This is a genomic window from Nocardia sp. NBC_00403, from assembly GCF_036046055.1.
Classification (GTDB): domain Bacteria; phylum Actinomycetota; class Actinomycetes; order Mycobacteriales; family Mycobacteriaceae; genus Nocardia.
The window spans coordinates 3,904,403-4,365,775 of the sequence record NZ_CP107939.1; the positions used below are offsets into that span (position 1 = coordinate 3,904,403).

407 protein-coding genes, 1 tRNA gene, 3 rRNA genes, 13 pseudogenes and 2 CRISPR repeat arrays (2 of these 426 only partly in view) are annotated in these 461,373 nt (G+C 65.1%); of the genes and pseudogenes, 242 read left to right on the top strand and 182 right to left on the bottom strand.

Annotated features, from left to right (window positions below):
• From rplT to OHQ90_RS17250, 5 genes are all read left to right on the top strand, one after another.
• Positions 1-63, top strand: the 3' portion of a protein-coding gene (rplT, locus tag OHQ90_RS17230; RefSeq protein WP_014983432.1) for a 50S ribosomal protein L20. 318 nt of this gene lie to the left of the window's left edge; only the last 63 of its 381 coding nucleotides appear in the window; its start codon lies off the left edge, out of view; the stop codon is at positions 61-63.
• Between the two features lie 38 nt (positions 64-101).
• Positions 102-899, top strand: a complete 798-nt coding sequence (locus tag OHQ90_RS17235) for a TrmH family RNA methyltransferase (protein ID WP_328411714.1) — start codon at positions 102-104, stop codon at positions 897-899.
• 227 nt (positions 900-1,126) lie between these two features.
• Positions 1,127-1,609: a DUF2399 domain-containing protein gene (locus OHQ90_RS17240; RefSeq protein WP_328411716.1), complete on the top strand. Its 483-nt coding sequence runs from the start codon at positions 1,127-1,129 to the stop codon at positions 1,607-1,609.
• A gap of 244 nt (positions 1,610-1,853) precedes the next feature.
• A complete protein-coding gene (locus OHQ90_RS17245) occupies positions 1,854-5,567 on the top strand; it encodes a DEAD/DEAH box helicase (protein ID WP_328411718.1) in 3,714 nt (1,237 codons plus the stop codon).
• Between the two features lie 361 nt (positions 5,568-5,928).
• Positions 5,929-6,252: a hypothetical protein gene (locus OHQ90_RS17250; protein ID WP_328411720.1), complete on the top strand. Its 324-nt coding sequence runs from the start codon at positions 5,929-5,931 to the stop codon at positions 6,250-6,252.
• A gap of 490 nt (positions 6,253-6,742) precedes the next feature.
• Here the strand turns inward: OHQ90_RS17250 and OHQ90_RS17255 are convergent, their stop codons facing one another.
• The 9 genes from OHQ90_RS17255 to OHQ90_RS17290 all read right to left on the bottom strand — a co-directional run bounded on the left by OHQ90_RS17255 (position 6,743) and on the right by OHQ90_RS17290 (position 12,052).
• Entirely contained in the window at positions 6,743-7,612 is an 870-nt protein-coding gene (locus tag OHQ90_RS17255; RefSeq protein WP_328411722.1) for a hypothetical protein, read from the bottom strand.
• 205 nt (positions 7,613-7,817) lie between these two features.
• Positions 7,818-8,705 carry an ABC-three component system protein gene (locus tag OHQ90_RS17260; protein ID WP_328412913.1) on the bottom strand — a complete coding sequence of 296 codons (888 nt, stop codon included), beginning with the start codon at positions 8,703-8,705 and terminating at the stop codon, positions 7,818-7,820.
• Complete coding sequence (locus OHQ90_RS17265) at positions 8,702-8,830, bottom strand: hypothetical protein (RefSeq protein ID WP_328411724.1); 129 nt, start codon at positions 8,828-8,830, stop codon at positions 8,702-8,704. Before OHQ90_RS17265 ends, OHQ90_RS17260 begins: the two co-directional genes overlap by 4 nt.
• The gene (locus OHQ90_RS17270; RefSeq protein ID WP_328411725.1) at positions 8,830-9,141 is read right to left on the bottom strand and encodes a hypothetical protein; all 312 of its coding nucleotides are present in this window, start codon (positions 9,139-9,141) and stop codon (positions 8,830-8,832) included. Before OHQ90_RS17270 ends, OHQ90_RS17265 begins: the two co-directional genes overlap by 1 nt.
• Positions 9,142-9,372: 231 nt before the next feature.
• Complete coding sequence (locus OHQ90_RS17275; RefSeq protein ID WP_328411727.1) at positions 9,373-9,588, bottom strand: hypothetical protein; 216 nt, start codon at positions 9,586-9,588, stop codon at positions 9,373-9,375.
• 298 nt (positions 9,589-9,886) lie between these two features.
• Positions 9,887-10,147: a DUF6980 family protein gene (locus tag OHQ90_RS39430; RefSeq protein WP_442941421.1), complete on the bottom strand. Its 261-nt coding sequence runs from the start codon at positions 10,145-10,147 to the stop codon at positions 9,887-9,889.
• A 38-nt stretch (positions 10,148-10,185) separates the two neighbouring features.
• The gene (locus tag OHQ90_RS17280; RefSeq protein ID WP_328411731.1) at positions 10,186-11,466 is read right to left on the bottom strand and encodes a colicin E3/pyocin S6 family cytotoxin; all 1,281 of its coding nucleotides are present in this window, start codon (positions 11,464-11,466) and stop codon (positions 10,186-10,188) included.
• Entirely contained in the window at positions 11,463-11,768 is a 306-nt protein-coding gene (locus tag OHQ90_RS17285; RefSeq protein ID WP_328411733.1) for a WXG100 family type VII secretion target, read from the bottom strand. The genes OHQ90_RS17280 and OHQ90_RS17285 overlap by 4 nt, the downstream gene beginning before the upstream one ends.
• On the bottom strand, positions 11,765-12,052 hold the full coding sequence (locus OHQ90_RS17290; RefSeq protein WP_328411735.1) for a WXG100 family type VII secretion target: 288 nt from the start codon (positions 12,050-12,052) through the stop codon (positions 11,765-11,767). The genes OHQ90_RS17285 and OHQ90_RS17290 overlap by 4 nt, the downstream gene beginning before the upstream one ends.
• 690 nt (positions 12,053-12,742) lie before the next feature.
• Here OHQ90_RS17290 and OHQ90_RS17295 point away from each other — a divergent pair.
• The gene (locus tag OHQ90_RS17295) at positions 12,743-13,039 is read left to right on the top strand and encodes a hypothetical protein (RefSeq protein WP_328411737.1); all 297 of its coding nucleotides are present in this window, start codon (positions 12,743-12,745) and stop codon (positions 13,037-13,039) included.
• A gap of 334 nt (positions 13,040-13,373) precedes the next feature.
• Here the strand turns inward: OHQ90_RS17295 and OHQ90_RS17300 are convergent, their stop codons facing one another.
• A complete protein-coding gene (locus OHQ90_RS17300; protein WP_328411738.1) occupies positions 13,374-13,604 on the bottom strand; it encodes a hypothetical protein in 231 nt (76 codons plus the stop codon).
• A gap of 17 nt (positions 13,605-13,621) precedes the next feature.
• Between OHQ90_RS17300 and OHQ90_RS17305 the strand changes: the two are divergent.
• The 3 genes and pseudogenes from OHQ90_RS17305 to OHQ90_RS17315 form a co-directional block, all read left to right on the top strand.
• Positions 13,622-13,873: pseudogene (locus tag OHQ90_RS17305) on the top strand (transposase); the annotation flags it as partial.
• Positions 13,874-14,116: 243 nt separating this feature from the next.
• Positions 14,117-15,643 (top strand): ISL3 family transposase, encoded by a 1,527-nt coding sequence (locus OHQ90_RS17310; protein WP_328401509.1) that lies wholly within the window; start codon positions 14,117-14,119, stop codon positions 15,641-15,643.
• Positions 15,644-15,730: 87 nt separating this feature from the next.
• A pseudogene (locus tag OHQ90_RS17315) lies at positions 15,731-16,565 on the top strand (IS256 family transposase); the annotation flags it as partial.
• 329 nt (positions 16,566-16,894) lie between these two features.
• Here the strand turns inward: OHQ90_RS17315 and OHQ90_RS17320 are convergent.
• On the bottom strand, positions 16,895-17,140 hold the full coding sequence (locus OHQ90_RS17320) for a hypothetical protein (RefSeq protein WP_328411740.1): 246 nt from the start codon (positions 17,138-17,140) through the stop codon (positions 16,895-16,897).
• Positions 17,141-17,202: 62 nt separating this feature from the next.
• Between OHQ90_RS17320 and OHQ90_RS17325 the strand changes: the two are divergent.
• A pseudogene (locus tag OHQ90_RS17325) lies at positions 17,203-17,283 on the top strand (50S ribosomal protein L20); the annotation flags it as partial.
• 35 nt (positions 17,284-17,318) lie between these two features.
• A pseudogene (locus OHQ90_RS17330) lies at positions 17,319-18,117 on the top strand (TrmH family RNA methyltransferase).
• 43 nt (positions 18,118-18,160) lie between these two features.
• Here OHQ90_RS17330 and OHQ90_RS17335 read toward each other — a convergent pair.
• Complete coding sequence (locus tag OHQ90_RS17335; RefSeq protein ID WP_328411742.1) at positions 18,161-18,736, bottom strand: TetR/AcrR family transcriptional regulator; 576 nt, start codon at positions 18,734-18,736, stop codon at positions 18,161-18,163.
• 128 nt (positions 18,737-18,864) lie between these two features.
• On the opposite strand from OHQ90_RS17335, the gene OHQ90_RS17340 reads away from it, so the two are divergent.
• The 14 genes from OHQ90_RS17340 (at position 18,865) to ppc (ending at position 36,856) form a co-directional block, all read left to right on the top strand.
• Entirely contained in the window at positions 18,865-20,298 is a 1,434-nt protein-coding gene (locus OHQ90_RS17340; protein ID WP_328411744.1) for an MFS transporter, read from the top strand.
• Between the two features lie 332 nt (positions 20,299-20,630).
• Entirely contained in the window at positions 20,631-21,695 is a 1,065-nt protein-coding gene (gene pheS / locus OHQ90_RS17345) for a phenylalanine--tRNA ligase subunit alpha (RefSeq protein ID WP_328411746.1), read from the top strand.
• Between the two features lie 47 nt (positions 21,696-21,742).
• Positions 21,743-24,244 (top strand): phenylalanine--tRNA ligase subunit beta, encoded by a 2,502-nt coding sequence (pheT, locus tag OHQ90_RS17350; RefSeq protein WP_328411748.1) that lies wholly within the window; start codon positions 21,743-21,745, stop codon positions 24,242-24,244.
• A gap of 269 nt (positions 24,245-24,513) precedes the next feature.
• Positions 24,514-25,287, top strand: coding sequence for an alpha/beta hydrolase (locus tag OHQ90_RS17355; protein ID WP_328411750.1), 774 nt, complete (start codon positions 24,514-24,516; stop codon positions 25,285-25,287).
• A 63-nt stretch (positions 25,288-25,350) separates the two neighbouring features.
• Positions 25,351-26,310 carry a DUF4436 family protein gene (locus OHQ90_RS17360; protein WP_328411752.1) on the top strand — a complete coding sequence of 320 codons (960 nt, stop codon included), beginning with the start codon at positions 25,351-25,353 and terminating at the stop codon, positions 26,308-26,310.
• A gap of 28 nt (positions 26,311-26,338) precedes the next feature.
• On the top strand, positions 26,339-26,857 hold the full coding sequence (locus OHQ90_RS17365) for a hypothetical protein (protein ID WP_328411754.1): 519 nt from the start codon (positions 26,339-26,341) through the stop codon (positions 26,855-26,857).
• Between the two features lie 44 nt (positions 26,858-26,901).
• Positions 26,902-27,930, top strand: coding sequence for a hypothetical protein (locus OHQ90_RS17370; RefSeq protein WP_328411756.1), 1,029 nt, complete (start codon positions 26,902-26,904; stop codon positions 27,928-27,930).
• A 310-nt stretch (positions 27,931-28,240) separates the two neighbouring features.
• Positions 28,241-31,108, top strand: coding sequence for a sensor histidine kinase (locus OHQ90_RS17375; RefSeq protein WP_328411758.1), 2,868 nt, complete (start codon positions 28,241-28,243; stop codon positions 31,106-31,108).
• The gene (locus OHQ90_RS17380; protein WP_442941423.1) at positions 31,105-31,533 is read left to right on the top strand and encodes a roadblock/LC7 domain-containing protein; all 429 of its coding nucleotides are present in this window, start codon (positions 31,105-31,107) and stop codon (positions 31,531-31,533) included. The genes OHQ90_RS17375 and OHQ90_RS17380 overlap by 4 nt, the downstream gene beginning before the upstream one ends.
• Positions 31,530-31,976 carry a DUF742 domain-containing protein gene (locus OHQ90_RS17385; protein WP_328411760.1) on the top strand — a complete coding sequence of 149 codons (447 nt, stop codon included), beginning with the start codon at positions 31,530-31,532 and terminating at the stop codon, positions 31,974-31,976. The genes OHQ90_RS17380 and OHQ90_RS17385 overlap by 4 nt, the downstream gene beginning before the upstream one ends.
• 28 nt (positions 31,977-32,004) lie before the next feature.
• Positions 32,005-32,580 carry a GTP-binding protein gene (locus OHQ90_RS17390; protein ID WP_328412917.1) on the top strand — a complete coding sequence of 192 codons (576 nt, stop codon included), beginning with the start codon at positions 32,005-32,007 and terminating at the stop codon, positions 32,578-32,580.
• Between the two features lie 235 nt (positions 32,581-32,815).
• Positions 32,816-33,235, top strand: coding sequence for a VOC family protein (locus tag OHQ90_RS17395; protein ID WP_328411762.1), 420 nt, complete (start codon positions 32,816-32,818; stop codon positions 33,233-33,235).
• 259 nt (positions 33,236-33,494) lie between these two features.
• The gene (locus OHQ90_RS17400; protein WP_328411764.1) at positions 33,495-33,839 is read left to right on the top strand and encodes a zinc ribbon domain-containing protein YjdM; all 345 of its coding nucleotides are present in this window, start codon (positions 33,495-33,497) and stop codon (positions 33,837-33,839) included.
• 146 nt (positions 33,840-33,985) lie between these two features.
• Positions 33,986-36,856: a phosphoenolpyruvate carboxylase gene (gene ppc / locus OHQ90_RS17405; RefSeq protein ID WP_328411765.1), complete on the top strand. Its 2,871-nt coding sequence runs from the start codon at positions 33,986-33,988 to the stop codon at positions 36,854-36,856.
• Between the two features lie 619 nt (positions 36,857-37,475).
• On the opposite strand, the gene OHQ90_RS17410 is transcribed toward ppc, so the two are convergent.
• Genes OHQ90_RS17410 through OHQ90_RS17420 form a run of 3 tightly spaced genes read right to left on the bottom strand, consistent with a single transcriptional unit; the run spans position 37,476 to position 39,770 of the window.
• Positions 37,476-37,883 carry a RidA family protein gene (locus OHQ90_RS17410; RefSeq protein WP_328411767.1) on the bottom strand — a complete coding sequence of 136 codons (408 nt, stop codon included), beginning with the start codon at positions 37,881-37,883 and terminating at the stop codon, positions 37,476-37,478.
• A gap of 23 nt (positions 37,884-37,906) precedes the next feature.
• On the bottom strand, positions 37,907-38,671 hold the full coding sequence (locus tag OHQ90_RS17415; RefSeq protein ID WP_328411769.1) for an IclR family transcriptional regulator: 765 nt from the start codon (positions 38,669-38,671) through the stop codon (positions 37,907-37,909).
• Positions 38,672-38,687: 16 nt separating this feature from the next.
• Positions 38,688-39,770: a sugar kinase gene (locus tag OHQ90_RS17420; protein WP_328411771.1), complete on the bottom strand. Its 1,083-nt coding sequence runs from the start codon at positions 39,768-39,770 to the stop codon at positions 38,688-38,690.
• A 129-nt stretch (positions 39,771-39,899) separates the two neighbouring features.
• Between OHQ90_RS17420 and OHQ90_RS17425 the strand changes: the two genes are divergently transcribed.
• From OHQ90_RS17425 to OHQ90_RS17440, 4 genes are all read left to right on the top strand, one after another.
• Entirely contained in the window at positions 39,900-41,201 is a 1,302-nt protein-coding gene (locus OHQ90_RS17425; protein WP_328411773.1) for an amino acid deaminase, read from the top strand.
• A 5-nt stretch (positions 41,202-41,206) separates the two neighbouring features.
• Positions 41,207-42,817 carry an N-acyl-D-amino-acid deacylase family protein gene (locus OHQ90_RS17430; protein ID WP_328411775.1) on the top strand — a complete coding sequence of 537 codons (1,611 nt, stop codon included), beginning with the start codon at positions 41,207-41,209 and terminating at the stop codon, positions 42,815-42,817.
• Positions 42,814-43,437, top strand: a complete 624-nt coding sequence (locus tag OHQ90_RS17435) for a bifunctional 4-hydroxy-2-oxoglutarate aldolase/2-dehydro-3-deoxy-phosphogluconate aldolase (protein ID WP_328411777.1) — start codon at positions 42,814-42,816, stop codon at positions 43,435-43,437. The genes OHQ90_RS17430 and OHQ90_RS17435 overlap by 4 nt, the downstream gene beginning before the upstream one ends.
• 91 nt (positions 43,438-43,528) lie before the next feature.
• Positions 43,529-44,992, top strand: coding sequence for a GntP family permease (locus OHQ90_RS17440; RefSeq protein WP_328411779.1), 1,464 nt, complete (start codon positions 43,529-43,531; stop codon positions 44,990-44,992).
• Here the strand turns inward: OHQ90_RS17440 and OHQ90_RS17445 are convergent.
• Positions 44,985-45,533 carry a TetR/AcrR family transcriptional regulator gene (locus OHQ90_RS17445; RefSeq protein ID WP_328411781.1) on the bottom strand — a complete coding sequence of 183 codons (549 nt, stop codon included), beginning with the start codon at positions 45,531-45,533 and terminating at the stop codon, positions 44,985-44,987. The two genes, OHQ90_RS17440 and OHQ90_RS17445, sit on opposite strands and share 8 nt — an antisense overlap.
• A 136-nt stretch (positions 45,534-45,669) precedes the next feature.
• Here OHQ90_RS17445 and OHQ90_RS17450 point away from each other — a divergent pair, with 136 nt between their 5' ends.
• The gene (locus OHQ90_RS17450) at positions 45,670-46,767 is read left to right on the top strand and encodes an FAD-dependent monooxygenase (protein ID WP_328411783.1); all 1,098 of its coding nucleotides are present in this window, start codon (positions 45,670-45,672) and stop codon (positions 46,765-46,767) included.
• Between the two features lie 67 nt (positions 46,768-46,834).
• On the opposite strand, the gene OHQ90_RS17455 is transcribed toward OHQ90_RS17450, so the two are convergent.
• Complete coding sequence (locus OHQ90_RS17455; RefSeq protein WP_328411785.1) at positions 46,835-47,803, bottom strand: helix-turn-helix transcriptional regulator; 969 nt, start codon at positions 47,801-47,803, stop codon at positions 46,835-46,837.
• Positions 47,804-47,865: 62 nt separating this feature from the next.
• Between OHQ90_RS17455 and OHQ90_RS17460 the strand changes: the two genes are divergently transcribed.
• Positions 47,866-49,077, top strand: a complete 1,212-nt coding sequence (locus OHQ90_RS17460) for an epoxide hydrolase family protein (RefSeq protein WP_328411787.1) — start codon at positions 47,866-47,868, stop codon at positions 49,075-49,077.
• A 30-nt stretch (positions 49,078-49,107) separates the two neighbouring features.
• On the opposite strand, the gene OHQ90_RS17465 is transcribed toward OHQ90_RS17460, so the two are convergent.
• Positions 49,108-50,094, bottom strand: a complete 987-nt coding sequence (locus tag OHQ90_RS17465) for a helix-turn-helix transcriptional regulator (RefSeq protein WP_328411789.1) — start codon at positions 50,092-50,094, stop codon at positions 49,108-49,110.
• A gap of 64 nt (positions 50,095-50,158) precedes the next feature.
• On the opposite strand from OHQ90_RS17465, the gene OHQ90_RS17470 reads away from it, so the two are divergent.
• Entirely contained in the window at positions 50,159-50,650 is a 492-nt protein-coding gene (locus tag OHQ90_RS17470; protein ID WP_328411791.1) for a pyridoxamine 5'-phosphate oxidase family protein, read from the top strand.
• 158 nt (positions 50,651-50,808) lie between these two features.
• Here the strand turns inward: OHQ90_RS17470 and OHQ90_RS17475 are convergent, their stop codons facing one another.
• Entirely contained in the window at positions 50,809-51,714 is a 906-nt protein-coding gene (locus OHQ90_RS17475; RefSeq protein ID WP_328411793.1) for a LysR family transcriptional regulator, read from the bottom strand.
• A gap of 109 nt (positions 51,715-51,823) precedes the next feature.
• Here OHQ90_RS17475 and OHQ90_RS17480 point away from each other — a divergent pair, with 109 nt between their 5' ends.
• The gene (locus OHQ90_RS17480; protein WP_328411795.1) at positions 51,824-52,540 is read left to right on the top strand and encodes an SDR family oxidoreductase; all 717 of its coding nucleotides are present in this window, start codon (positions 51,824-51,826) and stop codon (positions 52,538-52,540) included.
• Positions 52,541-52,747: 207 nt separating this feature from the next.
• On the opposite strand, the gene OHQ90_RS17485 is transcribed toward OHQ90_RS17480, so the two are convergent.
• From OHQ90_RS17485 to OHQ90_RS17500, 4 genes are all read right to left on the bottom strand, one after another.
• On the bottom strand, positions 52,748-53,992 hold the full coding sequence (locus OHQ90_RS17485; RefSeq protein WP_328411797.1) for an RNA polymerase sigma factor: 1,245 nt from the start codon (positions 53,990-53,992) through the stop codon (positions 52,748-52,750).
• Positions 53,985-54,326: a YciI family protein gene (locus OHQ90_RS17490; protein ID WP_328411799.1), complete on the bottom strand. Its 342-nt coding sequence runs from the start codon at positions 54,324-54,326 to the stop codon at positions 53,985-53,987. The genes OHQ90_RS17485 and OHQ90_RS17490 overlap by 8 nt, the downstream gene beginning before the upstream one ends.
• An 11-nt stretch (positions 54,327-54,337) precedes the next feature.
• Entirely contained in the window at positions 54,338-54,922 is a 585-nt protein-coding gene (locus OHQ90_RS17495; protein ID WP_328411801.1) for a dihydrofolate reductase family protein, read from the bottom strand.
• A gap of 109 nt (positions 54,923-55,031) precedes the next feature.
• Positions 55,032-55,835: an isocitrate lyase/PEP mutase family protein gene (locus OHQ90_RS17500; RefSeq protein ID WP_328411803.1), complete on the bottom strand. Its 804-nt coding sequence runs from the start codon at positions 55,833-55,835 to the stop codon at positions 55,032-55,034.
• 64 nt (positions 55,836-55,899) lie between these two features.
• Here OHQ90_RS17500 and OHQ90_RS17505 point away from each other — a divergent pair, with 64 nt between their 5' ends.
• The 13 genes from OHQ90_RS17505 (at position 55,900) to OHQ90_RS17565 (ending at position 69,767) form a co-directional block, all read left to right on the top strand.
• Positions 55,900-56,607: an ArsR/SmtB family transcription factor gene (locus tag OHQ90_RS17505; RefSeq protein ID WP_328411805.1), complete on the top strand. Its 708-nt coding sequence runs from the start codon at positions 55,900-55,902 to the stop codon at positions 56,605-56,607.
• Between the two features lie 376 nt (positions 56,608-56,983).
• Positions 56,984-58,042 carry an N-acetyl-gamma-glutamyl-phosphate reductase gene (gene argC, locus OHQ90_RS17510; RefSeq protein WP_328411807.1) on the top strand — a complete coding sequence of 353 codons (1,059 nt, stop codon included), beginning with the start codon at positions 56,984-56,986 and terminating at the stop codon, positions 58,040-58,042.
• Entirely contained in the window at positions 58,039-59,271 is a 1,233-nt protein-coding gene (argJ, locus tag OHQ90_RS17515) for a bifunctional glutamate N-acetyltransferase/amino-acid acetyltransferase ArgJ (protein WP_328411809.1), read from the top strand. Before argC ends, argJ begins: the two co-directional genes overlap by 4 nt.
• Positions 59,268-60,203, top strand: a complete 936-nt coding sequence (gene argB / locus OHQ90_RS17520) for an acetylglutamate kinase (RefSeq protein ID WP_328411811.1) — start codon at positions 59,268-59,270, stop codon at positions 60,201-60,203. The genes argJ and argB overlap by 4 nt, the downstream gene beginning before the upstream one ends.
• Complete coding sequence (locus OHQ90_RS17525; RefSeq protein ID WP_328411813.1) at positions 60,200-61,438, top strand: acetylornithine transaminase; 1,239 nt, start codon at positions 60,200-60,202, stop codon at positions 61,436-61,438. The genes argB and OHQ90_RS17525 overlap by 4 nt, the downstream gene beginning before the upstream one ends.
• The gene (gene argF, locus OHQ90_RS17530; RefSeq protein ID WP_328411814.1) at positions 61,435-62,376 is read left to right on the top strand and encodes an ornithine carbamoyltransferase; all 942 of its coding nucleotides are present in this window, start codon (positions 61,435-61,437) and stop codon (positions 62,374-62,376) included. Before OHQ90_RS17525 ends, argF begins: the two co-directional genes overlap by 4 nt.
• A gap of 87 nt (positions 62,377-62,463) precedes the next feature.
• Positions 62,464-62,979 (top strand): arginine repressor, encoded by a 516-nt coding sequence (locus OHQ90_RS17535; RefSeq protein ID WP_328411815.1) that lies wholly within the window; start codon positions 62,464-62,466, stop codon positions 62,977-62,979.
• Positions 62,980-63,495: 516 nt separating this feature from the next.
• A complete protein-coding gene (locus OHQ90_RS17540) occupies positions 63,496-64,698 on the top strand; it encodes an argininosuccinate synthase (RefSeq protein ID WP_328411817.1) in 1,203 nt (400 codons plus the stop codon).
• 97 nt (positions 64,699-64,795) lie between these two features.
• The gene (argH, locus tag OHQ90_RS17545; protein WP_328411819.1) at positions 64,796-66,217 is read left to right on the top strand and encodes an argininosuccinate lyase; all 1,422 of its coding nucleotides are present in this window, start codon (positions 64,796-64,798) and stop codon (positions 66,215-66,217) included.
• 115 nt (positions 66,218-66,332) lie between these two features.
• Complete coding sequence (locus OHQ90_RS17550; protein WP_442941476.1) at positions 66,333-66,650, top strand: DMT family transporter; 318 nt, start codon at positions 66,333-66,335, stop codon at positions 66,648-66,650.
• Positions 66,651-66,853: 203 nt separating this feature from the next.
• Positions 66,854-67,660: an ATP-binding cassette domain-containing protein gene (locus OHQ90_RS17555; protein WP_328411823.1), complete on the top strand. Its 807-nt coding sequence runs from the start codon at positions 66,854-66,856 to the stop codon at positions 67,658-67,660.
• Between the two features lie 34 nt (positions 67,661-67,694).
• On the top strand, positions 67,695-68,738 hold the full coding sequence (locus OHQ90_RS17560) for an ABC transporter permease (RefSeq protein WP_328411825.1): 1,044 nt from the start codon (positions 67,695-67,697) through the stop codon (positions 68,736-68,738).
• A gap of 54 nt (positions 68,739-68,792) precedes the next feature.
• Positions 68,793-69,767 (top strand): ABC transporter substrate-binding protein, encoded by a 975-nt coding sequence (locus OHQ90_RS17565; RefSeq protein ID WP_328411827.1) that lies wholly within the window; start codon positions 68,793-68,795, stop codon positions 69,765-69,767.
• A 51-nt stretch (positions 69,768-69,818) separates the two neighbouring features.
• Here the strand turns inward: OHQ90_RS17565 and ilvA are convergent, their stop codons facing one another.
• Together ilvA and OHQ90_RS17575 are read right to left on the bottom strand one after the other, a co-directional pair.
• Positions 69,819-71,039, bottom strand: a complete 1,221-nt coding sequence (gene ilvA / locus OHQ90_RS17570) for a threonine ammonia-lyase (RefSeq protein WP_328411829.1) — start codon at positions 71,037-71,039, stop codon at positions 69,819-69,821.
• A gap of 103 nt (positions 71,040-71,142) precedes the next feature.
• Positions 71,143-72,315, bottom strand: coding sequence for a serine hydrolase domain-containing protein (locus OHQ90_RS17575; protein WP_328411831.1), 1,173 nt, complete (start codon positions 72,313-72,315; stop codon positions 71,143-71,145).
• 137 nt (positions 72,316-72,452) lie between these two features.
• Between OHQ90_RS17575 and OHQ90_RS17580 the strand changes: the two genes are divergently transcribed.
• The 3 genes from OHQ90_RS17580 (at position 72,453) to OHQ90_RS17590 (ending at position 75,489) form a co-directional block, all read left to right on the top strand.
• Positions 72,453-73,175, top strand: a complete 723-nt coding sequence (locus OHQ90_RS17580; RefSeq protein ID WP_328411833.1) for a GntR family transcriptional regulator — start codon at positions 72,453-72,455, stop codon at positions 73,173-73,175.
• Positions 73,176-73,261: 86 nt separating this feature from the next.
• Positions 73,262-74,761 (top strand): NCS1 family nucleobase:cation symporter-1, encoded by a 1,500-nt coding sequence (locus OHQ90_RS17585; protein WP_328411835.1) that lies wholly within the window; start codon positions 73,262-73,264, stop codon positions 74,759-74,761.
• Entirely contained in the window at positions 74,761-75,489 is a 729-nt protein-coding gene (locus OHQ90_RS17590; protein ID WP_328411837.1) for an aspartate/glutamate racemase family protein, read from the top strand. The genes OHQ90_RS17585 and OHQ90_RS17590 overlap by 1 nt, the downstream gene beginning before the upstream one ends.
• On the opposite strand, the gene OHQ90_RS17595 is transcribed toward OHQ90_RS17590, so the two are convergent.
• From OHQ90_RS17595 to OHQ90_RS17615, 5 genes are all read right to left on the bottom strand, one after another.
• Positions 75,490-75,840 carry a hypothetical protein gene (locus OHQ90_RS17595; RefSeq protein WP_328411839.1) on the bottom strand — a complete coding sequence of 117 codons (351 nt, stop codon included), beginning with the start codon at positions 75,838-75,840 and terminating at the stop codon, positions 75,490-75,492.
• A gap of 494 nt (positions 75,841-76,334) precedes the next feature.
• On the bottom strand, positions 76,335-76,904 hold the full coding sequence (gene idi, locus OHQ90_RS17600; RefSeq protein WP_328411841.1) for an isopentenyl-diphosphate Delta-isomerase: 570 nt from the start codon (positions 76,902-76,904) through the stop codon (positions 76,335-76,337).
• The gene (locus OHQ90_RS17605; protein ID WP_328411843.1) at positions 76,901-77,773 is read right to left on the bottom strand and encodes a geranyl diphosphate 2-C-methyltransferase; all 873 of its coding nucleotides are present in this window, start codon (positions 77,771-77,773) and stop codon (positions 76,901-76,903) included. Before OHQ90_RS17605 ends, idi begins: the two co-directional genes overlap by 4 nt.
• A 41-nt stretch (positions 77,774-77,814) precedes the next feature.
• The gene (locus tag OHQ90_RS17610) at positions 77,815-79,332 is read right to left on the bottom strand and encodes a family 2 encapsulin nanocompartment cargo protein terpene cyclase (protein WP_328411845.1); all 1,518 of its coding nucleotides are present in this window, start codon (positions 79,330-79,332) and stop codon (positions 77,815-77,817) included.
• A gap of 15 nt (positions 79,333-79,347) precedes the next feature.
• Positions 79,348-80,754, bottom strand: a complete 1,407-nt coding sequence (locus OHQ90_RS17615; protein WP_328411847.1) for a family 2B encapsulin nanocompartment shell protein — start codon at positions 80,752-80,754, stop codon at positions 79,348-79,350.
• 304 nt (positions 80,755-81,058) lie between these two features.
• On the opposite strand from OHQ90_RS17615, the gene OHQ90_RS17620 reads away from it, so the two are divergent.
• The 3 genes from OHQ90_RS17620 to OHQ90_RS17630 all read left to right on the top strand — a co-directional run bounded on the left by OHQ90_RS17620 (position 81,059) and on the right by OHQ90_RS17630 (position 85,730).
• Complete coding sequence (locus OHQ90_RS17620; RefSeq protein WP_328411849.1) at positions 81,059-81,844, top strand: bestrophin-like domain; 786 nt, start codon at positions 81,059-81,061, stop codon at positions 81,842-81,844.
• 196 nt (positions 81,845-82,040) lie between these two features.
• On the top strand, positions 82,041-84,968 hold the full coding sequence (locus OHQ90_RS17625) for an acyl-CoA synthetase (RefSeq protein ID WP_328412919.1): 2,928 nt from the start codon (positions 82,041-82,043) through the stop codon (positions 84,966-84,968).
• 162 nt (positions 84,969-85,130) lie between these two features.
• Positions 85,131-85,730 (top strand): class I SAM-dependent methyltransferase, encoded by a 600-nt coding sequence (locus OHQ90_RS17630; RefSeq protein WP_328411851.1) that lies wholly within the window; start codon positions 85,131-85,133, stop codon positions 85,728-85,730.
• Positions 85,731-85,732: 2 nt separating this feature from the next.
• Here OHQ90_RS17630 and rffA read toward each other — a convergent pair whose 3' ends face one another.
• Positions 85,733-86,872 (bottom strand): dTDP-4-amino-4,6-dideoxygalactose transaminase, encoded by a 1,140-nt coding sequence (gene rffA / locus OHQ90_RS17635; RefSeq protein WP_328411853.1) that lies wholly within the window; start codon positions 86,870-86,872, stop codon positions 85,733-85,735.
• On the bottom strand, positions 86,862-87,959 hold the full coding sequence (locus tag OHQ90_RS17640) for a glycosyltransferase family 2 protein (RefSeq protein ID WP_328411855.1): 1,098 nt from the start codon (positions 87,957-87,959) through the stop codon (positions 86,862-86,864). Before OHQ90_RS17640 ends, rffA begins: the two co-directional genes overlap by 11 nt.
• Positions 87,960-88,105: 146 nt before the next feature.
• Between OHQ90_RS17640 and OHQ90_RS17645 the strand changes: the two genes are divergently transcribed.
• The 4 genes from OHQ90_RS17645 (at position 88,106) to OHQ90_RS17660 (ending at position 93,468) form a co-directional block, all read left to right on the top strand.
• Positions 88,106-90,346, top strand: a complete 2,241-nt coding sequence (locus tag OHQ90_RS17645) for a hypothetical protein (protein ID WP_442941425.1) — start codon at positions 88,106-88,108, stop codon at positions 90,344-90,346.
• A 153-nt stretch (positions 90,347-90,499) separates the two neighbouring features.
• Positions 90,500-92,719 carry a hypothetical protein gene (locus OHQ90_RS17650; RefSeq protein ID WP_442941477.1) on the top strand — a complete coding sequence of 740 codons (2,220 nt, stop codon included), beginning with the start codon at positions 90,500-90,502 and terminating at the stop codon, positions 92,717-92,719.
• Entirely contained in the window at positions 92,716-93,213 is a 498-nt protein-coding gene (locus OHQ90_RS17655) for a GtrA family protein (protein ID WP_328411857.1), read from the top strand. Before OHQ90_RS17650 ends, OHQ90_RS17655 begins: the two co-directional genes overlap by 4 nt.
• Before the next feature lie 21 nt (positions 93,214-93,234).
• Positions 93,235-93,468, top strand: a complete 234-nt coding sequence (locus OHQ90_RS17660) for a Trm112 family protein (protein WP_328411859.1) — start codon at positions 93,235-93,237, stop codon at positions 93,466-93,468.
• A gap of 110 nt (positions 93,469-93,578) precedes the next feature.
• Here the strand turns inward: OHQ90_RS17660 and OHQ90_RS17665 are convergent, their stop codons facing one another.
• From OHQ90_RS17665 to OHQ90_RS17685, 5 genes are all read right to left on the bottom strand, one after another.
• A complete protein-coding gene (locus OHQ90_RS17665; protein ID WP_328411860.1) occupies positions 93,579-94,220 on the bottom strand; it encodes a TetR/AcrR family transcriptional regulator in 642 nt (213 codons plus the stop codon).
• 50 nt (positions 94,221-94,270) lie between these two features.
• Positions 94,271-95,065 (bottom strand): ABC transporter permease, encoded by a 795-nt coding sequence (locus OHQ90_RS17670; protein ID WP_328411862.1) that lies wholly within the window; start codon positions 95,063-95,065, stop codon positions 94,271-94,273.
• Positions 95,062-95,793, bottom strand: a complete 732-nt coding sequence (locus OHQ90_RS17675) for an ABC transporter ATP-binding protein (protein WP_328411864.1) — start codon at positions 95,791-95,793, stop codon at positions 95,062-95,064. The genes OHQ90_RS17670 and OHQ90_RS17675 overlap by 4 nt, the downstream gene beginning before the upstream one ends.
• 162 nt (positions 95,794-95,955) lie before the next feature.
• On the bottom strand, positions 95,956-97,479 hold the full coding sequence (locus tag OHQ90_RS17680; protein WP_328411866.1) for a multicopper oxidase family protein: 1,524 nt from the start codon (positions 97,477-97,479) through the stop codon (positions 95,956-95,958).
• A 358-nt stretch (positions 97,480-97,837) separates the two neighbouring features.
• Positions 97,838-98,326, bottom strand: coding sequence for a MarR family winged helix-turn-helix transcriptional regulator (locus tag OHQ90_RS17685; protein WP_328411868.1), 489 nt, complete (start codon positions 98,324-98,326; stop codon positions 97,838-97,840).
• A 102-nt stretch (positions 98,327-98,428) separates the two neighbouring features.
• Between OHQ90_RS17685 and OHQ90_RS17690 the strand changes: the two genes are divergently transcribed.
• The 17 genes and pseudogenes from OHQ90_RS17690 (at position 98,429) to recN (ending at position 119,183) form a co-directional block, all read left to right on the top strand.
• Complete coding sequence (locus tag OHQ90_RS17690) at positions 98,429-99,124, top strand: NAD(P)-dependent oxidoreductase (protein ID WP_328411870.1); 696 nt, start codon at positions 98,429-98,431, stop codon at positions 99,122-99,124.
• A 204-nt stretch (positions 99,125-99,328) separates the two neighbouring features.
• Complete coding sequence (locus OHQ90_RS17695) at positions 99,329-100,501, top strand: NAD(P)/FAD-dependent oxidoreductase (protein WP_328411872.1); 1,173 nt, start codon at positions 99,329-99,331, stop codon at positions 100,499-100,501.
• Between the two features lie 91 nt (positions 100,502-100,592).
• The gene (locus OHQ90_RS17700; RefSeq protein WP_328411874.1) at positions 100,593-101,483 is read left to right on the top strand and encodes an RNA polymerase sigma-70 factor; all 891 of its coding nucleotides are present in this window, start codon (positions 100,593-100,595) and stop codon (positions 101,481-101,483) included.
• 43 nt (positions 101,484-101,526) lie between these two features.
• On the top strand, positions 101,527-102,675 hold the full coding sequence (locus OHQ90_RS17705) for a low temperature requirement protein A (protein ID WP_328411876.1): 1,149 nt from the start codon (positions 101,527-101,529) through the stop codon (positions 102,673-102,675).
• 98 nt (positions 102,676-102,773) lie between these two features.
• Positions 102,774-103,421, top strand: coding sequence for a DNA-3-methyladenine glycosylase (locus tag OHQ90_RS17710; RefSeq protein WP_328411878.1), 648 nt, complete (start codon positions 102,774-102,776; stop codon positions 103,419-103,421).
• A 167-nt stretch (positions 103,422-103,588) separates the two neighbouring features.
• Complete coding sequence (locus tag OHQ90_RS17715) at positions 103,589-104,011, top strand: DoxX family protein (protein ID WP_328411880.1); 423 nt, start codon at positions 103,589-103,591, stop codon at positions 104,009-104,011.
• A gap of 175 nt (positions 104,012-104,186) precedes the next feature.
• Positions 104,187-105,479, top strand: a complete 1,293-nt coding sequence (gene tyrS, locus OHQ90_RS17720) for a tyrosine--tRNA ligase (RefSeq protein WP_328411882.1) — start codon at positions 104,187-104,189, stop codon at positions 105,477-105,479.
• 540 nt (positions 105,480-106,019) lie between these two features.
• Positions 106,020-107,536: ribosomal RNA gene (locus OHQ90_RS17725) — 16S ribosomal RNA — on the top strand.
• A gap of 340 nt (positions 107,537-107,876) precedes the next feature.
• Positions 107,877-111,009, top strand: a 23S ribosomal RNA gene (locus OHQ90_RS17730).
• A gap of 120 nt (positions 111,010-111,129) precedes the next feature.
• Positions 111,130-111,246: ribosomal RNA gene (gene rrf / locus OHQ90_RS17735) — 5S ribosomal RNA — on the top strand.
• Together the 16S, 23S and 5S rRNA genes form the textbook arrangement of a ribosomal RNA operon.
• A gap of 702 nt (positions 111,247-111,948) precedes the next feature.
• Positions 111,949-113,070, top strand: a pseudogene (locus OHQ90_RS17740) (hypothetical protein); the annotation flags it as partial.
• A 715-nt stretch (positions 113,071-113,785) separates the two neighbouring features.
• Positions 113,786-114,247, top strand: a complete 462-nt coding sequence (locus tag OHQ90_RS17745; protein WP_328411885.1) for a MepB family protein — start codon at positions 113,786-113,788, stop codon at positions 114,245-114,247.
• Positions 114,248-114,387: 140 nt separating this feature from the next.
• Positions 114,388-115,296, top strand: coding sequence for an HAD-IIA family hydrolase (locus tag OHQ90_RS17750; RefSeq protein WP_328412925.1), 909 nt, complete (start codon positions 114,388-114,390; stop codon positions 115,294-115,296).
• A gap of 13 nt (positions 115,297-115,309) precedes the next feature.
• Positions 115,310-115,606, top strand: coding sequence for a hypothetical protein (locus OHQ90_RS17755; protein ID WP_328411887.1), 297 nt, complete (start codon positions 115,310-115,312; stop codon positions 115,604-115,606).
• Position 115,607: 1 nt separating this feature from the next.
• Positions 115,608-116,429, top strand: a complete 822-nt coding sequence (locus tag OHQ90_RS17760) for a TlyA family RNA methyltransferase (RefSeq protein WP_328411888.1) — start codon at positions 115,608-115,610, stop codon at positions 116,427-116,429.
• On the top strand, positions 116,426-117,436 hold the full coding sequence (locus OHQ90_RS17765; protein WP_328411890.1) for an NAD kinase: 1,011 nt from the start codon (positions 116,426-116,428) through the stop codon (positions 117,434-117,436). Before OHQ90_RS17760 ends, OHQ90_RS17765 begins: the two co-directional genes overlap by 4 nt.
• Positions 117,414-119,183 (top strand): DNA repair protein RecN, encoded by a 1,770-nt coding sequence (gene recN, locus OHQ90_RS17770; protein ID WP_328411892.1) that lies wholly within the window; start codon positions 117,414-117,416, stop codon positions 119,181-119,183. The genes OHQ90_RS17765 and recN overlap by 23 nt, the downstream gene beginning before the upstream one ends.
• A 78-nt stretch (positions 119,184-119,261) precedes the next feature.
• Here the strand turns inward: recN and OHQ90_RS17775 are convergent, their stop codons facing one another.
• Positions 119,262-119,681 (bottom strand): SRPBCC family protein, encoded by a 420-nt coding sequence (locus OHQ90_RS17775; protein WP_328411894.1) that lies wholly within the window; start codon positions 119,679-119,681, stop codon positions 119,262-119,264.
• Between the two features lie 191 nt (positions 119,682-119,872).
• On the opposite strand from OHQ90_RS17775, the gene OHQ90_RS17780 reads away from it, so the two are divergent.
• From OHQ90_RS17780 to scpB, 10 genes are all read left to right on the top strand, one after another.
• Positions 119,873-121,054 carry an endonuclease/exonuclease/phosphatase family protein gene (locus OHQ90_RS17780; RefSeq protein ID WP_328411896.1) on the top strand — a complete coding sequence of 394 codons (1,182 nt, stop codon included), beginning with the start codon at positions 119,873-119,875 and terminating at the stop codon, positions 121,052-121,054.
• 256 nt (positions 121,055-121,310) lie between these two features.
• The gene (gene steA / locus OHQ90_RS17785; protein ID WP_328411898.1) at positions 121,311-122,516 is read left to right on the top strand and encodes a putative cytokinetic ring protein SteA; all 1,206 of its coding nucleotides are present in this window, start codon (positions 121,311-121,313) and stop codon (positions 122,514-122,516) included.
• Between the two features lie 100 nt (positions 122,517-122,616).
• The gene (locus OHQ90_RS17790) at positions 122,617-123,561 is read left to right on the top strand and encodes a copper transporter (protein WP_328411900.1); all 945 of its coding nucleotides are present in this window, start codon (positions 122,617-122,619) and stop codon (positions 123,559-123,561) included.
• Positions 123,562-123,796: 235 nt separating this feature from the next.
• Positions 123,797-125,518, top strand: coding sequence for a CTP synthase (locus OHQ90_RS17795; RefSeq protein WP_328411901.1), 1,722 nt, complete (start codon positions 123,797-123,799; stop codon positions 125,516-125,518).
• Positions 125,518-126,177: an NUDIX hydrolase gene (locus OHQ90_RS17800; protein WP_328411902.1), complete on the top strand. Its 660-nt coding sequence runs from the start codon at positions 125,518-125,520 to the stop codon at positions 126,175-126,177. Before OHQ90_RS17795 ends, OHQ90_RS17800 begins: the two co-directional genes overlap by 1 nt.
• A 14-nt stretch (positions 126,178-126,191) precedes the next feature.
• Positions 126,192-127,151, top strand: a complete 960-nt coding sequence (gene xerD, locus OHQ90_RS17805) for a site-specific tyrosine recombinase XerD (protein WP_328411904.1) — start codon at positions 126,192-126,194, stop codon at positions 127,149-127,151.
• A 184-nt stretch (positions 127,152-127,335) separates the two neighbouring features.
• Positions 127,336-127,800, top strand: a complete 465-nt coding sequence (locus OHQ90_RS17810) for a cupin domain-containing protein (RefSeq protein WP_328411906.1) — start codon at positions 127,336-127,338, stop codon at positions 127,798-127,800.
• A gap of 274 nt (positions 127,801-128,074) precedes the next feature.
• Positions 128,075-128,950, top strand: a complete 876-nt coding sequence (locus OHQ90_RS17815) for a ParA family protein (protein WP_328412927.1) — start codon at positions 128,075-128,077, stop codon at positions 128,948-128,950.
• A 38-nt stretch (positions 128,951-128,988) separates the two neighbouring features.
• Complete coding sequence (locus OHQ90_RS17820; protein WP_328412929.1) at positions 128,989-129,882, top strand: segregation and condensation protein A; 894 nt, start codon at positions 128,989-128,991, stop codon at positions 129,880-129,882.
• Positions 129,883-130,076: 194 nt separating this feature from the next.
• The gene (gene scpB / locus OHQ90_RS17825; RefSeq protein WP_328412930.1) at positions 130,077-130,721 is read left to right on the top strand and encodes an SMC-Scp complex subunit ScpB; all 645 of its coding nucleotides are present in this window, start codon (positions 130,077-130,079) and stop codon (positions 130,719-130,721) included.
• Between the two features lie 225 nt (positions 130,722-130,946).
• Here scpB and OHQ90_RS17830 read toward each other — a convergent pair whose 3' ends face one another.
• Positions 130,947-131,504: a hypothetical protein gene (locus tag OHQ90_RS17830; protein WP_328411908.1), complete on the bottom strand. Its 558-nt coding sequence runs from the start codon at positions 131,502-131,504 to the stop codon at positions 130,947-130,949.
• A 126-nt stretch (positions 131,505-131,630) separates the two neighbouring features.
• Between OHQ90_RS17830 and OHQ90_RS17835 the strand changes: the two genes are divergently transcribed.
• The 3 genes from OHQ90_RS17835 (at position 131,631) to der (ending at position 134,592) form a co-directional block, all read left to right on the top strand.
• Positions 131,631-132,437: a pseudouridine synthase gene (locus OHQ90_RS17835; protein ID WP_328411910.1), complete on the top strand. Its 807-nt coding sequence runs from the start codon at positions 131,631-131,633 to the stop codon at positions 132,435-132,437.
• 65 nt (positions 132,438-132,502) lie between these two features.
• Positions 132,503-133,180, top strand: coding sequence for a (d)CMP kinase (gene cmk, locus OHQ90_RS17840; RefSeq protein WP_328412932.1), 678 nt, complete (start codon positions 132,503-132,505; stop codon positions 133,178-133,180).
• Positions 133,181-133,233: 53 nt separating this feature from the next.
• Entirely contained in the window at positions 133,234-134,592 is a 1,359-nt protein-coding gene (gene der, locus OHQ90_RS17845) for a ribosome biogenesis GTPase Der (protein ID WP_406239427.1), read from the top strand.
• A 410-nt stretch (positions 134,593-135,002) separates the two neighbouring features.
• On the opposite strand, the gene OHQ90_RS17850 is transcribed toward der, so the two are convergent.
• A complete protein-coding gene (locus OHQ90_RS17850; RefSeq protein ID WP_328411914.1) occupies positions 135,003-135,710 on the bottom strand; it encodes a hypothetical protein in 708 nt (235 codons plus the stop codon).
• Between the two features lie 243 nt (positions 135,711-135,953).
• On the opposite strand from OHQ90_RS17850, the gene OHQ90_RS17855 reads away from it, so the two are divergent.
• The 7 genes from OHQ90_RS17855 (at position 135,954) to OHQ90_RS17885 (ending at position 140,843) form a co-directional block, all read left to right on the top strand.
• Positions 135,954-136,259, top strand: a complete 306-nt coding sequence (locus tag OHQ90_RS17855) for a hypothetical protein (RefSeq protein WP_328411916.1) — start codon at positions 135,954-135,956, stop codon at positions 136,257-136,259.
• A 31-nt stretch (positions 136,260-136,290) separates the two neighbouring features.
• Positions 136,291-136,932, top strand: coding sequence for a L,D-transpeptidase (locus OHQ90_RS17860; protein WP_328411918.1), 642 nt, complete (start codon positions 136,291-136,293; stop codon positions 136,930-136,932).
• 179 nt (positions 136,933-137,111) lie between these two features.
• A complete protein-coding gene (locus tag OHQ90_RS17865) occupies positions 137,112-137,957 on the top strand; it encodes an NAD(P)H-binding protein (protein WP_328411920.1) in 846 nt (281 codons plus the stop codon).
• 202 nt (positions 137,958-138,159) lie between these two features.
• Entirely contained in the window at positions 138,160-139,149 is a 990-nt protein-coding gene (locus OHQ90_RS17870; protein ID WP_328411922.1) for a helix-turn-helix transcriptional regulator, read from the top strand.
• A gap of 21 nt (positions 139,150-139,170) precedes the next feature.
• Positions 139,171-139,536: a DUF3703 domain-containing protein gene (locus OHQ90_RS17875; protein WP_328411924.1), complete on the top strand. Its 366-nt coding sequence runs from the start codon at positions 139,171-139,173 to the stop codon at positions 139,534-139,536.
• 380 nt (positions 139,537-139,916) lie between these two features.
• Positions 139,917-140,675 carry an acyl-[acyl-carrier-protein] thioesterase gene (locus OHQ90_RS17880; protein WP_328411926.1) on the top strand — a complete coding sequence of 253 codons (759 nt, stop codon included), beginning with the start codon at positions 139,917-139,919 and terminating at the stop codon, positions 140,673-140,675.
• A 94-nt stretch (positions 140,676-140,769) separates the two neighbouring features.
• Positions 140,770-140,843: transfer RNA gene (locus OHQ90_RS17885), tRNA-Pro, on the top strand.
• Positions 140,844-140,889: 46 nt separating this feature from the next.
• On the opposite strand, the gene OHQ90_RS17890 is transcribed toward OHQ90_RS17885, so the two are convergent.
• The 11 genes from OHQ90_RS17890 to OHQ90_RS17940 all read right to left on the bottom strand — a co-directional run bounded on the left by OHQ90_RS17890 (position 140,890) and on the right by OHQ90_RS17940 (position 148,436).
• A complete protein-coding gene (locus tag OHQ90_RS17890; protein ID WP_328411928.1) occupies positions 140,890-141,867 on the bottom strand; it encodes a tyrosine-type recombinase/integrase in 978 nt (325 codons plus the stop codon).
• 226 nt (positions 141,868-142,093) lie between these two features.
• Positions 142,094-142,312, bottom strand: coding sequence for a helix-turn-helix transcriptional regulator (locus OHQ90_RS17895; protein WP_328411930.1), 219 nt, complete (start codon positions 142,310-142,312; stop codon positions 142,094-142,096).
• Positions 142,313-142,324: 12 nt separating this feature from the next.
• Positions 142,325-144,016, bottom strand: coding sequence for a replication initiator (locus tag OHQ90_RS17900; protein WP_328411932.1), 1,692 nt, complete (start codon positions 144,014-144,016; stop codon positions 142,325-142,327).
• On the bottom strand, positions 144,016-144,642 hold the full coding sequence (locus tag OHQ90_RS17905; protein WP_328411934.1) for a hypothetical protein: 627 nt from the start codon (positions 144,640-144,642) through the stop codon (positions 144,016-144,018). The genes OHQ90_RS17900 and OHQ90_RS17905 overlap by 1 nt, the downstream gene beginning before the upstream one ends.
• On the bottom strand, positions 144,642-144,914 hold the full coding sequence (locus OHQ90_RS17910; protein ID WP_328411935.1) for a hypothetical protein: 273 nt from the start codon (positions 144,912-144,914) through the stop codon (positions 144,642-144,644). The genes OHQ90_RS17905 and OHQ90_RS17910 overlap by 1 nt, the downstream gene beginning before the upstream one ends.
• A gap of 255 nt (positions 144,915-145,169) precedes the next feature.
• A complete protein-coding gene (locus OHQ90_RS17915; protein WP_328411937.1) occupies positions 145,170-145,385 on the bottom strand; it encodes a hypothetical protein in 216 nt (71 codons plus the stop codon).
• Entirely contained in the window at positions 145,382-145,711 is a 330-nt protein-coding gene (locus OHQ90_RS17920) for a hypothetical protein (protein ID WP_328411939.1), read from the bottom strand. The genes OHQ90_RS17915 and OHQ90_RS17920 overlap by 4 nt, the downstream gene beginning before the upstream one ends.
• Positions 145,708-147,015: an FtsK/SpoIIIE domain-containing protein gene (locus OHQ90_RS17925; RefSeq protein WP_328411940.1), complete on the bottom strand. Its 1,308-nt coding sequence runs from the start codon at positions 147,013-147,015 to the stop codon at positions 145,708-145,710. Before OHQ90_RS17925 ends, OHQ90_RS17920 begins: the two co-directional genes overlap by 4 nt.
• A complete protein-coding gene (locus OHQ90_RS17930; RefSeq protein ID WP_328411941.1) occupies positions 147,015-147,239 on the bottom strand; it encodes a hypothetical protein in 225 nt (74 codons plus the stop codon). The genes OHQ90_RS17925 and OHQ90_RS17930 overlap by 1 nt, the downstream gene beginning before the upstream one ends.
• 1 nt (position 147,240) lies before the next feature.
• The gene (locus OHQ90_RS17935; protein WP_328411942.1) at positions 147,241-147,870 is read right to left on the bottom strand and encodes a DUF2637 domain-containing protein; all 630 of its coding nucleotides are present in this window, start codon (positions 147,868-147,870) and stop codon (positions 147,241-147,243) included.
• Positions 147,870-148,436, bottom strand: a complete 567-nt coding sequence (locus tag OHQ90_RS17940) for a hypothetical protein (RefSeq protein WP_328411943.1) — start codon at positions 148,434-148,436, stop codon at positions 147,870-147,872. The genes OHQ90_RS17935 and OHQ90_RS17940 overlap by 1 nt, the downstream gene beginning before the upstream one ends.
• Positions 148,437-148,643: 207 nt before the next feature.
• Between OHQ90_RS17940 and OHQ90_RS17945 the strand changes: the two genes are divergently transcribed.
• Together OHQ90_RS17945 and OHQ90_RS17950 are read left to right on the top strand one after the other, a co-directional pair.
• Positions 148,644-149,249 carry a DUF5919 domain-containing protein gene (locus tag OHQ90_RS17945; protein ID WP_328411945.1) on the top strand — a complete coding sequence of 202 codons (606 nt, stop codon included), beginning with the start codon at positions 148,644-148,646 and terminating at the stop codon, positions 149,247-149,249.
• Entirely contained in the window at positions 149,246-149,713 is a 468-nt protein-coding gene (locus OHQ90_RS17950) for an NUDIX hydrolase (RefSeq protein ID WP_328411947.1), read from the top strand. Before OHQ90_RS17945 ends, OHQ90_RS17950 begins: the two co-directional genes overlap by 4 nt.
• Here the strand turns inward: OHQ90_RS17950 and OHQ90_RS17955 are convergent.
• From OHQ90_RS17955 to OHQ90_RS17985, 7 genes are all read right to left on the bottom strand, one after another.
• Positions 149,701-150,240, bottom strand: a complete 540-nt coding sequence (locus OHQ90_RS17955) for an HD domain-containing protein (RefSeq protein ID WP_328411949.1) — start codon at positions 150,238-150,240, stop codon at positions 149,701-149,703. The genes OHQ90_RS17950 and OHQ90_RS17955 overlap by 13 nt on opposite strands.
• A 1,102-nt stretch (positions 150,241-151,342) precedes the next feature.
• On the bottom strand, positions 151,343-151,966 hold the full coding sequence (locus OHQ90_RS17960; RefSeq protein WP_328411951.1) for a hypothetical protein: 624 nt from the start codon (positions 151,964-151,966) through the stop codon (positions 151,343-151,345).
• Positions 151,967-152,352: 386 nt separating this feature from the next.
• Positions 152,353-152,907, bottom strand: a complete 555-nt coding sequence (locus tag OHQ90_RS17965; RefSeq protein ID WP_328411953.1) for an HNH endonuclease — start codon at positions 152,905-152,907, stop codon at positions 152,353-152,355.
• Positions 152,883-153,311, bottom strand: coding sequence for a hypothetical protein (locus OHQ90_RS17970; RefSeq protein WP_328411955.1), 429 nt, complete (start codon positions 153,309-153,311; stop codon positions 152,883-152,885). Before OHQ90_RS17970 ends, OHQ90_RS17965 begins: the two co-directional genes overlap by 25 nt.
• 402 nt (positions 153,312-153,713) lie before the next feature.
• Positions 153,714-155,099, bottom strand: coding sequence for a site-specific integrase (locus OHQ90_RS17975; protein ID WP_328411957.1), 1,386 nt, complete (start codon positions 155,097-155,099; stop codon positions 153,714-153,716).
• 417 nt (positions 155,100-155,516) lie between these two features.
• A complete protein-coding gene (locus OHQ90_RS17980) occupies positions 155,517-155,813 on the bottom strand; it encodes a helix-turn-helix domain-containing protein (protein ID WP_328411959.1) in 297 nt (98 codons plus the stop codon).
• A gap of 336 nt (positions 155,814-156,149) precedes the next feature.
• Positions 156,150-156,667: direct repeats of the CRISPR family, unit length 29 nt; unit sequence GTGCTCCCCGCGTATGCGGGGATGATCCG.
• A 93-nt stretch (positions 156,668-156,760) separates the two neighbouring features.
• Positions 156,761-157,094: direct repeats of the CRISPR family, unit length 29 nt.
• 334 nt (positions 157,095-157,428) lie between these two features.
• Complete coding sequence (locus tag OHQ90_RS17985) at positions 157,429-157,878, bottom strand: tyrosine-type recombinase/integrase (protein ID WP_328411961.1); 450 nt, start codon at positions 157,876-157,878, stop codon at positions 157,429-157,431.
• Between the two features lie 647 nt (positions 157,879-158,525).
• Here OHQ90_RS17985 and OHQ90_RS17990 point away from each other — a divergent pair.
• Positions 158,526-159,416: an aminoglycoside phosphotransferase family protein gene (locus OHQ90_RS17990; protein ID WP_328411963.1), complete on the top strand. Its 891-nt coding sequence runs from the start codon at positions 158,526-158,528 to the stop codon at positions 159,414-159,416.
• Positions 159,417-159,552: 136 nt separating this feature from the next.
• Here the strand turns inward: OHQ90_RS17990 and OHQ90_RS17995 are convergent, their stop codons facing one another.
• Positions 159,553-159,702 (bottom strand): hypothetical protein, encoded by a 150-nt coding sequence (locus OHQ90_RS17995; protein ID WP_328411964.1) that lies wholly within the window; start codon positions 159,700-159,702, stop codon positions 159,553-159,555.
• A gap of 76 nt (positions 159,703-159,778) precedes the next feature.
• Between OHQ90_RS17995 and OHQ90_RS18000 the strand changes: the two genes are divergently transcribed.
• Together OHQ90_RS18000 and OHQ90_RS18005 are read left to right on the top strand one after the other, a co-directional pair.
• Positions 159,779-160,354: a hypothetical protein gene (locus OHQ90_RS18000; protein WP_328411966.1), complete on the top strand. Its 576-nt coding sequence runs from the start codon at positions 159,779-159,781 to the stop codon at positions 160,352-160,354.
• Between the two features lie 306 nt (positions 160,355-160,660).
• Positions 160,661-160,921, top strand: a complete 261-nt coding sequence (locus OHQ90_RS18005) for a hypothetical protein (RefSeq protein WP_328411968.1) — start codon at positions 160,661-160,663, stop codon at positions 160,919-160,921.
• A gap of 141 nt (positions 160,922-161,062) precedes the next feature.
• Here the strand turns inward: OHQ90_RS18005 and OHQ90_RS18010 are convergent, their stop codons facing one another.
• Positions 161,063-161,656: a hypothetical protein gene (locus tag OHQ90_RS18010; protein WP_328411970.1), complete on the bottom strand. Its 594-nt coding sequence runs from the start codon at positions 161,654-161,656 to the stop codon at positions 161,063-161,065.
• A 684-nt stretch (positions 161,657-162,340) separates the two neighbouring features.
• Here OHQ90_RS18010 and OHQ90_RS18015 point away from each other — a divergent pair.
• Positions 162,341-162,502, top strand: a pseudogene (locus OHQ90_RS18015) (ATP-dependent DNA ligase); the annotation flags it as partial.
• Between the two features lie 117 nt (positions 162,503-162,619).
• Here OHQ90_RS18015 and OHQ90_RS18020 read toward each other — a convergent pair.
• Positions 162,620-162,970 (bottom strand): HPF/RaiA family ribosome-associated protein, encoded by a 351-nt coding sequence (locus OHQ90_RS18020; RefSeq protein WP_328411972.1) that lies wholly within the window; start codon positions 162,968-162,970, stop codon positions 162,620-162,622.
• Positions 162,971-163,709: 739 nt separating this feature from the next.
• On the opposite strand from OHQ90_RS18020, the gene OHQ90_RS18025 reads away from it, so the two are divergent.
• A complete protein-coding gene (locus OHQ90_RS18025) occupies positions 163,710-164,681 on the top strand; it encodes an ISL3 family transposase (protein ID WP_328411974.1) in 972 nt (323 codons plus the stop codon).
• 99 nt (positions 164,682-164,780) lie between these two features.
• Here the strand turns inward: OHQ90_RS18025 and OHQ90_RS18030 are convergent, their stop codons facing one another.
• From OHQ90_RS18030 to OHQ90_RS18055, 6 genes and pseudogenes are all read right to left on the bottom strand, one after another.
• Positions 164,781-165,236, bottom strand: a complete 456-nt coding sequence (locus tag OHQ90_RS18030; protein ID WP_328411976.1) for a protein-tyrosine phosphatase family protein — start codon at positions 165,234-165,236, stop codon at positions 164,781-164,783.
• Positions 165,237-165,286: 50 nt separating this feature from the next.
• Positions 165,287-166,684, bottom strand: a complete 1,398-nt coding sequence (locus OHQ90_RS18035) for a tyrosine-type recombinase/integrase (protein ID WP_328411978.1) — start codon at positions 166,682-166,684, stop codon at positions 165,287-165,289.
• Positions 166,674-167,501, bottom strand: coding sequence for a hypothetical protein (locus OHQ90_RS18040; protein WP_328411980.1), 828 nt, complete (start codon positions 167,499-167,501; stop codon positions 166,674-166,676). The genes OHQ90_RS18035 and OHQ90_RS18040 overlap by 11 nt, the downstream gene beginning before the upstream one ends.
• A gap of 121 nt (positions 167,502-167,622) precedes the next feature.
• On the bottom strand, positions 167,623-168,117 hold the full coding sequence (locus OHQ90_RS18045) for a site-specific integrase (RefSeq protein WP_328411982.1): 495 nt from the start codon (positions 168,115-168,117) through the stop codon (positions 167,623-167,625).
• A 25-nt stretch (positions 168,118-168,142) separates the two neighbouring features.
• A pseudogene (locus tag OHQ90_RS18050) lies at positions 168,143-168,361 on the bottom strand (tyrosine-type recombinase/integrase); the annotation flags it as partial.
• Positions 168,262-168,699, bottom strand: a complete 438-nt coding sequence (locus OHQ90_RS18055; protein ID WP_328413471.1) for an integrase — start codon at positions 168,697-168,699, stop codon at positions 168,262-168,264. The gene OHQ90_RS18055 and the pseudogene OHQ90_RS18050, both read right to left, overlap by 100 nt.
• A 398-nt stretch (positions 168,700-169,097) precedes the next feature.
• Between OHQ90_RS18055 and OHQ90_RS18060 the strand changes: the two genes are divergently transcribed.
• From OHQ90_RS18060 to OHQ90_RS18070, 3 genes are all read left to right on the top strand, one after another.
• Positions 169,098-170,420, top strand: coding sequence for a hypothetical protein (locus OHQ90_RS18060; protein WP_328411984.1), 1,323 nt, complete (start codon positions 169,098-169,100; stop codon positions 170,418-170,420).
• A gap of 315 nt (positions 170,421-170,735) precedes the next feature.
• The gene (locus tag OHQ90_RS18065; protein WP_328411986.1) at positions 170,736-170,858 is read left to right on the top strand and encodes a hypothetical protein; all 123 of its coding nucleotides are present in this window, start codon (positions 170,736-170,738) and stop codon (positions 170,856-170,858) included.
• A 162-nt stretch (positions 170,859-171,020) separates the two neighbouring features.
• Positions 171,021-171,134, top strand: coding sequence for a hypothetical protein (locus OHQ90_RS18070; protein ID WP_328411988.1), 114 nt, complete (start codon positions 171,021-171,023; stop codon positions 171,132-171,134).
• 476 nt (positions 171,135-171,610) lie between these two features.
• On the opposite strand, the gene ligA is transcribed toward OHQ90_RS18070, so the two are convergent.
• Complete coding sequence (gene ligA / locus OHQ90_RS18075) at positions 171,611-173,602, bottom strand: NAD-dependent DNA ligase LigA (RefSeq protein WP_328411990.1); 1,992 nt, start codon at positions 173,600-173,602, stop codon at positions 171,611-171,613.
• A 561-nt stretch (positions 173,603-174,163) separates the two neighbouring features.
• On the opposite strand from ligA, the gene OHQ90_RS18080 reads away from it, so the two are divergent.
• The 3 genes from OHQ90_RS18080 to OHQ90_RS18090 all read left to right on the top strand — a co-directional run bounded on the left by OHQ90_RS18080 (position 174,164) and on the right by OHQ90_RS18090 (position 177,914).
• Positions 174,164-174,868, top strand: coding sequence for a DUF5995 family protein (locus OHQ90_RS18080; protein ID WP_328411992.1), 705 nt, complete (start codon positions 174,164-174,166; stop codon positions 174,866-174,868).
• A 1,288-nt stretch (positions 174,869-176,156) separates the two neighbouring features.
• Entirely contained in the window at positions 176,157-176,750 is a 594-nt protein-coding gene (locus OHQ90_RS18085) for a DUF4272 domain-containing protein (protein ID WP_328412934.1), read from the top strand.
• A 543-nt stretch (positions 176,751-177,293) separates the two neighbouring features.
• Positions 177,294-177,914: an AAA family ATPase gene (locus OHQ90_RS18090; RefSeq protein ID WP_328411994.1), complete on the top strand. Its 621-nt coding sequence runs from the start codon at positions 177,294-177,296 to the stop codon at positions 177,912-177,914.
• Here the strand turns inward: OHQ90_RS18090 and OHQ90_RS18095 are convergent.
• The gene (locus OHQ90_RS18095; protein ID WP_328411996.1) at positions 177,839-178,849 is read right to left on the bottom strand and encodes a dihydrodipicolinate synthase family protein; all 1,011 of its coding nucleotides are present in this window, start codon (positions 178,847-178,849) and stop codon (positions 177,839-177,841) included. The genes OHQ90_RS18090 and OHQ90_RS18095 overlap by 76 nt on opposite strands.
• Positions 178,850-178,859: 10 nt before the next feature.
• Here OHQ90_RS18095 and OHQ90_RS18100 point away from each other — a divergent pair, with 10 nt between their 5' ends.
• Entirely contained in the window at positions 178,860-178,964 is a 105-nt protein-coding gene (locus OHQ90_RS18100) for an acetyl-CoA carboxylase biotin carboxyl carrier protein (RefSeq protein ID WP_328411998.1), read from the top strand.
• 146 nt (positions 178,965-179,110) lie between these two features.
• On the opposite strand, the gene OHQ90_RS18105 is transcribed toward OHQ90_RS18100, so the two are convergent.
• On the bottom strand, positions 179,111-179,482 hold the full coding sequence (locus OHQ90_RS18105; protein ID WP_328412000.1) for a hypothetical protein: 372 nt from the start codon (positions 179,480-179,482) through the stop codon (positions 179,111-179,113).
• On the opposite strand from OHQ90_RS18105, the pseudogene OHQ90_RS18110 reads away from it, so the two are divergent.
• Positions 179,465-180,601 (top strand): annotated as a pseudogene (locus OHQ90_RS18110) (IS3 family transposase). The gene OHQ90_RS18105 and the pseudogene OHQ90_RS18110 sit on opposite strands and share 18 nt — an antisense overlap.
• Here the strand turns inward: OHQ90_RS18110 and OHQ90_RS18115 are convergent.
• Positions 180,587-180,991 (bottom strand): hypothetical protein, encoded by a 405-nt coding sequence (locus OHQ90_RS18115; protein ID WP_328412002.1) that lies wholly within the window; start codon positions 180,989-180,991, stop codon positions 180,587-180,589. The pseudogene OHQ90_RS18110 and the gene OHQ90_RS18115 sit on opposite strands and share 15 nt — an antisense overlap.
• A gap of 94 nt (positions 180,992-181,085) precedes the next feature.
• On the opposite strand from OHQ90_RS18115, the gene OHQ90_RS18120 reads away from it, so the two are divergent.
• The 3 genes from OHQ90_RS18120 (at position 181,086) to OHQ90_RS18130 (ending at position 183,318) form a co-directional block, all read left to right on the top strand.
• Positions 181,086-181,652: a hypothetical protein gene (locus tag OHQ90_RS18120; RefSeq protein ID WP_328412004.1), complete on the top strand. Its 567-nt coding sequence runs from the start codon at positions 181,086-181,088 to the stop codon at positions 181,650-181,652.
• Complete coding sequence (locus OHQ90_RS18125) at positions 181,639-182,127, top strand: hypothetical protein (protein WP_328412005.1); 489 nt, start codon at positions 181,639-181,641, stop codon at positions 182,125-182,127. The genes OHQ90_RS18120 and OHQ90_RS18125 overlap by 14 nt, the downstream gene beginning before the upstream one ends.
• A gap of 351 nt (positions 182,128-182,478) precedes the next feature.
• Positions 182,479-183,318: a class I SAM-dependent methyltransferase gene (locus OHQ90_RS18130; protein WP_328412007.1), complete on the top strand. Its 840-nt coding sequence runs from the start codon at positions 182,479-182,481 to the stop codon at positions 183,316-183,318.
• Positions 183,319-183,978: 660 nt separating this feature from the next.
• Here the strand turns inward: OHQ90_RS18130 and OHQ90_RS18135 are convergent.
• The gene (locus OHQ90_RS18135) at positions 183,979-184,464 is read right to left on the bottom strand and encodes a hypothetical protein (RefSeq protein ID WP_328412009.1); all 486 of its coding nucleotides are present in this window, start codon (positions 184,462-184,464) and stop codon (positions 183,979-183,981) included.
• A gap of 193 nt (positions 184,465-184,657) precedes the next feature.
• Between OHQ90_RS18135 and OHQ90_RS18140 the strand changes: the two genes are divergently transcribed.
• Positions 184,658-185,773, top strand: coding sequence for a tyrosine-type recombinase/integrase (locus OHQ90_RS18140; protein ID WP_328412011.1), 1,116 nt, complete (start codon positions 184,658-184,660; stop codon positions 185,771-185,773).
• A 4-nt stretch (positions 185,774-185,777) separates the two neighbouring features.
• On the opposite strand, the gene OHQ90_RS18145 is transcribed toward OHQ90_RS18140, so the two are convergent.
• Positions 185,778-186,449 carry a DUF3558 domain-containing protein gene (locus OHQ90_RS18145; RefSeq protein ID WP_328412013.1) on the bottom strand — a complete coding sequence of 224 codons (672 nt, stop codon included), beginning with the start codon at positions 186,447-186,449 and terminating at the stop codon, positions 185,778-185,780.
• A gap of 266 nt (positions 186,450-186,715) precedes the next feature.
• Positions 186,716-187,219 (bottom strand): S1 RNA-binding domain-containing protein, encoded by a 504-nt coding sequence (locus tag OHQ90_RS18150; protein WP_328412015.1) that lies wholly within the window; start codon positions 187,217-187,219, stop codon positions 186,716-186,718.
• 284 nt (positions 187,220-187,503) lie between these two features.
• Here OHQ90_RS18150 and OHQ90_RS18155 point away from each other — a divergent pair, with 284 nt between their 5' ends.
• Positions 187,504-188,145 carry a LysE family translocator gene (locus OHQ90_RS18155; protein ID WP_328412017.1) on the top strand — a complete coding sequence of 214 codons (642 nt, stop codon included), beginning with the start codon at positions 187,504-187,506 and terminating at the stop codon, positions 188,143-188,145.
• Between the two features lie 53 nt (positions 188,146-188,198).
• Here the strand turns inward: OHQ90_RS18155 and OHQ90_RS18160 are convergent, their stop codons facing one another.
• From OHQ90_RS18160 to OHQ90_RS39440, 3 genes and pseudogenes are all read right to left on the bottom strand, one after another.
• On the bottom strand, positions 188,199-188,828 hold the full coding sequence (locus tag OHQ90_RS18160) for a transposase (RefSeq protein WP_328412018.1): 630 nt from the start codon (positions 188,826-188,828) through the stop codon (positions 188,199-188,201).
• Positions 188,829-188,997: 169 nt separating this feature from the next.
• Positions 188,998-189,339: pseudogene (locus OHQ90_RS39435) on the bottom strand (IS110 family transposase); the annotation flags it as partial.
• Positions 189,340-190,380: 1,041 nt separating this feature from the next.
• Positions 190,381-190,575: a DUF6374 family protein gene (locus OHQ90_RS39440; RefSeq protein ID WP_442941478.1), complete on the bottom strand. Its 195-nt coding sequence runs from the start codon at positions 190,573-190,575 to the stop codon at positions 190,381-190,383.
• A 1,824-nt stretch (positions 190,576-192,399) separates the two neighbouring features.
• Between OHQ90_RS39440 and OHQ90_RS18170 the strand changes: the two genes are divergently transcribed.
• From OHQ90_RS18170 to OHQ90_RS18195, 6 genes are all read left to right on the top strand, one after another.
• Positions 192,400-192,729, top strand: coding sequence for a PadR family transcriptional regulator (locus tag OHQ90_RS18170; RefSeq protein WP_328412020.1), 330 nt, complete (start codon positions 192,400-192,402; stop codon positions 192,727-192,729).
• Positions 192,726-193,100, top strand: a complete 375-nt coding sequence (locus OHQ90_RS18175; RefSeq protein WP_328412023.1) for a DUF1048 domain-containing protein — start codon at positions 192,726-192,728, stop codon at positions 193,098-193,100. Before OHQ90_RS18170 ends, OHQ90_RS18175 begins: the two co-directional genes overlap by 4 nt.
• Positions 193,101-193,110: 10 nt before the next feature.
• Complete coding sequence (locus OHQ90_RS18180) at positions 193,111-193,932, top strand: ABC transporter ATP-binding protein (protein ID WP_328412025.1); 822 nt, start codon at positions 193,111-193,113, stop codon at positions 193,930-193,932.
• A complete protein-coding gene (locus OHQ90_RS18185; RefSeq protein WP_328412027.1) occupies positions 193,929-194,690 on the top strand; it encodes an ABC transporter permease in 762 nt (253 codons plus the stop codon). The genes OHQ90_RS18180 and OHQ90_RS18185 overlap by 4 nt, the downstream gene beginning before the upstream one ends.
• Positions 194,691-194,998: 308 nt before the next feature.
• On the top strand, positions 194,999-196,366 hold the full coding sequence (locus tag OHQ90_RS18190; protein ID WP_328412029.1) for a serine hydrolase domain-containing protein: 1,368 nt from the start codon (positions 194,999-195,001) through the stop codon (positions 196,364-196,366).
• A gap of 121 nt (positions 196,367-196,487) precedes the next feature.
• Positions 196,488-197,276: a CPBP family intramembrane glutamic endopeptidase gene (locus OHQ90_RS18195; protein ID WP_328412031.1), complete on the top strand. Its 789-nt coding sequence runs from the start codon at positions 196,488-196,490 to the stop codon at positions 197,274-197,276.
• 155 nt (positions 197,277-197,431) lie between these two features.
• Here the strand turns inward: OHQ90_RS18195 and OHQ90_RS18200 are convergent, their stop codons facing one another.
• From OHQ90_RS18200 to OHQ90_RS18210, 3 genes and pseudogenes are all read right to left on the bottom strand, one after another.
• Positions 197,432-197,710: a DUF2254 family protein gene (locus OHQ90_RS18200; protein WP_328412033.1), complete on the bottom strand. Its 279-nt coding sequence runs from the start codon at positions 197,708-197,710 to the stop codon at positions 197,432-197,434.
• An 89-nt stretch (positions 197,711-197,799) separates the two neighbouring features.
• Positions 197,800-197,916: pseudogene (locus OHQ90_RS18205) on the bottom strand (potassium-transporting ATPase subunit C); the annotation flags it as partial.
• 187 nt (positions 197,917-198,103) lie between these two features.
• Complete coding sequence (locus OHQ90_RS18210) at positions 198,104-198,439, bottom strand: hypothetical protein (RefSeq protein ID WP_328412034.1); 336 nt, start codon at positions 198,437-198,439, stop codon at positions 198,104-198,106.
• Between the two features lie 171 nt (positions 198,440-198,610).
• On the opposite strand from OHQ90_RS18210, the gene OHQ90_RS18215 reads away from it, so the two are divergent.
• Together OHQ90_RS18215 and OHQ90_RS18220 are read left to right on the top strand one after the other, a co-directional pair.
• The gene (locus OHQ90_RS18215) at positions 198,611-200,620 is read left to right on the top strand and encodes an APC family permease (protein WP_328412035.1); all 2,010 of its coding nucleotides are present in this window, start codon (positions 198,611-198,613) and stop codon (positions 200,618-200,620) included.
• A gap of 2 nt (positions 200,621-200,622) precedes the next feature.
• Positions 200,623-200,880 (top strand): annotated as a pseudogene (locus OHQ90_RS18220) (CorA family divalent cation transporter); the annotation flags it as partial.
• 117 nt (positions 200,881-200,997) lie between these two features.
• On the opposite strand, the gene OHQ90_RS18225 reads toward OHQ90_RS18220, so the two are convergent.
• Positions 200,998-201,531 carry a DUF3558 family protein gene (locus OHQ90_RS18225; protein WP_328412037.1) on the bottom strand — a complete coding sequence of 178 codons (534 nt, stop codon included), beginning with the start codon at positions 201,529-201,531 and terminating at the stop codon, positions 200,998-201,000.
• 147 nt (positions 201,532-201,678) lie between these two features.
• Here OHQ90_RS18225 and OHQ90_RS18230 point away from each other — a divergent pair, with 147 nt between their 5' ends.
• The 5 genes from OHQ90_RS18230 (at position 201,679) to OHQ90_RS18250 (ending at position 209,207) form a co-directional block, all read left to right on the top strand.
• On the top strand, positions 201,679-203,616 hold the full coding sequence (locus tag OHQ90_RS18230) for a potassium transporter Kup (RefSeq protein WP_328412039.1): 1,938 nt from the start codon (positions 201,679-201,681) through the stop codon (positions 203,614-203,616).
• A 535-nt stretch (positions 203,617-204,151) separates the two neighbouring features.
• Positions 204,152-204,622: a hypothetical protein gene (locus OHQ90_RS18235; RefSeq protein ID WP_328412041.1), complete on the top strand. Its 471-nt coding sequence runs from the start codon at positions 204,152-204,154 to the stop codon at positions 204,620-204,622.
• Positions 204,623-205,197: 575 nt separating this feature from the next.
• Complete coding sequence (locus OHQ90_RS18240; protein WP_328412044.1) at positions 205,198-205,956, top strand: PaaX domain-containing protein, C- domain protein; 759 nt, start codon at positions 205,198-205,200, stop codon at positions 205,954-205,956.
• A gap of 70 nt (positions 205,957-206,026) precedes the next feature.
• Positions 206,027-207,664 (top strand): acyl-CoA dehydrogenase family protein, encoded by a 1,638-nt coding sequence (locus tag OHQ90_RS18245; RefSeq protein WP_328412046.1) that lies wholly within the window; start codon positions 206,027-206,029, stop codon positions 207,662-207,664.
• 34 nt (positions 207,665-207,698) lie between these two features.
• Positions 207,699-209,207 carry an acyl-CoA synthetase gene (locus OHQ90_RS18250; protein ID WP_328412048.1) on the top strand — a complete coding sequence of 503 codons (1,509 nt, stop codon included), beginning with the start codon at positions 207,699-207,701 and terminating at the stop codon, positions 209,205-209,207.
• Between the two features lie 668 nt (positions 209,208-209,875).
• Here the strand turns inward: OHQ90_RS18250 and OHQ90_RS18255 are convergent.
• The 13 genes from OHQ90_RS18255 to OHQ90_RS18315 all read right to left on the bottom strand — a co-directional run bounded on the left by OHQ90_RS18255 (position 209,876) and on the right by OHQ90_RS18315 (position 224,385).
• Positions 209,876-210,433: an IS3 family transposase gene (locus OHQ90_RS18255; protein ID WP_328412049.1), complete on the bottom strand. Its 558-nt coding sequence runs from the start codon at positions 210,431-210,433 to the stop codon at positions 209,876-209,878.
• Between the two features lie 314 nt (positions 210,434-210,747).
• On the bottom strand, positions 210,748-210,996 hold the full coding sequence (locus OHQ90_RS18260) for a hypothetical protein (RefSeq protein ID WP_328412051.1): 249 nt from the start codon (positions 210,994-210,996) through the stop codon (positions 210,748-210,750).
• 247 nt (positions 210,997-211,243) lie between these two features.
• Positions 211,244-211,873, bottom strand: a complete 630-nt coding sequence (locus OHQ90_RS18265; protein WP_328412053.1) for a LamB/YcsF family protein — start codon at positions 211,871-211,873, stop codon at positions 211,244-211,246.
• A gap of 19 nt (positions 211,874-211,892) precedes the next feature.
• Positions 211,893-212,348 carry a DUF4254 domain-containing protein gene (locus OHQ90_RS18270; RefSeq protein WP_328412055.1) on the bottom strand — a complete coding sequence of 152 codons (456 nt, stop codon included), beginning with the start codon at positions 212,346-212,348 and terminating at the stop codon, positions 211,893-211,895.
• 663 nt (positions 212,349-213,011) lie between these two features.
• The gene (locus OHQ90_RS18275; RefSeq protein WP_328412057.1) at positions 213,012-215,615 is read right to left on the bottom strand and encodes an ATP-binding protein; all 2,604 of its coding nucleotides are present in this window, start codon (positions 215,613-215,615) and stop codon (positions 213,012-213,014) included.
• Positions 215,616-215,914: 299 nt separating this feature from the next.
• Complete coding sequence (locus tag OHQ90_RS18280; protein ID WP_328412059.1) at positions 215,915-216,577, bottom strand: GntR family transcriptional regulator; 663 nt, start codon at positions 216,575-216,577, stop codon at positions 215,915-215,917.
• 128 nt (positions 216,578-216,705) lie between these two features.
• Positions 216,706-218,217 carry an FAD-dependent oxidoreductase gene (locus OHQ90_RS18285; protein ID WP_328412061.1) on the bottom strand — a complete coding sequence of 504 codons (1,512 nt, stop codon included), beginning with the start codon at positions 218,215-218,217 and terminating at the stop codon, positions 216,706-216,708.
• The gene (locus tag OHQ90_RS18290) at positions 218,214-218,567 is read right to left on the bottom strand and encodes a (2Fe-2S)-binding protein (protein WP_328412063.1); all 354 of its coding nucleotides are present in this window, start codon (positions 218,565-218,567) and stop codon (positions 218,214-218,216) included. Before OHQ90_RS18290 ends, OHQ90_RS18285 begins: the two co-directional genes overlap by 4 nt.
• Complete coding sequence (locus OHQ90_RS18295; protein ID WP_328412065.1) at positions 218,564-219,742, bottom strand: NAD(P)/FAD-dependent oxidoreductase; 1,179 nt, start codon at positions 219,740-219,742, stop codon at positions 218,564-218,566. The genes OHQ90_RS18290 and OHQ90_RS18295 overlap by 4 nt, the downstream gene beginning before the upstream one ends.
• A 32-nt stretch (positions 219,743-219,774) precedes the next feature.
• Complete coding sequence (locus OHQ90_RS18300; protein WP_328412068.1) at positions 219,775-220,767, bottom strand: proline racemase family protein; 993 nt, start codon at positions 220,765-220,767, stop codon at positions 219,775-219,777.
• 60 nt (positions 220,768-220,827) lie between these two features.
• On the bottom strand, positions 220,828-222,273 hold the full coding sequence (locus OHQ90_RS18305; RefSeq protein WP_328412070.1) for an aldehyde dehydrogenase (NADP(+)): 1,446 nt from the start codon (positions 222,271-222,273) through the stop codon (positions 220,828-220,830).
• Between the two features lie 30 nt (positions 222,274-222,303).
• A complete protein-coding gene (locus OHQ90_RS18310) occupies positions 222,304-223,332 on the bottom strand; it encodes an ornithine cyclodeaminase family protein (RefSeq protein WP_328412072.1) in 1,029 nt (342 codons plus the stop codon).
• A gap of 144 nt (positions 223,333-223,476) precedes the next feature.
• A complete protein-coding gene (locus tag OHQ90_RS18315) occupies positions 223,477-224,385 on the bottom strand; it encodes a dihydrodipicolinate synthase family protein (protein WP_328412073.1) in 909 nt (302 codons plus the stop codon).
• A 249-nt stretch (positions 224,386-224,634) separates the two neighbouring features.
• Between OHQ90_RS18315 and OHQ90_RS18320 the strand changes: the two genes are divergently transcribed.
• The 8 genes from OHQ90_RS18320 to OHQ90_RS18350 all read left to right on the top strand — a co-directional run bounded on the left by OHQ90_RS18320 (position 224,635) and on the right by OHQ90_RS18350 (position 231,634).
• Positions 224,635-225,789, top strand: coding sequence for a branched-chain amino acid ABC transporter substrate-binding protein (locus OHQ90_RS18320; protein ID WP_328412075.1), 1,155 nt, complete (start codon positions 224,635-224,637; stop codon positions 225,787-225,789).
• A 95-nt stretch (positions 225,790-225,884) separates the two neighbouring features.
• The gene (locus OHQ90_RS18325; RefSeq protein ID WP_328412077.1) at positions 225,885-226,796 is read left to right on the top strand and encodes a branched-chain amino acid ABC transporter permease; all 912 of its coding nucleotides are present in this window, start codon (positions 225,885-225,887) and stop codon (positions 226,794-226,796) included.
• Positions 226,796-227,920 (top strand): branched-chain amino acid ABC transporter permease, encoded by a 1,125-nt coding sequence (locus OHQ90_RS18330; protein WP_328412079.1) that lies wholly within the window; start codon positions 226,796-226,798, stop codon positions 227,918-227,920. The genes OHQ90_RS18325 and OHQ90_RS18330 overlap by 1 nt, the downstream gene beginning before the upstream one ends.
• Positions 227,917-228,813 carry an ABC transporter ATP-binding protein gene (locus tag OHQ90_RS18335; protein ID WP_328412081.1) on the top strand — a complete coding sequence of 299 codons (897 nt, stop codon included), beginning with the start codon at positions 227,917-227,919 and terminating at the stop codon, positions 228,811-228,813. Before OHQ90_RS18330 ends, OHQ90_RS18335 begins: the two co-directional genes overlap by 4 nt.
• 2 nt (positions 228,814-228,815) lie before the next feature.
• Complete coding sequence (locus tag OHQ90_RS18340) at positions 228,816-229,538, top strand: ABC transporter ATP-binding protein (protein WP_328412083.1); 723 nt, start codon at positions 228,816-228,818, stop codon at positions 229,536-229,538.
• Positions 229,528-230,592 carry a proline racemase family protein gene (locus OHQ90_RS18345; protein ID WP_328412085.1) on the top strand — a complete coding sequence of 355 codons (1,065 nt, stop codon included), beginning with the start codon at positions 229,528-229,530 and terminating at the stop codon, positions 230,590-230,592. The genes OHQ90_RS18340 and OHQ90_RS18345 overlap by 11 nt, the downstream gene beginning before the upstream one ends.
• 93 nt (positions 230,593-230,685) lie before the next feature.
• Positions 230,686-230,775: a hypothetical protein gene (locus OHQ90_RS39445; RefSeq protein ID WP_406229472.1), complete on the top strand. Its 90-nt coding sequence runs from the start codon at positions 230,686-230,688 to the stop codon at positions 230,773-230,775.
• A gap of 184 nt (positions 230,776-230,959) precedes the next feature.
• On the top strand, positions 230,960-231,634 hold the full coding sequence (locus OHQ90_RS18350) for a GntR family transcriptional regulator (protein WP_328412087.1): 675 nt from the start codon (positions 230,960-230,962) through the stop codon (positions 231,632-231,634).
• Positions 231,635-231,766: 132 nt separating this feature from the next.
• Here OHQ90_RS18350 and OHQ90_RS18355 read toward each other — a convergent pair.
• The 3 genes and pseudogenes from OHQ90_RS18355 to OHQ90_RS18365 all read right to left on the bottom strand — a co-directional run.
• A pseudogene (locus OHQ90_RS18355) lies at positions 231,767-232,088 on the bottom strand (helix-turn-helix domain-containing protein); the annotation flags it as partial.
• Between the two features lie 168 nt (positions 232,089-232,256).
• Positions 232,257-233,465, bottom strand: a complete 1,209-nt coding sequence (ltrA, locus tag OHQ90_RS18360) for a group II intron reverse transcriptase/maturase (protein WP_328412935.1) — start codon at positions 233,463-233,465, stop codon at positions 232,257-232,259.
• A gap of 24 nt (positions 233,466-233,489) precedes the next feature.
• On the bottom strand, positions 233,490-233,624 hold the full coding sequence (locus OHQ90_RS18365) for a hypothetical protein (protein WP_328412089.1): 135 nt from the start codon (positions 233,622-233,624) through the stop codon (positions 233,490-233,492).
• A gap of 863 nt (positions 233,625-234,487) precedes the next feature.
• On the opposite strand from OHQ90_RS18365, the gene OHQ90_RS18370 reads away from it, so the two are divergent.
• The 4 genes from OHQ90_RS18370 (at position 234,488) to OHQ90_RS18385 (ending at position 238,166) form a co-directional block, all read left to right on the top strand.
• Complete coding sequence (locus OHQ90_RS18370) at positions 234,488-235,315, top strand: LysR family transcriptional regulator (protein WP_328412091.1); 828 nt, start codon at positions 234,488-234,490, stop codon at positions 235,313-235,315.
• Positions 235,316-235,384: 69 nt separating this feature from the next.
• Complete coding sequence (locus OHQ90_RS18375; protein ID WP_328412093.1) at positions 235,385-235,669, top strand: YciI family protein; 285 nt, start codon at positions 235,385-235,387, stop codon at positions 235,667-235,669.
• A gap of 598 nt (positions 235,670-236,267) precedes the next feature.
• Positions 236,268-237,412, top strand: a protein-coding gene (locus OHQ90_RS18380) for an IS3 family transposase (protein ID WP_442941243.1) whose coding sequence is annotated in 2 segments (ribosomal slippage) — positions 236,268-236,535 and positions 236,535-237,412 — 1,146 coding nt in all. Because the reading frame shifts where the segments join, the coding sequence is not laid out codon by codon here.
• Between the two features lie 175 nt (positions 237,413-237,587).
• Positions 237,588-238,166 carry a hypothetical protein gene (locus OHQ90_RS18385; RefSeq protein WP_328412095.1) on the top strand — a complete coding sequence of 193 codons (579 nt, stop codon included), beginning with the start codon at positions 237,588-237,590 and terminating at the stop codon, positions 238,164-238,166.
• A 268-nt stretch (positions 238,167-238,434) separates the two neighbouring features.
• Here OHQ90_RS18385 and OHQ90_RS18390 read toward each other — a convergent pair whose 3' ends face one another.
• From OHQ90_RS18390 to OHQ90_RS18410, 5 genes are all read right to left on the bottom strand, one after another.
• Positions 238,435-238,737, bottom strand: coding sequence for a transposase (locus tag OHQ90_RS18390; protein WP_328412097.1), 303 nt, complete (start codon positions 238,735-238,737; stop codon positions 238,435-238,437).
• 312 nt (positions 238,738-239,049) lie between these two features.
• A complete protein-coding gene (locus OHQ90_RS18395; protein WP_328412099.1) occupies positions 239,050-239,259 on the bottom strand; it encodes an MBL fold metallo-hydrolase in 210 nt (69 codons plus the stop codon).
• Between the two features lie 397 nt (positions 239,260-239,656).
• The gene (locus tag OHQ90_RS18400) at positions 239,657-240,703 is read right to left on the bottom strand and encodes an alpha/beta hydrolase (RefSeq protein WP_328412100.1); all 1,047 of its coding nucleotides are present in this window, start codon (positions 240,701-240,703) and stop codon (positions 239,657-239,659) included.
• Positions 240,704-240,812: 109 nt separating this feature from the next.
• Positions 240,813-241,097 carry a hypothetical protein gene (locus OHQ90_RS18405; RefSeq protein ID WP_328412102.1) on the bottom strand — a complete coding sequence of 95 codons (285 nt, stop codon included), beginning with the start codon at positions 241,095-241,097 and terminating at the stop codon, positions 240,813-240,815.
• An 88-nt stretch (positions 241,098-241,185) separates the two neighbouring features.
• Positions 241,186-241,752, bottom strand: coding sequence for a hypothetical protein (locus OHQ90_RS18410; RefSeq protein ID WP_328412103.1), 567 nt, complete (start codon positions 241,750-241,752; stop codon positions 241,186-241,188).
• A gap of 275 nt (positions 241,753-242,027) precedes the next feature.
• Between OHQ90_RS18410 and OHQ90_RS18415 the strand changes: the two genes are divergently transcribed.
• Complete coding sequence (locus OHQ90_RS18415; RefSeq protein WP_328412104.1) at positions 242,028-242,891, top strand: ADP-ribosylglycohydrolase family protein; 864 nt, start codon at positions 242,028-242,030, stop codon at positions 242,889-242,891.
• A gap of 212 nt (positions 242,892-243,103) precedes the next feature.
• Here the strand turns inward: OHQ90_RS18415 and OHQ90_RS18420 are convergent, their stop codons facing one another.
• Complete coding sequence (locus OHQ90_RS18420; protein ID WP_328412105.1) at positions 243,104-243,640, bottom strand: CGNR zinc finger domain-containing protein; 537 nt, start codon at positions 243,638-243,640, stop codon at positions 243,104-243,106.
• A 47-nt stretch (positions 243,641-243,687) separates the two neighbouring features.
• Here OHQ90_RS18420 and OHQ90_RS18425 point away from each other — a divergent pair, with 47 nt between their 5' ends.
• Positions 243,688-244,611, top strand: coding sequence for an AEC family transporter (locus OHQ90_RS18425; protein WP_328412106.1), 924 nt, complete (start codon positions 243,688-243,690; stop codon positions 244,609-244,611).
• A 276-nt stretch (positions 244,612-244,887) separates the two neighbouring features.
• On the opposite strand, the gene OHQ90_RS18430 is transcribed toward OHQ90_RS18425, so the two are convergent.
• Positions 244,888-246,150, bottom strand: coding sequence for a cation:proton antiporter (locus OHQ90_RS18430; protein WP_328412108.1), 1,263 nt, complete (start codon positions 246,148-246,150; stop codon positions 244,888-244,890).
• A gap of 363 nt (positions 246,151-246,513) precedes the next feature.
• Entirely contained in the window at positions 246,514-247,245 is a 732-nt protein-coding gene (locus OHQ90_RS18435; protein WP_328412111.1) for a hypothetical protein, read from the bottom strand.
• A 274-nt stretch (positions 247,246-247,519) separates the two neighbouring features.
• On the opposite strand from OHQ90_RS18435, the gene OHQ90_RS18440 reads away from it, so the two are divergent.
• Complete coding sequence (locus OHQ90_RS18440; RefSeq protein ID WP_328412113.1) at positions 247,520-248,089, top strand: DUF1254 domain-containing protein; 570 nt, start codon at positions 247,520-247,522, stop codon at positions 248,087-248,089.
• Here OHQ90_RS18440 and OHQ90_RS18445 read toward each other — a convergent pair.
• A complete protein-coding gene (locus OHQ90_RS18445; RefSeq protein WP_328412114.1) occupies positions 248,061-249,431 on the bottom strand; it encodes a cytochrome P450 in 1,371 nt (456 codons plus the stop codon). The two genes, OHQ90_RS18440 and OHQ90_RS18445, sit on opposite strands and share 29 nt — an antisense overlap.
• 639 nt (positions 249,432-250,070) lie before the next feature.
• Here OHQ90_RS18445 and OHQ90_RS18450 point away from each other — a divergent pair.
• Positions 250,071-251,129 (top strand): NAD-dependent epimerase/dehydratase family protein, encoded by a 1,059-nt coding sequence (locus OHQ90_RS18450; protein WP_328412115.1) that lies wholly within the window; start codon positions 250,071-250,073, stop codon positions 251,127-251,129.
• A 3-nt stretch (positions 251,130-251,132) separates the two neighbouring features.
• On the opposite strand, the gene OHQ90_RS18455 is transcribed toward OHQ90_RS18450, so the two are convergent.
• From OHQ90_RS18455 to OHQ90_RS18465, 3 genes are read right to left on the bottom strand one after another with little or no spacing between them, the layout of a single operon-like run.
• Positions 251,133-252,158, bottom strand: a complete 1,026-nt coding sequence (locus tag OHQ90_RS18455) for a sensor histidine kinase (protein WP_328412117.1) — start codon at positions 252,156-252,158, stop codon at positions 251,133-251,135.
• Positions 252,158-252,859: a response regulator transcription factor gene (locus tag OHQ90_RS18460; RefSeq protein ID WP_328412119.1), complete on the bottom strand. Its 702-nt coding sequence runs from the start codon at positions 252,857-252,859 to the stop codon at positions 252,158-252,160. The genes OHQ90_RS18455 and OHQ90_RS18460 overlap by 1 nt, the downstream gene beginning before the upstream one ends.
• 4 nt (positions 252,860-252,863) lie before the next feature.
• Positions 252,864-254,219, bottom strand: a complete 1,356-nt coding sequence (locus OHQ90_RS18465; protein WP_442941428.1) for a hypothetical protein — start codon at positions 254,217-254,219, stop codon at positions 252,864-252,866.
• A 101-nt stretch (positions 254,220-254,320) separates the two neighbouring features.
• On the opposite strand from OHQ90_RS18465, the gene OHQ90_RS18470 reads away from it, so the two are divergent.
• The 6 genes and pseudogenes from OHQ90_RS18470 to OHQ90_RS18495 all read left to right on the top strand — a co-directional run.
• Complete coding sequence (locus tag OHQ90_RS18470) at positions 254,321-254,992, top strand: glycosyltransferase family 2 protein (RefSeq protein WP_328412123.1); 672 nt, start codon at positions 254,321-254,323, stop codon at positions 254,990-254,992.
• A complete protein-coding gene (locus tag OHQ90_RS18475) occupies positions 254,989-255,684 on the top strand; it encodes a TIGR04282 family arsenosugar biosynthesis glycosyltransferase (protein WP_328412125.1) in 696 nt (231 codons plus the stop codon). Before OHQ90_RS18470 ends, OHQ90_RS18475 begins: the two co-directional genes overlap by 4 nt.
• Positions 255,681-256,358: a class I SAM-dependent methyltransferase gene (locus OHQ90_RS18480; RefSeq protein ID WP_328412127.1), complete on the top strand. Its 678-nt coding sequence runs from the start codon at positions 255,681-255,683 to the stop codon at positions 256,356-256,358. The genes OHQ90_RS18475 and OHQ90_RS18480 overlap by 4 nt, the downstream gene beginning before the upstream one ends.
• Positions 256,355-257,512, top strand: a complete 1,158-nt coding sequence (locus OHQ90_RS18485) for a molybdopterin-dependent oxidoreductase (RefSeq protein ID WP_328412129.1) — start codon at positions 256,355-256,357, stop codon at positions 257,510-257,512. Before OHQ90_RS18480 ends, OHQ90_RS18485 begins: the two co-directional genes overlap by 4 nt.
• On the top strand, positions 257,509-257,925 hold the full coding sequence (locus tag OHQ90_RS18490) for a hypothetical protein (RefSeq protein WP_328412131.1): 417 nt from the start codon (positions 257,509-257,511) through the stop codon (positions 257,923-257,925). Before OHQ90_RS18485 ends, OHQ90_RS18490 begins: the two co-directional genes overlap by 4 nt.
• 18 nt (positions 257,926-257,943) lie before the next feature.
• Positions 257,944-258,062 (top strand): annotated as a pseudogene (locus OHQ90_RS18495) (flavodoxin family protein); the annotation flags it as partial.
• Between the two features lie 46 nt (positions 258,063-258,108).
• Here the strand turns inward: OHQ90_RS18495 and OHQ90_RS18500 are convergent.
• Both OHQ90_RS18500 and OHQ90_RS18505 read right to left on the bottom strand, forming a co-directional pair.
• On the bottom strand, positions 258,109-258,732 hold the full coding sequence (locus OHQ90_RS18500) for a TetR/AcrR family transcriptional regulator (RefSeq protein WP_328412133.1): 624 nt from the start codon (positions 258,730-258,732) through the stop codon (positions 258,109-258,111).
• On the bottom strand, positions 258,722-258,940 hold the full coding sequence (locus OHQ90_RS18505) for a hypothetical protein (RefSeq protein WP_328412135.1): 219 nt from the start codon (positions 258,938-258,940) through the stop codon (positions 258,722-258,724). Before OHQ90_RS18505 ends, OHQ90_RS18500 begins: the two co-directional genes overlap by 11 nt.
• A gap of 420 nt (positions 258,941-259,360) precedes the next feature.
• On the opposite strand from OHQ90_RS18505, the gene OHQ90_RS18510 reads away from it, so the two are divergent.
• Both OHQ90_RS18510 and OHQ90_RS18515 read left to right on the top strand, forming a co-directional pair.
• Complete coding sequence (locus OHQ90_RS18510; protein ID WP_328412137.1) at positions 259,361-260,089, top strand: cupin domain-containing protein; 729 nt, start codon at positions 259,361-259,363, stop codon at positions 260,087-260,089.
• Positions 260,090-260,194: 105 nt separating this feature from the next.
• Positions 260,195-260,635, top strand: a complete 441-nt coding sequence (locus OHQ90_RS18515) for an ester cyclase (RefSeq protein ID WP_328412138.1) — start codon at positions 260,195-260,197, stop codon at positions 260,633-260,635.
• A gap of 74 nt (positions 260,636-260,709) precedes the next feature.
• On the opposite strand, the gene OHQ90_RS18520 is transcribed toward OHQ90_RS18515, so the two are convergent.
• Positions 260,710-261,687 carry a helix-turn-helix transcriptional regulator gene (locus OHQ90_RS18520; RefSeq protein ID WP_328412139.1) on the bottom strand — a complete coding sequence of 326 codons (978 nt, stop codon included), beginning with the start codon at positions 261,685-261,687 and terminating at the stop codon, positions 260,710-260,712.
• 95 nt (positions 261,688-261,782) lie between these two features.
• Here OHQ90_RS18520 and OHQ90_RS18525 point away from each other — a divergent pair, with 95 nt between their 5' ends.
• The 5 genes from OHQ90_RS18525 to OHQ90_RS18545 all read left to right on the top strand — a co-directional run bounded on the left by OHQ90_RS18525 (position 261,783) and on the right by OHQ90_RS18545 (position 263,740).
• Positions 261,783-262,208 carry a VOC family protein gene (locus OHQ90_RS18525; RefSeq protein WP_328412141.1) on the top strand — a complete coding sequence of 142 codons (426 nt, stop codon included), beginning with the start codon at positions 261,783-261,785 and terminating at the stop codon, positions 262,206-262,208.
• Positions 262,209-262,258: 50 nt separating this feature from the next.
• Complete coding sequence (locus OHQ90_RS18530; RefSeq protein ID WP_328412143.1) at positions 262,259-262,477, top strand: hypothetical protein; 219 nt, start codon at positions 262,259-262,261, stop codon at positions 262,475-262,477.
• A gap of 37 nt (positions 262,478-262,514) precedes the next feature.
• Positions 262,515-262,859 (top strand): PIG-L deacetylase family protein, encoded by a 345-nt coding sequence (locus OHQ90_RS18535; RefSeq protein WP_328412145.1) that lies wholly within the window; start codon positions 262,515-262,517, stop codon positions 262,857-262,859.
• Positions 262,817-263,305 carry a hypothetical protein gene (locus OHQ90_RS18540; RefSeq protein WP_328412147.1) on the top strand — a complete coding sequence of 163 codons (489 nt, stop codon included), beginning with the start codon at positions 262,817-262,819 and terminating at the stop codon, positions 263,303-263,305. The genes OHQ90_RS18535 and OHQ90_RS18540 overlap by 43 nt, the downstream gene beginning before the upstream one ends.
• Positions 263,306-263,470: 165 nt before the next feature.
• A complete protein-coding gene (locus OHQ90_RS18545) occupies positions 263,471-263,740 on the top strand; it encodes a RidA family protein (RefSeq protein ID WP_328412149.1) in 270 nt (89 codons plus the stop codon).
• On the opposite strand, the gene OHQ90_RS18550 is transcribed toward OHQ90_RS18545, so the two are convergent.
• Positions 263,715-264,614 (bottom strand): LysR family transcriptional regulator, encoded by a 900-nt coding sequence (locus tag OHQ90_RS18550; protein ID WP_328412151.1) that lies wholly within the window; start codon positions 264,612-264,614, stop codon positions 263,715-263,717. The two genes, OHQ90_RS18545 and OHQ90_RS18550, sit on opposite strands and share 26 nt — an antisense overlap.
• Before the next feature lie 187 nt (positions 264,615-264,801).
• Here OHQ90_RS18550 and OHQ90_RS18555 point away from each other — a divergent pair, with 187 nt between their 5' ends.
• The gene (locus OHQ90_RS18555; RefSeq protein ID WP_328412153.1) at positions 264,802-265,707 is read left to right on the top strand and encodes an MBL fold metallo-hydrolase; all 906 of its coding nucleotides are present in this window, start codon (positions 264,802-264,804) and stop codon (positions 265,705-265,707) included.
• A gap of 532 nt (positions 265,708-266,239) precedes the next feature.
• Here the strand turns inward: OHQ90_RS18555 and OHQ90_RS18560 are convergent.
• Positions 266,240-266,599, bottom strand: a complete 360-nt coding sequence (locus OHQ90_RS18560) for a hypothetical protein (protein WP_328412155.1) — start codon at positions 266,597-266,599, stop codon at positions 266,240-266,242.
• 730 nt (positions 266,600-267,329) lie between these two features.
• Here OHQ90_RS18560 and OHQ90_RS18565 point away from each other — a divergent pair.
• From OHQ90_RS18565 to OHQ90_RS18575, 3 genes are all read left to right on the top strand, one after another.
• Positions 267,330-267,797: a hypothetical protein gene (locus tag OHQ90_RS18565; protein WP_328412157.1), complete on the top strand. Its 468-nt coding sequence runs from the start codon at positions 267,330-267,332 to the stop codon at positions 267,795-267,797.
• 479 nt (positions 267,798-268,276) lie between these two features.
• Entirely contained in the window at positions 268,277-268,642 is a 366-nt protein-coding gene (locus tag OHQ90_RS18570; RefSeq protein WP_328412159.1) for a gamma-glutamylcyclotransferase family protein, read from the top strand.
• 41 nt (positions 268,643-268,683) lie between these two features.
• Complete coding sequence (locus OHQ90_RS18575; RefSeq protein WP_328412161.1) at positions 268,684-269,088, top strand: pyridoxamine 5'-phosphate oxidase family protein; 405 nt, start codon at positions 268,684-268,686, stop codon at positions 269,086-269,088.
• A 245-nt stretch (positions 269,089-269,333) separates the two neighbouring features.
• Here the strand turns inward: OHQ90_RS18575 and OHQ90_RS18580 are convergent, their stop codons facing one another.
• The 11 genes from OHQ90_RS18580 to OHQ90_RS18630 form a co-directional block, all read right to left on the bottom strand.
• Entirely contained in the window at positions 269,334-270,383 is a 1,050-nt protein-coding gene (locus tag OHQ90_RS18580) for an ABC transporter ATP-binding protein (RefSeq protein WP_328412163.1), read from the bottom strand.
• Entirely contained in the window at positions 270,380-271,195 is an 816-nt protein-coding gene (gene modB, locus OHQ90_RS18585; RefSeq protein ID WP_328412165.1) for a molybdate ABC transporter permease subunit, read from the bottom strand. The genes OHQ90_RS18580 and modB overlap by 4 nt, the downstream gene beginning before the upstream one ends.
• Entirely contained in the window at positions 271,192-271,971 is a 780-nt protein-coding gene (gene modA, locus OHQ90_RS18590; RefSeq protein WP_328412167.1) for a molybdate ABC transporter substrate-binding protein, read from the bottom strand. Before modA ends, modB begins: the two co-directional genes overlap by 4 nt.
• An 11-nt stretch (positions 271,972-271,982) precedes the next feature.
• A complete protein-coding gene (locus OHQ90_RS18595; protein ID WP_328412169.1) occupies positions 271,983-272,381 on the bottom strand; it encodes a TOBE domain-containing protein in 399 nt (132 codons plus the stop codon).
• Between the two features lie 518 nt (positions 272,382-272,899).
• Complete coding sequence (locus OHQ90_RS18600) at positions 272,900-274,498, bottom strand: MFS transporter (RefSeq protein WP_328412171.1); 1,599 nt, start codon at positions 274,496-274,498, stop codon at positions 272,900-272,902.
• 34 nt (positions 274,499-274,532) lie between these two features.
• The gene (locus OHQ90_RS18605) at positions 274,533-274,940 is read right to left on the bottom strand and encodes a glycoside hydrolase family 3 N-terminal domain-containing protein (protein WP_328412173.1); all 408 of its coding nucleotides are present in this window, start codon (positions 274,938-274,940) and stop codon (positions 274,533-274,535) included.
• Complete coding sequence (locus OHQ90_RS18610; RefSeq protein ID WP_328412174.1) at positions 274,934-275,170, bottom strand: hypothetical protein; 237 nt, start codon at positions 275,168-275,170, stop codon at positions 274,934-274,936. The genes OHQ90_RS18605 and OHQ90_RS18610 overlap by 7 nt, the downstream gene beginning before the upstream one ends.
• A gap of 658 nt (positions 275,171-275,828) precedes the next feature.
• Entirely contained in the window at positions 275,829-276,521 is a 693-nt protein-coding gene (locus OHQ90_RS18615; RefSeq protein WP_328412176.1) for a class I SAM-dependent methyltransferase, read from the bottom strand.
• A 280-nt stretch (positions 276,522-276,801) separates the two neighbouring features.
• Positions 276,802-277,989, bottom strand: a complete 1,188-nt coding sequence (locus tag OHQ90_RS18620; RefSeq protein ID WP_328412178.1) for an Ig-like domain-containing protein — start codon at positions 277,987-277,989, stop codon at positions 276,802-276,804.
• Positions 277,990-278,199: 210 nt separating this feature from the next.
• The gene (locus OHQ90_RS18625) at positions 278,200-279,066 is read right to left on the bottom strand and encodes an SAM-dependent methyltransferase (RefSeq protein WP_328412180.1); all 867 of its coding nucleotides are present in this window, start codon (positions 279,064-279,066) and stop codon (positions 278,200-278,202) included.
• A 233-nt stretch (positions 279,067-279,299) separates the two neighbouring features.
• Complete coding sequence (locus OHQ90_RS18630; protein WP_328412182.1) at positions 279,300-279,683, bottom strand: hypothetical protein; 384 nt, start codon at positions 279,681-279,683, stop codon at positions 279,300-279,302.
• Positions 279,684-279,863: 180 nt separating this feature from the next.
• Here OHQ90_RS18630 and OHQ90_RS18635 point away from each other — a divergent pair, with 180 nt between their 5' ends.
• The 3 genes from OHQ90_RS18635 to OHQ90_RS18645 all read left to right on the top strand — a co-directional run bounded on the left by OHQ90_RS18635 (position 279,864) and on the right by OHQ90_RS18645 (position 281,770).
• Positions 279,864-280,193 carry an ArsR/SmtB family transcription factor gene (locus OHQ90_RS18635; RefSeq protein WP_328412184.1) on the top strand — a complete coding sequence of 110 codons (330 nt, stop codon included), beginning with the start codon at positions 279,864-279,866 and terminating at the stop codon, positions 280,191-280,193.
• Entirely contained in the window at positions 280,193-280,915 is a 723-nt protein-coding gene (locus tag OHQ90_RS18640) for a cation transporter (RefSeq protein ID WP_328412186.1), read from the top strand. The genes OHQ90_RS18635 and OHQ90_RS18640 overlap by 1 nt, the downstream gene beginning before the upstream one ends.
• 399 nt (positions 280,916-281,314) lie before the next feature.
• Positions 281,315-281,770: a GNAT family N-acetyltransferase gene (locus OHQ90_RS18645; RefSeq protein ID WP_328412188.1), complete on the top strand. Its 456-nt coding sequence runs from the start codon at positions 281,315-281,317 to the stop codon at positions 281,768-281,770.
• Between the two features lie 56 nt (positions 281,771-281,826).
• Here the strand turns inward: OHQ90_RS18645 and OHQ90_RS18650 are convergent, their stop codons facing one another.
• Complete coding sequence (locus tag OHQ90_RS18650; RefSeq protein ID WP_328412190.1) at positions 281,827-282,471, bottom strand: DUF4097 family beta strand repeat-containing protein; 645 nt, start codon at positions 282,469-282,471, stop codon at positions 281,827-281,829.
• Between the two features lie 425 nt (positions 282,472-282,896).
• Here OHQ90_RS18650 and OHQ90_RS18655 point away from each other — a divergent pair, with 425 nt between their 5' ends.
• The 3 genes from OHQ90_RS18655 (at position 282,897) to OHQ90_RS18665 (ending at position 285,356) form a co-directional block, all read left to right on the top strand.
• Positions 282,897-283,241: a hypothetical protein gene (locus OHQ90_RS18655; RefSeq protein ID WP_328412192.1), complete on the top strand. Its 345-nt coding sequence runs from the start codon at positions 282,897-282,899 to the stop codon at positions 283,239-283,241.
• Positions 283,242-283,419: 178 nt separating this feature from the next.
• Complete coding sequence (locus tag OHQ90_RS18660; RefSeq protein WP_328412194.1) at positions 283,420-283,962, top strand: hypothetical protein; 543 nt, start codon at positions 283,420-283,422, stop codon at positions 283,960-283,962.
• Between the two features lie 338 nt (positions 283,963-284,300).
• A complete protein-coding gene (locus OHQ90_RS18665; protein WP_328412195.1) occupies positions 284,301-285,356 on the top strand; it encodes a DUF899 domain-containing protein in 1,056 nt (351 codons plus the stop codon).
• A gap of 359 nt (positions 285,357-285,715) precedes the next feature.
• On the opposite strand, the gene OHQ90_RS18670 is transcribed toward OHQ90_RS18665, so the two are convergent.
• Both OHQ90_RS18670 and OHQ90_RS18675 read right to left on the bottom strand, forming a co-directional pair.
• A complete protein-coding gene (locus tag OHQ90_RS18670; protein WP_328412197.1) occupies positions 285,716-286,156 on the bottom strand; it encodes a hypothetical protein in 441 nt (146 codons plus the stop codon).
• A 371-nt stretch (positions 286,157-286,527) separates the two neighbouring features.
• Positions 286,528-286,938: a hypothetical protein gene (locus tag OHQ90_RS18675; RefSeq protein WP_328412199.1), complete on the bottom strand. Its 411-nt coding sequence runs from the start codon at positions 286,936-286,938 to the stop codon at positions 286,528-286,530.
• A gap of 236 nt (positions 286,939-287,174) precedes the next feature.
• On the opposite strand from OHQ90_RS18675, the gene OHQ90_RS18680 reads away from it, so the two are divergent.
• A complete protein-coding gene (locus tag OHQ90_RS18680) occupies positions 287,175-287,669 on the top strand; it encodes a discoidin domain-containing protein (RefSeq protein ID WP_328412200.1) in 495 nt (164 codons plus the stop codon).
• Positions 287,670-287,796: 127 nt separating this feature from the next.
• Here OHQ90_RS18680 and OHQ90_RS18685 read toward each other — a convergent pair whose 3' ends face one another.
• From OHQ90_RS18685 to OHQ90_RS18700, 4 genes are all read right to left on the bottom strand, one after another.
• Positions 287,797-290,118: an arylsulfatase gene (locus tag OHQ90_RS18685; RefSeq protein WP_328412202.1), complete on the bottom strand. Its 2,322-nt coding sequence runs from the start codon at positions 290,116-290,118 to the stop codon at positions 287,797-287,799.
• A gap of 311 nt (positions 290,119-290,429) precedes the next feature.
• Positions 290,430-291,383 carry a 3-hydroxyacyl-CoA dehydrogenase gene (locus tag OHQ90_RS18690; RefSeq protein ID WP_328412204.1) on the bottom strand — a complete coding sequence of 318 codons (954 nt, stop codon included), beginning with the start codon at positions 291,381-291,383 and terminating at the stop codon, positions 290,430-290,432.
• A gap of 122 nt (positions 291,384-291,505) precedes the next feature.
• Positions 291,506-292,390, bottom strand: a complete 885-nt coding sequence (locus OHQ90_RS18695; RefSeq protein ID WP_328412206.1) for an alpha/beta fold hydrolase — start codon at positions 292,388-292,390, stop codon at positions 291,506-291,508.
• Complete coding sequence (locus OHQ90_RS18700; RefSeq protein WP_328412208.1) at positions 292,387-293,865, bottom strand: flavin-containing monooxygenase; 1,479 nt, start codon at positions 293,863-293,865, stop codon at positions 292,387-292,389. Before OHQ90_RS18700 ends, OHQ90_RS18695 begins: the two co-directional genes overlap by 4 nt.
• Before the next feature lie 128 nt (positions 293,866-293,993).
• Between OHQ90_RS18700 and OHQ90_RS18705 the strand changes: the two genes are divergently transcribed.
• The gene (locus OHQ90_RS18705; RefSeq protein WP_328412209.1) at positions 293,994-295,013 is read left to right on the top strand and encodes an AraC family transcriptional regulator; all 1,020 of its coding nucleotides are present in this window, start codon (positions 293,994-293,996) and stop codon (positions 295,011-295,013) included.
• A gap of 395 nt (positions 295,014-295,408) precedes the next feature.
• Here the strand turns inward: OHQ90_RS18705 and OHQ90_RS18710 are convergent, their stop codons facing one another.
• The 3 genes from OHQ90_RS18710 to OHQ90_RS18720 form a co-directional block, all read right to left on the bottom strand.
• Entirely contained in the window at positions 295,409-295,738 is a 330-nt protein-coding gene (locus tag OHQ90_RS18710) for a hypothetical protein (RefSeq protein ID WP_328412211.1), read from the bottom strand.
• A gap of 853 nt (positions 295,739-296,591) precedes the next feature.
• A complete protein-coding gene (locus OHQ90_RS18715) occupies positions 296,592-297,371 on the bottom strand; it encodes an enoyl-CoA hydratase-related protein (RefSeq protein ID WP_328412213.1) in 780 nt (259 codons plus the stop codon).
• Between the two features lie 350 nt (positions 297,372-297,721).
• On the bottom strand, positions 297,722-299,155 hold the full coding sequence (locus OHQ90_RS18720; protein ID WP_328412215.1) for an aminobutyraldehyde dehydrogenase: 1,434 nt from the start codon (positions 299,153-299,155) through the stop codon (positions 297,722-297,724).
• A 1,301-nt stretch (positions 299,156-300,456) separates the two neighbouring features.
• On the opposite strand from OHQ90_RS18720, the gene OHQ90_RS18725 reads away from it, so the two are divergent.
• The 5 genes from OHQ90_RS18725 (at position 300,457) to OHQ90_RS18745 (ending at position 304,598) form a co-directional block, all read left to right on the top strand.
• Positions 300,457-300,936, top strand: a complete 480-nt coding sequence (locus tag OHQ90_RS18725) for an ester cyclase (RefSeq protein WP_328412217.1) — start codon at positions 300,457-300,459, stop codon at positions 300,934-300,936.
• The gene (locus OHQ90_RS18730) at positions 300,933-301,430 is read left to right on the top strand and encodes a DUF3237 domain-containing protein (protein ID WP_328412218.1); all 498 of its coding nucleotides are present in this window, start codon (positions 300,933-300,935) and stop codon (positions 301,428-301,430) included. The genes OHQ90_RS18725 and OHQ90_RS18730 overlap by 4 nt, the downstream gene beginning before the upstream one ends.
• On the top strand, positions 301,430-302,146 hold the full coding sequence (locus OHQ90_RS18735) for an MIP/aquaporin family protein (protein ID WP_328412219.1): 717 nt from the start codon (positions 301,430-301,432) through the stop codon (positions 302,144-302,146). The genes OHQ90_RS18730 and OHQ90_RS18735 overlap by 1 nt, the downstream gene beginning before the upstream one ends.
• Complete coding sequence (locus tag OHQ90_RS18740) at positions 302,143-302,805, top strand: TetR/AcrR family transcriptional regulator (RefSeq protein WP_328412221.1); 663 nt, start codon at positions 302,143-302,145, stop codon at positions 302,803-302,805. The genes OHQ90_RS18735 and OHQ90_RS18740 overlap by 4 nt, the downstream gene beginning before the upstream one ends.
• A 419-nt stretch (positions 302,806-303,224) precedes the next feature.
• A complete protein-coding gene (locus OHQ90_RS18745; RefSeq protein WP_442941479.1) occupies positions 303,225-304,598 on the top strand; it encodes a DoxX family protein in 1,374 nt (457 codons plus the stop codon).
• Between the two features lie 281 nt (positions 304,599-304,879).
• Here OHQ90_RS18745 and OHQ90_RS18750 read toward each other — a convergent pair whose 3' ends face one another.
• Entirely contained in the window at positions 304,880-307,450 is a 2,571-nt protein-coding gene (locus tag OHQ90_RS18750) for a DUF4132 domain-containing protein (RefSeq protein ID WP_328412224.1), read from the bottom strand.
• 5 nt (positions 307,451-307,455) lie between these two features.
• Positions 307,456-307,878, bottom strand: coding sequence for a hypothetical protein (locus OHQ90_RS18755; RefSeq protein ID WP_328412225.1), 423 nt, complete (start codon positions 307,876-307,878; stop codon positions 307,456-307,458).
• A gap of 568 nt (positions 307,879-308,446) precedes the next feature.
• Here OHQ90_RS18755 and OHQ90_RS18760 point away from each other — a divergent pair.
• The gene (locus OHQ90_RS18760; RefSeq protein ID WP_328412227.1) at positions 308,447-309,466 is read left to right on the top strand and encodes an aldo/keto reductase; all 1,020 of its coding nucleotides are present in this window, start codon (positions 308,447-308,449) and stop codon (positions 309,464-309,466) included.
• A gap of 102 nt (positions 309,467-309,568) precedes the next feature.
• Here the strand turns inward: OHQ90_RS18760 and OHQ90_RS18765 are convergent, their stop codons facing one another.
• Positions 309,569-309,937, bottom strand: coding sequence for a hypothetical protein (locus OHQ90_RS18765; RefSeq protein WP_328412228.1), 369 nt, complete (start codon positions 309,935-309,937; stop codon positions 309,569-309,571).
• 384 nt (positions 309,938-310,321) lie between these two features.
• Between OHQ90_RS18765 and OHQ90_RS18770 the strand changes: the two genes are divergently transcribed.
• Positions 310,322-315,844 carry an ATP-binding protein gene (locus tag OHQ90_RS18770; RefSeq protein ID WP_328412230.1) on the top strand — a complete coding sequence of 1,841 codons (5,523 nt, stop codon included), beginning with the start codon at positions 310,322-310,324 and terminating at the stop codon, positions 315,842-315,844.
• Positions 315,845-316,273: 429 nt separating this feature from the next.
• On the opposite strand, the gene OHQ90_RS18775 is transcribed toward OHQ90_RS18770, so the two are convergent.
• Positions 316,274-316,501 carry a hypothetical protein gene (locus OHQ90_RS18775; RefSeq protein WP_328412232.1) on the bottom strand — a complete coding sequence of 76 codons (228 nt, stop codon included), beginning with the start codon at positions 316,499-316,501 and terminating at the stop codon, positions 316,274-316,276.
• 204 nt (positions 316,502-316,705) lie between these two features.
• On the opposite strand from OHQ90_RS18775, the gene OHQ90_RS18780 reads away from it, so the two are divergent.
• Complete coding sequence (locus tag OHQ90_RS18780) at positions 316,706-316,942, top strand: putative zinc-binding metallopeptidase (protein ID WP_328412234.1); 237 nt, start codon at positions 316,706-316,708, stop codon at positions 316,940-316,942.
• 198 nt (positions 316,943-317,140) lie between these two features.
• On the opposite strand, the gene OHQ90_RS18785 is transcribed toward OHQ90_RS18780, so the two are convergent.
• Together OHQ90_RS18785 and OHQ90_RS18790 are read right to left on the bottom strand one after the other, a co-directional pair.
• Entirely contained in the window at positions 317,141-319,525 is a 2,385-nt protein-coding gene (locus tag OHQ90_RS18785) for a glycoside hydrolase family 3 C-terminal domain-containing protein (RefSeq protein ID WP_328412236.1), read from the bottom strand.
• A 20-nt stretch (positions 319,526-319,545) separates the two neighbouring features.
• Positions 319,546-320,547 carry a poly(ethylene terephthalate) hydrolase family protein gene (locus OHQ90_RS18790; RefSeq protein WP_328412238.1) on the bottom strand — a complete coding sequence of 334 codons (1,002 nt, stop codon included), beginning with the start codon at positions 320,545-320,547 and terminating at the stop codon, positions 319,546-319,548.
• 265 nt (positions 320,548-320,812) lie between these two features.
• Here OHQ90_RS18790 and OHQ90_RS18795 point away from each other — a divergent pair, with 265 nt between their 5' ends.
• Positions 320,813-321,415 (top strand): TetR/AcrR family transcriptional regulator, encoded by a 603-nt coding sequence (locus tag OHQ90_RS18795; protein WP_328412240.1) that lies wholly within the window; start codon positions 320,813-320,815, stop codon positions 321,413-321,415.
• Positions 321,416-321,418: 3 nt separating this feature from the next.
• Here the strand turns inward: OHQ90_RS18795 and OHQ90_RS18800 are convergent, their stop codons facing one another.
• Positions 321,419-321,724, bottom strand: a complete 306-nt coding sequence (locus OHQ90_RS18800; protein ID WP_328412242.1) for a hypothetical protein — start codon at positions 321,722-321,724, stop codon at positions 321,419-321,421.
• 573 nt (positions 321,725-322,297) lie between these two features.
• Between OHQ90_RS18800 and OHQ90_RS18805 the strand changes: the two genes are divergently transcribed.
• The 4 genes from OHQ90_RS18805 to OHQ90_RS18820 are packed head-to-tail and all read left to right on the top strand — an operon-like array spanning position 322,298 to position 327,346.
• Complete coding sequence (locus tag OHQ90_RS18805) at positions 322,298-323,311, top strand: TIGR03617 family F420-dependent LLM class oxidoreductase (protein ID WP_328412244.1); 1,014 nt, start codon at positions 322,298-322,300, stop codon at positions 323,309-323,311.
• A complete protein-coding gene (locus tag OHQ90_RS18810) occupies positions 323,308-324,120 on the top strand; it encodes an enoyl-CoA hydratase/isomerase family protein (RefSeq protein ID WP_328412246.1) in 813 nt (270 codons plus the stop codon). The genes OHQ90_RS18805 and OHQ90_RS18810 overlap by 4 nt, the downstream gene beginning before the upstream one ends.
• Positions 324,117-325,061, top strand: a complete 945-nt coding sequence (locus tag OHQ90_RS18815) for an SDR family NAD(P)-dependent oxidoreductase (RefSeq protein WP_328412248.1) — start codon at positions 324,117-324,119, stop codon at positions 325,059-325,061. Before OHQ90_RS18810 ends, OHQ90_RS18815 begins: the two co-directional genes overlap by 4 nt.
• Before the next feature lie 50 nt (positions 325,062-325,111).
• On the top strand, positions 325,112-327,346 hold the full coding sequence (locus tag OHQ90_RS18820; RefSeq protein WP_328412250.1) for an acyl-CoA dehydrogenase: 2,235 nt from the start codon (positions 325,112-325,114) through the stop codon (positions 327,344-327,346).
• Positions 327,347-327,409: 63 nt separating this feature from the next.
• On the opposite strand, the gene OHQ90_RS18825 is transcribed toward OHQ90_RS18820, so the two are convergent.
• Positions 327,410-328,018 (bottom strand): TetR/AcrR family transcriptional regulator, encoded by a 609-nt coding sequence (locus OHQ90_RS18825; protein WP_328412252.1) that lies wholly within the window; start codon positions 328,016-328,018, stop codon positions 327,410-327,412.
• 127 nt (positions 328,019-328,145) lie between these two features.
• Here OHQ90_RS18825 and OHQ90_RS18830 point away from each other — a divergent pair, with 127 nt between their 5' ends.
• From OHQ90_RS18830 to OHQ90_RS18840, 3 genes are all read left to right on the top strand, one after another.
• Positions 328,146-329,261 carry a DUF7064 domain-containing protein gene (locus OHQ90_RS18830; RefSeq protein ID WP_328412254.1) on the top strand — a complete coding sequence of 372 codons (1,116 nt, stop codon included), beginning with the start codon at positions 328,146-328,148 and terminating at the stop codon, positions 329,259-329,261.
• 2 nt (positions 329,262-329,263) lie between these two features.
• The gene (locus OHQ90_RS18835) at positions 329,264-330,289 is read left to right on the top strand and encodes a phosphotransferase family protein (protein ID WP_328412256.1); all 1,026 of its coding nucleotides are present in this window, start codon (positions 329,264-329,266) and stop codon (positions 330,287-330,289) included.
• A gap of 229 nt (positions 330,290-330,518) precedes the next feature.
• Positions 330,519-331,724: a helix-turn-helix domain-containing protein gene (locus tag OHQ90_RS18840; protein ID WP_328412258.1), complete on the top strand. Its 1,206-nt coding sequence runs from the start codon at positions 330,519-330,521 to the stop codon at positions 331,722-331,724.
• 368 nt (positions 331,725-332,092) lie between these two features.
• Here the strand turns inward: OHQ90_RS18840 and OHQ90_RS18845 are convergent, their stop codons facing one another.
• Positions 332,093-333,085: a sigma-70 family RNA polymerase sigma factor gene (locus OHQ90_RS18845; protein WP_442941480.1), complete on the bottom strand. Its 993-nt coding sequence runs from the start codon at positions 333,083-333,085 to the stop codon at positions 332,093-332,095.
• Positions 333,086-333,255: 170 nt separating this feature from the next.
• Here OHQ90_RS18845 and OHQ90_RS18850 point away from each other — a divergent pair, with 170 nt between their 5' ends.
• Entirely contained in the window at positions 333,256-333,855 is a 600-nt protein-coding gene (locus OHQ90_RS18850) for a dihydrofolate reductase family protein (protein WP_328412260.1), read from the top strand.
• 69 nt (positions 333,856-333,924) lie between these two features.
• Here OHQ90_RS18850 and OHQ90_RS18855 read toward each other — a convergent pair whose 3' ends face one another.
• The 3 genes from OHQ90_RS18855 to OHQ90_RS18865 form a co-directional block, all read right to left on the bottom strand.
• Positions 333,925-334,692: an alpha/beta hydrolase gene (locus OHQ90_RS18855; RefSeq protein WP_328412263.1), complete on the bottom strand. Its 768-nt coding sequence runs from the start codon at positions 334,690-334,692 to the stop codon at positions 333,925-333,927.
• A gap of 129 nt (positions 334,693-334,821) precedes the next feature.
• Complete coding sequence (locus tag OHQ90_RS18860) at positions 334,822-335,367, bottom strand: dihydrofolate reductase family protein (protein ID WP_328412265.1); 546 nt, start codon at positions 335,365-335,367, stop codon at positions 334,822-334,824.
• A gap of 73 nt (positions 335,368-335,440) precedes the next feature.
• Positions 335,441-335,743, bottom strand: a complete 303-nt coding sequence (locus OHQ90_RS18865; RefSeq protein ID WP_328412267.1) for a hypothetical protein — start codon at positions 335,741-335,743, stop codon at positions 335,441-335,443.
• 338 nt (positions 335,744-336,081) lie between these two features.
• Here OHQ90_RS18865 and OHQ90_RS18870 point away from each other — a divergent pair, with 338 nt between their 5' ends.
• From OHQ90_RS18870 to OHQ90_RS18880, 3 genes are all read left to right on the top strand, one after another.
• A complete protein-coding gene (locus OHQ90_RS18870; protein WP_328412268.1) occupies positions 336,082-336,426 on the top strand; it encodes a hypothetical protein in 345 nt (114 codons plus the stop codon).
• Between the two features lie 218 nt (positions 336,427-336,644).
• A complete protein-coding gene (locus OHQ90_RS18875; RefSeq protein WP_328412270.1) occupies positions 336,645-338,213 on the top strand; it encodes an LVIVD repeat-containing protein in 1,569 nt (522 codons plus the stop codon).
• Positions 338,210-338,869, top strand: a complete 660-nt coding sequence (locus OHQ90_RS18880) for a DUF305 domain-containing protein (RefSeq protein WP_328412272.1) — start codon at positions 338,210-338,212, stop codon at positions 338,867-338,869. The genes OHQ90_RS18875 and OHQ90_RS18880 overlap by 4 nt, the downstream gene beginning before the upstream one ends.
• Before the next feature lie 177 nt (positions 338,870-339,046).
• Here OHQ90_RS18880 and OHQ90_RS18885 read toward each other — a convergent pair whose 3' ends face one another.
• Positions 339,047-339,478, bottom strand: coding sequence for a hypothetical protein (locus OHQ90_RS18885; RefSeq protein ID WP_328412274.1), 432 nt, complete (start codon positions 339,476-339,478; stop codon positions 339,047-339,049).
• A gap of 584 nt (positions 339,479-340,062) precedes the next feature.
• Between OHQ90_RS18885 and OHQ90_RS18890 the strand changes: the two genes are divergently transcribed.
• Positions 340,063-341,907: an ABC transporter ATP-binding protein/permease gene (locus OHQ90_RS18890; RefSeq protein ID WP_328412276.1), complete on the top strand. Its 1,845-nt coding sequence runs from the start codon at positions 340,063-340,065 to the stop codon at positions 341,905-341,907.
• Between the two features lie 150 nt (positions 341,908-342,057).
• On the opposite strand, the gene OHQ90_RS18895 is transcribed toward OHQ90_RS18890, so the two are convergent.
• The gene (locus tag OHQ90_RS18895) at positions 342,058-342,840 is read right to left on the bottom strand and encodes an SDR family NAD(P)-dependent oxidoreductase (RefSeq protein ID WP_328412277.1); all 783 of its coding nucleotides are present in this window, start codon (positions 342,838-342,840) and stop codon (positions 342,058-342,060) included.
• 96 nt (positions 342,841-342,936) lie between these two features.
• Between OHQ90_RS18895 and OHQ90_RS18900 the strand changes: the two genes are divergently transcribed.
• Positions 342,937-343,572 carry a TetR family transcriptional regulator gene (locus OHQ90_RS18900; RefSeq protein ID WP_328412279.1) on the top strand — a complete coding sequence of 212 codons (636 nt, stop codon included), beginning with the start codon at positions 342,937-342,939 and terminating at the stop codon, positions 343,570-343,572.
• 22 nt (positions 343,573-343,594) lie between these two features.
• Here the strand turns inward: OHQ90_RS18900 and OHQ90_RS18905 are convergent, their stop codons facing one another.
• A complete protein-coding gene (locus OHQ90_RS18905) occupies positions 343,595-344,839 on the bottom strand; it encodes a helix-turn-helix transcriptional regulator (RefSeq protein ID WP_328412281.1) in 1,245 nt (414 codons plus the stop codon).
• 289 nt (positions 344,840-345,128) lie between these two features.
• Here OHQ90_RS18905 and OHQ90_RS18910 point away from each other — a divergent pair, with 289 nt between their 5' ends.
• From OHQ90_RS18910 to OHQ90_RS18920, 3 genes are all read left to right on the top strand, one after another.
• On the top strand, positions 345,129-345,611 hold the full coding sequence (locus OHQ90_RS18910) for a M23 family metallopeptidase (protein ID WP_328412283.1): 483 nt from the start codon (positions 345,129-345,131) through the stop codon (positions 345,609-345,611).
• Positions 345,595-347,343, top strand: a complete 1,749-nt coding sequence (locus tag OHQ90_RS18915) for a glycoside hydrolase domain-containing protein (protein WP_328412284.1) — start codon at positions 345,595-345,597, stop codon at positions 347,341-347,343. Before OHQ90_RS18910 ends, OHQ90_RS18915 begins: the two co-directional genes overlap by 17 nt.
• A gap of 474 nt (positions 347,344-347,817) precedes the next feature.
• Positions 347,818-348,642, top strand: coding sequence for a class I SAM-dependent methyltransferase (locus tag OHQ90_RS18920; RefSeq protein WP_328412286.1), 825 nt, complete (start codon positions 347,818-347,820; stop codon positions 348,640-348,642).
• Positions 348,643-348,717: 75 nt separating this feature from the next.
• Here OHQ90_RS18920 and OHQ90_RS18925 read toward each other — a convergent pair whose 3' ends face one another.
• The 4 genes from OHQ90_RS18925 to OHQ90_RS18940 all read right to left on the bottom strand — a co-directional run bounded on the left by OHQ90_RS18925 (position 348,718) and on the right by OHQ90_RS18940 (position 372,809).
• Positions 348,718-349,095, bottom strand: a complete 378-nt coding sequence (locus OHQ90_RS18925; RefSeq protein ID WP_328412288.1) for a hypothetical protein — start codon at positions 349,093-349,095, stop codon at positions 348,718-348,720.
• A gap of 107 nt (positions 349,096-349,202) precedes the next feature.
• Positions 349,203-371,453 carry an MFS transporter gene (locus OHQ90_RS18930; RefSeq protein WP_328412289.1) on the bottom strand — a complete coding sequence of 7,417 codons (22,251 nt, stop codon included), beginning with the start codon at positions 371,451-371,453 and terminating at the stop codon, positions 349,203-349,205.
• Positions 371,454-371,668: 215 nt separating this feature from the next.
• A complete protein-coding gene (locus OHQ90_RS18935) occupies positions 371,669-372,091 on the bottom strand; it encodes a YbaB/EbfC family nucleoid-associated protein (protein ID WP_328412291.1) in 423 nt (140 codons plus the stop codon).
• Positions 372,092-372,149: 58 nt separating this feature from the next.
• A complete protein-coding gene (locus OHQ90_RS18940; protein WP_328412293.1) occupies positions 372,150-372,809 on the bottom strand; it encodes a hypothetical protein in 660 nt (219 codons plus the stop codon).
• Between the two features lie 723 nt (positions 372,810-373,532).
• On the opposite strand from OHQ90_RS18940, the gene OHQ90_RS18945 reads away from it, so the two are divergent.
• Positions 373,533-373,853 carry a hypothetical protein gene (locus tag OHQ90_RS18945; protein ID WP_328412295.1) on the top strand — a complete coding sequence of 107 codons (321 nt, stop codon included), beginning with the start codon at positions 373,533-373,535 and terminating at the stop codon, positions 373,851-373,853.
• 414 nt (positions 373,854-374,267) lie between these two features.
• Here the strand turns inward: OHQ90_RS18945 and OHQ90_RS18950 are convergent, their stop codons facing one another.
• Entirely contained in the window at positions 374,268-375,446 is a 1,179-nt protein-coding gene (locus tag OHQ90_RS18950) for an alpha/beta hydrolase (protein WP_328412297.1), read from the bottom strand.
• A 388-nt stretch (positions 375,447-375,834) separates the two neighbouring features.
• On the opposite strand from OHQ90_RS18950, the gene OHQ90_RS18955 reads away from it, so the two are divergent.
• The 3 genes from OHQ90_RS18955 (at position 375,835) to OHQ90_RS18965 (ending at position 378,295) form a co-directional block, all read left to right on the top strand.
• Positions 375,835-376,647, top strand: coding sequence for a DUF5984 family protein (locus tag OHQ90_RS18955; protein WP_328412299.1), 813 nt, complete (start codon positions 375,835-375,837; stop codon positions 376,645-376,647).
• Positions 376,648-376,715: 68 nt separating this feature from the next.
• On the top strand, positions 376,716-377,510 hold the full coding sequence (locus OHQ90_RS18960) for a GntR family transcriptional regulator (RefSeq protein ID WP_328412301.1): 795 nt from the start codon (positions 376,716-376,718) through the stop codon (positions 377,508-377,510).
• A complete protein-coding gene (locus OHQ90_RS18965) occupies positions 377,507-378,295 on the top strand; it encodes a glycosyltransferase family 2 protein (RefSeq protein ID WP_328412303.1) in 789 nt (262 codons plus the stop codon). The genes OHQ90_RS18960 and OHQ90_RS18965 overlap by 4 nt, the downstream gene beginning before the upstream one ends.
• 65 nt (positions 378,296-378,360) lie before the next feature.
• Here the strand turns inward: OHQ90_RS18965 and OHQ90_RS18970 are convergent, their stop codons facing one another.
• On the bottom strand, positions 378,361-379,884 hold the full coding sequence (locus tag OHQ90_RS18970) for a flavin-containing monooxygenase (RefSeq protein WP_328412307.1): 1,524 nt from the start codon (positions 379,882-379,884) through the stop codon (positions 378,361-378,363).
• Positions 379,885-380,176: 292 nt separating this feature from the next.
• Between OHQ90_RS18970 and OHQ90_RS18975 the strand changes: the two genes are divergently transcribed.
• On the top strand, positions 380,177-381,412 hold the full coding sequence (locus tag OHQ90_RS18975) for a PucR family transcriptional regulator (protein ID WP_328412309.1): 1,236 nt from the start codon (positions 380,177-380,179) through the stop codon (positions 381,410-381,412).
• A gap of 15 nt (positions 381,413-381,427) precedes the next feature.
• Here OHQ90_RS18975 and OHQ90_RS18980 read toward each other — a convergent pair whose 3' ends face one another.
• Together OHQ90_RS18980 and OHQ90_RS18985 are read right to left on the bottom strand one after the other, a co-directional pair.
• Positions 381,428-382,255: an SDR family NAD(P)-dependent oxidoreductase gene (locus OHQ90_RS18980; RefSeq protein WP_328412311.1), complete on the bottom strand. Its 828-nt coding sequence runs from the start codon at positions 382,253-382,255 to the stop codon at positions 381,428-381,430.
• Positions 382,256-382,263: 8 nt separating this feature from the next.
• On the bottom strand, positions 382,264-383,205 hold the full coding sequence (locus OHQ90_RS18985) for an alpha/beta hydrolase (RefSeq protein ID WP_328412313.1): 942 nt from the start codon (positions 383,203-383,205) through the stop codon (positions 382,264-382,266).
• Between the two features lie 565 nt (positions 383,206-383,770).
• Between OHQ90_RS18985 and OHQ90_RS18990 the strand changes: the two genes are divergently transcribed.
• The 5 genes from OHQ90_RS18990 to OHQ90_RS19010 all read left to right on the top strand — a co-directional run bounded on the left by OHQ90_RS18990 (position 383,771) and on the right by OHQ90_RS19010 (position 390,678).
• Positions 383,771-384,559: an MBL fold metallo-hydrolase gene (locus OHQ90_RS18990; RefSeq protein ID WP_328412315.1), complete on the top strand. Its 789-nt coding sequence runs from the start codon at positions 383,771-383,773 to the stop codon at positions 384,557-384,559.
• Positions 384,560-384,952: 393 nt separating this feature from the next.
• Positions 384,953-386,173: a PucR family transcriptional regulator gene (locus OHQ90_RS18995; protein ID WP_328412317.1), complete on the top strand. Its 1,221-nt coding sequence runs from the start codon at positions 384,953-384,955 to the stop codon at positions 386,171-386,173.
• A gap of 107 nt (positions 386,174-386,280) precedes the next feature.
• Positions 386,281-387,732: a DUF1254 domain-containing protein gene (locus tag OHQ90_RS19000; protein WP_328412319.1), complete on the top strand. Its 1,452-nt coding sequence runs from the start codon at positions 386,281-386,283 to the stop codon at positions 387,730-387,732.
• Positions 387,733-388,358: 626 nt separating this feature from the next.
• Positions 388,359-389,780, top strand: coding sequence for a DUF1254 domain-containing protein (locus OHQ90_RS19005; protein ID WP_328412321.1), 1,422 nt, complete (start codon positions 388,359-388,361; stop codon positions 389,778-389,780).
• A 211-nt stretch (positions 389,781-389,991) separates the two neighbouring features.
• Complete coding sequence (locus OHQ90_RS19010) at positions 389,992-390,678, top strand: response regulator transcription factor (RefSeq protein WP_328412323.1); 687 nt, start codon at positions 389,992-389,994, stop codon at positions 390,676-390,678.
• A 10-nt stretch (positions 390,679-390,688) separates the two neighbouring features.
• Here the strand turns inward: OHQ90_RS19010 and OHQ90_RS19015 are convergent, their stop codons facing one another.
• The 5 genes from OHQ90_RS19015 to OHQ90_RS19035 form a co-directional block, all read right to left on the bottom strand.
• A complete protein-coding gene (locus OHQ90_RS19015; RefSeq protein WP_328412324.1) occupies positions 390,689-391,705 on the bottom strand; it encodes an AraC family transcriptional regulator ligand-binding domain-containing protein in 1,017 nt (338 codons plus the stop codon).
• 87 nt (positions 391,706-391,792) lie between these two features.
• Entirely contained in the window at positions 391,793-393,130 is a 1,338-nt protein-coding gene (locus tag OHQ90_RS19020; RefSeq protein WP_328412325.1) for a cytochrome P450, read from the bottom strand.
• Positions 393,131-393,315: 185 nt separating this feature from the next.
• The gene (locus tag OHQ90_RS19025; protein WP_328412327.1) at positions 393,316-394,797 is read right to left on the bottom strand and encodes an amidase; all 1,482 of its coding nucleotides are present in this window, start codon (positions 394,795-394,797) and stop codon (positions 393,316-393,318) included.
• Entirely contained in the window at positions 394,794-395,291 is a 498-nt protein-coding gene (locus tag OHQ90_RS19030) for a nuclear transport factor 2 family protein (RefSeq protein ID WP_328412328.1), read from the bottom strand. The genes OHQ90_RS19025 and OHQ90_RS19030 overlap by 4 nt, the downstream gene beginning before the upstream one ends.
• Positions 395,288-396,400 carry an amidohydrolase family protein gene (locus tag OHQ90_RS19035; protein WP_328412329.1) on the bottom strand — a complete coding sequence of 371 codons (1,113 nt, stop codon included), beginning with the start codon at positions 396,398-396,400 and terminating at the stop codon, positions 395,288-395,290. The genes OHQ90_RS19030 and OHQ90_RS19035 overlap by 4 nt, the downstream gene beginning before the upstream one ends.
• 137 nt (positions 396,401-396,537) lie before the next feature.
• Here OHQ90_RS19035 and OHQ90_RS19040 point away from each other — a divergent pair, with 137 nt between their 5' ends.
• The 6 genes from OHQ90_RS19040 (at position 396,538) to OHQ90_RS19065 (ending at position 404,968) form a co-directional block, all read left to right on the top strand.
• Positions 396,538-397,176 carry a TetR/AcrR family transcriptional regulator gene (locus tag OHQ90_RS19040; RefSeq protein WP_328412330.1) on the top strand — a complete coding sequence of 213 codons (639 nt, stop codon included), beginning with the start codon at positions 396,538-396,540 and terminating at the stop codon, positions 397,174-397,176.
• 358 nt (positions 397,177-397,534) lie between these two features.
• On the top strand, positions 397,535-398,740 hold the full coding sequence (locus tag OHQ90_RS19045) for a hypothetical protein (RefSeq protein WP_328412331.1): 1,206 nt from the start codon (positions 397,535-397,537) through the stop codon (positions 398,738-398,740).
• Positions 398,741-398,838: 98 nt separating this feature from the next.
• Positions 398,839-401,874, top strand: a complete 3,036-nt coding sequence (locus OHQ90_RS19050) for an alpha-mannosidase (protein ID WP_328412332.1) — start codon at positions 398,839-398,841, stop codon at positions 401,872-401,874.
• Between the two features lie 193 nt (positions 401,875-402,067).
• Complete coding sequence (locus tag OHQ90_RS19055) at positions 402,068-402,484, top strand: hypothetical protein (protein WP_328412939.1); 417 nt, start codon at positions 402,068-402,070, stop codon at positions 402,482-402,484.
• Between the two features lie 63 nt (positions 402,485-402,547).
• Positions 402,548-403,717 (top strand): cytochrome P450, encoded by a 1,170-nt coding sequence (locus tag OHQ90_RS19060; RefSeq protein ID WP_328412941.1) that lies wholly within the window; start codon positions 402,548-402,550, stop codon positions 403,715-403,717.
• 237 nt (positions 403,718-403,954) lie between these two features.
• Entirely contained in the window at positions 403,955-404,968 is a 1,014-nt protein-coding gene (locus OHQ90_RS19065) for a TIGR03617 family F420-dependent LLM class oxidoreductase (RefSeq protein WP_328412334.1), read from the top strand.
• A 66-nt stretch (positions 404,969-405,034) separates the two neighbouring features.
• On the opposite strand, the gene OHQ90_RS19070 is transcribed toward OHQ90_RS19065, so the two are convergent.
• Positions 405,035-405,691 (bottom strand): hypothetical protein, encoded by a 657-nt coding sequence (locus OHQ90_RS19070; RefSeq protein ID WP_328412336.1) that lies wholly within the window; start codon positions 405,689-405,691, stop codon positions 405,035-405,037.
• Positions 405,692-405,709: 18 nt separating this feature from the next.
• Here OHQ90_RS19070 and OHQ90_RS19075 point away from each other — a divergent pair, with 18 nt between their 5' ends.
• The 9 genes from OHQ90_RS19075 (at position 405,710) to OHQ90_RS19120 (ending at position 417,551) form a co-directional block, all read left to right on the top strand.
• Positions 405,710-405,946 (top strand): hypothetical protein, encoded by a 237-nt coding sequence (locus tag OHQ90_RS19075; RefSeq protein ID WP_328412338.1) that lies wholly within the window; start codon positions 405,710-405,712, stop codon positions 405,944-405,946.
• Positions 405,947-406,092: 146 nt separating this feature from the next.
• Positions 406,093-407,130, top strand: a complete 1,038-nt coding sequence (locus OHQ90_RS19080) for an acyl-CoA thioesterase (RefSeq protein ID WP_328412340.1) — start codon at positions 406,093-406,095, stop codon at positions 407,128-407,130.
• Between the two features lie 491 nt (positions 407,131-407,621).
• Positions 407,622-408,722, top strand: coding sequence for a terpene synthase family protein (locus tag OHQ90_RS19085; protein WP_328412342.1), 1,101 nt, complete (start codon positions 407,622-407,624; stop codon positions 408,720-408,722).
• Between the two features lie 142 nt (positions 408,723-408,864).
• Positions 408,865-410,133 (top strand): sensor domain-containing diguanylate cyclase, encoded by a 1,269-nt coding sequence (locus OHQ90_RS19090; protein ID WP_328412344.1) that lies wholly within the window; start codon positions 408,865-408,867, stop codon positions 410,131-410,133.
• A gap of 364 nt (positions 410,134-410,497) precedes the next feature.
• The gene (locus OHQ90_RS19100; protein ID WP_328412346.1) at positions 410,498-411,667 is read left to right on the top strand and encodes a hypothetical protein; all 1,170 of its coding nucleotides are present in this window, start codon (positions 410,498-410,500) and stop codon (positions 411,665-411,667) included.
• 1,046 nt (positions 411,668-412,713) lie between these two features.
• Positions 412,714-414,246 (top strand): amino acid permease, encoded by a 1,533-nt coding sequence (locus tag OHQ90_RS19105; RefSeq protein WP_328412348.1) that lies wholly within the window; start codon positions 412,714-412,716, stop codon positions 414,244-414,246.
• A 110-nt stretch (positions 414,247-414,356) separates the two neighbouring features.
• Positions 414,357-415,262 (top strand): alpha/beta hydrolase, encoded by a 906-nt coding sequence (locus tag OHQ90_RS19110; RefSeq protein WP_328412350.1) that lies wholly within the window; start codon positions 414,357-414,359, stop codon positions 415,260-415,262.
• A 477-nt stretch (positions 415,263-415,739) separates the two neighbouring features.
• On the top strand, positions 415,740-416,741 hold the full coding sequence (locus OHQ90_RS19115) for a zinc-binding dehydrogenase (protein ID WP_328412352.1): 1,002 nt from the start codon (positions 415,740-415,742) through the stop codon (positions 416,739-416,741).
• 69 nt (positions 416,742-416,810) lie between these two features.
• The gene (locus tag OHQ90_RS19120; RefSeq protein ID WP_328412354.1) at positions 416,811-417,551 is read left to right on the top strand and encodes a polysaccharide deacetylase family protein; all 741 of its coding nucleotides are present in this window, start codon (positions 416,811-416,813) and stop codon (positions 417,549-417,551) included.
• Between the two features lie 253 nt (positions 417,552-417,804).
• On the opposite strand, the gene OHQ90_RS19125 is transcribed toward OHQ90_RS19120, so the two are convergent.
• Entirely contained in the window at positions 417,805-419,223 is a 1,419-nt protein-coding gene (locus OHQ90_RS19125) for an MFS transporter (protein WP_328412356.1), read from the bottom strand.
• Positions 419,224-420,012: 789 nt separating this feature from the next.
• Between OHQ90_RS19125 and OHQ90_RS19130 the strand changes: the two genes are divergently transcribed.
• The 3 genes from OHQ90_RS19130 to OHQ90_RS19140 all read left to right on the top strand — a co-directional run bounded on the left by OHQ90_RS19130 (position 420,013) and on the right by OHQ90_RS19140 (position 424,843).
• A complete protein-coding gene (locus OHQ90_RS19130) occupies positions 420,013-421,476 on the top strand; it encodes an MDR family MFS transporter (RefSeq protein WP_328412358.1) in 1,464 nt (487 codons plus the stop codon).
• Between the two features lie 246 nt (positions 421,477-421,722).
• Positions 421,723-423,012, top strand: a complete 1,290-nt coding sequence (locus tag OHQ90_RS19135) for an alpha/beta fold hydrolase (protein WP_328412360.1) — start codon at positions 421,723-421,725, stop codon at positions 423,010-423,012.
• A 613-nt stretch (positions 423,013-423,625) separates the two neighbouring features.
• The gene (locus OHQ90_RS19140) at positions 423,626-424,843 is read left to right on the top strand and encodes an alkane 1-monooxygenase (RefSeq protein ID WP_328412362.1); all 1,218 of its coding nucleotides are present in this window, start codon (positions 423,626-423,628) and stop codon (positions 424,841-424,843) included.
• A gap of 152 nt (positions 424,844-424,995) precedes the next feature.
• Here the strand turns inward: OHQ90_RS19140 and OHQ90_RS19145 are convergent, their stop codons facing one another.
• Positions 424,996-425,625: a hypothetical protein gene (locus OHQ90_RS19145; RefSeq protein WP_328412364.1), complete on the bottom strand. Its 630-nt coding sequence runs from the start codon at positions 425,623-425,625 to the stop codon at positions 424,996-424,998.
• 767 nt (positions 425,626-426,392) lie between these two features.
• Here OHQ90_RS19145 and OHQ90_RS19150 point away from each other — a divergent pair.
• From OHQ90_RS19150 to OHQ90_RS19165, 4 genes are all read left to right on the top strand, one after another.
• Positions 426,393-427,373, top strand: coding sequence for a nitrilase-related carbon-nitrogen hydrolase (locus OHQ90_RS19150; protein ID WP_328412366.1), 981 nt, complete (start codon positions 426,393-426,395; stop codon positions 427,371-427,373).
• Complete coding sequence (locus tag OHQ90_RS19155) at positions 427,370-428,386, top strand: agmatine deiminase family protein (protein ID WP_328412367.1); 1,017 nt, start codon at positions 427,370-427,372, stop codon at positions 428,384-428,386. The genes OHQ90_RS19150 and OHQ90_RS19155 overlap by 4 nt, the downstream gene beginning before the upstream one ends.
• A gap of 99 nt (positions 428,387-428,485) precedes the next feature.
• On the top strand, positions 428,486-429,061 hold the full coding sequence (locus OHQ90_RS19160; protein WP_328412368.1) for a TetR/AcrR family transcriptional regulator: 576 nt from the start codon (positions 428,486-428,488) through the stop codon (positions 429,059-429,061).
• Between the two features lie 280 nt (positions 429,062-429,341).
• On the top strand, positions 429,342-430,907 hold the full coding sequence (locus OHQ90_RS19165) for an APC family permease (protein WP_328412369.1): 1,566 nt from the start codon (positions 429,342-429,344) through the stop codon (positions 430,905-430,907).
• Between the two features lie 305 nt (positions 430,908-431,212).
• Here the strand turns inward: OHQ90_RS19165 and OHQ90_RS19175 are convergent, their stop codons facing one another.
• From OHQ90_RS19175 to OHQ90_RS19190, 4 genes are all read right to left on the bottom strand, one after another.
• Positions 431,213-432,409 (bottom strand): glycosyltransferase, encoded by a 1,197-nt coding sequence (locus OHQ90_RS19175; RefSeq protein ID WP_328412371.1) that lies wholly within the window; start codon positions 432,407-432,409, stop codon positions 431,213-431,215.
• 255 nt (positions 432,410-432,664) lie between these two features.
• Complete coding sequence (locus OHQ90_RS19180) at positions 432,665-433,069, bottom strand: arsenate reductase ArsC (RefSeq protein ID WP_328412373.1); 405 nt, start codon at positions 433,067-433,069, stop codon at positions 432,665-432,667.
• Positions 433,070-433,085: 16 nt separating this feature from the next.
• Positions 433,086-433,829 carry an MIP/aquaporin family protein gene (locus tag OHQ90_RS19185; protein ID WP_328412375.1) on the bottom strand — a complete coding sequence of 248 codons (744 nt, stop codon included), beginning with the start codon at positions 433,827-433,829 and terminating at the stop codon, positions 433,086-433,088.
• Positions 433,826-434,200 (bottom strand): metalloregulator ArsR/SmtB family transcription factor, encoded by a 375-nt coding sequence (locus OHQ90_RS19190; protein ID WP_328412377.1) that lies wholly within the window; start codon positions 434,198-434,200, stop codon positions 433,826-433,828. The genes OHQ90_RS19185 and OHQ90_RS19190 overlap by 4 nt, the downstream gene beginning before the upstream one ends.
• Positions 434,201-434,315: 115 nt before the next feature.
• Between OHQ90_RS19190 and arsM the strand changes: the two genes are divergently transcribed.
• From arsM to OHQ90_RS19210, 4 genes are all read left to right on the top strand, one after another.
• Positions 434,316-435,182: an arsenite methyltransferase gene (gene arsM / locus OHQ90_RS19195; RefSeq protein ID WP_328412379.1), complete on the top strand. Its 867-nt coding sequence runs from the start codon at positions 434,316-434,318 to the stop codon at positions 435,180-435,182.
• A gap of 268 nt (positions 435,183-435,450) precedes the next feature.
• Positions 435,451-435,927: a hypothetical protein gene (locus OHQ90_RS19200; protein WP_328412381.1), complete on the top strand. Its 477-nt coding sequence runs from the start codon at positions 435,451-435,453 to the stop codon at positions 435,925-435,927.
• Positions 435,928-436,145: 218 nt separating this feature from the next.
• Positions 436,146-436,304 carry a hypothetical protein gene (locus OHQ90_RS19205; protein ID WP_328412383.1) on the top strand — a complete coding sequence of 53 codons (159 nt, stop codon included), beginning with the start codon at positions 436,146-436,148 and terminating at the stop codon, positions 436,302-436,304.
• Between the two features lie 433 nt (positions 436,305-436,737).
• Positions 436,738-437,694: a hypothetical protein gene (locus tag OHQ90_RS19210; RefSeq protein ID WP_328412385.1), complete on the top strand. Its 957-nt coding sequence runs from the start codon at positions 436,738-436,740 to the stop codon at positions 437,692-437,694.
• A gap of 105 nt (positions 437,695-437,799) precedes the next feature.
• On the opposite strand, the gene msrA is transcribed toward OHQ90_RS19210, so the two are convergent.
• The 3 genes from msrA to OHQ90_RS19225 form a co-directional block, all read right to left on the bottom strand.
• Entirely contained in the window at positions 437,800-438,267 is a 468-nt protein-coding gene (gene msrA / locus OHQ90_RS19215) for a peptide-methionine (S)-S-oxide reductase MsrA (RefSeq protein WP_406239463.1), read from the bottom strand.
• A 44-nt stretch (positions 438,268-438,311) separates the two neighbouring features.
• A complete protein-coding gene (gene msrB, locus OHQ90_RS19220) occupies positions 438,312-438,767 on the bottom strand; it encodes a peptide-methionine (R)-S-oxide reductase MsrB (protein ID WP_328412389.1) in 456 nt (151 codons plus the stop codon).
• A 232-nt stretch (positions 438,768-438,999) separates the two neighbouring features.
• A complete protein-coding gene (locus OHQ90_RS19225) occupies positions 439,000-440,019 on the bottom strand; it encodes a crotonase/enoyl-CoA hydratase family protein (protein ID WP_328412390.1) in 1,020 nt (339 codons plus the stop codon).
• A gap of 166 nt (positions 440,020-440,185) precedes the next feature.
• Here OHQ90_RS19225 and OHQ90_RS19230 point away from each other — a divergent pair, with 166 nt between their 5' ends.
• The gene (locus tag OHQ90_RS19230; RefSeq protein WP_328412391.1) at positions 440,186-440,836 is read left to right on the top strand and encodes a TetR/AcrR family transcriptional regulator; all 651 of its coding nucleotides are present in this window, start codon (positions 440,186-440,188) and stop codon (positions 440,834-440,836) included.
• A gap of 20 nt (positions 440,837-440,856) precedes the next feature.
• Here the strand turns inward: OHQ90_RS19230 and OHQ90_RS19235 are convergent, their stop codons facing one another.
• Positions 440,857-441,822: a CPBP family intramembrane glutamic endopeptidase gene (locus OHQ90_RS19235; RefSeq protein WP_328412392.1), complete on the bottom strand. Its 966-nt coding sequence runs from the start codon at positions 441,820-441,822 to the stop codon at positions 440,857-440,859.
• Between the two features lie 137 nt (positions 441,823-441,959).
• On the opposite strand from OHQ90_RS19235, the gene OHQ90_RS19240 reads away from it, so the two are divergent.
• The 3 genes from OHQ90_RS19240 to OHQ90_RS19250 are packed head-to-tail and all read left to right on the top strand — an operon-like array spanning position 441,960 to position 443,535.
• Positions 441,960-442,400 carry a hypothetical protein gene (locus OHQ90_RS19240; RefSeq protein WP_328412394.1) on the top strand — a complete coding sequence of 147 codons (441 nt, stop codon included), beginning with the start codon at positions 441,960-441,962 and terminating at the stop codon, positions 442,398-442,400.
• The gene (locus OHQ90_RS19245; RefSeq protein ID WP_328412943.1) at positions 442,400-442,765 is read left to right on the top strand and encodes a DUF4345 domain-containing protein; all 366 of its coding nucleotides are present in this window, start codon (positions 442,400-442,402) and stop codon (positions 442,763-442,765) included. The genes OHQ90_RS19240 and OHQ90_RS19245 overlap by 1 nt, the downstream gene beginning before the upstream one ends.
• A gap of 20 nt (positions 442,766-442,785) precedes the next feature.
• Positions 442,786-443,535, top strand: coding sequence for a helix-turn-helix domain-containing protein (locus OHQ90_RS19250; RefSeq protein ID WP_328412396.1), 750 nt, complete (start codon positions 442,786-442,788; stop codon positions 443,533-443,535).
• Between the two features lie 117 nt (positions 443,536-443,652).
• Here OHQ90_RS19250 and katG read toward each other — a convergent pair whose 3' ends face one another.
• Complete coding sequence (gene katG / locus OHQ90_RS19255; RefSeq protein ID WP_328412398.1) at positions 443,653-445,884, bottom strand: catalase/peroxidase HPI; 2,232 nt, start codon at positions 445,882-445,884, stop codon at positions 443,653-443,655.
• 37 nt (positions 445,885-445,921) lie between these two features.
• A complete protein-coding gene (locus OHQ90_RS19260) occupies positions 445,922-446,338 on the bottom strand; it encodes a Fur family transcriptional regulator (RefSeq protein WP_442941481.1) in 417 nt (138 codons plus the stop codon).
• 246 nt (positions 446,339-446,584) lie between these two features.
• Here OHQ90_RS19260 and OHQ90_RS19265 point away from each other — a divergent pair, with 246 nt between their 5' ends.
• Positions 446,585-447,481, top strand: coding sequence for a LysR family transcriptional regulator (locus tag OHQ90_RS19265; protein WP_328412402.1), 897 nt, complete (start codon positions 446,585-446,587; stop codon positions 447,479-447,481).
• 4 nt (positions 447,482-447,485) lie between these two features.
• Here the strand turns inward: OHQ90_RS19265 and OHQ90_RS19270 are convergent, their stop codons facing one another.
• Entirely contained in the window at positions 447,486-448,100 is a 615-nt protein-coding gene (locus OHQ90_RS19270) for a TetR/AcrR family transcriptional regulator (protein ID WP_328412404.1), read from the bottom strand.
• A gap of 78 nt (positions 448,101-448,178) precedes the next feature.
• On the opposite strand from OHQ90_RS19270, the gene OHQ90_RS19275 reads away from it, so the two are divergent.
• From OHQ90_RS19275 to OHQ90_RS19300, 6 genes are all read left to right on the top strand, one after another.
• Positions 448,179-449,195, top strand: a complete 1,017-nt coding sequence (locus OHQ90_RS19275; protein ID WP_328412944.1) for a GlxA family transcriptional regulator — start codon at positions 448,179-448,181, stop codon at positions 449,193-449,195.
• A gap of 109 nt (positions 449,196-449,304) precedes the next feature.
• Positions 449,305-450,021 (top strand): alpha/beta fold hydrolase, encoded by a 717-nt coding sequence (locus OHQ90_RS19280; RefSeq protein WP_328412406.1) that lies wholly within the window; start codon positions 449,305-449,307, stop codon positions 450,019-450,021.
• Between the two features lie 55 nt (positions 450,022-450,076).
• Positions 450,077-451,042 carry an alpha/beta hydrolase gene (locus OHQ90_RS19285; RefSeq protein WP_328412409.1) on the top strand — a complete coding sequence of 322 codons (966 nt, stop codon included), beginning with the start codon at positions 450,077-450,079 and terminating at the stop codon, positions 451,040-451,042.
• A gap of 43 nt (positions 451,043-451,085) precedes the next feature.
• Entirely contained in the window at positions 451,086-451,817 is a 732-nt protein-coding gene (locus OHQ90_RS19290; RefSeq protein WP_328412411.1) for an alpha/beta fold hydrolase, read from the top strand.
• A gap of 276 nt (positions 451,818-452,093) precedes the next feature.
• Positions 452,094-452,618, top strand: coding sequence for a cysteine dioxygenase (locus OHQ90_RS19295; RefSeq protein WP_328412413.1), 525 nt, complete (start codon positions 452,094-452,096; stop codon positions 452,616-452,618).
• A complete protein-coding gene (locus OHQ90_RS19300) occupies positions 452,615-453,007 on the top strand; it encodes a rhodanese-like domain-containing protein (protein ID WP_328412415.1) in 393 nt (130 codons plus the stop codon). Before OHQ90_RS19295 ends, OHQ90_RS19300 begins: the two co-directional genes overlap by 4 nt.
• An 83-nt stretch (positions 453,008-453,090) precedes the next feature.
• Here the strand turns inward: OHQ90_RS19300 and OHQ90_RS19305 are convergent, their stop codons facing one another.
• On the bottom strand, positions 453,091-454,530 hold the full coding sequence (locus tag OHQ90_RS19305) for a sensor histidine kinase (RefSeq protein WP_328412417.1): 1,440 nt from the start codon (positions 454,528-454,530) through the stop codon (positions 453,091-453,093).
• Positions 454,523-455,200, bottom strand: a complete 678-nt coding sequence (locus tag OHQ90_RS19310; protein ID WP_328412419.1) for a response regulator transcription factor — start codon at positions 455,198-455,200, stop codon at positions 454,523-454,525. The genes OHQ90_RS19305 and OHQ90_RS19310 overlap by 8 nt, the downstream gene beginning before the upstream one ends.
• 120 nt (positions 455,201-455,320) lie before the next feature.
• On the opposite strand from OHQ90_RS19310, the gene OHQ90_RS19315 reads away from it, so the two are divergent.
• The 3 genes from OHQ90_RS19315 to OHQ90_RS19325 all read left to right on the top strand — a co-directional run bounded on the left by OHQ90_RS19315 (position 455,321) and on the right by OHQ90_RS19325 (position 457,281).
• On the top strand, positions 455,321-455,698 hold the full coding sequence (locus OHQ90_RS19315; protein WP_328412421.1) for a PepSY domain-containing protein: 378 nt from the start codon (positions 455,321-455,323) through the stop codon (positions 455,696-455,698).
• Between the two features lie 84 nt (positions 455,699-455,782).
• A complete protein-coding gene (locus OHQ90_RS19320; protein ID WP_328412423.1) occupies positions 455,783-456,508 on the top strand; it encodes a hypothetical protein in 726 nt (241 codons plus the stop codon).
• Between the two features lie 578 nt (positions 456,509-457,086).
• Positions 457,087-457,281 carry a hypothetical protein gene (locus tag OHQ90_RS19325; RefSeq protein WP_328412425.1) on the top strand — a complete coding sequence of 65 codons (195 nt, stop codon included), beginning with the start codon at positions 457,087-457,089 and terminating at the stop codon, positions 457,279-457,281.
• Positions 457,282-458,054: 773 nt separating this feature from the next.
• Here OHQ90_RS19325 and eutC read toward each other — a convergent pair.
• The 3 genes in view from eutC to eat are tightly spaced (each overlapping or abutting the next) and all read right to left on the bottom strand, a layout consistent with a single transcriptional unit that may run on beyond the window.
• Positions 458,055-458,846, bottom strand: coding sequence for an ethanolamine ammonia-lyase subunit EutC (gene eutC / locus OHQ90_RS19330; protein WP_328412426.1), 792 nt, complete (start codon positions 458,844-458,846; stop codon positions 458,055-458,057).
• Entirely contained in the window at positions 458,843-460,255 is a 1,413-nt protein-coding gene (locus OHQ90_RS19335; RefSeq protein ID WP_328399388.1) for an ethanolamine ammonia-lyase subunit EutB, read from the bottom strand. The genes eutC and OHQ90_RS19335 overlap by 4 nt, the downstream gene beginning before the upstream one ends.
• A protein-coding gene (gene eat / locus OHQ90_RS19340; protein WP_328399390.1) for an ethanolamine permease crosses the window boundary here: on the bottom strand, positions 460,252-461,373 show its 3' portion. It continues 312 nt past the right edge of the window; 1,122 of the gene's 1,434 nt are visible here — the last part of the coding sequence; its start codon lies off the right edge, out of view; it ends in the stop codon at positions 460,252-460,254. The genes OHQ90_RS19335 and eat overlap by 4 nt, the downstream gene beginning before the upstream one ends.

The following is a 461,373-nucleotide window of genomic DNA, read 5'->3' on the forward strand; positions in this document are numbered from 1 at the left end:
GCCGGCCTGGTCGCGGTGGCCAAGGCCGCCCTCCCGCAGGACGTCAACGCCCCGGCTGCCTGATTCGCCGCTGCGTGACGACACAGCATTCGGAACGACCCGTGGACGCGCTCTCCGAGCGCAACCCGCGGGTCGTTTCCGCTGTCAAGCTCCATCGTTCCGTTGCCCGCCGCAAGAGCGGACTGTTCCTCGCCGAGGGGGCGAATTCGGTTGCGGCCGCGCTGGATACGGGGCGGGTGCGGGAGCTGTTCTATTCGGCCGGTGCCGCGGTGCGCGAGCACGAACTGGTTGCCTCGGCCGTCGGTCTGGGGGTGCGGACCACGCTGGTGAGCGACCGGGCGGCGCAGCATCTCGGTGAAACCGTCACCGCCCCTGGACTTGTCGCGGTATGCGAGCTGATCGATGTGCCGCTCGACGAGGTGCTGGAGGCGGGGCCGCGGATGCTGGCCGTGCCGGTCGAGATCGCCGAACCGGGTAACGCGGGCACGCTGATTCGGGTGGTCGACGCGGTGGGCGCCGATGGTGTGGTGCTGGCGGGGGAGACCGTCGACCCGCACAACGGAAAGTGTGTGCGCGCGAGCGCGGGCAGCCTGTTCCATGTGCCGATCGCTCGTAGCCGGGATGTCGGGGAAACCCTGGATGCTCTTGCGGCAATGGGGATCACGATCCTGGCCACCGCTGCCGATGGTGAGGTCGACCTCGACGATGCCGATGATTTGTTCACCGGCCCGGTCGCCTGGCTGTTCGGCAACGAGGCCCACGGGTTGGACCCGGCCGTCGCCGCGCGCGCCGATCACCGGGTGCGGATCCCCATTCGAGGCCGCGCGGAGAGCCTGAACCTGGCCACAGCGGCGTCGATCTGCCTCTACGCGAACTCCCGCGTCCGCTACGCGAACTAACCAGCCGATCCGGTCGCGCACAGTTCGTTGTTGCCGCGCACAGGGTATAGCTTGTGCGAGGGTGTCACTGGTTATGCGCTAGCTTCCTGGCTGTGCGCCAGCTCCCCTGGCGATGTGCCAGCGGTGGAGCGGGACCGACGGGTGGAATGGGTTGCGCGGCAGTATTAGTCGCTGTTGGCGCGCTCACCTGGGGGTTCCGGCCTCCAGGCAACGACCCGTGGTCCCGGATGATGCAGGCTCGTGCGGATCTGGGTCTGATCAGCCACCTGACCTTGGCTGAGCTGACAGTCGCACCGCACGAGCTGGTTCCAGCCACCACGATCGTCAGCGGATGTGAGAACCCCCAGGTGCTGCAGCGCATCGCCGAATCCGGTATCGATCGGCCCGCAGTATGTTTCAGCGAAAACCCGTCGTCATCCGGACAGCTTCTGGCCGAACGAGTCCGCCTCCGATACCACGGAGATTTCGACTGGCCCGGCGTGGCGATCACGGGCCGCCTCATCGCTGTCGGTGCCGAACCCTGGCGGATGGGCGCTGAGGACTATCTGCGTGCAGTATCCGTGGGTATCCCCCGCATCCCGCTTAGCGGTCGCCCGGTGGCGACGCCGTGGGAACCCGGTCTGCAACAAGAAATGGAACGCGTCGGCCAGGCCGTCCACGAGGAATCGGTTATGGATGATCTGCTGGGTGAACTGTGGGACAGAACCTGATGTTGTTCCGCATCCTGCCGAACGGTTCAGCATGAGCTGCGCGAGCTGGTCGCCCGGTTCTATCCGAATGAGGGTGCCATCGAATCGGAGCGATGGGCGGCGGCGCCGAGACTGAGGTGAGAGTGGGATGTAGTTGCTTCGCCCCTGTGCTGGCAGCTGGCAAGTTGCACTTAAGTGCAAGTGCGGCAGTGGTTTTCGCCATCAGTCGAGTAGGGGTGGGGTTGTGGGACGTGATGATCCACGGGTGAGTCGGCAAGCTCGGATTGTGCGCTATTGGCGTGCCGTCGAGTACTTCACTCCGCAGAAGGTCGACGCGCCCAGCCGCGAAAACGACGTTGTGAACTTGCATCCCGGAGCCACGCTGCCCTGGCATGCGCGCCGCAGCACGCCACAGGACAGGGTTTGGCGCTACACCGTCTACGCAGGTGTCTTCGGCATCAACCGGGTGCGTGAGGTGCTCGACACAGTACTGGCACCTGACGATGAACCTTCCGATCCAGGTGGTCGAAAAGAGGGTGAGACCGCCCTGGTGAGCCTGACCCTCGACGACACCGGTCGGCTCTACAAGTCGAGCGTGACACTGTCATCGTGCGCCTGGGCAGTCGGCCGGACGGTTGGCACCCCAGGACCGGGTGCCGATGACTGGCTCGATGGTTTCGCCGACCAGCAAGCCCGAATGCTGCGGGTCCTGTTCGACATCGGTGACGGTCGTATTCCTATCGAGGACGGCGAAGTTCGATCTCGCGGCGCGCGGGCCGTGCGATTGGTCGCGGGTGTCGCTGCCCGGATCGCGATCGATGCGGGTATCGGTGGGCTCGCTTCGCTTCCTGGACTCGTGGGTTCGGTGATCGAGTCCCGGTTCGGTGAAACAGTGTCGGCGGTGGCGGAATCAGTGACCGACGCGATGACCGATGACGCCATCGGGGCGCTCGAGGGCCGCCGTGACGGGGCAGACGACGAATCTGGCGAGACGGCGGCCGCCGAGAAGTCAACCGGTGAATCACTGGGCACAAAAGTGCTCGAGCTCGATGACCTGGCCGCCATCGCGCGGTGGGTCTCCGAGGAGCTGGGTGTCGACGAGGTACTCGAGCCGTCACGAATCTGGGTGAAGTGCTTCACCGTGCCACAGCGTCGGGCCGACGAGGTGTCCGGCGACGAACTGCTCAACAGCTTCTACGTCGGTGATCTCGAACGTGTCGCTCGTGAGCTGGACAGCGGTAACGTCGGCGCCGCGCTGTCGCGATACCTCACCGAGGACGAATCGACGGCAGCGTCGGGCCGGGTCGATGTGCGCCGGGATCCGTCGGTGTTGTTGCGCGCGGTACACCCGCAGAAGATGCCGTTGGGTCGCTGGCCGGAGAAGCCGACGCGTCCGCTGGCGCTGAGTCAGCAGTTCGCCATCAACACGATCATTGATGAACTCGCCGATCCGCATGCTCGTGGTATACACGCCGTGAATGGACCACCGGGCACTGGAAAGACGACGATGCTTCGCGATCTGATCGCCTCGATCATCGTCGACAGGGCCACGGTGCTGTCTGAGCTGTCTCGTCCGCGCGCCGCCTTCGGTGAGCAACAACTTCGATGGGAAGACGACGAGGGATGGACGCGGAAACTGACTCCGCTGGCAGACGAACTGACCGGTTTCGAGATCGTCTTTGCCTCCTCTAACAACGGCGCCGTCGAGAACATCACCTTGGAAGTTCCGTCCGTGGGATCGATCGATCGCGTGGCGTTTCCCGACGCTGAGTATTTCGCGGGCCCGGCGACGTATCTCGCCGAGGTTCCGTGCTGGGGCGCGATTGCCGCCCGGCTCGGCAAGCGCGCTAATCGCAGGGACTTCGCGCAGCGGTTCTGGTGGGGACCCAGGTCCGCAGGCGACGCCACTGACGATCAGGCAGAAGTCGGAATCGACTCGATTCTTCGCGATCTGCAGGAGGTAGCGCCCGACGAGCGTGCCCGGTCATGGCGAGATGCTGTGCAGCGCTTCCGCGCTGCCGTCGAGCGGGTCGATGCCATGGCGACCGCCCGCGCTGCTGTTGCGGATTGTCTCGCCCTGACCAGTGGGCCCGATCCGGAGCTGGACGCGCTGCGCCGTCAACTGCTCGGCGCCGATGGTCGGGAGCGGGAGCTGCGCGCACACCGCGAGCAGGTAGTGGAAGTGTTGACTCGAGCGCGGTCTGCCGCACAGCGCGGCAGTAACGAGGTAGCGGCCGTCGAGGTCGCCCTCGCCGCCGCGCGCGACGCCGTAGCTCGAGCCGACCATGCCCTTGCACGCGCCGAGGCGGCTTTCCATGCTCAAGGCGCTACTCGCCCCGGCTGGTGGCGGCGGTTCTTCTCACGAGGCGCTGACCGTGACTGGGCCGATGCCGTGGCGCCGTACGCCGCGGTGGTCGAGGAGTGCGCGGGGCAAGTGCGCCGCGCCGACGAATCCCGCGAGCAATGCGATGCGGAACTGCGGGTGGCTCTTTCCCGGCGGATAGACCTCGATCGAGCGGTGATCGCCGCACAGGGTCAGCTGGGCGCCTGTGATCGAGAACGATCGTCGGCGCAGCTGTCCACTCAGGCGGCTCAGCGTGCGATAGCCCGCCGTGAGGCCGAAATAGAGCGTGCGCGTGCGCAACTCGACCAAGCGCGGCGCGATTGGCCGGCGACTGTGCCTGGACCGGAGTGGGACGCACCGCTCGATGACCGTGCGGCAATGGAAGCACGGGAACGGTCGGCCCCCTGGATGGACGAGGAGTTCGCTACGGCGCGTTCCGAGGTCCTGGTCGCGGCCCTCGACTTGCACTACGCGATGTTGGCCGCCGAACCGAAATTGGCTTGGGACAATCTCCGCGCCGCAATCGATGTGGTATCCGGAGATTCTCCCGTGAGCCTCCCGGAATCCACGGTGCTGGCCGCGTGGCAGATGCTGTTCTTCGTCGTCCCCGCGTTGTCGACCACTTTCGCCTCGCTGCCGACGATGTTCGCCGGGCTCGGTCGCGAAAGCTTGGGTTGGTTGTGTATCGACGAAGCCGGGCAGGCCACTCCGCAAGCTGCGGTCGGAGCGCTGTGGCGCAGTCGACGGGCGGTTGTTGTCGGCGACCCGCGTCAACTCGAACCTGTGGTGAGTTTGCCGTGGCAAGGCCAGCGCCGCCTCGCCCACACCTTCGATGTCGATGTCCGCTGGGCGCCGCAGCGTGCATCTGTGCAGGCGGTCGCCGACCGTGTGACAAAGTTCGGCACGTGGTTGCCTGATCTGGATTCGCTCGACCAGATCTGGGTGGGCTCGCCGCTGCGTGTCCACCGCCGCTGTGACCGCTTGATGTTCGAGGTCAGCAACGCAATCGCCTACGACCACATGATGGTGAACGGGGTCAGCGGCCGGTCTGCAGAATTCGAGTTGGGCAACCGCAACCTCTGGATAGATGTTCCAGCCATGGCCGACGGACCGAAGTGGAATCCGTTGGAGGGCAAGTATGTCCTGACGATCTTGCGGAGGATCCGGCAACGTCTTGCCGCGGCGATGGACCAGGAATCAGCGGAGTCGACACCGGAGTGGGCGAGCACGGACAAAACCCGAAACGACGAACTACGCCGCCGACTCGAGAACTCCGTGTTCATCGTCAGTCCGTTTCGTGATGTCGTGACTGGGCTGGCGAAACACTTGCGTGGCAAGGGCATGCCGATCTCGGGCACACGCCTGGGTACCGTGCATACCACCCAGGGCAAGGAAGCCGACATCGTGATCTTGGTTCTCGGCACCGCGACGGACGGCAAGCGCGCCCGTGACTGGGCTTCAGCTACTCCGAACCTGCTCAACGTCGCGGTCACTCGTGCGCGCCGCCGCCTGGTCGTCGTGGGCGACTACGAGAACTGGGCGTCTTTGCGGAACTTCTCGGTGCTGGCACGTCATACGCGGCAGGGCGGGGAGTTGCATCGCTGGCAGCCCGGGGATGGCGCGGCGGATGCATAAGCCAGGCTCGTGCGAATGATCGCGTGGAACGAACCAGGACGTCAGGGCCATAAGTTGCACTTGTGACCGAAAGATCGTTGTAGATGCAAGTGAAGCCCGCTGGGCTTGCTACATGTACCAGCTCCGCAACCGAATCGAAGGAGAGGGCCATGGATCCGCTGCTGCGCGGTGATCGCGCGACAGTGTCGGTGACCACACGCGAGGTCGAGCAAGCCGCTAACGTTCGCGCATTCCTGGGGAATGCCCAGCCGACGCTTTCTGTGCAGGCAGGTCACAGCCCCGAACCATCATCGAGACCTTCGGCGACCACAGCCAAATCGTCCGATAACCCATCGATCGGGATCTTGCCTATCCCGACGTCTTGGACGCCCGTGTGCACAGCGCAGCCGTCCACGCGGAGGTGGACATCGTCCTGACGGCGAGCCGTGACGACTTCGATTTCGATGGCAGCGATGACCTGACCTACGAGGTCTACAGCGCTGACGGCTTTTTCGAACTTGTCGACGACTCGAAGCCTGCGCTCGTTCGCGCGGTGGCGCAAGAGCAACTTGTCTACTGGGTTGAGCGCAAAGGCAAAGCACTGCCGGAAGCCCTGCGCACGGCAGGAGCCGACGGCTTCGTCGAACGTGTGCGGCGACACCTGCAGACGCTGGATGTGGGTCGGATCTTCGCCTCGAATCCATGATTCGGGTGGGCTGACCAAGTAATCGTCTCGTTGGACACGTTGGCGAGATTGGCGGCGTCGGAGGCTGCTGCGCGCCGGTTGCGGCCGCGGCGCCTTCCTACATGTCGGTGCCCAACGGCATCATGGGAAACGGGAGCGAGACAACTCAGCCCAGCGGGGAGTGGTTATGAGAAATCAGTTCAGGGCGGCATGTGCGATGTGTGGTGCAACGCTCGAGGAAAGGGAAGGCACTGTGCTCACCCGCGGCCGGCGTTCCCCGTCCCCGGTCATTTGCGACCCCTACATGCCTGAGGTCTACGAAATGGAAAGGGAAGCCCGGGAACAGGAGGGCGATCGCGGCTGATCCAATATCGACAGCCGTGTTCGCACACGTTGTTTGCGACGCTTCTTCACGCCGGTGACCAGCTCGGCGGGTACGCTCACGTCGCGGCGGTGGCTGCACAGATACAGCAGGTGAAACCCAATACGGATCGGGACACTATACGTGGTGTTACCAGCGCCGCGAGCGCAACCGGGCGACAGCTCTGTGCGCCCAGCGTTGGCGGCGCCGAAAAGATGCGCGTTCCGACTGTTGGTACCTGCGTACAGATCGTGGATTCATCGTTCGTACCCAGAGCGGTCGTCCAACGATGATTCTCTGAGATAGAGCCATTTCTCCGCTCAGCGCCATACGCTGATCATCACTGAGTGTAATATCAATGAATACTTCGATCATATACTCGCATTCATCGGCGCGCCCGAGTGTGAAATGTCGCGACTCGGGTCGCCCTTCATGGATTCGGTCGTCGAGCTCTGTCGATCCTTGATAAAGCGCAATTTTGAGTGCCTCAGTGGCGCAGTAGGCGCGGTCGTCCATTTCACCGGCAACCGCATTGCCGCGATTCTGCAACATCCTCACGATCAGATCGGCTGACGAGGATGTCCATCCGAGCGACGAATGTGCACCGTCCGAAATGAATCCGTCGAGTCCGTCAACACTTCCGAACATGCAGACGTCGACTCGCGTTCCGGTATATGACCGTGTTCTCGTGTACAAAACAACGCCTTGGTTAATCGCTCCGGGTACGACGAAGTCCGCGAACTCCACTCTCCCGGCGCCATACGCAAGCAACTCGGACACCTCGCCCTGCGTAATTGAAGCAGGGCGGAGGCGCTCAAATATACTACGCACCTCTCGAAGCTTATTCCGAGTCACGACGGGCGACGGATCAATCGTCAATGAAGCAACCTTAGTAATGCCGGCTGCGTAGGCTATCTGTCGGCGGTCGTCCAGTTGCACGCCGTTGTGTTCGGCATGGCTGGCGATGGCCCGATCGGACCAGTAAAGGAACCTGCCAATATCGGCGCGCCTGAATTTCATTGGGCTCCTTCATCGCGGATCGCAAAGGTCAAGGGGCATAGCGGGTAACTGGAGGCGACAGCCGTACCAGGCACCATGACGCCGGTGGGTGTCGCTGGAGGGTGTTCGTTGCAACTCATGGTGCGAAGGTATCGGGTGGGTCTGACATGTTGCAGCACAGGCGCTTCCGCGGTTCCCGGGCGTTCACGATCAGACGCACTTGGGGCTAATCGAAACGGAAGCCGAACAACCCGCCCGTATCTGTCTCGTCGGTCAGTCGCTGGTCGAGAATGTAGGGCCCGGCGTCGAACGCTCCGTCGCTCTGCGCTTCGACGCTGTCGAGGAAGTCTGAGTTGAGCGCCACGATGTATTGGAATCCGTGTTCGTCGGCGAGCCGGGCTCCGATGTTCAGACAGGATGCCACCTGACGTGAGTCGATCGCATCGAATAAGTGGCTGTCGTGGACGAGGATTCGCGGTCCTCGTCCGGCCTTGATCGCGGCGAGCGTGCAGACGAGGTCGAGCATGAATGTCTCGACGCTTCGCACCCCGGAGTTCGCGTCACCTGAGATTCGAGGCTCGACCTTGAGAATCCCTTTCGACGATGGTGCGATATACAGCGAAGCTTCGCGATCCGAGTAGATCTCCGCGCCCAGTTCGTTGAACAGCGAGATCGATTCATCTAGCTGATCTGCTCGTTCCTGAGTTTCGGCCCGTACCGCAGCCACCAGCTCAGCTGTCTTGATCTTGATGGTGTCGTTGATCGAGCTGATCGATTGGGCCGCGTCGAGACGGCGTTCGATATCGGCGTCGTCGGCTTCGAGCGTGGCAAGGTCGCGTTGCGCGCTGAGGAAAGTGTCGAGCGCGACGGTTTCGCGAAGCAGACGAATCACCTGGGCGCGCCGGTCGTCCAATTCGTGACGCTCGCGATCGATGGCTTCCAGACGAGATCGGGTTGACTCTAGTTCCTGTTGCAGAAACATCCGTCGGTTCCGGACCACCGATTCGTGGAAGGCGGCGACCTCTGAATAGTGATGCGTTACCGAGTCCGGCAGCACAAGACCGATCTCGGCGTAGACCCGTTTGACCTTCTCGGTCAGCTCGCTCTTTGCTATTCACTTCCGCGCCGCTTGCGCTTGGGCTTACGCTGCGATACCCGCAGCGGCCAGCACAGCGCCCACACCAACACCGCCAACGGCACACCAGCCGCCAGCACCAGCCCGGCCGTGCTCCAACTCATCATCCCCGCCTTTCCGACGAGAACGCGGTCCACCGAGCGCAAGACATTCGCGGAGCAACAGTTTCGACGTCCGCGACACACATCACCGCATGCAACATCAGCGCGTCCAGATGCAGCGGCGACGGCATGATCACCGCATCCACATCCGCACCCCGAACCTGGTCGACCAGCGGCACCAGCGTGATCTCCGGCGGCCACACCAGTGCGTAGCCGAGCCGCCGTGCCAGCCGCCGCACCTGCGCGGCATCCCATTCCGGCATTTCGGTGACCACCGGGTCCATCCAACCCAGCGCGGTCGGACGCGACCTCATCGCTGCCTTGCATCGCGGGATGCGGCCGTCGGTGTAAGCCGCGCGGCGAGTGCCACGGCATCACCGCTCGATATCGCTGCTCCCACAACATCTTCGCGCGCTCGGCGCGCTCATCGACTCGACCCTCATCCTCAAGCACCGCACACAGTTACCAAATGCCCCAACATAACCCGACAACAGGTAAGGATGTCATGAGCAAAGATGGGTAGAGATGTCCTGCTACACCACACATCAGCCATCCTCGAGCAGCACTATCAGATCGTCGAGGATATCTAAAGCCTCCACCGCGCAATCGACCAGAAGTACGTCGAGCAGGATCAAGAATTCGCCGCTCGCTACAACGAGTTGAAGGCGAATGTAGAGCCCAGCAAGATCGGTACCCCGAACCAACCTGGGCGTGATTTCGCCCCCGGACATCGGTGCCTCGAAATGAGTGATTCGAATCATCCAGGGGCTCGCCGGCCGGCGGGATCAAATCGCTCTTCTGATTAGCCCTCGGGGACTAAAACCGCTATGAACGCTTTGCGCGGGGTCCCACTTGGTCTGCCCACCGTCGACGGAATCGTAGTCGGTTCGTTCTTGCCAGCAGTTCGAGGAGCGGTTGCCGGGGCGCTGCCGCACTGGACGAACGGCTGAACACGGCGCTTGGTATACCGTGATCTGAGTGCGCCGACCGGCTTCCGTGAGCGACACTGCGATCAGCCGCAGGCCAAGCGCGGGCGGAATTGTGACGGGCAATCCTGTCTCAGGCCTCGGGCCCATCCTCGGCCCACCATGTATCAGATCGCATCTCTTCTGGGACCCGTGGATCTTCCGGACCATCAAGTTCTAGAGCGAAGATACGCTCGAACCACTCACTGCGCAGGCTGGAGGGTAACCGTGCGCCACACCATGGACAGCAGTTCATCACAATACGGCTGTCCTGATCAGGAATGGCAATGTAGTATTCCCGAAATTTTGGATCATATCCGATAGGAATCGAATCATCGGCGAGCCAGGCATCCATTCCTTCGCAGGTATGGCGCAGCCGATTGGTTGACAATTTTACCCCACTTGTATCGTTCGTCCGGGAACTGCAGGCTTGTATATCTTACCGGTGATCGGGTCAATAGAACCCAAATGATTCCCCTTGCTGTCGTACGCTTCTATATCGTTGTGGGTGTAATCCCATTCGTAGTACTCGCGCGCCTTGCCATTTTTGCCGTTGGTTCTGGTTCTTCCCCGGTAAGGCTTGAGATCTTTCCAGACCGGAGATTCACCCGGACCTTGCGGGTTCTCCTTACGCTCGTTCGTATCATCCGGTGTGTCGTCAGCGGCAAATACCGTCATACCAATTATGGCGGCGAGGTTGGTGATGGCTTTGTCGAGGTCGACGGCGGGCAGAGCATGGAAGGCGTCGATGGTGCCGACGGCGCCGACGGCGAGGCTGGTGAGGCCGATGACGCGGACCATTTGGCTGGCACGGTAGGAGGTTTGGATCGCGTTGATGGTGAGGGCGATGTCGGCGTCGATAGCTCCGGCTGCGACGACGGCGGAGGAGCCGAGGCTGAACAGGAACGCGACACCGGCGGTGATGGCGATCAGGCTGATGGACAGTTCCAGGGCGTTGATCGCGCTGGCGTTGTCATTGCCGAGGGCGACGGTCGCGTCGTGATAGTCCTTGACCGGTGCCGCCATCTTCTGGGAGGCGGTAGCGACGGTGTCGGCGCCGGTTTTCAGGGTGGTGAGGTGGTCTTGGAGTAGTTGCCGGTTGGTGGGGTCGTCCATGCCGTCGAACAGGGCCGAGATGGCGGAGATCCGGGCGGCGGCGCCGGTGATGGTGTCGTGGGTGGCGAAGGTGTTCCAGGTGGTGTGTGCTTTGTCGAGTTTGGTGTGGTCACCGTTGGGGAGTTTGCCGAAGGCGGCGAGGACTTTGGCGATGAGTTTGTCCAAGAACTCCTTCAGGCCGCCGTGGTCGGTGAAGCCGATTCCGTTGTTGCCCACCGACGATGGGATGCTGACCTTGTACTCGCCGACTTGGCTGATAACAGGGCGGTCTGGTAGCGGGTTGCAGTTGTTGCTGACGGCGTAGTTGTAGCCGTTGGCATACAGGACGGCGCCGTAGTTGGTGAGGGCGTTGGCCAGGTTGGAGCAGGCCTGCATGGTCTGCTGGGCGGCTTTGTCGTAGGTCTCACCCCATTGTTGGCAGCCGGGGGCGTCACCGGCCATCCCGACGCAGTCGCCTTTGACCGCATCGTGGACGGGTTTGTCGGCTTTGCGGAGGTCATCGGCGAGATCGTGGCATTTCTTGGCTGCGTCGTAGTAGGTCTGCCAGTCGACGATCATGCCTGCCCCGACTGCAGCATGCGTCGGTTGACGTCGATGGCGCGGGCGTAGCGGCCGTGCGCTTTCTGCGCGGCGTCACTCACGGCGGCGACGCCTTCGACAAATTCCCGTGCGGCTGCGAGCCATTGGCTGTGCGCGTCGGCATAAGCGCTGGCCGCGGCGGATTCCCAGCTGCCGCTGTGCAGGGCAGCGACCTTGTGGTCGAGCTCGTCGAGGTGATCGTGTAAGAACCCGGCCAGGCCGTTGAGGCGCGACACGATCCGGTCGAGTTGGTCGAGGTCGACACTGAATTGAGAGCTCATGGCAGATCCAGGCTGGAGATACCGGACGCATTGCCGGTGTCGGTGCTCTTGTAGTTGGCCGCGGTGACGCCGAGCTTCTCAGCAAGCGAAGTCAACGCTTGCATGAGTTGTGTTCCACCGTCTCGGGTTTCGGTCCATCCAGTGGAGAACTCGCCGGCCGCGTCGCCGGTCCAGTCGGAACCGAGTAGGGTCTCGACCTCGCGGGCAGCGGAATCGAGGGCCTGTTTCATGGTGTCGGCGATGTTGTAGACGTACTGTCCGATCGTCTTCACATCATCAGGCACAACAGACAGATTCTGGCCAGATCCGGTAGGCCCCCCACCACTGCTCATGCGCTCGACCATAACGGCGTACTGCGACCGGTGTCCACTGCGCCGTTTCGACTAGCGGCGCGTCGTCGCAGTCGGATGGTGTGGTCGTGGCTCGATTCGTAGCAGAACTAGCGCCAATGCACTCAATAGGAGATATGTGCCCTGGCAGCCAGCCGCCGTTAATATTCCGACAGAGGTACTGATCGGCGTAGAACTCGGCGAACTGCTCCGCTGTAAATCCAGCCGAACGACTTCCACTTGATCTCATCCAGGATGAGGGTGTCCAGGCTACGCAGGATCTTACCAAATCTGGTCGGAAAGTAATCCTTCGATCGAACATCCTCCACAGTGATCCCCGCCCAGGCGACTAAGGGGGTGAGTTGGAGGAGGTCTTGGACAGGGTATCAGCGACGCGGTCAAGGCCGCCCGCGCGCTACACCACCGCCCACGACACCAATTACAAAATGTTATCCCAGGGACAAGACGCATGGGTGTACCGGTTATCGACTAGCAGACCTACTACGACGCGTTGATGCCGGTAAAGTCATCGGCAACGTGTCAGAGCAGTCGGGTGGTCACGCCACCAGTCGATACAAGATCATTACCGACCGATTCGGCGGCATTATTACCACGTATCCGATCCCGTAGATGTTAGGAGTTGAATTGGGAATCGACATAATTATTCAAAATCAAATCCACGAACGGATCGGCCTGGTATATGGGGACGCGGAAGATACGCTTGTCAAGTATCGATGGAATGCTCCGGCAGGCTCAATACTTCGGGGTCTTCACGCGCATGCAGACACAATGTTCAACACAACCCAGCTGACCATGCTCCTGGACGAACTGGAAAACCTGTCGCCGAACAATGACAAAGAGGCGGAGATGCTCGTCGTATTGCGCGATTCCGCTGAAACCGCTATCCGTAGGAATGGGTATCTTTGGTTCAGTGGGGACTGAAGTCGTGAACGTTTTCCGCCATTGCTGCAGCCGGTCCTGCGCGCAGCGCGCGGCGGCGAATTTGCGCATCCGGGCGCCCGGCATGGTTGCCCTTCCGAACGGTACCTTCGCGGCCAGCGGGGGTTCCCCACAGCGATCATCCGCCGCGGTTTGGTAGCGAACAGCCGAAATGTGATCTTGCGTAGGTGTTCTCGTCATCGACGGTGATCACGTCGCAGGTGCTGACAAGGACGATCGGTATCTCGGCTCCGAGATGTCCCAGGTGGGGTGTGAAGACGGCTTCGGTGTCGGTCCGGCGGACGATGGTGATCAACCGGGTGATCGGGTCGAGGGTTCATGGGGTGAACACGATGTTCTTCGCGAGGTCGTATCCGTATCTCTTTGCCAGCGAGCGCATTCGGATCTCATCCCAGTTCTGTGCGGTGCCGGAGATGTCGGATCGGAGGTATCCGATGGCGGTGGGTTTCATCGGGTGGGTGCCGATCGGGGGACGTCGAGCATTGCCTGGCCGGTCGGTGTTGTCGTGTAGGCGTGGCGACAGGTCGACAGTTCCCAGGTACCACATATCAGTTACTTTCCCTCGGACTTGCGCTGGGAGTCGCCTGGCTTGTTTTGAGCGCCGGTCTCGCGATGGATCTGACCGCGTGGATGTAGACGCTTACCCTGCACAGCCACGACGCACGCAGGTGGGAGCCGAAAACCCTACGGCTGCGGCTGTTCTCCGCGGCCGGACGCATCGCCCGCCACGCCCGACGAACCCGACTACACCTGGCCCGCCACGCACCCTGGACACCGCTACTCACCACCGCACTGACCCGACTCGACCCAACCTGACCAGCACAAACAACCCCAACAACCAACCAAGGAACCTTCATCCGGGCCCGTGGAACCCGGAAGCCAGCCCGCTGCGCGGGCCCACTGCCCTACCCACACCCCGGAAACCACGATCGAAACACCCAATCCGAAACCGATCAGGCCAACCCGTCAGCCCGACGAAAAATCGAGGGGGACTGTGGATCTAACGGCTCTGGCTCACTTTCGGTGGTAGGTCTGCGCGACTGACGGCAGGATGCGTCGGTGAGTGTGGTGAATGTGCCTGTCGGGGTGGCTTTTTCAGGACTGGGTCCGCTGGTTGTCGAGGATGTGCGTGATGATGGTCGAAGAATCCTGGTGTCGGCGCGGACACCGGCGGGCCCGGCGGTGTGTCCTTCCTGCGGAACCTGGTCTGGCCGGGTACATAGCTATCATCAACGAACCCTCGCCGACATGCCGATGGACGGTCGCAGCGTTGTCGTTCGGGTCCGTATCCGACGGCTGTTCTGCTCAACTCTTCAGTGCTTCACCACTTTTCGTGAACAAGTCCCCGGTGTGGTGGAACGCTATCAACGGCGCACCGTCCGTCTCACCGCGCAGGTGCGGGCGGTGGTCCGGGAACTGGCCGGGCGCGCCGCGGTCAGGCTGCTGGGGGCGCTGGCGGTGCGGTTGTCACGTCACACCGCGATCCGGATCCTCCTGCGTATTCCCGCACCGCGGCCACCGATCCCGCAGGTGGTGAGTGTGGACGATTTCGCTCTGCTACGTCGCCACCGTTACGGCACCGTCCTGATCAACGCCGTCACACACGAGCGGATCGATGTGCTGCCCGACCGCAGGTCCGACACGCTCGAGGCGTGGCTGCGCGCCCATCCGGGTGTCGAGGTCGTCGTTCGTGACAGATCGGCTTCTTACGCCGAGGCCGTGCGCCGCGCTCTGCCGGGCGCGACCCAGGTCGCTGATCGCTGGCATCTGTGGCACGGATTGGTGCGGTCGGTGGAGAAGGTAGTCACTGCCCACAGTCGCTGCTGGGCAGCGGCCGGACCGAAACGGCGCACGCTGACACGCGAGACGACCACCTTGCAACGGTGGCGCGCCGTGCACAATCTGCTCGATCAAGGAGTCGGACTGATGGACTGCGCCCGCCGACTGGGCGTGGGCCTCAACACCGTCAAACGCTACGCCCGAACAGCCGAACCCGAAAAACTGCGCCGCCCACCGCAATACCGTGCATGCCTGGTCGATCCCTACCGCGATCACCTGCGAGAACGCCGCGCCACCGAACCCGGCGTGCCGGTAGTCGCTTTGTTCCACGAGATCAAAGCCCTCGGCTACACCGGCAGCCTCAACCTTCTGCACAAATACCTCAACCAGGGCCGCGAACGGAGTGACCGGATCGCGCCGTCGCCGCGGCGGCTGACCTCCTGGATCACCACCAAGCCCGCCGACCTGACCGAACAGCGGCGTGTCCACCTCGACGAGCTCCTCGCCGCATGCCCGGAGCTGACCAGACTGGCCCGGTTGGTGCACGAGTTCGCCCGAATCATGGGCGAACGCCGCGGAAACGATCTCGATGGTTGGATGAAACAGGTCCGCGACGCCGGGCTACCCGAACTCGATCCGTTCCTGCGCGGCCTCACCCAGGACCACGACGCCGCCGTTGCTGGATTCACCCTGCCTTACAACAACGGCCCGGTCGAGGGCGTCAACACGAAAACCAAACTGATCAAACGACAAATGTATGGCCGCGCCAGCTTCCGACTCCTACGCCACCGCATCCTCCTGGCCTAGAAACCGGCCACCACCGAAAGTGAGCCAGAGCCGATCTAACGGTGTTTCGGGCCTGATTCGCTGAGCGATGTTCAGCGGGAAGGTGCCGTGATGACGACACTTGATGCCGTGACGAGGAAGAAGAAGCCGGTGGAGGCTTCGGCCGAGGAGTTGGCGGCCCAGGAGCTGGTCGGCGATGGCCAAGGAGCAGGGGTTGTCCCTGACCGGGCCGAACGGGCTGCTCAAACAGTTCACCAAAACCGTCCTGGAAACGGCGTTGAACGAGGAGATGACCGAGCACCTCGGTTTCGACAAGGGCCAAGCCCCGACCGAGCGCGAATCGGCCAACGTGCGTAACGGAACTCGTTCCAAGACAGTGCTGACCGAGGCGACCGGTCACGTTCCGATCGAGGTCCCCCGCGACCGTGACGGGACCTTCGAGCCGCAGATCGTCAAGAAACGCCAGCGCCGGTTGACCGGCGTGGATGAGATCGTGTTGTCGCTGTATGCGAAAGGCCTGACCACTGGCGAGATTTCGGCGCATTTCGCTGAGATCTATGGTGCGTCGGTGTCGAAGGAGACGGTGTCGCGGATCACCGACAAGGTGGTCGCGGAGATGCAGGAGTGGTCGTGCTGGCCACTGGATGAAACCTATGTGGCCGTGTTCATCGATGCGATCGTGGTGAAGGTGCGCGATGGTCAGGTCGCCAACCGGCCGATCTATGCCGCGATCGGTGTCACGGTCAACGGTGAGAAGGACATCCTGGGGTTGTGGGCCGGCACCGGTGGCGAAGGCGCGAAATTCTGGCTCAGCGTGCTCACCGACATCCGCAACCGGGGCGTGAAAGATGTGTTCTTCCTGGTCTGCGACGGGTTGAAAGGGCTGCCCGATGCGGTCGGGAACGTGTGGCCGCTGGCCACGGTCCAGACTTGTGTCATCCATACCTCCGAATCGAAGGTGTTGCGACGACCGATTGAATCCGCCCGAGAGTGAATTGCGCCGGAAAGCAACAATACTCGCCACCGCTCGGGCCCGGGAGCAGGCTGGCCGGCGACCCACCCATCGGCCAGATGCGCAATTGGTAAAAGCGGCGGCAAGGGAACCGGAAAGTACGCGGACCACAAGAACGCGATGCGGTTCTCGCGGCGACGGCAGACCGTGCGCGCAACTTATGAGCGGGTCCACGACACCCAATAGCGGGCATGGGCGGGCACAGCAGGAGGTCCTCGCGGCGGAGCGCCCCGAAGTGTGGAACGGGTTGTGCGGCAGCGTCAGTCGCCGTTGACGCGGAGGTCTTCGAGGAGGTCTTCGGCCCACTGGACATGCACCGAACCGGGGCCGGTGACGCCCATGGCGGTCATTACGGTCAGCAGCATGCCGGTGCCGAGGAAGTGGCGCATCTCTTCGATCGTTGCGTCGGTGAGCTCTTGGATCACGCGGTAGATGCCGCCGAAGCGTTCGCGGACGGTTGGGCCGATGGCCGGATCGGAGGAGGCGGCGAAGGAGTGCAGCAGCACGAAGAGTAGTTCGCGTTCGTTGAGGAACGTGTTGTAGCCCTTGCCCAGTGCGCTTTTTCTCCTCCGACGCCGAGGCGTTCGCCGGTCTGGTCGCGGTGGCCAAGGCTGCCCTCCCGCAGGACGTCAACGCCCCGGCTGCCTGAGCTCGGGTTACGTGACAGACCTTTCGGAACGACCCGTGGATGTGCTTTCCGAGCGCAATCCGCGGGTCGTTTCCGCTGCCAAGCTCCATCGCGCCGCGAACCGTCGCAAGACTGGGCAGTTCCTCGCCGAGGATGCCAATTCGGTTGCGGCGGACCTTGATATGGGGCGGGTGCAGGAGCTTTTCTATTCGGCGGGCGCCGCGGCGCGCGAGCACGAACTGGTGGCCGGTGCCGCGGGCAGTGGCGTGCGGACCACGCTGGTTAGTGACCGGGCCGCGCAGATGCTCGGTGAAACCGTCACCGCACCAGAGCTCGTCGCAGTGTGCGAGTTGATCGATGTGCCGCTCGCCGAGGTGCTCGCCGCGAATCCACCGGATGCTGGCGGTGCCGGTCGAGATCGCCGAACCGGGCAACGCGGGCACACTGATCCGGGTTGCCGACACGGTCGGCGCCCAGGGTGTGGTGCTGGCGGGGGAGACCGTCGACCCGCACAACGGCAAATGTGTGCGCGCCAGCGCGGGCAGCCTGTTCCACGTGCCCATCGCACGGTCTCGGGATATCGCCGAGACCCTGGATGCGATTGCGGCGGCGGGTATCACGATTCTGGCCACCGCGGCCGACCGTGAGGTCGACCTGGACGACGCCGACGCGCTGCTCGCCGGTCCGGTTGCCTGGCTGTTCGGCAATGAGGCGCACGGCCTCGACTCCACAATCGCGGCCCGAGTCGATTACCGGGTGTGCATCCCCATCCACGGTCGCGCCGAGAGCCTGAGCCTCGCTGCCGCCGCGGCCATCTGCCTGTACGCGAGTGCACGCGTGCAGCACACGAAGTAGAGCTCCTGCCCCACGAGTGCGGTGTGTTGCACTGTGAGCTGGCCTAGTCCCCTTCGGTGGACAGGTTTTCGAGGATGTCCTCGGCCCAGCCTGCCGGGATGGCATCGGGTCCCGCGACTTGCATGGCGCTCATTACGGTGAGCAGCATCCCGGTAGCGATGAAGCGGCGGGCGTCGGTCAGTGGCGCGCCGGTGAGTTCGCGCACCAGCGCGAAAATCTGGCCGAACCGCGCGCGTACCTCGTCGCCGATCACCGGATCGGCGCTCGATGCGATGCCGTGCATGAACACCTGCAGAAGTTCTCGCTCGGCCAGGAAGACCTGGTAGCCGCGGCCGAGCTGGCGTAAGGCCTCCGTGGGGGGTGCATCGCGATCGGAGCGTTCGGCGTCGGCCGCGCGAAAGGCTTTTTCGATGCGATCGCAGACCCGGTGCAGTGCAGCCAGGAACAGGTGCTGTTTGGTGCCGAACAGCCGGATCACGTAGGGCTGAGAGACGCCGGCGAGCCGGGCGATTTCGTCGGTTTTGGTCCCCGCGTAGCCGCCCTCGGCAAATGCGGTGATGGCGGCATTCAGTACTTCTTCGCTCCGTTGCGCGGCGGTCAGCCTGGTGCCGGTCGTCATGTCGTCGTCCTCCTTGGCGTCCCCGTCGATGGCTTTTCTATCAAATCCGACCGCCCTATTGACATGTTATCAGTCGATGCATACTTTTGACCGTGTTAGTTATCAGTCGATTACAACAAGGGCTGGACATGAACGAGATTCTTGAAGTCGCCGATCCGTCGGCACCCGTCGCGGCGCCGAGGAGTCCAGGCCGCGCCCGACCCCTCGCCGCCGTATTGGCCGCCGTCGGCATCCCGATGTTCATGGTCACGCTGGACAACCTCGTGGTGACCAATGCACTGCCGGTAATCCGCACCGAGCTCGGCGCCTCGCTCGGCGACTTGCAATGGTTCGTCAACGCCTACACCCTCGCCTTCGCCTCGCTGCTGCTCACGGCGACAGCGATCGGTGACCGACTCGGCCGCCGCCGCGTATTCCTGTCCGGAATCGCGCTCTTCACTGTCGCCTCCGCGGCCTGCGCACTGGCCGCCGATCCGTGGATGTTGATCGCCGCCAGGGCAATTCAAGGGTTCGGCGCTGCCGCGGTGATGCCGTTGTCGTTGACGCTGCTGTCCTCGGCGGTACCCGAGAAGATGCGCAGCGCCGCGATCGGCATCTGGGGCGGCATTTCTGGCCTCGGCGTCGCGCTCGGTCCGCTCATCGGCGGTGCTGTGGTGGAGGGTCTGAGCTGGCAGTGGATTTTCTGGATCAACGTGCCCATCGGTGTGTTGGTGCTGCCCTTCGCGGCCAGGGTGCTGGAGGAGTCCTACGGCGGCAAGCGGCGGCTGGATCCGCTCGGGCTCGTGCTCTCGGCGAGTGGCGTGCTCGCGGTGGTGTGGGGTGTGGTGCACGGCGCCGACGACGGCTGGACCTCGACCGGTGTGCTGTCCGCGCTGCTCGGTGGCGCGGTGCTGCTCGGCTGTCTGATTGCCTGGGAGTTGAAGACTCCGGACCCGATGCTGCCGTTGCGGTTGTTCCGGTCCCGCGCCTTCCGGGTGAGCAATGCGACGGTGTTCACCTTCTCGGTCGGCGTCTTCGGTTCGATCTTCCTGCTGGCGCAATATTTCCAGGTCGTGCAGGGCTATGGTCCGTTGCAATCGGGCATTCGCACCATGCCGTGGACGCTGGCACCGATGGTGGTCGCACCGCTCGCGGGCCTGATCGTCGATCGGGTCGGCGCCCGCACACTGCTCGCCACGGGACAGGCCGCGCTGGCTGTCGCGCTGGCCTGGATGGCGGCGATCGCCACGGTCGACGCGAGCTACGGATCGTTTATCGGGCCGTTCCTGCTCGGTGGCATCGGTATGGGCCTGACCTTCGCGCCCGGCGCAACGGTCGTGATGGCCAGCGCCGCACCCGAGGATCGGGCGATGGCTTCCGGCACCAACAACACCATTCGCGAGGTGGGTGTCGCGATGGGTGTCGCAGTGCTGGCGTCGGTATTCGCCTCACATGGCTCGTACCTGAGCCCGCAGAGTTTTGTCGACGGCATGGTGCCCGCGGTGTGGGTCGGGGCAGGCATTGTCGCGGTCGGCGCGGTGGTTGCGTGGCTGCTGCCCGGGAAGGTCACTCAGGTTCGCTGAGTGGTATGGGTGTGCCCCCTGCTCCGGTTCCTGATCGGAGCAGGGGGCACAGCTGTTCGTATGCCCTGCCTGCCATCGCACCGGACGCAGCACGTCATCGCGGTATTCCGGCGGCGGCCGCCACCGGCCTCGGTGCTGATCCGGTCGATGTGGCATCGCCGCGTTCGCCTCCCCGGCATGCGAAGTCGGCCGCTAGCACACGCCCGGCAAGCGGGGGAGCGGTAATCCGGGTGAATCGGCCATGCCGGATCGAATACGATTCGACCAGCAGCAATGTGGGTAGGCAATCATGCGGACCCTCGAACCGATCCCCAGGGGAGAGTCGAACGATCGTGGCCGACGACAACGACGCAGCAGTCGAGCAGAGCGCGGCGCTCACCGAGGAGGCACTGGCCGCCGCCGCGGCGGCGGCCGAGAAGGCGTTTGCCGCTGCCGCCGACCTCGATGCGCTCGCCGTCGCGAAAACCGAGCATCTCGGCGGCAAAGCGCCGCTCGCCCTCGCGCAGCGTGCGCTGGGTGGCCTGCCGAAGGCCGAGAAGGCCGACGCGGGCAAACGGGTCAATATCGCGCGGGCGCGGGTCTCCGAGGCGTTCGAAGCGCGACGTGCGGTGCTGCTGGCCGAGCGTGATGCCGCGGTGCTCGTCGCGGAGGCGATCGACGTCACATTGCCCGCGGGCAGGCAGCAGGTCGGCGCGCGCCACCCGATCACCGTCATCTCCGAGCAGATCGCCGATGTGTTCGTCGCGATGGGCTGGGAGGTTGCCGAAGGCCCGGAGGTCGAGACCGAGCACTTCAACTTCGACGCGCTGAACTTCCTCCCGGACCACCCCGCGCGCACGATGCAGGACACCTTCCACATCGCGCCGGAGGGTTCGCGGCAGGTGCTGCGCACGCACACCTCGCCGGTGCAGGTGCGTTCGATGCTGGAGCGCGAGGTGCCGATCTATGTCGTGTGCCCGGGCCGCACGTTCCGCACCGATGAACTCGATGCCACCCACACTCCGGTGTTCTCCCAGGTGGAGGGGCTGGCCGTGGACAAGGGCCTGACCATGGCGCACCTGCGTGGCACCCTGGACGCGTTCGCGCGGGCCCTGTTCGGGCCCGAGACCCGAACCCGTATGCGCCCCAACTACTTCCCGTTCACCGAGCCGTCGGCCGAGGTCGACGTGTGGTTCCCGGACAAGAAGGGCGGCGCGGGCTGGGTCGAATGGGGCGGCTGCGGCATGGTGAACCCGAAGGTACTGATCGCCAGCGGGATCGACCCCGAGGTGTACAGCGGGTTCGCGTTCGGTATGGGTCTGGAGCGGACGCTGCAGTTCCGCAACGGCATTCCGGACATGCGGGACATCGTCGAGGGTGACGTGCGTTTCACACTGCCCTTCGGTATCCGGTCCTGAGCTGGGCGATTCAAGAACTTCCTTCGATCGAGAGAGCGAAACGTCAAGTGCGAGTAGCGCAGTCCTGGCTGACGGAAATCATCCGGCGGACCACCCCCGAGTGGTCGGTGACGCCGGAGGAGCTCGACGCAGGGTTCGTCCGTGTCGGGCTGGAGGTCGAAGAGGTCGACAAGCTCGAGCGGGTGACCGGTGATATCGAGAAGCCGCTCGTAGTCGGCCGGGTCGCCGAGATCACCGAGCTGACCGAGTTCAAGAAGCCGATCCGGTTCTGCAAAGTGGATGTCGGCAATCCTGATCTGCAGGAGATCGTCTGCGGCGCAACCAATTTCGCTGTCGGTGATCTGGTCGTCGTGGTGCTGCCCGGCGCGGTGCTGCCCGGCGGTTTCGCCATTGCCTCGCGCAAGACCTACGGGCATATCTCCAACGGCATGATCTGCTCGGTGGCCGAACTCGGTATCGGCAAGGACCATTCGGGCATCCTGGTGCTCGAGCCGGGCACCGCCGAGCCCGGGACCGACGCCAACGAGCTGCTCGGCCTCGACGACACCATCATCGAGCTGAACATCACTCCGGATCGCGGCTACTGCTTCTCGGTACGCGGTCTCGCTCGCGAACTGACGTGTGGTTACGACCTCGAATACGCCGACCCCGCCGTGCGGACCTTGCCCGACGACGAGCAGGACGCCTGGCCGGTTCGGCTCGAACCGGACTCGAAGTGCACGCGTTTCGCGGTCCGCCGGGTCACCGGCATCGACCCGAACGCGGTGAGCCCCTGGTGGTTGCAGCGCAGGCTGCTGCTGGCCGGCGTGCGCCCGATCTCGCCCGCTGTCGACGTCACCAACTACGTCATGCTCGAACTCGGCCAGCCGCTGCATGCCTTCGACGCGGCCAAGCTCACCGGCGGCCTGGTGGTGCGCACCGCCAACACCGGCGAGACACTGCGCACCCTCGACGAGACCGAGCGCGTGCTCGATGCCGAGGATGTGGTGATCGCCGACGATTCGGGCGTCATCTCCTTGGCGGGCGTCATGGGCGGTGCGACAACGGAAGTCGGCGCCGCGTCGACCGATATCGTGCTCGAGGCCGCCACCTGGAATCCGTTGCTCGTCTACCGCACCTCGCGGCGCCACAAGCTCTCCTCGGAGGCGGGTAAGCGCTACGAGCGGGTCGTCGATCCCGAGATCAATGTCATCGCGTTGGATCGCGCCGCCACGCTGCTTGCCGAAATCGCCGGTGGCACTGTCGAATCGGTGCTCACCGATGTTCGAGTGCCGGTGCCGGCCGCCGACCCGATCCGGATGGATATCGATCTGGCCGATCGCGTCGCGGGCGTCACCTACCCGACCGGTACCTCGGCGCGGCGCCTGGCCCAGATCGGCGCGAAGGTGGATGTCGGCGTCAGCGAGGCCGGGCACGGCCAGTTGGTCGTCACCCCGCCGAGCTGGCGGCCCGACCTGGCCCAGCCCGCCGACCTGGTGGAGGAGGTGCTGCGACTGGAGGGGCTCGAGCAGATCCCCTCGGTGATCCCGACCGCACCCGCCGGACGCGGACTCACCCCGACCCAGCGTCGCCGTCGCGCGGTGAGCAGGGCGCTTGCCTTCGCCGGTTGTGTGGAGGTGCCGCCGCCGGTGTTCCTGCCGCCGGGTGTGTTCGACACCTGGGGCCTGGACGCCGACGACCCGCGCCGCGCCACCACCCGGGTGCTGAACCCGCTCGATGCGGAGCGTCCCGAACTGGCGACCACATTGCTGCCCGGCCTGCTGGAAGTTGCCGCCCGCAACATCTCGCGTGGTGCGCGTGACCTTGCGGTCTACGGCATCGCCCAGGTGGTGCTGACCGGCCCGAACGTCGCGCCGATCGCAGCGCTGCCGGTGGACCGCCGCCCGACCGACGAGCAGATCGCGGAACTGATCGGCTCGCTGCCCGCGCAGCCGGTGCATGTGGCCGCCGTGCTCACCGGCCGCCGCGACCCGCGCGGTCCGTGGGGCCCCGGTCGTGCGGTGGAGGCCGCCGACGCCTTCGCCCTCGCCGACGCCGTCGCCGACGCGGCGGGCGTGACCATCGAACGCAAGGCCGCTGCGCACCTGCCGTGGCATCCCGGGCGTTGCGCCGAACTGCTCGTCGACGGCGAGCTCGTCGGCCACGCGGGTGAACTGCACCCCGCCGTGCTGGAACGCGCAGGCCTGCCGCCGCGCACCTGCGCCGTCGAACTCGACCTCGACGCATTGCCGCTGCGCGAATCCCGCCCGGTACCGGTGGTTTCCCCGTTCCCTGCCGTCTTGCAGGACGTATCGGTGAGTGTCGAGAAGGCGGTGGCCGCCGCATCGGTGGAATCGGCACTGCGTTCCGGCGGTGGCGAATTGCTCGAAGACATCGCCCTTTTCGATGTCTACGAGGGTGCCCAAGCCGGCGAGGGCCGCAAGTCTCTCACCTACGCTCTGCGCTTCCGCGCCACCGACCGCACCCTCACCGAGGACGAGGCCAGCGCCGCCCGCGACGCTGCGGTCGCGGCCGCGGCGGATGCCGTCGGCGCGGTCCTGCGCGCCTGACCGTTCCGACGTCGAGACCGCGCGGTCATTGTGGCCGCGCGGTCTCGACGTGTTCAGTGTTTGACGATCGGTGAGCTCGGCGAATTCGTCATCGTCGTGCGGCTGCCTCGCGATCCGCGGATTTTGTTGCAGGCGAGCCAGTTTCCCGAACATCGCGATCGAACTGTGCAGCGGCGTCATCGGGCCCGCCGTGCGGGCGCGCGGCCCGAAGCCGGTCATCGACGAGGCCCGAGCGCAGCGCCACATGGGCAGCGAGTAAGAAGGGCTGCATGCGGCATCCTGCGAGCCCTATCCTGCACGCGCTGACCTACCTGCCCCAACGGGAGATCGCGCAGACTCCGGCCGTTCTGGGGCTGGAGTACACCGAGCTGTCCATCGCGACCGCTGACGGGGAGACGCTGCACGGCTGGTGGGTGCCTGCTCGCCGGTCGATCGGGCATGTGCTGTTCGCGCATGGGAACGCCGGCAATATCGGCGACCGGGTGCCGATATTCGCGCTGCTCACGGAGGCCGGTTTCGATGTGCTCGCGTTCGACTACCGGGGCTACGGGCGCAGCACCGGGCGGCCCTCGGAGCATGGGACTTACCTCGATTCCCGCGCGGCGCGGCGCGTTCTGTTCGAGCGGCTGGGTGTCGACGCCGATCGGGTGCTGTATCTGGGGAAGTCGCTCGGCGGCGCGGTCATGCTCGAGCTTTCGACCGTGCATCCACCCGCCGGGCTGATCCTGATGTCTACCTTCACCGGCATCCGTGATGCGGCAAGGTCGGTGTACCCGTTCCTGCCTCGGCCGTTGGTCCCCGACGCCTACCCGAGTCTGCGGCGGATATCGACGCTGCGTGCGCCCGTGCTGCTCATGCACGGTGACCAGGATGAACTGCTACCACTGCGCCACGCTGAGCGACTGTATGCCGCGGCCCCGGAACCGAAGCGGCTGCTGGTCGTGCCGGGTGCCGGGCACAACGACCTCATCATGCAGTGCGGCTGGGATTGGGCGGGCACCATTCGCGACTGGGCCGATGCCGCAGGCATAGTCTCGACGTAGCTTCCCGTGGTGGCGAAATCGAAGGTGATTGGGCCCCAGTATTTTTGGTGTGTGGGACAAAATGTGAAAAAGAAGCGCGGCGCGGTGTTGCCCGCGCTGGTGGCGGTGATCGCACTGATAGTGGTGCTGGCTGTGAGCCTGTCGATGTATGAGGCAGGCAAGGCTCGAACGGCGGCGGTGCACCCCTTCGGTGACGTCGACAAGTCCGATAGAGTCGATCTCGGAGTGTGGATCGGCAAGATCGATCCAGCCGCACAAGCGGTGTCGGTGGAGGTGACGGCGCGGCCGCACGGCGTCTATGCCGATCGGCTCGGTTTCTTCGCCAGCGACGCCATCCTCTATACCTCCGGGCTGAAGTCCGAACCGATCACCATCAAGGCGGGCGAACCGATCTCGGCCGCGGAGGTGAAGATCGCCATGTCGGGGACGTTCACCGACTACCCGTTCGACAAGTACGAGGCCGTACTCGCTTTCGACATGATCAGTGGGGACAAGCACGTTCCCGTCGCGGCCGCCGTGTCCAGCGGTGACACTTTCTTCGCGGTCTCGGAGGCCCCTGAGACGGTCGACAGCCAGATCGACGGCGTCGACCTCGCTCTGCATGCCACGCGGTCCACACCCTCGCTGGTCTTCGCGCTGTTCATCATGGTGTTGATGCTCGCCATCGCAATCGCGGCCGCGGTCGCGACCTACTACCTGGTCGATGGCCGCCGCGGCCTGATATTCCCGGCCTGCTCGATGATGGGTGCGCTGCTGTTCGCGCTCATTCCGCTGCGCAACGCCGTGCCGAGCGCCCCGCCGATCGGCTCGATCATCGACTTCGCTTCCTTCTTCATCGCCGAGGGCATCATCTCGGCGGCGCTGGTCGGTTCGATCCTGATCGGTTATCGGATCGAGGTCGTCAAGGAGCGCGAGGAGGCCGCGCAGGAGGCGAGCGCGGTGCCGCCGTCGGAGCCGAGTCCCGTGGATGACCTGCTGGACCGACAGCCTGTTCCGGTTGGGATCGGTTCGGGGCAGCCTTAGTCGACGCCACGCTGCGTAACCTGGCCGTATGAGCGATATCAGCGAGATTGTCGCCCGGTTGGCGGCATTGTCGGATGACGAGCTGCTGGCCGTGCTACGCGCCGCGACGGCCGAACGTCCGACGCTGACCGGGGTGCACGCGGCTCTCGGTACGGTGGCGGCAACCGATGATGCCATTGTCGATGTCGATGTGACTCCCGACACCGAACCATCGCCCTCGCATGAGTCTCCGGCGGGCCGCGGCGCATCCGGGCAGGTCGGAGGGCTTTCTGCGGTACCTGCGGTACCGGTACCGCCGACCGGTATCCCGCCGTCGGCGGCGATGGGTGGATATTCGCCCGGGGGAGTCCCTACTTTCGAGTCAGTTCGCGATAGGGTCGAGCAGCGCTTCGGTACCGCGCAGGGGATGAGCGAGCTCGACCGGCAGACCCCGGCGGGCCGCAGCGCGGACGAACAGTGGGAAGCGCGCGAGAAAGCCGCGCGCGAGCGTCTGGATCGGATACGGAAGTCGTTGCACGGCAACGACATCGAAACAACAGAGCCGTAGTCTGCCGGGCGTAGGAGACAACGAATATGTGAGGGTGCAACTCGATGAGCCAGCCGCGAGAGATCGCCGACCGACTACTGGACGCCCAGGTGGAATTTCTGCTGGCCGAGGTGACCGGCGACCGCTTCGCGGAAGTGATCGCCCGCGATGTGGAGGCGGTCATCGGTGTTGCCGACACCCTCGTCTTCCGGGACGTGGTCGAGCTCGACCAGGCCAAACAGACGGTGGCCACGATCATCGACCTGATCGGTGGTAGCCCCGTCATCGCCGATATGGTCGGGGTGTTCTCCGATTCGATCTACGACCACATCGCGACCAATAACGACTACACCCTCGGCCAGGTGGTCGATCGGGAGCCGGTCGAGGCGCTGCTGGAGAAGATCTTCGGGATGCATCAGGCGCAGGAGCGCATCCTGGACCGCCTCACCGAGAGTCCACTGGTCGCCACCGTCGCCTCGAAGTTCGTCGACAAGCTGATCAACGACTTCATGCAGGCCAATCGGGAGCGCGCCGAGAAGATCCCCGGTGTCTCCTCGCTGATGTCGCTGGGGCAGTCCGCGGCCAACCGCGCCAAGAAGGCCGCCGACGGCACCTTCGTCGGTGATCTGGCGGGCAAGGGCGCCATGTTCGCCCTCAAGCGGACCAATAACGCCATTCGCGAAATGCTCCGTGATGCGCCGGTGCATTCGGCCGCGATGGAATTCTGGGATCTGCACGCCGACGAGCCGGTCAGCGGCCTGCGCGACTACCTCACTCAGAAAGACCTCAACGAGCTGGTGCTGATCTGCTATGAGATCGCGATCACCACGCGGGAAAAGGAGTACTTCGGCCTGCTCGTCGACGAATGCGTCGAGGTGTTCTTCACCAAGTACGGCGACTACACCCTCGCGGCGATGCTGCCCGAGCTCGGCCTGTCCGGCGACGACATCGCCACCGAGATCCTGCGCTACGGTCCGGCGGTGATCGAGGGCGCCAAGCGCAACGGCGTGCTCGGCAAGCTGATCCGCGAGCGCCTCGAGCCCTTCTACACCTCCGATGTGGTGCTCGGCATTCTCGCCGACGCCACGAACTGACTCGGCATTTCTCGAACCGCGCCGGTGTGTCCGGCGCGGTTTTGCTGTCGCCGATCGACCGCCGCGGTCTCGGATTCGAAAGTGGTGGACCGTCGGTTTCCGCTCGCGCGAAGTCACAGTGCTCTGGGTCGGCGTGTGAGCGGACCGACACCTCGGAAACGGTTGATTACCAGCATGTATACAAATGTGCCCGATGTCCGATTTGTCGAGTTTTCGCGTTGACACCGCGATGCGCCCTGGGGAAGCTTGCTCCTGACTTTCCGTGTGCTCGCCGTGGAGCTGGCACGGCCGGCAGCGGAGGAGCAGGGTGGTGCGTGTACGTCGACGACCGGAATTATCCGGCGGCACACCGGAACTCACCCGAACCGAGGCGAGAGATGAACGGCAGGTGTCGAGCAGTCGAATGGTGCGGGCACGCACCATTCGGGGGCAATTGGCCCGAATCCTCGCTCTCTCATTGACTTTGGTGCTCGCACTGCTCGGCATCACCATCGCCCGCGAAATCGATGCCTTCCGGCGTAGTGGCGACACGGTGCGTGCGGTGTCGCTGGCGCTCGCGGTGCAGGACGTGGTGCAGGAAGCGCAGCGTGAACGCGGGCTGAGCAACGGCCTGCTCGGCGGCGACACCCGGCTGCAGCAGCCCGTCGCCGAGCAACGCGCCCGCACCGACCGGTCATTGAGGCTGCTCGATGACGCGTTGGCCGGAGGTCCGCCCGGTGCGGCCCAGGTGCATTCGGCGGTCGGACAGTTCGGCGCGCTAGCCGCGACCCGCACGCAGGTCGATACCCGGCGGACCACCCGGCAAGCCGCCTTCCAGTTCTACACCGATGGCATCGCCGCACTGAATCGCCTTGCGCTCGGCCTCGATCAGGCCGGTGACCCGCAGGTCCGCCATGGCTTGCAAGCGCTGTACGCGCTGGGCGACGCCAAGGAGCACACAGCCAAGGAACGCGGATTCCTCAATGGCGTTTTCGCCGCCGATGAATTCGGTCCCGGCGAGTACGTGCAGTTCCTCGACATCCGCGCCGCCAAGGTTGCCGGTCTTGCTGCCTTTGCGCGTGATGCCACCGCGGCCGAGCAGGCGCTCCTCGAGGCCGCGATGCGCAGCGAAAACGCCACCAGAGCAATGGAATCGGAAAAAATCGCGATCGCGTCCAGCATGGGTCCGCTGGTGCGATCGGTCGATCCGATCACCTGGTGGTCGCAGATGACCGGCGTCATCGATGAGCAGCGCGCGGTGCAGCAGGCGGTCGGTGACGATGTCCGGCAGCGCGCCGCCGTGTCGCGCAAAGACGCGGCGCTGACCCTCGGCGGATTTTTGCTCGCCGCACTGCTCGCCATTCTCGCGGAGGTCATGCTGGTGATCACCAGCGTCAGAGCCATCGTGCGCCCACTGGGCGCGCTGGCGGCCGAGGCCGACGAGGTCGCGACCCGACGGTTGCCCGATGTCATTGCGGCTTGGCAGATTTCCGGTGACGCATCGCCCGATCCGCCGCCGGCGGTGCGCACACCGCGCGGCGCGACCATCGAGATCGCGGCCGTGGCAGGCGCGCTGGATCGGGTGCAGAGCACTGCCTTCGAACTCGCCTCCGAGCAGGCGCTCGTCCGCCGCAACACCACCGAGTCGATGGCCAACCTGGCGCGCCGCAACCAGAATCTGGTGCGCCGCCAGCTCGGTCTGATCAGCGAATTCGAAAGAGAGGAACTCGATCCCAAGGCGCTGTCGAACCTGTTCGAGCTCGACCACCTCGCAACCCGCATGCGTCGCAACGCCGAAAGCCTGCTCGTCCTCGTCGGTGAGGTGAGCCCGCGGCGCTGGGCCGAGCCGATCCCGCTCACCGACGTGATCCGGGCCGGACTGTCGGAGGTGGACGACTACCGCCGCGTCGTGCTGCGCCGGGTGGACGACATCGCCATTACCGGCGCGGTGGTCAGCGAGCTCGCGCACATGCTCGCCGAACTGATCGAGAACGGACTCGCCTTCTCCCCACCGGATCTCGAGGTGGAGATCTACGGGCGCAAGCTGCCCGGCGGCTATCTGCTCGCCGTGGTGGACCACGGCGTCGGCATGCCGGTGCCGCAGTTGGCCGCGGCCAACGCCAGGCTGCGCGGTGAGCAGGACTTCGTTGTCGCGCCGACGCGCTACCTCGGGCATTACGTGGTCGGGCGGTTGGCGCAGCGGCTCGGCATCGATGTCGAACTCATTGTGTCGCCGGTCAGCGGGATCGTTGCCCGGTTGCTGCTGCCCGCGAATATTCTTGCCGGCGACAAGGATCGGCATCCTGCGCCACCCGCGGGACGGACGGTCGCGGAACCGGCGGCATCCGAGCAGGTCACCGTGACAACGGGTGCACAGGCTATTGCCGCCGCAGTCGCCGGTTCGTGGTCGGAGTCGGGGGCTGCGGCGTCCAGCGCAGGACACAATGGCGCCGCTGTCGCCGCGATGACAGGGCGGTTGCCCACGCACACAGCGCCCGAAGTAGCTGGTGCGCAGATAAACATGATCAGCCGATCGGGATCTGCGCGCGACACCGACCGGAGTACGCTCACCGGCTCAGCGGGAAGCCGCACCCCGGGAATGACGGGCCCCGCTCATCCCAGGGTGGGATCAGGATCGCCGAGACCCGCGCCTGCGCCGTTCACGCACTTGCTGTCCGCATCCGTGGTGCACGCGTCGATGCCTGCCGCGAACGGCTCCGCGGCCGGGATCGCCGGATCGTCAGGAGATGCCGCTACGAATGGGCGTGCGCAGGACGGTCTCGAGGCGGGTGCGCCCGCGGACCTGCTGCCTGCGTCGGAACAGTCGATGTGGCTGATCCCCGAAACCGGCGACATGTCCGTCGAATCCGGCGAACCGCCTGTCGAGGTAGCGGGCGTGCGGCGCACGCGCAACGGACTGGTCAAGCGCAACAAGCGAACTCGTGCGTCCGAAACGACAGGCAACGCACCGCGCAGCGGATCGGGGCAGCCGAGCGCGCCGGTGACGGAGCGTTCGCCCGACGCGGTTCGCAGCATGCTGTCGTCGTTCCGGGTCGGCCATCAGCGGGGCGGGCCGGACTCGGCGCACTCCGGATCGCCGCACGCCCACGTTGCCGGATCTCCCGATATCGACACGCGTGCCACGGATCTGGTGCAGACCTCAGGTTCCGTCACAACCACCGCAGAGGAGATTCGGTGACCACCCACATGCAGAGCGCCGACCCGCACACCTTCAACTGGATGCTGGCCAACTTCGTCCGCGACACCGACGGTGTCCGTGACACCGTCGCGGTGTCCTCGGACGGATTGCTCATCGCGATGTCCGACGGCTTGGACCGGACCGGTGCCGACCGGCTTGCCGCGATGGTTTCGGGCCTGTCCAGCCTGGCGCGCAGTGCGTCGCGCAGCTATTCCTTCGACGGCCTCGAGCTGATCATGATCGAGATGAAGCGCGGGTTCCTGCTGGTCTCCGCCCTCGGTGACGGCAGCTGCCTCGGTGTGATCGCGGACGGCGGTTGCGATATCGGTCTCGTCGGCTACGAGATGGCGGTGCTGGCAGAGCGTGCGGGCGGGCTACTGGACCCGGTCCTGATCTCGGAATTGCGTGAGACGTTGCGCAGATGAGAGATCCAGACCGGCCGCGGCTGCCGGACCCGAGGATGATCCCGGTGAATCGGTTCGTCGGCTGGTTCGCACCAGACCAGCCGCGGGATCGTACCGACGAAGCAGTCGCCCAGGATCAGAACGCCGACCGCTTCGTCCGCCCTTTCGTCGTCACCGCAGGGCGCACCACACCGTTGCTGGACGGGTTGCGCATCGAGACCCTTGTGCACGCTCCGCCCGCCGCCCTTTCCGCGCCACTGCAATTCGAGCAGCGCACCGTGGTGCGGCTGTGTCAACGACCTCACTCCATCGCCGAGATCGGCACCGCACTGCACGTGCCGGTCGGCGTCGCGAAAGTCATTGTCAGCGATCTCGCGGCGGCCGGCCATGTCGCGGTGCGCGACGCCCCGGAACTGTCCACCGCAGCCATCGAGAGGATAAGGGACCTTGTACGGGCACTCTGAAGTTCGGACACCAGCCACCGCCGGGCGGCTGCCCTCGTCGGTGAAGATCGTGATCAGCGGCGGATTCGGTGTCGGCAAAACAACCTTCATCGGCGCCATCTCCGAGATCGAGCCGCTGGTAACCGAGGCCGCGATGACCGAGGTCGCGGTCGGCGTCGACGATCCCGGCAGGAGTGCTGACAAAACACAGACCACCGTCGCTCTCGACTTCGGTCGGATCACCCTGGACAGCTCGCTGATCCTCTATCTGTTCGGTACCCCGGGCCAGGATCGCTTCGTGTTCCTGTGGGACGACCTGGTCGACGGCGCACTCGGCGCGGTGATCGTGGTGGACACCGGCCGAGTCGAAGACTGTTACCCGGTTCTCGACTACTTCGAGGAGCACCGCACCCCGTTCGTCGTCGTGGTCAACCGATTCGAGCACGGCGACCAGTTCGACCTCGACGAGGTCCGCGAGGCGCTCGATCTCGACGACTGGATCCCGGTCCTGGAATGTGATGCCCGCCAACGTGAATCGGTCAAAGCAGTCCTGGTGGCACTCCTCGAACAGGTCCTCCTGCACCGCGTGTCGGCCCCTCGACTCCAGGCTCGCGACGTCGGCTAGCTGTGCCGGCCACAGACGTCGGTGACCGCACTGTCCGACGGGGCCTGCGATGCCCGCACCATCGAATTGGTCGAGGAATGCGCAGCGACCGCGGTCGCCGGGCAGAGGATGGTGGCGGAGCCGTCCTGGCACGGGCCGAAGCGCTAGCCGGACATCAGCAGCGACACCGATTACTTTTTGATCGAGAGTTCGTCATCAGTACTGTCCCCATGAGTTCGACAGAAAGGCGAAACCCATGAGCAACGGCAAAGATCTCGCACTCACCCACGTCGCGGTGCTGGTCGCGGACCAGGAGAAGGCGCTGGAGTTCTACCGTGATGTCATCGGCCTCGAAGTGCGCCAGGACCTGCCGTTCGGCGGCGTCCGCTGGCTGACCGTCGGGCCCGCGTCGCAGCCGAGCATCGAATTCCTGTTGGAGGTCCCCGACATGGTGCCGGACGAGGCGGCCGCCGCGGCTGCCCGTGCCCGACTCGCCAGCGGCGCGCAAGGCACGCTGATCTTCACCACCGAGGCCGTCGACGACACCTTCGCCCGCCTGCGTGACGCGGGCGTCGAGGTCACTCAGGAGCCGATCACCCAGCCGTACGGTGTGCGGGACTGCGGTTTCCGTGACCCGTGGGGCAACCATCTCCGGTTCTCCCAGCTTCCGGGCTGAGCCACCGGTACGACGCGCGGGTCGGTTCCCGTCGCTGCCATCAGTACTCGGCGGTGCTGGGAACCGAACGCGGACGCTGCTCAGCCGATAGCGCGAGTCAGCACCGCGATAGGCAGCTTGCGCGAGGTGAGTGCCTGATAGGTCGGGAAGTCCGGGTAGCCCTCGACCAGCGTCCGCCGGCGCGCGGCGTACTCGCCCGGCTCCTGGCTCTCGGATCTGCGTTTCCCTCGCCAACCGTACCTGCGGGTACGCTCCTGCGGTGCCCGAGAACTTGCCCCCGTGCCCCGAGTGTTCCAGCGTGTACACCTATGAGGTGAGTGCCCTGCTGGTGTGCCCGGAATGCGCGCACGAGTGGGCAGTGGCCGCCGTCGAGCGCGGCGCGGACGATGCTATCCGCGACGCCGTCGGCAATGTGCTCGCCGACGGTGACACCGTCACCGTGATCAAGACACTGAAAGTCAAGGGCAGCCCCACCGGTATCAAGGCGGGCACCAAGGTCCGCAACATCCGCCTCGTCAACGGAGTAGGCGACCACGACATCGACTGCAAGGTCGACGGCATCGGCCCCATGCAACTCAAATCCAGCGTCGTCAAAAAGGTCTGAGCGGCGAGTGGTACCTGACTGCGGCGCCACGCCGGAAACGCCCGCCACGGTGTGCCGGTGGAGTGGCGTCCGGTGGGTTGGAGCCCGGGAAGAGTGCGGCCGACATCACCGCAATGCGCTGATGTCGGCGCAGTAGTGTCAGGTTCATGAGCGAAGCGCGGATCGAGACGGAGCAGGACGCGACCCGGCCGCTGCGGGACGACATCCGGTTTCTCGGTGGCGTCCTCGGCGACACCATTCGTGATCATGAGGGGCCCGAGGTATTCGATCTCATCGAGCGGGTGCGCATCGAGGCCTTTCGGGTGCGTCGCGAGGAGGTCGAACGCAGCGCGGTCGCCGAGATGCTCGACGGCGTCGACATCGCTGTCGCGCTCCCGCTGATCCGCGCGTTCAGCTATTTCGTGCTGCTGGCCAATCTGGCCGAGGACATCCAGCGCGACCGTCGCCGCGCCGTGCACGAGGCGGCGGGGGAGCCGCCGCAGGATTCGTCGCTGGCAGCCACCTATCGCAAACTCGACGCGGCCGCGCTGGACGGCGCCGAAGTCGCCGGATTGCTCGCCGATGCGTCGGTGTCGCCGGTGATCACCGCCCATCCGACCGAAACCCGTCGCCGCACCGTTTTCGACGTGCAGACCCGCATCACCGAACTGATGCGGTTGCGGCAGCGCTACACCGAGACCGAACGCGAGCGCACCGCATTCGAGCTGAAGATCCGCCGCCAGGTGCTCACGCTGTGGCGGACCGCGCTGATCCGATTGCAGCGCTTGCGGATTCAGGACGAGATCGCGGTCGGGCTGCGTTACTACGAGCTCACGCTGTTCGATGTCATCCCGGCGATAAACGCCGAGGTGCGGGCGGCGCTGCGGTCGCGCTGGCCCGGTGTCGAGCTCTTGGCACGGCCGATCCTGCGTCCCGGTTCGTGGATCGGTGGTGACCGCGACGGAAACCCTTATGTGACAGCGGAAGTGGTCGGCACTGCGGCGCACCAGGCCGCGTCCGTCGCCTTCGGTCGGTACCTGCGCGAACTGGTGGAGTTGGAGAAGTCGCTGTCGCAGTCCGCGCGTCTGGTCCCGGTGACACCGGAGGTGGCCGCGCTCGCCGCGACCGGCTATCCCGACCCGGCAACGCACGCGGATGAACCGTATCGCCGTGCCCTGCACGGGATTCGGTTGCGTGTGGCCGCAACGGCAAGACACGCGCTCGGTGTCGTGCCGGACGAATCGGTCGACGGGTCGGGGGACCTGTCGCAGGGTGGAGCCCGGTCGAGCGCGGCCCGGGTCGTCGGCGCTGTGGGACCGTCATCGAGTGTGGCGAGTAGCGCGGCAGCCGTTGCCGCGCAGCCGTATCCGACGCCGCAAGCGGTACTGGACGACCTGGATGCGATCGACGCATCGCTGCGTGCCAGCGGTGACGGCCTGCTCGCCGACGATCGGCTCGCGGCATTGCGGTACGCGATCGAAACCTTCGGCTTCCATCTGCAGGGCCTGGACATGCGCCAGAACTCGGAGGTGCACGAACAGGTCGTCGCGGAGCTGCTGGCCTGGGCCGGTGTGCATCCGGACTATCCGAGCCTGTCCGAAGCCGAGCGGGTCGATCTGCTGGCCGCCGAGCTGCGCACCCGCCGCCCCCTACTCGGCCCGCACGCCCGGCTCAGTGAGCTCGCGACCAAGGAGATCGGCATCGTTCGTGCCGCACGGAATGTGGTGCAGACCCTCGGCACGGAGGCGGTGCCGAACTACATCATCAGCATGTGCACCTCGGTCAGCGACATGCTGGAGGCCGCGCTGCTGCTGAAGGAGGGTGGGCTGCTCGATCCCGGCGAGCCGGACGGGCCGCCGAGCTGCTCGGTGGGCATCGTGCCGCTGTTCGAAACCATCGAAGACCTCGGCGCGGGTGCCGCGACCCTGGCCGCCGCGCTGGACGTTCCGGTTTATCGAGAGCTGGTGTCCGCCAAGGGAATGCGGCAGGAGGTGATGCTCGGCTATTCCGATTCCAACAAGGACGGTGGGTACCTGGCCGCCAACTGGGCGCTGTACCGCGCGGAACTCGACCTGGTCGAAGTGGCGCGCAAGTCCGGAATTCGCCTGCGGCTCTTCCACGGTCGCGGCGGGACCGTCGGTCGTGGCGGCGGGCGCAGTTACGACGCCATTCTGGCCCAGCCCGCGGGCGCGGTGCACGGTTCGTTGCGGCTGACCGAGCAGGGTGAAGTCATCGCCGCCAAATACGCGGAACCCGGTGCCGCGCACCGCAATCTGGAATCGCTCATTGCGGGCACGCTGGAATCGACGCTGCTCGACGTCGAGGGCCTGGGCACCGAAGCCGAGCCCTCCTACGAGCTCATGGACGACTTGGCTGCCCGCGCCCGCGCCGCATACTCGCGTCTGGTGCACGAAACACCGGGCTTCGTGGAGTATTTCCGCCAGTCGACGCCGGTGGCCGAGGTTGCCGACCTGAATATCGGCAGCAGGCCCGCCTCGCGCAAACCGACGAATTCGGTCTCCGATCTGCGCGCCATCCCCTGGGTGATGTCATGGAGCCAAGCGCGTGTGATGCTGCCCGGCTGGTACGGCACCGGATCGGCGTTGGAGGAGTGGATCGGCGGCGACCCCGACCGCCTGGCCACGCTGGCCGACCTCTACCGCCGCTGGCCGTTCTTCCGCACCGTGCTGTCGAACCTGGCCCAGGTGCTGGCCAAGAGCGACCTCGACATCGCCGCCCGCTACGCCGAACTGGTCGACGACGTCGCCCTGCGCGAGCAGATCTTCGGCATGATCCGCGACGAGCACACCCGAACCATCCGCATGCACGCCGCCATCACCGGCAACAACCACTTGCTGGCCGACAACCCGAGCCTGGCGGAGTCCATCCACAACCGCTTCCCATACCTGGAACCACTGAACCAAATGCAGGTAGAGCTGCTGCGCCGCCTCCGCGCCGGCGACGACTCGGAATTGGTAAAACGCGGCATCCTACTAACCATGAACGGCCTGGCCACCGCCCTACGCAACTCCGGCTAGCGGGTCGTCATCCGAACGCCCAATGCCAAACGGCGAGCGTAGTCAAATGGTGGTTCCAACCCCCACCCCCAACCACCATTTCACTACGCTCGCTCGAGAAGGAGTTCTCGAGAACGGCACCACAGCCAGATGACCACGCCGGAACTCGACACCGCGCACCTGGCTGCGGGAGGTAAGTCGGGGACGGCACCCGACGCGCCCAGCACTGCCTGGTAGCACCCGGGTAGGCACATCTTTCCGGGACGGCATCGTGGTGGGTTCGTTCCCGCAACGCACCCCGCTCGGGCCCGGTTCGGGTGCGCACGTTGCGTTGGGATGGTTCTCAGGGCAGTGCCGGGCACGTCGTGTGCCGTACCCGGCTTTCTCTTCCGCAACCTGAGTAGGCAGGCACACAGCTTCCGGCGTGCGGACTGGCTGTGGTGACGTTATAGAGATCCACCTTCGAGGGTGTGGTGATCGCTTCCGGTGTCGGGACTGGCTGTAGTGGCGTTGTAAAGACTCAGCTCGCGGCGGAGGTCATTTTCCCAGCATGAAGACTAACTGTGGTGGTGTTGTAGGGATTTTCGAGATCACACGAGGTGTTGGTGCGGTTCGACTTCGAAAGAGGCTCTGGTCGTGTCTATTCGGTGACGATGGCAAGGGCGTCGATCTCGACGAGCATCTCGGCACGCGGCAGCCCCGTAAAGACAGTGGTGCGGCTGGGCAGCACATCGCCGGTGGTGTTGGCGGTGACGAATTCGCCGTAGGCGTCGTTCATGGCGGCGAAATCGTCGCGGGTGGTGAGGTAGACGCGCAGCATCACCACGTCGTCGAAGGTGGCGCCCCCGGCATCGATGATCGCCTTCACGTTTTGCAGCGTCCGAATGGTCTGTGCCGCAACATCACCGGGGAACAGATATTCGTTGGTCACCGGGTCCACCGGTCCCTGGCCCGAGACCTGGACGAACGGTCCCTTGCGGACACCCTGGGAGAAGGTGTGCGCGGGGGCGGGCGCTTCGGTGGTACGAATGGCGATCTTGTCGCTCATGGTCTGCCTCTCCTGTAGTGGTCTCAGATGGGGGTGGCGACCCGGCCGGCGGACCAGCCGAGCTCGGTGGAAATGGCTGCTGCCGCTGCCTGCAGGCGCGGCAGTTCGGCAAGCACCTGATCGTGGTCGAGCAGCATGTCGGGCACCGACATCGATACCGCGGCGACCACCGCGCCGGTGCCATTGCGGACCGGAACTCCGATGCAGTTGACGAAGCTTTCGTGCTCCTCGTGGTCTTCGGCATACCCTTGCGCGGCAACGAGTTCCAGCTCCGCGAGGTACTGCTCGGAAGTGCGGATGGTGCGCTCGGTGAACGTGCGGTAGTCGAGGCGCTCCGCGATAGCCCGCCATTCCGCCCGCGGCTGTGCGGCGACGAGCACCTTGCCGACGGCTGTGCAGTGCAGCGGAGCGGGCCGCCCGATCCGGGAGTACATGCGCACGCTCTGCATCGCATCGAACTTGTCGATGTATATCGCCTCGCCCGATTCGTAGGTGGCGAGGTGAATCGTCTGACCCGTAGCCGAATTCAGTGCGCTCAGGTGCGGACGTGCGATGGTACGGACATCACGTTGTTCCAACGCCCGATTGGCCAACTCGAACAGCTTCGAGCCCAAGACATACTGATGCTGGCTGTCATGAGTGACGAAGCGCTGCGACTCCATGGTCTGCAGCAGGCGCAACACCGTCGACTTGTGCACGCCGAGTTCGGTCGCCAACTGCTCGAGCGACCGTGAATCCTCCCCGAGTGACAGCAGAATGGTCAACGCACGCAACAGACTCTGGCTCATGACTTTGCCCTAACGCTCATAACGCCACATTGTGGGCCACGACCGCGTCGGCGTAATGCACTCCGGCCCAGGCGGTCTCGTCGAGAATCGCCAGCGACTGCAGTACCTCGGGCGACGGTAGTTCCGCGACATCGCCGGTGCCGGTCAACGCCGCGGCGGCGCACAGATGCCCGAACCGCAGCCGCTGGGCGAGTGGCCGCCCATGCAGCAGTGCCGCCAGGTACCCACCCGCGAACGCGTCGCCCGCTCCGATCCGCTCGGTGATGTCGAGTCCGAGCGCGGGCACCTCCACCCTCTCGTGGCCGGAGAATCCGGTCACCGAGTGCTCGTTGTTCTTGACCACCAGATGCTCGGGCTCTGGGAACAGGGCGCGCAATCGGTCCGCGTCGTCGACATCGAACACCTCGCCCGCCTCGTCGGCGCCGAGGAAGGCCACGTCGCTGCCCCGCACGTGCCCGGCGAGCACATCCGCCGCCCGCTCCAGCCGTCCGGCCCATAGTGCCGCTCGGAAATTCAGGTCGAAGCTGACCAGTCTGCCGTGGCGCGGCATCGCGATCAGCGCCTCGGTGAGCTCGGTAGCCGACTCCGACAGTGCGGTGGTGATCCCGGTGAAGTGCACGATCTCGCTGGTGTCGAGCACGCGGGTCGCGGCGGTGGCTGCGAGATCGGCCGTGGACAGCGCGCTGGCCGCGGACCCGGTGCGGTAGTACAGCATCCGGCTGGCTCGCTCGGCGAGATCTGTCGCCTTGCCCGAACCACTGCCGCGTTCCTTGACGTAGACCGCGGTCGGGCGGGTCGGATCGGTGACGACCGCGGACACGTCCACGCCGCGATCCGCGAGATGCCCTACCAGATACCGGCCGAACCCGTCATCGCCCACTCGGGAGATCCACGCGGCGTCGATGCCCAGCTGGGTCAGCACAGTGGCCACATTCGACTCGGCACCGCCCGCGGTGCGCTCGAAGATGTCCGAGTCCTCGAGCGGGCCGGGTCGCGCCACCAGGACGGCAAGCCCTTCTCCGATGGTCACCGCCCGCGAGCGGGTCGATGTACGCCACATCACATCGATCTCCTTTCTGCGCTTGCGGCCAATGGTCATCCCGTGCAGAATAACCACACCAAACAGGATATGCAACATGCGTTGCAAAATGTGCAATGCGCGAATTGCATGAAATGAGCGCGAACTCGGGGGCATGAACTGCGGACCCCGTCCGAGGGAAGGAATGCCGTGACGATCGACGAGAAAGCCGTTGCCGCACTGGAAGATCGAGTGCTCGGTCCAGAGCACAAGAGTCTGCCGCCCGCGGCGTGGGGCCGGACGGTCCGGGAGTTCCTCGACTCGGGTCCACATCTCGACGAGTTCGAGACGCCGGTGCTGACGGTGGATCGGGCGGCGGTCGCCGAAAATGTCGCGGTGATGGCCGACTGGGCGCAGGCCGCGGGCGTGCGTCTGGCTCCGCACGGCAAGACCACCATGGCTCCGCAACTGTGGGCGCAGCAGCTGGTGGCGGGCAGCTGGGGCATCACGCTGGCCACCGTGTGGCAGGTCCAGCTCGCGCGCTTCTTCGGCGTCGGTCGCATCGTGCTCGCCAACGCCCTCGTCGATCCGGTCGGCTTACATTGGCTCGCTGCGGAATTGGCGCAAGACCCGTCCTTCGAGTTCGTCTGCTGGGCCGACAGCGTCGAGACGGTCACGCTGATGGACGAGCACCTGCGCTCGGCACCGGGTCAGGCCGAGATCCGGGTGATCGTCGAACTCGGTGGTCCGCATGGCCGCACCGGTGCCCGGACAGTGGCGGAAGCCAAGGCCATCGCCGTTGCGGTGGACCGCTCGGCCCGGCTCGCCCTGGCGGGCGTCGGCGGCTACGAGGGCGCGCTTGCCCACGACCGCACCCCGGACGCTGTTGCGGCCGTCCGCCATTATCTCGACGAACTCGCAAAACTGCACCGCGAACTCGCCGCCGACGGCCTTTACCGCGACGGCGCGATCATCACCGCGGGTGGCAGCGCCTACCCCGACCTGGTTGTCGAGTGCCTGGCCGGATTAGCCGATGAGCAAGGCGCACAGGGTATTCCGACCACCATTGTGCTGCGCTCCGGCGCCTACATCATCCATGACGACGGCTTCTACGCAGGTATTTCACCGCTGGCCGTACCGCGAAGCGAGCGGCCGCTGCGTTCGGCGATGCACGGCTGGGCGCGCTCCGTGTCGCGGCCGGAGCCGGAGCTCGCGCTACTGGATGCGGGGAAGCGTGATCTTCCCTTCGATGAGGGGCTTCCTGTCCCGCAACACGTTGCGGGACAGGAGGACTCACTGAATCCGGCCGCGACGGTGTCGGCGCTCAACGATCAGCACGCCTTCCTGCGGTTGCCCGGCAGCACCACAGCGGAGGTGCCCGTCGGCAGCGTGGTGCGCCTCGGCCTCTCGCATCCGTGCACCGCCTTCGACAAATGGCGGCTCATTCCGGTGATCGACGATGCCGACGCCGAACGTCCGCGGGTCGTCGACCTGCTGCACACATTCTTCTGATACCCATGACCAACTTACTGTTTCGCGATATCGACATCGTCGACGGCACCGGCGCACCACGTTTCCGCGGTGACGTGCTCATCGATCGGGGCCGGATCGCCAAGATCGCCGGGCCGCGCACGCTCAACGCCGCCCGGATCGTCGACGCCGCACCGGGATCGGTGCTTGCCCCCGGCTTCATCGACATGCACGCGCACTCGGATCTGCATCTGCTGACCGACCCCGATCACTTCCCGAAGATCAGCCAGGGCGTCACCACCGAGGTCCTCGGACAGGACGGGTTGTCCTACGCCCCGATCGACGATGCCACCCTGGCGGTGCTGCGGCGTCAGATCGCCGGATGGAACGGCAATCCCGCGAATCTGGACTTCTCCTGGCGCAGCGTGGCCGACTATCTGGAACGCCTGGACCAGGGCATCACGCCCAATGTCGCCTACCTGGTGCCGCAGGGCACGCTGCGGCTTCTCGTCGTCGGCAGTGAGCAGCGTGCGGCGACCGTGGCCGAAGTCCGCCGGATGCAGGAGCTGCTCGCGCAGGGTCTGCGCGAGGGTGCGGTCGGCATGTCGAGCGGGCTCACCTACACCCCGGGAATGTATGCCGACACCGGTGAATTGGCCGCGCTGTGCGAGGTCGTCGCGGACTTCGGTGGGTTCTATGCCCCGCATACCCGCTCCTACGGTGCGGGCGCACTCGAGGCGTACTCGGAAATGATCGAGCTGGCGCGCAGCACCGGCTGCGCGCTGCATCTCACCCACGCCACCATGAACTTCGGCGTCAATCGTGGTCGGGCACCGGAGTTTCTCGCGCTGGTCGACGCCGCTCGTGCCGAAGGCTGCGACATCACGCTGGACACCTACCCGTATCTGCCCGGCGCGACGACGCTGTCCGCGCTGCTGCCGAGCTGGGCCATGTCCGGTGGACCGGACGCGGCACTGGCCAGGATCGACGACCCAGCGCTGCGCGCCCGAATCGCCCTCGACGTCGATGTGAACGGCTCCGACGGCTGCCACGGCGTTACCGTCGAGTGGGAGACCATTCAGATCAGCGGCGTCGCCAACGCGGAACTGGACCGGTACGTCGGCAAGACCATCGATCAGATCGCCGACGAGAGCGGGGTCGCGCCGGTGGCCGTGTTCTTCGGCCTGCTGCGCCGCGATCGGTTCGCCACCACGATTTTGCAGCACGTCGGCCATGAGGAGAACGTGCGCGCCATCATGGTGCATCCCGGACACATGGGCGGCAGCGACGCGCTGCTGGTTGGCGACCGGCCGCACCCGAGGGCTTGGGGCACCTTTCCCCGCTACCTCGGTCAATACGTGCGCGAGCTCGGAGTCCTCGAGCTCGAGGACTGCGTGCATCACCTCACCGGCCGGCCGGCCGACCGGCTTCGGCTCAGCGACCGCGGGCTCGTTTTCACCGGGTACGCAGCGGATCTCGTGCTGTTCGATCCGGCCGCAGTCGCCGACACCGCGACCTTCGACAACCCGAAACAGCAGGCGCGCGGCATCCAGCACGTGCTGGTCAACGGTGAGTTCGCCATCGAAAACGGTGCGCCGACAGGCACCCTCGCCGGCCGCGCGCTGCGCATGGATTCCGCCAGGAAGGAGACGTATTGAACACCGACGCTCTCGACGTGATCCGCGCCGACCGGGTGCTCAGCGTGGTGCGCGCGCCGGAGATCCCGGACCCCGCGGCGTTGGCGGATGCCTTGGCGCGGTCGGGCATTCGCGCGCTGGAACTCACCTTCACCACACCGGGTGTGCTCGGCTACCTGCGCGCTGCGGCCGTGACCGAGGCCGCCGTGCTCGGCATCGGGACGGTGCTGACCGCCGATCAGGCCGAGGCGGCGATCGACAATGGCGCTCGGTTCCTGGTCACCCCTGGGCTGCGCCCCGAGGTCGCCGCCGTCGCCACCCGGCGCGGCATCCCGGTGGTGATGGGCGCTTTCACACCGAGTGAGGTGCTCACCGCACTCGACCTCGGCGCCGCTGCGGTCAAGATCTTCCCCGCGCGGGCACTCGGTCCCGGCTATCTGAAAGACCTGCACGGTCCCTTACCCGACGTGGCGCTCATCCCCTCGGGCGGCGTCAACGCGGGCAATGCCGCCGAATTTCTCGCCAACGGCGCCGTGGCCGTCACCGCGGGCACCGATGTCGTTTCTCCTTCCGACGTCGCCGCGGGCCGCTGGTCCGACATCGCCACGCGCGCAGCGTCATTCGTTCGATCCATGAATTGAGAGGTACCCCCGTGAGCGAGCCAAGCGAGCGAACCATTCAACACAGTGCCGAGTGGCGTATGCCCGGGCCGAGCGCCGGGGAGGCACGGGCATGAACGCCATCGTCGACTGGCTGCGCACCACCACCCCTGGACTGCTCGTGCTCTGCGGTCTCGCGATAGCCGTACTGCTGCTTGCCATTATCAAGGTCAAACTGGAGCCGTTCATCGCGCTGCTGCTCACCGGGCTCGCGCTGGCCCTCGCCGCCGGACTACCGGTGTCGAAGATCGTCGGCACGGCGATCAAGCCGGGAGATTCCCTGCTGGAGACCGGCTTCGGCGGCATCCTCGGGCACATCGCGGTCATCATCGGCCTCGGTACGGTGCTCGGCGCGATTCTCGAACGTTCCGGTGGCGCCGATGTGTTGACCGGAAAGCTGCTGAGCGTGTTCGGCGAGAAGGGCGCCCCGGTGGCGATGGGCCTGCTCGGGCTCATCTTCGGCATCCCTGTCTTCTTCGACATCGGCATCTTCGTGCTCGCGCCACTGGTTTACGTCGCCGCCAAGCGTGGGGGCCGGTCGCTGGTGCTGTACGCGATGCCGATGCTCGCGGGTCTGTCGATGACGCACGCCTTCCTGCCGCCGCATCCGGGACCGGTCGCGCTCGGCGGCTTGCTCGGCGTCAGCCTCGGCTGGCTGATCCTGATGGGATTCGTCTGCGGCATACCGGGATTCATTGCCGCGGGCATTGTGTGGGGCAGCTACATCGGCAAGCGGGTGCGGGTGGAGGTTCCGGAGGAGTTCCTGATCCGGCCGGAGACCGAGCAAACAGGACCGGTCGTCGGTGACGGCCCCGGCACAACTGCGGGCCCCGGCTCGACCGTCACGAAAATCGAGACAGCCGCGCCTCCCGTCGCGGTCATCGGCGGCATCATTGCTATTCCGCTGCTGTTGATCCTCGGCGCGACCTTCGGCACGCAGTGGCTGGACAAGAATTCGCAGCTGCTGCAGGTGCTCACCTTCCTCGGCACGCCCGCCGTCGCGCTGCTCGTCGCGGTGCTCGTCGCGTTCTACGTACTCGGTGTGCGCCGCGGTTCCAGCGTGCAGGAGCTCAGCACCCTCACCGCGGAGTCGCTCAAGCCCGTCGGCATGCTGCTGCTTGTCGTCGGTGCGGGCGCCTTCTTCGGAAAGGTCATCTCCGCCACCGGAATCGGCACCGCCCTCGCCGACACCATGTCGGCGGCGGGCCTGCCGGTGATCGTGCTGGCATACATCATCAGCTGCGGCCTGCGCATCGCCCAGGGTTCGGCCACCGTCGCCATCGTGACCACCGGCGGCATCGTCGCACCGATGGTCGCGGGCCACGGCTATTCGCAGATGTCGATCGCGTTGATCGCCATGTCCATCGCGGCGGGCTCGATCATTCTCAGTCACGTCAACGACGGCGGCTTCTGGATCATCTCGAAGTACTTCAACCTGACGGTCAAGCAGACGCTGCAGACCTGGACCGTGCTCGAGACGGTGCTGTCGGTGGTGAGTTTCGCGGTCGCGGCGGTCCTGTTCGCGATCGTCAGCTGAGTAGCGCGCGCACAATCCTTTCCAGCCCGGTGCGTGGGTCGAACCCCGGCACCGGGCTGGTCAGTTGATGGAGTACGACGCCGTCGAGATAGTCGACGAGTAGCTTCGCGACCGTCGTGCCGGGGGCGACGGTGCGCAGCATCGTCGCGATCCATTCCGTCAGCCGTTCGTGCCCGCGCTGCACGGAGGTTTGGAGTGCCGGCATGGTCTGGGCCTCCAGGAACATGGCGTAGCGCGCGAGTGTCCTGGTGCGGTCGATGGTGACCGAGTGGGTGACCAGCAAGGTCAGGCCGTCGACGAGTTGCTCGATGGTCGTCGGTGCCGGTATCCGGCTCAGCGCTTCCCAGTCCGCGTAGTCGCGTTGTTCGAGGCGTTCTGCCACGCCGGAGAGCAGGGCTTCGCGCGTGCGGAAGTAGTTGGACGTCGAGCCGGACGGCATACCGGAGTCTTCGTCGACCGCACGGTGGGTGAGGGCACGCAGGCCGCGCGATCCGAGTATCTCGATCGCACTGTCCAGGACTGACTCACGCTTTGTGGGCACCTTTGAATACTACATCAGTAGTGACTTGCACTACATAAGTAGTGTGTGAAACTACATCTGTAGTATGTTCATGTTCATGTCGGCACCGTGTCCGGCTCGGGCGACGGAGCTGCAACTGATCGAAGGGGAGCGCGACATGTCCAAGGCAGTGATCGTCGGCGGCGGCATCGGTGGTCTTGCGACCGCCATCGGATTCATTCGGCAGGGCTGGGAGGTGGAGGTCCTGGAGCGGTCCACTCACATTGCCGAGGTCGGTGCGGGTTTGTCACTGTGGCCCAACGCTCTTCGCGCACTGGACGCACTCGGCCTCGGCGACGAAGTGCGAGCGCGAGCGATCGAGGAGGGTGGCGCGGGGATCCGGGATAGCAAGGGGCGCTGGCTATCTCGTACCGACCTAGCCGTCCGTGCGCGCTACGGCAGCCCTATCATGATGCATCGTGCCGACCTGCTGGATATCCTGCGTGCGTCCGTGCCGGAATCCGCGCTGCGCACCGGTATCTCGGTGATCGGGGTGCGGTCCAACGGCACGGTCGTGCACTCGGCGGGAGTGTCGAGCGGTGAGGTGATCGTCGGCGCGGACGGCATCCGCAGCGTGGTACGCAAGGCGGTGTGCGGCGAGGTCGCGCCACGATACAGCGGGTACAGCGCGTGGCGATTAGTGGTCATGCCGACCGAGCCGATGGGTGAGATGGGGGAAACCTGGGGTCGCGGTGAGCGTTTCGGGTACGGCGCGCTTGCCGACGGCAGGGTGTACTGCTTCGCGACGGCCAATATGCCCGCGGGCACGCCGGGTGGGGGGCTCGCCGAACTGCGTCGCCGGTTCGGGACCTGGCACGACCCGATCCCGAGTCTGCTCGCGGCGGCCGACGAATCCGCCGTCTTGAAGCACGATCTCTACGAGCTTCCTGCTCTGAAGACCTATGTCGCAGGACGGATCGCCTTGATCGGCGACGCCGCGCACGCGATGACCCCCAACTTGGGGCAAGGGGCCTGCCAGGCGCTGGAGGATGCCGTTGTCCTCGCCCGGGTGGCTGCCGGAGGCGGTGACCTGACCAGCTATGACAGGCAGCGTAGGCCGCGCACCCAGATGATCGCGGCCCGCTCCGGGCGTATCGGTGCTGTCGGCCAGCTGTCGTCCGCGCCTGCGGTGGCGCTGCGCAACGCGGTGATGCGGTTGATCCCCGCTAGGGCGCAGTTCAAAGCCCTTGCTCCGGTGCTTGATTGGGAGATCTGACTCGATTCCGGCTCGGGCTTTCCGTTCCGATCAGAGGGCCGCAGATTTGCCGCGGCTCAGCGGGTTTTCAGGTCGAGGGAAAATTCCGCAGGGCTCGATCGCAGCGGATGGCTTGGGCGCGTAGGGCGGTGGCCAGTTCCCGAGGTCCACTGAGCAGCGTGAAGTCGATGTCGGGCGAAGTGATCATCCAGACCAGTGCCTCGGGAGTGTCCGCGCCGACGTGCAGGTGGCAGCTGTGCTCGTCGACGGCCGCGACCACGCCCATGCCCGGCCACACGCTGCCGGCAGCTTCCGTCGCGGAGACGTGCAGCAGCACGGTCGCCTGATATGGCCAGCTGCGTGCCGACAGTTGCAGTGAAAGATAGGCCGCGACATCACCTTCCGGGATTTCGCGTGGTTCGAACCGCGGCCCGGTCGGCACTCGGGGAGCGATCCGGTCGGCCCGAAAGCTGCGCCAGTCGGCCCGGTCGACATCCCAGGCGACGAGGTACCAGCGCCTGCTGAAGTGCACCAGGCTGTGCGGCTCGACCGAGCGGACGCTGACCGACCCGCTGTGCGTGCGGTAGTCGAAGCGTAGCCGCTCCTGGCGCTGACAGGCTTCGGCGATAGCCATCAGCGTGTCCGGCTCGACTGCCGCACCCGGCACGCCGACGCGAACGGTGGCGCCGCGCAGGGTGCGGACCCGATGCCGCAATCGCGGCGGCAACACCTGTTCCAGCTTGGTCAGCGCGCGTAGTGAGGCTTCCTCGATGCCTGCGACCGTGCCGTCGGAGGCGCTGCGCAAGCCGACGGCGACCGCGACGGCCTCGTTGTCGTCGAGCAGCAACGGCGGCAGCGCGGTGCCCGCGCCGAGGCGATAGCCACCCGTCCCCCTGGTGGCGTGCACCGGATAGCCGAGCTCCCGCAGGCGCTCCACATCGCGTCGGACGGTTCGGGTGGTGACGTCGAGCCGTGCGGCGAGGTCGGCGCCGGTCCAATCTCGATGTGTCTGCAACAGCGCGAGCAGTCTGAGCAGCCGCGCCGAGGTTTCCAACATGCCACTAGAATGCCAGAAGCTTAGGAATGAACCTGTCCTAAGCACGTCATAGCGTTGTTGTCATGAGCAGCGAACACGACATCCGCCCCTTCCGTATCGAGATTCCGCAGCATCAGATCGACGACGTGAACGCCCGGCTGGCCAACGTCCTGTGGCCCGACGAACTGCCCGGTGTCGGTTGGGATTACGGCATGCCGGTCGCCTATCTGCAGGCGCTCGCCGAGTACTGGCGCACCCGCTACGACTGGCGCGCCCACGAGCAGCGGCTGAACGAGATCCCGCAGTTCGTTACCGAAATCGACGGACAGACAGTGCATTTCCTGCATGTGCGCTCACCGGAACCGGATGCGTTGCCGCTGGTGCTCAGCCACGGCTGGCCCGCCTCGTTCGTCGAGTTCCTGGAGGTGATCGGCCCGCTCACCGATCCGCGCGCACACGGCGGCGATCCCGCCGACGCCTTCCATGTGGTGGTCCCCTCGCTGCCGGGCTTCGCGTTCTCCGGCCCCACCACGAAGGTGGGGGACGGGTCGACCGAACGATATGCCGAGGTCGTCGCCGCACTCATGGCTCGACTCGGCTACGACCGCTACGGCGCGCAGGGCGGTGATGCCGGGTACTTCGTATCCACCGAACTGGGGCGCATCGCGACCGAACATCTCGTCGGCATCCACGTGAACGGTCCGATCACGATTCCCTCTTTCGGCGGTGACGAGCAGTCGTGGGACGGCGATCAGACGCAGGGCCCAGCCGAACCGACCTGGGGTGCCGCGGAATCCGAGTACAGCGCGGAGGATCAGGCGCGGCTGGAGGCGATGACCGGGCCGGACAGCTACACCCGTTACGGGTACGCCATGGTGCAGTCGGGCCGTCCGCAGACCCTGGCCATCGGTATGCACGACTCCCCGGTCGGTCTGCTGTCCTGGATCGTCGACATGTTCCAGCGGTGGACGAATCCGGCGAAGGAGCTGCCGGAGGATGCGGTGAATCTCGACACGCTGCTCACCAACGTCAGCGTCTACTGGTTCACCAAGACTTTCGCGTCCTCGATTCGGCTCTATCGGGAATCGAACTCCTGGGGCGTGGACTCGAGGAACTCCGGAGTGCCGACAGGTGCGGCAATCTTCCCGGGCGACAATTCGATTCGGAAGCTGGCCGAGCAAGCCCACAACATCGTGCGCTGGACGGAATACGATCGCGGCGGGCACTTCGCGGCGATGGAGGCACCCGATTTGCTGACCACCGACGTCCGTGAGTTTTTCCGCTCACTGCGGTGAAACGCGGCTAGGAAACGGTCAGCCGCCGCGTCAATTCCGGTGATCGGCCGGCCGCCCATAGCGTTCGGCCATCGCCGCCGCGGTCGCGGCGAGTTGGGCGCGCAACTCGGGGGGATCCAGGATCTCCGCGTACTCGCCGAGCGGCAGGATGCCGTGTGCGAGTACGGGATAGGACTCTGCGCCGAGAGTGACCTCCACCCAGCCCTGCGCGTCCGGCAGCGTCGCCGACGCCAATGCCTCGGCCACCGCGGCCGGATCGAAGCTGAGTCGCAGCAGGCGCACGTGCCCCTCGGCGATCCGGCAGCGGGCCCGCACCCGCAGCATCGACCGCGCGAAATCGTCGGCCGCTTCGGACCAGTGCGCGGCCAGGTCGAAATCATCTGGCCTGTCGAATGTTTCGCCAGTCGGCTCGGCGGCGGCGATACGGCCGACGCGGTAGGAACGGATCGCGGTCCCGTCCCGTCCGACCAGGTACCAGGTGCCCGCTTTCAATACCAGGCCGAGCGGATCGAGGCGCCGCTCCACCACCTTGTCCTTGCGCAGGTAGCGCACCGCGAGCCGGCGATCGTGCCAGAGCGCATCGGCGACCGCCGCCAGCGTGGGCGTCTCCTCAGGGCGATGGAACCAGCCGGGCGCGTCGATATGCACCCGCTCGGCGATTCGCGTTGCCCGGCCGCGCAATTCGGGCGGCAGTGCGGCGAGCACCTTGAGCTGCGCCGTCGCGAGCACGGTGCCGAGGCCGAGATCGGCTGCGGCGGAGGGTGATCCGGTCAGTAGTACGGCGTCGGCCTCTTCGGTGGTCAGTCCGGTCAGCCGGGTCCGGTAGCCGTCGACGAGCTGGACGCCGCCTGCCCGCCCCGGTTCGGTGAAGATCGGAACACCGGCCGCCGACAGTGCATCGATATCGCGATAGACCGTGCGCACCGACACCCCCAGCTCACCCGCCAGCTCTGGCGCTGTCGACCGGCCACGCGTCTGTAGCAGCAACAGCAGCTGGACCAATCTGCTTGCCCTCATGAATTCGAGATTAGTCGCCAAACCCTGACAGAAGGTGTCAGGGTTTGGTCATAGAGTCGTCGGTATGACCACTTGGAGCCAGTTCACCGAAGAAGCGCCCCAGATCGCCGCGGTGTTCACCCGTCGGCACAAAGCCACCGGCAACCTCTGCATGCTCGGCACGCTCCGATCCGACGGTTTCCCCAGGATCAGCCCTGTCGAGCCGATCATCTTCGAGGACATGCTGACGATCGTGGGTATGCCCGATACGACGAAGTTCAAGGACCTGGAGCGCGACCCGCGCTTCTGCCTGCACACCGCGACGGTGGACACCAAGGTCGGTGACGGCGACGCCAAACTCTTCGGCACCGTCACCGATCTCCGCGACAAAGAAGTCCATGCGCGTTTCGCGCAGAAGCTCTTCGACGACAGCGGTTTCGACCTCCGCGGACAAGAATTCGACCACTTCTTCGTCGCGGACCTGACCAGCGCCTCGACCGTCGCAGTCGTCGACGACCACTTGGACATCACCATCTGGAAGCCGGGCCAGGGGGAGCGAGTGGTGCGCAAGCACTGAGCGGGTGAGACGGCGGGGGATCGGCCGGGTGGTTTCGTGCGTCGGCCGATACCGCGGCGACCGGTTGCCGTTGATGATCGACGGAGCCTTCCGCCGAGTCCGCTGTCGAGGCGCGCCGTAGGTGATTATCTTTGCGGCGCTGTTGTGTGGACAGCGCATCACTGTGGCGGGGTGAGTTGTGCGGTGATCGGTGCGGGCACCGGGATGCCGCGGCGTCGGATATCTGTGCGGAACCGCTGGACTAGTGGGTCGTTCGGTGTGGTGGTGAGGCAGACGACGGCGCGGGTCAGCGGCGGCGCGATGCTGCGAACCGCGCCCGCGAAGGTTGCGGTCAGTGCGGTCGTCGGCACCAGTGCGACACCGAGACCGGCCGCTGCCAGCTGTGCGGCGGTGGTTGCCTGTTTGGTGCGGGTGGCAGCGGTCAGTGTGACGCCGTTGCGGGCGGCGGTCTCGTCGATCCAGCTGCCGAGTCCGTTGTCGGGGTGATAGTGGACCATCGGCGCCGCGGCGAGGTCGGCGAAGGTCATGGGGGTGGCGGGAGCACTGTCACCGGCCATCGCGGCGACGATTTCTTCCTCGCCGATCACATCGATGGGCCCATCCCACCGCGACGGTCGCGGACCGATCGCGATATCGACCTCGCCCGCGGCCACCAGCTCGGCGAGAGCATCGGCGCTGGCCAGCTCGGTCAGTGCGAGGTGAACGCCAGGATGGCGGCGATGCCACGCCCGCAGCACCGGTGCGAGCAACCCGGCCGTCATGCTCTCCGCGCACGCGATGCGCAGCTGTCCCTCGGCGCCGCGGGCGACGGCTCGGCCGGTGGCCACGACCCGCTCGGCCGCGGCCAGTGCGGCTCGCGCGTCCATGACGATCGCGCGTCCCGCCGCCGTCGGACGCACCCCACGAGGCAGTCGCTCGACCACTGGGGTGCCGATTTCTCGCTCCAATGCCGCAATCTGATGTGACAACGCGGGTTGTGACATGTGCAGGCGCGCGGCAGCCTCGGTCACCGAGCCGAAATCCACCACGGCCACAAAGCATTCCAGCCCTCGCAATGTTGGCATTCGCAAATTCTATCGGACACACAGAAAAGATCGATATCACGACGGGATTGCTCGATCGTGGTGCGGCGTTCGACTTCGGTGAAAGGACAACAACTACCGAAGGAGACCCATGACAGGCTCGATGGACGGCAAGAAATTGGTCATCATCGGCGGTAGTTCGGGCATCGGCAGACAGATCGCGGCCGATGCGGCCGCTGCGGGCGCGACGGTGATCATCGCGGGCCGTGACAGCGGCGCGCCGGGGACGGCGCAGACAATACTCGGCGACCACGTGCGCACCGCCCGGGTCGACCTCGGCGCGGAGGAATCCATCCAGCGGCTGGCCGAGCAGATCGGCGACGTGGACTACCTGGTGTCGGTGGCCGCGGCCCACGCCAACGGACCGGTGACGGAACTGGGCCGGGCGGCGGTGGCTCGCGCATTCGACGCCAAGGTCATCGGCCCGATCCTGCTGGCCAAACACTTCGCGCCCCGAATCCGCGAAGACGGTGCGATCCTGCTGTTCTCCGGCGTCGCCGCGTGGCGGCCGGGCCCGGGACGCGCGGTCATGGCGACCACCAATGGCGCGGTGAGCTTCCTCGCCGAGGCGCTCGCGGTGGAGCTGGCCCCCATCCGGGTCAATGCGCTGTCGCCGGGCATCGTCGACTCGGGCGCGTGGGACGCGATGGCGGCCAAGGACCGCTTCTTCGCCGACGTCGCCGCCGCCAACCCCGCCCGCCGCGTCGGCCTGCCGTCCGACATCTCCGCGGCGGCTCTCCTCGCCCTGACGAACCCATTCCTCACCGGCACCACCCTGCACGTCGACGGGGGTGGTCGGCTGACGTGACGCGCATCTGGGCGGCGGCCGCCACGACCGGCGCCGCGTCCGGAACCGGCAGCCGCCGGTGCACGGCGCTCGAGGAGTCGGCGACCGAAACGGCCGCCCATTCGGCGCGCTCGCCCACCGCGACCTTTCCTCCTGCGTCAATCGGTCGCCCCGAGCAAACCGCTGCACGCAAGCCGTTCTCGGTTTCGCGCAGCGGGACGGGCGGGATCAGTCTTCGTGGGCTGTTGCCGCGATCGCCGAGCGGCGGGACCGGAGAAAGGTTTGTTCGGCAAGGTTTTCGGTGTCGGCAATGGCTCGGTCGTAGGCCGCTACGGCCTCGGCCGAGCGGCCGAGGCGACGCAATAGGTCGGCTCGAATGGCATGGAAGAGGTAATGATTCGCCACATCGATGTCGTCGAGGAGGGCGAGTGCGGTGCGCGCGCCGTCGACCTCGGCCACCGCTACCACACGATTGAGCAATACCACGGGGTTGGGCGCCATCGCGACCAGCTGGTCGTACAGGTGCAGGATCTGCTGCCAGTCGGTCGCTGCCGCATCGGTGGCGTCGGTGTGAACCGCGTTGATCGCCGCTTGGATTTGATAGGGGCCGGGTTGGTTGCGCCGCAGGCACTCTCGCACGATGGCGTGTCCCTCGGCGATGAGGGTGCGGTTCCAGCAGGTGCGATCCTGCTCGGGCAGCGGTATCAGTGCACCGTCGGGTGTGGTGCGCGCGCCGCGGCGAGATTCGGTGAGCAGCATGAGCGCGAGCAGCCCGTGGACTTCCGGTTCGTCGGGCATGAGCTCGGCGAGCAGACGCCCGAGACGAATCGCCTCGGCGCACAGGTCTTCTCGAACCAGGCGGGAACCCGAGCTGGCCGTGTGCCCCTCGGTGAAGATCAGGTAGACCACGGCCGATACCGAGCGGAGGCGATCGGGCAGGTCCGCGTCACCGGGGACGCGGTAGGGGATGCGGGCGTCGCGAATCTTGCCCTTGGCGCGGACGAGCCGCTGCGCCATGGTCGACTCGGAAGTCAGGAAGGCATGGGCGATTTCGGCAGTGGTCAGGCCGCCGAGCAGCCGCAAGGTAAGGGCCACTCGGGCATTGACGGCCAATGCGGGGTGGCAGCAGGTGAAGATCAGGCGGAGTCGGTCGTCCCCGATCGCGCCGTCGTCGACCGGTTCGGCTTCGGCGTGCAGCAATGCAGCCTCGGCATGTCGGTCGTGGCGGGATGATTCGCGCCGCAGTCGATCGATCGCCCGGTTGCGTGCGGTGGTGATGATCCATCCGGGCGGGCTCGGCGGGAGCCCCTCGGCCGGCCACCGCTGCACGGCAGTGGTGAAGGCGTCCTGTACCGCGTCTTCGGCGACGCCGATGTCACCGAAGACGCGGATCAAGCTCGCCACCGCGCGCCCGTAGTGTTCGGTGAACGCGTCCTCGATCACCGCGGACGTCACCGTGGCGTTGTCAGCCATCCTCTAGCGGCCGGATCTCGATCGGCAGGCCGAGCACCGTGGCGACCTTGCTGCCCCATCCCAGTGCCTCGTCGAGATCGGCGGCCCGGATGATGCTGAATCCGGCGATGTATTCCTTGCTCTCGACGTACGGACCGTCGGTGATGAGCACATCACTACCGGTGGCGCGCAGCACGGTGGCCGTGCTCGGCGCATTGAGGCCCGCGGCGAACACCCATGCGCCCGCCGCGCGCATCTCATCGTTCACGAGGTGCAGCTCGCGCATGATCTCGTCCAGATTGTCCGGCGGCACACCCCCTTCGGACTGGTAGATGCTCAGCAGGTATTGCTTCATCTCGACGCTCCTCACTTGCGCTGATAAGTAGCGATCACGACGCCGGTGGTGGTCGGGACGCACGCGGTGAGCCGAAGGTCGCCGAGATCGGTGCCCTCGAACAACCGCCGTCCGCTGCCGACCAGGATCGGATGGATCATCAGTAGATATTCGTCGACGAGATCTTGCCGCATCAGCGTTTGCAGCAGGTTGCCGCTGCCGAGCACGACCAGGTCACGGTCGGGCTGTTCCCGCTGGAGCCCCACCACCGTGCGGACCGCGTCGCCGGGCAGCAGCGTCGAGTTCTGCCAGGGCAGCGGCTCGGTCAGCGTTCGGGACGCGACGAACTTCTCGGTCTTGTCCAGCACCTCGGAGACCGGATTGTCGGTCTGGTGGGGCCAGAATCCGTAGAAGTCCGCATAGGTCCGCCGCCCGAACAGCAGTGCGCCTTGATGGGTGGCCATATGCTCGCCCAGCACCCTGGCCTGCACCGGGTCGTTGTATCGATGGGCCCAACCGCCGTGCCGGAATCCGTCCCGCAGGTCCTCATCGACACGCCCCGGCGCCTGCATGACTCCGTCGAGGGTGAGGTTTTCGACGGCAATGATCCTGCTCATATCCGCTCCTTCCCAGGTGCCGGCGCGCTGCCGGCCTCACCTCCTACACGAACGGGTCGGCACCGGATCGACATCGCCGGGGATTTTCTTCCGCCGGGTTCGCTCGGTGTCACGCATCCGACGCGGTGATGGCCTGCACCTCCCGATAGGTCGGAACCTCGATGGTGAACGGGCCGTCGTCGCGCACCGCGCGGGCGGCGTCGACGACGGCCGCGAGCGCCGTGCGGTACAGCAGTGAGCCGGTGCTGATCCGGCGCACGCCCAACTCGGCGAGGGTCGCGATCGATGGGCCGTCGGCGGCGTACAGGATATTGACGGGCAGCGCGGTCGCGGCGACCAGGCCGGTGATGTCGACCGGGTCGGTCATGCCCGGCACAAAGATGCCGTCGGCACCGGCGTCGGTATACCGGCCGACCCGGGCAAGCGTCGAATCCTGTTGCAGCTTAAGCCAATACGTGTCAACGCGAGCGTTGACGAACAGCTCCGGGGTGCGGGCCTTGATCGCGCCGATCAGCTCTGCCTGGTGGCCGGGCTCGGCGAGGGTGCTTTCGGACCGGCCGTCTTCGAGGTTCACTCCGGCGATCCCCAATTCGGCCAACCGGGCGACATAGTCGGCCACTTCGCCGGGGTTCTCGCTGAAGCCGCCCTCGATATCGACGGTCACCGGCACCGCGAGGCGCGCGAGTCGTGTTGCCACCGCGAGTGTTTCGTCGCGGGTGACACCGGTTCCGTCGGGCAGTCCCGCCGCGACGGCGACCCCGAGGCTGGTGGTGCCGATTGCGGGAAACCCTTCGGCCACCAGCGCCGCCGCGGAGCCGAAGTCCCAGGCGTTCGGCAGTACGAGCGGCTCGTCCCGGTGGTGCAGCTCGTGGAAGATTTTCGGCTTGTTCGTCGTGGGCTGATCGGCGTTCATGCCGTGACCGTATCCCGCTGTTGTTTCGGTGGCCGCCGAAACAACAGCGCACCATCATGGAGTGGTGCACACCCGAGGAGCCGAACTGGCCGGACTGGCGGTACTGCTCGCCGACCGCACCCGCGCCGAGATGTGCCTGGCGATGATCGATGGCCGCGCCTGGACCGCGGGCGAATTGGCGCGCCACGCCGGTGTCGCGCCGTCCACGGCCACCGAACACCTGAACCGGCTACTCGACGGCGGTCTGCTCATCGAACGCCGCCAAGGTCGACACCGCTATCTTCAGCTGGCAAACCCCCAGGTGGCGGAGCTGCTGGAGGCAATGGTCACCCACCTCGACCCGCCGCGCACCGAACTGGCAGGGCTGCGCGCGGCCACCGTCGCTGCCGCGCTCGCGCGCGGCCGCACCTGCTACGACCACCTCGCAGGACGCCTCGGCGTGGCGATCACCGACGCGATGACCACCCGCGGCCTGCTCGACAGTGACAGCGGGTTCGCGCTGACTGCTGCGGGTCTGACCTGGCTCACCGGCCCCATGGGGATCGACCGAGCTCGGCTGCACGCCACCCGCAGGCCCGTCGCCCGACCCTGCCTCGACTGGACCGAGCGACGCGCTCACCTCGGCGGCGCCGCCGGAGCGCAGCTGTGCCGCCGTCTTCAGGACCTCGATTGGATCCATCGGGTCGGCAACGGCCGCGCCATCCGTCTCACACACGAGGGCGAATCCGGTCTCGCCGAGACACTCGGAATCGATCCTGCGCCCTTGCGGTAGACCAGACAGGAACAAGCTCACCAGCCACAGGATCGGTGCGGCCGTCCCCGTCCTCGTGCTTGTGCTGTCCGTCGTCGTCGCAGTCGCCGTCGGTCTGCCGGTCTCGGGTACGCGAGTGCTACATCCGGCACGGCGCAAACCTGCCGTCGCTGCTCGAGCGTGCTCAGCCGGCGTTGTATGCGGCGACAGAGGTTTGCCGATCATCGTCGCGGTTACTCAGGTTGCGATGAGCACTGGATTGATGACGCAGGATATGGCCTTCACCTGGTGGTCGCGGGTGCGACCACGTTGCTGATGTTCCCGCTGATCGCGCGATTGATCGGCGGCAAGCCACCCCGTTCATGAATGGGCTTGCATAATCGTGCATAATCATCACATGGTTGATTCAGCGGACGGACCCGTGTTGCGGGTCGCGGTGGCCGGTGCGAGCGGGTACGCGGGCGGCGAGGTGCTGCGCCTTTTGCTCGGGCATCCGGCATACCGCGACGGGCGCCTTGTCATCGGCGCGCTGACCGCAGGGGCGAACGCGGGCAGCGCGCTGGCGGAGCATCAGCCCCATCTGCTGCCGCTGGCCGATCGCGTCCTCGCTCCCACCACCGCCGACGAGCTGGCCGGTCACGACGTGGTGTTCCTCGGGCTGCCACACGGGCAATCCGCCGCCATCGCGCAGCTGCTGCCGGAGTCGACCGTGATCATCGACTGTGGCGCCGACTTCCGGCTGACCGACGCGCAAGCATGGGAGAAGTACTACGGCAGTCCCCACGCGGGCAGCTGGCCCTACGGTCTGCCGGAGCTGCCCGGCGGCCGCGAGAAGCTGCGCGGTGCAAGTCGGATCGCCGTCCCCGGGTGCTACCCGACGGTGGCGAGCCTGGCGCTCGCACCGGCGATCGCGGCGGGCATCGTCGAGCCGACGGTGAATGTGGTCGCGGTGAGCGGCACATCGGGCGCGGGCCGCAAGCTCGACGTCGGCCTGCTCGGATCCGAGGTCATGGGTTCGGTACGTGCCTACGGCATCGCCGGCGCGCACCGGCATACCCCCGAGATTTCGCAGAACCTGAAGGCGGCGGGCGGAACCGATGTCACCGTCTCGTTCACGCCGGTGCTTGCGCCGATGCCGCGCGGCATCCTCGCCACCTGCACCGCACCGACGCGGGTGGACGCCGCGCAGGCCCGCGCGGTCTACGAAAAGGCCTACGCCGACGAACCGTTCGTGCATCTGTTGCCGGAAGGTCAACTGCCGCAGACAGGTTCGGTGCTCGGTTCCAATGCTGTCACGCTGCAGGTCGCGGTGGACACCGACGCGGGCCTGCTCGTGGTGATCGGCGCGATCGATAACTTGACCAAGGGCACCGCGGGCGCCGCGGTGCAATCCATGAATCTGGCCGTCGGATTCGACGAGACCGCAGGACTTTCCACCGTAGGAGTGGCACCGTGACGACAACCGCTGGGACATCGACCGAAGGCTCGGGCGGCAAGCTGGTCCGGACCCAGGGGGTCACCGCACCGCTCGGTTTCCGCGCCGCGGGTATCGCCGCGGGCATCAAGGCCAGCGGGAAACCCGATCTGGCCCTGGTTCTCAACGAGGGACCGGAGTACGCGGCCGCCGGTGTGTTCACCCGCAACCAGGTCAAGGCCGCGCCGGTGCTGTGGTCGCAGCAGGTGCTGGGGTCCGGGCGGCTGCGCGCGGTCATTCTCAACTCCGGCGGCGCCAATGCCTGCACCGGTCCCGGCGGATTCCAGGACACCCATCAGACGGCCGAGGAATTGGCCAAGGCGCTGAGCAATTGGGGCACCGAGACCGGCGCGGGCGAAATCGCCGTCTGCTCGACCGGTTTGATCGGTGACCGGCTCCCGATGGACAAGGTGATTCCCGCGGTCACCGAAATCGTGCACGAGATGGGCGGCGGCCTGTCGGGCGGCCTCGACGCGGCACACGCGATCATGACCACCGATACCGTGCCCAAGGAAGCGGCCTTCCACCATCAGGACAAGTGGAACGTTGGCGGCATGGCCAAGGGCGCAGGCATGCTCGCGCCCTCGCTGGCGACCATGCTGGTCGTGCTCACCACCGATGCCGCGGTGACCGCGGACCAGCTGGATCGGGCGCTGCGCAACGCGACGCGACTCACCTTCGACCGGCTCGACGTCGACGGCTCCTGCTCGACCAACGACACCGTGCTGCTGCTTGCCAACGGCGCGAGCGAGGTCACCCCGTCCCAGGAGGATCTCGACGCCGCGGTGCTCGTGGTCTGCGACGATCTCGCCGCACAGTTGATGGCCGACGCGGAAGGCGTCACCAAACGCGTGCAGGTCATCGTCTCCGGTGCGGTCAGCGAGGACGAGGCGCTGATCGCCGCGCGCGCCGTGGCCCGCGACAGTCTGGTGAAGACTGCGCTGTTCGGCTCCGACCCGAACTGGGGCCGGGTGCTCGCCGCCGTCGGCATCGCGCCGATCACTCTGGACCCGAACCGGATCTCGGTGTCGTTCAATGGGAACCCGGTGTGCATCGACGGCATCGGTGCGCCGGGCGCGCGCGAGGTCGACCTGTCCGGCATGGACATCGACGTGCACATCGACCTGAACGTCGGTGACGGTACGGCCATGATCCGCACCACCGACCTCTCGCACGGCTATGTCGAAGAGAATTCGGCCTATAGCTCATGAGTGGACAAGTGCTCCACGACCTTTCGGCGTTGGACAAGGCACACGTACTGGCCGAGGCGCTGCCGTGGCTGGAGAAGTTCCGCGACAAGATCGTGGTCGTCAAATACGGCGGCAACGCCATGGTCGACGAGGAGCTCAAGCGTGCCTTCGCCGCCGATATGGCGTTCCTACGCACCGTCGGCGTGCACCCGGTGGTGGTGCACGGTGGCGGGCCACAGATCAGTGCGATGCTGAAAAAGCTCGGCCTGCACGGCGAATTCCGCGGCGGTTTCCGCGTCACCACACCCGAGGTGATGGACGTGGTGCGGATGGTGCTGTTCGGCCAGGTCGGGCGGGAACTCGTCGGGCTCATCAACGCGCACGGCCCGTATGCGGTCGGCATCTCCGGTGAGGACGCGCGACTGTTCACCGCGACAAGGCGCACCGTCGACATCGACGGCGCACCGACCGACATCGGTCTGGTCGGCGATGTCACCGAGGTGAACCCGGAGGCCGTGCTCGACCTCATCGCCGCAGGCCGCATCCCGGTGGTCTCGACCATCGCGCCCGATGCCGACGGCGTGGTGCACAACATCAACGCCGACACCGCTGCCGCCGCGCTCGCCGAGGGCATCGGCGCCGAGAAATTGGTGGTGTTGACCGACGTCGAGGGCCTGTACACCAACTGGCCGGACCGCGCGTCGCTCACCTCACGCATCGACGCCGACGAGCTCGCGAAGTTGCTTCCGAGTCTGGACGCGGGCATGGTGCCGAAAATGGAAGCCTGCCTGCGCGCCGTCCAGGGGGGTGTGCCGACCGCGCACGTCATCGACGGCCGGGTGCCGCACGCGGTGCTGCTGGAACTGTTCACCGGAGAAGGAATCGGAACGATGGTGTCGCCCGTGCTGTCCAGTTCGGACGGCGCCGGCCCGCCGAACGGAACGAAATCATGAGCGAAGTAGCGAACGAAGTCACCAACACTGCCGCACTACAGCAGCGGTGGTCCGACGCGTTGATGAAGAACTACGGGACGCCCAAGATCGCGCTGGTGCGCGGTGCGGGCGCGGTGGTCTACGACGCGGACGGCAAGCGCTACCTCGACTTCCTGGGCGGCATCGCGGTCAACAGCCTCGGGCACGGCCACCCCGCGATTTTGGAGGCGGTCACCCAGCAGCTCGGCACGCTCGGGCACACATCGAACATCTACGCGAACGAACCCGTGATCGAGCTGGCCGAACGGCTGCTCGCGCATTTCGGTGACGGCGAATTCGGTGACGGGCACGGCCGCGCGTTCTTCTGCAACTCCGGCACCGAAGCCGTCGAGGCCGCGTTCAAAATGGCCAGGCTGACCGGTCGGCGCAAGCTCGTCGCGTGCGAGGAGGCGTTCCACGGCCGGACCATGGGCGCGCTCGCGCTCACCGGTCAGCCGTCGAAGCGGACACCGTTCGAGCCGATGCCGCCCGGCGTCGTGCACGTGCCCTACGGTGATGCCGCGGCCTTGGCGGCCGTGGTGGACGAGGACACGGCCGCGGTCTTCCTCGAACCCATCATGGGGGAGAGCGGCGTCGTCGTGCCGCCCGTCGACTACCTGGTGAAGGCGCGCGAGATCACCGCGCGGCACGGTGCGCTGCTGATCCTCGACGAGGTGCAGACCGGCATCGGACGCTGCGGAAAGTTCTACGCGCATCAGGCTTCCGGCATCGTGCCGGATGTGATCACCCTGGCCAAGGGTCTCGGCGGCGGCCTGCCGATCGGCGCGGTGCTTGCCACCGGCCCGGCCGCCGATCTGCTGACTCCCGGACTGCACGGCACCACTTTCGGCGGTAACGCGGTCTGCGCCGCGGCCGCACTCGCCGTGCTGCGCACTATCGACGAACTGGACCTGCTCTCGCATGTCGAGTCGGTCGGCAAGCGGCTCAGCGATGGTATCGAGCTGCTCGAGCACCCGCTGGTCGACCACGTGCGTGGTGCGGGTCTGCTGCTCGGCATTGTGCTCACCGACGACGTCTCGGCCGAGGTCGAGGCCAGGGCGCGGGCGGCGGGCTATCTGGTGAACGCGCCGAAGCCCAACATCATTCGGCTCGCGCCGCCGCTGGTCCTCACCGAGACCCAGTCCGACAACTTTGTCGCCGACCTGCCCGGCATTCTGGACGGCGCCGCCCAAGATGCGAAGGGAGCCAAGGGATGAGCCTGCGCCACTTCCTACGCGACGACGATGTGACCCCGGTCGAGCAGGCCGAAATCCTCGCGTTGGCCGCCGAACTGAAGAAGGCGCCGTTCTCGCATCGGCCGCTGGCGGGTCCGCGCGGCGTCGGGGTGATTTTCGAGAAGAACTCCACCCGCACCCGGTTCTCCTTCGAAATGGGCATCGCCCAGCTCGGCGGGCACGCGGTCGTCGTCGACGGCCGCGACACCCAGCTCGGGCGCGAGGAGACCCTCGGCGACACCGGCACGGTGCTGTCGCGCTATGTCGATGCCATTGTCTGGCGTACCTTCGAGCAGGTCCGCCTCGACGAAATGGCCGCCACCGCAACGGTTCCGGTAGTGAACGCGCTGTCCAACGAATTCCACCCCTGTCAGGTGCTCGCCGATCTGCAGACGCTCACCGAGCGCAAGGGCAGCCTGGTCGGCCGCAACCTCACCTACTTCGGCGACGGCGCGAACAATATGGCGCACTCGCTGCTGCTGGGCGGCGTCACTGCCGGATTGAACGTCACCATCGCCGCGCCGGCAGGCTTCGAGCCGCTGCCCTGGATTCTGGAGGCCGCCCGCAAACGCGCCGCCGAAACCGGTGCGGCCATCACGCTCACCGGCGACCCAGTGGCCGCCGCCGAGGGCGCCGACGCGCTGGTGACCGACACCTGGACCTCGATGGGCCAGGAGAACGACGGTCTCGACCGGGTCGGTCCGTTCCGTCCGTTCCAGCTCAACGAGCAACTGCTCGCCCATGCCGAGTCCGATGCCGTTGTGTTGCACTGCCTGCCCGCCCATCGCGGCGAGGAGATCACCGACGCGGTGCTCGACGGTCCGCACAGCGTCGTCTGGGACGAAGCGGAGAACCGGCTGCACGCGCAGAAGGCGCTGCTGGTGTGGCTGCTGGCCAAGCGCAACGAGGGTGTGGCGTGAGCGAGAGATTCGTGTTGCAGTGCGCGTCGCCGGCGGGCGTCGACGAGGTGGCATCGTGAGCAAGCGAACCAGGGGCGAGGTGGCGCGATGAGCGTGACCCGCCCGGAACCCGGCAAGCCGGGGCCCGCGATCGCGGGAACCCGCGCCGGACGTCAGTCCCGCATCATCGAACTGCTGCTCGCGCACGCGGTCCGCAGCCAGACCGAGCTCGCGGCGCTGTTGTCGGCCGAGGGCATCGAGACCACCCAGGCCACCCTGTCGCGTGATCTCGACGAACTCGGCGCGGTCAAACTGCGCGCCGCCGACGGCGGCGCGGGCGTCTATGTGGTCCCCGAGGACGGCAGCCCCGTACGCGGCGTCACCGGCGGCACCGACCGCCTCTCGAAGCTCCTCGGCGACCTGCTCGTCTCCACCGATGCCAGCGGCAATATCGCCGTCCTGCGCACCCCACCCGGCGCCGCCCACTACCTGGCCAGTGCCCTGGACCGCGCCGCCCTGCCCTACATAGTCGGCACCATCGCCGGCGACGACACCATCGCCGTCATAGCCCGCGAACCGTTCACCGGCGCCGAACTGGCCGCCAAAATAGAAGAACTCGCCTGACTCTTACGTGTCCGTAGTGAGTGGCACATCGTCGTGGCGACCCGCCGTGCACGCACACCATGGTGTGCCACTCGCGCGCATACCCGGCCGATCGGCCGGGTATGCGCGGTCGGCTCAGTCGAAGGGATATCGGCCGCCGCCGGGGCTGCCCTGGCCCGGCGGCCGGCGGTGCCGGAAGTGATCAGGTCATCGATGAGCTCGACGATGGCTCGGCCTATGTCCAGCACGCCGTTGTTGGTCCGCGCCGCTTCCCACCCGGTGCGATCGTCGTGCTGCGGCGACGGTGTGCAATCTGGCAGGCTCGACTCGTCGCACACAGCTCGCGCAACGCGGAATGTCTATATCCGCCGGAAGCGGGCCCGACTCGACCCCGGTTGTGAATGGGCTTGCATAGTCGTGCATAATCATTTGTAGAACGGTGCAGACCGCCGGGACGTAGGCCCGGCCCCCGAATACGCGCCTGCCGAAGCGGGCACAAGACCACAGACAAGCACGAAATCCGAGGAGCACATAGACATGTCCGAGCGCGTCGTACTCGCCTACTCCGGTGGGCTGGACACCTCCGTCGCGATCAGCTGGATCGCCAAGGAGACCGGTGCCGAGGTGGTGGCCGTCGCCATCGACCTGGGCCAGGGCGGCGAGGACATGAACGTGGTGCGCCAGCGAGCACTGGACTGCGGCGCCGTGGAGGCGATCGTCGTCGATGCACGCGACGAGTTCGCCGACGACTACTGCCTGCCGACCATCCAGGCCAATGCGCTCTACATGAGCCGTTACCCGCTGGTGTCGGCGATCAGCCGCCCGCTGATCGTCAAGCACCTCGTCGAGGCCGCCAAGTTCCACGGCGCGAGCACCGTCGCCCACGGCTGCACCGGAAAGGGCAACGACCAGGTGCGCTTCGAGGTCGGCATCGGCGCGCTCGCGCCCGATCTCAACGTCATCGCCCCGGTCCGGGACTACGCCTGGACCAGGGAGAAGGCCATCGCCTTCGCCGAGGAGAACTCGCTGCCGATCAACGTCACCAAGAAGTCGCCGTTCTCCATCGACCAGAACGTGTTCGGTCGCGCGGTGGAAACCGGCTTCCTCGAAGACCTCTGGAACGCGCCGACCAAGGACGTCTACGACTACACCGCCGACCCGACGGTGAACTTCGAGGCGCCGGACGAACTGATCGTCACCTTCGACAAGGGTGTCCCGGTCGCGATCGACGGCCGGCAGGTCACCGTGCTCGAGGCCATCGTCGAGCTGAACCTGCGCGCCGGACGGCAGGGCGTCGGCCGCCTGGACATGGTCGAGGACCGGCTCGTCGGCATCAAGAGCCGCGAGATCTACGAGGCGCCCGGCGCCATCGCCCTGATCACCGCGCACCAGGAGCTCGAGGCCGTCACCGTCGAGCGTGAGCTCGGTCGCTACAAGCGGCAGGTCGAGCAGCGCTGGAGCGAGCTGGTCTACGACGGCCTGTGGTTCTCCCCGCTCAAGCGCGCACTCGACGCCTTCGTCACCGAAACCCAGGAGCACGTCTCCGGCGACATCCGTATGGTGCTGCACGGCGGCTCCGTCGTGGTCAACGGCCGCCGCTCCGAGCAGTCGCTCTACGACTTCAACCTGGCCACCTACGACGAGGGCGACACCTTCGACCAGTCGCTGGCCAAGGGCTTCGTGCAGATCCACGGCCTGTCCTCGAAGGTCGCGGCGCGGCGCGATTTGAACCAGAAGTAGGCGGCCTCGAGGTCGGTGCGCATGCGCCGACCTCGAGGATTGCGTAGCCAGCGCATCCACCGATGATCGACTTCCGACCGTCAGGAGACAGCACACGATGACGCAGAGCGGCAGCACCAACGAAGGGGCGCTCTGGGGCGGACGTTTCGCGTCCGGTCCAGCCGCGGCGATGGCAGCGCTCAGCAAGTCGACGCAGTTCGACTGGGTGCTGGCTCCCTACGATATTCGCGCGTCGAAGGCGCACGCACGGGTGCTGCACAAGGCCGGGCTGCTGTCGGAATCCGATCTCGCCGCGATGCTCGACGGCCTGGATCGCCTTGCCGCCGATGTGGACTCCGGGGCCTACGGACCTGCGGAGTCCGACGAGGATGTGCACGGTGCGCTGGAGCGGGGACTGATCGAGCGGGTCGGCACCGAGCTCGGTGGCAGGCTGCGCGCGGGGCGGTCGCGAAACGACCAGGTGGCCACGCTGTTCCGGATGTGGCTGCGCGACGCGGTCCGTCGGGTCGCGGCCGGTCTGCTCGAGGTGGTCGACGCGCTTGTCGCCCAGGCGGCCGCTCACCCCGACGCGGTGATGCCCGGCAAGACGCATCTGCAGGCCGCGCAGCCGGTGCTGCTCGCACATCATCTGCTCGCCCACGCCCATCCGCTGCTGCGCGATATCGACCGGCTGCGTGACTTCGACAAGCGGGCGGCGGTGTCGCCCTACGGTTCCGGGGCGCTGGCAGGTTCCTCGCTCGGTCTGGACCCGGAGGCGATTGCCGCCGAACTGGATTTCGACGCGTCGGCGGCCAATTCGATCGATGCCACCTCCGCCCGCGACTTCGCGGCCGAGGCGGCGTTCGTGCTGGCCATGATCGGTGTCGACCTCAGTCGGATGGCCGAAGAGGTCATTATCTGGAGCACACCGGAATTCGGCTACATCACTCTCGCCGACGCCTGGTCCACCGGATCGTCGATCATGCCGCAGAAGAAGAATCCGGACGTCTCCGAACTCACCCGCGGCAAGGCAGGACGCCTGATCGGCAACCTCACCGGCCTGCTCGCCACCCTCAAAGCGCAACCACTCGCCTACAACCGGGATCTGCAGGAGGACAAGGAACCCCTGTTCGACTCGGTCGCCCAGCTGGAACTGCTGCTACCTGCCATCGCCGGCCTCGTCTCGACGCTGAGCTTCCACACCGACCGGATGGCCGAACTCGCCCCTGCCGGTTTCACACTCGCGACCGATATTGCCGAATGGCTTGTCCGCCAGGGCGTCCCGTTCCGCGTTGCGCACGAGGCGGCGGGTGGCTGTGTCCGCGCTGCCGAGGCGCGCGGCGTCGGGCTCGACGAGCTGACCGACGCGGAGTTCGCGGCCGTCGACCCGGCACTGACGCCGCAGGTCCGCGAAGTGCTGACAGTGCAGGGGTCGATCTCCTCGCGCAACGCCCGCGGCGGCACGGCAGGTGTCCAGGTCGCGAAGCAGATCGACGAAATCCGCGGCACGGCAGGGGAATTGCGCGGCTGGCTGGCGTGACTGTCGTTACCCCGGTTACCGTGCCGGCCGATGGTCGTCGCGGGCCCGAGCAGCGTGCGCTCCCGCGGCTCCACTCTCGTGTGGCTACGGCCCGGATTACGCTGCGCCGGTGACTATGCTGCTGTTGGCGCTGGCCATTGCGTCCGAGGTGACCGCGACCGTTTCGCTGAAGATCTCCGACGGATTCAGCAAGCTCGTGCCCTCGATCATCGTTGTCATCGGTTACGGCGCAGCGTTCTATTTCCTGTCGCAGGCGCTGAAGCGCGGTATGGCCATCGGTGTCGCTTACGGGATCTGGTCGGCCGTCGGTGTCGCCGCGATCGCCATCATCGGAGTGCTGTTCTTGGATGAGCGATTGACCCTGGTGCAGATCGGGGGCATCGGCCTGGTGATCCTCGGTGTGCTCGCGCTCGAGCTCGGCGGCGTCCACTGATACGGAAATCCGCCGAGGATTCACTGCGCACCACCATGAGCCCGCCGAAATCGGCCGGTTCGTGCCCTGCAGTGGGTTGCCGAGCGTGAGGGGCGTTGCGCCCTCTGCATTTTCCCGAATACGTCCCGATCGGCACGGGGCCGAACGTAACATCGGGCGATGGACTGGACGTTTGCTCAGCTGAGTCCACGCGGATGTACCCCATGACCTCGGGCGATGAGGGCGAGGTCATGGGAACACCGGGCGCTGCCACCGTGGTGCTGGAGGCTGCCGGGCTCGCCAAGCACTACGGCAGCGTGCAGGCATTGCGCGGTGCCAACTTTCAGGCCAAAGCAGGCGAGGTCGTCGCACTCATCGGTGACAACGGTGCGGGCAAGTCGACTCTGGTGAAATGCCTTTCCGGAGCCGAGCAACCGGACGGCGGCACCATCCTGCTCGACGGCAGGCCGGTGCTGCTGCCTACGCCGACCGCCGCGCGGAAGCTCGGTGTGGAAACCGTGTACCAGGATTTGGCGGTGGCCCCCGACCTCGACCCCGCCGCGAACCTGTTCCTCGGCCGCGAACTGCTGCGGCGCGGGCTTGCGGGCAAGCTCGGCATGCTGGACAAATCGGCCATGCGAAGCCGGGCGGTCGACCACTTTCGCCGACTCGGCGTCACCCTGCAGAACACCGACGTGCCGATCGGGTCGCTCTCGGGTGGGCAGCGGCAGAGCGTGGCCGTGGCCAGGGCGGTGATGTGGGCGAGCAAGGTGGTGTTCATGGACGAGCCGACCGCGGCGCTGGGTGTTGTCCAGCGCGAGCGTGTGCTCGACGTCATCCGTCGGGTGCGCGACCAGGGCATCGCGGTCGTGCTCATCAGCCACAACATGCCCGAGGTGCTGGCCGTCGCCGATCGCATCGAGGTGCTGCGGCTGGGTAGACGGGTGGCTCGCTTCACTGCAGCAGAGGTCACCTTGGAGCAGTTGGTCGGTGCGATGACCGGTGCACTGACGCCCGAGGAGACACCGTGAGGCGCCGCGCAGTGCTCGGAAAGCGAGGGGCTGCATGAGCAACGACGAAGCCGTCAGCGTCGATGGCAAGGGCCGGGAACTGCCCGAACGCACTGTGCTGCAACGACTGCTCGGTGCGAGCACGGTGTGGATCGGTGTTGTGCTGGTCGGCTTGTGCGTGGCGTTCAGCGTGATTCGGCCCGATGCGTTTCCCACCCGCTTCACCGTGCAGACCCTGCTGATCGAAACATCGGTGCTGCTGGTGCTTTCGGTCGGGATGACCTTCGTCATCATCACCTCGGGCATCGATCTCTCGGTCGGGATGGTGCTGATCTTCGCCGGGGTGCTCGGCGCCAAAACCATGGAATGGCTGAGCCCCGATGAGAATGCCACGGCGGCGGGTTGGGGCATCATCGGTCTCGGGTTCCTGATTTCCGTTGTCGGCGGCGGGATCTGGGGACTGCTGAACGGGCTGCTCGTGGCCAAAGCCAAGATTCCGCCGTTTATCGTCACGCTCGGGTCGTTCGGCGCCGCACTCGGTGCGGCGCAGCTGATCACCGGCGGCGTCGACACCAGGACCGTGCCCGACAAGCTGCGCAACTCACTGGGGTTCGGCACCTCACTGGGCGGTGTGCCGAATCTGGTGCTGGTCGCCACCGTGGTCACCGTGCTCGCTGCCTGGGTGCTGCGCACCACGAGGTTCGGCCGCTATACCTACGCGATCGGTTCCAACGAAGAGGCCGCGCGCCGCTCGGGGATCGCGGTCACCCGCCACCTCGTGCTGGTCTATCTGATGACGGGATTGCTCGCCGGGCTGGCGGGTTTCATGAACCTCGCCTACTTCGGCACCACCACCATCGGTGGACACGGCACCGACAATCTGGATGCCATCGCGGGCGTAGTGATCGGCGGGACCAGCCTTTTCGGCGGCGTCGGCACCGTTCTGGGCACGGTGATCGGGGTGTTCATTCCCTCGGTGCTGCGCAAGGGTTTCGTCATCGCCGGGGTGCCGGTGTTCTGGCAGCCGATCGCGGTGAGCGCGGTTCTGGTCGGGGCGGTGTGGTTCGACCAGCTCCGCCGCAGGGCGCGGGACCGATAGAGGTAGGCAGTCGACAACACTGCGCGAGAAGAAAATAAAGGCGGAGGTGGCCGGATGAGGGTGGCGAAGCGGACCGCGGTGCTGATCAGCGCGATAGTAGCGGTCGGCACGGTGGTCGTGTCGTGTAGTGGCGAAGTGAGCAATTCCGGCGGGACGGACGCCAAAAAGCTGGTTCTCATTCCCGGCGTCGCCGACGAACCTTTCTATATCTCCATGCAGTGCGGCGCGCAGGACGAGGCGACGAAGCTCGGCTACAAGCTGGATACCCAGGCGCCGACCAAGTTCGACGCCGGATCGCAGACGCCGGTGCTGACTGGGGTGATGGCCAACAAGCCCGGCGGCATCCTGATCGCGCCGACACACGCAACGGCGATGGCGAATCCGATCCAGCAGGCCAAGAACGCGGGGATCAAGATTGTCGAAGTGGACACCGCGCTCGACGACACATCCGTTGCGCTGTCGTCGATTTCGTCCGACAACAAGAAGGGCGGCGAACTCGCGGCCGCCACCTTGGCGAAGCTGGTCGGGGAGAAGGGGCCGGTACTGGTGATCAACACCAAGGCAGGCACCTCCACCACCGACGCACGCGCCCAAGGCTTCGAGGCGGCGCTGCAGCACTATCCCGGCATGACCTCGCTCGGCGTGCAGTACAACAACAACGAGGCCGCCCAAGCCGCCTCGATCGTGACCGCCACGCTCGCCGCCCACCCGGACCTTGCCGGTGTATTCGCGACGAACCTGAGCTCGGCCGAGGGCGCGGCAACCGGTCTGCGCAATGCGAACAAGCTCGGCCAAGTCAAACTGGTCGGCTTCGACGCAAGCCCCAAACAGGTCGAGGACCTGAAGGCGGGCACCGTGCAGGCGCTGATCGCCCAAGACCCGGGTGGCATCGGAGCCAAGGGTGTCGACCAAGCTGTCGCTGCGTTGGAGGGCAAGCCGGTCACCAGGAACATCCAGACCGACATGGTCGCGATCACTCAGGCGGATATGGACGCCAACGCGAAGTACTTCTACAAGAGAAAGTGCTGAGCAGTCGTTGAGCGGGAGGTGCCGACCGTGCCGGCGGTCGGCACGCTTCCCTCAATCTTCCACGCGGACAACATATCCGGACTCGGTCAAGGCATCGAGGACGTCGTTGCGGTGGTTCGGTCCACGAGTCTCGAGCGTCAGCGATACCTCCACCTCGTTCAGGGCCAGCCAGGTGCCGGTGCGCGAGTGCGCCACGTCGACCACGCTCGCTCCCGTTTTCCCGACCACGCCGAGCAGGCTGCTGAGTCCACCGGGACGATCCACGATTGTCACTCGCACCGCGAGGTAGCGGCCCGCGGCGCTCAGGCCGTGGCCGATCAGCCGGGTCAACAGCAGCGGGTCGATATTGCCGCCGGACAGGATCGCGCAGACCGGTCCGCGCAGTCCGAGTTCCGCCACCGGGTAACTCATCAACGCCGCGACCGCAGCGGCGCCGGCCGGTTCGACGATCAGTTTCCCTCGTTCCAGACACAACAGCAGCGCCTTGGACAGTGCGTCCTCATCGACGGTCAGCATGGTCGTCACGTACTCGGCAACGTGCGCGAACGGCACCGCACCCGGTAGCCCGACTGCGATGCCGTCGGCCATCGTCGACATTCGCCCGGCCCGGACCGGCTTGCCTGCCGCCAGCGAATCGGGCCAGGCCGCAGCCTCGGCGGCCTGCACGCCGATCACCCGCACCTGCGGGGCGAGATGGTGCAGCGCGACCGCGACACCGGCGAGCAGCCCGCCACCACCGGTGGGCACGAGCACCGTCCCGACCTCGGGCAATTGATCCAGGATCTCCAGCCCCACCGTTGCCTGCCCGGCCACGATGTCGGGGTGGTCGAACGGATGGATCAACGTCGCCCCGCCGCGCTCCGCGAAGTCGAGCGCCGCGTCGAGCGCGTCATCGACGGTCTCGCCCACTTGCAGCACCCGCGCGCCATATGCCTTGGTGGCCGCCAGTTTCGGCAGCGATGCACCCACCGGCATGAACACCGTCGACTCGATTCCGAGTGACGTCGCCGCCCAGGCTACTCCTTGCGCATGATTGCCCGCGCTCGCCGCGACCACACCATTGGCCCGCTCCTCGAGGCTCGAATTCGCGATCCTGTTGTAGGCGCCGCGCGGCTTGAACGACCCTGTCCGCTGCAAGTTCTCACATTTGAGCCACACCTCGGTCTCGGATCGCTCCGACAATGCCCGCGATGCCACCACCGGCGTCCGCCGAATCACCGGCGCAAGTAGCGCCGCAGCCGCCTTGATCCGATCCAGCCCAAGCAACTCCATGTCGCCATGCTGCCAGGTCACACCTCGACCGGCAGCAACTTGTGTTGGCTTTCTCGCCCGTCGCTGGAGTCGGGCCGGTCAGCGGCACACCGTAGGGCGTCTCTCACGCAGCCTTGGCGAGGTTATGCGCGATGGCGCCGAGGCGGGCGAGGCGGGCGTCGCCGAGCGGGGTGAGCTTGCCGCCGAGGCGGTTGGTGACGAAGCCGAGGGACATACCGGTGGCCGGGTCGGCGAAGGCTCCCGAACCGCCGAGGCCGAAATGGCCGAAGGCTGAGACGGGTTCGGCTTTGGAGGGCTTCATCGGGACCCCGTGGTAACCGAGGGCCCAGGGGATGCGGAAGGCAAGGACATAGTCGGGGGTGAAGACTTGGCGTCGGGTGATGAGCTCGATGGTTTCGGATCGCAGCAGCTGGAAGCCGTCGAGTCGGCCGCCGTTGGCGAGGGCGCCGTACACGCGGGCCAGCGAGCGCGCGGAGAAGACACCGTTGACGCCTGGCATGACCGAATCGTGCAGGCGTGGATCGGACACCAGGTCGGCGAAACCCTGCGGCGTGGTGTCGGCGGCCGCGGCGAACCTGGTCCTCGACATGAGCCGGGCGCCGTTGTCCCAGTCGAGGCCCGCGACGGTCAGCCGGGGAAAGTTGGTGGCGATCCTGCCGCGCTCGGATGCTGGTACACGAAACCAGAGATCCGCTGCGGCAAGCGGTTCCGCGATTTCGGTGCGCAGCGCATCGGTGAATGTCGCACCGCTGATCCTGCGTACCAACTCGGCGACCAAGTGGCCGAAGGTGATTCCGTGATAGCCGCTGGTCACCAGGTGTCGTGAATCGGGGGTCGCGGCGGCGAGCGCGGCTGTCACCGCGGCGTCGTCCAGGAAGCGGTCCACCGGACCCGGCAGCAGCCCGCGCAGCCGGTGCAGCCCGGCCCGGTGGGTCAGCAACGCGCGCACGGTGATGAGTTCCTTTCCCGCGGAAGCGAATTCGGGCCAGTAGGTGGCGACGGGCTCGTCGTAGTCCAGTAGGCCGCGCTCGGCAAGCCGGTGCAGCAGGGTCGAGGCGACACCTTTGCCGGTGGAGTACGCCATGGCCACCGAGTCGTGCGCCCACGGCACCCCAGGGTGCGCGAAACCGGCCCAGACATCGACCACCGGTTCGCCGCGCAGGTATACCACGAGGGATCCGCCACCGTCGGAGGGCCGCCGGAACAACCGGTCGAATTCGGCGACCAGACTCACGAAGCGCCGATCGACGGTTTGAGTTGTCGGAAGAGTGGTCATCGAGTAATCCTTGCCGTTCGGGATCCATACAGCGTATGGCAGGTCGAATTCCCGCTCGACGGACGTCCGAGCCTGCATTTTCCTCACCGTCACATCAGGGACCGAAAACGCAACACGGCTCACCTACGGTGGTCGACATGCCTCCACGGAGACGTTCGGCGCTGCTCGCGAGGTTGGTTGTCGATGAACCGGGCCGGCCGCAGATCATTCTCGGCGAACTGCGCCGGGTGATCCTCGACGGGGCCGTGCCACCGTGCACGGTGATCCCGCTGCGTGAGGTCGCCGAATTGTTCGGAGTCAGCCACATCCCGGTCCGCGAAGCGCTCAAGACGCTGTTGGGGGAGGGCCTTGTCACCCATCAACCGCACGGCGGCTACACGGTGGCCCAGCTCACGGCCAACGAGCTGCGGGAAATGTACATCGTGCGCGAGACCCTGGAGACGGCAGCGCTCGCGGTGGCGGCGATGAACGCATCGGACGCCGATCGTGCGCACCTGATAGCGGTGAACACCCTTCTGGAGCATGCGATCCGGGACGACGACCCGGTCGCCTACCATCGGCAGTCCCGACTTTTCCATGTCGCACTGACCCGGCCGTCACGTCTGTTCCGTTTGCTGCACATGCTCGAGTCGGCGTGGAATGTCACCGAACCGGTGCAGTCGATGGTGCACATCAGCCGCGCCGACCGAATCCGCCTGCACACCGACCACGCGCTGATGATGGACGCCTTCCTCGCCCGTGACGTCGATCGCCTGCTGCTCATCGCCGAACGCCATCACCGCAGGCTCGAGACGGTTATCGCGACCCTGCCCACCGATACCGGGCTGCTGGCGCCGGAAGATATATCTGCCGCGCAATAGCCGGGCAATAACCGTGCAACGGGTGGGCAATGCGCGGTTCCTACCGTCGTTCGGGATCACAGTTTCACCTTCGGACGGGAAACACCATGACCGAAATGCTCACCACCGCGGTGCCCGCGCCGCCGGAGACGGCCGCGCCTGCCACACCCGCCTACGATCCACGACTGACCAACGAGGATCTCGCGCCGCTGCGCAAGCAGAGCTGGGGCTCCTACAACATCTTCGCGTTCTGGATGTCGGACGTGCACAGCGTGGGCGGCTACGTCACTGCGGGCAGCTTGTTCGCGCTCGGTCTGGCCAGCTGGCAGGTGCTCGCGGCGTTGCTGATCGGCATCACCATCGTCTACTTCTTCTGCAATCTGGTCGCCAAGCCGAGCCAGGTGACGGGCGTGCCCTATCCGGTGATGTGCCGCAGCGCTTTCGGAGTGCTCGGGGCGAATATCCCCGCCATCATCCGCGGCTTGATCGCGGTGGCCTGGTACGGCATCCAGACCTTCCTGGCCTCCGCAGCGCTGGATGTTGTTCTGGTGAAACTCTTTCCGCCGCTCGCGCCCTATGCGGTTGTCGGTGACTACGGTTTCCTCGGGCTTTCGCTGCTCGGCTGGGGCAGCTACCTGCTGCTGTGGGTGGTGCAGGCGTGTGTGTTCTGGCGCGGCATGGAGTCCATCCGCAAATTCATCGACTTCTGCGGTCCCGCTGTATATGTCGTGATGTTCGCGCTGTGCGGCTACCTCATCGCCAAGGCGGGCTGGAGCGCCGTCGACCTGAAGCTCGGCGAGGTGAAGTACACCGGCTCGGCCTCGGTGCCGGTGATGCTGGGCGCTATCGCGCTGGTGGTGTCCTACTTCTCCGGTCCGATGCTCAACTTCGGCGACTTCTCCCGTTACGGAAAGTCTTTTGCGGCCGTGCGGCGCGGCAACCTGCTCGGCCTCCCGGTCAATTTCCTGCTGTTCTCGCTGCTCGTGGTCACCACCGCATCGCTGACGGTTCCGGTTTACGGCGAACTGATCACCGATCCGGTCGCGACCGTCGCGCGCATCGACAGCACCTTCGCGATCGTGCTCGGTGCGCTGACTTTCACCATCGCCACCATCGGCATCAATATCGTCGCCAACTTCATCTCACCCGCGTTCGACTTCTCCCATGTCAGCCCGCAGCGAATCAGCTGGCGGGCGGGCGGCATGATCGCCGCGGTCGGGTCGATTCTCATCACGCCGTGGAACCTCTACAACAACCCCGACGTCATCCACTACACCCTCGAGGTGCTCGGCGCCTTCATCGGCCCACTGTTCGGTGTGCTCATCGCCGACTACTACCTGGTGCGCAAACAGAAAGTGATCATCGACGATCTGTTCACCATGTCGAAGACCGGAACCTACTGGTACAGCAAGGGATACAACCCCGCCGCGATCATCGCGACGGTCGTCGGCGCCGTCGTCGCGGTGGTCCCGGTGCTCGCCAAACATGTCACCGGGATGTATACCGCCGCGCAGTACAGCTGGTTCATCGGCTGCGGCATCGGGTTCGCGGTCTATTACCTGCTGGCCGGCCGGACCAGGTCGGCAGTGCAGGGAGTTCCTGCTTGATGCGTATCCGGGTCGTCAATCCGAACACCACCCGGGCGATGACCGAGACGATCGAGCGCTGTGCCAAGGCCGTCGCAGGCCCCGGCACCCGGCTCGACGCGGTCACCTCCGAGATGGGACCCGCCTCGATCGAAAGTCACTACGACGAAGCCCTGAGCATCCCGGGCCTGCTCGCCGCGATCCAGCGCGGCGAGCGGGAGGGCATAGACGGGTACGTGATCGCGTGTTTCGGCGACCCCGGCCTCGATGCCGGCCGGGAACTGGCGGGTGGCCCGGTGATCGGCATCGCGGAGGCGGCGATGCACGCGGCCAGCCATCTCGGCCGCGGGTTCAGTGTCGTCACCACGTTGAACCGAACCATCGGTCGCGCGGAAGAACTTGCGCAACGCTATGGCATGCAGCGCTTCTGTCGGGGCGTGCACGCCTGCGAGGTACCGGTGCTTGCGTTGGAAACGGATCCGCAGGCACGCAAAATCGTTACCGAGGCCTGCCGGGAGGCGGTGGAAGCCGATGGTTCCGACGCGATCGTGCTCGGCTGCGCGGGAATGGCCGACCTGTGCGAGCACATTCGCGACGAAATCGGTGTGCCGGTGGTCGACGGTGTGGCCGCCGCGACCCTGACCGTGCAGTCGTTGCTCACCCTCGGTGTGCGCAAGTCGGGGCGGGGAGAGTTCGCCGCGCCGCCGACCAAGACCTACTCCGGGCTGCTGAGCTCCTTCGGAGCCTGATCAGGCCGCGACAGCGGAGGTCAGCGCATGCAGTGCGGCATCGGGGTCGTCGACATCGACGACGACCCGGGTGAAGTCGGCGCCTGCCAGCTCGATCCGGATGGCCCGCCCGTTGAACTTGGTGTCCCAGAATTCTTTGCGATGCCTGCCGCGATAGGTGCCTGCCGCGATCACTCCGGGGAAGAAGGTTCCCGGCGCTCGTACCCACGGCGGACGCAGGTCGACCTCGGCAGTGGTGACCTCGGTGATATCCGAGAGATCGAAACTCAGCTGCTCGCGCAGTGCCAGCAGCCGATGCCCGCCGAGCACGTGGACCGTCACTTTGGTATCCGTGACTTCGACTTCGACCATCGTGCACCTCACTGATTGCCAAGAGCTCGTACTCAGGCAAGCATCGGAGACATGCCTGGCCAAAGCCTGTGCCCTTCCTGTGAGTTCCCGAAGGTTTTGTGCAGTGTGACAAGCGTCGCAGCAGTGCACATGCGCCTACCTGGATATGCGCATCCAACGATATTTGCGGCAATAGCCGAGCAAGGCATTGCCGAGTGTGCCGGACCAGGACCGCAGAGATGGTGCAGGATTCTCTCTGCTCGTCTCGACCAGTTCCTGCGCGATGTCGGACTGCCTGCATCCCCGTCACCGGACCGATCACCATCGAGGTCCCTTGGTCGAACGGGTGAAACCAACCCTGTGGAGCAATGGGCGATGACGCAGCCGGCAGTTGGCCCCTGGAAGTGGGCGGCTACTCCGGTCGAGGCAGCCGGGCCCGGATCGCCGCCGACGAGATGATGTCGGTGACTACCTCGGGCCCGGCGTGCGCACCGGCATCGGACGGGTGAGCGGGACTACTGTCCAGTGCGGCGGTGCGCCTTCTCGGCGATGTCCAGCACGCCCGCCAGCCACGGGGTGTAGCTCTCCGGTTCGTCGGCCAACGCGTCACGCAGTGCGTCGGGCTGGAGCCACGCGTAGTCGGCGACTTCGGCGGGATCGGGGCGGGGCGCGCTCGCGTCGAGGCGGCCGATGAGCACGTGGTCCCATTCGTGTTCGACGCGGCCGGTGGCCGGATCATCCGCCTGGTACCGGTAGATGCCGACCTCGGTGAGGTCGGTGGCCAGGCCCAGCTCCTCGTCGAGGCGCACCGCGGCGGCGGCAACCACCGGCTCGCCGGGTGCCGGGTGGCCACAACAGGTGTTGGACCACAGCAGCGGGAACCGGGTCTTCACCGCGGCACGCTGCTGCAACAGCACCCGGCCCGCGTCGTCGAACAGCAGGACCGAGAACGCGCGGTGCAGCAGGCCCGGCGCCTGATGGGCCTGTCCGACCGGGCACGCGCCGACCGCGTGGCCTGCGTCGTCGACGAGTTCGACGGGCAGCGCCTCGCGGTCGGTCCACGGCTGGGAGAGCGTCTCGGTCACCTCCCCACCTTATCGGCGGCAATCATGAGGTATTGGAAACTGCCCTCCTTGTAGGCGGTGAGGAAGGGCTGCTCCACACCGGTCGCCAGCTCGGACTTGCTGCGCAGCTCCCAGTAGGGGATGGTCGTCGCGGTCAGGTCGACCACGTCGATCGGCACCAGATTGTTCTCGGCCATCGCCCGAAAGTACTCACTGCGCGGATGGATCATGCAACCGTAGTGGGCGTCGATCCAGCTGACCGACGAGGACCGCCCGCCCGTCACATCGTTGGAGCAGCCGGTGATGCAGACATAGCGTCCGCCCGGCTCCAGCAGCCGCGAGAACTCGCGGAACAGCTCGAAAAGGTCCACGTACATGGTGGTTTCGTTGGTCCACATGCCGCGCATCACGCCGGCGTCGAAACCGGTGTCGAGCATATTGCGGAAGTGGAAGCGCACCTTGTCGGCGACGCCGCGATGCGCGGCCTGGTCGTTGGCGAAGCCGACCTGATATTCGGAGATGGTGACGCCGTCGACCTGGCAGCCGAACCGCTGATTGGCCATGAAGCTGGTGCCGCCGCGGCCGGATCCGCCGTCCATCAGCCGATCGCCCGGTCGGACGTCGCCGAGATGATCGAGCAGGAAGTCGGCCTGTGCGGTCTCGAGCCGGTGCAGTTCCTTGACGATCCGCTCCTCGCGGGTGTCCTCCGGTCCCGTCAACACCGACAAATCGGGGTCGCCGATGCCGTAGTGATGGTGGAAGAGCCCGTCCACCTCGCCGAGCTTGACATTGACCTGGTCGTCATTGGGATTGTTGTTCCAGTACTCGGCAACAGACTTCTGATAGTGGGTACGGAGCACGGCGCCGGTGTCGGGGTTGAGCATGGTCATCTCGGATCATCCTCTCGCTGTACTACTTCACGTTGTCGCGATTACTGGTGGGATGCATCGTGGTAGCGCTTGCTGTCGGCATGCCAGGCGCGGTTGCCGCCCATCCATGCCCACAGGCCGCCGAGGAATCGGCGTAATTCGGCCGAGCCGACGGCGGCCAGTGCGCCCGCCTCGTGCTCGAACCGGTGCACGAGCTCGTCGTGGACTTCCGCCGTGCGCAGCACCGCCTCCCGGCGTGAGCATTTCTCCTCGGCGGCGAGCACCGTCGGGAGGTTGAATTCCCGTCCGCCCGAAAGATCCTCGCGGGCCATCGAATACAGGTCGTTCACCATCTGACTGGCCAGCGCGGCCGTGGTGACGACGCGGCGCACCCGCGGATCGGTGTATTCGGCGGCTTGGAGTTCGTAGCCGCCGACCGCATCGATCGGCGCCATACACGGCAGGAAACTGTGCGGCTGCCGGTTGGTGAGGTACTCCCACACCGGTGGCATCCGGTCCGATGCGCGCCAACCCGCTTCCGCGGCCAGTGCGATGAACCAGCCCGCGATCTCCGTGCGCAAGCGGGCGAGCTGTGCCGGGGTCGCGTAGTGGGACAGATGCTCGAAAGACGTGCGAAATGCGCGCAGGATCGGATCGGCCTGCAGCGCCTGCTCGAGCCGGAGCGCATAGCGCGCCGGCAGATGCACGGGATCCATTGCAGCGGCGGCGAGTTCGAGCTTCGGGCCCAGTTCGGTCGCCGCATTCGACGGGGTGCCGTCCGGTGCCGTGTCGTCTGCTCCCTCCTCGCAGTAGTAGTCGTCGACCGACCATTCGGAGACCGCGCATTTGGCAACGGCAAGCAGCCGGTCGGGATCGTTGCTGTCGGGATGGGCGAGCATGATCAGCCGGCCGAAGTCGGCGTCGCGCAGCTCCTCCAGCCGTCCGGCGTAGAGGCCGATCTCCTTCGCCCACTGGATGAGTCCGTCGTTGACCAGTGCGGCGAGTGCCGGATCGTCACGGACCGGAGGTGGGCAGTACAGCGGCGGAATCGCCGATCCGGTGCCGCCCAGATGTGCTGATTTTGTTCCTGATCCACTGGTTCCCAACGGTATTCGGAATCGGGTCGATCCCGTCGGCGCGACCCCCTGCGTCACGCCGACGGGAATCGATGCGGCCGGGGGCGCCACGCGCGATGGTTCGAAACCGGCCGCAGGAACGGCCAGTACACGCAGGGTGTCCGGTGTCGCCGGATCGGGTCGGGTCGGGGGCGGCGGTTCGGGATCGGGCGTATCCGGACCGGGTCGGTTCGATTCGACCGCCGTCGGCGGCTCTAGCAGCAGCGCCGCAGCGCCGAGGCCGCTCGGGCCGAGCAGTCTGATCGGGCTCGGTCTCGCACGTTCGGGCGGCTGCGAGAGCGAACGCGAATCCGGTTTCGGCACAGTGGTTTCCGCCGACGCGCCGATACCCTCCAGTGGCAGCGTCGCCGGGGCGGTGTTATCGAGATTCGACAGCAGTGCGGCGACGGCAGCGGCCAGATCGTGCGTGGCAGCGGGCGCCGCGGCGCGGGAGAGCACCGACATCGCTCATCACCCCCGTCAGTCGGCCTGCCGGGCGACCAGGACATTGTCGAGCACACCCAGTGCGTCGGGCACCAGCACGGCCGCCGAGTAGTAGCAGCTGACCAGGTAGGAGATGATCGACTGATCGTCGATGCCCTTGAATCGGACGTTGAGGCTCGGCTCGTACTCGTCGGGGATGTTGGTCTGGTGCAGGCCGATGACGCCCTGGTCCTTCTCGCCGGTGCGCATGGCGAGAATCGACGTGGTCTGGGTGCCGCTGACCGGGATCTTGCCGCACGGGAAGATCGGCACCCCGCGCCAGGCCGGAACGCGATGGCCGTCCACCTCGACCGGATCGGGATACAGTCCGCGCTTGCTGCATTCGCGGCCGAAGGCGGCGATCGCTTTCGGGTGTGCCAGAAACAGTTTCGTGCTGCGGCGCATGCTGAGCAGCTCGTCCATGTCGTCGGGGGTGGGCGGACCGGATTCGGTGTAGATGCGTTGCTTGAGATCGCAGTTGTGCAGCAGGCCGAAGTCGGGGTTGTTGACGAGGTCGTCTTCCCGGCGTTCGTAGAGCGCCTCGATGGTAAGCCGCAGCTGTTGTTCGACTTGGTTCATCGGATCGTTGAACAGATCCGCGACGCGGGTGTGTACCCGCAGCACGCTCTGCGCAAGACTCAGCTCGTATTCGCGCGGGGAGGCGTCGTAATCGACGAACGTGCCGTCGAGCAAGGGTTCTCCGGAATGGCCGGAGGAGATGAGAATGCTGGCCTCGCCCTTGGTGTTCTGTGGCTGGGCGGGTGCTGTCGCGACGCGGGACAATTGCTCACGCAATGCCGGTGTGTATTCCAGTATTTCGTCCAGCGTTTGCCGCGGCAGGACCAACATCGTCGTCCTCGTCACGGTTTTGACGGTGACCGGCCAAATCGCGGACGGGTTGGTGAGTGTTTCATCGCCGTAGAAATCACCGCCCGCCAGCATTCCCAGCATGGTCGGTTCGCCATATTCTCCCGTGCCGATCTTGCTGAGCTTTCCGTGCACTATCAGCAGGACCTGATTCATCGGATTGCCGAATTCCGCTACGACAGTTCCCGGTTCGAGATCGCGCTGTTCGAATCGCTGCGCGAGCGCGCGCAGTATTTCCTCGTCGTCGAAGTCCCGTAATTGCGGAAGTTCCTGGAGTTCCAGCGGAATAACTCTGGCCTGCGAACCGTCGACGACAAATTCGACCTCGCCGTTGCCCACGGTGTGAGTGAGGCGTCGGTTGACACGGTAGGTACCGCTGCTGACCTGCGTCCATGGCAGCATTCGGGTGAGCCAGCGGGAGCTGATGCCCTGCATTTGCGGCTCGGATTTGGTGGTGGTCGCGAGTGGGCGTGCCGCGGCGGTGCTGAGACTCTTGCGTACGTGATTATCTATTTGGACTGGCATTTCGATGGTCATGCGTTGTCCTCACCTCGAGATGGTCACCGTGACGGTCGACGGTGGTGGTGGCGCTTCGATTGCACAGTAGAAACTAGACGCTCGAGTGAATTGATTTACGCGACAGTGCGTTCCAGACGGCATCGATCGTAGAACGGGTGCACCAGCACGCGCAGAGGAATGTCGAAGATCGTGGAGTCGATGATGGCACAACGGGTTTCGGATGGTCACGACATGCCCTCGATCACGATAACGGCACGTAACGTCCTGGGATGAATCACGGATTCGCGGACGGATGGCTGTGGCATAGCTATCTTCAGATGTCATGTTCACCTGGATCTACACGCTGCCCATCTGGCTGGACTTCCTCATCATCACCGGAACGTGCGTGGTGCTGACGACGGGCTCGATCCTGGTGACCCGTCCGTACGTGTTGCGGACGCTCGGCCCCGAACCTGGCAAGAACGATTCGGTCACCATGGTGCTCACTGTCGGCGGTGTGTTCTATGGCCTGCTACTCGGTCTGATCGCGGCCGCGACCTACCAGTCCTACGATGCGGCGCAGGGCGTGGTCGCCGATGAAGCCGCCGCCCTCGGCACGCTCTACCGGGAGGCGGGCGCTTATCCGGAGCCGCAGCGCTCTCAGTTGCGCCAAGACCTGGTCGACTACACCGACAACACCCTGACCGTGGCCTGGCCCGCGCTGCGTGCGGGCGAGGAACCGATCGGGGGCACCGCCCTGGTGACCAGGTTTCAGGAGCATCTGCTGACCTTTCAGCCGCAGAACAATGCCCAGGAGATCGTGCACGCGGCGACGATCGACCAGTTCGCCACGTTCGATCAGCAACGACGGCATCGCATCAATGCAACCACCGGTGGTGTGCCCGGTGTGCTGTGGTGGACCATTCTGGTCGGCGCGGCCGTCAATCTGGTGCTGCTGTGCCTGTTCAGCCTGCATCGCGGGGCGCATTTGCTGCTCGGTGGCCTCTTCGCTTTCTTTCTCGGCGCGATGATTTTCCTGATCGCCGCCATGGATCTGCCGTTCCGCGGTGATCTGAGTGTGAGCCCGGAGCCATTCGAGAGCATGTATGTGAACGTCATGCGTCGCTGATGCCCTCCCGACCGAGAAAACCGGACGGTTCGGTCACATATCGCCGCTGATCCGCGCGGCCTGTCATGGAACGGGTCACAGCCGACACATAATGGATACACGATGTGGGAAGCTCGTCTGAACACGTCGGGGTGTGTGATGCGTGTCACGTTTCTTGGTAGGGCTGGGAGCGATCGTGAAGTTCAGTGCAAAGGATATGGCCGGGTCGGTGCAACGGTTGATGGCGACCGCCCAGAACGGCCTGGAAGTCATCCGCTTCGGTGGGCTGACCCACGATGTCGAATCGTCCCCGTTCGAGGTCGTCGAACGCAGACGGATGTATCGCCTGCGCCATTACTTCCCCGACGATGCGACACCGGGCCGGCCGGTCGCCGTGCTGGTGCCGCCGCTGATGGTGAACGCCGACATCTGGGACGTCAACGCCGAGGACGGCGCGGTCGGGATTCTGCATCGCGGCGGAATCGATTGCTGGGTGGTCGATTTCGGATCGCCCGCGAGCGAAGAGGGCGGGTGGGAACGGGATCTGGCCGATCATGTCCTCGCGATCAGCAGTGCGATCGACACGGTCAGCGAGGCGACCGGCAGCAGCGTGCACCTGATGGGGTACTCGCAGGGCGGCATGTTCGCCTATCAGACCTCCGCCTACCGCTACGGCAAGGGTGTGGCGAGCATCGTCACCTTCGGCAGCCCGGTCGATGTGGTCGCGGGCATGCCCTTCGGGCTCCCGTACGGCATGGTGTCGGATGTCGCGGAGTTCCTCGCCGACCATGTCGTCACCCGGCTGCCGATCACCGATTCCATGGTGCGCATCGGCTTCCAGCTGCTCGACCCGGTGAAGACCGCGAAGTCCAGGATCGATTTCCTGCGCCAGCTGCACGACCGGGAAGCGTTGCTGCCCAAGGAACGTCAGCGCCGGTTCCTCAACAACGACGGCTGGGTCGGCTACGCGGGCCCGGCGGCCGCCGATCTGCTCAAACAGTTCGTCGCGCACAACCGGTTGATGCTCGGCGGCTTCGTGATTCGCGATCAGCCGATTTCGCTTGCCGAACTGAAATGCCCGATTCTGGCGTTCGTCGGTGAGGTCGACGATATCGGTCAGCCCGCCGCGGTGCGTGGCATCGTGCGGGCCGCGCCCAACGCCGAGGTGTACGAAGCCAGTTTGGTGGCAGGGCATTTCGGCCTCGTCGCGGGCAGCATGGCCACCAACCACACCTGGCCTCTTGTCCGGCAGTGGGTCGATTGGATGGACGGCGGCCAGCCGCTGCCGCCGGAGATCACGCCGATGGCCGAGCATGTCGCAAGCAACCGGCCGCTCTCGGCGGCCACCCGTGTTGTGCACACCGTCGGCACGCTGGCCGAGGCTGGTACGGGCATGGGCAAGGCGCTGGAGGGGATCGCGAACAACACCGTGCGCGGCTCGGTCGAGCTGGTCGGTGAGGCGGCGCGGGCGCTGCCGCGGTTGACCCGGCTCGGGATGATCCAGCCGCACACCCGGGTTTCGCTGGGGCGGTTGCTTGCCGAGCAGGCGCAGCGGGCGCCGTTGCGCGATCTTTTCCTGTTCGACGATCGCGTGCACACCAACGCCTCGGTCAATGTCCGCATCGATAATGTGGTGCGCGGCCTCGTCGCGGTCGGTATCCGTCCCGCGATGCGGGTCGGCGTGGTGATGGAGACCCGGCCGAGCGCGCTGGCGACCGTCGCGGCGCTCTCGCGTCTCGGTGCGGTCGCGGTGTTGCTCGCCCCCGGCGGCGAGTTGGAAAGGGCGATCGAGCTCACCGGCATCAAGACACTGGTTGCGGACCCGGAGAACCTGCGGACCGCGGCGGCCACCGGTACCAGGGTGCTGGTGCTCGGCGGCGGCGAGACACGTGGACTCGACATCCGGCAGGGTGAGAACGTGATCGACCTCGAGCAGATCGATCCCGGCCAGGTGCGGCTGCCTGCCTGGTATCGGCCGAATCCCGGCCTGGCCCGCGAACTCGCCTTCGTCCTGGTGACCGGCACCGGCGATCGGCTGGAGGCGAAGTACATCACCAACCATCGCTGGGCGCTTTCGGCGATCGGCACCGCGACCTCGGCCGATCTCGATCGCAAGGACACGGTGTACTGCCTTGCCCCGCTGCATCATTCGTCCGGCCTGCTGGTGAGCCTCGGTGGTGCGATCGCGGGCGGCAGCCGGATCGCGCTCGCCAGATCGCTCGACCCGGCCCGCTTCGCCGAGGAGGTGCACCGTTACGGCGTCACCGTGGTGACCTACACCTGGACCATGCTGCGCGACATCCTCGATGCCGAGGTGTTCCCCGCGGGGCACCGGCACCCGATCCGCCTGTTCATCGGCTCCGGCATGCCCGCGGGCCTGTGGCGGCGCACGACCGAACAATTCGACCCCGCCCGCGTGCTGGAGTTCTACGCCTCCATCGAGGGCGATGTGGTGCTGGCCAACGTCACCGGCGTCAAAGCGGGCTGCAAGGGCAGGCCGGTGCCCGGTACGGCCAAGGTGGAACTCGTCGCCTACGACCCGATGGCCGATCAAGTTCTGGTGGACGAATCCGGTTTCGCCCGCCGCTGCGCGGACAATGAAGTGGGTCTGCTGATCGGCAAGGCCTCCGACGGCGTCGACCTGTCCGACGGCGGCCTGCGCGGCCTGTTCACCGCGGGCGACGCATGGATGCCGACCGAGAATCTGTTCCGGCGCGACAGCGACGGCGACTACTGGCTGGTCGACCGCACCGACACAGTGATCCGCACGCCGCGCGGGCCGGTGTACACCCAGCCGATCGTGGACGCCCTCAACGACATCACCGCGGTCGACATGGAGGTCGCTTACGGCCTGCCCGTCGGCGGTCACTGCCTCGCTGTGGCCGCCGTCAGTGTTCGCTACGGTTTCCGGCTCGAACCCAAGGATGTGACCGAGGCGCTGCAGGTGCTCGATCATCACCAGCGCCCCGATCTGGTGTACGTGGTGGACGATATCCCGCGCAGCTCGTCCTACCGTCCGTCCGCCCGCGCCGTGCAGGCCGCCGGGCGGCCGGAAGCAGGTCCCGAAACCTGGTGGTACAACCGGGCGTCGGAGTCCTACGAGATGCTCACCGAGGTGTGCGCGCGGACGCTGCTCGGCGACTGACCGACGATTTCGGCCCCCGCTCGGGAAACCGATCGGGGGCCGAAACATGTTGTCGTACTACCGGATTCCCGGCAACGGCCGGGTCGATCGGATAGTCGGCAGGTTTTCACCGTACTATCCCTGGTGGCCGCCGATGTTGAAACGGAACCTTACAAGGAAACTGTGGGTACGAGCCTTATCTATCGCAACAGAATCGTCTACGAGCTGGCGATGCGTGGGTTGTACGGCCGCCACTACGGAGCCAGATACCGTGCCATCGCCGCTATCGTTCCCGACAGAGCCGGCGTCCTGGACGTGTGTTGTGGGCCTGCCACGCTGCACGCCCGCTATCTGCGCGGTAAATCTGTCGACTACACGGGCCTCGATCTCAACGAGCGATTCATCGCGCGTGTGCGACGCGCAGGCGGCCGCGGTGCGGTGTGGGATCTGCACTCCGACGCTGCGCTGCCGGAAGCCGACTACGTGATCATGCAGGCCAGCCTGTACCACTTCCTGCCCGAGCCGGGACCGCTGATCGACCGGATGCTGGCCGCGGCGGGCAAGCAGGTGATCATCGCCGAGCCGATCCGCAATCTGGCCTCCAGCGATAACCGGGTGCTCGCCGCGATCGGCCAGCGCTTCACCGACGCGGGCGACGGCGCGCAGGCGCACCGGTTCACCGAAGCGACCCTGGACGCGTTGTTCCGCGCCTACGAGTCGCGTGTGGTCGAGCAGTCGCTGATCGCGGGCGGCCGAGAGAAGTTGTTCGTCCTCTCGGCGTGAGATCAGACCGTGAACGCGGTGACGGTGTCGACGACGCGGGCCACCTGCTCGTCTGTCAGATCGGGCCACAGCGGCAGTCGCACGATGGTGCCGGAGAACTCGGCGCTGCGCACGCACGGCTGCGGGGTCCGGCCCAGCTTGAGGCCGGCGGGACTGGAATCCAGCGGCACATAGTGGAACGGCGCCGAGATGCCGCGTGCGCCCAGGTGCGCGATCAAGTCGTCGCGGCGTTCCTCGGTGGGCGTGCGCAGGTAGTACAGGTGCGCGGTATGTGCGCGGTCGTCGGGCACGCTCATGAGGCGAACATCATTGCGGCGCGCCCACTCCGGCAGCGCCGAGGCATAGGAGTCCCACACCCGGTGCCGTCCTGCCTGGATGGTGTCGAATTCGTCCAGCTGCGCGTCCAGCACCGCCGCGTTCAACTCGCTGGGCAGATAGCTGGAGCCGATATCCTGCCAGGAGTACTTGTCCACCGCGCCGCGCAGGAACCGGGCGCGGTCGGTGCCCTTCTCCCGGATGATCTCGGCGCGCGCCATCAGGATCTCGTCGGTGAGCAGCAGCGCGCCGCCCTCACCGCAGTGCACGTTCTTGGTGTCGTGGAAACTCAGCGTGCCCAGGCTGCCGATGGTGCCGAGCGGGCGGCCGCGCCAGCTGGCGCCGAGGCCGTGCGCGTTGTCCTCCACGATGGCGAAACCGTGCGCGTCGGCCAGGGCGAGTAGCCGGTCCATCTCGGCGGCGACGCCGCCGTAGTGGATGACGACAACGGCTTTGGTCCGCTCGGTGACCGCCGCGGCGACGGAGTCCGGGTCCAAATTGCCGGTCTCCGGGTCGATGTCGGCGAACACGCAGGTGGCCCCGCGCAGTGCCATCGAGGTCGCGGTGGAGGTGAACGCGAAGCTCGGCACGATCACTTCGTCGTCCGGGCCCAGCTCCAACAGCAGGCCTGCCATCTCCAGCGCGGAGGTGCACGAGGTGGTCAGCAGCGCGTGCGGCGCGGCAGTGATGGTCTTCAGCTTGGCGGTGGCGGCGGCGGTGAACTGCCCGTCACCGTGGCTGTGATCGGAGCCGAGCACGGCCTCCAGATTGGCCAATTCGCGGCGTGCCCGGAACGGGCGGCTGAAAATGACGCGATCAGTGCTCAAGCCGGTCGATCCCCCTGCTGGCGGCGGTCATGGACGGTTCCCGGGTATCCGCCGGGCGCGGCGTCGGTGTGTCGACGGTCAGGTAGAGCGGTTTGCCTACGAGGATATGCAAAGCGACGCCGAGGTATTCGGCGATCAGGCCGAGGGAGAACAGGGTCGCGCCGGACACCAGCAGCAGCACCACGATGATCGAGGCCCAGCCCTCCGGCGCCCAGTTTTCGGCGGTGAGCGCCTCGTAGACGACGAACGCCGCCATCACACCACCGGCGAGCGCCAGCGTGACACCGAGCAGGCTGACCAGCCGCAGACCGCGAGTACCGCTGCACAGCACCATCTTCCAGAACAGCGAGAACAGCCGCCGGTAGTTGTAGCCGGACTCCTCGCGGCCCTCGGCGCGCAGCTCGACCGGCACCTGGGCGACGGTGCCGACCACCCAGGTCAGCGCGACATCCAGATAGACACCGTTGGAGGCGACCTCGGCGAGCTGGCGTCCGATGGCGCCGCGGATGAGCCGGTAGCTCTCGAACCGGGTGGAATCCGGGAACGCGAACACTGTGGCGAGCACGATCTTCGCGCCGCGCGAGGTGAGGTTGCGCAGGAAACCGTGCGGGCGGGTGTTGGTTGGCCTCGAATAGACCAGATCGGCGCGCTCGGCGAGGGCCGCGTCCAGGAAGGTGCCGATGAATCGGGGATCGTGCTGGCCGTCCTCGTCCATGGTGACGATCCAGCTGCCGCGGGCGGCGGACATGCCGGCGATGGTCGCGGCGTCCTGGCCGAAATTGCGACTCAGCCAGACGGTGCGGACCTCGGGGTAGGTCTGCTCGAGCTCCTGTAACACCACATCGGACCGATCCGGCCCGTGGTCGTGCACCAGGATGATCTCGTCGATCGTGAACACGGCGCCGCCGGGCGTCTCGGTGGGAACGGTCAGCTCGTGCAATTCGGCGACCAGCCTGCTGATGGTGTCCTCGCCCCGATAGATCGGCACGACGACGGACACCGTGTGCGCGCTGCCCGCATCGGGGCGGGGTTTGCCGTTCGGCGCTGCGGCATCGGTGTGGGGCGTGGAAGTAGTGGGAATCGGCATCAGCTGGATCGACTTTCGCTAACGGTGCGTGCCGGTACTCCCCGCTGGACAGCAGAGCCCGAGCCGCCCAGAACTCTAGCACGGTGCGGGTTTCGGCTTCCGCGACCGATGCCAAGCGGCATCGCGCACGGTAGGGTCTGGAACTCGTGACGGATAGTGCAGCGCTCGATTCGCGGCGAGACGTGTACCGCTGGGGAGCCATCACCGCGATCGGGGCGGTCGCGGGGTATATCGCGGTCCTGCTCGCCAACGTCCGGCACTTCTATACCGACGACACCGAATCCCAGTACACCGGGTTGTGGATCGGCCTCGGCCGGTCGTTGCGTGACGGCACCTTCCCGGTGCTGGTGCCCGAGCGGTGGATGTCGGGCAACAACACGATGGACGATGCGGGGCTGTTCAATCCGCCGCAGCTGCTGATCGATCTGATCGCGCCGTCGGTCGACAACATGGCGTTGTACGCGACCGTCGTCAAACTGATCTTCGCCGTCATCGCCGCACTCGGGGTGTATCGGATCTGCCTGGCCTACGGCGGTCGGCCCGCGTGGTCGGCGGCGGCGGGTATCGCGTTCCCGCTGTCGGGGTTCTTCCTGTTCTTCGACGAGGCAAGCTGGATGACCGCGCTCACCGGCACCGCGTGGCTGGTGCATGCCTGGGCGTCGTCGGTGCGCTACACGCGCGGCACGGGCGGACCGATTCCGGTCTTCGTCTTTCTGTATCTGACGATCTCCACGCAGTACATCTTCCCTGCGGTGGAGGCCGCAATCATGTTGTTCGCCGTGGCGGTGGGCGAGCTTGTCCATCAACGCCGCTGGCAGCCGGTCGCTCGGCTGACGGTCGCGGGAGCGTGCGCCGGTCTCGCGGGTCTGCTGACCTTCCTGCCGAGCATGCTGTCTGCGAAGGTGACCTGGCGCGGCAGCTCACAGATCATCAACGACCAGTTCCTCACGGTGCCGTGGTCGGAATCGCTCAACGCCAGCCTGCCGAGTTCGATGCCTGCCTTCACCTCGTGGTGGGGTTATGTGCAACCGATGCCGGTCACCTACATCGCCTGGTTCCTGATCCCGGCGCTTGCGTTCATCGACTGGCGACGCGCCAAGGAAAGCTGGCGGGAGCTCAGCGCGGTCGCGATCTTCTCGGTCCTGATGCTGATGTGGGCCGCCGGACCCGGTTCGATCGGTCCGCTGCGCTGGCCGGTGCGGGTACTGCCGATGCTCGCCATCGGCCTGCTGGTGCTGGTGTGCGTGCTGCTCGGGCGCTACGGCACGGTGCGAGACCTGAAGAATCGCGGCGTCGCCGCCGGGGTCTTGATCGGGCTGCTGTGGGTGCGATCCTTCTCGGCCGATCCGCACAGCGTGATCTGGCACGTGCTTGCGGCCGTCGCGATCGCGGCGCTCGGCGCGGGGGTGGTGTGGCTCGATCGCACCAAGGGCGTGGCCGCGGCGTGCGCGCTGACCATCGCCGCGATGTTCCCGATCGCCTACTTCCAGGTCAGGGCCGCTCAGCCGACCCCGATGACATGGAATCTGCCGACCAACCGCTCGGCGGCCGCCGCCGCGTTCCCCGACTTCCCAGGCAACACCATCCAGCTCGCCGAGCGCGGGCTGTTGGGACCGGCGGACAAGAGCCTCGAAGGCGCGTACGGTTCGCTGGTTTTCGGCAACTACGCCAAATCGCTCGACCTGTCCTACGTCAACGGCTACACCCCGACGGGTCACTTCTACTTCGGCGAGTTGCTCTGCATGCGCTGGGACAGCAGTGTTTGCCCGGACGCCTACCGCAGGATGTTCGCCCCGGAGCCGACCACCGGACGACAGCTTGTCGATCTGATGAAGCTGGACCGGGTGGTGCTGCAGCGAGCGCTGTTCCCCGATGCCCGCGACCAGCCCGCTCCCGAGGGTTGGAAGTGGGTGGACTACCCCGGCCACGAGCGCTACATCTCGGTGCTCGAACGGGTGGACGGCCCGATCTCGACGGTGAACGGCCGGGTCGCGGACGCGAAGAACGCGACAGCGACATCGATCTCCGAGACCGGCACCACCAGCCGGGTGCGGGTGTCCTCGGCCGACGGCGGTCGCGTGGTGTTCGCGCGGCTCGGCTGGCCGGGCTACCGGGTCACCCTGAACGGCGAGCCGATCCGGATCGAAGTGGTGGCGAAAAGCTTCGTCGCCGTGGATATTCCGGCAGGTACCCATGACGCGGAGCTGGTGCTGACCTGGCGTCCGCCGGGGTGGAAGGTCGGTATCGCGGCGATGGCGGCCGGGGTGCTCGGTGTCGGCGCGCTGCAGTGGCTGTATGTGCGGTCGCGGCGTCGTGATGCCGCGGTGTCTGCCGACGACCGCGCCACCGGTGAACCCGAACGCGAACTGGCGGACGTTGTTTCGTGAACGCTGACCCGCATCCGGTAACCGGGACGCCGAGGGGCGCGGCGGTCGCGGTGTGGGCAGCGGCCGGCTCACGGTGCGCATTCCGTTACTCGCCGCGGCGGGCTGTAGGGTCTGGAACTCGTGGTGGAAAGTAGCGCCCCCGCCCGGCGGGACGTGTACAGGTGGGGTCTCATAACCGCACTCGGTGTGATTGCGGGATACGGTGCGGTGCTGTTGGCGAACGTCCGGCACTTCTACACCGACGACAGTGAGTCGCAATATGCGCCGTTGTGGGTAATGCTCGGCCGTCAGCTGCGTGACGGGCAGTTCCCCGCGATGGTCCCCGAGCACTGGATGGCGGGCAACTACACCATCGAGGAGGCGGGTCTGCTGAATCCGCCGCAGCTGCTGATCGATCTGATCGCGCCCTCGGTGGACAATGTTGCGGTTTACACCACGGTGATCAAGCTGATCTTCGCGATCGTTCTCGGGCTCGGCGTCTACCGGATCTGCGTGGAGTACGGCGCGAAGCTGCCGTGGGCCGCGGTTGCCGGCATCGCGATCCCCTTCACCGGGTGGCTGTTGTTCTTCGACGAGGCCAGCTGGTACACCGCATTCACCGGTACCGCGTGGCTGGTGCACGCCTGGGCTTCGGGTGTGCGCTATGCGCGCGGTCGCAGCGGGCCCATCCCGACCTTCGTCTTCCTGTACCTGGCGATCTCGGTGCAGTACATCTTTCCCGCCGTAGAGGCAGGTCTGATGATCGGTGCCGTGGCCGTCGGCGAGGTGGTTTACCAACGCAAGTGGCTGCCGTCGGTGCGACTGCTCGCGGTGGCGGGTGCCGCGGCGGTGGCCGGGGTGGCGACCTACCTGCCCAGCATGCTCTCGGCGAAGGTGACCTGGCGCGGGACCGCGCAGATCAATAACGACCAGTTCCTGACGGTGCCGTGGTCGGAGTCGCTCAATGCCAGTCTGCCCAGCACGCTGCCCGCGTACAGCTCCTGGTGGGGTTATGTGCAGCCGATGCCGGTGGTCTATATCGCCTGGTTCCTGATCCCGGCGCTGGCCTTCATCGACTGGCGCAAGGCGCGCGAGAACTGGCGTGAGTTCACCGCCATCGCGCTCGTCGCGATCATGGCGCTGATGTGGACCGCGGGCCCAGGCACCATCGGCCCGCTGCGCTGGCCTGCCAGGGTGCTGCCGATGCTGGCCCTCGGGCTGCTGGTGCTGGTGTGCGTGCTGCTCGGGCGCTATGCGACCTTCGCCGACCGGCGCAGACGAGGCATCGCGGCGGCCGTGCTGATCGGGGTGCTGTGGTTGCGGTCGTTCTCGGCGGCGCCGGACGAGGTGGTGTGGCATGTGGTCGCGGCCCTGGGCATCGCGGCCCTGGGAGCTGCAGTGGTGTGGCTCGGTGTGCGCCGCGGCGCGGCCGCGGCCTGTGTGCTGATCATCGTCTCGGTGTTCCCGATTGCGTTCCTCCAGGTGCACGCGGCGCAGCCGACGCCGATGAGTTGGAACCTGCCGCAGAATCGTTCCGAGATGAAGGCCGCCTTCCCCGATTTCGCGGGCACGACGCTGCAACTCGCGGACCGGGGACTGATCCGGCCGGCCGAACGGACCCTTCAGGGGGCGTATGGGTCGCTGGTCTTCGGCAACTACGCCAAGGACCTCGAGCTGACCTATGTCAGCGGCTACACCCCCAACGGCCACTTCTGGTTCGGCGAGATGCTCTGCATGCGATGGGACACCAGCGTCTGTCCCGACGCCTACCGTCGCGCTTTCGCCACCGAGCCGTCCACCGGCAAGACCATCGTCGACCTGATGAAGGTCGACCGGGTGGTGCTGCAGAAGGCGCTGTACCCGGATGCGCGCAACCAGCCCGCGCCGCCCGGCTGGCGGTGGGTCGACTACCCGGGGCACGAGAAGTACATCGCAGTGCTGGAGCGCGACAGCGGGCTGTTGTCCACCCGGAACGGCCGCGTCGCCGCGGTCACGGGCGGCACCGCGACCTCGGTCTCGGAATCGGATCCGACCAGTAGCGTGCGGGTGAGTTCGGAGCAGGGCGGACGAGTCGTGTTCGCCAGGCTCGGCTGGCCCGGCTACCGCGCGACGCTCAACGGTCGTGAGGTCCCGTTCACGGTGGTTGCAAAAACCTTTGTCGCCGTGGATATTCCGGCAGGAACCAAGAATGCGGACCTGGAGTTGACCTGGCGCCCGCCCGGCTGGAAGCTCGGCGTCGGCGCGGTGCTGCTCGGATTGCTCGGGGCAGGTGCGATGCAGTGGCTGTGGCTGCGTGCCCGACGTCGTGATGACGAGCCGGGTGGCGGCACATCGGTGCCGCTGAGTGCGGACCGCCCGGCGCCGGAACCCGACCTGGTCGGCGCGATCAAGTGAGCGCGGGGGAGGCCGGAGCCCACGCGGGGGCGACGGGAACCGAGGATCCCGGACCCCTGCTGCGCCTGGTGCGCAGGCAGGAGCTCGCCTTCGCGGTGGTCGGCGGCTTCAACACGGCATTGGGCATGACGCTGACGGTGGCCTGGCTTGCGGTGCTCGGCCCCGATGTACCGCCGTCGGTCGCGGTGGTCGCGGCCTACGGCATCAGCATCGTGATCGCGTTCGCGCTGCACCGCACTTTGGTGTTCCGGGTGCGCGGCCACGTCGTCCGCGATTTTCTACGCTTCGTCGCGGTGAATTCCGGTGGGCTGCTGCTGAATATCGTGCTGCTGGAACTGGCCGTCTCGGTGCTGGGTTTTCCCGACAAGCCCGCGGCGGTCGTCGTGATGGGGCTCGTCGCGATCGCGAGTTTCTTCGGCCATCGCTACATCTCGTTCCGCCGGGAACCGGCGGCATTGTCGCCGTCGACCGGTTCCGGTGCGGAGCAGTTGTAGGCGACGGGTAAGTTATCGATCATGCCGGAGGAAACCGCCTTGGACGCCACCCTGTTGAGCCTGCTGGCCTGCCCGCAGGACAAGGGTCCGCTGCTGTTGGTCCGCGATGACAAGGGCGCCACCGCGCTCTACAACCCGCGCCTGCGCCGGGCCTACCCCATCGAGAACGGCATTCCGGTGCTGCTCATCGACGAGGCACGCGACGTCACCGATGGCGAGCACACCGCGTTCACCGGTCAGCACGCCGACGCCTGACAGGCGCTGACCCGGTGGCACACCCTGCGGGGTTGCCACCGGACTCGTCGGTGCGCCGATTCCTCTCTGTCCCAGCGATATTCCGGTCGACGAATCGTTGACTTGCGGAATTACGGTGTGGCGGGATCGATTTCGCCGGTGAGGTAGCGCTGGAGGGTAGGGCCGACGGCGGCGACCAGCTCCGGGATGGGCATGGAGGCGACCGGCTCCACTTCCAGGATCTTGCGCGCGACGAGCACGCCGATCATCTGCGTGGCGACCAGCGCGACGCGGGCGCGGCCGTCGTCGTCCGGGGCTGCGATGCGCAAGCGGACTCGTTCGAGCACGATGTCGAGCACGAACGACCTTGCCAGCGAGATGTCGCTGCCGCCGAGCATGCTTCGCACCGCCGCGACCACCCCGGGACCGGCAGGGGAATCCCACACGCTCACCACCGCGTGCAGGATGGTCGCGCCGAGCTGATCCAGCGGCGCCCCTTCGATGATGTGCAGCGTGGCCTCCGGGTCTACCGGCAGCTCGACCACCGCGGCGAAGAGTTGCTGCTTGGTCCCGAAATAGTGGTGCACGAGCGCCGGATCGACCCCGGCGTCGGTGGCCACGGCACGGATCGAGGTCTTGTCGAAACCGACCTCGGCGAACCGGGCCCGAGCCGAGGTCAGGATCGCCTCGCGAGCGCCGGACTGTCCGGGCCTGCGCCCGGTGCGGGTGGCGCGCTCGCCATTGCCTGCCGTAGTTCCGTTGCCGGCCGTCACACCATCGCCTTCTGTCGCCCCATCACCCGCTGCCACGCTATCGCGTGGCATTACGGGGTTCGCCGCCGTAGGGTGGCCGCGCCGAGGCACAGTGCCACCACAGCGAACCCGGCGACCACGGCCAGATCGCGCCACATCGCCGCGGTCGCCTCGGGATGGCTCGAAACCTCTTGCAGCGCATCGACCGCGTAGCTCAGCGGCATCACATTGCTGATCGCCTCCAACCAGCCGGGCAGTTGTGCGCGCGGAACGAGCAAGCCGCACAGGAAGATCTGCGGCGCGACCACCACCGGCATGAACTGCACCGCCTGGAATTCGGTGCGCGCGAAGGCGCTTGCCAACAAGCCGAGCGCGACCCCGCATACTGCGTCGACCATCGCGATCAGCACGACCCAGCCCGGGCTGCCCGCCGCGTTGAGGCCGAGCAGCCCGAAGGAGACCAGGCATGCCACTGCGGCCTGCGCGGCCGCGGCCACCGAGAACGCCGAGCCGTATCCGGCCAGCAGATCGATCTTCGACAGTGGCGTGGTGAGCAGGCGTTCCAGCGTGCCCGAGGTGCGTTCGCGCTGCATGGCGATGGCGGTGATCAGGAACATCACGATGAACGGCAGGATGCCGAGCATGCTCATGCCGACGCGGTCGAACAGCGGCACGGGATTGAGCGGGTTCTGCGGGGTGTCCTTGTAGATGAAGTACAGCAAGGTCATCAGCAGCGCGGGCACCACGAGAATCATGGCGACGGTGCGGTGGTCGTTGCGCAGTTGGCGCAGGATGCGGGAGGTCGTCGCGACATAGGGACGCAGGGTGGGCGTCCGGCGCGCGGTGAGATCCATGACGGCGCTCATGAGTTCTGTCCCATCGTGATCAAGGAGAGGAAGGCCTGTTCGAGGTTTTGTTCGTCGGTTCTGGCGCGCAGTTCGTCCGGGCTCAGTTGCGCGAGCAGTTTGCCTTCGCGCATCAGCAACAATTGGTCGCAGTGTTCGGCCTCGTCCATCACATGACTGGACACCAGCAGCGTCGTTCCGGCGGCGGCCAACTCGTGGAACTGCTTCCACAGATCCACCCGCAGTACAGGATCGAGGCCGACGGTTGGTTCGTCCATGACGAGCATGTCGGGCTGGGCGACCAGCGCGCAGGCCAGTGAGGCGCGGGTCTGCTGGCCGCCGGAGAGTTCGTCGCCACGCTGGTGTGCGTTTTCGAGCAACCCGACCACTGTGATGGCCGTATCGACGGCGTCGCGGTCGCGGCCGTACAGCGCGGCGAAGTACGTCACATTCTCGCGGACACTGATGTCCGAGTAGATGCTCGGCGCCTGTGTCACGTAGCCGATCCGGTGGCGGAGTTCTCTGCTGCCCGCGGGCAACCCCAGCGCCGAGATTTCTCCGGATTCCACGATCTGCGTGCCCACGATGCTGCGCATGAGTGTGGTCTTGCCGCAGCCGGACGGCCCGAGCAGTCCGGTGATCGAACCCTGCGGAATCGTCAGTGAGACATCGTGCAGAACTTCGCGGCCGCCGCGGTTGACCGTCAGGTTCTTGACATCTACGGCGGGGGATGAGTGCAGGTCCATCATGGGACGCCTCAATTCATCGAGTGTTGAATTCACTGTGTGATGAATTTAGCGCGACGGGGACGTCTGGACAAGAGGTAGCGGCTGGTCGTGCGCACAGCCCGGCATGTCGCCACGTGTGTCGAGCCTTGCCTCGATGGATCCCGGGTTGGGTGCGTGCCTCGGTCAGTGGCCGTGATGCGATGGCGGCCTGCCTGCGGATTGTCCTGGCTCGACCACGACAAACTGGCCCATCATGCCCTGGTCCTCATGCCACAGCAGATGGCAGTGATACATGTACGGCGAGTTCGGATCGGCGGGTCCGTCGAACCGCATGGCGAGTTTCGCGGTGGCGTTGGGCGGCAGGAAGACGGTGTCCTTCGGTCCGGTCAGCGCTGCCGATGGCGGCGTGCCGTTCAGCTCCAGCACTCGGTACTGCACATCGTGGACGTGGAAGTTGTGCGGCATCCCGTCGTTGTTGTGCACGATCCAGTTCTCGGTAGTGCCTCGTGTGACGGTCAGGTCGATCCGGTCCATCGCCATCTTCTGGCCGTTGATCCCGCTCAGGTTCAGCTCGAAGCGACGTTCCTGCACCGAATCGGTACCGTCCGGGGTGGACGGATGTGCCAGTGTCGCGGGCAGTTCGGGCGAGGGGCGCAGTGCTGCGGCCGCGCGCAGCTCGAGTATGTCGAACGAGTCGTCGCCGCCCGCGAACCTGCCGGTCCAGAAGTCGAGTCCGGCGTCGAGCTTGTTGCTGCGCAGTACCGTGCGCTCACCGGGACGGACCCGCACCACGATCTCGGCCCGCTCGCCCGGTGAGAGCTGCAGCCGGTCGAGCGTGGCGGGGCGTTCCAGCAGTCCGCCGTCGGTGGCGACGAGGGAGAACGAGCGGTTGTCGGCGAAGCCGAAGGTGTAGACACGTGCGGGGGAGGCGTTGAGCAATCGGAGCCGGACCAGCTCGTCGCCGACATTGCGGTACGGCGTCAGGGTGCCGTTGACCATCGTCTGGTCGCCGAGGAACCCGACGTCACGGAAGATGGCGTGTCCCGAATCGAGCGCGGCCCCACGGAACTTCACGTCCTGCACAATGACCGGCAGATCGTCGATGCCGTAATTGCTCGGCAGCGGAAGCGATTCGGAGATCTCGTCGTCGAGCAGGAACATCCCCGCCAGTCCGCGCCGCACGTGCTGCTCGGTCACGCCGTGTGGGTGCGGGTGGTACCAGAGCGTCGCGGCGGGCTGATCGATCGTCCACTGCGGCGTCCATGTCGCTCCCGCCGCCACCATCTGATGCGGGCCACCGTCCATCGACGCGGGCAGATGCATGCCATGCCAGTGCACGGTGGAGGCTTCGGGTAGCGAATTGCGGACTCGGACCTCGACCTTTTCGCCACGCTTCGCCCGCAACGTCGGGCCGAGGTAGTCGCCGTTGAATCCCCACGTGTCCGTTGTCTGCCCGGCCCGGAATTCCTTTCGCCCCGAACGCATATCGAGCTCGAACACCCGGGTGCCGTCCGTCCGCAGCTGCGATTGCGCCAGCGGCGGAACAGCGAGCTCGTTCTCGAATTTCGTGCTGTCGACCGTGGAGACGACCGCGTTGACATACACCCAGGTGACGCCGCCGCCCACCGCGAGCACGAATACCGTCGCGAATGCGACAACGCCGATGAGCAACCGTCGCCACCAGCGCGGTCGAGGAACCGAAGACATGCACCGACAGTAGGAATCCGGACCGTCCGGACACATCGGGGAGCATCCCGATTTCACCCCTGACCCGGCCCCTGATACGTACTACTCACCGATTGTCGATGTCTGCCACACCCGCGCGGGCTGGTGTGCTCGAATTCTTTGGTGTCCGAGGCATTCTCGGCGCAGATCACCGTGCCGGTGCGCAGGCACACGCCCGCTTCGATCCACTCCCGCCGCGCCTGGTCCGGGCGGCGCGTGATCATCGAACGCGGAGAATTGGTCGATGATCGTCTGTTCACCCATCACCGAGCCGCGGCGCATCTGTATCTCGTCGCGCGGCAACCGGAAATGGTTGATCCGCAGACTAATTCGTCGCGAGTCAGTCGTCGGCGAGTTCGGCGGTCGCGTCGCGCCCTGCCTCGGCGGTGCGACGCAGAAAGTCCGCGATCACCTCCAGTTGGGCGTCGCTGTACCGCTCGCAGAGGTCGTCCATGCGGGTGTTCATGCCGGCGAGCATGCGATAGATCTCCGGATTGCGGTCGCGGGTCGCGCGTACGGTGACGGCGCGGCGATCGGTCGCGCCGGGGTCGCGTTCGCGAGTGATCCAGCCGCCGCGCTGCAGTCGATCGAGTACGCCGGTGATGGTTGCCGGGTGCAGGCCGGCGAGCTTGGCCAGCGCGCCGGGGCTGAGCGGGCCGTGCCGGTTGATGAGGTCGAGGCAATTCCAGTCGGCGTCCTTGAGTTCGACCCTGGCTCCGAACTGGCGATTCAGTAGCGACAGTTGGATGTTCAGGTCGCGAAGCGACTCTTTGACTGCGCGCGCCGACTGTCGATGCCGCCGCGCATCTGCATTTGATACGTCACTCATATTGTATGACCTTCAAAATAGATGATATGATTCTCATATGATACGGCGCTCGGATGAACGAGCGCCAGAGGCGTGCCGAATATCTGCAGAAGGAAATCCACCATGCGCATCATCGTTTTCGGAGCCAACGGCCCCACCGGCCGGCTGCTGACCGGCCAGGCCCTCGACGCTGGCCACGACGTCGTCGCCGTCACGCGGCGGCCGGCCGAATTCCCGATCGCCCACGAGCGGCTTGCCGTTTTCGGGGGCGATGTCCACCAATTGGATTCGGTCGACACGGCCATCGCGGGCGCCGACGCCGTGGTTTCCACGCTCGGCGTGCCCTATGGCAAAGGGGCGATCACCACCTACTCCACCGGGGTCGGCAACATCGTGGCCGCCATGCACCGCCACGGCGTGCGTCGCATCGGTGTGGTTTCGTCCAGTGCGGTCGACCCGAAGCCCTACTCGGATGCCGGGTTCCTTTTCAACCGAGTGCTACAGCCCTACATCGTGCGGGTCATGGGCAAGACCCTCTATGACGACATGCGACGAATGGAAACGCTGCTGCGGGCCAGCGATCTCGAGTGGACGATCGTGCGTCCCGGCGGGCTGTACGAACTGCCCGCCGTCACGGATTACACGATGGTCGAGGGGCATGTCGACAGTCGCTATACCGCGCGCATCGATCTGGCAGCGAGTCTGCTCCGGCTGGTCGGCGACGACCGATTCGTGCGCAAAATCGTCGGGGTCGTCACGACAACCGATAACCCGAGCCTGCTGCAATTGATCCGCAAGGAGGCGCTCGGCAAGAGCTGATGCGGGGCGTGGGGACCGGTCGTCCGCGGCGCGAGTTGCTGGCCTACTCCGTGTTCGAGCTGGTCGCAGCCGTTTTCTGGCCGGTTTCGGCATAGTGGCGTGGATCACAAAGGGTGCTTGTCACGTTCCGCGGCCGTTGTTTGTCCCATGGTCGTCACCAACCAACGAACCCGAACCGGTGACATGGACCATGGGAGAAGCGCCATGAACACGCAGCGGATCGTCATCCTCGGCGCCGGCTACACCGGCATGCTCGCCGCCGTGCGGCTGGCCCGGCGGACACGCAAACTCGACACCAAGATCACCGTTGTCAACCCGTCCGCCCGGTTCACCGAGCGGCTGCGGATGCACCAGATCGCGGCGGGCCAGGAATTGGCCGACCACCGGATCCCGGTCCTGCTGGCGGGCACCGGCGTCGAATTCGTCCAGGGCTGGGCCACTTCCATCGACACGGTCGGACAGCGGGTCATCGTCGACGGCGCCGCGGCCCTGCACTACGACACCCTCGTCTACGCCCTCGGCAGCAGCACCGATACCACCATCGTGCCCGGCGCCGCCGACCGCGCCTGGACCCTGAACGATCCCCGCGCCGCGCACCGTTTCTCCGAACACCTCGCGGCAGCCGAAGCCGACGGCGGCACCGTCGCGGTCTGTGGCGGCGGCCTGACCGGCATCGAGGCCGCGGCCGAAATCGCCGAGAACCACCGGAGGTTGAAGGTCACACTGATCAGCAGCACCGAGCCCGGCGCGATGATGGGCGAGCAGGCCCGCGCCTACCTGAACAAGGCGCTGGACCGTCTCGGTGTCGCACGCGAGATCGGCAATGCCGTCACCAAGGTGCTGCCGGACGCGGTCGAGCTGGCCAACGGCGAACTGGTTCCCGCAGATCTGACGCTGTGGACCACCGGCGTCCGCGTGTCTCCACTGGCCGCCCAGGCGGGCATCGAAACCGACGCGCGCGGTCTGATCGTGGTCGACCCGACCCTACGGTCGGTGTCGCACCCGAATATTCGCGCCATCGGCGATGCTGCCGCGGTGCGCCAGGCCTGGGGCCAGGTCCACGGCACCTGCCAGTCCGGCATGCCGACCGCCGCATACACCGCCGACACCATCGCGCGGGCGCTGCGCGGCAAGAAGGTCGAGCCGTTCCGTTTCGGCTACTTCCATCAGCCGGTCAGCCTGGGACGCAAGGACGCGGTCATCCAGTTCGCCAAGGCCGACGACACTGCAGGCCGGTTCTACCTGACCGGTCGTGCCGCGGTGATCTACAAGGAGGCCGTCAGCAGCAGCCCGGTACCGACCTTCAAGATGAGCAAGAAGATGACGATGTCGGTGCAGCTGTCCAAGGGCGGCGAAGCCACCCGTGCGACAGCATGACGCCACGCATACCGCCCGCCGCACACCCTATGGCGGGCGGTAGGTTCACCTGACTTGTACGGCCTGAATACTCGGGGAGGTGGAACCGTCGATGGTCGACCGAACACCGGCACAGGATCCCTTCATCGAACATCGGCGGCTGCTGTTCGCCACCGCCTACCGGATGCTGGGCACCGTCACCGATGCGGAGGACATCCTCCAGGACACCTGGTTGAAGTGGAACGACACCGATCAGTCGACCGTTCAGCATCCCAAGTCCTATCTGGTCCGCACGGTCACCAACCTATCGTTGAACCGGCTGACCTCTGCCAAGGCCACCCGCGAAACCTACGTCGGCCCTTGGCTTCCCGAGCCGCTGCTGACCTCGCCGAATGTCGCGGAGGAGACCGAGTTGGCCGACACCGTCTCCACCGCGATGCTGGTGGTGCTGGAAACCTTGAGCCCGGTCGAACGGGCGGTCTTCCTGCTGCGTGAGGTCTTCGGCTACTCGCACGCCGAAATCGCCGACACCCTCGACAAGCCCGAGACCACGGTCCGTCAGATCGCGCACCGGGCCAGGGCTCACGTGCAGTCCCGTCGTCCGCGGTTCGACACCGACAAGGCCGAGCGGGCGCACATCACCGACCAATTCATGGCCGCGTGCTCGGGCGGCGACCTCAATGCGCTGATGGATCTGTTGGCCCCCGATGTGACCGCGTGGTCCGACGGCGGTGGCGTGGTGACCGCGGCGCGGCGTCCACTGCACGGCCCCGACCATGTGGCCCGCTGGATCCTGGGCGTGCTGGCCAAACCGGTCGCGGCCGGTTTCGCCCTCGAATCCGCCGACATCAACGGCGAACTCGGTGCGCTCGCCCTCATCGGTGGAAACCCCGGCGCCGCCTTCACCTACGACATCGTCGACGGGCGGATCCAGAACCTCCGCTTCCAGGTCAATCCGCACAAGCTCGCGGGGTTGTACATGGGGACCGACACCCTCGGCTGAGGTACGGACGGCGGAAAACCGCCAGTCGCCTTACGATCTTGCGGTGACCAGCGAGACCACCGATACGAACGTGGAGGGGGGACAAGTCCGGGCTTCGACGCTGGAGCTCTTCTTCGACCTCGTCTTCGTCTTCACCATCACCCAATTGACCCACGTGTACACCCATCACCCCGGCTGGCAGGCGCTGGCTCAGGTAGCACTGCTGTTCGGTGTCATCTGGTGGATGTACAGCGGCTACGTCTGGCTCACCAACGAAGTGGCGCCGAGCAGCTCGTCCCGGCGGACCTGGCTATTGCTCGGAATGTTCGGGTTCTTCGTGCTCGCGCTGGCGATCCCGGATGCCTTCCATGGCACCGGCATCGCGTTCGGCCTCGGCTACGTCCTGGTCAATACCGTGCACACGGCGATGTTCTATTCGAGCGGCGGCGCCTCCGCGACGATCGCCATCAAGCGGATCGCGCCGCTGAACGCACTTGCTGCCGGGCTGGTGCTGGCCGGCGGTTTCGTGCACGACTGGGCCCAATACCTGTGCTGGGGAATGGCTTTCGCGGTCCAGGTACTCAGCCCTTACCTGGTCGACACCGGCAACTTCGTGGTCAGGGCAAGTCACTTCTGCGAGCGGCACGGTCTGGTCGTCATCGTTGCCATCGGTGAGTCCGTCGTTGCCATCGGCGCCGGACTGGCGGGAGAGAAACTGACCGTCGCGCTGGTCGCGAATGTCGCGCTCGGCCTGGCGCTGGCCTATGTGCTGTGGTGGGCGTACTTCGGCATCGATGACGAGCGCGGCGAACACGCGCTCGGAGAGGTACCCGACCGGCAGCGCTCCACCGTTGCCGTCCTCGCGTACGGCTACGCGCTCTATCCGCTGTTGATCGGCATCATCGTGACCGCTGCGGGTATCAAGATGAGCATCGCGCACGGCAACGAGGTCGCCTCCGTCGCCACCGCGGCCGCGCTCTCCGGTGGTGTCGCCCTCTACTTCCTCGGGCAGTTCTTCTTCCGCCGCGCCCTACGTCTGCCGCGCTCGTGGTATCGCCTCGTCGCCGCTGCGGCGGTCGCGGCGACGATCCCGATCGGCGTCGCGTGGGTGGCATGGGCCCAGCTCGCCGCGCTCGTCGGCGTCGCCTACATCGCCGTGATCGCCGACGATCTGATCACCCTGCGCACCGGCCAGCACAGCGCTTACCTCTAGCCGGCGCACCCGAGTTCGTCCGGGCGAAGCACGATCGCCGTTGTTGTGGTGGTCGGATGCGGGGTCGCGGGCTGATCGGACCGACCCGGTTCGGGACAATGGCCGCTGTGTGTGCCGATGAACTCGCTGTGGAACCGCCCGCCGCCGCGCGCCGATTGCTCGGCGCCACCCTCTGGTCGGGGCCGGTCGGGGTGCGGATCGTCGAGGTGGAGGCATACGGCGGAGATCCGACCGGGCCGTGGCCGGACCTCGCATCACATTCCGGGCGCGGGCGGACCAAGCGCAATGCGGTGATGTTCGGGCCGGCCGGGGTGCTGTACGTCTATCTCAGCTACGGCATGCACACCTGCGTCAATGTGACGAGTGGGCCGGACGGGACCGCGAGCGCAGTGCTGATCCGATCGGGCGAAGTAGTGGCCGGGCTGCAGACAGCACGCGCGCGCCGAACGACCGCACGTAGCGATGTCGACCTGGCGAAGGGACCGGGCAATCTCGGTAGCACGCTCGGAATCACGTTGGGCGACTACGGAACTCCACTGTTCGACCCGTCCTCGCCGATCCGGCTGGAACTGGCCGGCGCACTGAGCGCAGCCGAGATCGCCAGCGGGCCACGCGTCGGCGTCAGGATGGCGGCCGAACAGGCGTGGCGATTCTGGCTGCCTGCCTCGACTGCTGTTTCGGTGTACCGCCGCAGCCCACGCGCACCGCGGATCGAGACGGGCTCCGGACCTGGACCGCATCGATGACCGGCGGGTCCTGACCCATCATGTCCGCGCCATCTGCACACCTTCAGCCAGGCATAAAATCAGGTACTGGCGAATTTTGGCGGCAGCGATGAGTTTCTGTGGTGGCCTCCGTCCTATCTGGTAAGCGCGCCACACCGACTCGAAGCCACCGGCAAAGGAGCACCCCTGTGACCACCATCGCCCGCCCCGTCACCGCCACTGTTGCGCCGAGCCGCACGCGCAACATCACCCTCTGGACCCTGCAGATCGTGCTCGGCCTCTTCTTCATCATCGCCTCGGCCGCACCGAAGTTCGTCGGGCAGCACGACGCCGTCGAGGTGTACGCGGAGATCGGTTGGGGCCAGTGGTTCCGCTACGTGACCGGCGTCGTCGAGCTCGCCGGCGGCCTCGGCCTACTGATCCCGCGACTGTCCGGATCCGCCGCGGCCGGCCTGTCGATCACCGTGGTGTGCGCCGCCGCGACCCAAGCCTTTCTGCTCGGCGCCCCGAGCATGGCGATCTTCCCGCTGGTCCTGTGCGTGGTGTTCGTGTGGATCGCATGGAACCGCCGCGACAGCATCGCGGCCCTGCGAGCGACGCTGACCCGCTGACAGGACCCGACTCGACCAACTGAACATCGGACAGCGATCGGCGGACCGAGGTCCGCCGATCGCTGTCTTTCGAGTACGGCGCACGCCCACGAAATCCACTCGACCTGCGCGGCACGTCCCGGCGAGACTGAGGCGAACGCGGGTCATCGGGATCCGTGCGGAAAGATGGGACAGCGTGAGCGGCGACATCATTGATGAACTGACCTGGCGCGGACTGATCGCACAGTCCACCGACCTGGATGCCCTGCGCTCGGCGCTGGCTGCCGACCGCCTGACCCTCTATGCCGGTTTCGATCCCACCGGCCCCAGCCTGCACGCCGGACACCTGGTGCCGCTGCTCGCACTGCGCCGTTTCCAGCGGGCCGGTCATCGGCCGATCGTGTTGGCAGGCGGCGCCACCGGCCTCATCGGCGATCCGCGTGACGTCGGCGAACGGACCATGAACTCGTCCGACACAGTTGCGGACTGGGCCGAGCGGATCCGTTCCCAGCTCGAGCGTTTCGTCGACCTGGACGATTCACCGACCGGCGCGGTCATCGTCAACAACATGGAATGGACCGGGAACCTGTCGACCGTCGACTTCCTGCGCGACGTCGGCAAGCATTTCTCGGTGAACGTCATGCTGGCCCGCGACACCATCAAGCGGCGCCTCGACGGCGAAGGCATCTCCTACACCGAGTTCAGCTACATGCTGTTGCAGGCCAACGACTACCTGCAGCTGCGCCGCGACTACGGCTGCATGCTGCAGGTCGGCGGCTCCGACCAGTGGGGCAACATCATCGCGGGCGTGGAACTGAACCGCAGGGTCGACAGCGCATCGGTGCACGCGATGACCGTGCCGCTGGTGACCTCGGCCGACGGCAAGAAGTTCGGTAAGTCGACCGGCGGCGGCAGCCTGTGGCTCGACCCCGAGATGACCAGCCCCTACGCCTGGTACCAGTACTTCGTCAACACCGCCGATGCCGACGTCGTCCGCTACCTGCGCTGGTTCACCTTCTTGTCCGAGGAGGAGCTGGCCGAGCTGGAGACGGCGACGACCGAACGCCCGCATGCCAGGGAGGCGCAGCGCAAGCTCGCCGAGGAGATGACGACCCTGGTGCACGGGGAGGCGAACACCCACGCCGTGCAGTTGGCAAGCCAGGCGTTGTTCGGTCGAGCGGATCTGCGTGAGTTGGACGAGGCGACGTTGGCTGCGGCGCTGCGGGAAGCCGCCGTCGACGGCACGGTCGCCGAGGTTGTCGCGGGGGAGCCGCCGAGCACGATCGTCGATCTTCTGGTGGCATCCGGACTGAGTGAGAGCCGTGGGGCGGCCCGTCGTGCGGTGAACGAAGGCGGCGCTTCGGTGAACAACGAGCGCATCTCGGATCTGGAATGGACCCCCTCCGACGCTGACTACCTGCACGGACGGTGGCTGGTGCTGCGTAGGGGAAAGCGCAACTTCGCAGGCGTACTGCGGGCGGGCGCTTAAAGATCTTGGTGGCTTGAGTCACATCTGTGTAATTCGAGCCGGTTTCCCAGGTTGGTGCAGGTGCTCTGACCTGGGAAAACACCTCCGCTTCTTGGCGATTTGACGTAGCGTTTTCCGCCGCGTAACTTTATCCAAGTCAGAGCGACACGGACACCGACCCGGAGCCGAGAAGCCCAGCGGAAACGCTGAGCGGAGGGCCTGGGAAACGAGGTAGGACGAGGAGCGCCTGACCGTCAGTAACATCGATCGAGCGAGCGGACTTGACTCCGACCGAACGATTGGCTAGGCTGGAAAAGTTGCCTCAGAGAGCCCCCCGAGAGAATCTGGGGAGGAACTGTGTGCGTGTGTTCTTTGAGAACTCAATAGTGTGTCGATGAATGTCAGTGCCAATTATTTAATTGGTTCCGGCCTTACATACCCCCCGGTTGTAGGGTTGGACATTTAGTCAGCAAATCTTTTTGCTGGCGTTTTGTTTTGCTAGGTTTTCGGACTCTAGTTATTCTTCTGATTGCATCCCTTTGGGGATGTGGTTGAGAGTCTTCAACGGAGAGTTTGATCCTGGCTCAGGACGAACGCTGGCGGCGTGCTTAACACATGCAAGTCGAGCGGTAAGGCCCTTCGGGGTACACGAGCGGCGAACGGGTGAGTAACACGTGGGTGATCTGCCTCGCACTTCGGGATAAGCCTGGGAAACTGGGTCTAATACCGGATATGACCAAGAGCTGCATGGTTTTTGGTGGAAAGATTTATCGGTGCGAGATGGGCCCGCGGCCTATCAGCTTGTTGGTGGGGTAACGGCCTACCAAGGCGACGACGGGTAGCCGACCTGAGAGGGTGACCGGCCACACTGGGACTGAGACACGGCCCAGACTCCTACGGGAGGCAGCAGTGGGGAATATTGCACAATGGGCGAAAGCCTGATGCAGCGACGCCGCGTGAGGGATGACGGCCTTCGGGTTGTAAACCTCTTTCGACAGGGACGAAGCGCAAGTGACGGTACCTGTAGAAGAAGCACCGGCCAACTACGTGCCAGCAGCCGCGGTAATACGTAGGGTGCGAGCGTTGTCCGGAATTACTGGGCGTAAAGAGCTTGTAGGCGGTTTGTCGCGTCGTCTGTGAAAACTCACAGCTCAACTGTGAGCTTGCAGGCGATACGGGCAGACTTGAGTACTTCAGGGGAGACTGGAATTCCTGGTGTAGCGGTGAAATGCGCAGATATCAGGAGGAACACCGGTGGCGAAGGCGGGTCTCTGGGAAGTAACTGACGCTGAGAAGCGAAAGCGTGGGTAGCGAACAGGATTAGATACCCTGGTAGTCCACGCCGTAAACGGTGGGTACTAGGTGTGGGTTTCCTTCCACGGGATCCGTGCCGTAGCTAACGCATTAAGTACCCCGCCTGGGGAGTACGGCCGCAAGGCTAAAACTCAAAGGAATTGACGGGGGCCCGCACAAGCGGCGGAGCATGTGGATTAATTCGATGCAACGCGAAGAACCTTACCTGGGTTTGACATACACCGGAAACCTGCAGAGATGTAGGCCCCCTTGTGGTCGGTGTACAGGTGGTGCATGGCTGTCGTCAGCTCGTGTCGTGAGATGTTGGGTTAAGTCCCGCAACGAGCGCAACCCTTATCTTATGTTGCCAGCGCGTAATGGCGGGGACTCGTGAGAGACTGCCGGGGTCAACTCGGAGGAAGGTGGGGACGACGTCAAGTCATCATGCCCCTTATGTCCAGGGCTTCACACATGCTACAATGGCCGGTACAGAGGGCTGCGATACCGTGAGGTGGAGCGAATCCCTTAAAGCCGGTCTCAGTTCGGATCGGGGTCTGCAACTCGACCCCGTGAAGTTGGAGTCGCTAGTAATCGCAGATCAGCAACGCTGCGGTGAATACGTTCCCGGGCCTTGTACACACCGCCCGTCACGTCATGAAAGTCGGTAACACCCGAAGCCGGTGGCCTAACCCTTGTGGAGGGAGCCGTCGAAGGTGGGATTGGCGATTGGGACGAAGTCGTAACAAGGTAGCCGTACCGGAAGGTGCGGCTGGATCACCTCCTTTCTAAGGAGCACTTCTGCATCGCACCCCGAAGAGTCGGGGATGGTAAACGTTGATGCCAGAGACCGTTTCGGAAACATACGTTTTCCGGCGGACGCTCATGGGTGGAACGCTGGCAAGTTTTATCGCATTCGGTCAATCCTCAAGTGGTTGGTCGCGGTGAATATATCGACACACTGTTGGGTCCTGAGAGAACACGCGAGTGTTTCCTCTTAGGCAAGATAACGACAAGGCTGGATCTTCAGTCATACCGCGAGGGTTTTCGGATTCTCGGCTGGTGCTGAGTCAGGGTTTGGCCTTGTGTGTTGTTTGAGAACTGCACAGTGGACGCGAGCATCTTTGTTAGTAAGTGTTTAAGAGCGTACGGTGGATGCCTTGGCACCAGGAGCCGATGAAGGACGTAGGAGGCTGCGATAAGCCTCGGGGAGCTGTCAACCGAGCTGAGATCCGAGGATTTCCGAATGGGGAAACCCAGCACGAGTGATGTCGTGTTACCCGCATCTGAATATATAGGGTGTGTGGAGGGAACGTGGGGAAGTGAAACATCTCAGTACCCACAGGAAGAGAAAACAACAGTGATTCCGTGAGTAGTGGCGAGCGAAAGCGGATGAGGCTAAACCATGTGGATGTGATAGCCGGCAGGCGTTGTCCATGTGGGGTAGTGGGGCTCATTTTCTTATCACTGCCGTGATGAGCGAGAGTAAGAAACCGTTGGGTTAGTCGAAGTGGTCTGGAACGGCCTGTCGTAGAGGGTGAGAATCCCGTAGACGAAAACCTGGCGGCTCTCGTAGTGAGTGCCCGAGTAGCAGCGGGCCCGTGAAATCTGCTGTGAATCTGCCGGGACCACCCGGTAAGCCTGAATACTCCCTGGTGACCGATAGCGGACTAGTACCGTGAGGGAAAGGTGAAAAGTACCCCGGGAGGGGAGTGAAATAGTACCTGAAACCGTGCGCTTACAATCCGTCAGGGCCTGCGCCAACTTCGGTTGGGTGGGTGATGGCGTGCCTTTTGAAGAATGAGCCTGCGAGTTAGTGGCATGTGGCGAGGTTAACCCGTGTGGGGTAGCCGTAGCGAAAGCGAGTCCGAATAGGGCGTTTCCAGTCGCATGTTCTAGACCCGAAGCGGAGTGATCTACCCATGGCCAGGGTGAAGCGACGGTAAGACGTCGTGGAGGCCCGAACCCACTTAGGTTGAAAACTGAGGGGATGAGCTGTGGGTAGGGGTGAAAGGCCAATCAAACTCCGTGATAGCTGGTTCTCCCCGAAATGCATTTAGGTGCAGCGTCGCGTGTTTCACACCGGAGGTAGAGCTACTGGATGGTCTAGGGGGCCTACAAGCTTACCGAAATCAGCCAAACTCCGAATGCCGGTGTGTGAGAGCGCGGCAGTGAGACTGCGGGGGATAAGCTTCGTAGTCGAGAGGGAAACAGCCCAGATCGCCGGCTAAGGCCCCTAAGCGTGTACTAAGTGGAAAAGGATGTGGGGTCGCGAAGACAACCAGGAGGTTGGCTTAGAAGCAGCCACCCTTGAAAGAGTGCGTAATAGCTCACTGGTCAAGTGATCCTGCGCCGACAATGTAGCGGGGCTCAAGTACACCGCCGAAGCCGCGGCATTCACACAATACATCCGCCATTCCCTGCGGGGGGTGGTGCAGTGGTGTGGATGGGTAGGGGAGCGTCCTGTAGCCAGGGAAGCGGCGGAGTGATCCAGCCGTGGAGGCTACGGGAGTGAGAATGCAGGCATGAGTAGCGAAAGACGAGTGAGAAACTCGTCCGCCGAATGACCAAGGGTTCCTGGGCCAGGTTAATCCGCCCAGGGTGAGTCGGGACCTAAGGCGAGGCCGACAGGCGTAGTCGATGGACAACGGGTTGATATTCCCGTACCCGTGTATCCGCGCCCATGATGAATCAGTTGTGCTAAGTGTCCTGAACTTCCGAGAAGACCTTCGGGTCTCGAGTGGAGGGATGCACATGACCCTGGCTGGTAGTAGTCAAGCGATGGGGTGACGCAGGAAGGTAGCTGGGCCAGTCAGTGGTTGTACTGGTGTAAGCCTGTAGGGCGTTGTGTAGGCAAATCCGCACAGCATGTGCCTGAGAGGTGATGCGTAGCCGATTGAGGCGAATTCAGTGATCCTATGCTGCCGAGAAAAGCCTCTAGTGAGTTGGTACACGGCCCGTACCCCAAACCGACACAGGTGGTCAGGTAGAGAATACTAAGGCGATCGAGAGAACTGTGGTTAAGGAACTCGGCAAAATGCCCCCGTAACTTCGGGAGAAGGGGGACCCGGTCTGGTGATGAGATTTACTCTCGGAGCTGGGTTGGGTCGCAGAGACCAGAGAGAAGCGACTGTTTACTAAAAACACAGGTCCGTGCGAAGTCGTAAGACGATGTATACGGACTGACGCCTGCCCGGTGCCGGAAGGTTAAGAGGACCGGTTAGCGCTTCGGCGCGAAGCTGAGAATTTAAGCCCCGGTAAACGGCGGTGGTAACTATAACCATCCTAAGGTAGCGAAATTCCTTGTCGGGTAAGTTCCGACCTGCACGAATGGCGTAACGACTTCTCTGCTGTCTCAACCACAGACTCGGCGAAATTGCATTACGAGTAAAGATGCTCGTTACGCGCGGCAGGACGAAAAGACCCCGGGACCTTCACTATAGCTTGGTATTGGTGTTCGGTACGGTTTGTGTAGGATAGGTGGGAGACTGTGAAGCGGGCACGCCAGTGTTCGTGGAGTCATCGTTGAAATACCACTCTGATCGTATTGGACCTCTAACCTCGGACCATGATCTGGTTCAGGGACAGTGCCTGGTGGGTAGTTTAACTGGGGCGGTTGCCTCCTAAAATGTAACGGAGGCGCCCAAAGGTTCCCTCAGCCTGGTTGGCAATCAGGTGTCGAGTGCAAGTGCACAAGGGAGCTTGACTGTGAGAGCGACAGCTCGAGCAGGGACGAAAGTCGGGACTAGTGATCCGGCACCGGCAAGTGGAAGCGGTGTCGCTCAACGGATAAAAGGTACCCCGGGGATAACAGGCTGATCTTCCCCAAGAGTCCATATCGACGGGATGGTTTGGCACCTCGATGTCGGCTCGTCGCATCCTGGGGCTGGAGTAGGTCCCAAGGGTTGGGCTGTTCGCCCATTAAAGCGGCACGCGAGCTGGGTTTAGAACGTCGTGAGACAGTTCGGTCTCTATCCGCCGCGCGCGTCAGAAACTTGAGGAAGGCTGTCCCTAGTACGAGAGGACCGGGACGGACGAACCTCTGGTGTGCCAGTTGTTCCGCCAGGAGCACTGCTGGTTAGCTACGTTCGGAAGGGATAACCGCTGAAAGCATCTAAGCGGGAAGCCTGTTCCAAGATGAGGTTTCTCACCACCTTTGAGTGGTTAAGGCCCCCCACAGACCATGGGGTTGATAGGCCAGAACTGGAAGCTCGGTAACGGGTGTAGGTGACTGGTACTAATCGGCCGAGGACTTACCAACGAAGAGGCTACGCGTCCACTGTGCGGTATCTGAAACAACACACAGATACAGAAGCATCCTTGCATGATCCGGGTAACTGGTGATTGTTTGGTGTGCTCTCTGTGGATAGTTTCATAGAGTTACGGCGGCCATAGCGGCAGGGAAACGCCCGGTCCCATTCCGAACCCGGAAGCTAAGCCTGCCAGCGCCGATGGTACTGCACTCGACAGGGTGTGGGAGAGTAGGACACCGCCGGAACATCATTCGCGATAGGGGACCCAGATTCTGGGTCCCCTATCGGCGTTTGGGCACCTTGCGTGCCCCTCGCACGCCTCCGCGTCCATGCCCCACCATCGACACGTGATTCAATTTGTGGGGCCCCGACCACTTTTTGGAACCTAGAAAGGGATCACCGTGTCGGAACAGAACGACAACCGGAAGTCCTTCCGGCGTGACACCCCCGCCTCTGGTTCCGGCCAGCGTGGTGCAGGCGGCGAGCGCCCCGCACGTGGTGGCGGTGGCGACTCGTCCTCGAACCGCCCCGAGCGGGATCGCACCGGCGGTCAGGGCTCGGAGCAGCGTGGCGGATTCAAACGCAGCGGTGATTCCGGCCAGCGTGGCGGATCTGGCGAGCGTGGTGGATTCAACCGGCGCAACGACTCCGGAAGCTCCAGCCAGCGAGGTGACTCCGCGGGCGGCTTCAAGCGCCGCGAGGATTCGGGTGAGCGTGGCGGTTTCAACCGCAGCGGTGGTTCCGGCCCGCGCAGCGGCTCCAACGATCGAGGTGGATTCAACCGGCGAGATGATTCCGGCTCGCGTGGGGGATCAGGCGAGCGTGGCGGTTTCAACCGTGGAGGCGACTCCGGTCAGCCGGGCGGGTCCAATCGCGGTGGTGAATCCGGCGGCCGTGGCAGTTTCAACCGTGGCGGTGAATCCGGTCAGCGAGGCGGATTCAATCGTGGCGGTGATTCCGGTGAACGTGGCGGATTCAATCGTGGCGGTGATTCCGGTGAACGTGGCGGATTCAATCGTGGCGGTGATTCCGGTGAACGTGGCGGATTCAATCGCGGTGGCGACTCGGGCCAGCGTGGCGGTTTCAACCGTGGCAGTGGCGATTCGGGTGAGCGCGGTGGCTCCGGCGACCGTGGCGGTTTCAATCGGGGTGGTGATTCACGAGGCGGGTCCGCTGATCGTGGGGCCAACCGCCCTGATTCCGGTCAGCGCGGTGGTTTCAAGCGCAGAGATTCTGGTGAGCGTGCAGACTTCGGACGGTCCGGTGAGCGTGGCGGATCGGATCGCGGGTCGTTTCAGCGCGGGGACGGACCGTCGGAGGACCGTCGTCGTGGTGGCGAGGGTGCGCGCGCGGGAGGCGGCGGCCAGTCGGCGGATCGACGCCCGCCGCGGCCCGAGGAGCCGGATCTGCCGGACGATATCCAGGCATCAGATCTCGAACCTGCGGTCCGACGTGACCTGCTGAGCTTGGACAAGACCAATGCAGAAGCCGTCGCCCGCCACCTGGTCATGGCGGCCAGACTGATCGACGATGACCCCGGCCTCGCGCTGGCACACGCCCGTGCGGCACGGCAACGCGCAGGCCGCATTGCCGTGGTTCGCGAAACCGCGGGTGTGACTGCCTACCACGCGGGTGAGTGGGCCGAGGCGCTCTCCGAGCTGCGTACCGCTCGCCGGATGTCCGGTGGCTCCGGTCTGCTCGCGGTGATGGCGGACTGTGAACGCGGTCTCGGCCGACCTGAGCGTGCGATCGAACTCGGCCGCAGCGACGAGGCCCGCGCCCTGAGCGGTGATGAGGCCAGTGAGCTGCGCATTGTGGTTGCCGGCGCCCGTATGGACCTCGGTCAGTACGACCAGGCCGTGGTCACCTTGCAGACTTCCGATCTGGACCCGTCCCGCACCGGCTCGGCCGCTGCCCGGCTGTTCTATGCCTACGCCGACGCACTTGTCGCGGCGGGCCGAACCGACGACGGACTCACCTGGTTCCTCAACGCCGCCTCCGCCGACCTGGACGGCGAGACCGACGCCGAAGACCGCGCGGCCGAATTGACCGGCGAGACCGACCTCTGACCGTGGGATCGGTGCGCGGTACGGAACTGTCGGGCGAGACCGGTTCTCGAGTGCCGTCACAGTGCGATGCGGAGCTGACCGGCGTCGCAGGCGTCCGCGCGCCGGCGGGGCACAGAGCGGAACCGCCCGCCGACTCGAGCGTCTGAGCGCCGCCGGAGTGCGATGCGGAACTGACCAGCAGTACAGACTTGTGAGTGCTGGTGGACTGCAGAGCGAAACTATTCGGCGGCTCGGGCTTCCTCAGTGCCGCTGGGGTGCGTTACGGAGCCGCGCGGCAACTCCGGCTTCCGAAGTTGCCGGAGCGAACCGCGGATCTGATATACGGGACAGACTTCCGGGTGCCGGCGGAGTGCGCTACGGAGTGAACCGCAGCGGTACAGGTTGTGAGTGCGGTACGGAACTGTCCGGCGACTCGGTATTCTCAGCGCCGTCGGAGTCCGTGCAGAGCTGTTCGGCGACTCCTCCTCACGAAGGTGGTCGGAGTTGCAGCTATCGGAGCACCGACACAGGCTGCCGGGTGTCGTCGGAGTGCCGCGCGGAATAGACCAATGGCGGAGGCTTTGAGTAATGGTGGAGTGCTGAGCGGAATGTTCTGGCGAGATCGGATTGCGAGCGCAGGCGGAGTCAAGTAGTGCAGGTGGAACCTTGGTCGGCCCACGATGATCTGGCTGCCGCGAAAGCACTGATATTCGAGCCTCTCGAGCTCGATTGTTCTGTGCCGGTAGTCGAACCGGAGAGCGCCGAGTATGCGGCACACTCTTTCACGGTGGGCGGCCGGTCGGTGCGGTTTCGAGTAGGCAAATCGACACCGACGAAAGTCGGTCAGTTCGTCACCGTGTGGCAGCGCGGGGTGGGCGGACCGATCCGGCCGTTCGATGTCGCCGATCGCGTCGAGCTGTTCGTCATCAGTACCCGCACCGGAAGCCACTTCGGCCAATTCATTTTTCCTGGCACCGTGTTGTGTGCGAAAGATATTGTCTCCATTGATGGTTCGGGTGGCAAGCGCGGGTTTCGGATCTATCCACCGTGGGCGGATACCACGAACCGTCAGGCCCGTGCCACACAGACGTGGCAGCTGGAGTACTTCCTGCACGTGCAGCCGGGCGAGTTCGTGGATCTCGCTCGGGCACGGTTGCTCTACGGTGGGCCGGGACCGGCGACGACGGCCGTTCTTTGATGTCGAGCGGTGGGCGTAGTGTGCTGTGTGCTTCCGAGAGCTGCGGCCGCGTGCCGACCCGCGAAGCAGATCGCCGGGCAATGGAGCATGGGCGAAGAGTTCGGCAAGGGATGCCGACGGTGACATGGAGTGAGAGTGGTGTGAAGCGGCTACGAGATCGCTACGAAGCCCTACTGCTGGATCTGGACGGCACGCTGTACCGCGGACCCGAGATGATCGAAGGCGCCCCCGAGGCACTGGCGAATTCCGGCGTGCCGCAACGGCTCGTCTACGTCACGAACAATGCGAGCCGAGGGCCGGACGCGGTCGCCCAGCACCTGTCCGAACTCGGTTTCCCCGCGACGACCGATGATGTCGTGACCAGTGCGCAGGCGGCGGCCCGGCTGCTCGCGGAGCGACTCGAATCCGGCGCGACCGTCTTGATCGTCGGCACCGATGATCTCGCCGCGGAGGTGGATGCCGTCGGTCTGCGTTCGGTCCGCCGCTTCAATGGCACCACGCCCGATGCTGTCGTACAAGGACATTCGCCGACGACCGCGTGGCCGGATCTGGCCGAGGCGGCCTACGCGCTGAGCGCCGACGCCCTGTGGGTTGCCGCTAATACCGACAAGACTTTGCCGAACGAGCGTGGACTCGCGCCGGGCAACGGCGCCATGGTCGCGGCCCTGCGAGCGGCTTCCGGTCGTGCGCCACTGGTGGCGGGCAAGCCTTACGCGCCGCTCATGGAGGACGCCTTGGTGCGGGCGGGCACCCGCAGCGCGCTGGTCGTGGGGGACCGCATCGACACCGACATCGAGGGCGCCAACCGGGTCGGCCTCGATTCGCTGCTGGTCCTGACCGGCGTGAGCACCCTCGATGAGCTGCGCGACGCCCCCGCTGACCTCATCCCGACCTATGTGTCGGAATCGCTGGACGCATTGAATCACCCGCCCGTGGCAGACGAACCAGACCCCGCCGCGACCGACTTGGTCGCCGACTTGACCGCACGCTTGCGGCGCAACCCGGGACGAGCCGTGACAGTGCGCGCGTCCGGTTCGGAAATCCGATAGCGTTGACATCACGATGAGTACTCCGATGCCCCGCCCGTATGGACCCGGTATGAACGGCCCCGGCTCGAACGGACCCCGCCCGGGGGTCCCGATGCCGGGCCAGCATCTGCCTGGCGCACAAGGGCGCCCGGAACCGGCCGATCCCGCTCGGATTCGCGCCGATGTCGAGAGCCTGCTCGCCGAGCTCGGTTCGCATGCCGGTCAGCCCCAGGGCGTCGAAACCGGCACCGACATCACGCGGCGGGCACGCATCCTGGAGCAGGCACACGAGGTGCTGGTTCAGGCCTTGGCCACGGTGGACAAGATCTGAGGTGGCCAGGCGTGCGCGGGTGGACGCCGAACTGGTTCGCCGCGGGTTGGCGAGATCGCGGGAACACGCGGTCGAGCTGATCGGCGCGGGCCGCGTCCTGATAGCTGGAACCGTCGCGGTGAAACCGGCGACGGCCGTCGAAACGGGCACCCCGCTGGTGGTGCGCGACGAACCCGACGAGGTGTCATGGGCTTCGCGCGGTGCGCGCAAACTCCTGGGCGCACTCGAAGCGTTCGAACCCGAGGGGTTGACGATCGCGGGTAAGCGCTGCCTGGACGCGGGTGCCTCGACCGGTGGCTTCACCGATGTCTTGCTCTCCAAACACGCACGCGAGATCGTCGCCGTGGATGTCGGCTATGGCCAGCTGATCTGGCGGCTGCAGAACGATGAACGGGTGCGGGTTTTCGATCGCACCAACGTCCGCAGCGTGACCCCCGAATCGATCGGTGGCACGGTGGAGCTTGTGGTGGGCGATCTGTCGTTCATCTCCCTCGGCCTGGTGCTGCCTGCGCTCGCCGCCTGTTCTGCGTTGGGCGCAGACCTGTTGCCGATGGTGAAACCCCAGTTCGAAGTGGGAAAAGAACGGGTGGGTTCCGGCGGTGTTGTGCGCGATCCGGCTTTGCGTGCCGAAGTGGTGCGCGATGTCGCGGCCGCGGCCGCGGCGTTGGGACTGCGCACTCGAGCGGTAGTTGCCAGCCCGCTGCCCGGCCCGTCGGGCAATGTCGAATACTTTCTGTGGCTGCGTAAAGACGGGCAGTTCGAGTACGACGGCGAGCAGGTCGCGGCCCTCGTCGAGCGTGCGGTTGAGGAGGGTCCACAGTGAACGCGCAGGCGCCGGCCGAGTCCGGTGGCCGGGAGATTCTGTTGGTTTCGCATCCCGGCCGCGCGGAGATCATCGAAACCGCCCATCGGGTGGCCAAGATCTTCGCCGATGCCGGGATCGGGCTGCGGGTGCTCGCCGATGAGGCGGAAGGCACCCGGTTCGATGTTGATCTCGATTGTGAGGCCCCGGGGCCAGGCTCTTCGGCGGTGGCAGCGCCCGGCGGTTATCCGGTCCGGGTGGTCGAGCACTGCCCGGATGCGGCGGTGGGTTGTGAGATGGTGCTCGTCCTCGGTGGTGACGGCACTTTCCTGCGTGCCGCCGAGCTGGCACGGCCTGCCGCGGTGCCGGTGCTGGGAATCAATCTGGGCCGCATCGGTTTCCTCACCGAGGCCGAGGCGGAGCATCTGGACGAGGCGTTGGCCCAGGTGGTCCGCAAGGATTACCGCATCGAGGATCGGATGACGATCGACGTCACCGTCCGTGTGGATGACGAGATCGTCGAAACTGGTTGGGCGTTGAACGAAGCAAGTATCGAAAATGCCGCGCGGATGGGTGTGCTCGAGGTGGTGATGGAGGTCGACGGACGTCCGGTGTCGCAGTTCGGCTGTGACGGCATCCTGATCTCGACGCCCACCGGTTCGACCGCGTACGCGTTCTCCGCGGGCGGTCCGGTGGTGTGGCCGGAACTCGAAGCGCTGCTGGTGATTCCGAGCAATGCGCATGCCCTGTTCGCGCGCCCGCTGGTGACGAGCCCCGAGTCGCGTATCGCCGTGGAATCCGTTGCGACGGGACATGATGCGATAGTTTTCCTCGACGGCAGGCGTACCCTCGCGCTGCCGAAGGGCGGGCGGGTCGAAGCGGTCCGCGGCGCCGAGCCGGTGCGCTGGGTGCGGTTGGATTCCGCGCCTTTCGCGGATCGGATGGTGCGCAAGTTCCAATTGCCCGTGACAGGCTGGCGTGGCCGACGGCGAACGGAGAGCACACGTGCTGACAGAGATCAGGATTGATGGCCTTGGCGTTATCTCGACCGCCACTGCGCAATTCCATGAGGGTCTGACAGTTCTCACCGGTGAAACCGGTGCGGGCAAGACCATGGTGGTCACGAGCCTGCACCTGCTCAGCGGCGCGCGGGCCGATGCGGGCCGGGTGCGGCTCGGTGCCGCGCGCGCCGTGGTGGAGGGGCGCTTCACCGTTGACGACGTCAATGACGCCGCGCGCGCCGAGGTCGGGCAGGTGCTGGAATCGGCTGCGGCAGCGGCCGATGACGACGGCAGCATCATCGCGATCAGGACAGTCGGCAGTGATGGTCGTTCGCGCGCCCATCTCGGTGGCCGCGGTGTGCCCGCCGCGGTGCTCGCCGACTTCACCGCCCCACTGCTCACCGTGCACGGCCAGAACGACCAACTGCGGCTGCAGCGCCCGGACCAGCAGTTGTCCGCGCTGGATCAGTTCGCCGCCGACACGGTCGGACCGTTGCTGCGCAAGTATCAGGTGCACCGGCGGTCCTGGCTCGAGGCCCGCACCGAACTGATCGAACGCACCGCGCGCAGTAGAGAACTCGCGCTGGAGGCCGACCGGCTCAAGCATTCGCTCACCGAAATCGATGCCATCGCACCGGAGCCCGGTGAGGATGTGCGCATCGTGGCCGAGGTGCGCAGGCTGAGCGACCTGGATTCCTTGCGCGAGGCGGCCGTGACAGCGCATGACGCACTGGCCGGTTCTCCCGATTCGCCCGAAGACGGTTCGGGCGCACTGGAATTGCTCGGTGTGGCACGGGCCCGCGTGGAATCGGCTGACGACCCGGCCTTGACCGCACTCGCGCCCCGGTTGGAGGAGGCCATCGCGCTGGTGGTCGATCTGACCACCGAACTCAGCGGCTATCTTTCGGACCTGCCGTCGGATCCCGGCGCACTGGACTCGCTGCTCACCAGGCAGGCCGAACTCAAGACTCTCACCCGCAAATACGCCCCCGACGTCGACGGGGTGATCGCATGGGCGGACGAGTCGCGCACCCGGCTCGGCTCGCTCGATGTTTCGGAAGAGGCCTTGACAGCCTTGGCCGCCGAGGTGGACATCGCCGCCGAACGGGTCCGGGAGGCGGCGCGCAAGCTGACTGCCGCGCGGACGAAGTCGGCGGGCAAGCTTGCCGCCGCAGTGAGCGCCGAACTGGGCGGGCTGGCGATGGGTAAAGCGCGGCTCGAGGTCGAGGTGCGCCCGGTGCCGGCGAGCCCACAGGATTCCGCGCCGCTGACGGTTGACGGAGAAGAGTTGCACGCGGGATCATCCGGCGTAGACGAGGTGGAGTTCCGGTTGTCCGCGCATTCCGGCGCGCAGTCGCTGCCGTTGAGTAAGAGCGCGTCCGGTGGTGAACTCTCGCGTGTGATGTTGGCTCTCGAAGTGGTGCTCGCCAGTTCCGACCATGGTGCGACGATGGTGTTCGACGAGGTCGACGCCGGCGTCGGCGGCCGGGCAGCGGTGGAGATCGGCCGCAGGCTCGCGCGTCTCGCCCGCACCCATCAGGTGATCGTGGTGACCCACTTGCCGCAGGTCGCCGCGTTCGCCGACACGCATCTGGTGGTGGACAAATCCGACGACGGCAAGGGCAAGGTCAACAGTGGCGTCCGCGCGCTGACGAAAGATGAGCGAGTGATCGAATTGGCCCGCATGCTGGCGGGGCTCGACGACACCGAGACCGGGCGAGCCCACGCGGAAGAGCTCCTCGAGACCGCCCGCTCCGAACGCGCGTCGGCCTGACAGCCGCCTCGTGCGTCTGGATGCAAACCCCTGGGATCGGCAGCGGGCGCGGATCCCAGGAGGGGTGCGGTTACCCGCTCAGCGCACGGCCTTCTGCGCGCCGCGGATGAACTGGGAGATGAGGTTGCGCAGGCCGAACTCCAGGATCTTGGACGGTACGGGCAGGCTCGGCTCGGATTCCATCGTGTAGGACACCAGGGTTCCGTCTACGGCGTCGGTGAAGGTGACGACACCGACGTGCCGCTTCACCGGGGCGCCCTTGACGATCTTGTACTCCATGCGCTCACCCGGCACGAGCTTGGTGATCTCTTCGGTGACGCCGAGCGGCCCGACGCCGATCAGGTGCTGCGCACCGACGCCTTCGCGCTCGGTCAGTCCCGGCTTGATCAGCTTGACCTGGACCGGAAGGTAGGGGCTGATGCTCTCGCGCTCGGCGAAAAGGCGGTACACGATCTCGCGCGGGGCGGCGATGACAGCGTCGATGGTGGTGCTGGCCATAAATGTCTCCTCTTCGAGATATCTGTGACCCGCAGCATACGGGTACTGTCCGGGACCCCGGGATTCCTGTACCGCGGATCGTGATCCTGTCCGATTGGTAGCCGAGGTGCGACAGGCCGAAAGCCCTTCGGCGCGAATGGATTGCGGTCGAGGCGGCTAGGGTGTGAATAGCACCCCAGGTAATATTTCGTGTGCCTCGCACGGTCGAGGACGGCGTCCGGCTGTATGGCGGTGCCGCGGTTTATATCTCATGGCGAAGGGGCTGCACACTGTTCGGTGTCGAGGCCGCTCAGTTGGCGAAACAGATCTGCGATCGGGTCGACGCGAAGCTGCACTCCTTCGCATGTTTCGACTCCGACGGTCTGCGCCACGTCGGTCGCCACGCGGATCGAACAGCGAGTCGTCTCTCCGCCGAAGACCGTGCCAACGCCGTCTCCGTCACCGACCAGGGGGGTTCCTTCGCTACGAACAGGGGAGTGTCGCTTGCGAAGAGCCCGGAGCGCGAGTCCCAGTACTGGGAGGCGATCGGATTTCCGCCTCGCCGAACGGCCGCGGAAAGGGCTGATCCCTACCGGCCCCTGCGAGTGGTGACATTCAATATTGCCGGTGCTTATCCGATCAAATCCAAGGGTCTTTTCGGCTACAACGACAAACCCAACCTGGATTACTTTTCGATGCTGTTCGATAGGCTCGATGCTGATGTCATCCTCATTCAGGAGGGGGAGGTCGGTCCGGCCGGTTCGACTGTCCGGAAGCTGGCCCAGCGAACCGGTTATGAACACGTTTTCGAATCGAAGGTGTGCCCCACGCATCTGAGCAAGACGCCCGACACGGAGCTATCCCTCGCTGTGCTCAGTCGGCTACCGATCGATGGAGGCGAAGCGATACAGCTACCGACACCCATGGCCAAATTGGTATTCAGGGGTGAGCCGACTGTGCCTTACCCCCGCTGGGCGCAACGTGCAGACATTCTGGGGATCAACTTCTGGCAGTTGTTTCCGAACCCGCACGGAGCCATGCGATCGTCATACGAACACGGTGTCGGTGCACAGGACGCCGCATCCATCGCTCGTACAATGACGTCCAATATCAAGAGTCCGGCGATTTTGGGGGCGGATTTCAACACCGAGAACCCGACGAAAGTATATGGCAAAGCTTTCGACGAAATCGGAGTGAAGATGTCGCTGCCTCCTGATACGAAAACTGTATTTTGGGATGCCAATCCGGATCAGATCGGGGCCACTAAGCAATTCGAGACAGTCGCCAGCGGCGCGGGAAGATCTACGACCGACCATTTTCCGGCATGGGTGGACTATGAGATCAAGGATCCTGCCATGCGTGAAAGAGTGGCCGCGGCACGTCGGGCGCAATAGGAATACCCGGGCTTGCGAGGCAATCGGGCTGATTCTCGCCGCAGGCGTGACAACCTCCGGGTGTCACTCCGGCCAGGCTCGGTACTTGGGTGAGCTGCTCGGTCGCGGTCTGGACAGCGGGTCGGAATCTGTCAGCGCCGCGTGACCGCCTGATGGTCTCCATGTGATGTGCCGACTGGTATCACAGTGACGAATGTGGCCGATGATTCGGCGCGCCTCCGCCAATGATTGAAGGTTGGCGACCATTATCGGGCCTATGAAGATGTTGGCATTGTTGTCGAAGAACACCGAAACGTTGCCAGGGCTCACCGGCATCGCCCGGGTCGACCGCAATACCCGGCGTCTGCTCGCGCGGGTCGGGCCCGGTGATGTTGTGGTGCTGGACGAAATGGATCTGGATCGGCTCACCACTGATCGGCTCGTCGAGGCTGGTGTGGTCGCTGTGGTGAATACCTCGCCGTCGATTTCTGGACGTTATCCGAATCTCGGCCCGGAAATGTTGGTGGCCAACGGAATACTACTGCTGGACACCGTGAGCTCGGATGCGTTCAGCAAAATCAAGGATGGCGCCAAGGTTCGCATCGACGAGGGCATTGTCTACGCGGACAAGCTGACGAGGAAAGAGCCAGAGGTCCTTGTCGAGGGTATCGAACTGACTGAAGCCGGCATTAACGACCGGATGATCGAGGCCCGCAACGGACTCGCCGATCACCTCGAGGCATTCGCGGGCAACACTATCGAGTTCTTCCGCACCGAGAGCGCGCTGCTGATCGATGGCATCGGCGTTCCGGAACTCGACCTGGTGATGAAGCATCGGCATGTCGTGGTGGTGGCCGACGGTCCCGACCACGCGGCCGAATTGAAGGCGCTCAAACCCTTCATCAAGGAGTACGTGCCGATCATGGTCGGCGTCGGCCGCGGCGCGGACACCCTCATGAAGCGGGGCTACCGGCCCGATCTGATCGTCGGCGATCCAGACGAAATCACCACCAGCACCCTGAAGTCCGGGGCCGAGGTGATTCTGCCCGCGGACACCGACGGCCACGCCAAGGGCTTGGAGCGCATTCAGGATCTCGGCATCGGTGCGACGACCTTCCCGTCCTCGGGCTCGCCTGCCGACTTGGCGTTGTTGCTGGCCCACCATCACGGCGCGTCGCTGATCGTGACCGCGGGCGCCGCCGCATCGCTGGACGACTTCTTCGATCGCGGCCGCCGCGACAGCAACCCGGCCACGTTCCTCACCCGGCTCAAGGTCGGTGCCAAGCTGATGGATGCCAAAGCCGTCGCCACGCTGTATCGCAACCGTGTGTCCGGCATCGCGATCGCGATGATCGTGCTCGCCGCGCTGATCGCCGTGATCGTCGCGATGCTCGCCTCCCACATGGGCGGCGAGGTGCTCGATTGGGCCATCGACTCCTGGAACCGCTTCGTGCTATGGGCGCAGGGCCTGGTCGACAAATGATCGGGCGAAAGACTGCACAGGAGAGGCTGATGAGACACCAACGCGCAGTTCTTATCAGCCCGGCCGGGGGTGGATGTACCGCAGAAACCCAGGAGCGTCGATGATTTCGCTACGTCAGCACGCTGTTTCTCTCGTCGCGATCTTCCTAGCGCTGGCCGTCGGCGTGGTGCTCGGCTCGCAGACGGTGGCGGCGGACCTGCTGCACGGGTTGCGTGCGGACAAGACCGATCTACGCAATCAGGTCGACACCATCTCCGAACAGAACCGCCGACTAACCGACGAACTGAACGCCGCCGATCGTTTCACCGCAGGCTCAGCAGGCCGGATCCTCGCAGGCACCCTCATCGACCGCAGCGTTGTGGTGATCACCACCCCCGACGCCGACCCCGCCGACATCGAAGCCGTCACCATGGGCCTCGACACCTCCGGTGCCACAGTGACAGGCAAGATCGCACTCACCGACGCCTTCCTCGACACCACCGAGGGTGACCGGCTGCGCACCACCCTCATCAATGTCATCCCCGCAGGCGCTCAGTTGCGCAGTGGAGCGGTCGATCAGGGCAGCATGGCGGGCGATCTGCTCGGCCTCGTGCTGTCGCTCGATCCCGCGAACTCGCAACCCCACAGCACCCCGCAGGAGTTGAGCCTGGCGCTGGAGACGCTGCGCGGCGGCGGCTTCCTCGCCTACGGCGATACTCCGGTCGACCCGGCGCAACTCGCGGTCGTCATCACCGGCGACGGCGCCCGCTCCAACGAGAACGGTCAGGGCTCGAACATTGCTCGTTTCGCAGGAGCCCTCCGCGGCCGTAGTGCGGGCACGGTCCTGGCCGGCCGCTCCGGAGCCGCCGACGAACCGGGCCCCATCGCCGCCATTCGCTCCGACGCGGCCCTGGCCACCACCGTCACCACCGTCGACAACCTCGACCGGGAAATCGGCCGGGTCACCACCGTCCTGGGCCTCAGCGAGCAGCTGAACGGCGGCGCGGGCCGGTACGGCACCGGTACCAAGGCGAATTCCCTCACCCTCGTCGCCCTGCCGCACTGACCGCTCTTGCGAAGGTTCGACCAATGCGTGCTCCGCGATACCGTGGCCGTGCCGCGGCGACCTCTCTCACAGTCGCAGTCCGGGTGAATCGGTGCGGTGACGCGGCTTCGGACAGGCGCACCACAGCTACGCTGTGAACACTGTCGGCGGCGCGCGCAATCCCAATGCAGCGACCTGGTGGCAAACGTGCGTGTGGTGCGGTCGGAACTGCGGATTCGTGTTACCGTGAAGACCCGTGGGTCAAACACGGATTCAGGCGCGAACAGCGACGAAACACATCTTCGTCAGCGGTGGTGTCGCCTCCTCATTGGGTAAAGGTCTTACCGCCTCCAGCCTCGGTCAGCTGTTGACGGCGCGCGGGCTGCGCGTCACGATGCAGAAACTCGACCCGTACTTGAACGTCGATCCCGGCACCATGAATCCGTTCCAGCACGGAGAGGTGTTCGTGACGGAGGACGGCGCCGAGACCGACCTGGATGTCGGTCACTACGAGCGGTTCCTCGACAGGGACCTGTCCGGCGACGCGAATGTCACTACGGGGCAGGTGTATTCGTCGGTGATCGCCAAGGAGCGGCGCGGCGAGTACCTCGGCGACACGGTGCAGGTCATCCCGCACATCACCGATGAGATCAAGAGCCGCATCCTCGCGATGGCAGGCCCTGATCTGGAGGGACATGTCCCGGACGTGGTCATCACCGAGATCGGCGGCACAGTCGGCGACATCGAGTCGCAGCCGTTCCTCGAGGCCGCCCGTCAGGTGCGCCATGATGTGGGCCGGGAGAACGTCTTCTTCCTGCACGTGTCGCTGGTGCCATACCTGGCTCCGTCGGGCGAACTCAAGACCAAACCGACGCAGCACTCGGTGGCGGCGCTGCGCAGCATCGGCATCCAGCCCGACGCGCTGATCCTGCGCTGCGACCGGGATGTGCCGCAGGGCCTCAAGAGCAAAATCGCGTTGATGTGCGACGTCGACGTGGACGCCTGTATCTCCACCCCGGACGCACCGTCGATCTACGACATTCCGAAGGTGCTGCATCGAGAGGGCCTCGATGCCTACGTGGTGCGCAAGCTCGGGCTGCCGTTCCGCGACGTGGACTGGACGGTCTGGGGCGATCTGCTCGATCGCGTGCACTCGCCGCGGGAAACTGTCGAGGTCGCGCTGGTCGGCAAATATGTCGATCTGCCCGACGCCTACCTGTCGGTGACCGAGGCACTGCGCGCGGGCGGGTTCGCCTCGCGGGCCAAGGTCAACATTCGCTGGGTGCAGTCCGACGACTGTGAGACCCCGGCGGGCGCGCAGGCCGCGCTGCGTGATGTGGACGCGGTGCTGATCCCGGGCGGGTTCGGCATTCGCGGCATCGAGGGGAAGGTCGGCGCGATCCGGTACGCGCGGACCCGAGGTCTGCCGCTGCTCGGCTTGTGCCTCGGTTTGCAGTGTGTGGTGATCGAAGCCGCGCGTTCGGTCGGTCTCGCCGAGGCGAACTCGGCCGAATTCGAGCCGGACACACCGCATCCGGTGATCTCGACCATGGCAGACCAGCAGCAGGTCATCGCCGGTGAAGCCGATCTCGGTGGCACCATGCGCCTCGGCGCATATCCGGCCACCCTCGCCAAGGGCTCGGTGGTCGCGCAGGCCTATGGCACCGAGCAGGTCTCCGAGCGGCATCGGCACCGCTATGAGGTGAACAACGCCTACCGCGACAAGATCGCGACCAGCGGGCTGCGGTTCAGCGGCACCTCGCCGGACGGGCACTTGGTCGAGTTCGTCGAGCTGCCCGCCGACAAGCACCCGTTCTTCGTCGCCACCCAGGCGCACCCGGAGCTGAAGAGCCGTCCGACCCGCCCGCACCCGTTGTTCGCCGCGCTCATCGCGGCCGCGCTGAAATACAAGCTGGCCGAGCGACTTCCGGTCGACCTGCCCGAAGAAGAGCTCGCGGACGCGGATCAGGGATCGTAATGACCGCGCACGGGGGTGGACCGGGTAGTCACGATTTCGAGACGGTGTCCAGCAAGACCGTCTACAGCGGTGCGATCCTCGCGCTGCGGCTGGACCAGGTGGCAATGCCCGGTGGTCGGGTCGTCGAGCGTGAGGTGATCGAGCACCATGGTGCGGTTGCCGTCGCGGCGATCGACGACGACAACAACGTGGTGCTGATCCGGCAGTACCGGCATCCGCTGGGCACTCGGTTGCTCGAGTTGCCCGCCGGGCTGCTCGATCTGCCGGGCGAGGATCCGCTCGAAGCGGCCGAGCGCGAGCTCGCGGAGGAGACCGGTCTCGCCGCCCGGGAGTGGTCGGTGCTGGTGGATGTCGCGCTGTCGCCCGGCTTCACTGATGAGGTGCTGCGGGTCTACCTCGCGCGGGATCTGTACGAAACCCATCAGCCCGAGCCGGAAAACGAGGAAGCGGATCTGGAGCTGGTTCGGATGCCGGTCGATGCGGCCGTGCGTGCTGCACTGGCGGGTGAGATCGTCAACGCGACGGCGGTTGCCGGGGTACTGGCGCTTGCGGCGGCACGGGCGGGCAGCGCCGAGCTACGACCCGCCGACGCACCGTGGCCGGGTCAGCCCACTGCGTTCCTGCGCCGCAAGGCGGCTCAGCGGCAGTCCGAAGACTGACCGAGGATTCGGCGGTGCTCGCGCGGGAGATCGACGCCTATCTCGACCATCTCGCGGTCGAGCGCGGCGCCGCGCGGAACACTCTCGGCGCATACCGCCGTGACCTCGGGCGCTACCGGGATTTCCTCGCCGGTCGCGGTGTCATCGGCCTCGACACGGTCGCCGAGTCCGATGTCGCCGAGTTCACTATGATGTTGCGGGCAGGAAGTGCCGACCATCCGCCGCTGGCGGCAGGCTCGGTGGCCCGCGCACTGATCGCAGTGCGCGGGCTGCACCGATTCGCGGCGGCCGAGGGCCTCACCACGACCGATGTCGCACATGCCGTGAAGCCGCCGGCACCGGGCAGGCGTTTGCCCAAAGCGCTGCCCTACGACCAGGTGCTGCGGTTGCTGGAAGCCGCGGGTGGCGGACCGATGGATGCCGAGGATTCCGATGCCGCGGCCGGAACGGATGGCGGGCCGCGCGGCCTGCGTGACCGTGCACTACTCGAGCTGCTCTATTCGACCGGCGCACGGATCTCGGAGATGGTCGGGCTCGACGTCGATGACCTCGACACTGATGAGCGCGCGCTGGTGCTGCACGGCAAGGGTGGTAAGCAGCGCATGGTGCCGATCGGTAGGCCTGCGCTCGCCGCGGTGGACGCGTACCTGGTGCGAGGCAGGCCGGTGCTCGCCGCGAGCGGCAAAGGCAATGCGGGCGCGCTGTTTCTGAACGTGCGCGGGGGCAGGCTGTCGCGGCAGACGGCCTGGCAGGTTCTGCAGACGGTCGCCGAACGTGCCGGCATCGGTGCGACGGTCTCCCCCCACACGTTGCGGCATTCGTTCGCAACACATCTGCTCGACGGTGGGGCGGATGTACGCGTGGTGCAGGAACTGCTCGGGCACGCGTCTGTCACGACGACACAGATCTATACCTTGGTCACCATCAACACCTTGCGCGAAGTCTGGGCCACCGCGCATCCACGCGCGCGTTAGACGGGCGCGGCTCGGGACCGCGAGACCCGGCGTATTTCAGGCGAATTCGGCCTGGCCCCTTGGCGGAAATCGGCCTTCCTCGGGTACTGAGGAAGAAAATGGACCTCGGTCCGGTTGGTTTTCGTGTCGGGCCCGTGCTGTGTCGGCTCGGCAATATGTCGGCTGAGCATGTGAGGTGAGTTGAATGTCAAAGGCTTTCATCGTCCACGAGTCGGACGTCGAAGCGGTGTCGCTGCCCGGCGGCGGTTCTTTCCGGCTGCTGGAGGACAGCGAGAACTCCGATGGCTTGTTCGGAGCCAATCGGCTCGTCCTGCAGGCGGGCGCGAACGGAACACGGCCGCATCACCACACCAAGTCGACGGAAATCTTCTATGTGTTGGCGGGAACCATGGAATTCCTTGTCGACGGCGAACTTCAGTCGGTGTCCACAGGTGGCCTGGTCGTGGTCCCGCCGGGCACGGTGCACGCGTTCGGTGCCTCGGCAGACGGCCCGGCAGAGTTCCTGGCGGTGCTCACACCGGGTATCGTCCGGTTCGAATACTTTCGGCAACTCGGTCGCATCGCGCGAGGCGAGGCGGATTGGGACAGTATGGACGAGCTGCACGACCGGTTCGACGTCCATTTCGACGGCGGACCCGAGTGGCGGTGAGAGAGTGAGAGGTAACGTTTCACTGCGAACACGCCGCGCTGAGGCGCGGTAGTTGGACACAGTCAAGCGGTAGCGTTCTTTCGAGAGCTGGACCGTACGAAAGCGAGGTCGGGCCCGATCGGCCTCGCTACGCTCGGCGAGGCAACGGGTAGGAACGTATAAGGAGCAGCGGATCGTGACGACAGCCAGTGCGGCAGAGCCGCCGATCAGTGCTGGGGCGCAGCCGCTTACGGGTACCCCGCAGGGGCCGTACTCGGCGGCCGCGGCGGAGACGCTGTGGGGCAATGGCGCTGAACCGGTCCCCGACGACGCGGCGCTGGGCCCCACCGGGAGGCCACTGCGTGTGGTTCCCGACCCGCCTCCGCTCGAGCGGCACGGCGATGCCCTGATCGTCGCCATGTGCAATCAGAAGGGCGGCGTCGGCAAGACGACCTCGACCATCAACCTCGGTGCGGCGCTCGCGGAATTCGGCCGGCGGGTACTGCTCGTCGATCTCGACCCGCAGGGCGCGCTGTCGGCGGGATTGGGTGTGGCCCACCATGATCTCGATCTGACGGTGCACAACCTGCTCATCGGTTCCAAGGTGTCCATCGAAGACGTGCTGATGGAGACCCGCGTCGAGAACCTGGATCTGTTGCCGAGCAATATCGACCTGTCGGCGGCGGAGATCCAGCTGGTCAACGAGGTGGGCAGGGAGCAGACACTGGCGCGGGCGCTGGAGCCGGTGCGCAACCGTTACGACTACATCCTCATCGACTGCCAGCCGTCGCTCGGCCTGCTCACGGTGAACGCGCTGGCCTGCTCGGACGGCGTGATCATCCCGATGGAATGCGAGTACTTCTCGCTGCGCGGGCTCGCACTGCTCAACGACACTGTGGAGAAGGTGCGTGACCGGCTCAACCCGAGGCTGAGCCTCTACGGCATCGTGGTGACCATGTTCGATGCGCGGCTACTACATTCGCGCCAGGTCATGGCGCGTGTTGTCGAGGTGTTCGGCGACCTGGTCTACGACACGGCCATCTCGCGCACCGTCCGGTTCCCCGATGCCAGTGTCGCGGGCGAACCCATCACCACGTGGGCGTCGAAATCTGCTGGGGCCGAAGCATATCGGGCGATGGCGCGGGAAGTCATCCACCGGTCCGGCCGGTGACGGAAGCGGCTGAGCCGGCGCCATCGTCAACCACGGAAATACTCGGCTCGGAGTCTGTCGTCGGTACGGGCGATTCGGACCAGCAGACTGGATTCCATCTGCGGCTGAGCAATTTCCAGGGACCGTTCGATCTGCTGCTCACGCTGATCAGCTCGCGCAAGCTCGATGTCACCGAGGTGGCACTGCACCAAGTAACCGATGAGTTCATCGCCTACACGAAGGCATTGACGGCGGCGCTGACGGCGAGCTCGGAGGGCGGCAAGCAGGAGGCCTTGCGTGCCGACAAGATCTTGGACCAGACCACCGAATTCCTGGTCGTCGCAGCCACGTTGCTCGACCTGAAGGCGGCCAGGCTGTTGCCGTCGGGGGAGATGACCGACGCCGAGGACCTCGAGCTGCTCGAGGCGCGCGATCTGTTGTTCGCGCGTTTGCTGCAGTACCGCGCGTTCAAGCAGGTGGCCGAGCTGCTCGGTGAGCTGGAGGCCGTCGCGCTGCGACGTTACCCGCGTGCGGTCGGGCTGGAGGAGCGCTTCGCCGAGCTGCTGCCCGAGGTTACGCTGGGGGTCGACGCCCACGAATTCGCTGCCATCGCCGCCGCGGCGTTCCGGCCGCGCCCGGTGCCCAAGGTCGGCCTCGACCACCTGCACTCGCACGCCATCTCGGTCGTCGAGCAGGCCGCCATCGTGCTCGAAATGCTGAAACTGCGCGGACCGGGCGGCTGGACCACGTTCGGTGAACTGGTGGTCGACTGCGACGTGCCGATCCAGATCGTCGCCCGCTTCCTGGCCTTGCTGGAGCTGTATCGCGGCAAAACAATCGAGTTCGACCAGCCCGACCCGCTCGGCCCGCTCTCGGTCAGCTGGATCGGTGACCCGAAGGACGACACCGTGCAGACGGCAGACGCCGTGACTATCGAGGAGGACTACGGGTGAGCGAGAACGGCGAGGCCACCGCCGACATTTCGGCGGGCGATGCGCGAGCCGCGGGTGCGATCGCGGAGAACGACGGCACCGCCGACACCGCCGGACCGAGTGGGTCGAGCGCGGATCCCGAGCGCGACGACGCCGATGCCCCGCGAGCGAGGACTGCCAGCGAGCAGGTCGAGAACGACTCCGAGAGCGACGCAGTGGCGCAGTTCACCCCCGAGTCGCTCGACGACGCCGAATTCCGGTCGGCGCTGGAGGCCATGCTGCTGATTGTCGACGCTCCGGCCCCGGTAGAGTTGCTGGCAGACGCGTTGGCGGACACTTCGGCGCGGGTGGATCGCACGCTGCGGGAAATGTCGGCAGAACTGTCCGCGCGAGGTAGCGGTATTGATCTGCGTTTCGTCGGGGACGGTTGGCGCTTCTATACTCGCAGCGAGTACGCGCCGTATGTGGAACGGATGCTGCTCGACGGCGCTCGGTCGAAATTGACGCGGGCGGCGTTGGAAACGCTGGCGGTGGTGGCATACCGTCAGCCGGTGACCCGAACCAGGGTCAGCGCGGTGCGCGGCGTGAACGTCGACGGGGTGATGCGAACCCTGCTGGCTCGGGGATTGATCGCCGAGGCCGGGGTCGACCCGGAGACGAACGGTACGCAGTACTGCACAACCGAGCTGTTCTTGGAACGGATCGGACTCCCGTCGCTGACCGATCTGCCGCCACTGGCGCCCCTACTTCCGGGCGTCGACCTGATCGATGAGATCAACGAGAGCCTGGACACGGATCCCCGTTACACCAGGCTGAGGAAACCAGCCGAGGCCGATTTGGACCTCGGCACCGAGGACTGACAGGACAACATGAATACGCCCGCTCGCCGAGATGGCACACCGGATCGTAGAAAACGAAGCGACCAGCCCACCAGAGGCGGCGCAGGCCGTGACGCAGGCTCCCAAGGAGCCCGTTCGGCACAACGGGGAGAAACACAGCGTGGAGCTTCCTGGGGAGGAAGTGAACGCGGATCTTCGCAGAGCGGGGGCTACCGCGGCAGTTCGCAGGGGGGTCAACGGGGGAGTTCACAAGCTGCGGGCGGCCATCACGGTTCGCCGCAGGGCGGCGGCTACCGGGGTGGCTCGCAGGGCGACGGTGGCTATCGTGGCGGTTCGCAGGGTGGTCAGCGTGGTTCGTCGCAGGGTGGCGGCTATCGCGGTGGCTCGCAGGGCGAGGGCGGGTACCGCGGCTCCTCCCAGGGTGGTGGCGGTTCGCAGGGTGGTCAGCGTGGTTCCGCACAAGGCGGCGGCTATCGCGGTGGCTCGCAAGGCGAGGGCGGTTACCGTGGTTCGTCGCAGAGCGGTGGTTACCGGGGTGGCTCGCAGGGTGAGGGTGGCTATCGTGGTGGTTCGCAGGGCGGTGGTTACCGGGGTGGCTCGCAGGGCGGTGGTTACCGGGGTGGTTCGCAGGGCGGTGGTTACCGTGGCGGTTCCCAGAGCGACGGTGGCTATCGCGGTGGTTCGCAGGGTGGTTCCGGTCAGCGTGGTTCGTCGCAGGGCGGTGGTTACCGTGGCGGTTCGCAGAGCGACAGCGGCTACCGTGGATCCGCGCAAGGCGGTGCCGCGCAACGTGGTTCGTCGCAAGGTGGCTACCGCGGCGCCTCGGAGGGCGGTGCCGCGCGGCGGCCCGCACAGTCTCCGACGGCTGGGGCGAGCCCACGCAAGGCCAAGAATCCGAAGCCGGAGCGCAAAGTTGTCGCGCCGACACTGTTGAACAACGCCAAGCCGGCCAAGCGGCAGCACGTCGAGCCCGTCGCCGAAGGTCACGTCAAACTGCCTGCAGGTGAAGGCGAACGGTTGCAGAAGGTGCTCGCCAAGGCGGGCGTCGCCTCGCGTCGCGCTGCCGAGGAAATGATCGAGCAGGGTCGCGTCGAGGTCGACGGCGCCATTGTCACCGAGCAGGGTCTGCGGATCGACCCGCAGACCGCCGTCGTCCGTGTCGACGGGACGCGCGTGATGGTGCGCGAAGAACTCGTCCACATCGCGCTGAACAAGCCGAAGGGCTGGCAGTCCACCATGTCCGACGACCTCGGACGTCCATGCGTCGGCGATATCGTCGCCGAGCGCATCGCGGCCGGGCAACGCCTGTTCCATGTCGGTCGGCTCGACGCCGATACCGAGGGCCTGCTGCTGCTCACCAATGATGGTGATCTCGCCCACCGGCTCATGCATCCCTCGTTCGAGACGCCGAAGACCTACCTGGCGACGGTGAACGGCGAGGTCAACAAGTCGATCGCCAAGCGTCTCAAGGACGGTATCGAGCTGGAGGACGGCCCCGCGAAGGTCGACAAGTTCCAAGTGCTCGAGCTGGGCGAGGGACGTTCCCTGGTGAAACTGGTGTTGCACGAAGGACGCAAGCACATCGTGCGCCGACTGCTCGATGCCGTCGGCCACCCGGTGACCCGGCTGGTGCGCACCAATATCGGTCCGGTCGCGTTGGGCGATCAACGGCCCGGCACGCTGCGTGTGCTCGGTCGCGATGAAGTCGGCAAACTGTATGAGGCGGTGTCGTTGTGAACGGTGTGGAGATTCCGGTCGAGGCCCTAGGGCAGATATCGGGCACTTCGCCACTTGTCGTCGCGATGGACGGACCTTCGGGCACCGGCAAATCCAGCGTCTCGCGTCGTCTGGCGACTCGGTTGGACGCCAACTACCTGGATACCGGCGCGATGTACCGCGTGGCGACGCTGCGCGTGCTGCGTGCAGGCATCGAGCTGACCGACACCGCGGCTATCGGTGCGGCCGTCAAGGAGTTGCCGCTGACGATCGGCACCGATCCGAGTCGGGAAGTCATCCTGCTCGACGGTATCGATGTGTCGTCGGAGATCCGCGGCGATGCCGTCACCAAGGCAGTTTCCGCGGTGTCCGCTGTGCCGGAGGTGCGTGATCTGTTGGTTGCTCTGCAGCGCGACATCACCTCCACGGCACAGCGAATCGTGGTCGAGGGGCGCGATATCGGTACCGTCGTGCTGCGGGACGCGGACGCCAAGATCTACCTGACCGCCTCGGCGGAGGCGCGCGCCGAGCGGCGCAACCAGCAGAACATCCGCGAGGGCCGCGGCGACGATTACGAGGCCGTGCTCGCCGACGTGCAGCGCCGCGACAACCTCGACTCCACCCGCAAGGTGTCGCCGCTGCGTCCCGCCGAGGATGCGGTGCTGGTCGACACAAGTGACATGAATATGGACGAAGTCATCGACGAGCTGTTTCGCGTTGTGCGCCGGCAGGTTTCGACGAGCCGGATGGGAGGTGCCAAGTGAGCGAGGATGTTCTCGCCGGCGACGGCGTATGGAGCGATGAATCCGATTGGGAGATGGTCGATCTCGACGGTGAATTCGATCTCGACGCGCATATCCCGATGCCGACCCTTGCCGTGGTCGGCCGCCCGAACGTCGGCAAGTCGACGTTGGTCAATCGGATCATCGGCCGTCGCGAGGCGGTCGTGGAAGACATTCCCGGTGTCACCCGCGACCGGGTGTCCTACGAGGCGAACTGGTCCGGTCGCAAGTTCCTGGTTCAGGACACCGGCGGCTGGGAGCCCGACGCCAAGGGCCTGCAGCAGTCGGTGGCGCGCCAGGCCGAACTGGCCATGAGCACCGCCGACGCGATCCTGCTCGTGGTGGACGCGGTGGTCGGCGCGACCGCCACCGACGAAGCCGCGGTCAAGAAGCTGCGCCGGGCCAAGATCCCGGTGATCCTGGTTGCCAACAAGGTCGACGATCAGAAAATCGAATCCGAGGCCGCCGCCCTGTGGTCACTCGGTCTCGGCGAACCGCGCATGGTTTCGGCCGCGCACGGTCGCGGCACCGGTGACCTGCTCGACGACGTGCTGGCCGTGCTCCCGGAAACCCCGCGTGAGGGTTCGGGCGGCACCGGCCCGCGCCGGGTGTCGTTGGTCGGCAAGCCGAACGTCGGCAAGTCCAGCCTGCTCAACAAATTGGCGGGCGACGAGCGCTCGGTGGTGCACGACGTTGCCGGCACCACCGTCGACCCGGTCGACTCGCTGGTCGAGTTGGGCGGCAAGGTCTGGAAATTCGTCGACACCGCGGGTCTGCGCCGCAAGGTCTCCCATGCCAGTGGCATGGAGTTCTATGCCTCGCTGCGCACCAAGTCGGCGCTGGAGGCATCCGAGGTCGCGATCATGCTGGTCGACGCCTCGCAGCCGATCACCGAACAGGATCTGCGGGTGATCAGCATGGTCGCCGACTCCGGTCGTGCGCTCGTGCTCGCCTTCAACAAGTGGGACCTCGTCGACGAGGACCGCCGCCTGCAACTCGATCGTGAAATCGATCGAGACCTGGTCCGTGTGCCGTGGGCGCAGCGGGTGAACATTTCCGCCCATACCGGCCGCGCCGTCCAAAAGCTTGTCCCCGCAATGGAAACCGCCCTGGAATCCTGGGACAAGCGAATCCCCACCGGCCGCCTGAACAACTGGCTCAAGGAAGTGGTTGCGGCAACCCCGCCGCCCATGCGCGGTGGCCGTCTGCCCCGCGTCCTGTTCGCCACCCAGGCGACGACGCGCCCGCCGACCTTCGTGCTGTTCACCACCGGCTTCCTGGAGGCGGGCTACCGGCGCTTCATCGAGCGCCGGCTGCGTGAGGAGTTCGGCTTCGACGGTTCGCCGGTGCGGGTATCGGTCCGCGTGCGCGAAAAGCGGGAGCGTAAGAAATAGCAATCACGGCGACGAAAACGTTTGTCGCCGTTCCGCACTCAGAGGGGCGTAGGCCGATACGGCGTACGCCCCTCTGATCGCGACCGGGCCCTGTGGCCAGAAGTCTTTCGCGGCGACCGCTGTTACGTGGCTGAATATGCGGTCGGCCATCGGGGGGAGGAGCTCGAGGTATTCGGTCTGTCGACGTCGCAGTACGCCACCCTGCCGACATCCCGCGGCGCAACCCGCGGGATGTCGGTCCGGCACACCGTAGCGCGACCGTTCCGCGCGTCCTGGACAGAGTCTGTCCCATCGGAGGCCCGCGGCGGTGGAGGTTCGCGCCCGCGAACATCGCGACCGGATCGGGTCGCGGGGGATGGGGCGACCAGTGCTGCGTTGTCCAGGTGCGCGGTGAGCTCTTCGTGAGCCGCTCACGAGGCTCGGCGTGTGGCGAATCGCGCGGGTGCGAGGAGCAGTGCTACGCCGGTCATGATCCGCCACCAGACGAAAGGATCTATCGCGAGTCGTACGGCGGCGCCGGGTTCCATGCCCAGATGCGTGGTGGTGAGTCCGGCGACCACGCCCACGAGGCTCGCGGCGAGCAGCGCGAGAGTGATTGCGGTGTAAGCGCGATGCGACCAATAGAGGTAGGCGACTATCGCCATGATCGCAATACCGGTCAGCAATTCGAGGTACGCGCCCACGGGATGCGCGACGGCGCGAAATCGGCTGCCGCCGGGTATTTCGCCCGCGCTGCCCGGGAAGGTGCCGACGAGGACCATGCCGAGGCAGTTGATCGCGGCCAGATACGGAAGTGCCTTGCCGAGTGGAGTTTTCGGTAGCAACGGCGAGAGCAGGATGGCGGTGGCGAGTATCAGGATGCCGAGCAAGACGAACTCGGCGGACATCAGCGCATGCCACGGCGAGCAGATATAACGGCCGCTGAGTGCGCTGTCACCGTACTTGTGCATGTCAGCGAGGCATTCGGGGACGCCGAGGTCGCTGATCATGTTCTGTGCCCAGCTATAGGCATGGGGTACGGGCCAGCGTGACGCGACGATCAATTCGACGACGTAGTAAGAGATCGTCAGGACAAGAAGGGCCGCACCGACTTTCTGGCGTGTGCTGGACGTGGTCACCGGTTGCACGTTGTCGACGTGGTGGGTGTGCCCGCGAAGCGGTCGTCGATTTTCTGCTCGGCGGCCCCCGAGACCTCGGTAGGAGGTTTATCTGGTGCGGTCGGGATGTGGCGGATGCAGGTCGCCGCCGAAGTTGCTGCTGCGAGAGCCACTCCGCCGTTCGTCAGTGGCCGTTGCGCCGGCGACGTCCCCGGGCGGTCGGCTGCTCGGGCGCCTGTGGTGTCGATGGGGAACCTGGAACCGGTGGTCAGAATGGTGGTCCGCGCCGCCGTGGACACCGGCAGTGCCGGACTTGGTCGCAAGATCACTCGTTCCTTCGCCATGAACCGATCTTCGGTCTCGTCGATCCGTGATACGAACTCGGGCCGCAAGCGCGATCAGCACTCGATTACCACGGTAGCGCGCTCTTGCCACCACCGTGTTCGGGCAGGTTGTTGTGCGGGGCAGTCGTGCGATAAACAAATCAGCTCCGACCAGTCGGAAGGTTTCACGGGTTTGCGCCGCTATTTGCCCCATGTGTCGATCTTGATCACTCAATTGGCGCGGTGAATATGAACGGAATGTCTCGCAAGGAGCGGGAATGCGGTTCACAATGATCTTCAACACCTCCAGATTGTTCCGAGCTTGTGCCGACGAGATGGCCCCATCGCCCTGGCAGGCGGTACTCAGGGTGACGGGCAAGGGTAGAGAGGTCAGAAACGCCATGAGCAACAAGCGCTTACTCCAATGGGTGGCCAGATCGGTGATTTTCATCAGTGCTGCATCGGCCGGACTCGCCGTCATAGCCCCCGCGTACGCCGAACCATTGTGGCCGGGCGGCCCGGATATTCCTGGTCTACCAGCACTGATCCCGCCTGTGCCCGCTCCGGTCGTCGCGCCGTGCACCACCGAGGCGGCGCGAGTATGCATGCAACTCTCGACCAATCAGGCATGGCTGCTGGACAACGGCAAGGTGACCTACGGCCCGACGCCGATTTCGCATGGTAGACCGGGATATGAAACTCCTCCCGGCGTCTTCCGCGTCGCGTTCAAGAAGGAAGACCATTGGAGCACGATGCACAATGCGCCGATGCGCTGGGCAGTGTTCTTCAACGGCGACATTGCCACTCATATCGGACCGATCGAAGAACAGTCGCACGGTTGCATACGAATGACACCCGAGGGTGCTGAGACGCTGTACCACCATGTATCGCCCGGTGATGTAATCGAAGTCGTGAAATGACCAAGTGGCCCAATCGAGCCCCGTCGGGCTTTGATATGGAAATTTCACGCACGGAACGCTCGTGATTCCTATGGCTATGACGAGTGTTCGGCTGTGCGTCTCCGTGACGTAGACGCACAGACATGGAGCCGAGTCTTTCGCCGATGGTCTGCTGATCCCCGTCCGGCTTGACTGGGAGCATGACAACAACGCAGAACCACACCGAAACCATCCTCGTCACCGCCGGCACCGGCAAGGTGGGTCGCCGCGTAGCAGAGCGCTTGGCCGCCAAGGGGTTTCCGGTCCGCATCGGGTCCCGCTCCGCGGAGATCCCGTTCGACTGGGAGGACCGCAGCACCTGGGCGTCGGTACTCCAGGGTGTGCACGGAGTGTTCCTCATGTACACCCCGGACATCGGGGATCCCCGCGCCGGTGACACCATCCGGGCGTTCAGCGAACTGGCCGTGGCGAACGGCGTCCAGCGACTCGTGCTGTTGTCTGCCCGTGGTGAAGATCAGGCCGCTCCGGCCGAGCAGGCAGTGCGCGAGAGCGGCGCTGAATGGACAGTCCTGCAGGCCGCGTGGTTCAACCAGAACTTCGACGAGGGAGTCTTCACCGACATGGTGTTGGCCGGCGGCGTCGCCTTCCCCGCCGGTCAGGTGCTGGAGCCCTTCATCGACTCCGGCGATCTCGCGGACGTCGCGGCCGCCGCGCTGACCGAGGACGGACACGCGGGCCAGGACTATGAACTGACCGGCCCCCGACTGCTGAGCTTCGGCGACGCGGTCGACACAATCGCGGCGGAGTCCGGTCGGAATGTCCAGTACATCCCCGTCACCGGCGCGCAGTTCGGCGCGGTGTTGACATCCGAGGTCGGGATGCCCGACGAAGAGGTCGCCGGCATGCTCGACATCTTTGCCACTCTCCTCGACGGACGAAACGCCATGGTGACCGACACGGTCCGACGTCTCCTCGGCCGCGAGCCGATCGACTTCGCCGACTACGTGCACGACGCGGTTGCCTCGGGTGCCTGGAAGCAGGGCTAGCTGGAATCGGCTCCTGCCGGTGCGCTGTGGGGAGCCTTCATACGCTGTTAGGAGACTTCACCCGCAGCCGAAGCATCTTGTGCGGACGACCATCCGAGTCGCTCTCCTATCAGCTGTGGGAGAGCGGGCTCGGCCGTTGCGCGCACGTCAGGCTTCCGTGGCGGATTTCTCCTCCGCTGTGTCCAGGGCTGACACTGAGGGGATGGGCGAGGTCGCTGACATGGATCCACATCGGTGGGCGGGACTGGCTGTGCTGCGTCCCGGTCTTCTGGTGATCACCGGTGCAGTGGGTGCAGCGGCCATGCATGCTCATCACACCGTGCAGGTGATCGCGACTCGCGCCGACATGGTGCTCGAGGATGCGGTGGGGGAGCAGTCGGTCTGCCGGTCCGCTGTCATTCCGCCCGATGTGCCGCACGCGGTTGTACACGGCGCGGCCGATGGGATCCTGGTGCACATCGATCCGGAGTCCGCAGTGGGTTCGGAGCTGAGTAGGCGGCCGAATCCGCGTGCGGCGGTGGGTAGTTGGGTCTGTGCTGGTCAATCCTTGTGTGTCCCGCAGCAACTGGTGACCCGCCCGCATCCGCTCGCAGGCAACGAGCCACCAACAGGAATCGGCAGACCGAGTGAGGCAATGGGTGCAACGCCCAGAGAGCTCGATGCCATATGTACGTGGGTGAATTCGGCAGTGCGATCCGGCTCGGTGCGGCAACCGCCGCATTCGACCGTGCGCCATGGCGCAGCGATGGAATGGCTGCACGAGAGTGGTTCGAGTTTCGGGACGGGCGGTCCAACGCGTCATCCCGCGGTGTCCGAAGTGCTGCGCCTGCTTCCGGACCGGTTGAGCAGCGGCCCCATCCGACTCGCCGAACTCGCCGATGCGGTTCACCTGTCGGAAAGTCGACTGGCCCATGTCTTCTCCGCCGAGATCGGTCTGCCTTTCCGGCCCTATCTCCGATGGCTGCGGCTGCAGCGTGCCGTCGAACTACTCGCGGCGGGCCACGCACTGACCGCTGTCGCACACAGCGCGGGTTTCGCCGACAGCGCCCATCTGACACGCGTGTGCCGCAGCATGTTCGGCGCTCCGCCATCGGAGTTCCGCGGCATCCGCTGGGTCGCCGAGCTACCCGTCGGCTGGACAGCAGGTTTGTTCAAGCCACCCGATGCGCCGGTGGGCGAGTCTGGTTCATGACACCCCTCGAGGAGGAAAACCATGGCTCCCCTTCCATCCACAGTCCGCGCCGCCTTCGAAGCTGAGCTGGAATCTGCCTACACCACAACAGATCTCGATGAAATGTGGCGCGCACTGGAACGCGCGCACATCCTGTCCCAGCGTTGGGCTCGGCCGCACACCCGCGCCCACTGGCACATGCTGCGTCTGGCTCTGCGCTGCCACGACCGGGGCGAAGCATTCGGTCAGCTGGTCCGACTGTCGGTAGCCGGCCTCGGTTCATCGGTCGGCCGCGTCCCGATCGGCAATACCGGCCGCGCCGCAGTCGGTATCACCACTCCCATGCCCATCCCCGCCGATTTGGCCCGAATCCTCGAACAGGGTGGCGCCGAATTGTCCATCTCCTGACGGTGCGTGAACAGGGCCTGTTGTCATTCCGCCCGACTGTGGATCGTTGTCCGGGGGGTCGATGACCATCAGGTTTTCGCAACAGTGTTGGCGGCGCGGCAGTGCGCGAAGATTTCCACCGCCCGCGGTCGGGCTCTCAGCTTCGGGTATGTCTCCCGTCTATCGGGACAACCATCGGGTCAGAGGGTTCTCGTGCGGTGGCCGGAACCGGGTGCGGCAGCGGGTTGAGTGAAGGTGACCGATGGTCGGCTGCCCCGGCGGCGGCCAACGACGGACGACGGCGACGCACCTGAATGCAGACTGCTCCGAATTGCCCGCTATATGCGACGCGAGCGGCTCGGAATGCGTGCTAACTGCCCCGACCTGGCATTATTCGGGTCATGGTCATTCCCAGCGTGCTGTCGGAGCGCCCTACTACCGTATCCCCGTTCCAGACGGGCTGGCCGGTGCGCCTCGCCGACACCGACAGCGACCAACGCCTGCGCCTCGACGCCATCGCCCGCTACCTCCAAGACATCGGCTTCGACCACCTCGACGCTGTCGAGGACGGCGACACCCACCGCGGCTGGGTCGTTCGCCGCACCGTCATCGACGTACTGAAGCCCATCGAATTCGGCGAATACGCCACCCTCCGCCGCTGGTGCTCTGGCCTCTCCAACCGCTGGTGCAACATGCGCGTCCAAATCTGCGGCAGCAAAGGCGGCCTCGTCGAAACCGAAGCCTTCCTCATCCACTTCGGCACCGAATCCGGTGTCCCCGCCCGCATGAGCGACCGATTCATGGCCCCCCTGCTCGCCAGCACCACCGAACACCGCCTCCGCTGGAAAGCCGCTCTCACCACCCTCATCCCCGCACCGGACGAACCCGGCGTCCACGAACTACCCTTCCCGCTGCGCATCGCCGACATCGACTGGTTCGACCACGTCAACAACGCCGTCTACCTCGGCGCCCTGGAAGAGCTCCTCGCCGCCCACGCCGACCTGATATCCGGCCCCCACCGCACCGTCATCGAATACGCCAAACCCCTCAAAGCAGGCGACAACGTCCGCCTCATCGGTCGTCGCAACGGCACCGCCCTCGACGTCTGGTTCGCCGTAGCCGACGACCCCCGAGCCGCCGCCCGAGTTACACCCCTGTAACTCCCGAACCCGCCCGCCACGCCATCAACCAGGCGATTCGGTGTCTCGCCCCTCTCTGAGGTAATCTTTTCGAGCGCCCGCATGCGGACGCAACCGGGATGTGGCGCAGCTTGGTAGCGCACTTGACTGGGGGTCAAGTGGTCGCAGGTTCAAATCCTGTCATCCCGACAAGCAAAATCCCCTTCTGACCTGGGTCGGAAGGGGATTTTCGTTATTAGATCACTCGCAGAGCGGGACCAGAACGGGACCGCAGGTGCTCGGAGAGCTTGTCCCCGGCGCCGGTGATCTCCCGCCGATCCGGGTGCAAATACCTCTCGGTTGTCCGACTGTCGGCGTGCCCGGCAATTTTCTGGAGTACATGCAGACTGACCCCGGCATCGGCCATCCACGTCAGGCCGGTGTGCCGGAGATCGTGCCGACGAAGGTGTTCGTAGCCGAGCTTTGCGACCACGTCGTCCCAATGCGTCGCGTCCCGAAGAACGCCGGTTGCGATTCGACCACCACGCGGACCCCGGAACAATCGAGCGTCGAGATTGTCTCGGCCGATCATGTCGAGACGCTTGGATATCAGCTCGCGAACTTCCTCGATCAGCGGCACGTACCTTGCCCGGTTCCCCTTGGTGCCCTTGTCGTCCATCCCGCCCGGCGATGGTGTGGTCTGCCGACGAACCTGCCACGTCCAGGTCTTGGTGTCGATATCGCCGACTCGGCACCCGGACACCTCTCCGATCCGTGAGGCGGTGCACCCGGCAAAGATCACAACGTCACCCCAGCCCTGGTACCGATCTGCCGAACGCTCCACCAAGGCATCAGCGAGCGTGACCAGCGCTGTCCAATTGGGCAGCGCCAACGAACGCGGGTCATCGAGCTCGTCTTCGATCTGCTGATACAGCTTCTGCCACCCGCGAATATGCGCCGGGTTCTTCTCCCGGATCTCGTCCCGCACTGCCTGTTCCATCACCCGCACCAGAACTGCGAGGCTGTTTTTCACCGTCGACTTGCTCACGCCATCGCTGATCCATCCGACCACGGAACGATCTATGGCTCCTGTCGTGATCATCGCGACCGGAAGATGCCCCAACGTTGGGACCACGCGTTTGCGCCACCCGGCAAGGTAGGGGTCCCTGGTCTTCTTCTCCAAGCCCCGTAGCGCCAGCTCCATATTCGCGTCCCCATACTCGCCGAGCCGCATGAGCGCGGTTTTCGGGTCTATGCCCTGTGCCGCCTTCCGTTGCAGCCGGGCAATCCACTCTTCCGCCTCCTCCCGCGTCGCAACGGCTCAGATATCGAGGGACGTTTCTTGGTGGCCGGGTCGGTCCACCGCACCCGCGCTTTGAACGGCCGTTTGCCGTAGTCTGCGCGTTCTTCGATATCTGCCGAAAGACGGATGCCCACAGGGAGATTCACGAAATCTGCCATCACGCCGCCAAGGTCGAGGGGTCGGTTCGCCGACGATGCAACCACGCCTCGATATCCTCGGCGCTGTACTTCACCACCCGCGTCGAAACCCGCACATAAGCAGGTCCGTACGGCGGATTCGATGTGCGCCACCGCCGCAGGCTGGACGGGTCAATGCCGAGGACCCTGGCAAGTTCAGCCGTGGTGTACCAGCCCCCGTCAACTAGTCGCGTATCCATGACCTTGACTCCTTACGCCACTTGCCGAGTTGCCGAAGTTTCTTGCGCACCAGGTGAATCAGCAGCTAGCCGCGCTTGCAGGTACTCCGCACGCCATGCCGTTCTTTTGGCGATCGCGCCCATGATCAGGTGCTCACGCAGCGGCCGGGACTTATCACCAGGCTCTACGGGGGTGACCTTCAAATGCGAGGTGTCCGGCTTCACGATGCCGACCGAGGCGAGCAGTTTCCGAACAAAATCGACACGATCTTGCTTGTGATCCGGGAGCGTCTTTCCCGACCATTTGCGCGAGACCAGCACCCGACGACCGGGCAGGCCGAGGGTGTCTCGGCGGTGTGCTTTGCCTTTGCAACGACCAGGGGAGGTCTTGTCGCTGGCGCCTTGAGGGACGATGCCGTACTTCAGCCACACCGGGCACCGCGGTGAGCAAGGAGTGCTTTGCAGCTCGGCGTGCAACCGGTCGTAGTGTTCGGCGGCGCGATCGGACTGCGGTTCCACGATTTCCGCGATGGACTTCACCAGATACTTGGTGACGTAGCCGATGGTTCGGCCGGCCTTCTCGGTTCCGGCAGCGACGCCCTTGATCTGCTTGCGGTCCATCTGCGACCCGAACCGCACCGTATGCGCCGGTTCCAGAGCATCCACCGCGTCGAGGATGTCCAGCGCGTCATCCCAATAGGTCAACGCCTTCCCAGTATCGGGGTCAACGAAGGTGGCCTTCTTGTGGTCCCACACCGGCAGATGGCCGCCGCCGTACACCTGGTCTTCGCGGTCGAATCGGGGCCACCACGCTTGGTGGTAGGTGGCTGCGGTGACCTGCTTGATGATCTCGCGGGAGATCGCACCCCGGATCAGGATGTGCAGGTGCGGGGCACCACGCCGCTGAGGTTCTACGGTCCCGAAGTACTGCACGTCATAGCCGATGCAGCGACGGAGGTTCTGAATCCAGCGGTCGATCAGCTTGGAGAAGAACACGATGTCACGGGCGGCGGTCGGATAGTCGTAGCTTTCGGGGTCGACCGGGGAACCGTCGGAGCTGGGTTCGCCTTTGTCGGTGGTCGCGCCGTCACGGTGGATCTTGCCGTAGCCGGGCATGGTGAGGGTGACGAACATCGAGGACAGATGCCCGCCGATCTCTTCGCCGACGGTGCGTTTGGATACCTTGCGGCGCGGCAAGTTCGGCACATCCTGACGACGCCTGGTCGAGCGCTTGCGCCGATCCTTGGTGACCGCGTCCAACGCCGGAAGACGACCGCGCAGCCCGGTTTCGCGCAGCTCGAGATCCAGGCTGGTGATGATCTCCCGGAACTGGGCGGCCAGATCCTCGTTCCCGTCGTCGACGGCTTGCCGGTAGTCGGCGACGAGATCCGCACGAGCGGTGAGCAATTCGACTTGCTTGTCGGTGGGGTCGGATTTGTCGGCGACTGGTTCGGTGCTCATGTGCCAGCCTTCGCGGCACTGGGCGATACGCAACGCCCTGTTGGCTTGAGCGCAGGCGCGGCACACCGATTCGATCGTCGACTTGCACGGTGAGGGTTCGTAGGTGACCGTGCCGGTGCGGGGGTCTTCCACCCGCATGGGGATCGGACGCTTGCACACGTCGTACTGCTCCGCGGCAGCTTGGGCGACTTCGAACAGGTTCGGCAGGGCGCGACGCTGTGCCGCCGTTTCCCGAGTGCTGGGGAGGTCGATCACAGCGTTCATCACGCGGCCTCCTTGCCCCAACGCAGTCCACCATCGATGTGCGGGAGTGCGATCGTTTCGGCGAGGGAATCGGCGTGCCGGAAGGCCAGCTCTACGACGCCGGGACCGACGATGGTTGCCCGGCATTCCTGAGTACCGAAGGCATGGGCCAGGTGTTGGGTGCGGTTTTGGAAATCGTCGGGGCAGTGGCCTTCGAGCATCCGGAGCTGTACGCAGTCGATGGTGTCGCCGATAGCGACGGAGGCAAGCCGCGGAACGAGTGTCGCATCGTTGCGAGTGATCGTCAGGTTGCATGCGGTCATGAGTCGAGCCCAGCGACGGCGGTATCGAAACCAGGTCAGGAACCGGCTTCGTGCCCGCGAGGTGATCCACCGCTCGAAGGTCTCCGGACTCCTACGGCGCCACAGCACCATCCCCGCGGTGAACACCCCGACCACCACGAGCGCCCACGGCCAGCCGAAGAAAAGGCCGGCCGCGACAGCCACCGCGATGGGGATCGAGATCATCGGGAACAGCACCATCCACCAGGCCGTCACACCGACGCCGATGAAGGACCACCACACGGTGTTGAGCACCGCCAGGCCGAGCAGGTCGAACGGGTCATGAGCGGTTGTTTTCGTGGCCATCACCGGGCCTCCTTCGCGAGCATGTCGAACGTGAGCTGAGTGGGCACCGGCTGTTCATCGATCCAGCGGCGCCACATTTCGGATTCCGAATCCCGATACACCACAACCGCTTTCACGCCACGCTTGCCGGTCTTGAGGTTGCAGGCGTACAGGCTAGCGGCGGTGACGCTGCGGGCTTTCGGGAGCGAACGGACCTGCTCACCGATCAGCACACCCCACTGCACCGTCTTCACCTGCGCTGAACTGCTTTCACGGTCAGAACGGGCAGTCATCGGACCATGCCTCTCTCAGGGGGACGTAGGGGCGGACCGGGCTGTCGTCATTGTTGATATCGGAGGTTTCGTCCGGCTCCTGCGGTCTCCAGTCGCCACAGTCTTTGCACTCGGGATCACCGCAGTAATGGCCGTCTTCGCTGGTCTCGTATGGCTCCCAGTGGCCGCACTCGTAGCAATGCATGATCTATCCCCACCTATCGGAAGGCTCGATCCACATCGGCACACCGCAGCAGGGGCCGGTAGTGCGCTCGGTCATGCCGCCCAGCCCCAATCGGTATCGGTGTCCTCGTCCAGGCCGTTATCCCAGCCAGGGACCTCGCCGGTCTCCACCAGCAGGTGAACCGCGACCGTCACCGAGTCCAGGCCGGAGCGCTCGAGGTGGCAGCGACGCACCGAACGGATGTGGACAGCGGCGTCGATGTCTTCGCGGTCGAAACCGTCGATGTCGTGAATACGGCGAATGGTCATGACTGGACCTCGATTTCGAGAACACCGCACACCGTGCAGGCGCGGGATTGGGAAGCGGAACCGCGCAGCAGCCTTTTCACGGCCTGGCGGGGATCGGGAAACTGGTGCCCGTGCTCTTGGCAGCGAGCTGCGGCCAGGCACCCATCACAGGCGATCTTGTCGCCGTCGTAGAGCCAGCCGACACCGGCGGAGCGAGCGTTGAGGTAGCCGACAGCCTGGTTGACGGTGTCGAAGCAGATGCCTTCGCTGCCGTTCTCGGAGTAGATGTCTCCGCAGGTGTCGCAGTAGATGACCACGTGAGCCTCGATCACGAATCCGGTTTTCATGCCGCCACCGGTCCCTGGTCCTCGTCGCCGAGGTCATCAGGATCGAACCCGGTGTAATCCTCGGCAGGACCGGCAATTGCAGGAGCCGGAGAGTAGGCATCGACAACGCGGTCGATGTCGTCGTCAGAGACGTAGAACGCACGCACCCGGACGAACTCCGTTGTGCCGTCCTCACCGACGTAGCCGACACCTGGGGTGTGTTCGTTGATCTCGTCGCAACGCGCACCGCGGTTACGCGAACCTTGGCCGTGCACCATGGTCGTTTGGGTCGGCTCATCCAGGCGCAAGCCGATCCGGACCGGGAAGAGCTGCCGGTTGGGCATCGTCTCTTTCGACGGGTCCTGCAACGCCGCGACCACCGACACAGCGGCCGCACGACCTTGCGACAGCAGAAGCCCGGTCAGGCGCCGGAACTCTTGCTGCTCTTCACGCTCGGCATAGGACGACAGGGACGCGGCTTCGTCGATGATGATCAGAATCAACGGCTCATCGACGCTGGGAACGAGCTTGCGAATACCAGCGGCACGCATCCGGGCCAGGCGTTCGCCCATCACTTCGACGGCTTCGCGCAGCATCGCAAGGATGGTGGCGGTATCAGTGGCGAACCGGGTGAACAGCCGACCCTCGCCGCCACCGAACTCCACACCGCCCTTCGGATCCGCCAGCCAAACGTCCACCAGGCCGTCACGGATCGCGGGACCGAGGGCAGCGATGATCGACCACAGCACCGAGCCCTTGCCTGAACCGGTGGCACCGGCGAGCAGGATGTGCGCGTAGAGCACCCGCAGCCGCCACGTGTCGTAGTGCTCGGTGACCCCAACCGGGACCGCCTCCAGGTCCACACCGTTGTGAACCATCTCCGGCGCCGTTGCCGGGGCAGCAAGAGTGTCGAACACTCGCACCTGGAGACGGACCCAGCTCGGTTCAGGTGACGAGACCGTCACCTTAGGTACACCGAGATAGGTGGCGAACTGGTTCAATGTTTGATCGTTGCTCCAATCGGTCAGCGACTGACCACCGAGCATTAGTACGTCGACGTCGAGGCCGAACGCGCTGAAGTCGCAGCTCTCCACAAACGGAAACCCACCCTCGACCGAACCCAGGCCCAATGCCGAGAACATGACGCAGGTCTGTGTCGGATCGGCAAAGATCAAGACAGCGGTCCGCAGTTCGACCGGAGCTTCCGCAGCGATCTCTTGCGCAGTGGCAGGGCGTGTACCCGCGCCGAGGTGACGCAGCCACACCATGCCACCCGCAGCAGCGATCGTGCCGCCGGTGACGAACAGGCTTGTGATAGTGGACATCACGCCACCTCCCGCAGCGGCGCAAACGCCAGAGCCACCGAGTGTTCAGCGAGCACGTTCGGCAGCACATGTGAGAGCGCGCGAGCATCGGCGACGCTGAGGCGCACCTCGACGCCGTCCACGAGGAACGAAACTCCAGCAGCGGACTCGACAGGCTGGAAGCGTGGCGCTGGAACATATTTAACGTTGCGCAGGCCATCGGCAACGGGGCCGTAAACGGACATGTCAGTTACCCCCAACAGGGACAGCGATCGGAAGCATCTGCTGCACCGGTCGCACGGAACGAATAGGACGAACAGGCTCCACCGGCATCGGTCGAACCTCGGGAACAACGGGCTCAGGCATCGGATCGGGCACAGGCACCGGGATGGGTGCCGACTCTTCGATGAGGGGTTGCTCGGTGACCGGCTCCACCTCAGGGACCGATTCGGGAATCGAATTGCGTTGTGCTGCACGGAAGAGCAGCGCCAAGCCGTGAGTGTCGGCCAGCAGGGAAATCGGAGCGATAGCCGCGACCAGCGCCGAGGCCCACCCCGGCAGTGGGTTACCGGCAGCGACCGCGTGCAGGGAATTCCCGGCGACCGATACCGCCGAGCCGATGACCAGGACCGCCACGAAGAACCGACGTTCCGGGGCACCGGCACACACCAGCACCCCGAACGTCGCCAGCAAGATCGTGCCGTCCACGATCAACGGGAACAGCCACGCATCCCGAGCCGGGATATGCGCCAGCTTGGCCAGATCTTGCAAGGTGGTGAAGCTCAGACGAAATGCTGCCGCCCCAACACCGATGATGATGACAGCGGCGGACCAGCGCGCAAGACGCATCCCCGCCGACTGATCCGCCGCACTCATCACGCCGCCTTCGAGCCGGACGAGCGACCCGCACCCGAATCGGACGGGGCCTGGTTCGAGCCGCTGTTGTCGCCCTTTATCCCGGTCGCGCGGATGTTCCAACCAATGCTCTTGAACTCGCCCGAACCCGCGATCTTCGGCTTGACCTGCAAACCCTCCAGCTCGATCGGGCGCATGCCACGCGCGATCTCCGGAGCCGCCGGAACCGGCTGGACATCCGAGACGAACACCAGATCGAAACTGGCCTGCTTCGCGTTCGCCGCCGCCGGGTCGGTGACTGTGCCCTTCCACAGCCGCTTACGCGTGCCGTTGCCCTCGTTGTCGATATCGATCTTCTGAACCTTGGGCGCGTTGCGATCGGTGCTGAACTCCGTCACCGCCTGGATCTCACCCAGCAGGAACAAGCCCATAGGGAACGCCTCGTGAAACTCGGGCGTGAACCACACATTCTTCAAAGCCATCGCTGTCAGCTCCTTGTGTCTTATGCCATGTCGGTGGATTGAAATCCCTTGCTGACCAGTACTTTCCAGGAATCGGCGGGACACATAGACCGCATACATGGACATCTAGGGACGTCTCATCTATGCTAAAGACGTCCCTACTCGTCCCTTGGAGATGAAATGGCGAACGAGCGACTTCGTGAAGCGCTGCTCCGAAACGGCGTGAACGTCGATCACGTTGCCGACGCGACTGGCGTCGACCAGAAGACCGTCGAGCGGTGGATCACTAAAGGCCGTGTTCCGTACCCCCGGCACCGACATACAGTCGCTTCCATGGTCAAGGAGACCGAGAACTACCTATGGCCGGATGCTGTTGCCCCGGAACGACGTTCGGCGATCGCCGAATCTGAGGTCGTGAAGGTCTTTCCCCACCGGAGTTCCGTACCCGCCGACCTCTGGGGCAGGCTTCTCGACAGCGCAAACGATCGAATCGAGATCCTCGTTCTCGCGGGACTCTTCCTTGCCGAGGACCCGTCGTTCACTCGAAAGATCAAGCAGAAGGCCGCGAACGGCACGTCGATTCGACTGCTGTTCGGCAACCCCGCAGCGGACGAGGCGACGAAGCGGAGCAGCGAGGAACGTCTTGCGGACGGCACCGTTTCGGCGCGTATCCGAAATGCCCTCTCCTTGATCACGCCGCTGGCCTCGATCGACGGCGTGGCACTCCGATACCACGACACCACGCTGTACAACTCCGTATTTCGGTTCGACGACGAGATGATCGTCAACATGCACGTTTACGGACAGCCAGGCGCGTACGCACCAGCGATGCATCTCCGCCGATTGGCGGGGGGCGACCTCTTCGAAACGTATGTGACCAGCTTCGAACAGGTTTGGGCAGGATCGAAGCCCTCAGACCTCCAAGCGAGCGTGGCATGAGGACCGACTACTTCAACGACCCCGAAGCCCCGGAGGCCAACAGCCTCAAAGTTGCGGTGAGCGCATTCGTCCAAGACGCCGACGGACGAATCCTCATGATTCACCGCACCGACAACGACAAGTACTCGATTCCCGGCGGAGGGATGGAGGTCGGGGAGACGGTCGCTGACGCGGTCGTGCGAGAAGTCGCCGAGGAAACCGGCATTCAGGTCCACCCCGTCGGAATCGTCGGGATCTTCTCGGACCCACGTCACGTCATTGCCTATGACGACGGCGAGGTCCGACAGGAATTCTCGATCTGCTTCGCCGCGGAACCGATCGGCGGGACACCTTCGACCAGTTCGGAGTCCAAGGCGGTGCAATGGGTCTCTCCCGAGGAGCTCGAGGAGCTCGATGTTCATCCGTCAATCAGGGAGAGAATCGAACACGGACTACGCCCGCCCGAAGAGCCCTATTTCACCTGAAGCCGTAACCGACCTTCAGTCAGGTCCGCAGCTTCGCGCAACGCTGGTTCAGCTTCCCGCACGGACCGCGTGACCACGTCGGTCTCTCCATATCGGCGATACACGTCCGCCAAACGTTCGGCCACGGTCACATCCGCACCGTCCGGTGTGGTGGTCATATCCGCCCACCAGAGCGCATCACGCAGCGGCGTCCGTTCGTCCACCCAATCGAAGGCAACTCCGCGGTTCCGTGCTTCCACGCAGGCGCACGAATGATTCGCGACGAGGGCACACAGCCGGTCAGAGGCGCCTATCTGCTGAAGGAACTCGGCACCGTCGACCGGATGGAACCCAGTCCGAACCAAGGCCGGCGCGTATCCCACGTCATGCAGCCAGCCCGCAGCAACCAATACGGCTGGATCGTCGACGACACTTCCCGCTAGTGCCGCACGTCGCGCTACACCTTCGACGTGCCGCAACCGACGCGGCAACATGTGCAGATACTCATGTGCGAGTTCCGCCGCCCAGCTAACGAGGTCTTGCGCCATCAGTCCAAGGTATCGGCTGCGCCAAAACGCACCGGTCGGCCGGGCCCGGAGCCCTTCATCTGGCCTCCGGCAAGCGGGTCTGATCGACAATCAGAGACAGTTCTCGACAGCCAAGATCATCCGCTAGACGTGGTGCATACGGGCTATGTCATGGCATAGCGTGCGCCGTACAACGTCAAGTATCCTTAGGCAGTCACGCGAGTGATGCTGGGCGGTGGGACGCCGATGGCAGTCGACGCCCCACCTGATGGGTTACCTAGCCCCTGAACCAGCGGACCAGCACGAGCGCCCCGGCGATCACGGCAGCAACTATCAGGATGATGCCGTAGTCGACCGGGGCCTTGCTCTTTGCCCGGCGATGTTTCGCCAAACCCACCACCTCCCTCCTGGGCGCGATGTCTGGACCATGTCCACCGCCCCTCGGAAAGAGGTGCCACCACACTACGGCAGCGTGCCGACCGGAATCGTTGAAACACAGTCGATTCCACACGGCAACGCCAGGACGCCATCACTTCGTTCCTGGCTTCGCTGCGTGGACCAGGGGTCGGCTTCTGACATGCAGCACGCACCAAGGTCGTTGCCGAATTTCGCCATACAGGATCAAGAGCGCCCCGGCGGCGCGATGCGCCGCCGACGCGCTACGACGCGCAGCGCGCTCCCTGAACGGCGGTCGCGCGGCGCGTCGGCGCGTCGGCGCCACATCGGGCCACCGGGGCGCATTCTGGTCCTGTTCGCGTGTTCTGGCATCCGCTTTGGCGACGTGGCAGAACGCGGACTACTCAACTCTGGCCGCTTTTTCGTTCACCGGGCAGTGCTGGGCACGACGCCAGCCGTCCCCGACTTGCTCTCCCGCAGCACGAGCACGAATCAACCAGTATCCGACCGGGGTGACTGGCTGTGGTCCCGACCCATCAACGACAGCAAGGAATCGGCCGGCGCCTTGTCGAGGTGGCTGCACGGGTTGCATAGATCCCTGCCTCCTCATGGCCCAATTGTCTGACCTCGCTCGGCCGAGTCAAGGGAAAGAGCGCCCTTGACACGCCCTCCCTCCGCTCAGGGACGGCCAGTATGAGGAAGCAGGGGAAGGGAAGTCCCCATCCATTCAACCGACCTTGCGAGCAGGACTACCGTCCGTATCAACTTCCCATCGCATGCCCGACTCGTCGGTGTACCGCACAGCGACGTAGTCGGCCGGAACATCTGGCCGATTCTTCGGGAACAGGGTCAGAACCTGGTCCGAGTTCAGCACGAGGACCGGTAGCAAATCGATGAGGTCGGACCGCGTCCTGTTCTTGCCCTCGTTCGCAGCTGGGTCAAAGACTCCGAACTGGCGCTGAAGCTCAAGGTCTGCGACCTCTTCACCCTGCTGAACGAATCGAACAATCTCGATATCGAAAAGGCGCGACCTGCGCCGATTTCGCACCGACACACCCGCCTTCGAGTCCCCCGGGGCGATACGAACCACAGATGCCAGCCGTCGAGCGTCGATCATGACCAGACCAGCTTCGCGAGCTAGGTCCGCCGCCTGCCGTTCTTGCTCTTCGGAACGCAGTCGGTCAGCGCGACGGCGATCAGACGTCGCGATCCAGAGCGCGATCCCAGCAGCAATCAAGCTGCCCAGACCTCCGACCCATTGGCCAACACCTGTGTACCAGTCCGCGCCCTGCCCATGGTCCTTCGCGAGCTTTGTACCAGCGGCGAGCGCCACCACTACCACGAGCACCACACTCGTTGACCAGAACCACACGCCCCGTGCGCGTATCCAAGTACCTGCGTCGCGCCGCACAGACCGCTCGCCCATCGTCCTCCCTTATTTGTCCCCGCTTAGCGGGTCAAACTGTAGGCGGAACGATCCGACTTGCACATGGGAACCGGCCGAGTCCACACCGCGGCCGCAGCAGGACCAACGCCCCAATCTCCGCCTGTAGCTATAAATCACCGGTTCGCCAGGCCGTCCACAGGCCGTCGCATGCCCGGAAGGGACGGAATACAGCGAGAAGTGCCGAGATGAATCAGCGCAGCCCACAGCCGGTTTCGACACCGAATGCCCATGCGGCCCGAAACCTGCTGCAAGATCCTCGACATCTTCGAGGCTAGGCACCGGGACGCGTGCTAGACACGAAGAATCGCCCTCAGCTCATCCGGCGTCAGCCATTGCTTTGGCCGATGAATCATCTGGTGACAGTTGGCGCACAGCAGGATCAGGTCGTCGAGTGTGTTTTCGACAGGGCCGCTGGTGTGCAACGGCACGACATGGTGGACGTGGACGTAGCCATCACCCACTCCGGGGTAGGTGACCTCGAAGTCGAAGCCGCACACCTCGCAGGCGATGCTGTTGCGCTCTTTCCTCGACTGCTCGATCTTGCGGCGCCGCAGCTTCGGGTCGCGCTCGTACACCCGAGTGATGCGCTGGAAGACCTTCCCTTCGATCGCGGCCGCGAACTCATCAGCGGATGTTGCGTCAATCTCAGGAGTTTCAGCGTGTTCGTCGTGGTCCAACACCAGATCGAGCTGCCCGTCCTGTCGAAGCATCTCGGCCAGAGCGCGCATCTTGTGGTTGTCCTTGGCGAACGCCTCGGCGACTTGCGCCGACAGCTTGCCGCCTCGAGTGCGCGTGCCGTCATGGTTCGGATGCGCGGTCCTCAAGTCTTCGAACTTGCGGTGCACGCTGTCTGTACTTCTGTACTCGGGAATGCTCGCCGCATACACCCATTGGGCACGGAGGAGCTTGAAAGTTCCTCGGTCCTCGGGTCCCTCTCCGGAATCGTCCGCCAGTCGTTTCGGTCGAGCAGATCGCAGGCCAGGATTTGTTCTTCGAGTTTCCAGTCCATCTTGCCGGTGACCTCGAAACCGAGCCGTTCGAGCCGCTCAGTCAGTGCAAGTCCGCCGGAGAAGTCCTTCGCGGTGTATCGCTCACCGGTTATCAAGCTGTAGGCGACACCGACAATCGCCTTCGAGTCGTAGGCGCGACCTTCGTACAGCAGGAAGTACTCCCGAGCCGGTTTGAATCCATGCTCCTCCAGAAACTTGGGCCGACTGACCTTGTCGCACTTCTCGATCGCTTGCAACACGAACGAACGGGTCAACGTCGATAGCTGCACTCTGCACCCCCACTTCAGAAGAACTGGAACAACCGCGCACCGTACTCGACTGGTACGACATGACTCGCCAACGGAACCCGCGGGCAGGGGAGTGGAGGCCAGTCCGCATCCGTTCTGCGAGCTAGGGGAGCGGGACCAGAACGGGACCACACGCTATGAACGATTCCAAACAACGTGCTGCTCCACGCGAGCTAGCAAACCACCGAAAACTACTGTCTACCTGCACCTTTTGGAACCCGACCGACCTGGGGGTCAAGTGGTCGCAGGTTCAAATCCTGTCATCCCGACAAGGTCAGAGGCGGTTTCCGCTCTCAGTGAGGCGTTATCAGGTATGTGAGCGTGCCAACACGCGGGAGCGGGCATTTCAACAAATCATCCGAACAGCGCAGCGCCCGCCGCGCGCAAGTCCTCGGGTTGTGCGTCGCTGTAGACGCCCAGCGATAACGCAGGGTCGTGGCCGTGCCAGGCCGCGACGATGTGGACCGGGATGCCCAACTTCAACATGAGCGACACGCTCGTGTTCCGCAGCCCCTTCAGTGGGATGCGGCGCAGCCCGGCCCGCTGCCTGAGCCGTTGGAACATATCCGAGTAGTACTCCGGCCGGATCGGCACTCCCGTCTCGTCGACCGCGATCAGCCGATCGTCGGTCCAGGGGGTGCCCAGTGCCGTGCACTCGGCCTGCTGGAGCGCCTTCAACTTGTCGAGCGCTTCCGCTAGATCGGCGGGTGGCGGTAGATCGCGGCGGCTGCGCCTGGACTTCGGCAAGTTCTCTTCGGTTTCCTTGCCGATGGCGACACGCCCCCGGCGTACCTTCAGTGCGGTTGCATCGAACCGCGTCCACCGGACACCGAGGACTTCGGATCGCCGCGCCCCGTAGCAGCTCAGCAGCCAACAGGCGTAGAGCCGTTCGTTGCGCACCGCTTCGCGGAACGTCTCGACTTCCTCTACCGTCCACGACTTTGCTTGTTCGTCGTCGTCATCTTCGTTGATGTCATCGGTGGGGCGTTCCACGAGTGCGATGACGTTGCGCGGTAGGGCGCCCTTGTCGACGTAGGACTGTATGACCATGCCGAAGGTGGTCAGCGTGGAACGAACCGTGACGGGCTTGACGCCGCTCGCTACCCGATGGGTCTGTGCGTTGATCGCCAGGACGTACACGGCGCGACGGGGTCGGGTGACGCGACCGGATCGGATGAGACCGGACAGGCAGGTGTGTATGTCGTTGTCCGGGAACGCCGTCTTGATACGTGCTGCCGAGATTCCTTCGGGGTGTTGACCGATCAGCTCAGCGACTTGCGACATGAGGCTGTCAGGCCGATAGTGTCGGGGATCGATACGCCCCTCGGTTAGCATCCACTCGACCAGTCCGTCACCGTCGGCCTTCGTGATCTGGCGAAGTTTCTTGCCGCCCATGCGCCTTCGTACCGGTTTCAGGTCGTTGCGGTAGCCCTGCAGTGTGATTCGCCGGATGCCGCGCCGACCGTTGAGCCATTGGTCGATCGCTTCGGTGACGGTGATGTCTAAAAGTTTGACGTATTTTCCGGCCGCGACTTCTGTTGTGATTCGGCGGTATTCGCGCCGGGCCTGAGCCTGGGTGTCGTAGGTGAACCGCTCGCGGTCTCGGCTGCCGTCCGGCTTTGTGCCGACATCGATCTGGAACCAGAAAGTCACCTTGCCGTTCTTAAAGGTGCGCTTGTTGATCGGTTCCGCACGTCTGGATCGCTTGCTGGCGGTCTCGCGGCTCGGTTGTGTGGTCAACGGTGAGTTCTCCTTCCGGTTGGGGCTGCGTTCTCTGCGGGTGGATCGGCGCGCAACAGGTTCCGCCTCCTGGCGACGGCGATTCGCGGTTACGCGTATTCGTGGGAATTGAGTTGCGGGGCGAAGGTGGCTTTCTTGTTCGACGGGCCGCCGGGCGTAGTAGTGCGAGGTTCCGCGATGTGTGCTTGGTCTGCACTGAGAACTGAGGTGCTTGAACGGCATCCAGCTGTCGAGAGTGGGCATGGCATCAAAGTCTCTGCCGTGCAGCTATTTTGATGAATCGACCTGCGGTCTTAGCGTTGGCATAAGTCGGCGGACAGGAGTGCCGAGCTGGAGATGCGTTGCGCCTACCTCAGGAAAGGCAGTCCAGCGGTCGATGAACGGCCGATTGTGGGTGTGGCGGGCAACACCGACGTGCTACAGAGTGTCGCCGCTACCCGGATCGGCACGCAGTTGGAGCACTTTTCGTACCCATCTCGACGGGATTCGCACTCGGCTGCCGACTCGAATCGCAGGCACCTCACCTGACTTCACCGCCGAGTAGACCGTAGACCTGCCGACGCCGAGGAGTCGGGCTGTGTCGGGGACCGAAACGGTGGGCTCGTTCAGCAGACGTTCCAGTGTGTCCTCGGCACGAGCCTTCATGCCGTCGGGTTCGTATTCGCTGGGGTCCGCGGTGACGTTCGCGAAGGGTGTGGGGTCGGATTGGCTCATCGGATGTGGCCAACTCGAGAATCTTGACGGCGACGGCCGGCTTGGTCCTGCAGGTCGCGGCGAGCGCTCGGCTGCGGTGGGCAGCACCGGGTGGTACCGGATCTGTGACTTCTGAAGATGATTGCCATGCCGGATTACCTCGATCGAGGCCAATCCGCAAGTTCTTCCCTACAGACCATGAAAGCTGATTTGTGCCGAGTTCGCCAGTCGTGCGAGTGTGGTTCAGTGGTTTGACAAGCCTGTCAGATACGGTGATTGGTGTTGTGCCCGAGCCGTCGAACGTGCACAAACCGAATGAAATTCGATGGTTCGCGTTAGATCTCGCCTGGTCAAGAAGTGCTCCCCGCGCATGCGGGGATGATCCGGTCCAGGCCTTCGCTTACGACCACCAGGCCGAGTGCTCCCCGCGTATGCGGGGATGATCCGTCCAGCCCTTCGGCGTCCTCCATCCACTCCAGGTGCTCCCCGCGTATGCGGGGATGATCCGCCGGAGAACTAGATTCGCCCCAAGATCGGCCCGTGCTCCCCGCGTATGCGGGGATGATCCGACGGCGCGGTGGTGCCCGCAGTGGTGGGACCAGTGCTCCCCGCGTATGCGGGGATGATCCGGCCATCAAGAAAGCGATCCTCGCCGCGGGCGAGTGCTCCCCGCGTATGCGGGGATGATCCGTGGTCGATCCGATGCTGCGGGCGGTCATGTTCGTGCTCCCCGCGTATGCGGGGATGATCCGATCCGCGAGGCGCTGGTGCAGTCGACAGTCGTGTGCTCCCCGCGTATGCGGGGATGATCCGCGGGACCGGGATCCGGACGCGCTTCGCGCCGTGTGCTCCCCGCGTATGCGGGGATGATCCGGGGTAGAACGATGGTAAGCAATCTCCAGCAGAGTGCTCCCCGCGTATGCGGGGGATGAGCCCGGTGCGACCACCCACCGCGTCACCGATCTGATGTGCTCCCCGCGCATGCGGGGATGAGCCCGGCACATCCTGTTTCAGGCCGCCATACATCGGGTGCTCTCCGCGCATGCGGGGATGAGCCCTTGCTGTCGGTTCTCACCCACGCCGAAGGGCTGTGCTCCCCGCGCATGCGGGGATGAGCCTAGGATCCTCATGCGGTCACCCCGCCGAGGTACGTGCTCCCCGCGCATGCGGGGATGAGCCCAGGACACCGGCGAACGGTGTGCCGCGCTTCTCGTGCTCCCCGCGCATGCGGGGATGAGCCCTTGCCCTGACCGAACCCATCATGAAAGAGGCAGTGCTCCCCGCGCGTGCGGGGATGAGCCGGGGGCATTGCGACACCGGAACAGTCGATCAGAGGCGTCTTGCATGTGTCCCATGACGGCGCATGGGCCGGATTCGTTGGGCCCTTCGGCTTGCCTCTATCAGCCTCTGATCTGAGTGCGATCGAGCGTGCCTAGAACGTGCCAAGACAGGCGGATGCAGAGCGGATCGGGCAGTACGAGCCGGACGCTGAAACGACTCTGACCTGGACGGGACTGCATCAGCCGGACACCCTGGGACGATTACCAGTTCCCTGGGGGTCAAGTGGTCGCAGGTTCAAATCCTGTCATCCCGACAAACAGAAAACCCCTTCCAACCAGCATCGGAAGGGGTTTTCTCATTCACCAACCACTCGCAGTTGGGGACCACGTGGGGACCGTAGGTGTTGTGAGAGCAGATTCCCGTCGTCGGTGAGCCCCTGCATATCGGGGTGGAGGTATCGCTGCGTTATCCGTGGGTCGGTGTGCCCGGCGATCTTCTGGAGCCGATGCAGCGGCACGCCCGCGTCCGCGAACCAGGTCAATCCGGTATGCCGTAGATCGTGCCGACGCAGATGTTCATAACCGAGTTTGGCCACCACGTCGTCCCAATGTGTGGCCCGCCGCAGTACACCGGTCGCGATCCTGCCGCCTCGTGGTCCGACGAAGAGCCGAGCATCCGGCCGATCATTGGCCGCCGCGATCCGCTCGAGCACCAGTGGTCGTAGCTCCTCGATGATCGGAATCCTGCGAGCTCGTTTACCTTTGGTGCCCTTGCCCTTCGCCGGGTAAGTGCAAGGGCAACGCACACCGCCGCGACACCCTCGGTCGGCGCAGACGGGCTGCGCGCCTGGACGCTCGAACGCGGATCCGGGCAGCGCGATCGAGATCGTTCGTAGAGCATCGCAATGGTCACCCGCCGGGGAGCATCAGATCCGGCTCGCCGCACTCGAAGCGCGATGCGCCGCCCGGCTCGGCCGTAGAGACGAGGCTCTGACCGCGGTCACCCGCGCCCTGGCAGCCGCCGAGGCCACACCCAACAGTGATGAGGTCGTGGCCTTCGGCGGGTCACTACAGTTCCCGACGCCGAAGTTGGCCCACTACCTGGGCACCACCATCGGCTCATCGGCGAGCCCGCCAATGCCGAACAGTGGGCACAGCAGGCGGGGGATGGCTACACCCGCGGCCCAGACAAGGACCGTTCCTATGGAGACGAAGCACTCGCCCGCGCCGACATCGCCATCGTTCGCATCACCAACCGAGCCGTCGAAGGCGCCCGCGAAATCCTTGCCCCAGTATTCGCGCTACCACCCAGACAACACATCCACCCGGTTGCCGAGGGCTTACGGGCCGTTGACAATTCGCTGCGAGCTACCGACGATGCCAAAGCCCTGATCGCCCGAACCCTGAGCGAGGAGATCGCCATGTTCACCACTGCGCAGCTGCCCGCGCCGCGATGACAGAGCTCGACGCCACACGGTTGGTGCTCAACGCCGCATGCGAGGAAGCTGGACTATCGCCCGCGAGCGCACGCTTGCTCCGGGCGCACTCCAATACCGTCTACCTGCTGCCCACAGAACAAACCGTCGCGCGCATCAGCCACAACGAGCACCACGGTCTGCGTGCACGGGCATCGGTCGCTATCACTCGATGGCTCGCCGACCACGACATCCCAGTGACGGAACCGCGCATCGATCACGCCATCGACATCGACACGGTCACCGTCACGTTCTGGCAGTACTACCCGCAAACCGATCTCACCCGCCCACCGGCCGGCGAACTCGGTGCCATCTTGGCTCGACTCCATGCACTACCTCCGCCACCCTTCGACCTCCCCGACTACCCACCACTGGCCGGCCTAGCGATAACCCTGCGAGACCCGACCACTTCGCGGGCACTCACCGAACACGACCGGCATTGGCTGACCGAACGCACCTGCCACCTAATCGAGCAGTACCACCTTGTGGACTCCGAACTCGGCCGCGGCATGGTCCACGGCGACGCGTACCCAGGAAACACACTCTGGGGACCACGCGGTGTGCTCCTCGGCGACTGGGACGAAATCAGCATCGCCCCACGTGAACTCGACCTGATGAACACCATCCAAGGCCTGCGATTCGGCACCAGCGAGAGCGAGATCATCGACTTCGTTGCCGCCTACGGCTGGGACGTCCGACAGTGGGACGGGTTCGCGCTGCTAAGGGAAATGCGTGACCTGCACACCCTCAACGCCTACATCCGCCAAGCCAGCCAGGGTGACAGCGCCGCGGAGCGCGAACTCAACGATCGTCTCCGTACCCTGCGCAACCCAGAATTCGCGGAGCCACGCTGGAACGCCCTGGGGTAATTCCGGTTTCGTGATCGGCTGGCGCCATCTACGCCAGGATCGTCGACGTCGCCGAGAACAGGTAGATCGGTTGTGGGACAGTCGAACTCCGCTTTCTGACAGGTCGGCCCATCGGCATTGCGCTTGCCTTCCATCGTCACCCCACGCACATATCCCAGGCTGTGGCCACCCGATCCTTGCGTGCCAGCGGCGAGAACACCTCACTCACAAAGGAATCGAGGTGTTCACCGACCTCGGCCAGACCTGCGACATCCACACCGCCGGACGGATGTATGGCCAATTGCATTCGCGCCGAAGGGATCTGAAGGGCGGCTCGAAGCGTCGAGCCTCGCCGTGAATGCCGCGACCCATACAGTGGACCCATGAATGACCGCACCCAAAGCGCCGATCTGTTTCTCGACGAGTTGCCCTCGGACCGCAAGGGGTCCTGGCGCGGCCAACTGTTCGGCAACCCGTCTTCCGGCCTTGATCCGGTACTCACCTTGGCACTGAGATTCCCGTGGCGCGGTTCGGTGGACGTGACGATCGAAGGGATCCCCGCGGATGTGCCTTCTTGGCGCGAAATCGAAGGCATAGAGGTCGAATCCACCGAATCCGGGGAGCCGGTCGATGCATGGGTGTACGACGGTGCCCACAACTTTTTCGAGTACGCGCGCATCCAGGTCCTTCATCAGGTCGGCACTATGGCACGGTTTGTCGTCGACCTGGCCGAGGGCGAGGAGTTCTTTCTCACGCTTCCGAATGACGAGATACTCGAGGCCGACCAGATCTACACGACAGTGGATGCCGAGTTCGAGGGCATCGAAATGTACCTGACCGCGGACCGAGAGCTGGCCGAGTTCACCGACCCTACCGGTTTGGTGTTCGACTGGGCTCACGGCGACTGCAAGTTCTACAAGGTGGTCGACTCGGGCAACCCGGAGCATTCGGGACAGTGATGTCGGCTCACGGACCAGGATTGTGCGAGACAGTACCTCGCACCACGTGTCCTGCACGTGTCAGGACGGCCGGATCATCGATATTGCTGTAGTTCCGCTGTGGAACATCGGTCGGTCGCGCGAGGATTCCGGCTCCAGCGTGGGCGACCAGCCGCAATTGCACCACATCCTGCGCAGCGGACGACCACCGCCGAGGCTGTTGGCGTCCACGACTTCGACAAAGTGCTAGTCGAGGGCTGCGATGTTGAGGTCACACGCATCGTTCATGTTGTCGACACTCGTGGCAGCCATCTGCTGAGCGGTCGAGTGGCAAGCATCGGGCTCGAAGTTTCGGTCGAGGCAGTGCTGATTCTGGCCCCAGACGCGGTTGCTGTTTTGTCGGCTGTGCTCGACAGAGCCGACGACCCGCACTATTTCGCGGAGCGGCAGGAATGCGTGATGTCGACCCTGCAGGCCTACAACTCGTTCAGCGACCGGTTCGCACCTCTACTGCCTGGCACCCTTGTCGGCCTTCTGGATGTGTTGATCGCTGTCACCGAAGATCACCTGCTATCAGCGCAGCGGTGAGGACCAATGCGCTATCCGCGTGCTCATGGAACACGTGCTCAGGAGGTTGTCTCTGTTCAACAACGACACCAACTGTCCACGGCGGCTACGCTGCGTACCGAAGGTGACCCAATCCCTCGGCCTCGCAGCGGGGCTAGCGGTTCACCCCGCCGGCACCGTCGCCGGGCGCTGCTGACTGTCGAGGGATTCGAGCTCGGCTCGCAGTTCCGCTACCTCGGCGGCGAGTGCATCGCGGTCTTGTTCTCGTTCCAGCAGGATTGCCCGCAATCCCTCGATGGTGTCGGTCATCGCGGCCAGCCTCGGGTCGGCCCCTTGCAGGCGCCATTGCAGGATCGCGCGACGGTCCAGGGTTTGGCTGGCGTTGCGGACCCACCCGATAACGTAATCGAGCCATTCGGCCTGTTTGGGCATCTGCCGAGATGTGTCCCAGCCGCGCCGTAGCGCGGGCTTTGTCGAGAGAACCAGCTCTGTGCAATGTTCTGGTGTGGGAGTGTGCATCTGGACGAGGGTGAGTTTGCCGGCGCTGGTGACGACCGCGGTCAGGCGGTAGTGACCGGCGAGGTGCATCTTCAATTCCGCGGCGGTCCGTCCGTCGGTGTCCAGCGCACCCAGCCAGGGTCCGTCGGTGGCGTTGATGATCGACTCGAGTACCTCGAGTTGGCTGGCGGCGCGGCGAAATCGCGTCGCGTGCTTGCGCAGCTGAGCAGGTGTGGCGGTCATCTGATCCCAGTGCATCGCAGCTCCGCTCTCTTCATCGACCTATTCCAGAGATGGCAACGTCTACGAACCTACATTCGCCGCAGGCTCAGGCTGCTGTAGCGCTACACGGTGGTGATTCGTCTCGGTCGGATCCCACAGCGGGGCGAGTGTGGGGGAGGGCAGAGTGACGACACGTAGCCAGTCTTACTCGCGCAGCGCGTCCAGATGCGCGGCGCGGGGCAAACCGGCCAGCGATGTTTTTACCTCGCTGGCTCGTTCCCGAAGCCACCCCATCATCGAACGTATGTTCGTGTAATCGCATATCGTTTGGTCTGAGTCGATAGGGGATCGGCATTGATAGCTGATCATCTGCCGGAGGAGTCTGGACGCCTGATCGGGATAGTCTGCGTACCGTGGTGTACGAGAACGACTTGGTGCGCAGCGGCAACGGTGGGGTCTCGGTTTCCGGGTCGACAGCATCGGCGAGGACGGGCAAGCGCTGCTCGTCCCGGTCGGGGACGCGGGCTACCCATTCCCGATGCTGGTGACCGCGCTCGTTCCGGCCGGTGACCTACAGCAGTCGGAATGGTGACCGTGACACCGAGTCGATAGCCTCCCTCAGTCGGTAGCTGAATATACGCTGATTTTGTGGTGGCAGTGCCGGCGCCGATGCTGGCCGTCGCAGGGCGGCCGCCGGATACGGCTGCCTGGGCCATCGAGATGAAATGGGACGGTGTCCGCGCCCTCGCCCTATGCAAAGGCGAATCATGTCGCTTGTACAGCAGAAACAGGCGCGAGATCACCGACTCCTACCCCGAGCTCGCCGCGGCGCTGGCCGAGTCGGCGCGGGGCCGGGTGTTGATTCTCGACGGTGAGGTGATCGCGCATACCGCCTCGGGTGCACCGTCGTTCGGTTTGCTGCAACGTCGCATGCATGTCATGCACCCAGCCGCGCAGCGATGGGCCACCCCAAGTACAGAACAACCCGGTGCTGCTGACTCAGTTCGTGTGCGGGTGCCTGATGGAGTCGCCACCCTTTGTCTCGTGCAGCCGGCCGAACCGGCTGGCAAGCAGATGTGCCATGCTCGCGGCCGCGCCCCGACAGGCGTCATCGATCGTCGCGGCGTTGTGGGTCACCGCGACCGGCTGCTGACCGGTCGGACGAGCCTGCAGCACGCATCGCTTGTCATCCGGTCCGCCCTTACCCGCGTTCTGGTCACTGAGGTGGGCTTCGACGCTGATGATCTGGTCGCTGAAGCGCTCGAGCGTCGATGCGATCTCCTCCTCGACGTGCCGGATCAGCTTTTCGCCGCTGTCGATGTTGCTGTCGGTGTTGATCAGAATCTGCATGTGCGTATCCATTCCGGTAGGTGGCAACTGTTACTCGGACAGAGGCGGATGGTGTTCGTCATCGACTCCGCCGCCGTAGCCTGCTCCTCCTTTACCTCGGTACTCACCGTAATCCCCGATGATCATCGGACTGAGCGGTCTGGGTCGCCCAATTGTTGGCGAAAGCGATACCCCGGAGTTTCTGGTAGCCCAGCGGCGATCGAGTTCGGCACGGTACTGCCTTCCAGAAGGGTTTGAGCGCGATGGCGGCGCCGGTGATGGCCATCCAGGTCGGTAGCGGTAGAAGAGGGAGGTGAGGAGCATCCACGCAGAATCTGGCGGTAGCGCGAATCGAACTGGGCGTTTGCTGTCGGACGGCTCTCGGCGTGGCAGGTGTGGCGCATAGTTTCCAGAGTCGGCCAGCCCTCGACCGGTCATGGCGCGCCCACCGCCGGATTTCTGGCGGATGCGCCCCTACCCCCTAACTGCAGCGGCATAGCGCCATTTGTGTCGGTCCCGCGTGCGAGGCTCAAACAATCCGTCGAAGCATTCGCGCGAATCGTCAATGTCCTCACGGCCGAAAACGACCGCCTTGCCCAGAAGTCCGGACGAAGCAGCCGCACCGTCATCCCACTCAACCCCGTGGCTCGGTCGTGAAACTTGGGATCTGGCCCACTTTCCGTGATAGGCGTTGCCTGAGCACGGCAGGTGGCTGAGGTCTTGCGATCATGTCTGGCTGTGTGTTGATCATGGTGTGCGGTTGCTGCTGCCGCACCTGGCCGGGGTGGCCATCGAGGAAGTTGCAGAGGTCAGCGGCGTGGTGTGCATCCGGGCGTCCGCGCTGGCGGCGGCTGTGGCCTGCGTGTGCTGCGGGTACGACGCGACCAGGGTGCACAGCCGGTACGAGCGCTACCTGGCCGACGCGCCGGTGGGCGGACGACGGTTGGTGGTCCGACTGCGGGTGCGGCGATGGTTCTGCGATCAATCATCTTGCAGGGTAAGGACTTTCGCGGAGCAGATCGAAGGGGTGACGGTGCGGCACGGGCGGCGAACGCCGCTGCTGCGGGCGATGCTGGAGGGTATAGCGGTCGCTCTGGCCGGTCGGGTCGGCGCGCGACTGGCCACCGCGCTGCATGCGTCGGCAAGCCGGTCTACTCTGCTGCGGCTGCTCGCGGCGTTGCCGGATCCCGCAGCGGAAACGCCTCGGGTGTTGGGGGTGGACGACTTCGCGTTGCTGCGCGGCCAGAACTACGGCACCGTGCTGATCGACTGCGAGACGGGTGCACCACTGGAGTTGTTGCCAGGCAGAGACGCTCAGCCCCTGGCGAACTGGCTCGCCGCACACCCTGGGGTGGAGGTGGTATGCCGAGACCGCTCCGGGGCGTACGCGGAGGGAGTTCGTATCGGCGCACCCGACGCGATGCAGGTCGCGGACAGGTTTCACCTCTGGCAGAACCTGAGCAAGGCCGTCGAGCGCTGCGTGGCTCGCCACCGCGACTGCCTTCGCGCCACCGAGCCTCAGTCGACCGACCGGCCAACCCCGCAACCTCAGAACGAGGAGCCCGTCGGGAGGTTCGCGCAGCGCGCTCAGCGACACCACGCGAAGGTGCACGATCTGCTGGCTCGGGGACATAGCATCCGCGGTATCGCTCGGGGCCTGGGCTGGGGTCAGCGCACAGTGCAGCGCTCGGATGGATCGCCACCGTCCGGGCCGACGATCTGCCCGGCCTGACCTCCTTCGCCAACGGGCTCGAGTCCGACCTGAACGCCGTCACCGCTGGCCTGACCATGCGCTGGAACTCCGGTCCCGTTGAGGGGCGCGTCAATCACATCATTCTGTGGAATCTGGAATGTCAAGGTATTCGGCCAGTCTGGTCGTCCAGTCCCGCTGGTCAGCAGTGTCTGGAATCGGTAGCCCTCGGGCCTGCTGGAGGCTGTGCCAGGCAGTGTCGGGTTTCGCGCCGTTGAGAATGAGGAGGGAGGCGGCGATGAGGCTGGATCGTCCGATGCCGAAGCGGCAGTGGGTGACAACGTGTTTGCCGTCGCGCAGCTTCGCGGCGAGATCCTGCAATGTCGGCAGGACCGTGTGCAGATCGGGGACTTGGCGATCGGGGATCGGGATGGCGACGAAGTCGAGTCCGGCTGCGCGGGCGGCGGCGGGTTCGTCGGCCAGTCCGGTTTCGTGGAGTTCGGCGGTGGTGAGCGCGCAGACCAGGATGTCGACGCCAGCATCGCGGAGTGCGGTCATCTCGTCATGGAGCCAGTCGCCGCCGCGGGGTTTGGCCATGATGCTTAGGTGGCCGGATCCGTGTGCGGTGTAGAGGGTTGGGAGCATGGTCAGCTCTTTCGGTCGGGTCCTTCGACGGTCAGTGGTAGCGGCCTGCCGGGCTTGGCGTCGAGCTGGCGTGGTGTCGGCCCGGCGGGGGTTGGGGTGTCGGCGAGGCGTTGCAGCAGTTGGTCGATCGAGGCTTGGCCGTCTTGGACGGCGGCTTGCTCGCCGTCAGTGAGCGGGATGCTGACGAGCATCCGCTGAAGGTTCGACTTCGCTTGCAGCAGTTGAGATTTGCTGGATTCCTTGGGTGTGTAGAAATCGCAGCGGGCGCAGGCCATCCGATGTTGGCACTGTTCGAAGAAGCTGTAGCTGCAGAACCCGTGACTGAGATCGTAATACTGCCATGGCTCGCCAGCGGCGGCAGCACCCGAGGTGACGGTGTCGCGGTCGATGAGGACTTCGATGGTGCGGACGTTGCGGGCGAAGTAGCCGGCGTCGGTGTAGGCGCGGGCCAGGGTGTTCGGGGTGATCTTGGCGTAGTACTGGGTCGACTGCGGCGAACGGTGCCCGAGCCAGGCTTGCAACTCGAACAGCGTCATCGGTTCCTTGGCGTTGTAAAGCTGGCTGGCGATCGTGGACCGGGCCCGGTGGCTGGTGATGTTGCCGCGAATGTCGGCGGCCGGGACGCCTGCTTTGTGGCAGAGCATCGGAATGACCGTGTTGTTGATGTAGGCCGTCGAGATCCGGTGTGCCCGAAAGGAAAACAGCAACTCGACCTGCTCGCCGGTGCGGCGATCGAGCAGTCTCGGCTGCGACGGCCGGACGGCCTGCCGGGCGTCAAGGGCTTGACCGAGGAGGGGGTCAACCGGCTTGGTGAACGCGGTGCCGGTCTTGTTCGTCGGGACGTCGAGCAGGCAGACCGAATCGCGTGCCAGGACCTCCTCGGAATCGCCGGTGATCGCGGCGCCGTCGTGCTGCCAGCGGATGCAGCCCAGGCGCAGCCTGGCGATCTCGTTGCTACGGAGTCCAGAGAACAGCCGGGCCACAGTGATGGCGCGGACCATCTCCAGCGGATAGAAGCGGCCGGAGCTGGTCACCGGCAGATCATCGCTCCGTAGGTTCAACCCCGCCCAGAGCAGTTTCGCCCAGACCTCGTCGGCGATCACCCGCGGGTTCGGGCCGAGTAGAGCCGCGATGCTGCGCGGAGTAGCCAGAGCTCGCTGCGGGTCGAATCGGCGTGGCAGCCAATCCCATTCGTGGCAGTCGGTGAAGAAGCGACGCAGCGCGGCGAGTTGGCCTTCTTTGCTCGATGCTTCGAGCGGTTTGCCGAGGCGGTCACCCATTCCTGCGGTGCGCTGGACGTAGTCGCCGACCTTCATCCGGTCCAGCGCGGCAATCCAGGACGCGCAGATCTGCCGCGTCCACTCGGTCGGATCGGCAGCGTCGCGATGTTCAGCGGCCAACCAGCGGCCGACCAGCGGCCGACCAGCGGCCGACCTTGAGCAGGTTGGATCGTACTTGGCCTCGGCTGCGGGGCGTCAACATCGAGGTCGCGTGCCAGCGGTCGACCCACTGCTCCCAAACCGGGGCACCGCCGGTGGCCCGGATCTTGTGACCGCCGACCGGGTTGCTGGGTGGGTCGCAGAACCCCAGCGTGGCGACCGCCCGCTGCAGCGCGTAGGGGGTATTCAATCGGGCACCTTGCAAGAGCCGGTCGTCGCGGAAGCGGTCGAACAGTTCGGTGTTCAGGTCCTCCAGATGCGGGCTGCCGTTGAGCAGGAACAACTGGCAGGCCACCATCGGCAGCAGCGAATCATCCTCGTGCCCAAGCTGATACCCCCACTCAGCCAACACCGAGCGGAGCCGCGCGATCTCACAGTTCACTCGGTCGCGGCCAAAGATCCGCCACGACAACGTCAGGCGCTGGAAGCTGCCCAGCCGGTGGAAATCGTGGAACCCACCGAGCAGATAGGCGTGGGCCGCCAGATACGGACGAACCTCATCACCGGCCCACTCTGGTGCGTGGCGGTGGAACTCGCCCTGGTCGTGGCCGAGTAGATGCACCCATTCCTCGGTGGTCCAGCCCCAGAATGTCCGCCCGATCTCATTGCAGCCGACCAGCAGGACGGCGACCGCGTCGAGCATGGCGCGCAGCCGATGCGGAGTCTGTGGCGAGTCCAGTCCGGCGTTGACCGCCTCGATCGGCCGTAACAGTCGCCGGATCACCCGCCAGCCCGGCGCAGCCGGGTCGTGGTGCTGCAGGCGGCGCAAGTTGCGCACCCCCCCAGCTCGGTGATGGCTCGAATCTCGTCGGGCCGCAACGCCACCGCAGTGTCGAACCGGCGACCCACCAACGGTGAACACCACCGAGAATTGCCCGCAGCGCCGGGCAAGAGCGCGCTCACCGCGAAAGCTCTGCTGCCGCAGTGGTGTTCATGCTGGCGAGCATGGCAATACGCCAGGCGTGGATGTGCTCCGTGCTGCGGGTGAGTTTGTCGGCCAGATCCCGGCCGCACAGGTGGATGTAGGCGAGCGTGGAATCGGTGTGACGGTGCCCGGCGAAGGTGGCGATCGCGTGCAACTCCCAGCCCATGCGAGCCAGATCGGTCAGGCACAAATGCCGGGTGGTGTGGGTCGAGAACCGGGGAACACCGGCAGCGAGCGCGATCCGGCGCACCACCTTCGACCATGTCCACAGAGTCAACGGTTGCGCATGATTACGGCGAGATTCCGACAAGAACAACGGCCCGCGAGCCCGGCTGATCCTCGCCCGATGCACCAGATACGCCGACAACAGCACACCCGTCGACGCCGAATACGGCACCACCCGCTCGCGCCGGTTCTTCGTCGTCTCGGCCCCCCACCCGGACTGTCCGGTGCGCAGGATCCAGGTCATCGGTGCGCAGCGAACACAACTCTTCCCGCCGTAACCCCGCGTCATAGGCCAGCGCGAACATCACCCGGTTACGAATCGGTTCGGCCGCAACAACATCCAGGATATCCAGCCACTGCTGCTCAGCCGGGATCCATGGCAACTTCGTCAGCCTCGGCACCAGACCACGCTGCTGCCCGCCGCGCTGACGGCCGGGTGTATACCGGCTGCGCCCAACAGGATTGGACTCCCGAAGCCCTTCCTCCATCGGATATCGTAGAACAGGCGGACCGGCACCAGCCGCTGCTGGATCGTCGCGTTCGCCAGCCCGGCTCCGGAATCGATCGCGATCACGTTGGGGCCCTTGCGATGAGGCCGCGACATCAACTCCCGGACGAACGCAGCGACATCGGAGCGATTCGCCATCACCGGATCCACGCCGTCCCGCTCACAGGCCAGCAGATACTCGGCCAAACCGCGGGCGTACGCGTCGATCGTGCGCGGCGCCCGACCCAGATCAGTCCAGACCTGCAGCCACACCGCCGCCTGCTCGTGCCGGCCCAACACCGGCCACTTCTCCCTCAGCGCCACCGTGCCGCCGCTCAACCTGCCTCCCAAGTTCGTGGTTACACCGGGGAGATATCATCATCCCGGCCAGATTCCACGTAACTTTTAAATGATCAAGAGGCAGATGTTCGGCAGGGCCGGCCTTGCACTGCTACGCAAACGCGTGCTTCTCACGGCCGCACAACGATGACGCCGAAGACCTGCGGTGCAACAACTTTCGTCACGAAAAGTGGGCCAGATCCGAAACTTGGCGTCAGTTGATCGCGAATCTGAGCACGGGTCGGCGTTTGAGACTCGTTCACAGTCGCGAATTTCGACACCACTTGTCGACGGAGGCAACTGAGCCAGATCGGAGGAGCCGTGCCGTATGAACGGTGAGGGGTTGTGGACCGATAAATCGGGTGGCTGTTCGGGCCCGGCGGGTCTATGGTCGCGTCATGCCGGTGCTCGGGCGTGATGATGATGCGGACGACCTGGGGTCCGCTGAATCATGGTGGGCGGAGCCGAGCACGTTGCTCGGGATGATCCAGCGTGGGCGAGGAGCTTGCTACGGCGCGGCGCATGCGGAGCAGGCGATGGCGGGCGACTTTGTGGTCGACTGCATCGTTCACGACCCTCGATGGGACCACCAGGTCGAGGAACGCAGTTGGCTATACGCGACTCTCGTCGTCGACTTGAGGGTCGATCTTTCTCGGTTGCGCGCGGCATTTGCGGGACCGCTGGACGCGAGCGGAGACACCGACACCTGGCTCGCTACAGGCGTTTTCGAGCGGCTTGCCCATCGCGGTGTCGGTGGCAGCGTCACCGAACTGCGGCACTACCTGCGATCGGGGCGGGACCTCGAACAAGTGCTCGGCTCCTTGATTCCGTTCATCGACCACCCCGAAGCCGAGGGGTTACTCGATGACGTGCTGGAGGTCGCCGACGACGAACAGCTGCAGTCCACCATCGGTTGGCTCGGAAATTTGTCCGCACCACCTTGGCCGGACTGGCGGCGGGCTAGCGCGCGCATCGAGCGGGTCGCCGCAGCGGCCGCAGGGTCTCGGTCGGCAGGCAGCCGACCGAAGTTCGATCGCGCTACACGGTCCGCGGCACAACGCGAACGGGTGCTGCGAGCGGCAATCGAATCGGGCCTCATCACTGCGATATCGGGGCCCGAGCTGACCGATGAGCGTTGGGAGACAACGCTTTTGGGCATCGCCTCGGACATGCTCCAGAGTGAGGACCGCCGCGTGCGGATCGCGGTCCGGAGATGCCTTCGCAATTTACGCTCACCTCGAGCACTGGCTTGGGCCAGGGCGAACACCGCCCTCGACGGCTACGCCGGGCCCGTGGCGCTGTCTCTGATCGCTGACATCGCCGAAACGCCCGACGCTCCTTGGCTGCTCGAGCTTCTAGTGGAGGCAGTTGCCCGTGGCAACGGTTACATCTATGAGCAGTGCGACCTTGTCGACGGGCTCGCCCGCCTGGGCCACGTCATCAGTATCGCGACTGTCGAAGAGATCTTCGATAACACCGTCTACTCGCGTCTCCGCGAACGGTGCGCCGCGGCGTTGAGCAGCCTTGCAGCGGATTTCGCCGACGAGCGGGCAGTTGAATGCCTCGACGACTGCGAGTCCGAGACGCGGGCAATCGCCATCGCCCACGCGAACATGTCGGTTCCCGAGGTCCGTGAGCGAATCGGTCGGATCGCTGACGACCTGACCGAGGAAGACACCAACCGTCGAGCCGCCACGACTCGAATCATGCTTCACCGCTGAGGACACCTCAGCGGTGAAGCACGCTCGTTCTGCATCGCAACCCTGGAAGTGGTGTCGAAATTCGTGACCACAAACATCCCTGTCCCACAGATGATGTCGAGTTTCGCGATCAGACGGCGCCCAGTCTCGCGATCAGAACCAACCCCGAGTCGAGCTGACTTCTCGCTATCCGGCGGTTGGTGCCTCGTCTTCGCCGAACAGCAGAAGCTGCCGTGGCTGAGTGGTGGACGCGCCGATTCGGCGCAGGCATCGGGCGCAGGTGACATCTGCTCGTGTCGGCGCCAAGGCTGTTGGCGACCACCCCGAGACACCGGTGTGACAGAGAAGCTCGGGCACTTCTTCGTCTCCGACCCATTGCCCGAGGCTGACCGCATGCACCGTCCGGCCCGCCCGGACGACGGCATGCACACCCAGGGCCCCGAACACTGCCCGGGTTGAGGCAGCGAGCGGGGCGATGTCGGTCACGTGACCACCATACGGTCGGGCACCGACATCGGCGACGGAGCTGCCTGGCGGCTGAATCGCGGCGGCGTGCCCTCGTCACTCCGGTTCGGCAACACACCCAGACTTGACAGGGAACGCCGCTGCCACGGTTGGCTCATGTCACCGGATTCGGTCGCCCGCCGTATTGGCCCGACCTGCGAGGCCCGTGAACGCGCCGAGCTGCGCGCCCAGGCCGCGCGGGAGCTGACCCTCTTCGACATCGCGGCCTGAACTGTTGCTGACAGGGCCTCTGCCCACGCCTTAGCGCCGGATTCGGCGGATTTACTCCCGCGCCCTGGGACAGCCCAGCCAGACCGCTGACCACCTCGAGGCTCTGCCCGCGCCATGCCCTTATCTCGCGTAGGCGCTGGCCGGTCTCGTCCGGCGGAATATCACTCGACAGCACGCCGATACCCCACGTTACGACCGACCACCCTGCGACGCAGGGGCTTGCCGGCTCGGTGCCGGACGACCCTGTCGAATTCGCCGCCGCCGTGTCGGCGGCCGATGAGATGATCCGATCGAACTGGATACTGCGCGAACCGATTTCAGGGGGTGTGTTGCATAACTGCCGTACGCCAGGTGAACAGGTAAATCAGTTGCGGGAAAGTCGAACTCCGCTCGCCGGCGAGCGGGCCCGTCGGCATAGAAACCGACAGGCCGCGCGAATGGTATGTTCCGGTCGGTGAGGCCGGGCGCGCCGAGGTCTAGATGACCTTGGCGGCGATCAGCAGGTTCCAGATCTCGCCCTGGTCGATGACCTCCACGCCGAGCTTCTCCGCCTTGGTCAGCTTGCTCTCACCGACTCCCGCACCGGTGATGAGCAGGTCGGTGCTCGCCGAGACCGAGGACGCCGCCGTCGCGCCAGCCTTCTCACACAGGCGTTGGAACGTCGGGCGGGCGACCTTCTCTCCGGAGCGCGGATCGCTGATAGCGCCGGTGATCACCACCGTCTTGCCTTCCAGGGGTGCGCCGGCAGCAATGACCGGGGGAAGGTCCTCCGCACGCACGTCCAGGCAGACACCCGCATCTCGCAGCCGCTCCAGTTCCGGACGCAGGCGAGTGAGGTGCGCGACCAGGGAGGCGGCGACTTTCGGTCCGATATCCTCCACCGCCACAAGCCGTTCCTCGCCCGCGTCGGCGACCTCTTCCAGGGAGCCGAATCCCGCCCGGGCCAGGCGAGCGGCGGTGCCGTCGGAGGCCATCGGGATCGCCAGGCCGATCAGCGCGCGGCGCAGGCCGATGGGGCGACTCGCATCGATCGAGTCGATCATGCGCGCGGCCGAGACCTCGCCGATGCGGTCGAACTCGAGCAGGCGCTCTTTTGTCAGCGTGTAGAAGTCCGACGGGCGCTCCAGGATGCCCGCCTCGGCCAGGCGTTCGATCCACACCTGACCGATGGCGTCGATGTCCGCCGCCGCCCGCGACGCCCAGTGGATCAGCCTGCGCACCGTCTGTGCGGGGCACGAGACGTTGGTGCAGAACAACTCCCGGCTGTTGCCCTGCTCGGTCACCGGCTGCTCGCACGACGGGCAGGCAGTGGGCGGCACGATCTCGCGCTCCTCGCCCGTGCGCTTGGAGGCGTCGAGCACGCCCGCCACGAACGGGATCACGTCACCCGCGCGGCGCACCAGCACCGTGTCACCGACCTTGATATCGCGGGCGCGGATCACCTCTTGGTTGGCCAGCGTCGCCTTCGTAACCGTCGTGCCGCCCACGAACACCGGCTCCAGCCACGCGACCGGAACGATCTTGCCCGTCTTGCCGACGTCCCAGACCACCTCGGCCAGCAACGTGGTCTTCTCCTCGGCGGCGAACTTGAACGCCAGCGCGCCACGCGGGGAGTTCGACCGAGTCCCGGCCGCCGCGTAGGCATCACGGTCGGCCAGACGCAGCACCGCGCCGTCGAGGTCATAGTCCAGCTCGTTGCGACCTTGCTCGATCGCGGTGATCGCCGCCTGCGCCTGCTCGGCGCCGGCGCAGAGCCGCATCTGCGCACCCGCGACCCCCAGTGCCCGCAGGCCCTCCCCAAGATCGACCGCAGCGCCGCCGGCAGAGGTATCCAAGTCGAAGCCGAAGAACTGCAAGCGACGCTCGGAGACCGAGGCCGGGTCCTTCGCCCGCAGCGTGCCGGCCGCGGCGTTGCGCGGATTGATCAGCGGCTTGTCCGGATGCGCCGTGTTGTAGGCGAGGAAGGTCGAACGCAGCATCACCGCCTCGCCACGCACCTCCACCCGCCCCGGGACGTCGATCCGCTCAGGGACGCCATCGACCAACGCGCGGACCAGCACGGTCACGTCGTCCCCGGTGGTGCCATCACCCCGGGTCACGGCACGCACCAGCCGCCCGTCCTCGAAGACCAGGGCCAGGGACAAGCCGTCGAGCTTCGGCATCACCACCACCGGCTGGCCGGGGAAGCGGTCGAAGAACGCCGCGACCTGTTCAGGCTTGGTCGCCTTCTCGAGTGACAACATCGGACGTGAGTGCCGGGTCGGGGCGTGCAGCACTGTGGGCGCGCCGACCTGCTCCAGCGGATTCACCTCGGGCGTGAGGTCGGGGTGCGCCTCGATCAGGCCACGTAGCTCGTCCTCGATCGCGTCGTACTCGGCGTCCGCGACCAGCGGCGAGCCCTGGTAGTAGGCGTCGCGCAGCGCCGCGATGCGGTCCGCGAGCTCTTGGATATATTCCCCAGTTTCCACAACACGAGACGCTACCGATACCCACCGACACCCACGTGGAACGACAACGGTGGAGCGTTCTGTCTGCTCGATATCTCCATCTCGTAGTCGGCTGACCGGAGTTCCGCTTCGCTCGCCCGGACCGGCACGTCCTGTAGGTCGGAAAACGCCGCCAGCAGATCGAGAACGTCGCAAGGCACTCGGCAAACGCACTCTCTATGGCCAACTCGATGGTTTGTGGCGTGTGCTCGAGGGCGGCGGTGCGGGGCGGTGCAGGCTTCGGGCGATTCGGCCCGGGGATCGTCTGTCGGTGCGACAATCATGATGTTGCTCAGGGAAAGTGGACCGATGTTCAGTGCAGATGCCGAGCTTCGCTCTGTGCCGCCGTACTGAGGTTTCGACCTCGAGCGCTAGGGGTCGCTGCCACGAGGGCGGCTGTACCGGGGGAGTGTCTGATGGGCTTCGGGTCTGTGCCGTAGTGAAAATGACACTGTTCCAACGGATTTCGTGATGCACGTTTCAGTGCGGCATCCGCGTGATGTCGCGTGACGGTATAGAACGATCCCTGCGGAGGAGAACATCATGGCAATCACACAGATTCCCGCAGCCGTCGAAGAGGTCATTAGGCGGATGCGCGCCATCAAGGGCGAACTCGACCCGCGAGACGGTGTCGCGAGCTTCAACAACATGTACCTGCGTGTCACCGAGTTGGTGGGTCGGCAGATCACCGAAGGTTTCTTCAAGGACCCCGAATTCGTCGAACGCCTCGACGTGATTTTCGCGCAGCTGTATTTCGACGCCGTCGACGCCGCCAAACGCGGTAAGCCGCCCAATCCGGTCTGGAAACCGGTCTTCGACTCCCGCTCCAACCGCACCGTGTGGCCGCTGCAATTCGCACTGGCGGGCATGAACGCCCATATCAACCACGATCTGGCGGTCGCGGTGGTCGAAACCTGCAAGGAACGGGCCACCACCCCCGACACCAAACCGGTGCACGCCGACTACCTCAAGGTCAACGAACTGCTGGCCAAGGTCGAGGCCGAGATCCGGGCGGAATACGAGCCCGCGTTACTCGAACTGAGTACCAGGGACGCCGAAGCACTGAAGCACATCCTCAGCAGCTTCAGCATCGCTCGCGCCCGAGACGCTGCCTGGGCCACCACCCAGATGCTCTGGATGCAGCGCGACAACACCCTGCTCCTCAAATTGACGAAGCGATCACTCGAGGAAACCGTCTCCACCGCAGGCCGAATGCTCCTCACCCCGGTCGTTCCACCGCCGAAGTGACGATCGGACGACTTGGCCGACGCCGTCGAACGGTTCGGCCAAGTCGTCCACGCCCAGGAGGAACGCCGAACTATCCGGAGGTTCGATCATCCTCCGGAATTCCAGTGATGTTTGCATCATGCCCCGATGCGAGTTGTCCACGCAGCAACGTGCGATCCTAGTTCAGCTCGCTTTCCAGGTGCGGAATGTGGGTCCCGCAAAAGCAAAGGGTTGGCGCTACAGCGATCGTCTGGGCTGGGTTTGCGGGGTCGAAACAAAGCTGTCCGGACCGAAGAGAGTGATCCGGGACAGTCATGGGGCAATCGACCCCTGACCGCCACCACCAGCATCCGCGTTTGCGATCGGATGCGCCGCCATCACACTCCTCGCCAGCTCCCTACTGGTTCCCTGGCGGCCTGTGCTCAGACCGGTCATGACCCCGCAATTGCAGATCATTCCCGCATCTCCAGTCCGCTGAGGGCTTCTCGGGCTCTCGGGACCTGAAGGGCGGCCCGGTTTGTGGACCGCGTCCACAGCCTCAGGTGGTACCAATTGTGGTCGCAGCGCACCGCGGACGTCCGCGGTGACTGGTTGGAACCGGCGGCGCGTGTGGCGCGTCCAACCATGCATGACCAAGTATCTGCACCGCGCCCCACAGTCCGAGCCTCCAGTCGAGACCGGCCCTCGGTCCGCTGACGACCGTGCTCACGCTCGGCAGGTGTGGGGTGAGTGGCTCAAACGGTGTCTTGGATCCCATCGCACTCCGACCGATCCACGGTCCGATCGGCGCCCCCGATTCAGCTCTGGTCATCGACGCCGATGGATCAATACGCGCCCCGACCGGTGATCGATCCTTCGGCAAAGGAGTGCAAGCTTCCTGGTAGCCTCTGCCAGCATGCCTCCGGAAACCTGTTGTTCCGCAATGTAATACATCGTTCGGAGATTTCGGTGACCAGAGAGAAGCGTCGAGACCCGTGCGGTCGACGTCGTAGTCCACGGTCACCGGCAGATGGTCGCTCGCTGATGTTGCCGGCGCAGTACCGGCAACTCGGTAGACCGTCAGAGCGTCCGCCGCATCCGCGGTCGTCCTGGGCTCCTGTCGTTTGCATCTGAACGCGGGGCGCGAAGCAACGATCGGTTCGAACCAATGCGAAGAGGCGTACAAGGATGGGCTCGGGCAAGGAAAGATTTCCGTGGTTCATGCCCACATCGGAGTTTCTCGAAATACTCACGCTAGTCAATGAAAAGGTGTGCAATGATGCTATCGACACAGACTCGATTGAAACAGCATGGATTGGAAGTGGAATCCATGCCCGGAATCGAGGAGATTCTTCCTATCCAATTCCGCAATCCCGTCGAGTTGGCTAAGCGAACGCTTGCTCTACATGCACTGCTCGGCGTAATCTTCCATCCGAATCCAAAAGAAATCTCAGAATGGATCAGGGCGGAGCATTTTCTGCACGAATTGACAGAGCGAGAAAAATGGGTATTTTCACTGACCGAGTTGCCTGAAGAGGATATGCTGTGGAAGCAAGCGGCGATGCAATCGAATCTGCTGACTTGGAGAGCCGAGTCCCTGTACGTCCTGCTGTGGGCTTCAGGAGACATTTCGAGCCTGCTCGAACCCAGTGAAAGAATGGACGGCTCACTGGTCGCCGACCGCTTGCCGGCGCTGGGCGAACCCTTGCAACCATTCATCCGAAAAGCTGAACTGCGTCCCAGGCAGGAGATACTCGCGGAACTGCATTACTATTTCTTTCTCAATCACTTTGTGGAGAATATATATGAGCAATGTGGAGAAATTGTCGACGGCTTGGACCCTCTGCTGGTAGCAGAACGGTGCCATGCTCTGCATTGGATTTCATGTGCTGGCCAATCGGAATGGGACGCCGACCAAGAATAGAAGATTGAACGCCCGAAATCGCTTCGAATGTAGCAGATTCGACTAGGAGTGATCCCTGCCGTTACGGCAGGGTGTGAATCCCTCCGTCTCCGCAATGGTTGGCCGCTCTGTTCTGCATCGATGGCCACTTTCAAGGGGTGAACGACCGGGAGTGACCGACTCGCGCGACTAAAAATGCAACGGCACTGGCATGAGTCGGTGCTGGTAGATCTGAAATGCGGTGTTGGAGCATGTTGTGTCCGAGTCGGATTCGTCGACCTCGCAGGTTCGAGGACGGTTCGCGCGGGCCGAGCCGCGGGCTCGCGCGCAGTTCTTTCTGGACGGGTCCGGCGGTGAGGATACCTGTCACATGCTAAAAGGCGAAGGACTTCGGCGGCGCGACTGGTGGCCGTGTCGATGACTTCGCGCGGGCTGAGCCGGGATCGGTGCAGGCAGGTAGGGGCGCAGCGAACTGTTCGTGTGGGGTGTTGAGGATGCCGGAGTCGCAGCCCGCTATCGGCTGGACTCCGACTACGAGCATCGCGCTCGAATAGGATCACTGCGGTGCAGGCATGGCAAGGTAGTCAGGCGGGTGTGCTCCCAGAGGCAGTGACGGCCGCGCTGGATGATGTGGCCACGACACTGAACGGGCGGGGCGTTGTTGTGATCTGTGGGTTCCCTGGTTCTGGCAAGTCGACGGCCGCAACGTATCTCGCCGCTCGGGTGCGTGCGATTGTGTTGGACAAGGACAGTTTCGCGCCGCGTCTCGAGCAGGATGTGATGCGCGCATTGGGTAGCGATCCGTTCGATCGTGACAGCGAGGTGTACCGGTCGGTGGTATCGCCGGGGGTCTACGACGGCCTGATCCGCATGGGGTTGGGAATCGGGAGCCGTCACCCTGTGGTCCTGGATGCGCCGTTCCTGTCGGTGATTCGCGAAGCAGCCGTGGCCGGGTTGCGATTGGGGCAGCACCTGCGGGAGCGAACCCGGACACCGAATTCGCGTGTAGTGCAAACGATATGGCTCGACAGTACGGCTACGCAGGTCAAGGAGCGGATGATCGACCGCGGCGCCGAGCGCGACGCGCCGAAGCTCGCCGACTGGGATGCCTACCGGTCTACCGTCCTCGACAGCGGTTTACGCGAGATCGCGCACGCTGTCGTTGATGTTGTAATCGGCAACTGACGGCGAAGATCGCTCGCGGCGGAGTGCGGTCTGGTTGGTCGGCTCAGATGGAGTCGAGGATATCGATCATGATGTCGCGCATGAAGCCACGAACCTGTTGATACTGTTCGGCCGTCGTGGCCGACAGCGGCGGCCGCATGTGTGAGGGGGAAGCCGGGAAGGCGTTGCGCGAGTGCGGCTTTGGCGAAGGCGATATCGGTGAAGGGAAGGGATTTGCGGGTGTTGCTGTAGAGGTCGAAGTTGCGTTGCAAGGAGTCGGCGCGGGCTTGATCTCCGGCGCGGGCGGCGGCTGCGATGGCGACCGGTAGCTCGGCGACCGGTAGCTCGGCGACCGGGCCGCCCGCGCCGGTGACAACGCCGTCGACACCGATCTCGGCTATCTGCGCGCCGATGCGGTCGTTGCCGACGAACACTTGGAGATGCGGGCAGCGGGCCTTGAAAGCTTGGGTGATCGCCCTGTCCTTTCCGGAGGCCTTGATCCCGCACAGTTGCGGGAACCGGGCGGCCAACCGCGCCACCAGATCCGGGCTCAGGGGGTTCTGGGTGTGGCGTGGGAAGTTGTAGAGCACCACCGGCAGTGTCGTGGTCGTGATGAGGTCGGTGAAGTACTGCTCGACTCCGGTTTCGGGGGCATCGGCGAAGAAGTAGGGGCTGATCGCGGCAAGCCGGTCTGCGTGATCGTGGGCGTGGTGCGCCAGTGCGATGGCTTCACCGATCGCGGTGGAGCCGATGTGGGTGATCAGCTCGCCGGGCCACCGACCACGGCAGTACTCCACGACCGAGCGCCGTTCGGTGTCGGTGAGGCTAGCGAACTCGGCGGTGGTTCCGTTGACCAGGATTGATCGGACACCGGCGGCGGCGAGTAGGTCCAGGTAGTCGCCCAGTGCCGCGAAGTCGATGCGGCCGTCGGTTTGGAACGGTGTCAGGATCGCCACGATCGGCGAGATGATGAATCACATCGAGGCCGAGAAGAGCGGCGTGGTGGAGTCGATCCTGGTCGAGAACGGCCAACCGGTCGAATTCGACCAACCCCTGTTCACCATTGTTTAGCAGTCGTCACCGACTACAGATTGCTCCTGTCAATGAGAGGGGGCGAAGCTCGCTGTCACCGCCTCCCGAACGTCCTGACATGCCGCTGGGCGCGCGGTTGTCCAAACGCACGCAATGCCGAAGAGCGGGCGTTGTCAGTCTGTTTGTCAGCTTGTGTCGGTGATGCAGAGAACAGTGATCTCTGCATTGGCGGTGTCAGTCAGGACGTACGTTTGATCAAATACCACGCCCTCGAACCATGGAGCCCATGCCTCATGGCTTACATCCATGCGAAAGTCCTCAAAACGGTTCTGGGTCAACGCTTCAACGGCAGCACTAGCGAGCGCCATCGCATCGCGCGCTGGCCCGCGGTATCGCTCATGTGCGCCGCCATTCACGATCGCGCCAGCCAGCAAGCCGTCCAGGCACAGCGATCCAGCTGACTGGAGCCCTTTGAGCAGGTCCAGCGGTTGTGAGAGTTCTGATGCACCAGAATGGGTGCAGGAGGACGAGATCACGACATGGCGCGACGACGACACACCCCCGAGCAGATCATCCGCAAGCTGCGCGAGGGCGAGAAGCTGATCGGCGAGAAATTCTCGATCGAGGAAGTGTGCAAGCACCTCGAGATTTCCGAGGCTTCCTGGCATCGCTGGCAAGCCCAGTACGGCGGCATGAAATCCGCCGCCGCGAAACGGCTCAAGGAGCTGGAACGCGAGAACGCGCGGTTGAAGAAGATGGTCGCCGAGCAGGCCCTCGATATCGACATGCTCAAGGAAGTGAACCGGGGAAACTACTGAGCCCGGACCGCCGTCGCAGGGCCGTGGTGGTTCTGCAGCAGCGGTTTCGGGTTTCGCAACGCCGCGCCTGCCGAGTGGTGGGGCAGTCGCGGTCGGTGCAACGTCGGCCGCCGACGGTCGCCGAGGCCGAACGGACGTTGAGGTGGCGGCTGCGCGCGATCTCCCGGCGTCATCCGCGGTGGGGCTGGCGGAAGGCACACGCGTTGTGCCGCGGCGAAGGTCTGGTCACCAACCATAAACGCACCCAACGACTCTGGCGTGAGGAGGGATTGAAGCGACCGAGTCGAGTGCGTAAGAAACGCCGCATCGGGCCGGGGCGGAATCAGCGGTTGAAGGCGTCGTTCCCGGATCAGATGTGGGCCCTGGATTTCCAGGTCGATGTCACCGTCGACGGCCGACAAGTCCGGTTCCTCAACATTATCGACGAGTTCACACGGGAAGCCTTGGCCACCAGGGCATTCCGGTCGTGTACCGCCGATCAGCTGGTCGGTGTGCTCCACGAGATCATCGTGGCCACCGGGGGTGAAGCCGACGCACATTCGCATGGACAACGGCACCGAGATGACCGCACACGCGATGCGGGATTGGTGCCGGTTCACCGGAGTCGATGCCTCGTTCATCGATCCGGGATCGCCGTGGCAGAACGGTGTCTGCGAGTCGTTCAATGGGCGTTTCCGCGACGAATTCCTGTCCTGCGAGGTGTTTCATTCCCTGACCGAGGTGCGGGTCCTTGCCGAGGACTGGCGCATCGAGTACAACAGTTACCGGCCACACGGATCGCTGGGTTTCCTTACCCCGCAAGCATTCCGTGAGCAATGGGTACCGACCGAGTTCGAGCAGCAACTACAACTCGCATAGCCGGTGGACCTGCCATCGGGGCCCAGTCACAGCCCAATGCTCTTGAAAGCCGCCAACGTCCCGACCGAGCGGCTTGGGGATCTGAAGTTCGCTGAGCCCCGCTCGGACCGCCTTACTGTCGAAGAAGACACGAAGGAGTTCGTACTCCTCCAACCGGTTCCGAGCGAGGAACCAGGCCGTCGTGTCCGAATAGTCGACCGCACACCACCGCCCGAATAGGTATCCACCGTTCAGGTGGGTCGCCGCCACCTGAACGAGGTACCGCTCCAGTGCCGGGGCATTCACGGGCACGGGTTCCCAAGCGATGCTCTCCCACGACGCAATGACTTCGAGCAGCTCGGGGCGCGGATCGTCCCAGTCGATCTCGTTCCAACGGTTCGGCACGGTCATGAGTTTGACAGCTACGACCCGGCCAGCGCACGCTAATTCCGTCCGTTCCTGCCGCTGGGCCCGTGGTCGTGAACGTCCGCATCTGCCGAGTTGAGTGCGTTCGTTCGAAGGCAAAGGCCTGTCGAGTCGGATCGAATCACCAGGTTGGCCTGCACCTGTTCGAGCGGATATTGCAGGTGGAGCGGGTGCCCGTATATGTTGGCGCAGTGATCTTCTCTTATGGAAAGGGCGCCGTGCGCCCCTGCCGGTGATCCCCGGCAAGTGGCTGGTTTCCGGCGATACGGATGACCAGACCACTCTTCTTGTTCACCCGCTCAGCCTCAGCGCCTTGCACGGCTCAGGACCATGGCCCCGGCACTACTCCGATGCGCTACCGGTGCTGATGCAAACCATCACGAGGTTGCTGAAAGATCCACCGCCGGAACTGGATTGGCCATCCGGCGAGGTCGCCGGTCTGGCCAGGAATTACTCGGCGCTGTTCGTGCGCACCGAATGGTCCGATGAGGTCGAGGCCAGACTTGCCGAACCGGATGCTGAATTCGGTTTCAACCGATACACGCACCGCTACCACCCCGCCCGAATCCCCATCGACGAGCTGCACGAAGCCGCGGCCACGTACCGATCCACCGGCGAGACCGGATTTCACCATGGCCATCAATAAGATCCAGTTCGACAGACAAGTCCAGTTCCCCCGCCCACGCCGCTGGCTCCTCGCCGGAATCCTTCCGATCATGCAACGTGACCGGATCATCCCACGTATCGACGGCGTGCCACTCACCGATCTGATCGACAGATTCGAGCTCGACGCAGGTATGCAGCCCGCAGGTGGGGCATACGGTGGCCTCATCCCGGCGCACTCTCGGTCCCTGCAGATGGACGACCACTTCCACGGAAGGTCAACCATGGCAACGGGATCGAAGACACCCGTGCTCGTATGTGAATGCGGTGAGTGGGGCTGCTGGCCACTCCTGGCCGAGATCACCGTCACCGACGACCTCGTGATCTGGGATTGCTCCGAACAACCAGGTCGCCGAACACGCGACTATGGCGCGTTCGGTCCATTCCGGTTCGACCGCAACCAATACGACGACGCTCTGCGGGACCTGAGTAGGCCAATCAGCTCAGGGATCGCGTGAACACGATTCGCCGCATGTCTCGCTGCTCGCATCTCGCAATGCACTCACATGCCGCTGCGCGGGCCGCTTCATCGGTAAGCAGCTCGCGATACCAGATCCGCTGTGTGGGACCGATCTTGAAAGCGGAGCAGCAGCCATTCGTGCCGGCAGTCAGCCAGGACTCCCGGCACCGCACCAGCTCACAGGCCGCTGGATGTCGCAGTTCGAGCCATCAACCGAACCGATTGTGCGAGACATACTTTCCGTAATCGGAAATTTATTATTGTGTGATATGGTAAAAGCGAAATCGAATTTCCTTGTCTAGTATCGGTATTCCTGTTGGAACTGCTGTGGCGATGACTGGAGAATTCGATGGAAAAAGTTCCGAGCCGGACCGCGATGATGGCGGCGGCCGGTCGTGCGGCGCACCTGATCGTCGATCGCGAGCCGCATCTGTTCCAGGACACTGTCGCGGAGGCGCTGCTCGGCGCGCGCGCCGCCGAACTCGTCGGCTATCACCGCAAGTTCGGCGATCACCCGATACTCAGCGGCACTCGTACCCAGGTCAACATCCGCAGTCGTTACACCGAGGACCGATTGTCGGCCAGCTTCACTCAATACGTGATTCTCGGCGCGGGTCTGGACACTTTCGCCTACCGCTCACCGCTGGCCCGAGCGATCGCAGTCTATGAGGTCGACCATCCTGCTACCCAGAGCTGGAAGCAGGAGTTGCTGACAGCCGCGGGACTGGATACCGCAGCGGTGGAATTCGTCGGAGTGGACTTCGAAGTGGCCGATCTTGCCGCCGGGTTGGTTGCGCACGGATTCGCCCCGGATCAGCAAGCATTGGTGAGCTGGCTCGGCGTATCCATGTACCTGACCGAGTCCGCGATAGCAGCGACACTCGTCTCGCTGGGCCAGCTCGCTCCGGGCACCGAGCTCATCATGGAATACGCACTCCCGCCCGAACTACGTGACGAACCAGGCCGCGTCTACGCGGAATTCGCACTCGGGGCCACCGCGCAACAGGGCGAGCCGTGGCTCAGCGTCTTCACACCGGAGCAGCTGACACTATTGCTCGAACGCCATGGTTTCGCAGTGGCCGAACACGTTTCACAACGCGAGGCCGTCGATGCAGCACTCTGGCAGCGCCGGGATGCACTGCACCCCGCCGATCTGTGCCGACTCGTGCGGGCAACTGTCCGACAATGAGCCGAACCAGCCAGGCACGAGCCCAGGCGAGAGTTTGACGACCAGGCCGTGCGGAGCCGACAGCACTCCATTCTCGGCCAGGGTTGGCGAAATCGCCGTGTGTGCTTCGGGGCGCTTCGTTAGAGCTGAAAGACGCCCTGTCATGCCGCTGGGCGGGCGACTGGGGAATGAGACGCAATGCGGTTCCGGACATCCCATAATGCCGAGTTGAGTGCGATTCGAGACAGCAGTCGCCGGCAGTCTGGGGTCGCCTCTCGGCGCCTGGTCTGGCACGCTGCTCGGGTGACGCATGAAGTTCTACGAGGTTTGGCGTGGCCATATCCAGATGGCCAGTTCCCGCAGCACTTGGGTGTAGTGGTTCAACGGACCGTGCTAGAGGGGGCAGAGCTTGCCAGGCTCGTCACGCACTGGGATGACGGCGACTGGACCATTGCCGACGGTGTGAATGACCCAAATGGGAACGCTGCGCTGGTTTGTATCGAGCATATGGTGGCGGCAGATGCCGACCTCGCGTCCTTGGCGACGATGCCGCCCGGGACTCAGGCATGGCGATCGACATCTGAGGAACCTTGGACCTTCGAGAAGCATGAGTACGGCGACTAGATAAACATCCGGTAATGCCGCTGATCGCGCTGACCGAACCGGTCAGCGTGTGATCGCTTACGGGATGCAGTCGTAGCCGTTGACGTAGGCCGGAGCATTCGCGATGTTGCCGGAGATGGTGACGAACTCGTTGGGTTTGCCGTCGAGGCCAATGAGCGCTGGAGGTTGCTTTCCGCAGTTGTAAGTGATCGGTGTCGGGCTGCGTTGGGTGATCTGCCAGGGACCTCTCATCGTGTTGTCTTGTCCGACAGTGCCTTCAGTAGGTTGGCAGTCGCCTCGGCCGGTGATCACGACGGTGTCTCCATCCTTGTACCCCAGCGGTGGCACGACGATGGCCTCATCGCATACGTACGTGGGGATGTGGGCGGGTCCGGCGTAGCTGTCGTCGGCTGGCGCGGTCGCGGTGGTGGTTGGTGCGCCAAACTTGGCCGCGGTCGTCGTCGTGGATATCGGGGCTGCTATCGGTGAGGTGCTGGGATGCGTCGAGCAGCCGGTGAGCGCGACCGCGAGTAGGCCGAGGGCGAGGTAGGCGGGTTTGGTCACGAGGTGGTACCCCTGTCGTTGAGTGCGAATGCCGGGCGATGCTAATCGAGGCCGTCACAAAATCCCATGTCTGTTAGAAGGTTGCCGGTTCGGTGACCGATTCCGATTGCCCAGCTCTGCCGCCGCGCCGATCACGGTTCGGTACCTGCCAGCCCTTGCCGGCACAAGCTTTGGCTGGCAGTAGCGTCCACTCATGCCGCCACCAGGGTGCAATTGCCTGGTCTTCTCGGCATCGTGGGGCATGGGTGCCTCATCGGATATCGACGTCACCTTCGCCGGTGACGATCTCGTACTGCGGCTGGCCTGCGCGGCCTATCTGGCTCGATTCACGGGGAGCTCTCGTACACACTGCGGATCCGACCTACGCCTGTACTTCCGCTGGTGCACCGAACACCACCTCCTGCCGCTAGCAGTGGTTCGGACCGAGATCGAACGGTACGTGCGATGGATGCAAGAGACCCGCCGGTACAAACCCTCCACCGTCGCCCGCCGCACCGCAGTAGTGACCGGGTTCTACCGCACCTGCGTCATCGACGGCGTCATAGACCACTCGTCGGCCGAGTACGTCCGCCGCCCCCGAGTATCGAACGAGTCACCGACACTGGGACTCTCACACCTGCAGTTCGAAGCACTGCTCACCGCGGCTCGTGATTCAGCCAACCGGTTCGACTTCGCGCTCGTAGCGATGCTCGGGCTGCTCGGGTTGAGGATCTTCGAGGCATGTAAGTCCGATGCCGACGATATCGGCGAAGAACACGGCCACCGCGTACTGCGGGTCGTCGGCAAGGGCTCGAAGCTCGTCCTGATCCTGTTACCGCCAGCGGTCGGGCGAGCCATCGACCGCGCTACTGGCGCCCGCGACCACGGACCGATCCTGCTCAACACCCGAGGGCGGCGCATGGATCGTCATTGCGCCACAAGACGGCTGCGGCGCCTGGCCCAGGATTCAGCGATGCGCCTGCCACGCATGCACCCGCACATGCTGCGCCACACCTTCGTCACCACCATGCTCGACGCCGGAGTCGACCTACGCGATGTTCAGATCGCTGCTCGCCACGCCGACCCGCGCACCACCATGCGCTACGACCGCACCCGCACGAACCTCGACCGCCACCCAACTACATCCTCGCCGCCTACATGGCCTCAGGCACATGACAACTCAACACACGCACCTGCCGATGAGCGGTCGAATCGGCCCTTTGATCCCTGGGTTCACGCAGCAGAACTGGCACTGGCAGGGGCGTGCGTCGGTGTGTCCGAGAATAGGCTTCGGGCAAAGATGAGCAGGACCATTACACCCGAGCGTTAGTGCGTCAGGGTATGTGGTTGACCAGGGAGTTGGCGATGCGCTGGGCATCGTCGCAGGAGTTGAATCCGTCGGTGCCGCCCTGAGGGTTCCAGATTCGTGACGCCAAGAGCAAAATGTCACCACCGAAAGACGCTGGTACCGCGATGTAGCACCCGAGCTTGTGAGTGTCTTGCGCCGCACGGAATTGCTGAGATTTACGGCCGGCCACCGTGACCGAACTGAAGTCGACGTACTTACCGGTCTGGCGCAGCTCACCTACCGGCATGCCGTAGGCCGTGACGTAGAACTCGAGCGCGTTGTCGGCGGTCTTCCATTTGCAGGACTTCTCGGTGGGGAAGCCGGGATTCGAGATCGGTTGCTCGCTGGCGACGTTCAAGCCCGCACTCGCGAGCGCGGAATCGGGAGTGTCACAAGGGTTCCAGCTGCCGGCGGGCCGATCCGTGTCGGTGCCCGGCGCCGCCGTCGTGGACTCGGACGCGACGGTCGTCGCCGGGGCTGGAACCGATGTCGGCGCCGCTGTGGTCGCGGTGACTGCATTGGCCGAGGTGACCGTGTTGTTCGGGGTGCTCGGCGCGGACGTGCTGTCGTTCGAGGCGGGACCACATCCGGCAAGCAGCAGTGCGGCACCGAGTGCCATCGTTGCGACGCTGATCGATCGCGTTGTCGTACGACTCATGAATGCATATTCGCGCCTCGGAAACAGGTTGTTACACAGGATCATTGCAGAGCTGAAGACATCAGAAAGTCAGCGGTCCACGTGTTCCGCCGCCAAAAGGTGCTGATCATCTCCGATTAGCCGGCTATCTGCGCGCCGCTTACGGGTCGAGCCGAGCAGATCGGACCGCAGCCTGCCGAACGTACGCAAAAGCCGAGTTGAGTGCACAACTGGCGACTTCGGCCGTGCTTGGACGGTAGCCCTTCCTGATCCAGGGTGCTCGAAGCTCAGAGCTGACCGGTGGTTTGTCGGGAGAGGAACAGCTGACGTTTTTCCCGATCGACATGGGTGACAACGACCATGACATCGTCCCCGATCTGGACGACATCGTCCGGCGTCAGGGTGGGGTCTCGGCGATGAATCAGCCCCTCGATCCCATCCGCCACTTGGACAAAGACGCCGAACGGCACCAGCTTGGTGACGTGCCCATGTAGTTCTCTGCCGACGGTGGTGCACTCGGCAAAGGCATGGAAGGGGTCGGGCTGCATTGCTCGCAGAGACAGCCTGGCCTCGGCATTCCAGGTGTCGAACTGCAGGAATTCACCGGAAACGCGCTGCCCGACCTGAACAACGTCGGAAGCCGCTTCGAAACGTCTCCAGGACAATTCTGGGATCGTGATGAACCCGACGCCCGGGTAGAGCGGATGCGGGGGGCCATCATCCAACGCCACGAACACGCCGAACGATTCAATCGCTGTGACGGTGCCGGAAAGGATCTCGCCGAGCCGCAATGACCCCAGGAACGCCCACAGTTCGGGGCTCTCGGCCCGCCAGTCCATCTGTCCAGCCTTTCATGACACGCTCAGCCCGCTCAACTACCCGGCGGAACGTCGCGCCATGGCAGTCGAGTAGCGCCGGAACGTACGCTCATGCCGCTGGGCGCGTGGTCGTGAACGTCCGCATCTGCCGATTCCGCGATGTTTCAACGGCGGGTTCTCCCGACAGCAACGGTTACCGTTCCAGTGCGTCGGAACTGGCTCGCGACAAATAGCCAGCTGCACCCCAGGATGAGAGCATGATCGAAACCACGGCGGTGTTGGGAGTGGCCGCGACCGAGTTGGGAATGGTGCTGACGCCGGGCCCGAACATGATGTATCTGGTGTCGCGCACCATATCGCAGGGACGGCGAGCGGGTCTGGTATCGCTATCGGGTGTGGCCGTCGGGTTCATGGTGTATCTCGTGGCCGCCACCGTCGGGATAACCGCGATCTTCGCGGTGGTGCCGGGGTTGTATCTGAGCATGAAGCTGGTCGGCGCAGCTTATCTGGCGTACTTGGCGTGGAAGACGTTGCGCGGCGGAATCTCTGTGTTCGAGCCCTCCGATCTGCCCGCCGACTCCACGCGCAGGCTCTTCAGCATGGGGCTGGTCACCAACCTGCTCAATCCCAAGATCGCGATCATCTACATGGCGTTGATCCCGCAGTTCGTGACCCCAGAACAGGGGCGAGTCTGGTTGCAGAGCCTGCTGCTGGGCGCAGTGCAGATCGGTATCGCGCTGACGGTCAACGGCTTGATCGTGCTGGGAGCCGCCACAATCGCAGCGTTCCTGACCGGCCGCCCGCTCCGGATGCGGGCACAACGCTGGGTCACCGGCACAATGCTCGGCGTCGTCGCCGTTCTACTAGCTACCGACCGGACCCGCCCGGTTCCGGCCTAGGCTGACCGACGCGAATAACACGCTGCTGGCAAGTGCGCGGTAATGGCACCCCTCTATGTCAAGAGGACGGTTGTTTGGGGCGTAGTCTCGCTGGTGGCGGGTTCGGGAAGTGACTTGTCCGAAGTGTCGATCGTTGGGGTTGAGTCGGCCGCGCTGGATGTCAGAGACGCCCCCGAATGTCCTCCCGGGCTCGCCCCTGAGCGTTGGTGGGCGTCGCGGAGGAGTTGTTTGCAGACCACGTCGGATAGGTGTCGTCCGAGGCAGCGTAGTGCTTCCATCGGTGTTTTCCCGGCGGCGAGTTTGCGCCGGTAGTAGGCGCGGCCCGGTGTGTCGTTGCGTAATTGCACGATGGCCATGATGTGCAGGACCCGGTTGATTCGCCGGTTCCCGGTGCGGGACAAGCGATGTCGTTGGTGGTCGCCGCTGGAGGCATCGATGGGGGCGGTGCCGTTCCAGGAGGCGGACCGGCCAGCGTTGGGGAACCGGTGGATGTCGCCGAGCAGTCGTGCCGCTCCCGAAGGGCCGATGCCGTAGAGGTTCATCGCGCTGGTGCCGGTTTCGGCGAGTAGTTCGGTGAGCTGTTTGTCCGCGGTTTTGATTTTCTTGTCCAGCGTAGCGACTTCGGTGATCAGCTCGGATGCGAGCTGGCGGCGGGTCTTGCCGACCAGGTCGCGTGGCCGCACTCCGGCGAGCAGAGTGCGGGCCTGTCTGGCCGACAGGAATTGTTTGGCGCCACCGGGAATCAGCTCCAGCAGCAGCCGGTGCAGGCGGCTGACCGTGCTGGTGCGGGCGATGGGCGAGTTCGTCGCGGCGATCGGCCAGCATGCGCAACGCCACCAGGTGATCGTCGGGTCGCACTCGCAGCAGATCCGAAGTATGCAGGGCCACAAGGGCAATCGAGTGCGTATCGGTGGCGTCGGTCTTACGGCCTTGACCGGTGGAGAACATTCGTGTCCGGGCCGACAGTTTCGCCGGCACGTCCACCACGGTCTCGCCGTTGGCGATCAACCGTTGCGCCAGGTGCTTGCCGATCCCGTTGCAGCCCTCCACCGCCCGGACATGATCGCGGTAGCGGCGCCCGAGTGCGAGCATGTCTTTGTAGCCGGGGGTGTCGGTACCGAATCGGCGTTGGCCGAGAACGCATTCGGTGTGATCGAGTACTTCGATGGTGGCAGATCGTTTATGCGGATCCATGCCGATAACAACTGGACTCAACTGATGTCTCCTCACTAACCGCGACAGGGGCAGCGAGGAGGGCAACGCTACTTCCAGCTGGGCAGACCCCTCTCGAGCCACAACCTGGCCCGATGCCCGGCGGGACGCACGCCAAAAGAGAGTCACACCAAAATATGTGGTGGACAGCCGAAAAGAGAGCGTCTCGCCGGACAGCTCGACCGAGCATGGCCGGGCGTCGGCCGTGGCACAAGTCTCTAAGTAGCCGAATACCGTGCGTTCAGGAGTCAGTTCGTGCTCCGAGGCGTTGGCGCCAGCCAATCCAGCTACGCACCGCTCGCTTGGGAGTTCGAGTCGGTGGCCATACGCGTGAGCGCGGTGAGCGCATCGAGGTGCGCGATAGGCGGCGCGACAATCGAGGGTTTCGAGAATCCGGGCCCGGCCATGGATGTCGGTGGCTCATGGCAGTGTCAGCCGCTGTGACTGCTTCAGCTGATGACGACGCCTGTTTCATGATCATGGACTGTGTTTCCCGACCTTGATCGCGATCAACGAACCGGGGGCATCGTGAACACCACGACCGGGGGCCTTGGGTGGATGTACGACACGGATCTGCCGCTGGTCAACCTCACCTTCGCCCGTCAGATCAACGCCCAGGAGCTCTTGGAGCGGATGGGCGTCGACCACAACACCGTGGCGGTGCGCGGGCCGGATGACTTCCGCAACGAGCTGGGCGGCCTTCTCTACGCAGACGACGGATATGTAGTCAGCGCAGGGCATTATCGAAGCTGGGCCTGGGCGTGGGAGCACGGCAGTTGGAAAGGCATCCAAGACCGTGCTCATCTCCCCGTACCCCGATCGAGTTCGTCGGGCTGTAGCACTTCGCCTCCAGTGCGAAGCCGATCTTGATCGGGTGCCTGGAGCGCTGTGCAATCGGCATTACAGGACGATTGGATCTGGCAACCGGGAACCCGTGGAACCCCGGTGCCGTCGCATCAACGACCCGGCTGCCTCAGCGTTTTCGAGGACGCCGAGGGTCCGGGCAGATCGGGCGCGCGTTGTCTAGGGATGCGTCGGGCACCGCGGGGCCGATCTCCTCGTCGTAGACCCGCAAGCCCTCTTCGAGTTTCCCGCGGCGCACTCCAGCTGTTCCGGGGTTAGGAACCGGGTGCCGCAGGCCGCTGCGAGCAGCTGGGTGCGCACCTGATCGAGATTCATGCGAGCCCATTCCAGGCGAGAGAGTTCCGGCATGATCATGAGGCTATCCGAGTCGAACAAATTTTCGATAGTAGGTGGGGTTCGACAGGAACCGTGTGGTCGGTGCGGCCGAATCCCTGGCTACTTTCCGACTACAAACGTCCCGGTATCGGGCCATCCGGTGGTGTATGGAAGCGGACAAGGCTAGCCTGAAGGCGCTGGTCACGGGGGTGTTTTGCGACCGCGACCGAACGACCGCAGACGAGCAAGAGAACCGGCAGGTTTCTGGTTCGACTTCGACGACACTCCTAACGGCAGTTGCACGCTATCAATCCCTCGGCGGCGGGAAGGCCGACCCTCGATTGCCCCTGATCACCGACCGTCCCCGTGCCTGGCAATGTGGGGACCAGTTGGGGACCGCACGTCGTGCGCGCCCACGAACAACAGGCCGACGCAGGGGAGACCCGACAAGAGACAAACCGTGTGTGACGTGCATCGATGACTTTCTGCCTTTGCTGGGGTCAAATGGTCGCAGGTTCAAATCCTGTCATCCCGACCAGGTCGGAGGCGGTTTCCGCTCCCTGTTCGGCATTTTCAAACCCTCCAGCGTGCCTACAGGTAGGCAAGCGGGCCTTTCGCCTGAAGGGTGCGCGGCGCCTGTAGTTGGAAATCCTCGGGGCTCTGGTGGTGGCGTGGCTGTCAGCGGCTCGGACGGTGGGCTATGAGCCTGCCGACTACGCGGTCGGGCGCTCGCATGGCGGGTTGACAACGAAGGCGCAGCGGTCTTGCAGTGTTTGCTGGGCGCGGGCCAAGCCGGTAACTCACCGATGGTGGTGCGGTGCTCGACGTGATCGCTGTACCGGGGTGGCTGACCCGTGGGCCGCGCCGCTGTCCTGGCCAGGTACGCGCCGATAAGGCATGCTCTTCGGCGGCTAACCGGAGATCGTTGCGCGGCAAGGGTATCCGCGCTGTTATTCCCGAACGGGTTGACCAGATCGCGCCCGGAAACAGCGTGGCACCGGTGGGCGACGACCAGGGTTCGACCGGGCGCTTACAGGGCTGTGGTCGGCGAACCCGCCTTCAATAAGGCCAAGTACTGGCGTGGTGTCGCTACCCGTTACGACGAACTCGCCCTGACCTACCGTTCGGGGTTCGTCATGACGTTGGCCGTTGAATGGCTGAAACTATTGGGAGACGGACCTAGGTCGCCCAGTTGGGCCGGGCGCGCCGCAAGCCTGCGACCCAACCGCCTGCCGCGATCAGTGGCCACAGTCAAGTGGTCGGGTTGCGGGTGATGACACCGCGGGCGGTAGCCGGGACGATCAGGGACGCAGTCGATTTCATACCGCGCTGCTTGGGCTCGACCATTTCGTGCATCGCGCCGATCCTCAGGTTTGGTCGCAGTGACTGTGATCGCCGAATGGGTCGATACCGCGAGGTTCGACGCCGCAGCCGCCTGGCGCGTTCGTCCGGCCCCGCGGGTCAACGCCGCCGTCATTCGGGTTGGCCGAAGGGTTGTTCCTCGTGCTGGTTGGCCGTTGCCGCACTGGGTCTCACCTGGGGGTGAGCTTCTCGGCCTCTCGCGCAGCGCAGCCGTTTGGATGGGGTTCCGGTAGTGATCGCCGAAAGCAACGGATATGACGGTTTCCCCTGGTGGAGGATGGTTTTCGCATTCGGGCAACCACCCCGGCGTAGCCCTGAACCGCTCGACCCACCCCGACCAGGCGCTACCCGAAACGTCGTCGCACTTTGCGCCACTACTACCGGAACCCCTGACTTGCACCGGCCTGCACCTCCCGCCGCCACGGCGCGCTTGCGTCGTCGCTATTCAGTGTTACTATCTACTAGTAGTCAGTAATGCTTACTAGTACGAGGAGGTGATCCGTGGGCAAGCAGATAACGGAGATGCTCAAGGGCACGTTGGAGGGCATCGTCCTCGCGATCTTGTCCGTGCGGGCCGCGTACGGCTACGAGATCACCGCGTGGCTGCGGGAGCAGGGCTTCTCCGACATCGCCGAGGGCACCATCTACGCCCTGCTCGTGAGGATCGAGAAAAGGGGCCTCGTGGACGTGGAGAAGATCCCGTCGGAGAAGGGTCCGCCGCGCAAGGTGTATTCCCTCAACGCGCAGGGACAGGAATATCTCGACGAGTTCTGGAGGACCTGGAGCTTCCTCTCGCAACGTCTCGAACAGCTCCATGAAGGAGGCAAATGACCATGGACATCTCGAAGCTCACCTCGAAGGTGATCGGCGACATCGGCGACAAGAAGCGGTGGCGGCAGTACAAGGCGCGCAAGGAACAGCTTCCCGCGAGCTATCGCACGGCAGTCGATGCCCTCGAGCGGTACCTGATGGTCCTCGGGCCCGGAGGCAGCACTGCGATTTTCGAGGACCTCATCGATCTGTTCGAGCAGAGCGCGGCGGACCGAACCCCGATCCGCGAGGTCATCGGGGAGGACCCCGTGGAGTTCATCGAGACGTTCGCGCGGAACTACCAAGAGGACTCGTGGAAAGACCGCGAGCGGAAACGGCTGACCGACGCTATCGAGCGCGCCGCCGGCGAAGACACCGGAAACCGAAGGTAGGGCCCGTTCGATGACGACACAACATGCTCCGGCGATCCATGTGCAGGGCCTGGAGAAGTCCTACAAGGACCTGCATGTGCTGCGCGGCGTGAACTTCGACGTGGCGCGGGGCAGTATCTTCGCCCTGCTCGGCTCCAACGGGGCAGGCAAGACCACCGTCGTGAAAATCCTGTCGACGCTGCTGAAAGCCGACGCCGGGACGGCCAGCGTCAACGGCTTCGACGTCGCCACCCACCCGGCGAACGTGCGGGAGTCCTTCAGCCTCACCGGACAGTTCGCCGCCGTCGACGAAATCCTCAGCGGGCGGGAGAATCTCGTGCTGGTCGCCCACTTGCGGCGCGTCGAGGACCCGGGCACGGTCGCCGATGACCTGCTCGAGCGTTTCTCGCTGACCGACGCGGCCACGCGGAAGGTATCGACGTATTCGGGCGGCATGCGCCGCCGCCTCGACATCGCCATGAGCCTCATCGGGAACCCGCCGGTCATCTTCCTCGACGAGCCGACGACCGGGCTCGACCCCCAAGCGCGCATCGAGGTGTGGAAGGCCGTCAAGGCACTCGCCGAGCACGGCACCACGGTGCTGCTCACAACGCAGTATCTGGACGAAGCCGAACAACTCGCCGACCGGATCGCGATCCTGCACAAGGGCCGGATCATCGTGAACGGCACCCTCGCCGAACTCAAGCAACTGCACCCACCGGCCAAGGTCGAATACGTCGAGAAGCAGCCGACCCTAGAGGAGGTCTTCCTCGCCCTCGTCGGTGACGAAGGCAATGACGGCGACACCGGCAATGCCGCAGCCCCGGCACGGATGAGTAAGGAACAACGATGACCACGCAATTCTTCGGCGACACCGGCTACCTGCTGGGACGGTCCCTGCGCCACATCATGCGCAGCCCGGACACCATCATCACGACCGCGATCACACCGATCGCCATGATGCTGCTGTTCGTCTATATATTCGGCGGCGCGATCGACACAGGGTCGGATTCGTATGTGACCTATCTGCTGCCCGGAATTCTGCTCATCACCATTGCTTCGGGCATTGCCTACACCGCATTCCGCCTCTTCCTGGATATGAAGAACGGCATTGTCGAGCGATTCCAGTCCATGCCGATCGCACGATCGTCCATCCTGTGGGCGCACGTGCTGACCTCGTTGGTCGCCAACCTGATCTCGCTGGTGGTCGTCGTGCTCGTCGCCCTGCTCATGGGCTTCCGCTCCGGCGCGGGAGTGCTGGCCTGGCTCGCGGTCGCCGGCATCCTGGCCCTGGTCACCCTGGCGTTGACATGGCTCGCCGTCATCCCCGGGCTGACCGCGAAGTCCCCGGACGGCGCGAGTGGATTCTCCTATCCGCTGATCTTCCTGCCGTTCATCAGCTCGGCATTCGTGCCCACTGACACCATGCCCGGCCCGGTGCGCGCCTTCGCCGAACACCAGCCGACGACCGCCATCGTCAACGCCATCCGCGACCTGTTCGCGCAGGAGCCGGTAGGCACCGACATCTGGATCGCGCTGGGCTGGTGTGTCGGCATCCTCATCGTCGCCTACACCTTCGCCATGGCCACCTATCGCCGCAAGATCTCCTGACAGCACCGTGACCTGCCCGGCCGGGTAGCAGGTCACCCCGATATCGAAACCCTGCGCGGCCTGCTGACAAGCGGATCGGGAACTCGGAACAGGCTTCATCAGCGCCTTCACCCTGAACGGCGCCACCGAGTTCGGGCCGGGAGTGACACGACGGCATGGAGCTGACGGCCGTGTTCGCCAATGACGCGGGCTGCAAATGCTTCTCGTACACCACCTCGGCAGCACCGATCGAGTGACAAGGCTTCCCGGTCGATCCGAGCGTAGGTCTTCTCCAGAAGTTTCAGTTCTCAAGAAAAAGGATTACAGCGATGGTAGGCACGACATCCGGGCAGGGACACTTCGGGCGCCGGTCCCTGTTCAAGGGCGCGCTGGGTGTCGGTGCGGTCGCCGGCCTCGCCGCCCTCGTCGGTTGCGGCAACGACTCCGGGAGCGGTGGCCGTGGCGGTATCGAGAACGGTGTCGAGGAGGGCTGGGGAAAGGTCGCCGACGCGTTCCGCGCGAACTTCGAGCGAAACCCCGGCGAAGTGGGCGCGGCGTGCTGCGTCTATGTGGGTGGCCGCCGTGTCGTCGACCTGTGGGACGGCCTCGCCGATCGCCCGGTGAACCGACCGTGGGGCGAGGACACCATCGTCCGGGTCGCCTCCGCGACGAAAGGCGCTACCGCGATCTGTGCCCATCTGCTGGCACAGCGCGGCCAGCTGGATCTGGACGCACCGGTGGTCCGGTACTGGCCGGAGTTCGGCGCTGCCGGCAAGGAGCGGATCCCGGTGCGCTGGTTGCTGTCACACCAGGCTGGTCTGCCGATCGTCGACGGACCGCTGACATTCGCGCAGGCTTGCGCCTGGGACCCGGTCATCCGTGCCCTCGAGGCACAGCCGCCGTTGTGGGAACCGGGCACCGAGCACCTCTACCACAGCGTCACTTTCGGTCATCTGGTCGGGGAGGTCGTGCGTCGGATCTCGGGCAAGTCGCTCGGCACGTTCTTCGCTGACGAGGTGGCTGCCCCTCTCGGGCTGAGCGCCTGGATCGGGCTGCCCGAGCGAGAAGAGCAACGGCTGGCCCTGATCGAGAACGCGGCTCCGTTCAGCCTGGAGGAGTTGATCGCCGGGCTGGTCGCGGCTACCGGGCTCGATGTGGACACGGTCACCGCATGGATCAAGTCCGGGTGGGGTCCGAATTCGGTCGAAGCCCGCGCCGGCTCGCTCGGCGGGGCCTTGGACAACATGGCCGACCCTGCGACCGCGTACTACACCACGCGTGCCTGGCGCGCGGCAGAGTTCCCGGCCGCGAACGGGGTCGCGGACGCGCGATCGCTGGCACGGATGTATGCCGCCACCGTGAGCGATGTCGACGGCGTGCGGCTGCTCGATCCGAAAACTGTCGAGAGGGCAACCGTCGTCCAGACCGACAAGACTCGGCTGCACGGGCTGCCGCCGGAGCTGAACATCCCGGCCGACCGCTCCTTCTACATGTCGCTCGGGTTCTGGCGAGCCTGCCCATCGCTGCCGATGGTCGGGCCGGGGTCGTTCGGCCACCCGGGCTCCGGCGGATCGATCGGCTTCGCAGACCCCGATGCCGGCGTCGGCTTCGGCTACGTCACGAACCTTTGGAACCTCCGGCCCGACGACCCGCGGGCGCCGAGCCTGGCCAAAGCCGTCCGAGCCTGCCTCGGATGACGGAGTCCCGGCAGGGTCGCTCCACGCTCTACAAGCACGTGCCCAAGCCGTCCCCGTCGAGTAAGCACTCGCCCGGCTCGTTGCACGCACCATCCACGAACAGTTCGAGGAACCCCTTGTCATGCGCGCCTTCGAAGACACTCGACCGAACGGAATAGTCGAGCTGCTGCTGGGCGACCGCCACTCCCTGCCGCTGTCGGTCGTGTTGCATCTTGTCCCCGGCGCCCTGATCGTCGCCGCCTACCTGCTCATCGGCGAACCATTCGTCAAGGCCATCGGATATCCGACCCTCATGGGCTGGGCGATCGCCCTGTGCCTGGTTCTCATACCGATCCTGTCGGGGCTGCTGTGGCTGGGCCGCAAGCACAGCGGCCGCTTCTCGCTACGAGGTGTGCTGTACTACACCGACAAGCCGCTCTCGCGCGGGAAGCTGGTGGCGATGGTTATCGCGCTCATCGTGTGGATGATGGTGCTGAGCTTCGCGACGGCACCGATGAACCGCTTCTTCCTCGAAAACTTCTTCACATGGGTCCCGTACACGGACGACGCCGGCAGCTTCACCAAATTCCTCGACGGATACTCGCACTCGGTCATGCTCACCACGATGGTGATATGCCTGCCGCTGACCGGGATCTCCCTCCCGCTCATCGAGGAGCTGTACTTCCGCGGCTTCCTGCTGCCCCGCATCGCCCACCTCGGCGATTGGGCACCGGTGGTCAGCACGGTCTTGTTCTCGCTGTACCACTTCTGGTCGCCGTGGGTGTTCGTGTCGCGGGTGATCTTCATGTTCCCGGGGTTCTGGTTGACCTGGCGGGAGAAGGACATCCGGCCGGCCATCGGGATGCACGTCGGCGTGACCTCGATCCTGGCGACGCTCGGCACCATCGCCGTTGCGCTGAACCTCATCTGAGACTCGGCAGGTCGCCATCTGCTGTATGAGGACACGGCGTCGTTTCCAGACGCCTTACGACCGCGAACAGGCCGCCTGGACGCGGTTGGCGAGCACCATCGGAGTCGGTGTCAGCGTGGGCACCCTGGGCGCAGCATACGCGGACCGAACTGGGTCTAGGCCAGGGGCAGGGCGACGATCGTGATCGAGAAGACCACACCGACGACAGTGATGATCGCCGCGGCGATGGCGGTGAGGATCTGCCGGGCCGCGTCGGGTGTGCCGCCGATGATCCAGGACGGGATGGTGAGGGTGCCTCGGTAGACGGCGCGGTCGAGCGCATAGGTGACCGAGAAAAGGGCAACGGCTGCAAGCACTTCCAACGTGGGGATGAACCACAGAGTGGTGCGCAGCGCCTCGCGCCGGCGGTCGGATTCGAGAAATACGCCGGGCATGACATCTCCAGCGGGTGTCGCCGACGACGAAACGGCCCGGCCCGGCAATACGAATTGCCGGGCCGGGCCGTTCGATCGGCTGCGGATGACTAACCGCGGAACGGGTACTTGCTGTCGAGTTCGATGTTCAGTTCGACCACGTTGACACAGGGTTCACCGAGGAAGCCGAGGGTCCGGCCATCGGTGTGGGCGTCGACCAGCGCACGTCGCACCCTAGGCATTTGATCACTGAATCGGGCATGGGGTACCGCTTCGAGGAGTAGCGGTCGACCGCCGGAGGTGCCGCGCGGGTCAGAGTCGAAAGATGCTGTGTGCCAATAGAACCGGATGCGACTCTGCGTAACGGAGCGATCACGCGTCGCGATCCCGTCGAGGGTGTATTGCGTACGGAAGCTACCGATCGCGAGCGTGATCGGTGTGCTCGTACAACGCTGTCCATACGCTCAGGTTTGACAGTAATTCGACGGCCCGCACGCCACGGTCTGTCAACCGGATGATGTCGGTCGCTGGGATGGTCCCGTCCCAGCTGCCTCGGCAATCGTTGGTGACCAGCCCGTGTGAAGCTACGACTCGCAGTGTTTGCGCCAGCGCGCGGTGACGACCTGCGGTGATCGCGGTGAGCTCCGCGGCGGTGTGCGGCCGGTTGGACAGGGCATCGAGAATTTCGACGATATACCGGTGGCTCACCAGCTCACGCAGGCTCGCAAGATCATAGGGTAGGTCGTTCATCGCGGCGGCTACCTTCTCGGTGGTGCTGAATCCGAGTAAGGACGATAGCGACCTATTCGCTAATCGCCCGCCGCCTTGACGTGATCTTGTAGCTTGCCGTTGGTTTTTTTACGGAATCTCTACAGCTCGAGCAGGGTCGAATTCCGCTAGCCGGACTTAGGCTGGCTCATCGTGGTTTCACCGGTCGACGTGGTTAAGCGTCTTGTTGTCGGGCGCCCGTTTCGCAGTGACCGGCTCGGGGAGACGTTGCTGCCGAAGCGACTGGCGCTGCCTATCTTTGCCAGTGACCCTTTGTCATCGGTGGCGTATGCGACACAGGAAATTCTGCTCATCCTCACGCTGGGTGGGCTCGCCTATATCCATCTGGCGCCTTGGGTCGCCGGCGCGGTAGTTGTTCTGCTCGCTGTCGTCGCGTTGTCCTACCGGCAAGTTGTGCAGGCTTATCCGTCCGGCGGGGGCTCGTATGAGGTGGTCGCGAAGAACCTGGGACCGCTACCCGGCTTGGTGGTGGCTGCGGCGTTGCTGGTCGACTATGTGATGACGGTAGCGGTGTCGGTAGCTGCAGGGGTGGACAACATCATTTCCGCGGTGCCCGACCTGAATGCGCACCGAGTCGCGATCAATATCGGATTCATCGCGTTGCTGACCGCCATGAATCTGCGCGGTGTGCGGGAGTCGGGTCGCGCATTCGCCGTGCCGACGTATGCGTTCGTCGCCGGGGTCACGCTCATGGTGGTCGTCGGTCTCGGCAAGGCGCTGTTCGGGGACGCGCCGGTCGCCGAAAGCGCGCATTACGAGATCCATGCCGAGCAGGTCGGCCTCAGCGGCGCGGCGGTGGCGTTTCTGGTGCTGCGGGCGTTCTCCTCCGGATGCACCGCATTGACCGGCGCCGAGGCGATCTCCAACGGTGTTCCCGCGTTTCGTAAACCCAAGGCACTCAACGCGGCCCGCACGATGTCGGCAATGGGCATCATCGCGATCGCGATGTTCACCGGCGTAACCGCCCTGGCCATGATCTCCCACACCCGTGTCGCGGAAAACGCATGCGATCTGATCGGCTTTCCCGGTGACTGCCACACCGATCCGCAGCGCACCGTGATCGCGCAGATCGCGGTGGCGGTGTTCGGCGGCAACAGCATCGCCTTCTACTACCTCATGGTGATGACCGCGCTGATCCTGATTCTGGCGGCGAACACCGCCTACAACGGGTTCCCGCTGCTCAATTCGATTCTGGCGCAAGATCGGTACATGCCGCGCCAGCTACACACCCGCGGCGATCGACTGGCCTTCTCGAACGGCATCATCCTGCTCGCTGTCGTCGCGGGCACGCTGATCTATGCGTTCGACGGTTCGGCGACCAGGTTGATCCAGCTCTACATCGTCGGCGTCTTCGCATCGTTCACGCTGTGCCAAGCGGGCATGGTCCGACATTGGAACCGCGAACTGGCCGACGCCACCACCCCTGCCGACCGGATCCGCATCCATCGCGGGAGGGCGATCAACGCGTTCGGCGCCAGCTTCACCGGTGTCGTCCTTCTCGTGGTCATGGTCACCAAGTTCACCCATGGCGCGTATCTCGTCGTGATCGCAATCCCGGTCCTGGTTGTGCTCATGTATCTGATCCACCGCCACTACACGGCAATTCGCGCCGAACTCCACATCGATGACGACGACGAGGAAACACTGCCACCCCGGGTGCACGCAGTCGTATTGGTGTCGGGCTGGACCAAGGCGAGCAGGCGCGCTGTGCAGTTCGCGCGAGCGACTCGGCCGGACACTCTCACCGCGATCACCGCCAACGTCGATGACACCGAAACCCGCCTGCTGAGCCAGGATTGGGAGCGCCACAGCGTGAGTATTCCGCTGATCGTGGTCGAATCCCCTTATCGCGAGATCACACGTCCGGTCCTCGACTACACGAAACGCTTGCGTAAGGCGGGACCCCGCGATGTCATCAGCGTCTTTATCCCGGAATATGTTGTCGGCCGATGGTGGGAGAACCTACTGCACAACCAGAGCTCGCTCCGGTTGAAAGCGCGGCTGCTGTTCGAACCGGGCGTGATGGTGACCAGCGTGCCGTGGCAGCTGCAGTCGTCGAACCGGCGAGATCTGTCGCGCGAAGACCACCGGCCCGGCGAAATACGTAGAGGCATAACGGGTTCGAATAAAGGTGGAAAATAGCCGAATCTCTGCGTGATCTGGTCACGACAATCCGGGAGACGCAGCTGACTCTGCAGGGCAACCGGCTCAACGCGATCATGAAGAAGGTCACCAGTTGGGCTGCGATCATCGCTGTACCCACCGCGATCACCGGCTTTTACGGCCAGAACGTGCCCTATCCCGGATTCGAGCATGCCTGGGGATTTTGGGCGTCCACAATTGCCATCGTCGTCATCTCCGGCACCTTGTATTGGATGTTCAAGCTCCGCGACTGGCTCTGACACAACGCACTTCCGGCCTGCCGTGCGAGCGCGCCGTGCCCCCGGGCTCGCGAGCCGAGGTAGGAAAAGGGGCGATCTGCCCGTTCGCTACACATCCAAGAGGTGACTTCGCGGCGGCTAGGGGGAGAGGTCGATGGTCAGCGTGGCTAGTTCGAGTGCGATGGCGCACGGGTCCGGTGCCGGGGTGTGGGAGGGGTTTTGGACTCGCCAGGTGATCGTCCCGTTGAGTGCCGCGGAGACTTGGCAGTATCCGAGATCGCGAGGGTCTCGTACATAGATTCCGGTGGCGGTGATGGTGGTCCCGAGCGCTTCCCTGGTGACCGTCAGGTGCTCGGTGTCGTAGCCGTCTTCGCGGGCGCGATCCCATATCTGTTGCAGTGAGTCGTGTTCGGTGAAGGTGAAGGTGAGATCTGTTTCCACGCCGGCGCGTTCGGCCTGCCATGTGCACACGGGAGGTGTGGTGTGCGCGGTGAGGGTATCGGCGTGGACGGCTTGCTGGATTTGCTCGTTGGTGAGCGGTTCGCACTGGGGCAGCGGGTTGACCTCGGCTGCGGATACCGCTTTCGGCGCGGGGTCCGACGAGCATCCCGTCAGTAACGCGGCCACTGCGATGACGGCCACTCCAGCGTCGCGTGGTGAGAAGGCTGTCACGGTCCCTCCGTTCGCCTCGAGTCAGTCGAATTCGAATGCTCCGGACAGGCTATCGTCAGCGGTACACGTCGCGCCTCTGTTGATACCCCGCCCTACTGGTTAACCGCGGCACGATATGGTGCGGAGCCTGCAGACGAGGAGCGCACAATGAATATCGACGCAGAAGTCGGTCCGTCGACTCACATCACCGGCGGCGGAACCGTCCGGGCGGCGGTCATCGTCGGCGCGCTCGGGGTGGTGTTCGGCGACATCGGGACCAGCCCCATCTACACCATTCAGACGGTCTTCAACCCTGACGATCCACATCCGGTGCCGATCAGCACCGACAACGTGTACGGCGTCGTGTCGCTGATCTTCTGGTCGGTGATGATCATCGTCACGCTGACCTATATCTCGCTGGTGATGCGCGCCGATAACGACGGCGAGGGCGGCATCATGGCGCTGATCACCTTGCTGCGGCAGTTGGGCGGGACACGCGGGCGGCGTGCCGCCGCGATGCTTGCCGGACTCGGGATCTTCGGTGCCGCACTATTTTTCGGCGACAGCATGATCACGCCCGCGATTTCGGTGCTGTCAGCGGTGGAAGGCTTGAAGATCGTCTCGCCGGGGTTCGAAAATCTGATCATTCCGATCACGGTGGTGATCATCGTCGCGCTGTTCTCGGTACAGCGCCACGGCACAGCCGCGGTCGGTCGGCTATTCGGCCCCGTGATGATTCTTTGGTTCGTCACGATCGGTGCTTTGGGTGTGTCCGGTATCGCCCGGCACCCGGAGATCCTGAAGGCACTGTCGCCGACCTACGCGCTGGGCTTCATGTTCGGGCACTTCGGAATTGCGTTCTTCGCGCTGGCCGCGGTCGTACTGGCAGTTACCGGTGCGGAGGCGCTGTATGCCGATATGGGCCATTTCGGCAGGAAAGCGATCACCCGCGGCTGGCTCGGGCTTGTGCTGCCGGCGTGCGCGCTGAGCTACCTCGGTCAGGGTGCGCTGCTTCTCGGTGATCAGACTGCGGTGAGTAGTCCATTCTTTCTGCTCGCTCCCGGCTGGGCGCGGTTGCCGTTGGTGCTGTTGGCGACGGCCGCGACAGTGATCGCTTCGCAGGCAGTGATTACCGGAGCGTTCTCGGTGGCGTCGCAGGCGGCCCAGCTCGGTTACCTGCCGAGATTGCGTGTCGAGCACACGTCGGAGTCGACGATCGGGCAGATCTACGTTCCGTGGATCAACTGGATGCTGATGGTGTCGGTGCTCACGCTGGTTTTCGCCTTCCAAACCTCGGCGGCCCTGGCGTTCGCGTTCGGTATGGCGGTGACCGCGACGATCACCATCACGACGTTGCTGTTCTTCTACGTCGCCCGAACCAAGTGGGGCACTCCGCTGTGGCTGGTCCTACTCGGCGCCATCCCCTTGCTGACGGTCGACGCGATGTTCTTGGCGGCGAACCTCACCAAACTGGTGCATGGGGCATGGCTGCCGTTGTTGATCGGGCTCACCGCGTTCACCGTGATGATCACTTGGGCGCGCGGGCGCGAAATCGTCACTAGCGCAAGGGAACAGGTCGAAGGACCACTGCGCTCATTCATCGACCAGTTGCCGCGCTATGAGCCACCGCTGGTGCGGATTCCCGGCACCGCGGTATTCCTCAACCGCGGCAAAGAGACCACACCGCTGGCGATGCGGGCCAATGTCGAACACAATCGCGTGCTGCACGAACACGTGGTGATCCTGGCGATCGACACGCTGCCGGTGCCGCGTGTGCCGGATGCGGAACGGACGGAGATCGATGCACTCGGCTACGGCGAAGACGGAATCATCCACGTGACAGCGCATTTCGGATACATGGAAACCCCGAATGTTCCGCACGCGCTACGTCTGCTCGATCCCACGAAAACCGAAGGGCCGATATCGGTCGACGGCGCTTCCTATTTCCTGTCGAAGATCGAGCTCAAAAAAGGCCCGGCCCACACGATGGCGCCATGGCGCAAACGCCTGTTCATTGCCACCTCCTACATCACTGCCGATGCTGCGGAGTACTTCGGCCTGCCCGGCGAGCGGACCGTGATCATGGGTTCGCAGGTCGAGGTGTAGGACAAGGGATTCCGCCCACCGGCTGGACAGCAAGTGGGCAGGGACATTGCTGCGCAGGCTCGACCCCGGGACAGTGTGGCACACTCGGGGGTCGATGACGTTCCTCGACCACGACGTCGACATCCAGCGAATCATCGACTCTGCCAACGCAATCAGATCATTGAACGCCCGCTCCGGGTGTGTGCCGAAGCCGAAAAGCTCCAGGGCGGACGGCATCCGCTCGATGCGGTGCCGGGCAACATCGATGACCCGGCGCGAGCCGCAGCGAGGCTCGAAGGTTGCGGTCACACCGCGATATTGAGCCCATCGCGTGTCTCGACGACCAGCGCTCGCGCCCGATTTGACGGATCCTTTGCGGTGTTGCCAGCATGCTCCCGATATCGAGAAAACGAGCTCTGTCGGCACGCCGACGTGTGTCATTGCTGAAGGCGAGTGCCGGGACGGCGCCGGGCGCCTACGCCGAGGGCGTAGCAGCCGGGGCACCCAATGCTTGGGCACCACGGCCGACGGTGAGTGCGATGCCGAGCCAGTGATCGTGCACCAACAGCAAGCGTCGGTGACCTGCGAGGTGATCGAGCCACCGACAGACAGGACGGACAAATGGGCTGTCCGGACCCGCGAACGCTACAACGCCGTCCACGCGCTGCTCGGCGGCGGCGTGAGCATCCGAGCCATCGGCGCCCAGCTCGATCTTGCTCGAGGAACCGTGCGACGTTTCGCCCGTGCCGCGAGCGCCGACGAGCTACTGGTCAACAACGGCACCGGTCGCCGCGCGAGTCTGCTCGATGAGTTCAAGCCCTACCTGCATCAGCGATGGAATGAGGGCTGCGCCAACGCAACTCAGCTGTTCGGTGAAATCCAGGAACTCGGCTACCGCGGAGGCAGGAAGATCCTGCTCAACTACCTGCACCAAAGTGCGCGGTGTGATCCACGCGAAGGTCGCACCGCGGGCGGCGCGCCAGGTCCTGCCGAAGTTGTTCGGATTGCGCACCGTGCCGACCCGTGACGGGAACAGCAACCCCATCGGATTCGGCTGTCCCGACGTCTACAGATGCTCTCTGTGAGTTGTTCCCGGTGATCACGCATGGCCTCGGCGAGCCGGTTTCGCGCCTCGTCGGCGCTGACGCCCATTCGTTCCAGTTGTGTCCCTCCTGAGGCTCCGTAGAAGTAGACGGTCGTGACTGCTGCACTGGAAAGGCTTGATCTCCTTGTGGAACACCCCAATGGCGCAACGCGTTCAAACATCGGGCCGAGAAGTTCCACAGATGGCGGCGGGAGCACGAGTACGTCGCCGGTGTAGATGAGAACACCGGGACTGTACGCCATGTCCGTCACCATCAGGGCAAGGTGACGGGCAAGAGATATGCCGCGTATGGCACGCGGTACACGGGTGCCGGCGGCAAGCCACCGAGAGGTGGCTGTGCGTTGGCAGCACCCTGCGCGGGCATTGGATCGGGTATCCAGCTCGCCGCGGCACGACGAGACCCACTGGGCCGGTCTTGCCCGTGAATCTTTACGGTTGGACGATGCTGCAGGGAAATGTCCCGGTTGACCTGCGCGCGTAACAAGGAGTGAATCAACGTGGACGACGCGATCGACTCTGCGCCGCTCGACCTGGAAGCTCATCTACCGCGACTGACCGCTCGCGGGGTGATTCTCAGTCTCCTCGTGAGCAATCACCCGACGCAGCCGACGCCGGCGCAGGTTGTCCGTGCGGCGGGAGTATTCGGTATCAAGGAATCTGCAGCGCGAGTTGCGTTGAGTCGGATGGCTTCTGGTGACGATCTCGTGCGTACACCCGATGGGTTCCGGCTGAGCGAACGGCTGCTCGAACGCCGTCAGCGTGTGCTGCACGAGGTCGAGCAGGAGACACGACCGTGGAACGGCGAGTGGGAGATCGTCGTCGTCACCGGGACCGGCCGCGATCCCGGCGACCGTGCCTCCCTGCGCACGCGACTGTCTCGGCTTCGGCTGGCCGAACTGCGTGAGGGGGTCTGGCTGCGCCCGGCCAACCTGATGCGATCACTCGACCTCGGCGCCGAACCGGTGGAAGTGCTGGCGGGAAGACCGGTGCGCGACGCTGGTGAACTTCTCGGATCGTTGTGGAATCTCCAGGCCTGGGAGGGGGAGTCCCAGCGGTTGCTCGCGCTGATGAATCTAGCCGAGAGCACGGTGGACCGTTTCACGGTCGCAACCGCGGTTGTTCGACACCTTCTCACGGATCCTGTTTTACCGCAGGAACTTCGACCGGATCCGTGGACGGCTGACCGTGTTCACGCGGCATGGGTCGCGTATCAGGAAGAGTTCGTGTCGATCCCTGAGGTCGGCCACACGAGCTGACGTACATTACTTATTGACTTCGACTGTTCAGAAAACGTAATGTCCGAATCAGGCAGTCGAAGGAGCAGTCATGCAGACACACGAGGTGTTCAACCAGTCCGTACCGTTGCACGGCCACAATGTCGCCGACGATCGGACTTTGCTCGACGGGCTTGTCCGTGAGGGCGCCGAATGGGCGGTCGACGAACTGAGTCGCCTCGGCGCTCTGGCAGGTACCGAGCAGGTGCAGGAGTGGGGCCGGCTCGCGAACGAGCATCCGCCGATTCTGCGGCCCTACGACAGGTTCGGTCACCGCATCGACGACATCGAGTTCCACCCGGCCTGGCACGAGCTGATGTCCACGGCAGTTGCCAACGGGCTGCACGGCGCGCCGTGGAGCGACACCCGAGCGGGCAGCCACGTGGCACGCGCCGCCAAGTTCTATGTGTGGAGCAACGTCGAGGCCGGCCACACTTGCCCGATCTCGGCGACCTACGCGGCGGTGCCCGCGCTGCGGGAAAACCCCGAGCTGGCCACGATTTATGAGCCGCTGCTGTCGAATGCCTCGTATGAGGGCGGCCTGAAGCCTCCGCTGGAGAAGGCGGGCCTCCTCGCGACGATGTCCATGACCGAGAAGCAGGGCGGCTCCGACATTCGAGCCAACACGACGCGCGCCATACCGCAGGCCGACGGCACGTACCGGATCATCGGCCACAAGTGGTTCACGTCGGCGACGATGGCCGACCTGTTCCTCGTGCTGGCGAAGACCGACGCGGGGGTGACGTGTTTCCTGGTGCCCCGTGTCCTACCGGACGGCACCCGCAACAATGTTCGCCTGATGCGGCTGAAGGACAAGCTGGGCAATCGGTCGAACCCGTCGGCCGAGATCGAGTACGAGAACGCCTTCGCGTGGCGTGTCGGCGACGAAGGCCGTGGTGTGCCGACCATCATCAAGATGGTCAATATGACTCGACTCGACTGTCTGATCGGGGCGGCGGCGGGGATGCGTCGCGGTGTCATCCAGGCCGTGCATCACGCGACACATCGGCAAGCCTTCGGCAACTACCTCATCGACCAGCCGTTGATGCGCAACGTCCTGGCCGACCTGGCTGTGGAGTCCGAGGCGGCGTCGCTTCTGATGATGCGCCTCGCGGGTGCCCATGACCGTGCCACCCGGGGTGACGAGGTGGAGTCCGACTTCCTGCGGCTGGCGCTCGCAGTCGGTAAGTACTGGGTGTGCAAGCGGTGGCCCGCCCATGCGGCCGAGGCGTTGGAGTGCTTCGGCGGCAACGGTTTCATCGAGGAGTCACAGATGCCGCGCTTGTTCCGGGAATCCCCACTCAACGGGATCTGGGAGGGCAGCGGAAACGTTGCGGCGCTCGACGTGCTGCGAGCGATGGCCAAGAACCCGCGCACCGTCGAAGGGTTCTTCGACGAGGTTGCGCTGGCCGGCCCCGAGCCGAGTATCCAGCGTGCGGTCAGCGAGATCCGTGCCCAGCTGACGGATCTGGCGAACGCGGAAGTCTTGGCCCGCCGCGTGATCGAGCGGATGGCACTGGTGCTGCAGGCGTCTCTCCTGGTGCGGTACGGCCATCCCGCGGTAACCGGCGCGTTCATCACCACCCGACTCCACGGCGACCGTGGCAGTGTGTACGGCACGCTGCCCGCCGGCGTGGACTTCTCGGCAATTATCGATCGCGTCACCACAAAGGTCGGCCGAGCGAGCTGACCCGGCCCGGAACACAAGTCCAAGGAGTCGATGAATGCAGGGAATCGGTGACTGGGCCACCCGGCGGGCCCAACTGAGCGGCGACAAGGTCGCGTTCGTGTCCGGTGAGCGCTCGTGGACCTACCGTGAGTTCGACGACCGCACGAACAAGCTGGCGAACCAGCTGCGAGATCGGTTCGGCGTCAGACGGGGCGACCGAATCGCCGCGGTCGTGCCCACGTCCGTGGAATGCCTCGAGATCCTCTTCGCCACAGCGAAGCTCGGCGCGATCTTCACGCCGATCAACGTCCGGCTCACGGCACCCGAGATCGGTTATGTACTGGCCGATCTCGGTGCGGAACTGCTCTTCGTGCACGGGGCATTCGCCCAGGCCGGAGATGCGGTGAAGGAACCGGGCGTGCGGGTGCGCGAGGTGGTCGCCTTGGGGGCAGAGTACGACGAACTTCTGGCCGCTGCCGATCCGACGCCGATGACGACGATGGCAGGTCGTCACGACGTGGCAGTGATCATGTACACGTCCGGAACCACCGGGCGCCCCAAGGGCGCCATGATCACCCACGAGAACCTCCGTGCCAACGCGGCCGCCGTCACCTCGGCGTTCGGACTGCGTTCGTGCGACGTCACCGTGACAGCCCTTCCGATGTTCCACATCGGAGGCCTGGGGCTCTACACATTGCCCTTCATCTATGTGGGCGGCCGGAACGTGATCATGCCATCGTTCGATCCGGTCGCGGTCCTCGACGCGGTGGTCGCGGAACAGGCGACTCAGCTGCTGCTGGTGCCGACGATGTGGCAGGCCATCATGGATGTTCCCGATCTGGAGCACTACGACCTCTCCTCGCTCGACTGTGCCCTCACCTCCGGTGCACCGGCACCCGTTTCGGTGCTGGACTTCCTAGCTCGCAGCGGCGTCCCGTTCCGGGAGGGATTCGGGATGACCGAGTGCGCCCCGTCGGTCGCACTGCTCGACTCCGAACATGTTCGCGAGAAGGCCGGATCAATCGGGCGGCCACTCTTCGGGATCGAAACCCGGTTGGTCGACGACCTCGACCGTGACGTACCCGCCGGAACGGTTGGAGAACTATTGGTCCGAGCGGACAACGTGTTCGCCGGGTACTGGATGCGTCCCGAGGAGACGTCCCATGCGCTGCGGGGCGGATGGTTCCACACCGGTGACATGGGGCGAGCGGACGACGAGGGTTTCATCACCCTGGTCGACCGGAAGAAGGACATGCTCATCAGCGGCGGCGAGAATGTCTACTCCCGCGAGGTGGAGGTGGTCATCGCCGAGATGCCCGGTGTGCATGACGTGGCGGTAGTCGCGGCCTCGCACGAGAAATGGGGTGAGACGCCGGTCGCCTTCGTCGTGTCGAACAAGGGCGCGATGCTCACCGAGGACGATGTCATCGCCTTCACTCGGCAACGGCTGGCGCGTTTCAAGGTACCGACGCGGGTCGAGTTCATCGAGACGCTGCCGACGACGGCCACAGGCAAGGTGCAGAAGAACGCGCTCCGCGATCGCCTTCTTACCGAGACGAACTGAGCGGGAACTGCCTCCGATACTCGTCCCAGCTCGACGTGCAGGCGCGGGCAAGGCGACCGATCCGGTCCGGATCTGGTGCGGGCCAGTCCACGCCGGGCTGTAGAAGGTCCTCGGCCGCCTTGTCCCCGAGCAGGAATTCACGCTGGTGCCGGGCGGCCCATCGAACAAGACGACCACCTTCGCCCGGCAACTCGACTCCCGCAAATACGCGTAACCGCGAGTCGCCGTCGCCAGGAGGCGGAAGATGTTGCGCACCGATCCACCCCCAGAGAACCGAGCCCGAACTGGAAGGAGAACTCACCATTGACCACAGAACCGAGCCCAGAGACCGCCAGTAAACGGGCAAGACGTGCCGAACCGATCAACAAGCGCACCTTTACTGACGGCTGCTACGTCGACGGCGTGTCAGAGTGCGACACGCCAACCCTTTTGCGCCAGCAGCAACTCTGTGGCAGTTACCGCCCCGCTGGCAACGTCACCGCGGCATCATTGCCTAGATCGGCAGCGCTAATGGTCGCGCCAAGGGCGCGAGGTTTGTGAACTCAACGCCGACAGCATGGTCGGTGTGGCTTGGCTGGTGAACTCGCTACAAGATGTTGGTGAGTCCGAGCGGGCGCAGGTGCTCGCCCACCGGCTGCCAGCCGCGGGTCGGTTCGAGGAGTTTCTGGTCACCGACGGTGACCGAAGCCGGTTCCGCTTCGGGCGAGAGCGTGACGGCAACCCCTCCGAGCCGTGGACATGGGATGACATCTAGGAAGAACTTTCGGCTCGATGATCATGGTGGTCGGGGGCCACACACCCTCTCCGACCGGGATACGGGTCGCATCGGCCACCCACAGCTTGTTCGGGGCGTCGGCGGTGAAGTTCCGCTCGACCAGATCCGGCGCCGGCCTGGCCCACGGATCCTGTGTGGTGGAGCCGATCCGCCACTCGCGGCGCAAGAATGCTCCCCGCAGCCCGGCCCGGCGCATCAGCCGCTCGACCCGTTCGCGGCCGACACCGATGCCGCGCCGCGCCAGCATGGCATGCACTCGTGGGGAACCATAGGTGCCGCCGGAACTGGCGTGAATATCGACGATCTCAGCCAGCAGTTGTCGGTCTTCGAGCTGCCGCGCCGACGGCTGGGCCGCCCGCCTCTTCCGCTCATAGAACGTCGAGGACGCAATCTCGAGCACCCGTAGTAGGAGCTCGGCCGGGTACTGCGGGTGGTCTTTCACGAACCGCACGATCACCTCCGGGTCCGGTCGAGTTCCGAGGCGAAATGCGCACTCGCAGAACGCAACACCGCGTTTACCCGCTCGAGTTCGGCGATCCTCTTCTTCAGCTACCGGTTCTCATCGGCCATGTCTGTCCTCGGCCGATCGGCTCGCTCACCAGCGTCGGCTCATGGAGGTTCTTGCAGCACGTAGGCGGTGGTGCTGTTCAGCCCGGTGTGGCGCTGAAATCCCTCCCTGGATCACAGAACGTCGGTCGGAGCAGGTTCGACCGCACCCAATTCGCTGCTCATCGCGGGGTACGCGGCTGGTGTTGATGGCGAGGTTCATCGCCGCACCTGTTGATGCGGTGTGGCGCCCTCCAGTTGCGCCCATGCCTGCCGCGCGGCGGCGGGGGCGTGCTCCCAGTCGGCGCGGATGGTGTCGATGCGGTCCAGCGTCGCGTGCAGTTCAACGGGGGTGAGGTCATGCTCGGACGCGGCCGTGGAGAGCTGGGTGGCGAGCTGCTGGACGCGGGCGAAATCCGTGTGCAGGCGCGGCTGCCACTCCTGGATGGTGGTCAGGTCGATGAACATCGTGTACCTCCTGCGAGCTACTGCGTGTGATTGAGACGAGGACCAGCATGCGCCGATGGCAACATTCGAGCATCGGTAACCGATAGGTAGTCGACGCAATTTGCGGTGCGAGCCGCTGGTTTGCTGGGTGGCTCAGCTGTCGGAGATCGGGCCTTGGTTCCGGGCGTGACGCTGTGAACGAGTCTCATTGCTGTACTGGCCCGATCGGCGCGCATGGCCGCAGGCAGACCTGTTGTTGTCTTCCCTGTCATGTCAGTGGACTTCTGCGAATGACGCACCACCCCAGAGGGAGTTGGACGCGACGCGCCCGTATGTCGGTGACCAGTGTCGCGTAGCCCTCCCGGACCTCGGCGAGGTGGAACCACGCCTCGTGCCGCAGTTCCTCGTCGGTGGCGTGCAGGACCGTCCACCACGCGTCGGCGTAGATCTTGGCGACATGGCTGATCACCTCGCCGAGGGAATGGGTGTGCTTGCGCACGTTGGGAGTTCGTGGAACGTGGCGCACCGCCCAAGAATCGATCTCACCGCCGATCCGCGCGATGTCGGCGTGGATCCCGGCCGCGTCGAAGTCTGCAGGATGTCGTGACAGGTCCAGATGCCCGGGGATCATGGCCGCGTGCAGGTCACCCAACTCTCGCGCCCACCCGATCAGCGGCGAACCACGCCTCAGGTGACCGGCAATCGCTGCCAACAGCTGCTCGGGTCCGAGCAGTGGCACCGGACCCCGCATTATGTCCGGATTGTCGGCATGGAAACCGCAGGCGATGCCCGCATCGCTGACCGCCGAGAGATTTTCCGCGTCGTCGACGGTCCGCTTTCCGAATCCCGCACCGACGTCTGCGTTCAGAGAGTCGAATATCTGTTTCGTGCTTTTCATGGCGCTTCTGAATCCTTGGTCATGGCCATGCCTTGGTCATTGCGGGCGCACGTCTGATTCCGGCGCACAAATCGTTGACAAGATCTTGGTAGCCGTCGGCGATGTGGTCGAGCTGTATCCAGATGTCCTCGAACGACGCGTTGTCCGGTTGCTCTGCAGCCGCCGACAGCATGGCCGATATCAGGGCAAGCCGGTCGACGACCGAACCAACAGTCTCGGTGTGCAGGAATGCGTCAGCGTGTGGAGTAGGGATTACCGCCTGCACCCACCGGTCGATGCCACACATGAGCCTGATCCGCTGACCATCGACAGGCTCGAACTGGATCACCTCGGTGAACGTGACCGCTCGTCGGTGCAACCGTGTCAGCGCGAAAGCGGCGTTGAGGAGCGGTTGAAAGTCGTACTCCCAGCTGAGGACTGCTGCCAGAAGTAGGTCTCTGCCGGGAAGGTTCTTCGCGGTTGCCGGTGCCGACATCTCACTGGGCTTCTGCGAGTAAAGGCAACCGAAGCCAGCCGCCGACAATGACATCGAACGACGACTTGGACCAAGGCGTAGTCGGCCGACAGCCCGCATCGAGCACAACCAACCAAGTCCTTGCCGGACCGCTACCGACTCGAGCTCCACCACGACGTACTCCTCCTCACATAGTTCGTCCGCGGTACGGGTGATCGGACTCGGCTACCGCGGTCGACCTGGCGAACCCCAGTATGTGCGGATAGGGAGCCAGCCGCGCATCTGTAACCAATAGGTAGCGGCACCACAACGTGCAGGTGGTCCGATACTGGAGAACAGCGCGATGACCACCAGACGATTGATTCTCTCGGAGCGAGTCCATTGATGACCGTCACGCGTATACGTACGTGTATCGGCTCGCTAGGTCTACGATCTGAGCTTCAGTCAGCACAAAAGGCCCGCCTGAACGAGAATGTCGTCGACCACGGCGAGTCGTCCTCCAGCGCAGCGCGCTGGCTCGCGACACACGGATTTCGACCGTGTCCAGCAGTCCTCGCCGCAGCGCGGCAGGCGCTCCTTATGCTCAGCAACACCTACCACCAGCTGGCGGCCGAGAACGACGCGGACCGGCGAATCCCACCTCAGCTGTGATTACGGAATCGCCGTCGACTAATGCTCGGTCTGTCACCATCGCCGCGGCGTATGTGGTTGTTGTCCGGTCTGGCGCGGCCGCCTCGCTGCTTCTTTCCGAACCTGATCGATCAGGTCGTCGGGAACGAGTTCGATGATGTCTTCTCGTGAGGTGATGACCAGCTTATGGAAGATCGCGGCCATCTGCGCGTCGACGGTCCTGCGGGAATTGCCTCGGCGGGCCGCGATCGCGACGTTCGTCCATCCCGCCGCGGCCAGCGTCGCGACCTCCTCCTCGGCTGCCGACAACTCGTCCCAGTGTGAAGGGGCGTTCTTCCTTGCGGGATGGTCCATCGGCATCCTGTCGATGGACAGTGTGCCCAGCGCTAGGCGCTGCACCTCGTGCGACTCGGGATGCAACAAGGAGCCCTGCCTGTGCGCGGCAGCGAACGCCTCGGGTCCCAACACCGCGCGAGCGACGTCGATCGCCTTGTGTGTTTCATCGTCGAAGAGCCCCAGGACGCCGATGTTGATACCCAGACCGCCGCGCTGCATTGCGGCTCCTCCAGCGAGTTGAGCAATCTCGGTGGCCAACGTCCTGAGTTCGGCCGGGTCGGTGCTTCCGGCCGCGATCAAGTCTGTGATGATCTGCGCCAATGACCATGCCCGGATGTACACCGCAAGCGACATGCCCCACTGGTCACCTGCAGCTATCTGGTATGCCAGCGCTACGCGACCGACAGGCAATGCCTGGGTGGGATCACCATGTTTGGTCAACGTGATCGCCCACGCCAATTCGGCCCATGCCTTCGCCCACCCGGCCCCGGCCGCGGTGGCGCGATCCAGGTGACGCCGTGCGATCTGCAGGGCCTGCTGAGCCGATCCGAGGAGGCCAACGGCCACCGCCTCGTACAGCTCGCTTCTCCCTTCTCCACGGCTGTCGCCCACGGCACCGAACTTCTCGCGGGCGCGTGCCAACACGGTGATAGCCCTCGGGTCGCGGTGGGCCAGCATCAGTTCCGATCCCCACAGGAATTCGAGGGCAGCGGGCAGGCTGGTGTCGATTTCCGGGGTCTGCCCCCAGTTCTGTCTTCCCCTCGGGTCGCTGACGCAGAGAGCGGCACATTCCTCGAGCATCTGGTCGACGTGTTCGTTCCTGCCTTGGATCAGGGATAGCCACCCGATCAAGGTCATGGCGGCTATTTGGAGTTCGGTCGGTTGCGGAGTCAGCGTGCGGGTCGCCTGCAGTGCGCGTTCGGTCCACCGGCGTATTTCTCGGGCTGAGCCTTTGATGATTGGAAGGGCAACCAGGGTCGCGCAGATTTCCAGGCCGAGTTCGGGCTCGCCGGAGGTGAGACTTGTCTCGATCGCGGTCACGATGTTGTCCCACGCCACGTTCGCCCAGCTCTGCTCGTCGGGACTGAACCAATCCACCGCTGCGACGACTCTGTCTCGATAATATCGGCGGTGACGCTGCGTGAGCCGCACCGGTTCGTCGACCTCGCCGGTGGAGCGTTGTGCCAGCCGCTGCCCGGCGAACAGGCGAATACTTTCCAGCAGGGAGTACCGCACCGCGGTCGGCGAAATGTGCCGGGTCACCAGCGACTGGTCGGAGAGACGCTCGAGCAAGCCCTCGACCTCTTCGGCCGCCACCTGCACCGACGCCTCTGTGTTTCCGTGGTCGGGTCCGAGTGCCGGATCGTCGGCGCAGACCGCCTCGATGGCTTCCAGGTCGGCGCCGACATCAAGAATGGAGCTGGTGCCGTCTTCGGGGTTGGTGTCATATCCCGCGGCGAAGACCGACATGCGGTCCAGCAGCAACCGCTCCTTGTCCTGGCACAGGTCATAGGACCAGGCGATGACGTCACCAACCCTCTGATGACGGGGTTCTGTGCCCACCCGTGGTCCGTGTGACCATTGCATCCGTTTGTCGGTTGCCTCGCCGCTCAATTCCTGAAGGATCATCGCCAGCGGCTGCCGTAGCAGCCGCGCCGCGGCCAACCGGATATACAGCGGATGGTTGTGCACATGACGACAAATCAGGCCGGCCATCGCAGTCTGATCGGTGTCGGCAATCGGATGATCGGTGAGTTCCGCGCGTTGCCGGTACAACGTCAGGGCTTGCTGCTGTGTCAGTGGGGGGACTGCGATTATGTATTCGTCGACCCACCCTATCGGTTCACGGCTGGTCGCCAGGACGGTCAATCCTGGCACCGCTGCCAGCAACTCCGCGATCAGCTGTCCGGCAGCGGCGAGAACATGCTCGCAATTGTCCATCACCAGCACGGCCTGCAGGCTCCGCCCCACCGCGTCGGTCCTGGTCAACGTATCGACCAGCGCCTCCCACCCTGATCGACCCGAAAAGTCGGCCTCGACCACCGCGGCCGAGACCTCTGCCTCAACCTCGGCCTCGCCGCAACCCTTGGCCAGCCGCGCCAGCCGCACCCAGTACACCGGTAGGTGATTCGCCTTGCCGAATCGGCGCAGCGTCTCGGTCGCGAGTCGTGTTTTCCCGATCCCTCCCGAGCCGACCAACGTAATCAACCGAGCCGAACCCAGCATCAAGGTGCTGATCTTGTCCAGCTCCGGACCACGACCAACGAAATCATCCGTTGCCGCCACCACATCCCCAGCGCGTACTCGGCGCGTCGTCGACATAGCACCGAGCGTAGTCACCCGAATACGCCGCCCACTATCACAAAGCAGATCGAGCTTCTGGGGCCGCGCTGCGGGCACAGACACCAACCAACCCGACATGCGCTCGGATGGGGCCGTCGCGGCCTGGCATGGCCACGACCCTGCGTTATCGCTGGGCGTCTACAGCGATGCACAGCCCGAGGACTTGCGCGCGGCGGGCGCTGCCCGGTTCGGATGATTTGTTGAAATGCCCGCTCCCCGCGTCCATTCCCAGCGGGGCGGAATGGATTTGGATGGAACTCATGGTTACGGCTTGCAGCTCAGGTCCGGGGCTTGGCCCATCGCCCGCGAGTCTGGCGGATGTGGTTGCGCATCAACCGCTCGACAGCACGCGAGTCGCGTCGCTCGATGATGTCGACGATGTCCAGGTGTTCGCGTGCGGAATCCACGAGCTCGCCTCGTTCGAGCAAGCTCGAGAGCCCGAACAGCCGGGTGTGGGCGCGCAGATCAGACACCAGGTTGGTCATCCGCGTGTTGTCCGCGTACGAGAGGAGGCGCAGGTGGAAGACGCGGTCGGCCTCGGTGTATTCGACGAGGTTGCCCTCGTTCGCGCAGTCCACGATGACCTGCGCGAGCTCGCGGAGCACGGGCAGATCCTCGGCTGGGATATGGCGCGTGACCTGTCGCACCACAGGCGGCTCGATCAGCAGTCGCAGCTCGGTGATCTCGTCGAGGTCCGACTCCCCGATCTCGGTGACCCGGAAGCCCTTGTTGGGTACGACGTCGACGAGGCCCTCCTTGACGAGGTCGAGCATGGCTTCGCGCACGGGAGTTGCCGACACACCGAATCGAGCTCCCAGAGCCGGCGCGGAGTAGACGACCCCGGGCTCCATCTCGCCGGAGACGATGGCTGCGCGCAGCGCACGGCTGATCCTTTCACGAATGCTGACCTTCTCCACGAGCCCAATGCCGTTCAGTGCCATGTGCCCTGCCTCTCTGCGGGATGCTGGTTCCTCGAGGTATGTCGTCACGTGGCACCAAGTTCTGGGTCTCACGAACGGCGCGGCCGGGCATGTCCGAGAGCAACCAACGACAGCCCTTCCTCGCTTCATCAGAGGGCCTCATCAGTGGATTTCGAGGTGACCTGGGCCAGAAGTTCCAAGGCTATGGGGGCGCAGAGGGTCTGCTTGGCCAGCGGTCGCAGATCCTCCACGGTGAGGGGTCGGTCCTCGGCGGCAGCGGCCAGCTTGGCTGTGGCGAACCCGCACACGTGCCCCTGGCACCAGCCCATTCCTGGCCGCGCCATCAGTTTGACAGTCCGTACGTCGGTGGCGCCGAGCTCGTCGCGGGCCCGACAGACGCTGTCGAAGCTGACCTCCTCGCACCGGCAGATCGTAGTGTCCGGGGTGAGCCACTCGTGCCAGCGCGCCGGGACCGGGTGCGCCTGGTGCATGGCGGCGGCGAAGACACGGAGGCGCTGAATACGCGCACGCAGTCGACGAATACGCATAGCGTGGACCTCGAGCGCGTCGGCCGCGGCGATCCCGGCCAGTTCACCCTCGGCTACCGCAAGCAGCGCCCCGCCGACTCCGGTTGCCTCACCGGCGACGTACACCCCTGGCGTGGTGCTGCGCTGCGAGTTGTCGACGACGGCGACGAGAGACTGGTCGACGTCGATCCTGGTTTGGGCGCCCACCGCGGTGATGAGCTCCATCGAAGGGGTGAAGCCCCAGCCCAGGGCGACCAGGTCTACGTCAACGGTCGTCGTGGGGCCGACAACCCGCCCCGCGGCATCAAGCTGAGCCAGCTGGACCGCCTTGGTGCCGGTGGGATCGGCGTCGATGCGAGTCACCGCGGTGCGAGTCCGGTACGGGATCCGGTGGCGGGCCAGCGCCAGGGCGTACTCCGCACCCTCGGCGACCTTGGCAGGAACGGCTGCCACGGCGCGGGCGTGGCGCGCCCATCCGGTCAGGGCATTGGCCTCGCACACGGCCACGACTGTCGCTCCGGCATCGGCGAGCTGCTTGGCGACCGGAAGGAGGAAGGGGCCCGTTCCCGCGACGACAGCGCGCTGGCCGGCGAGTGTGCGGTGTCCCTTCAGCAGGGCTTGTACGCCGCCGGCAGCCATGACTCCGGGGAGGTCCCAACCGGGGACGGGCAGCTGGCGGTCGTATCCACCTGGACAGAGAATCAGCCTGGCGGCGACGACGAGCCTGGGCGTCGCCTCAGCGGTGTCGACGCCCACGATCGTCGGAGTCAGGTGGAGGGTCCAGCCCCCTTCCCGGTCATCGGCGTCGGCAGGCGCCGTGGGCTCCACGAACCACACCTGGGCATTGGGAAGCAGAACCACCGCGCCCATCTGCCGGTGCCGGCGCAGCTTCTCGCGAAGCTCGGTGAACAGCTTCCAGTCGTGGTGGCCTTCCGCCTCCGGCCCACGTGGGGCGCGCTCGTCCGGATGACGCCAGTACTGGCCGCCGATCTGGGCACCAGCGTCCACCAGCACGACGGTCTTGCCCCGGTCGGCCGCAGCTGCGGCGGCCGCCAGGCCGGCTGGGCCGGCACCGACGACGGCTACGTCGAACGCTCCGACCGTTTGTCCAGAAGGGGTCGGGTTGGTGCTCATCGCTTGGTCCCTCCGTCGTTGGGAGCGTCAGTTGCCGCATCGACCGGCGCAGCGGTCGTGCTCAGCTGCATGCCTTCGCAGACGGGGACGATGCAAGCGCGCTGGTTGGGTGCGCCGTCGACGGTGATCAGGCAGTCGTAGCAGATCCCGATGCCACAGAAGAGGCCTCGGGGGCGGCCGTTCTTCCGGGTGGTGCGCCAGGACTGGATCCCGGCGTCGACGAGTGCCGCACCCACGGTCTGGCCGGGGTGGGCAAGGAGCTCCTGGCCGTTGAGGGTGAGGTGTACGACGGACGTGCCGCCGTCCTCGACTGTCCGCGGACCGGCCTGGGTTTTCGGATGTCTTGTCATGCGTGGTCACCAGCCGAGAAGCGAGCGGGGGCGAAGGGGGAGAGGTCCAGGTCGGGCGACTTGCCGGCCATCGCCTGAGCCAACAGCTTCGCGGTGCCGACCGACAGCCCTATGCCGGCGCCCTCGTGCCCGGTCGCGTGCCACATCCCGGTGAGGCGGGAGTCGTGGCCGATCACGGGCAGATGGTCGGGGCAGTACGGCCGGAACCCCATGTAGGTGCGCATGATGCGGACCCGGGCCAGCGAGGGGAACAACGCCAGTGCCTTGGCCGCGATCTCGCGCAGAGCCGGCAACGACACGGTGCGGTCGAACCCGACCCGCTCCCGCGAGGACCCGATCAGGATGGTCCCGGCCTGCGTTCCCTCGATCACGGTAGAGGTCTGCAGGCCTTCGTCGGAGGAGTGCGTCGAGGCGACGTACTCGCCGGCATACACTTTGCGGTTGATCGTGGGCGGCAGCGGCTCGGTCACGAGCACGAAGCCACGCCGGGGAAAGACGGGTACGTCGACCCCAGCCATCGCTGCGATCTCGCTCGCCCAGGTGCCGGCGGCGTTGACCACGTGGTCGCAGGCGATCGTTCCTCGACTGGTGCGGACGGCTTTGACCCGTCGTTCGCCACCCAGGTCACGGTGCTCGATCCCGGTGACTTCGATACCTGTGGAGATGACAGCCCCCATGCCTCGTGCCAGCCGCAGCAGATGGGCGGTGAGAAGCATGGGCTGCACTTGGGCGTCTTGCGGGTAGTACGCGGCTGCCGCCAGGCCGATGCGGATGTTCGGCTCGTACTGGCGGATGTCGGCTGCGTCGACGTCCACGGTTTCGATGCCTGCCAGGCGCTGACGGGCGCCGAGTTCCCGTAGCGCGTCAGCGCCCTCGGGGCTCGACGCGACGACGAAGCCGCCCTTGGACTCGAACTCCCATAGCTGACCGAACTCGGCCAGGTCGTCGTGCCACACCGAGTGCGAGTACAGAGCCAAGTCCAGCTCATGGCCGGCCTCCTTGTCCGACACCAGCAGGTTGCCTTCACACGCGCTACTGGTCCCCGACGCAACCTGGCCCTGCTCGAGCACCTGCACGCGGAAGCCTTCCCGCGCCAGGAAGTACGCGCAGGCCGCGCCGACCGCGCCCGCGCCGATTACCACGACTTCTGCGCCCTTGGGCAGGTGATCGCTCATGCCACCCTCCCCGGAGGCCCCGGAAAGTGCGGTCACAGCAGGAACCCCGCAGGGAATGGGTCGGTGGGATCGAGCATGTACTGCGCGGTGCCGGTGACCCATGCCCGTCCGGTGATGGTGGGTACGACGGCACGGATCGTCTCGCCGTCCTCGGTGCCCCGAAGCTCGACCTCCTCGACGAGCCGGCCGACGAACGTGGACCCGATGAACGACTCGTTGACGAAGTCGGTGTGGAGGTCGAGCTCGCCTCGCGCGTGCAGCTGTGCCATCCGGGCACTGGTGCCGGTGCCGCAGGGCGACCGGTCGAACCAACCGGGGTAGATCGCCATGGCATGCCGGGAGTGCTGGGCGGTGGCACCCGGCGCCTCGAGGTACACGTGGTGGCACCCGTTGATGTCCGAGCGCTCCGGGTGCACCGGCTTGGCCTGCTCGTTGATCGCGTCCATGATGGCCAGCCCCGCGTCGATCAGCCGCTGCTTCGCCGCCCTGTCGAATGGCAGCTCGAGGTCGTCGAGGTCGACGATCGCGTAGAAGTTGCCCCCGAACGCGATGTCGTAGCGGACGTCGCCGTGCCCCTCGACCTTGACGACCTGGTCCAGAGCGAGGCTGAACGACGGCACGTTCGTGATGGTGACCGACTCCGCGTGCCCGTCTCGCACGGCGACCTCGGCGACGACGAGACCGGCCGGGGTGTCGAGGCGGATCGTGGTCACCGGCTCGACGACGGGGACCATCCCGGTCTCGACCAGCACAGTCGCCGTACCGATGGTGCCGTGGCCACACATCGGAAGGAGCCCCGAGACCTCGATGAAGAGCACGCCGTAATCGGCATCAGGCCGGGTAGGGGGCTGGAGGATCGATCCGGACATGGAGGCGTGGCCGCGCGGCTCGAACATCAACAGTGTGCGCAGCTCGTCGTTGTTGTCGATGAACCATTGGCGGCGCTCCGCCATCGTGGCACCGGGGAAGACTCCGACGCCGCCGGTGATGACGCGTGTGGGCATACCCTCGGTGTGTGAGTCCACAGCGTGAATGATGCGTGTTGTCCTCATGTTGCCCTTTCTTGGATGCTCCAGCTGTGCGGATCAAGTCAGCTTCCCGTCAACTCTGCGCGGCACGTCGGCGTCGTCGCGCAGCTCGCTCGGAAGCAGGAAGTCGGGGAATCCTTGATACGCCACCGGTCTGGTGAACCGATCGATGGCGGCGGTGCCGACCGAGGTGGTCCCGGCGGCGGTGGTTGCCGGGTAGGGGCCTCCGTGCTGCTGGGCGTAGGTCACCGAGACGCCCGTGGGCCACTGGTTCCACAGCAGTCGGCCAGCCTTCGAGGCCAGGATGGTCGTCAACTGCCCGACGATCCGGTCGTCCTCGTTCGCCACCAGGGTCGCGGTGAGCTGTCCCTCCAGCTGCTCCGCGACCTCGACCAGCTGCTGCTCGTCGGCGTACTCGACGATCAGGACGGTCGGTCCGAAACACTCGGCCAGCAGCGCCTCCGGGTCGGCCAACAAGTCCTGCACCGAGGTGGACAGGACGGTCGGTGCGGGCGGGTCGTTGAGCGGATCCTCCCCCTCGGCGATCACGGTGACAGCGGGATGCCGGCGCAGCTGCTGCTGGCCACTCAGGTAGCCGGCCGTGATCTTGTCGTTGAGCAGCGGCGCGGCCGACGGCAGCGCGCCGGCGCGCAACGATGCCAACAAGTGGGAGTCGCCGGGTGCGAGGACCACGCCCGGCTTGGTGCAGAACTGGCCCGCGCCCAGTGTGAAGGACCCGACCAGCCCGGCGGCGATGTCCGCGCCGCGGTCGGCGTCCGCGGAGGCAGTGACGAACACCGGGTTCACCGACCCGAGCTCGCCGTAGAACGGGATCGGCTCCGGCCGCGACGACGCCAGGTCGAACAGCGCTCGCCCGCCAGGGATGGAGCCGGTGAACGCCGCAGCCTTCACCTGCGGGTGCGTCAGCACGACCACCCCGGCCTCTTGGCCGTACACGATCTGCAGGAGCCCGCTCGGTGCGCTGAGCTCGTTGAACGCCTCGGTCACCACCTGCGCCGTCGCGGCCGAGAGCCCGACATGGCCCGGATGTGCCTTCAGGATCACGGAGCATCCGGCAGCGAGGGCAGAGGCGGTGTCGCCGCCGGCCACGGAGAACGCGAAGGGGAAGTTGGAGGCGGCGAATACCACCACCGGGCCGTAGGGGACGCGGGTACGCCGCAGGTCCGGACGCGGCCCCATCGACCAGTCCGGATCCGCGTGGTCCACGCGCGCGTCCAGGTAGCCGCCCTCGTTCACCGTCTCGGCGAACAGCCTCAGCTGGAAAGTCGTACGCGCCAGCTCGCCGCGCAGCCGTTGCTCGGTGAGGCGCGTCTCCCGGATGGCGAGCGGGACCAGGATGTCGGCGGCACCATCGAGCCGGTCCGCAACGGCCCGCAGCACTGCGGCGCGCTCGGTGCGGGTTCGGCTGGACCACTGCGTCGCGGCCCGTTGCGCACCGAGAACGATATGGTCGATGCGGTCGGTGCTGGTGTCATACATCATTCCTCCAACGTGGACAGAGATTTTGGTGCGTCACGCGCGCTGCCGGTAGCGGTCGTAGGCGTGCTGCGCCACGACCAGGTCCTCCCAGGCCATGCCCACTCCGGAGAAGACCGCCGGGCGACCGGGCGACGGGGTGAAGCGGCCAGTCACCAGTTCGGCCAGGTTGGCCAGCTGGCGTCCTCGCTCGGCGTCCGCGACCCACTCGGTCGCCGGCCGGGCAAGGAGCAGGTTGCCCGACTCACGCATCGCCGCGGCACGGCTCTCCACCACGACGTCGGCATTGAGCACCAGCTCCGCGGGGAGTTCGCGTTTGTCGGGGCCGTGTACGCCGATCGCGCAGACCACGGCATCGGCGGGTACGTCGTCGGCGTCGAAGAGGGGAGTGCGGGAGGACGTGGCACAGACGATGAGGTCCGCCCGCGACAGGTCCCGCGCGGCGTCGGCGGGTCGGACCGGAGCGCCGAGAGCGGCCGACCGTGCGACGAGCCGGTCTACCCCTTCAGGGCGGCGTCCCACCACGGCGATGTCGTCAGGGTGCAGTACGGCGTTGAGGTACGCGATGTGGCGCTCAGCCTGCGGGCCGGTGCCGAAGACCACCACCCGCTGTGCGCGAACCGCGGATTCGGGGTCTACGCCGCGGTGGGCGGCGACGAGGTGTTGGGCGGCCATCACCGTAGTGGCCGGGGTGCGCACCAGTGTCAGCTCCGCAGCGTCGAGAACCGCCAGTGGCGCATGGTGCTCGGTTTCGAACAAGACGTAGACGCCTTGGATGTTCGGGTGTCCGTCCTGGGGGTTTCCCGGCGCGAGGGTGAGGACCTTGACCCCGGACGCGCCGCCGGTAGCGCTGGGCATCATCAGGAACTCGGCGCCCGGCCCGGCGGGAGCGAAGAGCCTCGGGCTGTCCTGTTCGGGATCGACGCGCCCTGATACGAGAGCCTCGGTGAGGACGCGGACCGCACTGGGTCCATCGACGAGGTCCGCGATGGCGACTGCGCTGAGGTGGGTCAGACCAGTCCAACGACCACCTGCGCCGGTGGACTGCCCACTCGGTGCCATCATGATCTCTTCCTCTCCGAGGCTCTCGCCCCTCATCAGCAACACGGGATCGTTCGACTGTGATCCCGGGCTGCTCGCCCCGAGCGTGTCTCTCGATGCCGGTTGGCTACCCCATGGCATGGGATCGACAGACACGCCCAGTTACGATCAGCGGTAGCCCTTGGCCAGGGCGGCCTCGGTGTCGCGGCGTATCGCCTCGGCCTGCTCGGCGGTCAATGGGCTGCGCGGCGGGCGGCACTGACCGCCCTTGCGGCCGGCGATGTCCATCGACAGCTTGATCGCCTGGACGAACTCGGTCTTCGAGTCCCACCGCAGCAGGGAGTGCAGGTCGCGGTAGAGCGGCATGGCCGCCTTCAGGTCCTCGACGTTGCCAGAGGTTGCCAGCTGATACAGCTTGGCGGTCGCCTCGGGAATCGCGTTGGGGTAGCCCGCGATCCAGCCGACCGCGCCGGCCAGGCCGAACTCGACCACGACGTCGTCGGAGCCGATGAGGATGTCCAGATCCGGCGCCAGCTCCTGGATCTCGTAGACGCGGCGAACGTCGCCGGAGAACTCCTTGACCGCCTTGATCAGACCCTCCGAGTGGAGTTCGGCCAGCAGGTCCGGGGTCAGGTCGACCTTGGTGTCGTAAGGGTTGTTGTACGCCACGATCGGAAGCCCGACCTTGGCGGCCTCGCGATAGTGGTTGAGCACCGACTGACGGTCCGCGCGGTAGATGTTCGGCGGAAGCATCAGCACCGACTGGGCGCCGACCTCGGCCGCCTGCTCGATCCAGCGGACGGTCTCCCTCGAGCCGTACGCCGCCACGCCGGGCATCACGCCGAACCCTTCGGGCGAGGCCTGTACCGCCACCTCGACCACGCGGGCGCGCTCTTCGGGGGTCAGCGTCTGGTACTCGCCCAGCGAGCCGGACGGGCACACGCCGTCGGTGCTGTTGGCGGCCAGCCATGCGACGTGCCTGGCGTAGCCGTCGTAGTCGACGCTGAGGTCGTCGTTGAACGGCAGTGCGGTCGCGGTGTAGAGGCCGCGCCAGGGGTTCTCTTTCGAGATGGTCATGTTGTGAAGTCTCCTGGATCAAGGTTGCGCACGAATAGAATGTGATATTGCACTGCGATTTGCAAGAGGCTTGGTCGGTTAGCCTCCGGGTCGCCGGCTTCAGTCTGCCTCCCGCGAGAATTTTATGCAATGTGCTATTGCACTAGCTGAATTCGGTCTCTACGCTAGGCCTCGGTTCCAGCAGAGTCACACCGCAGTGGCTTAGCGCGGACCTGACGCCTGAGGCGTTGACCAGGAGTGGAGATACACATGATTCGTAAGACGTGGATCGGCGCCACGGCGGCAGTCGCTCTGACTTTGACCCTGTCTGCCTGTGGTGGGGGCGGTCTGGCGGCAGGCGGCGGAGGTGACGGCGGAAAGGGCGACATCCGGTTGGGCATGGCGGCGCCGCTGAGTGGCAGCAGCGCCGCGATCGGGCCGTACATGAAGAACGGCGCGCAGCTCGCGATCGACGAGATCAACGCCTCCGGCGGTGTGCTCGGCCGCAAGCTCGAGCTCGTCGCCGAGGACGATGCGTGTGACCCGAGGACAGCAGCGTCGGCGGCCGCCAAGCTCGTCACGGAGGGCGTGACCGTGTCAGTCGGCGGCTACTGCTCGTCGGCGACCCTCCCGACGCTCTCGATCTTCAACAAGGCCGATGTCCCGATGATCATCCCGGCCGCGAACTCCAACGACCTGGTCAAGAGCAAGCTGTCGAATGTCTTCCTGCTCAACGGCACCGGTGCCCAGCAGGCCCAAGCGGCGGTCGATTTCATCAAGTCCTCCGGCTCCAAGGCCGTCGCGCTGGCAGACGACAACACGTCGTACTCCAAGGACATCAGCACCCGTACTGGGGAGAAACTCGGGGCAGTAGGATCGGTCAAGATCGTGGACCACGAGTCGGTGACCGCGGGGGAGTCGGACTACTCCGCTGCGGTGACCTCGATCCTCAACGCGAAGCCGGACTTCGTGTACTGGACCGGCTACTACCAAGAGGGCGGGCTGCTCATCAAGCAGCTTCGCGCGGCGGGTTACACCGGCAAGATCATGGTCGCGGACGGATCCGTCGACGAGCAGATGATCTCCATCGCCGGTGCCGCCAACGCCCAGGGCGTGTTGGCGACCATGACGCAGACGCCGCAAACGATTGCTGGTGGCGAGAAGTGGATCGCCGACTACAAGGCCGCCTTCAAGGCCGACCCCGGGCCCTACTCGACACAGTCGTACGACGCCGTGCGCGTGGCAGCCGAGGCGATCAAGAACGCCAACTCGACCAAGAGCAGCGACATCATCGCCGCGCTGGAGAAGATCGACGGGTTCCCGATCTTCAGCGGCAAGCTCAAGTTCACCCCGGAGCACACCCTCAGCGAGGGCGGCTTCGGCATCCTCGTGGTCCAGGGCAACACCTTCGCGCTCAACAAGTGACCCTCGGCTCGCTGGCGCCAATGGCCCGCGCCGGCGAGCCAGCCGCATCACCCTCTCCTGCCGGCTCCGCCGGCTCCGGCATTTAGGAGTGTGCCATGGACCTGCAATATCTCATCCAACTGATCCTGAACGGCCTGTTCATCGGCTCGTTCTACGCTCTCGTCGCCCTTGGCTACTCGATGGTCTACGGCATCATCAAACTGCTGAACTTTGCCCACGGTGACATCTACATGCTCGGTGCCTTCGCAGGCTATGCGCTGCTGACCGTGGCGGCCGGCTCGCTCGGCGCGGGCGCCTCGATCGTCGTACTCGTCCTGATCATGGTGGTGGCAATGTTGGTCACCGGCACCGTGGGGCTCGTCCTCGAGCGGGTCGCCTACCGGCCGCTGCGCGGAGCACCGCGATTGTCGGTGCTGATCACTGCGGTCGGCGCCAGCTTCGCGCTGGAGTACGGCATCGCCGTCGGGTTCGGCCCGAACCCGCGTGTCTATCCAGTCGGCTTCGGCAACGGTGCCATGTCGGTGCTGGGCGCCCGGGTCACCTACGCCCAGCTCGCCATGATGGTGATCGCCGTCGGCCTCATGATCGCCCTCGACCAGCTCGTCAACAGGACCCGGGCGGGTCGCGCGATGCGCGCGATCTCGCAGGATCCGAAAGCCTGCCTGCTGATGGGCATCAACGTCGACCGCGTCATCTCGCGCACCTTTTTCATCGGCTCGGCGCTGGCTGGTGCGGCCGGAGTTATGGCCGGCGCGTATTACGGAAAGGTGGACTTCCTCATGGGCTTCACCATCGGCCTCAAGGCGTTCACCGCCGCAGTGATCGGCGGCATCGGCAACCTGCGGGGCGCCGTTCTCGGCGCTGTCGTTCTCGGGCTGCTCGAGTCCTTCGGAACCGCCGCGCTCGGCAGTGAGTGGCGAGACGTCTTCGCCTTCGGCTTCCTGATCCTGTTCCTGACCGTCCGACCCACCGGTCTACTCGGCGAGAGAGTGACGGAGCGGGTCTGATGAGCAACGATAACTCGATCCCGGCCCGAGACGGGGCCTTCGACGCCCCCTCCGGCTTCGTGCAAGCCGTCGACGGGGCCGGCAACTCCACGATCGGCCACATCGGCTCCGGCCTCGCGCCCGCAGATGCAGCTGGCCGTGCTACGCCGGTAAGCCGCGCGATCAGCCACCCGCTGTTCGGCTGGGTCGTGATGGCCCTTGCCGTTGCGCTGCCGTTCGTCAACTCCTCGTCCTACAGCATCCGGATCGCAACGGACGCGCTCATCTTCGTGATGCTCGCGGTCGGCCTGAATATCGTCGTGGGCTACTGCGGTCTGCTCGACCTGGGCTTCGCCGCCTTCTTCGCGATCGGCGCCTACACCTCCGGCATCCTCACTACGTCGCTGGGGTGGCCCATTCCGCTCACGATCCCAGTCGTCGTGATCGCAGCCGTCATCGGCGGGGTGGTGATCGGCGGCCCGACCTTGCGACTGCGCAGTGACTACCTCGCCATCGTCACCCTCGGATTCGGCGAGATCATCCGGATCACCGCGAACAACCTCGATGTCACGGGTGGCCCGAACGGGATCTTCGGTATCCCGGACTTCGGCGACTTCGGCCTGCGTTCTGACATCACGACGTACTGGATCATCGTCGCTGTCGTTGCAGCAGCGGTGTTGGCTTCCGCGCGGCTCGGCAAGGGGCGGCTGGGCCGGGCCTGGCGGTTCGTGCGCGAGGACGAGGACGCCGCGGAGGCGATGGGCATCCACACCTACCGGGTGAAGTTCGCGGCGTACATCACCGGAGCGATCTTCGGCGGGATCGCCGGTGTGCTCTTCGCGGTGCACCAGACGGCGATCTCGCCAACTAGCTTCAACTTCCTCTGGTCGGCGCTCATTCTCATGGCGGTGGTCCTCGGCGGGATGGGCTCAACACCCGGCGTCGTCGTCGGCGCGCTCGTCATCTCCCTGCTCCCCGAGCTGCTACGTGGAGCGGAGAACTGGCGCTATCTCGTCTTCGGCGTCCTCCTCATCATCGTGATGCTGTTCCGCCCCCAGGGCATCTGGCCGCACCGGGGCGACGAGAAGCCGTCGCGGATCGAGAAGCGACGAGCCCGCACGGCGGCAAAGGAGGTCGCATCGTGACCGCGACACACGGCGAGGTGGCAAGGAACGGCTCATCGGCCACGGGGCTGCTCCAAGTCCGTGACATGACAGTGGCCTTCGGCGGAGTCACTGCCGTCAACGGCCTGACCTTCGACGTGCACGAAGGGGAGGTCCTCTCGGTAATCGGCCCGAACGGTGCCGGCAAGACCAGCGCCTTCAACTGCATTACCGGCTTCTACAAGCCGTCCGCCGGGCAGGTCACCTTCGACGGCAGCGACATCACCGGCAAACGTCCCGCGGTCATCGCCGCGCGCGGGGTCGCCCGCACTTTCCAGAACCTGCGCCTGTTCGGCGACCTCAGCGTCCTGGACAACGTGCGCGCGGGGATGCATGTGCGGATCCGGCAAAACGCCCTCGACGCCGTCCTGCACACCCCCCGGTACCACCGCAGCGAGCAAACCGCGACAGACGAGGCGCATCGCTGGCTCGACTTCGTCGGAGCGCGCGGGAGCCGGGTCCACGAAGTGCGCAACCTGCCCTACGGCGAGCAGCGCCGCGTCGAGATCGCCCGGGCCCTGGCCCGTGAACCGAAGATGCTCCTGCTCGACGAGCCCGCGGCCGGCCTGAACCACAACGAGAAGGAGGAGCTCCTCGCCCTACTGCGCCGCATCAGCGACCTCGGGATCGCGGTCGTGCTCATCGAGCACGACATGGGCCTGGTCATGGAGGTCTCCGAACGCATCGTCGTCCTCAACTACGGCAAGGAGATCGCGGACGGCACACCCCACCAGATCCGCACCGACCCCAGGGTCGTCGAGGCCTATTTGGGCACCGACGACGCCGAAGCCCACACCGAGGCCGAAGCGGTGGCCGCCGCCACCGACGAGGAGATTTTCAGCGATCACACCGCGGCACCGAGCGAGAAGGGCTAGTCGTGAGCACAGTTACCCCTGTCCTCGAGGTCGAGGACCTCGTGGTCAACTATGGACGGGTCGAGGCGCTGCGCGGTCTGTCGCTGACGGTCGGTGAAGGCGAGACGGTGTCGCTGCTCGGCAATAACGGCGCTGGCAAGTCGACCACCGTCTCCACGATCTCCGGTCTGGTGCGGGCGACGTCGGGACGGATCAGGGCGTTCGGCAAGGAGATCACAGCAGCCAAGCCCTGGGAGCTCGTCGAGATGGGCATCGTCCACGTGCCCGAAGGCCGACGGATCTTCCCTCGGCTCAGCGTCCACGAGAACCTGCTCATCGGTGGATACACCGTCCGTGACAGCAAGGCGATCGAGGAGCGAATCCAGGAGGTGTACGAGCTTCTACCGCGGCTGCGCGACCGCCGCAACCAGCACGGCGGCACCCTGTCCGGGGGCGAGCAGCAGATGCTGGCGATGGGGCGCGCGATGATCGCTGCGCCGCGCCTGCTCATGCTCGACGAGCCGTCCATGGGACTCGCCCCCCTCATGGTCGCCCAGATTATGCAGGTCGTGCGAACCATCAACGAGCGCGGCACCGCCGTACTCCTCATCGAGCAGAACGCCCGGTCCGCGCTCACCGTGGCCACCCGCGGCTACGTACTCGAGGCGGGCGTGACCAGCCTCGAGGGGTCCTCGGAGGAGTTGCGGACCAATCCCCGAGTAGTGGAGGCCTACCTTGGCGCCTGAGATGTCGTTCAGCTTCGAGACGGTGGACTACCACACCGGCGGTGAGCCGTTCCGGATCGTCGCCCACGGAGCGGTCCGGCTCGAGGGCGCCACCGTGGCGGACAAGCGGGTCCGGGGGATCGCGAGCCCGGAGGTGCAGTATGCCCGCGCGCTCCTGTGCAGCGAGCCACGCGGCCACGCAGACATGTACGGCGGCTTCGTCACCGAGCCCGACGACGACGGCGCCGATCTCGGGGTGCTCTTCTGGCACAAGGACGGCTTCTCCACCGCGTGCGGCCACGGCACCATCGCGCTGGGTGTGTGGGCCGTCGAGTCCGGCCTCGTGCCGCGACTCGAGCAGGGCACTCGCGACGTACGGATCGACGTACCCTCCGGGCGGGTCACCGCCCGCGTTGCCTTCGAGGCGGGCGAGATCACCCACGTCTCGTTCGTCAACGTCCCGAGCTGGGTGCACTCCACCGGTGTCGACGTCGAGACCGACCGTGGCCGCGTCACGTGCGACATCGTCTTCGGCGGTGCGATGTACGCCGTGGTGTCCGCCGCGGACCTCGGCCTGGCTGTTCGCCCCGCAGACCTGCCCGACCTGATTCGGACCGGTCGCCGGATCCGGGATGGCCTCAACGCCGCCCGCGCGGCGGAGCACCCGAGCGACCCGCGCCTGTCCGGCGTCTACGCAACGATGTTCACCGAGGACGTCGACCCCGACGACGCGACCGCCGCCCAGGCGTTCGAGGGACTCAGTGCCGAGGGTGCGCTGCACCAGCGCAACGTCGTGGTGTTCTCCGACGGCGAGGTCGATCGGTCCCCGTGCGGGTCCGGCACCGCGGCCAGGGTCGCGCATCTGACCAGCCAGGGACGTCTGGCCGATGGTGAGGTCCTGGTCCACGACTCTATCGTCGGCAGCAGATTCCGTGCTCGGGCCGTGGCGCGGGTCCAGGCCGACGGTCACGACGCGCTCGTGCCTGAGGTCGTCGGCACGGCGCACAAGTTGGGAGACAGCCGCTTTGTCGTGGACCCGCGCGACTCGCTGGTTCCCGGCTTCATCCTCAGATGAGGATCCACGGACCTATGAGAGGTTTCAGGTGGGAATGTTGAAGAGACTGCGTTCCGTCTGGTTGATCAGCCACCTCTCACCAGGGGCACCTGGGTGCGGTTCCTGCTATGGCTGTGGCTGGGCCTCGTGGTGTATGTGGGCTTCAGCTACCGGCATTCGGAACTGAACGACCTGGAATCCTGACTTCCGTGACCCGCGGCGGACCAGATCGCTACGCCGCCCGCCCGGCGATTTGGTCCGTCCCCGACGGCGCACGTAATATGTGATATGTCACTGACCGTCTCGCTTGTACGATAGCAACTGACCCGGATCACACGGGCCGATCCCGCGGTCGCCGCTTCCTCCCACCCCCAACAAGAAGGCAATGATGTCCGCCACCGATACGCCGGTCTCGACACTGACGTCGTTCCTCCCCCGGAAGAGCATGCGCGACGAGATCATCGAGAAGTTGCGCGGGGCGATCATCACCGGCGAGTTGCGCCCCGACGTCGTGTACTCGGCCCCCGGACTGGCCGAACAGTTCGGCGTGTCCGCGACTCCGGTCCGCGAAGCAATGATCGACCTGGCCAAGGAGGGCTTGGTCGAAACCGTGCGCAACAAGGGCTTTCGCATTCGCGAGCCATCCGAACAGGAGCTGGACAACCTCGTCGAGGTCCGCCTGCTCATCGAGGTCCCGACCGTACGCAAGGTCGCCGACGCCGGCATCGCCCCCCAGCAGCTCGCCGAACTGCGCACCCTGGCCCTCGGCATCGAAAAGGCCGCGACCGAACACGATTTCATCACCTACATCTCCATCGACACCGAATTCCACTGCCGCCTCCTCAGCCTCGCGGGCAACAACGAGTTGGTCGAAACGGTGCGGTCGCTGCGCTCCCGCTCCCGCCTCTATGGCGTCCGCCCACTCGCCGAACGCGGTCAGCTCATTCATTCCGCCCACGAGCACGTGGAAATCCTGAATCTCATCGAACAGGGAGCTGCGGAATCGGCCGAACAGCTGATCCGCCGCCACATCGGCCACGTCCGAGGCATCTGGGCTGAATAGATCGGACTCGACGGACGGCGTGCCCTACATGATGACGCGGTCATCGTCAGGATTCTCGATCCATGCGCTGACCGCGTGATGACGGCGTCATCAGCAGGACGGTATTTGGGTCGTGAAATGTAGTGACACGTCCTGAAAGCGGCGCGCGATCTCGCGCACGCCTGCACCCTGCGCGGCATGACGCGATATCCTCACGCTCACTCGATGGCAGGTACCGGCCCGAAACTGCCCGAGACAAACGGGGATTCACACCGCCAGCATGCCGGAACCACCGAAACCCGACCGGCGAGGACACCCCCGCCTCCGCGGCAGCATCCTCGGTCATCACCCCACGCGCGATCGCCGCCCAGAACCGCACCCGGTCCTCACGCCACGCCACCGTCGGTCTCCCCGGCGACGGAATCTGCCCTCGATACGCCCGAACCTCCAACTGCCGCTTGCCGTACGCCAACATGTACCTCCGAGATCGAGGTGTTGCGACGACCAGTTGAATCCAAGCAGTGCGATGCTCGGTGTAGGGGTCGGACCGCAACGCCCTGCCGGTCTTTCGACGCGGTGGATTTCTGCGGCCCGCCCTCCGAACCGGACGTGCGGCTTCCACCGCATCCGGCTCTCCATGTGTTCATGTCGCTGGAGCGGGTGATCCGGTTGCCGCTGTGCTCGACCATGGCGTGGGAATCTTGGTGCCCCGGTAGCGATATCGCTCGATCACGACCGATTCGGGCCGGAACATCTCGATTCCTCCAGCGCGGATCTGCCAACCAGGCAGGTAGCGCCGGACCAAGGTGTGCATGTTCAGCCCGAGGTGTCGTTTGCGGAGCCAGCCGACAATCCGCCAAACGGCGAAGTGGTCGACGTATCCGAAAGTCCGCGACGACACCCCGTGGCGGAAGTAGTTGCACCAGCCTCGCAGCGTCGGGTTGAGACGGCGCAGCAAGTCCGCGAGCGTTCGATGTTTCGCGCGGCGAGTCAGCGTCCGCACCTTGCCGACGATGGAGGCGAGTGCCTTCTTCGACGGATAGGTGTAGACGGCTCGTTTGCCGATCCGGCTTCGCCAGGGTCGGCGCTGGATGTGCCAGCCCAGGAAGTCGAACCCCTCATCAACGTGGCAGACTCTCGTCTTCTCCTCCGACAGGCGCAAACCCATCGGAGCGAGCACCGCATTGACCTCATCCCAAAGCGCTTCGGCGTCACCGCGTTTCCCGGCGACCATGACCACGAAGTCGTCCGCGTAGCGGACGAGTTTCATGACCGGGATACCGACGCGGCGATGTTCGGCGCGTGTCCAATACGGTCCGAGCGCGGCCCACCGGGCCGCGAAGTGCTCGTCCAGAACGGACAATGCGATAGTGGCCGGCAGCGGCGAGAGGATCCCGCCCTGGGGAGTGCCGGTGATCGTTTCCCGGTTCAGACCCTGTTCGGTCAAGATCCCGGACCGCAGGAATGCCTTCACCCAGCCCAGCACGCGCCTGTCTCCGACGCGTCGACGCACCCGCTCCATCAGGGCCGTGTGGTCGATTTCGTCGAAGCACGCCGAGATGTCTGCCTCGAACACCCACTCATAATTCCGGGTCGGTGTTGCGAGAAAGTGGATCTCGGCGATCGCGTCCTGAGCCCGGCGTTTCGGGCGGAAGCCGTAGGAACACGGCTGGAAATCCGCCTCGAAGATCGGCTCGAGCACCAGTTTCAACGCGGCCTGCACGACGCGGTCCGCGGTTGTCGGGATACCCAGGCGGCGAATCTTGCCCGACGCCTTGGGAATCGCCTTCTCCCGCACCCGCTGAGGAACAAACCGGTTCGCCTTCAAGTCGTTTCGAAGACGCTCCAGCAGTTCCTCGGCGTCGGAACCGACAGATCACGGTGCGATTCCATCGACCCCGGCGGTTCGCGCTCCCTTGTTGCCCCGCACCCGCGCCCACGCCACCAGCAGGAACGCCGGGTCATAGATGAGGTTTGCGAGGTCATCGAAACGGCGGCCGGGATCGGCCACCGCCCATCAGTGCAGTTTCTTCTGCATCCTGAGTACCCGGAACTCGGCCTCGGCCAGCAGCTCCGGATCACCGGTATTCACCAGTGACCTCCCAGGATGCGTCGATGCTGCGAACACACTGAACCCCATCGCCATGTGACCGGCTTTCCCGATCTCGGACTACTACGGGTTCTCCGCCCCACCCCGGCGGCATCGGCCGGCGATGAGCGTTCCCACCGAGCAGCTGGCTGCTGCCCGGGTCGGGGACCGCCGGGATGGTTCCCACGTTCACTCCCGAACCCTTCGACGGGGTCGGCGCCCAGCTATGCCCCTGCAGCATCGCCACGGTTACGCCGCAGACCTTCCCCGTGGCCTCCCGACCGGCGACATCACCCGATCCAGGAGTTCCCCGTAAGCCAACGCTTTTCGGGTGCGCGCTGCTATCCAGCCCAGATCCGCCAGGTTCGAGCTGGTGGCTCTCTCGAGGGGCTTTCAGCCGCTGGTTCCTCACGTACGCCTTTCCGTCTCGCTTGCCGGACCCGGACCATCTGGCAGTACTGGCCCGTCCCGTCGTTGTCAGGACTGCTTCCACCCGCACCCGTCATCCCACGGGCCGAGCTGTCCTCAGCTTCAACCGATCGGCTGCGACCGATCGGCGGCGGTGTCCTTCCGCACCGCAGGGTTCAGGAACGCCTCGTGGCGCTCAATATCGGTCAACCACAACCGATTCCGTGCTTGCGCGGTGAAGTCGCGACGCTCACACCCGTAAGTCTCCGGACTCGCCGGGGGGATTCAAGTTCCCGCGCATTGCCGCTGAGTGCGGGCGTGAATGGTCGTGGTTACCTGGTGGGGTGGAATTGCGACAGCTTCGGTATTTCTGTGCGGTGGCCGAGACAGGCAATCTGACCCGTGCCGCGGAGGGGCTGGGATTGCGTTCTCCGTCGTTGAGTCAGCAGATCCGGGGGTTGGAGCAGGAGCTGGGGGCGGAGTTGTTCGAGCGGTCGGCGGCAGGGATGACGCTGACGGCGGCGGGTCGGGCGTTGCTTCCAGAGGCGCGGGTGGTGCTGGCGGCGGTGGATCGGGGGGTGCGTGCGGTCGCCGCGGCGTCGGCGAACCCGATGCTGTCGATCGGGGTGCCGGCGGGAGTGGTCGAGGATCTTCCGGCGCGGATCGCCGCGGCCGCCCGTCGCGCTGGCGCCGGGGTGGAGCTGCGGGACCTGGAGACCGATGCGCAGTTGGAGTTGCTGGGGAAGGGCGTGCTCGACGCCGGGATCGTGTCGCTACCGGTCGAGGCCAGGCGCTTGGTCGTGATTGTGGTGGCCGAGGAGCCATTGGGGGTGCTGGTCGGTGCCGAGCACCGACTCGCGGCCGCCAGCGCCGTGGGCTGGCCGGATCTGGAGAGTGAGGAGCTGTTGTGGTTCCGGCGGGAGCTGGCCTCGGGATATCACGACGCGGTACTGCAGGTGTGTCACCGCAATGGCTGGCATCCGCGGTTGCGGATCGCCACAGCGCGACGGTCGATCACGCTGGCAGAGCTGGCCGGTGATCCCGGTTTGGTGGGGTTGCGCCCGCGGCGCGACGGCGCGCACGAGCGGGGTCTGGTGTGGCGGCCGTTGGCCTCTGACGCGCCGAAGTTGCGGCTGGGTCTGGTATTTCCGCGTGATACGCATCACCTCGCGTTGCCGCAGCTGGCCACGGACCTGCGCCCTTAGGCAACGCATAACCCGTGCAAGGCGTTGCCTCGTGGACGCCCATGGTGCGTGCGGAGTTTGCTTTGCGGCATGTTCGTTCTCGATCTGACCTACCGGGACGGCGCGCTCGATGAACTCGACGCCTGGATTCCCGAGCACTACGCCTACATCGACCGCCAACTAGCTGCCGGAACGTTCCTGATGTCCGGACGCAAGGTGCCCCGCACCGGCGGTGTAATCCTCGCCCAGGCTCTTGATCGCGCCGATCTGGACGCCGTGATAGCCGAGGACCCTTTCCTGCGTGAGGGCCTGGCCGACTACACGGTCACCGAGATCCAGCCGACACGGTCGGTCATCGCCCAGATTGCCACCTAGCCAAGCGATTCACGCCGTCGACGTAGCAGCCGTCAGGCTTGCCTGTCTCGGGTCTCGGGAAACGCGGACCTCCGCTGCGGGTACTGCGGAGGATCGGAATGTCTCGCTCGACGAGCGAGGCCAGGCGTAGGGTGCGGATCTGTCATTCGATCCGTCCCACCAAAATCTCACACTTTTGATGGGATTTGCCCAGATCTGATGGGAAATGATGAGCCGATGTCAGTCTGCACACATGGGCTGTGACCAGGCGTGATGAGGTCCGCTGAGACATGTCGCCGAGATTGGAACCTGTGTCAAGTGGTCGCAGGTTCAAATCCTGTCACCCCGACAACAAAACCCCTTCCGACCTCTTGGGTACTAGGAGTCGTCGCAACACCCCAGTTCAGGGGAGATCGCGATGGACTTCAGGATTCGGGTAGATCGGAAACCACAGGGGCCCAGGAAGTTGCGGGCCGAGCGGGTGGAGTATCTGCGTCTTGTGAGACTCGGTCACAGCAACAAAGTGGCATCGAAGATGTGGCCCGTCCCCAATGAATGAGACCGCTTGATATTAGAGTCCTGTTGGCCCTGGTGAGGGCTGGAAGGGACGATGAGTGACATGGCTGGTCGGAAGCGGCATTCCGCAGAGGACATCGTGCGCAAGCTGCGCCGCGCCGATGAGTTGGCCGCGGAAGGCAAGACCGGCGAACAGATCGCGGCCGAGTTGGGAGTGTCGGCGGCGACGCTGTACAACTGGCGCCGCCAGTTCGGTGGCATGGACACCGACGCCGCCAAGGAGCTCAAGGAGTTGCGGGAGCAGAACACGCGGTTGAAGCGGCTGCTGGCCGATGCGGAGTTGGAGAAGGACGCGTTGCGGGAGATTGCGAAGGGAAAATTCTAGGCCCGGCTGCCAAGCGCCGCGCCGTGGACATGCTCAGAGAAGTTCAGAGCCTGTCGGAACGGTTCGCGTGCAAGGTTGTTGGGCTCGCCCGAGCCACCTACCGGCGTATCCCGGTCGCGGCGACCCCGGCCGATCCGGACGCCGATCTGCGGGCCTGGCTGCGCGCCTATGCCACGAAACATCCCGGCCATGGGTTTCGCCGTGCCTGGGCCGCGCTGCGCCACGACGACGGCCGGGAGGTGAACAAGAAGAAGGTGCACCGGTTGTGGAAAGACGAGGGGCTGCAGGTGCGGGCGCACTCACCACGCAAGCGGGCCGGCGCCTCCTCGGCGCCCAGGATCGACGCCGACGCACCAAAAGTGGTGTGGGCGTTGGATTTCCAGTTCGATTCGACCGTCGACGGCAAGGCGGTAAAGATCGCGTCGATGATCGACGAGCACACCCGCGAGTCGGTGCTGCACCTCGTGGAACGCTCGATCACCGCCGAGAAGCTCGTGACCGAGCTGGAGAAGGTGTTCACCGCCCGAGGCGGCCCACCGCTGGTGCTGCGCATGGACAACGGGCCGGAGATGATTTCGGCAGCGCTGCAACAGTTCTGCGCCGACCGGGTGGGTATCTCCTATATCCCGCCCGGGACGCCGTGGAACAACGGCTACATCGAGTCGTTCAACCGACGGCTGCGCGCCGAGTGCCTCAACCGCAACCACTGGACGAGCCTGCTCGAGGCCCGGGTGGTCATCGGCGACTTCAAGACCGAGCACAACCTGCGGCACCGTCACTCGGCGCTGGGCTATCTCACCCCGGCCGAGTACGCTGCCCGCTGCAGCCACACCCACCACCCCGTGGCCTGCGACATCAACTGAACCTGGATCGAATACCACCCGGCTCTACTACCGGGCGGACTCGATATCGGGGACTCGCCAGATGGTCGGCGTCCACGAACGCACCGGGCGTGAGTGGCGCAACGGGCGTGACGATCCGAACAGGAAGAGGATGTCAGTCTCCTCTGCGGGCTCATCATGAACGCTGAGTGCCGGTTTGGAAAAGTTCACCGAAGAGCTCTGGATCGTGCTCGGGCTCCGTCGTTTTCGGGCCGCTCCGGTGGTATCTGGCACTCTTGTGCGGGTGAGCGACGTTGATCAACAGCAGCACTCCGCGAGTGACACTTGGGTGTTCGGCCTCGAAGAGCTCCCTGCCGCCGTGCCGGGTGAAGATGGGACAGTCCATAGTGTCGCCCCGGCCTTCGGTACCACCGTGATCAGGGCGCCTGCGGGCGCCCCGCAGGCGTTGTGCTGGGCAGCCGAGGAGATCGTCTTCCAATGCGGACCTGACTGGTCGGCATCGGCAGTCCTCCTGCAATGGCTCCGGATCGAGGCCGGCGACGAACTCCAGCTGGGTGTGGAGAGTTGTTTACTGGAGCGCATCGCTGGTGACCAGATCCGCGTGCACTCCAACTACGAACAATGGGAAGACCTGGTCGTGCCCATCCAGGACGTTCGACGCATGCTGATCGACATGATGACCTTTCTCGCCACGGAATCCCGTCGCCCGTTGCCGAATTGGCGAATCAAGCGTCTTGGTGAGCGAAACTGGTCACAGCAACGCCGCACGCTGTAAGAGGGTCAACCGCCCGTGGGCATTGTGGTCGTGTCCGGAGGGGGACACACGCGCTAAACACGCAGATCGACCTGCGGAAATGATGGGGCTGCTTGTATCAGCAGTCCTGTCTCTGACAGTTGGTTGTGCCTGGACAGCCACGTTGAATGGTGACGATCATCGTGCTTGTTTGCCCGCTCCTGAAGGGTTAGACCTCGCCATCCAATGCCTCGTTACCAAACATATACTGAACCGTCTCGATTTTCCGGCCGGCTTCATGGTTGAGTCATCACCGGCTGGGATGGCTGTTGTTGAGCGTAGTAGGCGGCTTCGTATTCGACGGGGGGTCGATCTCCCGCGCGAAGAAAATCGAGGCCGCTTTCAGAATCTCGTTGGCCTCCTTTAAATCTCGCACTTCGCGTTCGAGTTCCTTGATCCGCACCTGCTCCGCAGTCGTGACCCCGGGAGCCTTGCCGGTGTCGATCTGGGCCTGCTTGACCCAGACACGCAGCGTCTCGGCGTGGACGCCGAGTTTCGGAGCGAGCGCCTGGCAGGCGGCATACGCCGACGGATACCCGTCGAGTCGGTCCATTCACCATCTTCACCGCACGCTCACGCTGCTCGATCGGATAACGCTTGGGCATGGCCCAGATCCTTCACAGAGAAGGATGCGGCGGCGGTCGCCCAGGGCAAGGAGAATGCCGACACTGCCCGGCGTATGACCGGGAAGGTCGACCAGGACCACCGATCCGTCACCGAACAGGTCATGGCTCCTCCCGAAGGTCAGCACCGGGGGTCCGTCCAACTCGTACAACTGGAAGTTGCGTCCGAGGAGAGGGCCCCGCGCGACGCCGAACGGTGCCTTCGGTCCGCGTAGCGCCCACTCGTACTCGAGCACATCCGTTTACACCGGGATCGAATCGGGGAGCTCGACGAGGCCCGAAATATGGTCCCAGTGCAGATGGGTGGGCAGGGTGAAGTCTATGTCGGCGACGGTGTGGCCGACCTGCGCCAGAACGTCGGCGAGACCGAGGACTGGCTTGTCCGGCGTGACGACCGCCCGCAGCGGCGCGGGAAGCTGCGGCAGCACTCGGCGATGGACGTTGTCGCACATCGCGGGATCGACGAGGAAGCGCGCCGTGCGGCAGGCGAGCTCCACCGGATCCGGTTCGGTCAGATCTACGGTGGCGGCAACGGATTTCGCTGTGGCAACTGGGAATTCGTCGGTGCTGACGAGGATCTTCCGCAGTCCGGTCGCCGTGGTGCCTCGGATTCATGAGATCGGCTCGACGCCGAGCAGCGCCCCGCCGTAGACCTCGCCGACGCACCGTTCACAGATAAGTAGTGTTAAGTAGCCGAATATCGTGCATTCGCCACCGGCTGGTAAAGCCGTCACGCGAATCCGGTAGTTGCTCAGTCGAGCCATGCGAGGGTCTGGCTGGTTTACCTATCGGAGCGGTTTGAACCAACCCATGGCTACGCCGGTGGATTCCGGCATAGGCCATCGTTCACTAGGTAACCCGCTGAGCGAGAATAGATCCGACAGCCCTGGCGTACTCTCCGGTCGCGGATCGGGCCTGTGGGTCGACGAGCATGCTCGCGAAACCATGCGGCAGGTTGTCGAATCGCCGCAGCTCGGCGTCGACACCGAGACCACGCAGCCGTGTGACCAGCGTTTCACCTTGATCACGCAGTACGTCCATGCCTGCTGTCGCGACATAGGTGCGCGGCATGACCGACAAATCGCCGGACAGCACCGAAAAGCGCGGATCTTCCTGCGCGTGGGTGGTCGGCGCGTACCACCGCATCGCGCGACGAACAGAATCCTCGTCGAGCGGGACGGTGAACAGCGTCGTCGACTGATAGCGATCCAGCGTCCAGTCCAGCGCCGGGTACAGCAACGCCACCACTGCGGGCCGGTAGCGCGCGTCCGGGGCGAGCGTGAGGGCGACGGCCGCGGCGAGGTTTCCGCCGGCACTGTCACCGCCGATTCCGATGCGGCCGGTGTCGATGCCCCACTGTTCGGCGTGGTCGACCGCATAACGGAAGGCCGCGCTAACGTCATCGAATGCGGCGGGAAACGGGTGCTCCGGCGCCAGTCGATAGTCCACCGACAGCACCGACACCCCGGCACGGTCGGCGAGGAACCGCAGCGTGTTCTCATAACCGGCGACACTGCCGACGTGCCAACCTCCGCCGTGCACGAACATCAGCAGCGACCGTGACCCTCGCTCGGGCTGATACAAGCGGGCCGCCAACAGTCCCGCAGGCCCGGCGATCGTCCACGAGGATGTGCGTACCGGTCCGGTGCGCACGGTGGTGACCACTCTCATCAGCCAGTCGAGCTTTGCCCGGGTGAACGTTGTCGGCGCACGACGGGCAAGCAGGTCGCGTTTACCCGCCGTGGCAAGCACGTGCAGTCGGGGATTCATCCGCTGGCCATCGAGCACCGGAGGCCGCACCGGCAGACGATCGGAAACCCTCGGTGATACCGCCAGCACTCTGCCCAGCACACCACCGACCATCGCTTCGGCCTCACCGACTACTCGAAGCAGCACATTCAACTCCCTCGATACGACTGCCCGGCAACGTTGCCGACGAAGTGTAGTCCGGCACACCACCCCGCACGTGCACGGCCGAATCCGACGCAGGGAACGGTCGAGCCTGTCATCTCCCGATCCCCGCGCGGGTGTGGTGGGGCAATTGGCGGCGCGCCTGGTCCATTGCATGGTCGATGTCCGGCAGGGACCGTGCGTCGGCCTGGATGATCACGACGTCTTCGGGAAGTCCGGCGTTGGCGACATTGTCGACGCCGGTGACCATGACGCGGTAGCCGCGGGACTGGAGCAGTTCAGCGGTGGCCTTGCCGATGTCACCTAACGCAGGTCCCCGGCCGAGACCGACCTCACCGCGGTCGGCGCCGCCGCCACCTCGGTTCGACCAGCACGCCATTGTTCACGCCGAGTCGCCTGTCTGACAAAGGACGTATTCGACGAGCGCGTCCGTGTGGCGCGGTTGGCTTGGGGGCGTAGGTGGGTACCTACTTCATGAGGCTCAGCAGGCCGAGGTGCGGTTCGAGCGCGCCGTCCTGACCGAGCGCCAGGAAGTCTGCCTCTACGGCCGAGCGCGCGAGTTTCCCCGCGCGCACCGCGTGGTAGCGCACGTACGACCAGAGAAAGACATCAATGTTGTCGAAGCGGGTGCCGCCTTCGAGTACCTCCTCCTCGTGGAACCACACGGCCACTTGGCCATTGGTGAGCACGACATACAGATTGCCGCCGCCGTCCGCGCCGATCGAGTAGACATCGTCGTCGGTCAGCTCGGTCGAATAGTTCGAATCGCTTATGCTGCAATCATTTACGGCGAAATCGAAGCCGTATGACCAGGAGAAGATGTCCAGGAACTGCGGCAGCTGGCCCGAGCGCACCCGTCGGTCGAACGCGGCCAGCGCCGCCGCGTCCGCGGGAGCCAGGTGCGCGAGAAACGGTGCCACCGGCCGGGTTTGCTCCGGGACATGGACGGGCGCGGCATCGGGGAACCAACGCGCCAGATCGGCGTCGAGGTCGCGATCGGTGTAGCCGACGAGGTCGGCGAGGGTGAGCGTCACGCGGGGATTGTAGTAGCGCCTCAGGACATGCTGTCCGGTATCACTGCGGGGTCGGAAACCGGCGTGCGGGATTCCTGGCGCTTCCGAGGCGTGATCGGCGGCAGTTGGTTTCGGCTGCCGGCACCGAGTCGACCGCGGCGGTCATAGGGTGGAATGCGGCTGTGGACCGTTCTGCCGCTTGCTCTTGCCGAGTGTTGCGGTAGCTGGTTGCGGTTGGCATTATTGGTCACCGTATGCCGTTGGTTTCCGATTCCGCGCATGACAGCCTCGAGGGTTTGTCCGTAGGTGATGCGCTGGGTGCTCAGTTCTTCGTGCCCGGCCGCTCCGTAGCTGAACTGCTCGCCGGGCGGCCGCCAGTGGCTCCGTGGCAGTGGACCGACGACACCGAGATGGCCTGTTCGGTGTACTCGGAAGTCCGCGGCCGCGGCTGCGTCGACCGGGACGCGCTCGCGGCCGCGTTCGCCGATCGCTGCGAACCGTATCGTGGCTACGGCGGCGGCACAGTCGTTGTGCTGCACGAGATTCGCGACGGGCGCCCCTGGGGCGAAGCGGCAGGAGCTGCTTTCGACGGGCGCGGATCGTGGGGAAACGGAGCTGCGATGCGGGTTGCCCCGCTCGGGGCGTACTTTGCTGGGGATCTGCCTCGAGCGGCAGCGCAGGCCGCGCTGTCGGCCGAGGTCACCCATCGGCACCCGGAAGCGATCGTGGGTGCCATGGCGGTCGCCGCCGCGGCGAGCCACGCTGCGGCGACGCGCGGAACAGGCTGTGTACCAAGTGAATTACTGCACGTGGTCGAGCCGTATCTGGTCCATGGTCGGACCGCGGACGGTGTCCGTCGAGCCCGAAAGTTACTCGGCCGATCGGTAGCCGAAGCCGCTTACGAGCTCGGCAACGGCGCACAGGTCAGCGCCCAGGACACGGTGCCGTTCGCGCTGTGGGCAGCGGCCACCTTTCTCGGTGACTATCCGGCCGCCGTCACCGCGTGCGTCGAGGCCGGTGGGGATGTGGACACGACGGCCGCGATCGTCGGCGGAATCGTGGCAGCACACACCGGGATCGGAAGTCGAGGCACGATACACGGAATACCGGAACAGTGGTTGTCGGCGCGTGAGCCCCTGCCCGCATGGGCTACAGACTGACGCCGATCATCCGCGAACGCACGGTAATGCCGCTGTGCGCGCTGTCCGAATCGGCCAGCTTGGTGGGGGTGGTGCGCTTCGGCGATCTCGAGAACGATTGTGACGTCACAATTCGCCGATGCGACATGTTTTGGTCGCGATTCCCGGCACCACTCGGTCGCGAATTCCGACACCGACAGTTCAGGTTTTCACGAATCGCGGCAGCGCCCGATCTATCGCACGACGTTCGTATGCGGTGAGGTGGCGTGGCGGGTCCGGTGGCGGTGCCGCTCGACGGCGTCGGCGTTGCCGCAGCGTGCTGAACAGTAGGTGCGGCGACCGTTGCGGCTGGTGTCGACGAACACGCGTGGGCATCCCGACCGCGTGCAGGTGGCGAGCCGACGACCTTCGGCTTCGACGGTGAGAATGGCAAGGCTTCCGGAGGTGACGGCCATGACACGGCTGACCACGTCGTCCTCGTCGGGGGTGAAATGCAGATGCGGGCGCAGCGCGTCGTGCGTGGTCAGGTAGACACCAGCGGCGCCGTCGACGAGCAGGGCGTTGATGGCGTGGCAGCGAGTCTCGGCGTCGGGGGCGGCGAAGACCGCACGTAGCCGGACCGACCAGCGGCGCAGCGCCGTGACCGCGGCCGGTGAGAGTTCGGGCCGGCGGATCTCGTGGTGCCGCAGCACCGCCTCCACGCCGTCGAGGGACCAGTCCGGCCCGGCCCGCAGGTTGACCAAATCGACGGCCAGAAATACCCCCGTCATGTTGTCATGGTTGAACTGCACGGACCCATTACAGCAAGGTTTGCTGTGTGCATGCTGTGACCACCGCGATCCTCCCCGTCGTCGTCGTTCTCGCCCTCGGTGGCATCCTGCGCCGGCGGGCGGTGACCGACCCCGGGTTCTGGCGTGGCCTGGAGTGGATGAGCTACTGGGTCTTCACCCCGGCGCTATTCGTCGGCTCCATCGCCCGCACCGACCTGGGCGCGGTCTCCCTCGGGCTGCTCGCCCTGGTGCTGGCCGTCCCGATCCTCGGCACCGGGCTGCTGGTGATAGCGCTGCGTCGGGTGCTGCGCGCCGACGGCCCGCAGCTGACATCGCTGGTGCAGGGCAGCATCCGCATCAACACCTACCTCGGCCTGGTCTTCGCCTCCGCCCTGCACGGCGCCGAAGGCGTGGCGACGTTCGCGATCGCCGCCGCCGTGGTGGTCCCGCTGGTCAACGTCATCTCGGTGACCGCGCTGTCGATCTACGGCGACGAGGACTCCCGCGCGCACCGGTCCGGGCCGTGGCGCGAACTTCTCGCCAACCCGCTCATCCTGGGCTGTGCCACCGGTCTGGCGCTCAACCTGCTCGGCGTCGGGCTCCCGGACGTGGCCGCCGCGCCGATCGAGCTGCTCGCCTCACCCGCACTCATGTGCGGAACCCTCGCCGCCGGGGCGGCCATCACCCTGCGACTGCGGCTGCGCGACGTCCTCGATATCGGCACGGCATCCCTCCTGAAACTGGTCGCGCTGCCGCTCGCAGCGGGTGCGCTCGCGCACGCACTCGGCGTCACCGGCGCCGCACTGGCCAGCATCGTCATCATCTGCGCGCTGCCGACCGCGCCCTCGGCCTACGTCCTCGCCACCCGCATGGGCGGCGACTCCCGGCTCATGGCCTCCATCACCGGTGTGCAGACCATCCTGGCCACCGCAACCCTGCCCGCCGTCCTCGCCTTCGCCGGAGTCATGTAGCCCGCTCGCACGCATCCGCGACTACTACTCGGTGGTGTCGAAATCCACGTACAGCATCGAAGCCGAGCGCTGCTGGGATTCGCGACCAGGCGGTATCCGAATTCGCGATCAAAGCCACCTGTCGTGGGGATACGGCGCGGAAAACATGATATCGACGCTCGAAAGACCTGCGTGCCTGTGCGCGCGACTTGGCCACAGGAACGGTGCTCTTGCCCCGACCACTCAGCACGAACGTGAGCAGTTGCAGCTCTCCGCGCCGTCGGGGTCGGTGTCGCGTCATCCTGTGTCCGGTACCGGCTCGCCCTCGCGGCGAGGGTAACGCTGGTACCAGGTGGCGTAGCGGTCGGCCAAGGGGGCGGCACTGAGACCGTGGGCCAAGACGGAGAGCCCGATGGTGATGATTGCGGTAGTCAGGAGCAGCTCTTCGTGGGGCAGCTCGCCAGGTTTCTCGAGGATGAGGATGACGAAGACGATGGTGGCGAGTCCGCGCGGGCCGAACCAGCCGAGAAAGGCGACGGTCGGTGCGCGCGGGTGCGTGCCGATCAACGACAGCGCGACGGGGACCATCCGGACGACGGTCAGGCTCAGGACCGCGTAGCCGAGCACGGCCCAGGACAGGTGGCCGAGCGCAGGACCGAGGACCGCGGCGCCGAAGACGATGAACGTCACGGCGCTGAATACGTCGCCGGCCTCGTCGAGCATGTCGTCCTCGTCCTCGTCATCGCCGCCCGGGTGGTGGTCGGCGGTGCGGTGACGGAGCGCGCCGAAGGTCAGGCCGCCGACGAACGCGGCGATGAACCCGGAGTCGCCCAGGGGCGCGGCGGTGGTGTAGGCGAGCGTGGCCGCCGCCACCGGAATGATCTTCGCCCACAACGGGTCGATGGAGTGGCGGCGGCCGGCGGTGATCAGGATCGCGGCGGCGATCGCCCCGGCCGCGAGGCCGGCGAGGGTGCCGTACCCGATCTGTTCGGTGACCAGCCGAACGGCGGCGCCGTCGCCGATGGCGTCCGCTTCGGCCTGCGCGATCGCGAGCACGATGAGGAACAGAGGCACACAGATGCCGTCGTTGAGTCCACTCTCGACATTCAATCCCTGGCGCACCCGCGACGGCAGGATCGGGAGTGTCACCACCGCCTGCCCGAGGGCAGCGTCGGTCGGGGCGAGGATCACCGCGAGCAGCAGCGCCTCGGACCAGGCGAGGTCGCCGAGTACGACCAGCGCCGCGCCGAAACCCGCCACAATGGTCAACGGCAGGCCGATTCCGAGCAGTCGGGCGGGAAGCGAGATCTCGGACCGGAGGCTGGGCAGGTTCACCTGCGAGGCGTCGGAGAACAGCACCAGCCCGAGCGTCACCTCGGCGAGCAATCTCACCGTCTCGGCGGTGGTGTGGATGCCGATCAGTCCTACCGCGTTTCCACCGAGGATCAGACCTGCGGCCGTGAAGACGATCGGGCCGGTGATCGGTGTGCCCGCGATACGACCAGAGACCGCCGAATAGGCGAGCAACACCGTGGCGATCGCCGGTAGAGCCCACGTCATGTCGCCGCCGCCTCATCGTCGATGTTCAGGTTGCGGCGCAGTGCGCGTCCGGAGGAGATCACTCTCGGCCTCGACCGGCGGCCGGGTCCGTGCGACCACGGTCAGTCATCCCGCTGATCACCGCCTCTCACCTATTAACCCGCGTGGAGCCGAAGCCCGCAACGGCTGCGTGCGCAGGGCCGAACCCTCATCCGATCAGCGCGTTCGCGCCAGCGACCGGTGTTGCCCCGCGACCACCCCGGGCCGATCGCCGGTCACTCCAGGTGTACGTGGCGGATGGTGGAATGGCCCTGACGCAGCGGCTCTAACCGCCGCAGCGAAGAAGCCCGGAGCGCGAACGCCCCGGGCCTCGTCGAGACTCGATCACAGGGGCTGGAGGCACCAGCCGCGATCGACGGTTGTGGTGAGGGATTCACGCATGGTAGCCATTCCGTCCCACTTGATGTAGGCGTGGTTTTCTGGTGGTGGCACCGGCCGCATGTACCCGTAGCGTCCCAGGGACCCGGTGTTGCCGGTCTGGGTGTAGTTGTGTCGTGACCCGATGATGAAAACCTTCGGGACGACCTCGTATAGATCCATCTCCGGATTGCCGCGCCGCCCGAAGATGTCGCTGGGGAAGACGGTGTTGCGGCCGGGATACATGTATTCCAGTCTTCCGTCGCGCAGGCTGACGAGTCGCACCGAGTGGGTGAAGGGGGATGGTGGTGTTCCGTTCGTGCGGAAGCAGAACACCCATCGGCCGTCGTTGTAGTTGGCGTAGTCCTGGTTGATGTACCCGCCGTCGCATCGTTCTCCCGGCTTGTCGCTGCGGGAGGTCCAGGCATCCAAGTAGGCGTTTTGCTCGGTGGATATGTAGTAGTAGGACAAGATCTCGACGGTGCGTGAGTACCGCCACCCTCCGCCCTCCAGTTGGTTGGCGAACGGCTGCAAATGCGTGGGCAAGGTTGTGGTGCAGCCGTCCAGAAGTTGGGGCAGTGTCAGCAGCCCGGATGGCAGGCTCGGAGCTTTCGCCTCGGCCGGCCGGTCGGTGATCTCGGAGATGGAGTCGGGTGAGTCGAAGCTGTCGAATGACTGGATCTTTTCTTCGTCGTTCACAGGAATTCTCCTTGCGTCGCGAGAAGTACGTCCCAACAACGTCATTCATGGGGGTGTCGAACCCCGGCCGGCCGACTCGAACCACATGGCCGACCCCGCACCATCGTGACCGACATCCCTCGCCACCACTGCCGGAATCTCGCAGAACAAACCGGCAAACCGGACATGAGCTGCCATCACCGCGCCGGGGCCCGGAAATTGCCCGCATACCGGAACGTCAGGTCCAGAGTGTCCGCTACCGCAACGCAACTCGATCCTGATCTTCTCCGAGCTGATGGATTCGCAGTCGCTGTTCCTGACCGCCAACGCCGACACCGTCTACTACCTCGGCTTCGTCGACCTCACCGGCGGCCCGATGGTGGTCGAAACCCCACCGGCATCACTGGGCATCTTCGACGACATGTGGTTCCAGTGGATCATCGACTTCGGACTCCCTGGCCCCGACCGCGGCGCGGGCGGCAAGTATCTGCTCGTTCCGCCCGGCTACGATGGCGCCCTGCCCGACAGCGGCTTCCACGTCGGGCGCTCCGGAACCCATCGCGCCCTGATCCTCGACCGATCGTTCCTGCAGGACAATGACCCCAAACCCACCGCCGATCTGGTCAAGAGCACCCTTGAAATCGCCTTCATTGCGGACGTCACCAATCATTCGGATCACTCGAGCGCGGCAACAGTTTTCCGCACCCCCTCGGCAGCCTCGCGCTCGGTCGGACCGGCAAAACGGTGTGGTGTTGCGGATCCGGCCAGCGACCAGTGTGGGCAGGGTGACCACGGCGAAGACGGCGGCCATACCGCGAATGGCACTGTCCGAAGCGCTATCGCCGTTCGGTCAGCGTTGCGATGACCGGGAACTTGGTGTTGAGGGTTAGCGCGGAAGTCGGGGTGAGGTCCGGGTTCTCGATGGTCAGCTCGAACCGCCTGACGATGGTCGAGAGCGCCAGCTGCATCTCCATCATCGCGAACGCGTTCCCGATGCAGAGGTGTCCGCCTGCGCCGAAGGGCAGGTACACGTTCCGGTCACGGGCGGCGACCGCGTCGGGGGTGAAGCGGTCTGGGTCGAAGGTGTCAGGCTGATCCCAACACTCGGGGTTGCGGTGTGCGTGGTAGTAGCTGAACAGCACCGAAGTGCCAGCCGGGATGTGGTAGCCCCCGATCTCATCGTCCTCGTCGGCGCGACGTTGTCCCATCCATACCGGCGGCTTGAGCCGCAACGCCTCCTCCAGCACCTGCTTGCCGTAGGACAGCGCGGGCAGGTCGGTCATGGTGGCGTGCCGGCCGGGCAACGCGCTGTCAACGTCATCGCACAGCCGCTGACGCACCTCCGGATGCAATTGCAGCAATAGCATGGCTGATGTAAGGGCCGAGGAGCTGGTCTCGTGACCGGCGAAGAGCATGGTGACGACCTCGTCGCGCAGCTCCCTGTCGGTGAGTTTCGAGTTGGTATCAGCTTCCGTGGCGTTCATGAGCATAGACAGCAGGCCATCGCTGTCAGTGTCGCGCAACTCGTCGATCACCGCGTAGACGATGGCATCCATCTCGCCGATCGCCCGCCAGAAGCGGCGGTGGCTCGGCGTCGGAAACTTCAAGGGGATCAAGGGCATCCGCACGAACTTCCCCAATTCGTCGTTCACTTTCTGCCCCGCGTGGGCGAAGCCGGTGACCTCCGGGCCGTGGGGATCCAATCCGAACAGCGCCCGCACCACGATCCGCAACGTGAGGTGGCTCATCTGCTCGCCGATGTTGATCGTCCGTCCGGCGTGGGCATGTTCGGCCCACTCGTCGCACATGGAGTCGATCTCGGCCACCATGATCTCGCTGAGCGCACTGATCTTCTTGTGGTGAAAGGCGGGTTGGGCGAGGCGCCGGTTGCGTCGCCACCGGTTGTGGTCGGCGATGGTCGCCAGTCCGCGCCCCGCGAACGGTTCCAAGATGTCGTACATCTGGGTCTCGCGGGTGAAGTTCGCCATGCGTTCCTGCAAGATGTACTTGATGTGGTGGGGATGGGTGATCCCGACCATGTTTCCGTTGACCAGTTGGAACTGAAAGACGTTGCCGTGCTGGGTCATAGAGTCGGAGAGAAACGTAATCGGGTCGGTAACGAAGCGCTTGGTATTGCGGAGGCGGCCCGTGACCATCGGGGGCATCCCACTGACGGCGGCGGACGTGGACGTGGACGTGGACGACATGACAGCAAGTAAAGCCGAGAGCGTCGATATCCGCCGCAAGATTAACGGGCGTGCCCAAAGGTGAACCCCCGCAACAGGATCCCGATCGTTGATACGCCAGTCTCCAGCTGGCCTTTCATCTCGCTCGAGATCTCCGGCATGAGCTCCGCGCCGAGGGTTATGGGATGGCCTCGAGCCACCATCCTTTGCGAATCACTCAGTGTCACAAAGGGGATGATCGCAGAGGGCGACGGCGGGTTCGACGTCGTCGTGGTGGCTGCTGGCTGGTGGTTTTCGGTGCCGTACGCAGTGCTCGCCAACAGTGCGACGGTCGTCACGGTATAGGTGATTGCGCGGCTGACCAGACCCAGTGGTTAGGGGCCGTTCGGCTGTGCGGGATCGGGATGCGGGCCGAGATGGGCGGCCGGCCATGTCTGCGGCCAGTGAGAGGTTCGTGCAGTTGCAGTGGACCGGCCATCCGCGCCGCAGCGACTACCGAGGTCGTGACAAAAGTCTGACGATGCGGGCGCGCCGAGCGAAAATTCTGTGGTGGGCAGGCAGGATCAGGCCATGACTTCAGCTTCGGTGCAGAACCACGTGATCGCCGTCGCGGCGCTCGCCGAACCTCGGGGCCTGCCGTGGGGAAGGGGCTGAGGCTCGGTGCGAGTACTGCTGACAGGTGCCGCCGGCTTCATCGGGTCCCATGTCCACAGTGGCCTGTCGGCGGCGGGCCACGAGGTGGTTGCCGTGGATGCGATGCTTTCCGCCGCGCACGGACCCGCTGCTGCTGTTCCGCATGGTGTGCGGCATGTGGACGTACGCAACCCTGACACCTTGGATGTGTTGCTGCGCGGCATCGACGTCGTATGCCATCAGGCCGCGGTCGTCGGAGCCGGCGTGAGCGCGCAGGATGCCCCGGGGTATGCCAGTCACAACGACTTCGGCACGGCGGTGGTGCTTGCGGCGATGGACCGGGCCGGGTGCCGCAAGCTGGTGCTCGCGTCGTCGATGGTCGTGTACGGCGAAGGCCGCTACTACGGCGAGCAATGTGGCGCTGTGGAAGTCGGCGTCCGCCGACGAGCGGACCTCGACGCGGGGATTTTCGATCATCGCTGCCAGGAGACCGGGGAGCTGCTCACGTGGGGTTCCGTCGGCGAGGATGCGCCCTTGCGACCACGAAGTCTGTATGCGGCAAGCAAACTGGCGCAAGAGAATTACGCGGCGGCCTGGGCGACCGCGACCGGTGCCTGCGTCACCGCGCTGCGGTATCACAACGTTTACGGCGACGGGATGCCGCGGGACACACCGTATTCCGGGGTCGCTGCGATATTCCGGTCGTCGCTAGAGGCGGGGCAGGCGCCGCAGGTGTACGAGGATGGTAGGCAGACCAGGGATTTCGTGGATGTCACCGATGTTGCCGCGGCGAACCTCGCTGCCGTGCAACAGCCGCTGCCGGGTTTCGTCGCGCTCAACATCTCCTCGGGCCGCCCGATCACGATTGGCGAAGTCGCCTCGGCGCTGGCCATCGCGCGTGGTGGCCCGGATCCTGTAGTCACCGGGCGGTACCGCGCCGCTGACGTCCGGCATATCGTGGCCGACCCTGATAGGGCAAGGCGCATTTTGGGGTTCGTCGCTCAGGTCGATCCGATCGAGGGCCTCACCCGGTTCGCGTCCGCGCCGCTGCGGGCCGCCGCCGGAGTCGGGGCACCGACGGTGTAGCGGTCAGCTCTCGGGCAGCGGTAGCCGGATCTCGAAACGGCAACCCTGGTCCCGGTTTTCGGCGGTGATGTCGCCGTGGTGGGCTTCGACCAGCCCGGCCGCGATGGCCAGCCCCATGCCGCTGCCAGTGGGGACACCCTCGGCAGCGACCGGGGAGCGTGCGGCGGTGCCGCGGTAGGCGACCTCGAAAATACGCGGCAGGTCCTGCTCCGCGATCCCCGGGCCGGTGTCCTCGACACGGGCCCAGGCGTGGCCGTCGCCGGTGCCCGCGGAGATCGCGACCCGGCCGCCGGGCGGGGTGTGGGCGATGGCGTTGGAGACGAGGTTGGTCAGGACACGACCGAGCGCATGGTCACTCGCGGCCACCACGATCTGCGAATCGGGTTGCTCCACACGCAGTGCCACCCGCGCGCGTTCGGCGGTCGGGCGATTCGCGGCGAGTACTTCGTCGATCAGCTCGCGCAGATCCACCGGCTCCAGTTCGAGCCGTAGTGCGCCCGCGTTGATCTTGGACATCTCGAACAGGTCGTCGACCATCCGTGAGAGTCGGTCGGTTTCGATGCCTATCTGTTCGGCGTAGCGCATGACATCGGGCCTGTCGGTGACGACACCGTCCGACAGCGCTTCGGCCATCGCGCGGATACCGGCCAGCGGTGTCCGCAGGTCATGGCTGACCCAGGCGACGAGTTCTCGTCGGGAGTGTTCGGCGGCTCGTTCTTGTTCGCGGATCTGCTTTTCCCAGACGGTTTTTCGTGCTTGTTCGCGGCCGAGCACTACTGCCGCAGGTACCGTCACTGCTGCGACGACGGCAAGGACGATGGCGGTGCGCTGAAGTTCATGGGTGAACATCAATCCACTGACGCCGATAATGCCCGCGAGCGTCGAGAGGGTCGGGATCAGCACGAGCACGGCCATGCTGGTGGTCAGGGAGCGGTTGCTGGTTGCGCGCAGAATCAGGGCGCCGATCACGACTACCGGCACCGAACAGGCCAGTGCGTAAGCGATGAGCTGGGTGGCGTCCTCAGGCATCACCGACCGCCGGTCTCGGCGCGATTGCGTGCCCACGCATACCCGCGTCCCCACACCGTTTCGATGCGGTGCCGACAGCCGAGTTTGGCGCGTAGCCGCTTGATATGCACTGTGACGGTGGACAAGTCGCCGAAGTCCCAGCCCCAGACCTGCGCGAGCAGCTCCTCGCGGCTGAACACCCGTCGCGGATTGCGAAGGAGAAATACCAGCAGGTCGAACTCACGCGGGGTCAGCTCGACCGGCATCCGGTCGATGAGCGCCAGCCGCAATGCCGTGCGCACCTCGATAGCCCCGTCGCGCAGGATGGCTTGCTCGGTGTCCGGTTGTTGCTGTGATCTGCGCAGCACGGAGGAGACCCGCAGTGCAAGCTCGCGCGGACTGAACGGCTTGGTGACATAGTCGTCGGCCCCGGCCTCCAGGCCCAGGACCCGATCGTCCTCGTCGCCGAGCGCGGTGAGCAGGATAATCGGTGTGTGCGGGCGTGGTCCGGACCGCACTTCGCGGCAGATATCGATGCCGTCGGGTGCCGGCATCATCACATCGAGCACGGCGAGCTCGATTTCGCGCTCACCGGTGTCGGCCAGCGCGGCCGATGTGGCGGGGCCGTCAGCGGTTTCGATGACCGTGTGCCCGTCGCGTTCGAGGTAGCGTCGCACCACGTCTCGAACTACGGGGTCGTCGTCTGCGATCAGAATGCACATGCTGTCACCAATTCGTCAGGATTGTGTGAGCGATGAGAAGCGTGCCGAGCGCCTGGACTGTGAGCCAAGCACGGCCGGTGGATTTCGGCAGGAACGCGGTCGCGGTGAGCACCCAGATATCGAATGGTAGCCAGATGCGTTCTGTCTCGGCTTTGCTCAGTCCGCTCGCGTCCGCGACCAGAATCGCGCACACGCCCGCGAGCACCAACAGCGCGGTGGGATCGAGTGCCCGCAGCGTAGTTCGGGACACTGCTCGGTGCACCGCCGCCGCGGTCGCGAGGCCGACCGCGCACACCGTCGCGGCGAGGTTGCCCCACCACCAGTACGCGAAGGGGCGCTCGGAGGCGATGCCTTGGTAATAGCGTTGCACGACAAGGTGATAGCCGTCCAACCACCAGAATCCGGCGGAGGTGAAGGTGAGAGCGACGAGCAGTGCGCCACCGAGGGTGGAGAGCAGTGGACGGAGGGTCCTGGCGGCGATGAGGACCGCAACCGCGGGTAGCGCCATCAGCACCAGGCCGTAGCTGAGGAAGGCACCGAAACCGAACAGGAGCCCCGCCGTGACGGCGGCAATCGGCCGACCGGCGGGCCGGGTGGCCAGAGCGAACAGTGCCACCGCCCAAGCGGTCACCCCGGCGAACATCGCATCGGCCGACACCGCCAGCCACAGCGCGGCCGGTGCCAGCGCGAGGAACGGCAGTGCGGCGCGGGCTCGGTCTTCGGCGTCGAGTGCTCGCAGCGTGACCGCGACCGCCACTGCGGCGCTGCACCCGATCAGCAGGCACGCGGTTCCCGCCCACGCACCGCCGCTGAGACCGATTCGGTCCAACAGCACGAAGAACACCAGTGCGCCCGGTGGGTGGCCTGAGACGTGGGTGGTCCATGAGTCCGGCTGGAAGTCCAAGATCCGGCTCGAGAACCCGCGCAGCATCGCCGGAATGTCGGTGACGCCGCCGACCTCATGGAGGTATTCGTTGGAATCGGTGAGTCGGCCGGTGAATCCGCGTTGCCAGCCGTCGACCATGGCCAGCGAGAATGCCCACACCATCGCCGTCAGCCAAGCCAGCGCAAGCAGTCGCCGCCACGGAAGACGCGCGGTCAGCTCGGGGCCGTACATCACGACGGCGATGGCGACGGCGATGGCGGGAAAGCTGCCTGGGCCGATATGTGGAAGCCAGTTGCCGAAGAGCGGAGCCGCGCCCGCGTAGAGCGAACGACGCCACTGTTCGCTAGCGATTTGCGGAACCAGGAACGCGGCACCGACAAGCACGGCAGCCGAGCCTGTGCCGATGATGTCGCCGCGTATTCCGGATCGGGGCCGGGAAGCGGCCACAGTGAGGTCCTGCACGATTCTCACCATAGATCCGCAATGGCCGATCCAGCTGCTGGTCTGGTCGCCGTCATCGTTTCGTCACAGGTTTTTCGACCTATCGGCCGACGGTGAGGCTTAGCGTCGAAACCATGACAAATGCGCTGGACAATCCGGGCGGAGTCACCGTGGTGATCCCATGCCGGGACGAAGCTGAAGCATTGCCGGACGTGTTGGCGGCCATGCCGGCCGGCTACCACGTGCTGGTCGTCGACAACGGCTCGACCGATGCGACGGCGGCGGTGGCCAGGGTTCGCGGGGCGAGGGTCGTGTCCGAAGACCGGCCGGGATACGGTGCCGCGGTCCAAGCCGGGATCGCCGCAGCGACCACTGAGCTGGTCGCGGTCCTCGACGGCGACGGCTCGATGGACCCCGGCGAGTTGCCGGGACTTGTCGACCTGATGCACAGCGGCGCCGACCTCGCGGTAGGTCGGCGTGTCCCGGTGGAATCCGGTGTCTGGCCGTGGCACGCGCGCCTGGGCAACCGGCTGATAGCGCGTCGGCTGCGCCGCAAGTACGGACTGCCCGTGCATGATATCGCCGCGATGCGGGTGGCCCGCCGGACGGCGATGTTGTCGCTCGGGCCGTTGCACAATCGCTGCGGGTACCCCCTCGAGCTGCTCATCGGCGCAGCAGGAGCGGGCTGGAAAATCGTTGAGCGCGACATCAGTTACCGGCCGCGTACCGGAGGGATCTCCAAAGTGTCCGGTTCATGGCGCGGATCCCTGCACGCCACCCGCGACTTCCTGGCGGTCCTCCGATGACCGTGTGCGACGCGACCACGCAGCAGGTGACCCTGCTGGTGATCGCGAAGGCGCCGATCGCCGGTTATGCCAAGACCCGGCTGACGCCGCCGTTGACGCCGCAGGAGGCGGCCGAGGTCGCGGCGGCCTCGTTGCTCGACACGCTCGATTCGGTACTGCACAGCTGTGTCGCCCATCGCGTGGTTGCGTTCACCGGGGATCTGGCCGCCGCGGAACGGCGGGAGAAATTGGCAAGGGCACTGGGCGAATTCGAGATCGTGCCGCAGCGCGGAGCGAGCTTCGGCACACGGCTGGCCAACGCGCACGCTGACGCCGCCCGCCACGGGCTGCCCGTACTGCAGATCGGGATGGATACCCCACAGGTCGGTGCCGAGGTATTGACCCGAGCAGCCCGCGACCTGATCGCCTGCGACGACTCCGTGCTCGGCCCTGCCGAGGACGGTGGCTGGTGGGCACTCGGTCTGTCCATGCCGCAGGCCGCACGAACTCTCATCGACGTGCCGATGTCGACCGCACGAACTGGACATCTGACCCGGAAAGCTTTGCAGTACTGCGGTAATCGAGTGCAGATGCTTCCTACATTCGCCGACGTGGACACCTTCGACGACGCACTGCGGGTGGCCGCCACCACCGATGGGTCCTTTGCCGAGGTCATGGCTGAGCTGCGCCATCGAAGTGTGGCGCTGCGATGAGCACGATGGACACCGAACTGTTCGACGAGGCGCTGACCGGTGCGGACTGCTGGGTGCGCACCGCCGACGGGCCCCGGCGTCGACTACCCGCCCGGCAGTGGCTGGGGATGGCCGACGCCGACTTCGCCAACCGGTACGCAGACACCGCGCTGACCTGTTGTTGTGACGGTCCGACCATCGACATCGGCTGCGGACCCGGGCGTCTGGTGGCCGCGCTGCTGCGGCGTGGTGTCGTCGCACTCGGGGTCGATATCTCGCCCATGGCAGTCGAGGTCAGTCGGTTCCGCGGTGCTCCCGCGCTTCGACGGGATCTGTTCGGGCCGCTGCCGGGCTCGGGGCGGTGGGCATATGCGATCCTGGCCGACGGCAACATCGGCATCGGCGGCGACCCGATTCGCATCCTGACCCGCGCCAAGAACCTCCTCGCCCGCGACGGAGTCGCGATCGTCGAATTCGCAAGACCCGGAACCGGAATGGTGACTCGTACCATCCGACTGGAGACGCGAACCCGAGCCGGGGAATGGTTCCCATGGGCGCGCGTCGGCATCGACCTCGTCGACGAGGTCGCCGCTGCTGCCGAGCTGCGTGTGCTGGCCACCGCGAACGTCTACGGTCGGCACATCGCTTGGCTGCATCGCGGCGAAACTCCCACGTCGAGGACGCCGCCGCGATGAACACGCGGACCAGCACAGGCGCAGGTTCCTCGACCGCACGTGGACCTGAGATCGTTGCCAGAGTCGGTATCGCGCTCGGAGCGGCCGTGCTCGTGTGCTTCGTGACCGGACTGCTCAGCCATTGGATCCAACATCCACCCCATTGGTTCTGGTGGCCCGCGAACCCGGCATGGCTGTATCGACTCACCCAGGGTCTGCATGTGATCTCGGGAGTAGCGGCGATCCCGTTATTGCTGGTGAAGCTGTGGGCGGTGTACCCGAGGCTGTTCCAGCGGCCGCTGATCGGACCACCCTTGCGTGCGCTCGAACGCGGCTCGATCGCCCTGCTGGTGGGGGCGACGATCTTCCAACTGTCGACCGGGCTGCTGAACACCGCGCAGTACTACCCATGGAAGTTCTTCTTCCCCACCACCCACTATGCGATGGCCTACGTCGTGGTCGGCGCACTGGCGGTGCACCTGGCCGTCAAGCTGCCGGTGATACGAAAGGCATTGAGCCGTCCAGTCGACTCCGATCCAGACACCCCGAGCGCATCGCCCGCGGATACCTCTGGACACCACCGAGTTTCACGCCGCGTGGTGCTGGTTGCCGCAGGGTTGTCAGCGACTGCCGCGACCCTGGCCGTTGCCGGTCAGACGGTGCCATTCCTGCGGTGGGCCGCGGTCCTGGCACCACGCAGTGGGCAAGGGCCGCAGGGAGTTCCGGTCAACCGTTCCGCGAAGGCGGCCGGGATCAGTGAACACGCCCGTGCGCTCGACTACCGGTTGACCGTCATAGTCGGTGACCAGCGGCGCGGCTTCAGCCGAGCCGAGTTACTCGCACTGCCCCAGGCCAGCGCTCGACTTCCGATCGCCTGCGTCGAAGGCTGGAGCGCCTCGGCCGACTGGTCCGGCGTCCGCCTGCGTGACCTGCTCGCCGCAGTCGGTGCCTACCGTGGTGGCGATGTCCGTTTCACCTCACTCGAACGTGGCGGCCTCTACAACAGTTCGCTTCTCCCGCAACGACATGCGGTCGACACCAACACCCTGGTGGCTTTGTCGCTGAACGGTGAAACCCTTGATCTCGACCACGGGTATCCCTGCCGCTTGATCGCTCCCAACCGCCCTGGCGTGCTGCAGACGAAATGGCTGTCCGCGATCGAGGTGCTGACATGACTGCGGTGCGCGTGCTGTTATTGCTGGCCGGTCTGTGGCTGGGGTGGTACGGACTGTCCTTGCTGCTGGACCTGAGCACCCCCGATCTGCTGTCTGTCGCGGTGTGGTTCACCGGTGGAATCTTGCTGCACGACGCGGTTTTCGCGCCGTTGTGCGCAGCGGTCGGGATAGCCGCGCGGCGCATTCTTCCGCGCGCATGGTGGGCGGCAGGCGCGTGCGGTGCGGTGTGCACGGTCGCGCTGGTGCTGATCGCCGCGCCTGTGCTCAGGCGCGGTCATGCGATGCCCGACAACCCCACCGTTCTCGACCGCGACTACATGGCCGGGTTCATCGTCGCGGTGGTCATCGTATGGGCACTGGTTGTCCTTGCCGAGATCATTCGACGGCGGATCGACAAAGGAACACCGCGATGAACTACACACTGTGCCCGCATCATGGAGAAGAACGGCGTCCAGGTTCCCATAACCGTGTCGTCGACCACGACATCGCGACCGGGGTCCGGCCGGACATGATCGAACACGGGTGGACCACCGACGCGTGGCTCGCGCTGGGTTCAGCAACAATTACGGCACGGTGCACTTCGACCGGGCAATCCTTTACGGCGCCGCCGCACCGGAATCGTGGGGTCTGGGTCTGATTCCGTCGAGCACGGTGCGGATGACTTCGCCCACGAAGGCCTCGTCGATGGGGGCGTGGCCATGCAGCATCCGGTGATAGACCGGGCCGTAAAGCAGGTCCAGTGTGACTTCGATCCTGGTGTCGGCGGGTATCTCGCCGCGGGCGATGGCCCGTTGCAGGATCAGTTGCCCCTGGTCTCGGCGGTGTTCGACGAAACGGGTCCGGTACTCGAGGGCGAAGTCCGGCTTCATCCGCACCTCGGCGAGCAGGCCTGCGAGGGCGCGGCCATATGGGCGGCGCGCCGCCAGTGCCGCCCATGGGTACAGCAGGTGTCGCAGGTCTTGTCGCAGCGATCCGGTGTCGGCGGCGGACGGACTCGTGGCCCACTCCTGATATAGAGCGTCCATGGCGAGGGTCTCCTTGGTCGGCCACCAGCGGTAGATGGTCGCCTTGCTGACTCCGGCCACCGCTGCGACCGCGTCCATGCTCATGGCGGTCAGTCCGCGTTCGAGCAGAAGATCTACGGTTGCTTCCAGGATGGCCTGGCGCGCCCTCTCGCTGCGCGGCCGTCCACGCCGGAACGTTGTGGTTTCAGTGCTCATTCGTGCCTGCTTGTGACGGCGTCGTGGCGGTATCGATCCAGTGGGACCCGAGCGCGCGCCGGATCGTCACGATCGACTCCGCATCCTGCTGCGGGCCCCACCCGAACTTCCAATCCCCGCCCGCGATAGCCCACGCGCCGCACCCGACGCGCGTGATCTCCATACCGGTAGATCCCAACTGCGTGGTCGGCATCGTCTCGGTTTCCATGACACCTCCAGGGTGGTCGAACCTATGGTTACTGTAAAAACAGTACTCTTAGTTTCGTAAATATCCGTGTGAGTCGATGCTCATCTCTTCCCGTGCTGCTATCTGCTGGGGTTTATGGGGGACTTCATGCCTTGACTTCAGCCCGGAAGCCAAGTGATCGTAGGCTGGTTTCACCGATACTGCCAGTCTTGTAACTCGGTAAATTGCCACGGTCGACCGTCATAACGCCAAAAGTGTGTGGGTGTACGTGTCGCCGGGCGTCGTCGAGAGTGGTGGTGTCCGCAAGCTATCGGCAAAAGCAGTCGCGTGTGATAGCAGATGGATATAGTCGCGGGGTGGTGTGGGAGGGATCGCTGATTGTGCGGGAAGGCGTGGCCTGCGTAGACGAACAAGTGTCAGCAGAGAAGGTCGGTGGTAGGTATGGCAAAGGGGTCGGATGAATCGGCAGCGGACGGCGACAACGCCAGCACCGGCAACGCTGATCGGATGAACCGTCGCACCGCGCTCGGCGCGGGTGCGGTCGCGCTCGGAGCCGGTGCCGTCGGCGCGGGAGCGGTGGTCGCGGCCACCGGCTTCGGTGCTGAACCCGAGCATCTGCCGGTAGCCGCTGAGGTCGACAACAACCTCGCTCGGTCCTCGCATCTGTTCAAACTCACCTCGTCGGAAAAGGACGAATACAACGGTGGCTATCTGCAGGGGGCGACCGAGGAGAGCTTTCCGGTACTGCTGGGCCAGCAGGGGGCGGTGTACTTCGTCCGGCTCGAGGTGGGCGGCATGCGGGAGCCGCACTGGCACCCGACCGCATGGGAGTTGAATTTCATAGTCTCTGGTCGGGCGAAATGGACCATCCTCGGCACTCATCCAGGCGGCGCCTACCGCAACGACGTCTTCGAAGCAGATCAAGGTGACCTGGTCTTCGCGCCGCAGGGCTATTTCCACTACTTCGAGAACGCCCACACCGACATGCCGCTGGAGGTGCTGATCGTCTTCAACACCAGCGCAAAAGAACCCAACGACGACATCGGCATCGTCGGCGCGCTCAACTCGTTGCCTCGTGACGTGCTCGCCACCGCCTTCGGGATTCCGGTTTCCGCCTTTGACCAGGTGCCGTATGAGATGAAGCCGGTCGTGATCACCCGTCGTCGGTAGGAGCTCGGCCGCGGCCAAGCCGTTCGGAGGCCCGGCCCGCAGTCCGCATGGGTCGATCCGGCGGAGTCCGTAAGTTGAATTGTCGGCGGAGTAGGGAGGATGAGCATGGCTGGGAACGAAGTGTCGACAGATGCAAAAGCCGTGGTTCGCCGTAACACCGAGCTGGTGCAGGGCGGTGGGGATTTCGCGCTCTTCGAGGACCTTTTCGCCGACGACTTCATTGATCACACACCGCAGCCTGGCACGACGCCCGACAAGGACGGTGTGCGGAAGCTGTATGGGGCATTGCGCCGCGCTTTCCCCGACTTCTCTGCCAGCATCCATTGGCAGACCGTCGAGGGTGAGGTGGTGACCACCTTCAAGACGTACTCCGGAACACACCGTGGCGAGTTCCTCGGTGTGGCCCCCACCGGCCGCCGTGTCGAGTTCGAGACGGTCGATGCGATGCGTGTGCGCGAGGGGAAGATTACCGAGCATTGGGGCGTGGCGAATCTGTTCTCGGCAATGCAGCAGATCGGCGCAGTGCCCCCCATCGAATCGGCATGAAGAGCATGGAAGACAGTGCGGTTCGCGCGCAACGGTGGTCGAAACTGGTATCGGCCTTTCGCTGATTTCGAGGCTCACCCGTCCGAGCGGGCTGCTTTGGCGTAGCGGCGGGCCAACTGCCCGAAGGCGGTTTCGAGTTCCGGCGGGCCGATGACCTCGATGTCGGCGTCGAATCTGCCGAGGGCGGCGGCCAGTGCCGGCCAGGACCATGAGCCGAGGACGAGCCGGCAGCGGTCGGGGGCGAGTTCTTCGACGAGTCCCTCGTGGATGTAGTCGAGGACGGTGGCGGCGGGTAGATCGAGGATCACCTCGCCGCGGCAGGGCCAGCCTCCGGAGTCGGTGGAGCCTTGGAATCTGTTGGTAACGAAGGTGATTACGTCTCCGCCGGGGAGTTCGCGCGGGGTGAATCGGGGACCCGTGGGGGTGCGGGGGGCGATTCGGTCGGCGCGAAAGGTGCGCCAGTCGTCGCGGTCGAGGTCCCAGGCGACGAGGTACCAGCGCCCGCCCCATGTGACGAGGTGGTGGGGCTGCACTCGGCGCGGTGGGGTTGCGGCGCTGTCGCTTTCGGCCGTCTGTGTGGACGCATACTCGAAGCGCAGCACTTCTCGGGCGTGGGCGGCGGCGCTGAGCGCCGCGAGCACGCTGCTGTCGGCCTGTGGGTTCGCGGTCTCGACGGGAGTGACTTGGAAGGTGTCGATGCGGCGGCGCAGCCGTGCGGGCATGACCTGCCGGACCGTGGTCAGCGCGCGCATTGCGGCTTCCTCGATCCCGGCACCGCTGGTGATAGCGATCTGGAGTGCGACCGCGAGGGCGACGGCCTGCTCGTCGTCGAACAGCAAGGGCGGCAATTCCGTTCCTGCGTCAAGCCGATATCCGCCATCCGGTCCTTTGATCGCCGCTATTGGATACCCGAGCTCACGCAGGCGATCGACATCGCGGCGTACGGTGCGCGGACTGATTTCCAGCCGCTCGGCCAACAGCGCGCCCGGCCAATCCCGGTGCGCCTGCAGCAGTGAGAGCAAAGACAGCAGGCGCGCTGAGGTTTTCGGCATAGCTCTCATATTGCCTCGAGTAGCGGACACTTCCTGTCCTCTTCCCCTGCGACCGTTGACTCGTACCTGACAACAACGACTACCCGGGAGCCTCTATGAGCATCAACACCGTCACCCACATCAACCTGCGGGGCAACGCCCGAGCCGCCCTCGAGTTCTACCGATCTGTTTTCGGCGGAGACCTGCTCGCGGTCACCTATGCCGACGCCGGGAACATTCAGCACCCAGACGATGCCGATCAAGTGATGTGGGGCCAGGTCGCATCCCCCGACGGCTTCCACATCATGGCCTACGACGTCCCCGCCTCCATGCCCTGGACCCAAGGTGAGAACTCGTACTTCGTGTCGGCCCGTGGTGAGTCGGCCGACGAGATGGTCCCTTATTGGGAGCGGCTCAGCGAAGGGGCAAACATTATCCGACCTCTCGCACCGGCGGGCTGGGCACCCCTGTACGGGATGCTTCAGGATCGGTTCGGTGTGGTGTGGGTCCTCGACGTTGTCGCCGAGTACAGCCTGCCCTGAGTGGCTCTCCTCACCGGCCTACCGGCAGCTCGGCCGCTGCGGATCAGCTGTTGCCGTCGTGGTTCATGCAGAACTTCACCGGCGATCACCTCGTCGCGATGGGGGTGCGTGCCGGTGAAATCATCACTGCCACCGGCGATGCTCGCGTCGCGTTCATCGATGCGGGCGATATCGCGGCCGTCGCCGGGCATGCGCTGCTGGATGCGATCCCACACAACACCGAACACATTCTGACCGGAGTGCGGCGGATCGAAGGATTCGCCATTTGATCACGCTATCTGTCACCGTGGCCGCAATACTGACGTCATGGCGACAGTCGTGGCTCTGCATGCCCACCCAGACGACGAGATCATCCTGACCGGCGGCACCCTGGCGAAACTGGCCCACACCGGCCACCGCACGGTCATCGTCGTCGCATCCGACGGACAGTTCGACGGTGCCGTCGCGCCGCGGCTGCGGGAATTGCAGGCCAGCGCACGGGTTCGGATACAAGATCGGACCGTGTCCGCTGTCCGCGTAGCCGAGGTGTTCGACCCTGGACACGCCGAGAACTTCGGCCCGGACGAACAATGTTCGTCCGGGCGGACGTCGATGAGGCCGCTGAACGCTTGGCATCGATCCTCGTGGAAGAACGCCCGGATGTGCTGCTGAGCTATGACCGCAACGGTGGATACGGTCACCCCGATCATGTCCGGGTCCACGAAGTCGGCGCCCTGTCCGCGAAAACGGCCGGCGTCAGACGGGTGCTGAACGCGACACTGCCTCGGGAGCTGTTCCTGGGGCTGACCGCTCCGGCCCGCTGGCTCGGCTATGACGCCACCGCGATCCGCAACGGTTACACCGCTCGCGCGGACATCACTCACCGGATCGACGTCGGAGCGTTCGCGGCACAACGGATGAGTGCACTGGCTGAGCACCGGTCCATCCTCGAAGGCCGTGGCCGTTTCGCCAGGATCGCCCGAGCCTTGCGCCGCATTCCCACACCGATTCAGGCACAGCTTTTCCGGTGGGAATGGTTTGCTGAGGAAGGACTCCGCCCCGCCGCGTCCGGCCCGCTCGATGACCTCTTCGCCCGCCCGACCTCTGCGGCCGGCTGAGACCCAGCACACCAGCTCCGACCGAAGCTGACGATCTCGACCTGGCTGAGTGACGTTGCTGCCGAAGTAGCGGAACAGCGAACGTTGCGAAATGCTTGCCTCGCGAGCGATCTGGGCAATGGTCGTCAGTCTCCTGGGACGCCGCCGGGGACACGGTCGGCGTGGGTGACCTCGCCGCGCCAGGTCGAGCAGTGCTACCTCGATATCGGCAAGGCCCTGGCCCAGATCGGTGGCAGTTTCGACGACATCGCGAATCTGACTGCCTACGTGGTGGATTGGACTCTCGACAAAATGCCCACGCTCGGCGAGGGCATCGCCCGAGCGTCTGCCCAGCTGGGGATCGCCGCGGCTCCACCGGCCACACTGCTGGGCGTCGCGGCGCTGGACATACCCGCCCACCTGATCGAGGTCACGGCAACCGCGATCCTGGACTGAGGCCGGTGTGCGGCTGATCTCCGCGGTAGAGCTCGGCGGCGGTGTGGGTGAATGCTCGGATCAGCGGGCGATGGTCGTGTTTCCTGATGGCGAGTACGAGATCGCTGCGTGGCATATCGGCCAGCGGGACCGCCACCAGACCGTCCGGCAGTGGGTGCGACAGCGGTGTGAGGCCGACGGTGCCGTTCCAGAGCACGACTTGCAGGCATTCGTTGGCGGTGCGCACGACCGGTCCGTCACTGCCGTGGCTGTTCGGTGGTGTCCAGAATGCGCGCCACAATGGATCAGTGTCGGCGGGGAGCCGGAACCATCGCCGATCGCTGAGCTCGCTCGGGTGCAGCTGCTCTCGGGTCGCGAGCGGGTCGTCGGCGCGCAGTACCACCCCGATCGGATCCGACCGGAGCACATGAACGGTGAGCCCCGTCAGGTCGAACGGTGCTCGTGTGAGTGCCACATCCACTGTGCTGGAACGTAATCCGGCGGTCGGGTCGGTGAAGTCGGCGTCGCGGATATGGATCCGTACGTGGGGGTGACGCTGCCGGTAGGCGTCCGCCAACCGGGTTACGGATTGCTCGGCGCTGTCGGTCAGGGTGCCGATGGTCAGCGTCGCGGGACCGGCCGCGGCGGTGGTTCGCGCGCGGATCTGTTCGGCGCGAGCCAGCAGTGATTGCGCGTCCTCGTACAGGCTGACCCCGGCCGGAGTGAGCGTCACTCCCGTCGAAGAGCGGTGCAGCAGCTCGCAATCGAGGTCGAGTTCGAGCTGTTTGATGGCTCGGCTCAGCGGTGGCTGGGTCATGTGGAGCCGGGCGGCGGCCCGCCCGAAATGTAGTTCTTCGGCGACAGTCACGAAGTAGCGCAGGGTCCGCAGCTCCATCCTGCGCACGATACCCCGCACTATTTGCCATGGATACGTCATGCGCCCGATAGCACCCGTCCGAGCAGCGCCGATACCTGGGTGGTATCGGTCGAACGTAAGAGGTCTTGGACTGTCCGCATCGGTTGGCGCTGAACTGGATGCGACAGCACCGACCCCAGATACCTACAAAGACTTAGGATCCGAAATGACAGCGTCGTTCGCCTTGCCCGACCCCGTCGTCGAGCTCACCGATATTCACGAGCTGGCCGCAGACCTGGTGGTCATCGGCGACCGGAGGGTTCCGCTCGTGCCGAATGTCGGCATCATCGGCGGTCGAGAGGCGGTCCTGGTGGTGGAAACCGGCATGGGCCCTTCCAATGCCGAAACCGTGCTGAGGTTCGCCGCCGACTATGCCCAAGGTCGTCGCCTGTACCTGACCACGACACACTTCCATCCCGAGCACGCGTTCGGAGCCCATAGCTTCGCCGGTGCCGCGACCTACCTGGTGAACCGGGCACAAGCCGACGATCTGAGATACAAGGGCGCGGCCTACCTCGAAATGTTCCGCGGGCTGGGCGAATCGGTGGCCCGGCGCCTCGACGGCGTGCAGCTGCCGGAACCGGATGTCGTCTACGACCGCACCTACGACCTGGACCTGGGTGGCAGGATCGTGCGGATGCGCGGCATCGGCCGTGCACACAGCAAAGGCGACCAGGTCGTCGAACTGCCCGAAGAGGGCGTCCTGTTCACCGGCGATCTTGTCGAGGCCGCCCAGTTCGCGATCTTCCCGTGGTTCCCACCCCATGACACCGACGTCTCCGGTGTGGGATGGATCGCCGTAATGGACCGGCTCGCGGCCACGCGGCCACGCCTCGTCGTACCCGGCCATGGCGACATCGGTGGCCCTCAGCTGCTCACCGATGTCGGCGATTACCTGCGTTTGCTGCGCGACGAAACCTGGATTCGGCGCGACTGTGCACTGAGCGAAGACACTATCGCCGAAGAGGTTTCGGCACTGATGATCGAGCAACATCCGGAATGGTCCGGGCGGGAATGGATTCGCAACGGCGTCGGCTGCTTCTGCGCTGCGCATCGCACCGGCGACAACTGAGGTCGGTAGCCCCGAGATCGAGTCGACGACCGAGATCTATCCGCAGTCCGTTTGACCGACGCGTCGCGACGGCGGACTCAATGCATTTGCTTCCCTTGGGTGTTCGCGATGGGTTGTCGGCCGCCTCTGGATCGTGGCTGTAAGAGCTATTCAGGTCGATGCGTCTGCGGAGGTTTCGGGGAATCGGCGTTGGATGTGGTCGATGTAGCCGCGGACCGCGACGAGCTCGGCGGTGAGCTCCGGCCCTGAGGCGGGCTTCGATCTGTGCGCGCGTTGGATTTGGGGCGCTAGCTCGCATGCTCGAACTTCGAGGGTTCGGACGAAGATTCGTGCTCGAGCGATCTCGGGATCCTCGGTCATTCGGTACTCGGCGCAGCTTGAGCACGAAACCTGGCCTATACCAGCAACTTGCAGAATACCACCCGATTTTCGGTGAATGCTATGGCGACCCGGTGTGACCATGTCGATCGACGAGGTTGTCCGCCGCGACTGTGCCGCCGGTGGTAGCGATGCTGCCAGTCTCAGAGCCTTTTCATCTTCGATTGAGGGCGCTCTGCACTGCATCGCTGGTGTAGGACACGAATCTGCGGTGGTCGCGGATCCGGCGCCCACCCCACACGCTCAGCGCTATCGCGAGGCTCAGGTGCAGGATGTAGGCGGTGTAGACCATCAGCGGGCCATAGTCGCTAGCCCACCCTATCGTCAGCGGCAGGAAGGCCAACCCGGCGCCGATCAGCATCATTCCCAGTGCCAGGGCTGGTATTCCCAGTGGTGCGAGTTCGTCATCGATTCTGCGCTGCCGCGACAGCTGTCGACTACGGGCGACGGCCCGGCTCTGGTCGCCGATGACGGTAAAGGCATCGAATGAATGGATGGAAGCTCTGGTGACCATGATGTTCTCCAAGCGGGCCGCCCCGGTCGGCCAGGGGTGGATCTGCGGGCATCGTTGTTCACGTGTCGCCGTGGTCGGCGAGAGTTTGTGTCGTGATGTACGTCGAGGGCATCCGGGTGAGTATCACAACCGCTAGCGATAGTTATAGATAACTTCAGTTGCGGAAAGTTTGTCAGATGTAGAGCTTCGAGGAAACCTTGATCGCAGCACGGAAAATCGAACACATAGGCGATGCCGACTCGTGACCGGCATGTGGCAGTGATACCCAACCGGGGAAAATGCGGTTGTTCACACCTGCCGCCGACCAAACGAAGACGGTGAATCCCCTGGCTGTGATTTATGGAACCGTTATGCCTGTTGTCAAAGAATCCGCGCGATCGGGCGTGGCATCTCGGCACGTGGGCCTACTTTGAGAAAGCGCGGTAGCGAAGTAACCGCAGATAGTCGCACCGGTTATCGCGACGGTGCCGATTTGGCCGAAGGGCACCGTTTTGGGTAGGTGACTCCGCGAACTTTCTGCGGCAGAGCCCGCTCGGCCACCTGTCGGTCATAGCGAAACCGCTTGACATGATGTCTGCAATGTCCGCAATATCCGTAATCACCGCTCGTGGCGGCTGGGATCCGCTGCAGGGACGGACAAGACCGCACCCACGGACGCGCCAAAGCCTGCACTGGCGCGACGGAGACGCTCGAACCCTGACCCCGTGACTGTCGAAGCAAAGGAGCACCGATGTCCACCATTCACTTCAAGGAGACGACGACCTCGACGCCCGAGCAGTTCGTCGCGGCGCTCACCGACTTCGGGCCCGGCCGCTCACAGCTGTTCGGCAACAGCACCGACCAATACCTCGAGGTGCACGCCCAGGGCCTCGGTGAGGCCGACGTCACCGAGGGCTCGCACGGTATCTGGGAACGCCTGCACTACGACTGGTCGGACCCCAACCGCGTCGTCATGACGACCACCGACTCCAACCTGTGGGGCGGTCACTCCGGCCACACCTACACCTTCACACGCAGGCCCGACGGGTCGACCGATGTGGATGTTGTCGTCGTGCGCGAGGGCAAGAACCTCACGGGACGGGTGCTCGGCGTTGTGGTCGGAACCGTCGGCCAGGGCGTCTTGAAACATGCGTTCGGAAAGACCGTCAAGGCCGTCGAAGCCCGCAACGACGGCGCGGGAACGACGGAACGCTCGTGACAGGAGAAGCGCCGGGCGACCCGCCGACGCACAACCTATGTCCAGGCGCGCCCCGACAGTCGACGGGCTTCTGCTCGCCGATCGGCAACCGTCGTTGTTCCTGTCTGCCGGCTGCGTCGAGGCCGTAGTCCGGCCGGCAAGCAGGCGGTGACTGGAGCCCTTTGAGCAGGTCCAGTTCAGGTGGACCTGCCATTGGGGCCCAGTCACGAGGCACGATTCCGCACCCGACACCGCAGTAGGAGCACACGGTCTTCACGGTGTCTGTTCCTGTACTGGAATCGGCTGCCACCACAGGCTTTCCCTCCTGGACCCTTCGACCACACCAACCAGGAGCCAACCCTGAGAACGCCCTGTTACCGGCCGGTCACACGTCTCACGTCGCGCCGTTACATTCACCTCCCGTGTGCGGTTCGTAGTTGTGCGCGACTGAGAGCCGCGTCACCTATATCCCGCCGCGCAGATCTGATTAGGTGGGTGCCATGGCCGAGATCTGGTTGTTCTCCTACGGAACCCTGCGACAGCCCGAGGTGCAGCGCACTGTGTTCGGGCGTGAGCTCGACGGACACTTCGACGAGATCGCCGGGTACGAGCTCGGCGAGGTGACGATCACCGATCCCGCGGTGATCGCAACCAGCGGCAGCGCACGCCACCCTGTCCTGCGTCCCGCAGACGGCGCCACCGGGGTTCCCGGCACCGTATTCGCCATTACCCCAACGGATTTGGCTGCCGCCGACGCCTACGAGGTTGCCGACTACACCCGCGTCTTGCTGCCCCTGGGTTCGGGCCGCCAGGCTTGGGTGTATGTTCTCGCATCGGTAGCGCCCGAGACAACGCAGAGCAGGTGAAACCCCGGCAGCGCCGCACCGTGCGACGGTAATCGTGTTGGATGAGCGCCGAGGTGACGCTGGACGAGCTTGTGAAAGCTATCGAACAGTACGACATCGCCTATCTGGTCAGCGTCGGCGAAGACTCCCAGCCACACGTCGTCGCAGTAGACCCGGTTCCGAGGGAAGGGCGACTCCGGATCGTCGAGCCTGGTCCACATACGCGCCGCAACATTGCCACTCATCCAAGTATCACTCTGTTGTGGGCGCCACGGCAGCCGACGGGCTACTCGCTCATCGTCGACGGCCTCGGCGCACTGCACGATGACCGACTCGACATCACACCTACGCGTGCGATCCTGCACCGCGCTGCCACACCGAGCCACGCACATACCGACGGCGGCTGCTGCGGCGACTGCCGCCACATCTCACTCGCTGACCCGCACTCCGCATCGCTGGAATTGTGACCCCGACGCAGCGGTGACGCTCTTCGGAAGTCGGTTCAGGCAATGGACTACGTGCGAAGTGGACTCGCTGGCTCTTGGTGCGATGATGCCGCGGGCGACGACCTCGTCGAACAACGCCACTGCTTTGGCCTCGGCATCCATAGCGCTGAAATACGTTCCGACTCAGCAACGTTCATTGTTTTCATATTTCGAATCCACATATTGACGAACTGGGACGGGTTCCACCGGCGTTGCGTCGCGCCGCATCATGCTGGATAGGTGTGGATTTCGGTCGCCTTGAGCGCGGCCCATAACAGCATTCCGGTCTGCAGGCGCAAGTCGGCGACGGTTGCGGGGGTGACGTCGGCGAGAACCGAGGGACTGCCGTCGAGGCGGACTCGGGTGGTATGGGCGTGCTGTTCGAGCCCGATGATGGTGACCGGCCAGGTGTTTCGCGGGCTGCCTGTTGGTTGTTCGGTGTGCAGGCTCACCGCGGTGGGAGGGAACGCGACATGGACTGCGCCCTGGGCCGGTTCGGCCACGGTGAGTATTCCGCCGTCGTCGAGGTCGACAGTGTTGCCGTGAGCTGTGCCGCGATAGAGGTTGAGGCCCACCAGGTTTGCGACGTATTCGGAGCGTGGTCTACGGGCGACTTCGCTGGGTGGTCCGGCTTGGATGACGACGCCGTTTTCGAGGATGACGAGGCGATCAGCGAGCACCATCGCGTCGAGTGGGTCGTGGGTGACCAGCACTGTATGCCCGGTGTAGTCGGAGAGATGGTGGGCGAGGTCGGAGCGAACCTGCAAACGGGTGCTGGCGTCCAGTGCGGCCAGCGGTTCGTCGAGCAGCAGCAGCTGCGGGTCGGTCGCCAGCGCGCGCGCGAGGGCAACGCGTTGCGCTTGACCGCCGGACAATGCGCGGGGTTTGGCGTGTACGTGGTCGGCGAGACCGACCCGGTCGAGCCAAAACCTGGCGCGGTCACGGGCCGCGCGGCGGTGCTGTCCGCGAGCACGCAGCCCGAAGGCGACGTTGTCCTGGGCAGACATGTGCGCGAACAGCAGGTAATCCTGGAACACGACGCCGACCGCTCGTCGCTCCGCGGGAACGAACAGGTTCGGCGGTGCGTCCCAAGTGCTGTTGTCGAGACGGATACTGCCGCTGGTGAGCGGGGTGAGTCCGGCCAGCGCCCGCAGCGCGGTGGTCTTGCCTGCTCCGTTGGGACCCAGCAGTGCGACAACCTCGCCGGGTGCCACGGTGACGGTGGCCTCGAGTTCGAATCTGTCTCGGGTGATACGTATTTCGGCATCCAGGGTCATACAACACCTCGTGTCCACCGGTCTCGCAGCGCAGCGAGTACGACCACCGACACGAAAAGCAGCACCAGGCTGAGAACGATCGCGTCCTCGGGATCGGTTTCCAAGGCCAGATATACCGCCAGCGGCATCGTCGTCGTCTTACCGGGGAAATTGCCCGCAAAGGTGATCGTGGCACCGAACTCACCGAGCGCACGAGCCCAGCACAGCACCGCGCCCGCGATCACACCCGGCATCACCGAAGGCAAGGTGACCCGACGGAAGGTCAGCCAGCGCGATGCACCGAGGGTGGCGGCGGCTTCTTCGTAGCGAGGGTCGGCTCCGCGCAGTGCACCTTCGACGGAGATGACCAGGAACGGCATCGCTACGAATGCCTCGGCAACTACGACCCCTGCGGTGGTGAAAGGTAGTGAGACACCGAACCATTCATTCAAATGGCGGCCGATGATTCCGCGCCTGCCCAGTACCAGTAGCAATGCGACCCCGCCAACGACGGGCGGCAGGACAAGCGGGACGGTCACCAGTGCGCGCACGAATCCGAGTCCTGGTATCTCGCCGCGCGCAAGCAGCCACGCCAAGGGGATGCCGAGCCCCAGGCAGAGGACAGTTGCCAAGCTCGCGCACACGAGCGAAAGGCGCAGTGCCTGGCCGACTTCGGTGCTGAACAATCGGTCGGGCACGCTGCGCCAAGGCGCACGCAGCAAGAGCCCGGCCAGCGGCAATAACAGGAACGCCAAGCCGCAGACGGCGGGCAGCACGAGAATGAGCGGTCGCCGCCCCTGTGCTGTCCGCCGTCGCGCCGACGCTCGGGTCACGGGTTGTCGAATCCCGCTTTGGTGAACACCGTGTGGGCTTGGTCGGACCGGACGAACTCGACGAACGCCGCGGCGGCCGCAGCGTTGGGAGCCTTGGCCAGCGGTGCGACCGGGTAGTCGTTGATCGCCTTGTCGGCCTCGGGGAAGTCGATACCCTCCACCTTGTCACCCGCGGCCTTGACATCGGTGCGGTAGACAAGCGCGGCATCGACCTCGCCGAGGGTGACCTTGGTCAGCACTGCTTTGACGTCGGCCTCACGAGTGTCGGGCTGCGGGGTGACACCAGCGACTTCGAACACGGTCTTGGCGGCGGCACCACACGGCACCTGTTCGGCGCACAGCGCGATCTTCGGTTCGGTCTTGCCGAAGTCGGCGAGTCCGGTGACGTGGCCGGGGTTGCCTTTGGGGACCGCGATTTCGAGGCGGTTGCGCACGAACATCACAGGCTTGGCGGTGATATCGCCGGCATCGACGACCTGCTGCATGTTCTTCGGCGCTGCTGATGCGAACACGTCGACGGGGGCGCCCTGCTTGATCTGTTCTGCCAGTGCCGAGCTCGCGCCGAAGCTGTAGACCACCTTGACGCCGGGGTGCGCGGCCTCGAACTGCTTGCCCAACTCGGTGAACGTCTCGGTCAGCGACGCAGCTGCGAACACCGTCACCGTGCCGGAGACCTTGTCGGTGGGCGCTGGGTCGGACGACTTGTCCGACCCACAGCCGACCATCGTCCACGCGACAGCCCCGGTCAGCGCAACAGCACTCAGGGAACGAATCATCCTCATCCTCATCAACTTTCTGGGACTTCGACAACAACATGAGTGGACTTGACCGACGCGACCGCGACGCTGCCGACCTCGAGACCGAGTTCATCGACCGATTCCCGGCTCAGCAGCGACACCAGCCTGAAGGGCCCGGCCTGCATCTCGACCTGCGCCATCACCGTGTCCTTGACGATCCGCGTCACGATCCCGCGCATCCGATTCCGCGCCGAGACAGCCACCGTGGCTCCGGGCTCCGGAGCTTCGGAGTTGGCCTGCAGAAACTCGGCGAGCTCGCGGCCGCTGACGCCCTTGCGGCCGTTGTCCAGTTGGATCGCGGTCAGCCGGCCCTGATCGATATACCGCCGCACGGTGTCATCGCTGACACCCATGAACGCGGCGACTTCACTGATCCGCAGATTCGACACGAGTGGCAGCATATTGCCGTATCCACGGAATGTATAGGCGCTTGCAGGCGCTTCGGCGGATCGTTATCTATGCGGATGCGCTGGTTACCAGCGGTGAGAGTTGTTCGAAACACGACCTCACGGTGTCCGCGGAAACGCCGGTATCGGCGCGGAAGACATGTGGCGGTGCTGTCATTGCGCTAGCGGTAGTAGTTCGATCAGCATTCCCCGCGCTGTCCCGATGAGAATCTGCGCGCCGAACTCGGTCAGCAGTCCGCGCAGATGGTCGGCGGCATCGAGCTCGGTGGCCCCACTATGACCATCAGCTCCGCATCCGTCGACAACGCAAACCACGAGCGCAGCAGGTCCCGGCAGTCATCCAAATGCCATACGTCGCCGGTGGGAGGTTGATCAGAGTATCGACGTGTTCGGTGCGGAGGATCCGCGCACGCTCGAGGTGACGGAGCAACGTGCGGTCCTGGCGACAGAGCTCACGCTGCGGTGACGAGGCCGGTGGTCGAAGACCACCCGGCCGGCTGTCAGTGCGCGATGCCGCCGGTAGCCGGTGTGCGGCCGTGCCGCATGATCACGGCCAGGATCAGTGCGACGGTCGACGCGATGGCGCAGAGCCAGAAGCCGAGTTCGTAGCCGTGGTCGCCGAAGATGTCGGGAATCGGGGTGGGCGGTGTCTGCTGGCCCCCGACGGTGATCATCGCTCGCATCGCGGTGGTGTGCAGGAACGCGGTGACGATGGCGAGACCGATGGCCACGCCCATGGACTGCATGACGCCGAGCATGCCGAGGCTGATGCCCTGTTGCTCCTGCGGGACCGCCTCGACCATGAGAATCGGCATGGCCGCGTAGTAGAAGCCGAACCCGATGCTGAAGATGGAGTTCACCACCAGGAACACCGTGGTCGTGTGGGGCAGCAGTGCGAAGGCAACGCCGGAAGCAGCGAAGATGGCCAAGGCGATGACTAGCGGGATCCGGGCGCCGATGCGTCGGGCCAGGAGTCCGGCGAGCGCGCCGCAGATCATCGTCACCACAGAGCCGAGTAGTGCGATCCGCAGTGCGAATTCCAGCAGGGTATAGCCGCTGCCGTAGGTGTAACCCGGGTCCAGCGTCACCTGGACCGCCTCGGGCGGCAAGGGCTGACCGGTCATCGCCTGGACCTTGGCGAGGCTGCCCTGTTGCACGCCGGCGGTTACCGTCGCCACATCGGGGGTCTGTGCCATGTAGGCGATGGCGTAGGACACGATCCCGATTTGCAACGACGCGAACAACGCGCCTGCCAGAACCAGCGCGACCCGCGGGTGGAACAGCAGCTTCATGTCCATGATCGGTGTCGAGACGCGCTTTTCGACGACGACGAACAGTACGAGCAGAGCGATGCCTGCGATCAGCCAGGCGAGCGTGGTCGGCCTGCTCCAGCCCCAATCGTGGCCCTTGTCCACGTAGATCAGCGTCAGCGTGGCGCCGCCGGAGAGCAGTGCGGCGCCGACGATGTCGATGCGCTCGGTGACCCGCAGCTTGGATTCGGGCACGATCAGCCAGATCAGCGGCAACATCAGCAGAGTGAACCCGGCCAGGCACCAGAAGATCGCGCGCCAGCTGTAGTTGTCGACGAGGAAACCGCCGAGCAGCGGCCCGGCGATGGAGGAGACACCCAGGCCGGTTGCGGTGATGCCGAGCCCGAGTGGCACGAACTTGCGTGGCATCAGGTCCCGGATCAGACCGTAGGCGATGACCGCGGTCGCGATCGCGGTGGCCTGCAGGCATCGCCCGAACAGGAAGACGCCCCAGTTCGAGGTGGTCGCGTCGAGCACACAGCCGATGACGAACAGGGCGCCGCAGACGAGGAACATCCGCTTCTTGCCCCAGACGTCACTCATCTTGCCGATCAGCGGAGACGCGGCCGCACCGATCAAGCCGAAAACGATGATGGCCCAGTTGATGTTGGCACCGATACCAGGGAAGGTCGGTGCGATCTTCTGCAGGGCGGCCGCGACGATCGTGTACTGCATGGGGGCGATCTCGGAGAACAGGACGATCACCGCCAGCACCGTGAAAAGCCGTGCGCGCGAAGCACCGTCGAGGCGACCGGTGTCGATGTCGAGTTGAGGGGTACTGGTGGACATGGCCACACTCCGTTGTTCGGGAACTGCGTTCGGGTCAGTAGATGTAGGCGGTATCGGGGAGGTCGGTGACGGAGGTGCCGACGTGCACGGTGAACTCGCCCGGTTCGGTTTCCCAGCCGTTGAAAACCGGTGTCGGTTGCGGAGTTCCGTCGAGGGCGCCGACGCGGATCGCGAAACGCAGGATGCGGCGGACCTTGTCGTCGATGGTGGACTCGGCGATCTCGCCGGAGCGAACTTTCTCGGCCAGCGGCTCACCCCACAGGTACGGCGGGCCCGGCATGCACAGGTCGGTGCCCTTGGCGGCGCTCTCGGTGCTGCGTACGGTCGTCCAGTCGGAGACCACGACGCCGTCGAAACCCCCAGTACCCTCGAGCGGTTCGTCAAGGAGCGGGTTCTCGGTCATGGTGGTGCCCTTGACCGCGTTGTAGGCGTCCATCAGCATCCAGGCGCCCGCCTCGACGGTCCGCTCGATGGATACAGGTACAGCTCGTGCAACGCGCGGTCGCCGACGTGGACGTCGACGGTGAAGCGGTCGGTTTCGGAGTCGTTGGCCACGTAGTGCTTCGGGCACGCGCTCACCCCGTGCGCCTGTACGGCTCGCGCACGGCGAGCAGCGCGACGCGGGGCGCCGTACTGCAGTCGGCGACCGGACAGGAGAGTTCTATTGCTCACGATTGTGGACGTTAGGTCTGTCGGTAGCTGGGCAAGGCTTGCCGCGCCCTTCTGCAGACTGTTGCAGACACCCCACGCGGGCTGGTGTCGGCGACGTGCCCTCGATGTGATTGTCCAGCCCACCCGCACCGGAGCGCAGGCCTCGTGCGGATCTGCGTCGGGGTGAGCAGGGTGGTGAACACCGGCATTGTCGATCGGTGGATCCGGTGTCGGTGGCCGGGTTTCGGGTGCTGGAACTGGCGCGGGCGTACGCGTTGCTGTCCACAGCCTCGGTATCGGTATCAACCGGCGGTGACAGCGCCGTGGTGCCAATACAGGTCAGGGCGCGCGGTCACCAGGTCGGGATGTGCCTGGAATTGGAGCCTCTAGGCCGCCATGGCCGTTGGTTGCGTCGTGGCCTGTGCGTCCGCCTGTCGGCGGACTCGTGGATCGATGCGGTCGTCGAGCGGGTGTCCACGTCACCGAGGGCGGCCGAGGCGGGCTCGGTGTTGGCAGCGTTGTCCTCCAGTCAGCGGAAACGCTCACTGTCCCTTCATATTTGGTGGTCCTGGCAAGGCGTCGGCACGCTGGTGGATCGGCTGTCATATGGCAATGGATGCTCGTCTGGAGCAGGGAGACATGGCAGATGGCTACGAACCCACCATCCCGGGTGGCGGGATCAGTCCAGATGGGCCGACAGCAGCCAGGCCGGAACCGACTTGCGGCCACTGGGCTCGTCGCGCATACCCTCGAACCGGAAACCCGCGTCCGCCGGCAACTCCGCAGGCAGATTGCCATGGATTCGCGCCGGCCTGATCTCATCGATCACCCAGTACTTCGACACCACCTCACGAAGCTCGTCGGCGGTGACCGGCGATGGCCCCGGTTCAGGCACTTCGGGCAGGGCGGCCCGGTCGAAGACCAGCACGAAATACGCCGCGCCCGGCGCGGCGGCGCGCACAATCGACTGCTGATAGCCCTCCCGCGACTCGACCGGGATCGAATGGAACAACGTGCTGTCGACGACGGTGCCGAAACGGCCGTCGTAGCCGGTGAAGGAGGCGATGTCGGCGACCTCGAAAGAGGCGTTGGCCAGGCCGCGCCTGGCAGCCTCGGCTCGGGCCAGCTCGACCGCGGTCGCCGACAGATCCAGGCCAACGGTGGTGAAACCCCGCTCGGCCAGATATAGCGAGATCGCCGCCTCCCCGCATCCGACATCGAGGACATCGCCATGGAATCTGCCCTGCTCGATCAGCGCGGCGAGTTCCGGCTGGGGTTCCCCGATACTCCACGGCGGCTTGACGCCCGGCCCGAACGGGCCCCCTGTACCTCGGTAGATTTCTTCGAATTCGAAATCATGAGGGTTAGTCATAGCCCACAAGTATCAGGGAACCCGATGCATGTTTGGGACGTGGCCCGCGACGCGCTCGGACTGCTCAGGAGCCGGTGCGCGGTTGCGGGCACGAACCTTGGATCCGAGTCACCGGCCGATCACACCGCCATCGTCGACATTCTGTGTGCATTGTGGAGAACGACGCTTCGACGCGGCGGATGCTGCGCACCCGACTCGGCGCGGGGACCGGCACCGGCCGCGGCAGGCAGTCTTTTGGGTTGCGAATCCCGGTGAGAGAGGGATAGTGCAATCCTTCGTGTCACGTGGGGGCGCCGCCGCGAAGCCAGTCGGACCAGGGGATGCTCCAATCGCCGTTCTGCCAGATGTCGAGGGGGTCGCCGCCGGTGTTGCGGACCTCGACGACGTCGCCGGGGATGACGAAGTCGTAGAACCATGCGGCATCGTTGGGGGAGATGTTCAGGCAGCCGTGTGAGACGTTGGTGTTGCCTTGGGCCCACATGCTTGCGGCCAGTTCGTGCACGAAGATTCCGTCGTGGCTGATGCGGACCGCGTGGTTGATGCTCGTGCGGTAGCCGCCGGAGTTGGTCGGCAGGCCGTAGCTGGCGGAGTCCATGATCACCGGGTCGTTTCGGTCCAGCACGGTGTAGACACCGGGGCGGGTCCAGAACGACAGATATCTCGACCCGACGGCCGCGGTGCCGCCCTTGCCCATCGATGTGGGCATGGTTCGCACCAGGTTCCCGTTGTCGAAGACCTCGATCTGTTTGGTGTCGTCGTCGGCGATCGCGACGTGCGCGGGGCCGATGATCACCGACACCCGTTGGTCGCGCAGGCCGTAGCGGCCCTCGCCGAGCGCGCGGCCGAAGAGTTCGGCCGTGATCGTGATCCTGGTTCCCGGTACGTGATATTGCGCCGGCCGCCAGTGTGCGTTCTGATCGTCGAGCCAGTACCAGCCACCGGTGACGGTTGGCTGGGTGGTGACCTTCAGGTGGCGTTCCGCAGCCGCCCGATCGACGGGTTCGTCGAAATGGGCGACGAGCACGAAACCCACTCCGTAGGTGTCGTTTTCGGCCAGCTCGACGAGATTGGCGGAGCGCAGGGAGACGTCGACGAGCTGTTGCGGTTGTACCGTGGTGCAGGTTGTCGTCGTGGTGACGTCGCCGGTTTCGCCGTGTGCCACGGCTTTCGCGGTGTAGGTATGTCCGTAGCCGAGTGGTTCGGTGCTGGTCCAGGTTCGATGATCGGGTGCCGGTACACCCGGCAGTGATCTGCCGGTTTCGTCGATCCATTCGACCGACCGCAGTGTCCCGTCGGTGACCGTGACCATGCCGGGGCTGCGTGCATCGATGTCGTGGGTGCCGGGTGGGGGATCGAATCGGATTGTGGCGGGTTTGGCGGGCGCGGGTTCTCGCAGCCCGCATCCGGCCAAGGCGAGGCCACCCGTACCGGCGAAGCCGATCAGTAGCCGACGACGTCCCAATGCCACCGCGTATCTCCCTTCACTGGGTGCAGCAGGGCCGACCTCTGCCCGTCAGCATGTGGTAGCTAGGCGCTTGCTGGGGCATCAACGAGCGGAATCTCCACCGATCCGTCGCACAACCGACACCGTTCCGCGATCGGGCAAGACGGTCATGGCGGTCTGCAAGACCCGGACGGTCACACGGTCCGCCGGCGCGACCTGTCAGCTGAAACCGGCTCAGGGCCGCACGACGGTGACCAGGCTGATCAATGACTGCTCGGCGGCCGGAGTGTGGCCGAGGTCGCGGATGTAGTCGTTGAGGTAGACGCGCTCGCCGGTCCACCCGCGGTCGGTGAACCACTCGGTGACCTCACTGTGGGGGTCGTTGTAGATCAACCGCACCCAGTCCGAGCCCGCGTCGCCGCGCTCGGCCATCGAGGCGGCGGCCTCCGCGGGCAGCGGATCCATCTGCTCGATCGCGACCCGGCTACCGGGCGCGCTGAGCGAGACGACGGCGTCGAACAGCTGGTCCTGTGCAGCCGGCGACAGATAGATCAGCAGGCCCTCCACCAGCCACGCAGTCGACAGGGCAGGATCGAAGCCGCTGTCGCACAACGCTTTCGGCCAGTCCTCACGCAGGTCCACCGGCACCTCATGGCGCTCGGCGCTCGGCTGGCGCCCAGCCTGGGCGAGAGTTTCGCACTTGAACTCCAGCACCTGCGGCCGGTCGAGCTCGTAGACGACGGTGCCGTCGGGCCACGGCAGCCGGTACGCGCGGGCGTCCAAGCCGGCCGCGAGGATGACCACCTGCCGGATGCCGGCGGCCGCGGCCGCGTAGAGGTAATCGTCGAAGTACCGGGTGCGGGCGACCTGATGCTGCTGAAACTGAATTCCGAATTCGGGGGTCAGCAATGGATGGTCGGGCACTCGATCGTCGAGCAGGTCGGCCCACTCCCCGCCCGCGGCCCGCACGAAGAGCTCGGCGAACGGGTCCTGCGCCGGCGCATCGGCCGCGCGGCCGCCCAGCGCGCGAGCCGCCGCGACGAACAACGCCGTAGATCCCACACTGGTATTGATGTCCCAGGAATCTCCATCTGTGCGCATGCTCGCCAACGTACCGATCGCGGCGAGCTCGGTCATTCCAGCGCACCGCGACAGCGGAATCCTCCATGAATCAACCCCATAGCGGCGTTCACTCCACCGAAGGCGCGGTCGGCGGGGTGAAATCCTCCGGTGGAGGGGGAGGTGTAGCGGTGGCAGCCGCAGCTTGCCCGTTCCTGTTCTCCCTCGTTGAACGGATGGATGGGGCCGGGTTGTACCCCGGGGTGGCCGGCTTGCTAGTCGCGCAACTGGGCGCGGGCGGCGGCGAACCATGCCTGGGTGGCGGGCAGTCCGGCCTTGATGTCCTTGCCGGCGCCGTTGAACCCGAACAGGTCTCCGGCGAACCGGCTCAGCACCGTGCCCTCGGTCTCGTCGAGTTCGGCGAGCAGCTCGGTGTCACCGAGCAAGTAGGCAACGCCGGCCACCTCTCCATTGGGCCACGCATGGCGGTAGTCGTCCCAGCCGTTTCGCTGCACCGTGCGGGCCCGTCCAACCAAGCTCGTTTGCAGAGCGGCGCGTTCGGCGTCGCCGGGCTGCTGCGCTCTGAGTGCCTCCCAGGTGATCGGTTTCTCTGCTATCGCTTCCGGCTCAGTGCCGTCGCCGGGGTTGGTCTCGGTCATCAGTCGTCCTTCCCGTTGTGTCCAATATGGCTTACATGGCTGTGGGCGCGGGGTTTGTGGAGACCGGCTGCGGCTCGAGACATCCCATGCCGAGTTTGCGCTGACCGTATAGCGCTGCCGATCCAGCTGGAACAATAGTTCATCTCCCACTGAATACAGATTTTGATGTACGGTTTGTGTGTGGAGACGTTACTGCACAGTGACGCGCTGGCCCGGTTCGGTCACGCGCTCTCGGATCCGACCCGCACCCAGATCCTGTTGAGGCTGCGCACCGGCCCGTCCTATCCCTCGGACATGGCCGAGCAGATCGGGGTGACGCGCCAGATCCTGTCCAACCATCTGGCCTGTCTCCGAGGGTGCGGCTTGGTCGTTGCGGTTCCCGAGGGGCGGCGCAACCGCTACGAGTTGGCCGATGTGCGCATCGGGGCCGCGCTCGGTGATCTGCTCGGGCTGGTGCTGGCCGTCGATCCGGCGTGCTGCCCGGTCGCCGACTCGGAGGGGTGCTGCTGATGTCGGCTCCGCTGGGGCTGCCGTCGCTGCCGCCGACGGCCATCGCACTCCGTCCTTCACCACAGCGGCGGGCGGTGCTGTCGCGCCGGATCCGCTGGTTGGTCGCCGCGACCATCACCTACAACGTCATCGAGGCGATCATCGCCCTGAGCGAGGGCGCCCGGGTCTCCTCGACCGCGCTGATCGGATTCGGCCTGGACTCGGTAATCGAGGTGTCCTCCGCCGCGGCGGTCGCCTGGCAGTTCGCCGGCCGCGACCCCGAGAAGCGGGAGAAGATCGCGCTGCGGATAATCGCCTTCTCCTTCTTCGCCCTGGCCGCCTACGTCGCCGCGGACTCGGCGCGTGGCCTGCTCGGAGTAGGGGAAGCCCGGCACTCGACGATCGGAATCGTGCTGGCTGCAGTGAGTTTGGCAGTGATGCCGATGCTGTCGTCCGCGCAGCGCCGCGCCGGACGTGAACTAGGTTCCGCCTCCGCGGTCGCCGATTCCAAGCAGACGCTGCTGTGCACGTACTTGTCGGCGGTGCTGCTGGTCGGCCTGCTACTCAACAGCCTGCTCGGCTGGTCGTGGGCCGACCCGATCGCGGCTCTGGTCATCGCCGCGATCGCGGTCAAGGAAGGCATCAATGCCTGGCGCGGCGATACCTGCTGCCCGTCACCGACCACCCTCGGCGCCATGACCAGCGGAGGTGCAGACACGCACAACTGCGATTGCTGTGACTGACCAATCGTCCAGACCAGAACCACTGTTGGGGTTCGGTTCTCCAGCTGGTGCAGGGAAGCCACGAGTGCGGGGAGCTGCTGCACGCGGCTCGGATAGCCGGCGAACCCGAGTGGTACTGCCACGACTGTGACCACCACGCACAAGTCGCGTAGCTCCGGGCATGGCCCAAACAGAAATATCGGCCGGGAGCAGATCCCTGCCGACATTTCTCTTTAAGGCAGTGCCTGGGGCGATGTCTCACACGGCGACGGGGCAGGCGTGCTTGGTCATGGCTGCTGGTGCCACCGAGTGGGTTCAGCCGGTGTCCGAGCTGTTGAGGACCGGGTCCGACCGGCCGATAACTCCGAGAAACCAGTGCGATACTCCCAACACGCCTACCAATCGATCGGAGTGCACTGAGTGAAGATCAGGGAATACCACGAACGAGACAAGGACGAGTGCCTGCGCATCTTTGTCAGCAACACGCCTGAGTTCTTCGCGCCCCACGAGATTTCGGAGTTCGACACTTTCCTCGACAACCCGCGCTGCTCCTACCACGTCATCGAGGAAAACGGTGTCATCGTGGCATGTGGCGGATGGGTGATCCGCCCCGACCGTTCGTCATCGCTGTGCTGGGGGATGGTGAGCAGGTCCGAACACCGTCGAGGTATCGGGGCCTATTTGCTCCACGAGCGCCTGCACCTGATTTCTGCAGACGGCTCGGCATCGTGTGTCCTCCTGGAGACCAGCCAACGTTCCAGCCCGTTTTTCGAACGTCTGGGCTTCGTGACCACCCGGACCGAGCGTGATGGTTTCGCCCCCGGTATCGACGCGGTAGCTATGCGGCTGGACATCGCGAGCCGCGACGTTCCCTAGTTGGTGCCGGACACCTCGCCGGAGATCCCCGAGCCGCATGCCCACCGCCTACCGCGCTAGGCGGCGGTGGCGTGCCGGATGATGATGTTGCCGAACGAGTTACGTGCGTCCACCCGCACAATGTCCGTGGTGTCCCGCGGCCGGTCGACCGGTCCCATCACGTTCTGCACGGTGCCGTGCAGGGTGTTCGTTTCCAGCCGCACCGCACTGCCCGCGCGGATACCCACCTCCAGCTCGCCCATGGAGGTTTCCAGCCGCAGCACACCGCGTGAGGCTTCGTCGATACGGATGTCACCCTTGGCGGCCTTCGCTGTCACCGAACCGAGCGGGCGTTCGACGGTGATGTCGCCGGCGGCGATCTCCAGGTCGCACTCACCGAGTCCACCGGTGCCCAGCAGTCGGCCCACCGCGGCGGTGGCCTTCAGTCGGGAGCCGGTGGGCACCTCGATGGTCACCTCGATCGACGGGTTACCACCGAACGGGGTGTAGGTCCGCCAATCCTTCGGTGCTGTCACCGTCAGGGTGCCGGCGGTGAAATCGACCCGGGTGTGTGCTGCGGCGCGCACGTCACCGGTCTTGGACTTATCGGCCGGCCGGACCTCGACGACGGTGTCGCTACGGTCGGAGGCGATGACCCGGACCTCAGCGGAGAGCACCTCGACGGTGAGGGTGATCGGTTCCGGTGTCGCGAATGCGGGCATGGCTGTACTCCCTTTGAACGTGTGCGATAGGTGCGGTGTGTGAACTGGGTTCGTCCCCGGATGGCTTCGGTGGCCCGGGGGTTGCGGTTGCTGTGCTGTTGACAGGAGTTACTTTCACCGGCCGGGTTGACACCGACCTGACACCGACCTGACAGGCTCACTGACACGGTGCTCGGAAGGGGATGGCCTCACCGTGCAAGCTGAAATGGGCATGCGCCGCCGGTTCGACCATCCCAACGAGTGCGGATGGTGAACCTGGGTCCTGGTGGAGCCTGCCTTCGCCCGGAATGTCAGTGGATTGGTACCTCAGCGCTCAGATCTGCAACTCCGAGCCGACCTTCCAGCACAGGAAGACTCCCGCAGCCTGAGTTCACGCTCATACAAATTGCGAGAACTTATCCGAGTTCGAGGCGCACACTCGGAGGGTGGGTACGGCCGAGGACGATGCGGCGCGCGGTGAGCTGATTCGACAGATCGCCGTCGTGCTCGACGATCTCGTGTCGCGTGCCGAACGAGCCCGCCCCGGCCGAAGTGGCGCGGATGCGGAATGGCTCGATCGACTGCTGGCCGAGCTGCGCCCGATGGCCGAGCAGGCGCACGATCTGGAGGTCACGCGTACGATCCGCGACATCGTCGCCCGGCACGGGTCGGGGCCGTGGCCGGCCGAGGATGTCGCGGCCATCGCGGATGCGGATCCGGCGGCGGTCCGCCGGATTCTGGATGCGCTCACCGCGGCCGGGCCGGCGTGGCCCGAGCCCGGCGCGAACTAAGGAGTTTTTCCAGACTTCACCCTGACCCCGGCGGATATCGCGTTTGTAGATCCAGGCTGTGGCCGTGGCCCGGCGGATCGGCTCGGTGTGGCAGTGGCGTTTCAGCTGGTAGAGGGACATCTGGCGGGTAGCCTGAGTTCCTCGTGCAGCGCCGCCGCTCGGGTGGCCACTGCCTCGTGTGATCGGAACGAACCCACTCGAACGCGAAGGAAAGGACGAGCAGTTGAAGAACACTGGACGGATTGCTTTCGCCTGTCTTGCCATCGTCACCGCCCTGAGCATGACCGCCTGTGGAAGCGACGATAAGAAGAGTGACGCCAACTCGACCAAGGCGACCACCAGCGTCAAGGCGCCCGCAGCCGACAAGCTGCCGCCCACCCCGACCGCCGCCGACCTGAACACCCTACTGAGTCACGCGCTGGACCCGAACGTGCCGAACACCGAGAAGCGGGAGATGGTTCAGGGCGCCGAGAATGATCCGGATCTGCCGAGCCGCCTCGCCGAGGCCTACACGCAGACCGGTGCCAAGGTGGAGGTCACCGAGGTCGCCGCTCCCGTCGGTGACACCCTCAACGCCAAGGCCAAGCTCACCGTCAACGGCCAGGAGAACATCGCCGACGTGCCGTTCGTCGCCGAAAACGGCAGGTGGAAGGTCCAGAAGCAGTGGGCCTGCCAGACCCTGTCGCTGGCCAACATCCAGTCGTCTGCCTGCGCCAGCTGACTATCCACCCATGGACGGTCGGAAAACCATCAGCCTGCCAGTGCGGTTAGGCCTCTGACCGCCGAGGTTCAGGGCGGGTCAGCCTGGCCACGATACGGTCAGGCTGACCCGGCTGTCGCCGTCCACTGGGGCTCGATGCATCGATCGTGCGGCGCGAAGGCAGCAGCTCGTCGTACTTAGAGCGCGTCTGTGAACTTGTCAGGCTGACGTGGTCCGTGCAGGCTCGGCCGATGGCGCCCTCTGCTGCGATGAGTTTCGCTCGGGTCGCGAGTCTGTTCTGGTGAGCGTCGTAGGACGTCGTACGACTCTGCCCGGTATGAGACACCACGGAGGACACCATGACGACCACGCCGAACGACCCGACCACCGCGCTGCCTGCCCGCCCGCCCGTTGTCGACCTCGCCACCTGGCAGACCGCCCGTGATGAGCTTCTGGTCCGCGAGAAGGCCCACACCCGCGCGGGCGACGCCCTCGCCGCGGCCCGCCGCCGGCTGCCGATGGTGGAGCTCGACGGGACGGTCGAGGTCGTCGGACCCGACGGCCCGGTCCCGTTCCTGGACCTGTTCCAGGGCCGCGACGAACTCGTGGTCTACAAGCACATGTGGTACGACGGCGCACCACACCAGGGGCAGTGCGAGGGCTGCACCACCACGGCCTGGCACCTGAAGGACGCCGTCTACCTCAACGCCCGCGGCGTCTCGTTCGCCATCCTGACCACGGGCCGTTGGGACGAGGTGGCCTCCTACATCGAGTTCATGGGCTACACCCAGCCCTGGTACTCGGTGCGCGACATGGACGAGCCGGTCGGCGGCAGCATGGGTTACATCACCTGCTTCCTGCGCGACGGCGACCACGTGTTCCTCACCTACTCCACGACGGGCCGTGGCAACGAGCCGATCAACGGGTCCCTCGGCCTGCTCGACATGACGCCCTACGGCCGCCGCGAGGCGTGGGAGGACAACCCCGAGGGCTGGCCCGAGCCCCCTCAGGCCGATTCGCCGGTTGGTGGACATGGCTCGCCGATTTGCTGGTACTGGCGCACGGACGGCCAACGGTGTTGCCACCTGGGGCCCGACCAGCCGCCCCGTGCCGCAGTGGACCCGCCCCGGCGCGACCCCCGTGGAGACCCTCGGCCGGCACGGCCACCACTGACACGCCTTCGTCGTCGTCGTCGGCAAACCCGAAAAGTTGGACCGGCGCCTGGTTCTGGACGCGATCTTCTACCTGGTTCGCGGTGGGATCGCCTGGCGGGCCCTGCCGGCCGACGTCCCGCCGCACCAGACCGTCTACGCCCTGTTTCGCCGGCCCGCGCGCGTGGTGCCGGATCTACGCAGCGCTGCGTGAACGTGTGCGTCTGGCCGACGGGCGTGGCCCAGTGCCGACCGCGGCCGTGATCGATTCCCAGACCGTCCGCGCCGCCGATACCGTCCCGACCGCCAGCAGCGGGTACGGCGAATACGAGGTGAGCAACTACCGAAAACGTTGTGTTCGAGGTGAAGTGGCACTACCAAAGCAACGGCCGCTCGGCATCGTAGTTCAGCGTGCGGGTGTGGATCCATCGAAGGCGACGGTAATTTCGGCCCGGCTGTCCATGGATCGGGAAGGCGCGAAACTCGGCTCCATAATTCAATTTATCGATTGCCGCGCAGTCGCCGCTGAGAAAAGTCTCAGGTGGGGGGTGCTGGAGCTGGTGTAGTCGTAACCAGTCGGGGCCGCGGTTCGTCACCACGGCCCCGGATTGCTCAGGTTATCGCTACTCGTGGAACTCGAAACGCCACGGCTGTCGCAAATCGTGCACATCGAGTGGCCGGAGTGCGATACGCGGCGGATATATTCGCAACAAGCTCTCGTCCAAGGTCAATTCCCTCCCTTCGATGGGTCCGCCAGGGACGACGACATGGAAGGTGAACGGCTCGGCGCTCTGGTAGAGCGCCCACTCCCGAGGCTCCGGGTAGCTGCCGACTGGCATATTCAGCTGCGGATCGGCCTCGTAGCCCAGATAGGTCTGACTCTGGAGGTTGCGGATTGTGACATTGCCGTTGCTGTCGATTCGGACTTCCCATTCCTGGATTCCGGGCTGGCCGGTCGGCGGCAAAAGAACTGCGGGCGAACCTTTCTCGGCCCCGTGTTCGAAGGTGAGGAGGCGGTTCCCGGAACGGCTGATCGAATACACGCCGGCAGGTATGAATGCCATGTCTAACCACCCTTTCTGTCGCGCACGAATTCTCTTCTGTGCGTAATGCATTCGGCTGATCAGTATGGTGCGACGTTGCTCTCTCACTATACGCACCGTGTGATGCCGAACAACGCTGAAACGAAATCATCCGTTGAACTGCCCCGGTATGTACAGAGAACATCACTTCATCTCTTGGGAAGGATGGAGTCGTATCGAGTTCGAAGAAGTGCCCGCAGGAGTTGCGTGAGCGGGACGCGCGCATGTTCGTCGAGATCAAGGGCGAGCACGCGGCGGCATGTTCGAGATCGGTGCGGCTGGTGGGATCGAGTTCGAGGAGAAGCGCGCTACCAGAGACGACACCGACTACCTAACCAAGTGCTGCTGGAGTACTAGCCTTCGGTAATGCCTCGACGTGCGGTAACCGGGACATCGAAGTAGGCGGCGCCGCGGATTACTTGCAGCTGCGGCCATGGAGACGGCGATACACGCAACGATCGAATAGCGAGGGCGGTCGTCGAGGTCTCGCGGAATTTCAGCCGAATGAATCGCAGCGGAGGTTGCGACTCCGGGGACCAATGTAGCTCATGCTGCCCAGGGGTTATTTCGGCCACACGAATCCAGAGCCCGAGAACACGGATTTGCAACTCCCCGCTCGGTGGCAGGTTTCCACCGTCCGGGTCGCCGAAATACACGTCGATGGTGTCGATCTTCTCAGAGGTGTGGAGGTCGAGTTCCACGGTGTCATTGGTCTGGACTGGCGCATCGCTGAGATAGTAGGTTTCGAGATTGTCGTTCAGCATGTTCGTCAATGGATGCCTCTCGTCGACACCGAGCTGCGGTGTCACGCTGGCTGTCGGCAGAAGCGCCGCGATGGTGAATGCACCGTGCACCCTGAGATTGCCGACTTCGAGGTCGGGGACGCGAACGGTGACTGTGGTCGATAGCGACCGTCCAAGTCGGCAACAACGCCGTCGAACGCACACTGTCCACCACAGTCACCGTCCGCACCCCCGACCTCGAGGTCAGCAACCTGGTCGTGCTCGGCGCGCTCACCATGGCGCGGCCTGCAAACATGAGAGCCACGGTGTTCGGCCTCGCGACCAAGCCCCCATACGTGGTACCACAAATGTTGGACGGGAATCTCGAAACCTACTGGCAGAGTGACCCGCGCATGAGCGACGGCACATCCCCATTCGTACGGGTCGACCTCGAAAGTGTGCGGTCGTTGGACAGAATCGACATCTATTTCGGTACCCCGGCCGGCGGATTGCTGCCACCATCCGGGGAAGTGGATACTTCCGTCGATGGTGCGAATTGGCGCCACCAGGCCTCGCTTGCCGCCGGGCAGCCCGAGATGCACGTTTCCTTGCCCGCAGGTACTCAGGCGCAATATGTCCGAGTGAGCTTCGACGCTGTCAAGCCGAATCTCGCCATTCGATCGTTCCAGGTTCGGCAGTCGGTCCCGCTGCAGATCACTCGTGAAGCCGCCGATTTCGGTGTTCCGGTAACGGCACAAGAGGGGCATCACTGAACGCTGAAGCCCCTCTGCGATCGGGAGCGGTCACGTGATGATCGATCTCGGCAGCGTGCAGCAGATAGCGTCTATCGACATCTACCTCGGTCGGCCGGACGGGCTACTCGATGCCGCGGCTCCTCGGTCAGGTGTATTCGACGCGCATCGTGTCGATGTGGCCGGTGAACGGGAACGGGGCCCGGTCGTAGTAGTCCAGGGACACCGGTGAGCCGAGGCAGGTGCCGATGTCGAGGCACTCGTTGGCGGTGAAGGCCAGTGGCACGCTGATGGGAACGACGCCTTCGGCGATCTGTTCGCCGTCGACGCAGGCGGTGATGTGCAGGGGCCCGCCGGGGCGGGGTTCGGTGTATTCGGTGATCAGCTCGATGGTTTTGCGGCCGCTGGTCAGTGGTGTCGTGGACCGAATCTTGGTGCGCATGAGGATGAACAGGTTGTATTCGTAGCAGAGGTAGCCGTCGTCGAGGTAGCAGGTCAGTCCACCGCCGGAGCCGCCGAGCGCGTAGAGGACGCCGCTGGCGTGGTCGGGGACGGTTGCGTCGAGGGTGACCCGGTTGTTCTTGTTGCCCAATGCGGGTGCGCAGAATTCGGGCATCCGGGTGATGTGGCCGGGGAACTCCCACCGCGTGTAGGGCGGGCAGATTCGTTGGTCGGGGTGCAGGACCGGCACCCACAGTCCGCCGCCGATCGGGAGTACTTTGTTCTTCGCCGCTTCGATCGCGAAGATCTCCTTCAGCTGGGCGAGCTTGTCCGGGTGCTGTGCGGCGAGGTCGCGGTTCTGGGAGTAGTCCTCGTCGAGGTGGTACAGCTCCCACACGTCGTCGTCGGGTGTCCATTCGGTGATGCCGGGCGGCAGGCCGGGCACCCATGGCACCCGCGGACCGAACGCCGATGCCATCCAGCCATCGTGGTAGATGGCGCGGCTGCCCATGACCTCGAAGTACTGGGTAGTTTTGCCGCCGGGTGCGTCCCGGTCGAGGAGTGTCTCGGCGAAACCGACACCGTCGAGCGGGTCCTGCGGGAATCCGTCCACCATCCGGGGCGCGGCGATCCCGATGATGTCGTAGATCGTCGGGACGACGTCGTTGCAGTGCAGGAAGTGGTCGCGCGGCACAGGGTCGGGGATGATGGTGGCGGGCCAGCGGACTGCCATCGGGTTGCGGGTGCCGCCGAGGTGTGAGGCCAGCAGCTTCAACCCCTTGAACGGTGTGCTGCCCGCCCATGCCCACGCGGCGTGGTATTGGTTCTCGGTCTTCGGCGATCCCAGCGCGTCGAGTCCGCCGAGCTGGTCGAGGGCGGCGATGTGTTGAGCCACCGTGGTGGGAATGCCGTTCTGGGCGAGCAGTTCGCAGATGGTCCCGTCCTGCCCCTCACCGGAGGATCCATTGTCGCCCCATATGTAGAAGATCAGGGTGTTCTCGCCGTAGCCGAGCCGATCCAGCTCGTCGACGAGGCGACCGACCTGGACATCGCAGTGCTCGGCGAACCCGGCCGCGACCTCCATCAGCCGCCGCTGGAACGGTTTCTCGTCGTCGGGGATGTCGTCCCACGCCGCCATCTCAGGGTGCCGCTCGGTCAGTTCCGCCTCGGGCGGGATCCATCCGGTGTCCTTGGCCCGTGCGAAGACCCGCTGCCGGTAGGCGTCCCACCCGTCGTCGAACTTGCCCGCGTACCGGTCGGCCCATTCCTTCATGATGTGGTGCGGTCCGTGCAGGCAGCCGCTGGCCCAGTACACGAAGAATGGCTTGTCCGCGTCGAACGCCTTGTGTTTGCGCAGCCAGTCGATCGCGTCATCGGCGAGGTCCGCGCTCAAGTGGTAGCCCTGCTCAGGGGTCTGCGGGGGCCCGACGATGGTGGTGTTGCGGACCAGGTTGGGCTCGTATTGCGAGGCCTCGCCGGCGAGGAAGCCGTAGAAGTAGTCGAAGCCGACCCCGGTGGGCCAGTTGTCGAACGGCCCGGCCGAGGTGGTCTCCTCTGCCGGAGTGTTGTGCCATTTGCCGAATGCGGCGGTGCTGTAGCCGTAGTGCCGCAGGACCGTCGCTACAGTGGCGCTGGAGCGGGGAATGTGTCCGGAGTAACCGTCCCAGTCGTTGGAAAACTCGGCGATCTGGCCGTTGCCCACGCGGTGGTGATTGCGGCCGGTCAGCAGCGCCGCCCGCGTCGGCGAGCACATCGCTGTGGTGTGGAATCGGTTGTAGGACACCCCATCCGCGCAGATCCGGCTCAGGGTGTCGGTGCGAACCTCGCCGCCCAAGGTGTCCGGTAGTCCGGGCCCGGCGTCGTCGATCAAAACGATCACCACGTTGGGTGCGTCCTCGGGCAGTCGACGTACCTTCGGCCGTGGTCGATACACCGATTCCTGCATAGTGCGTCCAGCGATGCTGCCGGACGGGGACGGCGGGAACGGCAGCGTATCGCCACCGGGGATCAGATCGGCAACAATTCCCATCGGCCCGACATCCTTTCTTCTCTCACGAGCCGGACGTCATTCTCAGTATCGCGCATGTGTGGCTCGCCCGACACCCCCGCGGGACATACTGGACACAACGCGCGTGTCGGCCCGTACCGGCAGGACGAGACGATGGAACGTATCCACGACGAACTGCTGACCACGATCCTCATGCTGGGGTGGAACGATGGCATCATCGCCGCGGTGGATTTGGCGCTACTACGAACGGTTCGCCGACCACGCTGTGCAAGTGGGGCGCCGCACGATCTTCCTCGCCGCCCGAATTCGCCGCGATCCCGTATCGCCGTTCGCTAGGTGAGCATTGCGCGTGCTGCTATGTCGGAAGCGCTCGATATCTGTGGTACGGAAAGGAAGTCGGGATCGGCGTAGGCGGGGTCCGGATAGTTGTAGTAACCCTGTCCGGACTGCAGCCCGAGCTTCCCCTGGTGCAGGAAGTTCTCCTTCAGATAGGCGGCATTGGCGAGCATCTGCTGGTCGTCGTTGCGTTCTCCCCAGTAGGCGAGCACGTCGTAGGCGGTCTTCATGCCGATCACGTCGAATACGCCCATGGGTCCGCGTGGGACTCCCCGGTTGACGATCATGTAGGTCCGGTCGATGTCCTCCGGTGTCGCGACACCGTTGGTGACGAGTGTTTGGGCGGCGTTCAGGAGTGGGACCAGCCAGGTGTTGAGGACGTATCCATTCTGCTCCCGGTGCATCGGCACGGGAACCATGCCGATCTCGATGGCAAATTCCGTGATGTGCGTCAGGGTGTCGGCGGCCGTACCGGGATGCGCCATGATCTCGGCGACGTTCAACGTCCAGATCAGGTTCGCGAAGTGCAGCGCGCAGTACTTGCCGGGACGGCCGGTCGCCTCGGCGAAATCGCGAGGCAGTAGCGTCGAGGAGTTCGTCGCGATAAGTGTGCGAGCGTCCAGCAGGCCCGCGATCTCGGTGTACACCTTTGTCTTGAGTTCCGGGATCTCGGGAACCGCCTCGACCACGAGGTCCTGGCCGGCCACTGCCGACGCAATGTCGGTGGTGTAGGTCAGCCGGGCGTAGGTATCGGCGATATCTTGCTCTGACGCGCCGATTTCGGCGAGATAGATCGACGCGTACTGGCCGTGAGCTCCGCGGCACCGGTCCAGCGCTTCTTCCGAAATGTCGTAGATGACAACAGTTTTGCCCTTGAAAGCGCAGTGCCAGGCGATCTGTCCGCCGAGAACTCCGCCACCGAGCACAGTCACCTTATCGAGCGTTGACATGGGTGTCTCCTCTGATCGGTTTTCTTGATGCGATTGCGGCAAGCGCTGCGCGCCCTCAGGCGAGCTCGATGACATCGAGGCCGCTGTCGGCGTGAATCCTGCGAAGCCGCTTCTTGTCGTGTTTACCGACTGAGGTGCGCGGCACTTGGTTGGCTCCTGGCCGTTGCGGCGCCGGCGAGAAAAGCCAGTACGAGCTCGGCGAACTCATCGGGGCGCTCGATCTGCGGCATGTGCCCGACGCCGGTGAACAGATGAGTGTCGGCGTGCGGTAGCAGTTGGCGTGCGGTGTCGAGGTGGTGGGCGGGTAGTACGCGGTCGCGGTCGCCCCAGACGACCAGAGTCGGTCGAGGGTGCTTCGCGACGGCCGCGATCAGCTCGGCCCGCCATTCGGGCCTGACTCCTCGGCCAGTAGCCAGCGCACGGGCGGTCTCGTAGGTCACGTCACCGGGGTCAGGTTGTTTGGCGATGGTGCGGGCGTGGTCGACCCGCTCCTTCGTGACCAGGGACTTGTCGGCGAAGATCAAGCGCTCGTTCACCTCCGCCGCAAGGCGGGTGGTGTGTCGAGTCGCCAGGTACCCGATGCCGGGCAGAGCCAGCAGCCGCAGCGCGATGGCGACCTGCGAGCCGAATCCCGCACTGTTGACCAGCACCAGGCTCGCCACCCGTTCCGGTTCGAGAGCGAGCAGTTGCATGGCCACGGCACCACCGAGCGAGTTCCCGATGAGGTGCAGTGGTCGCTTCTCACCGAGGGCGCCAAGCGTTTCCGCGACCCCGCGGGCGAGCACCGGCAGCGTGATGTGTTCCTGAGGACGGTCCGAGAAGCCGAATCCGGGAACGTCGAGGGCGATGACCCGTTGGGTGCGGGCCAGTCGTTGAAACTGGGGTGCCCAATCTTCGAGGCTGCGGCCGATTCCGTGCAGTAACAGGACAGGCGGGCGCTCGGGATCGCCACCGATTCGCACGCGAGTGCGTCGACCGTCGACGGTGATGTAGGTCGGCGTGCTCATGCCATGGCGCCTTCCAGCGCGGGGGCCTCGAACCGCAGTAGGCCGTCGTCGATGGGGTCGTCGAGGAGCATCTTGGAGTCCTGCTCGTAGTTCATCAGCAACTTCCACGGAGACTTGGATCCCTGGCGTGGCAGTGTGTTCTTCGCGCGTTTCACGTAGCCGGACTGCAGCGTGTCGAAAATGCCCTCGTCCATCGCGGAGTGCTCGATATCGTGGGGGGTTGCCACGGTGAGGCCGTGATCGTCCATGTGCTTGAACAGGCGGCACAGGTAGGCGCCGGCGATATCGGACTTCAGCGTCCATGACGCGTTGGTGTATCCGAAGACCCAGGCCAGATTTGGCAACTTCTCCACGAGCAAGCCCTTGTAGGTCATCTGATCGCGCAGCTTGCGCGGCTCACCGTCGACGGAGAGTGTCATCCCGCCCAGCATCTGGATGTCGAGACCGGTGGCGGTGACGATGATGTCGGCCTCCAGTTCCTGCCCGGACTGCAGCAGGAGGCCCTTCTCGGTGAAGGTGTCGATCTGATCGGTGACGATGGAGGCGTCGCCCGATGCCAGCACCCTGAACAGATCGCCATCGGGCACAGCGCATATCCGTTGGTCCCACGGCATGTAGCTCGGAGTGAAGTGACTCATGTCGACGGAGGCGCCGAGATTGCGGCGCACCTGCCAGAGCAGGAACCGGCGCATCTGACGGGGCCAGCGACGGCAGGCCTGGTAGAGCTGGCGTTGGAATACGATGTTCCGTTTGCGACCCATCGAATACACCCAGTCCTGCGGGAGGAATCGGCCCAGCAGTTGGGAGATTCTGTCGAAGGCGGGCAGCGAGAATACATACGACGGGGAGCGCTGCAACATGGTCACGTGCTCGGCGTCGCGAGCCATCGCCGGCACCAGGGTGGCGGCAGTGGCGCCACTGCCGATCACGACAACCTTCTTGCCGGAATAATCCAGATCTTCCGGCCAGTGCTGGGGGTGGATACACCGGCCGCTGAATCGCTCCATACCGGGGAAGGCGGGTAGGTAGCCCGCGTCATAATTGTAGTAGCCGGTGCAGCTGACGAGGTAGCCGCAGGTGAAGATGCGCGTCTGCCCGGTCGCCTCCTCCAGGGCGGTCACTGTCCAGCGGGATTCGGGTGTCGACCAGTCCGCGGTGACGATCTTCAGGCCGTAGTGGATTTTCTTGTCGATGCCGAACTGCCTTGCCGTGTCCGCGATGTATTCCCGGATCGACCCGCCGTCGGCGAGTACCTTCAGGTCGCGCCACGGCCGAAACTTGTACCCGTAGGTGTACATGTCGGAGTCCGAACGAATACCGGGGTAGCGAAAAAGGTCCCACGTGCCGCCGAGTCGCTCGCGTCGCTCCAGTACGGCGATGGTCTTGTCGGGGAACGCGGCCGTCACTCGAGAGGCCGTACCGATGCCGGACAGGCCGGCACCGATGATCAAGACGTCGAAATGTGGTGCGTGCATGGCTTCCTCTTGCTTCCGCGTGCTGTGTTTCACAGACGTTGTAGAAACAGGATGACTATGCGCCACGTCACAGATCTTGACAGTTCCCGACATATTTTTATCATTTTCCGACATAGGGAGGTGGTCGCATGGGCAGTCTGATCCGTGCCACGAACCTGTGGGGGTACGGCGATCTGGTAAGGGAGCTCGGTGCTGACCCGGGGCCTTTCTTGTCGCGCTTCCACATCCAGCCGGGTATCGAATACCAGGAGGATGCGTTCGTCTCCTTCGAGGCGACCGTTCGTCTGCTCGAGGCGAGTGCCGCCGACCTGGACTGTCCGGACTTCGGGCTTCGCCTGGCACGCTGGCAGGGCTTGGACATCCTCGGGCCCATCGCGGTGATCGCGCGGAATGCTCAGACCTTGCTCGGTGGACTGGAATCGATCGCGCGCTACCTATATGTCCATTCCCCGGCATTGAAGCTGGCAGTCGCTCGGACTACGGACGCCGACCTCCAGTTCATCTACAAGATGACCGAGCCGACTCCGCTACAGATGTCCCAGGGGTATGAGCTGAGCATGGCCAACGCTGTTCGCATGATTCGCCTGCTCGGCGGACCTGAGGCGCGCCCCCGCTCGGTCTCATTCGTGCACGGCCGGCTGGGTTCGGACGCTGCCTACCGAGAGGCGCTGGGTTGCACTGTGCTCTTCGGGCAGCCGTCGTGCGGGTTCGTGCTGCCCCGGGATTTGGCCGCCAGGCGTATCGACAGCGCGGACCCCGAGACCAGGCGCATCGCCACGAAGTACATGGAGGCCCACTACGTTCCGAGCACCACGGCGCTGTCCGAACGCGTGGCCGAGCTGGCCCGTAGGCTGCTGCCCACCGGCCAGTGCAGCGCCGAGGTCATCGCCGACCAACTGACGATGCATCCACGGACGCTGCAACGCCGCCTGGCCGTCGAGGGCGTGAGCTGCCAGGACCTCATCGAGCGGGTACGCCGCAACCAAGCGGCCAGATACCTTGCCGAACCCCGGCTGCAACTCAGCCAGATCGCAGGCCTGCTGGGCTACGCCGAACAGAGCACCCTCAACCGCTCATGCCGACGATGGTTCGGGAAGACACCAAGGCAATACCGAGCGGACCTGTTGCTGGCGCAGCGAGTCCCATGAGTCCTGTCTTGTGACGCTTCGAATCGGTAAGCCGGTAGCGCTCGCTCTCGGCGGAACCGATACCGGGGGGAACCCCGTTGGGTCCGTCGCATCCTCGCCGAGGTCTGCGCCGGCGAACCACAACGGTGGGCCTGGCATCCAGGGCAGGTGGCGGTCGGTCTTGACGACGAGATTGCCGCATCGCTGGAAGCGTTGTCGCAGTAGATGATTTGCCATGGCGACAGCGGGCGCACGACGGTCGCGATAGTGCGGGCCGATGAGCTGAGCACCTCGGAGGCCGATCGCGCTGTCAATACCGGTCCGATGTCGACCCGGCCATCGACTGATCTTCTGGCGCAGAAACGACATCGTCCCGACACTCGAAACGGTCGGACCGATGCGCTGTGTGACCCTGATCAGCTGCTGCCGAACACGCCGCCTGGTATGAGATTGTGGAACAGCCGCCACAATGGATCATTGCCGCGACCGCGGTCGTGATCCCCCCACCAATCTTTGCCCCAATCATTGCCCCACCAATCATTGCCGTGGCCGTGGCCGTTGCTCTGGAAGCCAGGAGGGTCGTCCCAACCGTCATGCCTGATTTCGGTGCCGACCGCACCGGACGTCGCCGGATCGGCCGAGGCCGGAATCGTCGATATTGTCAGGGATACAGCAGCGATTGCACCAGCGACAGCTGCGCGGGCCAATATCGGACGCGAATTAGTGAATGTGGTTGCCATGAACACGACAGATCCTTTCTAGCGACAGTGAACGTGTTCACCATCCAATCTGCCCGAAGGGAACCGGCAGGTTGGAGATCGACAGCGCCGACGTACGGGTGCCCTGTCCCCAACCTATACCGGCCGCACGTCCCACGCTGCTACAGAGTCCGACGACAATCCTGAGGACAACGCTGACGACAGTCTTTGTTCGGTGAAAACCTCTCTGGCCGCAGCCACGACCACGTGGATCAGGCGGCGGGCTCAGCCACTGCGGGACGTCACATACGTTCGACGAAGTCCACGATCATCGTGACGGCATGGGCCGCCTCGGGCACGCTCGACGCGGCGGTCTGGAAGGCATGGACCTGACCTGGCCAGACCTGCAATTCACACGGCGCGCCGTGCTCGCCGAGCCGCGCCGCATGAGTTCCGCGTCCGGGTAGAACATTTCGTTCGAGCTGACTTGGATCGAGGTGGGGGCTGGCCGGTCAGATCGCACTGGGCCGGTGACTTCAGGAGGTGTGGATTCCGCTGCGCGCTGGGCGAACTCGGTGAACCGGGCGAAAGAGGACCGCGTGAACACCGTGCAGGTGCGGGCCGAAGGAGCCGCGAGCTCGGCGCCGGCGTTCCAGTCTGTCAGTGGCACCATCGTGACAATGGCACTCAGTGCGATGCGCGGGTCCAGATGAACCGCAGCACAAGGATACGACTGGACGACCGGATGCAGGCAGCGCGTAAGTAGTCCGGGCACCACCAAAGCTCCTTGCGCTCAGCGTTCTTGCCGGACCTCTCGAGCACCACCGTCACCGGTCGGATCGAGCGCATCACCGTCGAGGGCGAGCGGTTCGGCGAGGCCGGAGAAGAGCCCCTGGTGGCGCTAATCGCGCCAGACGGGTGGGCGCTTCGCGAGGAAGGCCGCCATCCCTTCGCGGGCGCCGGGAAGTTGAGCGGCGGCAGCCATGACTTCCAGGGCGAGGGCGTAGGCATCTGCTTCAGGGCGGTCGAGTTGGGCGTAGAGAGTGCGTTTGCCGAGTGCCTTGCTGGCTCGGCTGCCCCGGGTAGCGCGGGCGAGCAACTCGTCGACGGCGGTGTCGAGATCGGCGTCTGGCACTGCTCGGTTGATCAGGCCCCACTGTTCGGCGGTGCGGGCATCGATCGGGTCGCCGGTGAGGGCCAGTTCCATCAGGCGTTTGCGGCCGACGGCGCGGGCCACCGGCACCGCGGGGGTGTGGCAGAACCAGCCACCCTTGCCGCCGGGAAGCGCGAAACCAGCTGATTCGGCGGCGACGGCCAGATCGCATGAGGCCACCAACTGGCAGCCGGCGGCCGTGGCCAGACCGTGCACCCGGGCAATCACCACCTGCGGCACCGACTCGATGGTCGACATGAGCTCGGTGCACAGTGTGAGCAGTTCCCGCACGCCGAGCAGGTCGCGCGCGGCGACATCGGCGAAATCATGTCCTGCGGAGAACACCGGACCGTGCGCACCGAGAACTATCCCGGTGGCGTCGGTCTCGCCGGCGGCCCGGAACGCGGCGAGCAGTTCCGCCAGATGCTCGCCCGACAGCGCATTGCGCCGCTCCGGCCGGTTCATGGTGATGCGCACCGTGTCACGGTCCCGCGCGACCAGCAAATGCCGATACTCCAAGGCGGTCATATCTCCACCGTAGATCTCTACGGGCAACGACACGACACCTCCGGAGTGATCCAGAGCAGCCCGCACGGCTGAATGCCCTCTCCTGGGGCAACGTGCACCGTCGACGGCATGGGCCGGACAGAGCCCAGGTGATCCGAGCCTGCGATCAAGCCCGCCATCACGGCTATCCGCAACCGTGCAGAACCAGACGAGGAATGTGCTCTCATCGCGACACTCCAAGCCGGGCCTCGGCAGGAATCAGGATTCTTGCCGACATTCGGTACATCCGATAATTTGCCGGGTTCGCGTATCCGCCGGAAATTCGGCATGTCGCAAGCCGAGTGGGGACAGAATTGCTCGCGGAGGACTGGCTAGTCGATCTTGGCCATCACATGCTTGACGCGGGTGTAGTCCTCCAGCCCGTACATCGACAGGTCTTTGCCGTGCCCGGACGAGTTGAACCCGCCGTGCGGCATCTCGGCGACCATCACGGTGTGGGTGTTGATCCACACGCAGCCGAAGTCGAGCGCGGCCGACACGCGGAGCGCCCTCGACACATCCTTGGTCCACACCGAGGATGCCAGCCCGTATTCGACGCCGTTGGCCCACCGGATCGCCTCGTCTTCGTCGGTGAACGACTGCACGGTGATCACCGGGCCGAAGATTTCGTTCTGGCTCAGTCGGTCATGCTGGAGCAGCCCGCCGATGACCGTCGGCTCGACGTAATACCCGTGGTCGCCCTGCCGGTGCCCACCGGCCAGGACCGAAGCGTGATCGGGCACCTCGTCGAGGAAGCCGAGCACCCGCTGTAGTTGGTTGGCGTTGTTGACCGGCGGCACCCAGGCGTCCTCGTCATCGGCGGCTTTGCCGAACGTCGTTGTTGCACTGCCGGCCTGCTCGGCCAGCGCCGCGGTCAAGTCATCGGCCACCGACGCGTGACCGAGCACCCGGGTGGCCGCTGTGCAATCCTGTCCGGCGTTGAAATAGCCCGAGGCCGCGATACCGGCGGCGGCAGCAGCGATATCGGCGTCGGGGAACACGATTACCGGTGCTTTGCCGCCCAACTCCAGGTGCGTGCGCTTCAGGTGGCCTCCGGCCGACTCCGCGACCGCACGGCCCGCGGCCACCGAACCGGTGATCGACACCATCTTCGGGGTTGGATGCGCGACCACCGCCGCACCGGTCACCCGGTCGCCGGTAACCACGTTGAGCACGCCTGGCGGTAGGTGTTCGGAGGCCAGTTCGGCCAGCATCACCGTCGTCACCGGGGTGGTGTCGCTCGGCTTGATCACCACCGTGTTGCCCGCGGCGATCGCGGGCACAAACTTCCAGATTGCCATCATCATCGGGTAGTTCCACGGGGTCACCTGCCCGATGACGCCGACCGGCTCCCGGCGGATCCACGATGTATGGCCGGCCAGGTACTCGCAGGCCGACTTGCCCTCGAGTACCCGTGCCGCACCAGCGAAAAATCGGGTCTGGTCCAGCATCTGGGGGATCTCTGCGGCCAAGGTGACGTGGTTCGGCTTGCCGGTGTTGCGGCCCTCTGCCTCGACAAGCGCGTCGGCGACATTCTCCAACTCGTCGGCGAAATCCAACAGCGCCTTCTGGCGGTGCGACGGCGTCGTGCGCTTCCAGTCGCTGAACGCCTTGGCCGCCGCTGCATACGCGTTGTCGATGTCCTGCTCGTTGGACGCCGGGGCGGTGCCATACTGATCGCCGGTGGCAGGGTCGACGAGCGCCATCGTCGCACCGCCGACCGAGTCGACGAGCTTGCCGTCGATGAAGTTCTGGACCACTGTCATGATGCCTCCTCGGTTGCTCTGTTCAGTCGACAATTCGCTGGCGTGGGAGGTTCGGTCGACTCGGCATCTGGACGCCGTCGTTTGCTACTACTTGTTCATCAACATTTCGATGTTATCGACACCGAATGGATTGAGCTTACTCCTTTTGTCGCTGCTGAGGACGATGCAGCCGGAGCCTTACTTATTTGCGGTGATTCGCGTCGTTTCGTCTTCCATTGCAATGACATTCGTCTGCCGCTCGTCAGCTTGCGGGCCCGGCTCGATGAACTCGCGACCGTTGCCATGCCGTTCGGTGCTCCCATCGGTGGCCATTGTCGGACGTCGACGTGCATTGGGTGCGGCCGGAGTTGGTCGGCGACACAGCGTGAAATGTCGCTCGCGAATTTGGAACCTGTTGCACCATTGAATGTTTCAGCATTGTCGGCCGCTCATGCCCTGTCTCGCGACCATCCGGTACCGGGGCGGGTACGACAACCGCTCCAGCCATCGGCGCACCAAGAAACCCCGCGTCGAAATGCCGCCCAGGACGATAAAGAAGCAGCGCCCTGTCACCCGGCGTCAGATGAGAGCTCGGAACGACTGCCACCGTGCGCCCGCTGGTCCAGTTCTCAATAACTGGGGAGTCGACTCCATCACGACACTGTCTAGTAGGACGGGAGATATTAGTGCACACTATGTCTTCACCGCCCGGACATGGTTGCGGAATTTATCTGTGAAACATCACGCATTATTTATGACATTCGATCGCATATCCGAAGAGCGACGACCGGATCGACACGCAGGCCTGTTTCCGTGGCAGTGGACACGGAAGGAAGGCGAGGCGTTCATTGATCACCTGCGCAATGGCAGCGCCCCGATTGCGATGTCCACAGCCCGCAATTACGAGGTGTCCATCAGGGTGTTCCTGGCGTTCGTGCGTGACTCTCGCTACAGGTTTGCTGAGACCAGATCTGGACACCGCACAACCAGGCCGCGACGGCATGCCCATCATGACCGGCGGATTCGATTCAAGATCACATTCGGCTACCGGCAAATCTGTCGCACGCCCATGCTGGGCGGAAGGGCTGCGGCGCCGGTATCGGCGACAACGAGCGTCGGCCCGTCGACGAGCACGTTCGGCACTCAGCATGGCTACTGGCCACTACGCGTGCGCGACACCCTCTCCTGGCCACGCCTCACGTTCGGCTGCCTGCTGTCTTCCAGTGGTCGGTTCGGTGGTTGATATTACATACGGTCGACTGTATGTTTTGTTTGGCGAGTCGCCACGACTCGGAATCGACAGCGATCGAAGGATGTTCACCATGGATGGTCACCGCATGTTCGAGCTCGTGCAGGTCCTGGCCGTTGCGAAGAGCAGGCAGGACCTGCCTGCGGCATTGCGGCTGCTCCACCCCGAAATGGTGTTGGAGAACCTGGCATTCGGGACCACGGCCCGCGGGTTGGCGGAGAACGAGCAGGCCCTGGCACGGTTCTTCACGACGTTCCCGGATTATCACGTCGATCTGGAGGGGCACGCCGACGACGGCGAGTCGCTGGTGTGCTGGGGCACCGCGCGAATGACCATGACCGGCCACCGATTCGGGGTCGTTCCGAGCGGCGAGCGCGCCGAGGTGCCGGTGTTCATCCGATTTACCTTCGCAGACGACCTGATTGCGAACGAACGATTCTTCTTCGACCTGTCCAGCCTGTGCGCGCAATCGGGCGTGTCCACGGATGCGGTGCGGCACAAACTGTTCGGCGATACCGGCCGCAGGACGAGCACGGTGGGAGACCGGCGATGACGGTGGACGCGCGTGCGAAGGCTGTCGAAACAATCAGAACCGCACCACTTTTCGACATAGTCGTGGATCTGAACCCGCGATTGGAGTTCGGCGCCGGTGGCGTCCTCGGCCGCAGGGTGCTCTTCGGCGCGGCCGGTGGATCGTTCGAGGGACCCGGGCTGCGCGGCGAGGTGGTTGCCGGCGGTGGCGACTGGGCGCTGTTCCGTCCCGACGGGACGATGCTGCTGGACGTTCGGCTAACGCTGCGCACCGATGACGACGAGCTGGTGCACATGACCTACCAAGGCCGCTGGGTGATACCGCCGGAAGTGCGCGCCGAGATGGCCGACCCGGCGACCCGATTCCGGATCGACCCGGCACGCTACTACTTCCGGACGAATCCGCTGTTCGAAACCGGATCGACCCGATACGCCTGGCTGAACGATGTCGTCGCCGTCGGGACGGGGTATCTGGTCGACGGCGGTGTGGCCTACCACGTCGAGCGCGTGCTGTGATGCACACACCGACCATGGCCGCCGCTGCGGCACAGGAGCTTTCGCTGCCTCGGAGGCTGGTGGCCGAGGCACTCGGCACGGGGTTTCTGCTCACCGCTGTCGTCGGCTCGGGCATTCTCGGCCAGCGCCTCGCCGGCGGGAACACCGCCATCGCTCTGCTGGTGAACGCATTGGCCACTGCGGCGGCGCTGTTCGCGCTGATCGAATGGTTCGCCCCGGTGTCGGGCGCGCATTTCAATCCGGTGGTCACGGCGGCCCTGGCCGTCCGCGGCGACATATCCCGACGCGCTGCCATCGCCTATGTGCCGGCGCAAGTGTGGGGCGCTGTCACCGGAGTGGCCGTGGCGGACCTGATGTTCGGTGAACCGGTCTGGTCGTGGTCCACCTCGCCACGCCACGGCGGGGCACAGTTGCTCGGTGAATTCGTCTCGACCTTCGGTCTGGTCGGCGCCGTGTGGGTGTGCTCGCGGACCCGTCCTTCGAAGGTGGCCGGGGTGGTCGCCACGTATATCGGCGCCGCGTTCTGGTTCACGCCGACCGACTTCGCCAATCCCGCCGTGACGGTTGCCCGAGCGTTGACGAACACCTTCTCCGGCATCCGTCCGGCCGATGTCCCCGGCTTCGTACTCGCCGAAATCATCGGAGTCACCGCCGCTGTGGTCCTTTTCGGCTGGCTCCTGCCGGTCTCACCAGATACCGAGAGGTCGAGGGAATGACGACCGAGCACGACGCCCCGCAACCTGACAAGGACCGAACCGGTGATCGGCGTCGGCAGCGTGGGACACGATCGCGCCAGTTCATCACCCGGCACGCTGTCGATATCGCGTCGCTGGACGGACTGGGCGGGATCAGCTTCGGACGTCTCGCCGATGACCTCGGCATCAGCAAACCGGGAATTCAAACACTGTTCCGCACCAAGGAAAGTCTGCAGCTGGCCACGGTGGAAACGGCACGCGAGGTCTTCGTCGGCGCGGTCATCCGTCCGGCGCAGGCAGCACCGGAGGGCGCGGCCCGGATGCGTATGCTGATCGAGCGGTGGATCGCCTATGCCGAGCAGCCGCTGTTTCCCGGCGGCTGCTTCTGGGGCGCCACTATGCCGGAGTTCGACAGCCACCCCGGACAGATCCGCGACGGACTGCTGCGACAACGCCGCGCTTGGCTCGACACCCTCGCGCGACAACTCGAGCGGGCTGCCGCCGACCGACAGCTCCTGGAAACTGATATCGACCTGGCCGTCTTCCAGATCGACGCCATGCTCAACGCAACCAATATCGCGCTGCGCCTCGGCGACTCCGACAGCATCCGGAAGATGCGCCAGGTAATCGACGGTCTCCTACTGCCGAACTCTCGATCACAGGCGAACTGCTCGCCTTAACACCTTGCCGTCGATCAACCGGCGAACCAACCGCTGGTCGACACCTCCCGGTCAGTGCGCGAGTTCTATTGTCCCCCTGGCGGTTTCTAATCTTCGGGCCACCCCAGCGGGATCGCGAGCCTGCTGGCCGCGCTAGCGCTGATGGGTCTTCTGATCAAGATCCCGTTCTGGTTGTCGGCGGCGTTGGGGCCAGCAATCACCGGTCGATGGTGAGCTCGCCGGCGCGTGGCTACATCGCCTACAAAACTTTCGGCCTCCTCAAAAGCACCCGCACCGCGACACCGCAGTGCCCGTCCGGACGAAAACGCCCCGCCTGATCGGAACATCGCGCCGACCGTTGACCGGAGATCGGGGTTTTCCTGAGACGGACCTGGTTGGTTCGATACCTTCAGTCGGGGGCTGTGGCGAATACGGTGAGGATGCGAGTGGCAGCGGTCGGTACAGAGTCGGTCGACGATCGGGTAGGCGCCGAGCTGCCGCCCGAAACCAGCGGCCAGCATTGGAACCCGTTCGTATGCATCATATTTCGGCTCTGCTTTGTGTACTTCGGGCTGTTCTGCCTGGTGTACCCCCGGATCATCTCTGAGTTCCTCGGGCTGGTGGGCCGCTTGCTACCGGACTCGACGCCGTTCTGGCTCGCACGCCTGTGGCGTCCCCTCGTCGAATGGGCCGGCGAGCATGTGTTCGGCACAGACGCTGCCGCGCATGAGGATTCGATCAGTGGTGACCAGACGTTCCTGTGGGTGCTGCTGTTCTGCATCCTGGTCGTCGCGGGGGTTGCGACCGTCCTATGGACCGTTCTCGATCGGCGCCGGCCGAACTATGTGGTGCTGAGCAGTTGGTTCCTGCTCTTCGTCCGGCTATGCCTTGCCGTGGAGATGCTGGTCTACGGGCTTTCCAAAGTTGTCCCCAACCAGATGCCGTCGCCGGCGCTGGCCAGGCTGCTCGAGCCGTACGGGGATTTCAGTCCGATGGCCGTGTTGTGGAGCCAGGTCGGGGTGTCGCAGCCGTACGAGATCCTGCTCGGCACTGCGGAACTGGTCGGCGGACTGCTGCTCTTCCTTCCGAGAACGACGACGGTGGGCGCGCTGCTGAGTCTGGTGTGCACGATGCAGGTGTTCGTGCTGAACATGACCTACGACGTCCCCGCCAAGATCCTGGCATTTCACCTGATGCTGCTGTGCTCGATGCTGTTGGCTCCGGAGGCGCGCAGGCTGGCGAATGTGCTGGTGCTCGACCGGCCCGCTGATCGCTCGACTCGGCGCCCGCTGCTACGCAGCGCGCGTGGGAATCGGATCGCGGTGGGTTTACAAGCCGCACTTGGTATCTGGCTGCTCATCTCGGGCGCGTACTCGAGCTTGGATGCGTACCGTGACCACGGCGCGGGCAGCAAGGAGCCACCGCTGTACGGGATCTGGACGGTGGCAGAGTTCAGCCTCGAGGGCCAGCAGGTCCCGGCCTTGGCCACTGATGAGATTCGTTGGCAGCGTGTTGTTTTCGATCGGCAGAACGCGACCATCCAGCGCATGGACGGCACGCTGGTACCGGTGATCGCCATAGTCGACACCAGCGCATACACAATCGCCATGGTGCTGCTACCCACAGCACCCGGCACCCAGCCGACCCCCTTGGGTGCCTTCACTTTCGACCAGCCCGCACCGGATCATCTTGCCATGGCCGGACAACTGAACAGCCGGTCGGTGACCATCGCCCTGCAACAGGTCGACCTGGATTCCTTCCCCTTGCGCAGCCGCGGTTTCCACTGGGTTCAGGAATACCCGTACTTCCGCTGAGATGACCTCGTCCAAGCGCCGCTGGTCCACCAGGCTCACCCGAATTCTCGATCGCGAGGGGCAGCCCGAACATCGCAATTGCCGCCCACGGCAACACCTTCCGGCCGCAGATAGCCGGAAGGCACCCGCTGAGTCCGCTCGCGCTGCGAGGTAGGCGGCCAGCTCGTTTGGGCGTAGTGGGCCCATTTCTGGGCGGTTCCAGGGTTGATGCCGAAGAGGTCGCCCATGACTACCCCTCTGCAAGTGGTGGTGAGCATGCGGATTTCGCCTGCTGGGCCACGTCAGTTCGCGGCTTTGCCAGTGAGGGAATCGAGCTGAGTCAGGATCGACGGGTCGCTGACCTTCTCGTCCTCGGCGAGCAGGAGCACCTTGCTCAGAATGACGCTCGTCATCCGGTCCTCGTCGGCGAACGGCAGGAACAGCCGCCGGTGCGCCTTGGCGCCGAAGGAGGCAGGCACTACACAAAGGTAGCCGCCCGGGTCGACGTGGATGCTGCCGCTGGTCAGGTGCACCCGATAGGTTGCCCGGGTGCCCCGCACCACGGCCGAGTGCCCCTCGACGGTGACGCGGGCCAGCCCCAGGTCGGCAATGAGCGCCGCGAGCACCTGCGCCCGACTCGCCGCCTGCGCCGGCGACAGGTACAACTCCGGCTCGGTGCCGGCGACCGACACCACCAAGTCCAGGTCTCGCATGACCTCGGAGAACACCACCGGCGAAACGTCGACCAGCGGCACTGGCGTGCCACCGACACTGCCCGAGCCGGTCGGGGCACCGTAACGGCCCAGGCCACGGGGGCCGCTGATCAGAAAGCGGACCTCACCGACAAGGACGTTCCCCATACCGAAGTAGCCGTGGAAGTCGCAGCGCAGCGCCGCTATAAGGCCGTCGCCGACGACGCGGGTCGCCTGATGATCGTCGTACTCACCATGGGTGAACCAGCCCCGACCGGACAGCAACTGGCCCGCAATCCGGCCGTTGACCGTCTGACCGGCGAACCGCCGCGACACGTCGCCCGCCTCGCGTTCGGCCGGAGTGAGCACATACAGCTCCCGGAACGCCTGCTTGATCGGCTGTCGGAGGCGACGTCGCACGATCTCCGCCTGCCAGTCGGCGAGCATCCCGCGCTCGTGTAGTTCGACGGGGTGGACGGCGGTGACCGGGCCGGTGGTGTCGACTTGGTCGAGCAGGTCGATTACACCCGCTCGGTCCCGCCAGAGCAGCGCAGGCAACATCGCCGCACCGGCCGGCAGCGACCGCAGTCGGATCAGCTCGTCCGGCGCCAGCGTCCCGGCGGTGGCGACCAGCCGCTCCACCAGCCCGGTCCGCATCCGGCGAGCCTGGTCCCGCAGTCGCTCCTGATGCTCACGAAGCCCCTGGTAGCCGGGGTCGGCGCGGACGGTGGCCGGCACCGACTTCAGCGCCTTGCCCGCCCGGCTGACTGCCATCGTCGGGTCGGCGCCGTCGAATTGCAACGCGATCCGGTAGTCGCCGACCGCCAATTCCGTGGGGGTCTCGGTGGCGATGCGTGCCTCGCAGTCCCATTCGAGGCGGCTCGCCTCCAGAACGCCGGCCACCTGCGCCAGGTGGTCGAGGGCGACCGCGATCGCGGCGGCGTGGCTGTGTCTGCGGTTGGGGCCGAGCTTGGCGCCTTTCTTCGCGGACTCGCGCAGCGCCAGGTAGCGGTCGAGGACCGTCTCGTCCGGAGCGAGCGGCAGCATCCCGAACGCGGCGATGCCCTGCAGCGCATTGTGTTTGACGCGCTTCACCACCTGGGCGCGGTTGCCACCCATGACCGCGGAGACCAGCTCATTGGGTTCGAGTTCCAGCAGGCGCCGAGCAGCGTCCGGGCCGGCGTTCTCGATCGCGGCGAGGAGGACCGCCCGGTCCTGGCGGGTGGCTTCGCCGACTGGCATCGCCCGGATCAGGCGCAGCAATGGCGCGGCGCGTTCCAGGTCGAACAGCGGTAGCAGCGTGTCGGCGTCACCGGCGCGCAGCCGCCACCCGAACGCCCGGCGTTGTTCCTCTACGGGTCGATCCCGCAGCAGGTCGAGAAGGGCGGTGCGTTCCTCGTCGGTAAGTTCCGCCGCCCCGAGGTGATCGGCCACCCGCTGGTCGCCTTGCCAGGTCAGCGCCGCACGAGCAAACCGCAGACCGCGCGGCGCCAGCACCTTGGGCAGCTCGTCCCAGTCGGCGGGGGCTGGTGCGGAGACGAGCCGCCAGGTCAGCGCATCCACGTGTTTGCGGACGGTGTCCGCGCAGGTCAGCGGCGGGCTGGTCGCGTCGCCGGTCGGCGAGTGGCCGATGATGGCGTAGCCGAGGTAGCGGTCGTCGGTGAAGGCCCGTTCGACCACGGTGTCGTCAAGGGCGCCGGCTCGGTGCAGCGTGTCGAGAATCTGCGCCACGGTCTCTCGGCGCAGGGTGCCGAGCGGAGTGAACACGAGCACCCGCAGCAGGTGGGTGTCGGTGGTGGCGATGGCCTGTTCCGCGATCTCGTCGAGCAGTTGCCGGTGCCGGACGTCGCTCCCCAGGGCGGCGGCCAGCAGAGATTTCCGGTGAGCCGTCGGCCACGGCGCGGCAAGCAGGCCGGTAACGTCGTCCGGCCGGTCGACCGGGAAGCCGGCGTCGTAGAGATCGTCGAGCTCCGAAACGATGTCGCCCACGTGTGGTGCCAGATTGCCGATCGTCTGGTCGTCGCCGTGCTCGATCCGGAGCCGGATCACCTCGGCGGTGTCCCACAAGCCCGCCAGGTCGCCGGCCTTCGCCAGGACCCGCGCCTGGTCCACCAGCCGCCACAGCGCCTCACGCTGTTCGCGGACGACGTCGAGGTAGATCTCTGGTACGGATCGCTCCACCGCAATCAGCCTCCCGCCAGCGCGACCAGCCGCAGGAACACCACCGGTGCACCGAGCCGAAGCACGACCTCCTCGTCGAGGTCGACGACCTGCCGTCCGTCGACGAAGACCACGAATGTGCCCCTGGCGAAGGCCCGGTGCGCCCGGGCCACCTCCTCGGTAACGTCCGGGTCCGCCGGCGCCTGCTGCGGCATTCTGATCGCACCATTGGTGGCCTGCGTCCGGAGGTCGGCGTTGGACAGGTACTGGCGGTCGAGCATCCGCCGACAGCGTGCCGCATCGGTGCGTAGCTCCCGGATCTGCTCCTCGACCGCACGCCGGACCAGCTCCCGCACTATCGTGCGCTCGTCGGCCAGCCGTACCAGCACTGCCGGCAGATCATCACCGGACATGCCGGGCACCTGGCTGCGCACCGCGATATCGACCATGACCGCCACCATAAAACAGGGGGCTGACAGCAACGAGCGGTGAGCACGATGCGGACATGTTCGTTGTCGACTCGCTCCTGGCCGGTCCGGGAAACCGTCCTCGTCCGCGCCCTGGCTCGACAGCGGAGCTCACCGGCACCCGAGCGACGCGGTAGCGGCGGCCGCTGTCGATCCGTCGCGACTGGATTGAACTGGTTCCGAGGACAGGTTCATCTCGCCGCCTCCAATGCTGCGTTGTCGTCTATGCGATGCCGAAAACCCAACAGCTCTATAGGGATTCGAGACCGGCTACCGCTTCGTAGTGTGTCGACGCGAAGCAGGTCATCCGCTCGGTCGCCGTAGGCGGGGAGGCCCACGAGCAGCGCGGCCGGGGGTGAGCGTCGATCAAATCGCCCGTTCGACGACGTTCCACTTTTCTGAGCACCAGGCCTTGCTTCGAGTGCACTCCAGGTGGATAGCGTCGTCGATGTTCGACGAGAAGAGCGAGTGTGGTGAGCGAATCGCGAGGGCGAAGTCCCGGCGGTCCGTCCGGTATCTCTCACCCGCGCTACCACGAAGGGATCACGACATGACCTCCACCGATACGCTTCCCACTACGACGCTCGGCAGCACTGGCATCGAGGTGGGTGTGCAGGGACTCGGCTGCATGGGGATGAGCGAGTTCTACGGAACCGCCGACCTGACCGAGTCGCGGTCGACCCTGGATCGCGCACTGGAACTCGGTGTCACCCTGTTCGATACCGCCGACATGTACGGCTCCGGCCATAACGAGGAGTTCCTCAGCGATTTCGTCGAGGCCAATCGGAACCGGGTGGTACTTGCCACCAAGTTCGGCATCGTCCGCAAGGCCGACGATCCCACCTACAGAGGCATCGACAACTCCGCCGCCTACATCCGCAATGCGGTGGAGGCCAGCTTGCGCAGGCTCGGTACCGACACCATCGACCTGTACTACATGCACCGCCGCAATCCGGCGGTGCCGATCGAAGAATCGGTCGGCGCGATGGCGGAATTGGTTGCGCAGGGAAAGGTTCGGGCGCTCGGTTTATCCGAGGTGACCGGTGACGAACTGCGTGCGGCCCACGCCGTCCACCCGATTGCGGCCATACAGTCCGAGTGGTCGCTGTTCTCCCGGGATGTCGAGCGCACGGCGGTGCCCGCCGCCGCGGAACTCGGCGTGGCATTCGTGCCGTACTCGCCGCTCGGCCGCGGATTCCTCACCGGTTCCTTTACCCCTGCAGGTGACTCGGCGGATGCGAAAGATTTCCGGCACACCATGCCGCGGTTCTCCGGCGACAACGCCGCGCACAACACCGAACTACTCGCCCCGCTGCGCGCCATCGCGGACGCCCGCGGCATCACCCTCGCAGAAGTCGCGCTCGCCTGGGTGCACGCGCAGGCCACCGTGCACGGCCTGTCGGTTGTTCCGATCCCCGGCACTCGCCGCCGCGCCCGGCTGGCCGATAACGTAGCGGCCGCGACCATCGCGCTGACCGCCGCCGAGCTCGCCGTGTTGGAACCGATCGCGGGACAGGTCGCCGGAAACCGCTACGCGGATATGTCTTTCACCTCCGTGGGTCGGGAATGAAATCCCACAACAGAGCGCGAATTCGGCAAGAGCGTCGGCGACCAGAGGCCTGAGTGGATGTCCTGGCATGCGAGAACACGAACCAGCTCCCGCGCGGTGGTGTCAACTCCCTGCTCCTTCAGTGTCCAGGCTTGCGGCAGTGAGGTTCTGGGCAGCGAAACGGGCGATGGTGCATGCCTGGCGTAGCTGGGCTTCCGGGTGTGCGGTGCGTTGCTCCAGCGCGGCGCGGATCCTCTCCAGCGATACGGTGGCTTCGCCGGCCGCTCGGTGAAGCACGGTGTATCGGTGGTCGAGTTCACGGTAAGCGAGGTCGATGTCATAGTAGCGACGGTGTAGGTCGGCTATGTGGTTGAGCAGGTCCGCCACCTCGCGTGTGGTCAGTGTGAGGTTGGGATGCTCCTCTCCCGAGAGGATCGCCTCGCCCGCGATCTCAGCGCAGCGAGCGTGCAGTACATCGAGAATGTCGGCCACACAGATCACTTCCTCCACTGCGGCGGAGCGCCTCAGAGCTTCTCGGGCGCCCCTGCCGATCGGATACGGCCCGCCGTCGCGTGGCCCGGAAATAAGAGAAACATTGCAGGTCAATGCAGCTGGCACGTGCTGGTCGCGGATCGACGCCCCCGCTCTCGTTCGAATACGTTCATCGACGCCCTGCTCAGCTACGCTGTCGGCCGCTAGCTGTGGAATTCCGCCACCGCTGACATGGCCTCACATGAGGCATTTCCAACGATACGTGCGAGTAACACCCACACGCTGTGTACCTGAGCGCAATAGAGGTGCACACTACGCGTGACCGAGAGTTGCAACCCCTCGCCCGTCGATCGGGCCAGCGCTCTGGAAAGGAAGGACTCGCGAGTGTTCAGCCGCATTGCCATCGTGAACCGGGGAGAGGCCGCCATGCGCCTCATCAACGCCGTCCGAGACTTGGCCGCGGAGACTGCGCGGCCGATCGAAACCGTCGCACTGCACACCGATGTCGACCGGAACGCGACGTTCGTGCGCGAGGCCGACATCGCCTACGACCTCGGTCCGGCGTCCGCACGCCCGTACCTGGATCTGAAGGCGCTCGAACGTGCGTTGGTGGAGACCGAAGCCGACGCCGCTTGGGTCGGCTGGGGTTTCGTCGCGGAAGACCCGGCCTTCGCGGAGCTGTGCGAACAGATCGGAGTCACCTTCATCGGCCCCAGCCCGGACGCCATGCGCAAGCTCGGCGACAAGATCGGCGCGAAGCTGATCGCCGAGGAGGTCGGTGTGCCGGTCGCGCCTTGGAGCCGCGGTGCGGTCGAGACCGTGGAAGCCGCCCTGACAGCCGCAACCGAGATCGGTTACCCGCTGATGCTGAAGGCGACCGCAGGCGGCGGCGGGCGCGGCATTCGGGTGATCACGAACGACGCAGAGCTCGTCGATGCCTACGAGCGCACCCGGCAGGAGGCCGCGCGGGCGTTCGGCAGTGGCGTCGTATTCCTGGAGCGGCTGGTCACCGGCGCCCGGCATGTCGAGGTCCAGGTAATCGCCGACGGCCAGGGCACTGCGTGGGCGCTCGGCGTTCGCGACTGCTCGGTGCAGCGGCGCAACCAGAAGGTCATCGAGGAGTCCGCGTCACCGGTACTGCGTCCCGAGCAGGCAGCCGAGCTCAAGGCATCGGCCGAGCGGCTGGCTATCGCGGTCGACTATCGCGGTGCGGCGACCGTCGAGTTCCTCTACCACCCCGGTGACCAGCTCTTCGCATTCCTCGAGGTCAACACCCGCCTGCAGGTCGAACACCCGATCACCGAGTACACCACCGGGTTCGACCTCGTTCGGGCGCAGCTGTTGGTGGCCTCCGGCGGCCGGCTCGAAGGTGACCCGCCGGCCGAGCGCGGGCACGCCATCGAGGCCCGGCTCAACGCCGAAGACCCCGACCGCGACTTCGCGCCCGCCCCGGGCCGCATCGCGCGGCTGGACCTGCCCGCCGGGCCTGGCATCCGCGTCGACACCGGCGTCAGCGAGGGCGACACCATTCCCGCCGACTTCGACTCGATGATCGCCAAGATCATCGCCTACGGCCGTAACCGCGAGGAAGCGCTTGGCCGGCTGCGCCGGGCAATGGCGCAGACCAGGGTGATCATCGAGGGCGGCGCAACGAACAAGAGCTTCGTGCTCGACCTGCTGAACCAGCCCGAAGTGATCGACGCCAGCGCAGACACCGGCTGGATCGACCGCGTCCGCGGTGCGGGCCGGCTCGTGTCGCACCGACACTCCGCCATCGCGCTGGCCGCCGCCGCCATCGATGCCTATGAGGAGGAGGAGCGCGTCGAGCGGCACCGGCTGCTGTCCACGGCCTCCGGCGGACGTCCTCAGGTGCAACACGCAAGCGGCCGACCGCTCGACCTCAAACTGCGCGGCGTCGGCTACCGCGTACGCGTCGCACGCATCGGTGCGCACCGGTTCCGCATCGGTATCGAGGCGGGTGGCGATATCCGCACCGCCGACGTCGATCTCGAGCGCTTCGATCATCACACCGGGCAGATTCTGGTCAACGGCAGCAGGTACCGCCTGATCACCGGGACACACGGGCCGATCCACCTCGTCGATGTCGACGGTGTGACACATCGGATCAGCCGCGACGAGGGCGGCGTCGTCCGCTCACCCGCCCCCGCGCTGGTTGTCGCCACGCCGCTCGAGATCGGCGCCGAGGTCGAGGCGGGCGCGCCGGTGCTGGTGCTGGAGAGCATGAAGATGGAGACGGTGCTGCGCGCGCCGTTCAAGGCACGGCTCAAGGAATGCGTCGTGTCCGTCGGCACCCAGGTGGAGACCGGTGCACCGTTGCTGTGGCTCGAACCGCTCGCCGATGAGGACGAAGCCGAGGACACCACCGCGGTCGGGTCCGTCGAGCTGGACCTGCCCGTCCAGTCCGCGCAAGTCCAACCGCACGAGCGAACGACCCGCGGTCAGGAGGACCTGCGCAGCCTGCTGCTCGGGTTCGACGTCGACCCGCACGACGATCGCCGAGTGCTCGACGACTACCTCACCGCGCGCCGGGCGGCCTTGAAGGACGGCCATCGACCGCTCGCCGAGGAACTCGAACTCGTGGCGGTGTTCGCCGACCTCGCAGAACTGAGCCACAACCGCTCGTCGGATGAGGAGGGCAGCCACAGCCACGTCCACAGCGCCCGCGAGTACTTCCACACCTACCTGCAAAGCCTCGACGTCGAGCGGGCCGGGCTGCCGGAGTCGTTCCAAGCCAAGCTCGCCAACGCGCTCGGGCACTATGGTGTCACCGATCTGGAACGTTCGCCCGAACTCGAAGCCGCGGTCTTCCGGATCTTCCTCGCCCAGCAACGCCCATCCGACACCGTCACCGTCATCACGACGCTGCTGCGCGAGTGGCTGCAGGAGCCGATGCCGGATGCGGCGCTGCGCGAGCCCGTCGGCCTGGCGCTGGAGCGGCTGGTGGCCGCGACGCAGGTGCGCTTCCCCGTGATCGCCGACCTTGCCCGCGGTGTGGTGTACGCCTGGTACGGCCATCCGTTGCTGCGGCGTAATCGTGCTCGCGCATACACCAACATCCGCAGGCACCTGCGCCACCTGGACGCGCACCCGGACGCGCCCGATCGCGCCGAGCACATTGCCGACATGGTGCGCAGCACCGAGCCGCTGGTGCGGTTGCTCGGCCAACGGCTGGTGCGCGGCAACCTGGACAACACGGTCATGCTGGAGGTGCTGACCAGGCGGTACTACGGCAACAAGGGCCTCACCAGCGTTCGCACCCAAGACGTGGGCGGTTGCACATTTGTGATCGCGGAGCGCCGCGGTCTGAGCCTGGTGTCCGCGGCGGTGAGCTTCGACGCGCTCGGCACCGCGCTGCGCGGACTCACCGAAGTGGCGACCGGCGCCGCGTCCATCGACGCCGACATCTACCTCAGCTGGGAGAAGCAGCCAGGGGACTTCGACGCGATGGCAGCGGCGTTGCACGATGCCCTCAGCGCGCACCGGATGCCGAACCAGGTGCACCGGATCACCGCCACCGTCGCCGGTAGCGGCGGTGCGGTGATGCACCACCACTTCACCTTCCGCCCATCTGCCACCGGTATGGCCGAAGAGCGACTGATCCGCGGCCTGCACCCGTACATCGCGCAACGGATGCAGATGCAGCGGCTGCGCAAGTTCGACCTCACCCGCCTGCCGTCCTCCGACGACGAGGAGGTCTACCTGTTCCGATGCGTCGCGAAAGAGAACCCGGCGGACGACCGCCTCATCGCGTTTGCGCAGGTGCGTGACCTGGCGGCACTGCGCGAGCACGACGGCCGGCTGCTCGCGCTGCCGACCGCCGAGGCCACCATCGCCACCTGCCTCGACTCGATCCGCCGTGCGCAGTCGCAGCGGCCGTCGGCCAAACGCTTCAACACCAACCGCATCGTGATGTACATCTGGCCACCGATCGACGTCACCCCTGCCGAACTGGAAACGGTCGTCCAGCATGTGCGGCCGACGACCGCGGGCGCCGGGCTCGAGGAGATCCTGCTCATCGCACGCCAGCGCGATCCCAACACCGGCGAGCTGATCAAGGTGGCCGTGCATATCGGCATCGACGCCACCGAAGTGACCGTCGGCGAACGGTCCGACGAGCCGGTCGAGCCGATCGACGAGTACCGACAGAAAGTGCTGCGGGCCAGCAGCCGCAACACCGTGTACCCCTACGAGCTGACCGGTCTGCTCGGTGACTTCGCCGAATACGACCTCGACGCCGACCACACACTGGTGCCGGTCGACCGACCCAAGGGTCGCAACACCGCAGCGATCGTCGCGGGCGTGGTCACCACACCGACCCCGCAGCATCCACAGGGCATCACCAGGGTGATCCTGCTCGGTGATCCGACGAAGTCGCTGGGCGCACTGTCGGAACCGGAGTGCCGCCGCGTGATCGCCGCGTTGGACTTGGCCGAACGGATGCAGGTACCGCTGGAGTGGTATGCCTTGTCCTCCGGCGCTCGGATCTCCATGGCGTCGGGCACCGAGAACATGGACTGGGTGGCGGCTGCGCTCAAGCGGATCGTCGAGTTCACCCAGGACGGCGGTGAGATCAACATCGTGGTCGCAGGCATCAATGTCGGTGCACAGCCGTACTGGAACGCCGAAGCGACGATGCTCATGCACACCAAGGGCATCTTGGTCATGACGCCTGACTCCGCGATGGTGCTGACCGGCAAGCAGTCGCTGGACTTCTCCGGTGGTGTGTCGGCCGAGGACAACTTCGGCATCGGTGGCTACGACCGGGTGATGGGTCCGAACGGGCAAGCGCAGTACTGGGCGCCGAATCTGACCGCAGCGCGCGACGTGCTGATGTCGCACTACGACCACACCTACGTCGCACCGGGCGAGCAGGCGCCGCGGCGGTCGCAGACCAGCGACCCCGTCGAGCGGGATGTCTCCGACTTCCCGCACGTACTGGCGGACAGTGACTTCACCACCGTCGGCGAGATCTTCTCCGCCACCGCCAACCCGGACCGCAAGAAGCCCTTCGACATCCGGACCGTGATGCGGGCACTCTCCGACCAGGACCACCCAGTGCTGGAACGCTGGGCCGGCATGGCCGACGCCGAAACGGCAGTGGTGCAGGACGCGCATCTCGGCGGCATCCCGGTGTGCCTGCTCGGCATCGAGTCACGGGGGGTGCCGCGGCGCGGATTCCCGTCTACCGATGGCCCGGACACCTACACCGCGGGCACCCTGTTCCCGCAGTCGTCGAAGAAGGCCGCGCGGGCAATCAACGCGGCCAGTGGCAATAGGCCGCTGGTCGTGCTCGCAAACCTGTCGGGCTTCGACGGCTCGCCCGAATCGATGCGGAAGCTGCAGCTGGAGTACGGCGCCGAAATAGGCCGCGCGATCGTGAACTTCCAAGGCCCCATTGTGTTCTGCGTGATTTCGCGATACCACGGTGGTGCGTTTGTGGTGTTCTCGAAGGCGCTGAACCCGAATATGACCGTGCTCGCGCTGCAAGGCTCGTTCGCCTCGGTGCTCGGCGGTGCTCCGGCCGCGGCAGTGGTGTTCTCCGCTGAGGTCAACACGCGCACCGCGGCCGATCCCCGGGTGCGGGACCTGCAGGCGCGCGCCGCCAACGGATCCGGTACCGATCGCGCGGCCCTGACCGCGGAACTCGACGAGGTCCGATCGTCGGTCCGCGCGGAGAAGCTCGGCGATGTCGCCGCAGAGTTCGACCGCGTGCACAATATTCAGCGCGCTGTCGAGGTCGGTTCGGTCGACGCCATTATCAGCGCCTCCGAACTCCGCCCACGCATCATCGAGGCCATCGAGGCTCGTCTGCCCGGTAGCGCTTCCGGACTTCTTATCGACGATGCTCGTGGTCAGCAGGCTGAACTGGGGGCGGCCACCATTTGATTGTGTGACACAATTGAACTGGGAATGGTTGCGGCTGGTAACAGCCTGGACCCCACCGAGTTTCGCGCCGGTCGAAATTCGGTGGGGTGGACCCGTAGCCGCCGGTATCAGCGATCGGTGGACGCGGCGGTGGCATAGTCTGCCGCCGCAAAGCCGCCGATCACCCTGGGATCGGCGTGCGCGGACCTTCGCCGGTCGGTGCCGGAATACGTTGTCGAACCCTCGACGATCGCCCCGGATCCGCCTCGAGCCGTTCGTCGGCTTTCGTGGTGGTCAAGTTGATGACGTAATGCGCCGAAGGCGAATCAGGGTGCGCCGCATCGTGTTCCTGTAAATCGCCCGTGATAGTGGTCTGCCATTCCCGAAATTACGCGTCTCCTCGTATGTTTGGACAGGAGGATTCCGCGACACGACAATCCGGGTGGGTGACTACTTCGAGCGGCGGCGCATGGTGAGTACACCGGTGACCCATCCGATCACGAACATTGTCAGCAGGATCAGCCACATCGGTGAACGAATAGTGATCAACAGGAATTCGATGGAGACCTTGCTGCGGTTCTCGGCGACGAAGACGACCGCCAATACCGTCACCGCGAGGGCAAACCACTGCATTGGTGAGATACGGGCCAGTATCGAACGCTTCTCGGTGCTGTTCATGGCGAATCCCTCTGTACTAGTTGGTGTCGGATCGTTATTCGGCTGTGGTGAGCCTTGCCCGCAAGCTTCGACCAAAGTATGACGCGAGTCGCAATAGAAAATGCGCATTTGTGTAGAGCTGAATTTGTCCGGATTCACCGAGGGGGCCGGCGCGGATCCGTTCACGGCCGATCTGAAGAAATAAATATTCGAGCGTTGTGCCTATTGCGCCCGCTGCCAGCCGGTATCGTCGGCATCGTTCTTCGGAATTCCTACACCGAGTCGGATATCGCGACGATCCTGTCCGAATGGCATCGGTTGTCGCTGATGCTCAACCGGGTCACCAGAGCGATGGGCAGAGCCGACCTGCATCCGTTCACAATCCCCATGCCCGTCACGGCCGAGCTCGGATGCGTCTACGCCGTCATACGGTCCGGCGCCCCGTCGGTGGGGTCGACCTGAAAACGAAGCTGCCGCTACCGAGGTCTTCGGCCGGTTCTCAGTCCAGCGCCGGCACTATCTCACCGGATTCTCGGGCCGTGATCAGGGCTGAGGTTTTTCGCAGGTCCGATTCGGGTCGGATTCGTACCATCGAGCGCCGGTTCGCCCGCCGCCGTCCGCTCGTTCCGCGCAAGGGGGACGAGCGGACGGCCGCATGGGTCAGTTCATGTCCGCCGTATGGGGAAGATCGGTGACCGATGTGCCGACATGAAGGGTGAAGACTCCGGGCTCGGTTTCCCAGCCGTGCTCGGTCCAGTGCTCGAAAGCGCGCTGTGGCAGCTCGATGTCGATGGCGCGTGACTGTCCGGGTTCGAGGGTGACGGTGGTGAAGCCCGCGAGCCAGCGAACCGGGCGGTCGATGGCGCTGTCCGGTCGGGACAGGTATGCCTGGAAGACCTGCTTTCCGGTGCGGGCGCCGGTGTTGCGGACGGTGAGGGTGGCCGTGCGGCCGGAGACCGTCAGATCACTGGAGGACCAGGTGGTGTAGCCGAGTCCGTGCCCGAAGGGGTAGGCGGGTTCGATGCCGGCGCGCAGCCAGGCGCGGTAGCCGATATGGATGCCTTCGGTGTAGTCGAGGACGCCGTTCGCCGGCGTGGTGTCGAGGACGGGGACCTCGGCGATGGTCTTGGGCCAGGTGGTGGGCAGCCGCCCGCCGGGTTCGGCCACGCCGGTCAGGATTTCGGCGAGTGCGGTGCCGAACTCCTGGCCGGGGAACCAGGCCAGCAGTACGGCGGCGACATCGTTGCGCCACGGCATCTCTACCGGAGCGCCGGAATTGACCACCACGATGGTGCGCGGATTCACCGCGGCGACCGCGGCGACGAGTTCGTCCTGGCGGCCGGGCAGGCGTAGCGAGGTGCGGTCGCTGCCTTCGCTCTCGATGTGCTCGGTGGTGCCGACCACGACTACAGCGGCCTCGGCGGTGCGCGCCAATTCGATTGCGGCCGTGAACTCTTCATCCTCCGAGCGTTGCGGGCGCTTGATGCCCAGCGTGATGCCCATGACGACACCCAGACCCGGGATGGCCCCCTGGACGGTGACGGCGATCCGCACGTCGACTTCCTGGCCGACGGTGAGGGTCCGGGTCACCGACCGCTGCGGTGGGTTCAGCAGTGCCGCGGCCGGATCGCCCCCGGTCATCGTGACGTTCTCTTCGATCGCCACCGTTGCGTCGATATCCAGTCGCACCGGGCCGGTGCCACCGAAACCGATCTCCCATTCGCCCGCGACATCGGCGCGCACCCGCGCGTGCAATTCGATCAGCGTCGCCTCGGTAGCCAGGTCGTCACCGAGCATGATCACGGTGCCGGTCGCGCGGTGCCGGGTGCCGATCTCGGTCTCACCCGCGAAGTACCGCACATTCATTCCCGGCGTTTCGGTCTCGGGATCGGTGATCAGCTCGAGCGGGGCGGGGATCAACCCCTCGACCAAGCGGTAACCCGGCGTATGCGTCACCGACAGTACGGCCGCCAATCCGGCCAGGGGAGTGCTGATGTGATCCGGGATCACCGTCGCGCTGCCGCCGCCCATGATGCGCGGTTCCGTCGCGGCCGGGCCCAGCAATGCGACCGCGGTGTCCTGGCGTAGGGGAAGTGTTCCGTCGTTGTGCACCAGCACCATGGCCTGGGTGGTGATGTCGCGAACCACGTCGCGCATCTGACTTTCGGTGAAATACACGGTGGGCCTGGGTGATTCGTCCAGCGCGCCGACGCGGGCGGCGAATCGCAGGATCCGTCTCACCTTATCGTCGATCGCGGACTCGGGGACCGCACCGGACCGGATCGCCGCCAGCAGCGGCTCACCCCACAGCATCGGGGGGCCGGGCATGCAGAGATCGGTGCCCCCGGCCGCGCCCTCGGTACTGCGGACGGCACCCCAGTCGGACACCACCACGCCATCGAATCCCCATGCGCCCTTGAGTGGTTCGTCCAGCAGCGGATTCTCCGACATGGCGACGCCGTTCACGCCGTTGTAGGAGTCCATGATCATCCAGGAGCCGGCCTCGACGGCCCGTTCGAACGGGTACAGGTAGAGCTCACGCAGCGCGCGGTCGCTGACACGGACATCGACGGTGAAGCGGTCGGTCTCGGAGTCGTTGGCCACGAAGTGTTTCGGGCACGCGCTGACCCCGTGCTCCTGCACCGCCCTGACATAGGCGGCGGCCATCTCGCCACTGAGTACCGGGTCCTCGGAGAAGCATTCGAAGTGCCGCCCGCCCACCGGCGACCGGTGCAGATTGATGGTCGGTCCCAGCACCGCGTACACGTTCTTGCGCCGGGCCTCGGCGGCGATCAGCGCGCCGACTTCGTCGAGCAGCTGCGGATCCCAGGTCGCCGCCACGGCGGTCCCGGAGGGCAGGCTCACCGAGGGATCGCGCTCGTCCCAGTTCTCGCCGCGCACACCGGACGGGCCGTCCGATACCGGCATTTCGGCGAGCCCGATGGCGGGATCACCCGCCAGCCGGAACAAGCTTGCTCCGGAGATCAGTCGTAGCTTGCCGGGCAGATCGAGCTTTGCCAGCAGTTTCTCGATGCGGTCGTCCATATGAAAGTCCTAGTCGTCGGTCAGTTCGTGATGTTGCTGGCCTGATCGGCCCAGTGCGCGTTGCGCAGTATTTCGCCGGTGCCGGAGGCGAATGCGCTGCGCGCGTGGGAATCACCGCGCAGCCGGTCCATGAACCACGCGGTGAGGTAGCCGAGGTAGCCGTCCACACCGGCGGTGCACCCGTAGTTCGTGCACCCGGGCTGGCCCTGAATGTCGTTGTGGTTGGCGCCTATCAACGCTGCCTTGGCCTTGGGTAGCCCAGCGGGCATCGCATCGTAATAGCCCTGCATGGATTGCGGGCCGATCTGCTGCTGTGGCGCTGGCTGATTCGACGGGGAGATGGGGTCCGCGGTGGCGTTGACCAGCAGCACCGAGCCCGAGGTCAGTGTGGTGGGGTCGATGCAGATGTCCTGTCCGGGCACGAGCGGCAATGCCTTGCAGAGGGCCTGCAAGGGCATCTCGACGGTGACCGCCGTGGTGAGTGCGCCCCTCGAACGGGCGAGAGCGTTGAGCGCGCCCAATCCGCCCTGGGAGTGGCCCATTGCGCCCGCCGACCGGGTATCCACCTTCCCGTAGAAGACGCTGGCCGGATCACGGTCCTGCTCGGTCAGATAGGTCACCGCATCGAGCATTTGAGCACCCGTGCCGGTGCTGGTCATGTCCGGCGCGATCACTACGAAACCCCAGGAGGCCAGATGCGACAACAGGTAGTCGTACTGGCGAGGATGCGCGTCTGTGCCATCTCCCCAGGTGATGATCGGGTAGCGCGTCCCGGTCGCGCCCAGGTCCGCCGGGTACCAGATGTCGTAGCCATCGTGGGTGGATGTGCAGCAGTCGGTGCCGGTCCGCGTGGCTACCGGATGCGGACCCGCTTGGTAGTAGGTGGCTTCGACCGTTCCGGCGGGCTGATAGTCGGGGGCCGCCCAGGCCGGCGTCGCACCGGAGATCGCGGCGTAGGTCAGCGCGACTGCTGCGGCGAGGGCGTGGACACGGCTGCGCTGCCGCGTGGATTGTTGACTCACGGTCGCGGACGTTACGGTGGTCTGATCCGATCCGGGGCCGGGTGGATTGTTCTGCAGACAGCTGCAGACGAGCAGGAGCGGCGCCGATGAGCCGAGTGCTGCCACGATGGTGATGGATCGTCGGGACTGCGAGCCAGGAGTGACCTCATGATCTGCCCTCGCCCAGCGGGTGCCTTCTCCTGGAATCCGGTGGCACGGATCATCCGAGGGCTCGCCGGTACGGTGTGGATCGCTGTTAAATAACGTAACAGGTTACTATGTAATTGTGACCTCGGATACCCCGCGGCGTCCCGGGCGCCCACGTGACGCCGACAAGGACCTCGCCGTGCTCATTGCCGCGCGCCACTTGCTCGCCGAGGTCGGTTATCCGCAGACGACCGTCGTCGCGATTGCCAAGCGCGCCGGGGTGAACACTCCCGCTATCTATCGGCGCTGGCCGACCAGGCAGGCGCTGCTCGAGGAGGCCATCCACGGGCCGGGCGCGCACGCACTACCCGAGCCGACCGGGGATCTGCGCGCCGATCTGGCGACCTGGGTGCGCATATTCCTGGCCCGCGCGGACAGTCCCGCCGCCCGCGCCGGGGTGCCGGGACTGCTCGCCGATTCGCAGACCGAGGAGGCTCGCCGCCGGTTGCTGACCATCGGGGCTCCGGTGCGCAAGGCATTCGCGGAACTGCTCGGCGGCGCAGTCGACGATGGTCGGATAGCGCCGGGTACCGACCCGGACCTCCTCTTCGAAATTCTCTCCGGCACAACGACATTCCACGCCCTACTGCGCGTCGGCGGGCAGGTCGAGCCGTTCGTGTCGGGCCTGGCCGATGCCCTGTATGTTATGGCGTCCCAGGGCGTGGCGACTGGTCGCGCCTGAGTGTCACGCCCCGGCGGGAGTGGTGATGCCGACCGATGCCAGGGTGCGGTCGATGAGCGACTCGATGCGCTCCCGGGGCCAGTCCTCGGGATTCTCGACGGCGGCCACGGTGATGCCATAGACGGTGACCACCAATTGGTCTACGGCCGTGCGGGATACGCCGATGCGATCGAGAAGTTGGACAATCTGCAGTGCAAGATCGGCACCGCGGTGCAGTAGCGCCAGAATCCGGGTAGTCGCGACGAGCTCGTCGAGCAGTCTGGTAAGGACCAATTGCGCTGGGTCGCAGATCGTTTCGCTGGTATTCACACGTGTCCCGTAGATATCGCACACGGGTTGTGTCCCAAAGGGTGTGGTGTGCGAGCTGCGGGTTCCAGAAGATGGTCGGCGTGGCTGTCGCTGGGACTCGAATGATCGTTTTCGCCCAGTTCGGGATCAGGCGGTTGTCGATTGTGTGGGTCGGATTGGTGGCGTGCAGCAGGTTGCTGCGGTGGTGACGTTGTCGGCACGCCGGGATGTCTGCTCGAGGTTGGCTGCGGATGCGATGTCGTGGGCGTGGCGCAGGAAGGCGGTTAGAGCTGGGGATTCGGTTTCCGGCAGCCAGGCGCGGCTGCGAGGGAGTCAAGCGGCTTGTCTGGTCAGTTCCAGGCGTCTGTCCATGTCCAGCAGGAATCTGCTGTAAGGGGTCACTTTCGGAGGTGCCCGACCGCAGCGCGGTCGCGTATTCGACCATCTGGTCGTACTGCGGACCGATCGCCGGGGATTCCGAAAATGGGCCGGGTTGCGTAACCGAAAGCAGGCGTGATCTGGAACACCCCCCAATAACGTAACATGCTACTATGTAATAGTGGAAAGAGAATTTCAGCCACCCTCCGAGGCTCGATGAAGGTCGATCTGCAGCTGGACGGACGACCCGGCGAAATGGCCGCTCGGGCGGCCGAATTGGTCGCATGCGGCGCCGACGGACTGTTCACCTTCGAGGGCGCGCACGATGCCTTCCTGCCGCTGGCCCTGGCGGCGGGCGCGGAACCGGTCGATCTGATGACCAATGTCGCCATCGCGCTGCCGCGCAGCCCGCTGCATCTGGCGCACGCAGCCTACGATCTACACCTGCTCAGCGGCGGCCGGTTCCGGCTGGGGCTGGGCTCGCAAACCCGAACGCACATCGAAAAGCGTTACGGTGGTGAGTGGTCGCGGCCGGCGGCGCGGATGCGGGAAGCGGTGCTGGCGGTCAAGGCGATCCTCGGTGCCTGGCAACACGGCACGGCACTGCGCTTCGAGGGTGAATTCACCCGGCATACCCTCATGCCGCCGACCTTCGACCCCGGGCCCAATCCCTATGGGCTACCGAAGATCTGCCTCGGCGCGCTGGGTCCGATCATGACCCGAGTGGCCGCCGAAGTCGCCGACGGGTTGTTGGTCATGCCGTTCAACAGCGCCCGCCACTTCCGCGAGCGCACCCGGCCCGCCATTGCGGAGGGCCTCGAGCGCGCCGGTCGCGACGCCGCGGAGCTGGCGATCTACCCGCAGGTAGTGGTCGCGACCGGTCGGACCGCGGTAGAACTGGACGCCGCCGCCCACGGCGCTCGCCGATTGCTCGCCTTCTACGGATCGACTCCGGCCTACCGTTCGGTGCTCGACGTGGAGGGGTGGGGAGATCTGCAACCGGAATTGAACGCCCTGTCGAAGCGGGGCGAGGTCACCGCGATGACCGAGCTCATCGATCACCGGATGCTCCGGACGCTGGCCGTCCACGGCACACCCGAAGACTGCGCTGCCGCCATCGTGGCTCGCTTCGGTGCCTACGCCGACCGGATCTGCTGCTATTTCCCGGGATACGAGGTCGACGCCGCACACGTCATGGACCTGATCGCCGCGCTGCAGGCCGCTTCATGAGCGGCCTGCGCGTCGAAATTGACGGCGGGGTGGCGGTTTTGACTCTGGACCGCCCACAGCGCCGCAATGCCTTCACCAGTGCCATGGGGCGCGCGCTCGGGCAGGCGTACCGCGACCTCGACGCCGACGATGCGGTGCGGGTGCTCGTGCTGACCGGTGCCGCTCCTGCCTTCTGTGCCGGAGCGGACCTGTCCGGCGGTGCGGACACCTTCGAAAGTCCCGATGGCAGCACATTTTCCGCCTCTCCGGTCGATCCGCCCGCATTCGCGCTACGGAAACCGGTGATCGCCGCCGTGAACGGGCACGCCATCGGCATCGGCATGACGCTGGCCATGCAGGCCGACATTCGCCTCGTCGCCGCCGACGCCCGCTACGCCATTCCGCAGGTGCGGCTCGGCGTCCTCCCCGATGCGATGGCGCACTGGACGGTGGCCCGCGTCGCGGGCCTGGCGGTAGCGGCGGACATTCTGTTGTCCGGCCGGACATTCGACGGTCACGAGGCAGTCCGCCTCGGGCTGGCCAGCCGCTGCCTGCCCGCTGCCGAGGTACTCCCTGCCGCCCTCGAACTGGCCCGGGACATGGCGGTCAATGTCGCCCCCCTCTCCGCAGCGCTGAGCAAAAGACTGTTGTGGGACACCGCGATTCGCGGCTATCACCCCACCCGCGTCGCCGATCTCGAAACCGAGCTGCATCTGCGGGTCATGGGTCGCCCCGACGCCGCCGAAGGCGTGCGCGCCCGCCTCGAACATCGCGAACCGGTCTGGTCGGCACGACTGTCGGCCGAATGGAAGGACCTACCAGAGGCATGATCATCTCTCCCCATCCTGGCGGAGCGGCACGGACTACCGACGAGGTGCTCGACGGCGTCGATCTCAGCGGGCGCACTGCCCTGGTGACGGGGGCGACCAGTGGGCTAGGGGCGGAGACCGCCCGATCCCTGGCCGCCGCCGGGGCCACCGTGGTACTCGCCGCCCGCGACTTCGACGCCGCGGTCGATCGCGCTCGCCGGATCCGCGAGCGGCACCCGAACGCCGACCTGGACGTCATCGGCCTGGACCTGACCGATCTGAACAGCGTGCTCGCCGCCGCGGGCATTCTCGCACTACGGCGCACCGGTCTCGATCTGCTCATCAACAACGCCGGGGTGATGTACCCGCCGCTCATCCGGACCGGTGGCGGATTCGAATTACAGTTCGCCACAAACCATCTCGGGCACTTCTTCCTCACCACCCAACTGCTCCCGGTGCTGGCAGCCACCGGCGTGCGGACCGGACGTCCGGCGCGGGTGATCACGCTCTCCTCCGACGCACACCGTGCCTATGCGATCGACCTGCAGGACCCGCACTGCTGGAAGCGCCCGTACGACAAGTTCGTCGCCTACGCCCAATCGAAGGCGGCGAATGTGCTGATGACCGTCGAATTGCAGCGGCGGCTGGCTGCGGCTCCGGTCGCCGCCTACGCCGTGCACCCGGGTGTCTGCGTGACAGGGTTGGCCCGCTTCATGTCTCGCGACGACTTCGCCGAGATGCGGCGGCTCAGTGCCGGTGCTCCGGATCGGCTGGCCCACCCGAAATCGGTCGAGCAGGCCGCGGCGACCTCGGTGTGGGCCGCGACCGCGGCGGAACTCGATGCGCATCGGGGCGCGTACCTGGCCGATTGCGAGATCGGCCGGGCCGCCGACCACGCCACTGACCCGGACGCGGCCATGGCGTTGTGGGAACTGTCCACCCGGCTGACTGCCCCCCATTGACGACGAGTTCGTCTCCAGTACTTACGAATTCGTATCTCAGGAGCACTTCGATGTCCCTTGCCGTAGACGCCGATCAGCGCGCGCTGGCCGAGTCGGTCGCCGCGTTCGCCCGCAAGATCGCCCCACTGTCGCAGACCCGCGATCACCTTCATCATTACGCGGTCGGGGGAATGCCCGCCGAAGTCTGGGACGCGCTGTGTGAGCAGGGCCTGCACAATCTGCACCTGCCCGCGGCGAACGGGGGCGACGAGTGCGGACTGGCGACGCTTGCGGTTGTCATCGAGCAATTGGGCGCGGCATTGTTCCCCGGCCCGTACCTGTCCACCGTGACCGCGAGCGCGCTGGCAATGCTCGCGGCGTCCGGCTCGAAACGGCTGCTGGAAGACTTCAGCGCCGGCATGACCGGCGCGGTGGTCACCGGGACCGCGCTGCGGGCGACCCAGCACCCGGACGGCTGGGTGGTGTCCGGCCTTTCCGATCCGGTGCTCGGATTGCCGGCCGGACGACGTCTGGTAGTGCGCGCCGAGATCGACGGCAATCCTGGTGTGAGCATGTGGTTCTGGCTCACATCCGCCGACACGAATGCCTCGGTACCGGTGATCGGGGTCGAAGCGGTCGACCTGACCCGTTCGGTCGGCCGCGCCGAATTCGATGCCTACCCGGTGCCCGCGGCGCAGGTGCTGGAGGGCATCGATCCGGCCGCGGCGCAGCTGTGGATGACCGCGCTGCTGGCGGCCGAAGCCACCGGTGTCTGCACCTGGTTCTTGGATACCGTCGTCGAATACGTCGGCATGCGACAACAATTCGGCCGTCCGATCGGCAGTTTCCAAGCCGTCCAGCACAAGGCGGCGCTCATGCTGGTCCGCGCCGAAGTGACCGCCGCGGCCACCTGGGACGCGGCGCGCGCCGAAACCCAGACCACCGATCAGCAACGCCTCGCCGCCGCGCACGCCGCAGTGACCGCCGTACCCGCCGGAGTCGACCAGGCGTTGGATTGCGTCAGCCTGCTCGGCGGCATCGGATTCACCTGGGAACACGACGCACACCTGTATTGGCGACGGGCGATCAGCCTCGCCGCGGCCGGCGGTGGAGCCGATCACTGGGCCCGCGAACTGGGGGAGCGGTCGCTGGGCGCCGAGCGTGACTTCTCCTTCGTCGCACCGGAATCGCTGCCCGAACTGCGCGCCCGGGTCGGGGGCGTTCTGGACGAGGTGGCCGCCATGCCCGACGACGAAGTACCGTCCGCCGGTTGGGCGCCGGCACGCGGCGCGGCCCGCCGGGCCCGGCTGGTTACCGACGGCTTGGTGGCACCGCATTACCCGCACCCCTACGGACTTGGTGCGGGCCCGGCCGAACAGGCGGTAATCGCAGAGGAATTCGCCCGCCGCGATCTCACCCAACCCGAACTGGGCATCGGTGGCTGGGTACTCCCGACTCTGATCGAACACGGCAGCTCTGAGCAGCGCGACCGGTTCGTCTCCGACACCCTGTGCGGCCGCATCATCTGGTGCCAACTGTTCTCCGAACCCGGTGCGGGCTCGGACCTGGCCGGATTGTCCACTGCCGCAAGAAAAGTCGAGGACGGTTGGTTGCTGACCGGCCAAAAGGTGTGGAACTCCCAAGCGCAAGCGGCGGATTGGGCAGTCTGCCTGGCTCGAACGGATCCCGCCGCGCCGAAACACGTCGGCCTGACCTACTTCCTGGTCCGCATGGACAGCGCAGGAATCGACGTACGACCGCTTCGGCAGGCCACCGGCATCTGGGAATTCAACGAGGTGTTCCTCGACGAGGTGTTCGTCCCCGACAGCCACGTGGTCGCCAACCCCGGTGACGGCTGGCGAATCGCCGTCACCACCCTCTCCAACGAACGACTCACCATGGGATCGGCCACCTTCGGCCACGGCTCGAGCGCCCTGGTGCGCCGTCTACTCGACTCCGGTGACCACGCGGGCTCCCGCGACGACGCGGTGCGCGTGCTCGGCCGGAATACCGCCCTCGAACTCTCGGTCGCGGCACTGAATCTGCGCAATGCCTTTGCCCGTCTCAACGGCGTCGCCGACGGCAACAGTGCCGGCACCAGCGTCCGTAAGGTCTGGCACGCCATCGCCCAGCGAGAAGCCTCCCGCGCGCTGATCTCGATCCTCGGCCCACGCGCCGCCGTCGGCTACCCCGACCAGCCCTACACCTTCGACTTCCTCGGCCTGCCCGCGATCCTCTTCGGTGGCGGCACCATCGAGATTCAGCTCAACATCATCGCGCGACGCGTACTGGGCCTGCCCCGGTGACAGCGTATTCGGTGGACACCCTGAATTCTGCGTGGTCGGGCAGCGATGGCCGGGCGGGCCGCCTCAGGAGCGCGACGTGGTAGTCGCGGCCACCGCGACCAGGGCGTCGGCGATCTGCGCGCAGAATGCGTCGGCGTCATCGGTGCCGTGCGTGAGCGCCCGGAACAGGGTTGCACCGCGCAGTAGTTCGAACACCGCGTCGGCATCACAGTCGGGCGCGGCCTGACCCGAGTCCGCCGCGACGGTCAGCAACTCTTGCAGCGCTTCGCGGGTGGGTAGCTCGCCGCGATCGAGCAGGCGGCGGTAGCTGTCGTGGTCGTTGTGATACTCCGAGAGCAGGCCCGGTATGGCCGAGCGGGCCGCCGGATGCGCGGAAGCGGCCAGGAACAGGCGGGTCCAGGCCAGCAGATCCGCGCGCAGATCGCCGCTCGGATGGGGGTGGTTGAACTCGTCCAGGGCGAAGATCGCGTCCTCCACCAGCGCCCGCTTGCTCGGCCAGCGGCGGTAGATCGAGGTGGTGACCACGCCCGCCCGGCGTGCCACCGCGGCAATGGTTGTGGCCTGATAACCCGCACTGACCAGCAGTTCCTGCGTGGCGCTGAGCACCTGCGCATCCAGTTGCGGGTCACGCGGGCGACCCGGGCCGGAACGGGTCCGCGGGGGTGCGCTCACGGAACTCTCCCATCGGGACGAAAAGAAATTCTGCGAATGAGGTTACATCTAGAACAGGTTTCAAATACGCTATGGCCCGTATTCTAATTGTGTGGCCGCGGCCACATGCACCGAGAGGTACTCGTCGATGTTGACGCCACAGGACGAACTGCTCTGCCACCAGCTGCCCACCACCTTCGACCACGTCCAGCAGAGCGATCTGCGTTGGACCGAGCGGGTGGTGATGTACGGGTTCGACACCACCGGCCGGGTGAGTGTGATGACCGGTATGGCGCGCTACCCCAACCGTAATCTCATCGACGCCTACGCCATGATCACCATCGGCGACAAGGCGCACGTGGTGCGTATGTCCCAGCAGATCGACGGCCGCTACGACGGGCTCGGCTCCTGGCAGGTCGGGCCGTTCACCTACGAGATCATCGAGCCACTGCACAAGGTGCGCGCCACCCTCGCCGACAATGAGCATGGCATCGAGCTGCAGCTCGAGTTCGACGCGCAATTCCCGGCTTACGAGCAGGAGCCGGCCTTCTTCCGCACCCGCGGCCGCGTGCGTGAGGACGCCCGTCGCTACTACCAGAACGGCCGCATCTCCGGCTGGTTGGAGGTGGAGGGCGAGCGGATCGAGATCGATCCCGAGACCTGGTGGTTCGGTCGCGATCACTCGTGGGGCACCCGGCACGGCGGTGGCGGCGGTGCCATCAATGAGGGCGGCGGCATTCTGCAGCCCAGTGAGATTCCGGACGGTGTCCTCTACTACATGGGCATCTTCCAATTCGAGGACGAGCTGGTGCATTTCGCACAGCGTGAGACCCCCGAGGGCCACCGCTGGCACTTCGAGGGCACGGTGCTCGCGCCGCTCGGCTCCGATGCGCAGCCGCAGCCGGTGCGCGACGCCGGACACGATCTGACCTTCCGCGACGATTTCCGTGTTGTCAGTGGCGGCACGTTCACCATCGTGGACGCCGCGGGCAAGACTCGGGAATTCACCATCACTCCCGTTTCCGACTTCTGGCCGGGTATTGCGGGATACGACTTCTACCGGGGCTACGCCTCCGGCATCTGGAAGGGCGAGGGCTGGAGCGACAGCTTCGTCGCCGACCTCACCGACACCAAGGACCTGAAGCAAGCCAGCATGCTCAGCGAGACCTTCTGCCGCGTCGAGACCGAGGGCAAGGTCGGCTACGGCCTGGTCGAAATGGTCTTCATGGGGCGCAACGAGCGCTACGGGTACGGAGGGTACTGAACTTGAGCACCACTAGACTGCCGGCAGAGCGGCTGGCGGCGGCACTGGAACCTGCTGTGCACCGGAACTTCCCGCTGTCCGGCGGCGCCCAGGTCCGCAATTTCCAACGCACCGATCGTGGATTCGCGACCGAGACCTACACGTTCGAGGTCGTGGACGAAAACGGGCCGCTGCCACTGGTTTTCCGGCGTCCACCGGAGATGGCGCTGTTTCCCGACTACGATCTGCTGCGGCAGGTGCTGGTCATGCAGCGGCTGGCCGACACCGATATCCCCGTCGCCACGCCGATCTGGCTGGACCGGGAAGGCAGCGATCTCGGCAGCCCGTACTTCGTGATGAACCGGCTCACGGGCGAAGCGCCCAGCGACTTTCCCTCATATCATGTGGCGGGCAACTACTTCGAGGCCACGCCGGAGCAGCGTGAGCGCATGTGGTGGGGGTGTGTCGACACCATCGCCGATATCCACCGATTGGATTGGCGGGCACTGCGACTCGACTTTCTGGCGCTGCCACAGCACGGCAGCAGCCCGGTCGAGCAGATCGTCAACTACCTGGACTCGGCGCTGGGCTGGGCCACGACGGGCGATCAACCCGAGACCTATCGGCGGGCCATCGCCTATCTGCGGGCCAACCTCTATGAGCCCGAGCACATCACGCTCTGCTGGGGTGATGCCCGCATGTCGAACATTCTGTACGACAAGGACTTCCGGGTCAGCGGCGTATTGGACTGGGAGATCGCCTACCTCGGCGATCACGAGGCCGACCTGGCCTGGCTGCTGTTCTTGGACTGGGCCAGCAGCGAATTCGAGGGTCGTGCGCCGCTGCCCGGCACACCGACCCGCGAGGAGACCATCGCCTTCTACGAGAAGCGCACCGGGATGCCGGTCCACAATCTCCGGTACAACGAGATCCTGGCGGCCGTGCTGCTGTCGGTTCCCCTGCTGCGTATGGCCAATCGTATACAGCTACCGCCGGAGATGAACATCACCGGCTTCTGCACTACCCGCATCGAGCAGCTGCTGTCCTGATCCGCGGACCGACGTTCGTGGAGGAAGAAGTAGCCGACTCCGAAAGGCCTCCGCCCCGGGGCCGGCACCCGGGACGGAGTTCTTCTCTCGTGTGGTGACCAGGCGGTATGAAGGACCCATGCAGAAGCATGCATCAGAGGAACATAATCGCTCACCGCATCCTCGGACTGCACCGATGACAACCTCCCGGGTCGCCACCGGTAGGCGAACCGCTCGGTACGATCCAGCGGTGCAATCCCATCCGAATGGCGACGTCGGCGCAGTGCTGCGTGCCGCCCGGCTCGCGGCCGGGGTCACCCTGGCCGGGATGGCGGCACGCACCTGCTATTCCAAGCCGTATCTGGGTCAGCTGGAAACCGGGGTCCGCGCTGTCCGTGAAGAGCACGTCGCCGCCTATCAAACCGCTCTGGGTGTGCGTATCGGCGCGACCACCGCGGCGAGTGTGCTCGATGAGCTCGCCCCCCTGTTGCAGGCGGTGTTCGTCCATTCCGCAGACGATTCGCCTGCCCCCGACGATGCGGAGGCGCTCGTCCGGTGGGCCCGTGCGCACCAATGGGACGACGCGACCACTGCCCGCGAGGTCGTGACGGCCTGGTTGGCTCGCCACCGTGATCGCCTCGACACCGCGTCGGCGCGGGTCTATCTCGCCGCTGCCGAACTGGCCGATATCGCTTCCGCGATGGCCTGGGACGTCGAGGACATCGCCGCCGCACACCACTACGGAATCCTGGCCGCGCGCTGGGCGCACGCCGCGGGTGACGATGCCTTGGCGGCCGCTGTCCTGGCCTCGCTCGCCTACCAGTACTTGGACCGCAACCGTGCGTCCGAGGCCCTGGAATTGACCCGGTTCGCGCAATACGCGGCACGGCACTCGCTGGGTCCGGCGTTGCACGCGGCGTTGGCTACCCGGGAGGCGTGGGCGCAGCTGATGTTGGGCGAGGAGAAGGTATTCCGGCGGCTGACCGCATTCGCCGAGGACTGCCGACAAGAACCGGATCCTATCGATGCGATCCATCTCCCGGCCGGTCGCAGTCTGCGCGCCGCGGAGCTGGCGTGTCTGATCGGCCCTCGCCGTCGGGTGCCCGGTCCGGCCGACCTGCACCGGGTCGTCGGTGCGGGCTACCGTGGCCTCGACTGCGGTCGCCCACAGGTGCTGCGCCGGGCGCAGGACCACGTCGGTCGCTCGTTGCGCGCGTCGACATCTGGTCGTGACCAGGTGTTCGAGATGGTCACCCTGGCCAGGGTCCAACTGCTGCTCGATGAGCCCGAGCAGGCCGCAGGTCTGATCACCACGGCGGCGCCTCAGGCCGGGCGATGGGTGGCGGGTCGAATTGGTTCACGATTGCGCGACTTTCGTCATGAATCCACCCGGTTCGCCGCGGTTCCCGCGATCCGCGAAGCCAACGACGCGATCGGCGCGCTTATGCACCGATGACGGCACTTATCTCCAGCTCACGGCAACTTAATAGCATTGACCAGCGTGTTTATGTCGAAGACATGTCATTGACGAGCTTTTACTGACTGCCGTGCTTTTGAAGGATGCATGGCGGAAACGACGACGGCTTGCGGCGGTCCACGCAACGGCGTTCGTTGGTCTGGGGGGCGAGTGCGTCATCGCCAGTCGGTGCGCGAGTTTCCGGACAGCAGCTGCGGCGCAGCGCACTCACCCACGCCGCCGAGAACGGCGCGTCCACCCCGATGTTGATGAAGATGTCCGGGCACGTCTCGGTGCGCAGTGCGGATATGACTTATCCACTGGTCAGGGCAGTGGGTCGGTGGTACGTGGCATGACTCGAAGGCGGTCTACTGTGCACTCGGGAGGGATTGCGGCAGGCCGAATATGGGGAGGACAGTGTTTTCGAAGCGGGTTATGGCGCTGATTCGGTCGCCGGTGAGGGTGAGGACGAAGAGGCCGGATCCGTGGATGCCGGTGGGGGTGTGTCGGTAGACCCCGAATGCCGGCTGACTGTTGGCTCGCGTCGGCACCAGTTCGGATCTCTGTGCCGAGCCGAAAATGAATGCGAAGAAGCGGGCCACGCTGTCTAGGCCCTGGTATTCCAGCGGCATCGGTGGCATCGACATGAAGACGTCGTCGGTCAACAGAGCCACCAACGCGTCGATGTCGGCAGATTCGTAGGCGCTGACGAATTTCGCCACGATCGCGTCCTCGGCAGGTGAGTCGCTGGCAGGCGGCTGCTCTCGGGCAGTAGTCACCGGCAGTCGGCGCTGCATTCCTGCACGCGCGCGTTTGAGGGCGCTTTTGACCGATTCGACGGTCGTGTCCAGCATGTCGGCTACTTCGTTCGCGTGGAATCCGAGGACGTCGCGCAGGATGAGGACGGCGAGCTGGCGAGGCGGCAAGATCTGCAGGGCGGTCACAAAGGCCAGGGAAATGGATTCGGTTTGCTCGTAGCGCGCCTCCGGACCGAGCGGCACACTGATCGCACCGTCCAGAAGGGCGTCGGGATAGGGCTCTAGCCAGTGGATTTCGCCGAGTCGGGTGGGTTCCGGTGGTTCGATTCCCGGGATGTCCCACTGCTTTGCAGGACGTCGGCGAGCAGAGCGCAGCGCGTCGAGGCACCGGTTGGTGGCGATGCGATAGAGCCAGGTGCGAAGTGAGGCGCGCCCGTCGAATCGTTGCAGACCTCGCCAAGCGGCGAGCATCGTGTCCTGGAGAGCGTCCTCGGCATCCTGAAACGATCCGAGCATCCGGTAGCAGTGCACCTGTAGCTCGCGACGGTGTGGCTCGGTCAGCGCTCGGAATGCCTCGCCGTCGCCGGTCTGCGCCCTCGACATCAGGTCCGTTCTCGCCAACTCCACTCCCGCCACCTCATTCCTTGTGTGCAGTTCCATCCTGTATGGACGCCGGCCAAGGCGCGAACGGGGCGGTCGCGCAGCGCCTCCTTTTCCGATGCCGCGGCGTCTAGACCAGTGATAGCCGACAGCATTGTCAAAGGAGCACGGAAATGGGAAAGATCATCATCAGCACAAATGTCACACTCGATGGCGTGGTCCAAGACCCGGACGGCGAGGAAGGCTTCGAGCGGGGCGGCTGGTTCCACCAGTACGTGGGGGCCAAGGATCTCGAAGACTGGGTCGCCCGCGAGACGGAGGAAGCCCTCGGTGTCGATGCGCTACTGATGGGCAGGCAGACCAGTGAGTGGTTCGCGGACCGGATGACAGCGCGTAATGAAGCGGAAGGCCGCGTGAGCCCCGAGTGGGCGAACAGAGTGAGAAGCCTCCCCAAGTACGTCGTGTCCTCGACTCTGGAAGATCCGCGGTGGAGCAACGTCACGGTCCTGGGCGGCGATGCGGTCAAGGAGATTTCGGAGCTGAAGCGGAAAGTGGACGGGGAAATCCTGGTCTACGCCAGCTATCAGCTCGTGCGCACACTGATAGAACAGAACCTGGCCGATGAACTGCGGTTGGTAGTTTTCCCGGTCGTGGTGGGAACCGGCCTGCGTCTGTTCGACGAGACCAGCGACAAGAAGCCGCTGCACCTGGTCAACACACGAAAGATCGGTGACGGCCTGGTGTTCTACACCTACGAATTCGTGCAAGGCTAAGGGCTTTGGGCCGCGGTCATCGCTGTGACCGCGGCCCAAACCTGGCGACTGTCTCGCTGGGGGTTTCTGTCAGTCGCGTCCGGCTTGGATCAGGGTGTCGGCGAGTTCGGTGGGTTGGGTGGTCATCGCGTAGTGGGCGCCTGGTGTGTGGAGGATCCTGCACAGGGGGCCGAGCCGCTGTGCCCTTGTCTCCCAGCCGTATTCGCCCGGCGGAAGTGCGATGTCATTGACGGGGTTGACGTAGCTGGTCTTGAGTTTTCCGCTGCCGATCAGCTCGTAGAAGGTAGTGAGATCGAGCTTATCGGTGAAGTAGGCGACAGGAACGGGCGTCATCGCGGCGTGGAGAGTTTCCGCGTCGGCGAGCGGCATGTCGTTGCAGGCGCGTTCCCGTATCAGCTCGAACGGCAGCAGGAGTCCTTGGGCGGGATCCGCCATGGCGAAGACAGCGCTCGTTTCGGGTGGGAACTCGTCGGCCAGCGAGTTTCCGCTCGACACTGTGAAGGAACTCAGGAACACCAGTCGTTTGATTCGATCGGGGTCCTGTTCGGCGGCTTTGGCGATGAAGCTGCCTGCGATCGAGTGGCCCACCAACACGACGTCGGACAGCGCGTGCTGCTGAAGGTATGCCACGAGTGAGGCGACTCCGTCGGCGTGGGTGAGGTTCAACGGCGCTCCCGGGCCGTGTCCGGCGAGGGTCGGGGTGTGCACCAAGTGTCCGAGGCGGCGCAGCTCGGACGCGACGTGATCCCAGGTGGCTCCGGTCTGAAAGGCTCCGTGCACCAGCACGAAAGTCAAGCTTTGTTGCGATGCCTCGGGCACAGTGTGTGATGTCGTCATTTGTTCCTTCGCTTGTCAGTGATGTCGGGTCAGCGACGTCGGGGTTGGTAGCCGAGTTGGCGATTCGGTAGGGCTTTGCGGTCGCGACCAACTCGGCGGGATTTCAGGCGGCACGGGCCGCGGATTCGACTATTTGTCCACCTCGTAGGTCAGCTTGACTACCTTCGAGAACGCCTTGACGGCTGCGAGCCTCAATGTTGCGTGCTGGCCGGGGCGGAAGTAGAACTGCGCTCCGCTGCCTACAAGGAAGGGGTAGATCGCGAGGTCGATCGTGTCGATCAGCCGCTCGCGCAGCAGCGTCTCCCCGAGCAAGCCGTGCCCGAGAATCAGCAGGTTCCCGCCGTCCTGCTGTTTGAGCCGTGCGACTTCGGTGACGACGTCGCCTCCAATGATGGTCGTGTCGCCCCAGTCGGCCTTCTCCAGTGTGGAGCTGAACACGTACTTCGGGATCTCGTTGAGCCGGTCCGCCCACATCGGCTTGTGGGTCCCGCCGCTGTACAGTTCGGCGAACTGCTCGTAAATGTTGCGGCCGAACAGCAACGCGTCGCACGCCTGCAGCAGGCCAAGGCCATCGCGCAGGTAGGCCTCGTCCTGGTGCTCGCCCACCCCCATCGCCACCGGATCTTCGGTGACGCCATCGGCCGAGACCAGCACATATTCGATCACCTTGCGCATGGCGCCGCTTCCTCGTTGATCGAACCGCGCGACCGGCTCCTGGCATCGGTGGTGGGTGTGCCGAGTTCGGCGCTCACGACCCGGCGACTTCCATCACGGGGCCGACCTCGACCCCGCCGCCCACCCGCAGCGCCGGGCAGTCCTTGGCCAGCGCCAGCGCGGAGTCCATGTCCTCGGCGGACACCACCGAGTAGCCGATCATCCGGGAGCCGCTGCCGCCGACCTCGCCGAGCAAGGCGTAATCGGTCACCGCGTGGCCGAGGTCCACCAGGGCCGAGCCCATCCCGCCGAACCATGCCTGCCACTCGGCCGGCGTCCCGGCGTTGGGCCTGTAGTCGGAGGGCACACGGTAGGAGAAAACGTAGTTGGCCATCATCTGTAGTCCTGTCCTGTATCCGGGGCGCGCCCCGGATTGGGACTGCCTCCAAACAGGTAGACGCCGGTATGGCTACGAACGGGGCGCGCAGACACCGCCCAATCCGCGCGGGGCCGGCGGCGTCGGTACTTTCAGACGAGCCGAAAGCGCCCGGCGGAAAGCAGAAAAGCGAGGATGCACGCCGATGGAGATGTAGCACTGCTCGACGTGCAGCAGCCGATCCCTGGTATCCCGGGTCTGCAGATAACCGGTGCTACGGACGGGGTCTGCAAAGGTCTGCTGTTCGGGCCGAATGGCCTCAATGCTCCGTAACGTAGACCCTCGTGATCAGACGGCCCATGCAGCTCGCGTTCCAATCCGCGGCAGTCGCTGTGTTATCGGTGGTGACCCTGTCCGGCATTGTCGCGGGCGCGACACCAGGGGCCGGGTTGCCGCCGCTGGGATCGGACTTTATGTGGGGCGTGGCGTCGGCAGGATTTCAGAACGAGCGGCATGCCCTGGATAGCAACTGGAGTCGGTACGCGGCCAGTGGTGCCGTCGAGCCGTACGGCGATTCGGTCGACTTCTACTATCACTACCGCGAGGACATCGCGCTCGCCAGGTTTATCGGCTCAGCATCAAATGGGCGCGCATCCAGCCGCGACCATCTGGCTGACGGTGGTTCCGGCCGTCTTCATCAGTAGGCTTCGGCGTCGGCCAGATCGGCCGTTGGCCCCAGAGCCATCGAGCTGGTCGCTCAGGAGTGGGGGGAACCTTCGGTCCCCCGAATCGGCCCGGCTGAGGTCGAGCCCTACGAGGGCGCAGCCCCGACGGCCGAGCCCTTATACCCGCGCATCCGGTGACGAGCGGGTCCTGCCATCGAAATCCAGTAGGAAGGTGCCCTCATAGGCGAGGGCGGAATATGAGATCACTCCCGGTTCGCCGCGTCAGGCGGCTCATTGCCCTAGTCGCTGCCGCGGCGCTGCTCCCGGTGGCCACCGGCGTGGCGCAACCGCCCGAAGGCAGTGCCGGTTCCATACAGGAAGTGCAAGGCATCGCGAACACCGCCGCCGGACGTGCTGACTGTCGTGGCGACGCTATGCCCGAACCCGGCCTGCAAGGTGATGTTTCGGCGGCCGACCGCGACAGCGGTCGTAGCACTCAGGGGTACCGCTGCAACATCACGCGCGTGGGCGGGTACGCGGGACGTGGCGGCGGCATCACCTCCACGAGTTTCGATCACTGCGTCTACCTGGGCAGTTTCTTCCCCGGTAATCTGCTCGGCCCGGCGACCGGAGTGCAGGTGATCGATGTTTCCGACCCGACGAACCCGGTACTGACGGCAACGCTGACCGAACCCGCGATGCTGGCCGGGACCTGGGAGAGCCTCAAGGTCAACCCGGTCCGAAAACTGTTGGTGGGCACCGGAGCTCCGGCACTCACCGGCGCCGGCCTGATCTCGGTATACGACGTCTCCGACTGTGCGCACCCACGTCTGCTCAACCCCGGGCCGGGCACTGATCTGACCTTGCCCGTCCCGATTACCGCGCACGAGGGCGGGTTCTCTCCGGACGGCAACACGTACTGGGCATCGGGCGTCGTTCCCGGCATCGTCAGCGCCGTCGACCTGACCGACCCGGCCACCCCGCGTGTCATCTGGCAGGGCATGCCCGGCACATCGATGCACGGGATGGGTTTACGTGCGGACGGCAATCGGCTGTATCTGGCGAACAATATGGGCGGACTGACCATCCTCGACACGAGCGCCGTACAGCGGCGCGATCCGGACCCGCAAGTTCCGGTGATTGCCGAGATGACATGGACCGACGGCTGGGCAACCCAGCAAGCGATCCCCGTCGAGTACGGCGGCAGGCCTTATCTTTTCGTCGCCGACGAAGCAGGCTCCGGCGGCGTCAAACTCATCGACATCTTCGACGACACCCAACCGCGGGTGGTGAACTCGATAAAACTCGAGATCAACCTGTCCGAACACCGGGACAACGCCATCGCCTCCAGTATGGGCGGCTCCATATTCGCCTACGACGCACACTACTGCGCTGCCGATCGTCCCTCGAATCCGACAGCACTCGCGTGCGGCTGGATCTCTTCCGGTATCCGGGTTTTCGACGTGCGCGATCCATTCCATGTCCGCGAGATCGCCTACTACAACCCGCCTGCCAAGACCGGGCACAACATCGAGCTGTGGAATTCGCCGCACGCACTCGCCTCGATCATCGGCGCTCCTGTGCTGAGCGCACCGTCTGTGATGCAGGCGCTGAATGACGGCATCTTCGATCCGGCCACCGCAATGAGTACCCGCACCGGCGATCTGGCGTTCGGCGACCTGTCCACCGACTGGTGCTTCTCCGCCCCCGAATGGCACGGCACCCAGCTCTGGGCGGCTTGCGCCGACAACGGTTTCTCGACATTGCAACTCGCGCCCGAGGTGTATACCCCGCCTGCCGATCAGCGCTCGACGGGCGGGGCATGAAACGACGCAGCTGGGTCGCGGCGGCCGCATTCGGTTCGCTCGCACTGCTCCTCATGGTGCTCGGCGCGGCGATCCGCCCACTCGTGATCCCTGATACTCCTTCTCCCGCAGTGATTCTCAACGAGACCGAGATCGGGTTCGTGCAGGATATGACCGCCCATCACCAGCAAGCGCTGGTCATGGTGCAACGCCTGCGGCAGGCTGACGATCCGACGGTGCTGAGGCTCGCGCAACAGATCGCGGATAGTCAACGTCTAGAGATCGGGATGATGCTGGGCTGGCTCCGCCTGGCCGGTACCACCTCCACCAACCCGCATCCGATGGCTTGGATGCACGATACCGATCATCGGGCGCAATCCAGCCACCACCAGGCGACCTCGACCACCGCGGCACCCACTGTCGCCACCATGCCGGGAATGGCCTCCCGAGCCGAACTCGACGCACTGTCCGCGGCCTCGGGCCGAGATGCGGACACCCTGTTCCTGAAGTTGATGCAACGCCACCACTACGGCGGTATCGCCATGGCTCAGGCAGCCGACGAACAACTCGACGGTGGCCCCGTCGAACAGATCGCCCGGGACATGATCAGCACCCAAAGTCAGGAAGCCGGCCTGATCGGCCTACTGCTCACTCACAGCGCGCGGACCCCCGAGTAGGTCGATGGGACCGGATCGGTGAGCGCGACTTCCACGGTGGTGGGGCAACCAGCGGCTACCGACCACGAGTCCGGTGACCGCGCGCCCGCACCTCGAAAGAGCCTTGCGCACAAGCTCGCCGGCCGGACTCGATCGCGGCCACCAGGCCCGGCGCCGCCACTGCGCCCAGCGACGACTTCATCCTGCGGCGATCGAACGTTCGAGGAACGAAATCGCTTCGGCGGGAACGAGTTCACGGGGCAGCACCAGCCAGCGGCCGGCACCGGTCAGCGCCACGGTGTGCGTGCCGACGGAGATCTTGCCGATTTTCGCGAACTGATACGCCGTCGTCCCGAGGGCCGTCGTCACCTCTAGGCCATCGCTCAGGTATCTGGCCTGTAGTACCGCCCCCGGACTCGCATACCTGCGGACCCGCTGCGATCCGTGCCGGGCCTCCCGCACCGAGAACCACCCGAAGAGGAGCAATACTCCGACGTAGATCGCGGCGCCGGCAACCAGTACGGCGACGCTGCTACCCCAGGTGTAGTTATGGCCAGTTGGGCCGGACCGTCGGCGCGCCATCTTGGCAGACAGGTAGGTCATGGCAACCGCGGCGACCCCCGCCGTCATAATCCACAGCCACGGACTTCGCCAGCGTAGCGAGAGTTCACCACGCGTGATAAGCACGGCAGTCTGCGGCCCCGCCTCGAAACGCACGACCATGGCACCCGTTTGGTCCCGAAACATCGAGTTACCACCAGGATTCATAGCCCCCTGTCCGCTGACTTCTCCCGATTCTACGCACCTTATGTGCCCTCGAATGGTTTGTTCACAGAGTCACAACGGAGCACAACCGCTTACCGGGCCACAACCACGCCACCCCGGCCGATTACTGCATCAACCTCCCCGGACGAGGCACTTGCGCCCTAACGCTGACCCCGTTGTCAGCCCCTTTGCCACCGTCCGAATGGCGAACGCCTGATACTCCTGGCTCTTTCGGGTGACAAGGGTTGTGGCCAGGTCCAGGCCATCGAGGCTGCGGACGCGGACGTTAGTAATAGTGCCGGTCGGAACCACACCGTCCATGGCCGGGTTCCCCGCATTTACGCGGCGGGCACAGTAACGTTGTCCTGCGCTTATGCCTGTCGGCGTGTGGTGGCTATCGGATTTTCGACTTGTAATCGAGGTTGACCGAATTGCGATCGGAGGCCGCGGTGCGTGCGTCACGGGACTGGAGCGACGAGCTGGTCGCCTCGTTGCACTGGTTGCTCACCGCGTTCACCGTCACGGGCGTCGCATTCCTGATCGTCATGGCTGTGGTGCTGCGGATCACGGAGTGGGGGCGGCACTTCCGGTTGGTGACAGGGGCTTTCTTCACGGGTCCTGCGGCATGGCGCAGCATTCCGTACTTCGGGGTGCTGTTGTTGAGCGCGGTCTTGTCGGTTCGGGTGAAGGTGTTGATGTCCTACCAGGGCAATGACCTGTTGACTTCCTTACAGAATGCCGCCGAGGCGTTCGGGCGCGGCGACGGTGCGGCGCTCGACAGGGCCGAAACCGCGTTCTGGCACTCGATGATCGTGTTCACTGTGCTCGCTGTCATCGATGTGGCGCGTACCGTGTTGGATTACTACCTCGGTCAGGCCTTCGAAATCAGTTGGCGGCGTTGGCTGACCGAGCGCGCGACCGGGAAATGGATAGTCGATCAGGCCTACTACCGGATCCGATTCATCGATGCGCCCATCGATAACCCGGATCAGCGCATCGAGCAGGACATCACCGACATGATCGCCCGTTCCAGGGCGCTGTCGCTCGGGGCGGTCACCGCAGTGGTGTCGGTGGTGTCATTCACCCGAATTCTGTGGGATCTGTCGGAGACCCTGACCATCTTCGGTGTCGGAATCCCAAGAGCGATGGTGTTTTTCGTCTTCGTCTACGTGCTGATAGTGACGATGGTCGCCTTCTGGATCGGTCATCCGCTGATCGGGCTCGGCTTCCGCTATCAGGCCGCGACGGCGAACTTCCGCTATGCGCTTGTCCGATTGCGTGAAAATGCCGAGCGGATCGCCTTCTATCGCGGCGAAGACGCCGAAAGATACGGATTGCGTGCGCGATTCGCGCAGGTGCTGCGAATCTATCGCCACCTCGTGCTGTTCGGCACGCGGTTCATCGGCTGGAATCAGGCTGCCACTGAGGCGGCCGTGGCGTTTCCGTGGGTCATGCAAGTGCCGCACTTCTTCGCAGGGACGCTGACCCTCGGTGACGTCCAGCAGACCGCGCAGGCATTCGGGCAGATCCAGGGCTCACTGTCGTTCTTCCGCAATAGTTATAGTGAATTCGCGGCGTTCCGTGCGACATTGCTGCGGCTGTTCGGACTATTCGAGGCCAGTGAGTTCGCCCGTGCTTTGCCCAAGATCGAGGTGCGCGCGCTGAGTGATTCGGTGGAGTTGCGCGAGGTGGAAGTGCGTCGACCCGATGGCGCGATCCTGATCGCGAACTTGAATCTGCGGCTGCGCGCCGGAGACTCGGTGGTCGTCAAGGGGCTCTCCGGGAGCGGCAAGACCACCCTGCTGCGCTGCCTCGCCGAGATGTGGCCCTACACCCACGGCGTGGTCGGCAGACCGGATACCACCGGCACACTGTTCATTTCGCAACTGCCCTACCTTCCGCTCGGCGATCTGCGCGCGGCCGTCAGCTACCCGGCCGCACCCGGAAGTGCGTCGGATGCGACGCTGCGGGCCACGCTCACCAAGGTGCAGCTCGGCCAACTGGCTACCCGGTTGGACGAGGAGGCGGACTGGGCCGACATCCTGTCGCCGGGTGAGCAGCAGCGCCTGGCATTCGCGCGGTTGCTGCTGATCCGACCCGAGGTGGCGTTCCTCGACGAGGTGACCTCCGCCGTGGACGAAGGTCTGGAATTCGCCCTCTACACCCTGATTCGCACAGAACTGCCCAATCTCATCCTGGTCAGCGTCGCGCATCGCGCCACGGTCGACCAGCATCACACCGCGCGTCTGGAACTTACGGGCGGCGGTGCCTGGTCATTGGTGCCGATTCACTAGGCGTACCAGTGAATTCGCATGGTCAGGATGCGACTGGCGATGTCGATCACGGGGTGCTCGGCCGGGTCGAGCCGGCCGCGGATCGTGCGTAGGTCGGCGGCGCGGATGGCGCGTGGCCCGCCCTGGCTTGTCCGTCGGTGGCGTGCAGCGCTACGTGTGTGCCCCTCCGTCGATCCGGATCTCGGTGCCACTGATGAAGCGGCCGTCGTCGGAGACGAGCATTGCGATGACACCGGCCACATTCTCGGGGCCTGCCAGCTCTTCCGGATTATCTTGCGGCAGAACGGCGATCAGGCGACCGAACAGGGACCAGTCGGAGTCCTGGGGGAGGTAGCCGGGGGTGGAGTCGGTGATGCCCGACTTGATGCCACCCGGGGCGACACTGACCGCGCGCAAACCCTGCTTGCCGTATTCCAGTGCCAGCACGTGGGTCAGCGTCTGGATGCCGCCCTTGCTCGCGGAGTACGCCGCCATATAGGGGTGTGCGAAGTTGGCCGAGGTGGAGCTGAAGTTGACGATGGTGCTGCGCGGGTTGGCGAGCAGTGCCGGCAGCGCCTCTCGGATTACCAGGAAGGTGCCGGTGAGGTTGACGTTGATGATCTCGTTCCACAGGTCCAGCGATGTCTCGTGGGTGTGTGCCGCGCGCAGGATGCCCGCCGCGTTGACCAGTGCGTCCAGCCCGCCGAGGGATTCGATGGCGCTCTTCACGCCCGCGATCACGTCGATCTCCCGGCCGATGTTCATCGCGAGGGTGGTCAGCCGGGTGTCGGTGCCCGCTTCGGCGGCTTGCTTCTGGGTCAGTTCCAGGCCCTCGGCGTTGACGTCGGCGCCGACGACGACCGCGCCTTCGGACAGTAGACGGAGGACGGTGGCCTGACCGATGCCGGATCCCGCGCCGGTGACCAGAATGCGGCGCTGTTCGAGACGGTTCATGGGCTCTCTTCCTGATCGGTCGAACTGTTTCTGACACAATATGCCGCAAATGGCACTTCGCGCCATTAAATGTTTCGGTCTCGGTACAGTACACCTGTGACCAGCAAGCGAAACCGTGCCGCGCCCGCACCGGGGCGTCCGGCACTCAGTGCGACCCGCCGCGCGGCCACGCGCCGGGAAGTGGCGATGGTGGCGGCGCACCTCTTCATTGAAAACGGTTACACCGCAACGACTGTCGATGAAATCGCCGCTGCCGCGGGTATGGGGCTGCGCACGTTCTACCGTTACTTCGCCGGCAAGGAAGATGTCGTCGCGCCGCTGCTGGCCATCGGAACCCAGGCCTGGGCGGACGAACTCGCCGCCTGCCCGCCCGACGTGCCGTTGCGTGAAGCGCTGAGCCGCTCTTACCGCACGGCCACCGCGGGCACGCTGGCGGCGGAGGGCATCGCCGAGACGAGCCTGCGTCCGCTGGTGCGCGCCGCCACCCAACTCCCCGCCCTGCGCGCGACCTGGCTGCGCGTCCAGCACGACTGCGAAACCCAGCTCATTCCCATCCTTGCCGCCCGCACCGGTCGCGCCGTCGACGACCTCGACGTCGCCCTCACCGCCGCGATGGCCAATACCGCCGTGCGCCTGGCGACCGAACTGTGGGCCGCGGCGAAGGGGCTCGACTCTGCCGCCGACGTCGTCGACACCTGCCTCGCCCGTCTCGCCACCCAAAGCCTGCTGTAGGCGCGACATTTCATGTGCTCTCCTATCCCGACTGCGGTCGGTCCTTGCTGTGTTCGACGCTGCCTCCCTCGTCTTGTGCAGCCCTCTCGTCGGACTCGGGTTGTGGGGGAGGACCAGGGCTGGTACGGATACCGTGATGCGCAGTTCCCTCGAACTGGCCGGTTCCGGACAGCACTGTTGTCAGCATCCGAACCAGTTCGGCCTGCCGATGCGTTCCGGTCTTTTCGAAGGCGCGTTGTAGGTGTGTGCGCGCGGTGTTCACCGAGACCGCCAATTCTTCCGCGATCGACCGCAACCCGGCGCCGCGCAGTGCCGCCGCCGCGACGCGCGCTTCGGCCGCGGTCAACCCGTACAGTTGCTGTAGCGCTATCGGCCCTCCCGACGTTTCCTGATCCGGGTCGACGATGACGACGAGCGCCGCCGATGTGCGCTCGTCGCGGCACTCGACCTTCGGATCCAGCGGCACCACCAGCAGTGCGTACGAGCTGCCGCCGCTATGCCGGGGAATGAGGGCGCGCCCTCCGACGTACGGCCCGTACTCGCGCAGTGCCGAATTGATGATGGCGCGCAGCCCGACCGCGGATCGGTTGTCCGATGATTCGAGGTGGCCGCGGCGTCCCATACCGAGGCCGTCTCGCGATTCCAGGATCGACAATGCCGCTGGGTTCGCGTAGCTGATCGCCCCGCAACTCGACACGATCACCAGCCCGTGCCGATGCGCGGCGAGCACGGCGATGGCCTGGTCACGCTCGGTCCGGACATCTGCCAAACAGGACTGGACATTCAATGCGTGCCGCAGATGGGGGAGCAGCAGGCGCATTGTCGATGTCGCCAGTGCTCGGTCGAGGTCGTGGCCTGCATCGGGATACACCCCGATCCAGGATGTGTTGGCGCCACTGGTGACGAGCGCGAGCATCCCGTTGCCGAGCCGGTGTGGAACCATCCAGTCGCGGAAGAATGGGTGCCTGCGCAGGTACTCCGGCCCCAGCAGCTCTTCGCATGTTGTGATGACACCGGCGGGTTCGTGTTCGAGCGCACTCGCGATCGGATCGATACGCCAGAATCGGGCGTTGTAGCTGCGGCGCAAATCGTCCGCGCCGAGTGAACAGGCGGTCATCCGCCGGCTACTCGAGCCGGACACAACCAAGCCGCCGTGCTTCGCGCCCAGCGCCGTGACGATATCGTGCACCGCCTGCGACCAGTCACGAGGATGCATCGCCGCGCGGTTGATTCGCGCCACGATCGCGGAAAACCTCTCGATTGTCATCGCCATATGAAATGACCTGCGGCACAAGAGAAACGGCAATCATCCAGAGTTGAACAGAGGTGCTGATGATAGGTGTTCGGAGGCACGTCAGACGAGTAGTCCGATTCTCGATTCTACTCTCCTGAATGCCATCTGCAGGGGCACGCGCTCTCATCCGTTCAGATGAGGAACCGGGCCAGCAACCCTGCTCTACTCGGTAGGGCAACCGCTTCGCTACAGCGGTCGCCTGTGTCTTCCTGGAGGGCAGCGTGATCGAGGCATCTGACAACCGGAATCTTGCGGGCCCGCCATGACCAGATACTGGCCCTTGCCGCGTGGCCGTATCGCCACCTCCCGATTCGGTTCCCGTGGCGTCGATTTCCGCTGGGGGGTCGATCTCGGCCGGCCGGGCGGCAGCGGCGGAGCAGCCGTCTATGCGGTCCAAGCGGGCACGGTGGTATTCGCGGGTCCGGCATCCGGGTTCGGCGGGCTCGACCCGGCCGGCTGGGTCGTTGTCGACCATCCCACCGAAATCGGCGGCGGCGCAACCGTATGCGGACACGTGATTCGCGAAGTCGCAATAGGCGAACGGGTGGAAGCCGGGCAGCGCATCGCCCGGATCAACCCCGACTACACATCACGGCGGCGTCGCCCCGTACTTGCACTTCGAGTGGCATCGGCACTCCTGGGCACCCCCCGGATCGGACCGGCTCGACCTGTTGCCGCTGCTGGCCGAAGCCGTGGACCCACCGTCCGCTACCAATGGAGGTTCCCGCATGTCGACGGCAGTTGATTTCGCCGCACGTCTGATCGATCCCCAGGCCATCAAGGCTGCCGGTCATAGTGCTGTCCTGGTCTACGTAGCACCGAGCAGACCCGGAGCCGGTTTCGGCGCCAAGCCGGTGACCAAGGAATTTGCCGATCGCCTGAAAGCTGTTGGCCTCGACATTGTTTCGATATGGCAGTACGGCAAGCCCGGTGATGCCCGGACACCCTCGGACTGGACCACGGGCTACGACGGCGGGCATCAGATGGGTCGTCAGGCCCGGGAAATCCATTCCGCTGCCGGCGGGCCCGACAGGTGCCCGATCTTCTTCGCGGTGGACGAGGACATCGGACTGGACGAATGGAACGACCGGGCAGTCGACTTCTTCCGGGGTGTCAACGACTCGATCGGGCCGGAGTGGACCGGCATCTACGGCTCGTCGAAGGTGTGCGCCTGGGCCATCGAAGACGGCGTGATCGGTCGGACTTCCGAGGGCCGGTACTGGGCCTGGCAGACGCGCGCGTGGTCCGGCAACCGGCTCGATACTCCCGAGGCCGTCTTGTATCAGCGCGTCATCGATACCCCGTCCGATCCGGGCCCGCTCATCGACGGTAGTTCGGTCGACGTCAACGACATCTTGGCTGCCGACTTCGGACAGTGGTCCATCGTGCGCGCTGCGACGCAAGGAGAACACACCGTGAACGCCCCCGAATACACCGAACTCGACAGGATGGGGAACTCCCGCTCCGAGCGCTGGGGAGCTCGTATCACCAACTTCCTGCTGCACACCCAGGAGGGCAACGGCACGGCCGAATCGCTGGCGGCGTATCTCAACAACACGGCCAACGGCGTCTCGTATCACTACACGGTCAAGGATGGGATCGTCTGCGATGTCGTCGATACCGATTACGCGTCGTGGTCGGTCTTGGACGCCAACAGCCAAACGATCAATCTCTGCTTCGCAGGCAGCCGGGCGTCCTGGTCGACGGACGAATGGTTGGCCATCGAAGAAGACCTTCGGATAGCCGCTTGGCTGGCGGTTCAGGATGCGAAGAAGTATGGATTCGCCACCGATGTCATCGCCCCGCCGTATACGCGCAGGGACGGGATCTCCGACCATAAATACGTGACCGAGTGCCTCGGGATCGGCACGCATACCGACGTTGGCTGGAACTTCCCCTGGGGTGTCTTCGAGAGCCACGTGCGAGAGTTCGCCAGTGGCGTACCGATAGCCGGAGCAATCGGCGAGAAGGCGGCCGCATCGCCCTGGCTGGGCCCGCGGCAGGGCCCCGAGGGCGAAATGAGGACAGCTGACGGTGTGGGACGATTCGTTCAGTTCCTGCACGGATATATCTATTGGCATCCGTCCACCGGTGCGCATCCGATCCCGGAATCGTTGTTCGAGAAGTACGCGGAAACAGGTTGGGAAGCGGGGCCTTTGGGCTATCCGATCACCGACCACACCGTGCTGCGCGACCCGAAGGACGAAGTATGGGGCGAGGTGCAGGGCTTTCAGAACGGGGCTCTCTACCGGCGCAACGGTCGGCCGGTGTACCTGGTGCACGGCGAAATCCGTGAGCGATGGAATCGAAGCGGATTCGAGAACGGGCCCCTCGGCTGGCCGACATCCGACGAAATCCCCTTCGACACCGGGACCTACCAGGAGTTCGAAAACGGCCGGATCTATTGGACACCGAAACCGACGCTCGCCCTCCTGACAGTCGACGGACGCGTGGAGCCGCTGCGCGATACCGCCTGAGCCCGGCTCGGTTGGCCTCGGTGTCCGTCGGGGCCTGCCGGCCCCGACGTCGCCGGTGGCGAGATCGTCGTTGTGAGAGCACCGTCTAGCGATGCTCTGACGGTTTCCGCGGCGACTGCGATCGGAGTCGTCCTGGTACCAGGGCAGAGCCGGTATCGGCGCTGATGCACACCACCCGCGTCGCGCGAGCCGGCACAGTAGGTGGGCCTCCTTTGTTCTTCTGCCCCGAGAAGTACCCGCTGCCATGGCAATAAGTGCTACTTGCCCTCCGATGGTGATTGCCAATTGGACTCTACGGACGTAGAGTTCAAGTGTCTACCCACTGATACCTGGGGATCGCAACAGTCAAGCGGGCGAATCGAATCCGCGGCCACGCTGCCGTCCAACGGTCTGCCCGCCGCAGTCGTTCGTGCCGTTGGTGCATCAACCCGTTATCGGTCCCTGAAACTACCTACTGGACAGGAGCAAACCGCAGTGGAGAAGGTTCGGTTCACCGAGGAGAAGGCGACCATGCTGGCCACGCTGTATGGTCGGGCGCTCGACAATCGGCGAGAGAAGCCGATTCTCGGCGATCAGGCGGCCGAGGCGGCTCTGCGACAGATCGACTACGACTTCGCCGAACTTCGAGTCAAGGACGACGTGGCCGTCACGGTTGCGGTGCGCGCGAAGGTGATCGACGAGTGGGCGGCGCAGTATCTGCTCGAACACCCCGATGCGATCGTGCTGCACCTCGGGTGTGGAATGGACAGTCGGGTCTTTCGGCTCGACCCACCCACCACGGTGACATGGTTCGACATCGACTATCCCGATGTCATCGACCTGCGCCGCAAGATCTATCCCGACCGCGAGGCTTATCAGACGATCGGAACGCCGATTACCGCATTCGGTTGGCTCGACCACATCCCCTCGGACCGTCCCGCGCTGATCGTCGCCGAAGGCTTGACGATGTACCTGAAGCCGGACGACGGCGCCGAACTGCTGCGACGGCTGGTCGCGAAGTTCCCGACCGGTCAGTTGATCTGTGATGTCTTCAGCCGGCTCGGCATCAAGTTGCAGAAGACCAATCCCGTGGTGCGCCGATCAGGTTCCACGCTCTACTGGGGCGTCGATGATCCGGCCGAGTTCGAGCAGTACGGGCTCCATCCGATAACCAGTCTCGATGCGTCCGAATGGGCCGAGTCGGACGTTTTGAAGGAGTCCTTTTCCGACGTCACGCTCGGAATGAAGCTGCAGCTCTTCGCGATCCGGTTCATTCCGGCGATGCGCCGCATCGCACGAATCGGACGCTGGAACTTCTGATTCGAGTGCTCCGACGATCGCCGGAATCTGCGCCATATGCCAAACTTCAGACCGATCAAGGTACATCGCCGGCGGCTACTGATACCAGCACCTCGCCGTCGTGGTGTTCGACCGACTCTTCCGCGGCCGGTGATAGCGCATCGACACCTCGTCGTAGAGCACGGTGGTCGCGTGCTGAAGCTCATCGACAACTTCGATCAGCCGGAGGATGTCGGCGGCGCGCTGCGTGATCTCCGTGGGTTGTTCGATCGCCGCCGAGAATCGCGTGGCGAGCGTTCGAATCGGATCGTCCTGCTGCAGAGCACTGGGGTCCCCGAATAGGCCGAGTGGGATATCGGCGAGATCCACCGGGGCGACACGCAAGTCCGCCGCCAGCGTCGTCCAGTCATGCTCGGCGGCACGCCGTAGCTCGGCGAATTGTACTGGATCCGGGCCGGACCGGCGCACATTCACGATATTCAACCGCTCGGCCAGCGCCGCAGCGGCGCGAGATCGAGATTCTCCCAGGCGCCTCGCGGTCCGTGCGGATCGATGTGCGGCTGTTCGCCACCACTTGGTGGCTACGCGGCCAGTTCGAGCAGTGCTCTGAGAAACGGCACCTGCGCCGCAGCGTCGTCCGGGTGGCGCAGGGCGACGGCGGCCCGGACGTCCTCGATGAACGCCGGTCCCTCCGGGCGTTGCCGATGGTGCAGATAGGTGCCGAAATCATAATGCCCATCCAACAATTCGCTCACACGCGAGGCGAATTGCTGGACCACGCGGTCTTCAGCAGACAGGGTGGCGACGTCGAGACGTGCCTGCGCCTCCAGCGCTTGGTGCAGAAGCATCGGGGCGGCATCGGGCGGCGCGGCCATCATGTCCGCCACAATCGACGCGAACCATCGACCTACCTGATCCTCCGCAGACGACTGACCGGCGCCGTCACCATCACGCAGCTGGATGGCTGTCTGGTGCAGGTAAGGCCCGACGACGTCGTCCATTATGTACTCGTAGCCCCGTTGGCAACCGATATCGTCGAGGACGACGTCGGCTTCGAACCGCGCACGCAGATACTCCAGATCCTGAGCCTCCTGCGACCGAGAGCCCGGGAAGTGCAGACCGAATACCCCGTCTCGGGCGATCGAGTTCCAGTACTCCCGCTCGGCGTCCGTGAGCACCGGCGGCTTCATCAGGTCGCGGTCGAGGTCGAGCAACGGTCTCGTTGCCACCAGCGCGGTGTAGCAGTACTGCGGAAGTTCATCGAGGGATAGCGCGCGGGCGGCGCGGCCGATCGCGCTGGCCCGGTTCGTGGTGTCGCTTCCTCCCGACTGCTCCGGCGCCCCCACCGGCAAAGTACGGAATTTCCAGATCGGGATTTTCTCACCGGGCAACCGGAGCCTGTCTTGGGCGATCAGCAGTGGGCCCGGCGATGTATTGGAAAAGCCCATCAGCACTTCCGCTTCCAACGCGGCCGCCGTGAGCGCGCCGAGGGCCCCGAGACGAGGACCCTGCTCGGTGAGCCAGCTGCGCTCCCAGGCGTGCCGCTGCGGGCTCTCGCTCCAGGCGCGGCCGCTCAGCTCACCAGGCGCGGCCCTCGGCACCGAGGCCACGTATCGGAAGCCGGGCCGGCGTAGCAGCGCGGCCTCGGCCTCCCGGGCATCCGGCCGCTCGGCCTCGGGCCGAGTCGGCGTCTCATCTACCACCGCAGGAGTCGGTTCGACCTCGATAGACGTCGCCGCTCCATTAGCGGGCGTCTCCTGCGGAATTACCTGATCCGAAACGCCTTTCGGGCCGACCGGTTCCGCTGCTCGAATCGGTTCGCTATCGGACGTCGGCTGGGTGGGTTCGTGGTCGGGTGTTGGAGGGTCCTCGGTGGGTGGGCCTTGGATGTTGTGTGGGTGTTGGCTGTGCGCGCGGGCGCGCAGTGGTTGGGGGAGCGGGGTTGGTATGCCGTCTTCGTTCTTGAAGTAGGCGGCGAATCTTCTTTTGGGATTCTGGTTGGCGGGTTGCCACTTGTTCTGGCCGTGTTCGTCGCCGTCGTAGTTGCGTACTCGCGGGGTGTTGATGTCGGGGTTGTCGATGGCGGAGCTGATGTGGTTGAGGGTGATTCCGTGGGCGGTTTTGATGGAACGCGGGGCATTGGCGAGGATGTCGAAGACGAGGATTTGGCCTTCGACGTTGGTGATGAGGTAGCCGTGCGAGTTGGCGTCGTCCTCGTCGACGAGGACGACGGTGTCGATGCCGTTTCGTCGGGTGCGGACAATTTCGATGACTTCGGCGAGGCCGTCGTCGCCGGTCTGGATCGGTCGGAGTTGGGTGCCGAGGGCGGGTTCGACAGTTTTCCAGTTGTCCTCGGCTTTCCATCGGAGGTCTTTGTCGTCGGGTTCGGGTGCGTCGGGGTTGCCGCCGAGTGCTCGGAATATGCGGACGAGGTGGATCGCGCAGTTCCTGACAACGATGGGGTCTGGTGGGGTCGGTTGGTCGGGACCGGTGGGGTGAGGGTTGATGAGGTTGTTGTCGCCGTCGGTGGTGAATTCGGCGATGTATGCCTTTTTGATGTCGTGGGGGTAGGACTGTTGCCACTCCTCGCGGGTGCGGACGCGGGGGATGCGGTCGGGGTCATCGACGTCGGTGATTTCGGGGTCGGGGATGTTGGTATCGAAGATGACGACGTGGCCGCCGACGTTGGTGATGGTGTACGGGTGCAGGTTCTTGCTCTTGCCGTATTCGACGAAGACGACGACAGTGTCGATGTCGTTGTCGGGATCCTCGACGGCGTCGAGGATGTGGGCGAGGGGGGCGGCGGTGTCGGGGCCGAGGTGGGTTTCGATGAGTTGGTTGGCGATGGCGTCTCTGAGGTCAGTCCAGTTCTTTAGTCGTCGTTCAGTTTTGATTCCTTCGTTGAGGCCGAGCGCCCATAATGCTTCGGCTGTTTGGTTGATGGAGTTCAGCAGCTTCCGGGCTTTCTCGGGTTTGAAGACTCGCCGGAGGACGGACCAGGCGGTGATGGCGCCGACGCCCGCGGCGATAGCTGCGCTGCCAGGCTGGTTTCCCAATAGCGAGACTGCGCCACCGCCGACCAGGCTGCCCAGTCCGAACCCGGCCATGGACGTCTGGAGGCGCACGGCTCCCGCTCGTCCGCGTACTGCCTGCGGGGTCTTCTCGCGCGCGTAGGTGGTGATAGGTATGGCAGCCGAGCCGAGGATTGTCCAGCTGGCGCCTAGTGCCGCCGCGGTTATCCAGGGGTCGCTGGTGATTGCCATTGCCTGCACGACGGCGGCCCCGGCCAGGCTGGCCATTCTGGCATCGAGGAGCCTTTTGATCCGGACTTTTGCCAACAACTTGTAGATGCCGTTCCCTAGAACGGCCCCGGCTGGGACGAGCGTCGATACCACTCCGATCTGTGTACCCGTCATGCCGGAGTCGAGGAGCATTGTAGCGAACGGGATCGACTGCATTCCCAGATAGAAATTGTGGAGACTCAGGCCGTTGTTGATTCTTCGCGTCAGGGGATGGTCGTAGACCGCATGCCGGCCGGCGGTGACCGAAGTGGGCAGTTCTTTCCAGATACTTCCCTCTTTCCGTTCGGTCGGAAGATCGGGTACTCCCGACATTGACGCGACGTTCACGACGTTCGTGGCGAGATTGACGAGGGGGGGAAACGCAGCTCCGGCCGACAGCAGAATGGGCCCTAGTCCCCCGACAACTCGGGTGAAGTTCTGTTTGAGGTTATTGAAGCGAGTTAGTCCTGTTTTCGCATCGGCGGTCATCCAGGCGCTCACCTTGCCGGAAGCGCTTCCATAGATCAGGGAAAGGCCCGATTCCACTAACGTGGTCGCGACGAGTATGGGGACGGCGTATGAAGTTCCCGTCGCAAGGGCGACAGTCGCTGTGGCTGCTGTTACCGTCCCCACGATTGCGCTGCCTTTCATCAACTTCTTGGGGGAGAAGTAGTCGGTCAAATATCCCGCGATATTTGCGCCGAGAATGATTGGCACGGGGGTGAGCGCCGCAATGGCGCCCGCCAGACCCGGCCCGGCATTGTCTACCATCCAGATGCTCATCGCCGAGTTGAGGATCGCGAAGCCGATTTCGTTGAGGAACTCGGAGGCGAGTCGTATACCGACATTGAGGTCGGTGCGAATCACGCTCAGCAGTGATTTTTTTTCTCCGGATGGTGTGACACCGGAATTATGCCGCTCTGCGGCTGGCGACGGCGTGGGGTGCGCAGCAGGGCCCTGCGGGAGTTCCTGCCCGTCACCTGGTGGGAAACGGTGTGCAAGCATCTGGGGTGGCAGGCCTCGGCCGATATGCAGCGGGGCCACCGCCGTGTTGTGCTCATCTCGCATCGGACGCCCGGCGTCGTCCGCGCCTCGCAACAGCTCCGCGAATCGCGGATCCCATTGCAGCGCGTGCGCGCGCGGGTGCGCTTGGTGAGCTGCGGGTTCGGCGATAGGTGTTCCCGCAGTGGGCTGTGGAGTAGTTGGCTGCGCGGGAGTGCGCCCTTCGGCCGTGGCGTTGGTGGGGCCGGGTTCGGCAGCGGTGCCCGGCGCGGTGGCGAGCTGCGTTGGGTCCGATGATGGGATACCAGGCTGGGCATCAACCGACCTTGCCTGTCCGTCGTTTTCACCGGAACCGTGAGGCTCGCTCGGTCCTGCTGCGGAGCGTATCGCGCCTTGGCGCAGACTGGCCGCAGCCCGGTCGAGGCCAGCGGGGTGAGCATCTGGCGGTCGTGATTCGGCTACGGTGGATTGGATTCCGCGGTCGAAGCGCGCCTGCCATTCCTCCAACCCATGCAGGATCACCGTGTTGAGTTTGTCGAATAAATCAATCTCGAGGAATACCTCAGGATTCCCGGCGTGCCGCTGGCGCAGCTGCGTGACTTCCGTGCTCCACTCCTGCGGGGTCCGTCGATAGCGGTACTTGATGCCTAGGTCGTAGGCCATTTTGTCGCGAAGTAGCTCCAGTATTCGCTGTGCTTCGGCGGGCTGGACACTCGGCGGTGGAGCCTCGTCCTGCGCGTGGTTCTCGATCAGGTTGAAGATGCTCAGTACCTCGCTATACCAGCCGGGCACGCCCAAACAAGCATATTCCGATTCCGAGGCGATGATTCGCTGTCGGACCTCAGCTAGTTTCGCCTTCGGGACATTATGGGCACGCATCTTCGCGAAGCTGTCCGTACCGTCCATGAAATGATCCGAGAAGCCATTCCGCGGCCAAGTCAGTTGATACCCGTTTCCGAGATCGTAGGGCACCACAAGGAATCCGTACTGCTTGACGACATTTCCGCCTTCGTACCGGTCCCCGGGACGAACCAGCATGTCGCCGAGCCCGAGCGCCTGCCCACTCGGAGTGTGGAAAAGCGGGTTCAGCGGATTCGTTTCTTCCCGGGGGATGAAGTCGCCCGGTTTGTATTCCATGAGAATGACGCGTTTGCTGGGGCGCAGCACTTTCGGCATCAGCGCACCGGCATCGCTGAGGGTCCGCGCCCCCAACACCTCCGCGATGGCTTGTGCCTCCGTGCGGACAGACTTTTCGATCACCTTGTAGCCGTTTTTGTAAGTGATCAACACCACCGTTCTGGCCATCGTCGGGTTGCCTATGTCAGGTTTGAGGACCTTGCGCGAAAGCACCCCTGAGGCTTTCGCTTCCGCTACCTTCTCGGCGAACGGCCGCCCGTCGGTGAGGTCGTTCATCCAGAAAATGCGGTCGTGATCGCTGTCGACCGTCGGAAAGTAGTATCGGATGCCCGATTCAGGCTGGTCATGGACACCGGACACCGGTTCGACCGTCAGCTGGCCGCGCCCGTCGATATGAACCCGCCGATAGTCGATCGGAATTCCCTCCCGCACCGCCCATTCCCGGAGCTCAGGGTTCTGGTCCAGCAGCCGCTCCTGCCCGAGCAGCGGTGACATCACGACGATCCGCTCATTCCGCACCTTCCAGACGCCCTCGGCGACCATGATCGCGTCTTCGGTCGGAGGCAGCTCTCTAGCGGCGCGGATCGCCAACGCCTCGCGAACCTCGTGCAGATACTTGTGCGCTTCTTCGACAAGTGGTTTGAGGAATTTGAAGTGCCCGATTGCCGCGGGCATCGCCCGTTGTTCGCCGAGCAGACGGAACAGGCGATCGTCGAACACGAGCCCGCGCAGCAGCTCTTCGAGTCGAGCATCCTGTCGGTCCTCCAGGTTCCGGATCTCCTCCTCGAGTTGTTGGACGTCCTTCAGATGGAGGGCCGTGGTGTCCACGCCGAGATGCCGAAGCTTGCGCAACGCTTCGGCGACCATCTCCGCGACTGTGTTGTCGGCGGCATCGAGTGCCCGGCGCACGCTCGGCGGTAGCGCCGCGGATGTGGCGTCGGCAACGACCGGTGCGGTGTCGCCGTGATCAATACCCGAGACCTCGACCCGCGAAGGCGCGTGCTGCGGCGGAGTCGGCCGTGGCTCATGAGGCTCGTCACCCCGGCCGTTGCCGGTCGGCAGGTTCTGCGGAGCCGCCATGTCCCTCGGTGCGCTTGGTGTCGAGTGTGCGGCGGAATGGCGTGCATCGTGGTCTGCGGATGTGTCGTCCTGTGCTCGAACCGGTTCGGTCGGAACCCGCTGCCAAGGTGTCGGGATGGGCTCGGCGCCGCGATCCTGACTTTTGCCGGTCGGGGCTGGGTTGCCGGTCGCTCCCTTGGGCACTCGTCGCAGTGCCCAAGGCGAGGTGCCCTTCTGCTGCGGGGGCCGATTATCGAGGGTCCCGGGGTTATGAGGTTCCGGAGCGGGCGCATCGGATGGGTTGTGCGTTTCCTGCTCGGCCGATGCGCCGTTCGCCTCGGGAGCACGGTCAATGCCGTCGTGATCGGGGACCGAGGGTGTCGGGTCGATCGACTCCTCTTGCGGCGCAGCCACATTCGCGTCGCGCGGTAGCGGCACCCAGGCGGTTTGCGGCAATCGTCCTGCAGAGCTGATGGGAGGAGGTTCGGTAAGCTGCTGTTCCGGCGTGATCCCTGATTCTGCTGCCAACGCCGCAGTGTGGCGCTCATTGGCGACATAACGTTCGGCATACGCGCGGTCTCCGTCATCCGGAATTCGCTGTTCGGCCTCGGCTCGGATTTCCGCCGCGAGCGGGTCGGCGGCCTCCTTCGCATCGAAGTACCGGTGAAGCAGCTCCACCACGTCGTCATCGGGCCGACCACGGAACTCCGGCACCGGGTCCGGGTCGGTGACCGCGCGCTCGGTGGTCGGAACAGCCTCACCGTCGTTCGGCTCTGTTGGGGTACCGCTCGTTCCTGGAGCCTCGGGGGGCGGGCCTTCGAATTTGAGTGGGTGTCGGGGGAGGCGCAGGCGGTCGCGAAATCGTCGGACGATCGGTGTGAGTGTGTCGTCTTTGCTCGTGAAGTAGGAGACGAAGGCTTTGTCGATGTCCTGGTAGGCGGATTCCCATCTGTTTTCGTCGTTTTCGTCGTCGCTGTAGTACCGCACGTGGGGGCCGTCGCCGTCGATGAGGGTGTCGAAGACGAAGACGGTGTCTTCGACGTTGACGATGATGAAGCCGTGTGCCTTTTTACCTTTTTGGACGACGATGGCGGCGGTGTCGATGCCGTTTCGGCGGCGGCGGACGGTTTCGACGATGTCGGCGATGGCGCCATCGCCCTTGATTCTGTGCTGTCGGAGTTTGGTGCCGAGGATGGCTTCGGTGGGTTTGTAGTTTTTGTCGGATTGCCACGCGGGGTCGGTGTCGTCGGGTTTGCGCGCGGAGCTGTTGTGGTTGAGTGCGTAGAAGGTGCGGGAGAGTTGGATTGCGCATTCTTCGACGGCGGCAGGGAGAGGTAGGGATGCGCCGGACTCGGGGTGCTCGGTGGAACCGTCGCCGCTCGGCGGCAGCTCGCCTGCGCCTTTGCGTGTGAAAAACCCGAGTGCTGTGTACGCGAGGGCCGTTGTGCCGAGTATTCCGCCGTTTATCAAGCCTCCCCAATATCCACCGGCGGCCGTCAACAGATAGCTGCCGAATATGCCGCCGAGGATTCCACCTGCAGCGCTGAAACTCAGGAGGGTCGACCACGCGCCACCCTCGGCATTTTCAGGAACTTTGGCTTGCAGGTATCCGGCGAACGGGACGTTGTTGAGGTAACCGGTTGCGCCGGTGAGAGCCGAGGCCAACCAAAGGATCAACGGGTCTGTTGTGGTCGCGTATGCGGCCACAAGGCCCGCATACGCTGCCAACTGGGTGGGGTAGGTCCATTTAACGTTGGCGCGGTCGATCAAACTTTTCGGCATCAACAGGTGCGTCAACAAGGATCCGCTGACGATCCCCACGGAGAGTAGTACCATGACTGCCGCTGAAAAACCTCCCCCGTGGAGTAACTGAGCCAACTGAAACGAGGCAGTCTGGACGCCGAACAGCGCCGGAATGGCCAGCAAGAGGACGCCGCGCAGGTACGAGTCCTGCCACATAGCGCGGGCTCCATCGAAGAAACCGGCCTTCTCTTTCTTCTTCTCCTCCTCCTCGTCCTCGATCGTCGGAAGCATGGACAGCGCAAGCAGATTCACCAGCGAGGTCACAGTGCTGGTCAAGAACGGGAATACCGTTGAGATCCGTTCGAGTACCGGGACAACGGCCTTGCCGATTGCGCCGGCGACCGACCGTTCCACGATCCTGAGTTTGTTGGCAACTTTCTTCTCTTCTAGCGTGATAGCCAAATCTCTACCGTAAACATTGGCGCTCGAAGAGGCGAAAGCATCGAGGACCGCACCTACGACAGCCGCGCCCATGGCGACCGGCAGAGCGTGCGGCAGATCCCACAGGACCCAGCTGCCGACGCCGGCCATGACTGCAGCGCTGGTTGCCGACAACCATTGCAGCATGCGGCGGTTGTTGATCCGGTCCGCAAGCGGTCCGGACAAGAATTGCGAAATCACCGTGGCTGCTTGGGTCACGGCTGCCGTCAGGCCGATCGCCTGCAGCGACGCACCCATGTCGAGGAAAACCAGCGAGAGGGTCGATACCAAGCCGGCACTGCCTGCGCCGGCAGTGGCCGAGCCCCAGAACCTCAGGGTGAGGTTTCTGTGCTTTGGTCGCATTCTGGCGCGGATCCATTGGAGCCACGATTTCGCGGGTTCGTCTGGGTTCGCGGGTTGGTTGGACCCCTCGGCGGGTGGGCCGAGGATCTCGTGTTCTCGTTCTTCTTGGGTGGGGCCTTCGGGGTCTAGCTGGGGGAGTGCTTCGAGGTTGCCTTCGGAGGTTCTTCTGTATTCGCGGGTGAAGACGGCAACGGGCTTTTCAATATGGAGCTTTTCCCAGCCCTCGCGGTCGCGGACACGGGGTGTCGGCCGGTTGTTTTGCTTGCTTTCGGTTGCCGGGGTGGGTGGTTCTGGGATGTTGGTGTCGAAGATGAGGGTGGGGCCGCCGGGGGTGGTGGTGGCGGTGAAGCTGTGGGCGGTTTCACCGTCGTCGATGACGAAGACGATGGTGTCGATATCGTTGGTGGGGTCTTCGAGTTTGTCGAGGATGTGGGCGAGGGGATGGGTGCCGGGGGTTGTGGTTGCTGGTGGGTCGACTCTGGTAAAGCGGTTGTCGAGGCCTTTTTCGAGGTCTTTCCAGGTTTTGACGGTTGTGGTGGGGCGGGTGGTTTTGTCATAGCCGAGGGCCCAGGTGACATCGAGGGTTTGGTTGAGGCAGGTGCGGATGTAGTCGGCGACCTCGATGGTGGTGCCGCGGGTGTTCTGGACCACTGCCAATGGTTGGCTGCCCAGCTGCTCTTCCAACTGCGTGGCGAGGCGGAGGAAGATGGCGCGCTGCATCGTGTCGATGGCGTCCTCGGTGCGGCCCAACGCTTCCGCCGTCTGAGCGGGCGATTGTTCGAGCTGGAAGCGATGGTGGAGGACTTGCAGGTGTTCGGGCAGGAGTTGTTGGATGCAGTCCTGCAGCGCCTGTTGGTCGTTGCCCAGCGCGTACCCAACGATTGGCGGCAGATCCTCGACAATCGTGCTGCCGGCCAGCGCCGCTACCAATTCGGCGGTATCGAACGGGCTATGGGAAGGCTTATCGCCCGACACCGTCTCGATAGTGACATGCGCGTCCATGTCGGCTGTCGTCGGCCGCTGAGCTGGAGCACGGCGTGCGCGAAGCTGTTCGGCCACGTTTTGCACGGCACGGTATTCCCGCAACTCCAATGCACGCACGCCAATGCCGAGCGTCTCGGCGACTTCCTCCCCGGACCGGCCGTGTACGAAGCGCAGCCTGATGATCCGCCTGTGGTCGGGGTCGGTGAGTTTGCGCGCCGCTGCGTCGAGGATCTCAGGTGGGGTTCGGTTGACCAATTTCCGGTCGGGGCCCGCGCCGGCGCGACCCGCGGCATCACCGAGCAGTATGGCGGCGAGGCGTCGAATGCCCTTGCTGTAGTGGTTTCTGTGGTCTTTACCCAGCGCCTGCGCGACGACGTTCAGCGGCTGTTCGTGCAGTAGGCGTGCCGCTACGGCCGCGCGCTGCAAGTCACCGAGCTGCCTCAGGGCCGCGTTGAAGCTCTCCCTTTCCTTGCCCAGCGCGTGCATGACGACTTCTAACGGTTCATTTCCTGCCTCTGCCTCGAGCAATCGTGCTAGATGGAGCACGGCATCGCGCTGCAACACTTTGACCGCGCTTACGCTTCGCTCCAGAGCTTGTGCAGATTCGTTGACGGTCATGCCACGCCGGAAGCGCAGATTCAGGATTTGCCGCTGAGCTGGCGTGAGTTGATCGAGGCAGTCCGCCAGTGCCGACGGGTCGTCGGTCAGCGCTTCCCGCACAATAGGTGGCAACCGGTCGACGATGCTGCTGCGCGCCAACGCCGAAACGATCTGTGCTGCAGGCACTTGGGCATGCGGCGACGCACCGAGTTCGGAGATCGTCTCGAGCAGTTGCCGCAGACCCTCCCGCTCCAACCGCGTGACCACGCGCTGCTCCAAGCCCGCAATCCGCACTACCTGTGCGACTGGTCTCGTCCCGAAGCGCAACGCCAGCACTTCGCGTGTTTTCTCAGGCAGCCGCTCCAGGCCGCGCTGCAATGTTTCCGCTCCGGCCAGTGTCACGAGACCGCCGTGCATCCCTGCCGGTGTCTTGGCGCCCGCAGCGGTCACCAGCGCGCGACGGAGCCGATTGAAACCCAGGCCATATTGGGTGATCACGGTTTTGGTGATCGCGTCCAAACGCGTGTCGGCGGTGTCGGCGTCGAGAACCGGCGTGGTGGCCGCTCGGCTGAATATCTCGGCGGTGAGGTATTCGGCGGTCCACGGGTCGCCGACCACGTCGAGCACGTATCGGAATGTAGGAGTCGAATCCGGCACGAGGTCCAGCAGCACAACTACACCAGTGGGGTCGACCGACGGCGTGCCCTCCGACACCGATTGGGCGGGTTGGGGCGGTGTGGCCGATTCTGGTTCGCTGGCCGCATGCGTTTGCTCGGGTCCAATGCCGACAGGCTCATCCTGCTCGGGTGCCGAGGTGCCGATGGGTCCTTCGGGATAGTCGTTTCCGGCGGTTCCGGGGACAGGCTGGTTCGGGTCGAGCGGCGCTACCGGCAGACGGTCGCTGCCGTTTTCATCGGGTTGCGGTGCGGTTGGTGATTCTGGGGTGGCATCGGCCGGGTCCGTCGCCGGGGCAACTGGAGGCTCATCGGCGGCCAGGACCTGATCGGCCGGCACGGAGCCATCCGGAAGACTCGGTGGCGGGGTCTGCTGTGGTGCCGGGGATTCGGTTGCCGCTGGGTCGACCCAGCCCTTGGGGTTCGGCTTGTCCGGGTCGTTGTGGAAGGCGAGGTGCTGCCCTGGTAATGGGTTTTGCTTCTCGCGTGGCATGCGGGGACGGCGGACACGATTGCCGAGCGCGTCGACCTCGCCGAGGGATCCAGCCGCTGAACGCGCCGCGCCCGCAGCGGGGACACTGCTCCATGGCGTGGTGGCATTGACCGGCCCTGTGGTCTTCGCCTTGCTCCACGGTGATGCGTGGGCGGCGGACGATGTGGCCGCGCCATTCGATGCATCGTCACGTTCCGCTGTGCGACCTTGCGGGGTGCCCGACAACGAGGTCTGGCCGGACGCGGAGGGCGTTCCGGTGTTCGCCGCGGGCCACACCGGCTGTTGTGGTGCGTCGGGCACCGCGGGGGATCCGGACGTTTCCCGGAGGTCTTTCCATGACTGCTGTTGTGGAACCTCTTGTGCTGCAGGTGGTGTGGTGTTGTTCGGTTCCTGCCATGCCGGATCCTCCGGGAAGTGCTGCAGTTCTGATGGTGTGGTGGTGCTCGATTCAGGCCATGCCTGCTGTTGGGACGTGGAGGGCGCCTCGGTATTCGCTGTGGGCCACACCGGCTGTTGTGGTGCGTCGGGCAGTGCAGAGGTATCCAGGAGGTCTTGCCATGACTGGTGTTGCGGAACCTCGTGTGCCGCAGGTGGTGTGGTGTTGTTCGGTCCCTGCCTCGCCGGACCTTGCGGGAAGTGTTGGGGTTCGGTTGGTGTGGTGGTGCCCGATTCCGGCCACGCTTGTTCGTGCGGGGCGGGCGCCTGAGGACGCGAACCGGACGCGTCCAACTGTGCGATCAGCTCGCCGACCCGGTTGTGGGCGGCCTCGTACTCCGCCCGCGCATTCGCCAGCCGCTGTTCCCGCTCGGTAGCGGTGCTTCCCGGCTGCTCGACATAGCGCACTGCCTGCGCGGCCTCCAGATATGCTGCGGCCGCACGGAAGTTTTCGGTGAGGGCCTCGAGTCTCGCGCGTCCGATCTCTGCGTACGGATTTTCCAGAACGGCGATCAGGTCATCGAGTGCCGCGAAATTGTCTTGCAGCACGTAGAGACTGTCAGAATCCAGTGCGAGGCCGTCGGTGCTCTCACTTTCCGGAATCTCGGCGGCCCGTGACAGTTCCTCGCCGATCTGATCGGCGACCCTTCGCACCCTGTCGATTTCGATACCGTTCAACAGACCCGTGCGATTGGCCTCCGTGGGGTCACCATCTTGTACCGCACCAAGTTTCGATGTGGCCACCACAAAGCTACGAACGGACTCACTGAACCGGTCCCGCGCGTCCTGGATTATCTGTTCCCGCTCGACCCCGCTCGGCTCCGCCTGCCGCGCTTCCGCCTCGGCCACCGGGACATGCGCTGCCTTGTGAAGCCACTCTTCCACCGCGGAGGAGAAAGTCCGCAGCAGCTCGCGCCTGGCGTCGGAGATCTGCGAATTCGGTGTGCTCTCGGCGGTCAACTCCTCGGTCAGCAGCATCCGCGCGTGCTCGAGCAATGCGACTCGCTCCGCACCAGCCCGACCGAACATGGCGTTCGCGTGTTCTCTGGTGACGGCATCGAGCAGTGCGCGCAACCGGTCCTGATCACGCGAGGTGCGATACGGGTTCTCGGCCGTCGCGGGGTCGACTTCGTTCCTGGCGGACACCGCCTGGCCGGTGGGTTGGTGGTTGCCTTGCTGTGCCGCAGGGGTGGTGGGGGCCGTCAATGGCACTTCGCTACTGGTGGTTGAGGTCTCCGGGCCTGGTTGGGAAGTGCCGGGGGGTGTCGGGCCTGCGTTGGGCGGCAAGCTGCGCTGCTCGCTGCGGTTGTCGGCCGGCGAACGTGGGCCCTCATCGTCGTATCTAGCGGATGGCAGCTGCGTCCTCGGGTGGTCGTTCGACGGGACTGCCGCGTTCGTGATTTCGGTGGGGCCGGGTGGTGTCGCTTCGTTCCTGTGCTTTGCCGCCTCTGAGATCACATAGTCGCGGATCAGTGTTTGTGCTTGGGTCGGCAGTGCTCCATACCAGCCGTCCGAATTGAAAGCCTCGGCCAGCAGCTCGGCCGTAACGTGAATATGTTCCGCATTTTCATCACGGTTGAAGCTGTAGCCGCTGAGTTCGCGTATCAGCCAAGGTGTGATCTCGTCAAGAGTTTCGGGCCGATTGGTCCTGACGAATAGCTTGACCAGTTCAGGGCCGAGCCACTCCCAATCCGATTTCTCGCTCTCGATATAGAGCGCGTCATCCACGATGCCCTTACGCGCGGAAATATGACCGAGTTCATGTCCCATCAAATTTTTATAGGGCTTGTCGCGCGGACCGGAGAAAAATCCGGAGTCTACGGAATCTGCATTGAATTGACGGTACCCGTAGCTGTTTATTGCTACTTCTTCGTGTATTCTGATGATCTTCTTGCCCGATTCCATGGCTGCATGGGCACTTGCATCCTTGATCGGCGTGACTATGACTTCGTCGGGTAGGTCGTGTCCGGCCGCCGCCTTCGAGCGAAGTTCTTCGGCAATCTCTTGGACCGTTTCTAGTTCGATGTCCACCAGTTCGAAGCCGATGAGCTCGACATGGAGTTCGTTCGCGATCTCGGCGACGATCGAGGCCTTGGCACGCTGTTGCGCCAGCTCTGATTCGGTCACCGGGCCGGGGAAGGTGGACCTGTCTTTGCCATCGAACTCCCGAGCCAGGTCTACCGTCAGTTTGTGCAGCAATTGCTGGCCGGTGGTCGCGTTCGGCGCATCCTGCTCAACCTTCTCGAACGAGGTCGCCACCGCCTGGCGCAAGTCAAGGGTGCCGTCCTTGCGGATGCAATCGGCACCGAACTGTGTCGGTAGCCACGCCTCGAATCCGGGTTTCTCGCCATAGTGTTGCTGCAAGGTCCTGATTGCGCGGGCCGTGATCCGCCACTGGCTCGCGAATATCATTCCCTCGGCGTACGCCTTGAAGACGGCGGTACGTATGTCCGCATCGGAGATGGTCGTGCCGGAGTCGAGGCCGAAGCCTAATTCGATCGATTTCGCAGAAACGGACGAACTGTTTATTTGAAATGTTGCACGCCTGACCACGCCTTTGGTGTCGCCGAGTAAAGTAACACCGATTCTGGGCAGCCCTATGGGGTATCGGTCGAGCAGGTAATGGACGGTTTGAGTGACTATGTGGCCTCCCCGGGAGCTGATTTTGGCCAGTCCCGTGATCCGTGTCCCTGAATGCCTGCTTTCGAACTCATCGGCGACTTCGGCCGGGCTCTGATAGTGCCCAACGTTGGAGTAGGTCGCGGAATCCAGGTCCAGGAACCGCGTGATGGCCTCGACCAACTGTCCGATGCCCGACGATTCGGCTGCCTCCTCGCTCAGCCGTCGCAGCGCGGTCAGCGGATACTGGCTGTTCGTTCCGCCCAGCCGCAATCCGAACCGAGGCACACCGAGCAGCCGAGGCAGATCATCCTCCAGAGCGACGGTCTCGGCAAACAAATGCTCGTCCTCGACAATGCTGCGACCAGGTGACCGGAAGGCCGCATCGGCAACCATCCACTTGCCGATCCAGTGCGGAAGCTCCGCCAACCGCCGGCCTGTGCTGAGCGCCCGCCAGCCCTTATCGTCGAGACCACGCAGCTTGCTCCACACCTGAATCAACGCCCGCTGGAGTGAGTCGTCTGTCGACAACAGGTCCGCTTCGATCCCTAGTAACGCCGCCAGGTCCGCGCGCGCCTGATCGAGCTCGCTCGTGGTGAGCGCCTGATCGCCCTGCTGTGCCGCCGTCGGCTTCACCGAGCCCGACTCGGGCGGCACCGACTGGTTGGCGGGTGTCGCCTCGGCCGGAAGTGCATGGCGTGGTTGATCGCTGGGGCCGTCCTCGGTCGGCTGGGGTAGGTCGGGGTTCTCGATCTGCATCTCGAACCACAGGGTCTTACTGCCGTCACGCTCGAGGTCGACACCCCATGCCGAGGACAGAGACTCGAGCAATCCGATGCCTCGGCCGTGGGTCCCGTCGACCCGCACGCCCGCTTCGAATTGGGCCAGCTCGTCGCCCTCGAGGGCTTGATCGGTGACGGTGTTGGGGTCGCTTTCCGCCCGACGCTCCGGCAAACCGTCGCCGTCGTCGCCGATCTCGAACCGGAACACGTTGCCGGACCGGAATACTCGCACTCGGGCCTCGCTGCCCGGCGCGTGCAGATGAACGTTTCCTACGAAATCCGACAGCAGCACGATCGTTTCGTCGCACTGATCGATCGACCAACCGGTCTGTGTCAGGAATGCCGTCGACGCCCGCCGCACTGCCCGCACCCCTTGTGCGACAGCACCTGGCTCGAGCGTCTCTGTCACGCCGGGCTCTGGGGTAGCGCGCGATGGATCCCCGTAGTCATCCGTCTCGAAAAGCTTGAACCACACCGTCTTTCGACCGCTATGCGGTAGCTTCCAACCCCACGAATCGGCCCTGATGTCCAGCAGGTCGACGGCACTCCAGGCGCGATGGTCGTCGGTCTCGCGGGCGGGCAGATCTCGGCTGTCGTCGGTGACCTCGATCTGCACCCACCGGTTGCCCGGCTCTCCGAGGATGGTGCCGGAAATATCTGGGATGCCACCGTTATTGGCCCGCGCCTGTAGCGCGAGCTCCCATGCAGCACCGAGGGCCACGTCGAGATGTTCGGCTACCGGCCAGTCCGCCATCAACTCGTGAATGGGCTCGACGGCAGCCGCGATGTCCTCCAGACCGAGGAATCGTGTCGCGATCTCGACCAACTGCTTGATCGCGGGTGGTGCGTCCGGGTGCCTACTGATTTTCCGGAGCTCGTGGAGCGGATCGCTACTAGACCGGCCTGTCCATTCGGTTCCCGGCGCCTCCAGGCCGAGGGTTGTGGCGAGGCTTATGCCCAAAGCGGTTGTCTTGCTATGCCACTCGGCAAGTGAAATCGCCGACTTCCCCAGCTGCTGCGCCTCGGCTTCATGCGCGAGCCGTTCTGCCAACCACTCCGTCAGCGTGGCAAAGCTTGGAAGCGTCGGTAGGCGACGTCGGTGTGTGGCATCCAGGGACCGCAATTCTTCGTCGATGAGAACTAGTGCCTGCTCCACTTGCTGCGGTGTGTACGACTCGAGCAATGCGGCCACATCGATGTCGCCAGCGGCGGGATGCGGGTCTGCCGGAGTCTGCAGGTCGCCGTCCGGTTCGGCTGTTCGTCCTTGGTCGCGCTGATGCTGTGGAGCGCCGGCGCCCCACTCCGTGCCGTCGGGATTATGGTGGAATGCCATCGCCCACTCCGGCACGTCGCCGGGTACGTGGGATCCCCTCGCCTTGCCGCCTTGCGGCCCGGACAGCCCGAGGTCCGCCGCTAGGTTGGAGTCGTCGAAGGCCTGCGTGGGCACGGCGATTCCTGGACCGGTGGTTTCCGGTGCCGTCACCTGGGCTTTGCCGGTAATGGGTTGTTGTGCTTGTTGATTCGAGCTGACCGCTGGTTGGGCAGGGTTTCCGGATATGGGTTTGCCTGCGCTGCCGTCGGCGGTGATCAGCGGGCGCAGTGCAAGGTCTGGCTTGGTAGCCTGGACCGCGCCTGCCTCCTCGGAGTTGGATCCCGGTACCTGCTTCTGCGTGGGCTTTTTGTTTCGGTCGCTACCTGGGGCGGTGCCCTTGATCGGTGATTTAGCACCCGGTTCGGCCGTGGGTGTGCGACCGAACCACGGTGTGGCCGAGTTGCTTTCGGCGGTGTCTTCGTTCGGCGTCGGGGTGTCGGGGTGCTCGTTCGGCGCTGGGGTTGTCTGGTCGGCTTGTGTGGCGGGGGCGGAGTTCGCTGTCCGCGTCGCAGCGGGATTCGCAGGTGCGGAGTGCGATGCGGTCGGTGTGATGTTCGTGTCGGATGCTGCGGGGTCCTCGAGTCCGGCACGTGGTGCGGGTGCTGCGGCATCGTCGAGCGCGGCGCGCGGTGTGAGTGCTGGGGCGTCGTCGAGTGCAGCGCGTGATGTAGCTGTTGCGGGTTCGTCGAGTTCGGCGCGCGGTGCTGATGTTGTGGGTGTGTTGACCACACTGGCCGGGGCGTGTGCTTGCACCAGCTGGGTCAAACTGCTATACGTGGCGAGCTGGGGTTCGGTGAGCTCGTGGCCTTGCCGCAGCGCGTCTTGTGCGTCGGCGAAGTGTTCGACCTGGGCGTGCTCCAGGTGACCGAGGGCGTCCCACAACACATTTCGTTGCTTCTCGCCCAGCCAGTCGCCGAGTTCGCCGTTCTGCGGGACTTGCCATCCGTCGTGCTGCGCAGCACGGAACCCAGCCGCGTTGATCGCGTGCGCCAGCTGCTGCACCGGCGCTGCTGCTGTACCGTGCGCGGGATCCCAACCCAGCGTGGTGAATACGTGCTGGAGGGTCGCGGGACCCAATCGTTGCCGCAACGCTTGTGTCGCGGCCGGATGGCCCCCCTGCGCCTGCTGTAGCAGCGTGTGGGTGTCGTCGGTTTGCCACTTGTCGACTTTGCCGGAAAGTGGCTCCTGTTGACCGGCGGTGGCAGCGCTGAGAGCGCCACCGGACGATGTCTGGGGTAGCTGGTTGATGGGCGGTGGGTGCTTGGTTCGCTTGTCGTCGTCGGTCTGGTCCGGCGGTGGTGCGCGGGTGTTCGGGCCGGAGGTGTGATCGGCTGGGGCCGCGAGCTGCTGGTGTTTCGTGGCCGCCGCCTCTTGCAGCGGCTCGACCAGTGCGCGAAGATCGCTTTCGGCTCGGTTGAGGCGCGCGCGAGTGTTGGCACTGGGTGCGGCCTGATGCTCGGCGGCGGCTTGGGTGTACTCGTTGACGTACTTGATGACGTCTTGGCGCACGAGCGGGTTACTGGTGAGGGCGTAGAGGTTGTCGGTGGGGGAGGTGTAGTAGCGGACGCTGCCGGGGTCGCCGTTACGGGCGGCGCGGTTCTCGGCTTGGATGTCGATATCGCGGGACAGCGCGGAGCGGCCGGTGACCGCGACATGCAGGCCGCCGAGTTCACGAGTGACCACATCGATCGGGATGTCGACCCCGCGAGCGCCCTGCATATTGATGATCAGGACCTTGCCCTTGGTGCCTGCCGCGTCGAATATCTGTTGCAGGTTTTCCTCGGCGTGGATGCCTTGTTCGAGGAACCATTTCGCGTCCACCGCGACATGCTCGACTTTCACCATGCTCGACAGTTCGGCGACTATATCGTTGCGGTCGCACAGGATCAGCTGCGGGCGGCCGGTCTTCTGCATCTCCTTGATATCGGCGACGATAGTCTGCAACTTCGCGGCCTCGTCCTTCGAGATCGTGTCATCCATGACCTTCAGCTGCGACTCTTTGAAACGGTCTATTCCGGTGACATCGCTCCCGAGGAGCTCCTTGAGGCGGCCCGCGGAGCCGTGCGCGGTGCCTGAGGCTCCGGTGACCTTGTCATAGTTTTCCTGGCTGAACAGGCGTTGCGCGGTAATGGATTTCGAACTGTTCGGGTCATGGCGGATGGCCAGACCGTGTTTGGCTTCGATCGCTTGGGCCAGGCCGCCGTTCCATCGGCTCTCGGTGGAGGTTTCCGCATCGAACATCACCTTGTGGGTGGTCTGATCGATGATGAATATCCGTTCCTGCCCGTCGATTTCATGCCGAACGTAGTGCACGTTCTCGAGGTATTCCCATTTGGCGGCCGCTGCCAGGTTCAGCCGGCTCAGTTGCTCGGGAGTCAGTTCGCGGCCCAGTTGGAGCTCCAGCTTCTGGCGGCCGGTCTCCGTGAGATTCGCGGGCCCGCCGCGTTGCTCCGGCGTGCGCCCGAAATCGGAGGCGTCCAGGACGCCCTCCAGGGCTATTTTGAGGAAGTTGTGGGCGTCGTTAACCTGCGCGGCGACCTCGGGTGAGGCCAGCTTGCCTGCACCCTCGGACAGGAAGTATGTGGTGACGGCGTGCACGAGCGCCTCGTCGATCTCGTCGATCGCGGCACGACGGCCGGGTACCCAGTTCCCGCGCAGTGCGGCGAAACCCACATCCTGTTGGGTGCCGATGTAGATGGTGGGTTTACCCGGTGTGGGAGTTGGTGGCGCGGTGTCCGGGTTCATCCGCACGATCTCGAAACCGAGCGCGCCCAAAACCTGCTGGTATCTGATGTATTCGCGGTTGGCGAGGTTGTCTCGCGTGGTGATCACTTGCACCGCGCCATGTTCGATGGCGTCGCGTGCTGCGTGTGCCATGAAGACCAGCGATTTACCCTCGCCTGCGTCCATGTTCACGATGCTCTCGCGCATGGATATCGTCGCGGCGACCTGTGTCCAGCGCAGTACCTTGTCCTCGCCGCGTCGGATCACCTCGATCAGCGCCGCTGTCGCATCAGCCGGACTGCCGCGCAACATCTCGACGAGGGTTTCGTTGGAGGCGTTCACCAACCGTTGTGCCTCCGGGATATCCGGCCCCGAGCGCGCCGCATAATCCTTCAAGATGTCCTCGGCGATTTGCCGCATCTCATCGGGCGTCTGGGTGGTCGGATGTTCCCCATTCGGTTGCTCGCCCGACTGGTCGACAGGGGTGGTCGACTCCTCGGTCCCGGGTTTACCCGCCCGATCCGCAGCGTTCGCCGGATCCACTGGTGGTTCCGGCTCTGCGGTTCGTGGCTGCTGCCCGCTCCCGGTTTCGTCGGCCGGTTTGTGTTGATCGGATCGCGCCTCGGGGGCTACCGGGTGCTCGGAGGAGCCGTCGGTGTCGCGGTTCGTGCTGGAACGTCCCGCTTCCGAAGGGGGTGCGTCGCCCTCGGAATGTCCGGTCGGGCCCTTTGGTACCGGCTCCGAGACGACGGCGGGCGCGTCGGGACCCGCAGGGCCGTCGGAACTCTTTGCGGAGCCGGGTAGGTCGCGCGCCACGGCCAGGGGAGCGTCGATGGGATTGAGCTCTGGTGCGGGCCCGGAATTGTTCGCTTTCCATCCGGCGGGTTTTTGGGCCCAGCCCGCCTTTTCCGGGCCGAATGCAGACACCGCACCGGGATTCTTCGGCTGGTTGTGCGGTACCGATACGTCGAGCTTCGGTGGCGTGGCGTCGGCCTTGGCGGACACCGTCGCGCGGGATCCGGTTTGTGGTGCTCGGCCCGCCTCTGCGGCGACTTGGCGATCCTGGCCTCGTTGCGGCGACCCGGCCGGACTTTCCGAACGAGTACGAGCCGGACCCGCATCCGCAGGATGCGCGGCCGCGCCCTCGCCATGCCCCGCACCAGCGGGAACCGCCGAGGCGGCGGGGATCGGTTGCGGCAGTTCGCTGTTCGCATCGGCTTCGGCGGGATGTGCCCGTGGACCGTCGGCTGCTTCTGGCTCGACATGCTGCGGTGCGCCTGCGGAGTCGTCCGGTGCGGGAGTTTGCCGCTGGGCTGCTGATGGCGGGGCGGCCTGCTCGTCGACGTGGGTACCCGTGTTGACCGGTTCGTGGTCGGCGGAAGGCGGTTTCGGGCCACCGGCGGGCTCGGCAGTGGGATGCGCAGCGGGGGTCTCGGAATCGACCGGCGGGGCGGCGTTGGGCTCGGCCGCCGGGGCTCCCGGCTCGGCGTGCGCGGGACCCCGCTCGTCGACGTGGGTAGGCGCGTTGGCCGGTTCGTGGTCGGCTGGATGCGGTTTCGGACCAGCAGTTCCCTGCCCGGGACCGGGATGCTGAATCGGTTGCGCTGCGGGCTCATCGGGGTGCTGGCGCGCGCCGACGACGTTGTTGTCCGCGGGACTGCGCGGCGCACTGCTGACCACGGGGGGATCGGCGGGTTGTGCCGCGCCGAGGGTGTTGACCTCTGTGTGTAGGGCGCGGCCGTGGTCGGGCGCGTACACCGACTGGATCTGCGGCGCTTTGTTCGCGGGCAGCTGTTCGCCGCCAGGCTGCTGGATTTGCTCGGCACGGACCTGGTTGACGCCGTCGGGGAACACAGCGGCCGGATCCTTGGGCTTCCAGATACTGATGTTGTAGTCCTCGCGCGCGAACGACGCCGGTCGCGAGACCAGGTCGGTCGCGGGCTGGCGAAGCAGTGCCACGAGCTGGTCGATTTGCTGGTGGACCTCGGCCGGGTCGCCTCTGAGGATGCCGTGCTGGGCGAGAGCGTTGGTGAGCGCCTCGGTAAGCGGGCCGGGACGAGGGGCGACATGAGGGGCGGCTACAGCAGGTGTGCCGCCGGCGAGAGCGGTGGCGGCGAGAGCCCTGGCGGCGCGGGGGACGCCGGAAGGAGCGGTTACGGCTGGTGCGCGTCCGCCAGCGCGGATGTCGGCGGCGCCGTGTGCGGCGCCGCCGAGGAGAGCGCCGGTAACGGCAGGCAGCAGGGTCTCACCGATGGCGTCGAGAGTGACCTCTTGGCCGGAGGCCACTATCGATGTGTAGGCGCCGGCGATGCCGCCGACGAGTCCGCCGGAAACCGCGACGACTACCGTGCCGCCGAGTTGGTAGGCGACCCGTCCGGCGGTGCTACTGGCGCCCTCGGCCAGTGCGACCGTTTTCGGGACAATCAGCTCGCCGAACTGCTTGGCCGCGGCCCCGCCTGCGGCACCGCCGAAAAAGCCGGCAAGCGTAGAGACCAAGGCGGACTGCTTGTCGAACTTCGGGCGATTGCCTGCGAATTCCTGAACGATTTGCAGACCGATGTTGAGGCCACCGAGCTGCGCGGCGCCCCAGAACCCCGATTTGACCGCCAGCACGAGTGTGCTGCGTTGGGCGGTGGACTTCGCGGCCTGCGCGGCGAGGAGTTCGATGAACTTCTGTCTGGCGATCTGCAACGCCGTTTGCGTTGCCGCACGGTCGATCTGCATCTCGACCACCGCGACCCCGGGGGCGAAGGCGAATAGCACCGCGGCGCGGGCGAACTGCCACACCAGAAACACCGCGAACCCGATGACCGTCCACTTCTGCAGTTCGGTGCTGTTCGCACTCTCGTACAGTTGTTCGGCAAGTGAGTCGTTGCACTCGGCTTGAGCACGAAACTTCGCAGCCAGATCCCGATGATTCTGGGCTGCCGCGTCACCCGCTTTCCCGCGGACGGTGGTTTCCGCCTTCTCGGCCAGGGCGTCCTGGTACTCGGCGGCTGCGCGGCATTGCTCAGCAACGTCCGACCAATAGTCGGCCGCAGCGCGCGTTGAGGTTTCATCGCCGCGCGGGTAATGCCCTGCCACACACTCCATTACCGGAGGTGGCAGCCACGGCGGTAACTCCAGGCCCATCTACAGCCCGACCCCGTAACACCACATCTAGACAGGAACTCCCGTGCTCTCCGCCGTCCACCGACTTACCATCACCAATTCTTATCGACACCTGCGCGGACGGCCTCGGGAGTACTGCCGTCAGTGGGAAGATCCGCTCCAGCGACCCTGCCGGCCGTGTGACGAGATCACTTCTCGTCGCTGCGGAAGAAGGCGCGAACCTCGTGGATGCTGGGAGCCTCGGGCAGGATGTCGGGGAGGTCCGGTACCCCATCGCTCTCGGTGCCTGCCGAAGCTGCCAGCTGTTCGTGCTGTGCGCGGGCGCTGCGGGCGGCTTCCTGGACTGCGGCGACGATGATGTCGGCGAGCTGCTCAGGGGTTTTGCGCAGAGCGGACGCGCTGAGCGTCAGGTCGGTAAGCACGCCGCTGGCATCGACGACTGCCTCGACCGATTGGTCCGGCGAGTTCGCTTGCACACGAACGGCTTCCATCTGCCGGAACATCTCGGCCAGCCGGGGGCGCTGTTGTTCGAAGGTATCGAGGAAGTGCTCCATCTGGTTGCGCAAACCATTGTTGGCCGAGCGCAGGCCTTCTTGCTTCCATCGGTCCATGCCGATCTCCATCCTGAACAACCGTGCCCTGCACCTGGATTCGGTTCCCACCCAACTCTCACGCGTCCGCGCTGGATGCCCTTGCCATCGTCACCAGCAGCCGATGCAGGACCTTCTGGGGGGCGCGGGCAGCTTCGTCATCCAACTCGACGGCGGCGAAAGCCTCCGCAAGTGCAGGAGCGGGCGCGAACACACTGTGGTGGAAGCAGTTGTCGCTCAAGTCGCTACGCCACCGCTTATAACCGCTGACCACCCGCGCCAGCGTGTCGCCTTCACCGCCACGTACACGCAGATATTCGGTGATGAGCGCACGCTGGGCCTCGGTGCGAGCGCGGAATCCGCCGGAAATGTCGAGCACACCGCCGAGTGCGCGCACGATCGTCGCGTACATCGGTCGCTCGGAGTGGACGGGGTCGGTCGACTGTGATGTCGCGACAGCAGGTGCGGCCAGCAGGAGGGGATCCGCGGCGGCCGCCGTGTCCAGCACGATCCATGGCATCGGGTCGCTGGATTCCGCTGTCGTGCTGCGGTTTTCCACACGCGACGGCGCACCGGCAAGGTGGGTGATCTCAATTCCGCACAGCGGCAGGGTATAGCGGCCGAGCACGTGGTCGAGGGCTGTCGCCATCTGCTGCACCGTGTGCTCGTGAAGTCCAGCATCCTCGAATCCGCGGATCTCGAGGTGGTGCTCGGCCGCCATCTCGCGCGCGATCCGCATCGCCTCGATGCTGCTCGTTCGCGGTTGCGGCGTTGAGCGTTTCGGTGTGGCGCGTGGGCGCTGCTGGGCCGCGGGCTTGTCGGCTCCCGGTCGCGGGGTCGGGCGTCGCGGCGGGGAGACGCGCGGGGGAGTGTCGTTCTGCGGCGGAGTGGCAGGGGACGACGCAGCCTGCGACGGCGCGGCTGGGGACTTCGACCAGGGACTGCTCGCGGCGTTCCCGGACCAAGGTGTGCCCGTCGGCGTCCCAGCAGTCCGCCTCGCTGGTCCGGATTCGTTGGTGGACACCGGATTCAGGGGAGCCCCGTTGGTGGGCTTCACGGCGGGGGAATTCGGAGCCGGGGCCGCATTGGCGGTGTTGGGTGGGGCTGTTGCTGTGGCGGGGTCGGTCGCTTCGGCGCGTGGTTGCGGTGCGTCGGGCCCACCGTTACCGCTCGTGTCCTGGCCGGGTGTCTCGGAACCGGCCTGCGGGCTCGACTGCGGGTCCGAGGACTGTGGGTCGAAGGATCGTGCGGGTGCGGACGGGGATGATGAGTACGGGGACTGTGTGTGGGAGGACTGCCCGGGGCTGTCCGGCGCGGCTGCGCCGCCGGCGTACGGACGATACCCGGTGTCGGGGCCGGCCGGCGCAGGCCAAGCCGGTTGCGATACCGGACTCTGATAGCCACCCAGACGGGATACGTCGAGATCTCCAGTGCTCAGGGGCAAGTTCGTGCTGTTGATGTGGTGCGCACCGCCGATGTCACCCTGGTCGAAAGCGTGGGCCGCGTCGGCGAACTGGCGCTCCATCGCGTGCAACGCAGCGACCAGGTTCTCCATGCCTTCCATCGCCTGTTCGGCACCGGGAACATACGACTCCGCGAATATCTTTCCTGGCTCATCGTCACCCCAGAACTCACCTTTGAGCCTGAGGTCCGCCTTCAGTTCTGCCATCATCCGGGCCGTCTCGGCGGCGATTTGATTCAGCTCTGCCGACGAGGCTCGCATTGCGTCCAGATCGACCCAAAGCGATTCGCTCACGCCGATCTCCTCGTTGCTGTGCGGTGATCACGTCTGCTCGCCGGGGTGGTGGTGAGCTCGATGATCAGTGCGTTGATGCGCCGCGAAATTCTACCGCCGCGCAGACCGCCGCCTTCCATCCTTGGGAAGGCGGCTGTGGCCGACGCTGATCGGGTCCGAGTTGGGGTCGGCCGGATCTCGAGCCGATGGCACGGCAAGGGATTCGGCTCCGACCGTGCCCATCAGATGCGGCGGCGGGCGGTATCAGTCCTGTTTGTTCATCTCCAGAGTCGCTGATAAGGCATGGGCCGCAGAGCTTCGCGCATATCCTGATCGATGAGAATTGTCGCCAGTCCCATGGCGCACGCTGCCATCGCAAAAGCGTGCGCCGCTATGGAGTCGGCTCGGTAGTGCATCGGCGGCCAACCCGGAAAGTGGACTGTGACATGGCATGGCATGGCATTACTTCGGTTGGGGCGGGGCGGTGAGGCGAGGACTTCTCTGCACTGCGATGGTCTCAGCGGCCGGTATTCGCCTGTCGCGCACTGGTATCCGGCTTGTTGCGGATGGAATCTGTCCGGTGATCACCTGGCGGTGGAACTGCCCCAGGTCGCGGATCGCGGCTCGGGCGTCGGCGAGCAGGTCCGAGCCGATGTGGTGGACATGCGGTGCGCGATCCCAGATCTGCAGTTGTACGGGGACGTTGGCTCGGGCGCAGCGTCGGGTCAGTATCTCGGCGTCCGGTAGCAGGCATTCGGTGGAGCCGACCTGGATCAGGACCGGTGGTAGGTCGGTGAAGTCGTGATTGACCGACGACCATGTCGGGTCGAGTTCGCCATCGATGGCAAAGCCTTGCCGCACTATTGTTTCCAGAACCCGGGTGGGTAGGTAGGAATCGCGGTGCCGGTTGGGGTGGGCGTTGCGGGTTGTCGAGTCGAAGTCGGCCCATGGTGCGATCGCGGAGATGCCGCCTGGCATCGGCAACCCACGCTCCCGGGTGGCCAGCGCGAGCCGGAAGGCGAGCCCGCCACCGGCCGAGTCGCCGGACACGATGACGCGCTCGGGTTGGAAGCCCTGCGCGAGCAGGTACTTATACGACTCGACCGCGTCGTCGAGAGTCTCGGTGAAGTGCGCGTCGGGTAGCTGTCGATAGTCGACATTGAATGCGGGCATCCGGCTGGCTCGCCCGATCTTGGCGACGAGGCGTCGATGGGTATTCAGGCCGCCGCTGATGTACCCACCGCCGTGGAAGTACAGCAGCGCCTTGTCTTGCCGTTGGCGTGGGTCGGCCAGGTCGTCGTGCCATATCCATTCGGCGCGGAACTTTTCCAACTGAACGGTCCGACGTTTGGTGCCGTTCGGGGGGACGAGCACAGCGGCCGGTAGATCGATGAGGCGGCCGAGCCGCAGCATCTGCTCGAGCTGGCTGTAGCCGCCTATCCGCGCCAGTGTTGCCAACCCGAATCCGACCGTGCCACGCAGCAGTGGTTGGGCGATTCGGGTTCCGATACTTGCCCGGTTGGATCGTTCGACGATCGGTGCCGCCGCTTCGCGGTGCGGTTTCGACCGCGCGATAGCAGTGGCCATCACGGTTCTCCAGTCGGCGCCGCCCGGGGAAAACTCGGCTTCGAAATCGGGCATAGGCGCTAAGTACACCGTTTCGCCGACGGCGCAGCTAGGAACAAGAAATCCAAAGTTCGACCCAGTCCGCCCGGGTGTCTTTGTACTTATCTCCAAGTTCATTCCGGATGCGCAGCTGGACTGGTACCGGTCGCCGGCGCCACTTCCCGGCCGGTCAGGCGTTGATTCCGCGTGCGCAGCTGTTGAATGCGGCATCGAGTGTGATCGAGCGGCAGATAGCACAGCCATCGAGGCGCTGAGCCTATTGACCAGGCAGTCGAGGACCTGCCGTTTCCGTCGGGTGTGGAATCACTTGATCACCGACCGCAACAGTCCTACCGAGTCGGTAGCTGCTGCAGAATCACCGCATGCGCACACACCTGCCGCACCCAGCGCCTCTGGTGGCCCCATGAGCACGGCGATGTCCATCCGATTCGGACTGGTGCCGCTGACCGAGGTGCATCCCTGGGGCAAGGACAGCGAGCTCCACTGGTTCGGACTGACCCAGGGCTGGTACTGCCTCGATGTCGGCGGCTTCGAGTTGATGCGGTATTCGGATCGGTCGATCGAGCAGCTGTGCGGGGACGGTGCGAACCTCTCGGGTGCGGAACATGTCGGGGACGAAGAACGGTATATCGATTACTACGTGGTCCGGCTCTGGGAGGACATCCTCGCGTTGTTCCCGGAAGCGCTCGAACCCGTCCCCGCAGACCTGATCGACTTCCTGAGGAGCGACTCCGGACAGTGGTCGCAGGAGGTGCTGGATGCCTCGATCGATGACGATGGGCTGGCGCGGGAGGTCGATGCCGCAATAACATTGCGCAGCCACCGATTCGTCGACACCGGATACCTGAGATTCGGGCCCAGCTTCCTGTGGTGGCGAACAGTTGACGGCGCCGACGATCGCATGACGATCGAATGGTGGTACCCGGTAGATCCCGACGGTGTGATCGAATTCGTTCGCCCGCCGGTCGACCGTGCCACCATCCCGACCTCTGAATTCCTGGCGGCGGTCAACGAATTCGATAGAGCGCTGTTGTCGGCAATGGAGGAGCGGGTGAGCCGACTCGAGGCATCGGGTCCGCCGGAGGGTGTGAAATTGGATGGCGCCGGGTTGCGCCGTGAACATGGAGACAGGATGCAATGGCTGCCGAAGGCGCTGGAGCGGCCGATCAGTACCGACTGGAATGCGGTCCGCTCCGGGGCCCGTGCTTTGCTCTGAATCGAGCTCCTCTTGAATGCGGCACGAGTCGGGACTTGTCAAGACACCGTGAGGACTAATCTCGAGTCATGGCACTCGAGTACGAGCGATTGGCCGATGACCTGCGCGAATCGATCCGAACGGGCGAGTTGGCGGCCGGAAAGCAGCTGCCGACCTCGGCAACTCTCCGCGCGAAGTATGGCGTCAGCATGCCAACCGTTTGCCAAGCGCTGGACGTGCTCAGAAGCGAAGGCTTGATCGATTCACGGCAGGACCTTGGCGTGTACGTGCGACCGCCGCGCCGAAAAGTACGCCGTAGCAACACCAACAACCATTTCGACAAGGCTCGGATCCATGAGCCCGAACCTGTTCGGGCGGCCACCGGATCAACCGAACGGAATACGGGCCTCGTTGTATCGGAACTCGAGTTCGAGGCCGAATACACTGTGGCACAGGCGAATGAGGATCTGGCCGAACCGTTCGACGTGCCTGTCGGCACCAAGCTGTTGCAGCGCGACTACCGCACTCGATCGAAGAACGAAGCCGCACCGTTCAATTTGGCACGGTCGTACCTGATCTACGAGATGGCTGCCGCTGACCCCCGGCTGCTGGATGACGGGAATGAGCCATGGCCCGGCGGGACGCAGCACCAGTTCTTCACAATCGGGATCGAACTCGATCGTGTCGTCGAGACCGTCACGACACGACCTCCGACACCGGAGGAGGCCGAGTTGCTCGACATCGCCTCGGGTGTCCCCGTTCTTCTCATCCGCAAGACGTCCATTGATACGACTGGACGTGTCGTAGAGGTTGCCGATGTCACCCTGCCGGGCGACCGGACCGAGCTCGTCTACGAGACCCCACTCGAAAGGTGGACGAAATGACCCGACTCATTTCCGTCATCACGCCGGTCTATCAAGCCCTGCCCGAATACATGACCGCCGCATACGAGTCCCTTGCCAAGCAGATCTTGCCGTCAGGGTGGAGCTGGGAATGGATCGTGCAGGCCGATGGATTCAGTGAAGGCGGGATCGCCGCCGGGCTGCCCGATGACGACCGGATTCGATTCGCCGTCGGCCGGCGTGGCGGGCCCGGAGTCGCCCGCACGTTGGCGCTCGGCCGCGTACGCGGTGAACTGGTCAAGACCCTCGATGCCGACGACCAACTCAACGACGAAGTACTTGCGCGAGACATCGATGCTCTCGAGCGATTCGATATCGGCTGGACGACATCGCGAGTGCTCGATCTACTGCTGGACGGCTCGGTGATCGGTTTCGACAGCGATCCCGACGAGGGCGTGATCGAACGCGGTGCCGTTCTCGCTCATTGGCGTTCGAACAACTATCGCGCCCAGGTGCACCCGGCGACCCTGTGCATTCGCACCCAGCTCGTTCTCGCTCTCGGCGGCTGGATGGGGCTCCCGGCATCAGAAGACACGGGACTCCTCCTCGCGGCCAATGCCGTTGCGGATGGCTACTTTTCGGCCAGCGTCGGCCTGCTCTACCGCAAATGGCCCGGCCAAACCACAGCCCAAGCGGCCCACATCGACACCGACGATCTGACCGCCCGCTACACCGTGATCGAACGTCGAGCGAACGCGCTGGCCAACGACTTCCCGCACTGGCACTACTCCGGCAGCTACGGAGAAGCTGCGAATGACAGGCGCTAGCGCTCCTCGGCTCGCTCTGCGTTCTGGGTCGCCTCGGTGTGGCAACGCGCGCCCGGCGTGGCCGGCTATGGGTTGATCTCCACGGCCGAGATGATGGCCGGGGATGGGCTGGGAGCGGAACCGAAGCGCAGGTTTTCGTCGGGTACTGGACCGTGGCGCAACGTCTTGATGTTGGCCCAGTGGTCCGGCGATATCTGCCACGGGCCGTTAGCGCCCTGACGTGGGAACTGCTCGATCGAGCGCTTCACGTAACCGGCGCTGGATTCAACCAACGGCCTGGTCACCATGTGTGGATCGGTGAATTCGGGATAGCACACGGTGTGACCGTGGGTGTCCATGTAGGCCAGCAGTCGGCAGAAGTGCTCGCCCACCAGCCCGACTTTGAGCGTCCAGGACAAGTTGGTGGAGCCGAAGGCGAACGAGAAGTTGGGAACTCCGTCGAGCATGAAGCCGCGAAATGCCACCTTGTCGGGCGGGTTCACCGTGGCGCCGTCCACGGTCAACGCGATGCCGCCGAACGCCTGCAGGTTCAGGCCGGTGGCGGTCACGATGATGTCGGCCTCGAGTTCGCGCCCGGATGCCAGCTTGATGCCCTGCTCGGTGAAGGTGTCGATCCGGTCGGTGACCACCGAGGCGTCCCCGTCGCGGACCGCCTTGAACAAATCGCCATCCGGGACCACGCACAGCCGCTGATCCCACGGGTTGTAGGCCGGGTTGAAATGCTCATCCACCGGATAGCCCTTCGGCAGCTGTTTGGCGGTGAGGTAGCGGATCACCCGCCGCGCGAGGCGCGGGTAGGCCCGGCAGAACCGGAAGATCGCCCATTGCCTGGCAATGTTCTTGCGGCGGGTGATCGCGTACGCCCGCTTGACGCCGAGCAGCGTGGGCAATCTATTGGCAATCTTGTCGCTCGACGGTACCGCCAAGACATAGCTCGGTGAGCGCTGCAGCATCGTCACGTGCGCCGCGATACCGGCCAGCGCCGGGATGAGCGTGACCGCGGTCGCGCCGCTACCGATCACTACCACCCGCTGACCGCGGTAGTCGAGGTCTTCCGGCCAATGCTGCGGGTGCACGATCCGACCCTGAAACCGCTCACGGCCCTCGAAATCGGGGGTGAATCCCTGGTCGTAGCGGTAGTAGCCGCCGGCACAGAAGAGCCAGCGGCAGCTGAGCGTTTGCTGCTCGCCGGTGTCGGTGCGCTCGATCTCAACGAGCCAGCGCCCATCGCTGCTGGACCAGGCCGCGCTGTGCACCTTGTGATGCAACCGGATCTCGCTGTCGATGCCGTTCTCGGTGGCCGTCTCGCGCAGGTAGTCGAGGATCGCTTCGGCACCGGCGATGGCCTTATCGTTTCGCCACGGCTTGAACTCGTAGCTGAAGGTGTGCAGGTCCGAGTCGGAGCGAATTCCGGGATAGCGGAACAGGTCCCATGTTCCGCCGGTGGCGCCCCGTGCCTCGAGGATCGCGAAGGTCTTGGCGGGATGCTGTGTGGAAAGCGAATACGCCGCTGCGATGCCGGAGATCCCTGCTCCGATGATCAACACGTCCACGTGCTCGACGCGGTCCTCGACCGATGCTGTAGACATTTCTGCGACTCCTCGGACGTACTTCTCGGCTGGGACGGCGGATATGCGGGTGGAATTGCTGAGCCGCCGCGGTGCGAAATACCAACCAGCGCAGCGGTCTCGGTGCTGGTGGAGCTGATTGGGCCGGTGATAAAACTACGTCGACGGCCCGCTGCGGGGTATCGCCCTCTGCATACACTTGCAAGGGTGAGATGTGCGACCGCACACCTAATCGGCCCCCGCGTTTTCCGAACGCCGAACCGTTTGAACCGTCTTTGCGCGGAGGGGTGGTGTGCGGTGGCACACTTTGTCCATGATGGTGGTTGCGCCGACGCCGCGAACGTTTGAACTCGTCGCCGCGATCGCGGATCGACTGACTCTGGAGTTCGAGGAAACAGTCGCCGCGATGGACGCCGCTGTGATCGAAGTAGTGCCGGCGTTCGGCGCCGACGCTGCCATCACGGCTGCGCTCACCGCCAACAACCGTGGTCAACTAGGGCGCTTCCTGGCGGTGGCGCGGCAGGCCCAGTCCCCGCTTTCGGACGCCGTCCCGCCTGAGGCGCTCGACGGCGCACGCATTGTTGCGCGTCGCGGCATCGAGCTGGACACGATTTATGAGGGCTATCGGCGCGGCCAGCAGGTCGCGCTGGAGCGCTGGCTGGCATGTGCGTACCAGGTGGTCGAACCGGGGCCCGATCTGATCGGCGTCATCGAATTGTCGCTGACGTTGGTATTCCGCTACGTCGACCAGACACTCGGTCGGGTGCTGGCGGAGGCTCAGCGCGAACGCGAGGAGGTCATCGGCGGCGCGCTGGCGCGGCGCGCCGAAACCGTCCGGTTGATCCTCGATGGCGCCCCGATCGACCCCGCCGACGCGAGCCGACGCATCGGCTACGAACTGAACTGCGACCACACCGCGGTGGTGGTGTGGGCAGAGTCGCCCGTCGCGCCCCACGGGGCGCTGGAGTCGGCGGCGTTGCTGCTCGCTCAGGCGGCGGGATCGCATCGCCCGCTCACTCTTCCGGCGGGAACGACCACGCTGTGGGCGTGGATCGGCACGCACCGCGAACCGGCCATCGCCGATCTGCGCTCGGCGATCGAGCGATCACCCGCCGTGGTGCGCGTAGCGGTCGGCCCGACCCGCCGTGGCATCGAAGGGTTTCGCGCCAGCCACGAGGCCGCGCTGACTGTGCACCGCCTGCTGCTGGGCAACCCCGCGAGCGGGCGATTGGCCTCCTACCGGGAACTCGAGGTCACCGCACTCGCGGCGCACGACCCACGCCGGGCGGCCGAGTTCGTGGCGGCCACCCTCGGCCCGCTGGCCGACGACGACCCCGCGGCGGCGCGACTACGTGAGTCGCTGCGTGTCTACCTGGAGGAGGCCGACAACGCACCACGCGCGGCCGCCCGGCTCTACACGCATCGCAACACGATCCTCAAGCGGGTCGCGCGCGCGACCGAACTGCTGGGCTACCCACCCGGTGAGCGACGGCTCGCCGTCGAGCTGGCCCTCGAGCTACGCCGCCACCTCCCGCCGCCGGTTAGGTGAGCGTTGCAGGGCGATCTACTTGGCTAGAACGGTTGCCGTGCGGGCGGAAACCCAGCGCGCCACAGGCGGGGCGATGCGGGTCAGCGCGTAGGTGAGGTGGGCTTCGGGGGTGATCGGGGCGACCGCGCGGTTGCGGCCCACCGCACGCAGGATATTGACCGCGACTCGCTCGGGTGAGTAGCCGCGCTGCTCGTACAGTCGCGCGACCCGGGCGGTGCGTTCCTCGGCGTGGGCCCCGCGCATGACGCTGGTGCGCAGGATCGGAGTATTGATCAGGCCCGGGCAGATAGTGGTCACCCCAATTTTGTGGCGGCGCATCTCCATGCGCAGCGCCTCGGAGAAGCCGAACGCGGCGAACTTGGTGACCGAGTAGGCGAACATGTTCGGGAGCGCCGAGTAGCCGGCACCGGAGGACACGTTGGCGACTTGGCCTCCAGTGCCGCGCTCGATCATCCGGGGGATGAAGCGCTCACAGCCGTGCACCAGCCCCATGATGTTTACGGCGATCTGGCGGTCCCAGTCCTCGGGGGTGGTGTCGAAGAATCCGGCCCCGACACCGATGCCGGCGTTGTTGATCAGCAGGTCCACCGTGTCGAACTGGGCGTGCACCGCAGCGGCGAATTCATCCATCGACGCGGTGTCGGTGACATCGACGGTCTGCCCGAGCACCTCGGCGCCGAGTGCCCGTGCGGCTTCGGCAGTTTCCGTCCAGCCGGGTTCGTTGAGATCGCAGATGGCCAGTCGCGCGCCGCGGCCCGCGCACAGCAGGGCGGTGGCACGGCCGATGCCGCTGCCGGCGCCGGTGATGAGTACGACACGGTTGTTCAGATTCTTGATCTTCATTGGTGACTCTAATCGGTAGTGGTGATCGCGGGCCCGCGGGACGCGGTCGGCGACAGACGGCGGCGCAGGAAATCCAGCTGATCGGCCAGCGCGCGCTGCAATGCGGGGCCGGCATGAACGTCGAGGTGGTCGATGGGGTATTCGCACAACTCGGCGCCCGCACCGGCCTCGGCGACCGCGCGGCGCGCGGCGGCGGGCGGGGTGAGGCTGTCGTTGGTGCCGACCTGCACCAGCAGCGGGCAAGATACCCGCGACGCGAACCGGATCGGCCGGTTGAACGCCAACTCCAGCGCGGTGCGCGCGCACACCTCGTTGCGCCAGCTCGGGCCCGCGACCGCGGCGTATGCCTGCGCCGCGCCGAGCTTGGCGACCATCGCTGTCGAGCCTGGCTCTCCGACCATCGGAACCAGGTGCGGCCGACGTCGAGTCAGCACCGTCAGCGCATCGCGTAGACCGTGGCCGGCCGCGCGAACCAGCTGACCCCCACCAGCGTTGCGGACCAGCTGCGCCAGCACCGCGACACCGTCGATTGCGGGCGTCAACGCGACCACCGCCGCGACGCGCCCGTCTGCGGCGCCGACACGAACGACGTGCCCGCCGGAATAGGAAATCCCCCACAGCACAATGCGGTCGGGGTCCACGCCGGGCAGCCGCCTCGCCGCGGCGGTTGCCGCGCGGTAGTCCTGGCGCTGGCGTGAGGCCGACACCAACTGGCGCGGTGACCCACTCGACGCGGCGAAACCGCGGTAGTCGAACAGCACCGCGTCCAGGCCCGCAGCGGCGAAGCCCTCCGCATATTCCGCCAAGCCCGCGATGTCCCGAGTGCCCGCGAACCCGGGCGCCATCACCACGCACGGCACACCCCGCGCACCGGCGAACGCAGCGCCGGTCGCGCGGAAATGCCAAGCGGCGCAGCGGTCGTGGCCACTGATGAAGCTGATCTCGTCCATACCCTCGGTCCCTAGTTCGTCCGCTCCAAGCGTGCGGGTCATGCTGGCAATAGCGGTCGATGTCGCTCGCGGCGCTGAAGCGCCGTACCTTGCTGGTTGCCTCGGTCGCAGCGTCCGCTGACCCAAAAGTAGGGCGAGGAGCTGTCCCGCCGGAATCGTCAGCGGCACACACTTGGCCAGGCGAGGTGTGCGGCAGCACACCAGATCGGCGCCAGGCGGCGATGGCGGGGCACCAACTGCGATTAGGTGTGCCGCGGCATATCTCGGTGCGGCAAGTGTGTGCGTGAGGCGATTCTCCGGGGCCCACCATCGCCTTAGGTTGGTCCTCGGCGTCAGACCGTGCAGCGTCAGCAAGCCCGTCGTGGCACCACAACTAGCCCATCGACCACCACTGCCCGACGGCGGTTCGTGTGTGCGGCGGGCCGACCTAGGACTACGGAGCGCCCGATATGCAGACGAAGTCAGTGCCAGCGCTCGAGGTCGTCGAGCACCTGTTCATCGACGTTGGCGGCAGTGTCACGACTCGTGTCGCCGACTCGGGCGGGTCTACACCAAGGACATTCCGATGAAAGTTCATCACCTCAACTGCGGAACCATGAATCCGCCCACCATCGCGCCGGTGGTCTGCCACGTGCTGCTCGTGGAAACCGGCAACGGTCTGGTGCTGGTCGACACCGGCTTCGGTGCGCACGACTGCGCGGACCCAGCCGGGAGGGTCGGACCCCTACGCCACTTCCTCAAACCCATCCTCAGCCCCGAGGAAACCGCCGCCCACCAAATCGAACAACTCGGCTTCCGCCGCGACGATGTTCGCCACATCGTGGTCACACACCTCGACCTGGACCACATCGGCGGCCTGTCCGACTTCCCACATGCCCAAGTCCACGTCACTGCCGCCGAGGCGCTCGGCGCGATAATCTCACCGTCGCGGTTCGAGAAGACCCGCTACCGGTGCACCCAGTGGGCGCACAAGCCCAACATCGTGGAACACGACCCGCAAGGCGAGAAGTGGCGAGGCTTCGCCGCGGCTAAGGAACTTGACGAGATCTCCCCCGGAATAGTGCTGATCTCGCTGCCCGGCCACACCCGTGGCCATGCCTGCGTAGCCGTCGATGCCGGCCACCGGTGGGTGCTGCACGGCGGCGACTCGTTCTTCCACCACGGCACCCTCGACCCCCACTCCACTGTTCCTCGCGGCCTTACGGCTATGGAAACCCTCATCGCGTTCGATCGAAAAATGGTGCGAGACAACCACGCCCGCCTTCAAGAGCTCTACCGACGCGCAGACCCCGACTTGTTCATCGTCTGCTCTCACGACTCGACCCTGTACAAGCGCGCCCGCGCGCATGCGTAGCGGTCGGCCGAGCCACGGCACGCCGATACCCACATAGAGCACAGTGCGCTGATCGACACGCTGGATGCGGTCCTGCCGACGCAAGCCCTTCCTCACGATATTCGAAGGTGCCGCCGCGGGCGCCCGGCTACCCGCGGATCGCCGACCGGCGCAGCACCCGTACGACAATCTGAGGGATTTGTCTGTTCGTCAGGCCTACCTTATTAGCAAGACTCAGTGACAGTCCTGGTTCCTGAGAGGGCGCGAGCCTTTCCTGGTGACGGGCCCTGGTGGCCTGACCGGATGACACATTGGAAGTGGTTGAGCTGATCCGCGGCCATCACTAGATGCAGATTGCTGCAATGTGCCGCCTTGTCGGTGCTGTCTGCATAACGTTCGACTTAGAGTGGGCGGGTGGAGTGGGAGCGTCCGTCCGACCGCGTTCGAGAGTTGTTGCGCCGTGGCGCGCAGATCCTGTTGAGCGCTCCGGAGGAGTGGTTCGATGAGATTTTTCAGGCCGTGCTGCAGGCGCCCAGTGTTGGGGCGGTTGCCGACGATCCTGTCTTGCGGGACGGGGTGCGGCGCACCAATCGGGCCAACATTCTGTACTGGGCCGCATCCAACGCGCACGACCCGGGGGTTCCGGTTGCCGCGAACCTCGGCGAGGAGCCGATGGGCATCGCACGCGATCTGGTTCGGCGCGGGCTCGGCGAGTCGCTGATCGACGGGTATCGGGCCGGTCAGCAGGCGTCGTGGCGACGATGGATGTCGATCGCCTTCGACCTCACATCGAATCCGGACGAGCTGCGCGAACTACTCGATGTGTCCGCACGGTCGATCGCCGCGTTCCAGGACGCCACGATCGCCGCGGTGGCGCAGCGCATTCAGGCGGAACGCGCCGAGTTGACACAGGGCAGCCACGCCGAGCGCCGCGAGACCGTTGCCTTGGTGCTCGACGGCGCGCCGATTGCTCGCTCACGCGCCGAGGCCCGGCTCGGCTACGGCCTGGACGGCCCGCACACCGCGGCGGTGGTCTGGAGCCACGCTCCGGACTGCGATCCGAGTCAGCTCGAGTCGGTCACCGCGGAGCTGGCTCGGGCCGCTGGTGCGCCGCGGTGGCTCAGCGTGGTAGCCAGCACAGCCACCCGCTGGGTGTGGATCCCCGGACCCGTCGAGTATGTCGACGGGTCTGTCGCGTTGCGCGATGTGCCGGATGTCCGAGTTGCGCTGGGTTCGACCGATCGGGGCTTGCGGGGATTCCGACGCAGTCATTTCGAGGCGTTGACGACCCAGCGCATGCTGGCTCGTCTCGATTCGAGCCGGCGGCTCGCGGCATACAGCGAGGTCGCGCTGGTAGCGCTGGCAACAGAGGATGTGGAACGTGCCGATCGCTTCGTGCGTCGCACCCTTGGCGAGTTGGCCGACGCCGAGGAGGACATTCGGATCGCCGTGCTGACCTTCGTGCGGGAGGAGTGCAACGCGGTCCGCGCGGCGGTCCGCTTGTCCACCCATCGCAACACCGTTCTTCGGCGGCTGGCCCGCGCCGACCAGTTGCTGCCGCGCCCGCTGCGGGAGAACTGCGTCGAGGTCGCGGTTGCTCTGGACATCTTGGGTTGGCGCGGGATCGGCAGCTGAGCTCGCAAGAGGTGCAATATGAACCAATTGCTGGCATAAGAGGTGCTCAATGCCCAGCTGAGGCTGGGTACCCTCCATGGGGTAGACGAATTCTTCGAGGAGGCGCCGTGGACGAACAACGATCGGGATTCGGTCGTCGCGGAATGGGGAGGCTCGGGAGGATCGCAACCCTCCTGATCGCATCAACGATGCTGGTGACGGTGGCCGCGTGCGCGAGCAACACGTCGTCACCCGGCGACGACGCCACGGCACTCGACGATGCCGCGGTGCAGGCCTACATCTACACCTACCCCCTGGTTGCCAACGAAGTCACGCGGCGGGAGATGACCAATCTGCCGCGCCCGAACGGCATGGGCGCCGCGCCGATGAATCAGCTGGCCAACATCACCGGGCTGCCAGATGCGTCATACACCAGCATTCCGCGGCCCAATGACGACACGGTGTATTCGATGATGTTCTTCGACGTCTCGACGCAACCGATGGTCGTCAACGTGCCTGACATGGGCGGGCGCTACCACCTGTTCCCGCTGCTGGACGCTTGGACCAACGTCGACGCCTCACCGGGCACCCGCACCCTCGGTGAACAACACGGCTACCAATTCGCGATCACCGGACCGAGCTGGCACGGCACACTGCCCGCCGGAGTCCGCCAGTACTCGATGCCGACCGACTCCGGCTGGATGATCGGCCGCATCCAAGTCAACGGCAAGGACGACATGCAAAACGTCCTGGCGATCCAACACCAGCTCACTGCGGTACCGCTGAGTGAGTACGGCAAGGACTACACGCAGCCGGTGAACACCGACATCCATCCGGACTGGCCGAGCGGCCAGCGTGTCCCCACCTATATCCGCAACCTCACGCCACAGCAGTACTGGGATCTGTACTACGACAGCCTTTCTCACGATCAGCCCCGCCCCGAGGACAAGGACCTGCTGGCCGGCCTCGCGAAAGTCGGATGGTCGCCGGAGCACAAGCTCGACCTGAGCCGACTGTCCGACTCCGACCGCGCCCGATGGAGTGACGCCTGGACCAAAGCGCTGCCGCAGATCGAGGGGAATCCGACCACCCAGCCGGTCAACGGATGGCGCACGCAGCGTTCTCACGTCGGCGACTACGGGACCGCCTGGCTCGACCGGGCCGTCGTCGCCTGCATCGGCATCGGGGCGAATCTCCCACAAGACGCCGTCTATCCGATCACCAGCGTCGACAGCAACGGCGATCCGCTGACCTCCGACCGCCGCTACATCCTGCACTTCGACAAGAACGCCATCCCTGACGTTCGCGCGTTCTGGTCGCTGACCCTCTACAACGACAAGGGCTTCTTCGTCGACAATCCACTCAACCGGTACTCCCTGCGCGGCGGCACACTGCACACCAACCCCGACGGCTCCATCGACATCTACCTCCAACGCCAGGCACCGGGAGCCGACCGCGACGCCAACTGGCTGCCTACACCCTCGTCGGGCACATTCAACCTGGCACTCCGGCTCTACTGGCCCGACACCGCCATCGTCGACGGCACCTGGAATCCACCCGCAATCACCGCGATCAGCTGAATCGCGAACCCGAGACGGTTGTAGTCCCGCCGCGCCGCTATCAACCTTCTCCGTGTCGCCGCGGGCTTGGTCGGCGGCGGTGATCCGCAGCGTCGCCTCGCGCTGGATCTCGGCAATCTCGCGTTCGACAGCAGCTCGGTCGGCGAGGTCGGCCCAGGTCGGCTGGTTCCACCGCACACCAAATCAAAGACATCCTCAAGTACCCCGCCACAGAACCATCCGGCCCGGAGAACCAACAGCATTTCGAGTACAGGCAGAACGATCACGAGGTCCGCGCGACCATTGTCCGCGTCATCGCCAACCACTTGCGTCGCACGAAAATGCCGAAGGGCGGATATCTGCGTTCGATGGGCCGCATTGCGGCCAACCTTGCTCCTTCGACAACATCTAACGAAGACAATAAGACGGCAGCGAATATTCAGTTACTGTTCGCTGGTGGCGTTTCGCAACGTGCTCCACCCTTGGTCAGCGGCGCTGACACGCTCGCGCTCGCAGTTTCACAGCCACCCCATAAGCGCTCCTGGCTGTCTGCAACCGCCGAGGGTCGTATCGGGCCGCCGAATCGGGGCCGATATTTCAGCCTGTCACTTCCTCGCGGTACCTCACACAGATTGGAGCAACACCTGATGCCTGTCGGTTTCTCCGGTAGCTCACTGCCGCGTCGTGGATTGTTCGGTGTGGCAGCCGGTTTCACCGCGATGGTCGGTCTGGCCGCCTGCGGCTCCTCGAACGATTCGTCGTCCGCTTCCTCGTCCACCTCCAGCAGCGGCGGGACCGATCCAAAGTCGGTCGCCACCGACGCCTACGTCTTCGGGTACCCGCTGGTGCTCATGAACGCCACCCGCGCCACCGCCGCACCCACCAACACCCTGATGCGCTACAGCACCACTGCCACCCCCGACGACAAGACGGTCGTCAGCCCCAATGTCGACACCCTCTACTGCCAGGCGTGGCTAGACCTGACCGCCGAACCGATGGTGATCCAGATGCCAGCCATGCCCGACCGATACTGGCTCCTGCAAATACTCGACGCCTGGACCAACACCGTCCACGACCCCAGCAGCGTGCGCCCGCAGTTGGCCGACGGAGCACCGGCGGGTCCGTTCACCTACATCCTGACCGGCCCGGGCTGGTCAGGCGAGTTGCCCGCCAACACCACCCGCCTGGAGATGTCCACCCCCATGACGTGGGCGATCGTCCGCATAGCCATCAACAATCCCGCCGACCACGACACTGTGGTCGCGCTGCAAAACCAGATCAAACTCATGCCGTTGAGTGTCTGGAACACCAACCCCGACACCCCGACCCCGAGTTCGGCACCTCAGGACCCGACCGCGAAGCCGGCCGAACAGATCGACAGTATGGACGGGCCGACCTTCTTCGCCAAGCTCAACGCGCTCATGGCGACCAACCCACCGGCCGCCGCCGACGCGATGAAACGCTTCGCCACCATCGGCATCACCCCCGGCGGCACCATCAGCGGTATCGACACCGCCGCACTGAATGGCGCGGTGCACGACGCCCAGCAGCAGATCAGCTCCTACAAGAACCCTGACGCGAAGGTCGTCAACGGCTGGGACTACGCCACCAACGTGGGCACCTACGACACCGACTACCCGTTGCGCGCCTATGTCGCGCACATCGGCCTCGGCGCGAACCGCGCCACCGACACCATCTACCCGGTGATGAGCAATATCCCTGCCGACACCAACGGCACCCCACGTACTTTGCGCTTCCACTTCGCTCCCGGCCAACTCCCACCCGCCGACGCCTTCTGGTCACTGACCGCCTACACCGCCGACCGCTTCCTGGTCCCCAACCCCGACAACATCTACTCCATCGGCCACCAAATCCCCACCACGCCCAACCCCGACGGATCGGTCGATATCACCCTCCAGAACGCCAAACCCGGCGCAGAGGTCCCCACCGGCAACTGGCTCCCCATCCCCGCCACCGGACCCTTCCACGTCGTCTTGCGCCTCTACTCTCCCGGCGAAGCCGCCGTCAACGGCAGCTGGAAACCCCCCGCCCTCACTCAAACCCATTAACTCGCCGTGGTCGGCAGTTCTTCGTCGGAGCGTTGCCGAGGAGTTGGCCGCCTGGTGATTCGCTCTGGTTTCGGCCGAGCCGTGAATATGGCATCGATTGGCATCGAATCGGCACGTTCTGTCCTGTCCAATGGGCCGGACGCGACGCACGCTTACCTTCTCGGCGGCGTTGTCATCGGGACAACGACCGAAAAGCGCAGGGGAACGGGTGATGCGGCTACTGCTGGTCGAGGATGACGACCACATCGGAGACACACTCATCAAGGCGCTGATGGCGCGAGGTTTCACTACCGATCGCACTCGGTGGGGTCTGGATGTACTGACCTCCCATCACCGGTATGACGCGATAATCCTCGATCTCGCCTTGCCCGATATCCCTGGGCTGCAGGTGTTGCGGCAGCTTCGAGCGATCAGTTCGATACCTGTGGTGATCTTGGTCGGCCACGGCGACGAGCGTTCGGTCGTGCGTGCCCTGCGCGGTGGCGCCGACGACTGCATGGTGCGGCCGCCCCGGGTGGGCGAATTGATTGCGAGGTTGGAGAAGGCCGCTCGGCACATCGTCACCGACATCGGTCCGGCTTCGAACGGCGTGATTGTCACCGGGGATGTGCGGGTGGATGTGGGGGCGCGGCGTGTCGAGGTGGCGGGCGAGCCGATACCGCTGACTCGCAAGGAGTTCGAGCTTGTGCGGATCCTGGTGGAGCGGCCGGGGATGGCGGTGAGTCGGCAGCAGCTGATGGATCGGGTGTGGGGGGACGCGTTTGTCTCGGTATCGCGGTCGCTCGATGTGCACATCACCTGGCTGCGTGCCAAGCTGGATCGGCCGGGGCTGATCAGCACTATTCGCGGCCATGGATACCGGTGGGGCGACCCGGCTCGAGTCGACGCGGCGTCCTAGGTCACGACGGTCAGGGTTGGGACCAGCGTCGGTACGCGCGACCGAGTGAGCGTGCGTCCGAATAGCCGAGTAGGTGGGCTATTTCGGTCCTGTTCGTTGTGGGCGAGGATCGGGACCGATCTTCCAGCCGCCTGCGTCGGGCGCGGTCGATTTCCTGTCGCCAGGTGGTTCCTTCCTCAGCGAGCCTACGTTGCAGACTGCGCCTGCTCATGGCCATGCGGCGCGCGACTGGATCGATCGTGACCGTGCCGTCGTCCATCATGACTGCCAGCACCTGCTGCAGCCGCTCGGACCACATGGTGATCCGAGGTTGTGCCATGGCGTCCGCACTGCGGTGGAGGATGGCGGCCAGCACTGGATCGGCGGTCAGCATCGGCAAGGCGAGGTCGGCGGTCCGAAAGGTGAGTTGGTTGGTCGGTGCGCCGAAATCGATGCGGGCTGTGCCGAACAGCTCGATGAATTGATCGTGCCGAGGTGGCGCACTTTGCCGAAATCGGACGCGCACCGGGTTCACCTGCTGGCCGGTGACACGACGTATCTTTGTCACCGTGCCCGCCAAGGCGACCTGGACGGCCAGATCTCGCCCGCGGCCTTCCCCTTGGAGCAGACTCAGGTCGACGCTCATCTGATCTTCGGACTCTCCGACGATGGTGAAGTGGTGGTTGGTCGTAGAAGTGCCGATGTACATCCCTGTCAACGCGAGTCCCTCGCCAAGCGTCGGCGCCGTGGTGAAGAGATAGTCGATCAGTCCCAACTGCCCGGGTACGTACGCGAGCGCGGCCCGCAGTGCGACATCCGGATCGTCCAGCTCGTGCTCGGCCAACTCCCACAACCGTAGGTAACGATCGCTGGGCAAGATCGCGCTCGTGCTCGACAACATCCAGCCGGGCACATCGACCTCATCGGCCAGCCGCTGCCGAACTGATTCAGCCAGGCCGGTGGTGTCGAGGACGTACTTGGGAAGAAAAATATGATCCACCGCGTCCACAGCACAGATCATGCGGCGGTCGAGGCTGTAGTTCAACATTTCCCGCCTTGCGGACGGTCACCCGCGACGTCGCCTCGGCATCAGGGCTCGAGTCAGAGGTGACCGACCGCCGGGACGACGGCATGGTCAGGATCTCCGTTTCTCGAGGGTCAGGAACAGATTGCGTGGCGTCAAGGTGGTCGCCGCGACCATATCCAGCACTGCTCCTGGCGCCGCCACCAGCCGCCATCCGGTGGCCATCGTCGCAAGCGCGAGCGTTGCCTCCACGACCGCGAATACGTCGCCGATGCACTTGCGCGGCCCGGCACCGAAATGCACCATCGCCTCCCTCTGGATCTCGGCGACCCGCTCTCGTCCCCATCGGTCCGGATCGAACTTGTCGGGATCCTGGAACAGTCGTGGATCGCGCAGCACGATATAGGGACTGAACATCACCGAAGCACCCTTCGGGATCAGATGACCATCCAGATCCACATCCTCGATGGCAACCCGAGTCAAGATCCAGGCGGGCGGGTAATACCGCAGCGCTTCGCTGATCACTTGCGCGGTGTAGGTGAGCCGGCTCGCGTCCGCATACTCCGCGGGCCTGCCACCGAGCACCTCGTCCACCTCCGCATGTAGCCGTGCCTCGATATCCGGATGCTCGGTCAACAAGTGGAAGACGAATGCGAGTGTTGCGGCGGTGGTTTCGGTGCCGGCAACCAGGATCGAGGCGACCTGATCGTGAATCTCCTGATCCGACAGCATGTTTCCGGACTCGTCCTGCGCCTGCATCAGCATGCCGAGCAGGTCGTTGCGCGGGGTGTCGACGCTGCGATAGTCGGCGATCACTTTGTCGATCATCGGGTGCAATCGCGTGAGGATCGCCGAATATTCACGATTGCGCGGCAACGGTAGCTTGTTCAATGCGGGCAGCGGCGTCACCAGCCGCTGGTACAGCAGCTCGAACAAGCGCGGCATGCTGTGCTGCATTTCCTCGACCAGATCGTTTCCCACATCGGAGGAGATCAGCGTTTTGGCCGTTACCGCGAGTGTCAGCGCGCTCATCTCCGCGCGGACGTCGACGGTCTGACCGGTACGCCAGGCGCCGGTCCGTTCGACGATCTGCTCACGCATGATCTCCGAGTACTCCGCGATCCGCTCCCGATGGAACGCGGGTTGCATCATCAGCCGCTGCCGTCGGTGCATATCGCCCTCGGAGCTGATCAGGCCGTAGCCCAACAGATCTCGGCCCCCCTCGATCGCCGCACCCTTGTTGAACTGACGGTGCTTTGCGACCAATACCCCACGAACCAACTCCGCGGAATTGAGCACATACGCGCTCTGCGGTCCGAGCTTGATTCGGACGATGTCACCGTGTTCGCGCAACGATTCGAAGAATTCCAATGGCTCGTTGAGCAGCCGGAGCGCGTGTCCCAGAACGGGGAGTCCACCTGGTGCGGCAGCAATCGTGGGGGCAGTCATGGAAGTCTCCCGAGGAGGTTCGGATTCGGACGACGGCCTCGGTGAATCCAAAGCCGGCCAGCTGATTCTCAGTCGCTCATGACACCTGGCGCAGCAGCTGACGGGTTCCTTAACAGTCCATTAGTACTGCCGCCGGACTCGTGCACACCGCCGATCGCCATCGGCTGACGGCAGGGCGCCTATCGTCAGAGTGCCGGTTCGTGGTGTGCCCAAGGCGATTCGGATTCGAGTTGGGTGGCCAGGGCGAGGAGGGTGGGCTCGCTGCCCAGTCCGCCGATGAACTGCACACCCAGCGGAAGCCCGTGGGGGAGGCGATAGAGGGGGACGGACATGGCCGGGCGGCCGGTGATGTTCGCCAGCTGGGTGAATGGGACCGAGGCGAGATTGGCCAGGACGGTCTGTTTCCACGGGGTGGATTTGGTGAGCGGACCGGCGAGACCGAGCCGGAGGAATGCCGTGCCGAGAAACCGCAGCAGGGCGGGCGTGTCGAGTTGGCCGATGCGGATGGGCGGATGTCCGAGGGTTGGGGTGAGGAGTAGGTCGTAGTTCTCGTGGAACGCGGCCAAGGTTCGCGTGTAGTCGTTCCACCTGTGGTGGGCGGCTGCGTAGTCGGGCGCTTTCAGCGCGCGACCAGCGGCGGCGAGTAGGCGGGTGTCGAGTTCGAATTCGGTGGCGTGTGCGCCGGCTATGCGTTCGGCTTCGGCTGTGGTCGAGGCGATTTCGGTGTACCACATGGTGAGGAAGTCGGCGGCCATCCGCTGACCGTCGAGTTCGAATTCGACCGGTTCGACGTCGTGGCCGAGTCGGGTCAGTAATGCGACGGTGTGGTCGACGGCTGCGACGGACTCCGCGTGCACAGGTGTGTCGATCGGCGAGCGTGTCGTGTAACCGACGCGTAGTCGGGTCGGCGTCCGCCGCGCCAGCTCGCGATAGGACTCGTTCGGGCGTGCGGAGAGGTAGGGGCCGCCCGGATCGGGCCGGGTAGTCAGTATGTCGAGCATGAGCGCGGTGTCACGGACAGTGCGGGAGACCACGCCGTCGGTCGCCGCGCCGTGGAGGTATTCGGCGTGGCGTGGGCCGCAGGGCACCAGGCCGCGGCCCGGTTTCAGGCCGAAAAGTCCGCAGCAGGCCGCCGGGATCCGGATCGAGCCACCGCCGTCGTTCGCCCCGGCGACCGGCACGATCCCGGCCGCGACCGCTGCCGCGGAGCCGCCCGACGATCCGCCCGGCGTGTGGTCGAGGTGCCACGGGTTGCGGGTCGGTCCGTTCACCTCGGGTTCGGTGATCCCCTTGGCCCCGAATTCCGGAGTGTTGGTCTTGCCGAAGATCACCAGTCCAGCATCGAGCCAGCGCTCGACAACCGCGCTGTGGCCAGGGGCGACCTGATTGCGCAGTGCCCGCGAGCCACCCCCGGTGGGCAGACCGGCATAGTCCTGCATCAGGTCCTTGATGAGGAACGGCACCCCCGCCAGCGGTCCGCTGAGTTCCCCGCGGCTGCGGGTGCGCGCGATGTCGTACATCGGTCGCACGATCGCGTTGATCCGCCCGTTGACCTGTTCGGCGCGTTCGATTGCTACGTCGAGAAGCTCGGTAGGCGAAACCTCACGGCGGGCGACCAGCTCCGCTAGCCCCGTCGCGTCGAAGGACCGATATTCGGTGTATTTCACTGTTCCCCAACTGAATTCGAAGATGCCAGGTATTCGTCGAATCGTGCGACACGCTGGGTGTCCTCGAATATGCGCTGATAGACGATTCTTCCCCAACGGACGTGCGCCAGGATTATTGCGTGGTTCTGGTAGACAATGCGGCCGTCGGCGTCGATGGCCTCATCGGTGAACCGCGCGGTCATCAGCGTCCGCCACGGTGGTCCGGCAACGAGGACCTCGTGTAGTTCGCCGCGGATCCGCTCGGCGAGGAAGCGTTCGAAAAAGGCGCGGATCGCGGGCTTTCCGCGGTGCTGCCCCGACCACGAGTGGGTGCCGTCGAGCACGAGGGTGGCGTGGTCGGCGAAGGCGCGCAGCAGTGGCTCGGGGTTACCGGCCATCAGCCGACCGACGTTGTGGGCGAGGACGGTGCGCAACGTGAAAGCGTATGCGTGTGATGCGGCCTGTGCGCCGATTGCCGAGGCGAGCAATAGATTCCACGAAGGTTGGTGCTTCATACTGCGGCCTCTGTCGAACCGGTCGGCTCGACGACGATAACGCCGCCCGAGACGACGAGGTCAGGGTACTCGAGCAATTTGAACCGCTCGAGTGCGTTGCCGTTGACCGCGATGAGATCGGCAGGCGCGCCTGCGACGAGTTGACCGAGCGGTGCGAGCCCGAGATGTTCGCCTGCTCGCGCGGTGGCCGCCGACAGCACATCTGCGGGTGTCAGGGCTCCGCGTGCGGTGTGCAGCATCAGCTGCAGCTCGAAAGCGTCTATGCCCCAAGGCACGTCGGGATGGGCCAAGTCGGTGCCGTAGAGCAGCCGGACTCCTGCCTCGACGAGACGAACGGCGTTCTGGAAGACCCCCGTGGTTCGGGACTGGGTATCCAGGGTGCCGAGAACGCGTACGTCGGCGGCTGCCGCGCGGGCGATCAGGGCATCCGGAAGAAGGTCGCACGGCACATGCGCCCACTCGTCGACTCCGGCATCGAGCGCGAGTTCGGCACCGACGGGTCCACTGAGATGGGCCGACACGATCAGGCCGTTGGCGTGAGCTTCGGCGACTATCGCGGCGACCACTTCCCGGGAGAGCAGCGGCCACGGAGGTGGGGTCGTCGTCTCGTGCGCGGTCCATGGCGCTCCTGCGGACCCGCCCGGTTCCAGCCCGATTTTGATCAAGGCGGCACCGCCGTCGACGAGCTGACCGACCGCGGCCCGTGCGGTTGCGATGTCGGGTACTTCGAGCGCTACGTCCTTGCCGAACACCGGGATCGGGTAGCCGCCGGGTGCGGTGAGGATCGGCCCGGCGGCGAGCACTCGCAGCCGACCGTCACCGCCGGATGGCCGCACGAGTGGGCCGCCGGTATCCCGGACCGTGGTGATGCCGTGCCGCAGGACGGTGTCGGGTGGAGTCCTGTCGAGCAGCACATGGGCATGCAGGTCGATGAAGCCTGGGAGCAGAGTGCCCGCAATGTCGATGGTCCGGCCCCGGCCGATGAGCTGATCGGCTGGGGCGACGGCGGTGATGCGGTCGCCCTCGATCGCCACGGCGTGCCGCGCGAGGACCTGTCGCCCGTCGAAGACGAGGTCGGCGGCGATCACGTAGTCATGGTCGTTGGTCATGCGATCTGTCCGTTCGGTAGTGCTAGCGCTTGTCTTTGGCGATGGATGCCCCAGCTGAATGCCACTCCTGAGTCCTTATCTGGAGTCTGACACTAGAGTTCAACACTAGAGTGCAACTCTAAAGCTAGAGTAAGGCTATGAGTCAGGTCAAGGGCAAGCAGGCGGCGAAGTCGCGGGAAACCCAGCGGCGGATACGCACCGCCGCCGGTGAACTGTTCGTCGAAAGGGGTTATGGCAATACCTCGCTGCAAGACATCGCCGATCACGCGGGTGTCGCGGTGCAAACGATCTACTTCACGTTCCGTAACAAGCGCAATCTGCTCAAAGAGTTGGTCGACGTCACAGTCGCGGGTGATGAGGAGTCGTTGGCGACGATGGATCGCCCATGGTTCACCCGCGCGATCGATGCGAAAACCGCCCAGGAGCACTTGCTGGCGCACGTGGAGGGTGCCACGGCGATACTCGGCCGTGTCGCCCTGATCACCGACGTACTGCACGCCGCCGCGTCGATCGAGCCCGAACTCGATGCGTTACGACGGCAAGGCCTCGATCAGCGCTACACGGTGCAGGAAGCGTCCGCTCGGGCGCTACTCGACAAGCCGGGGGCGGTCTCCACCATGACGGCCGACCACGCCGCCGACATCCTGTTCGCGGTGCTCAGCCCTGAGCTCTACCTGCTGTTCGTCCGTGATCGAGGCTGGTCGGCGGATCGATGGCAACGATGGGCAGGCACGACCTTGTGCGCTCAACTTGTCGAAAACCACGCAACGTCATGACCTTGCACTATGGTTCGGATTCGCGCTGCGGTCCTTGATGGAGGGTAAGCCGTCTCGAGGCATCCGGTCCGCCGGAGGGCATGAAATTGGATACCCTTGAGCAGGGAAGTTCTGCGGAAAGGAAATAATGTGGGGCCACTGCGAAACAAGGCCGCATCGACCGTAGCCGCCATGTGAACGCCTCGGGCTGATCTCCGAGCTACCGATGCACGAGCCGATCGATCTGGTCGATTCAGCGGAACGAACCCGCACAGCGCTTGCCACTGTCGTGGCAGCGTTTTCAGAGGCGTGGGCGTCCGGGTCCCCGCCCGATCTGTCGGTGTACCTACCCCGTGAACCGGCTGACCGACGTACGATCTTGATCGAACTGATCAAGATCGACCTCGAATACCGCTGGCTTCGTTATCGCTTTCCCAAACGACTGAGCGAATACCGTGCGGAATTTGTAGAGCTGCAAGATGGTCGGCTTCCAGCTCGAAGCGACATCTTCGCGCTGGCTGTCATGCTGTGGGAGTTGCTCACCGGACGGCGCCCGTTCGCGGACGAAACCTCGGCCGGTGAGTCGGAGACATCGCTGGCCCGCATGCTCGAACTGCGGCGCAGACCCGTTGCGTCGAAGTTCCTGTCGGCGCTTCCGCCGGATTGCCCCGTGGCGCTGCGCCGAGTGCTGCTGAAGTGTCTGTCGCCCGACCGTGAAGACCGCTACTCGTGCGGTTCGGAATTGGCCCAACAGCTCGACTTGTGCCTAGAGGAGCGGGCCCGCGACCTTGTCTATCCGCCGCCGAACAGTTGGCGGGCACGACTTTCGCGATGGCCCACCCCCGTCCTGTGGTTATCTTCGCTGGTCGGCGTCGGGCTCGCTACGGTCTACATGGCTGTGCACGTTCAGCAACTGATCAGAGAGCGCCTGTCCGATGTCACCAACGCGCAGCTCGACAGGGGCGTCATCGTTTTCATCCTCTGTGCTTTGCCGCTGGCCGTCCTCATCTACGCATACATGTCGCGTGATTTGCTCGCGGTTCCTCGCGGCTTGCGCGCAGGCAGACGCTACGACGAGGCAATGCTCGCGCGGGTGCGGTCGCGAACACTATTTTGGGGCGACATGTGTGCGCTGAACACCCTTCTGACGTCGGTTTGCGCAACCGTGACGGGGGTGATGTTGGTTCATCGGTATACCGACCTTCCGGTGCGTCTTCTGGTCCATGCGGCGACGACCGTTCTGGTGGCGGGCACCATCTCCGTTGCCTACACGTTCTTCCTTTCCACGTTCTACATCGTCCGCTGTGTCTATCCCATCCATCTGCGCTACGGCCGCACGACGGCGCACGACTTCGCCGTTATTCGCGCGCTGCGGCGAAGAACCACGGTCTATCTCGCGGTCACGGCGTCGGTGCCGCTGGTCGGGGTGTTGGCGGGATTCAGCGCCCTCGAACCGACGGAACTTCCGCTCGTGCGCGATTCGGTTCTGGGATTGTGCGCGGCCTCCGGGCTCGCGTTCGTCGCCGTTTACTGGTTGTTCAGGAAGCTGGATGCCGACCTGCGTGCGCTCGGGCGCGTGGTCTAGCAATTCAGCTGCGGCCCAGCGACCCATGAATTCACCGCACTGTCGGAGAATAGGTGCGGTTCGTCGATCACGCCCCCGGTCCGATGGGAGCCACCGCTATGCACGATGACCGTCGATTGGTCGAGAATCGCCTCGGGCGGGTCTTGGCAGAGCGGATCACTCCGGCGATCTACCCGGAGTCGGTGCCGCTGAAGGCGTCCATCTGGGTCGCACCGGATGAGCCGGTGCCGGTCGCCGAGGGCATCGCCGCACCCCGGACGCCTATCGAATCCGGCGCCAGGTGGGGCGCACCGTGGGGAACCAGTTGGCTCACGGTCGAGGCGACGGTGCCTGCCGCGTGGGCGGGCAGGACCGTCGAAGCGATCATCGATCTCGGTTTCGACCAGAACATGACGGGTTTCCAGTGCGAGGGTTTGGTGTATCGGCCGGATGGATCGCCGGTCAAGGGCTTGCACCCACGTAACCAGTGGGTGCGTGTGGCGTCCCCGGCGGTCGGCGGCGAGCACGTGGTGTTGCATGTCGAGGCGGCCTCGAACCCGATCATTCCCTTCTTCTCGCCGACCACGCTCGGCGACAAGTCCACCGCCGGTGACGAGCCGCAGTACCGGCTGGGTCGGCTGGACCTCGCGGTCTTCGACAAAGAGGTCTGGCTGCTGGTGCAGGATCTGGAGGTGCTCGGCGAGCTGATGCACGAGATGCCCGAGGATCCCGCCCGCCGCTACGACATCGTGCGGGCGATCGAGCGCGCGCTCGACGCCGTCGATCTGCAGAGCGTGAACGTCACCGCCGCGGCGGCGCGCGCGTGCTTGGTCGACGTGCTGGCCGAGCCGGCGGTGGCGTCCGCGCACAAGATCTCGGCGGTCGGGCACGCGCACATCGACTCGGCGTGGCTGTGGCCGCTGCGCGAGACGGTACGCAAGGTGGCGCGCACCACCGCGAACATGACCGCGTTGCTGGCCGATGAGCCCGAGTTCGTCTATGCGATGTCCCAAGCCGCGCAATACGACTTCATCAAGCGGCACCGTCCCGAGGTCTACGAGAAAGTTGAGCAGGCCGTGTCGGAGGGCCGGTTCGTGCCGACCGGCGGGATGTGGGTCGAGTCGGACACGAATATGCCGGGCTCCGAAGCGATGGCGCGGCAGTTCGTGCACGGCAAGCGGTTCTTCCTCGAAGAGTTCGGTATCGAGAACCAGGAGGTATGGCTGCCCGACACGTTCGGATTCGCTGCCGGGCTGCCACAGATCATCAAGGCCGCCGGGTCCAAATGGTTACTGACACAAAAGATCTCCTGGAGCCAGCTCAACCAGTTTCCACACCACACCTTCCTGTGGGAGGGCATCGACGGAACCCGGATCTTCACTCATTTTCCGCCGGTCGACACCTACAACTGCTCGATGCACGGCCGCGAGATCGCGCACGCCGCAAGGAATTTCAAGGACAAGGGCCGCGCGTCGATGTCACTGGCACCGACCGGCTGGGGCGACGGCGGTGGTGGGACGACGCGGGAGATGGTCGCCAAGGCCGCCAGGATGAAGAACCTCGAGGGCTCGCCGAAGGTGGTGTGGGACTCCCCGGCCGACTTCTTCGCCAAGGCCGAGGCCGAGTATCAGAACCCGCCGGTATGGGTGGGGGAGTTGTACCTGGAGTTGCACCGCGCCACGCTGACCAGTCAAGCCAAGACGAAGCAGGGTAACCGGCGCAGCGAGCACTTGCTGCGGGAAGCCGAGCTGTGGGCCGCCACTGCGGCGGTGCGGAAGAACTGGGAGTACCCCTATACGGCACTGGACCGGATCTGGAAGACGGTGCTGCTGCACCAGTTTCATGACATCCTGCCGGGCTCGTCGATCGCCTGGGTACACCGGGAGGCGAAGCAGACGTACGCGGCGGTGGCCGAGGAGCTGACGACGATCATCGAACGGGCCCAATGGGTGCTCGGCGGTGAGCGGGTGGGACCGAATATCTTCAATCCGGCGCCACACACGTGGCGATCGGTCCCGGCCGGTGCGGCGGCTGCTGCGGCGGCGGCGGGTAACCCGTGCTCGGTGGCCGAGCGCGCGGATGGCGGATTCGTCCTCGACAACAGTCTGTTGCGGGTCGAAGTGGACGCCCGCGGCCTCGTCGTGTCGGTGTTCGACCTCGAGCAGCAGCGTGAGACGCTGCCGCCGGGTTCGGCCGCGAACCTGTTGCAGCTGCACCCGGACTACCCGAACGCATGGGATGCTTGGGATGTCGAGCTCTTCTACCGAAACCGGGTCACCAACCTCACCGAAGCGGACTTCGTTGCGGTAGATACGGATTCGCCGGCCACCGCGGTGGTGCGGGTGGGCCGCTCGTTCGGGTCTTCCAAGGTCGAGCAGACCTTGGCGCTGCGCGCGGGCGCACGAGGCCTCGATATCGACACCAGCGTCGAATGGTACGAGACGGAGAAGTTCCTCAAACTGGCTTTCCCCTTGGACATCCACGCCGACCGCTACGCCTCCGAGACACAGTTCGGGCATCTGTTCCGGCCTACCCATACCAACACCAGCTGGGAGTATGCGAAGTTCGAAGCCTGCAACCATCGGTTCGTCCACTTCGCCGAGCCGGGCTGGGGTGTGGCGCTGGTCAACGACTCCACCTACGGACACGACGTCACACGCACGGTCCGAGCCGATGGCGGGACGACGACGACACTGCGCGTTTCGCTGTTGCGGGCGCCACGATTTCCCGATCCGGAGACCGACCACGGTGCACACTACTTCCGGCACTCGTTGGTCCCTGGCGCCTCTATCGGGGACGCGGTGTGTGAGGGCTACCGCGTCAACCTCACGCCATTGCGGCCGGGTGTCGCCGAAGCCGTCGAGCCGCTGTTCACCATCGACAACGACGCCGTGGTGACCAGCGCGGTCAAACTCGCCGACGACGGTAGCGGCGATGTCGTGCTCCGCGTCTACGAGGCGCACGGCGGCCGCGCGTCGGCGCTGGTGGCCGCCGGTTTCGGGATCGCCGGGTTCCAGGTCTGCGATTTGCTGGAGCGGCCGCTAGCGGGGGACACCCCCGCGATCCCGGAGGGCGCTGGAGTTCGCTTGCGGCTGCGGCCTTTCCAGCTCGTCACGCTCCGGTTCGCTCGTTCCGCTGGATCCATCGCAGGGTGAACAGCCCTCCGATTCGGCGGCGGCCGAGCCAGACTGCCGCGAAGTACGTCCCCGCTCTTCCTCGCAAGTGATTCCATTGTGGTGGCTGGTTGGTTGCTGTCTGTCGTGCGGGCGCTGATGTTCGGCGGTAGACTGCCGCTGGGCAGCGGGCAGGCCGGATGCGTTATGGATTGATGAGGGAACGGAATTGGTTATAGGCACGGACACGGCCTGGGTGCTGTTGTCTTCCGGACTCATCTTCCTATGGGCACTTGTACTCGGCGTATGGAAATGGCAGGCGATGACCACCTCGCCGGACGGATTGGCGCATCCGTATGTCGACATCGCCCACCGATCCGCATTGCTGTATTCGTTCGCAACCGCGTTGATCGCGGCATTCGTCGAACTGTCCGGCTGGCCGACCGCGGTGAATTCCGCAGCGGCCGGGACGATCGTCGTGCTATTCGTGGTGACGATCGCGAACTACGTTCGGCTCGGATTGACGCGCGAAACCGATAATCAAATGCGCAATCCGCCATCCGCGATGCGTTTCGTCCTGGCCACCCTGATCATCGGCCAGATCGGCAGCTTCAGCGTGCTGCTCGCCGGCTTCGCCAGGGCGCAACTGTAGCGCGCCGTGCACGACCACACTCAATACAGCTCGCCGATCGGCACCGATGAGCCGCGGATTTCGATGTATGCACCGGAGTTCGCGGCGGATCCGCATTCCGCCTACGCGGCAATGCGGGAGCGGTATGGAGCATTGGTGCCGGTGGATTTGGCGCCGGGAGTGCCTGCCACGTTGGTGATCGGGTATTACACTGCCGTCCGAATCCTCAATGATCCCGACCATTTTCCGGCCGATTCGCGCGCCTGGCAGGAGAATGTGCCGGCCGACTGTCCGGTGTTGCCGATGCTGGAGTGGCGGCCGAATGCGTTGCGCACTGCGGGGCTCGAGCACGCGCGGTATCGGCAGGCGAATATTGCGGGGCTCGGCAAGGTGGATCAGTACGGGCTGCACGACACCGTGGAGCGGATCGCGCTGCCATTGATCAATTCGTTCTGTACTGATGGTTCGGCGGATCTGGTGTGGCAGTACGCGTTTCCGCTTGCCTTCGCAGTGCTGAACGCGCTGCTGGGTTGTTCGGCCGAGATCGCGGAGCAGGCCGCGACGGGGATGGCCGCGATCTTCGATGGCGTCGACGCCGAACGCGGAAATACGATGCTGCTCGACGCGATGCTGAGGTTGGTCCTGCTGAAGCGGGCCGAACCCGGCGACGACATCACCACCCGATTGTTGGAGCACCCGTGCGGCCTCGACGATACGGAAATGGTGCATCAGGTGGCCACGCTGTACGGCGGTGGCATTGAGCCGCAACAGAATTTGATTATCAACGCGCTGCTGCTGATTCTCACCGACGAGCGATTTGCCGGTGAAGTGCTGGGCGGGAGCCTGTCGACCCGGGACGCGCTCGACGAGGTGTTGTTCAATGACCCGCCGCTGGCGAATTTCTGCGTCAGTTTTCCGCGGCAGCCGATTCTGATCGACGGCGTGTGGTTGCCCGCGCACCAACCAGTGGTCATCAGCATGGCCGCGTGCAACAACGATCGGCAGATCATCGGAAATCACCATGCGGGTAACAGATCTCATCTTGCATGGGGCGCGGGGGCGCACGCCTGCCCCGCGAGTTCGATGGCCTACTTGATCGCTCAGGCCGCAATCGACCAACTGCTGGACGCGCTACCCGAGCTACGCCTGGCGGTGGCGCCGGGTGAATTGGCCTGGCGGCCAGGACCATTCCATCGAGCATTGACCGCACTGCCGGTTGTCTTTCCGAAATCGCCACCACTGCCGCAGCGCTGACTCGCCTCGGCGCTGTCCGAGCCTGGATCTATCGTGGTCCACGGTTGATCCACAGAGCTGGCCGCTCGCTCTGCGCCTCCAAACAATCGCATCACTCGGTCCTCGAGGGGAGTGCAGTCCCGGATTTTCGAGCGTTGCTCCACAGGTGTAGACGATACGGTGATGTCGTGTTGTTTCACGACATCACCGAGCAGCAGTGGGCGAACGGTTAATGATCGCGATGGGATTCGTATTACTTTGAAAATCGACACAACTCTGACCGGCGGACTCAGCACGATGGGCACGGACGCCGCCGCAGCGGAGGCAGCAGGATATGCCGGAATTTGGACGTTCGAAGGTGCGCACGACCCGTTCCTGCCGCTATTGCTTGCCGCCGAACACACCGATCGGGTCGAACTGGGCACCTCGATCGCGGTGGCGTTTGCCCGTAATCCGCTGTTGCTGGCCACCATCGCATGGGATCTGCAGGCGTTCTCCCGAGGCCGGTTCGTGCTCGGCCTCGGCAGCCAGATCCGAGCTCATATCACCCGCCGCTACTCGATGCCGTGGAGTCAGCCGGCCAATCGCATGCGTGACATGGTGCTGGCCGTGCGGGCCATCTGGGACAGCTGGCAGCAGGGCGGTCGACTCGACTATCGCGGTGAGTTCTATCAGCACACGCTGATGCCGCCGCTGTTCATGCCGGCTCCTGCTGAGGTCGAAGGTTTTGGTCCACCGCCCATCTACCTCGCGGGCGTGGGACCGCAGATGACGACGGTCGCCGGAGAGGTGGCCGACGGATTCATGTCGCATCCGTTCTGCACGCCGAAATTCCTGCGCGAAGTAACTCTTCCCGCTTTGGAACAAGGAGCACAGCGCGCACGGAAATCGTTGGACGACATCGTGATTCATCATTCCGCGATGATCGCGATAGGTAGGTCCGATAGCGAGCGGGCCGCGGCCAGGCAGGCGATCCGAAAGCAGCTGGCCTTTTACGGATCGACACCAGCGTACTGGCCGATTCTCGAACTCCATGACCGCGCGGAGCTGGGCCCCCGCCTGAAGGACATGTCCAAAAAAGGGGAATGGGATCGGATGGCCGACCTGGTCGACGACTCATTCCTCGACGCTGTGGCACTAACTGTCACCGACCCCGCCCGAGCCGCGGCGCAACTGCATGAGCGGTACGACGGGATTGTCGAGCGGCTCGGATTCAGTACGCCCTACCAAGCCGACCCGGTGTTGCTGGCGGAATTGCTGCGGGAGTTGTAGGTGTTCCGCGGCGCTCGGGCCGGCCCGCCCGCCGGCATGCATTACACCGGGCATCGGCGGCGGTGGTCAGGAGTTCGTGCCGGCCGGTGCCGCCACGGCTATTTCGCCACCCAGCTCGTAGCCGCCACCCAGCTGCAGCCTGTCTCCGCTCCAGAATCGTCCCGGGTCATACCAATTGGGGCTGCGGTGCTGCGGCAGCAGTCCCATCGCCTGGTATGTCGCGGCCACGATCTCCGCGCAGTACGCGTTCTCCAATTTTTGGGCCGTTACCTGGCGCGGCTTGCGGCGCGGGAGGCGCGCCCGGCCGCGTAGCCAGCGCCCGGCGAGGCCGGCGGTGGATGGGAACGGGGTTCCGTCGAGTCGGGCGATGGTGCGCAGCAGGCTGTCTTCCATCTCTCGGGTGACCGGACGGTTCAACTGGCGTAGCCACGCCTGCTGACCGTAACGGTGCGCCCACACCAGCACTGCATCGCGCAGATTGTGTAGCTGGACGCCACGGTGCGCGACTCCCGACCACATGTCGGGCAGCGATCGGCCGAGCTCCGCATGCCAGATCAGCGCGGGCAGATCGTCGATCACCACGGACATGCCGACATGGTTCACCGGACTGTTCGTCGTCATCCGGATCGCCCGGTCGGCTGCCGAATGCCCACGGAACAGCCAGATGTCGCCAGTTCTGGTGAGCTCGAGCGCTCGGTCGAGACTGATGCCCGTACCCGTCATGGCCGTAGCCTATGCGGTATGAGGTGGTGGAAGGCAGTGGGATTGGCGGGTGCGGCCGGTGTGGTCGCCACCGGTGTGGTGATTGTGCGTGCCGAACGCCGGCGCCGTGCCTACACCCCGGACCAGGTCCGCGAACAGCTGCACGTGCGATTCGCCCAGGCGACGTCGGCCCAGGCGGCCGTCGAAACCGCCACTTCGGCACGGCGGGACACGTCCGGTATCCGCGGGCGCATCCGACGGTTGTTCGGGCGCTGACCACAGTCGGGCAGCGCCGGGGCCGCGATGGTCGGCGGCAGGGTCGGCGGCCTGCTACTCGCCCGTAGCGTCGTGGGTACCTATTGTCCTCGGATGACAACGGAGTCGGAACCGTGTATCCGCATACCCGAATAGATCGGCTGGCTGTGAGCGCCACTACCTTCGATTCCGTCCCGAGCCAGGCAGCGTCCGGCAGACGCTCCGAGGCGATCCACCGTTTTCTCGTCAAACCCGTCGACGCCGGAATCGGGGGATCGGTCGACGGCGGCAAGCTGCTCGAATGGATCGACAAGGTCGCCTACGCGGCGGCGGCCCAGTGGAGCGGGTGCTACTGCGTGACCGCCTACGTCGGGAACATCCACCTCGACCGGCCGATCGCGGTCGGTGAGCTGATCGAGTTGCATGCGAACCTCGTCCATACCGGTCGCACGAGCATGCATATCCTCGTCAGCGTCTATTCGACCGATCCGACCCGGAAGCGGCCGGTGCAAACGGCGCAGTGCCTGACGATCTTCGTCGCAATCGACGACAACCGACAGTCCGTGGCAGTACCGCAATGGGATCCGACCACAATTCTCGAGCTACAGCGACATCGGCAGGCGCGGGCCAGGATTTCGGTGCGGAAGCGGATCGAGGAGGCCATGGCTGCCCAGCACTACACTGCCGAGGGCACCGCGCCGAGCGCCACACTGCGGTTCCTGGCGGCCCCTTCGGATATCAATTGGGGCGGCAAAGTGCACGGTGGCCGCACGATGGGGTGGATCGACGAGGCGGCCTACGTCTGCGGAGCCGATTGGGCCGGGCAGCATGTGATTACGTCCTACTTCGGCGGGATCCGCTTCTATCAGCCGATCGTCATCGGCCACATCGTCGAGGTCACCGCTCGGCTGATCCATACCGGGCCACGCAGCATGCACGTCAGTGTGCACGTGACATCGACGGACACCCACTCCGATAGACCCGTGCTCGCGGCGCATGGCCTCGCTGTGGTGGTCGCGGTCGACGGCAGCGGAAAAGCGCGGCCGGTCCGGCAATGGGCGCCGGTTTCCGAAGAGGATCGGTCGCTCGAGGCGCATGCCCGGCACCTCGTCGACCTGCGTGCCCAGGTTGAGCCGTTCACCTCGGCGAGCGATATGCCGGCCGATGCCGAACCCAGCCACTTCCGCGCTCCTATCCCGGGCTGACTCGTGTCGGGCCGGACTGCGTAGCGATGACCGAACCGCCCGAGTTTCAGACGAATCACCAACGGCCCGACACCTGGGTGACGCCGGACCGCTGTGCTGGATGGACAGCTGTTGCCGAAACATCCGTGCGGGAACCCTCAGAAGGGCGACGGATGCCCGACCGAAACACCCGGTAGGACGCGAGGCGAGGAAGTCCGAAGCCGATGCAACTACACCACCCGTCATTTCGTAACGCTGCCCGTTGGCGGCTGGCGGCTCTTGCCCAGGCTTGGGCGCTGATGCCGCAATCATGGCTGTTGCGGCTGACCGAAATACGAGGATGCGGTGGTGGTGCGCCGTAGTAGCTGAGCGGTGCGGGCACAGCCGAGCTATCTGGATCGCGATCGTTTACCATTCGAGGACCGAACCACGGCCGGTGGCCGATTCGGCCCGGCGCGCTGTTGATATCGCTATTGAGTTGTGGCGGAGTGTGGTCGGGGAGGGAGTTTGTGGTGGGCGAGTACACGCTGGTGGTCGAGGAGCGGCTCGCCACGATGCGGACCGAGTATGTGACGTTGCTTCGGGTCGAGCCGGTTTGGTCGCTACGGGCGTTGTTCAGCACGTCCGACTGTGACGTCGTCGACTTCTGTCGGGGTTTCGCGCCGAATCCGTTCGGAGAGAACGCCTGTGCGGATGTGCAAGAGTTCTGCACCCGGCACGGTATCTGGCTGGAGGCTGGGGGCGCACACTACAACAGCATGACGCCCTATCTGCATCCGCACGCCGTCACCGCCGAGCGGATGACGATCATCGGGATCTACAACGCAATCTTGTTCTGGCTCAACGATACTGTCGGCCGGGAGAAGTTTGCCCACCTGACCGACGCCGAACAGCGACAGGCTCGTGTGACGGTGGAACGGCTGTGCGACTTGATCGAGACACGGCGCGCCGCAACGGATCCGAGTGCGGTGGAGGCGGCGACCGCCGAATTCCTGGCGTTGGCCGACCGGCAGGCCGACCCGGACTGGCTGGCTCGGTTTCTGGATTCCACTGTCGATCATCTGCAACCAGCGATCCGGGATCAAAACGCCCGTGCGCGCGGTGACCTGCTGACGGTCGTCGACTACATCGAATTGCGTGCGCATGTGTCGGGTATGTACCCGGCGATCGCGCTGTGCGAATTCGGCCGCGACGAGTATCTGCGCTGGGAGCGGGTGCGTGCCGCCGGACTCGAGGTCGACCTGCGGCGGTTGCAGCGGTTGACCGTGGAGATCGGGGCGCTGATGAACGACGTGTTCTCCTTCGAGAAGGAATGCATCTGGGACCACGCCGATTTCAATCTGATCCCGGTGTGTTTGTTGAACACGCCCGGAGTCGGACTGTCCGACGCCGTGCACGCCGCCGCGCAGATCGTGCGCGACCGGATAACCGAGTTCCGCCTGGTCCGCGCCCGGATCGATCGGGTGTGCGCCGATACCGACCCGACCGTCGCCGAGCCGGTCTCGGCGCACGTGCGGGATCTGCTCGGGTGCGTGCAGGCCACCTGGGTATGGCAGCTCGCCACCATGCGATACAAGGGCGAATCGGTCTTCGCCGAGAACCGGCTCGCATGATTGTTACCGTGCTCGGAACTTTCACGCGATACTGTGTCGAATCGGGCTATCGTCAGGTGAACGGACCACCGTCTGCCGCGAGGGGTGGTCGAATGGTGCGACGTATCGAAGGGTTGGGGTGGACGACAGCAAGAGTGCGGTAATGGCTCGAACCTGGTGGCAAGCGCTTGCCAAGGCAAGCGACATGCCTGCATTGGACGGCCGAGGACTTCAATTGTTGGCCGGCATGATCGACGATCTCGCGACCGCGGTGGATGTCGATCCCTTCGACGTGACTGTGGGCGCCCGGATCGGGGCGGCGCTGGCAACCGCGCAATTGGACGACCAGCAGGTGCCCGCCGTATCGGCGGAGGTTTTGTACCAGCTGGCCGACCGCAGTGCCCGACCCGACGCCGGTCAGCGACTCGTCGGGCTGTTGGTCGCCCTGGGTCAGGGCCACCAGCAGGAGCTGGACCGGGCGCGCGATGTCGCGAGTTCGCCGCTCGAGCGGGGGCTCGATAGACCCGACCGTGACGAACGGGATGCTCGGTTTCGTATCCTGTTCGAGAACACGACCATCGCCATCGCCATCGGTGACACCGACGGAAAGCTGCTGGAAGCCAACCGGGGACTGGCCGACATGATCGGCGTCCCGGTAGACGCGCTACGCGGGATCTCGGTGTACGACTTCGCCCATCCCGATGACCAGGACGATATTCGGACGCTGCTGTACGAAAAGCTGGTGCCGGCGGGGGAGGGCACCGTTTCGCTGGACCGGCGCTTGGTGCGCGCCGACGGCAGCGTGGGGTGGATGTCGTTCGCCATCTCGTATGTGAAGGGCAACGGCGGCCAGCCCGACTATCTGCTGGCCATCGGAGCCGACGTTACCGAGCAGCATCGGCTCGAGGACGAACTGCGCAGGCAGGCCAGGCACGATCCGCTGACCGGCCTACCGAACCGGCGTTACCTACTCGAACGCATCGATGAACTCATCACGACCGCATCCGACGGCGACCGGGCCGGATTGTGCTTCGCCGATCTGGACCACTTCAAAAATGTCAACGACCGCTTCGGACATGGCACGGGGGACAAGGTCCTCGCGGCGGTGGCGGGCCGCCTGAACGACGGGCTCAGTGAACACGACTGCCTGGTCTCCCGACTAGGTGGCGACGAATTCGTCGTCTTGGTCCCGCCGCCTGCCACCGCCGCCCAGATCACGGTGATCTCAGAAAAACTCTTGTCGGTGTTCTCCGACCCGATCACCGTCGATGGCCAACAGTTGCAGGTGGCAGCCAGCATCGGGGCGGTGGTGACGCCGATCGTCGGCGCCAATGCCGAATCCCTCCTCGACGCTGCCGACGCCAGCCTGTATTACGCCAAGACCAGCGGAAAAGGGCACTGGGTGTTGCACACCCTGCAAGCTTTGACCTGAGCGCCGGCATCTCCTACCGCAGACGCGCGGTCGGCGAGCGCGGGAACTCGCTGTTGAAGGCCAGGTGCACAGCGCTGCGGCGAATCAGCCTGTTCCCCTACCAGATCGGCGCTCAGCACTCGTCCTGCTCCACGTCGAGCATGGCCGCACCACCGCACCGCAACGACGCCGCTACCCGGAAGGGCTCAGTGTCCGAGGTCGGCACGACACTGCGTCGGTGATTCTCGATCTGCCGAAAACCGTTCGAAGCAAGGGTAATTCGGCAAACTCGTCAATATTTGGTCAATCGACCTGAATGCTTCAGGCGCCCGAGAATGCTGTGTCCTGGGTCTCCTTGGGATCCAAATCACGTTGACCTGCAGACATGTTCGGCCATAACCTCTATATCTGTCGATGGTCGACGGAGATCATCCGGCAGTTTATTCGAACTGTGCATTCGTGCTGGTTCATCGAGGAGCGCAACTCGCTCCACTCCATTCGCTACAAGCGAAAACGAAAGATCCAAAAGGTCGATATCCAAATAATGGCAACTTCAACTTCAGAACAATTCAAATACGTTGGGACGCAGGGTTCCGGATCTCGATCTGGTTGGAAATGTTGGTGTATCGCGGCATTGAGCCTGCTCACCTTCGCGCTCCTTTTTCAGCCTTGGCTCTCGGCGACCGGGCCTGCAGGAGACCTGTACGCCAACGCCTTCGGCCGGATCGACGGCTCCGTCCCCGAGCTCAATACTCTCGGGTACGCGCCCGCCAACCATATTTCCATCAGCGGTTCCTGGGGCATGCTGGCAGCCATCGCCGCAGTGATCACCATATTCGCCGCGATCTTGTACCTTATAGCGCGTATCGAGGTGTTGTCGTGCCTCATGGCCGGCGCCGGCGTGGCCACCGCGTTGTTCGTACTGGCGACGGTGCTGTATCTCAACGGCAAAGCGCCGGAGCTGCGCGACATGACCAAACATAGCGACGCGATGGCCACCGGACTCGGCAGCATTCTGCGGAAGGTCTTCGGTGGCGGCGAGGGATCGAACCCCGAGGCGGCACAACAGGTCGCCAGCGCCGCCATGAAGACTCCAGCGCTGATCTGCGGTCTCGCCGCGGTCGCCGCGGCCGCCCTCGCCATCGCCGAGTTGCGGAATCGAATCCGCCTCACCGTGGTGGATGAACCGAGTTCCGATTCCTCATACCTGCTGAAGCCGTCATCCCGAGAAGACGAGTTCGGTGCACCCGCGTTCAACCAAGAGCGCGCACCGGAGAGCTCCATTGATCCTCGCCTCGGTGTATCGCTCGGCCTCCTCGGGTCGGCCGGCTACACCGTGTCCGATGGGATGGAAGCCGCCGCGCGGACAGCTGCGAACCCACTGCCGATCAAGATCGTCGTGGCCGGCCACCATGATCGTGAAATGGTGCTTCACCCGCAGTGGGTGGGAGAGCTCGAGCCGCACGGTGGCGTGAACTACGACGGTATTCAAGGTCTTCGTTTTCGACGTAGGGGAGTCGAGTTGGTGTTGGCGAACGTGAACGACGTGCGCTGACCAGACAATTTGTGAGTTGGGTTGACGGCGTCGGACGCCACTGCGGACGTATTGCGGACGCAGGTCCGGCGCCGTCAAATGTTTTGGCTGTCCTTTGGGTGAAGTAGACCGGATCCGACCAGCCTCGACTCCACCTCGGTCATTGTCATCCGACCTGTAAAATGAAGCATTGCAGGATGTTTCGAGTCTTCCGTGTTGGCGGGAGGTCTTTCTGTTCGAGGATCAGTGCAACCGCCGTATCGGCTGTCGGCTACTTCACGATTCGTCAGCGAGTTCGGACACCCGCGGTGATGTCTCGCGCCGGGCCGATCAGGAGGCTCTGAATAGTGTTCTTGCTGAACGGAGTGGGCCGGCTGTGTAGCACGACAAATCTCCGCCACAGTAGATTCTGACGATCGAGGCGACGACAGCTGAAGCCAGGCGTCGAGAACGCTTTTCATCATCAACGCTGTGATCAGTGGGTGAGTTCGCGTGGACTCGGATTGATGCCTATGGGGGCGGCACCGGGTTCCGCGCGGGAAAAGACATGAATTTAGCGCTCCTGCAACTGATTACACTGCGAAAGGCGCTCCAAAGGTCAGTCGACCGCAATGGTCTGGCTACCTAGTATTCAATGTGCTCGAACACGCCCGTGCCCCACAGGCTGGTCGACGAGGCGGTGGCCGATCGTCGCCAGAGGATCGGTCGATTCGATCGCGGGCGAGCAGTCGCGCGGGTTCGGCCTCTACCGCTGTGTGTGGGGTGTTCCTATGGTTTTCGTCAACAGCGCCTGATGGATCCTTGGTTCGTCGCAGCCTATTCGTGGGTGGCGAATTAAAACATCCCGGTTGGTTTGCAATTGGAGTCCGCGAGTCCGTTTTGCGACAGAAATGATGGGATCAATTCCGTATGACGTGGCAACTAATTGCATGGCCGGATTGGGGCAGTCGAATCGGCCCGTTCCTATTGATCGTGCCGTTGTGCAGCGGTACATTACCTCCACTGTGCCGTTACTTGGTGGCACGTTAATCGGCGACACAATCGTCGTAATGTGAGGGGTTTTGGCCATGACCACAGTTCGACCTCCCTCGGAGGTGTCGGGGCCCGTAAATACGCTGCACGACGAGGACGCTGGCTACCACAAGTCGCTTCGTCCTCGTCAGGTACAAATGATCGCGATCGGTGGCGCCATCGGCACCGGCCTATTCCTGGGTTCGGGCGGCAGACTGGCCAACGCAGGGCCTGGGCTGTTTCTGGTGTACGCCGTCTGTGGCGTGTTCGTGTTCTTCATCCTGCGCGCGCTCGGTGAGTTGGTGCTGCATCGCCCCTCCTCGGGGTCGTTCGTCTCCTACGCCCGTGAGTTCTATGGTGAGAAGCTGGCTTTCACGGTCGGGTGGATGTACTTCTTCCAGTGGTGTATGACCGGGATCGTGGACATCACGGCCATCGCCACGTATGTCCACTTCTGGGGAGCTTTCGAGGCGATTCCGCAGTGGCTGATCGCACTGGTCGCGCTGACGTTGGTGGTCAGCATCAATATGGTGTCGGTCAAGTGGTTCGGTGAGCTGGAGTTCTGGGCCGCGATGATCAAGGTCGTCACTCTGGTGACCTTCCTGATTGTCGGCACGATCTTCCTCGCAGGCCGATTCACGATCAAGGGCGAACACACCGGCCCACAGGTGATCGCCGATAGTGGCGGCTTGTTCCCCAGCGGCATCCTGCCTTTGGTACTGGTCACCACGGGTGTCGTATTCGCCTACGCCGCGGTCGAATTGGTCGGCACGGCGGCTGGCGAGACGGAGAATCCGGAAAAGATCATGCCGCGGGCGATCAACTCCGTCATCGCACGGATCGCTTTGTTCTACGTCGGTTCGCTCGTGCTGCTGGGTTTGTTGCTGCCCTACACCGCTTTCAAGTCCGGTGAGAGCCCGTTTGTCACCTTCTTCTCGCGGATCGGTGTCGACGGCGCGGGTTCGGTCATGAATATGGTCGTGCTGACCGCGGCGTTCTCCAGCTTGAACGCCGGTTTGTACTCGACCGGCCGGATCCTGCGGTCGATGTCGATGAACGGTAGTGCGCCTGCCATCGCCTCGCGGATGTCCAGCGGTGGTGTGCCCTATGTCGGGATTCTGGCGACCGGTGCGATCGCCTTGCTCGGTGTCGGCTTGAACGTGGTGGTGCCCGACAAAGCATTCGAGATCGTGCTGAACATGTCGGCACTGGGCACCATCGTGGCGTGGACGGCGATCGTGGTCTGCCAGTTGCAGTTGTGGCGCTGGGCGCGCGACGGCAAGGTGGAGCGGCCGAAGTTCCGGCTGATGGGCGCGCCCTACACGAGCTACGCGACGCTGGTGTTCCTGGCGACGGTGGTCGCGCTGATGGCCTTCAGTGATGACGAGTTGCAGCGTGGTGCGGTAATCGCCGTGGGCGTCGTCGTGGTTCCGATGCTGGTCGTCGGGTGGTTTCTCGCCCGCAAGCGGGTAGCGAGCATCGCGCTGCAGCGTGAGGGTTACACCGGTCAGTTCCCGGTGCTCGCGGAGCGTCCGTCGCCTGATCACGAGGCGCGCGATCAGGTCATGGTTCACGACGAACGCGAATAGCGGCGGCGTCGACTGCTCCCAGGGCGTCGCGATGCGCTGGGAGCAGATTCGCGTCGCGACCACGAGCGGTCAGACCACGCACGCCGTAGTTTGATTGCAGGACGGATGTCATGGAAAGGATCGCGATGCGCGTCGATGTCGAATTCACGAGTGGCGCAGTAACCTTGCGGGGCTGGCTCTATCGGCCGGAACGGACGTCGGGCAGCACCCCGCTGGTGGTGATGACACACGGCTTCGCGGGCGTCAAGGAATGGGTCGCGCCATTTGCCGAAGTGTTCAGCGCCGCAGGCCTGGCCTGTCTTGTCTACGACCACCCTGGGTTCGGGACCTCCGATGGTGAACCCCGCTACGAGGTCGACCCCACCGCCCAGATCGAGGGCTACCGCGATGCGATCACCTTCGCCCAGACCCTGGACGGCATCGACCCGGAACGCATCGGCATTTGGGGAACCAGCTACGCGGGCGGCCACGTCTTGGTCGTCGCGGCGACCGACCGGCGCGTGCGCGCCGTCGTCTCCCAGGTGCCGATCACCAACGGCTGGGCCAACTTCCGCAGCCTGGTCCCCTCCATCATGCTGCCTGCCGTCCACGCGGCCATCGCCGCGGACCGCCGAGCCCGCGCTTCCGGCAAACCGCACGAGACGATCAAGGCGGCCTCCGATGATCCCACCGAACTTGTCGCTATGCCTGGTATCGAGGTCTACAACTGGTTGATGGCCAACGGCCCGCAGGTCCCTACCTGGCGCAACGAGGTCACCCTCTCCAGCGTCGATAAGTTCCAGTCCTACACCCCGGAAGCGTTCCTGCGCCGCGTGTCCCCGACGCCACTGCTGATGGTGATCGCCGATCAGGACACCTTGACGCCCAGCGATATCGCTCTGCAGAGCTACGCCGAGGCGCTGGAACCCAAACAACTGTCGCTGATCCCGGGCACCCACTTCGCTGTGTACGAGGAGCAGTTCCAGCAAGCATCCTGCGTCGCCAGGGATTTCCTGCTCACGAAGCTGAGCGAATAGCGCTTGCCCCGGGTCGGCATGCGACACCATCGGGGAGTCCCACGGATTTGGGCCGGCACCGTCACACATCTCGTGGAAACCGCCGCAGCCCAACCTCTGTCGCGCGACTCAACGCGTGAGCTCGGCCATCGCGTCTATCAACGGCGAATCTGGAAACGGCTGGTCTTGCCCGATCGCTCGCCAACCCCATGACTCGTACGCGGCTCTGGCTGGGTTGCCGACTCGGACCAGCAGATAGGCCAACGGTTCCGGGCGGCCGGATAGCAACGCATCGTGGATGATTCGTGCGTATCCGTGTCCCTGATGGGCGGGGTTAACGGCGAACTCGCGGAAGATGTAAGCCGGACCAGATGTTTCATACGCAAGTTCGGGCTGAACGCGTACGGCCTATGTCCCATAGCGAGTCGGGAATGAAGCAGTATCGGCTGCATGTTGATCACCGCTGACCGACCCTCCTATCTGGGAAGAAGGCAGGCCATGACGTCCTCTCCGACCACTATGCGCGCCGTCCGACTCTCCGCCCCCGGCCCCATCGGGAACTTGCGGCTGACCACTCTGCCTCTCCCGCCCGAAAAGGACGGTTGGGTGCGCATCCGCGTCGAAGCGTTCGGCCTCAACCGCTCGGAGCTGAAGCTTCGGCTGGGTGTGAGCGTGGGCGTCAGTTTTCCCCGGGTGCCGGGTATCGAGGCGGCCGGCACCGTCGACGCGGCTCCGGCCGGCAGCGGGCTGGCTGTTGGGCAGAAGGTTGTCGCCATGATGGGGGACATGGGGCGCACTTTCGACGGCGGCTATGCCGAATACGCCTCGGTGCCACTGTCCCAGGTCATCCCCATCGACACCGACCTGCCTTGGGAGGTGCTGGGCGCCCTGCCGGAGATGGTGCAGACCGCCTACGGCTCGCTCACCATCGGCCTGGACCTGAGGCCCGGTCAGTCCGTGCTGATCCGCGGCGGCACCTCCTCGGTGGGCCTGGCCGCCGCCGCCCTGGCCACATGGCGCGGTGCCACGGTGCTGTCCACCACCCGGCGGGCCACCCGTCTCGCTTCGCTGAAGGAGCACGGTATCGACCATCCACTGCTCGACACCGGCGAGGTCGCGCCCGCCGTGCGCGAGCTGTACCCGGACGGCGTCGACGCCGCCCTTGATCTCGTCGGCACGCCGACCCTGCCCGACACATTGCGCGCGGTGCGCGTGCACGGCACGGCCTGCTTCAGCGGCAGCCTGTCCAACCAGTGGACGGTGCGAGACTTCTCTCCGAACGAATACCTGCCCAGGGGTGTGCGACTGGCGGGCTACTTCGGCGACGCTGCCGACCTGCCTCGGGAAGCCTTCCAGGAGATCCTCGATGCGGTCGCGGGCGGCGAGCTGGCCTTCCCCGTAGACCGCGTCTACGACGGCTTGGAGCAGGTGCCGCAGGCCCACGACGACATGGAGCACGACCGCGCCACCGGCAAACTCGTCGTCCGCGTCCGGCATTAGGCCGTGTTCAGAAGCTCCCAGTACTTCCAACGCTTCCGCGTGGGCATGCGACCCGACATGCTCAGTAGCATGTTGTTTCGTCGCCACCTCTCCCGCCGCGCCCGCAGATGGACAATCTGTCTGGCGATGGTGCTCGTTGTGCTGCTCGGCAGCGGCTTCGGCCTGTTCCGTGTGGTGAACTCCCGGACCTTCCAGTTCTTCGGTGGTCTGACCGACCGTGTGGACACCACATCGAAGGTCGTCGCGCTGACATTCGATGACGGACCGGATCCCGTTGGCGTGCAACCTGTGCTGGATGTGCTGGCAGACAAGGGGGTGCCCGCGACGTTCTTCCTGATCGGGCAGGAGTTGGAACGTCATCCGGAACTCGGTGTGGCCATCGCGAAGGCGGGGCACGAGATCGGCAACCACACCTACTCGCATCAGCGAATGGTCTTCGTGACGCCGGGAACCGTGGCCGGCGAAATCGAGCGCACGGACGAGCTGATTCGCAACACCGGGTACACCGGCGAGATCACGGTTCGTCCGCCCAATGGCAAGAAGCTGCTGACATTGCCGTATTACTTGCATGAGCATGACCGGAAAACGATTCTGTGGGACGTCGAACCCAATTCGTATCCGGAGGTCGACAGCAGCGCGGCGGCGATCGCCGACTACACGGTTGCCCGGGTGCGACCGGGTTCGATCGTGTTGCTGCACGCCATGTATGGCGGGCGGCAGCAGACCCGAGACGCCATCGTCCCGATGATCGACAAGCTCAGGACAGGTGGCTATCGGTTCGTCACCATTTCGCAGTTGTTGCGTGAGTAGGGGACGTAAGGCACACGGCCGTCACTTCCCGGTCACCGTCGGGCGGACCGAATTCCAGTGCACTGCCTGTTGCTTCGATCTGCTTTCGTGTGCTGACCACATCGCCACCGAACCCAGTCGGAGCATCGGTGAGCCTGCGGTTGCGGGCCGTGATCCGGACAGCGCGGCCCGTGGAGTCTCGATCCCGCCGGGCAGGGAACTGGCGTGAGCGGCGGCGGGCTTGTGGCACCCACCGCCGGCTCGGGCAACTGCGTCAGATAGACCGGGTTGGTTCCGGCGTCGATTGTTCGTCGGCGCGGTGTGCCGCGCTCAGCGGATCGGCGATGTCCTCCAGCGATTTACCTTCGGCGTCGACACCGAAGCGCCAGGCGACCAGGCCGCCGATGACCATCGTTCCGGCGCCGATTATGTACCCCCAGGTCAGTGGGAGCCGGTCCAGGTCGACATTGTCGGCGCCGCCGATCAGCCGACTGAAGAAGTACGGTGCGACCACGCCGCCGGTCCCTTGTGCGATCGCGAAGAAGAACGAGATGGCTTGGCCGCGCAGCTCCAACGGGAAGATCTCGCTGACGGTGAGATAGGCCGAGGATGCTCCCGCTGAGGCAAAGAAGAAGATGACACACCAGAGTGCGGTTTGGGTGACGGCAGTCAGTAGTCCCGCATTGAACGCCCAGGCCGAGATGAGAAGAAGCGTGCCGGAGCCAACGTAGGTGGCACAGATCATTTTTCGGCGTCCGATGCTGTCGAAAAGTGGCCCGAGTACCAACGGTCCGATCAGGTTGCCTACCGCGAACGGGAAGAAGTAGTAGCCGGTGTGGTCGAGCGGCACGTTGTAGAAGTAGATCAGCACCATGCCTTGAGTGAAGAAGATCGAGTTGTACAAGAATGCCTGCGTGGCCATCATCGTGAACCCGAGGAGAGACCGGGAGGGATACTTGCCGAAGAAGATACGAGCCATTTGCAGATAAGAGAGCCGGCCCGCGTCGACGATGTCCAAGGCCTTGCTTTCGTCGACCGGTGGCAGTTCGACACCTCGGCTTCGGATGCGCTCCTCGATCTCATCTACGGTTCGTTCGGCTTCGGCGGCCCGACCGTGTGTGAGGAGCCATCGCGGGCTCTCCGGTACCTGGCGGCGCAAGAAGATGATGATCAGGCCGAGAACCGGGCCGATGAAGAAGCCGATCCGCCAGCCCCAGTGCAGCGGGACGATGTCTTCATTGAAGAGAACCAGACTGGCCGCCGCACCCAATGCGGCTCCACCCCAATAAGTACCGTTGATGGCGATGTCGACTCGCCCTCGGTATTTCGAGGGCATGATCTCATCGATCGCCGAATTGATTGCCGTGTACTCGCCGCCGATCCCGGTGCCGGCAATGAAACGGAAGAAGTACAGCGACCAGGCGCTCCACGACAGGCCGGCCAATCCGCTGCCGACGAGATAGATCGCCAAGGTCAGGATGAAGAGTTTCTTGCGTCCGAGTTTGTCGGTGATTCTGCCGAAGACCAGTGCGCCGACCACCTGTCCGGCCAGATACCACGATGCGGCCGCGCCGACCTGCCCGCTGGTGAGGTGGAGGGTGCTCGGGCTCTCCAACACACCACCCATGCTGCTGACTATCTGGATCTCGAGCCCGTCCAGGATCCAGGACACCCCGAGTCCGATGACTATCAACGAGTGAAATCTCGTCCACGGCAGCCGATCCATTCGAGCAGGGACCAGGCTTCGAACGACTTCCACAGGTGGCCTTGACATTTCGTGATCACCTCAATCATTGGAGATTGGTTGGTTCCCCGGCCGACATCGGCCCGAGGTGCTGAGAGGGGGATATTCGCTGCCGCCTGGCTGATCCGGCCGTGCATCGAACCGCTCGGCCGGAGTTGCCGAGAGATCGTTCGGGTCGGCGTCGAACATCGAGTCCGGCAACGGATTTCCATATCGGTCGCTTCGACCGGTCCGCGCGAGTCCGTCGAAAGGTCTGGACTGCAGTCTCGATACCCGCATTGGCAACGCGCTTCACCGCCCCGACCGTAGAAACTCAGGTCGCGCCGGGACGGCGTAACCATCGACTCGTTACATAGCGTGCCAATAAATGATGGCACAACAAAACATGACGCGCAGTGACATCTAACTTGCGCCGAGTTTGCCCGTACCGGTGGCGGCGGGGAGGTCATGGGCAGGGTGGCGTGGCGTCGACGCCACCCAGGGGTACGTGACCAGGCTCACTATTCGATATCGGCACCTGTGAGATTGGCTGCTGACCAGTAGTTTCCGGGTAGCTCGCGGGTCGATGGGCGGGAAAATCGGGTGAGAGATGTCGGTGCCGACCGCAATACTGACGCGCGCCCGATGAGTTCGAGTGGCCGATTCCGTCTCAATCACTGTGGCGCCGGGACGCGATCCGGTGACTCGGCAACGGGCCACACATATTCCTGCCAACGCACCATCCTCCGGAGGTACCCGATGCCCGCCGAACTATCCGCTCCCGCCTCGGGAGGGCGGACACCGACCGTCATCCGGGTGCTCGTACTCGCGACCTTCGTGGTGATCCTGAACGAGACCATCATGATCAACGCGATCCCGCGTCTGATGGAGGACCTCGCGGTCACCGAACGAGCGGCGCAGTGGGTGTCCACCGCGTTCATGCTCACGATGGCGGCCGTCATCCCGACCACCGGCTGGTTCCTGCAGCGGGTGTCGACCCGGCAGGCGTATGCCGTGGCGATGGGGGTCTTCTTGGCCGGTACCGCGCTGTCGGCCGTCGCGCCGTCGTTCGCGGTGCTGCTGCTCGGGCGGATCATCCAGGCCGGCGGCACCGCGGTGATGATGCCGCTGCTGATGACCACGCTGATGACCGTCGTGCCCGAGCAGGACCGCGGCCGCGTGATGGGCAACGTCACCCTTGCCATTTCGGTGGCGCCCGCGCTGGGACCCGTGGTTTCCGGGTTGGTGTTGCAGATCGGTTCGTGGCGTTGGCTTTTCGTGCTGGTGCTGCCGATCACGGGGGTAGTTACCTGGCTGGGCCTGCGCCGGCTGGAGAACATCGGTGAACCGCAGGCCGGGGCGATCGACTCGGCCAGCGTGGTGCTGGCCGCACTCGGATTCGGTGGGCTGGTATTCGGGCTCAGCCGGTTCGAGAGCAGCAACCTCACCAGCCCGGCGCTGATCGTCGCCGCGGGCTCGGCTCTCATCGCCGCGTTCGTGTTCCGTCAGCTGCGCATGCAGCGTACCGGCACTCCACTGCTGGATCTGCGGGTCTTGCGGTCCGGCACCTATTCGAAGGCGTTGGTGCTGATGTCGATCGCGTTCATGGCGATGCTCGGGTCGATGATCCTGCTGCCGTTGTATCTGCAGAACCTGCGTGGCCTGAGCCCATTGCAGACCGGCCTGCTGGTGATGCCGGGTGGGTTGGCGATGGGTCTGCTCGGACCGACTGTCGGGCGCGTGTTCGACCGGTTCGGCGGACGCTTGCTGGTTATTCCAGGGTCGATCGGGATCGCCGCGTCGCTGGCCGGGTTCACCCAGATCTCGATGACCATGCCGTACTGGCAGCTGATCGCCCTGCACATGCTGCTGATGGTGTCGCTGGCGGCAACCTTCACCCCGGTCTTCACTCTCGGCCTCGGTGCTCTCCCGCAGCACCTGTACTCGCACGGCAGTTCCATGCTCGGCACCCTGCAGCAGGTCGCAGCGGCCTTCGGCACCGCCCTGGTGGTGACGGTGATGTCGGCCCGCAGCACTGAGCTCATCACCGACGGCACCGACCCTGTCACCGCCCACCTCGACGGCATGCGCCTGGCCTTCGTCGTCTCCGCCGCCTTGGCGCTGATCGTGATTGCGATGGCAGTGCTCCTGCCGAGCCGGGCAGCCGCCCCGGAAGCGGCCGGCGAGCCCGAAACGGCGGCCCCCGAACTGCTCAAGGGCTGACCTCGATTCGGCACGACTGAGCCCCTGGCTGCCTGCTGCGCACGCCAGGGGCTTCGCCATCGCCGGCCTGTGGATCGGGAACCCGATAGCCGCTGACGGTGCCCGACGATGCGGTCGTGATCAACATGAGGCGCGTTGTGCCTGGCTGGGGGCTCTAAGGCAGCTAGTCTCGGTATCCGATTCTCGAAGTCATGGCTATCCCCCATCGAAGGAAGGGATTGATTCGTGAGGAGTCGAATACTCAGCTTGACCGCAGTTGTGACCGGAGCTTTCATCGCGGTCGGTAGCGGGGCGTTTTCCGCAGCCGACCCATGGATGCTTCCGGCCGTGGAGGCCAGCGGCTTCTACCTGCCGCCGGTGCCGCTTCCGCCGGGAGACCCGGGCACCATCATCCGGACCGAACCGGCGCCGGTGGCGCTGTCGGCCCCCGGACAGCCCGGAATAATCCCGGCGATGGCGACACGCATGATGTACCTCAGCAGCGATGCTCAGGACGCGCCGACCGCCGTGGTGGGCACATATCTGGAGCCGGCCGTGCCGTGGACCGGCCCGGGGGAGCGCCCGCTGATCGCGTACGGGGTCGGCACGAAGGGGCAGGGCGATCAGTGTGCGCCTTCGAAGTTGTTGCCGGATCTCGTCCATTTCCAGCCGCCGCTCGACGTGATCTTCGAGTACGACGTGGTAGGGCTCTTCTCCCTGCTGTCGCGTGGCATGGCGGTAGTGGTGACCGATTACCACGGCCTCGGCACGCCCGATATTCACGACTATCTCAACCGGAAGGCACAAGCCCACGCGGTGCTGGATTCCGCGCGTGCCGCATTGCGGTTGCCGAGCAGCCTGAACCCCAATTCACCGGTCATTCTCTACGGGTACTCCCAGGGCGGTATGGCCTCCGCAGGCGCTGCCGAGCTGCAATCGAGCTACGCTCCAGATCTGAATGTGCGCGGCGCGTACATCGGGGGGCCGGTGGTGGATGACGAGTATTTCATCGGGTACAACGACGGCCGGCCCTCCGTCGCGCCCACCTACGCGTGGATTCTCAACGGCATCGCCGCCAACTATCCCAATACCCGACCGGTGCTCGATGCTGAACTCAACGACATCGGTAAGGCGATCCTGGATGACTCTCAGAACAAATGCGCCGTCCCGGTCGGGCTGGCCCAGGCCCATCAGTACACATCCCAGTGGACCACCAGCGGACAACCACTCATCGACGTGATCGATCAGTCCCCGGTGTTGAAAGCGGCATTCGACGAGCAGCGTGTCGGCGGGCTCACCCCGTCTGTTCCCGTATTGATCGCCTCGGCCAGGAACGACGAGGGTGCGCCGTACACGCCGATTCGGGACATGGCCGCCAGCTGGTGCAGTCGTGGTGTGCCGGTTCAGCTGGAGTCGAATGCGGACATTCCCCCGTTCTCCGGAGTCGTCGGCACCCACGTGGTGGCCTTTTTTCCGTCGCTGGCGGCCTCGCAACAATGGATCACCGATCGGCTGGCGGGTATCCCAGCCCCGTCCAACTGTGGTGCATTGCCATAGTTTCCGGCGCACAGCAATTCCGGTGTCGTGGGGACTCCGATCGGATACACGGCGTCCGGTGTATGCCCGCGCGTTGTCGGGGCTCGTCGCACCTGAGTGTGGGTGGTCTGTGCACGATGCAGGGTGGCGGGTCGGCCTGTGGGCCGACCCGCAGCAGGTGGACCGAGCCGATCGACAGCGAGAAGCACGATCCGCGCCCGCCGGAACCAGTGCGGCCGTATCGGATTTTCGTGGCCGGAGTGCACCCGCCGCGACCCGGTAGCGACCAACCTGGCGTTCCGGCCACGGACCCGGCGAGCCGGGCACATCCTGTGCGGCGCCGTGCTCGGCCGGTAGAGATGCCGAAGCGTGGTACTGCGGCGAAAGTCCTCGCGGTGTTCCACTATTCGTGCGTCGAGGCGGGAAGCCGTGCGCCCATACGATTCTCGGAGAAAATTCGACTCGACCGATCTCCGGCGGTCCGGATCGGTTGGGTAACCGGCCGGTCAGGCGGCTATTTCAACGGATCGCTGGTAAGCGGCGAGAAAACGTTTATTCTAGATCAACAAGATTAGACGGAACCGTCTTCGTCGGGCCAAACTCTCAACCGGGTATGTCGAATCACGGGACGACTATGGCAATCTTTGAGAATGCAGACGCGCGTGACCCCAAACGTTATATGTGGGTTCTAGGTTTGATCGCACCGGGTTGTGCGCTACTGCCCTCACAGCTAGTAGCCCACACCGGGCTGGAGCTGTTTTGGTGGATCGGTCCGATCATTGTGTTCGTGGTAATTCCACTGCTGGACTTGGCGGTGGGCGATGACGGCAGCAATCCGCGCGATGAGGACTACGAGTCGTTGTCCAACGATCGTTACTATCGTTGGTGCAATTACCTCTTCCTGCCGCTCCAGTTCATCGGCCTGCTGATCGCCGGATACCTGTGGGCCAGGCAGGAACTGAGCCTCGCCGACAAGCTGGGATTGGCTGTGACGATGGGGGTCGTGTCGGGCATCGGCATCAACGCCGCCCACGAACTCGGCCACCGGGCCGAGCATCTCGAACGCTGGCTGGCAAAGGTTGCGCTGGCGCAATCCGGATACGGGCATTTCTTTGTCGAACACAATCGCGGCCACCACGTCCGCGTCGCCACGCCCGAGGACGCGGCCAGCGCCCGATTCGGCGAGTCACTGTGGGAGTTCTTGCCGCGCAGCATAGTCGGCGGCTTCCGCTCGGCGCTGGCCCTGGAACGGGAACGCCTGTCCCGCAAAGGAAAACGCTGGTTCAGCCCACACAACTATCTCCTGCAAGCATGGTCGATGAGTGTTGTGCTGTTCGGCACGATGATTCTGGTCTTCGGCCCCGCCGTCATCCCTTATTTGCTCCTGCAGGCGATGATCGGCGCCGGATTGTTGGAGACAGTGAACTACGTCGAGCACTACGGATTGCTGCGCGCGCGCCGCGCCAACGGCAACTACGTGCGGTGCTCACCGCGCGACAGTTGGAACAGTGACCGTCTGATCACGAACGTCTTCCTGTTCCACCTCCAACGTCACAGCGACCACCACGCGAACCCGGGGCGTCGCTACCAGACCCTGCGCAGCAGCCAGGAGGCGCCTCAGTTGCCTGCCGGCTACGCCACTATGGTCGTCCTGGCCGCCGTGCCCCCGCTGTGGCGCGCGGTCATGAATCACCGGGTGATGGCCCACTACGGTGGCGACATCACGCTCGTCAACAGGAAACCCGGTGTCAGGAGGAGTTACCACTTCCTGACGCGCCTCGGTGGTCCGTCCTCCACTGACCGAATGGGTACTGTATCTACTGGCAACTCTTCGGCAAACAGTGACGAATAGGATCGCCGGGACGGTTGGATCCGCCCAGTGTGACGAGGGGTCGTGCGCAGCCCATGGCGCGGTGATTCGGTATTGCTGTGCTGGCTATTTCTTCCGCTGCGGGCCGTCTTCGGCATGGTCCGACCCGCTCTGGCGCTGAGCCGCCTGCGGTCTCATTCGGTGCTGAAGGCGAACGTGTACCAGTCTCCGTACAGCTTTTCGAACAGCCGGGCGTTACCCCCTACCGGCTCGGTGCCAGGCGAATACACCCAGCCGCGGACGGTGGAGCCCATGAACCCGTCGGCGTCGTAGAAGTAGACGCGCCCATCGGATTCGCGTTGAGCCAAGCTGATATCGAGCCCGCCGAGGCTCAGGTCTCGGCGGCTGGTCGGTCCATCTGCGCGCTGCATCTCGACCGCGACGTCTTCCATCGCCGGACGTGCGGAGTCGAAGCCGTCGGGCCGAAAGGCCATCCCGGCCACCATCCCCGCGAGGGCAACGGCAGGCACGGCGGCGACCTTCCATGACCACCGGTGCTCCCTGCCGACCAGGTACAGGGTCTTGATCGCCCACACCAGCAGGGAAGTGCCCAGCAGAATCCCGCCGATCACCAGACCAACGAACTGATCGGCGTCGGTCGAGTTGCCGATGAACGGAGCCCAGTCGAAGTGGACGCATAAGAGAACAGCCACACCAAGGGCTGCGCTCGTCAGGACCGCGAGACCGGGTGCGGTGGCGGCGTCCTGTTCGAGCTCGGTTTGCGCACCGTGCACACGTGATGTCTCGATCGGGGGCCTCCTCATCTCGACGATCGTGCCCCAAGGTGGCGGATCCGCGCTCGGCGATGCCCGCACTTGGACTGTACCGACTCGGTGCTGTCGGAGCCCGGCCCTGAAACCAGCACCGCGGCGCGGCTGTCACTCGACCGCTCGAACCGATCGATCAGTCTTGATGGTGGCGAACTATCGCGGGCCATCGATCGAGCGAATCGCGCGGCAGCTGATACGGCGAGAGCATTTTCTTTTCCGGACACGGCTGCGAATTTCGTTGACCATCGACCGGTGGGTGTGCGGCGCCGACTCGGGCAGCTGCGGACCTGTGTGTACTGCATGCCGGTCACGTGCGTAAACAAGTGGCGATCGCGTCCGACAGTGCATCGCCATCGACCCAGACCGCCTCGCGCAGAACGTCGTCGCGATCGCGCAGTCGACCACACCGTCGGCGTCATTGATGGCGAAGGGGTGAGGCCGCTCCTTGTCCGAGGGCGCGGCGCGAACGGCCAGTGGTTCCGTTCAGAACAGAAGTCGCAGCACACTTCGCCTTAAATATCATGCCAATACAACGAAATCAGTTGTCCTTTGTGGTTGACAGTATCGATTTCGCAATGTTTTCTGTGCGGTATCTGCCGTTGCGCATCGTGGACACCCCGCAGGGCTGCGACGGAAGTGGCGTTCGAGGCGATCTGATCCCCGAGTGGTTCGGACACGTCGGCCGTGCGCCAGAGTCGGCTTCGATTGCCGATTGCATTGACTGAATTTTCAGTTCATCGATTCCAGGAGGTATCGAAGCCATGAATGGATCGACGTTCGTCCTCGAGACCGCGTTCGCACCACCGCCCTCATTCGCGCGGACGACCGCTGCACTGCGTCGATCCGTCCGGGTCGGTGTCGTGCAGCACCGCTGGCTGGCCGACCCCGTCGAACTGCGCGCTCAGCTCGCCGTGGGCATCCGGATCGCAGCCGAACAGGGCGCGCAGGCGGTGTTTCTTCCCGAGTTGACCCTGTCGCGCTATCCGGCGGACGTGCGGGCCGGCGCGAATCCGGGCGGCGCTGCGGAGGAGCTGCTTTCGGGTCCGACCTTCGCCTTCGCCGCCGAGGCTGCGAAGGCGAATGGTGTCGCTGTCCATGCCTCGCTCTACGAGCGCGCGGAGGCTGCCGACGGCCTCGGGTTCAACACGGCGATCTTGGTCTCGCCCGACGGCGAACTCATCGGCCGAACCCGCAAGCTGCATATCCCGGTGACCGACGGCTACTACGAAGACACCTACTTTCGCCCCGGGCCTGCCGACGACCCCTACCCGGTATACCGGCCTGCGGCGCTCGACGGTGCCGCGATCGGCTTGCCGACCTGCTGGGACGAATGGTTCCCCGAAGTGTCGAGGGCCTACTCGCTCGGTGGTGCGGAGATCCTCGTCTACCCCACGGCGATCGGATCGGAGCCGTCGTTCCCGGACTTCGATACGCAACCACTGTGGCACCACGTGATTGTCGGAAATGGCATCACCGCAGGCACTTTCATGATTGTGCCGAACCGGTTCGGCGACGAGGGCAGCGTGAGCTTCTACGGTTCATCGTTCATCTCCGACCCCTACGGCCGCGTGCTGGTTCGCGCTCCACGCGACACCGCGGCGGTGCTGGTCGCCGATCTCGACCTGGAGCAGCGCCGTGACTGGCTCGGCCTGTTTCCCTTCCTGACCACTCGCAGGCCCGACACCTACGCCCGCCTCACCGCACCGGTCGATGCCGCCCGCCCGTACGGGGAGGAAGCATGAGCTGGAAGATGCCGTCGGAAACCGCACCGCAGGAACGGATCTGGATGGCGTTCCCGCCGCTGGGCGCGTCTATTTCGGCGACTCCCGAGTCCGCGCACGCCGCCCGGCTCGCGTGGTCCGCCGTCGCACACGCCATCCTCGACTTCGAACCCGTCACCATGGTGGTCGATCCCACCGACCGGGATGCCGCGCGCCGGTACCTGTCGCAGGCCGTCGAGATCGTCGAGGCTCCACTGGACGACGCCTGGATGCGCGATATCGGCCCGACCTTCGTCCGCGACGAAGCCGGACGACTCGGCGCGGTCGACTGGGTGTTCAACGGCTGGGGCGGACAGGCCTGGGCCCGCTGGGCCGACGACCGCCACATCGGGGCGACCGTCGGCGCACTGGCCGGGGCCGAGGTCATTGCCTCGAATCTGGTCAACGAGGGCGGTGGAATCCAGGTCGACGGACAGGGCACGGTACTGCTCACCGAGACTGTCCAGCTCGATCCTGGCCGCAATCCCGGGCTGGACAAGGCCACGGTGGAAGCCGAATTGGCCCGCACCATCGGCGCCGAACATGTCATCTGGCTGCCGTGCGGGCTCACGCGCGACAGCGAGCGGTTCGGCACCCGCGGTCACGTCGATATCGTCGCCGCCATCTCGGCACCAGGGCGGCTGCTCGTGCACTCTCAGTCCGACCGCTCCCACCCCGATGCGCGGGTGACCGACGAGATCATGGCGGTGTTGCGCGACAGTCACGATGTCGACGGAAAGCCCTGGGAGATAGTCGAAGTGCCCGCGCCGCAGGTGCTGCGCGACGACGAGAGCTGGGTGGACTACAGCTACATCAATCACCTCGTCGTGAACGATGGCGTCATCTGCTGTTCCTTCGACGATCCGCACGATGCCGCGGCACGTGACATCCTCGCCGATGCCTACCCGGGTCGACGCGTGGTCTCCGTCGACGCTCGCGAGATATTCGCGCGTGGTGGAGGTATCCACTGCATCACCCAGCAGCAGCCCGCGTAGCGCTGCCGGGCACGGCGGCCCGCGGGCCGGTCAGCGGCGGCCGTTGCGGGATATCATGACAGCTGCGAATGATGAAGGGCGGGAAGGCAAGTGCGTGGCATGACAAGCCGGCGGGAGGCAATCCTGCGGGCCAGCGCCGCCGCAATCGCCGAGCGCGGAGTGCGTGGTCTGCGCGTGGGTGATGTCGCACAGGTGGCCGGGGTGTCACCCGGGCTGCTCTACTACTACTTCAAAGACCGTGACGGACTGCTCGCCGCCGCGTTGACCTACATCAACGACCGGTCCCGCGTGTACCGGAAGGCGGCGGACGACTCCGGGTCACCGCGCGAGCAGCTCATCGGTCAACTGCTGGCGGAGCTCGAGAACACGCCGGAGATGGTCGAGAACTCCTTGGCCTGGAACGAATTGCGAGCAAGCGCGGTCTATGAACCGCCCCTGCGTGAGCCGCTGGCCCGCACTTCGCGGCAGTGGATCGACGAGATCGCCGATGCTATTCGGGTAGCCCAGGTGGTCGATGATGTGTCCCGTGCCGTGGACGCACCACAGGTCGGGCTCATCATCACAGCGCTGACCGAGGGCTTGGCCGCGCGGTGGCTATCGGGGGAGCTCGCCGCCGAAGAGGCCCGCGCGCACCTGCGCAGCGCATTGGAGACGCTGCTGCCGAGGTCTGGGTAGCGCTCAGCTAACAGCCGCGGGGTCAGCGCGCGGTTGTACAGATTGTCGAAGAAAAGTCGACCCAGTGTCCAACTCGGCGCAGGTCGTGGGCTGTGTCGCAGCGCACACTGAAGGCCACGCAAATTTCAGACAACGCCCGTCCAGCGGGCGGTGAATCGATGACCGGTCCCGCACTCCAGAAATACGTCGACGGCGAATTCGCAGCGTTATCCGCTACGGCCGTGACGTTGCTCGGAGTCCGCCAGGTGCCAATGGTCGTGGTTTCCGAAGGAGGAAACGAATGAGCATCCTCAGTGAGCTCCCGCCCGCCGCACAAACCAGCGAGCGGCCGGTTGACAAGGGGCTTGCCGCAGGCACCATCGGCACCTTCTCCGGTGCGGTCCTCGGGATCTCGACGGTCGCGCCCGGCTACACGCTGACCGCCAGCATCGGTCTGATCGTCGCGGCGGTCGGATTGAAGATGCCGGCAATTCTCCTCGTCGGCTTCGTCCCGATGTTCTTGACTGCCTACGCCTACCGCGAGCTGAACGCACGGATGCCCGACTGCGGAGCCTCGTTCACGTGGTCCACCAAGGCCTTCGGGCCCTATGTCGGCTGGATGTGTGGCTGGGGCATGGTGATGGCGACGGTCATCGTGCTCTCCAACCTGGCCGCGATTGCGGTGGAGTTCTTCTACCTGTTCCTCGGGCGGATCTTCAGTAGTCCAGGCATTGCCGAGCTGGCCGACCACAAGGGCATCAACATCGCCACCACGCTGGTGTTCGTTGCGATCGCGACCCTGGTCGCCGGCCGCGGCATCACCACCAGTGAGCGGGTGCAGTACGTACTCGTCGGGTTCCAGATGATCATTCTGCTGGCCTTCGCGGTCGCCGCGCTGGTACACGTGGCCCGCCACGGTTCGCCCACCCAGCTGAGTTTCGATCTCGACTGGTTCGACCCGTTCACCGGACTCACGTTGAGCGCGTTCATGATCGGGGTGACCGGCTCCATCTTCGCCTTCTGGGGTTGGGACACCTGCCTGACCCTGGGCGAGGAATCCAAGGACCCGAAGCGGGTGCCCGGCCGGGCCGGACTGCTCTGCGTGCTCTCGATCCTGCTGACCTACTTGCTCGTCGCGGTCGCCGTGATGATGTACGCCGGTGTCGGCGACACCGGGCTCGGCCTCGGCAACGAGGAGAACGCCGACAATGTCTTCGGTGCGCTCGCCGACCCGGTGCTCGGCTGGGCGGGCCCGCTGCTGCTGCTCGCGATCCTCGCCTCCTCGGCGGCGAGCCTGCAGACAACCTTCCTGCCCGCGGCCCGCACCATGCTCGCCATGGGCGCCTACGGCGCGTTCCCGAAGAAGTTCAGCAAGGTGAGCCCGCGCTACCTGGTGCCGACCTTCAGCACCGTCGTCGCCGGTGTGGTGACCGGAGCCTTCTACGCCATCGTGTGCCTGCTTTCCGAGCGATCGCTGCTGGATACCGTTGCGGCACTGGGCATCATGATCTGCTGGTATTACGGCATCACGGCCTTCGCCTGCGTCTGGTACTTCCGCAAGGAGCTGTTCACCAGCGCCCGCAACGTCATCTTCAAATTCCTGTTCCCGCTGCTCGGCGGCGCGATGCTGCTGGCGGTGTTCCTGGTGTCGGTCCGTGAAAGCATGGACCCGGACAACGGTAGTGGTGCCTCGATCGGCGGCATCGGACTCGTGTTCTACATGGGCTTCGGCATCCTGCTGCTCGGTGCCGTGCTGATGCTGGTAGTACGCCGGCGCAACCCCGACTTCTTCCGCCGCGGCCTCGACGCCCACACGACTCCGGTAACCGAAGAGCCTGTGCCCGTTCTGATCACGGCGGACGCCTAGTACTGCCACGACATGCCCTGATCGATCGTGAACTGTATGTTTCGGTCTCGTGGGCGGGCGACCGTGACCGCTGCCGAGCCGCCGGGATCGCCGACGAACTCGGGTTCGCTGAGAAGCCGCGGCTGATCGCCTATTACCTCTGCTACAGGCCGCACGCCTGCCGACTGGTCGAGCTGGCTTGGATCGCTGGATCCCGCTGGCATATCGAGGAGGCGTTTCAGCAGGTCGAGCCCGCCTATCTCACTACCGGCGCCGCGGCCACCCACTCACCTGAGTGTCGTTGCAGTTGCATTCCGACAGCTTCCTTATCTAATCGCGTCGATCAGCAACTTCGCTGCCACCGTCGCCCCGTCGGCGCGGATCATTCCGGCCACTACGCTTGCGCGCGCTCGGGTGGTGGACGTCAATGCCATGTCGAGAGCGGCGGACAATGACGCTGTATCGGGACCAGCGTCCTCACACGTCGTGCCAATGCCGAGACCGACCACCCGGCGCGCCCAGTACGACTGGTCCATCATCTGGGGTATCACCACTTGAGGCACGCCAGCCCGGGCGGCGGTCGTTGTCGTGCCCGCGCCGCCGTGGTGGATGACAGCGGCGACCCGAGTGAACAGCGCCTGATGGTTGACCTCTCCAACAGCCATGCAATCGGGGAGGTCGTCGATCACGGCCAACTCGGCCCAGCCACGCGAGAGGAGCGCGCGGCGGTTGTGCGCGCGGATTGCTTCGATCGTGACCCGGGCGATGCCGTTGTGCACCGGCATGCTGCCGAAGCCGATATACACCGGGGGTGTACCCGCGTCCAAGAACGCCTCCAACTCGTCGGGGAGGGGGCGTTCGTCGGGCACGATCCAGGCACCGGTCTGTACGACGTCCAGACCGGGCGATTCTGGCCATGGCCCCAGAACCGGGTCCGCTGCCAACCACGGGCGGTTGGTGATTACATGGTCGCGCACACTGCCCACCGGTGGCAGCCCGAGCGCCGCCCGGCGGGTATCCAGTGCCTCACCGAACTCCGCGTTCCACCCCTGGGCGTCGATCTCCCACTGCAGTTGGTTACCAATCGCCTCCGGCGCAGGCCGATCGCCCGGCATCCGCGGCATCGGCGGATGATGCGGCGAGGGCAGGCTGGTCGGCTGGTAGCTCGCGTACTGGTAGTGGATTCCCAGCTTCTCAGCGACCGACCGGGCGGCGATCTCCATAATGCCGGTTGCTATTACCGCATCGCATCCTGCGGCTGCTGTGGAGATCGTGTCGAACTGAACTGCGGGCCACCGGTCTGCGTAGTCCAGCAGATCCGCCAGCGAGGCTTTTGCGCCATGCGAACCTGGCTTCGGCGGCCCCAACGGCACCAGCGGCACGCCCAGTTCGGTGAAGCGCCTCTCGAAGTCCGGTGGCGCGCACACCCGTACCTGGGCTCCGAGCTCCCGTAACCGCAGCGCGAGCCCCAAGGCCGGCTCGATATCGCCGCGCGTCCCGCTCGCCGACAACAGCACCCGCAACGTCACTCCTTTGTTCCGGCGTGGACCGTAGTCGGCCACAGGAAGTCCGGCGATCAGAGTGTCCCCACCGGTGACGATGGCTTCGGCGTGATGACTCGTCCAGGCTCGCTGTGGCTGTGACGAGTGACTTCGCGCGGCCCGAATGTGTCCCGGAACCACCGAGCAGATGCTGCACTGCTCACCTCGTCCACCACCCGAGTGCCGTTGCCGGACAAGCGGAGATCGCGACGCCGCTGACCAGGTGGTCCGATGTTGTCAGTCGATGCCGAGCTCGGTGAGCAGGTTGCGGACTCTTTGTCCGATCTCGTCGCGGATGGACCGGACGGAGTCGAGGGCTTGGCCTGCGGGGTCGTCGAGCTTCCAGTCGAGGTAGGTGACGCCGGGAAAGAATGGGCAGGCGTCACCGCAGCCCATTGTGATGACGACGGTGGAGGTTTCCACGGTGTCCGAGGTGAGGACTTTCGGAGTCTGATCAGCGATGTCGATGCCGATCTCGGCCATCGCTTCGACGGCGACAGGGTTGATGGTTCCGGCGGGCGCGGTTCCGGCGGATCGGACTTCGACGGCCGCACCTGCGAGGTGGGTGAGAAATCCGGCGGCCATTTGCGAGCGGCCGGCGTTGTGGACGCAAACGAACAAGACGCTGGGCTTGGATGGCATTGGCGGACAGCGCCTTTCAGTCAGCAGAGACGTTGTGCGGGACGACGGTGTTGTCGGCGGTAGTGGTATGCGGATACAGGATGGTGACCAGGCCGAGCCCGATCAGCGCGCCGAGGACTTGAGCGGCGATGAATCCGAGGGTCGAGGCGGGAGCGATCCCGGCGAAGGTGTCGGAGAACATCCGCCCGAGGGTGACCGCGGGGTTGGCGAAGGATGTGGAGCTGGTAAACCAGTAGGCGGCTCCGATGTAGGCGCCGACCGCAGCTGCGGAGTAGCCGGCGCGGCCGGTGCGCGCGAGGGCGAAAATGACAGCGATCAGCCCTGCAGTAGCAACTATTTCGCCGACCAGATGCCCGCCGGTGGCGCGGTGATGGGTCGCGATCTGCACCAGCTCGTGATCGAACATGATGTTCGCGAGCATCGCGCCCAGCACGCCTCCTGCGATCTGCGCGATCAGGTAGGCGGCGACATCGCCGCCGGTCAGGCCGGTGCCGTGGCGGCGACCCAGCAGCCAGTCCGCAGCCGAGACAGCCGGGTTGAAGTGGGCGCCGGAGACGGGCCCGAAGACCAGGATCAACACCGTGAGCCCGAGGGCGGTGGTGGTGGAGTTCTCGAGCAGCTGCAACCCGACATCGTTGGGAGAAAGCTCGCTGGCCGCGATGCCCGAGCCGACCACGATGGTCACCAGCAGCGCAGTCCCGGTGAACTCCGCCAGCAGTCGACGCTTCAGTGCTGCGGGCGTGAAAGCGACGTCGGTCATGCGGGTGCTTCGACCCGGCCGGCACCGGTAGTGACCAAGACATCGGAAAGTCGGTGCAGCGCTGCGGGAATCGCCCAGTAGTAAACCCAGGTGCCGCGCCGCTGGCAGTCGATCAACCCGGCTTCGCGCAGCACTTTGAGGTGGTGGGAGATGGTGGGCTGGGATAGCTCGAACTGCGGGGTCAGCTCGCAGACGCACACTTCCTCGCCGGGCCGGGAGGCGATCAGCGACAGCAACCGCAGCCGCACCGGATCGGCCAGCGCCTTGAACGCGCTCGCCAACTCCACGGCCACCTCGTGGTCCAGCGGGGCTGCGAGGGTGCTGTTGCAGCAGTCGGTGGAGGCGATCACTGGCAGATCCTGTTTAGACACACATCTATATTGACAGATTTCTATTCAGCGGCGCAAGCTGTATAGACATTCATCAATACAGCTGGGTCGGTTACCTGCTCCGGCCTGGATTCCAACCAATCAGGGATGTGATGTCATGACAGACCAGCAGATCGAACTCCGTGAAACCGTGCGAGCCCGGTATGCGCACGCGGCCAGAACTGTTGCCGCGGGCGGGGTCGCCGAGGATTGTTGCGGGACCGACCCCATCGCGGTCGATCAAACCTTCGGCGCGAGCCTGTATGGGGCTACCGACCGCGACCAGCTCCCGATCCGAGCGGCCGCAGCATCATTGGGGTGCGGCAACCCGACCGCGGTTGCTGAACTGCGCGAAGGCGAACGCGTCCTCGACCTCGGATCCGGTGGCGGGATCGACGTGCTGCTCTCCGCGCGCCGTGTCGGGCCGACCGGCAAGGCATACGGCCTCGACATGACCGAGGAAATGCTGGCCCTGGCACTCGAGAACACCGCCAAGGCCGCAGCGCGCAACGTGGAATTTCTCGAGGGAAACATCGAGGCGATTCCGTTGCCCGCCAACACCATCGATGTGGTGATCTCCAACTGTGTGATCAACCTGTCGGTCGACAAACCCGCCGTTTTCGCCGAGATGGCCCGAGTCCTGATCCCGGGTGGGCGCATCGGTATCGCCGATGTCGTCGCCGAGGACGAATTGACCCCACCCCAGCGCGCCGAACGAGGCGACCATGTCGGCTGTATCGCAGGGGCGCTGTCGTTCACCGAGTACCGAAACCACCTCACTGCAGCCGGATTCGCCGACATCGAGATCACCTCGACCCATCAGGTCGCCGACGGCATGCACTCCGCGATCATCAAAGCTGTCAAACCCGGTGCCGAGACGGCGGCCGAATCCCAAGATCCGGCCGCCGTGGACTCGTGCTGCGCGCCAGGCTGTTGCCCTCCCGATGGCGAGCCGTCGCCACCCGATGCGGCAAGCCAGCACTAGCCTTGCGCCGGATTTCGTACTGGTGCTGGTCGGCGAATGGCTCGAGCTCTTGGCGGACACACCAGTCGCATACCGTGATTCACACGCGATCCGCGAGGTGGCGTCATTCAGCCGGGGCGCCGGCCGGCGGCGACCCCGAGTCGAGTAGGCCACTACTCGATACAAGCAAATGCGATGGTGTGACGCTACTACCCGTGTTAACGACCCGAAGTCGCAGCTTCGGTGTGGCCAGAGCAGACCATCTATTTTGTTGAAGGCGGTGACCGCAATGGGAGTGGAATTCGATGCGGGATCATTTACAAGTAGTTCCCCCATTCCGAGTAAACTGACCGAGTTCGTCCTCGATAGGACTGTTGATGTTGTCCTCGGACTGCAGGTCGATCAGAATGACGGTGGGTTTTTCCTCGGGCTGGTACTTCGTACACCGGGTGGAGGGCCCGAATTGGTGAAAAGCTCTGCAGTCTCTTTTGTTTCGGGTGCGTCGGTGGAGATTGGATTCGATGCGGTGCCGGCGGCCATCTATTCGATTGTGATTCAATCGCTGTTCGGCACTGTCGCCGGTACGTACAGAGCACGTTGGGAGAACATCCCCGGGGGAGGGCTGCTGGAAGGCATTCCGGTCACTCTTCCCGCGGAGCCACAATTCGGGGAACTGGAATCGATTCCCCAGGATGTGCCGGACGTACCGGTGGTGCCGGTAGTGGAGGTGGTGGCGGTCGGCCACGCCGAAGAAGACAACCCCTGAGTGCGGCGAAATCGAACTGTCGTACCTGGAGAATTGATCGGGCGCGGCGCATGCTCATTCCGCAGGAGTTGCATGCCGGTCTCGATGTTCACCGAATCCGGCGCTGGGCGCCCGGTCGACGACGTTGCCTCTGCTGATGGCATGGGCATGGGTGACGGCTCGGCCGAGGTTGGCGGTCCCGTAGCTGCGCTGTCGACACCGATGTCAGGAAGCGCGTTGTGGTGTGGTCGGCTGACGTTTGGTTCGCGCGCCGACTGCCCGAGCCGGCCGGTGCCATCACCGGATTGATCGGCCACCCCGCGGTCGGCGCCATCGTCGCCGCCGCAGGAGGTAGCCTCGCCGAAGAATTCGCACGCCGCTTCGGCCCGTCCACCTGAGACCTCGGCTCCGCCGTCCGGGCCTCATGTCCTGGTCCGTTCACCGAGATCATCACTCCACGTGGCATCCGACGGTGGTGGTGGCGCAGGTGCGCGGCGGTGTGGAAGAGCTGGACGCTGCCCTTGAACAATCGCGGCACGCCATCGGTGCCGCGCAACGGAATCGCGTCGGTGTAGATCACATCCGGTTGGATCGGACCAGCTCGGTGAGGTAGAGGGAGCCGACGTCGGTGCACAATGACACGAGCTCTTGCCCGCAAAATGGGAGATCACCACTCGAGTCCGCCGCGGGCACTTGCCGCGTTTCGGTGGCATCGGTGCTGTGGAGTCATCGACCTCGGGTTCAGTCCGACCTTTCCTGCGGGCCGGGATTCCGGTGTCGTAACGGGTGAAAACCCCTGTCCGGTAGCGGGTCTCGTGCGAGAGTGGTCGCGTGGGTGACGAGCTTCCCAGACTCGGCGCGGTTCTGATCGGTACGGTCGTCATCCTGGCGATCGTCGTTCCGCTGATCCTGCTGACCGGAAACGAATACTTCATCCTCGCGCTGCTACCCGGTATCGGGTTGGTCGGAACATTCCAGGGCCTGGTCGAGATCGTCCTCGGTGCGAAACGGCGCTGGGTGATCGCGGCGAGCGGAGGGGTGTTCATCGCGCTCGGTGTGCTCGAGGCCGTTGCCGCGGTGGTGAAAGTCCTGCACGAATCGCCCTGGGTGTGGCTCGCGGCCATCGGTGTGGGTCTGATCGGGGCGGTGATCATGGCCAGGGCGGTGGCGACCGAGGTCGGTCGTGCGTGGTTGCAGGGGCCATTGCTGCGGTTCACGATTCATACCGAACTGGTGAAGCCGAACACCTCGGAATTCGACGCCGCCCACTCCCTGTCTGTCACGCTCCCCACCGCCAGGGAGCTGATCGGGGTGCGGGTGCCTCCGTTCGTCCTCGACTACCATCAGATACTCGACGACGTCGCGGAGTTCCAGCTGGAAACGGCCAGAAAGCTCGGCGCCGCAGGCGAACTCGCGCAGGCCGTCACGCACAGTGCCGAATCGGCGGCGCTGCGCCGGCGCATCACCCGAACCGTTCCCGGTCGCCCCTACCTCGGCCGTTTCGCCGATTCGCTCACGCTCGAAACGTACTTCCTCGACCTCTCGGGCCGAACCGACGCCGCCGTTGCCGCCGCTACCGAGCAGATCGCCCTGGACCGGCGCATCCTCGCCGCCCGGGGCGACAGCGTCATCGAATCCAAGGCTTCCATGATCAACGTTCTCGTCGACGCCATGACCCGCCAGGCAGAACGTTTGGAGGATCTGGGCAGAAAGCCCGAAGCCGAGCAGCTCAGAACAGCGGCGCAAGCTCTCGGGCCGACCAACCCGATCGACCGAGACCCGCGATGAACAGGTCACGGTCCGCATCTGCCACGCTGCTCGGCAAACGAATCCGGCCGCCCCGCGTTCGAATGGCCTCAGCGGCTCCGTCCGGGGCGGCGCGGCGTGTCGTGCCTACTGTGCGGTGGTCTGCCGTTTCGGCAGCTTCCAGCCCGGTCGCGGGAAGTGGCAGGTGTAGCCGTCCGGGTAGCGCTGGAGGTAGTCCTGGTGCTCGGGCTCGGCCTCCCAGAACTCGCTGGCCGGGGTCACCTCGGTGACCACCTTGCCCGGCCACAGGCCCGAGACGTCGACATCGGCGATGGTGTCCAGCGCGACACGGTGCTGATCGTCGTCGAGATAGAAGATCGCCGAACGGTAGCTGGTGCCGATGTCGTTGCCCTGACGGTCCTTCGTCGACGGATCGTGGATCTGGAAGAAGAACTCCAACAGCGTCCGGTAGTCCGTCCGCGTCGGGTCATAGACAATCTCCACCGCCTCCGCGTGGCCCGGGTGATTGCGATAGGTGGGGTGGTCATTGCGTCCGCCGGTGTAGCCGACCCGCGTCGACACCACCCCTGGCTGCTTGCGGATCAAGTCCTCCATGCCCCAGAAGCATCCGCCTGCCAGAATCGCCTTCCGCGTGTCGGTCACGCTTGCTCCTTCGCGAAGAGAGTTCGGTACTGCCCATAACCTGCCGCCTCGAGGTCGTCGAGGTGGATGAACCGCAGCGCCGCCGAATTGATGCAGTACCGCAGGCCGCCCGCCGCGGCCGGCCCGTCGGTGAACACATGCCCGAGATGGCTGTCACCGTGCGTCGAACGCGCCTCGATGCGGATCATCAGATGACTGAAGTCCCGCTTCTCGACCACATTCGCGGCGTCGATCGGTTTGGTGAAACTCGGCCATCCCGAGCCACTGTCGAACTTGTCGACCGAGGCGAACAACGGCTCACCGGACACCACATCCACATAGATACCCGGCTCGTGATTGTCCCAGTACTCGCCCGTGAATGCTCGCTCGGTCCCGTTCTCCTGCGTGACGTGATACTGCTCCGGCGACAGCGCAGTGACCGCGGCGGGATTCCTGTTGTATTCCGGTGCCACATGACCTCCTCATATCGACGCCACGTACAACCCTGGCTGCGGTCCGGAAAGTCCCACCCAGCGGCGGCGTCACATTCCGGGTCACAAATCGCTCGGGTCGGCCGCGCGTCATCGCTGTTTCGTCAGGGCATCATCAGCACCACGGCCTTGCGCACACGGATCGGTGCGGCATCCAACGTCCCGGTCGGCACTCCGAAACGGGTCTGTTGTTCGCCGTCCGTAGGGCAGGTGGTCAGCGGTCGAACTGGGCGCGCTTGTGGTCGCCGTAGGGCTCGTCGCGTTCGCGGACAGCCTCGCGGAAACCGACAGTGGCCGAACGCAGTTGGAAGGCGTAGCCCTCGCGGGTGTGGCGGGAGATGCCGTCGAAGACGGTGCTGATCATGGCGGAGTTGGCGACACCCTGGGACTGCAGCGCCGAATTGAGGGCGAGTTTGGCCATCATCAGTTGATTGACCGGCATGCGTGCGATCCGTTCGACGAGGGCTTCGGTGCGTGCGTCGAGTTCAGCGGCGGGCCACGATTCGATCGCGAGACCCCATTCCTCGGCCTGTTTGCCGCTGAGGCAGTCGCCGGTGAAGAGCAGTCGTTTGGCGCGCTGGTCGCCGAGCCGGTGTGCCCACATACCTGCGGCGGGGATGCCCCAGACTCGGGTGGGCGGGTAGCCGATCTTGGTGTCGTCGGCGCAGATGATCTGGTCGGCGTACAGCGCGATATCGGTGCCGCCCGCGATGGCGAAGCCGTGGAGTTTGGCCACGGTGGGCTTGTTGGCGTGCATGAGGCTGGCGAAGCCGCGATTGAACCGGCTCATCATCGCGTAGTCGATCATCGGATCCCAGGTGCCCCAGGGGTTGTGGTTGACCGCCTGCACCGTCGGGTCGGCAACGGTGCCCGTGGTATCGACGGCGGCGTCGGCGCCGCCGAAGCCTTGTTCGGCGAACATGTCCAGGTCGTACCCGCCGCAGAAACCCTTGCCGCGCCCCGACACCACGATCACGTGCACCCGCGGATCCAGATCGGCGCGCTCGACCGCGTGCGCCAGATCGATCGGGGTGTCGGGCGTGATGGTGTTGCCCTTCTCCGGACGGTTGAAGGTGATTCGCGCGATGCGTCCGTCGCGCTCGTAAGTGAGCGTCCGGTATTCGCGGTCGCCGCCGGGCTCGGGCCGATTCTGCCAGGGGGAATCGGGCACCTCCGTCCAGTTCTCATACCACGCGGCCGGGCGCTGACCGGAATGAGTGTTGTTGTCGGTCAAGGTTTTTCCCTTCGCTGGGGGCGGAAGTACGGCGGGTGCCGCCGCGTCCGGGTCGGCCCGCCGAAGCCGGGCGTTCGTATGGAGCTTGACCGATCGCGGCATTGACAGTCAATAGTGACTGTGAAATTCTCGGGCGTCGATGGCCGAACACAGCGAAAGGCCGGCATTGACCACACGCGACGCCCAGAAGCGAGCCACCCGGGCTCGCATCCTCGACGTGGCAACCCAGCTATTGGTCGAGCGCGGCTACTCGGCCCTGACCACGGTCGCTGTCCAGCGCGCGGCCGGTCTCAGCCGCGGCGCGCTCCTGCACCACTTCCCGACCGTCCATGATTTGTCGAAGGCGCTGATCGCCAATCTGGTCGAGCTGAACGAGCAGGCGGCGCGCGCCGCCGCGGCACGGCTCGGGGACTCCGCCGACCCGGTGCAACGCGCGTTGACGGCACTGCACGAGACGATGACGCGACCGCCCGCGCAGGCGGAGTTCGAGTTGTGGGCGGCCGCGCGCACCGACCCCGACTTGGCGGTGGTGCTGCTCGCGGCCGAGCGCGCGGCGGGCCGCGATCTGTTCCGCGTTGTCGATGACCTGTTCGGCCCGCTGATCACCGCACACCCGCGGTATCCGGTGGTCCGCGACCTCACCATCACGATGCTGCGCGGCACAGCGATCGCCAGGGTGCTGCACACCTCCGACAAATCGGTCGAAACGACGCTGCGTCATTGGGCCGACGCCATCCGCGTGCTGCTGGCCTTCGACGCCGCGCCCTCGGCTGCGGACGGCCGGGATCGATCGGGCGGGGTCGGCGGGAGGCGTTAGATCGGTACTTGCCTGCCCATCTACATCAGTAGCAACGGAACGGTATTGATGATGGTGTGCGCCGCCACCAACGCCCACACATTGCGATACCGAGCCCAGAGGTAGCCAGCAAACAGCGCGTAGGTGCCTTGGAATGCCACGATGGCGCCCAACCTGAGTGGCAATCCGCTCAATGCGGCCGAACCCTGTCCATGTGTCGGGAGGTGCAGCCAGGCAAACAGCAACGCGGCGAGCACGATTGCCGGCCAGCGGCCGAGCAGCGCTTCCAGCCGGGTCTGCAGCATGACGCGGTAGAACACTTCCTCGCAGATATTGGCGGTCAACACGGTCACCGTGGCGCCGATGACCAGCACCACCGGATCCGGATAATCCTCCGCACTCGGGAGCGGACCGGAGAACGGCCCTACCGAACTGAGGTAGCCGAAGGTCAGTAGCGCGGGAATCGGTGCGAGCCAGCGCCACCCGCGCCGCGGCCACCACACGTGCTGTTCCCGATGTGGCGCCGATATGTCATGCGCCGAGCGGAATGCCCGGAATGCGAGCCAGGGCAGGATCAGAAAGAATATCGGCTTGCCGAGGGCCCATAGGGTTTGGACGACATCACTCGACGTCCCCGCGACGATAAGCGCGAACAGCACCGTCGGGATCAGCACCGCCACCCAGGCGATCACCGCGGTCTCCCTGACCAGCACCCGCCGGTCTCCGATGACCTCGGGCGCGAGCACGGCCGCGCGCGGCGGCACCAGTCGCACCAGCAGCAGCCCCGCGGCGACCGGCAACAACGCGCCCGCCAGCGGCAGCCGATCATCGGAGTCCGTGGACGGGACGATCGAGTCGTGACCGCTGACGAGCAGGCCGACCACGGCACCGACGAATACCGCCAGCCCACCCGCGAGAACCAGGCCACCCCTGGTTTGTGCGCCCCGGCGCAGGGTGGACAAACCGGCCGCTGTGGTGTCGGCATTGCGAACATCGAGCCTGGGCAACGGAGCGGTCTCCTTCGAAGTACTGAATCGGTTGCGATCCAGCCTCGGTGACACCGACTCCGAGCCACAACCTCCTAAAGGAGGACCCGCTTGCGCCGCGACACGTTTCTGGAAGCGGAAGGTGCCGTGTGCCCGTCATGATCGCAGCGACGGAAAACGGAGGAGATATGGGTGTGCGACGGTGGGGACTGGGGCTGCTCGTTGCAGCCGGATTACTCAATGTGGTGCCGATGCTCGGCGCGGTATCGACGCAGTGGGCCCGCTCGGCATATGGCATTGATGCGGTGAGCAGTGATGTCGAGGTGCTGCTGCGGCATCGGGGGTTGCTGTTCGGGATAGTCGGCGCCGGATTGCTCGTCGCCGTTTTTCGGCCGCATCTGCGCAACGCCGCGGTGACGGCGAATGCGACGAGTTTCGCGGGCTTCATCATTCTGGTGCTGGCCCAGCCTTCGGGAAACTCGTCGCTCGTGCGGATCGCGTGGTTCGATGTCGCGGGATTGATCGCGCTCGCCGTCGGGTTCGCGCTCGTGACGCGCAAGGCGTCCGATCCTGCATCGACCCAGGTGGCGGCGTCGTGATGAGGGCCGCAACCGTCGTCGCTATCGGTGTGATGTTCTGTGCCATGGGCGTGTTCGCGCTGATCGCTCCGGCCGCGCTGGCCCGGCCGTTCGGCATCCGACTCCAGACGCCGCAGAGCCGTTCCGAAATCCGAGCCGTATACGGCGGATTCGGCATCGCGGTGGCGGCCATGCTGTGGTGGGCGGCCGCGGGCAGCACCGACCGCCACGCCGGAATCGTGATTGCTGTCGGTATCGCGTTGGCGGGCATGGCCTGCGGCCGGTTGGTGTCGCGGCTACTCGACACCGCGACCCCGTTCTATCCGATCTGGTTCTATTTCTGCGTCGAAGCGGTCGGTGCGGGATTGTTGATCGCGATCGCATGAGGCGTTCCCGCGGTGCGATCATGACGCGTATGACTCCGACGATCTGGCTGTGGCCCGGGCATGCCGCATACCTCGGACCGTCATTTCATCTCGACGCACACACCACTGCCGTGGATTGTTTCGCCATGGGGGTGGATGCCTCGTTCACGCTGCACGCGTCGGAATGCGGTGAACGCCACGTCTGCAGCGCGTTGATCCCCGCGCGGACCAGGCATCAGATCGTCTCCGGCGATGGTCGAATGCTGTTCTTGTATCTCGACCCCGGCGCGGCACGCGGTCGAAACCTCCGCGCCGCGATGCTCGACCAGTCACCGAGCATCTGTTTCCACCATCGAGCCGAGTCTGCGATCCGCGGTTATCTGCGTGACTCGCAGGCGCCGGATTCCGGGCCGCTGCTCGAACGTGTGCTCGGTGCACCGGAACCTCCGATCATCGACGGACGCATCCGCGCCGCCATGCTCACGATCAGAGATCAACCGGCCCGCAATCCCACCGCGGCCGAACTCGCCGCCGCGGCGGGGCTGTCCACCTCCCGATTTCTCCATCTCTTCTCGGTACACGCGGGCACCAGTTTCCGCCGATACCGCGTGTGGGCACGAATGCTGTACGTCGCCACTGCCGTAGGCAAAGGGATGGACCTCACCCGGGCCGCCACCGAGGCCGGGTTCGCTTCCCCCAGTCACTTCAGCGACACATTCCACGCCATCTTCGGCCTGACCGCGACCGCCGTGATCGCGAGCGGCGTGCACATCGTCGCCGCGGACTCGTGAACGAAACCGCCACTGCCACTGAAGAATAAGCGCACGACACCCCGCGAGCGGTATCTGCTCGCGGGGTGCCGTACGAGGCCGCGACGACCGGCCCGTCGGTCGGTCGTCGTGCCGTGATCAGGCGAGGTCGAACCGGTCCAGGTTCATCACCTTGGTCCACGCGGCGACGAAGTCCTCGACGAACTTCTGCTTCGAATCGTCGGTCGCGTAGACCTCTGCCAGAGCGCGCAGCTGCGAATTCGACCCGAAGACCAGGTCGGCGCGGCTACCTGTCCACTTCACCTCGCCGCTGTTGCGATCCTTGCCCTCGTAGGTCCCGTCGTCGGGCGACGTCGGCTCCCACTTCGTGCCCATGTCGAGCAGGTTCACGAAGAAGTCGTTGGTCAACGACTCGGGGGTCGCGGTGAACACGCCCAGCGGCGACTGCTTGTAGTTCGCGCCGAGCACGCGCAGGCCGCCGACAAGGACGGTCATTTCCGGACCGCTCAGGGTCAGCAAGTTCGCCTTGTCGATCAGCAGGTACTCGGCCGGGAGCCTACTGGCCTTGCCGAGGTAGTTGCGGAAGCCGTCCGCATTCGGCTCCAGCGCCGAGAAGGACTCCACATCGGTCTGCTCCTGCGTGGCGTCCGTGCGTCCCGGCGTGAACGGCACCTCGACGTCGTGGCCGGCGTTCCTGGCGGCCTGCTCGACGGCCGCGGACCCGGCGAGCACGACGAGATCGGCGAACGACACCCGCGTGTTCCCGGTCTGGGCCGCGTTGAAGGACTCCTGGATCCCCTCCAGAGTCCGCACCACCTGTGCGAGCTCGTCGGGGTTGTTGACCTCCCACCCGCTCTGCGGCTGGAGGCGGATACGTCCGCCGTTCGCGCCGCCACGCTTGTCACTGCCGCGGAACGACGACGCCGCCGCCCACGCGGTCGAAACAAGCTGCGAGACAGACAGACCCGACGACAGGATCTGGCTACGGAGGGCGGCGATGTCGGCTGCCCCGATGAGATCGTGCGTCACCGCGGGGACAGGGTCCTGCCACAGCAGGGCCTCCTGTGGGACCAGCGGCCCGAGGTAGCGGACGATCGGCCCCATATCGCGGTGGGTCAGCTTGTACCAGGCCTTGGCGAACTCGTCCGCGAGCTCTTCGGGGTGGTCGAGCCAACGCCGGGTGATCTGCTCGTAGACGGGGTCGACCCGCAGCGAGAGGTCCGTTGTCAGCATCACCGGGGTGTGGCTCTTCGACGGGTCGTGGGCGTCGGCCACGGTGCCCGCCCCGGCGCCGTCCTTGGGGATGTACTGCCACGCGCCGGCGGGGCTCTTGGTCTTCTCCCACTCGTAGCCGTAGAGGGTTTCGAGGAAGCTGTTGTCCCACTTGGTCGGTGTAGGCGTCCAAGTGCCTTCCAGACCACTGGTGATCGCGTCCTTGCCGACACCGGTGCCGAAGGAGCTCTTCCAGCCGAGGCCCTGTTCTTCCAGGGGAGCGGCCTCCGGCTCGGGGCCGACGAGGTCAGCGTCGCCCGCACCGTGCGTCTTGCCGAAGGTGTGGCCGCCGACGATGAGCGCCGCCGTCTCGACATCGTTCATGGCCATGCGACGGAACGTCTCACGGATGTCGGTGGCCGCGAGGAGCGGGTCCGGGTTGCCGTTGGGCCCCTCCGGGTTCACGTAGATCAGGCCCATCTGGACTGCGGCGAGGGGGTTCTCGAGATCCCGGGTGCCGGTGTACCGCTCGTCGTCGAGCCAGGTGTGCTCAGGACCCCAGTAGACGTCCTCCTCTGGCTCCCACTGGTCGACGCGGCCGCCGCCGAAGCCGAAGGTGTCGAAGCCCATCGACTCCAGTGCAACATTGCCCGCGTAGACGATCAGGTCGGCCCAGGAGAGCTTCTTGCCGTACTTCTGTTTGACCGGCCACAGCAGGCGGCGCGCTTTGTCGAGGCTGGCGTTGTCGGGCCAGCTGTTGAGCGGCGCGAACCGCTGCATGCCCGCGCCCGCTCCACCGCGACCGTCGTTGATGCGGTAGGTGCCTGCGGCATGCCAGGCCATCCGAATGAACAACGGGCCGTAGTGGCCGTAGTCGGCGGGCCACCACTCTTGCGAGGTTGTCATCACCTCCTCGATGTCCTGCTTCACCGCGGCCAGATCGAGGGTCTTGAATTCCGCGGCATAGTCGAAGTCCTCGCCCATGGGATTGGCCACGGCGGGGTTCTTCTGGAGGATTTTCAGGTTGAGCTGGTTGGGCCACCAGTCACGGTTGCTGCCGCCCTCGGTCGGATACTTGAGGCGACCTGACATGACGGGGCAACCACTCTCGGCGGGTTCGGTGTTCGCCTCTCCGATGGGCGGGTGTTCCTGGGGCACGGCAATTCCTTTCGGGAGTGAGTGAATCGGGCTGTGATCACTGGGGTGTTGGTGACGTCTGTTTTGCGGAGCAGTCGGGGCACAGGCCCCAATAGATGACCTCGGCCTCGTCGAGGACGAAACCGTTGTGGTCCGAGGCGGTCAGGCAGGGCGCCTCGCCGACGGCGCAGTCGACGTCGGTGATGACGCCGCACGACCGGCACACGAGGTGATGGTGGTTGTCGCCGACGCGCGTTTCGTAGCGCGCCACCGTGCCCATCGGCTGGATGCGCCGCAGCAGACCTGCGGCGGTCAGTGCCCGCAGCACGTCGTACACGGCCTGATGGGACACCGCACCGAGGGTCTCGCGCACTCGACCGAGGATCGAGTCCGTGTCGGAGTGCGGATGGTTGTGCACCGCGGTCAGCACCGCCAGCCGCGGCGCCGTCACGCGCAGCGCAGCCCCGCGCAGCATGCGCTCGAAATCCGATTTGGTGGACACATTCCGAAGTATTACTCATTCAAGTATTGGCCGGGGGCGATTCGGGGAAAATTTTGTTCCGAAACGGGGCGGTGGCTCGTTCAGCGGGCGAGCGGTGATCGCCGCGGTCGTCGGGGTTGGTCGGCGCGGAGCAGGGGACGCCGGGGTACCTGCCGCGCGAACAGCGCAAACATCGTAGTCTTCGGTCGTCATGGAGCACGGCTTGTCAGGAGCATCCCGGTGGAACTGCGAGATATAGAGATCTTTCTGACGTTGGCCGAAGAGCTGCATTTCGGGAGAACCGCTTGGCGGCTACATATCTCGCAGGCCCGCGTCAGTCAGTCGATCAAGAGTCAGGAACGTCGGATCGGCGGCCGACTGGTCGACCGGTCCAACCCCCGCAACGTCCAGCTCACGCTGCTCGGCCGCCAACTGCTTGCCGAACTGCAGCCGGCCTATCACGGCGTCGTTCAGGCGATCGAACACGCCCGCCAGGCCGCCAGGGGTATTTCCGGTGTGCTCCGCGTTGCCATGATCGGCTACAACCCCTATGACTACCAGCCGTTCTGGGATGTTTTCCGCAGCAGGCACCCGTCTTGGGAGCTGCAGATCCGCAGCAGCGAGTTCAGCGATCAGTTCGGACCGCTGCATCGCGACGAAGCCGACATCATCATCGCGTGGTTGCCCGTCGAAGAACCGGGCGTGACCGTCGGGCCGATCATCTCTGTGGAGCCGATGGTGGCAGTGATGCCAGACCATCACGAACTCGCGGGTGAGAAATGGGTGTCACTGGAGGTTTTCGGCGACCGTGGCGTGCTCGAACCCAGCGCACCGCTGCCCGACTACTGGGAGGACGCCGTCAGCCCCTTCCAGACTCCTTCGGGCAGGCCCATCCACCGTGTCGCCCCGATCTCGACGCTCGAAGACATCCTGACCACCGCCAGCACCGGCGGTATCCTCACCAGCGGCATGAGCCACATCGCCCGCTATTACAACCGCCCTGGCATCACCTATCTACCCATCACCGATTCCGTCTCGGTGCGATGGGCGCCGGTCTGGCGCAGCGATAGGGAAACCGAGCAGGTCCGTGCCTTTGCCCGAGTCATCCGGGAGCTGGGACAGCTCGATCAGAGCTGAACAGTCAGTGGACGACGTGATCGGCCCACGCCGGAGGCAGCGACCGGCTCGACACGTCAGCGATTTCGCGTAACCGCTCCGGTGGAATTCCTAAGCGGCTCAGTTGGATCAGGCCCTGTGTCACCACCACGATATTGGCGCTGTGCGCCGAGAGCACGGCCTCGTCGATGGTGCCCCCGCCGAGGCGGGCAGCGTCGTGCAGCCGCTCGGCGACGCCCTGCTCCATGGCTGTGGTGGCCCGGGTGCTGATGGCGGCGACCTCCGGGATTCGGGTGGCGAGCTGCGCGATGCTGTTGATCATCAGGCAGCCGCGCCGATCCGGGTGTGCGGCGCAGTCGTCGATGATCGCTTGAAAAAGCGTCTGCACCGCGGCGCGTGCCGAGCCGGGCGCGGACCCGATGACCTCGCGAACGAATCGGGCGCGACGCTCGCAGTAGCGTTCGAACGCCGCGAGGAACAAGCCTCGTTTGTTGCCGTAGGCGGCGTAGATGCTGCCGTTCCCGACGCCGGTCGCGCGCGAGACGTCCTCCACCGAGGTTTCGTCGAATCCTTGCGACCAGAACAACTCCGTGGCGGCGTCGAGCAGGTTCGATTCATCGAACTGCCGCGGCCTGCCCATGCGCTCACCGTACCAATCGGGGTGCGAGGCGGCCCACATCACTTGTTCTGGAGGCGTCCCTCCATAATAATGGTTGACATGGCCCCTAATTTTGCAGAGCCGCCCCGTCGGCGCATCGGCATTCTGGTCTTCGATGGTGTCAAGATGCTCGACTTCGTCGGCCCGGCCGAGGTTTTCGTGGAGGCCAACCAGACGGTGCCCGGTTACGAGCTTGTCCTGATCTCGGCCGATGGCGAAAACGTGCAGACCTCGATCGGCGCGCGGATCGAGGTGAGCGGCGCGGCCGCCGACGCCGGTCGTTTCGACACCATCGTGATTCCCGGCAGCGAGCTGCCGCCGACGAAGTTCGTGACGCCCGAGGTGATTGCGGCGGCGCGGCACCTGTCCTGCAACACGCGGCGGCTGGCCTCGATCTGCAGTGGCGCTTTTGTCCTGGCCGACCTCGGCCTCTTCGATGGCAGACGCGCGACGACCCACTGGAAATTCGCCGCGGAACTCGCGCGGCGGTATCCCTCGGTGGTGGTGGAACCGGATGCGATCTTCGCGCGCGACGGCAACCTGTACAGCTCGGCCGGTGTCGCGGCGGGCGTCGACCTCGCGCTGGCACTCGTCGAAGAGGACTACGGCGCCGACATCGCCCGCCGGGTTGCCCAGTTGCTGGTGGTGTACATGCAGCGAGCCGGTGGGCAATCGCAATTCTCCGCCTCGCTGAGTGGGCCGGTGCCGCGCAGCCCCGTTGTCCGCAAGGCCGTCGATCTGATCTGCGCAGACCCCGCCTTCCCGCATACCGTCCAGACTTTGGCCGACCATGCCCGGGTCAGCGTCCGGCACCTGACGCGGCTGTTCCGGGCTGAACTCGAACGATCGCCCGCCGAGTACGTCGCTTTCATCCGATTCGGTGTCGCGAGGGATATGTTGCACGCCGGGCACACCGTCACTGAGGCCGCGATGGCCGCAGGCTACGGCAGTAGTGAAGCGTTGCGTCGCGCGTTCGTGGCCAGGCTCGGCATCTCGCCGCGCAAGTACCAGCAGCGTTTCCGTTCCACCGGCTCGGGCGCCGCTCTCGAATCGCTGGTTGCGGCCGCCGTGTCCTGATCGGGGGTTTTTGCGGCCCGTAGAGAGGGGCGCGGCCGGGAACGCTCAGCGGAAGCTAGTGCGGTACGACGCCATCCACATCGATCCGAGCGATCGAGAAAGGAACGCCATGTCCTTCGCGGCAACCATTGTTCTCGTGCACGGTGCTTTCGCCGATGCCTCCAGCTGGCATCCGGTCACCGCACGGCTGCTGGCCAAGGGGTACCGGGTCGTTGCTCCGCCGGTGTTCAACCGCAGCCTGTCGGCGGACGCTGCCTACATCAGGTCTTTCGTCGAGCAGATCGATGGTCCGGTGCTCCTGGCAGGGCACTCCTACGGCGGCGCGGTTATCACTGTCGCCGGGATGGCCGACAACGTCGTCGGTCTCGTCTTCGTCTCGGGCTATGCGCTGGAAGAGGGCGAAAGTTTGGGGCAGCTGCAAGGCGGGTTCCCGGACTCGGAGCTGGCCGCCAACCTCGTCTACACGTCCTATCCGACCGCCAACGGCGAGCCGGGAACCGACGTATCGGTCGACATCGAAGCCTTCCGCGACGTATTCGCTGCGGGCCTCGACACCGCGCGGGCGAAGGTGCTCGCAGTCTCCCAGCGGCCGTTGTCGGCAATCGCCTTCAATGAACCCGCGTCGGTGGCAGCATGGAAGACCAAGCCCAGCTGGGGAATCGTGTCGAGCGCTGACCGCACCATCAACCCAGACGTCGAACGGTTCGGATACCAGCGGGCCGGGCTGCGATCGGTCGTCGAGATCGACGCACCGCACCTCGTCATGCAAACCCACCCCGACGAGGTTGTCACCGTCCTCACCGACGCGCTCGCCGAACTCGCGTGATCTTTCGAAACCGGCAGTACCACCACACATTCAATTCCTACCGGAAGGAACGACGATGACCGCAAACCCCTTGGGAATCGCGCTCGAGCAGGCAGCGCAAGAGTTCGTCGACGCGACCTCCCAGCCTCCGTTCCTCTACCAGTTGCCCCCGGAAGAAGGCCGCAAGGCTGTGGATTCGGTGCAGGACTCGGCGATCGACAAGCCGGAGATCGACGAGGAGTGGATCACCATCGAGGGCGGCCCGACGGGCTCGGTGCGGGCCAGGATCGTCAAACCGCAGGGCGTCACCGAGACCCTGCCCGTGCTCATCTACACCCATGGCGCCGGTTGGGTGTTCGGTGACGCGCACACCCACGACCGCTTGGTTCGGGATCTCGCCGTCGGCGTACACGCGGCGGTGGTTTTCCCCGAATACGACCGCTCGCCGGAGGTGCGATACCCGGTGGCCAACGAGCAGTCCTACCGGGTCGCCCAGTGGGTCACCACCCACGGTGCCGAGAAGGCGCTCGACCCGTCCCGGATCGCGATCGCGGGTGATTCGGTCGGCGGCAATATGGCCATCGCGCTGACGCTGATGGCCAAGGAGCGTGGCGACGTCTCCTTCGCGCAGCAGGTGCTGTTCTATCCGGTCACCGATGCCAACTTCGACACCGGTTCCTACCAGCGGTTCGCCGAAGGGTACTTCCTCACCCGTGAGGGCATGCGGTGGTTCTGGGATCAATACACCACCAGCGAGGCAGACCGGGCGCAGATCACCGCGTCGCCATTGCGCGCGACTACCGAGCAACTGTCGGGCCTGCCACCCGCACTGGTCATCACCGCCGAAGCGGACGTGCTGCGTGACGAGGGCGAGGCATTCGCGGGCAAGCTGCGCGCCGCGGGTGTCCCGGTGATCCAGGCCCGCTACGGGGGCATCATCCACGACTTCGTGATGGTCAACTCGATGCACGATACGTCTGCCGCCAAAGCTGCTGTCGCCCAAGCTGTTGCGGTGCTGCGGGCCGCCTTGCATCCAGCGTGACCCGCGCGATGACCCACAACGATCGACTCGAAGGAAAACATTCGTGAGTACCGAACCCGCGGCCGCGTCCGCGACACCGACCATCGTGCTGGTGCACGGCGCGTTCGCCGACTCCTCCAGCTGGAACGGCGTCGTCGGAAAGCTGCGCGCACAGGGATATTCCGTCATTGCCGCGGCCAACCCGCTGCGCGGCCTCGACAGCGACGCCGCCTATATCGGCTCGGTCCTCGACGGCATCGAAGGGCCGTGTGTCCTGGTCGGCCATTCCTACGGCGGCAGCGTCATCACCGTTGCCGCCGCCGGGAAAGCGAGTGTGACAGCGCTCGTCTATATCGCCGCCTTCATCCCCGCGGAGGGCGAGAGCGCGCTGCAATTGACCGACAAATTCCCCGGCTCCACGCTCGCGCCGACCACCCGTCCGGCGCAGTACCCGCTGTCTGATGGGAGCCAGGGCACCGAACTCTATATCCGGCAGGAGGAATTCCCCGCACAGTTCGCCGCCGATGTCCCCGTCGCCACCGCCGAGTTGCTGGCCGCGACCCAGCGGCCCGTTGCTCTGGCCGCGCTACAGGAACCGGCGACCGCGGCAGCGTGGCGAACCATTTCCACGTTCGCCCTGCTCACCACCGAGGACAAGAACATCCCTGTGCAGGCGCAACGGTTTATGGCCGAGCGGGCTACCGCCCACACCGTCGAGGTCTCTGCCTCACATGCGGTCAGTGTCTCCCACCCGGGTGAGGTGAGTGATCTGATCGCGTTGGCGGCGAACAAGTAGACATACCTCCGTGGGTGCAAACCCCTTCCGGCTCAGGGCGGAAGGGGTTCTTGCGAGGCGCGTTCGCTGAATTGTCAAGATGGGGAATGGATCTCACCGGCGAGCTCTCGCGGTTGCCCGTGCTGGGAGGTCGCCGACGGGGTGTGTAAGGTGTCCGACGTGCCAAGGCTGCTTCTCACGCGAAATCGGGTTGTCGACCTGCTTCGCGTCGTGGCCTGTGCGTGTTGCCGGTGACGCTGCATATCTTCCACCGCACCACGATGCCAGGAGCGCACTGTGACGACGTCCCTTCCGGTGAACCTCAAGCACACCAAGGACATCCATCCCGATATTGATTTTCCACTACTCAGCGATCTCGTCCGTGCCGAACGACCACTGTGGACGCCGGACGAACTGCACGAGCTGACCAGCGCGGTGACACGCGAGCTGGCCGAACCGCTGCTCGGCATCGTGCGATTCGACTCTCGTCAGCGCTGGTGGACGCGGCTCGCGCTGACCATGGGCGTCGAACTGTGGCTGTTGTCCTGGACCACCGGACAGGGCACCGAACCACACGACCACGGCGGCGCATCCGGTTCCTTCACAGTATTGCGCGGCGAACTGCACGAGGAATTCGCGTTCCCGAACGACCGGGTGCGGACCGCCGAGCGGCGGGCGGGCGCCACTGTCGCGTTCGGGCCCAACAGGGCGCACCTGCTCCGCAACGTAGCGGGGGAGCAGACCGCGACGGTGCACGCGTATTCCCCACCCCTGCGGCCGATGCGTGAGTACCGCGCCCTGACGGATTTCGCGGGCGTATGAGCGCCGAGGAAATGCTCGCGCGAGCCCGTGAGCACCTGGTCCGTGTCGATCCGGAACAGGCCGAGGCGTTGCGAACGGCCGGAGCCTTCGTAGTGGACATCAGGCCGTTCGCGAATCGCTCCGCCGAGGGCGAGATCCCCGGCTCGGTGGTGGTCGAGCGGATCGTGCTCGAATGGCGTCTGGACCCACTCGGCGAGCACCGCTTGCCCGGCCTCACCGAGGATTCCGCCGTGGTGATCCTGTGCAACGAGGGTTACGCCTCGAGTCTGGCCGCCCGCGACGCACGCGAGTTGGGGTTGCGAAACGCTACGGACCTCATCGGTGGGTTCCGTGCGTGGAAAGCGGCCGGTTTGCCGGTGATTGCCGGAGGAACACCGGCTGTGCCATAGCGTCCAGAGCCAGGACTCGGTTGATGAGCCGCGTGTGATGGGTAGGCGGGTACGGTGCGATCGCTCGCGTTCGGTACCTCTCTTCATTGATCGGCAGGAGGCAGGGTGACCGCGAAGCGGGCGCCGCCTTCGGCGCTCGCACCCACCTGGATCTCGCCGCCGTGACGCTGGACGACGTCGCGGACGATGGCGAGACCGAGTCCCGCGCCGCCGTCGTCGCGGCTGCGAGCCTCGTCGAGCCGGACGAACCGTTGGAAGATCCGGTCCCGATCGGACTCCGGCACACCGCTGCCATCGTCGCTGACCGCCAAAACCACCGTCCCGTCGGTGCGTGTCAGCGAGACGCGCACTGCGGTGGTGGCGTGGCGCTGCGCGTTGTCGACCAGGTTGGCCAGCACGCGGCTGAGCTGAATCCGGCTGCCCCGCACGGCGACACAGTCGTCGGGTATGTGCACCTGGACCGGGTGGCGGTCGCCGTTGCGGTGGGCCAATTCATCGCGAGCCAGCGTGGCGAGGTCCACTTGGTCCCTGCGGGGTTGTTCGCCGGCGTCGAGGCGGGCCAGCAGCAGGAGATCGGCGGCGAGATGTTCCAGTCGCACGGAATCGGCGATCAGTCCATCCAATTCGAGTAGTTGCGGATGGGCCTGGGCGACCTCGAGTTGGGTGCGCAGGCTCGCGATGGGGCTGCGCAATTCGTGTGCGGCGTCGGCGATGAAGCGGCGCTGGCGTTGCGCGGATTCCTCCAAAGCGGTCAGTGTGGTGTTGGTTGTGGTTGCGAGCCGGGCGATTTCGTCGTGCGAGGCGGGCACCGGCACCCGGCGGGAGAGGTCGCCGCCCATGATTTCGGCGAGTTCGCTCCTGATCGCCTCCACCGGGCGCAGAGCACGTCTGGTGACCAGCCAGGTGACGCCCGCGACGAGGACGAGCAACGGAACCAGACCGATCGACATGGCACGGCTGACGCCGGCGACGGCGTTGTCGGCGATGGCGAGGGAAGCGCCGGCATAGATGGTGATGTGCTGTCCGCGCGGGATGTCGGCGTCGAGCGCGGCGACCCGGAAGTCGTGGCTTCCGGTGTCCTCGTGGGCCACCGGCAGTCGCATATCGCGGAATGCGATGGTGTCCGAGCCAGCTGCGGATACCGGCTCCGGCTCTTCGTCGTCCTCGTCGTCTTCGTCGTCTTCGGACTCCGATTCGGTGGTAGGGGAGAATTCGGCCATGGGCCCGTGGCCGAGTAGATCGTCATCGGCCGCCAAGACCCGCCCGTCGGCCGAAACCACCTGCACCGGTTGACTGTCCGCGTCGGGCAGCTCCAGATTCGCGAAGTCGGTCCCGGCGGCGAGCTGGGCGGCGACGTGTCGTGCGGTCGACTCCGCCTGCAGACCTGCGCTGTCGACCAGGTTGTGCCGCAGCACTGCAAGCACGGCCAGCCCGGCGGCCACCAGAGCGATCGCGACGACGGCGGTGGCCATCGCGGTGGTGCGGGCGCGGACCGAACTCCACCACCGTGATCGGTCAGCCACGATCGGCCACCAAGCGGTATCCGGCGCCACGCACGGTGGTGATCGATCGACGCCCGAACGGCGCGTCGATCTTTCGCCGCAGCGTGCTGATGTACACCTCGACAATGTTGGGGTCGCCGTCGTAGGCGAAATCCCAGACATGCTGGAGGATATCCGATTTCGACACTATCGCCCCGGCGTGCACGGCGAGGTACTCCAGGACCGCGAGCTCCTTCGCGGTCAATGTCACCTCCTGCGTCCCTCGTCGGCAGGTGTGGGTATTCGGATCGACTGTCAGGTCGCCGACGCTCAACACCGGTGCGCCGCCGCGGGTTCTGCGGCGCAGCAGGGCGCGAATACGAGCCAGCAGCACCACATAGGAGAACGGCTTGCTGAGATAGTCGTCGGCGCCGGTGTCCAGCCCTTCCGCTTCGTCGTATTCGCCATCCTTCGCGGTGAGCATCAGCACCGGTGTCTCGTCGCCTGTGGCGCGCAGTTCGGCACACACTCGGTAACCGTTCATGCCGGGCAGCATGATGTCCAGGAGGACCAGGTCGTAGTCGCCGGTCCTCGCGCGATGTAGGCCGTCGATTCCGTTATGGACGACATCCACCGCAAAACCTTCTGCCGCAAGCCCCTTGGCCAAGGTCTCGGCCAGGCGCTGCTCGTCTTCCACGATCAGCAAACGCATGCGCACAGCCTGGCAGACCGTTCCTGAAACGGATTTCAGGTGCCTTCAGGCTGCCTTCAGCCACACCCTGCGATTGTGCTCATCAGCTTCGAGACAACCACTCTCACAGGAGGTTTCATCATGGATCCCATTCTTCGCCGCGTTCTCGCAGGCCTGCGCTGGCTGCTCGTCGGCGCGGCGGTGGCGGCTCTCTTCGTCGGCGGCGCTGTGGCCATGGGTGCGAGCACCGATAGCCGGTGGCACGACAGGCACACTGTCGCTTGGTTCCCGCCGGACCACGACTGGGTGCTCACGGCGGCCCCGACGATCGACCGGCAGCAGGCCATCGACAAGGCGCTCGGGGTGGTGCCGGGCAGCACGGTGATCTCCGCAGAGCTCGACGCCGAGAAGGGCGCCACGGTCTGGGAGGTCGAACTCAGAGCGCCCGACGGCATCGAGTACGAGGTGACGGTCGACTCGAGCACCGGCGCTGTGCTCGGCAGGGCGCAACAGGATTGACACACCGGGCGTTCGGAGCCGGCGATTCGGCTCCGAACGACAGGTATTCGCACCATCCACACGACTGAGTTAGGTTCCGGGAATATGTTTCTGAGCAAAATTTCTACAGTATCGACACTGGCCATCGCGGTTGTCGGCATCACGGCGGGAACCGCGAGCGCGGCTCCGCAGACCACCGACAGCGGCGTAATCAATTACACGACCACGGCTTCCGAAGACAACGCGGTCATACAGATCGATTCGGGTTCGATGGCGGTCGAGAACGGAACATTCGAAGTCCGAGCAGTCGACGGAACCGTTCTCGCAGGCACTCCGCTGGAGTTCCGCGTCGACGATTTCGTGTTTCCCATTGCCGCCGTAATCGAGGGCCGGACGGCAACATTCACGCCGCAATTCGACATCGAGCATGCGAATTACCAGCCGGTTGCCCTCCCCTTCGAAGACCAGGCGCTGTGGCGAACGCCGTACGAACGTGAAGTCGCGGCCTTCACTCGGCTGAAGGACACCATTGCGACGGGTGCCGCCATCGGCACCGCGGTCGGCGGTGTCGGCGGCGGTATCGTCGGCTGTGTACTCGGTGGCATCGCCGGTGCGACCGTGGCCGCTGCCACCATCATCGGCATGTTCGGGCCGTTCATCCCCGCTGCCGCCGTCGGCTGTATCGGCGGCATCATTGCGGTGGGCGCACTCGGCACTCTCGCCGGTCAACTTCTCGTCACGGCCCCGATTGCCGTCGGTGCGATTGTCCAATACTTCACCACCATAAATTCTCCTTTCCAGGCGAATGACCCGACCAGAGAAAATAGGTGATCCAGCGCGTGTAACCGGGATTTCCGGCGCTATGACCAGGGTCGTGACGGTCTGGCGCCAGTGCCGAGACCGTGCGGTACGGGTCTCGGCACCGGCAGCGTGTCCTGGTAGGTGAGACTGGCCGTGACACCGTCGCCGCCATCGCGTGAAGCTTGGAGTGGCTGAGCAACCTGCCGATCGTCGGTGGGGTGCTCTCGGATGTAGTGCCGCGGACGTCCCGTCGGTTCGGCTTGCCCCTTCGGCTGGGCAGTCGACCGCCCAGCCACGTCACCCAGGCGCCGCAGGTTCGCGTTCATCGGGTTGGTCAGCCTGCATACACCCCAATAGCGGTACGGCGTCATGCCAATGTCCACGAAGGGTGGGCGGAATTGCTGCCATGAACTCAGTCTGCCCCGACAGACATGCTCCCTGCCCAGGCCGCAATCGAAGGATCAGAGATGAGAGGAAGGCGATGCGATGAAGGACTTCAGGCAGCTCGGGGCCCATGGTGTGGGCCGCACCGTTCGTCCGCCCCTTCAGCAGGCTCGGCCAGACGGTCTGCCTGCGCGCATCCGACCTTCGATCACTCGGAGAGCACCATGAAGAAGCAACCCGTCGAATGCCGCCTCCGGATCGGATCCGGAGCGCTGGCCCTCGCGTTCCGAGCGACCGTGGAGCAGGCTCGCAATTTCACTGCGGCACTGGCGAAATGGTCACCCGCACTGCAGGTGACCATCGATAGCGACATTTCCGCCGTGCTGCCTGAGCTCCCCTGCTCGCGGCTGTGGGATTGAGTCAGCGACTCGACATGACCGCAACCGCTTGCTCGCGGTGGACGAGTCCGCCCTGCACCGCGACCCTCAGGGCATCACGGCAGCGAGTCCGGCCGCAACTGAGCGAGTTCTCGCTCGATACACAGTGCTGCCGTGTAATGGCCGTCGGAACGTAGATCGGCAATCCGTTGCTGAATGGCCGCGATTCCGCATTCCATGGCGACATCGACCAGACTGACTTTGCCCTGTGTGTTCCGGCCAGGCCGACCTCTGGTCGTTGCGCTCTTTGCGCCGATGCGATCTACCGCAATGCCACACGGGCGAACGGGCCTTGTTTGCACCGGTTGTTCGGTCATCTGAGGTACTTCCTGAATGATCAATAGTGCGGGTGGATAGTTGCCACACGGCCTGCGAGCTGCGTCGGTCGACATGATGAGTTTGGCCGAACAGTCGACGTTGCGCATCGGTAGCTCGCCGTATGTGCTCCCTCTGTGTTACGTAGGTAGTCGATGGCAAGACCCACGGGCGGCCACGCTAAGAGGCCCGAGTGGAATACCCTGCCCGCCGGGTCGCCGAGCCGCAGGTCACAGTTCGCATTGACGGTTCTTGTGGCCGACGACGTGGCTGCGGCCGAACGATGAGGGCTCCCGGATCGGTCGGTATACGTACGTACCTCGCCGGAGTGCGATGCCGTCATTCTCGCGGCGGCGGGCTGCAGGAATACCACTATCACCGCACTGCGAGGCGGAGCCGTCAAACGGTTGGCACACAATTGTCGTCGATTATTCAACGTGTTATTCGACCGGCCCCGGAATCGTCAGCACCGCGGTGGAAACCAGCTCTTCGGTGCGGGAGGTGTCCTTGAGGTCCACGCCGGATCTGCCCAGCTTCCGTGCGCCGGAGATCAAGCTGGACACCACCTTTGCCGCCTGGTGGTAGCCGAGGCCTTCGGGCGGATGAATATTGGAGATGCAGTTGCGGTCGGCGTCGGTCCGGCCGGGCTTCGGCAGGTGGGTGAGGTAGATGCCGAGGCTGTCGGCCACCGAGAGGCCCGGGCGTTCGCCGATGAGCACGACCAGGGTGCGCACGCCCATCGCGGTGGCGATGTGATCGCCGAGGGCGACGCGGGCTTGGGTGGCAATGACCGGAGGCGCGATCGAATAGCTGCCGGCGAGTTCTTCCGCGAGGGCGGCAAGTAGCGGTGCGCCGTGGTCCATGAGTGCGCGTGGGGACAGTCCGTCGCCGAGGACGAAGCCGAGGTCGGCACCGGTGTGGGGGACATCGGTCAGGTCGGCGGGGAGTCGGCCGAGGTCGGGGCGGCGCAGGTATTCGGGTCGGGAGGTGGCGCGGCTGCCGACGGTCACGGGGGTGCCGAGGCCGACGGCTTCGACCCGAGTTGCCAAGGCGGACACGTCGAGTGGCAGGTGTACCGCGTCGCGGGCCGCGGCATGGGCCGAGCGGAATTCGAGCACACTCGCGGTCGGCAGCGCATCGCCGACCCGGCCCAAACCGATCCTGGACTGGGTGCTCGGGCGCAGCGTGTCCCAGAAGTCTTGTGGCGCTTGGTGTCTGCGCTCGATGCTCATAGCGCTCCGGTCAATTCGCGCAGCGGGGAGGAGGCGATTTCCACCGGAAGTATCCGGCCCGCCGCATCGGCCATGCCGAGTCCTTGCAGCCACGTCTCGAATTCCGGCGCGGCCCGCAGGCCTAGTACCCGCCGCGCGTACAGGGCGTCGTGGAAGCTGAGGCTCTGGTAGCCGAGCATCACGTCGTCGGCGCCGGGCACCGCGATGACGAACGCCGCTCCGGCCGCACCCAGGAGGGTGAGCAGGGTGTCCATGTCGTCCTGGTCGGCTTCGGCGTGGTTGGTGTAGCAGACGTCGACGCCCATGGGCAGGCCGAGGAGCTTGCCGCAGAAATGGTCTTCGAGACCGGCCCGGATGATCTGTTTGCCGTCGTAGAGATATTCGGGGCCGATGAAGCCGACGACCGTATTCACCAAGAGCGGCTGCAGGTCTCTTGCCACCGCGTAGGCGCGGGCCTCCAGGGTCTGCTGGTCGACGGGTTTGCCGCCGGTGCCCAGGTGCGCACCCGCCGACAGCGCCGATCCCTGACCGGTTTCCAGGTACATCACGTTGTCGCCGACGGTGCCGCGATGCAGCGATCGCCCCGCTTCGTTGCCTTCGCGCAGCAGCGAGATGTTCACCCCGAAGCCGGTATTCGCACCTTCGGTGCCCGCGATGGATTGGAAGACCAGATCCACTGGAACGCCCTGCTCGATCAGCTCGATCGTGGTGGTCACATGCGAGAGCACACACGACTGGGTCGGAATGGCGAAGCGCTGCCGGATCTCGTCGAGCAGGTGCAGCAGATCCGCGGTGGCGTGCGGCGAATCGGTTGCCGGATTGATGCCGATCACGGCGTCGCCGCAGCCGAGCAGTAGGCCATCGAGGGTTGCGGCGGCGATACCGCGCGGGTCGTCGGTCGGATGGTTGGGCTGCAAGCGGGTGCTCAGTCGTCCGGGCAGCCCGATCGTCGTGCGGAAGCCCGCCGTCACTTCGGCGGCACGGGCGACCGCGATGAGATCCTGATTGCGCATGATCTTGCTGACCGCGGCCACCATTTCCGGTGTCAGCCCCGGGGACACCGCACGCAGCCTCGTGGCGGCGTCATCGCGGGCCGATGTCTCCATCAGCCAGTCCCGCAGGCCGCCGACGGTCAGATGCGAGATCGCTTGGAAGGCAACGCGATCGTGCGAGTCGATGATCAGCCGGGTGACCTCGTCGTCTTCGTAGGGCACCAAGAGTTCGCGGAGGAACGATTCGAGCGGCACCTCCGCCAGCGCCCACTGCGCGGCCGCCCGCTCGGCGTCGGATGCCGCCGCGCAGCCGGCCAATTCGTCGCCGCCACGCCGCGGCGTCGCCTTGGCCATCAATTCGACAAGGCCGTCGAAGGTGTAGTTGGCGCCGCCGATCTGCTGGTGATAGATCGTCATTCGAGCTCCTCCTCCGCCTTGGCCAGGGCGGCGAACTCCTCGTCGGGCGAGTTGGCGACCAGGTGATGGCGACTGTAGAGGCCGAAGTAGGCCATGAACCCGGCGAAGGCGAGCAGGGTCCAGGTCGCTGCCGTACGGTCGACGAGGAAGGTGGCGATGACGGCGGCGCAGGCGATCACGAGGGCGAAGGCCGTGGTGAGAATGCCGCCCGGGGTGCGGTAGGGCCGCGGCATGTTCGGCTCGCGGACGCGCAGCACGATATGGCTGATCATCATGAGCACGTAGCTCACCGCCGCGCCGAAGACGGCCATGTTCAGCAGCATCGCGCCCTCACCGGTCAGCGAGAGTGCGAATCCGATGATGCCGGGCACGATCAGCGCGAGCATCGGCGCTTTGCGCGCGTTGGTGACCGACAGGCTCGTCGGCAGGTATCCGGCCCGCGAGAGCGCGAAGGTCTGGCGCGAGTAGGCGTAGACGATCGAGAAGAAGCTTGCGACCAACCCGGCCAGACCGATGTAGTTGACGAGCTTGGCGGCGCCGGAATCGCCGAGCGCCTCGACCAGCGGGTTGCCCGAGGTCGAAATCGCCTCGGCGCCGAGCGCGCCGGTGGCGAGGAAGAGCACGGCCGCGCCGGTGACGATCAGCACCAGCATGCTGATGATGATGCCCTTGGGCACGTTCTTCTCCGGCTCCCGCGCTTCTTCGGCGGCCAGCGGCACACCCTCGACGGCCAGGAAGAACCAGATCGCGAAGGGGACCGCGGCCCAGATCCCGAAGTATCCGAACGGCAGGAACGACGAACTGCCCACCGCCGCGGGATCGGCCGGGATGTCGGTCAGCTTTCCCGCGTCGAACAATCCCCAGGCCGACACCGCGAAGACAGCCAAACCGACCAACGCGATCGCGGTGATGACGAACATCGCCTTGAGCGCCTCACCGGCACCGGTGAGATGAATGCCGATGAACAACGCGTACACCGCCAGATAGACCCACCAGCCGTCGGTGATGCCGAACAGGTTCAGCGATTCGACATAGGCGCCGATGAACGTCGCGATGGCGGCGGGCGCGATGGCGTACTCGATGAGAACGGCTGCGCCGGTGGCGAAGCCGCCCCATGG

Excerpts from the sequence above, each read along its gene's own strand:
- OHQ90_RS18865 (WP_328412267.1), bottom strand. The coding sequence starts at position 335,743 with ATGATGGCCAACTACGTTTTCTCCTACCGTGTGCCCTCCGACTACAGG.
- OHQ90_RS19040 (WP_328412330.1), top strand. The coding sequence starts at position 396,538 with ATGAGTCAGGTCAAGGGCAAGCAGGCGGCGAAGTCGCGGGAAACCCAG.
- OHQ90_RS19100 (WP_328412346.1), top strand. The coding sequence starts at position 410,498 with ATGTTCGGCCATAACCTCTATATCTGTCGATGGTCGACGGAGATCATC.
- OHQ90_RS17670 (WP_328411862.1), bottom strand. The coding sequence starts at position 95,065 with ATGAGCGCCGTCATGGATCTCACCGCGCGCCGGACGCCCACCCTGCGT.
- OHQ90_RS17555 (WP_328411823.1), top strand. The coding sequence starts at position 66,854 with ATGACCTCGGGCGATGAGGGCGAGGTCATGGGAACACCGGGCGCTGCC.
- OHQ90_RS18330 (WP_328412079.1), top strand. The coding sequence starts at position 226,796 with ATGAGCAACGATAACTCGATCCCGGCCCGAGACGGGGCCTTCGACGCC.
- OHQ90_RS17410 (WP_328411767.1), bottom strand. The coding sequence starts at position 37,883 with ATGAGCGACAAGATCGCCATTCGTACCACCGAAGCGCCCGCCCCCGCG.
- OHQ90_RS18395 (WP_328412099.1), bottom strand. The coding sequence starts at position 239,259 with ATGTGCGACAACGTCCATCGCCGAGTGCTGCCGCAGCTTCCCGCGCCG.
- OHQ90_RS18715 (WP_328412213.1), bottom strand. The coding sequence starts at position 297,371 with ATGACCGCCTTGGAGTATCGGCATTTGCTGGTCGCGCGGGACCGTGAC.
- OHQ90_RS18260 (WP_328412051.1), bottom strand. The coding sequence starts at position 210,996 with ATGTTCATCGACCTGACCACCATCCAGGAGTGGCAGCCGCGCCTGCAC.
- OHQ90_RS17385 (WP_328411760.1), top strand. The coding sequence starts at position 31,530 with ATGAGAGATCCAGACCGGCCGCGGCTGCCGGACCCGAGGATGATCCCG.
- OHQ90_RS19180 (WP_328412373.1), bottom strand. The coding sequence starts at position 433,069 with ATGCCATCCAAGCCCAGCGTCTTGTTCGTTTGCGTCCACAACGCCGGC.
- OHQ90_RS17300 (WP_328411738.1), bottom strand. The coding sequence starts at position 13,604 with ATGTGGTACCTGGGAACTGTCGACCTGTCGCCACGCCTACACGACAAC.
- OHQ90_RS18310 (WP_328412072.1), bottom strand. The coding sequence starts at position 223,332 with ATGATGGCACCGAGTGGGCAGTCCACCGGCGCAGGTGGTCGTTGGACT.
- OHQ90_RS17915 (WP_328411937.1), bottom strand. The coding sequence starts at position 145,385 with ATGACCATTCGCCGTATTCACGACATCGACGGTTTCGACCGCGAAGAC.
- OHQ90_RS17265 (WP_328411724.1), bottom strand. The coding sequence starts at position 8,830 with ATGAGTTGGAGCACGGCCGGGCTGGTGCTGGCGGCTGGTGTGCCGTTG.
- eutC (WP_328412426.1), bottom strand. The coding sequence starts at position 458,846 with ATGAGCATCGAGCGCAGACACCAAGCGCCACAAGACTTCTGGGACACG.
- OHQ90_RS17925 (WP_328411940.1), bottom strand. The coding sequence starts at position 147,015 with ATGTCCACTATCACAAGCCTGTTCGTCACCGGCGGCACGATCGCTGCT.
- OHQ90_RS18725 (WP_328412217.1), top strand. The coding sequence starts at position 300,457 with ATGGATGGTCACCGCATGTTCGAGCTCGTGCAGGTCCTGGCCGTTGCG.
- OHQ90_RS18195 (WP_328412031.1), top strand. The coding sequence starts at position 196,488 with ATGCGCGCCTTCGAAGACACTCGACCGAACGGAATAGTCGAGCTGCTG.
- OHQ90_RS18560 (WP_328412155.1), bottom strand. The coding sequence starts at position 266,599 with ATGGTCACCAGAGCTTCCATCCATTCATTCGATGCCTTTACCGTCATC.
- OHQ90_RS18510 (WP_328412137.1), top strand. The coding sequence starts at position 259,361 with ATGGCAAAGGGGTCGGATGAATCGGCAGCGGACGGCGACAACGCCAGC.
- argB (WP_328411811.1), top strand. The coding sequence starts at position 59,268 with ATGAGTGGACAAGTGCTCCACGACCTTTCGGCGTTGGACAAGGCACAC.
- OHQ90_RS17480 (WP_328411795.1), top strand. The coding sequence starts at position 51,824 with ATGACAGGCTCGATGGACGGCAAGAAATTGGTCATCATCGGCGGTAGT.
- OHQ90_RS19165 (WP_328412369.1), top strand. The coding sequence starts at position 429,342 with ATGAGCATCCTCAGTGAGCTCCCGCCCGCCGCACAAACCAGCGAGCGG.
- OHQ90_RS17695 (WP_328411872.1), top strand. The coding sequence starts at position 99,329 with ATGAACACGCAGCGGATCGTCATCCTCGGCGCCGGCTACACCGGCATG.
- OHQ90_RS19200 (WP_328412381.1), top strand. The coding sequence starts at position 435,451 with ATGGGAGTGGAATTCGATGCGGGATCATTTACAAGTAGTTCCCCCATT.
- OHQ90_RS18640 (WP_328412186.1), top strand. The coding sequence starts at position 280,193 with ATGTCGGCTCCGCTGGGGCTGCCGTCGCTGCCGCCGACGGCCATCGCA.
- OHQ90_RS17860 (WP_328411918.1), top strand. The coding sequence starts at position 136,291 with ATGCGGTTCACAATGATCTTCAACACCTCCAGATTGTTCCGAGCTTGT.
- OHQ90_RS17495 (WP_328411801.1), bottom strand. The coding sequence starts at position 54,922 with ATGAGCAGGATCATTGCCGTCGAAAACCTCACCCTCGACGGAGTCATG.
- OHQ90_RS18325 (WP_328412077.1), top strand. The coding sequence starts at position 225,885 with ATGGACCTGCAATATCTCATCCAACTGATCCTGAACGGCCTGTTCATC.
- OHQ90_RS17790 (WP_328411900.1), top strand. The coding sequence starts at position 122,617 with ATGATTTCGCTACGTCAGCACGCTGTTTCTCTCGTCGCGATCTTCCTA.
- OHQ90_RS18265 (WP_328412053.1), bottom strand. The coding sequence starts at position 211,873 with ATGAAAAGCACGAAACAGATATTCGACTCTCTGAACGCAGACGTCGGT.
- OHQ90_RS18020 (WP_328411972.1), bottom strand. The coding sequence starts at position 162,970 with ATGCAGATTCTGATCAACACCGACAGCAACATCGACAGCGGCGAAAAG.
- OHQ90_RS17710 (WP_328411878.1), top strand. The coding sequence starts at position 102,774 with ATGGCCGCTGTGTGTGCCGATGAACTCGCTGTGGAACCGCCCGCCGCC.
- OHQ90_RS18185 (WP_328412027.1), top strand. The coding sequence starts at position 193,929 with ATGACCACGCAATTCTTCGGCGACACCGGCTACCTGCTGGGACGGTCC.
- OHQ90_RS18030 (WP_328411976.1), bottom strand. The coding sequence starts at position 165,236 with ATGGCCAAACCCCGCGGCGGCGACTGGCTCCATGACGAGATGACCGCA.
- OHQ90_RS18000 (WP_328411966.1), top strand. The coding sequence starts at position 159,779 with ATGAATGACCGCACCCAAAGCGCCGATCTGTTTCTCGACGAGTTGCCC.
- OHQ90_RS18175 (WP_328412023.1), top strand. The coding sequence starts at position 192,726 with ATGACCATGGACATCTCGAAGCTCACCTCGAAGGTGATCGGCGACATC.
- OHQ90_RS18210 (WP_328412034.1), bottom strand. The coding sequence starts at position 198,439 with ATGAACGACCTACCCTATGATCTTGCGAGCCTGCGTGAGCTGGTGAGC.
- OHQ90_RS19160 (WP_328412368.1), top strand. The coding sequence starts at position 428,486 with ATGACAAGCCGGCGGGAGGCAATCCTGCGGGCCAGCGCCGCCGCAATC.
- OHQ90_RS18270 (WP_328412055.1), bottom strand. The coding sequence starts at position 212,348 with ATGTCGGCACCGGCAACCGCGAAGAACCTTCCCGGCAGAGACCTACTT.
- OHQ90_RS18125 (WP_328412005.1), top strand. The coding sequence starts at position 181,639 with ATGGCCATCAATAAGATCCAGTTCGACAGACAAGTCCAGTTCCCCCGC.
- OHQ90_RS17615 (WP_328411847.1), bottom strand. The coding sequence starts at position 80,754 with ATGACCATCGAAATGCCAGTCCAAATAGATAATCACGTACGCAAGAGT.
- OHQ90_RS19115 (WP_328412352.1), top strand. The coding sequence starts at position 415,740 with ATGACGTCCTCTCCGACCACTATGCGCGCCGTCCGACTCTCCGCCCCC.
- OHQ90_RS18815 (WP_328412248.1), top strand. The coding sequence starts at position 324,117 with ATGATCATCTCTCCCCATCCTGGCGGAGCGGCACGGACTACCGACGAG.
- OHQ90_RS17270 (WP_328411725.1), bottom strand. The coding sequence starts at position 9,141 with ATGAGGTCGCGTCCGACCGCGCTGGGTTGGATGGACCCGGTGGTCACC.
- OHQ90_RS18520 (WP_328412139.1), bottom strand. The coding sequence starts at position 261,687 with ATGCCGAAAACCTCAGCGCGCCTGCTGTCTTTGCTCTCACTGCTGCAG.
- OHQ90_RS18500 (WP_328412133.1), bottom strand. The coding sequence starts at position 258,732 with ATGAGCACTGAAACCACAACGTTCCGGCGTGGACGGCCGCGCAGCGAG.
- OHQ90_RS18730 (WP_328412218.1), top strand. The coding sequence starts at position 300,933 with ATGACGGTGGACGCGCGTGCGAAGGCTGTCGAAACAATCAGAACCGCA.
- OHQ90_RS18745 (WP_442941479.1), top strand. The coding sequence starts at position 303,225 with ATGCGAGTGGCAGCGGTCGGTACAGAGTCGGTCGACGATCGGGTAGGC.
- OHQ90_RS17475 (WP_328411793.1), bottom strand. The coding sequence starts at position 51,714 with ATGCCAACATTGCGAGGGCTGGAATGCTTTGTGGCCGTGGTGGATTTC.
- OHQ90_RS17335 (WP_328411742.1), bottom strand. The coding sequence starts at position 18,736 with ATGACGACCGGCACCAGGCTGACCGCCGCGCAACGGAGCGAAGAAGTA.
- argF (WP_328411814.1), top strand. The coding sequence starts at position 61,435 with ATGAGCCTGCGCCACTTCCTACGCGACGACGATGTGACCCCGGTCGAG.
- OHQ90_RS17940 (WP_328411943.1), bottom strand. The coding sequence starts at position 148,436 with ATGTCCATGTATGCGGTCTATGTGTCCCGCCGATTCCTGGAAAGTACT.
- OHQ90_RS18880 (WP_328412272.1), top strand. The coding sequence starts at position 338,210 with ATGAAACGACGCAGCTGGGTCGCGGCGGCCGCATTCGGTTCGCTCGCA.
- OHQ90_RS17585 (WP_328411835.1), top strand. The coding sequence starts at position 73,262 with ATGACCGAAATGCTCACCACCGCGGTGCCCGCGCCGCCGGAGACGGCC.
- OHQ90_RS18420 (WP_328412105.1), bottom strand. The coding sequence starts at position 243,640 with ATGACGGGGGTATTTCTGGCCGTCGATTTGGTCAACCTGCGGGCCGGG.
- OHQ90_RS18675 (WP_328412199.1), bottom strand. The coding sequence starts at position 286,938 with ATGCTGAACGACAATCTCGAAACCTACTATCTCAGCGATGCGCCAGTC.
- OHQ90_RS17800 (WP_328411902.1), top strand. The coding sequence starts at position 125,518 with ATGACCGCGCACGGGGGTGGACCGGGTAGTCACGATTTCGAGACGGTG.
- OHQ90_RS18720 (WP_328412215.1), bottom strand. The coding sequence starts at position 299,155 with ATGACAGTGGTCCAGAACTTCATCGACGGCAAGCTCGTCGACTCGGTC.
- OHQ90_RS18755 (WP_328412225.1), bottom strand. The coding sequence starts at position 307,878 with ATGGTCGATATCGCGGTGCGCAGCCAGGTGCCCGGCATGTCCGGTGAT.
- OHQ90_RS18990 (WP_328412315.1), top strand. The coding sequence starts at position 383,771 with ATGAAAGTTCATCACCTCAACTGCGGAACCATGAATCCGCCCACCATC.
- OHQ90_RS18130 (WP_328412007.1), top strand. The coding sequence starts at position 182,479 with ATGGAAAAAGTTCCGAGCCGGACCGCGATGATGGCGGCGGCCGGTCGT.
- OHQ90_RS18820 (WP_328412250.1), top strand. The coding sequence starts at position 325,112 with ATGTCCCTTGCCGTAGACGCCGATCAGCGCGCGCTGGCCGAGTCGGTC.
- OHQ90_RS17945 (WP_328411945.1), top strand. The coding sequence starts at position 148,644 with ATGGTCAAGGAGACCGAGAACTACCTATGGCCGGATGCTGTTGCCCCG.
- OHQ90_RS18970 (WP_328412307.1), bottom strand. The coding sequence starts at position 379,884 with ATGTCTACAGCATCGGTCGAGGACCGCGTCGAGCACGTGGACGTGTTG.
- OHQ90_RS19260 (WP_442941481.1), bottom strand. The coding sequence starts at position 446,338 with ATGCTGCGCGGGGCTGCGCTGCGCGTGACGGCGCCGCGGCTGGCGGTG.
- OHQ90_RS17500 (WP_328411803.1), bottom strand. The coding sequence starts at position 55,835 with ATGAACGCCGATCAGCCCACGACGAACAAGCCGAAAATCTTCCACGAG.
- OHQ90_RS19005 (WP_328412321.1), top strand. The coding sequence starts at position 388,359 with ATGCCTGTCGGTTTCTCCGGTAGCTCACTGCCGCGTCGTGGATTGTTC.
- OHQ90_RS18905 (WP_328412281.1), bottom strand. The coding sequence starts at position 344,839 with ATGACAATCGAGAGGTTTTCCGCGATCGTGGCGCGAATCAACCGCGCG.
- OHQ90_RS18705 (WP_328412209.1), top strand. The coding sequence starts at position 293,994 with ATGGGCAGTCTGATCCGTGCCACGAACCTGTGGGGGTACGGCGATCTG.
- OHQ90_RS17280 (WP_328411731.1), bottom strand. The coding sequence starts at position 11,466 with ATGATCGTCGACTGGCAGACCTACTACGACGCAGCCAAGAAATGCCAC.
- modA (WP_328412167.1), bottom strand. The coding sequence starts at position 271,971 with ATGATTCGTTCCCTGAGTGCTGTTGCGCTGACCGGGGCTGTCGCGTGG.
- OHQ90_RS19310 (WP_328412419.1), bottom strand. The coding sequence starts at position 455,200 with ATGCGTTTGCTGATCGTGGAAGACGAGCAGCGCCTGGCCGAGACCTTG.
- OHQ90_RS17870 (WP_328411922.1), top strand. The coding sequence starts at position 138,160 with ATGGGCGAGGTCGCTGACATGGATCCACATCGGTGGGCGGGACTGGCT.
- OHQ90_RS18525 (WP_328412141.1), top strand. The coding sequence starts at position 261,783 with ATGAGCATCAACACCGTCACCCACATCAACCTGCGGGGCAACGCCCGA.
- OHQ90_RS19250 (WP_328412396.1), top strand. The coding sequence starts at position 442,786 with ATGACGCGTATGACTCCGACGATCTGGCTGTGGCCCGGGCATGCCGCA.
- OHQ90_RS17900 (WP_328411932.1), bottom strand. The coding sequence starts at position 144,016 with ATGAACGCTGTGATCGACCTCCCCAGCACTCGGGAAACGGCGGCACAG.
- OHQ90_RS18115 (WP_328412002.1), bottom strand. The coding sequence starts at position 180,991 with ATGACCGTGCCGAACCGTTGGAACGAGATCGACTGGGACGATCCGCGC.
- OHQ90_RS18405 (WP_328412102.1), bottom strand. The coding sequence starts at position 241,097 with ATGGCGTGCTGGTCGAACCGAGGTGGCGGCGGCGCCGACCGCGGTGAG.
- OHQ90_RS18455 (WP_328412117.1), bottom strand. The coding sequence starts at position 252,158 with ATGCCTGAGGACGCCACCCAGCTCATCGCTTACGCACTGGCCTGTTCG.
- OHQ90_RS18625 (WP_328412180.1), bottom strand. The coding sequence starts at position 279,066 with ATGCGCACAGATGGAGATTCCTGGGACATCAATACCAGTGTGGGATCT.
- OHQ90_RS17905 (WP_328411934.1), bottom strand. The coding sequence starts at position 144,642 with ATGGCCACGAAAACAACCGCTCATGACCCGTTCGACCTGCTCGGCCTG.
- OHQ90_RS18685 (WP_328412202.1), bottom strand. The coding sequence starts at position 290,118 with ATGGGAATTGTTGCCGATCTGATCCCCGGTGGCGATACGCTGCCGTTC.
- OHQ90_RS18375 (WP_328412093.1), top strand. The coding sequence starts at position 235,385 with ATGTTCGTTCTCGATCTGACCTACCGGGACGGCGCGCTCGATGAACTC.
- OHQ90_RS19300 (WP_328412415.1), top strand. The coding sequence starts at position 452,615 with ATGAGCGCCGAGGAAATGCTCGCGCGAGCCCGTGAGCACCTGGTCCGT.
- OHQ90_RS18320 (WP_328412075.1), top strand. The coding sequence starts at position 224,635 with ATGATTCGTAAGACGTGGATCGGCGCCACGGCGGCAGTCGCTCTGACT.
- OHQ90_RS18735 (WP_328412219.1), top strand. The coding sequence starts at position 301,430 with ATGCACACACCGACCATGGCCGCCGCTGCGGCACAGGAGCTTTCGCTG.
- OHQ90_RS18390 (WP_328412097.1), bottom strand. The coding sequence starts at position 238,737 with ATGGACCGACTCGACGGGTATCCGTCGGCGTATGCCGCCTGCCAGGCG.
- OHQ90_RS18145 (WP_328412013.1), bottom strand. The coding sequence starts at position 186,449 with ATGAGTCGTACGACAACGCGATCGATCAGCGTCGCAACGATGGCACTC.
- OHQ90_RS19120 (WP_328412354.1), top strand. The coding sequence starts at position 416,811 with ATGTTGTTTCGTCGCCACCTCTCCCGCCGCGCCCGCAGATGGACAATC.
- OHQ90_RS18305 (WP_328412070.1), bottom strand. The coding sequence starts at position 222,273 with ATGATGTATGACACCAGCACCGACCGCATCGACCATATCGTTCTCGGT.
- OHQ90_RS18935 (WP_328412291.1), bottom strand. The coding sequence starts at position 372,091 with ATGGACCGATGGAAGCAAGAAGGCCTGCGCTCGGCCAACAATGGTTTG.
- cmk (WP_328412932.1), top strand. The coding sequence starts at position 132,503 with ATGGACGGACCTTCGGGCACCGGCAAATCCAGCGTCTCGCGTCGTCTG.
- OHQ90_RS19270 (WP_328412404.1), bottom strand. The coding sequence starts at position 448,100 with ATGGGCAGGCCGCGGCAGTTCGATGAATCGAACCTGCTCGACGCCGCC.
- OHQ90_RS39430 (WP_442941421.1), bottom strand. The coding sequence starts at position 10,147 with ATGGATGCCTGGCTCGCCGATGATTCGATTCCTATCGGATATGATCCA.
- OHQ90_RS18955 (WP_328412299.1), top strand. The coding sequence starts at position 375,835 with ATGAGCACGGCGATGTCCATCCGATTCGGACTGGTGCCGCTGACCGAG.
- OHQ90_RS18845 (WP_442941480.1), bottom strand. The coding sequence starts at position 333,085 with ATGTCGAGGGCGCAGACCGGCGACGGCGAGGCATTCCGAGCGCTGACC.
- OHQ90_RS19060 (WP_328412941.1), top strand. The coding sequence starts at position 402,548 with ATGTATGCACCGGAGTTCGCGGCGGATCCGCATTCCGCCTACGCGGCA.
- OHQ90_RS18350 (WP_328412087.1), top strand. The coding sequence starts at position 230,960 with ATGTCCGCCACCGATACGCCGGTCTCGACACTGACGTCGTTCCTCCCC.
- OHQ90_RS17995 (WP_328411964.1), bottom strand. The coding sequence starts at position 159,702 with ATGCAATTGGCCATACATCCGTCCGGCGGTGTGGATGTCGCAGGTCTG.
- OHQ90_RS19150 (WP_328412366.1), top strand. The coding sequence starts at position 426,393 with ATGAATGGATCGACGTTCGTCCTCGAGACCGCGTTCGCACCACCGCCC.
- OHQ90_RS18665 (WP_328412195.1), top strand. The coding sequence starts at position 284,301 with ATGACGACCACGCCGAACGACCCGACCACCGCGCTGCCTGCCCGCCCG.
- OHQ90_RS19050 (WP_328412332.1), top strand. The coding sequence starts at position 398,839 with ATGCACGATGACCGTCGATTGGTCGAGAATCGCCTCGGGCGGGTCTTG.
- OHQ90_RS19020 (WP_328412325.1), bottom strand. The coding sequence starts at position 393,130 with ATGACTGCCCCCACGATTGCTGCCGCACCAGGTGGACTCCCCGTTCTG.
- msrA (WP_406239463.1), bottom strand. The coding sequence starts at position 438,267 with ATGGAGGACTTGATCCGCAAGCAGCCAGGGGTGGTGTCGACGCGGGTC.
- OHQ90_RS19285 (WP_328412409.1), top strand. The coding sequence starts at position 450,077 with ATGACCGCAAACCCCTTGGGAATCGCGCTCGAGCAGGCAGCGCAAGAG.
- OHQ90_RS17590 (WP_328411837.1), top strand. The coding sequence starts at position 74,761 with ATGCGTATCCGGGTCGTCAATCCGAACACCACCCGGGCGATGACCGAG.
- OHQ90_RS19245 (WP_328412943.1), top strand. The coding sequence starts at position 442,400 with ATGAGGGCCGCAACCGTCGTCGCTATCGGTGTGATGTTCTGTGCCATG.
- OHQ90_RS18100 (WP_328411998.1), top strand. The coding sequence starts at position 178,860 with ATGATGAATCACATCGAGGCCGAGAAGAGCGGCGTGGTGGAGTCGATC.
- OHQ90_RS18805 (WP_328412244.1), top strand. The coding sequence starts at position 322,298 with ATGAAGGTCGATCTGCAGCTGGACGGACGACCCGGCGAAATGGCCGCT.
- OHQ90_RS17930 (WP_328411941.1), bottom strand. The coding sequence starts at position 147,239 with ATGTCCGTTTACGGCCCCGTTGCCGATGGCCTGCGCAACGTTAAATAT.
- OHQ90_RS18080 (WP_328411992.1), top strand. The coding sequence starts at position 174,164 with ATGGCAATCACACAGATTCCCGCAGCCGTCGAAGAGGTCATTAGGCGG.
- OHQ90_RS39440 (WP_442941478.1), bottom strand. The coding sequence starts at position 190,575 with ATGATCATGCCGGAACTCTCTCGCCTGGAATGGGCTCGCATGAATCTC.
- argC (WP_328411807.1), top strand. The coding sequence starts at position 56,984 with ATGGTTGATTCAGCGGACGGACCCGTGTTGCGGGTCGCGGTGGCCGGT.
- ppc (WP_328411765.1), top strand. The coding sequence starts at position 33,986 with ATGAGCGAAGCGCGGATCGAGACGGAGCAGGACGCGACCCGGCCGCTG.
- OHQ90_RS18470 (WP_328412123.1), top strand. The coding sequence starts at position 254,321 with ATGACAAATGCGCTGGACAATCCGGGCGGAGTCACCGTGGTGATCCCA.
- OHQ90_RS17565 (WP_328411827.1), top strand. The coding sequence starts at position 68,793 with ATGAGGGTGGCGAAGCGGACCGCGGTGCTGATCAGCGCGATAGTAGCG.
- OHQ90_RS18700 (WP_328412208.1), bottom strand. The coding sequence starts at position 293,865 with ATGCACGCACCACATTTCGACGTCTTGATCATCGGTGCCGGCCTGTCC.
- OHQ90_RS17575 (WP_328411831.1), bottom strand. The coding sequence starts at position 72,315 with ATGACCACTCTTCCGACAACTCAAACCGTCGATCGGCGCTTCGTGAGT.
- OHQ90_RS18615 (WP_328412176.1), bottom strand. The coding sequence starts at position 276,521 with ATGACTAACCCTCATGATTTCGAATTCGAAGAAATCTACCGAGGTACA.
- OHQ90_RS17950 (WP_328411947.1), top strand. The coding sequence starts at position 149,246 with ATGAGGACCGACTACTTCAACGACCCCGAAGCCCCGGAGGCCAACAGC.
- OHQ90_RS18460 (WP_328412119.1), bottom strand. The coding sequence starts at position 252,859 with ATGTGCATTCTGATCGCAGACGACGACCCCGTAGTTCGAGACGTGGTG.
- OHQ90_RS18010 (WP_328411970.1), bottom strand. The coding sequence starts at position 161,656 with ATGCACTGGGATCAGATGACCGCCACACCTGCTCAGCTGCGCAAGCAC.
- OHQ90_RS17690 (WP_328411870.1), top strand. The coding sequence starts at position 98,429 with ATGCGCATCATCGTTTTCGGAGCCAACGGCCCCACCGGCCGGCTGCTG.
- OHQ90_RS18580 (WP_328412163.1), bottom strand. The coding sequence starts at position 270,383 with ATGACCCTGGATGCCGAAATACGTATCACCCGAGACAGATTCGAACTC.
- arsM (WP_328412379.1), top strand. The coding sequence starts at position 434,316 with ATGACAGACCAGCAGATCGAACTCCGTGAAACCGTGCGAGCCCGGTAT.
- OHQ90_RS19325 (WP_328412425.1), top strand. The coding sequence starts at position 457,087 with ATGAAGAAGCAACCCGTCGAATGCCGCCTCCGGATCGGATCCGGAGCG.
- OHQ90_RS17340 (WP_328411744.1), top strand. The coding sequence starts at position 18,865 with ATGAACGAGATTCTTGAAGTCGCCGATCCGTCGGCACCCGTCGCGGCG.
- OHQ90_RS18045 (WP_328411982.1), bottom strand. The coding sequence starts at position 168,117 with ATGACCTGGATCCTGCGCACCGGACAGTCCGGGTGGGGGGCCGAGACG.
- OHQ90_RS18250 (WP_328412048.1), top strand. The coding sequence starts at position 207,699 with ATGCAGGGAATCGGTGACTGGGCCACCCGGCGGGCCCAACTGAGCGGC.
- OHQ90_RS18230 (WP_328412039.1), top strand. The coding sequence starts at position 201,679 with ATGAATATCGACGCAGAAGTCGGTCCGTCGACTCACATCACCGGCGGC.
- OHQ90_RS17355 (WP_328411750.1), top strand. The coding sequence starts at position 24,514 with ATGCGGCATCCTGCGAGCCCTATCCTGCACGCGCTGACCTACCTGCCC.
- OHQ90_RS17450 (WP_328411783.1), top strand. The coding sequence starts at position 45,670 with ATGTCCAAGGCAGTGATCGTCGGCGGCGGCATCGGTGGTCTTGCGACC.
- OHQ90_RS18740 (WP_328412221.1), top strand. The coding sequence starts at position 302,143 with ATGACGACCGAGCACGACGCCCCGCAACCTGACAAGGACCGAACCGGT.
- OHQ90_RS17680 (WP_328411866.1), bottom strand. The coding sequence starts at position 97,479 with ATGTCTTCGGTTCCTCGACCGCGCTGGTGGCGACGGTTGCTCATCGGC.
- OHQ90_RS17550 (WP_442941476.1), top strand. The coding sequence starts at position 66,333 with ATGCTGCTGTTGGCGCTGGCCATTGCGTCCGAGGTGACCGCGACCGTT.
- OHQ90_RS17485 (WP_328411797.1), bottom strand. The coding sequence starts at position 53,992 with ATGGCTGACAACGCCACGGTGACGTCCGCGGTGATCGAGGACGCGTTC.
- OHQ90_RS18570 (WP_328412159.1), top strand. The coding sequence starts at position 268,277 with ATGGCCGAGATCTGGTTGTTCTCCTACGGAACCCTGCGACAGCCCGAG.
- OHQ90_RS18575 (WP_328412161.1), top strand. The coding sequence starts at position 268,684 with ATGAGCGCCGAGGTGACGCTGGACGAGCTTGTGAAAGCTATCGAACAG.
- OHQ90_RS18445 (WP_328412114.1), bottom strand. The coding sequence starts at position 249,431 with ATGTCGTCCACGTCCACGTCCACGTCCGCCGCCGTCAGTGGGATGCCC.
- OHQ90_RS18490 (WP_328412131.1), top strand. The coding sequence starts at position 257,509 with ATGACTGCGGTGCGCGTGCTGTTATTGCTGGCCGGTCTGTGGCTGGGG.
- OHQ90_RS17595 (WP_328411839.1), bottom strand. The coding sequence starts at position 75,840 with ATGGTCGAAGTCGAAGTCACGGATACCAAAGTGACGGTCCACGTGCTC.
- OHQ90_RS17640 (WP_328411855.1), bottom strand. The coding sequence starts at position 87,959 with ATGCCGATTCCCACTACTTCCACGCCCCACACCGATGCCGCAGCGCCG.
- OHQ90_RS18630 (WP_328412182.1), bottom strand. The coding sequence starts at position 279,683 with ATGACCGAGACCAACCCCGGCGACGGCACTGAGCCGGAAGCGATAGCA.
- OHQ90_RS17875 (WP_328411924.1), top strand. The coding sequence starts at position 139,171 with ATGGCTCCCCTTCCATCCACAGTCCGCGCCGCCTTCGAAGCTGAGCTG.
- OHQ90_RS18885 (WP_328412274.1), bottom strand. The coding sequence starts at position 339,478 with ATGACGGCGGGGGTCGCCGCGGTTGCCATGACCTACCTGTCTGCCAAG.
- OHQ90_RS18485 (WP_328412129.1), top strand. The coding sequence starts at position 256,355 with ATGAACACGCGGACCAGCACAGGCGCAGGTTCCTCGACCGCACGTGGA.
- OHQ90_RS18600 (WP_328412171.1), bottom strand. The coding sequence starts at position 274,498 with ATGTCCACCAGTACCCCTCAACTCGACATCGACACCGGTCGCCTCGAC.
- OHQ90_RS18980 (WP_328412311.1), bottom strand. The coding sequence starts at position 382,255 with ATGAAGATCAAGAATCTGAACAACCGTGTCGTACTCATCACCGGCGCC.
- OHQ90_RS18605 (WP_328412173.1), bottom strand. The coding sequence starts at position 274,940 with ATGCTGATGGACGCCTACAACGCGGTCAAGGGCACCACCATGACCGAG.
- OHQ90_RS18430 (WP_328412108.1), bottom strand. The coding sequence starts at position 246,150 with ATGACGTGGGCTCTACCGGCGATCGCCACGGTGTTGCTCGCCTATTCG.
- OHQ90_RS18315 (WP_328412073.1), bottom strand. The coding sequence starts at position 224,385 with ATGACCATCTCGAAAGAGAACCCCTGGCGCGGCCTCTACACCGCGACC.
- OHQ90_RS17660 (WP_328411859.1), top strand. The coding sequence starts at position 93,235 with ATGCCGGAGGAAACCGCCTTGGACGCCACCCTGTTGAGCCTGCTGGCC.
- OHQ90_RS17580 (WP_328411833.1), top strand. The coding sequence starts at position 72,453 with ATGCCTCCACGGAGACGTTCGGCGCTGCTCGCGAGGTTGGTTGTCGAT.
- argH (WP_328411819.1), top strand. The coding sequence starts at position 64,796 with ATGACGCAGAGCGGCAGCACCAACGAAGGGGCGCTCTGGGGCGGACGT.
- OHQ90_RS18515 (WP_328412138.1), top strand. The coding sequence starts at position 260,195 with ATGGCTGGGAACGAAGTGTCGACAGATGCAAAAGCCGTGGTTCGCCGT.
- OHQ90_RS18860 (WP_328412265.1), bottom strand. The coding sequence starts at position 335,367 with ATGCGCAAGGTGATCGAATATGTGCTGGTCTCGGCCGATGGCGTCACC.
- OHQ90_RS19110 (WP_328412350.1), top strand. The coding sequence starts at position 414,357 with ATGGAAAGGATCGCGATGCGCGTCGATGTCGAATTCACGAGTGGCGCA.
- OHQ90_RS19130 (WP_328412358.1), top strand. The coding sequence starts at position 420,013 with ATGCCCGCCGAACTATCCGCTCCCGCCTCGGGAGGGCGGACACCGACC.
- OHQ90_RS19185 (WP_328412375.1), bottom strand. The coding sequence starts at position 433,829 with ATGACCGACGTCGCTTTCACGCCCGCAGCACTGAAGCGTCGACTGCTG.
- OHQ90_RS18950 (WP_328412297.1), bottom strand. The coding sequence starts at position 375,446 with ATGCCCGATTTCGAAGCCGAGTTTTCCCCGGGCGGCGCCGACTGGAGA.
- OHQ90_RS18565 (WP_328412157.1), top strand. The coding sequence starts at position 267,330 with ATGTCCACCATTCACTTCAAGGAGACGACGACCTCGACGCCCGAGCAG.
- OHQ90_RS18440 (WP_328412113.1), top strand. The coding sequence starts at position 247,520 with ATGGATTCGCAGTCGCTGTTCCTGACCGCCAACGCCGACACCGTCTAC.
- OHQ90_RS18895 (WP_328412277.1), bottom strand. The coding sequence starts at position 342,840 with ATGAACCGTCTCGAACAGCGCCGCATTCTGGTCACCGGCGCGGGATCC.
- OHQ90_RS18915 (WP_328412284.1), top strand. The coding sequence starts at position 345,595 with ATGTCGACGGCAGTTGATTTCGCCGCACGTCTGATCGATCCCCAGGCC.
- OHQ90_RS17285 (WP_328411733.1), bottom strand. The coding sequence starts at position 11,768 with ATGAGCTCTCAATTCAGTGTCGACCTCGACCAACTCGACCGGATCGTG.
- OHQ90_RS17990 (WP_328411963.1), top strand. The coding sequence starts at position 158,526 with ATGACAGAGCTCGACGCCACACGGTTGGTGCTCAACGCCGCATGCGAG.
- OHQ90_RS19155 (WP_328412367.1), top strand. The coding sequence starts at position 427,370 with ATGAGCTGGAAGATGCCGTCGGAAACCGCACCGCAGGAACGGATCTGG.
- OHQ90_RS18280 (WP_328412059.1), bottom strand. The coding sequence starts at position 216,577 with ATGGCACTGAACGGCATTGGGCTCGTGGAGAAGGTCAGCATTCGTGAA.
- OHQ90_RS17700 (WP_328411874.1), top strand. The coding sequence starts at position 100,593 with ATGGTCGACCGAACACCGGCACAGGATCCCTTCATCGAACATCGGCGG.
- OHQ90_RS19315 (WP_328412421.1), top strand. The coding sequence starts at position 455,321 with ATGGATCCCATTCTTCGCCGCGTTCTCGCAGGCCTGCGCTGGCTGCTC.
- OHQ90_RS18975 (WP_328412309.1), top strand. The coding sequence starts at position 380,177 with ATGATGGTGGTTGCGCCGACGCCGCGAACGTTTGAACTCGTCGCCGCG.
- OHQ90_RS19015 (WP_328412324.1), bottom strand. The coding sequence starts at position 391,705 with ATGTTGAACTACAGCCTCGACCGCCGCATGATCTGTGCTGTGGACGCG.
- OHQ90_RS17540 (WP_328411817.1), top strand. The coding sequence starts at position 63,496 with ATGTCCGAGCGCGTCGTACTCGCCTACTCCGGTGGGCTGGACACCTCC.
- ilvA (WP_328411829.1), bottom strand. The coding sequence starts at position 71,039 with ATGGAGTTGCTTGGGCTGGATCGGATCAAGGCGGCTGCGGCGCTACTT.
- OHQ90_RS18695 (WP_328412206.1), bottom strand. The coding sequence starts at position 292,390 with ATGAGCACGCCGACCTACATCACCGTCGACGGTCGACGCACTCGCGTG.
- OHQ90_RS17605 (WP_328411843.1), bottom strand. The coding sequence starts at position 77,773 with ATGACCATGCTCAACCCCGACACCGGCGCCGTGCTCCGTACCCACTAT.
- OHQ90_RS17560 (WP_328411825.1), top strand. The coding sequence starts at position 67,695 with ATGAGCAACGACGAAGCCGTCAGCGTCGATGGCAAGGGCCGGGAACTG.
- OHQ90_RS18275 (WP_328412057.1), bottom strand. The coding sequence starts at position 215,615 with ATGTCGACGACGCGCCGAGTACGCGCTGGGGATGTGGTGGCGGCAACG.
- OHQ90_RS18940 (WP_328412293.1), bottom strand. The coding sequence starts at position 372,809 with ATGCGGATCGCGCGCGAGATGGCGGCCGAGCACCACCTCGAGATCCGC.
- OHQ90_RS17460 (WP_328411787.1), top strand. The coding sequence starts at position 47,866 with ATGAGCAGCGAACACGACATCCGCCCCTTCCGTATCGAGATTCCGCAG.
- OHQ90_RS17810 (WP_328411906.1), top strand. The coding sequence starts at position 127,336 with ATGTCAAAGGCTTTCATCGTCCACGAGTCGGACGTCGAAGCGGTGTCG.
- OHQ90_RS19090 (WP_328412344.1), top strand. The coding sequence starts at position 408,865 with ATGGCTCGAACCTGGTGGCAAGCGCTTGCCAAGGCAAGCGACATGCCT.
- OHQ90_RS17395 (WP_328411762.1), top strand. The coding sequence starts at position 32,816 with ATGAGCAACGGCAAAGATCTCGCACTCACCCACGTCGCGGTGCTGGTC.
- OHQ90_RS18965 (WP_328412303.1), top strand. The coding sequence starts at position 377,507 with ATGACCCGACTCATTTCCGTCATCACGCCGGTCTATCAAGCCCTGCCC.
- OHQ90_RS18810 (WP_328412246.1), top strand. The coding sequence starts at position 323,308 with ATGAGCGGCCTGCGCGTCGAAATTGACGGCGGGGTGGCGGTTTTGACT.
- OHQ90_RS18550 (WP_328412151.1), bottom strand. The coding sequence starts at position 264,614 with ATGGAGCTGCGGACCCTGCGCTACTTCGTGACTGTCGCCGAAGAACTA.
- OHQ90_RS19035 (WP_328412329.1), bottom strand. The coding sequence starts at position 396,400 with ATGACCAACGACCATGACTACGTGATCGCCGCCGACCTCGTCTTCGAC.
- OHQ90_RS17895 (WP_328411930.1), bottom strand. The coding sequence starts at position 142,312 with ATGGATACGCGACTAGTTGACGGGGGCTGGTACACCACGGCTGAACTT.
- OHQ90_RS19145 (WP_328412364.1), bottom strand. The coding sequence starts at position 425,625 with ATGAGGAGGCCCCCGATCGAGACATCACGTGTGCACGGTGCGCAAACC.
- OHQ90_RS18085 (WP_328412934.1), top strand. The coding sequence starts at position 176,157 with ATGCCCGGAATCGAGGAGATTCTTCCTATCCAATTCCGCAATCCCGTC.
- OHQ90_RS17865 (WP_328411920.1), top strand. The coding sequence starts at position 137,112 with ATGACAACAACGCAGAACCACACCGAAACCATCCTCGTCACCGCCGGC.
- OHQ90_RS19070 (WP_328412336.1), bottom strand. The coding sequence starts at position 405,691 with ATGACGGGTACGGGCATCAGTCTCGACCGAGCGCTCGAGCTCACCAGA.
- OHQ90_RS17525 (WP_328411813.1), top strand. The coding sequence starts at position 60,200 with ATGAGCGAAGTAGCGAACGAAGTCACCAACACTGCCGCACTACAGCAG.
- OHQ90_RS18775 (WP_328412232.1), bottom strand. The coding sequence starts at position 316,501 with ATGAACAGCACCGAGAAGCGTTCGATACTGGCCCGTATCTCACCAATG.
- OHQ90_RS17775 (WP_328411894.1), bottom strand. The coding sequence starts at position 119,681 with ATGGCCAGCACCACCATCGACGCTGTCATCGCCGCCCCGCGCGAGATC.
- OHQ90_RS18505 (WP_328412135.1), bottom strand. The coding sequence starts at position 258,940 with ATGGAAACCGAGACGATGCCGACCACGCAGTTGGGATCTACCGGTATG.
- OHQ90_RS17610 (WP_328411845.1), bottom strand. The coding sequence starts at position 79,332 with ATGTCGGTGCTCTCCCGCGCCGCGGCGCCCGCTGCCACGCACGATCTG.
- OHQ90_RS18190 (WP_328412029.1), top strand. The coding sequence starts at position 194,999 with ATGGTAGGCACGACATCCGGGCAGGGACACTTCGGGCGCCGGTCCCTG.
- OHQ90_RS18200 (WP_328412033.1), bottom strand. The coding sequence starts at position 197,710 with ATGCCCGGCGTATTTCTCGAATCCGACCGCCGGCGCGAGGCGCTGCGC.
- OHQ90_RS17420 (WP_328411771.1), bottom strand. The coding sequence starts at position 39,770 with ATGACCATTGGCCGCAAGCGCAGAAAGGAGATCGATGTGATGTGGCGT.
- OHQ90_RS17890 (WP_328411928.1), bottom strand. The coding sequence starts at position 141,867 with ATGCGGCTCGGCGAGTATGGGGACGCGAATATGGAGCTGGCGCTACGG.
- OHQ90_RS18070 (WP_328411988.1), top strand. The coding sequence starts at position 171,021 with ATGTCACCGGATTCGGTCGCCCGCCGTATTGGCCCGACCTGCGAGGCC.
- OHQ90_RS18875 (WP_328412270.1), top strand. The coding sequence starts at position 336,645 with ATGAGATCACTCCCGGTTCGCCGCGTCAGGCGGCTCATTGCCCTAGTC.
- OHQ90_RS19320 (WP_328412423.1), top strand. The coding sequence starts at position 455,783 with ATGTTTCTGAGCAAAATTTCTACAGTATCGACACTGGCCATCGCGGTT.
- OHQ90_RS17980 (WP_328411959.1), bottom strand. The coding sequence starts at position 155,813 with ATGAGCCAATCCGACCCCACACCCTTCGCGAACGTCACCGCGGACCCC.
- OHQ90_RS17955 (WP_328411949.1), bottom strand. The coding sequence starts at position 150,240 with ATGGCGCAAGACCTCGTTAGCTGGGCGGCGGAACTCGCACATGAGTAT.
- OHQ90_RS17370 (WP_328411756.1), top strand. The coding sequence starts at position 26,902 with ATGAGCCAGCCGCGAGAGATCGCCGACCGACTACTGGACGCCCAGGTG.
- der (WP_406239427.1), top strand. The coding sequence starts at position 133,234 with ATGGTCGATCTCGACGGTGAATTCGATCTCGACGCGCATATCCCGATG.
- OHQ90_RS17620 (WP_328411849.1), top strand. The coding sequence starts at position 81,059 with ATGTTCACCTGGATCTACACGCTGCCCATCTGGCTGGACTTCCTCATC.
- OHQ90_RS18475 (WP_328412125.1), top strand. The coding sequence starts at position 254,989 with ATGACCGTGTGCGACGCGACCACGCAGCAGGTGACCCTGCTGGTGATC.
- OHQ90_RS18785 (WP_328412236.1), bottom strand. The coding sequence starts at position 319,525 with ATGGACGACCGCATCGAGAAACTGCTGGCAAAGCTCGATCTGCCCGGC.
- OHQ90_RS19075 (WP_328412338.1), top strand. The coding sequence starts at position 405,710 with ATGAGGTGGTGGAAGGCAGTGGGATTGGCGGGTGCGGCCGGTGTGGTC.
- OHQ90_RS18960 (WP_328412301.1), top strand. The coding sequence starts at position 376,716 with ATGGCACTCGAGTACGAGCGATTGGCCGATGACCTGCGCGAATCGATC.
- OHQ90_RS17755 (WP_328411887.1), top strand. The coding sequence starts at position 115,310 with ATGAGTACTCCGATGCCCCGCCCGTATGGACCCGGTATGAACGGCCCC.
- OHQ90_RS17685 (WP_328411868.1), bottom strand. The coding sequence starts at position 98,326 with ATGAGTGACGTATCAAATGCAGATGCGCGGCGGCATCGACAGTCGGCG.
- OHQ90_RS19010 (WP_328412323.1), top strand. The coding sequence starts at position 389,992 with ATGCGGCTACTGCTGGTCGAGGATGACGACCACATCGGAGACACACTC.
- OHQ90_RS18180 (WP_328412025.1), top strand. The coding sequence starts at position 193,111 with ATGACGACACAACATGCTCCGGCGATCCATGTGCAGGGCCTGGAGAAG.
- OHQ90_RS18855 (WP_328412263.1), bottom strand. The coding sequence starts at position 334,692 with ATGACGACATCACACACTGTGCCCGAGGCATCGCAACAAAGCTTGACT.
- OHQ90_RS19275 (WP_328412944.1), top strand. The coding sequence starts at position 448,179 with ATGGCCCCTAATTTTGCAGAGCCGCCCCGTCGGCGCATCGGCATTCTG.
- OHQ90_RS17455 (WP_328411785.1), bottom strand. The coding sequence starts at position 47,803 with ATGTTGGAAACCTCGGCGCGGCTGCTCAGACTGCTCGCGCTGTTGCAG.
- OHQ90_RS18290 (WP_328412063.1), bottom strand. The coding sequence starts at position 218,567 with ATGACAAGACATCCGAAAACCCAGGCCGGTCCGCGGACAGTCGAGGAC.
- OHQ90_RS17490 (WP_328411799.1), bottom strand. The coding sequence starts at position 54,326 with ATGAAGCAATACCTGCTGAGCATCTACCAGTCCGAAGGGGGTGTGCCG.
- OHQ90_RS18690 (WP_328412204.1), bottom strand. The coding sequence starts at position 291,383 with ATGTCAACGCTCGATAAGGTGACTGTGCTCGGTGGCGGAGTTCTCGGC.
- OHQ90_RS18480 (WP_328412127.1), top strand. The coding sequence starts at position 255,681 with ATGAGCACGATGGACACCGAACTGTTCGACGAGGCGCTGACCGGTGCG.
- OHQ90_RS19140 (WP_328412362.1), top strand. The coding sequence starts at position 423,626 with ATGGCAATCTTTGAGAATGCAGACGCGCGTGACCCCAAACGTTATATG.
- OHQ90_RS18870 (WP_328412268.1), top strand. The coding sequence starts at position 336,082 with ATGCAGCTCGCGTTCCAATCCGCGGCAGTCGCTGTGTTATCGGTGGTG.
- OHQ90_RS17275 (WP_328411727.1), bottom strand. The coding sequence starts at position 9,588 with ATGATTCGAATCACTCATTTCGAGGCACCGATGTCCGGGGGCGAAATC.
- OHQ90_RS19240 (WP_328412394.1), top strand. The coding sequence starts at position 441,960 with ATGATCGCAGCGACGGAAAACGGAGGAGATATGGGTGTGCGACGGTGG.
- OHQ90_RS17470 (WP_328411791.1), top strand. The coding sequence starts at position 50,159 with ATGACCACTTGGAGCCAGTTCACCGAAGAAGCGCCCCAGATCGCCGCG.
- OHQ90_RS17625 (WP_328412919.1), top strand. The coding sequence starts at position 82,041 with ATGGCCGGGTCGGTGCAACGGTTGATGGCGACCGCCCAGAACGGCCTG.
- OHQ90_RS18245 (WP_328412046.1), top strand. The coding sequence starts at position 206,027 with ATGCAGACACACGAGGTGTTCAACCAGTCCGTACCGTTGCACGGCCAC.
- OHQ90_RS17415 (WP_328411769.1), bottom strand. The coding sequence starts at position 38,671 with ATGAGCCAGAGTCTGTTGCGTGCGTTGACCATTCTGCTGTCACTCGGG.
- OHQ90_RS18155 (WP_328412017.1), top strand. The coding sequence starts at position 187,504 with ATGATCGAAACCACGGCGGTGTTGGGAGTGGCCGCGACCGAGTTGGGA.
- OHQ90_RS17535 (WP_328411815.1), top strand. The coding sequence starts at position 62,464 with ATGAGCGTGACCCGCCCGGAACCCGGCAAGCCGGGGCCCGCGATCGCG.
- OHQ90_RS18850 (WP_328412260.1), top strand. The coding sequence starts at position 333,256 with ATGGGAAAGATCATCATCAGCACAAATGTCACACTCGATGGCGTGGTC.
- OHQ90_RS19335 (WP_328399388.1), bottom strand. The coding sequence starts at position 460,255 with ATGACGATCTATCACCAGCAGATCGGCGGCGCCAACTACACCTTCGAC.
- steA (WP_328411898.1), top strand. The coding sequence starts at position 121,311 with ATGAAGATGTTGGCATTGTTGTCGAAGAACACCGAAACGTTGCCAGGG.
- OHQ90_RS18985 (WP_328412313.1), bottom strand. The coding sequence starts at position 383,205 with ATGGACGAGATCAGCTTCATCAGTGGCCACGACCGCTGCGCCGCTTGG.
- OHQ90_RS17255 (WP_328411722.1), bottom strand. The coding sequence starts at position 7,612 with ATGAAATTCAGGCGCGCCGATATTGGCAGGTTCCTTTACTGGTCCGAT.
- OHQ90_RS18535 (WP_328412145.1), top strand. The coding sequence starts at position 262,515 with ATGGCGACAGTCGTGGCTCTGCATGCCCACCCAGACGACGAGATCATC.
- OHQ90_RS18555 (WP_328412153.1), top strand. The coding sequence starts at position 264,802 with ATGACAGCGTCGTTCGCCTTGCCCGACCCCGTCGTCGAGCTCACCGAT.
- OHQ90_RS19030 (WP_328412328.1), bottom strand. The coding sequence starts at position 395,291 with ATGAAGCACCAACCTTCGTGGAATCTATTGCTCGCCTCGGCAATCGGC.
- OHQ90_RS17365 (WP_328411754.1), top strand. The coding sequence starts at position 26,339 with ATGAGCGATATCAGCGAGATTGTCGCCCGGTTGGCGGCATTGTCGGAT.
- OHQ90_RS18760 (WP_328412227.1), top strand. The coding sequence starts at position 308,447 with ATGACCTCCACCGATACGCTTCCCACTACGACGCTCGGCAGCACTGGC.
- OHQ90_RS18670 (WP_328412197.1), bottom strand. The coding sequence starts at position 286,156 with ATGGCATTCATACCTGCCGGCGTGTATTCGATCAGCCGTTCCGGGAAC.
- OHQ90_RS18465 (WP_442941428.1), bottom strand. The coding sequence starts at position 254,219 with ATGGTGAGAATCGTGCAGGACCTCACTGTGGCCGCTTCCCGGCCCCGA.
- OHQ90_RS18295 (WP_328412065.1), bottom strand. The coding sequence starts at position 219,742 with ATGAGCGATCACCTGCCCAAGGGCGCAGAAGTCGTGGTAATCGGCGCG.
- OHQ90_RS17465 (WP_328411789.1), bottom strand. The coding sequence starts at position 50,094 with ATGAGGGCAAGCAGATTGGTCCAGCTGCTGTTGCTGCTACAGACGCGT.
- OHQ90_RS18285 (WP_328412061.1), bottom strand. The coding sequence starts at position 218,217 with ATGAGCACCAACCCGACCCCTTCTGGACAAACGGTCGGAGCGTTCGAC.
- OHQ90_RS18060 (WP_328411984.1), top strand. The coding sequence starts at position 169,098 with ATGCCGGTGCTCGGGCGTGATGATGATGCGGACGACCTGGGGTCCGCT.
- OHQ90_RS17440 (WP_328411779.1), top strand. The coding sequence starts at position 43,529 with ATGAACGCCATCGTCGACTGGCTGCGCACCACCACCCCTGGACTGCTC.
- OHQ90_RS17880 (WP_328411926.1), top strand. The coding sequence starts at position 139,917 with ATGGTCATTCCCAGCGTGCTGTCGGAGCGCCCTACTACCGTATCCCCG.
- OHQ90_RS19105 (WP_328412348.1), top strand. The coding sequence starts at position 412,714 with ATGACCACAGTTCGACCTCCCTCGGAGGTGTCGGGGCCCGTAAATACG.
- OHQ90_RS17675 (WP_328411864.1), bottom strand. The coding sequence starts at position 95,793 with ATGATGGACCTGCACTCATCCCCCGCCGTAGATGTCAAGAACCTGACG.
- OHQ90_RS17920 (WP_328411939.1), bottom strand. The coding sequence starts at position 145,711 with ATGAAAACCGGATTCGTGATCGAGGCTCACGTGGTCATCTACTGCGAC.
- OHQ90_RS18910 (WP_328412283.1), top strand. The coding sequence starts at position 345,129 with ATGACCAGATACTGGCCCTTGCCGCGTGGCCGTATCGCCACCTCCCGA.
- OHQ90_RS17910 (WP_328411935.1), bottom strand. The coding sequence starts at position 144,914 with ATGACTGCCCGTTCTGACCGTGAAAGCAGTTCAGCGCAGGTGAAGACG.
- OHQ90_RS19280 (WP_328412406.1), top strand. The coding sequence starts at position 449,305 with ATGTCCTTCGCGGCAACCATTGTTCTCGTGCACGGTGCTTTCGCCGAT.
- OHQ90_RS17430 (WP_328411775.1), top strand. The coding sequence starts at position 41,207 with ATGACCAACTTACTGTTTCGCGATATCGACATCGTCGACGGCACCGGC.
- OHQ90_RS17240 (WP_328411716.1), top strand. The coding sequence starts at position 1,127 with ATGATGCAGGCTCGTGCGGATCTGGGTCTGATCAGCCACCTGACCTTG.
- OHQ90_RS18650 (WP_328412190.1), bottom strand. The coding sequence starts at position 282,471 with ATGCCCGCATTCGCGACACCGGAACCGATCACCCTCACCGTCGAGGTG.
- OHQ90_RS18140 (WP_328412011.1), top strand. The coding sequence starts at position 184,658 with ATGCCGCCACCAGGGTGCAATTGCCTGGTCTTCTCGGCATCGTGGGGC.
- OHQ90_RS18830 (WP_328412254.1), top strand. The coding sequence starts at position 328,146 with ATGTTGACGCCACAGGACGAACTGCTCTGCCACCAGCTGCCCACCACC.
- OHQ90_RS17935 (WP_328411942.1), bottom strand. The coding sequence starts at position 147,870 with ATGAGTGCGGCGGATCAGTCGGCGGGGATGCGTCTTGCGCGCTGGTCC.